Source organism: Nocardia sp. NPDC047648, from assembly GCF_040642815.1.
In the GTDB taxonomy this organism is placed as follows: Bacteria; Actinomycetota; Actinomycetes; order Mycobacteriales; family Mycobacteriaceae; genus Nocardia; species Nocardia gamkensis.
Genome location: NZ_JBEYSX010000003.1, coordinates 1 through 447,391, shown reverse-complemented (window position 1 = coordinate 447,391; position 447,391 = coordinate 1). Strand labels below are relative to the sequence as shown.

Here is a 447,391-nt window from a genome sequence, read left to right as displayed (position 1 = left end):
ACATCGGCCGCCGAAGCCAAGTCGTAGACGAAACCGCATTCGGCACAGGTGTTCACGCGGGGTCACGTTAGCAACGAGTGCGCTTGCGCCGCACGGCGAATGCGCACTCGTCGAGCCGAACGCCTCGCGTTCGCGCTGACGGGTGCGGTGGGGTTGTCGATCGGTGCGGCCCGTCAGTCCCCGACCGTCGGGGAATGCGGCTCGTCCGCCCCGCTCGCACCGGCCCGATCGGCGTGCTTCGGCCGGGGCAGCGCCGCGATGCCCACCGCGATGATCGCGAGCAACGCGGGCAGCTGCACCAGCACGGAACCGCCCATATAACCGTCCGGCGAGCGCCACGGGCCCGTGGACAGCGCGGCGGCGGAGAGCATGGTGCCCGCGCCCGCCACTACGACGAGCGCACGCGGGGTGACATACCGCGTGAAACGGGTTGCGGCCAAGGCGATCACCGTGGCGGCGGCCCCTACCGGGCCCGCGATCACGGTGGCCGCACCGGTGAGCCCTAGCGCGCCCATCCAGCGTCGGCCCCAGGTACCGCTAGCATCGGCGCTCGCATCCGGCTGCTCGGCGGGCACCTCCGATTCCGCTCTGCCCGCCTCGGCCCGGGTGGTACCCGGCCGCGCGCGGCGGGGGAAGGCCAGAACCGCGAGCGGCAGGAGCAGCAGCAGGCCGCCGAAGATGCCGAGGCGGTACCACCGGTCGTCCGGGAAAGCGATCGTCACCGGGCCGGTGGCGTCGGCTGGCAGCAGCCAGGCCTGCTGCCAGCCGTCCACCACCACCGGTTTCAGCACATGGCCGTCCGCGCTGGTCGCACGCCATCCGACGTTGGTGCTCAGCGGCAGCACGAGCAGTCGCGTGCCCGCCTCCGGCGCGGGTGCCGCCGCGGTTTCCGTCCCGCTTCGGTGCAAGCGCAGCCGATCCACGAAGAACAGGTCGGTCGGCCCGACCGCCACGTCGGCCCGGCCCTGCGGCAGGGCGAACTCGCTCGGTATCCCGGCCTCCGGCTCGCCCGCGCCGTCGGTGCACACCCGGGCGGGAACGGGTGCGCCGGAGCGCAATTCGCCGACGGTGGCGGTGACCGACGTGCGCAGCGTCCGACCGCCCGCATCGATCGTCGGCCCCAGCGCGCACGGCACGGTGATCTCGCGGTCCAGTGCGGCGGCCGGGGGGTAGTCCGGTCCCAGCACCGTCACCTCCGCCAGTCCTGGCGGCTGGGTCTGGACGAACCCGAGCGCGGTCCGGTCCAGCACCGGCCGCCAGGTTCGCATGCTGAGTTCGATGCGGTCGGTCACGGTGGGATGCAGGGAGATTCGGATGGGTGTGCCCGAGTCGTCGTCCTCGAGTTCACGCACCTGCGGGCCGTCCCCGAGATTCACCGTCACCGAGGTGGGTGTCGCGGGCAGGCCGCCGAGCGAGGGGGTCAGCTCGAGGCCGGTCACCAGCGTGGGCTCGGGCAGCTCGAGGGTGAGCGTCGGCCTGCCGCCGGTCGGCTCGCGCACCGAGGCCTCGGGCGCGGTCCAGCTCGTGCGCGGATCGCCGTCGGTCGCGGCGAACGCGGCCCCGCGCAAGTCGCCGACGTCGGCCTTGCCCCGGGCCACCGGCCTGGCGTGGTCGGTGAGCAGCGCCTCCAGGGCCGGGCCCTGCCTGGTGCGGACGGTCAGTTCCGGGGCGACCGACATCGGTTCCGGGACGGTCAGGGTGCGCTGGAACGCGCCGGGTTCCTCCGGGGCCAGAGCGAGACCTTTGCTGCAACGCACCCGGTCGGGTGCGTCGAAACACGCGCTGCGGCCGGGAAATTCCTGACCGAGATCCCAGCCGCGCAGTCGCGCGCCCGCTGGAGCGGACGGAACCACGGTCCGATGCCTGATATCGACGCGGACCGGCGCGTTACGCACCGAATAGTCGTCCAACGCGAGTTCGCTGATGCCGAATTGCCCACCACCCGATCCGCCTTCGGTGCGAATGGCGGTGATCGTCAGCCAGTCCGTGCGGCCGGCGGGAAGCGAAACCGAGACCGGCGCACCGGGTTCGGGCACCCGGACGGAGACGGTGCCGTTCGCGGTGCGCACCTCGATCCATTTGACCGGGTCGCCGATGGCGGCCGAACTGGTGGTCAGTTTCAGCTGCCCGGTCTGGATCGGATGGTCGAGATCGAGTCGCAGCCACTGTCCGAGCGCGCGTTCGATGCCGTTGCTGATCCACGCGGTGGCCGGATCGCCGTCGACGACGGCCGCGGTGGAACTTCCCGGCGCGGCGCCGCCGAGCTGCGTGGCGTCCGCGGCCGAACTGGACGCGGTGATCGTGGCGCCGGACCATTCGCCGCGCACCAGTTCCGCGCCGGGCACCGGATAGTCGGGCACCAGATTGTGCGTGCGGCGCGCGTCGTCGGGGGCGCGCAACGCCGAGTTGTGGTTGTCCACCCGGCCGAAATCGGCTTCGCGATCCATCGGCGTATCGGTGACCGTCACGGGGCCGATCGGCAACCCGGCCCCGATCGCGTCGGCGGCGAGCAAGCCGGGCGTCCGGGCGGCGGCAGGGTCGCGGCGCATCCGCTCGAACACTTCGGGTCCGCCCTGGACCACCGGAACATCGCCCAGCGGGACGGTATACGCGCCGGGGAACGCCTCCGGCGCACCGGTACCGCCGCGCACCTCGGCGGGTGTGCCCCGCGCAGGCGCGTCGACCCGGTAGATCTCGACCGCCGGATACGGCGGGCGCAGGTCGCCGTCGGCCACCAAGCCGTCGGCGAGCACCACCGATTCGATCGGGTTGCCGAACTCGGCCACCTTGCGCAGACCGGGCGACTCGTCGAGCGCCTGGTGGGCCAGCATCGGCCGGGTCGATCGGGAGGTCTCCGGGTCGAGATCGTTGCGCAGGACGACGACGCCGATGCCCTGAGCACTCAGCGTCGCGGCCAGGCCCGCCGAGGGCCTGCCGTCGGCGATGAGCCGCTGCACCGAATCCATCGCGCGGATGGTGCCGGGCGGGTTCAGCGGCACCGCGTCGCGGATCGCCCACGGCGTTCGGGCCAGCGCTTGCAGCGGTTCGTCGCGCGTGAGTCCCCAGATCTGGCTGCCGAAGGGGGCACCGGGCACCACCAGGGCGCGGGTGTCGGAGGCATTGTTCGCGAGCCAGTCCGCGGTCTGCTGCCAATACGCGGGGACCCGGTCGTAGGCGCCGCGCGGCGCGAGCTTGCCGGTCCAGGCCAGTGAGCTGGACAGGGCGAGCGCGGTGAGGATCAGCGCCGCCACCGCGACCGCGCGGTCCCGCTCCGGATGCGCGAACGCGCCGCGCCAAACCCGGAAAGGAACGGAGGCGGGCAGCGGAACCCGGGCGAGCAACTGCGCCAACCCGAGCACGAGTGGGATGCGGATCAGCGGCTCCAGCTTGTGCACGTTGCGCAGCGGAGCGCCCCCGGAGTCGAGGAAGACGCGTACCGACTCGGCGAACGGGCCGCTCAGCTCACCGACGAATCCGGCGCAGATGCCGACCAGCCCGACACACAGGATCAGGACGAGCCTGCCTCGGTACGGCATGGATCGCAGGGCCAGGCCGGCCATGCCCGCCGCCGCGACCAGCCCGGTCGCGAGCACCGCCGCCGGCTGGGTCACCAATACCGCGCCCGCTATACGTTCCGGCGAGACGAACGGGGTCCAGCTGTCGGTGCCGCGCAGCACCTCGCCCAGCGAGGCCCACTGCGTCGTCACCCCCGACGACTCGATGTAGTCCAGGAACGGCGGACTCACCTTGCCCAGCAGCAGCAGCGGAACCGCCCACCAGAACGTGGCCAGCACCAGCAGCGGAATCCACGCCGCGGTGAAACGCCACCAACGGCGATCCGGCCGATGGGAGCCGCGTCGCGCCGGGGCGAGCGCAGGCGAGGCAGCCGCCCACCACAGCAGCGCGGGCAGGAAGGCGGCTACCGTCGCGACCGCGTTGACCGAGCCCATCAGGGCGAGCGCCAGAGCACTGCCCGCGGGCGACTCCGCGCCACCCCGCCGCCGGGCGCGCCCGGCGACGCCGAGCGCGGCGGGTGCGAGCAGCACCCACGGCGCCAGCATCATCGGCAGTGTCTCCGAGGAGATCGACCCGACGGTGGTCAGGACCCGAGGCGACAGCGCGAACGCGAGCGCGGCGACGACCCGCGACCCGCGCGTTCCGATGCCGAGCGCCTCGCACAGGCGCACGATCCCCCAGAAACCGGCGAGCAGCAGCAGCGCCCACCAGACCCGCTGCGTCACCCAGGCGGGCACGCCCAGCAGATGACCGAGCGAGAAGAACGCGCCGTGTGGGAAGAAGTATCCGTAGGCCTGGTTCTGCACCTGGCCCATCGGCGCCTGACTACTCCACAGATGTGCGGCGCGCGCGAGAAAGCCGAGCGGATTCTGCGCCAGGTCGTATTTCGTATCGGCGACCGTGAGTCCGGGCGCCTGGACGAAGGTCAGCAGGAACGCCGCGAGGACGGTCGCGGCGAACCAACGTCTGCCCAGCGGCGCGGTGCTGTGCTGCCCCGGCGCCGCGGAAGATCCGAACGAATTCGCGGTTGAAGCGGAGGTCAGCGGGTCAGCGGCTGCCGTACTCAACGTTGTTCAGCAGCGAGGAGTCCTTGTCGCCGCTGCGGTCGATTTCCGGGCGCGAGTTCTGCTGCACCGCGAGGGTGATGAGGAAGACACTGAGCACGCCCAGCACGGCGCCCGCGACAGCACTCGCAACACCCGGGACAGCAAACTTCATCGCGGCACTCCAATACGTCGATGCAGGCACGTTCCCGGCCAACCTAGCAGGACGTCCGGTATTTGTATGCGTTCAGGCCGGGGAATCTCCGGTGAGCACGCTTCGGCCGGCCCTGTGGACCACGCGCCGGATCACTCGGAGGCGGGTGCGTCAGTGGGTGGGAAGAGCGCAGTGCAGCGTGCCGAGCAGGGTGCGCAGTTTGGCGGTGGTCTCGTCGAGTTCCGTCTGCGGATCGGAGGCCGCGACGATGCCGCCGCCCGCGTACGCCCGCACCGTACGACCGTCGGCCGAGAGTTCCGCGCAGCGGATGGCGACCACCCAGGCGCCGTCGCCGTCCGCCGCGCACCAGCCGACGGCGCCTCCGTAGAAACCGCGGTCGTCCTCGATGTGTGTGATGGCGTCCAGCGCCAGATCGGTGGGAGTGCCGCAGACCGCCGGCGTGGGGTGCAGCAGCAACGCCAGGTCCAGCGCGGTGATCGTGGTGTCGCGCAGGCGCCCGGTGATCGGCGTCGCCAAATGCCACACCTCGGGGGTGCTGACCAGCTCCGGGCTCTGCGGAATCGACAGTTCGGCGCAGACCGGTCCGAGCCGCTCCCGGATCCAGTCGATCACGAACGCGTGCTCGTCGCGATTCTTGGTGCTGGCCAGTAGTTCTCGGGCCTGCGCGGCATCGGCGCCTTGATCGAGCAGCCGTGGCGCGGTGCCGGCCAGCGGGCGCAAGGTCACCAGGTCGCCTTGCCGGGCGATCAGCACTTCGGGCGTCGCGCCCACCAGCGTCGCGCCGGGGCGTCCGGCCGGAGTGAGATCGACCGCGAAGACGTTCGCGTGCGGGTGCCTGGTCAGCAGGTGCCCCGCGACGACCTCCGGGTCGAGCGCGGACTGTGCCTCGGCCAGCACCGAACGCGCCGCGACCACCTTGCGCAACGGTTGCCCGGGATCGTTGAGCTGCTCGACCAATTTGGTCACCCGCGCCACATGCTCCGCCCGGCTCGGTATCTCGGTCACCACGCGTACCGCGGGCAGGTCGGGCAGTGCGGCGGGCCGCCATGGACCCGCGGTGTGCACGGCGCGCTCCGGCACGCTCAGCGCCGCGGGCTCGCGCGGATCGAAGGGCAGCGCGCCGACCACGAGCCGCGCCCGGCCGTCCCGCAGCGCGGCCCGCGCGCGTCGCGCGTCGTCGAAGAAGACCCGGCTCCCATGACCCCGAACAACCCCGTCGGCCCGAGCAAGCAGGAACCCATCCATGACCCCAACCTAGCCCCGTCGCCGCGCCCCATCGCGGTGGAGCGATCCAGATCTCACGCCGGGCGCGGGTCAGGAATTCTTGCCGGGCGGGACGAGCAGGACCGGGCGGTGACAATGCCTGAGGACGGCGTCGGCGACGCTGCTGTGCAGCAGCGCGCGGATCCCGGTGGCGCCCCGCGTGCCCGCGACGATGATGTCGACGTCCAGTTCGTCTGCGCAATCGACGATGGCGTTCCAGATGGTGGTGGTGCATTCCGCGGTGCGCGCCTCGGCGTTCAGGCCCGCCAGTTCGGCCAGCCGCACGCCCTCGGCATTGGTGGCGCGCGCGTCGACGTAGGCGATGTCCTCGATCTCGTCGTCCGGCACCCATTCCGGTTGCATGACACCCGACAGCCCGGACAGGCGAGCGGCTTGACGCACCATGGGCTCCCAGGCGGTCAGCACGACGGCGCGGTTCGCGCTGAGAAATCGCCCGGCGTATTCGACGGCCCGCTTGGCGTTCTCGGAGCCGTCGTAGGCGATGAGCATCAGATCGCAGGGCACGATGACCTCCTGAGGGAGACACAGGCGACACCTCGAGATTACCCCGCGCAAGCCCGGGTGAACCGGCTTGTCAAGTGGTGTGACCTGCGTAAACGCCTCGCGCCGCGATCCGCTGCGTCTGAGCAGTCTCCCGGGCGACTCGCCCGCATGCGACGGCGGGCCCTGCGAATGGCGGCCGCCGAAATCACGATGCGGACAAGGCGGTGACCCATCGGTCCGGTACGGCCGAGTGCGAGACAACGATTCGGTACCGGTGCGTGAGTTACCCGTCCGGTAGCGACGTAGCGACTGCGGTCGCGCACGTCACCACGAGTACGGTTGACCTCTATGCGGAAGACGCCTCTGCTCGTCCTCACCGTTCTCGCCGCCGTCGCGACTGCCTGCTCGAACGGCGGCTCCAACGAGTCGGCGTCATCGAGCACCACCACGCCCGAAGCGACCACCGCGGCGATTCCCGTCACCAGCGCGGCGCCGCCGGACTGCAACGCGGGGTATCTCGCTCAGTTCACCACCCGCGCGAAACTCGCGCAGTTGCTGACGGTCGGCGTCACCGGCGCCGACGACGCCACGAACGTGGTGCGCGACGAGCAGATCGGCGGCATCTTCGTGGGCGGATGGACCGACCAGGCGCTGCTGTCCTCCGGCCAGATCGCACAGGTGAAGCAGGCCGCCAAGGTGCCGCTGATGGTGACCATCGACGAGGAAGGCGGCCGGGTCTCGCGGGTGCGCGACCTGATCGGCGCGGCTCCGTCGGCGCGGGAAACGGCGCAGACCATGACCCCCGAGCAGTTCTACGACGCGACGGTGACCAGAGGCCGTGCGCTGAAGGATCTCGGCGTGACGGTGGACTTCGCCCCCGACGTCGACGTCAGTTCCCAGCCGGACGACTCGGTCATCGGCGACCGCTCCTTCTCCGACGATCCGAACGTGGTCACCCGCTATGCGGACGCCTACATCCGCGCGATGCGCGAGGTCGGCGTCGGCACCGTGATGAAGCACTTCCCCGGTCACGGCTCCGGATCCGGCGACTCGCACACCGGCGCGGTGCGCACCCCGCCGCTGGACCAGATGCAGCAGGTGGACCTGATGCCATTCCGCAACCTGATCGGCTCGGGCGCGGCCGTGATGGTCGGCCACCTGGACGTGCCCGGTCTGACCACACCGGATGTCCCGGCCAGTATCAGCCCGGAGGCGATGCGGTTGCTGCGCGACGGCAGCGGCTACGGCGCCGCGCCGTTCCAGGGCCCGATCTTCACCGACGACCTCGGCGGCATGGCGGCGATCACCAGCCGGATGTCGATCGAAGACGCCGTGGAAGCCGCGCTGGTCGCCGGTGCGGACAGCGCCTTGTGGATCACCACCGACGCGGTGCCGCAGGTGCTCGACCGGCTGGAGCAGGCGGTGTCGAGCGGACGGCTGCCGATGGCGCGGGTGGACGCGTCGGTGTTGCGTGTGGCCGCGTTCAAGGGTGCGTTGCCGCGCTGCTGAGGCGCGCCGCACGGCCGAGTCGGGCGACCGGTGAGCAAATCGGACCGCCGGAACTTACCTTGGAGTAATATATGAGATTCACCTGTGGTAGGAGTGTGGATGGCGGGCGGTACGAAGCGGCTTCCGCGGGCGGTACGCGAGCAGCAGATGCTCGACGCCGCCGTGGAGGTCTTCTCGCGTAAAGGCTTCCACGACACGTCGATGGACGCGATCGCCGCCGAGGCGAAGATCTCCAAACCGATGCTGTATCTGTACTACGGTTCCAAGGACGAACTGTTCCGCGCCTGCATCCAGCGGGAAGGGTTGCGCTTCATCGAATCCGTCGCGCCCGCGGGCAACCCGCTGCTCACCCCGCACGAGCAGGTGCGCACCGCGCTGGAGGGCTTCCTCGGCTTCGTCGACCGCAACCGGCGTTCCTGGCAGGTGCTCTACCGGCAGGCCATCGGCCAGCAAGCATTCGCCTCGGAGATCGAGAACGCGCGCGAACGCGTCATCGAGCTGACCGCCAAACTGCTGGAATCCAGCGCCAAGCACGCCGAGCCCGGGACGAACTTCGACGTTGTCGCGGTTGCCGTGATCGGCGCGGGCGAGGCCATCGCCGACCGGTTGGCCAGCGGCCGGATCGAGGTCGCCGAGGCCGTCGACCTCCTCGACGATCTGGCCTGGCGCGGTCTGGCCGGTCGGAAGAAAACCGAGTAGCCCTCCTTTTGCCCGTTTCGGTTGCTTCGGCGCCGCCCTCCTGCCACAGTGCGTGAGTTCGCAAAACAGCGGGCCGGCTCACGCGATCGAGCCGGGGAGGATCGGGGCGGAAGTGTTCGGGTTGCTCAGGCCGTGTGCGCACGGCGCTCAGAAGTATGGAATCGATGCGGCGGAGTGGCAGGCGCATCTGTGCGGTCTGTGTCTCGGGCTGCGGGACGGGCACGGTCAATTCGCTCGCGCCACCACCAACAAAGACGCGCTGGTGCTGAGCATGCTCACCGAGGCGCAGTCCGGTTCCGCGGCACGCACCACCGCGGCGCCGTGTCCGCTGCGCGGGATGCGCCGGGCGTCGGTGGTCACCGCCGACTCACCCGGCGTCCAGCTCGCCACCACAGCGTCACTGCTGCTGGCATCGGCCAAGATTCGCGATCACGTGGACGACGGTGACGTCTCCGCGATCGCCCGCAGGCCGCTGGCGAAAGCCGCGACGCGATGGAACCGGGAGGCGCGCGCGGGCGCGGCGCGGATCGGCCTGGACGTCGAGCCGCTCATCGCGGCGCTCGACGCGCAGGTGCGCTTGGAGCAGGAAGCGAAAGAGCTGGTCGCCGTGGGTGGTTCGGGCGCGGGATCGGTGCCGGAATTACTTGCCGCTTCGCCGCACTGGCGCTCGGCGATGGCGCCGTCGGCCGATCCGCTGGATCGCTTGACCGCGCCGACCCAGCTGTGCGCGTCCGCGTTCTTCGCGCATACCGCCGTGCTGGCCGATCGTTCGGACAATATCGACGCGTTGCGGGAGGCGGGCTGGCAGTTCGGGCGGATCGCGCACCTGGCCGACGCCGTCGCCGACTACGACGACGACGCCACTCATGACCGCTTCAACCCCCTCGCGGCTACCGGCACCACCGTGCCCGAGGCTTACGAACTGCTCCGGCAATCGAATTCGAGCCTGCGCGCCGCCGTGGCGGCGGCCGAGCTCAGCCGGGTACCCACCGTCCGCTGGATGCTGCTCGACCCGCTGACCGCGGTGCTGCGCCGGCTCGGCGGCGGGCTCGGCGCACTCGCCGCCCACACGTGCGCGGTGTCGCCCGACGCCGAGTTCCGCGCGCACGCTCGCGGAAGAAGCGGCCACCGTCCGCCGACTCGTCGCCCGGGTATCGGCGAATCCCTCACGCTCGTGCTGGGCGGCTACTGCACCGGCTACGCGTGCTGCGCCGACCACACGCAACCGTGCACCGGTGAACGCAAGGACGCGTGGATCAAGAACTGCGATTGCGGCGATTGCGGCGAGTGTGACTGCGGCTGCTGCGATTGCGGGGATTGCAACTGCTGCGACTGCGGATGCGACTGCTGATCGGTGCCCGACGGACGCGCGGCGGCAGGCAGGCCGATGTCACCGGAAAGCGCGAAGCCGCATTCCGATTCACGCGAAGCGGAATGCGGCTCCGGCTTGTTCAGCGCAGGGTCGCCGTCAGATGCGGGTACCCCTTCTTCGGATGGCGCAGCGCCAGGTCCCAACCGCCTTCGGCCTGATCGGCATACAGGTTGACGGTGGAGGGCAGCAGAATCGGCTTACCGAACTTGACCGAGTACGTGGTCTGCTCCGGAATGCGGCCCTCGACCGCGCCGAGCACGGTCGCCGCCGACCACATGCCATGAGCGATCGACCGGGGGAAGCCGAACGCCTTGGCGCCCAACGCCGAGGTGTGGATCGGGTTGTGGTCTCCGGACGCGGCCGCGTACCGGGTGATCGTCTTCTGATCCACCCGCAGCGTGCGCAGCGGAGGCGGCGGAACCTCGTCCGGCTTCGGCTCCTGCTTCGGACCGCCCGACAACGAGGTGCGCTGCTGGTGCAGGAAAGTGGTGACCTGGTGCCACACCAGCTCGCGACCCACCTTCACATCGCTGATCGCGTCCACGAGCAGGCCCTTCGGGTGCTCACGCAGGTTCTCGATGTGTGTGCGGATGTCCAGCGGCTCGCTCACCGAGATGTCCCGGGTCCGCTCGATGACGTTCTGCGCGTGCACCGCGCCCACCGCGACGAACGGAAAGTCCCGCGCCACCACCAGCTGCATGGCCAGCGGGAAGGTGAGGATGAACGGATAGGTCAGCGGCAGCGCGTCGCCGAACCGCAAACCGGTCGCGCGGCAGTAGGCGGCCAGGTGATCGGGGTCCACCCGCAACCCGTCGAGCTGAACCGCCCGGTCCGGCAGCGCCGGCTTGCGCGCCGACAACAGCGGCACCGCGCCGATCGCCGCCTTGACGAACAGGCGGCTGTTCTTCGGCGGTTCGGTGAGGGTGATCACCTGGGTCTTCTCCTTGCCTGCCGGAGCCTGGGTCATCATGCTCCGATCAGGCTCTGCCCGCACACCCGGACGACGTTGCCGGTCACCGCGTTCGACGCCGGGCTCGCGAAGTAGGCGATGGTCTCGGCGACGTCGACGGTCTGGCCGCCCTGCAGCAGCGAGCTCATCAGTCGTCCCGCTTCCCGGGTGGCCAACGGGATGGCGGCGGTCATCGCGGTCTCGATGAAACCGGGCGCGACGGCGTTGATGGTGATGTTCTTCTCCGCCAGCTTCGGCGCCTCGGCGTTCACCATGCCGATGACACCCGCCTTGGAGGCGCCGTAGTTGGTCTGGCCGCGGTTGCCCGCGATACCCGCGATCGAGGACACGTCGATCACGCGACCGCCCTCCTTCAGCGCGCCCCTGGCCACCAGGCCCTCGGTGATCCGGTGCGGCGCGGCGAGATTCACGTTGATGACCGAGTTCCAGCGGCCCTCGTCCATGTTGGCCAGCAGCTTGTCCCTGGTGATGCCCGCGTTGTGCACGATGATGTCGATGCCGCCGAACCGCTCGGTGGCGAATTCGGCCAGCTTCTCCGCCGCGTCGGGCGCGGTCACGTCGAGCGCGAGCGCGGTGCCGCCCACCTTGTTCGCGGTCTGCGACAGCGCCTCGCCCGCGGCCGGGATGTCGGCCACGATCACCTGGGCCCCATCGCGGGCGAACACCTCGGCGATGGTCGCGCCGATGCCGCGCGCCGCACCGGTCACCACGGCGACCTTGCCGGCCAGCGGGCGGTCCCAATCGGCGGGTGCGCTCGCGTCGTCCTTGCCGACCCGGATGACCTGGCCGTCGACGAACGCCGACTTCGCCGAGAGCAGGAAGCGCAGGGTCGATTCCAGGCCGGTCGCCGCGGCGGACGCCTCGGGGTGCAGGTAGACCAGCTGAGCGGTCGAGCCGCGCAGCAATTCCTTGGCCACCGAGCGGGTGAAGCCCTCCAGCGCGCGCTGCGCGATCTGCTCGTCCACGCCGCCCGCCAGTTCGGGCGTGGTGCCGATGACCACGATGCGCCCGGACGCGGTGAGGCTGCGCAGGGCGGGCTGGAAGAACTCGAACAGCTGGGAGAGGTCCTCGATGGAGCCGATGCCGGTGGCGTCGAACACCAGGGCGCCGTACTTGGTGCCCTGGCTCAGCGCGTCGGCGAAGTCGTAGTCCGACAGCAGGGCGCGCACCGGCTCGGCGACCCGGCCCTTACCGCCGATCAGCACCGGGCCCGACAGCGGCGGCTCACCCTTGACGTAGCGGCGCAGTGCCTCCGGCTTCGGAAGGCCGAGCTTGCTGGCCAGGAACGCGCCAGGTGCGGAGTGTACGAACGATCCATAGAGGTTGGGAGCACCCTTGCTCTTGCTGGCTGCCACTATTCCTACCTTTTCTGAGTTCTGTCTCTCGGGTCTGGGGTCGCCCCGGCATGGTTTGCTGGCGCACTTTTGCGGGGGTACGTATCGACATTAAACTTACTCCAGAGTAAGTTTAATGTAAACAACCGCGACGGGGCGCCGAGCAGTGCGGAATGTCCGCGCTCGACCGGGCCGCCGGGACATCCATCCACGAGACCTTGGAGACTCGAGTGACTAGCAAAGCCCGTTCGGCGAAGAGCACCGCCAAGACCGGTAAGACCACCCGTCCGGTCGCGATCGTGGGTGGCAACCGGATTCCGTTCGCTCGCTCCGACAAGGCGTACGCCCGCGCCTCCAACCAGGACATGTTCACCGCCGCGCTGGACGGGCTGGTGAGCCGTTTCGGCCTGCAGGGCGAGCGGCTCGGCATGGTCGTCGGCGGCGCAGTGCTGAAGCGGGTCGGCGAGCACGGCCTGATCCGGGAGAGCGTGCTCGGCAGCAAGCTGAGCCCATACACCCCGGCGCACGACCTGCAACTGGCCTGCGGCACCGGACTGCAGGCGATCGTCACCGTCGGTGACGCGATCGCCGCGGGCCGGATCGAAGCCGGTGTCGGCGGTGGCACCGACACCACCTCCGACGCTCCGATCGGGGTGAGCGAGGGCATGCGCGAGTGGATGCTCGACGCCAACCGCGCCAAGACCGGCAAAGACCGCCTCAAGCTGGTCGGCCAGCTGCGCCCGAGCATGCTCGGCATCGAGATCCCGCGCAACGCCGAGCCGCGCACCGGCTTGTCCATGGGTGAGCACGCCGCCATCACCGCCAAGGAGTTCGGTGTCCCGCGCGAGGCGCAGGACGAACTGGCCTACCTGTCGCACAAGAACATGGCGGCCGCCTACGACCGCGGTTTCTTCGACGACCTGATCACGCCGTTCCTCGGCCTCACCCGGGACGACAACCTGCGCCCGAACTCCTCGATCGAGAAGCTGGCGACGCTGAAGCCGGTCTTCGGCGTCAAGGCGGGCGACGCGACCATGACCGCGGGCAACTCCACCCCGCTGACCGACGGCGCTTCCGCGGTGCTGCTGTCCAGCGAGGAGTGGGCCGCCGAGCACAAGCTGCCCGTGCTGGCCCACCTGGTCGACAGCGAGGTCGCCGCGGTCGACTACATCCACGGCCCCGACGGCCTGCTGATGGCGCCGACCTACGCGGTGCCGCGCCTGCTCGCCCGCAACGGCCTGACCCTGCAGGACTTCGACTACTACGAGATCCACGAGGCGTTCGCCTCGGTGGTGCTGGCCACCCTGGCCGCGTGGGAGTCCGACGCCTACTGCAAGGAGCGCCTCGGCCTCGACGGCGCGCTCGGGTCGATCGATCGCAGCAAGCTCAACGTCAACGGGTCGTCGCTGGCCGCGGGCCACCCCTTCGCCGCGACCGGTGGCCGTATCGTCGCCTCCACCGCGAAAATGCTGGCCGAGAAGGGCTCCGGCCGCGCGCTGATCTCCATCTGCGCCGCAGGCGGCCAAGGCGTGGTCGCCATCCTGGAGCGCTGACCGCGGGCGTAGTCGCACACCACGAAGGTGGTCCGATCGGATTTCCGGCCGGACCACCTTCGCGTTTCGCCTACTCGCCGGGCAGTTCGAGATGCCCGCCGAAGGCTTTGCGCATCGCCGAGAGCACCTTGTCCGCGTACAGCGCTTCGCCCCGCGAGGAGAATCGCGCGAACAAGGCGGACGACAGCACGGGCACGGGTACGCCGGTGTCGATGGCGGCATCGATCGTCCAGCGGCCCTCGCCGGAATCGGATACCCGGCCGCTGTAGGAATCCAGGTTCGGGTCCGCGTGCAGTGCGGCGGCGGTGAGATCGAGCAACCAGGACGCGACCACCGACCCGCGCCGCCACACCTCGGTGATCTCCGGTACGTCGAGGTCGTACTGGTAGTACTCGGGGTGCTCCAGCGGCGTCTCCTCCGCGGAGAACTCGCCCGTGTGCTCGGCCCCGTAGTTGGCTCGCCGCAGCACGTTCAATCCTTCGGCGTAGGCCGCCATCGCCCCGTATTCGATGCCGTTGTGCACCATCTTCACGAAGTGACCCGCACCCACCGGCCCGCAGTGCAGGTAACCGAGTTCGGCGGTGGACGGTTCGCCGGTGCGTCCCGGGGTCCGCTCCGCCGCACCGACGCCCGGCGCGATGGATTTCAGCAGCGGGTCCAGGTGCTTCACCGGCTCGGACTCGCCGCCGATCATCAGGCAGAAGCCGCGGGTGCGGCCGAACACCCCGCCCGAGGTGCCGATGTCCACGTAGTGGATGCCCTTGGGCCGCAGCTTCGCGGCGCGCTCGAGGTCCTCGTGGTAGCGGCTGTTGCCGCCGTCGATGACGATGTCGCCCGGCTCGAGCAGTTCGGCGACCTGCTCGATCACCGCCCCGGTCGCGCCGGCCGGGATCATCACCCAGACCACGCGCGGGGTCTCCAGCATGCCGACGAACTCGGTGAGATCGGTGCTGCCCCGGAAGCCGTCACCGAGCTCGGCGCGCAGTTCGTCGATGTGGGCGGAGCGCCGTTCGTATCCGACCGCGGTGTGCCCGTCCTCGAGGACGCGGCGCACGATGTTCGCGCCCATCCGGCCGAGGCCGATCATTCCCAGCTGCATGCCATCCATCTCCCTTGCGTATGCGAAGTGTTGCGGCGGGATCGTCCGGTTCGATTCTCCCGCGTGGGATCGATCACGGTCGGGCTCGCGGGTGTAACGCCGCCCGCGACGGTCCGATAAACAGGTCGGCTCCGCGCAGTTGCCAGACCCCCGACCCGGCAACTGCGCGGTGCCTCTTTGTGTGGTGTACCCGGTTCTTTGCGCGGGATGTGCGCTATGTCCGTGCTGTGCCGATCGCGGTCGGCGGGACCACTATCGTGATGGGGACTCGCATCGGTGCGGGTCCACAATTCAATCGAACGGGGAGGACGGTTCGTGACGAGCCAGCCGAGCACCGGAGGACGCGGCCCACATCCTGGTGGCGAAGTCGGATGGCGCCAGCTCCTCGGGGCGGAGCGACCTCCGGAATCGGACCGGTCGGTCGCATGGAGCGGCGACGCGCAGCCCACGCAGCCCCTGCAAACTACCCCGCGCCGGCCCGCGCCCCCGGCACCCCGGCGTGCGTCCGCGCGTCGTCCGATCTCCACCCCGCCGCCGAAGCGCTTGGACAGCGCGCTCGTGCGCCGGGTGGGTATCGCGGTCGGAGCCGTATTGGCGGTCGCGGGCCTCGGCTACGTGGTCGACCTGATGCTTTCCTCGGGTGAGGTACCGCGCGGCACCGTCGTCGCGGGTGTCGACGTGGGCGGCATGGATACCTCCGCCGCCGACGCCCGCCTGCGCGCCGAACTCGACCCGAGGGCGGCCAGGGAGCTGCCGCTGCGCATCGGCGACGTGCAGACCCGCATCGTGCCGAGCGCCGCCGGACTGGCCGTGGACTGGGACGCCACCTGGTCGCGGATCGGCTCGCAGCCGCTCAACCCGTTCACCCGGCTCGCCTCCGTCTTCACCACGCGCGAGGTGTCGATCGTCAGCGCGGTCGACGAACCGGCGCTGGATCGTCAGCTCACCGAGTTGCGGGTGCACGACCGGGCCTCGGTCGACGGCACCATCACCTTCGACAAGGCCGAACCCGTTGCGGTGCCTCCCGTTCCGGGTCGGGTCCTCGACATCGCCGCCGCGCGTGCGGAATTGGCCGACCGGTGGATCACCGGGACTACGGTGGACCTGCCCGTTGTCCCCGCGCCGTTGCAGGTGCGTCCGGAAGCGGTGGACAAAGCCCTGCGCGAGATCGCTCAGCCCGCCGTGCGGACGCCGATCGCGTTCGCGGGCAAAGGCGGTGCGGGGCGGCTCGATCCCCAGCAGATCGCGTCCGTCCTGGCCTTCGGGCCGGACGGGCAGGGCGGTCTCGCCGTCTCGGTGAATCAGGACGCCGCGATCGGTCTGCTCGCACCGCAGCTGGCCACCACCGAAGTCGAGCCGAAGGACGCGACGTTCGCGGTGTCGGGCGGCAAGCCGTCGGTCGTACCCGCCGTGGTCGGGGACAAGATCAACTGGCCGAAGACCTTCGAACAGTTCACCGCGCTGCTGACCGCGCCGGGGGAGCGGACCGCGCAGGTGGTCTACGAGCGGATCGAACCGAAACTGACCACCGAGGCCGCACAGGGCCTCGGCGTGATCGAGACCGTCGGATCGTTCACCACCAGCGGGTTCAGCGGTCCCTCCGGCGTCAACATCCGCACCGTGGCCAGGAAGGTCGACGGCGCGATCGTGAAGCCGGGAGACACGTTCTCGCTCAACGATTTCACCGGCCCGCGCGGTACCGCCGAGGGATATGTCGAATCCGGCATCATCGACCACGGCCGTCCCAGCACCGCGGTCGGCGGCGGCATCAGCCAGTTCGCCACCACGCTCTACAACGCGGCGTATTTCGCCGGTCTCGAGGACGCGGGCCACACCGAGCACAGCTACTACATCTCCCGTTACCCCGCCGCCCGCGAAGCCACCGTCTTCGACGGCGCGATCGACCTGAAATTCCGCAACAACACCCAAACCGGCATCTACATCGAGACCTTCGCGACCGACTCCGACATCACCGTCCGCCTGTGGGGGACCAAGACGGTCGACGTCGAATCCATCACGGGTGAGAAGACCAAACCGACCGAACCCACCACCGTCACCTTGCCCAAGGGCAAGGACTGCATCGCTTCCGAAGGCGCCCCCGGCTTCACCATCTCCGACACCCGCGTCATCACCGACCGTAAAACGGGCCGCGAAGTCTCCCGCAAGACCCGCACGGTGAAGTACGACCCGATCCCTGTGGTGAAGTGCGAGTGAGCGAACAGCCGCTGACCCACGATGAGCGCGTCCGCCCCCTCACACGTTGACCAGGACGGATTCCCGCTTCCTCACAACGGCGTTCGCATCAGCAGAACGTTGTATTGGGTGTGCTGGGTGACCAGGAAGTAGAGATCGCGGCCGGTCTGGTAGGGGAAGATCATGGGTGCGTAGGCGGTGGGAAGGGAACGGGCGTCGATGAGGACGCGGGGTTCGCTCCACGGCCCTTCGGGAGCGGGCGCGGTGCGCAGGACGACGTTGTTGGCCGGATCGGTGGTCGACATGACGTACTGCCCCAGGTATTCGTTCCACATCACCGACAGTTCGGCGACGCCACCGACGATCGGGGCCGCGGTCTTGGCGTCGGTGGGCTTCCACTCCTTGCCGTCCCAGTATTCGTAGGCATCGATATTCGCGATATCGGATTCCTTCGCGCGGGAGACGAATCCGGGATTGTCGCGTCCCGCGGGCGTGCCGTAGCGGTAGACGTAGCCGCCCGCTTTCAGGAAGGCGTTCTGCTGGAAGTTCTCGTGGCCGTCGACGTTGGCGCGGCGCGTGTGGGTGAGCTGCGTCCAGGTGCTGCCGCCGTCACCGGAGGAGGCCAGGGTGGAGAAGTTGGTGTGCCACTTCCCGTGATCACCCCATTCGCGCACCGACATCATGCTCATGTACTGCACTCCGCCCACCGAGATGCCCGCCGTGGGGATGAGGCTGATCTCGATGCCGGGAATCTTCGGGCTGGGCAACGGGTTCGGGACCACATCGTCGAAGACGATGCCCGCGGCCGGGTCGTGTGTGGAGCTGCGGAACAGCACGTTGCTGGTCCAGGCCCAGATGCTGCCCGCGAGGAGGTTGGGTATGCCGATGCCTGCGCTGTCGCCGAAGGCGGTGATCATCCGGCCGTTGCCGTCGTCCCACATGATGCCGAGGTCGGTGCCGAGCACGTTGACGCTCTGCGTGCGATTCGGGCTGTCCATGCCGGTGACCTGGTACACCGCTTCGGTCGGTCCGGGCAGCTCGGGCAGGCCGTGAATGCCGTTGAGCGCCGGGATGGGGATGACGTTGTTCGGGTCGGCTCCGGCGGGCGCGGCCACGGCCAGCGCGAGGGTCGCGGCGAGCGCGCCGGTTCGGGCGAGGGCGGACAGCGATCGGGTCATGCTGGGTCATTCTGCCCGTCGTCCGCCACGCTGTCGCCTACATCGACGCGTGTGCTCCGCGCGTTCGGCCGATTGTCACCAGCCGGTAGAGCCACCAGGGCCGTTCCGGGAGTTCGGGGCTGTAGACCCGCATGCTCATCGAGCGGATCCGGCGCGTGGCGAGGTCACGCACCTGCAAGCTGCGGCGGGGGATGTCCGCGGCGCGCACTTCGGTGGTCCACATGCGGTCCCAGTCGGGGGAGCGGCGGCAGCGTTCGGCGATCTGCTCCACGCGCTCGCGCGGGGCGAGCGGGGAAAGGATGCGGAAGGCGTCGACGAGCAGGTGCGCCTCCACGGCCCACTCCACCATCACCCGCCGAGCCGCCGCGTCGAGGAACATCCACTCCAGTACGTTTCCCCGGGCGACCGCCCCCGGGAAGGCGCGTTCGTAGGCGGAGTTGGCCTCCACCAGATCCTGCGTCGGCATTCGCTGGTAACAGGCCGGGTCGGGGAGGCTGTGCAGGTCGGCACGGTCGTCCGGAGTCGGCGCGTCGGGACCGGGGCCGTAGGCGGCCGTGAAAAAGCTCGGCAAGGTCAGCACGACGATGTGCTTGCGGTACCAGATCGGCACCTCGAGCGCGTCGAACAACTGCTGGAGCAAAGCGTGATCCGGTGCCACCGAACCTGTTTCGACCTGCTCCAGTACCGCTTCGGTAAGGCCGGCGCGCTGGGCGAGATGGGCGGGCGGGAGCCCCGCGGCGAGGCGTCGTTCGCGCAGATAAGCGCCGATGCCAGTTGCGTTGCGCGTCACCTCGGGCACCTCTGCCGACAATTCTCGTGTCGAACCGTGTGAAGAGGGAGGTTCCTGCTGCCCCCCGGGAGCACGCAATCTACCGGAGAGGATCGGCGTCGAGCGGTGATCGAACGTCACGAAACGACAAATCTAGACGACAACGGCCCGGAGATGATCTCCGGGCCGTTGTGCCGTATCGCAGAGCGTCAGAACGCGGCTTCGTCCAGCTCCATGATGTCGTTGTCCAGGTTGGACAGCACCGCGCGGGTGGCGGTCAGCTCCGGCAGGACGTTGCGGGCGAAGAACTGCGCGACCGCGATCTTGCCGTTGTAGAACGCCTCGTCGGCGCCGGTCGCGCCGTTGTCGAGGGCCGCGATGGCGACCTCGGCCTGACGCAGCAGCTGCCAGCCGATCAGCAGGTCGCCGACGGAGAGCAGGAAGCGCACCGAACCGAGGCCGACCTTGTACAGCTCGCTCGGCTGCTCCTGGGCGCCCATCAGGTGACCGGTGAGCGTGGCGGCCATGGCCTGCACGTCCTCCAGCGCGGTGGCCAGCAGCTTGCGCTCGCCCTTCAGGCGGCCGTTACCGGCCTCGGCGTCGATGAACTTCTGCACCTGACCGGCCACGTGGGCCAGTGCGACGCCGCGGTCGCGGGCGATCTTGCGGAAGAAGAAGTCCTGCGCCTGGATGGCGGTGGTGCCTTCGTAGAGCGAGTCGATCTTCGCGTCGCGGATGTACTGCTCGATCGGGTAGTCCTGCAGGAAGCCGGAACCACCGAGGGTCTGCAGCGACTCGGTCAGGTACTGGTAGGCCCGCTCCGAGCCGACGCCCTTGACGATCGGCAGCAGCAGGTCGTTGACCCGAGCGGCCAGATCGGCGTCGGCGCCGGAAACCAGCTGGGCCACATCGGCGTTCTGGTGGGCGGCGGTGTAGAGGTACACCGCGCGCAGGCCCTCGGCGTACGCCTTCTGGGTGGCCAGCGAACGACGGACGTCCGGGTGGTGGGTGATGGAAACGCGGGGCGCGGCCTTGTCGGTCATCTTGGTCAGGTCGGCGCCCTGGACCCGCTCCTTGGCGTAGTCCCGCGCGTTCAGGTAACCGGTCGACAGGGTCGCGATGGCCTTGGTGCCCACCATCATCCGAGCGTGCTCGATGACATCGAACATCTGCGCGATGCCGTTGTGCACCTCGCCGACCAGCCAGCCCTTGGCCGGGATGCCGTGGCCACCGAAGGTGACCTCACAGGTGGCCGAGACCTTCAGGCCCATCTTGTGCTCGACATTGGTGACGAAGACGCCGTTGCGCTCGCCCAGCTCGCCGGTCTCGTGGTCGAAGTGGAACTTCGGCACGAAGAACAGCGACAGGCCCTTGGTGCCCGGTCCGGCGCCCTCGGGGCGGGCCAGCACCAGGTGCATGATGTTCGGGAACAGGTCATCGGAGTCGGCGGAAGTGATGAACCGCTTGACGCCCTCGATGTGCCAGGTGCCGTCTTCCTGCTTGATCGCCTTGGTCCGGCCCGCGCCGACGTCGGAACCGGCGTCGGGCTCGGTCAGCACCATGGTGGCGCCCCAGCCCTGCTCGGCGGCGATCTTCGCCCAGCCCTTCTGCTCTTCGGTGGCGTTGTTGTAGAAAATGTTCGCGAAGCCGGGGCCCGCGGCGTACATGAAGGCGGCGGGCTGCGCGCCCAGGATCAGCTCGGCGACGGCCCAGTAGGCCGCGCGCGGGATCGGCAGGCCGCCCAGCTCCTCGGCGATGCCCAGCCGGTCCCAGCCGCCGTCCTGCAGGGTGCGGTAGCTCTTCTTGAAGGACTCGGGCAGCGCGACGGTGTGGGTCGCGGGATCGAAGACCGGCGGGTTGCGGTCGGCGTCGGCGAACGATTCACCGAGCGGACCCTCGGCCAGGCGACGCACCTCGTTGAGCATCTCCTTCACGGTGTCCGTGTCGAGATCGCCGTAGGCGCCGCTGTCCAGGATCGACCCGAGGCCGAGGACCTCGAAGAGGTTGAACTCCAGGTCCCGGACGTTGCTCTTGTAGTGACCCATTGTCAGTACTCACTCTCCGTTGAGTTGGTGCGGTCGGTATGGTTGCCGTTCCCGCCCGTTGTTCGCTCCACCGGGGTAGTCGTGCCGGTTTTCCGCATGCTACTCGCGGGTAACTTATGTGCCATATTACCGGCCGGTAATGAATGCGCAAAGAGCTGAGCAGGCAATGTGACGAGTTTTACAGTGTCTTATGGCCGCGACTTCGTCGCGGCGTGTTCGCGGCCCCCTTGTGGCTCGCGTTTGCGCGACCGCCGCTTGCTCCTTCGTCGCTTACGCGACGGCCGCGCAAACGCGAGCCGGGCCGCGAACGGCGCATGCTCGGTCTCGCTTCGCTCGAAACCGGGAGTTGGGGTGCGCTGGGCGCGAGCGGATCAGAGGTCGGGACTCGGTGCGCGTGACATGGTGGGTCGAGTCGAGGGGGTGTACCGCCTCGTTATCGCGGGCGGTGGACATCTCATCGGCCATGCGAGGTGGGCGAGGACGACCAGACCCGGCACGTGTCCTCCCCCGCACCGAAACCGCACAGTGCATTCGCGACAGCTCGCAGCGCCAGCACCATCGGTGACGGAGGCACCATCAGCGCAGAATTACGAACCACCGGCCGGATCGGCAGCGCCCGCACGTGGAAGGCCCAGTTCAGCGGCGCCAGCGCTCGGCGAGGCATAAGCCCGGAGACCGGGTGCACCAAGTCCGGCCGGCCCACGTCCACGCTCCAAGTAACCCCATTCCGGCTTCGACACACCCATGTGACCCGTTCGCGGCAAGGCCACAGCCGAGCGCGGCCCGCCCCCAACGGACCACAGATCCGGCGGCCGGATCCAGATTCTGGTGGCACACGGGAGGGCTCTCGGGTTCCGGCCGGAGGGCATGGCAGTGTGCGGGACTGTCCGGCGGTCGGGGCGGGCGCGGGGAGTGACGCCGCAGCCTCCCTGGTGTCGAGGAACCGGCGGGGCAGAATGAGCACGATGCTGATCGAGACGAGTGCCGGGCCGGCCGAGGTCGAGCTCGAACAGCCGCGCAGGCCCGCGTTCCTACTGCTGCTCACGCATGGCGCGGGGGGTGGGGTGGAGGCGAAGGATCTGCTCGCGGTGCGGGATGCCGCGCTGCGGCTGGGGGGTGGGGTCGCGCGGGTGGTGCAGCCGTATCGGGTCGCCGGGCGGCGGGCGCCGGGGTCGGCGGTCAAGCAGGACGAGGCTTGGCTCGAGGTCGTCGCTCGGTTGCGTGGTCGCAAACGCATTCCGCTGATCCAAGGCGGGCGGAGCAACGGGGCGCGGGTCGCCTGTAGGACGGCGATCGCGGCGCGGGCCCGCGGCGTGCTCGCGTTGTCGTTCCCGCTGCATCCGCCGGGCAAGCCGGAGAACTCGCGCCGGGACGAACTGCTCGCGCCGGGTGACATCGAAGTGGTGGTCGTCAACGGCGCCAACGATCCGTTCGGGATACCCGATCCCGCCGACGCCGCCGAAGTCCGCGTCATCCCGGGCCAGCCGCACGCCTTCCGTGCCGGCTTCGACCTGATCGCCGAGACGGTGACCCCCTGGCTGGAGCGCTGGTCCTGAACCCCTAGTCGGCCGGCCGGGTGGCGATGACCAGGGCGTCGATGGCGTCGCCGGTCTCGGTCGGCCGGTAGACGCGGTCGGCGATGCGCACCCGAATTCGCCCTGCCGCCGCCATGGGGCCGAGGTCGGCGACGATGTCGTCGGGCGTGAAGAGGATGGAAGGGTCTTGCGGACCACCGCAGCCGTCGGTGATGTTGGTGGTGTCGTGGCCGAGCACGAGCAGGGTGCCTTCCGGAGCGAGCAGGCCGGCCGCCTTGCGGACCAGTGCGCCGCGCTGCTCGGCGGGCAAGTGCAGGAAAACCATCAAGACGAGCTCGAACGGCCCGGTGATCTCCGCCTCGTCCAGGTCGGTGACGTCGGCGCACTGCCAGCTGATGCGGTGGCGCACCGAACGGGACAGGCGCGAGGCCACGGTGCGGCCTTTGTCGATGCCCACCTGGGAGTAGTCGACGGCATGCACCTGCCAGCCGTGCGTGGCGAGCCAGAGGGCGTTGCGCCCCTCACCACACGCCAGATCGAGGGCGCGGGGGAGCTCCGGCGCTTCCCCCTCGGGTGTGTCGGCCTGGAGCGGCGCACGGCGTTCCAACCCGTAGACGTGTTCCACCACGGTGTTGTTCGGCGGTGCGCCCCAGACCAATTCCGTTTGCGCGTAGCGCTCATCCCAGTCGGCCGCATCCATATTCCGAGTCTATTGATCGCGCGGCCCGCGCCCCCGAGGGTTGCTCGAGTCAGTCCGATACCTGCGAGAGCCAATGCACCGGCGTGGTCTCGCGCACGTGGATCAGCACGTCGAAGGCGGCGGCGAGCGAGGAGAGCCGGATGTTCGCGGTGGCGTCGGCGGCCGGGTCGTAGACGCCGCTGATGGTGCGCAGCTTCGCCGGGCCGGTCAGCCAGTCACGCACCGGTTCCGGCGCCGCGGCGCCCAGGTCCAGGTAGTAGGCGGGCAGCTCTACCTCGCCCAGTGCGGCATCCACCAGGTCCGGTGAAGGGTCGGGCGCCACGGCCATGCCGAGGTCGCCGTGATGGAAACCGATGCCGACGGACACGTATCCGTCGCCCAGGTGATCACGCAAATGACTTCCGGCGCCGCGGAATTCGGCCGTGTCGTAAACGATCGGAAGGCTGGTCGTGTGCGCGAGCCCGTCCCAGTAGACGATCTTGGTGCCGGTGGAGCGCTGCCGGCGCAGCACCGTCTCGGCCGAGGGCCGTTCGTCCCTGGCGAACCCTTGACTCGCGACGCTGGATCGGTGGAAGTCGAGGATCAGACGGGCATGGGCGAATGCGGTGGCGCGCTCGTTCGTTTCCGGCAACTCCGCCAGCAGCGCGAGGGCGTCTTCGGCGTGTTCGGCGAACGGGCGCCCCGGGTGGATGCCTTGGTGGCGCTGCACGTGCTCGTCGACCTGATGGGCGGTGCGGATCGGCGCGAGGTGCGCCTCGATCGCGGCGAACCGGTCAGGAGCCGCCCGGCGCACGTAGTCGAGCACCGCGTCGTAGTCGCTCGGCTCGGCGCGGGGCGGTTCTACGCCGAAGATCCGCACCGGGTCTTCCGGATGCGCCAGGTTCCACGCGCGGATCCAGCGCAGCGAGGCCACCGATTCCTCGGTTCGCCACGGGCGCCAGGCGCCGGCGAGCACCGTTTCCGGATCGCCCTCGCCCGCGGTGACGAACCGGTCCCAGCGCGCACCGGAACGCGCGCTGTCCTGAATCGCCAACGCGCGGAAGCCATGCCTTTCGACCAGTCCGCGGAACAACCGCTCACGCACACCGAAGGTCTGCCGGGAGAACCGCGTGGACTCGCCCAGTCCCACCACCGTGGCGGCGCCGAGCCGAGCGATCAGAGCGTCGAGATCCGAACCGGAGGAGCCGGGGTCGGAGCTGTCGATCGCGACGGCGTTGTCGCGCAGCCAAGCGCGGACGTCGACGGTGGTGCTGAGCATGATGCCTCCCGGAAATGCGAACGATCCAACGCGAAGCAGCCTCATACATGAACCATTGTTGAGGTCAAGCCCCGCGCCGGATCGCCGGTCCGCGAGCTACAGCGTCGTGCGCATCAGCACGACGTTGTACTGGCTGTGCACCGTCGTCAGGAAGTACAGATCGCGCCCGGTCTGGTACGGGAAGATCGCGGGTGCGTACGCGGTGGGCAATTCGCGCGTATCGATCAGCACTTCGGGATCGCTCCACGGGCCGGCCGGGGCGGGCGCGCGCCGCATCACCACGGAGTTGAATTGATCGGTGGTGAGCGAGATGTACTGCCCGAGATAGGCGTTGTACATCACCGAGAGTTCGCCGACACCCCACATGATCGGCGCGGCGGCGTCCACGTCGTTCTTTCGCCAGGCCCCGCCGTCCCAATATTCGTATTCGGCGAGGTTCCCGATGTCCTGCGCGTGTACGCGAGCGATGTGAGCGGTGTGATTGCGCCCGGATCGGGTGCCGTATTCGTAGATGTATCCGCCGTCGGCGAGAAAGGCGTTCATCTGGAAGTTGGCGTTTCCGCCCTCGTTGTTGCGCCGCGTTTCCGGCAGTTCGGCCCAGTTCTCGCCGTTGTCCCCGGAGGTGGCGAGGCCGGAGAAATTGGTGCTCCACTGACCGACGTCGTCCCAGGTCCGCACCGACATCAGGCTCATGTATTGCACGCCGTTGACCGAGATGCCCGCGGTGGGAATCCGGCTGATCTCCAGGAACGGGATCTTCGGGCTCGGGATCAGATCGCGGGCCTGGCCGAAGATATCGCGTACCGCGCTGTCGAAGAAGATGCCGTCGGCCGGATTCGTGGTGTGGCTGCGCAGCAGGATATTGCTGCGCCAGGCCCACATGCTGCCCGCGAGCAGATTCGGGAAGCCGACGCCTGCGGTGTCGCCGAACGCGGTGAGCATCTCACCGTGCCCGTTGTCCCACATGATGCCGAGATCGGTGCCGAGGACGTTGTAGGTCTGGGTGTTGTTCGGGCTGGCCATGCCGGTCACCTGGAATACCGCTTTGGTGCGGCCGAGCAGGTTCGGCAATCCCGTCGTGCCGTTGAGTACCGGAATCGGATTGATGGCGTTCGGGTTGGCGATGGCGGGGGTGGTCGCCGTGAAGAGCAGGGCCGAGACACCCGCCAGCGCCGAGAGTAGGAAGGATGCGGTCTTGATCACTGTCTGTGAGCCCTCCGGTTTCTTCCCGAGAGCGGTGCGAACCATGGACGTCCCGCGATACACAGACCCTTCGCAGCGTGCCGCGCACCACTAGTCGACTGGCTGGCAAATCGTGCAAATGGTAGCAGCAGAACCAGTCGGGCGGACGCTTCTGGCGAATTTACAGCTATCTACCGAGTGCTTTGCGGAGGATCAGTGGAAGTTGGGCCGCGCGCTCGATGGCAAAGGTTCGCCGTGGGGATGCTTGCCAGGACTTGTCGAACAGCCGCTTGGCGGAGGCGACCGCGTGCGGTGACCGCGTCGCGATCCGGTCGGCCAGTTTCTCGGCCTCCGCGACCGGGTCCGCGGTCAGTTCGGTGACCAAGCCGATCTCGGCGGCGTAGGCGGCGTCCACGGTGTCCGCGGTCATCGTGAGCAGGAGGGCTTTGTCGATGCCGATCAGTCTGGACAGCGTTGCCGCCCCGGTCATGTCCGGGACCAGGCCGTGTTTTGTCTCCATGACGGAGAACTCGGCGTCGGGGGTGGCGAAGCGGACGTCCGCGGCGAGCGCGAGCTGGAGTCCGCCGCCGAAGCAGCGCCCGTGTACCGCGGCGATCACCGGTACGGGCAGGCGGCGCCAAGCCCAGCACGCCTCTTGGAAGGCGTTGGTGCCGCGCCAGGGCAGTGGAACGAAGTTCCGAATGATTGCCAGAGGATCGCTAGTTGCCGCCGCGATGTCCAGGCCGCTGCTGAAGCTTGGGCCGTTTCCGGACAGGATGACCGCCCGCACGTCGCTACGATGGGCCACCAGCTTCGCACTGGCAACCAGATCGTGAAGCATGTCTATGGTCAGGCCGTTGTGCTTGTCCGGCCGATCGAGCGTGACGTACGCGCGGTGGTCGCCGAACCGCACTGCGATGTTGCTGCCCATCCCCCGATCTTACTCACCGGTCAGTTGGTGTCGCCCGCGCTGTTGCCCGCGCGCTCGGGCTCTGTTCTAATCGGACTCGAATTACCGTCAATGTTGACGGTTATGAGCGGAGGACGCATGCTGCCAGCCGGAATGGACCCGAGGACGCCGGTGCTCGTCGGCGCCGGGCAGGTGGTACACCGACCGGGTGAGCCGGGCCTGCCCGGCCCGGTCGAACTCGCCGCGCAGGCCCTGCGCCGCGCGGGCGCCGACAGCGGAGTGGGTGACCGCCTGCTCCGGTCGGCCGACTTGATCGCCGCCGTCGCCCCGGTCAGCCGCCCCTACGGCGATCTGGGCGCGCTGGTCGCCGCCGATCTCGGCGCCACTCCGAGGCGGACCGTGCAGTCGGTGCGTTTCGGCGGCGACGCACCGCAGCGGCTGCTCAACGCGGTCGCGCAGGCCATCGCGGACGGCCGCTCGGATGTCGCGCTGCTCACCGGATCCGAAGCGGTGTACTCCGGGAACACCGCCACCCGCGCCGGCACGGCGGTGGACTGGCCGGAGCAGCCGGAGGACGTGGGTCCCGACGAGGTCATCGGCTCCGATCGGGGGCCGAACTCGGACATGGAAACCGCCGCGGGCCTGTGGGGGCCGGTGTACTTCTACGCGCTCATGGAGACGGCGCTACGCCACCGCCTCGGGTCGAGTGAAGCCGCGCACCGCGAGCGGATCGGCGCACTGTGGTCGCGGCTGTCGGAGATCGCGGCGCGCAATCCGTACGCGTGGCAGCCCGCCGCGCATGCGGCCGCCGACCTGGTGACACCCGCGCCCGACAACCGCATGGTCTCGACGCCGTACCCCAAGCTGATGATCGCGAACCTCACCGTCGATCTGGGCGCCGGGCTCATCCTGTGCAGCGCGGCGGCGGCCGACGCCGCCGGTGTGCCCCGGGACCGGTGGGTGTTCCCGCACGCGGGCGCCACCGCGACCGACGAGTGGTTCGTCTCCGAGCGCGCGGATATGTCCCGCTCACCCGCCATCGCCGCGGCCGGGAAAGCGGCGCTGGGTGCGGCCGGGATCGGGATCGACGATGTCGCGCACATCGACCTCTACTCCTGTTTCCCGGTCGCGGTGCAGATCGCCGCCGAGGAACTCGGCCTGCCGATCGACGATCCGTCCCGGCCGCTGTCGGTCACCGGCGGTCTCACCTTCGCGGGCGGGCCGGGCAACAACTACACGACGCATTCGATCGCGACGCTGTCCGGCATGCTGCGGGCGGACCCGGGCGCCTACGGCTTGGCGACGGCACTCGGCTGGTACAGCACCAAGCACGGCATCGGCGTGTATTCGGCCAGGCCGCCCGAGCGGCTGTTCCGTGCGATCGAGGCTCAGGTGCCCGCGGCGCGGCGCGAACCGGCGCCCGGGTACACCGGTCCCGCCTCGGTCGAGGCATACACCGTCGCCTATCGCAAGGGCCCGGCGCCGGACCGTGCCGACGAGCCGGAAGCCGTTGTGGTGAGCGCACTGACACCCGAGGGGACCCGCATACTGGTCCGGGCGTCGGATGCCGACACCCTCGCGGCGTTCACCGCGGGCGATCCGCTCGGCGCGGACGCCGAGATCGCCGCGGACACCTTCACCCTGCTCACCGAGAGGAGCGCCCGATGACGGATCCCGTCCTTATCGAGCGGCGCGACGCGATCACCGTGCTGACGGTCAACCGTCCCGAAGCGCGCAACGCGATCAACCTGGCCGCCGCGCAGGCCATCGAGGCCGCCGTCGACGAGTTCGAAGCCGACGACGCCGCGCGCGTGCTCGTGCTCACCGGTGCGGGCGGAACCTTCAGCGCCGGAATGGATCTCGTCGCCGCGTCGAAAGGCGAGATGCCGATGACGCAACGCCGCGGCCCGCTCGGCATCACGGCGAAGCCCCCGGCCAAGCCGATGATCGCCGCGGTCGAAGGCTTCGCGCTGGCGGGTGGTTTCGAGCTGGCGCTCGCGGGCGATCTCATCGTCGCCGCGCGCGACGCGCAGTTCGGCATCCCCGAGGTCAAGCGCGGTCTGGTGGCCGCAGGTGGTGGCGTGCTTCGCCTGACCCAGCGGCTGCCGCGCAGCACCGCCGCCGAACTCGCGCTCACCGGCGGCCGCATCGGCGCCGAGCGGCTCCACCAGCTCGGTTTGGTCAATCGGGTCACCGAGCCGGGGGCGGCGCTGCCGGTCGCGCTCGAGCTCGCGGCCGAGATCGCCGCCGCCGCTCCGCTCGCGGTGGCCGCGAGCAAGCGCATCATCGACGAGTCGCCGGATTGGACAGTCGCCGAGGCGTTCGCGAAGCAGGGCGAGATCGCCCTGCCCGCACTGTTTTCCAAGGACGCCGCCGAGGGGGCGCTGGCGTTCGCGCAGAAGCGCGAGCCGCAGTGGCAGGGCCGCTGACGGGCGCGGGACACGTCCGGCAGCCGCAGGCGCAGCGCAGGGAGCGCATGCGCACGCGGCTGCTGGACGCGGCGGTGGAGAGCCTGGTCGAGGTCGGTTACGCGGGCACAACCACGCTCGAGGTGCAGAAACGGGCGGATGTGCCGCGGGGGACGTTGCAGCACTACTTCCCCACCCGGGCCGACCTGCTCGCCGGTGCCGTTGAGCACGTGGCGCGGCGTCGATTCGACCAGCTGACAAGCGAATTCGAGGCCATTCCGGAGGGCGCGGACCGGCTGGAGACGGCCGTCGAGCTGACCATGCGGATGCTCAGCGGCCCGTCGTTCTGGGCGGCGCTGGAGATGTGGGTCGGCGCGCGGACCGATCCGGAACTGCGAGCGGCGTTCCTGCCGCTGGAGGTCCGCCTGTTCGAACTGATGCACACCAGCATCCGCGACAGCTTCCGGCGCGAATTCCCGGACGATCCCCGGGTTCCGACGATCACCGAGTTCACCATCGAGATCATGACCGGCCAGGCCCTGCGCGTGCTGCTCACCGGCGACCTGTCCCGCAACCGGCTGCTCCGGCACCGATGGGGGAACGCCGTGCGCGTCCTGCTCGGCACGGCGGCCGCGGACTCGTTGCTCGATCCGCCCGCGGACTGAACCGGGGCCGGACGCCTACCGCACGCGGGTGATCGTCTCGAGCAGGACCTGTGCGCAGCCGGCCGGGTCGTCGAAGAACGGCGTGTGCCCACTGCCGTGCAGCGTGACGTGCTCGGCGTTCGGCAGCACGCTGCGCGCCTTGCGGCTCTGCGTCGCGTAGGTGAGCAGGATGTCGCGGCTGCCCCAGGCGATCGTCACCGGAATGTCGGCGAGCGCGCCGGTTTCGGGCAGCCGGACGTCGGTGAACGAGGCGAGCGCTTCGTCGAATCCGGCCGAGTCCGCCGCGCCGAGCGCGGTCTCCAGCGCCACCTTCGCATCCAGCGCCCATGGCTTGCCGAAGACCAGCGAGAGGAAAACCGTGCGGCCAGCGGCGGTGCTCAGCACGGACGGCAGCGCGGGACGCAGCCGGCGGGCGAGTGCCCGTGACTTGCCCAGCGACTGCTGGCACCACACCCGGCCCGCGGTGTCCCAGAACCCGATCGGCGAATAGGCGGTCACCGACCGAGCCAGCCCCCGGGCGCCCAGTTCCAGCGTGATCAGCCCGCCCATCGAATTGCCTGCGAGATGCGGGCGATCGATCCCCTGCGCGGCGAGGAACTCGGCGAGCGCCTCGGTCAGGTTGGGCACCGTGGTGTGCGCGAGCGGGTGCGTCGATCCACCGAAGCCGGGCAGGTCGACCGCGATGACCTCGTACGACGCGGCCAGTGTGGCGATGATCGGCTCCCACACCTGCCACCGGCTCCCGACGCCGTGTACCAGCACGAGTGGTTCGCCCGCGCCGACGCGATGATGGTGCAAGGTCGTCATGCGCCAACACTAACAGCAGTCACGTGTCCTCAGATGGGATGTCGCGCGGAGCATCGGGGCTGGTCCGCGGCCCGCGGTGCCGGTACGATAATTGGTATGGCAACGCGTAAGGTCACCCTTTCGCTGGACGAAGCCGCCTGGTCATTCGCGGAACAGGCGGCGGCTCGGGCGGGAATGTCGCCGTCGGCTTGGATTTCGAAGGCCGCGCGACGGGAGGCCGTGCGCACCGGTGTGGGTCCGGTATCGGATGTGACCGCCGAGGCCGCCGCGGACGCGGCCGAGCTGGCGGCCGCGGAGGAGGAGATGCGTGCGTCGGGGTGAACTGTGGATCTACAACCCGCATGGTTCGCCGCGCCGCCGAACGGTCGTGCTCATCAGCAGTGACGGCATCAACGAATCGCCGCGTCCCTGGCTGATCGCCGCCGAGGTGATCGAGGACGATCCGAAGGACATCCTCGCGGTTCCGGTCAAGGAACACGGCTGGGTGCATGCCGGGAACATCGGGCGGATCTTCCGCGGTTGGCTGGCCGAGCGGGTGGACGCGGTGGACAGCGACACCCTGGAGCGACTCGACACCGCGTTGCGCGCGGCGATGGACCTCTGAGATCTCGCACGTAGCCCGTTGGACGGCAACGTATCCCGTATTCGCCGTGGCAGACGACTACCGCTGGACGCCGCACGGCATTATGGTGGCCACGCCACCGACAGTGGTCAGTCGAGGAAGAGGAGTCAGGTGCGGATCTGCATGATCGCCGCGGCGCTGATCGCGCTGCCGGTGCTCGCGGCATGCGGCAGCGACAAGGACACGGCGGCACCCACGGTGACGCAGGCCGATCTGTCCAAGTCGTTGCAGGACAAGGGCCTCAAGAACAAGCAGCTGGCCGATTGCGCCGCGAAGGTGTTCGTCGATCAGGGGATTTCGCAGGACGGACTGCGAATCATGATCAGCGACGAGTACGACACCAAGGCTCCCGACCAGGAAACGCTGGGGATGAGCAAGGAAGACGCGGACAAGGCGCGCTCCGCCAGCGGTCGCATCGCGAGCGAGTGCATGTCGGCGGCCCAACCGCGCTGATCATCGACGGTCGGCGACAGTTGTCACGGTTGGGTGGATGCTTCGCGTAGCGATGCGGTAGGGCAGACCGTACGCTGTCGCTACGTCGACGAGGGTGTCGACCAGAAGCCGAGGATCCGACCGTGTCACAGCCGCCTTTTCCGACCTCGCCGAATTCGCTCGGATCGCCGGTCATCACCCCGTCCGGTCGCTGGTTCGCGCTGGGTGGCGCGCTGATCGCCCTCGGCGTCATCGGCGGGATCGCCCTCGGTGCTTTCGGTTTCCTGCAGACCTCGGGACGCATCGATGACTTCCGGCGGGTCGGGGTGCCCGGCTCCGGTGTGGTGAACCTGGCGGAGCCCGGCGGGTACACCGTGTACTTCGAGTACCCGGGGGCGTCGTCCGAGGGCGCCTCCGGCGCAGTGAATCTGCGGGTGCTCGACCCGCACGGCAAGCATGTGGAGCTGCGGAAGTACGACGCGAGCATCACCTATTCCTTCGGCAGCCATGAGGGGCGGGCCGGATTCTCCTTCGACGCCGCCGAGCCGGGCGGCTATCGGGTGACCACGGCCGGTAGTTCCGAAGTGACGGTTGCCATCGGCCAAGGCCTCGGATCTTCTTTCGTCGGCACGCTGCTCGGTGCGCTCGCCCTCGGTTTCGGTGGGGTGGTGCTCGGCGTGCTCGTGATCGTGGTGGTGGCGGTCAAGCGAAGTGCGAGTAAGCGCAATGCCGCCGTGGGAGGGCTCGGGTACTGAACCCTCGGGTCGCCGCACCGCCTTTCGTGGCCTACAGCGCGACCGTCAGTTCGATGCGCGCGGCCGACCCCGCCTCCAGTCCCTCCGCCACGCGCACCGCTTTCTTCATGGGCAGGACATAGGTCGCCCGTGACTTGTCCGGGAACAGCGAAGTAGACCAGCGGGTGCCGCCGACGACCACGTGCACTCGCACCGCGCCGAACCCGCCGAAACGATGCGCGTAGCGCTCCTCGATCTCATCGGCCACGTCCTCGGGCAACGAGACGAAATGCCAGGCGGCATCGCCCGGTAATTCCCATACTTCCGCCGTGAACGAGTACCGCGAACCAGCCACGCCGCGACTGTAACGGCGGGCACCGACAGGGTTTCGCATCGACCGCGCAGACGGCCGTACTTCCCGGACTTGCATGTACGTATATGTCTACTTATAGTTAGGCCAGCGCGTGTACGTATACATCTACTTATATCCATGGGCGGCTCGCACCGCCCCTCGACGAAGGAGGCGGATGCCATGGGCATCTCCGATCTCACCTCGAAGTTGGTCGGCGACATCGGCGACAAGCGGCGGTGGCGGCAGTACAAGACGCGGGCGGGGCAGCTTCCCGCGGGTTATCGCACAGCGGTCGATGGTTTCGAGCGGTACCTGATGTACACCGGCTCGGGAGGCGGCGTTTCGATGTTCGAGGACCTCGCCGAGCTGTTCGAGCGGAGCGCGGCCGACGGATCCCCGATACGCGAGGTCGTCGGGGCGGACCCCGTGGCGTTCATCGAGACGTTCGCGCGGAACTACCAGGAAGATTCGTGGATCAACCGGGAACGGGCACGGTTGAACAGCGCCATCGAGCGCGCCGCCGGAGAAGGAAAGTAGGGGCGTTCGATGACGACACAGCAAGCTCCGGCGATCCATGTGCGGGGTCTGGAGAAGTCCTACAACAAACTGGAGGTGCTGCGCGGCGTCGATTTCGAAGTCGAGCGCGGCAGCATCTTCGCCCTGCTCGGCTCGAACGGAGCAGGCAAGACCACTGTCGTGAAAATCCTGTCCACGCTGCTCAAAGCCGACGCGGGCACCGCAAGGGTCAACGGCTTCGACGTCGCCACGCAACCGGGGGACGTGCGGGAGTCCATCAGCCTCACAGGGCAGTTCGCCGCCGTCGACGAAATCCTCAGCGGACGGGAGAATCTGGTGCTCATCGCCAAGTTGCGGCACCTGAAGAACGCGGAAACGGTGGCCGACGAACTGCTCGAGCGTTTCTCGCTGACCGACGCGGCCACACGGAAGGTGTCCACGTACTCCGGTGGCATGCGCCGCCGCCTCGACATCGCGATGAGTCTCATCGGGAATCCGCCGATCATCTTCCTCGACGAGCCGACCACCGGGCTCGACCCTCAGGCGCGCGTCGAGGTGTGGCGGGCGGTGCAGGAACTCGCCGAGCACGGCACGACAGTGCTGCTCACGACGCAATATCTGGACGAGGCCGAACAACTCGCCGATCGGATCGCGATCCTGCACAAGGGCCGGATCATCGTCAACGGCACCCTCGCCGAACTCGAGCAGCTGCTCCCGCCCGCCGAGGTGGAATACGTCGAGAAGAAGCCGAGCCTGGAAGACGTCTTCTTCGCCCTGGTCGGCGACGAAGGCGACGAGGGCGCTCCAGACAGTGACCGCAGCGCGGTACGGACGAAGTAAGGAACAACGATGACCACGCATTTCTTCGCCGACACCACGCTGCTGCTCGGACGATCGCTGCGCCACATCACGCGCAGCGTGGACACCATCATCACGACCACGATCATGCCGATCGCATTCATGCTGCTGTTCGTCTACGTCTTCGGCGGCGCGATCGACTCGGGGTCGGACTCCTACGTGCAGTACCTGCTGCCCGGAATCCTGCTCATCACCATCGCTTCGGGTATCTCGTACACCGCGTTCCGGCTCTTCCTGGATATGAAGAGCGGCATCTTCGAGCGATTCCAATCCATGCCCATCGCCCGGTCATCGGTCCTGTGGGCGCACGTGCTGACCTCGCTGGTCGCCAACATGATCTCGCTTGTGGTGGTCATGCTCGTCGCCCTGCTCATGGGCTTCCGCTCAGGGGCCGGAATATCGGCCTGGCTCGCGGTCGCTGGCATCCTGATCCTGTTCACCCTCGCGCTGACCTGGATCGCGGTCATCCCCGGTCTGTCCGCGAAGACCCCGGACGGTGCGAGCGCCTTCTCCTACCCCCTGATCTTCCTGCCCTTCATCAGCTCGGCCTTCGTACCCACCGACACCATGCCCGGCCCGCTGCGAGCCTTCGCCGAACACCAGCCGGTGACCTCCATCATCGACGCCATTCGCAACCTGTTCACGCAGCAGCCCGTCGGCACCGACATCTGGATCGCCCTCGCCTGGTGCGTCGGCATCCTCATCGTCGCCTACCTCTTCGCCATGAACGCCTACCGCCGCAAGATCTCCTGAGCGGCACCGTCCGAGCCCGTCGTGAGCCGGCTCGACCCCCTGGATCGGCTGCCGGGCCGGTCCGACGAGCCGGGGTCGTCCGGCTCCGGCTGCCGCTGCGGCCTGGAGGAGGGTCAGCGCGATGAGCACGCTCAATGCCGGTGCCCAGCCGCTTGTTCGGGTGTGCAGGATGCCGAGGAGGGCCGGGCCCGCAGCGGCCATGGCGAACCCGACGGTCTGGGCCATCGCGGCCAGCGCGGCCGCGTGGACCGCGTCGCCGGCGCGTTCGCTCTGGAAGGCCATGGCCATGGCCAGGCAGGCGCCGGCGCCTGCGCCGAGCAGCAGGATCGCCAGGGGTGCCAGGGTGGCGTCGACCGCGAGGAGCAGGAAGCCGGCGGCGTCGAGCACCGAGGCGGCAACGGCGAGGCGGCGTTTCGCCGCCGTGGTGCGGGTGAGCCAGGGCAGCGCGTTGATGACGGCCAGGCCGAGAATCTGGAACGCGAACAGGGACCACCCCGCGGCTTCAGCGGTCACTCCGTCGTCCTGGAGAACAGTGGGCAGCCAGGCGAGTGTCGTGTAGAACCCCAGCGCCTGTAGACCCATGAAAGCGCTGACCTGCCAGGCCAAGGGTGAACGCCACGGCATCGATATCCGGCGGACGGGTGCAGGCACCGGGACGGGTCTTTCGCGAACCTGCCATACCAGCAGTGCCACCGCGACCGGCAGCGCCGCCGACGCGAGTGCGGGTCGCCATCCGCCGGGCAGAAGACCGGCCAGCGGAACGGCGATCCCGGACGACAGGGCAGCCGCCGCGCACATCGCCGCCACCCAGGCGCCGGTGACCGCCGTGACCCGCGCGGAGGGGACGCTGTCGCGCACGATCGCGGGCAGCAGCACGTTCGCGAAACCGATCGCCACCGCTATCATCACGGTCCCGGCGAAAAGCCACGTCTGGCCGGGTGCCGAGCGAACCAGCAGCCCCACCGACATCGCGACCAGCGCCCATCGCACGAGCCGGTCGGGCCCGTGATGGACGGTGCGCAGCACCGCCACGGGGACGACCGCGAAGATCAGCAGGGGCAGGGCGGTGAGGACTCCGGCGTGCGCGCTGGACAGCCCGGTGTCGACGGCGATCACCGGTATAAGTGGCCCCACGCAGGTCAAAGGGGCACGCAGGGTCGTGCCGACGACGACGATTCCCTGGACGGCCGATCTCATCTATCGCTGCGAGGTCGCGAAGGTCATGCGGCGAAGTAGCTTGTCACGCAGGACCAATGCGTGGAAGGTGACCGCGCAGATGTGAGCGATCAGCGCGAACAACAGCAGATAGGCGAGCACGCTGTGCAGCGTCCGCAACGTCGCGTACAGCCGCGGGTCGGTCGGTGCGATGGCCGGGACCCGCACTCCCGCGAGGACCTCGATGGGTATGCCGGACGCGGAGACCAGCGCCCACCCGAAGAGCGGTTGAGCCAGGAACAGCGCGTACATCAGGATCTCGGATCCGGTCGCGACGAGCCGCTCCGGTCTGCCCATGGTTTCGATGTGCGGTGGCGGACGGTGCCGGAGACGGTAGCCGAGACGAACGATCGCCAGTAGCAGGATGATCAGTCCAATGGTCTTGTGCCAGGTCAGTAACCGGCTGTAGGGCCCGAGGTAGCCGACCATCGCCGCCCCGAGGCCGATCATCGCCACGATCGAGCCCGCCATCGCCCAGTGCAGGATTCGCGCGGTGACGCCGAACCGGGAGACGTCGACGGTGCGTTCGGTGAGTGCCATCGGATCAAGCCTCCTTCACCACGACGGCTCCGGTGGGTTTCGTTTCGCCCGCGCGGCGGCGGAAGGACTCGGCGTAGGCCGCCGAGCGCGCCTGTAGGAGCGGATCGTCGGACGGCGCGATACCGTCGGGCAGCACGAGCGGATCGAAATTCACGTTCTGCACGTTGTCCGCGGCTTCGGTGTGCACTTGATCCAGCACAACGGTGCCCACGTGTACTTCGCGCCGGTCGGCCGGCCATGCCTTGGTGGCGTCGTCGGTGGGGTCGACTCCGCGCCGGCCCACCGTCACCAGGAATCTCCAGCGCAGCGGCGCCACCCGGATGGCGGCGACCAGACCGTCGAAGAGTGCGTTCTCGCCGGTTGCGGTCGGCGCAGGCCCCGGTGGGTGTTCCGGTACGAGTCGCCACCGCACCGGAACGGAGTCGCCGTGAGCGTCGGCGAACTCGAAGGCGTTCAGACCGAAGAATGCGGTGTCCGCGAAAGTAGCTGGTGGAGCGCCTTTTTCGATGACGCTGAGCGCGGCCGCGGTCTGCGGGTGTGACGCGACATAACGGCTCATCACCGCGGGGGCGGGCTTGCCGGTAGCCGGATCCGGTGCGAAAGCGAGCGTGCGGTCGTAGAAGTCCCGCGGGGTTGCGTCGAGGAAGACGGGGACGTTGATCATCGCCATCCGCCACTGCTCTCCGCTCGGGAGGAACAGCCGCAGCCCCAGCCCGCGGGGTGCGGTCGGCGCGTCGGGCATGTGCGGGTTGCCGCCTGCGAGGGAGAACCGGCCGTCGAGCCGGTAGCGCCCCGTCCGGAACACCGACGCCTTCGACAGCTCGACTCCGTTGCCGTTGCTCTCGAAGTACCCCCCGACGGCGAGCCCTTTAGCGTGGTTGCGCCGGCACCCGGGGAAGGAGCCGCCCGCGGTGTCCTGCAGGCGATCGACCAGCCTGCGCGCCGTCAGCCGCCACGGCCCGATGGCGTTCTCGGTGAACAAGAACCCTCCGATTCCCGCGGCGCCGAGCGCGGCGACAGCGGCGCTGCCGAGCAGCGTGCGGCGATTCAATCGCACGGAATGCCTGCTTGCCTCGGTCATGATTCCCTTTCTCCGGGTGCGATGCGCTCGCTCGTGGAGCGGGCGCTCGAGCGCGGCTGGACGGCCCGGCCGGTCACGGCGGGCCCATGGACTGGAGCCGTTCGACGAGAACCGGATCGACGTCGGGGTTGTCGGCCAGCAGCATGTCGATCGGCGGCGCGGACGCGGAGGCGATACGGATGTCGATCACGTAGGGCTCGCCCTTGTCGAGGGCTTTGAACCCGCGCTTCAACGCATCGGTGAGTTTCGCGGTCTTGGTCACCACTTCGCCTTCGATCTCGAAGGTCTCGGCGATCTGTGCGAAGTCCTGGGTAGGCCGGCCCAATCGCAGGTACCAGGCGTCGCTGGTCGGCTGCCAGCCATAGATCTGTCCGATGGCGGAAAGACCGGTCATGAGGGTCTTGTACTCGTGATTGTTCATCACCAGATACAGCACGGGCAGCGCCAACTTGCTCGTCGTCCACCACGAATTGGTGTGGAACAGTGCGGAACCGTCGCCCACAATGGTCACGACGTAGCGGCTCTTGCCCACGGCCAGCGCGATGCCGATCGATGCCGGCAGAGAGAAGCCGAGCGATCCGCCGGAGGTACAGAAGTAGGCGTCGGGCGCGTCGTAGGCGATCGCCTTCTGAATCGCCGCCGAGATCGCGAAGTCCTCGTTGATCACGGTCAGCGGCTTGTCGAGCGACTTCTGCACCTCGGCGAGCTTCATCGGCACGAGGTAATCCGGAATCGCGGGCTCGTGGCCCGGGACGGTGGCTCCCGCGGCGGCGAACGCCTTGTCGCGCCGGGCATCGAGGTCGAGCAGGCGCCGATTGCGATGCGCGGCCGCGGCTTCGTCGTAGTCGGGATGGCCGACGACGGCATCGATGATCAGCGGCAGACTGCGCTTGATGTCACCCAGCACACCGACCGCGGCATAGGAATTCTTGCCGATCTCCCATGGATCGTTGTGCAGGGTCACCTGGGTGAGCGTGGGCGGGATGATCGGGCCCTTCTCCCATCGGAACACCAGGATCTGCGCTTGGGAGTTCACCCCGACCTGGAAGATGGTGTCGAATTCGGCGAGCTGCATGTGCACCCCGTCCTGGGTGGGCACGAGTTCGCCTTGCCAATGCGGCAGATCGTTCGGATAGTTCATCCGGCTGGCCTGGTTCTCCGAGTACACCGCCGCGCCCAGCGCATTCGACAGGTGCTCGACCTCCGGCCAGGCGTCTGCCTCGCCGACGCCGTCACCGACGAGCACCACCGGGTTCTTCGCGCGCGCGAGCTGTCGCGCGGCCTCCGTGACACCGGCCGGGTCCGCGGCCACCGCGTGCGCGATGCGGGTGACCCGCCCTGGTTCCTGCACGGCAGGCGCTTCGAGCAGGAAGTTCCACGGCAGTGAGACGAATACCGGCCGGAATGGCGGGACCAGGAGTTCTTTGAACGCGCGCTGAAGCACCAGCGGCATTTCGTCGACACTGCGGATCTCATGGGCCCACTTCGTGTATTGCTCGGCGGTGTGGACCAGATCGGAAGCCAGGATCGGTTCCTGGATCAGCAGTTCGCTGTGCTGCTGACCGCAGAACACGATGAGCGGGATGTTGGAGCGGTAGGCGTTGAACAGGTTGCCGATGATGTTGGCCGTGCCGGGGGTGATGTGGACGATCGCCGCGCCGGGGCGTCCCGACATCCGGGCATAACCCATGGCCGCGCCGAGCGCGATGTTCTCGTGCAGGCATGGCACGTACTCGACCCCGTTCTCGGGGATGGTGGTCCCGTCGAGCAACGGAATCTCGTGTGTGCCCGGCACTCCGAAGGCGTATTCGGTGCCCACCGCACGCAGATAGTCGAAGATGATGTCGCGGCCCAGCCTGCGGGGCGGTGTAGATGTCATGGCCCTTTCGTTTCTCGATAGGTGCAGCCGGTCGGCACGCGGCTCAGCGGCCGGTCCAGATCGGTGGTCGTTTCTCGACAAAGGCGCGCGGCCCTTCGCGGGCGTCGGCGGAGCCTGCGCGCAGGGTCTCCCAGTGGTATCGGGCGGTGAACGCCTCGGGCAGTGGCATGGTCACGGCCGCTGCCGCGGCCTCCTTGATGGCGCGCACCGACAGCGGTGCGCAGGCGAGGATGTCGGCGACCCAGGCATCGGTGCGCGCGTCGAGGTCGTCGGCGGCAACGACTTCGTTGACGAGGCCGAGCTCGGCGGCACGGGCCGCGGACATGCGGCGGCCGGTGAGCAGATGGCCGAGTGCGATCCGATAGGGCGCCTGGCGGGGCAGCCGGAAGACCCCGCCCGCGCCCGGGATCAGGCCGAGTCTGGCCTCGGTGAGCCCGAACTCGGCGTTGTCGGCCGCGACGACGATGTCACAGGCCAGCGCGAGCTCGAAACCGCCGCCGAGCGCGTATCCGGCGACCTTGGCGATCAGCGGCTTCGCGAAGCCGAACCGATCCGTGATCCGCGGGTGCCCGGGTTTGCCCGCGCTGCCGAACGTGGAGTAGCCGTCGCCGCCGGCGATGCGCCGGGACAGTTCCTTCAGGTCCTGGCCGACCGAGAACGCGCGACCGCCGCGGCCGCTGAGCACGGCTACCCAGATCTCGTCGTCGCGTTCGATGTCGTCCCACACCCGCCCGAGTTCGGTGTGCATGCGCGAATCCATCGCGTTGAGCACTTCCGGGCGGTCGAGCTCGACCGTGGCGACGCGGCCCTGCTTGCGGTAGACCACGGAGGTCAGGTTCGGCAGCGAAGTCACCGGCGCGCTCCCGCGCTGAACCGGCCCACCTTCGCCAGCACGTCCGCGCCATAGAGCCGCAACGCCTGATGCAGGGCGAATTCGGCCAGGTAGGCGCGGAACGCGTCCTGCGGTTCCTCGGCGGTCACGATCATGTGTTTATTGGCGATCACCGCGTCGGCGGCGAGTCGCGCGGCGGCGCGGTCGATTTCGGCGTCCATCGCATCCGGTTCGACGACGGTGTCGAAGACGTAGCGCGCGTCGGGCTCGGTGGCGTGAATCCGTCTGCCCCACAAAATCACATCGCGTGAGAGCCGGTGGGTCGAACCGCGCCCGAGCCGGAGATTGCCCGCGCCCGGCACGATTCCCTCCTGTGCCGCCGGGAGGCTGAAGTAGCTGTCGGCGGCGGCGATCACGCGGTCGAAGACGAGCAGCAGTTGTGCCCCGCCGCCGATCGCGAAGGTGTCCACCGCGGCGATCCACGGTTTCGTGTGCAGCCGCGGAGGCCACTCGCCGGATTCGTCGGTGGAGAGGCCGCGCAGGATTTTGGCGAGGTATCCGGTCTCGCGGCCGAGCAGGAAGTCGACGTAGGAGATCTTGCCCTGGTGCAGTTCGGTGAGGTTGATGCCCGCGCTGAACACTCGCTTGCCGCGATAGCGGGGGTGGGTCATCTCGCCGCCGCGCACGACGCCGACCTCGGATCTCTGGTCGAGCAGGACCAGGTCGACGGCGGTCTCCATGTCGGCGACGTGCTGGTTGTCCTCGGCATTGAGGCAGTGGGTATTGGTGATGGTGATGGTCGCGGTGTGCCCGGCGCGGGTCAGCGTCACCGCGGGCAGTGTGATGCGGCCGGTGCGCTCGAAGTCGGGCAGCAGCGCCTGCGCGCGGCCGGTCGGCCTGCGCATCGCGTCGAGCAGGTGGTTACCGGCGATCGGGTCGGAGAACACCGCGTGGAAGAAGATCCCCTGGTCGATCTCCCAGCCCTCCTTGTGCGCCTGTACCGCCGCGGCGTCGGCGGCGAGCCGGCCGGGGTCGGGGAGCAGGCCGGGGAACCGGGTGGTGACCGCGGCCGCGAGTTCGGCCGAGCGCAGCGGAACACGCAGGTTGTCGGTGGCGGCGAGATACACCGCGGACAGATGCCTGCGCAGGAACGCCCGCCGCAGGGTTCGCAGCGTCGTGAGGGATTCGGCGGCTCGCGCGGCCTGGGTATCGTCGCGCTCCGCGACGGGCCCCGAATCATCCAGGGCTCGGCCGCATTCGGTGGCGGCGGCTCGGAGCGCGGCCCGGTCGTATTCGAGGTCTCCGATGAACTGCGGCACTGTGGTCACAGCGTGCTCCCGAGTCGCCGCAGCGTGCGGTCGGAGGCCGCCAGATGCGCACCGAGCGCGTCTTCGAATCGAGTGACCGCCGCGTCCAGGACCAGACGCCTGCGAATCGCGATCTCCGTGCCCACGGCCGACTCGAACAGCGCCAGACCTGTTTGGACGGCGTCGTTCTGGGCTTCGGCGTTGCCACCGATCACCGCGTCGATCAGGCCGTGCTCCAGCGCTTGGGCGGCCGAGAGACTGCGTCCCTGTATGGCGAGGGTCCTGGCGAGCCCGGCGCCGTGCTGAGCGACCAGTCGATGCAGGGCCATGGCGGGCCAGCTGCCTTCCTCGGAGGTGGCGATTCCGAGCACCGACCCGGAACGCAATATCCGGTAGTCGGCGACGAGCAGCAGTTCGGCCGCGGAGCCGTAGGCGTCTCCGTCGACGGCGGCGACGATCGGCGCCGGAGCCTGTTCCAGCCGTCGCAAGGCGGCTTCCCACTTGCCGACGGCGCCGATGTCCACGGCGCCTGGCCACGAGAAACCCTGCCCGGCTTCCGGGCCGGTGATGTACAGGACGACTCCGTGCGGCCGATCGCGCGGGGCGTCTTCGGCGCGCAGAGCGACCGAGGTCACCGCGTCGGTCAGTTCGGGCGAGAGTGGTTGGTCGGCCGGGATCACCGCGGCTAAGACGTTGATGCCAGACCCGTTGGATGTAGTCATCGTTCCCCCTGGATGTAGTTCGATCGACGTGGATCAGAAACGGAGCAGAGCTGTTTCGATCTGCGAACCCGGGCCCATCGTCATGAGAACCCCGTAGTCGCCGGACCGGATCCGGCCTTCGGCGAGCAGCCGCTGATAGGAGAAGAGGAACGAGCCGCTGGACAGGTTGCCGAAATCGCGCATCACCCCGGTGGTGTGGCGCAGATCGTAGGAGGTCAGGCCCAGATTGATCTTGACCGCATCGATGACCTTCTTGCCGCCCGAGTGCACGGTCCAGTGCGCGATGTCCTTGCGCCGCAGACCGGTACCGCGCAGCAACCTATCGATCACGATCTCCGCGTGCGCGCCGACCTCGTAGGGCACTTCCTTGTCGAGGTAGAAGCTGAACTTCCCGGCGTCTTCGTCCCAGTCGTAGCGCATCGCGCCGACCGCGTGCCGGATCATGTAGCTGCTGGTGGTCAGCAGGGTGGGCGCCGGGCTCGGCCTACCGCGCTCACCCGAACCGATGCCGTCGCCCGCCCGCACCGCCAGCGCGGCCGCCCCGTCGCCGAAGAGGCTGTTCACCACGGCCGTGCGCATCGTCCCGTCGAACACGTAGGCCGCCGAGCAGGCCTCGGAACAGACGAGCAGGGCGAGTTCGCCCGGATGCGCGGAGGCCCAGTTGGCCACAGCGCCGAGCCCGTTGAGCCCGGCGTTGCAGCCCATGCCGACGACATCCAGCCGGGCCGTATCCGGATCGAGGCCCAGCTCGTTGATCAACAACGCACTGAATCCCGGGGTCAGGAAGCCGGTGGTGGTGACAGCCACCAGATATCGCACGTCACGCAGGTCGAGACCGATTTCGCGAAGGCACTCGCGCATCGCCTCGGCGCCGGTGCGCACACCCTGACGGCGGTGTTTCTCCAGCAGTTCGGCCTGGGTCTCGACGCGGAATTCGCCGTCGTCGCCGCGCGGGGGCAGGGTCAGGTGTCGTTGCTCGATCCCGCCGTTGAGGAAGACACCGCGGATCTTCGGGTCGGTGATCTTCAGCAGATCGATGAGTTCGCGCTGGCTGTAGCGATCAGGTGGGTTGGCGGTGGCCACTCCGAGCAGCTTCGGTGGAGTGGTTGCCCGCCGGGGGAGGGTGCGTAATTTCGGCTCGAGTGCTTCGACCCGTGCGGTGCTCATGGTCGTCATGCTCAGTTCCTGTGCTGATCAGTGGGGTGCGCAATTGTGCGGGCGCGATAGACCGATAAATGTGACGCGTTTCCGCCGGTTGTTCACCCGGCTCGCCGGAGCCGGCCGACGGTATCAGTCGGACCTTTTATCACCCGTGAATGCGCAGCGCGCATTCATCGAGCAGGGCACGTCGAATAAATTGGTATGCCACCCCCGTTCCCCCCCGAGAATCGATCCGTACGGCACAGTCGCAGCGCGGCTATGTGGTGATTCGGCTTCGGGTTCGAGACCGGAAGCGCCAGTTCGATCGATTCCGAACAGTACCCCTGCTCGATCAGGGGTGGCAACCCCTAAACGCTAGGGGGACGCTCACATCTCAGCTTGAGATCCGTGAAAAATGCTGGCGCACAACATAATACGATGCGATGTCGGGCTCGCGGAGATAGTCCGTACACGTACTGTTGGCGACGTGCCAGCGACCGGAAACGGAGCTGATCAAGCGACCGAAACAACGCGGGCCGCCGGTGTGATCGTGGTCTAATCAGCGAATGGAGTCACTCACCTCGGCGCTGGTGCCACATGTCTTCTCGGAGACGCCGGGACACTTGATCAGGCTGCTCTACCAGCGCCACAATTCCATCTGGCACGCCACGGTGGGAGACTCGATCACGCCGACCCAGTTCGCGATTCTCAATGTCGTCTACAGCGACGGGCCCTCGACCCAGCACGAGATATCCCTCCGCGTCCGTACCGACACCTCGACAATGGCGCAGGCCGCCGCCGCCCTGGAACGCAAGAATCTGATCAAGCGATCGGTGAACCCCACCGACAAGCGGGAACGGCGGATCGCCCTCACCCGCACCGGACGCCGTGAATACGCGCAGCTGCTCCCGAAAGCCGATGAGGTGCAGCGCATCCTCTTCGAAGCCCTGGAACCGGACGACCATCCCGGCGCCCTCGCCCTGCTGCGGAATCTCGCGGGCATCCAGTCGGCCTCGGCGAGCCGGGCCGATCAGCTCGAGCCACCCGCTCGGTAGCTCGACCGACGGACACGAGTCCGCATTTCGATCGCGCTGCGCGCAACCCGTGAGCACCCGGCCGTGGTGCGCCATCGTGAGCTGATGACGACCACCGAGGCGAAATCCACTACCGACTCCGAACTGGATGCGATCTTCGGCCCGATATTCGACCGGATTGCTCAGGGCGCGGTAGCGCGAGAAATCGATCGCACCCTGCCCTACGACGAAGTCGGCGAGCTGCGTGCGGCGAAATTCGGCGCGCTGCGCGTTCCGGTCGAGTCCGGCGGATACGGCGTCACCGTCCGGCAGCTGTTCCGGTTGCTCATCGAACTCGCCGCCGCCGAATCGAACCTGCCGCAGGCGCTGCGGGTGCACTTCTCGTTCGTCGAGGACCAACTGCTGGCCGACCAGGGGCCCGAGCGGGAACGTTGGTTGCGTGCGGTGGCCGAGGGCACGCTGGTGGGCAACGCGATCACCGAACCGGGCGTCGGCGCGGTGGACCGCTACCGCACCACACTCACCGAAGACGGCGGACGGTGGCTGCTCAACGGTGTGAAGTACTACAGCACGGGTTCGTTGTACGCGGACTACATCCTGGCCGCCGCCGACCGCGACGGTGAGCGCGTCGGCGTCCTGGTGGACGCGCACGCCGAGGGAGTGCGTCAGCACGACGACTGGGACGGCTTCGGTCAGCGGCTGACGGCCAGCGGCACCACCGAATTCACCGACGTGGTGGTGACCGAGGATCGAATTCTCGGTCCCGGCTACGGCGCGCCCGGCCCGACCTACGCGACCTCTTATCTGCAACTGGTCCAGCTCTCGGTGCTCGCGGGCATCGCCAAGCGCGCCGAGCGCGACATCCGGGAGTGGGTCGCGGGGCGCACCCGCGGCTACACGCACTCCACCGCCGACCTGCCCAGGCACGACCCGCTGGTGCAGCAGGTGATCGGGCGCCTCTCGGCGGCCGCGTTCGCCGCCGAAGCCAGTGTGCTCGCCGTCGCCGACGTACTCGACGAGGTGCTTGCGGGCGGCGCGAAGGACGAGAGCGCCCTGGTGGCGGCGGAACTCGCCGCGGCACGGGCTCAGCTGGCCGTCATCGACCTGGTGCTGCCCGCCACGTCGCTGCTGTTCGAAGTGGGCGGTGCTTCGGTGGTAGCCGAACGGCTGCGGTTGGATCGGCACTGGCGCAACGCCCGCACCGTCTCGGTGCACAATCCCGCGATCCAGAAGGCACGGGCGATCGGCGATCATCTGCTCAACGGCGCCGACCTGCCGTTCGCGTGGAGCGCGGGGGAGCGCACCGGGGGAGCGGCGCAGTGACCCGCCGCATCCGGTTCAACGCTTTCGACATGAACTGCGTCGCCCATCAGTCGCCCGGGCTGTGGCGGCATCCCGACGACCAGTCGCACCGCTACAAAGAGCTGGGCTACTGGACGGAGCTGGCGAAGCTGCTGGAACGCGGCCGTTTCGACGGCATCTTCATCGCCGACGTGCTGGGCACCTACGACGTATACGGCGGCAACGACATCGCCGCGCTGCGCCAAGGCGCGCAGATCCCGGTGGCCGACCCGCTGCTGCTGGTCTCCGCCATGGCCGCGGTGACCGAGCATCTCGGGTTCGGCATCACCACCGGCACCGGCTTCGAGCACCCGTACCCGTTCGCGCGGCGGTTGTCGACGCTCGACCATCTCACCGACGGCAGGCTCGGCTGGAATGTGGTGACCGGCTACCTGCCCTCGGCGGCGCGCAACTTCGGCGCCGCCGACCAGCTCGACCACGACGAGCGCTACAACCAGGCCGACGAGTACCTCGAGGTGCTGTACAAGCTGTGGGAAGGCTCGTGGGAGGACGACGCGGTGGTCCGCGACGCGACCGCGGGCGTCTACGTCGACCCGGCCAAGGTGCACCACATCGGTCATCGCGGCACGCACTACACCGTGCCGGGCATCCATCTCGCGGAGCCGTCGCCGCAACGGACGCCGGTGATCTACCAGGCGGGAGCCTCGCCGCGCGGCGTGCGTTTCGCGGCGGAGAACGCGGAAGCCATCTTCGTCGCCGGTCCCTCGAAACGGGTGCTGGCGCAGACGGTCGCCCGGATCAGGGACGCGCTGGAAGCGGCGGGCCGTGCCCGGGACGCGGCGCGCGTCTACGCCCTCGCGACGATCATCACCGACGCGACCGACGAGGCGGCGCGGCGCAAGCACGAGGAGTACTTGTCCTACGCCAGTGTCGAGGGCGGTCTGGTGTTCATGTCCGGCTGGATGGGCATCGACCTGTCCCGCTACGACCTCGACGACCCGATCGGCCAGGTGGAGAGCAACGCGATCCAGTCGGCGGTGGCGGCGTTCCAGGAATTCGACGACGACGGCCGGGAGTGGACCGTCCGCGATATCGGCAAGTGGGCCGGGATCGGCGGCATGGGCCCGGTGTTCGTCGGCTCCGGGGAGACGGTCGCCGATCTGCTCCAGGAGTGGGCCGCCGAGACCGATCTGGACGGGTTCAACCTGGCCTACGCGATCACCCCGGGCTCGTTCGAAGACATTGTGCGGCATGTTGTTCCGGCGTTGACCGCGCGAGGCGCCTACACCGAGGATTACGTGCCGGGCACCCTGCGCAATGCGCTGTTCGGCGCGGGTGACCGGTTGCCCGCGGAACACCGCGGCGCGAGCTACCGGTTGGGTGGTGCAGGCTCGAGCGCTTTGCCGGACGAGGTTTCGCGAGCGGGGGCAACGGCCGAGACGCACTCGTAAGGTAGTCGGACGGCGCCGGAACCCCCCGGTCCGGCGCTGCCCTGCGACGCGATCAGAGAGCGGCGAGAAATATCCTGGCTACCGCCTCCAGCCCCGCCCGATCGATGTCATCGAAACGGGCCGGCCGCGGGCTGTCGAGATCGAATACTCCGATCAGATCCCCGTTCCGGACGAGCGGCACGACGATTTCCGAACGCGTGTCGGCATCACACGCGATATGGCCGTCGAACGCGTGCACATCCGGCACGAGTTGGGTGGTCCTGGATTCGGCCGCGGTGCCGCACACGCCTTTTCCGAGCGCGATGCGCACACACGCCGGCTTGCCCTGAAACGGGCCGACCACCAATTCCCGCCCGTCGTAGAAATAGAAACCCACCCAATTCACATCGGGTAGCGCGTGGAATACCAGCGCGGAGAGATTGGCGGCGTTCGCGATGCGGTCGGTCTCGCCCGCGACCAGCGCCTCGGCCTGCGCGGCGAGCTGTCGGTACTGCTCGGGGCGGTCTCCGGTCAAATCGGCGGCGACGAACGACATGGCCCAAATGGTACGCGCTCGGAATTCGCTGTCTGCCCATTCATTCTCGGTGATCGCAACACTCTGCCCGCGCCCGGCGGGCATCGCATCATCCCTGCATGACATCGCAGCAATCCGTTTCCCGTTCCACTCGTTCGGCCGCGGTTATCGGCGCCGGACAGACCGGCGTCACTGCGGCGCTGGGACTTCTCGACGCCGGTTTCGGCGTCACCATCTACAGCGAGCGCGATCAGCGCTCCTTGCGTGACGACGTGCCCGCCACCGGCACCGCGCTCGAATTCGGTGAGACCCAGCAGGCCGAGGCCGCGCTGGGATTGGACAGCTACACCGCGCGGGCGCCCCGGCACACCGGCCTGAGTGTGCGCATCGCCGGACCGGGCCCCGATCGTCCCGAATTGATCCAGTTCGACGGTCATTTCGACGGATACGTCGGCGTGGCGGTGGATACCAGGCTCAAGGCCGACGAGCGGCTCACCGCGTTCCTGGAACGCGGCGGCCGGTTCGTGGTCGAGCAGGTGACGCCGGAGACGCTCGACGGCATCGCCGCCGCCAACGACCTCACGCTGGTCGCGACCGGACGTGGCGGACTGTCGGACCTGTTCCCCGTCGACGCGCGGCGCACCCCCTACGACGCGCCGCAGCGCTCGCTGCTCACCGTCACCGTGACCGGAATCGGGCACGACGAGAACGTTTTCGCCCATCGCAGCGTCGCGGGCGGCGCGCACAGCGGCTTCTCCATCCTCGCCGACCAGGGTGAAGGGTGGTGGGGCCCCTATCTGCACAAGGACGCGGGGCCGAGCTGGGCGTTCCTCGGCTGGGCGCGTCCCGGCAGCGACTGGGAGAAGCGTTTCGCCGCGGCGGACTCCGCCGAGTCGGCGCACCGCATCGTGCAAGACCTCTACCGCGACTACATCGACTGGGATCTGCCGGAGGTGCTGGCCACCACGACCATCCCCGAGGACCCGCACTCGTGGCTGAAAGGCGCTGTGCGCCCGGTGGTGCGGTCCGGTGTGGGGCGCACCGCGAGCGGGCACGTGGTCGCCGCGCTCGGTGACACCGCCATCGCCTACGACCCGATCGCCGGACAGGGCGCGCAGAGCGGCCTGATCCAGGCTCAGCGGCTGGTCGCGGCGGCCGCCGTGCACGACGGACCGTTCGACGAGGCGTGGATCGAGCGGCAGTACGCGGCGTTCCTGGCCGCCCGTGGTGACGCGGCCGGCAAGGTGACCAGGCTGTTCCTCAGCGATCCCGAGCTGGGCGAGATCGGCAACGCGTTCTTCGCCGCGGCGGCCGTGGCACCGGCGTTCGCATCGGCGCTGGTCGGCCTGCTGCATCGTCCGCAGCCGTTCCTGCCGGTCGACTCGCCGGAAGCGGCCGCCGAGTTCATCACGCGGGTCACCGGCGAGGACGCCGCCGCGCTGCTGGGCCGGTTCGCGCCCGCGGGCACGTTCAGCAGGTCGAGCTACTCGGCCGCGCTCGCCGACGCCTGATCCGAATCGCACAGATTCAAAACCTCGTCCCGACCGGGGGCCGGTGCTGGAGTGAGAGGAGCGCCGGACGCATGCGTGGCGTCCGGCCTCCGATCCGACGGCTTCCCCCCAAAACCATGGAGCAGCTATGACCACGGAGCAGATCGCCGAGCAGATCCGGTTCGCCTACTGGGTGCCCAACGTCAGCGGGGGATTGGTCACCAGTGATATCGAACAGCGCACCGGCTGGGATTTCGAGTACAACAAGAAGCTCGCGCGGACCGCGGAGAACAACGGCTTCGACTACGCGCTGTCCCAGGTGCGCTACACCGCCTCCTACGGCGCCGAATACCAGCACGAATCGACCTCGTTCAGTCTCGCGCTGCTCGGCGCCACCGAACGGCTGAAGGTCATCGCGGCCGTGCATCCCGGGCTGTGGCATCCGGCGGTGCTCGCCAAGTTCGGCGCCACCGCCGATCACCTGTCCAACGGCCGGTTCGCCATCAACGTCGTCTCCGGCTGGTTCGCCGGAGAATTCACCGCGCTCGGCGAGCCGTGGCTCGAGCACGACGAGCGCTACCGGCGCAGCGCGGAATTCCTCGAGGTGATCCGCAAGATCTGGACCGAGGACAACGTGAACTACGGCGGCGACTTCTATCGCATCCGGGACTTCACCCTGAAGCCCAAGCCGTTGAACACCCCTGAGCGCCCCAATCCCGAACTGTTCCAGGGCGGCAACTCGACCGCCGCCCGGCGCAACGGCGGACGCTACGCCGACTGGTATTTCTCCAACGGCAAGGACTTCGACGGCGTCACCGAACAGCTCGACGACCTGCGCGCCGTCGCACGCGCCCACGATCGCGAGGTGAAATTCGGGCTCAACGGCTTCATCATCGCCCGCGATACCGAAACGGAGGCCCGCGATACCCTGCGCGAGATCGTCGCGAAGGCGAACAAGCCCGCGGTGGAGGGTTTCCGGGACGCGGTGCAGCAGGCCGGCGCGTCCACCAAGGATCGCAAGGGCATGTGGGCCGACTCGACGTTCGAAGACCTGGTGCAGTACAACGACGGTTTTCGGACCCAGCTGATCGGTACGCCGGAGCAGGTGGCCGAGCGGATCGTCGCCTACAAGCAGCTCGGCGTCGACCTGGTCCTCGGCGGCTTCCTGCACTTCCAGGAGGAGATCGAGTACTTCGGCGCGAAGGTGCTTCCGCTGGTGCGCGAGCTGGAAGCCGCGCAGCGGCCTGTCGCGGCGGTGAACTGATGACCGCGGTCGCCGCCGATCGCATCCTGTCGGCGGCACAGGCGTTCGTCGTCGCGCAGCGGTTGGCGGCCGACTTCGCGCCGGGGGCCGCGGAACGCGACCGGGATCGCCTGCTGCCGTACGCGGAGGTCGATCGGCTGGCGGCCAGTGGCTTGCTCGCGATCACCGTGCCCGCGGCCTACGGTGGCGCGGATCTGCCGCCGAGCGCGGTCGCGGAAGTGACGCGAATCCTCGCCACCGCCGACCCGAATATCGCGCAGATCCCGCACAGCCACTTCGTGTACGTGAACCTGCTTCGGCTCGCGGGCACGTCGCACCAGCAGGAGCGATACTTCGGCCGGGTGCTCGACGGAGGGCGCATCGCCAACGCGCAGTCCGAGCGCGGCGGCGCGACCGTCGCCGATATCGCGACCACGTTGCGGCCCGCCGGTGACCGATTCCGCGTGGACGGCGTGAAGTACTACTGCACCGGATCGCTGTTCGCCGACCTGTTCGCGGTGCTGACCCGGCTGGACGATCCCGAGGGACGCGCGGACCTCGAGCCCGGGGAGTACATCGCCTACCTGCCCGCGAACACCCCCGGTGTGCGCGTGGTGGACGACTGGAACGGGCTCGGGCAGCGCACCACCGGCAGCGGAACGGTGTCCTTCGAGGAGGTGCTCGTCGACCGCGACCAGGTGATCCCCCGCTCCGGCGCGGTACGCGCACCCACCGGCTACGGAGCGTTCGCGCAGCTGCTGCACGCCGCCATCGACACCGGCATCGCGCGGGGTGCGCTCAGCGCCGCCACGGAGTTCGTGCGTACGAGAAGCCGCCCGTGGTTCGAGGCAGGGGTGGCGAACGCGGTAGACGACCCGTTGTTGATCCAGCGCTTCGGTGAGCTGTCGGTCGCGGTCACCGCCGCCGAGGCGACGCTCTCTTCGGCCGGATGGGCCGTGGACGCGGCCACCAGGACCGATCCGGGCGTCGACGGCGTCGCCCGGGCGTCCCTGGCCGTGGCGACCGCCAAAGTGCTCGCCGACCGCGCGGCCAACGACGTGTCCGCCGCGCTGTTCGAAGTCGCGGGAACGCGCAGCGCCGCAGCGGATCTGAACTTGCACCACTTCTGGCGCAACGCGCGCACGCACACCCTGCACGATCCGGTGCGCTGGAAGTACCAGCACATCGGCAGGGCCCTGCTGCACGACGCCGCGCCGCCGCTGCACGGTGTGATCTGAAAGGAGACGGAATGACAGTCACTGTCGTCGTCGGAAATCCGAAACCCGCCTCACGCACGCTCACCGCGGCCACCCTGGTCGCGAAGGGGCTGCGGCCGGAGGTGGAACCCACCGTGATCGACTTGGTCGAGTTCGGTCCCGGCCTGCTCGGCTGGGGTGACCCGGCCGTGGCGGAGGCGGTGCGCACCGTGGCCGGCTCGGAACTCGTGGTCTTCGCCAGTCCCACCTTCAAGGCGACCTATACCGGGCTGCTGAAGTTGTTCCTCGAACAGTTCGAGGGCGCAACCGGCCTGGAAGGCGTGCTAGCGGTGCCGGTGATGCTCGGCGCGGGACCGGCCCACGCCCTCGCACCCGACCTGTTGCTCAAGCCCGTGCTCGTCGAAATCGGGGCCACCGCGGCACTGCCCGGGCTCTACCTGTCCGATCGCACATTCGCCGAGGACGGCGTCATCGACCGGTACAGTGGTCGGTGGCGTTCGGTCGCCCAGGCACTGGCCCACAGCTCGAAGGCTGCGAATCATGCATGACCTGTTCGAATTTCCCGCCGACGGAGCCGGCCTGCGTCGCGCGTTCGCGAATTTCCCCAGCGGTGTCGTCGCGGTGTGCGCCGAGATCGACGGAACCCCACACGGTCTGGCGGTGAGCACGTTCGTTCCCGTCTCGCTGGACCCGCCCCTTGTCTCGTTCTGCGTGCAGAACTCCTCGGCCACCTGGCCCAAACTCGCCGCCGCGAGTCACCTCGGCCTCAGCCTGCTCGGCACCGACCAGCAGGCCGCCGCCCGCTCGCTCGGCACCCGCGACGGCGACCGCTTCCGCGATATCCGGCTGCACCGCGGTTCGGGCGACGCCGTGTTCATCGACGGCGCGTCCGCCTGGATCGAGGGCGTCCAGGAGGCGCACGTCCCCGCGGGCGACCACGCCGTCGTCATCTTGCGCATCCATCGCATAGCCACCCGCACCGACGTGGACCCACTCGTCTTCCACGGCAGCAAGTTCCGCCGGTTGCACGCCGAACCGGCGAACGGGGCGGCCTGAGGGGTTCGGTCGCCCGAACGCGGCGCGGCCCGTCTGCCGCCTCGCGTCGAGACGGCCGAGTGCGTTCCGCACGGCCCGGGATTCGGCTCACCTAACAGCGCTGTGGGAGACTCGGGCGTCTCCTACGGAAAGGTTCGGCCATGACGCTCGGGATGGTTCTCGGTGATTTCCCGCGCACTTCGGCGCGGGCGTAGACAGACGACCTGTTGACTCCTGTGCGATAGCCGCACAGGTCTTTTGCGACTCCGCGTCGAAGTGCTTCTCGTGCCCTTTGCACGTTCGTACACGAGGAGTACGCGGTGTCCACCGTTTCCTGGACCGAGGACAACACCTGCCCGAGCGCCCGCTGGCATGCCGAAAATGGCGCGTTGCCACCCCATTCCATCGTGGTGGTGAACGACTCGACGACCGCTGAGGTGGCTTGCCGCTCGGCGCGAGCGGGAACCGGCTTGCTGTGGCGCGGGGATTATCACAATGCGCGGCAACTGCTGCGGGCGATGGGGCGGCGGGTCGAGCGGAAGATTCCGCTGGGCGACGATCCGGCCGAAGCGTTCCCGCGGTACCGCGCGTCGCGTCGGCGGCGCGCGCAAGTGCTCGGCAAGTTGCTCGTGTTGCTGGAAGACGACTATTCGCTGGCGTTGCGTCGCGCTCCCGATGTGCGGCGCGCGTGCATCGAGGCGTACGGCCCGCCGCACGGGCGGACGGTGGTCGCGCTCACCGAGTTGCTCGGTGTGCTCGGTGCGGCGCAATGGCGGGAGAGGGGCGTGTACGTGCCCGCCCTCGGAGAGCGCATCCATCCGCACTACGGTGTGTTCTCCCCGGTCCGCGGCGAGTACGTCGATCTCGTCGCCTCCGCGCCACTGCCCGCACGGGCGGAGACGGCTTTCGATCTCGGCACGGGCACCGGCGTGCTCGCCGCGGTCCTGGGCCGTCGTGGATTCCGGCGGATCATCGCCACGGACAACAACCCCCGTGCGCTGACCTGTGCCCGCGCCAACCTCGATCGGCTGGTCCTGTCCTCCGTCGCCGTGCAAGGACCGGCTCTCTTCCCGAACGGCAAGGCCGACCTCGTGGTGTGCAACCCACCCTGGCTGCCCGGCACCCCTACCTCGGCGCTGGAAAGCGGCGTCTACGACGAGAACTCATCCATGCTGCACGCCTTCCTCTCCGGTCTCCCCGCCCACTTGCGCCCAGGCGGCGAAGGCTGGCTGATCCTTTCCGACCTCCCCGAACTCCTCGGCCTGCGCCCCTACGGCGACCTGCTGGCCCGCATCACCGCCGCCGGGCTCCACATCACCGCCCAACTGACCACCCACCCCACCCACAGCCGAGTCCACAACCCCAGCTCCCCCCTCCAGCACGCCCGCGCCCGCGAAACCACCTCCCTCTACCGCCTGACACCTCGCTGAGCGGCCCATGACGGAGAGGTCACTCGCGAATTTTTCTCCGTCATGCGCCACTCGATGGGGAGCCGGGTGGGGGCATGTGCCGGATCTATCGGCCAGGGTCAGCGCAGGGCGAGCGGTGTCTCGGAGGCGACGCGGGTCAGCTTTTCCGGGTTGCGGACGAAGTAGAGGCCGGTGATGTGGTCGCCCTCGACGTGGAAGGCCATGATGCCGTCGAGCACGCCGTCCAGGCTCAGCGCCAGGGCGAGGTGTCCGTTGATCAGGATGGTTTCGCAACTCAGTTCGCCCTGGACCTTGCCGGTGCCGCCGGTGATGTAGCGGGCGACCTTCTCGGCGCCGATGACGGGCTGTAGCGCGGCCCGCTTGATGCCGCCGCCGTCGCTCATGAGAACGACATGCGGGGCGAGCACGTCGAGCAGGCCTTGGGGATCGCCGGATTCGAGCGCACGCTGGAACGCTTGCACCGACGCACGGGCCTGGCTCGGCGATACCACCGAACGCGGGCGGCGGGCCTCGACGTGGCGTCGGGCGCGGTGCGCGATCTGGCGGACGGTCGGCGGGGTTTTGCCGACCGCCGCCGCGATCTCCTCATAGTCGATGTCGAAGACCTCGCGCAACACGAAGACGGCACGCTCGGTGGGCGAGAGCGTCTCGAGGACGAGCATCATCGCCATCGACATGTTCTCGGCGAGCTCGACGTGCTCGGCGACGTCGGGTGTGGTGAGCATCGGCTCGGGCAGCCAGGGGCCGACGTACGACTCTCTGCGGCGCTTCATCGTGCGTAGCCTGTTGAGCGACTGCCGGGTAGTGATCCGGACCAGGTAGGCACGTTCATCGCTCACTTGCTCCAGGTCGGCCTTCACCCATCGCAGCCAGGTTTCCTGCAGGACGTCCTCGGCATCGGCAGCCGAGCCGAGCATCTCGTAGGCGACGGTGAACAACAGGTCGCGGTGGGCGACGAAAGTGTCGGTCGCATGGTCGCTCATCTTCTCGACCCTTCTCGCTGGTTGGCTGTGCCCGATCCGGGTGGTCAGCTCGTAAAAGGTTCGACGGCGAACCGGCCCCACGCGATGAACACCGCCATCGCGAGATACACCGAGTTCAGCACGACGAACTTGTACTCCCCGAGCCGGCCGTGGGTGATCATCGCGCCGACCATGAGCCCGACCCAGCAGACGGCCGTGACCGGCACCATCACCGGGGCGATGTCGAGCACGGCGGGCAGGATCAGACCGGCCGCCGCCAGGATCTGCAGGACCCCCAGCCCCTTGACGAAGCCGTCGCCCGCGGCCGCGGTCCATTCCCCGCCGGGCGACGCGGCGAGCTTCTCCCGAGGGACGAACGCCTTGGTGATGCCGCCGAAGAGGGCGAGCGCGGCCAACAGTGCCGTAGCGATCCACAGTGCGATGTTCATCGGAAACTCCTCCGTCTCTGGTGTGTCGGCATCCAGACACCGCGCGAGCGAACACTGTGACATGTCGGTGAGATAGATCACACAACACGTGACCCGCCTGCCCCCGAGCCGGGCTCACCGCTTCGTGCAGCCCGAGCTGCGGAGGTGCTGTTCCCCCACCGCCCGGCGCCTCGTGGGCGGCACAAGGCAAAGGGCCCTTCGCCGAGGTGTCCCGGCATCCGCAGTGGCCCACCAGAATTGCGGCCGGCGGCATCAGTGGCCTGCCGACGGCAGGCCTGCCGCCTAGCGTGACGGGTGATCCTATGTGCGGCACAGGAGTTGTCAGCGCTCGTACAGCGCTCCGATCGACCGCTGGAACCAAAGAAACCCGCCCTGAACAGGGCGGGTTTCGTGTGGAGCCGATGACGGGAATCGAACCCGCGCTGTCTGCTTGGGAAGCAGAAGTTCTACCATTGAACTACATCGGCAGAGGCAGATGTGCCAATCGAGACTGTAGCAGAAGCCTCGTGTGGGGTGGAAAAAGGCCGGCCAACCTATTTCGCTCGACGGCCGGAAGTGGACTCGGCCTTCTCTGGATTTCCGCCGGGATAGCCGTCCGGCGACGGGGTCGGGCCTGGCTCGCCGGATATCAAGTACCGGTGGACAGTCAAGCAAAGGATGAGCCACAGGGCGCCGAAGCACCAGCCGCCGAGCACGTCGGTGGTCCAGTGGACGCCGAGATAGATGCGGGACAGGCCGACCGCTGCGACGAACAAGGCGGCGGCGATCGCCGTGCACGCGCGGAGGGCGGGTCCGTGTATGCCGGGTAGCGCGACCACCAGAACGATGCCGACCACGACGAACGAGCCCAGGCTGTGCCCGGACGGATAGGCCTGGTTGGACACATTGATCAGGTGTTCCTCGACGGGCGGTCGGTCGCGGTCGGTCAGCCGTTTGCCACCGCGCACCAGCAACCCACCGCCGAGCCCGGTGGTCGCGACGAGCGCCGCCGATGTCCACCGCCGCCGCCAGGACAGCATCAGGCAGGTCGCGGTGGCCAGGGCCGTCATGGCGAGCGTGCCGCCCAGCACGCTGACGACCACCGCGACCGGGGTGAGCGCGTCGCTGCGGTGCGCGATCGCCCAGTCGGCGATGCCGCGATCGACCTTGCCGGGGCCGCCGCCCCCGACCACACCCGCCGTGAGAGCCGCGGCGCACACCACGAGAAGCGCGGTGAGTACCCCGATTGCGGTACGAATGCGAGGGGAGGTCACCACTCCACGTTGCCATGCCGGACGCTGGTAGGTAACCCGGCCGCCTCCGCCACGAATGGCGCCGGTCACGCCTGCCAAAACCGGGGGAAGGCGGAAGCCCCGGCGTCGCCGTCGGCGACGGTTGTGCGAGCGGATGGCAGGGAATCGAGCTGGTCGTCGAGAGAATCCCGGCGAAGGCGAGTGCCCTCGGTTCCCTCTCGGTGCGCGAGCACATGGTCTCCGTCAACCGGGGCGACACGGTCGGCTGCGCGGACAAGCGCCGCCATCAGCCCCTCCGCGCAAGGCGGGTTGGCGGAACAAGCCGCGCGGTGCTGCGCGGACTACCTCAGAACTTGCTGTAGCCGCCGTCGATCAGGAGAGTGTCGCCGGTCTGGTACGTGCTGGCGGGGCCGGCGAGGTAGACGGCGACGGATTCGAAATCGCTCGGCAGGCCCCAGCGGCGAACCGGGATCCTCGGGTGGACGCGTTCGCGGAAACGGTCCCAGGCGAAGGCCCCCTCGGTCATCGGCGTCTCGACCCAGCCGGGCAGCACCGAGTTCGCGCGGATGCCGTGCTTGGCCAGCTCCACCGCGATCGAGTTGACCATGGCGATCAGCCCCGCCTTGCTGGCCGCGTAGGACTGCCCGCGCGGAACACCCTGCTGGGCGGCGAGGCTCGCGGTGGCGACCAGGCTGCCGCCCGCACCCTGGGCGAGCATGACTTTCGCCGCTTCGCGCAGCGTCACGAACGCGGCGTCGAGGTTGAGGGAGGTGACCCGGCGGAATTCCGCGAGATCGGTCTCCACGAACGGGATGAAACCCTGACTGACACCGGCGTTCACGAAACAGGAGTCGATGCGGCCGAGTTCGGCGGCCGCGCGCCCGAAGGTGTCGATCACCTGCTGCTCCTCGCTCACGTCGCAGCTCAGCGCCAGCGCGCGGCCGCCGAAGGCGCTCAATTCGGCGGCGGCGGCCTCGTTGCGCTCGGCGTTGCGGCCGACCACGCAGACGTCGGCTCCGGCCCGGGCGAGCCCACGGGCGAAGCCGAGACCGATGCCGGAGTTGCCTCCGGTGACGACGGCGACGTGGCCGGTCAGGTCGAACAGTGAGCCCTCGGTCATGGTTCATCCCTTCGATCGCGGGCGGCGCCGCCCGAATGAATGCGAGGGTATCGCTCTCTCTATATCACTGTGCGGCTGAGGAGCCCCGGCGAGCAGGCGCTACGCTCGTCGCGTGCTGCTTTCCGATCGTGACATCCGTGCGGAGATCGCCGCTGGGCGTCTCGGGGTCGAGCCGCTGCTGGAGAACCTGATCCAGCCGTCGAGCATCGACGTGCGCCTGGACCGGATGTTCCGGGTGTTCAACAACACCCGCTATACCCACATCGATCCCGCGAAGCGGCAGGACGAACTCACCAGTCTGGTCGAGCCGGCCGACGGTGAACCGTTCGTGTTGCACCCCGGCGAGTTCGTGCTCGGCTCCACTCTCGAGGTGTGCACGCTGCCGGACGATCTGGCCGGACGGTTGGAGGGCAAGTCCAGCCTGGGCCGATTGGGCCTGCTGACCCACTCGACCGCGGGCTTCATCGATCCCGGGTTCAGCGGGCACATCACGCTGGAGCTGTCCAACGTGGCCAATCTGCCGATCACGCTGTGGCCCGGTATGAAGATCGGCCAGTTGTGCCTGCTCAGGCTGACCAGCCCGGCGGAGCATCCGTACGGCAGCGCCGTGGCGGGTTCGAAGTATCAGGGCCAGCGCGGGCCGACTCCGTCGCGGTCCTATCTCAACTTCCCGATTCCGGCCGCCGCGCTCGACGCCGCCGAAACACGCTGACCGCCGGGTCCGCTTCGTCGACTGTGCGGGAGAAGCGGACCCGGCGGACGGCGGCGGGGATCTGACCGCGGAGGTGATCAGTCCCCGCCGCCCGCTCCCACCGCGAGCGCCGTAGTGAGGATGACGGACAGCGGTGGAAGCGCGTCACCGCGGCTCGGCGGGCTGACCCAGAAGCACCCTTCCCGGGTCCAGCGACCGAGACCGGTCGGCAACATCACGGCGCTGCCCACGGCGGGCAGGCCGATATCCAGCCGATTGAGCACCTCGAGCACCTGCGGTCCCGGTCGACTGTCGGGCTCGGCGAGGAAACTCCATCGGATCTGCCTGGCCAACATGGGACCCCTCGTTCCCTGCTGTTCCAGTGCGACGCGGACCTTTTCGGCACGCGCGGTCGGCAGGTGGACTACGCAGACGCGTCCGGTGACCGGCAGCATGGCGAAACCGCCACGCTCGGTGACCGGCAACCCGAACTCGTGCCGATAGAACGCCACCCAATCGTCCACGGTCCTGAGTTTCTCGACATTCACGGCGAACTCCTTGCCTTCCGACTCAATGTTCCCGGCCCGCAGCGTGATCGGGTATCGCCCGTCAGCCCGCTTACCGCTGCCCTTCCGCTGCCTTTGATGCCGATCGCAATTCAGCTGTGGCCGCGCTCACAAAGCGCTCGTACTCTGGAAGGGGTTCGTTCGGAAGGGATGGCACCGTGGTCAGGCATTGGTCAGGCAAAGAGGCCCGCGCCCTTCGCGATGCCAAGCGGATGAGCATCAGGGAATTCGCCGCCCATCTGGGTGTGCACGAACGCTTGGTGTCGAAGTGGGAAGCCGGCGGCGTCCGGGTTCATCCACGACCGATCAACCAAGCCGCTCTGGATACCTCACTGGCCAGGTCCGACGATGTGGTGCGAGCCCGGTTCGCGGCTTTGATCGATCAGCCCTCGAGCGATCGAGCCGTCCCGCCGGGATTCGATGCGCGCGCCGACGCCTCGGCGCGCGTTGATTATTCGAGTGACGCGGACCTTTTGGCTCTCATAGACGCAGGTGCGATGAGAGGTGTTGCGTTAGCGGCGATTTCGGAGAGGGATCTGATCATGGCGGCTGCCCACGAGGCCAGCGAGCACGCCGGCAAGGCCGAGAGCACCAATGTCGGTGCGAGCACATTGGAACAGCTCGACGCGGATGTGGTGCGCATCGCGAACGACTACGTGCGTATTCCGCCGGTGCCGATGATGGTGGACATGGTGCGGGTGCGCCGCCGGGTGTACCGATTGCTGGAAGGCCATCAGCGGCCCGCCGATACCGGTCATCTGTATCTCTTGGCGGGCACGCTCTCGGGTCTGCTCGCCAACGCGAGTACCGACCTGGGCTATTACGACGCGGCCGGGGAGCAGGTCCGTGCCGCGTGGGCCTATGCGGAACTGTGCGGGCACAACGGGCTTCGCGCCTGGACCCGCGGCATGCACGCGCTGATCGAGTATTGGTCGCAGCGCCCCCGCCGGGCGGTTCAGCTCGCCCAGAGCGGGCAGGAGTTCGCCGAGTCGGCGACCGCGCAGGTGCGCCTGCTCAACATCGAGGCGCGCATCTGGTCGGCGCTGGGCAGCGCCGCGGACACCGATCGCTGCGTCCGGGCGGCCGACGACGCCCGCGAGATCGCCGCGACCGACACCTTGCACGACGAAGTCGGCGGGGTCTTCGGGTTCAACGACGCCAAGGCCAATTACTACGCAGGCGCCACCTATATCCACCTCGGTCAGGCGGAGCGCGCGCTCGGCGCCACGCAGCGGGCCATCGAGCTGTACTCGAACGGGCCGTCCGAACAGCGCTCCTACGGCGCGGAAGCCTTGGCCAGGGTCGACTGCGCGGCCGCCCACCTGATCAACGGCAGCCTGGACGGCGCGGCCGAGGCGCTGCAACCGGTGCTGGGGCTCGACGAGGACAAACGCATCGCGCAGCTCGAGGAGCGGCTGACCGATATGCGCAGGGGGATCGCGGCCCCGGCCTTCCGCGACTCGGTCGAGGCGCGCCGGTTGGACGAGCGGATCGAGGAATTCTGCGGCTCCACCGCGGCGAAGGGCATCCCGCCGGGCGGCCCGGCCCAGTGAGTGACGTGTCACACTTCGCTGTGCCCGCGACGCCGTCGCGGGCGCGGAGCCCGGGGACCAGCCCGGAGTGACGGTTTATCCGGTTGCGACGGATGGCACCATGGGACGGGTGAGTCCTCATCATCCGCACCGCCCCCCGCGTGTTCTGGAGCAGTCCACGAAGCTCCAAAACGTCGTCTACGAGATCCGTGGACCGGTACACGCGCACGCGGCACGGCTGGAGGCCGAGGGCCACCGCATCCTCAAGCTCAATATCGGCAACCCCGCCCCGTTCGGATTCGAGGCGCCGGACGTGATCATGCGCGACATCATCGCGGCGCTCCCGTATGCCCAGGGTTACTCCGAGTCCAAGGGCATCCTGTCGGCGCGGCGCGCGATCGTGACCCGCTACGAACTCGTGCCCGGCTTCCCCGAACTCGACGTGGACGGCGTCTACCTCGGCAACGGCGTCTCCGAGCTGATCACGATCACCATGCAGGCCCTGCTGGACAACGGCGACGAGGTGCTGATCCCGGCCCCGGACTATCCGCTGTGGACCGCGATGACCAGCCTGGCCGGCGGCACTCCGGTGCACTACCTGTGCGACGAGGCCAACGGCTGGCAGCCCGATATCGCGGACATCGAATCGAAGATCACCGACCGCACCAAGGCGCTGCTGGTGATCAACCCGAACAACCCCACCGGCGCGGTGTACTCCGCCGAAGTGCTCCAGCAGCTCGCCGACCTCGCGCGCAAGCATCAGCTGTTGCTGCTCGCCGACGAGATCTACGACAAGATCCTCTACGACGACGCCAAGCACATCTCGCTGGCCACCATGGCGCCCGACCTGCTGTGCCTGACCTTCAACGGGCTGTCCAAGGCCTACCGGGTCGCGGGCTACCGCTCGGGCTGGCTGGCGATCACCGGCCCGAAGGAGCACGCGGCCGGTTTCCTGGAGGGCATCGACCTGCTCGCCTCTTCGCGGTTGTGCCCGAATGTGCCCGCGCAGCACGCGATTCAGGTCGCGCTCGGCGGTCATCAGAGCATCGAGGATCTGATCCTGCCCGGCGGCAGGCTGCTCGAACAGCGCGACGTCGCGTGGGAGCGGTTGAACATGATCCCCGGAGTGTCGTGTGTGAAGCCGAAGGGCGCGCTCTACGCGTTCCCGAGGCTGGATCCGAACGTCTACGAGATCTACGACGACTCCAAACTGATCCTGGATCTGCTACTGCAGGAAAAGATCCTGATGGTGCAGGGCACCGGCTTCAACTGGCCCGATCACGACCATCTGCGGATCGTCACGCTGCCATGGGCCCGGGATCTCGCGGTCGCGATCGAACGCTTCGGCAACTTCCTCGCCAGCTATCGCCAGTAGTGAGAAGTTGGCGGCGAACCATATAATCGCCCGGCTTCCGGCCGGTAAACAAACTCGATGTACGGATACATGTCGGGTTTGGCGACTAACTAGCGCAAAAGAAGTACTTTTGTGTACAGTGGTTCTCGGCACTCTTAGTGCCTGGTCGGATTGCCTACCCCCCCTGGGCACATCCGGCCTCGGGTTAGGCCGCCTACCCCCCTGGGCCGCCTGCCCTGCGGGCGGCGGAGACATCCCCCTGCTCTCCGCCGCCCCCTCTAAAATCCCCCTTTCTTTTCGATCGGATCGCTCTGACCGTGTATCCACTGTGTTCGGCGACGCCGCGACGGTCTTGAAAATGAAATCCTTTAGGCTCGCTCCGGGCAGAACCACATCTGACAGGTAGGAGCGCGGTGAGCGACCACCATCACCATCACCACGATCATTCGGGGCCGATCGCGATCGGCGCGACCGCGGCACGCGTGGTCGTCGGGTTACTCACCGTGATCGGGGTCGTTGTCGTCATCGCCGCGATCGTGCTGTGGCCGAGCAAGCAGCACATCGACATCCCGCTGCCGATGCAGAACGCGGGCGGCGGGGCGGTGCAGACCGAGGCGGGCACCGTGGTGCTGCAAGATGTCGGTCCGTGTGGCAGCCCGTCGCTGGGCAAGGTGTTCGTGGAGAAGCCCGAACCACCGCGCAGCACCGCCTACACCTGCCAGCGCAGCCTGATCTCGATCGAGTCCGGGCCGCACAAGGGCAACCGCACGTTGCTGGAGATCGCCCCGGGCCCAGGGCAACCCGACCTGCACGCGGGTGACGAACTGCGATTGGTCCGCCAGACCGATCCGAGCGGCACGCCGCTGTACTCGTTCGAGGACTACTCACGCGGGATGCCGCTCACGCTGATCGTCGTGGTTTTCGTGGTGGTGATCATCGCGGTGGCGCGCTGGCGCGGCGTCCGTGCGCTCTTGGGTTTGGTGTTCGCCTTCGCGGTGCTGGTGCTGTTCCTGCTGCCCGCCTTGCTGGATGGCAAACCCGCGATCCCGGTCGCGTTGGTCGCGGGCTCCCTGATCCTCTACGCCGTGCTGTATCTCGCCCACGGGGTGAACCTGCGCACCAGTTCGGCGCTGCTCGGCACGCTGACCTCGATGCTGCTCGCCGCCGCGCTGTCCTGGCTCACCATCGAGATCACCCATCTGACCGGGCTTTCCGAGGAACAGAACACGAACGTCGCGACCTACATCGAGCACGTCAGCATCACCGGCCTGCTGCTGGCCGGCTTCATCATCGGTTCGCTCGGTGTGCTCAACGACGTCACGATCACCCAGGCGTCGGCCGCGTTCGAGCTGGCCGCCCTCGACGAATCGGCCTCCCGGCGCGAGGTTTTCGCCGCCGCCATGCGCGTGGGGCGCGACCACATCGCCAGCACCGTCTACACGCTGGTGCTGGCCTACGCCGGTGGGGCGCTGCCGCTGCTGCTGCTGTTCAGCGTGGCGGGACGGTCGATCCGCGACGTGCTGACCGGTGACGCGGTGGCCATCGAGATCGCGCGTTCGGCGGTCGGCGGTATCGCGCTGGCGCTGTCGGTGCCGTTGACCACCGGCATCGCGGTGCTGCTGGCCCGGCCGTTCAAGGCCAAAGAGCCCACACCGCCCCCGCGTCCGCGCCGAGCCCGGCACGCCAGGGACTGAACTTCACCGCCCCCGCGTCCTCGCGGAGTCCGGCACGTCAGGGTCTGATTTGACCGTGCTCCCAGTTGCGATCGCTCGCTCAGCGGGGCGGTGGGGGAGGGAAGGGGAAGACCTCCGGCGGGATCGTGGGGACCACGATCGGCGGAAGGCCGGGCACCACGATGGTGTTCGGGCCGGGCGTCGGCGGCGCCTCGCTGGTGGTCTGCCGCCGGTTCGGCGGCGGCGCGGCGACCGACTCGTGGGCTGGCGACTCCGTTGTACCGGGCGCGACGGCGATCTGTGGATCCAAGCTGGTTGTGCGCGGTGCGGTGGTCGGCGACAACGACGGCGAGCCCTCGCTGGTGTGCGAATCCCGTTCCAGCACCTGCGGTCCGTACCCTAGGCCGAGCCCGATCGCGGCGACCACCGCCAGCGCGCTGACCGTCAGCACGGCCCCGCTGATCTCGCGTCTGCCACGCTGGGCGGGAGCGGCCAACCAGGCGGGCGACAGCTCGTCGTCCAGGGCGGAGCTCGCGGCGGGAGTCTCCTTGCGCACCGGCCTGGCCAGCAGCGCGGCGCCGCGGGCCATCACGGTCTCCGGGCTGTCCGGCACGATGACGGGCACGCCCATCCAGCGTTCGAGCACCTTGGCCACCAACGGGATCCGGGCGCAACCGCCGATGGCCAGCACACCGTGCACGGGGCGGTCCGAGCGCACGATCACGTCGCGTGCCATCCGCGCCGAGGACTCGATCGCCAGCATGATCAACGATTCGAAGTTCTCCTGCGCGAGCAGGACCAGCCCCTGCTCGCTCGGCAGCGCCACCGCGGTGTTGCTGGTCAGCTGCTCCTTCGCCTCCCGGCACAGCGCGTCCAGGGCGGCCAGGCCCGCGGCGTTCGGCGGATGCGCGATCCGCCCGGAGGCGATCTGCTGCTCACGAATCAGCGAGTCGAGATAGTCACCGCTGATGTCGCTGGTGCGCTCGCTGTGGCGCACCTCGCGGGAGTGGGTGTCGACCACGCTCACCGTCAGGCCCGAGCTGCCCAGGTCGTAGACGACCAGCGAGGAGATGCCCCGGATATCGCCGGTGGCCTGCGCGAACTCGAGTGCCGCCGCGATCTCCGGCACGAGTTCGTAATTGGTCAGCTGCTGACGTGCCATGGCCGCGCGAATGGCGCGGGCGTGCTGCTCACTGCGGTAGGCGATCGCGGTGGCGCCGATCCCGGGCGTGGCCTCCAGGGTGACGCCGATGGCTTCGGCAGCCAGCTCTTCCACGCTCTGGTCGACAACGGGAATGGTCTGCAGATCGAAGGAATGCGGGGAGACATGCCCGTGGGGGTTGTCGGCGTGTGGTCGCGCCATACGGACAGCGCCGGCCCCCACCGAAACTCCCAGTACCGAACTCATCAGCTGCCCATCTCGTTTCACACTGCACGACATGCGAGCCTGCGCCGTCCGTCGGCGGAGGCCCGCTGGACGGACCCTACCGCCGGCGATCAGCTGTGCTTAGGGCGGACTGGTCGTCTGTCTGGCAGTAGCCCGCCTCGCCCCGCAACTCTACGGTGTGCCGAGTCCCGCGTACACCCATCCGGCTGCTCTCCAGGTGGCACGATTGAGACAGTTCCGGCCGTCGATGATCGAGCGGGCGCGCACCACGCCCTCCAGATCCCGCGGGCGCAGGGCGGTGAATTCGTCCCACTCGGTGAGCACGAGCACCACGTCGGCGCGGTCGCAGGCCTCGGCGACCGAGGTCGCGTAGTTCAGGGTGGGGAACACGCGCCGCGAATTCTCCAGCGCCTTGGGGTCGTAGACGGTCACCACCGCACCGTGCAGCTGGATCATGCCGGCCACATTCAGCGCGGGGGAGTCGCGGACGTCGTCGGATTCCGGTTTGAACGCCGCGCCGAGCACCGCGACGTTGGCCCCGAGCAGCGAGCCGCCGCAGGCGCGGGCGGCCATGTCGACGACCTTGGTGCGGCGGCGCATATTGATGTTGTCCACCTCGCGCAGGAAGGCGACGGCGTGATCGGCGCCGAGCTCACCGGAGCGGGCCATGAACGCGCGGATGTCCTTCGGCAGACACCCGCCGCCGAAGCCGAGGCCCGCGTTGAGGAATCGGCGACCGATGCGCGCGTCGTAGCCGAGCGCGTCGGCCAGCATCGTCACGTCGGCGCCGGTCGCTTCGCACACCTCCGACACCGCGTTGATGAACGAAATCTTCGTCGCCAGGAAGGCGTTCGCGGAGACCTTCACCAATTCCGCTGTGGCCAGGTCGGTCAGCAAGAACGGCACCTCGGCGGTGATCAGGTCGGCGTATATCTCGCGTACCAGGTCCTCCACCCATCCGGCGGCGGCGCGTTCCCGGTCGACGCCGAGAACCAGCCGGTCCGGCCGCAAGGTGTCCTTGACCGCGAAGCCTTCGCGGAGGAACTCCGGATTCCACGCCACCTCGACGTCGGCGGAACTCGATGCGCGGGCGCGTGATCCGAGCGCGGCCGCCGTGCCGACCGGGACCGTGGACTTGCCGATGATCACCGAGGGGCGTTCCAGCAGCGGGGCGAGCGTGTCCACCACCGCGTGCACGTACTTCAGGTCGGCGGCGTACTCACCCTTCTTCTGCGGGGTGCCCACGCCGAGGAAGTGCACCTCCGCGTGCGCCGCCGCCTCGGCGTAGGAGGTGGTGAACCGCAGGCGGCCCGCATCGAGGTTGCGGCGCAGCACACCCTCCAGGCCCGGTTCGTAGAACGGCACCACTCCGTCGGACAGCTTCGCGACCTTGCCCGGGTCCACGTCCACTCCGATGACGTCGTGCCCGAGTTCGGCCATGCACGCCGCGTGCGTGGCCCCGAGATACCCGGTTCCGAAGACTGTGCATCGCATGATCGATTGGTAAGCCCCACCGGTGGCCACGCCACGTCAGCGAGGCAAGGGTCGGGGCAACAGCAGATGTACATGCGGCGACGGCGCCGGACCGGGTGCCCTGACCTGGCGCAACGGTACTCGTGGCCCCGCTAGCATCGGCGTGGTGCGACGTCATCGATGGGCCTGGACCGTGCTCGGCGCCGGTCTGGCGGTGGTCGTCGCGACGGTCGCGCTGTGGCCGGTGTACGTGCGCCCGCGCACCGACCCGCCCGCTCCGGCGGATGCCGTTCTCGTCTTGGGCGGGGCGCACGACGGCCGTGAACAATTGGGCCTGCGCCTGGCGCGCGAGGGGTACGCGCCGCGCGTGGTGTTCTCCGATCCCTACGAGAACAGCGCCGTGCTGAACCGGATCTGCCACGGCGGCTACAGCTTCGAGGTCCTGTGCTTCGACCCGTCGCCGCGCACCACTCGCGGCGAGGGCCGTGAACTGGCCCGCCTCGCCCGCACCAACAACTGGCACCGAGTCATCGTCGTCACCTTCACTCCGCACATCTCCCGCGCCCGCTACATCCTGCGCCGGTGCTGGGACGGAGAACTCCTCTTCACCGACCCCGAACCCGACCTCTCCGTCCCACGCTGGGCTTACGACTACGCCTACCAATCCGTGGGCTTCGCGAAGGCATTCTTCGAGGACTGCTGACCGGTTCGTCCTGCTAGCCACCTGGATTTATAGCAAGGTGGTAACAAATGTGACCATCGTCTCGATGTGATGCCCGTGCGCATCGACCCCGGTGCGTGAAAACGGATGAGAGCAAGGGACTGCCGATGACATATCCGCCACCGCCGAACGCGTACGGTCCGCCTGACGGGCAGCAGCCACAGAAGAAGCGGACGCCGCTGTGGGTATGGGTGGCGGCTGTCCTAGGCGGGCTGCTGGCACTGGGTGCGATCGGCAGCGCTGTCGGAGATAACGGCAAGGACCACTCGACGTCGCAACGAACCTCCGTGACTCCGGCCGGTCGAAGCGCTGTGGTCGCCTCGTCCACATCCGCTCCGGCGGTGCCTGCCGCTCCCGCGGCATCGATCCCTCCTCCTGCGCAGGCTTCGCAACCGGCGGCTTCCCGCGCCCCCATGCCGAACGTCGTGTGCATGAACTTGCAGGATGCGCAGGACACGATCCAGGCGGCCGGTGTCTTCTTCTCCCGATCCAAGGACGCGACCGGGCGGGGGCGCATGCAGGTGCTGGACCGGAATTGGATCGTGGTGGCGCAGGCGCCCGCGCCGGGATCGTTGATCGGCGAAGGTGAGGCGGTGCTGTCGGTGGTCAAGATCGGTGAACCGAGTTCCTGCGGCTGACGCTCCAGGTGTGCCCATGGGTAGCCGGGCCCGTATTGCGGGCCCGGCTGTCGGCGGCGCTCGCCGCACCTCCCCCGGGAATCTGCGGGCGTGTGACGTCAGTTTGACTCGCTGAGAGAAGCGGCCGTACATTCTGTCTCGTGGTGGCGGGATATTCGCCACGGAAGCAACGGTGCGCACCCTCTGGGAGGGCAGATGAATTACGACTGGTCAGCGGGGGATCTGGCGTTTCGGGACGAGGTGCGGGAATTCCTCGCCGCGAAGCTGACGCCGGAATTGCGGCGGGCCGGGCGCTTGGCGACGAGCGTGTATCCCGACCACGAGGCGAGCATGGAATGGCAGCACATCCTCCATGAGCGCGGCTGGGCGGCGCCAGCCTGGCCGGTGGAACACGGCGGATGCGACTGGAGCCTGACCCAGCACTACATCTTCCAGCGGGAATCGGCGCTGGCAGGCGCGCCCGCGCTGTCGCCGATGGGCATCAGGATGGTGGCGCCCGCGATCATCGCGTTCGGCACCGAGGAGCAGAAGGCGTTCTATCTGCCGCGCATCCTCACCGGCGAGGTCTTCTTCTGCCAGGGCTACTCCGAGCCCGAGGCCGGATCCGACCTGGCCGCGCTGTCCATGGCCGCCGTCGACGACGGCGAGGATTTCGTGTGCACCGGCAGCAAGATCTGGACCACCCACGCCACCGAGGCGAATTGGATCTTCTGCCTGGTGCGCACCTCGCGCACGGGTAAGAAGCAGCAGGGCATCACGTTCCTGCTGATCGACATGACCGCGCCGGGCATCGAGATCCGGCCGTTGGTGATGACCTCGGGTGAGCAGGTGCAGAACCAGGTCTTCTTCGACAACGTGCGGGTGCCCAAGACCAATGTGCTCGGCCGGATCGATGACGGGTGGACCGTCGCGAAGTATCTGCTGGTGCACGAGCGCGGCGGAGCGGCGGCGCCCTGGCTCCAGGTCATGGCCCAGGACATCGCCGTCAATGCCGCCCAGCAGCCCGGCCCGGACGGCAACCCGCTGATCGACGACCGCGCGTTCGCGGCGAAGCTGGCGGACCTGCGAATCCGTACGGAGGTGCTCGAAGTCCTGGAGTACCGCACCCTCTCGGCGATGGCGCAGGGCAAGAATCCGGGGCCGGCGTCCTCCATACTCAAGATCCTCGGCACCGAACTCAGCCAGAAGCTCACCGAGCTGGCGCTGGAAGCCGCGGGACCGCGCGGTCGCGTCTACCAGCCGCACGCCACCAAGCCGGGCGGGCCGATCGCCCAGTTCACGTCGCCTGCCGACGGTTACCACAGCGGCGCGGACTGGCAGGCCGTCGCGCCGCTGAAGTACTTCAACGACCGAGCGGGCTCGATCTACGCGGGCAGCAACGAGATTCAGCGAAACATCCTCGCCAAAGCAGCATTGGGGCTCTGATGGACTTCACGCTTACCGACGAGCAGGAAATGCTCCGCTCCGCGATCGCCGGATACCTCGGCGCCCGCTACGACCTGGAGAAGAGCCGCGCCGCGGCGAAATCGGAGTCGGCCTGGCAGCCCGCCGTCTGGCGCGGATTCGCCGACGAGCTGGGCATTCTCGGCGCGACGCTGCCCGAGCGGGTGGACGGCACCGGCGGCGGCCCCGTCGAACTCATGGTGATCGCCGAGGAACTAGGCCGGGCACTGGTGGTCGAGCCGTTCGTGGACACCGTCGTGATCGGCGCCGGACTGCTCGAGCGGTCCGGCGGGGAGCAGGCCGACGCCGTGCTGCGCCGGATCGTGTCCGGCGACGCGCTCATCGCGTTCGCCGCGCTGGAACCGACGTCGGGGCACGCGCGGCACGACGTGTCGACCACCGCCCGCCGCGACGGCGACGCCTGGGTGCTCGACGGTGCGAAGACCGTGGTGACCGGTGCCCCGCTGGCCACCGATCTGCTGATCACCGCGCGCACCGCCGGTGAACGGCGCGACAAGGCAGGCATCTCGCTGTTCCGGCTCGAATTCGACGCGTCCGATCCGCCCGCCGGAGTCGAGGTGCATTCCTACCGCACCATCGACGACCGGACCGCGTCCGATCTCGTGTTCACCGGCCTGCGCCTGCCCGCCGACGCGTTGCTGGGCACGGAGTCGGACGGTTGGACCGTCATCGAGCCGACCATCGCGGAGGCCACCGCGGCGATCTGCGCCGAGGCGGTCGGCTGCATACGCAAGGTGCTCGCCGACACCATCGACTACGCCAAACAGCGCGAGCAGTTCGGTCAGCCGATCGGCAGTTTCCAGGCGTTGCAGCACCGCATGGTCGATATGTACATCGAACTCGAACAAGCCGTCGCGGCAGTACATCTGGCCGTTCACTCACTGCGGGCGCCCGCCGACGACCGCGCACGCGCCGTCTCTGCGGCGAAGGTCACTGTCGCCAGGGCGGCGCGTTTCATCGGACAGAACGCGGTGCAACTGCACGGTGCGATGGGCATGACCGAAGAGCTGGCCATCGGCCACTACTTCAAGCGGCTCACCGTGGTCGAGCACGAATTCGGCTCCACCGACGAACATCTCGCCCGGTACGCCGCGCTCACTCGGCCGTAGTTCGTCGCCGGGCCGGGCCGCCAGTTCGCTCGGCCCGGCGCCGGCCTCGGCGCGTACTCAGCTGCCTTCCCGCTGCGGCCGCACCGGCCGGTGGGGTCAGCTCGTCTCGAGTCGCCGATGCGGCTGACCGGTGATGTTCGCGATCGTCTGATAATCGCTGTAGACATGCAGGACAGTTGCCCCGTGCACCTCGGCGGTGGCCGAAAGGATCAGATCGGGGATCGGCAGGCGATGGGCGCCGCGGGCAGCGAGAAGACCCTGGACCTCCAAGGCCCGGTCCATCGCTTCTTCTGTGACCGGAAGCCAGACCAACGCCTTCTGACCGGCGATCTTGGCGATATAGTCGGCATGAGATCGGGCCGAGTAGCCGATCTCGAGAGCGGTGAGATGACAACCCGCCACAAGTGCGCCAGGCGCGCTGGTCACTTCGGCGAAGTCGGTGGCCGCGACCGCGTCGCGTAGGACCCACTCCAAAGCCGATTTATCCGCCAACATGAACAGCGTTCTCAGTGCCAAGCTCCTTTCATCGCCTCGGCTGAGAGATCCGTCTCGCTGCCGCGAAGCTGCTGGAGCATCTTCCAGACCGCACGTCGGTTGGCGACTTCACGCAATGCGGCATTGACAGTGGCGACCTTGGTTTTCGTCCCCAGTTCTTCAGCAGCGAGCGAAAGAGCCTCGTCATCGATGTCGATCAGTGTGCGTGACATCGTCACCTCCTGATATCAAGATCCCACTAAACGTGATATCCGACATCGGCCCATCGGGATACCGACCGGATGCCGCGGCGCAACCGGTCGCCGGCGACACGACTCGGCCGGGTCCATTTCTGGACCCGGCCGAGTCGTTGTCGAGTTGTTCTCAGGCTCAGTTCTTCCGGCCCGGCGCCTTCGCACCGGCCTTGAAACCGAGTCCGCCGGGCTTGGCGGCGGGCGGCGCGGCTTCGGACGCACCGTTGCCGTTCACGCCGTTGGATTGCTCCGGCTCGGCAGCCGGTTCGGCCTGCGCCGCAGGAGTCTCCGCGGCGGGAGCCTGCTCCGTCGAAGCCGGTTCGGCGGGAGCCGCGTCCGCCGGGGCCGACGCCGCGGGAGCCGCGGCAGGCTTACCGGGGGCCTTGGCGCCGGGCCGCTTGAAGCCGGACTTCATGGCCAGACCTTTGGCGGGCACCGTGGGCTTGGTCTCGGTGGGCCCGGTTTCGGCCGACTCGGCTCGAGCCGGTTCGGCGGCGGTTTCGGGCGCCGCCTCGGCCGCCGGGGCAGCGGACGCCTTGGCGCCCGGCGCCTTGGCCGCACCCTTCATCGCGAGACCACCACCGGGCGCCTTGGCGGCGCCCTTCATACCCAGCCCCTTGACCGGCTTGGCCGCGGGAGACTCGGTCTCGGCTGCCTCGTCCGCGGGCGCGGATTCGGCGGCGGGGGCCGAGGCAGCCTTGGCGCCGGGCGCCTTGGCTGCGCCCTTCATCCCCAGACCACCGGGCGCTTTCGCCGGACCCTTCATGGCGAGACCCTTGGCCGGAGCGGCGGGCGCCGAGGTGGCCTCGGTCTCCGCCGGTTCCGCGGCCGGAGCCTTCGCGCCGGGCGCCTTCGCCGCGCCCTTCATTCCGAGGCCGCCGCCGGGGGCCTTGGCCGGGCCCTTCATGGCCAGACCACCGCCGCCGGGTGCTTTCGCGGGGCCCTTCATCGCCAGACCGCCGCCGGTAGGCGCGGCCTCGGCCGGTGCGGGCGCTTCGGCGGCCGGGGCGGGTTCGGGCTCCGGCTCGGGTTCCGCTTCGGGCGCCTTGGGTTCCTGGATGACCGTCAGGTTCTCGGTCAGCACCGCGGGCTCGACGCGCTCGATGGCGTCCAGCATCAGTTGCGCGACGTCCACCACCTCGACACCTTCGCCCTCGCCTTTCTCCTGGCGCGCGGTGACGCCGTCGGTGAGCATCACGCGGCAGAACGGGCAGCCGGTCGCGATCTTCCCAGGAGCGGAGCCCGCGGAGCGACCAGAAGGCGCGGCGAGGGTGCTCAATCCCTCCTCCACCCGGTCGATGTTGACGCGCTTGCCGAGTTGCTCTTCCATCCACATCCGCGCGCCACCGGCGCCACAGCACATGGACCGCTCGCCGTGGCGGGGCATCTCGACCAGGTTCGAACCGGCCGCGGCCATCAGCTCACGCGGCGCGTTGTAGATCTTGTTGTGCCTGCCGAGGTAGCAGGGGTCGTGGTAGGTGACGTTCTGCGACACCGACGCCACCGGGATCAGCTGCTTCTGCCGCACCAGGCGGTTGAGCAGCTGGGTGTGGTGCACGACCTCGTAGCTGCCGCCGACCTGCGGGTACTCGTTGTTCAGCGCGTTGAAGCAGTGCGCACAGGTGACGACGATCTTCTTCTTGCGATCCTCGACGCCCTCGAACACCGAGTTCAGCAGCTCGATGTTCTGCTGGGCCAGCTGCTGGAACAGAAACTCGTTGCCCGCGCGGCGAGCGGAGTCACCGGTGCAGGTCTCCTCCGCGCCGAGCACCATGAACTTCACGCCCGCGGTGGCCAGCAACTCGGCGACCGCCTTGGTGGTCTTCTTGGCGCGGTCCTCGTAGGCGCCCGCGCAGCCGACCCAGAACAGGTAGTCGTAGCCGTCGAAGCTGTCGGCATCCTGACCGAAGACCGGGATCTGGAAATCGAGTTCGTTGATCCAGTTGAGCCGATCCTTGGCGTTCTGGCCCCAGGGGTTGCCCTTGTTCTCCAGGTTCTTGAACAGGCCGGCGAGCTCGGACGGGAACTCCGACTCGATCAGCACCTGGTAGCGGCGCATGTCGATGATGTGGTCGACGTGCTCGATGTCCACCGGGCACTGTTCGACGCACGCGCCGCAGGTGGTGCAGCTCCACAGCACCTCGGGATCGATGATGCCGTTCACGTCCGCGCCGCCGACCAGCGGCCGCTCGGCCTCGGCCTTGGCGGCCTCGGAGATCTTGGCCAGCTTGGCCTCGTCCGGGTTGCCCTCGGCGTCGACCAGGCCGACCTCGTCGCCGCCCATGTCCTTGCGGCCGCCGGCCAGCAGGTAGGGGGCCTTCGCGTAACCGTGGTCGCGCAGCGACATGATCAGCAGCTTCGGCGACAGCGGCTTGCCGGTGTTCCACGCGGGGCACTGCGACTGGCAGCGACCGCACTCGGTGCAGGTGGTGAAGTCCAGCCAGCCCTTCCAGGAGAAGTCCTCGATCCGGCCCGCCCCGAAGGTATCGGTATCCGGATCCGCGGTCTCCATGTCGACCGGCTTGCCCTTCGACATCATCGGCTTGGCCGGGCCGAGCGCGACGCCGCCGTCCTCTTCCCGCTTGAAGTAGATGTTCGGGAAGGCCGAGAAGCGGTGCCAGGCCACGCCCCAGGTGACGTTGCGGCCGACGAAGTACAGGAACGCCATGCCGGACATCAGCTTCACGAAGGCGAACAGCGCGACCATCGTGGTGTTCGCGGGCAGCAGTTTCGCCACCTGCATGGTGAAGAAGTCGGTGGCCGGATCCGAGTGGCCGTAGGCGGCGATCTTGCCCGCCTTCACGAAGATCATGCCGAGGCCCTCGAGCAGCACGATCGCCTCGATGACGTAGGCAGGGCCGAACTTGGAACCGCTGAACCGGGAAAGCCGCTCGGGCAGCCGGGGGTGGTTGAGCTGGCGCAGGGTGATCAGCGTCAGGATGCCGACCACGGTGCCGATGCCGAGGATCTCGTCCCACAGGTGGTAGATCGCCAGATCGCCGATGATCGGCCAGTGGAACGCCGGGTCGAAGGTCTGCCCGTATGCCTCGAACCACAGCATGGCGCCGCCGATGAAGCCGATCATCACCAGCCAGTGCGCCCAGCCGACGGTGCGGAATTTGTTCATGCGCGTGTGCGCGAGGAACTCCACGATCATCTGCTTGAAGCGCGGGAAGAAGGGCCGCCAGCGATCCGGAGCGGGCTGTCCGATCATGATGGCGCGCGCGATATTGCGGACGCCGCCGATGAACGACGCCCAACACAGGAGGCTGAGCGCCGCCCCAATCGTGCCCAGCGTCACTGTCAGGGCATTCATGTCGCGACCTTTCTTTAGAGGCACCCCGAGTTGCGGTTGGGTTTCCGTACCGCCTCGGTTCGCTCGTATCCTAACTGGCAGTAAGTTACCCGCCAGTAACAACCATGTCCATCGTACGATCGGCTTTTCGGCTATAGCCCCATATGCTGGGGCTTGACCCATTATTTACCTGTGATCAATGTCACAGTAATTCGTACCGATCCGCCTGCCGACCGGTTGTTCACCACCGTAAACGCCGAACCATCCCGTCCAGTCGGTAAGGATTGGCTTAGTCCCCATGGCTGATAAGGGATCTCGCTTAAAACGCGGCCTTCTATTAGGCTCACGACGTTCTGATCACTGCGACCGTCTTCGCACCGCTCGGGGAGGATCCGGAGCCGACCACCCGGATGTGCTGGATAGAGCTCTCGCGTGTTGAAGACCAGTGGTGACGTACGACCTGATGATGGATTGGAAACTGAATGAAATTCCGCAGAACCACCGCGGCGGCCGCGATGGTCATCGGTGCGATGACCATCGGGTTGGGGACCGCCCATGCCGATGCCGACCCGGCCGCCGCCGACCCCATCCGGTACTCGGTCAAGCTGGTGGAGAAGACCGTCGTGACGACGCTCAAGGGGGGAACCTTCGAGCTGGCGAAATCCTCCGAGGACGTCAAGGAAGACGACGTTTACCGGGTCAAGGACTCGCAGGGCAACGCGGTCCTCACGCTGCCGATCGCCTTCAAGGTCGCCGACACCGTCGTTCCGGTGAAGCCGGTGGTGAAGGACGACAACACCGTCTTGGAGCTGACGCCTGACCAGAGCGTCGCCGTGCCCAAGGACAAGCCGGCCAACGCCGTCAACGTCGTCGCGCAGCCGATCGCCTCGCCGATCGAGAACCAGCGCGCGCAGAACGAGTTCGCCAGCCAGTTCGGCATCGCGACCGCGGTCGGCGGCTTCCTCGGCACCGCGATCGGTGTCATCGGCGGTGCGGTGATCGGCTGCATCCTCGGCCTGCCGTTCCTCGGCGTCGGCTGCATCCCGGCCGCGATCGCGGGCGCGGGCATCGGCGGCATCCTCGGCACCGTGGCGGTCGGTGGCCCCATGCTGGCTGTCGCGGGGATCGACCTGATCAACACGCTGCAGGCGCCGGAGGGCACCACGAAGTGGGCGGACCAGCCGAAGTAAGCCTTCGGCCCCACCCCGATCGTCAGATCACGGCGGCCCGCTCTCCTCGGAGGGCGGGCCGCCGCTCGTTTCAGTCGGTGAGATCGAGCAGGCCGCGAACGACGACCTCGCCCAGTTCCTCGCCCATCCTGCCGAACGAGCGCTCGACCATTTCGAACGTCCCGTCCTCGCCGACCACCAGCACCGTGCTCGCTCTGGTGCCGTGCACGGTGTGCGCGACGAACCTCGCCGACAGCGCCCGCTCCAGCTCGTGCGGGACCCCGGTCCGCGGCAACCGCTCGTCGGGGGCTTCGGTCCGGTCGGCCAGCACCTCGAAGTAGCGGTCCACCGCGCCGGGATCGGTTCGCACGATCTCGCGCAGTCCGGTCAGGCCAGCCCGGACTTTGGGCCAGATGGGCTGTGGGGCGCTCAGATCCTCTTCCCCCGGGCTCGGACCCCCGGACGTGACGAACGTGCCGTTGGAGAGCCCGTGGAAGCCCGGAGCGAGTTCGCTCGGTTCCGCGGCGCTGCGATTGGAATGCCACCACAGCGTGCGCAGGTCGGACACGACCAAGTTGTAGCCGTTGTAGTCGTCGGGAGCGGCGGCGACGTCGAGGACGTATTTCTCCGGCCCGGGGAACTCCCCGGCCGTACCGCGGTCGGCGGCGCCGCGCAGGAAATCCATCAGCAGCGCGCCGCGGGAACGGGCGTCGAGGCGTTGATCGCCAGGATCGCGCACGTTCGTGACGGTCGCGAAGCGGTTGTCGGCGTGCGGCTGGGTGCTCAAGCCGAGCCAGGTGCCGGGAGGTTCGCCCTCGGCGCGGCCCGGGGCCCCGGTGTCGCGTCCGGCGAGCAGGCCGGGCGCCTCCGGCCACCAGCGCATGGACTCGGTCGGCCGAGTGTAGAACTCGTCCCGGTTGGCGGCCACGATCAACCGGTAGTCCGGATGCGCGCGCCAGCCGATCAACACCAAACACATGCGACCAGAATGCCGGACCGCCCCCGCGGTCCATGCGGCGTTTCCCGCCCGGGAGGCCGCGCAAGGGCAGTGGAAGGACCCTGAGACGGCGAAAAGGCCGACAGCTCAACAGCTGCCGGCCTTTTTCGCGGACCTGCGGTCAGTTGGTGCGTACGCGCAGCCCCGGGTTGTCCGAGAGCACCACGTGCACCGGCTGTGCGAACAGCTGCGGCACGTTGCCGGTCAGAGCGCCGATCAGATTCGGGATCTCGCAGATCGGGTAGTCCGCGACCGACGACGCGCTGGAGATGCCGAGCGCCAGGCGGCCGGTGACGATCGGGCCGCCGCTGTCGCCGGGCAGCGCGCAGATGTTGGCCGAGAAGCTCTGGGTGAGCTCCCGGTCGCCGACCTGCACGGTCTGGTCGACGGCGTTGACCACGCCGCAGCTGAAGCCGGTGCGCGCACCGGACTTGCACACCGGAGCGCCGACGACCGGAGTCGCCACGCCGTCGACGGCGATCGGAGCCGCGCCGGGCGCACGGACGCCGTTGTTGGCGAACCGGTCCTTGGCCTGGTCGTTGACCCGGATGATCGAGTAGTCCTGCTCGCCGAGCACCGACTTCTGGAAGACGCCGAGCTGCGCGCCGAGGCGGTCGCCGTTCATCTCGTACACGCCCGCGGCGTTGCCGCTGCCCGCGGACGGGATGTCGGGGTTGCAGTGGCCCGCGGTGATGTTCACCGTGTTGCCGTTGCGGTCGGTGCCGTTGAAGCCGAGCGAGCAGCGCAGCGAGCTGCGTCCGGCGACCGAGGCGAAGCCGTCGCCGCCCGCGAGGGCGCCGCGCGCCTCTCCGGCGATCTCACCGGCTTGCAGGGTGCCCTGCTCGCCCGCCACGGGCGGGGCCATCACGATGACGCGCGCCGGGTCGATGAAGTTCGGCATCGGCAGGCCCGCCTGGTCGACGCGCACCGCGATCGTGTTGTTCACGGTGTCCACCACCGCGCCGCGCACCAGCGACCGCACCGCCTCGGGCTGGCCCTCCAGCCAGCGCTCGAACGCGCTCTTCTCGCCACGCAGGGCCGCTTCGCTCTTGGCGACGTTGCGGACCTCGAAACCGGCCGACTCGGCCGCCTTCTTCGCATCGTCGGCGCCGGGACCCTGGGCCAGTGCCACGACCGCCTTGCCCGCGTCGTCCAGCCAGGAGCCGGCGAACACGGCCGGGTACTGCCGCTGGGCGGTGGTGGCGAACGCGGCCACCTGCTGCGCCAGCTCCGCGCGGTGCAGGTACTCGTCGGGCGAGATCTTCAGATCGCGAGTCACCGCGGCGATCAGTTCGGCGGGAAGGCCGGGAGCCTGGTCCGGCTGAGCCGTCGCTACCGCCGCAGTGGGTCCGAACAGCAGTATCGCCGCCGAGGCGGCGATCACTGTCTTTCGGATTACGGTCTGTCGCGCAGTCGAGCGTGGAGGTCCTATACGTGGCAGGAGCATGAGCAGACTATATGGGGTTTGGCGCGGTATGCCTACTCATCTCGAGGTTCTCGATTCCCTCATAGCCCGTCGACCGGGGATATGTGCATTGCCACATAATTCGGGCGCGCGCTCAGCCCGCGTTCGGCCGGGTGCGCACCGCGATCCCGCTGCCGATACCGCCGCCGGAGGAGGCGTCGACATCGGCCAGGATCGCCCGGATCGGGATGCCGAGCGAAGCGGTGCCGCCGTACTGAGCCAGAGCGACATTGGCCTCGTTGCAGTTCGGCGCGTCGGCGGCGTTGGAACCGCTGGTGATGCCCAGCGCCAGCGTGCCGGACACGATCGCGCCGCCGCTGTCGCCGCCGAGGGTGCAGGCCGAGCTGGCGAACCCGCGCACGGTCTTGCTCTCGCCCTCGGCGGTGAAGAGCTGGGTCTCCACCCGATCGGCCACAACGAAACCGCAGGTGAAGGTCGACGACTGACCGGACTTGCAGACCGGGGCGCCGGTGATCGGGTCGGCGGTGCCGGTGATCGCCAGCGTGGTGCCGTTGGCGCCGCGCACCGAGGGCTGGTCCATGCCCGCACGCACCGCGCGCTCGTTCAGCTTGATCACCGAGTAGTCCAGCGCGGACTGCCCGCCCAGCGAAGCGCGCACGAAGGTGCCCAGTTCGGGGCTGGCCGGGATGTCCCGGACGTTCGGCAGGTAGACGCCCGCCTCCTGGTTGCCCTTGCCCAGATTCGGATCACAGTGGCCCGCACTGATGTTCAGCGCGTTGCCGGACGCATCGATGCTGTTGAACCCGAACGAGCACACGTCGACGGCGCGCAGCGACGAGTCGGCGAGCGAACCGGGCGCGCTGATGTAGGTGTCACCGCCCATCGGCCTGCGCTCGACCGGGCCTCCGCCGTTCGGCGACAGGATGACCTTGATGTTCGCCAGCAGGGTGGGCAGGTTGAGCATGTGGCCCGCGGGGGTGTTGGCGACGCTGAGCACCAGCTGGCTGTTCAAGAAGTCGATCGCCACGGAGTTGATCGCCTGCGAGATCTCCCGCGGTAGGCCGGTGATCCACTGATTGAGCTGTACCAGCGAGCCCTCCAGGCTGTCCGCCGAGACGGGGGCGAGCCGGGTCTGATAGCCGTCGGCCGCGACGATCTTGGCGGCGTCCAGCGAGGTGACCGCCATGACGGGCTTGCCGTCGGCGCCGATCCAGGCGCCCGCGAAGGAATCCGGCCGCTCCGAACGGAAATCGCGCGCGTAGTCACGCAGCTGCTGGGCGCGCGCGGCGCGGTCCAGATACTCCGTCGGCGTCATCTGCAGATCCCGGGCGATGGCCTGCACCAATTCCGGGGGGAGGTTGTCCGCGGCGAGCTGCGCGGGGGCTTCGGGAACCGCCGAGGCGGTGGTCGTGCCGAACAAGGGAGCCAAAAGAACGGTCGATGCGATGGCGACAGCTTTGACCGCGGCGCGACGCGCCACCAACTTGCGCATGAAGTCCCTTCGTCGGCACGCACGTGCCAGCTAAATCCGTGGCCACGGCAGAATCCATTGGCGCACAGTCTTCGTCCAGCCACCGACCGGTGCGGAAATTCATCCGACAACACGGTCAGCGCAACACTCTAAGCCACAAACCCGACTGGGACGCTACTAATCACCGACTACTCGGTATTCCCATACCGGGGATGGTGGGGATCTGCGGCAGCTGCTGCCCGAACGGGTTGGTCGTGGTCGTAGTGGTCCGCGTCGTAGTGGTCCGCGTGGTTGTGGTGGGCGTCGTGCTCGGCGGCTCGGTGGTGGGCGGCGGCGTCGTGGTCGTCGGCTCCGGTGTCGTGGTCTCGGTGATCACCGGCGGCTCGGGCTCGGTGGTGGATGTCGTGGTGGTGACGACCGGCGGTGGAAGCGGGGCCGGACTCACCGACGTCGGCTCGGACTTGGCGTCCGGCAGCGGCGGCACCGGTGTCTCGTCCCCGTCGCGGAACAGCATGGCCATCACGATGCCGCCGAGCACGAGACCGATCGCGGCGGCGCACGCGATCAGCAGCGGCGTACGGCTCGGATCCTTCGCGGGAACCGTTGGCCGCGACTGCTTCTCGTTCTCGGCCGGTTCCGGTTCGGCGGTCGCGACCGGCTCGGAGATCGGGATGGCGGCCGAGTACGCCTGCGGCTGCGCGTCGGCGGCGGGCACCGCGGGGATGACGATGGTGTCCACCGTCGAGTTCTCCGCGGTGGACGGGTCCGGCGGGGTGGCGCCCGCGGGGGTGGCGAGCACGGCCGCCAGCGCGCCTCTGGCCGCGTCGTAGGCGAACGACCTACCGCCTGCCCCGGTCTCGGCGCTGGGCAGCTCACCCTCGCTGACCAGCAGCACCGAGCGCAGACCCAGGTAGTCCAGTGCGTCGCGCAGGGAGCGCACATATTCGGCGGGCCAGTCCGGCGGATAGGTCGCGTAGAACTCGGCCGGACCGCTGAGATGCTCGGCGGCCAGGTTGATCAGGCAGAACATCGCGGTGGCGAAGAGATCTTCGGCGCGATAGGCCTCGCCGTCGTCGACCCGGATACCCGCGGGGTCGCCCATGGCGGACACGAAACCGGTGATCGAATGGGATCCGGTGGGCGGGGGACCGCCCAACGCGGCGTCACCGTCCTCGGACATGTGCAGGATCGACTCGCGGACGATGTACCGCGGCTCCTCGTCACCGTCGGTGACGATGACAGCCGTGCACTCGTCCCCGGCGACGCGCAGGCCCACCCCAGTGGCCATCTCACCTACCTTGCTTCGGCGTTCCCGCTGATGAACCGCGCCCGGTCACACCAGAAGCGAACCGTGTCCCATGGCGCGGAGCATCGACAATAGCTCCGAACGGGAACGGGCACCGACCCGGCGTCGGATGCGCGCTACATGGTGCTCGACCGTCTTCGCCGAAATGTACAGGCGCGCACCGATCTCGCGATAGGTGAGCCCGAGCAGAACCAGTTCCGCCACTTCGCGTTCCCGTTCGCTGAGGATCGTGGCCTGCGGCGGCGCGGGCGGCGGCGCGGCCTCGCCGTCGGCGGCGGCAGGGGCCTGCGGCCGAGGCTGCGGCTCCTGCGGGCGGGCGTCGGCGCGGACCGTGCGGGCCAGTTTCAGCAGCGCGGTGGCCGTCGCGGAGTCGGGCGCCGCGAGCGCCGCCTCGCTGGCCAGCCGGGCGCCGTCCCAGGTCATGCCGATCTCGGTGAGTGCGGCGACCGCCGCGTGGACCGGTGCGGTGGCGACCTGGCCGCGCAGCACGAGCACCCAGGTGCGGCCCGCGTCGGCGAGCACGGCGGCGTGCCGGTCACCCGCCTCGGCCGCGGCCTTCAGCGCTCGCGCGTGCGGCAACAGCGCCCCGGGGCTCTCGTGCGCGATCGCGGCCTGCACGCCGTACCAGTGGAAGGCGTTGGACCACGCGGGCGGATCATTCAAGCGGTGCAGCAGCGCGAGCGCCGCGTCCACCAGGGGCGTGATGCGGCGTTCGTCGCGCATCCGGATGGCGGCCAGCCACAGTTCGCCGATCGGCAGCAGCGCGAGCAGGTCGGCCTGCACGTCGTCGAACAGCGGATACGCCTCCTGCCACGCGCGCGCCAGCGCGGTGTGATCGCCGCTGCGCCGGGCGAGGCCGACCGCCACGCCGTGCGCCAGCAGCCGGTCGCGCAGATCGAGCCGGTCGTGGTCGAGCGCGGCCACGGTGGCCGCGGCGGCGCGCTCGTCGCCGCCGAGCATCGCAGTCCAGGCCGCGAGCACGTCGAGCTGATGGCAGCGCAGCCCACTCGCGGTGGCCCGCCGCAAGGCGTCCTGGGCGCGGCGGGGCTCGCCGGTGCCCAGCGAGAGCAGCGTGGCGATGGAGGCCGCCGTGCACGGCAGGAAACGGTCCACGCCCGCGTCCGCGTGCGCGGCTTGCACCAGCGCCGATACCGCCGCCGCGGTGTTGTTGCCCGGTTCGATGGTGTCCGCGAGCGCGGTCGCGATCAGCCGCGCGTGCGCGCCCGCCTCGGTGGGCGGCCACTCCGTCGACGAGGAGGACATCTCCCTGGCGCCCGACACGTCGCCCGCCAGGCACAACACCGTGGCGCCGACCGCCCAGTCCGGGCCGACCCGGTGCCCGCCGAGCCAGGTGTACAGCTGCGCCGCGCGACCGACCAGGCCGCGTCGGGTGAGCACCGCCGCGCAGATCCGCACCGCCGTCGCCAGTTCCGTGCCGGTGCTGCCCGAACGCGCCAGCATCGGCTCGGCCAGCCGCATGGCCGTGTCGCCGTCACCGGTCCGTGCCGCGGCCTCGGCCCAGCGCAGCGCGATCAGATCGAGTTCGGCTCCGGCGGCCGCGGCGGCGGCGTAGTAGCGAACCGCGTCGCGGCCCGCCTGCTCCGCTGCGCCGACGAGGAAGTCGGCCAGACGAGGGTCCCGGACGCCGGACTCGGCCAGTTGCAGCGCGGTGCGGTCGCGCAGCAGGCCCGCTTCCAGCCGGGCGCCGAGCAACCGGCGCTCGACGGCGACGAACCTGCGGTCGCCGAGCAGCGTGCGCAGGGGCGCGACGGCGGGTTCCAGCAGCAGGTCGGCATCGGTCACCAGGGCGCTGGCCCTGGCGCGGTCGATGAGATCCTGCGCGACGGACTGTTCCACGCCGAGCACCTCGGTGAGCTCGCTGGAATCCAGACCCGTGCCCGTGGTGGCCACCACCAGCGTCTCCAGCAGGTCGGGCTCGAGGTTGTCCAGCAACCCGCGCGCCCACGCGGCGACGGCCGTGTCGACGGCGGAGATGCCCGCGTCCAGGCGCGCCGAGCAGGCGGCGGTGAGCGCGGCCACCACACCGCCGCGGATACCTGCGGTCTGCAGGTGGATGTGCTGAGCGACCTGCCGCGGCACCATCATGCCCAGTTCCCTGGCGAACGGCGCCATGTCCGCGACGCCGAGCGGGCGGAGGTCCACGACGCGACCGCGCCGGGCGACCGCGTCGGCGAGCATCCGCAGACGCGGATCGTGCGGGCGGGGCTGGGCGGCGATCACCATCGTTCGATGCCCGGATTCCACTGCGGCGCAAAGATATTCGAGATCGAGGTGACCGAGCTTGTGGGCGTTGTCGATGATCAGGGCCGGGCGGGCGGTATCGGTCGTCACGCCTGCCGCGCCGCCCGCGACCGTGGCCGGCGCGCGGGTCAGCGAATGCGCGCCGTTGCCCGCGCGCGCGTGCTGGAGAGCCGCGATGTCGTCCTGTAGCGGGACGCCCTTGGCGCGCAGGCGAGCCCGGATCTCCGCGAGCAGTGTCGACTTGCCGGTCTGGGACCGGCCGCGGATCAGGTAGACCACCGGCTGGTCGTCGGCGGAGTCCAGATCGCGGAAGATGTCGCGGGCGCACGGGAGGGTGTCGAAGGCGGTATCAGCCACCGGAGCCTCCCAGGATCTCGCCGGGGGCGCGAAGCACCGTGCCGAGGGTGTCGCCCAGTACGCCGGTCGGCAGGCTCGGCGCGGTGGGCTGGGTGGGCCGTGGCTGCTGCTGGGTGGGCGGCGACGGGTTGGTGGGCGCCGGTGCGGGCGCGGGAGCGGGCGCGGGAGAAGGCTGCTGGGATTGCGGCTGCGGCGCGGGTTGCGGCGCCGGGGCGTCCGCGGCGGGAGCAGGGGCGGGTTGATCGGGACTCTGCTCGCTGTTCACCACCGCCACGGTGGTGCCCTGGGCGGGGGACGTGGGCGAACCTGCCTGCGAGGTCCCGGCGCCGGCCCGTCCGGGCGAACTCGCGGAGTCCGTGGCGGCGACGCCGGACGGTGCGGACGGGTCGCTCGTCCGCGCTCCCGGCGTCGCGGCGACCTGCGCGGCGCCGGTGGAGGACTGCTCGGTCGAGGCGGGAGTGCTCGGACCGGACTGGATGCCCGTGCCGATGGCCAGGGTGCCGGTGGCCAGCAGGCCGATGGCGGCCGCGGTGCCCGCCACGACCGCGAGGCGCTGCCTGCTGGTCAGCGCGCGGCGGCGGGCGGGACGTTCCTCGGGCAGCGCCGCGAGTCCCGCCGAGGGGAGCGCTCTGGGCTGCGGCACGGTCTCGTCCTCGGCCACCGGGTCCACCAACGGGAGCTGGTCGGTCTCGGCGGCGAGCAGATCGGCGGCCAGCAGCGCGGCGCCGCGGGCGGTGGTGTGCTCCGGATCGGGAGCCGCCACGACGGGCAATCCGAATTCGGTGGAGACGAGTTCGGCGACCAGGGGGATCGCGCCGCCCCCACCGGTGAGCAGGACGCGGCCGACATCGCCGATGTCGAGACCGGCCCGGTGCACCGCGTCGCGGATCAGGTCCATCGCACTCGACAGCGGTCCACGCAGCAGGTCTTCCAGTTCACCGCGCACCAGCCGCACGGTGCCGTGCGGATCCGCGGGGTCCAGCCGAACCGGAACAACCGTCGCGGTGTTTATGGAAAGCTCTTCTTTCGCTTTTCTGCAGCGCTCACGCAAAGCCGATAATTCGCGTTCCACGACCGGATCGAACGGATCGAAATCCGCGGCGAGCACCGCATTTGCCAGGACATAGCGCATGGTCAGCAGATCGAATTCGGCGCCGGCGACATCGGTGTTGCGCAGCGGCGTGCCCAGCAGGCTGGCGTGCTCGCCGGTGCGTACCACCGAGACGGTCGAGCCGGTCGCGCCGAGATCGAACACGATCACCGCGCCGTCGTCGGCCCAACCGTGCGCGGCGTCGAGCCAGCGGATCGCGGCGGTCGGCTCCGGCACCAGCGTCACCTCGCCGAGCCCGGCTCGCTCCAAAGCGTCGCGCTGGATGTCGACGGTGTGCCGCGACCACCACGCCGGGTGGCAGGCGACCGTCGCCTGGGCGCCGCTTCGTCCCGTCTCGGCGGCGATCTCGTCGACCAGGCATCCGATCGCGGTCGCCACCAGGTCGGGCGCGGAATAAGAGGAGCCGTCCTCGGCGAGGATGCCGACCGGGTCGCCGACCCTGGCGAGAAAACCTTCCAGCAGGATGTCGCTGGAATGGCGGCCGGTGGAGCGCGCACCCGCGCCCAGCGTGGGCGCCATGTCCTCCGACAGCCGCAACACGCTCGGATGCGAGCGTAGATAACCGCCGCCGGACGGGCCGAGGCCGTCGTCGCCCTCTTCCGTTGCCGCCACGGCGACCGAATTCGACGCCCCGACAGTGATGCCGAGCGCCAGGCGCTGTGTCATTCGAGAACCCCGTTCGAAAAACTGTCTGGTCCGGTGTCGCTGTGTGTCCGAGCTGGTGCGCTGGGCGTTGTAGTTGCCGACGCAACCGTTCTGTCGGTTGCTGGCCATCAGCCGTTACCTCGTTAGGGGATCGTTTAGGGAAATTCCCCTAATTCCGCTCCCGCCCCTATCGGGTGCCCCCGGCCGGTCGTAGGGGTTCGCCCCGTTTCGGCGTAACGGGATGCGCTCCTAGCGTGATTTGCATTCCAACGACTGCGGATCAGCGAGGTCCGCCGGGACTCAGGAGAAGATTCTCATGACACCCAATGCGATTCTGGAGTTCATCCTCGATCTGCTGCGGAACCACGAGGCCGCGGTCGCCTACTGCGCCAACCCGACCCAGGCGCTGGCCGCCGCGGGCCTGAGCGCGGTGACGCCGGAGGACATCGCCCTCTGCGCTCCGATGGTCGCGGAGTCGGCGCTGGTGACCGGCGGTTCCCAGTTGCAGTCCATCGTGGCGGTAGGCGCGCAGACCGGTGCCGCCGCCGCGGTCGGCGCGGCGAGCACCGTGGGTGTGGCGGCAGTGGCGGATGCCGGAGTCGACCTGGGTGCTGATCTCGGAGTGGACCTGGGCGCGGGCGGCGGCGTCGACCTGGGTATCGGTACGGGCGTCGACGTCGGTGCGGGCCTGAACACCGCGATCGAGACCGGACTGGAACTCGGCGCGGGTCTGGGCGCGGGACTGGCCGCGGGGCTCGACACCGTGGTGAACGCGGGCGCCGACTTGTCCGCCGCCGTGGGCGGCCTGCTCGGTGCGGGCGCGCAGGTGATCAGTGGCATCGGCGGGGGCATCGACCTGGACACCGACGCCGAAGGCGCGGGAAACATCGGCGCAGGACTCGGCACCGGCCTCTCCACCGGTATCGACGCGGCAGTCGGCGCTGGTGCCGGACTCGGCGCGGGCCTGGAAGGCGCGGTGGACGCGGCGGCGGGCCTGGGCGGCGGGCTGGAGGGCGCGGTGAACGGGGCAGCGGACCTCGGTGCTGGTCTCGGCGCCGGCCTCCAGGGTGCGGTGGACGCGGCGACCGGCCTGACCACGGGTGTGGATGCCGTGCTCGGTGCCGGTGCGCAGGCGGGCGCGGGTCTTGGCGGCGTCGTGGACGCGACGACCGGTTTGGCGACCGGGCTCGGCGCGGGCCTCGAAGGTGCGGTGGGCGCGGCGACCGGCCTGACCGCGGGCCTCGGCGGCGGCGTGCAGACGGGCGCCGACCTCGGCGCCGGTGTGGGGGCGGGCCTCGAAGGCGCTGTCGGCGCGACGACCGGACTCGGTGCCGGTCTGGAAACCGCCATCGGGGGCGCGGCGGACATCACCACGGGTCTCGGCGCAGGCCTGGAAGGCGCGGTAGGAGGCGCGGCGGACATCAGCACCGGCTTGAACGCGGGCCTCGAGGGTGGTCTCGGCGCGGCGACCGATGTGAGCGCGGGTCTGGAGGGCGGTTTGGGCGCGGCGACCGACGTGAGCGCGGGTCTGGAGGGCGCCGTCGATGCGACCACCGGCCTCGGCGCTGGTCTCAACGGTGCCGTCGATGCGACGACCGGGCTCGGCGCAGGTTTGGAGGGCGCGGTCGGCGGCGCGGCGGATGTCACCACGGGCCTGGGAGGTGCCGCGAGTGCGGTGACCGGCCTGACCGCCGGTTTCGAAAGTGCGGTCGGTGGTGCGGCGGATCTGGCAACCGGCGTCGGCGCGGGTCTCGAAGGCACCGTCGGTGGTTCGACGACCGGTCTGGACGCGGCGCTCGGCGCCGGTGGACAGGCGGGTGCTGGTCTCGGCGGCGCGGTGGACGCGACAACCGGACTCGGCGCGGATTTGGGCGGTGCCGTCGGAGGCGCGGCGAATCAGGCGACCGGTGTGGGCGCGGGTCTCGAGGGCGCTGTCGACGCGGCTGGTGGTTTGACGACGGGTGTGGATGCGGCCCTGGGCGCCGGTGGGCAGGCCGGTGCCGGGCTGGGGGCTGGTCTCAACGGTGCCGTCGATGCGACGACCGGGCTCGGCGCAGGTTTGGAGGGCGCGGTCGGTGGTGCGGTGGACATCACCACCGGTCTGGGCGCTGGCCTCGAAGGTGGCGCGTCGACTGATCTGAGCGCCGGACTCGAAAGTGCGGTTGGTGGTGCCGCGACGGGAGTGGGTGCGGGTCTCGAAGGTGGTCTGGACGCGACGACCGACGTGACCACTGGGCTCGGCGCGGGTCTGGAGGGCGCTGTCGATGCGACGACCGGGCTGGGCGCGGGTCTCGACGGCGCAATCGGTGGTGCGGCGGATGCCGCCACGGGTCTGGGCGGCGCGGCGGGTGCGGCGACTGATCTGACGGTCGGTCTCGGTGCCGGTGTGGGTGGTGGCCTGCAAGGCGCTGCCGATGCGGCGCTGAATGCGGGCGGCTCGGCTGGTGCGGGTCTCGAGGGCGCTGTAGACGCCGCGAGTGGTCTGACCGCAGGCCTCGGTGCCGCCGGGCAGGCCGGGGCCGGTGCGGGTCTCGAGGGTGCGGTGGACGCCGCCACGGGCTCGGGCGCTGGTTTTCAGAGTGCTGTGGGTGCCGCGGGCGACCTGGCGACGGGTCTCGGCGCCAGTGGGCAGGCCGGTGCCGGGATTTCCACCGGACTGCACGGTGCGGCCGACGCGGGTGCGCAGATCGGTTCCGGTCTGGAGACCGGTCTGGGCGGCGCGCTCGGCGCCGCGGGCCAGGCGACGGCCGGGCTCACCGGTGGAATCGACACCGCGGCACAAGGCTCCGGTAATGCGGCCGCCGGACTCGGAAGCAATTTCTCCTCTGCCGTCGGCGGAGCCGGAAACCTGGGAACGCAAGCGACGGCGGGTCTCGAGACCGGCCTCGCGACGGGTCTGGGCGCGGCCGTGAGCACCGGAGCGGAACTCGGTGGCGGGCTGGAGAGCTCGCTGAACACCGGCGGGCAGGGCGGCGCGGGCCTGGAAAGCGGGCTCGGCGGGGCGTTCGATGCCGGGGTCCACGGTGCGACCGGACTGGAGACGGGCCTGTCTACCGGCCTCGGCGGTGGGCTGTCCACCGGCGTGGACAGTGCGGTGCACGCTGGTACCGGCCTGGGAACCGGACTCACCGGCGCCCTCGACGCCGGAGCACAGGCGGGTGCCGGACTGGGTTCGGGCCTGTCGGCCGGACTCGATGCGGCTGCCGGGCTCGGCTCCGGCCTCTCGGCCGGAATCGACAACGCGGCGGGTCACGCGGGTGCGGGCTTGGAGAGTGGCTTGTCGACGGGTGTCGGTGCGGCGGGTCATGCGGGTGCGGGCTTGGAGAGCGGTCTGTCGACCGGTGTCGGCGCGACGGGTCACGCGGGTGCGGGCTTGGAAAGCGGCCTGTCCACTGGTCTCGGTGCTGCGGGCAACGTGGGCGGGGGCCTGTCGAGCGGTCTGGAGGGCGCGTCGAGTGCCGGTGCGCACCTGGGTTCGAACCTCGACAGCGGCATCGGTTCGCACGCCACCTCCGGCCTCTCGACCGGAATCGACAGCGCGGTCAGTGCGGGTGCGGGCTTGGAGAGCGGCTTGTCGACCGGTGTCGGCGCGGCAGGTCATGCGGGTGCGGGCTTGGAGAGTGGCTTGTCGACCGGTGTCGGCGCGGCGGGTCACGCGGGTACGGGCTTGGAGAGTGGCCTGTCCACTGGTCTCGGTGCGGCGGGCAACGTGGGCGGGGGCCTGTCGAGCGGTCTGGAAGGCGCGTCGAGTGCGGGTGCGCACGTCGGTTCGAGCCTGGACAGCGGTATCGGCTCGCACGCGTCCTCGGGCCTCGATGCCACGGCTGGTCTCGGCGGAAGCGCGCAGTCGGCCGTCGGCGGCGCGGCAGACGCGGGCGCCGGAATGGCGGGATCGGCGAGCGGCGCGGCGCACGGCGCGGTGGACACCGGTGCGGGTCTCGGCGGCAGTGTCGGCTCGACCGCGCACACCTGGTCCTCGCTGGATGTGTCGAGCGCCTTCGGGTCGGGCCTGGACAGCAGCGGCGACACCGACGCGGGCCTGTTCGGAGACAGCCACGCGGGCACGGAGTTCAGTGGTTCGGCGGGCGCCGACCTGGGTGGCGATACATTCCTGCACTGACAGTTGCCCGGTAATACGGAAAGAGGTCCATACCGCGATGGGGACGCCCGCACCGAACGCCACTCCACCGGCGGTACCGCTGCTCTCGGTACTCGGTGAAACCATCGCGGCGGCCCGTGCCGCGGGCCGCAACGATCTGGTCGGCCGCCTGGAAGTGGCGGCCGACCGGGTTCGTGACCCACGCAGGCGCATCGTCGTCGCCGGACAGCTGGACCAGGGCAAGAGCCGTTTCGTCAACGCGCTCCTGAACCTGGACATCTGCCCGGTGGGCGACGACGCCACCACCACGGTGCCGATGCTGCTCGCGCACGGCGCCGAGCCGCGCGCGGAACTGGTGCTCGCGGCGCACGGCGATTCCAGCGGCGCGGAGACCAGGGTGGCGGTGCCGATCGCGGAGATCGGCGCGATCGATCAGCGCTCACCGCTGGCGCAGGGACGGCGGATCGTGCGCCTCGAGGTCCAGATTCCCAACGCGCTGCTGGCCGACGGGATCGTGCTGATCGACACTCCGGGCGTCGGCGGACACGGCAACGCCCACGCGGCGGGCGTGCTCGGAATGGTGCCCGCCGCGGACGCGGTGCTGGTGCTGTCGGACGCGTCGACCGAACTCACCGAGCCCGAACTGGCATTCCTGCGGCAGGTGCGGGAGCTGTGCCCGACGGTCGCGCTGTTGCTCACCAAGACCGACCTGTACCCGCATTGGCGGCAGGTGCACGAAGCCGATCTGCACCATCTCGCACGGGCCCGCCTCGACGTGCCGATGATCCCGGTGTCGTCGCTGCTGCGCGGCCACGCGATGCGATTGCAGGACCAGCAGCTCGGCGTCGAATCCGGCTTCGGCGTGCTCTACACGTTTCTGCGCGACCAGGTCGTTGCGCGCGACCAGTTGGCTACCCGGGCCGCCGTGGCCCGCGATATCCGTTCCGCGGCGGAGCATCTCGCGCTGGCGCTGGGCAGCGAGCTGGTCGCGATCCGCGATCCGGCGCAGGGTGCGGCGGCGGTGCGCGAGCTGCAGTCCGCCCGCGCCTCGGCCGAGGAACTGCACCGCAGGACCGCCGCATGGCAGCAGACGCTCGCGGATGGCATCACCGACCTGGCCGGGGACGTCGACCACGATCTGCGCGACCGTCTGCGCAATCTCGCCCGCACCACCGAGGAATGGATCGACGAGCACGACCCGGGCAGGCACTGGGACCGCATCGCCGAACACCTCACCGGCACCGTCGACACGGCCCTCGGCGACAACCTGCTGTGGACCCATTCCCGGGCTGTTCAACTCGCCGAGCGCGTCGCCGAACATTTCTCCGAACTCGGCGCCGTCGACCTGCCGGACGTGCGCCCCGGCGCCGGAGCCGACTCCGGCCGCGCCCTCTCCGGCACGCTCGCCGATCTGGAACCCGACATCGGTTTCGGCAGCAAGCTGCTCGTCGGCATGCGCGGCTCCTACGGCGGTGTGCTCATGGTCGGGCTGGCCAGCACCTTCGCCGGACTCGCCATGCTCAACCCGATCTCCATCGGCGCGGGATTGATCGTGGGCGGCAAGGCTTTCCGGGACGACAAGCAGGCCAGGCTGGCCAAGCGGCGCAACGAGGCGAAGGCGGCGGTGCGCCGTTTCGTGGACGACGTGGCGTTTCAGGCGGGCAAGGAGTCGAAGGACCGGCTGCACCGCATCCATCGCGCGTTGCGCGACCACTACGCGGGCGTCGCCGAACGCAGTCTGCGCTCGATCGACGAGTCGCTGCGGGCCGCGCAGGAGGCGGCGTCCATGGTCGCCACCAGCCGCGCCGAACGCGGTGCGCAACTGGAACAGCAACTGCGCGTGGTCGCGGAACTGCGCCGATACGCCGATGCCATGCAGACCGCACTACCGATGGGACCCGCCGGTACGGTAGCCCCGTGAGACGTGATGGTGGCCCGGTGCCGGGAATCGTCGCCGAGGCCCATCGGCTGGTCGGCGCGGCGCAGGCGGCGCTGGCGGGCGAGCCGCGCCCGCGTGCCCTGCTGGCCGATTGTGCCCGCCGATTGGACCAGCCGTTGCGCGTCGCGCTGGCCGGTTCGATCAAGGCGGGCAAATCCACATTGCTGAATTCCCTTGTCGGACAAGATATTGCGCCCACCGACGCGACCGAATGCACCAGGGTGGTCACCTGGTATCGGTACGGATCCACGCCCAGCGTGACGGCCTACGCCCCCGATGGCGCCCGCGCGCACGTCGTGGTCCGGCGCGGCAGCGGAACGCACGGGCTGACCTTCGATCTGGACCGGCTCAACTGGAACGCACCGGCCGCGCGCGAGGTCGACCATCTCGAGGTCGAGTGGCCCGCCGCGGCGCTCACGCAGACCACGATCATCGACACCCCCGGCACGTCCTCGCTGTCGCGCGAGGTGTCGCGGCGCACCGCGCGTCTGCTGACTCCGGGCGCGGACGACGAGCGGGCCGAGCAGGGCATCGCCATTCCGGGCGCCGACGCCGTCGTGTACCTGCTGCGCAGGCTGGACGCGACGGACGTGCAGTTCCTCGAGCGCGTGGGCGCGGGAACCGCCGCGGCCAACGGCGGGCCGGGGGCGCCCGGTCCGCTCGGCATCGTCGGCGTGGTGTCGCGCGCCGACGAGATCGGGGCGGGCCGGATCGATGCGCTGCACTCGGCGCGGGATGTGGCAACGCGTTTCGCCGGGGAGCTGGAACGGACGGGGCTGTGCCAGGCCGTGATCCCGGTCGCCGGGCTGCTCGCGTTCGCCGCGGCGACGCTGCGTCAGCAGGAGTTCGCGGCGTTCGAGACGCTGGCGCGGGTGCCGGTCGACGAACTGAGCGCCGCGTTGCTCTCCGCCGATCGATTCGCGCGCGCCGACATGCCGCTCCCGGTGCCGCCGGAGCTGCGTGCGCAGCTCGCCGAGCGGTTCGGGTTGTTCGGCATTCGCATGGCGGTCACGTTGATCCGGCTCGGCGTGCGGGATTCGGCCACGCTGGCCGAGGAATTGACCAGCCGCAGCGGAGTGGACGAACTGCGCTCGGTGCTCGACGTGCAGTTCGGTCAGCGCGCCGACCAGCTCAAAGCGCATTCCGCGCTCACCGCGCTGGCCCGGGTGCTGACCGCCTACCGTGGCACCCCGGCCGATCGCCTGCTGCCCAGGGTGCGCACCTTGCTCGCGGACGTGCACGGTTTCGCCGAGCTGCGTCTGCTCGGCCGCCTGCGCACCGACGAATTGGCGTTGCCCGCCGACGATCTCGCCGAACTGCATCGCCTCATCGGCGGCTCGGGAATCGCACCCCACCTGCGTCTGGGCCTTCCGTCCGACGCGCCGTTCCCCGCCCAGCGCGCACAAGCGGTGGCCGCGGTCCGGAAATGGCGCGCCCGGGCGCGCCACCCCCTGGCCGACCAGTTCACCGCCACGGCCTGCCTGACCGCCGCCCGCAGTGCGGAGGGCACCTTGAGCGTGCTGCCGGAATGAGTCGCTGACCGCCGCCTCCGAAGCGCCGTGACCTGCGGGGACGGGCGCATTCCGCCGCCAGCGGGCGGTGTAGTCGCCGTGCGGCCGGGTATGCGCCTTGGTAGCGAGAGGAGGTAACGATGAGCCAAGAGGACGTCGTACACGAATTGCTCGTCCGCGCGGGCACGGGATATGCCGAGGAAGCGGGTATCACGCTCGATGACAAACCGGCCGCGCTCTTTCAGTTGCTCATGCTTTCCCAACTGCTCAGCACCCGCATTTCCGCCGATATCGCCATCGGGGCCACGCGAGAGCTGATCAGCAGCGGCTACCGGACGCCGCACCGGGTGGCCGACGCGGAGTGGCAGGAACTGGTCGACGCGCTGGGGCGGGCGAACTATCGCCGCTACGACGAGAGCACCGCCACCAGGCTGCACCACAACGCCACGCGCTTGCTCGACCGCTACCAAGGTGACCTGCGGGAACTGGCGAAGAAGGCGGACAACGACCCCGAGCGAGCCGCGGATCTGCTCCAAGAGTTCGACGGCATCGGTCCGACCGGGGCACATATCTTCCTGCGCGAGATCCAGGACATCTGGACCTGGGTCCGGCCGCATTTCGACGAGCGGGCCTTGCGCGGCGCCAAGCGCGTGCAGTTGCCGGAGGATCCCGACCGGCTGGCGCGGCTGGCGCCGGATCACCACACGGCGGAACTCGCCGCCGCCTTGGTGCGGGTGACGCTGGACGAGAAGATCGCCGACGAAGTTCTCGCCGCCGCGCCCTGAGCGCGCGTCCTCAGATCAGGGCGGCGCCGGAAGCGCGCGGATCGATCAGGATCTTCGCGTGCCGTTCAGGGTTACCGAGGGCGGTGAAGGCATCGGCCACGCCGTCGAGCCCGACGGTGCCGGTGATCAGCGGGCCGGGGTCGACCTCGCCCTCGGCGAGCATGTGCAAGGTGTCGCGGAACTCGCCGGGGTCGTAGCCGAGCACGAAGCGCAGCTCGATCTCCTTGTTGATGGCCATCGCGGGATGGAAGCGGTCGGTTTCCATGCACACCCCGACCACCACCACGCGGGACAGCGGCGGTGCGGCCGCCAGGATCTGGTCGATGATGCCGGGCACGCCGACGCACTCGAAGATCACCGGCCCGGTCGGGCCCTTGTTCAACGTGTGGGCGAGCCGGAAGACGTACCACCACGGCAGGTTGGGGACCCGCCGCAAGCGGTCCATGGCGTCGAAGCCGAGAGCGAGTATGTCGGTGACGCCGTTGATCCGGCCCTTCTTCGGGGCGGCCGTCCAGGGCGATTCCGCCGCCGGGTCCACCACCACATCGGCGCCGCAGGCGGTGGCGAGTTCGCGCCGGCGTGGCGAGAAGTCGCTGGCGACCACGGTGCGCACCCCCGCGGCCTTCAGCATGCTGATCACCGCGAGGCCGATCGGCCCGCAGCCGATGACGAAGGCCGTCTGCCCCTTCCCGACGCGGCCTCTGCGCACCGCGTGCCAGGCCACCGCCATGGGTTCGGTCAGCGCGGCGTGTTCCGCGGACAAGCCGTTGGGCACCGGCATGGTCATCGATTCCTGGACCACGACCTGCTCGGCGTAGCCGCCCGGCGCCGCGGTCGACAGCCCTACCAGGTGCGGCTGCTCGCCGTGCCGGACGATCGGAAGCGCCACCACCGGTGTCCCCGTTCGCCATCTCCTGCGGCAGTCCGGGCCGTAATCGACGACGGTCCCGCTGAATTCGTGCCCGAGCACCACGCTCTGATCCGAACGCATGAAGTGCTCGTAACCCGTGGCCACGGCCAAGTCGGACAGTTCGTCGGCGTGGGTGCGCGCATGCAGGTCCGAGCCGCAGATGCCGCAGCGCGACACGTCGATCAGCAGTTGACCGGCGCCCGGCCGGGGCGTGGGCAGCTCCGCGACCTCGAACTCGGCGGCGGTGACGACGGCGGCCCTCATGGCGGCTCCTCGGATCGACGGCGCACGGCGGCCGACCCGGCCGCCCGCCGTCACACTACTGCGAGTGCGCCCGCTGTGACTGTGCTCGGTGATGGAGCCTCGCGTCGAAGACAGCGAACCCCTCGATGAACCCTGCTGTGACTCGGATCACCCACTCCAGTGGTCGTCCGGGAATTAATCGCGCGAGCCACCCGTTGAGCTTTTCGACAAGATTGAGTGTGTACGGCTCAAGTTTCGGTTGACTCCGGAACTCCGGCGAGGCAGGATTGAGCCGACCACGCTCAGTGTTGCTGGGGCCGTGCTCCGTGAGGTGCTAGGGGCGAGGTCTCGCGGCGTCCTTCACCGGACGTCGCAGGGCGGTTTTCCGCCCGGCACCGACACACCTGGCACCGACACACATTGGTACGTCAACTAGGAGGAACCACAATGGCTCGTGCGGTCGGAATCGACCTCGGGACCACGAACTCGGTCGTCGCCGTTCTCGAAGGCGGCGAACCGGTCGTCGTCGCCAACTCGGAAGGATCGCGCACCACCCCGTCGATCGTCGCGTTCGCGAAGAACGGCGAGGTGCTGGTCGGCCAGCCGGCCAAGAACCAGGCCGTCACCAACGTCGACCGCACCATTCGCTCCGTCAAGCGGCACATCGGCACCGACTGGACCGTCGAGATCGATGGCAAGAAGTACACGCCGCAGGAGATCAGCGCGCGCACGCTGATGAAGCTGAAGCGCGACGCGGAGTCCTACCTCGGTGAGGAGATCACCGACGCGGTCATCACCGTGCCCGCCTACTTCGAGGACGCCCAGCGGCAGGCCACGAAGGAAGCAGGCCAGATCGCGGGCCTGAACGTCCTGCGCATCGTCAACGAGCCCACCGCGGCGGCGCTGGCCTACGGCCTGGACAAGGGCGACAAGGAGCAGACCATCCTGGTCTTCGACCTCGGTGGCGGCACCTTCGACGTCTCGCTGCTGGAAATCGGCGAGGGCGTCGTCGAGGTCCGCGCCACCTCCGGCGACAACCACCTCGGTGGTGACGACTGGGATGAGCGGGTCGTGCAGTGGCTGGTCGACAAGTTCAAGGCCAGCTCGGGCATCGACCTGACCAAGGACAAGATGGCCATGCAGCGGCTGCGTGAGGCCGCAGAGAAGGCCAAGATCGAGCTGAGCTCCTCGCAGAGCACCTCGATCAACCTGCCCTATATCACCGTCGACGCGGACAAGAACCCGCTGTTCCTCGACGAGCAGCTGACCCGCGCCGAGTTCCAGAAGATCACCTCGGACCTGCTCGACCGCACCCGCGCGCCGTTCCAGTCCGTGATCAAGGACGCGGGCATCAAGGTGTCCGACATCGACCACGTGGTGCTCGTCGGCGGCTCCACCCGTATGCCCGCCGTCTCCGATCTGGTCAAGGAACTGACCGGCGGCAAGGAGCCCAACAAGGGCGTGAACCCGGACGAGGTCGTCGCCGTCGGCGCCGCCCTGCAGGCCGGTGTGCTCAAGGGTGAGGTCAAGGACGTCCTGCTGCTCGATGTGACCCCGCTGTCGCTGGGCATCGAGACCAAGGGCGGCGTGATGACGAAGCTCATCGAGCGCAACACCACCATCCCCACCAAGCGCTCGGAGACCTTCACCACCGCCGACGACAACCAGCCGTCGGTGCAGATCCAGGTGTTCCAGGGTGAGCGCGAGATCGCCTCGCACAACAAGCTGCTCGGTTCCTTCGAGCTGACCGGCATCCCGCCCGCCCCGCGCGGCGTGCCGCAGATCGAGGTCACCTTCGACATCGACGCCAACGGCATCGTGCACGTCACCGCGAAGGACAAGGGCACCGGCAAGGAGAACACGATCAAGATCCAGGACGGCTCCGGCTTGTCCAAGGAGGAGATCGACCGGATGGTCAAGGACGCCGAGGCGCACGCCGCCGAGGACAAGGCCCGCCGCGAGGAGGCCGAGACCCGCAACCAGGCCGAGTCGCTGGTGCATCAGACCGAGAAGTTCATCAAGGAGAACGAGGACAAGGTCCCCGCGGACGTCAAGTCCAAGGTCGAGGCGGCCATCGCCGAGGCGAACGAGGCGCTGAAGGGCACCGACATCGCCACGGTCAAGGCGGCCGTCGAGAAGCTGGCGACCGAGTCGCAGGCCCTCGGCCAGGCCATCTACGAGGCCTCCGCCGCGGACGCCGCGGCGCAGGGCAACGGCGCGTCGAGCAGCGCGCAGGACGATGACCAGGTCGTGGATGCCGAGGTCGTGGACGAGCCGGTCGACACGGAGAAGAAGTGACCGAGGGCAACTCTGAGAAGGAGCCGATCACCTTCGTCGACAACCGGAAGATCGATCCGGAGACCGGTGAGATCAGGCAGCCGGCCGCGGACAACGGCGCCGCGGCCGCGCAGGCCCCGGAGACGGGCAACGGTGCGGAGAACGGCAACGGCGGCGATGCGCTGGCCGACGCCATCAGCGGTGAGCTCGCCGAGCGCACCGCCGACCTGCAGCGGCTGACCGCGGAGTACGCCAACTACCGGCGCCGGGTCGAGCGCGACCGCAAGGCCACGATCGATTCCGCCAAGGCGTCGGTGGTGACCGAACTGCTCGGCGTGCTCGACGATCTCGATCGCGCGCGGGCGCACGGCGACCTCGATTCCGGTCCGCTGAAGTCGGTGGCCGACAAGCTGTCGACCGCGCTGCACAAGCAGGGTCTCGAGGAGTTCGGTTCGGAGGGTGAGCCCTTCGACCCGACCCTGCACGAGGCCGTGCAGCACGAGGGCTCCGGCCACGATCCGGTGATCGGCATTGTGATGCGCAAAGGCTATCGCTTCGGCGATAGGGTGCTTCGGCACGCGCTCGTCGGGGTAACCGACGGCGTGGCCGATCCGACGGAAAACACCGAACAGCCGACCGAAGAGGCATCGGATGATGATGCCGGCGCGAACGATCAATGATGCGAGAGGAGGAGATGCTCGGTGAGCCAACGGGAGTGGATCGAAAAGGACTTCTACAAGGAGCTGGGTGTTTCCTCCAGCGCCTCGCAGGACGAGATCAAGAAGGCCTATCGCAAGCTCGCGCGTGACTTGCATCCGGACGCCAACCCCGGTGACAACAAAGCCGAGGAGCGGTTCAAGGCCGTCAGCGAGGCGCACGCGGTGCTGTCGGATCCGGCCAAGCGCAAGGAGTACGACGACACTCGCAAGCTCTTCGCGGGTGGCGGCTACAGTCGCGGCGGATTCGGATCCGCTGCGGGGGGCGGCTTCTCGCAGGAGTTCAACATCGGGGACATCTTCGGCGGCGGCGGCGCCGGCGACGGTGGCCTCGGTGACCTGCTCGGCGGTCTGTTCAACCGAGGCGGCGGCGGCACGCGGACGTCATCGAGCCGCCCTCGGCGCGGCTCCGACGTGGAGACCGAGACGACGCTCGGTTTCCGGGAGGCGGCCCAGGGTGTCACGGTTCCACTGCGGATGACCAGCCCGTCGCCGTGCACCACGTGTCACGGCAGCGGCGCGAAACCGGGCACGAGCCCGCGGGTCTGCCCGATCTGCAACGGAACCGGCATCGTCAGCCGCAACCAGGGCGCGTTCGGCTTCAGCGAGCCCTGCGACGAATGCCGAGGCAGCGGATCGATCATCGATGATCCGTGCGTCGACTGCCACGGCAGCGGCATCCAGAACCGCACGCGCACGATCACGGTGCGGATTCCTCCTGGAGTCGGTGACGGGCAACGGATCCGGCTGGCCGGTCAAGGCGAGGCGGGACTGCGCGGGGCGCCCTCGGGCGACCTCTATGTCACCGTCCACGTCAGCCAGGACAAGGTCTTCGGCCGCAACGGCGACGACCTGACCCTGGTGCTTCCGGTCAGTTACAGTGAATTGGTGCTCGGCACCACGGTTTCGGTGCCCACCCTGGACGGCCGGGTCGGCGTCAAGGTGCCTCCGGGTACCGCCGACGGCCGCACCCTGCGGGTACGCGGACGTGGTGTGCCCAAGCGCGGCGGCGGCGCGGGTGACCTGCTGGTGACGGTGAAGGTCGCGGTCCCGCAGAAGCTGGACCGCGAGGCCGTCGAGGCGCTCGAGCGCTACCAGGAGGCGGAACGGGCCGGTGGCTTCGATCCACGTGCGGGATGGGCAGGTGCGTGATGTCCTCGGAACCGAAGAACGCGTCCGGCGGGTCGCGGGCCGAGTTCTTCATGATCTCGGTGGCGGCCCAGCTGGCCGGCATGCACGCGCAGACACTGCGCACGTATGACCGTCTGGGACTGGTCACGCCGCAACGTACTTCGGGCGGCGGTCGGCGCTATTCGGCCCGGGACGTGGAACTGCTGCGCGAGGTGCAGCGGTTGTCCCAGGACGAGGGCGTCAACCTCGCGGGCATCAAACGCATCATCGAGCTGACCAATCAGGTGGAGGAGCTGCGGCAGCAGGTCGCGGAACTGTCGGCCGAGCTGGAGCGAACGCGGGCCGGATACCGTCCCGACCTCGCCCCGCAACGCAGTACCGCGCTGGTGGTCTGGCAGCCACGGCACCGTCGCGAGGACGGTCAGCGCAGACGATAACCGGCACGACGACGGCCCCGGCCTCGATCGCACATCGCGATCCGAGTCCGGGGCCGTCGTCGTTTCACCACCGCTGCCGCGATAATTTGCTGAGGGTAAGCCAGAACATGTTCGACGGAAGTCGTGCGGCGGAGTTCATTTCGTTGTCGAATCAACTGGGCATTTCTACCATAGATATGTTTACGGAACCGGTGCTGTTTGCCCGGTTCGGTACTCGTTCGAGGGTCTCCATGTTGCCCCGATGTCGCTAGAACAGACCAATCGGGACGAAATCGACCAAGTGCCACTTACCTTTTCGGTGTGCGTATGACCGATTTCGCGTCAGATCTACGGTCTTGCAGTCGGTTTCTCTGGCGTGTCTCGCTGAATATCCTCGTTTCGACGAAATTACACGCGTGATGTTCCTTCGAAAGATTCCGTTGCTGGCAAACCTCGCCTACACTCCTTTCCGTCGGCTGCTGTCGAGTGGCCCCGCAGCACCTCACTCGCCGGCAAGGTTCGTGAACGAGTGCGAAATGGGGTTGTGACATCAATGGATTCACGCGCTGTCGCTTTGATCAGAACAACTTTCAAGGCGGTTGCTGCGGAGGATGGGGGGCCGGAGAAACTGGCGAGATCGTTCTACGCGATCTTGTTCACCGACTACCCGCACGTCCGCGATTTCTTTCCCGCCGCGATGGACTCCCAGCGCGATCGCCTGGTCAAGGCGATCTCCTACGCGCTGGACCGGTTGGAAGAACCCGACAAGCTACTGCCCTTCCTGGCCCAACTCGGTAGGGATCACCGCAAATACGGCGTGCAGCCCGCGCACTACGCCGCCGTGTCCACCGCGCTGAAGACCGCCGTCAAGGTGTTCGCAGGGACCGAGATGTGGACCGACGAAGTCGACCGGGCCTGGGACGAGGGCCTGAAGATCATCGCCGACACCATGATCGGCGCGGCGGAGAAGGAGACCACACCGTCGGCGTGGACCGGCACGGTGATCGAGCGCCGCGAGGTACTGCGCAATCTCGTCGTCGTCCGGCTGCAACTGGACCAGCCGATGCGCTACGCCGCGGGTCAGTACCTGAGCGTGCAGATCCCCTCGCGACCGCGCATGTGGCGCTATCTCTCGCCCGCCGTGCCCGCGAACACCAACGGTGAGATCGAGTTCCACGTCCGCAGTGTGCTGGGCGGCTGGGTCAGCTCGGCCATCGTCGGCCAGACCGTCGTCGGCGACCAGTGGCTGCTGGGCTCACCGCTCGGCGGCCTCGGCGTTCCGCGCAACACCAAACGCAAGATGCTGATGGTCGGCTGCGGCACCGGAATCGCGCCGCTGCGCGCCCAGCTGATGTCGATGGCGATGCGGCGGACCAATCCGAAGGTGCACCTGTTCGTCGGCGGGCACCACCCGTGCGACCTCTACGACCTGGAGACGTTGAGCAAGCTGGCGATGGCCAACCGCTGGCTCACCGTCACGCCGGTGAGCGAACACGACGAAAACCCCTGGTGGTACGCGGAACCCGACGAACCGCGCACCACATGGCCCGGCCTGGAACCCCGCGTGACCGGCCAGATCGGCAAGGTCGTCGCCAGCTTCGGCGCCTGGTCCGACCGCGATGTTCAGATCGTCGGTTCACCGTCGATGGTGCAGACCACCAAGTTCCGCCTCATGGCAGCGGGAACCCTGGCGAAAAACATCCGCCACGACCCGCTGTACTGAATTGATTTCCAGCGCGAACGGCGCATGCTCGGTCTCGCTTCGCTCGAAACCGGGAGTTGAGCTGATGTGGTCGCGTGGGGTGGTGCCGGTGGCTCTCGGGGTGAATGCTGTGTCGGGTTCTACCTCTGCGGCGCTGGAGGCTCGACCCTTGCGCGGCTCGAGAAAGACATGGTTGGCCCGATGTCGTTGAGAGACCTTCTCTCGCCGCGCACGGTGTGCTGTTTCGAATGGTCGGCGTTAAAGGTCAGAGGCCCTCGAATTGGATGCGCTCCGGGGGTGTTCCGGTTTCCAGGAGGCGGTCGACTGTGGTCTGGACCATGGCGGGGGAGCCGCAGACCAGCACTTGGTGCTCGCGGAAGGCGCCGTGGGAGCCGAGGACTTCGGCGAGTGTGCCGTAGAGCAGGTCGTCGGGTGAGAAGCCGATGTCGACCCGGGACTGCTCGTACCACTCGTCGACCCAGTGCGGGTCCTCCAGGCTTTCCACCACGGGGATGACGGTGAGCCAGGGCAATTCGGCGGCCAGCAGGAAGAGCATGTCCGAGGCGTACAGGTCGCGGGGGGATCGCCCGCCGACGAAGAGGTAGGTCGGTGGCGGGGAAGGCTTGCGCGCCAGTTCCAGGATCTGGGCGCGCATCGGCGCCAATCCCGTGCCGCCGGCGATCATGACCACCTCGTCGCCGCCCGGGTCGACCCAGAACCCGCCTGCCGGAGCGCCGATTCGCCACTCGTCGCCCGGCTGCGTGTCGGCGACGATGGCGGCGCTGCACCAGCCGCCCGGCACCGTGCGCACGTGGAACTCGAGCTTGCCGTCCAGGGATGGCGGCAGCGCGGGGGAGAACCTGCGGCGTACACCGGGGTGCTGCGGAACCCGCACCTCGACCGATTGCCCGGCGGCGAACGGCACGAACTCGCCGATCAGGCGGATCACCGCGAGATCGTGCCGGAGCCGATGATGGCCGACTACGGTCGAGGTCCACTCCGGCGCTTCATGACCGTTACCGAGCATGCTCGGATCCCCCAACGGGGCCTCCTTCGTTACACAGGGTCGCAGCTGATGTTCTGCTCCGGCGTGCCGACCGCGATGAGCGCGCGCTGGGTATCCGCGATCATCCGGGCCGATCCGGCGATCTGGATCTGGCGGTCCGCCCACGCGCCGAAGCTCGCGACGACGGCGCCTAGATTACCGACCAGGCGTCGGTGCATGCCGTACGGTGCGTCCTGCGGCGGATGCGGGTACCACCACGGATTGGTCTTCTGCTCGCACACCGGCACGATGGTCAGCCAGGGGTTGCTCTGCGAGAGCTGCCACATGTTCTCCACGTCGTACAGATCGCAGGGATAGCGGCCCCCGATGAAGAAGTGCACGCGCGGATTGATGCCGCGCTGTCCCATCTCGATCAGCTGGGCGCGCAGCGGCGCGATGCCGGTGCCAGCGCCGATCATGAGCACGTCGCGGCCGCTGTCCCGGTCCACGTGCAGTCCGCCGAGCGGGCCCGCGATCCGCCAGCGGTCGCCGACTCTGGTCTCGTTGACGATCGCGGGGCTCACCCAGCCGCCGCGGATCTTGCGCACGTGGAACTCGATCTCGCCGTACGGGTTGGACGGGATGGCCGGGGAGAAATAGCGCCACATCTTCGGCCGCTGCGGGATCGTGACCGGCACGTACTGTCCGGCCTGGTAGGGCACCGGCCCGTCCGATTGCAGCCGCACGATGGCCAGGTCCTCCAGCACGCGGCGATGGCCCACCACGGTCGCCTCCCACACCGGCTGCGACTTGTCGGAGTTGGCGCCGATGGCCATGGACGCGGAGATCAGGATGGTGATGTCGCGCCAGCCCTCCTCCAGGCTCCGGTTCCAGGCCGCGCCGTTGTAGGCACGGAATGCCGCGAGCAGCGCACGGCCCGCCACGTCGTAGTGCGCGGCCTCGACGCCGTACTTGCGATGGTCGCGGGCGAGTTGCTCCAGGAATTTCTGCGCCCGGTCCCAGTCCTCCAGGTGATCGAGGACGTACTGGATGGCCGTGGCGATGCGCTTGGCCTGCATCTCCATGGCGGGCGGGAACAATTCGCGCAGCCGGGGATTCTCGGCGAACAAATGTCCGTAGAACGCACTGACCAACCGCTCGGGTCCATTCGGCGACTCGATCACCGAACGAAAATTGGCGCGGACCAGCGCAGCCGAACGCGCATCCACGACGTGGAGCTTCCTTTCCCTCAGTTCTGCCCGGGGACATACCCGTTACCGGCGGTCTCCCGCCGACAAGTATCCCCGAAAATGCCGTGGTCGTGTGGGTATAGGCATACCTTCGCCTTCGCTCCGGCCGGGCACGGGCTGGAGACGAACTACCTCCGGCGGGGACCGTCGGTGCCGCAAGACCCGGCCAAACGGTAATCGGTGGGCAAACGGCGGACGTTGCTGACCCTTCGGTAACCGGAGCCACGGACGGACGGCGCCGCGGCTTCGCGGCCCGTCCCCGCCGGGCAGACGCCGGTCACGACCCGGCGCCGGCCCGAACCGCGGGCACGACCTGCTCGGTATAACGACGGATCTGCTCGACCGGTTCCCCCTCGGTCGGCCAGAAGACGAAACCGTCGATCCGCTGTTCACGGTGCAGAAGCAGGAGATCGTCGACCCACCGCGCGGCCGGACCCTCCAGGAAGCCGCGGTCGGTTCCGTCCGCGGTGATGGTCCCGGACACGTTCAACACCCGCCGCACCGCCAGCGGGTCCCGGTCCGCCGCCGCGGCGGCGTCATCGATCCGCCTGCCCGCGTCGGCGAGGAACTCCGGCGGCGCCCACGCGGCCGACGGCACCCAGCCGTCGGCGGCGCGTCCGGTGAGCTCGAGCATGCGTGGGCCCCGCGCGCCGAGCCAGATGCCGGGATCGTGCCGCGGACGGGGACCGGGATGCGCGCCCGCGAGGGAGTAGAAGGATCCGGGCACCCGGACCGATCGCGCGTCGCTCCACAGGGCGCGGATGACCGCGATCGCCTCGCCGAGGGCGCGCACCGCTTCGCCACCGGTTCTGCGCGGTCCGCCCATCCCGGCCACAGCGTCCCAGAACGCGCCCGCGCCGAGGCCGAGCTGGATCCGGCCGTCGCTGATGATGTCGAGGGAGGCCACCGATTTCGCGAGCAGCGCGGGGTGGCGCAGTGGCAGGTTCGCCACGTCCGGGAAGAAGGTGATCCGCTCGGTCCGCGCGACCAGAGCGGTGATCAGGGTCCAGGTGTCCAGGAAACGGCGCTGGTAGGGGTGGTCCTGGATGCCGATCAGGTCGAGTCCGGATACGTCGGCGTACACACTCAGCTCGGCGAGCCTGCGGAAGTCCTCGGCCTCCGGGATCAGGAAAAGGCCGAATTGGGGCACTCGGGTGTTCAGCGCACACCTCCGGGGTCTCGCGCGAGGCCGGCCCGGCGGGCCGGGACGGCTCAGATGGCCAGCACGGTCTTGCCGCGTGCGCCGGGCGCTCCGATGACAGCGGGTGCCTCCGCGAGCGGGACGGTGGCGTCGATCGGCACGACCACGTCACCCGCGGCGACGCGCTGGATCAGCCTGGCCAGCTCCGGCGCTTTGCCCTGGGATTCGATGTTGCCGCCCCTGATCGACCGCGCGCGCAACGCCTCCTCGTCGGCGGCGAAGGTGGTGGAGTAGACGGTGCCGCCGTCGCGGACCAGCGTGGTCAGTTCTGCGAGCGCCTCGGGCGGGCTCACCAGGTCGAACAGCACGTCGATGCCGTCCGGATGCGCGGCGGCGACCTGGTCGCGCACCGGGGCCGCGGTGTAGTCCACCGTCTCGGCCGCGCCCAGCCGGGTCATCTGATCGGCGGAACCGCCGCGCGCCGTCGCGATGACGTGCGCGCCCGCGATATTGGCCAGTTGCACCAGGAAGGAGCCGACGCCGCCGGTCGCGCCCACGATCAGCACGGTCTGGCCGGGCTTGATGTGCGTGGCGTCCACGAGATCCTGCGCGGTGACTCCGGCGGTCGGCAGCGCGGCGGCCGCGACGGTCGGCACGCCGGGCGGGATCGGCACCAGCGTGCCGCCCTCCGGTAGCACCGCGTACTCGGCGAAACTGCCGTGGCCCACCGGCGGTGTGAGGAACTTGCCGACCACCCGGTCCCCGACGGCGAAGCGGCTGACGCCCGCCCCGATCGTGGCGACGGTGCCCGCTCCGTCCACCCCGAGGATCATCGGGAAGTCGTGGGGCAGTCTGCCGTCCAGGATTCCGGAGGCCACTTTTCGGTCGAAGGGGTTCACCCCGGCCGCCTGGAGTTGGACCCGCACGGCTCCGGGGCCGGGTTCGGGCATCGGCATCTCGGCCAGTTCCGGCGTCGCTCCGAACTTCCGTACCACGATCGCGCGCATCCATTCGCTCCTTGATTCGGGGTGAAGAGTGATGCAACAAGTGACGGCCGAGGTCATCGTAGGCATCCGAACCCCGCCGACGTGCGCAATCACCGCATCGGCGGTGTCGGCGAGGCGTCGCTTTCGCCGGTGTCGGGGCGTAGCGTTCGATCCGATACCCGGTGCCGGGCGGGCGCGCCGAAAAATTCGAACTTGAGCGGAACAGACTCAACCTTTCCGACGTTGGACGGTAAGGAACGGCGGCGAGCCGGTAGACGAGCGGGCGAGACGAAGCGAGGGCTTCGGTCGCACCGGAATGGTGCTCGGCGTCGTGGGAATCGACTAGTAGGAAGGTGACTCGTGGACTCGTTCAATCCCACCACCAAGACCCAGGCGGCGCTCACCGCCGCCCTGCAGGCGGCCTCCGCCGCGGGCAACCCGGAGATCCGTCCGGCGCACTTGCTGGTGGCGTTGCTGGACCAGACCGACGGCATCGCCGCGCCCTTGCTGAAGGCCGTCGGAACGGATCCGGCGACCGTTCGACGCGAGGCACAGGACCTGGTGGACCGGCTGCCGCGGGCGACCGGCGCCACCACCACGCCGCCGCTGGGCCGCGAGGCGCTCGCCGCGATCACCGCGGCGCAGCGCCTGGCCACCGAACTCGGTGACGAGTACGTCTCCACCGAGCACGTGATGGTCGGTCTCGCCGCGGGCGACTCCGATGTGACCATGCTGCTCACCAAGTACGGCGCCACCGCCGACGCGCTGCGTTCGGCGTTCACCGCGGTCCGCGGCAGCGCCCGGGTGACCAGCCCTGATCCGGAAGGCAGCTACCAGGCGCTGGAGAAGTACTCCACCGATCTCACCGAAGCCGCCCGCTCCGGCAAACTCGACCCGGTGATCGGCCGGGACACCGAGATCCGCCGGGTGGTGCAGGTCTTGAGCAGGCGCACCAAGAACAACCCGGTGCTGATCGGCGAGCCGGGCGTCGGCAAGACGGCGATCGTCGAGGGCCTGGCCCAGCGCATCGTGGCGGGCGATGTCCCGGAGTCGCTGCGCGGCAAGTCCGTGGTGGCGCTCGACCTCGGCGCGATGGTCGCGGGCGCGAAGTATCGCGGCGAATTCGAGGAGCGGCTCAAGGCCGTGCTGGAGGACATCAAGAACAGCGCGGGCCAGATCATCACGTTCATCGATGAACTGCACACCATCGTCGGCGCGGGCGCGACCGGCGAATCGGCGATGGACGCGGGCAACATGATCAAGCCGATGCTGGCTCGCGGCGAGTTGCGCCTGGTCGGCGCGACAACGCTGGACGAATACCGCAAGCACATCGAGAAGGACGCGGCCCTGGAGCGTCGCTTCCAGCAGGTGCTGGTCGGGGAGCCGTCGGTGGAGGACACCATCGGCATCCTGCGCGGCATCAAGGACCGCTACGAAGTGCACCACGGTGTGCGCATCACCGACTCCGCGCTGGTCGCCGCCGCCACGCTGTCGGACCGCTACATCACCTCCCGGTTCCTGCCGGACAAGGCGATCGACCTGGTCGACGAGTCGGCCTCGCGGTTGCGCATGGAGATCGACTCCCGTCCGGTGGAGATCGATGAGGTGGAGCGCGCGGTGCGCAGGCTGGAGATCGAAGAGGTCGCCCTCGCCAAGGAGACCGACGAGGCATCCAAGCAGCGGCTGGAGAAACTGCGCTCCGAACTCGCCGACGACCGGGAGAAGCTCAACCAGCTGACCACTCGCTGGCAGAACGAGAAGAACGCGATCGACCAGGTGCGCACGCTCAAAGAACAGCTGGAAGCGCTGCGCGGCGAGTCGGAGCGCGCCGAGCGCGACGGCGACCTGGGCAAGGCGGCCGAACTGCGCTACGGCCGGATCCCGGCGCTGGAGAAGCAGCTCGCCGAGGCCGAAAAGGTCTCCGCCACAGCCGGAGACGGCGAGGTGATGCTCAAGGAGGAGGTCGGCCCGGACGACATCGCCGAGGTGGTGTCGTCGTGGACCGGTATTCCGGTGGGCCGGATGCTGGAAGGTGAGACGCAGAAGCTGCTGCGCATGGAGGACGAGCTGGGCCGCCGCGTGGTCGGTCAGACCGAGGCGGTGCAGGCGGTGTCCGACGCGGTGCGCCGGGCCCGCGCGGGTGTCGCCGATCCGAACCGACCCACCGGCTCGTTCATGTTCATCGGCCCGACCGGCGTCGGTAAGACCGAGCTGGCGAAGTCGTTGGCGGACTTCCTGTTCGACGACGAGCGCGCCATGGTCCGCATCGACATGAGCGAATACAGCGAGAAGCACTCGGTGGCCCGGCTGGTCGGCGCGCCGCCCGGCTACGTCGGTTACGACCAGGGCGGTCAGCTCACCGAGGCGGTGCGGCGCAGGCCCTACACGGTGGTGCTGTTCGACGAGATCGAGAAGGCGCACCCGGATGTGTTCGACATCCTGCTCCAGGTGCTCGACGAGGGCAGGCTCACCGACGGCCAGGGCCGCACGGTGGACTTCCGCAACACCATCCTCATCCTGACCTCGAACCTGGGTTCGGGCGGTGATCGCGAGTTCGTCATGAACGCGGTGCGTTCGGCCTTCAAGCCGGAGTTCCTCAACCGCCTCGACGACGTGGTGATGTTCCACGCCCTCGACGAGGAGCAGCTCGAGCGCATCGTCGACATCCAGCTCGACCAGCTGCAGAAACGGCTGGCGCAGCGCAGGCTGAAGCTGGACGTCAGCGATTCGGCCCGGTTCTGGCTCGCCGTGCGCGGCTACGACCCCGCCTACGGCGCGCGTCCGCTGCGCAGGCTGATCCAGCAGGCCATCGGCGACTCGCTGGCCAAGGAACTGCTCGCGGGCGAGGTCGCCGACGGCGACAGCGTCAAGGTGAGCGTCAGCCCCGACGGGGACGGCCTGATCGTCGGACGGTGAGCGAGCGGCCTCGCTCCGGGCAGCGCTCGGGGCGAGGCCCGTTCGACGCCTACTGCGCAACTCGATTCGCGCACAGCATGTTTCATCGACCGGGCAGGGTGACGACACCGGCCGGAGGAGATCGACGGCGCCTCGCGTGTAAGGGATCGGGCTCCGGCGTGGGTCTTCCGGAGGGCACACCGGTTCAGCGGGTGCGGACGCGAGTGCGCGAACAAAGCCTACGCTGGAACGCATGACCAACCCGAACGATCCCTGGGGACAGCGGCCGGAGGATGCGCCGACCGAACACCTGGGTCCGCCGGGCAAGTCCGGATACGGGGACCCCGCGCACACCACGGAGTACCTCGAGGCGTACGGCACCGCCGCCCCGTCGGAATATCCCCCGACGGAGCATTACGGAGCGTGGGGGCCGCCGGGCACCAACGCGACGCGCGAGTTCCCCGCCTACGACGCCCAGTGGGCCGCCTATCCGGACAGCGGCGGCGACCGGTGGCCGGGCACGGCGGGGCCGCCCGGTGGCGCGATGCCGCCCGGTGGTGGACCGCCGCCGAGGCCGCCGCAGCCGCCGCGGCGCAACACCGGCCTGTGGATCGCCCTCGGCCTCGGCGTGGTGTTGCTGATCGGAGCCATCGGTGTGGTCGCGGGCGTGCTGCTGGGCAGCAGCGATTCCGGTTCGGCCGACACGGCGGCGGCCACGACGGCGCGCGTCACGACCAAGCCGGCGCCGGGAACCAGGAACGCGCAGCCGACCCCTCCGAGCGGGCTGCCCAGCGTGCCCGGCCTCGGCGATGTCGACGGCCTCGGCGCGACGGTGGGCACCATCACCGCCAACGACGGGGGCACCCTGACGGTCAGTTCGGTGATGGGAAACACCATCACGGTGCGCACGGACGCGAGCACTCAGGTGATCGCGTTGGCGGGCACCGCGGTATCCGATCTTGCCCCCGGTGAACTCGTCATGATCCAGGGCGACAAGGGCCCGGACGGATCGATCCAGGCCAAGATCATCATCGGTACCTCGCTGCCCGGCGGCGGACGATGAACCGCCCCGGCCGCATCCGGTGCGCGGCGCCGCGCGTTCACCCGCGGATCGGCGCCCGCTCCGCTTTCGCTCGGCCCGGCGCGGGGGTAATGACGGACCATGTCCGGCCGGGACTATTAGGCTAGGCGTCGATGACGGCAATGTGGTTCGGGTTGGCGGCGATCGCGCTCGTGGGCGCGATCGTGCTGCTGTATTTCGATCGGCTCCAGCGGCAGCGGACCGGTCACGCGCGACAGGTCTGGGCGAAGTCGCAGGGCTATACCTACGTTTCCGTGGAACCCGCGCTGCCGTCCACGTGGCGCCGCGGCGCGCTGGCCAAATTGGGCTATCTCTCCGCGGTCGACGTGGTCTCCGGCATCCGTAAGGGCGAGAAGTTCGTGCTGTTCGATCTGGAGGATGCCGCGACGCTGGTCGCGGTGCGCCGCCAGATCGGCTCGGACATCGACGTGGACATGCGGTTGAAGACGGCCGCACCGCCCAAGGACCACGATCTGGAGCTGCTCGGCGCGATCGGCGACCGCGTGGTCTTCGCCACCAATCCCGAAATCGCCAGGCACGCTGTCGATCAGCGCATGGTCGCCTTCATCGAGAATCTGCCGGACACCGTGCAGATGCTCTGGAGCGAGGGCAACTGGACGCTGGGCATGCTGCTGGTGGGCACCACTCCGAAGGACTGGGAAGGCGCGATCGACGCGGTGCTGCGCCTGTCCGGCCTGCTGCATGTACTGCCGCCGGTCAGCGAGCCGCGCTTCGACGGCGGCGGACACGATCCGGGCCGTCCGCGCCCCCGTGAACGCCGGCGCGAGGACGACGACGACCGGCCGCGCGCCGAGGCCGATGACGACGAGCTGTCCGACGACGACTCCTACGCCGACGAGCCCGCGGACGAGCCGGGGCAGGAACCGGCGCGCCGCCCCTCGCTCGCCGTGGTGCCGAATACCCGCGCCCGCGGGCGCGAGGACGAGAAGGCGCGGCCGCGCGAGGAGCGCGACGCCGAGGGCCGGGCCGATCCCGAGTCGCGGCAGCGGCCCGCCGACCCGCCCGGCGGACCGTTCCATCCCGGATTCCGGCCCTACCAGGGACCTGTGCCGAAGTGACCGGCCACGCGCCCACATGACCGAGCATCCACACCCCAGGCTGCCCGGCGCCACCCGCCCGGTGGCCTTGATCACCGGACCGACCTCGGGTATCGGCCGCGGCTACGCGACCCGCCTGGCCTCGCTCGGTTACGACCTGGTGCTGGCCGCCCGGGACGAGCGGCGTCTCACGGCCCTCGCGACCGAGGTGGAGCACCGCTTCGGCACCCGCTCGCAGATCCTCGTCGCCGATCTGGCCAGGGCCGAGGACCGCGAACAGGTCGCGGCGCGACTGACCGAGGGCGTCGAATTCCTGGTCAACAACGCCGGTTTCGCGCACTCCGGCGAGTTCTGGACGCTGCCGCCCGAGCAGTTGCAGGCGCAACTCGACGTCAACGTCACCGCCGTGGTGCAGCTCACCAGGGCCACGCTGCCGTCGATGATCGCGGCGGCGAACGGTTGCGTCGTCAACGTGGCCAGCGTGGCGGGCCTGATCCCCGGACGAGGGTCGACGTATTCGGCGTCGAAGGCCTACGTCGTATCCTTCACGGAAGGGTTGGCAGGGGGATTGGCCGGGACCGGAGTCCGGGTCCAAGCCCTGTGCCCGGGATTCGTCCGCACGGAATTCCATCGGCGAGCAGGCATCGAGATGTCCTCGCTGCCCAACGCGTTGTGGCTGAGCGTCGAGCAGGTAGTCGCCGGCTCACTGCGTGATCTGGAGAAGGGCCGGGTGCTCAGTGTGCCCGGAATGCAGTACAAAGCGCTCACCACCCTCGCCGGAGCGATCCCGCGAACCCTGGGTGCCCGGCTCAATCGCGGGCTGTTCAACGCACGCGGAAGGACTTGAGATGATCGACGTGATTACCAACGACAGGGATAGGTTGGCCGCGCTGGTACGCGAACTCGCCGTGGTGCACGGCCGGGTGACCTTGTCCTCCGGCAAGGAGGCCGACTACTACGTCGACCTGCGCCGCGCGACCCTGCACCACGGCGCGGGCCCGCTGATCGGCAAGCTGCTACGCGAGCTCGTCGCGGACTGGGATTTCGACGCCGTCGGCGGCCTCACCATGGGCGCGGACCCGGTGGCGCTGGCCGTGATGCACGCTCCCGGTCGCCCGATCGACGCGTTCGTGGTGCGCAAGGCGGCGAAGTCGCACGGTATGCAGCGGCAGATCGAAGGCCCGGACATCGTGGGCAAGCGGGTGCTGGTCGTCGAGGACACCACCACGACCGGAAATTCGCCGCTGACCGCGGTGCGGGCGCTGCGCGCGGCGGGCGCTACCGTGGTCGGAGTCGCCACCGTGGTCGACCGGGAAACCGGCGCTGACCAGGTTATCGCCGCGGAAGGACTGGAGTACCGGTCGATCCTCGGCCTCAAGGATCTCGCCCTGGGATAGCCTGGACGATGGTCTAAGTCTTCGAAGGTGAAGGGTCGTGTGAGTCCCCAGTGGTGAGCATTGCAGTCAACAAGAGTCGCGAAAACGTTGCGATGCTCGGAATCGGCGCTTACCGACCCAAGCGCCTGGTCAGCAACGCCGAGGTCTGCGAGGTCCTGGACTCCACCGACGAGTGGATCTACGAGCGCACCGGTGTCCGCAACCGGCGCTGGATCAGCGGCGAGGAGACGCTCCGGTCGATCGCCGCGGCGGCGGGCGAGCGCGCGATCGTCAACAGCGGCGTCGATCGGTCGAAGATCGGCGCCGTGATCCTGGCCACCTCCAGCTGGCTGACCCTGACTCCGCACGGCGCGCCGCAGGTGGCCTGCGACATCGGGATGAACGGTGTCGCCGCCTTCGACCTGACCTCCGGCTGCGGCGGCTTCGGCTACGGCCTCGGTGTGGCCGCCGACATGATCCGGTCCGGCTCCGCCGAGTACGTGCTGCTCATCGGCGCCGAGACGATGACCGTCGGGCTCGATCCCACCGACCGCGGCACCGCGATGATCTTCGGGGACGGCGCGGGCGCGGTCGTGGTCGGCCCGAGCGACGAGAACGGCATCTCGCCCACCGTCTGGGGCAGCGACGGCGAGAACGCCGCCGCGATCATGCAGGACATCGATTTCCTGGAGTACATGCACCGCGCCCAGGCCATGCAGGGTATGGACCCGGCCGTCGATCCGGTCGGCCGGATGTCGCTGCGGATGGAGGGACCGCGGGTCTTCCGCTGGGCGGCGGTCACCCTGCCGCGTGCGCTGTCCACCGCGCTCGAGATCTCCGGCGTGGCCAAGGAGGACATCGAGGTCTTCGTCCCGCATCAGGCCAACGCCCGGATCAACGAGCTGATGAAGAAGAACCTCGGACTGGCCGACGAGATCCCGATGGCCAACGACATCGAGAACACCGGCAATACCTCGGCAGCGTCCATTCCGCTCGCGATCGAGGAGATGCTGGTCACCGGCAAGGCGAAGGGCGGCCAGACGGCGTTGCTGCTCGGTTTCGGCGCCGGTCTGAGCTACGCGGGCCAGGTCGTCACGTTGCCGCCCGCCCCGGCCGAACCGAGCTTCTAGTCGTGCGCCCGTTCCGAGCCGGGTATCTCGTCGCCGCGGCGGTCACCGTCTACGGCGCCGTCACCGGGCGCGAGAAGGCGCAGTGGATCGCGAAGCCGCTGTTGATGCCGCTGCTCGCGGCCGATGTGGTGACCGAGGGCAGCGAACTGCCGTCCACCGAGCGCACCATGCTGATCGGGTCGCTGGGTGCGGCAACCATCGGCGACATTCTGCTCATCGATCCGGATGACGACCGCAGGCTGATCGCGGGCGCGTCGTCGTTCGCGGTGATGCAGGCCGGATACGCCACCCTGTGGTGGCGGATGGGCGGCAGGCCCGCCGCCGGGGTGGCCGTGCCGCGGGTGGCCGCGTGGCTGGGCGTCGCCGGATTGCTGCGGAAGAAGGCGCCATCGGTGGCCGCACCACTGACGGCCTACGGCGTCACCCTGGGCGCCGCGGCCGTGCTGGCATCCGACCCTGCGCTCGCGCCCACCGCGAAAAACGTTGCGGGCGTTAATGTTCCCGGCACCGACCCGCGCAGTCGCCTCGGCCTCGGGGCACTGCTGTTCACCGTCTCCGATGGGCTCATCGTGCTGCGGCGATTGTTCGCACGCGGTCAGCGAGCCCGCCGGGTGACCGAAGGCGTGATTCTGGCGACCTACACGGCCGCGCAGTATCTGCTCGCCGATCCGAAAGCACACGTCGAACCGGTGATCACAGCAGCAGAATGATGCGATCGCGGTTCGCCGGGTCGACGCGGATGGACAGGATCTCGCCGACCGCGAGCCGCGGTTTGTCCGCCGGGGTGGCGTCGAAAACGACAGTGCCCCGGTAACTTTCCGAGCCCGGCACGGTCAGTTCGAGATCCAGCTCGGTGAGTTCGGTGTGATGATCGGTGCGTTCCAAGGGATGCACGCCCTCCACGGTCGCCCAGCCCTCCAAACCGTGCCGCCACAACTGGCGATCCGCCTTGGACGGCCGCGCGGCCAGCATCATCCCGATCCCCACACACGAGCCGAACAGCCCGACCAGCGCCACGATCTGATAGGGCACGGTCCCCGGCGGCGTCCGATGCACCACCCAGCCCAGCCACAGCGCCAGCAGGATCAGATACCCGGCGGTCACTCCGAGCACCGTGCGCAATATCCGCTCGTGATCCATACCAGCCTCCACCCCGAGTGCCAGACCTCCAGGATAGGCCGGGCACATCCGGCGATGGAGGGCTATCAGGGCGCGCGACTGCTGGTCAGCGCGGCAAGATCGATCGTGATCGGGGTCCCGGCGACGTCGACCGTCACCGTGCCGGACTGTTCGGCGACGAGTTCGTAGTCACGGCCGATGAGGTGGTAAGCGGCGAGGCTTGTGGGCTTGTCGAGGTCGATCAGCCAGTAGTGCTCGATACCGGCGTCGGCGTACTCGAAGAATTTCGTCACCCGGTCGGTGCGTCGTGAACCGGGCGAAAGGATTTCGACGGCGAGCAACACGTCGGCCGCTTGATAGCGGGGCAGGTTGGCCTCGATACCGGCTTCGGGCACCACGAGAATGTCCGGGACTCGGATGGTGGGCAGCGTACCCGCGTCGATCACCACTTCGGTGTCGGTCAGCACGCCGTAGATGCCGGGCAGTTGGGGTTCCAACTGCGGGCCCAGCCGCAAGATAGCGCGCTGATGTTGCGACACCGGTTTCGGTGACACGACCAGAACCCCCTCGACAAGCTCATAATTTCGGCTGCTGTCCTCCGGCAGCGCGATCCAGTCCTCCAGGGTCAGCAGATGATCAGGCCAGTTCACGTCGACGGTCATCGCTTCCTCCCCTCCCCACACGGATACCGCGTTGCGGCCAGTCTGGCACAGCCGGCCGACAATCCACAGCGTCGTCAGCCCTTGAGTCGCAATACCGCCAGCACACGGCGGTGACGGGTCTCGGAGGGCGGTAGGTCGAGCTTGATGAAGATGTTGCCGATGTGCTTCTCCACCGCGCGTTCGGTGACGGTCAGTGCGGCGGCGATGGCGTTGTTGGACAGGCCTTGGGCCATCAGCTCGAGCACCTCGCGTTCGCGCCGGGTGAGGCGGGCCAGCGAATCCTGCTGACGCGAGGCGCCCATCAGTTGGCTCACCACCTCCGGGTCGAGCGCGGTGCCGCCGGTGGCCACGCGGTACAGCGCGTCCACGAAGTCCCGTACGTCGGCGACCCGGTCCTTGAGCAGGTAGCCGACGCCGCTCGCGCCGCCGGCCAGCAACTCGGTGGCGTAGCGGGTCTCGACCCACTGGGAGAACACCAGGACGCCGGTCGTCGGGTATTTGCGGCGCAATTCGATGGCGGCCAGCAGCCCCTCGTCGGTGTAACTCGGGGGCATCCGCACGTCCACCACGGCGACATCGGGACCGTGCGCGCCGACCACGTCGGCGAGGGTGGTCGCGTCGCCGACCATGGCGACCACCTCGTGGCCGCGTTCGGTGAGCAGTCCGGCCAGCCCGTCGCGCAGGATGACGCTGTCCTCCGCGATCACGACGCGTAGTCCGTCGCTCATCGCGACCCCGCCAGCGGCAGCACGATCGTCACCACGGTCGGTCCACCTGCCGGGCTCCGCACGCTCAGCGTCCCGTCCACGGTGCGGGCCCGCGCCGCGAGGCCGGACAACCCGCTACCCGCACCGAGCGCGCCGTCCACCGGCGTCGACACGCCGCCGATTCCGTTGTCGCGCACCGTCACCACGATGGTCTGCCCCTCGCCCGGCAGTACCGAGACCCACGCGCCGGTGGCCTGAGCGTGCCGCACCACGTTCGTCAGCAGTTCGGCGACCGAGAAATACGCGATCGCCTCGATGGCCGGAGTCGGTCGTCCTGGCAGACGCACCCGCAGCTCCACCGGCACCGAGCAGCGCGCCGTCAGCGTCTCCAAAGCCGGTTCCAGGCCCAATTCCAAAGCGGGCGGGTGGATCCCGCGCACCAGTTCGCGCAGTTCGGTCAACGCTTCCTTGGAGCCGGCGCGCGCGTCCGCGATGAGATCGCTGGGATCCCCGCCCTCGGCGAGCCGTTCCTCGGCCCTGCCCAGTGCCATCGCGATGGTGACCAGTCTGGCCTGGGTGCCGTCGTGCAGGTCGCGTTCGAGTCTGCGCAGCGTCGCCGCGGAGTCCTCGACCGCGGTCAACCTGCTCTCCCGCAGTTCGGTCACCCTGCGGTCCCGCGCCGTCGCGCTGAGCAGGGCGATGGTCAGCAGCCCGTGCACCCGGCAGACGCCGCGCAGCAACCAGGGCAGCGCCAGGCAGCCGAGCAGGCCGATCAGCGCGAAGCCGAGCACTTTCGGCCAGCTGTCGAGGTAGAAGTCGCCGAACTGCACCATCGACTGATGTTCGACGCCGTACTCGTCGACATTGGTCGGGTGGATCAGCGCCCACGGGATCGGCGACAGCGCGATGAACATGGTCATCGCCACGGTGACGAGCACCAGATATCCCACCGCGACGCCGAGCACCGCTTGGGCGAGCAGGAACAGCGCCGCGCGCCAACTCGCCCGATCGGTGAAGGCGCTTCTGAGGAATCCGAGCAGTCCGGACGCGGGCGCGAACGGCGGAGGCGGCGCGACGGCGACGCCGAGCAGGTCCTCGGCCAGCGCCCGGTAGATCCGGCCCCACGCCCGTCCACCCAGCAGCACTATCGCGAGCACGGGCACGCCGATGACGGTGATCGCGAGATACAGTCCGCCCCCGAAGCCGAGGAACAGATAGGCGACGGCCAGGCAGCCGATCACGAAAACGGTGAGAACGTAGACGAGTTCCTTCCAGAACCGGGCACGCACCGGCGCGAGCAGCACCGTGCGCAGCACATGCTCTTCCGGTTCCAGCGCTGGCGGGGCGAGCACGAGGGTCGGTTCGGCGTGTGTCTCGGTCATGGAATCCATGGTTGTCGCGGTGCTTTCGAGGTTCGATGGAGCTGCCCGCCGAAGATGTGGTGTAGCCCGCCACACCTACTACGATCCTGCTGATGAGCTATCCGCCGCAGCAGCCGTACGGCTATCCAGCCTATGGGGCCTACGGCCCCCCGGACCACCCGAGAGCCACCACGATCCTGATCCTGGGCATTCTGAGCCTCGTGCTGTGCCAGTTCATCGGACCCGTCGCCTGGGTGATGGGCAAGCGGGCGCTCAACGAGATCGACGCCTCCGGCGGCACCATCGGTGGACGGGGGAACGTCAACGCGGGCTACATCTGCGGCATCATCGCCACCGCACTGATGTGCCTGACCTTGCTGTTCCTGCTGTTGCTGCTGGTGCTCGGCCTGGTCGGCGCGTTCGCGGGCAGCTCGTCCGGTTACTGAGCCGGTACCAGGCCACCCGGCGCGGGCGCGGTGACCGGAATTAGCATCGTCGGGGTGAGTCACCCGGTGCCGGATGCGGCGGAGCAGGACCTACCAGGGCCGACGGAGTGGGGCGAGCACCCCAACGGCGTCGGCCCGTGGGCGAGCGAGCACGCCGAGCCGCCGCCGGACGATCCGCGCCTGGACCCTGAACTGCTGGCCGCGGGCGACCGCCGCAACGTGGTCGACGCGTACCGGTACTGGAGGCGGGAGGCCATCGTCGCCGACATCGACCGGCGCAGGCACCCGTTCCACGTCGCGATCGAGAACTTCGGGCACGACGCGAACATCGGCACGGTCGTCCGCACGGCGAACGCCTTCGCCGCCGCGGCCGTGCACATCGTCGGCAGGCGGCGCTGGAATCGGCGCGGCGCCATGGTGACCGACCGCTACCAGCACATCCGGCACCACACCGACATCGGCGAGCTGCTCGCGTTCAGCGAGCGCGCCGGGTTGACAGTGGTCGCCGTCGACAACGTGCCGGGTTCGGTCCCGCTGGAGACGGTCACACTGCCGCGCGCGTGCCTGCTGCTGTTCGGCCAGGAGGGGCCCGGTGTCACCGACCACGCCAAGCAGGCCGCCGTGATGACGGTGTCGATCGCGCAGTTCGGTTCCACCCGCAGCATCAACGCCGGCGTAGCCGCGGGGATTGCCATGCACGCGTGGGTGCGGCAACACGCCGATCTGACGGCCGCCTGGTGAGTGCCTTCCGCGTGTTCGGCCGTGTGAGCAGGAGATCTTCCGGTCCCGGAGCACACCGGCACGATTGCACATCGCTTTCGTAACAAATCGGGCGCATAAATCCGTTCGGGCCTGGCACCATTGATCCATGACCTCGCGGAGCGACGACATCGAGGTGCCGCGCGTGGAGCACGCCGAAAAGGGCTCCGCGGTACCGCGTCCGCCGGCTGTCCGGGCACGGACGGGCCGGGAGGCCGTCGCGCCCGCGACGCTGTGGTCCGAACGGGCCGACATGGCCGAATCGGCGATCATCTCGCGGCACCTGCGCGCGCTGTGGGCGCTGCCGGGCACCGAACTCGGCGTGGTCGGCTGGCCCGCCACCAAGCGCGAGCGGGTCTTCGGCGGGTGGCACTACTGGTGGCAGGCGCATCTGATCGAATGCGCGATCGACGCCGCGAACCGGGCGCCGACTCCGCTGCGCCGCAGGCGGATCGCCGCTCTTGCGCGCTCGCATCGCATCCGCAACATCACCGGCTGGACCAACCGGTACTACGACGACATGGCGTGGCTGGCCATCGCACTGGAACGCGCCGAGCGCACCCAGGGCACCGACGTGCGCAGCGCGCTGGCCGCGCTGGAGAAGCAACTGCACGACGGCTGGCAGCCGCAGATCGGCGGCGGCCTGCCCTGGCGCACCGGTTCCGACTATTTCAACGCGCCCGCGAACGGCCCCGCCGCGATCGCGCTGTTACGGCTCGGGCGCATCCAGCGCGCTCAGGAGATGGCCGACTGGTTGGACGCGACGCTGCGCGATCCGGAGACCGGTTTGATCCTCGACGGAATCCATCTGCCCTCCGGTGAGATCGAGCGCCCCGTGTTCACCTACTGCCAGGGCGTGGCGCTCGGCTTGGAGACCGAACTTGCCGTCCAAACCGGCGATCCGAAGCACACCGAACGCGTGCACCGGCTGCTCGCGGCCGTCGAGGAACACATGACCACCGACGGTGTCGTCAACGGCGGCGGCGGGGGCGACGGCGGACTGTTCAACGGCATCCTGGCCCGATACCTGGCGCTGGTCGCGGTGATGTTGCCCGGGGAGGATTCCGAACAGGTCGCCGACCGCCGCGCGGCCGCCGCGATCGTCACCGCGTCCGCCGAGGCGGCGTGGGCGAACCGGCTGCAAGTGGAGGGCGAGCCACTGTTCGGGCACGACTGGAGCAAGCCCGCGCAACTGCCCGGCGGCAGCGCGGGAGCCGGTCACTTCACCGCGGGCGGCTCGGTGACCTCGTCGAAGGTGCCGGGACGCGACATGTCGGTGCAGTTGTCCGGCTGGCTGCTCATGGAGGCGGCCTACCAGGTCAGCGCCGCGGGGCTGTGAGCGCGGATCAGCTCTCGGATTCCAGGACCGCGCTCGGGGCCGTCTCCAGCGCGAAGTCCTCTGCGGGCTGGGACATCTCCTGCCGGTAGTGCCGCACGCCGAGCACCGTCCCGATGATCAAGCCCACCACGAGCGTGCCGATCACGATCGGCATCAGCCACGGCACCCGCCCGAGGAAGTTGCCCGCGTAGTAGCCGATGAGCAACAGCACCGGCGCCCAGACGATCGCCCCGACGGTGCTGGCCACGGTGAATTTGCGGTGGTCCATTCGCGCCGCGCCCGCGACCGAGGGGCACAGGGTGCGCACCCAGGGGATCCACCGGGCGATCAGCACCGCGACGAATCCGTGCCGGTGCAGCAGTTCGGCGACGCGCTGCAGATTGCGGACGTTGATGTATCTGCCGTTCTTGCGGGCGACCAGATGCCGTCCGGTCCGATGCCCGATGACGTAGCCGACCTGGTTGCCCGCGATGGCCGCCACCATCGCGCCCAGCGACAGCGCCCATACGTGCGCCTCGCCCGAAGCGTGCGATGCCATCACGATGCCCGCGGTGATGAGCATCGAGTCACCGGGCAGGAACAGCCCGAGGATCACCGCGCACTCGAGGAAGACGAAGGTCAACACCACTGCCCAGACGAGCGCGGGGCCCGCGGAGAGTAGCGGATCGAAACTGCCCACGGCTAGGGGCGACGAGTCCGTCGTCACCGGCTTCAGCGGGTGCGCTCGCTGGTCGAAGCGGTCAGCTCGCTCTCGACCGCCTCGGACACGGGTGTACCGCGGCGAATCTTCTTCACCACGGCGGTGATGCCGGGCAGGATCGAGACGAAGACGATGAGCAGGAAGATCGCCTCGACGTGGTCACGGATGAACGCGACGTTGCCCAGGAAGTAGCCGAGCACCGTGACGCCGCCGCCCCACAGCACCGCGCCGACGATGTCGAACGCGACGTACTTGCGATAGTCCATTTTGGAGACTCCGGCCAGGACCGGCATGAAGGTGCGCACGATCGGCACGAACCGGGCCAGGACGATCGTCTTCGGGCCATGCTTCTCGAAGAATTCGTGGGTCTCCGTGACGTAATGCTTCTTGAAGAACCGGGTGTCCTCTTTCTGGAACAGCGCCGGTCCTATCGCCCGTCCGATCCAGTAGGCACACTGGTCGCCCGCGAACGCGACCAGGACGACGGCGGGTACCAGAACCCAGATCGACACCGGCGGATTCGGCTGCGCGGACAGCAGGCCGCCGGTGAACAGCAGCGAATCGCCGGGCAGGATCGGGAACAGCAAGCCGGTCTCGATGAAGACGATGACCAGGATGGCCGGCAGCACCGCGTTCTTCAGCCACGTCTCCGTGAGCAGGTGCATCGGGTCGAGCAACTCGGTAAGCGCGAGGTTGCTCGTCACCGATTCTGTCGCTGCCTGCAGAATCACGTGGCCTCCTGTCCCGATACGGCTGGCCTGCATCGCTTGCCACCGCGTCGGAAGCTGCCAGCGCAAATTACCGGCCCCACAGTACCGGCTCCGCCTGAGAATGCTCGCGCAGTGCGCGAAATTACCGGTGGGTCACCTGTCCACTCCCTCCCTGCATACCAGGCGAAACACAGCTGCCTTAGGGTAAGGGCTGACAAAATAGGTCTTTGCCGCACAACACGGAGGTCTTACTGTGCCCATCGCGACTCCGGAGGTCTACGCCGAGATGCTCGGTCGGGCCAAAGCCAATTCCTTCGCCTTCCCGGCCATCAACTGCACGTCGTCGGAGACGGTCAACGCGGCCATCAAGGGTTTCGCGGACGCGGGCAGCGACGGCATCATCCAGTTCTCCACCGGCGGCGCGGAATTCGGCTCCGGCCAGGGTGTGAAGGACATGGTCACCGGCGCGGTGGCGCTGGCCGAGTTCGCGCACGTGGTCGCGGCCAGGTACGACGTGACCATCGCGCTGCACACCGACCACTGCCCCAAGGACAAGCTGGACACCTTCGTCCGGCCGCTGCTGGCGATCTCTCAGGAGCGGGTCAACGCGGGTAAGAACCCGCTGTTCCAGTCGCACATGTGGGACGGCTCCGCGATTCCGATCGACGAGAACCTCGAGATCGCCAAGGAACTGCTGAAGGCCACGCACGCCGCGAACATCATTCTCGAGGTCGAGATCGGTGTCGTCGGCGGTGAAGAGGACGGCGTCGAGGCGGAGATCAACGAGAAGCTCTACACCTCGCCGGAGGACTTCGAGAAGACCATCGACGCCCTCGGCTCGGGCGAGAACGGCAAATACCTGCTCGCGGCAACCTTCGGCAACGTGCACGGCGTGTACAAGCCGGGCAACGTCGTGCTCAAGCCAGAGGTGCTCGCCGAGGGGCAGCGCGTCGCGGCGGCGAAGCTCGGCCTCGGCGCCGACGCGCAGCCGTTCGACTTCGTCTTCCACGGCGGTTCCGGCTCGCTGAAGTCGGAGATCGAGGACTCGCTGCGCTTCGGCGTGGTGAAGATGAACGTCGACACCGATACCCAGTACGCGTTCACGCGGCCGGTGGCCGGGCACATGTTCGCCAACTACGACGGCGTGCTGAAGATCGACGGCGAAGTGGGCAACAAGAAGGCCTACGACCCGCGCAGCTACCTGAAGAAGGCCGAGGCGTCGATGGCGGCCCGCGTCGTCGAGGCGTGCAACGACCTGCACTCCGCCGGACGCTCGATCAGCGCCTGACCCTGATTCACCCGTCAGGGGCTTGGTGCACATGAGTCTGGATGTGCGCGTGCTCGGGCCCGTGCGACTGCTCGTCGGTGGTGAACCGGTGGCCGTCGGCGGGCCCAAACCGCGAGCTCTGCTCGCCGCGCTCACGGTGAATCGGCGGCGCGCGGTGTCCTCGGCCGCGCTCGCCGATCTGGTGTGGAACGAGGAACCACCCGACTCCTATGCCGCGAGCCTGCAGGTCTTCGTCTCGAACATCCGTAAGGCGCTGCGGAACTCCGGGGTCGACCCGGCGACGGTGCTGCGCACCGAGTCGTCGGGTTATCGGCTGGAGATCGACGAGACCGCTTGCGATCTCGGACGTTTCGAGGCAGCGCGGGAGGCAGGCTCGCGCGCCGCGGAACTGGGCGATCATGCCGGGGCGGCGCAGTTGTTCGGCTCCGCCCTGCGCGAGTGGAGCGGCCGGGCGCTGGCCGATCTGGCCGGTTTGCAGTTCGCCGACGGCTTCGCCACCGCCATGGACGAGGAGCGGCTGCTGGCCGCGTCGGCCCGGATCGACGCCGAGATCGCCTGCGGGCGCGCGTCCTCGGTGATCGGCGAGCTGGTCGCGATGACCAACGAGCACCCGCTGCGCGAACCGCTGTGGGGTCAGCTGATCACCGCGCTGTATCTGTCCGGACGTCAGGCGGACGCGCTGGAGGCGTGCCGGAAGGTGCGCGGCGTGCTCGCCGAAGAGCTCGGCATCGACCCGGGACCGGCGCTGGTCGATCTGGAGCAGCGCGTGCTGCGGCAGGAGCCGCTCAGCACGGTCGAACTCCGGCAGGTCGAGCGCCTTGCCGCGGCCATGACCGAGACGGTCACCGAGATGCCGGGCGCGGTGCGCAGCGGCCGGCTGCGGATGCCGGACGGCCGGATGGTGGCGATCGCCCAGGGCGGTCTGCGCATCGGCCGGATGACCGACAACGACTTGGTGCTGGAGGACCCGCGGGCCAGCCGCTACCACGCGCACATCATGCCGAGCCGCTCCGGTCTGCTCATCAAGGACCTGCATTCGGCCAACGGCGTCTTCGTCAACGAGGATCCGATCGACAGCGGAGTGCTGCTCGCCGACGGCGACCAGATCCGAATCGGCGGGACGATCATCACCTTCCAAGCGCTGGGCTAGTCGCAGGCGATTCCGTTGCCGTCCCGGTCCAGATGCGCGTTGAAACCGGGCTGCCCGCGCAAGAGCGGTCCGGCGCCCTCGGCGCGCACCTGGTCGCAATCGGTGTAGATCTTCGGCGACCGCCCATCGGATTCCTCGGGGCGCTCGCTGTCGCCCTTCGGCCCGGACCGGTTGTGCGGTATCGGATGGTCATCGTGCGGTCCGGCGATCGCGACGGCCGGAGGCGGGACGGCGGACGCCGCCGACGGCACGAGCACACTCGCTCCGGCCGCCAGCAGCGCCGCCCCGATCGCGGGCGCGATGCGGAGAACTGACTCGGTCACGCCTTCCGTCCTGCTCCCGCGGCGGCCGGTGCGCCGGTGCGATTCACTCGCAGGCGATTCCGTCGTTGTCCCGGTCCAGGTGCGGGGCGTAACCCGGCTGTCCGCGTAACAGCGGAGCCTTACCCGCGTTGCGAACCTCGGTGCAGTTCTTGTAGGACGGGCCACCCGGGGGCGCTTGCGGGGGTGGGTTCGAGTGAGGCGGGTTGTTCGGTTGAGGCGGGTTGTTCGGCGGTGGCGGGGCGGCTTGCGGCGGCGCCGCGGGCGGTGCGCAGAGCTGGGCGGATCCTGAGCTGCAGAGCAGGTCGGTGAGTGGATCGGCCGCCGCGACGGGCGAGCCGATGGCGAGCGCGGCGGTGGTGAGCAGACAGGCGGAGCCGATGCCGAGCAGGGTGCGCAAGAGCGTGTTCTTCATGTGATCCGTTCTCGATCAGCGCCGAGCGCGGCGGAACACGCTCGGCGGCAACGGGTTCGAACAATGACCCGGAGCGGTGCTCCGGACGGCCGCTCTCCCCGACAGGAGCCGTCGCGGAGTGGACGCTAGCAAAGTTCTGGCGATCCGCCTTGCAAATGAAGCAATTTCATCCTTTTAAATGGGCGTGTCGGTCGGCCGGTTTTCGAAAGTCGAACGGGGTAGGGTCGTTCCGCTGGTTCGTCTTCGCAAGGTTCGTGTCCGCAATGGATTTCGAGAGGTTTGCTATGGCGATGCGAATGCTGGCCGCCGTCGGTGCGATCGTGGTCGGTGCGGGGTTGCTCGTCTACGCCGATGGGTCCGCCGCCGCGGCGCCGGAAGCGGCAGGAGGCCCGGCGGGGGTAGGGCCGTGCCCGACCGATCCGGTGGCGACCCACGAGCCGCTGGTGCCGAAAACGGTGGAGGTGCCGATTCCCTATCCGGTGGTCACCGTGCTTCCGCCGCAGGCGCCGGACCCCGCGCCGAAACGAACGCGGATAGAGCTTCCGCCCGATCCGTGCGCCAATCCTTGCCCCGACCTCACCGATCTGCCCGGCGCGCCGCCGAGTCTCGCCGGACAGCTGGGAATTCCGGAGATCCTGCTGAATCCCAAGCCGTTCCACTTCGCGATTCCCGGGCCCGGTCCCGACCCCGGTCAGGTGCCGCCGCGGCCCGCGCCGGTGCGGCCGCCGGTCGAACCCGCGGCGCAGTCACCCGCCCGGCCCGCCCCGCGCCTCGGCCCCGCCCGCGAGGTGGCGAAGCTGACCGGCGCGAACTCGGTGAACCGCACCGACAAGCGGTGGCAGGTGGACGGTACCGACCTCGGCATCATGTGGGAGAGCGCACCGGGCGAGATCGCGACCGCGTTCGGCGACACCGTCGGACGCGGCTTCCATCCGCCGGGTGGCATGGGGCTGGATTGGCGTAGCAACGTGCTCGCCTTCAGCACCGACCGCGATCTCGCCGACGGGGTGACCTTCGACCGGATGGTCACCGACGACCGCTGCCACGCGGCCGAGGTGCTCTCCAGCCGCAAACTCGACAACGTCGAGGTCACCACCATTCCCACCTCGGGTTTCGCGCTCGGCGGGCGACAGTACCTGAGCTACATGTCGATTCGGACCTGGAACAGCCTGCCCGGCACGTTCTTCACCAACTACGGCGGCATCGCCTACTCCGACGATCACGGTGAGACCTGGACGAAGGATCCGCACGCCCGCTGGGACAACATCTTCGGCCTGGCGAATTTCCAGGTGAGCGCGATGGTTCCGCACGGCGGTTACGTCTACATGTTCGGCACGCCCAACACCCGCCTCGGCGCGGTCGGCCTGGCCCGGGTACCGGAGGACCAACTGCTCAACACCACCGCCTACCAGTATTGGCAGGACGGCGTCTGGACGCCCGTCGGCGGCTTCGCCTCGGCCACGCCGATCGTGGACGGCACCGTCGGCGAGCTGTCCGTCCGCTACGACGCCGCCCGCGACGTCTGGCAGATGAGCTATCTGGACACGACCAAGGCCGCCATCGTCGTCCGGGAGGCGGACACGCCGCAGGGTGTGTGGTCGGAGAGCACGCCGACGGTCTCGGCGCTGACCTATCCGGAGCTGTACGGCGGGTTCATCCACCCCTGGTCCTCCGGATCGGACCTCTACTTCACCATCTCGACCTGGAGTGACTACAACGTCTACCTGATGCACTCGGTCGTGAACGAGTGATCCGGGCTAGCGCAGCCGCACCTCGGCCACCGCGCGACCGAACAGCTTGCGCCCTTCGCAGGAGCCGCCGAGCAGGATGGTCGCGGTGCGCGCGGCCGGGTCGAGCGACTTGATCCGGCCGGTGAAATCGACCGCGCTCGCCGCGTCGGCGGCGACCGGAACGAAGCCGGAGAACCGCACGCTGAACTTCTGGATGGCGGTCGGATCGCCCAGCCACGCGGTGAGATAGCCACCGGCCAAGCCCATGGTCAGCATGCCGTGCGCGACCACGGTGGGCAGCCCGGCCAGCTGCGCGGCGTGGTCGCTGAAGTGGATCGGGTTGGCGTCGCCGGACACGCCCGCGTAGTTCGCCAGGTCGCCGCGGGTGAGCCGGAAGGCGCCTTCGGGAAGCTGATCGCCCGGGGCGAGTTCGTCGAACGAGGGCAGCGTGTGCACGGTCGTGCGCTCGTGTTCGGCAGGCTCGACCAGCGGGCCGACGCCCAGCGGCACCAGCATGTCGTCGGGGGCGAGATCGGCTCCGGAGTCGACCGGGCGCCCGTGCATCATGATGTTCTCGACCACGTCGTCCAGGGCGGCGTCGACCTCGGCGCCGCGGCGGGCGACGATCGTGGTCGAGCCGACGATGGCGACCTCGCCGTGCTGATTGCTCAGCGAGAAGCGCACCACGATGAAGTCGTTGTCCCCGAACCGGCGGATCGACTCGATGACGATCTCGCTGCGTACCCGGTCACCGGCCAGGATCGGCCGGTAGATCTCGAAGACCTGGTCGGTCTGCAGGAACTGGGAGAGGTCGTATTGGGTGAGCACGGAGTCGAGCAGCGCCCTGGTCGCGGACATCCCGATCACCGACGCGAAGGTCGGCGGCGCGATGATCCCGGGATACCCGAGCGCGCGTGCGTCGGCTTCGCGCTGATGCGCCGCGTGGTGGTTCTGGACCCCGCGGGCGAACTCCCGGACCTTCTCGCGGCCGACCTCGTAATGGTCCCGCACCCGGAATCGCTGTCCGGTCGGCGTCACCGGAACGACATCGACATCCGGCCGCGCCATCGTCTGTTCCCTGCTCATGATCCGGGCCATGCTACTGCTGAACCGGACCATTGACCAGGTGTGTGTGACGCGCGCGACCGGCATCGATGCGTGTCGGCTATCACGCCGCCGAGCGGTTACTGAGTGCTGCCGGGCGGGTCGCAGACCTTCCATCCGTCGTCGGTGCGCTGCAGGTCGAAGGTGCGCGCGGACCGCTTCGCCGGGTCGGCTTCGGTGTACACCGTCGCCTGCGCGATGGCGGTGGCGTCGGTGATGCGGATGGCGTCGATGCTGTCCACCACCGGAATGTTCTTCCGCTCCATCGATAGCTTGTGCACACCGGCGAACTGGTCGCTCGGGATGCTCTGATAGAAGTCGTGCAGTGGACCGCACGTCGTGGAGCGAAGCGCCTCCAGGTCGCCGGTCTTCAGCGCCTCGGTGTAGCCGGTGATCGCGCTGCGCACCTGGGCCTCGGGGGAGTCGTCGCCGGACATCGTGACCAGCGACACGATCACCGCCACGAGCGCGACCACCAGCACGACCGCCCCGCCCGCGATGAGCAGCAAGCGGTTGTTCCGGGCGGGCTCGGTGGCGGACGCCCCGGCGCCCTGCGCGGCCGGGGGGATCCGCTGCGGCGGTGCGACGGGCCGGGTGTGCGGCGCGCGCGGGCCCGTCATCGACTGCGCGGGCACGGTCTGCTGAACGTCCGCGGGTGACGGGGCGGTCGCCACCTGTCGCGGCCTGCCCTGTGGGCGCTGCGGCGACGGCCGCGTCTCCTCCACTCCCGGGCCGTGCTGCGGCGGCGCGGACGGGCCGTGCGGGCCGGGCTGCTTCGGACCGGAAGCCGGGCGCGGCGTGCTCGGCGGCTTCGTGATCGGGACCGGCCCCGCCGGTGACGCGACCACACGATCGGTCCCCGGCCTGCCGCTGTCGGCGGGGCGCTGGATGGGAAGCGCGACGGTTTTCGCGTCGTCCACGCCGATCAGCGGCATCGCCATCGTGACGTCATCCGAACCGGGCGGGTTCTTCTGATCATCACCCGATGCGGACTCGTCGGCCGTCGGCGCGGCGGGAGTCGCCGGGCCGGCCGGAGGCTGCGGCCTGCGCATCACAACGGTCGCGCCTTCAGCGCCCTGCGGGATCGAGGCGGTCTTCGCCTCGGGGCCGGTGGAGTCACTCGCCGCGGTTTCGGGCGACGCCCCTCGCGCGGGTTTCGCCGCGGCGGCCTGCCTGGATTCGGGGCCTTGCTTCGATTGCGCCGCAGCGTCTTTGGAAGCCGACTCGCCGGCAGGGGCCGCGCCCGGCGCGGAACCGCGCGTCGGACCGGACGGCGTCTGGTCGCGTTTGATCACTACGGTGCGCGCTTCGGCCGACTGGTTCGGTGCGGAACCGGACTTCGACGCGCCATCGGACTCCGATTGCCTCGGTGCGGTCGTCCGATCGATCGCGGCCGTCTCCGCGTCGGCGCCTTGCGCCGGGGCAGACGTGCCCGTGCCGGAGCGCGCTGGTTCGCCCCCGTCCTTCATCGGGGCGTTCGCCCGGCCCGGACCCGCCGGTCCGGAAGCTGCTGTGCCCGTGGTGCCGGGTGCGCTCGGAGTGGCCGATCCGGTGGCGGGCGGGGCGTTGTGGCCGCTGGACTGGGCGGTAGTCGGTTGCGCGGGGCGCTGGCCCGCCGGGGTGTTCGCCCGGCCGGGACCTGCTGGGCCGGAGGGTGTCGTGCCCGTGGTGCCGGGTGCGCTCGGAGTGGCCGATCCGGCGGCGGGCGGGGCGTTGCGGCCGCTGGACTGGGCGGTAGTCGGTTGCGCGGGGCGCTGGCCCGCTGGGGTGTTCGCCCGGCCGGGTCCCGATGGGCCGGAGGGTGCCGTGCCGGGGGTGTTGGAAGCGGGCGGTGTGTTCTGGTTGCCCTGGACGGGCGGTTGCGTGGGGCGCCGGCCCGCACCGGGACCTGCCGGTCCGGAAGGTGCGGTGCTCTTGGTTCCGGGCTGGGGGTTCTGGCCGCTGGACTGTGCGACAGATGGTTGCGCTGAGCGTTGGCCCGCCGGGGATGTCGCGGAAGTCGGTGCGTTCGGTTTACCGGTGCCGCCCGGTGCCGCGCCGGGTGTGCTGCCCGCGGGCCTCGGCGCTGAACTCGGGGACGGAGTGTTCGCGTCGGCGGCGGGACCGGAGGCAGGGCCGCCCTCGGCGCTCGTGCCGCCGGGCGCGGGTGCGTTCGATCCGGCTGCCGAGGAGTTCGAGGGAGCAGGTCGGGAGGCAGAACCAGTTCGGTTGTCCGGTGTCGGGGGCTTCGCGCCGCCGGACGGACCGGGCTGCTGCGTGGAGCCCGCGCCCCGCGCGGGGCCGCCCGCCGCTGCGGAGGTGCTCGAAGTCGTGGCGGAGGACGGTGCGTCGGCACCAGCCGCGGGACCATTCGCCGGTTTCCCACCCGGCGTGTTCGATGCGGGGGCGGGTGAGTTCGTACTGCCCGCTGGGCCGTTCGCCGGTTTCGCGCCCGCCGTGTTCGACGTCGCGTCCGTGTTCCTCGACGAGGCCGGACCGCTGCCCGGGTCGGCAGGTGCTTGTCCGGGGTCTCCGGCTCGCGGCGCGGTGGGGGCCGGACCGCGGTTGCCCGCGTCCGCGCCGGACGCGGATCGGTCCGTACCCGACGGCGAGGCATTCGGCCGCTGTCCCTTGGCGATGCGCTCGGTGGGCGCAGCCGATGCGTCCGGGTTACGTTCCGCGGCGGCACCGGGGCGTGCGTCGGCTCCGGCGGAGTCGGCCGGTTCGGCGCTGTCCCGCGCCGGATTCTTCTCGTCGTTCGGGTCGGACACGCACACCCCTCGTCAAAGCGGAACTGTTTGAACTCGACGGCCAGCCTAATGGTCGCGGCCCGACGAGGTCCGGCATCAGCCCACGTCGAGCCGAACGAACGCCGAGCCGGCCGAGGTTCGTCCTCGGACCTGCGCCTGGCGGGCGAAGCCGCCTGTCGAGCAAACCGTCGTGGCGTGCACAATGAACCGCATGACCTCGTTCGGTGACCTGCTCGGACCGCAACCGGTACTGCTACCCGAAATCCCCGACGCCGAGGACGCGCTGCTCGACAACGCCGATCCGGTGCGGGTCGCGGCCGAGCATCCGGCCGCCTCGATCGCCTGGGCGTACCTCGCCGAGGCGGCGCTGACCCGTGGCGAAGCCCAGGACGAGGCGATCAATCACGACATCGTCGCCGCGTACGCGTTCGCCCGCACCGGCTATCACCGTGGCCTGGACCTGCTGCGCCGCAACGGCTGGAAGGGCTTCGGTCCCGTGCCGTGGAGCCACGAGCCCAATCGGGGCTTCCTGCGCAGCGTCGGCGCGCTGGCCAGGGCCGCCAAGCTGATCGGCGAGACCGACGAGTACGCCCGCTGCCTCGATCTGCTGGAAGACTGCGACCCTCGGGCGGCCGCGGAGCTCGGCCTCGACTGAGTCGTAGTGATCGGAGTACCGCGTAGCGATTCGAGCAGGGGTGGTGGCCGGGCGAGGGGTGCGTTCGACCCGATGTCCCGGGTCGGCGTGGCCCGCGCGAACAGCATGGCGAGGCTGCGCACCTCCTGGTCGCGGCTGCGCCGATCGGTGCTGCCGATCATCCAGTGTTCGGTCGGCGCCGCGCTGGCCTGGTTCCTCGCCCATCATGTGATCGGTCACGCGCTGCCGTTCTTCGCGCCGACCGCCGCCGTGGTGTCGATGGGCATCTCCTTCGGCGCGCGGCTGCGTCGCTCGGTGGAACTGGTGGTCGGCGTCGCGGTCGGCATCGGCATCGGCGATCTGTTCATCTCTCGCGTCGGCACCGGCGTGTGGCAGATCGCGCTGGTGGTCGCGGTCGCCATGGCCGCGGCGGTGTTCCTGGACGGCGGTTCGGTCATCACCGTGCAGGCGGCCGGTTCCGCCGTGCTCGTCGCGACGTTGCTCCCGCCCTCGGCGGGCGGCGGCCTCTCCCGCATGATCGACGCCTTGGTGGGTGGCCTGGTCGGTGTGGTGGTGGTCGCCGCGATCCCGCTGCACCCGGTGCGCAGAGCGCGGACGCTCGCCGCGGACATCCTCGCCGTGATGGGCAGATCGATCAGCAGCTGCGCCGACGGACTGCTCGAGCAGGATCCGGAGAAGCTGCACCACGCGCTGTCGGCGATGCGCGCCACGCAGCCGCAGATCGACTCCTTGCGCGCCACCTTGGAAGGCGGCAGGGAGATCAGCCGGATCTCGCCGCTGTACTGGAACTCCCGTGACCGTCTCGAACGCATCAGGGCAACGGCGGACCCACTGGACAACGCCATCCGCAACACCCGAGTCCTGTTGCGGCGCTCGCTGACCCTGGTGCGCGACGACGAAATCCTCGATCCCGGCTTGATCGACGAGGTGGAGCGCCTCGGCCAAGCCGTCGACGTGGTGCGCCGGATGATGCTGGCCGACCCCGGCGAGCAGCCCGACCGCGCCGAGGCGACCCGGGTACTGCGCTCGGTCGCGAAGGGCGCGCGCCCGGAACTGGTAGCGGGTGCGGGGCTTTCGGCGCACGTCGTCTTCGCGCAGGTGCGTTCCACGCTGGTAGACCTGATGCAGGTGTGCGGCGTGCAACGTATCTCGGCGATTGCCCTGCTGCCGCCGACGGTCAAGAATCCCTACGTGCGGCCCGAGGTGTGAGCCCGTACTACTCAGCGGTATTCGGACGTCACTGCCTGGCACCGTGCTCCGCGTCCAGCGCGGCGCGGCGAAAGTTCGATCTTCGAGTAGTCCGCTACTCGCGTTTCGCGCGTTGTCCCGCCGTAGCTTTGCGATGTGACCGCGAGTCGAGGGGTATCGCGGTCGACCACTTCGCACGTGGACGAAAGGACCTCTCGGCCAAGGGGTGTGATGGCCGAGAGGCGGGGCGGATCGGAAGCGGGCGAAGAAGCGGGGCCGTCCGGCCGACTTGACCGGGCGGCCCTGCGCCGCATCGGCGTCGCCGAGCGCGCGCGCCGGCGATCAGGTCCAGAATCGCGTCAGGTAGCCGCCGTAGCGCGACCAATTCGATGGGACGCCGGACAGTTCGAACAGCGCGTACACCGCGTCGAAGAACACCTGGTTGATGGCCGGAGTGAACAGCAGCGCGAACAGGATCAGCATGCCGAACGGCTTGAACTGATCGAGCGAGCGTCTGGTCTGGTAGCTCAGCGACGGCTCGACGAGGCCGTAGCCGTCCAGTCCGGGTAGCGGGATCAGGTTCAGTAGCGCCGCCGTGATCTGGAGGAACGCAAGGAAACTCACGCCGAACCAGAATGCGGGATGGCTGCTCGAGCTGCCCCAGATCCGCACGGCCACCAGGAGCAGCACCGCGCACAGCGCGTTCACGGCGGGCCCGGCGCCGCTGATGAGCCGCTGTGTGCGCGACGCGACATTGTGCGTATGCACGTACACCGCGCCGCCCGGCAAGCCGATCCCGCCGAGCGCGATGAACACGATCGGCAGCACGATCGACAGCAGGGGATGGCTGTACTTCAGCGGATTGAGCGTCAGATAGCCGCGCAACTCGACCTCGCGGTCGCCCGCGCGCCAAGCGGTGTAGGCGTGCGCGAACTCGTGCAGGCACAGCGATACCACCCAGCCGGACACCACGAAGACGAAGACACCGGCCTTGGCTCGGGTCGAGTCGAGTGCGGCGTCCCAGGCCAGCGCGCCGCCCACCGCGGTGATGGCGATCACGAGCAGGAACACCGGGCTCGGCCGGACCGCGCGCGACCTGCGGCCGATCGGGAACGGGGCGCTCATCGCACCAGCAGCCAGGATTCGTGGTGGCGGTAGAAAGTCGAGCGCGGCACCGGGCGATCGGCGCGGACGCCGTCCCTGGTCACGATCGCGCCGGGCGTGCCGAGCTGTGCGGCTCGCCCCTCCAACCAGCGCCGCTTGCGGAAGCGTTTGCGCACGGTGGCCCGCACACCGGGTGGTTCGAGGCACGGCGAGACGAGCATGGCGGTCACCTGTCCGGAGAACAACAGCGTGTCGTCGACATAGGCTTCGCCCTCCAGTTTCTCGCCGCCGATGCCCGCGATCACCGCTCGGCCCACGAGCACCTTGCCGGTGTCGTCGCGAACCAGCGGAGTCTCGACCGCGCGGCCGTCGATGGCGCGTTTGGCGGCGGCGTTGCCGGTGCCGGTCTGGTAGGCACGGGAACCGTAGGTCTTCTCGACCGGCACATATCCGATCTCCACGTGCAAGCGCTCGGTGCGCATCAGATGGGTGAGCACCGCGGCCAGCGCGGGGTCCTCACCGAGCACGATCAGGCGCGGCAGGCTGTCGGCGGCCAGCACGGGAAGCAGCTCATCGATCACCGCGGGATCGGGAACGGCGGCCGTCTGGGTGGTCGGCAGTGCCGCGAGGGCGATGGGTACGGGGGCGCCGTCGCAGCGGAGAACATGGGTACTCAAGCTGCCGTACACCCTCCTCGGTTCGAGCCGACACCGTCGGGCCCCTCGCATCGCGGCCGAACCAAGCTGCGGCTCGCCCGTGCACTCCGCGCTTCCGCTCGGCGTGCCGTGCAACCATAGCCCTGCCCGGCCGTGACCACACGGGTGTCGAGCCTACGACGAGATCCGCTTCGATGCCGCCGCGGACGGGTCGGCTAGACTGTCCTTCCGGCCACCGCCTCAGTACGGCAGGTAGCTGCAACACGCCAGTGTTGCCTGTCGAACCGTAGGAGACACGACCATGCCGGCAATCGTCCTGATCGGCGCCCAGTGGGGCGACGAGGGGAAGGGCAAAGCAACCGATCTGCTCGGTGGTCGAGTGGACTGGGTGGTCCGGTACCAAGGTGGCAACAACGCCGGTCACACCGTGGTGTTGCCCAACGGTGACAACTTCGCCCTGCACCTCATTCCCTCCGGCATCCTGACCCCTGGCGTGACAAATGTCATCGGCAACGGCGTCGTCGTGGACCCGGGCGTGCTGCTGGACGAGCTGGCCGGGCTGGAAGAGCGCGGCGTGGACACCTCCGGCCTGCTGCTCTCGGCCGACGCGCACCTGATCATGCCGTATCACGTGGCCATCGATAAGGTCACCGAGCGTTTCCTCGGCAACAAGAAGATCGGCACCACCGGCCGCGGTATCGGCCCGTGCTACCAGGACAAGGTCGCCCGCGTCGGCGTGCGTGTCGCCGACGTGCTGGACGAGAAGATCCTCACCCAGAAGGTCGAGGCGGCGCTGGAGTTCAAGAACCAGGTGCTGGTCAAGATCTACAACCGCCGCGCGCTGGACCCGCAGCAGGTGGTCGACGAGGTGCTCACGCAGGCCGAGAGCTTCTCCCACCGGATCGCCGACACGCGCCTGAAGCTGAACCTGGCGCTCGAGCGCGGTGAGACGGTGCTGCTGGAAGGCTCGCAGGGCACCCTGCTGGACGTCGACCACGGCACCTACCCGTACGTCACGTCGTCGAATCCGACCTCGGGCGGCGCGGCGGTCGGTGCGGGCATCGGACCCAACAAGATCAACACGGTGCTCGGCATCCTGAAGTGCTACACCACCCGGGTCGGTTCCGGCCCGTTCCCGACCGAGCTGTTCGACGAGTTCGGCGCCTACCTGGCCAAGACCGGCGGCGAGGTCGGCGTCACCACCGGACGCGCCCGCCGCTGCGGTTGGTTCGACGCCGTGATCGCGCGCTACGCCACCCGGGTCAACGGGATCACCGACTACTTCCTCACCAAACTGGACGTTCTATCCAGTCTGGAGACGGTGCCGATCTGCGTCGCCTACGAGGTCGACGGCGAGCGGGTCGAGCAGATGCCGACCACGCAGACCGAATTCCATCACGCGAAGCCCATTTTCGAGGAAATGCCCGGTTGGTGGGAGGATATCTCCGACGCGCGCACCTTCGAGGAGTTGCCCGCCAACGCCCAGGCGTACGTGTTGCGTTTGGAGGAGCTGTCCGGCGCCAGGATTTCCTGCATCGGCGTGGGTCCCGGGCGTGATCAAACCATCGTCCGGCACGACGTGCTCGGCTAGAACCTGTTCGAATTCCGCGTGGTCCAGCGGAAATTCGGCGAGGTCACCAGAAATTCACCCCAGCTATCGTGGTCGCTCGGCTTCGATCATGATCGGTGAAGAACTACAGTTAGAGCATGGCTCGGAACTGGCCGATGATCGAGCGCGAAAGCGAATTCGAGGCGATCCGCGCGGCGCTGACCGGTCCGGAGCACGTCGGTGTGGTGCTGACCGGCGATGCGGGGGTGGGCAAGACCACCCTGGCCAGGCACGCCACGTCCGCGATCGGCGGCAATGTTCGCTGGGTGGCGGGCACCGAATCGGCGCGCAGCATTCCCCTGGGGGTCTTCGCGCACATGGTCGGCGTCTATACGGCGCACGATCCGGTCACCTTCATGTCGGCGGCGCGCGAGGCGTTGCTCGCCGACGGGGACACCGTGATCGGCGTGGACGACGCGCATCTGCTCGATCAACTCTCGGCCACCCTGTTGCTCCAGCTGGCCATCGATAAAGCCGCGCACATCGTGGTGACCGTGCGCAGCGGCGTTCCGGTGCCGGACGCGGTCACCTCGCTGTGGAAAGACGGTCACCTGACGCGCATCGACCTGCGTCCGTTCACCCAGCGCCAGAGCGTCGAGCTGGTGGAGTCGATGCTCGGCGGGCAGCTCGAGGGGTTCACCGCCAATCTGATGTGGGAGTCCTCCGCCGGAAACGCGCTGTTCCTGCGGCATCTGGTCGAGGGTGCGCTGGAGGCGGGCACGCTGCGCCAGGTCAACGGGGTGTGGCAGTTGCGCGGCCGAGCCGCGGTGACCTCGGAGCTGGCCGCGCTGCTGGAGGATCGGGTCGAGCAACTGCCCGAGCCGGTGCTGCGGGTGCTGGAACTGCTGACCTTCTGTGAGCCGATCGATCTCGACGTCCTCGCCGAATTGGCGGGCGAGGACGCGGTGGAAGCCGCCGAAACGCGCGGGGTGATCCGGGTCGTGGAGAATTCCCGGGATCTGATCGTCCGCTACAACCATCCGCTGTTCGGCGAGGTGATCCGGCGCAGGCTGGGCATCGCCTCGGCGCGACGGCTGCGCGGCAGGTTGTATTCGTCGCTGAAGGAGCGCCGGATCAATTCCGCCGCCGACCGTATCCGGCTGGCCGAATTGGCGCTGGACAGTGACAAATCCGCGGATCTGGAATTGTTCGAGGCGGCCGCGGCCGACGCGATCGGATTGGCGAATCTGCCGCTCGGCGAGCGCTTCGCCCGCGCTGCGGTGGAGCGGCGCGGCGGCGTGGAGGCCGCCGACCTGCTGGCGCGCGCCCTGCTCTGGCAGGGACATCGGATCGAGGCCGAGCGCACCCTGGCCAGCTTCGACCCCGACCAGCTCGACGAGGTGCAGCTGGCACGCTGGGGCAGCACCCGGGTGGCGAACCTGTTGTGGGCCATGGGCGATGCCGATCGCGCCGACGAGGTGCTGAAGCTGGTGCGCGGGAAGGTGCGGCATCCGAAGATCGCGGCCATCTTCACCGGGCTGGCCTCCGCGAGCCTGGTCAACGAGAACCGGGTGGACGACGCGATCGCCGAGGCGGAAACGGTGATTTCCGCCGACGGCGCGCCGCCGTGGGCGGTGTGGTGGGCGGCGTTCGGCGGCGGCTTGGCGCTGGCGTTGATGGGCAGGGGAGAAGAGGCCAGGCAGTACGCGGCCCGCGGGCACGAGGTGGAAGAGCACATCGACGGGCTCAACCGCTTCATGTCCACGCACGCCGAGGTGCTCGCCCTGACCTTCACCGGCGATCTGGACGCCGCGCGACGCCGCGCCGGGTCGTTCGTCGGCTACTCCTCGCCGGGGCAGTATCTGGCCTGGGGTATGTCGAAGATCCTGCAGGGCACCGTCGATGTGGCGCAGGGGCGGTTCCTGGACGGCATCGACAATCTGGAACAGGCGCTGGCCGCACTGGCCGCGGAGGGCGCGGCCGCGTGGATGTTCCCCGCGCGAATCCGTCTGGCGGAGGCGTATTCGGCCCTCGGGCGCGCCGCCGAGGCCGCCGAGTCGATCGCGCACGCGACCGCCCGGGGCGGCAGGCACAGCGCGGTGTACGAACCGCAGCTGGAAGTGGCCCGCGCTTGGCTGGCCGCCGCCGAAGGAACCGTGACCCCGGCCATCCGGATCGCGGTGGGCGCCGCCGACGCGGCCGCACACTCGCATCAGCACGCGATCGAGGCCATGGCACTGCACGCCGCCGCCCGCTTCGGCGACCATTCGGTGTCCGGACGACTGGCGGAGCTGGCCGTCCGGGTGGAAGGGCGGCTGGTGCAGGCGCAGGCGCGGCACGCGGTGGCGCTCGCCGCCCACGACGGACCCGGGCTGGACGCGGCGGCAGCCGAATTCGAGCGTCTCGGCGTGCTGCTGTCGGCCGCCGACGCCGCGGCGCAGGCCGCGTCGGCCCATGAGCGTTCCGGGGATCGGCGCAGGTTGCTGGAGTCCGCCGCCATGGCCAACCGCCTGGCCGCCGCCTGCGGCGGAGCGAGTACCCCGGCGCTGCGGCAGGCGGCGCAGCCCTTGCCCTTGACCGCGCGGGAACGCGAGATCGCGAACCTGGTCGCCGCGGGTCTGTCCAATCGGCAGATCGCCGACCGTCTCACGGTGTCGGTGCGCACCGTGGAGGGCCACCTCTACCGGGCCTGCATCAAGATGGACGTCACCGATCGCGAGTCCCTCGGGGCGCTGATGCGCGGCGAGTCAGGAAGCGGAGGATGATCTGGCGACCGGCCGCGGTGAGCTGCGCGCTGGCAGCCGGAATCGTCCTGGCCGCCGGGTGCTCGGACGGGCGACCGCAACCGGTCACCAGTTCGGCGCGCTCCTCGGCGACGGTGGCGCCGAAGACCGAGACGCCTCAGGAGCGCAACGCCCGGATCCGGCAGAAGCTGATCGAACTCGGTTGCTCGACGAACGCCTGTATCCAAACCTATTTCGGCTGCGAGGACGGCTACATCACCGGCGACGCCTGCGAATTCTTTCACGCGCACCCGGTGCTGTAGTTCGCAGCGCCCGCGGCGCGAACGTCGGATGCCCGGTCCCGCTTCGCTCGAATATCGAGCCGGCGTGATCGGGTTCGCCGGTGGGACGCCCGATTCCATCGAGCCTCGGCTTCGGCCGTAGCCCAATCAGGCATGCCGACGCGGATTACCGCGCGGACAGAGCGGCATGCCGAGCATGTCGGCCGAAAGGGCCGTGCAGGAAGGAGACGGGCGAGACCGGCTCAAAACAGTGTGGGTTCGCCGAATCCCGGTGTGCGCTCGATGCTCAGCAGGCGCTGCTTGGTATCGATGCCGCCGGGGGCGGAGAAGCCGTGCAGGGCGTGGTCGGCGGCGAGCACGCGGTGGCACGGGATGATCAGCGGGATCGGATTGCGGCCCAATGCCTGTCCGACCGCCTGGGCGCCGCCGGGCGCGCCGACGCGATCGGCGACCTGGCCGTAGCTGAGTGTGCGGCCCGGGTCGATGGCGCGCGTGACGGCGTAGACGGCGCGGTGGAACTGCGGAATCCCACTGATGTCCACGGCGATCCAACGCAGGTCGTCGAGTTCGCCCGAGAGGTGGGCGCGGATACCCGCGATGGCCTCGGCGATCGCGCCGGTGGGCGGCTCCTCGTGGAGCTTCTCACCCGCGTGAGCGCGGGTGATGCGCGCCCGGGTGGCCGCCGGGCTCGCCTCCGGGAGCTGGAATCGGATCACACCGGCAGCGCTCCACGCGATCGCGCAGCAGCCGATCGCGGTGTCGAACAGCGCCGCCGCGGCCCGGCCCGTCGGCGCGGGACGGCCCGGGATCAGGGGCTCCGTTGCCGAACCGATGGCCTCGGCCGCCGGACGATCGGCGGCGAGACTCGTGGCGTCACTCATGAGCCAAGTGTGCACCGCGGGACCGACAAATACGCAAGTAACAGTCCAGTTGTTCAGAACTGGCCTTTGCCGTGCTGCTGCCGAGCCGGGTGCGGGCGATGAAAAGACCGCGGCGGGCCCGCGGGCGGCCACCGCACTGGCCTGGTGCGGGCGCCGTGGCTTTTCGTAGCGCTGTTCGCGAGCATTACGCGCCGCTGGACAAGCCCGGATCCGGCACATCCAGTCGACCGTGGATCGCGGCGAGATCGGAGTATCGACGCTGGTAATCGTAGTGTGAAGGGATGTGGTCGGACATCGGCGTGCCCGGGTGGAAGCGCTCGAGACGGAAGGCCCGCTCGTCGCGTTTCGGCGCGAAGCGGTGGATCAGGTAGCCGGACAAAGCGACCAAGAACAGGGTGGTGAGGGCGGTCATGTCCGCCAGCGTGCGCGCTACTGGCCTTGCCAAGGAATATCCAATCGGCCGATACTGGACCGCATGGCTACGAGAGTGATCGGCGCGGGCAGCCTGGCCCGCGATCTGGGCCGTTGGCGGCACGCGCACGACGGTGATCCGGATCCGGCCGGGCGGCGCTCCACCCGTCCGGCCTACCTGGCCCTCGCCGAAGGCATCCGGCTGCTGATCCACGACGGTCGCGCACCGCTGGGTGTCGCCTTGCCCAGCGAACGCGATCTCGCCGCCACCCTCGGGGTCAGCCGCACCACGATCACCTCCACGTACGCGCTGCTGCGCGAACACGGCTACCTGATCAGCCGCCAGGGCTCGCGCAGCACGGTGGCCCTGCCCCGGGACGTGCAGCACGACGGCGTCAAACCGGCCAGGAGCATCCTGGCGATGATGGCCTCGCCCGAACTGCCGACCATCGACATGACCTATGCCGCGATGGCCGCCCCGCTGGAGATGCAGGACGCGTATTCCGTTGCCCTGGAAGGAATTCCGGCCTATCTCGGCACGCACGGCATGGACCCGGTCGGCGTGCTGGCGCTGCGGGAGGCGATCGCCCGCCGCTACACCGCGCGCGGTTTGCCGACCGAACCCGACCAGATCCTGGTCACCCTCGGCGCCCAGCACGGCCTGCGCTTGCTGCTGAACGTGCTGACCGCGCCCGCCGCCCGTGTGCTCATCGATCACCCGACCTATCCGAACGCCATCGAGGCGATCCGCGATGTCGGCGCCCGGCCGGTGCCGGTGCCGCTGCGGCCGGAGGATCCGGCGGGCGGCTGGGATCTCGACGGAATTCGCAGTGCCGCCCGGCAGACCGCGGCGAGCCTGGCCTACCTGGTGCCGGACTACAACAACCCGACGGGCTTGCTGCTGGACGCCGACGGCCGCGCCGAACTGGCCGCCATTGCCAGGGATACCAGGATGGCCGTCGTGATCGACGAATCCATGGCCGATCTCGGCCTCGGCGCGGACATCGCACCGCCGCCGGTCGCCGCCTTCGCCAAAGGCTCCGAGATCATCACCATCGGCTCGGCCTCGAAATCGTTCTGGGGCGGTCTGCGGGTCGGCTGGATACGGACCAATCAGACGCTGATCACCAAGCTCCTCGGCATTCGCTCCACCGTCGACCTCGGTACCCCCGTGATGGACCAGCTGGCCACCGTGCACCTGCTCGAGCACGCGGACGTGATCCTCGACCGCCGCCGCGACCAGTTGCGTTCGCAGCGTGCCGCCCTGCTCGACACGCTCGCCGAGGAACTGCCGGACTGGCGCGTCACCGTCGGCGCGGGCGGCATGTCGGTGTGGGCGCAGCTGCCGACCTCGGTCTCCACCGCGCTCGCCGCCACGGCGCCCAACCACGGCGTATTGCTCGCGGCCGGGCCTCGATTCGGCGTACAGGGCGCGTTCGAGCGGTTCCTGCGGCTGCCGTTCACCCACCGGGAGCCCGAATTACGGTTGGCGGTCAAGGCCATCGCGTCCGCCTATGCCGCGCTGACGCCTCGCGCCGCGGACCCACTGACGCCGTTGACCTGCTACTGAGGGGATTTCGCTGTGCTGGCCCTTGGAGGGGCGCCGCCGGCGGCACTCCCCTCCGAGCGCCGCCGGGCACGAGTGGCCGGTCACCCCTCGGGACTGGCCCTGGTCGTGCTCGGGCGGCGTGCGGAAGCTCGCACGGTGCCTCGGCCTCCAACTCGAGCGGTGGTCAAGGAGCGGACCGGACAATGCCCGGGGAAGTCCGCTGTCCTCGAAAGCCACCTGCTCGCGGACAGTATGGCAGGCCCGGTGCCGAACTGTCGAACCGGTTGGTATGTTGAAATTTTCAATTACCCGCAGCAGGACGGAGTGCCGGGCGGCGCGCACGGCACCCCGTCGGGTGCTCAGTCTGCCCAGACCGACTCGATCGGCGTCGCGGTGGTGGGCGGCGGGGTCGGAATCCCGTTGGGAGTGCGGGAGAATCGCGGCGCGGGGGCGTGCTGGGTGATGGCGTCCAGCTCCAGCAACGAGCCGCGGGCCGCGATGTGCTCGTTGCGCGTGGCCTCCTCGAAGGTGAGCACGGGCGAGACGCACGCGTCTGTGCCGGTGAAGATCTCGGACCACTCGTCCCTGGTCTTGGTCCGGAAACGTTCGGTGAACAGCTTTTTCAGCGTGTCCTGCCCGGCGGGGTCGAGCTGGAAGGGCAGGCCGTCCGCGTCGATCTCCAGGCCGGCGAGCAACTGGGCGTAGAACTGCGGTTCGATCGCGCCGACCGCCATGTATTTGCCGTCGGAGGTCTCGTAGGTGTCGTAGAACGACATTCCGGTGTCGAGCAGGTTGACGCCACGCTCGTCGGACCAGGCGCCCGCGCCGCGCATGCCCCAGATCATGTGCGAAAGGGCAAGGGCGCCATCGACCATGGCCGCGTCGATCACCTGGCCCTTACCGGACTGCTGCCGCTCGACCAGCGCGGCGAGGATGCCGAACACCAGGAACATCGAGCCGCCGCCGAAATCGCCCACCATGTTCAGCGGCGGGACCGGGCGTTCGCCCTTGCGGCCGATGGCGTGCAGCACGCCGGTGATGGAGATGTAGTTGATGTCGTGTCCCGCGCGGTCGGCCAGCGGGCCCTCCTGGCCCCAGCCGGTCATCCGTCCGTAGACCAGGCGCGGGTTGCGGGCCAGCGCGTCGTCCGGACCCAGGCCCATCCGCTCGGTGACGCCGGGGCGGAAGCCCTCGATCAGCACATCCGCTTTCTCGACGAGACCGAGCACCTTCTCGATGTCGGCGGGATCCTTGAGGTTGGCCTCGACGATGGTCCGGCCGCGCAGCTGCGGACGGTCGAATCCGCCCGGCAGCTGACCGGCGCGCTGCACCCGCACCACGTCGGCGCCCAGATCGGCGAGCAGCAGTGCGGCGTGCGGACCGGGGCCGATGCCGGCCAGCTCGATGACCTTGATGCCCGCGAGCGGGCCCTGCTTGGCGGTGGATGGAGTGCTCACGCCCTACCTCGGTTCGTCGTTGATCCAGCACACCGGTGACCGGTGCGTCCTCCCGGACGCGACCGGGAGGGGTGTATTGACAGTATGACAATAACGCCGCGCCGCTACGGCTCGCCCGCGGCTGTGCGCCGCTCTAGGCTGCACGTGTGGAAGCGCTGTCTGATCAGGGGTGGTACAACCTTCTCGCCGGTCTCGCGATTCTGGTCGGCCTCGTCGGGGTCGTCGTGCCGATCCTGCCGGGCGTCATCCTGATCTTCGCGGCCATCGCCGTCTGGGCCTTCCTCACCGGTGGCGCGACGGCGTGGACGATTCTCGCGATCAGCGCGTTGTTGCTGGTGCTTTCCGGCGTCGTCAAATACACCTGGCCCGGACGCAAGATGAAGGACGCGGGCGTGGCGGGCCGGGCGGTCTTCCTCGGCGCGGTCCTCGGCATCGTCGGCTTCTTCGTGATCCCGGTGATCGGCCTGTTCGTGGGTTTCGTTCTCGGCGTGTATCTTTCGGAACTCCAGCGGCTGCGGGTCAACCGCGAGGCGTGGCAGGCGACGGTGCACGCGTTGAGGGGCGTCGGCCTGTCCATCCTGATCGAACTCTTCGGCGCCTTGCTGGCCACCGGGGTCTGGCTCGTCGGCGTCTTCGCCGTCTGAGCGCTACCGATCGATGGCGGGGAACGGAATCGTGTCGCCCGCCCGGTTTTCCGGGAGTTCGTCGCGGCGCAGCCGGAGGGTCGGCGGTTCCGGGCGGTACAGCGGCAGCGTGGGGGCCGGATCGTCACGGACCACGCGTTCGCGGGCCGGCAGCCGGTAGAACGCGCGCGCGTTGTCCTCCAGCACCGCGTACATGTCGGTGCCCACCACATCGCAGAGCAGATCCACGTCCGAGTCGCGGAACGGGCGTCCGGCCCTGGTGCCGGGCAGGTCGGTGCCGAACATGAGGGCTTCGGGATTCACCGCGTGGACGCGGCGCAGCGTGTCGGCCACGTTCATCGCGACCCGGCCGAAACCGGTCGCCTTGACCTTGGCTCCGCGGTCGACGAGATCCAGCAGGAAGGGCAGCCCCTCCGCGGACATGCCCAGATGGTCGACCGACAGCGCGGGCAGCTTGGAGATGACCGGTTGCAGCGACGCCAGCATCGTGCCGTCGATGTAGACCTCGACGTGCCAGCCGGCCAGTTCGTGTGCGCGCAACGCCTGCAACGTCATTCCGGTGATGTCGGCCGCCGCTCGCTTGAGGTTGAACCGAAGCGCGCGCACGCCGATGCGGTCCAGTTCGAGGATTTCCTCGTCGGTGGCGTCCAAGTCGAGCCGGGTGACGCCGACCCATCCCTCGCCGAGTTCGGCGAGGGCGGCCTTCAGATAGGTCTGGTCCGTGCCCTGGAACGACCCGCTGACCACCGCGCCGCCCGCGACGTCGAAGCGCGACATGCGCTTGCGGTAATCGGCGATGGTGAACGGGTCGGGCAGGTAGCCCTCGTTCTCGGCCAGCGGAAATCGCGGGTCGAAGATGTGCAGGTGGGCATCGAACACTTGTACAGAATGCCTCAGGGTCGAATTTTCCGCTGCCACAGCTGGGGTGTCGTCGTGGCAGCGGAGTCGGTCGCAGCCGGGGTGATCAGACCTTGTGCGGTTCGCTGGCGCGCAGCATGTCCTCGCGCTCGACGACCTTGACGCGCTCGCGGCCCTCCGGCTCGCCGAGGGAGCGTTCGTGCGCGTCGAGGCGGTACCAGCCGGCCCAGGTGGTGAACGGGATGCCCTTGCTCTCCAAGAACTCGGTGACGGCCTCGGGTTCGGGGCGCTGCGCCGGGGTGAAGCCGGAAGCATCGTCCAGCAGGCAGGCGATGGTCTCGTTGGCGTCGCCCTTGGTGTGGCCGATCAGGCCTACCGGGCCGCGCTTGATCCAGCCGGTGACGTAGGTCGCGGGCATGTAGCGCGCGGCGCCGTCGGCGTTCTCGTCGGCGATCACGCGACCCGCTTCGTTGGGCACGGTGCCCGCCTGGTCGTCGAAGGGCAGCTGGGTCAGGTTCTGCGACAGGTAGCCGACGGCGCGATAGATCGCCTGCACGTCCCAGTCCTTGAACACGCCGGTGCCCTTGACATTGCCGGTGCCGTCGAGCTGGGTGCGCTCGGTGCGCAGGCCGACGACCTTGCCGTTCTCGCCGAGCACCTCGGAGGGGGATTCGAAGAAGTGCAGGAACAGCTTGTGCGGCCGGTCACCGGCGTCGCGGATGGCCCACTGCTCGAGCGTGTTGGCGACCATGTCGACCTGCTTGGAATGCCTGCGCGCGGCTTCGGAGCCTTCGTCGTAGTCGATGTCCTCGGGGTCGACGATGACCTCGATGGTGGGGGAGTGGTCGAGTTCGCGCAGCTCCAGCGGGGTGAACTTGGCCTGGGCGGGCCCGCGGCGGCCGAAGACGTGCACCTCGACGGCCTTGTTGGCCTTGAGGCCCTTGTAGACGTTCGGCGGGATCTCGGTGGGCAGCAGCTCGTCGCCGGTCTTGGCCAGCACGCGGGCCACGTCGAGAGCGACGTTGCCGACGCCGAGGACGGCGACCTTCTCCGCGTCCAGCGGCCAGGTGCGGGGGACGTCGGGGTGGCCGTCGTACCAGGAGACGAAGTCGGCGGCGCCGAAGGATCCGTCGAGATCGATACCGGGGATGGGCAGGGCGCGGTCGGCGTTGGCGCCGGTGGAGAAGATCACCGCGTCGTAGAAGGCCCGCAGGTCGTCCAGCGTGATGTCGGTGCCGTAGTCGATATTGCCCAGCAGGCGAACCTGCGGCTTGTCCAGCACCTTGTGCAGGGCGGTGATGATGCCCTTGATCCGCGGGTGGTCCGGCGCGACGCCGTAGCGGATCAACCCGAACGGCGCGGGCATGCGCTCGAACAGGTCGATGCTCACCTCGGCATCGGACTTCATCAATGCGTCGGCGGCGTAGATCCCGGCCGGTCCGGCGCCCACGATCGCGATGCGGAGCGGGCGGGTCCTCGCGGTGTGCGCGTCAGGCCCGGCGGAGGAAGCCTGCGTCACCACGGAGGGCTCGCGAACACCGCCATCCTCTACTGCACTCTGTTCGGTCATCTCTTTACGCGCACCTTACGGTCGAAACAATTAATGACGTCTTGCTTAGCTTAGGCTAAGTTGACGCACCGGCTCGGTCGCGCCCTCGGGGCGCACGCCTGCGTTGCCGGCTCGTGGCTGCACGGTGCTCCGTTCGCCGCGGCGTGGAGCTGCCGATTCGCTATGACAGCAGGCCGCCGTCCCGCGATTCTATCGGGATGGCCGATGCCACCCCGCGTCGGTGCGTGAACTCGGCGGATGCCGTCGAAAGCCACAATCGTCGCTTACCCGCTCGCGCGCGGCCTATCGCGGACGCCGGGACTCGCCCGGCGCCCGCCCGTTCCGCAGCCGGGGGCCGAGCGCTCGATACCCGCGCCGACCAGGGATCATCGAGCCATGACCGAACAGCAGCCGACCCCGGGCGAGGACGAGATCATCCGGGTGGATCAGACCGACAAGCGCTCGGCGGCCCCGTTCATCGCGGCCGCGGTGGTCGCGGCGATCGTGCTGATCGCGATCGTGCTCGGCGGCGTGCTGTCGCCCGCTGAGAAAAATGTCACAGAAGCCGACCGCATCGCGGCGGCCGTCCGCAACTTCGTCGACGGCTCCAACCGCAGCGACGCCGTGCCGCCGCCAGGCACCGCGTGCCAGGGTTTCGACGCGACCCGCTCGCCGCTGGCGGGGCAGGACGGCGCCGGAAAGCCGGTCGAGATCACGAAAATCGACAGTCCGATCATGGACGGCGACCGGGGGAAGGCGACCGTGACCACGAAGGTGGACGGGCAGGAGCGGACCTCGACCTGGAATCTCACCCGATCCGGCGGTAAGTGGCTGGTCTGCACCTGAGCGTTCGCGCAGTGTGCGCCACCGTTTGACAGGGTGACCCGGGCCGGTGCAATCTCAGTCGAAGGTCATGAGAACCAGTGTCAAGCCCCGGCATTACTGGTCGGCAACCCTCCTCCGCGGTGGGGTGCTCCGGGTGACGACCTGGCGGCGCCCTGGTCCCGGGCGCGGCAAGTGCGGATTCGCAGGAGGTGCACATGAGTTATGCCGGTGACATCACCCCTCAGCAGGCTTGGGAGCTGCTGCGGGACGATCCGGAGGCCGTCCTCGTGGACGTGCGGACGGAAGCGGAATGGAAGTTCGTCGGCGTCCCCGACACCAGTTCGATCGAACGGCCGACCGTGCTGATCGAGTGGGTCGATTCCACGGGCGCGCGCAACGAGACGTTCGTCGAGCAGTTGAAGCAGGCGCTCGACGGCCACGATCCCGAGGCTCCCGTCGTCTTCCTCTGTCGCTCCGGTCAGCGTTCGATCGGTGCGGCGATCGCCGCCACTTCGGCGGGCTACCGCACTTCCTACAACGTGCTCGAGGGCTTCGAAGGCCCGCTCGACGAATTCGGGCATCGCGGCGGCGCGGGCTGGCGTGCCCTCGGATTGCCCTGGCGGCAGTCGTGATCACCGGCGGCGCGTTCGACAAGCCGCTGCCCGACGGCGTCGGTCCCGCGACGCTGGGCGTGCGCGGCGGGCTGCGGCGCTCCGGTTTCGAGGAAACCGCCGAAGCGCTCTATCTGACCTCCGGCTTCGTCTACGAGAGCGCCGAGGCCGCCGAGGCCGCGTTCACCGGCGAGGCCGAGCACTTCGTGTACTCCCGCTACGGCAACCCCACGGTGGCCATGTTCGAGGAGCGGATGCGCCTGATCGACGGCGCCGAGGCGTGCTTCGCCACCGCGAGCGGCATGTCCGCGGTGTTCACCGCGCTGGGCGCGCTGCTGAAGGCGGGTGACCGGCTCGTCGCCGCGCGCAGCCTGTTCGGCTCGTGCTTCGTGGTGTGCAACGAGATCCTGCCGCGCTGGGGCGTGGAGACCGTCTTCGTCGACGGCGAGGATCTCGACCAGTGGGAGCAGGCGCTGTCGGTGCCCACCCAGGCGGTGTTCTTCGAGACGCCCGCCAATCCGATGCAGACCTTGGTCGACGTGCGCCGGGTGACCGAGCTGGCACACGCGGCGGGCGCGAAAGTGGTGCTGGACAACGTGTTCGCCACTCCGCTGCTGCAACGTGGCTTCGAACTCGGCGCCGACGTGGTGGTCTATTCGGGCACCAAGCACATCGATGGGCAGGGCCGCGTGCTCGGCGGCGCGATCCTCGGCGCCCGGGACTACATCGACGGCCCGGTGAAAACGCTGATGCGCCATACCGGCCCGGCGCTGAGCCCGTTCAACGCGTGGACCCTGCTCAAGGGCTTGGAGACGATGCCGCTGCGGGTACGCCGCTCGGCGGAGTCCGCCCTGCGCATCGCCCGTTTCCTGGAGGGCAACCCGGCCGTCAGCTGGGTGCGGTACCCGTTCCTGGAATCTCATCCGCAGTACGCGCTGGCCACCGGTCAGATGAGCGCGGGCGGCACCGTGATCACCTTCGAGCTGAGCGCCCCCGAGAACGAGGCGAAGAAGCGCGCTTTCGAAGTTCTCAACCGGTTGCGCATCGTCGACATCTCCAACAACCTCGGTGACGCGAAGAGCTTGATCACGCACCCGGCTACCACGACCCACCGTGCCATGGGGCCCGAAGGCCGTGCCACCATCGGCCTGACCGACGGCGTCGTGCGTATCTCGGTGGGCCTGGAAGACGTCGAAGACCTCCTCGACGACCTCGACCGCGCCCTGTCCTGATCCCTCTCGGCGGTCGCCCGCGGATCGGTCAGGGCGCCTACGTCAGGCTCGCCGTTCGATCTCGGACAGATGGGCGATGTTGGCCTGGTCGTCGTGGCCTGCGCTCGGTTCGGTGGTGAACCAGGCGTCGAGGATTTCCCGGAGTTCGGCGCTGGAGGTCGAACGCAGGCTCAGGGCGAGGACGTTGGCGTCGTTCCAGGTGCGGGCGCCCGCCGCGGTCGAAGCGTCGGCGCAGAGCGCGGCGCGCACGCCGGGGACCTTGTTGGCCGCGATCGAGGCGCCGGTGCCGGTCCAGCAGCAGACGATCGCCTGGTCTGCCTCGCCGGAGGCGACGTCACGGGCCGCCGCCTCGCTGGCCCATGCCCAGTCGTCGCGTTCCGTATCGCACAGCGCGCCGTGCGGCACGATCTCGTGGCCGCGCTTGCCCAGCTCGTCGATCAATTCCCGGGCCACGCCGACCCGCTCGTCCGCCGCCACCGAGATTCGCATGCTCCCAGCGTAGTTGCCGGTTTCATCGAGGGAGACACCCTCGATATTGACAGTATGCTGTCATATATGACAGCATACTGTCATGCCTACGAAGACAGTGCACATGGCCGTTTACGACACCCTCGCCGATTGGGAGGTAGGCGCGGCCACCGCGCACATCAACAAGCCGAGCTGGCACCGGGAGCCGGGAACATGGCAGGTGAAGACGGTCGGCCCGAGCGCGGAGCCGATCACCACCATGGGCGGCATGCGCATCGTGCCGGACGTCGTGCTCGCCGATCTCACGCCCGCCGACAGCGCGATGCTGATCCTGCCGGGGGCGGAGACCTGGGAAGGGCCGGAGCTGGACCCGTTCACGCACAAGGCGCGCGAATTCCTCGACGCGGGCGTGCCGGTCGCCGCGATCTGCGGCGCGACGTTCGGCCTGGCCAAGGCCGGCCTGCTCGACAACCGCGAGCACACCAGCAATGTCGCGGAATACCTGCGCTACAGCGGCTATGCGGGCGCGGACCACTATGTCGAGGCCCCGGCCGTCACCGATGGTGATGTGATCACCGCCAGTGCGAGCGCGCCGTTCGAATTCGCGCGCGAGGTGTTCGGCAGGCTCGGCGTGTACGAGCCGCACGTGCTGGACGGCTGGTACCGGTTGTTCGCACACGCCGATCCCGGCGGCTGGGCGGTGCTCGCGGAGTACGACGCGCAGCACGTGTAAGCGAGAATTGCCGGTGATCCGGCCGGATCGCCGACATCGGGAGGTGCCGCATGACCCCGGAACAGGAGTTGTTCGCCACGGCGGCGATCACGTCGTTCCGCCTGAACGGTCAATTCCTCGCGGTGGCCGAGGAACTGGCCCGACCGGCGGGTCTGACCGCCGCGTGGTGGCAGGTGCTCGGTGCGGTGACGCGCGCGCCGCTGCCTGTCGCGGGCATCGCCCGCGAGATGGGCATCACCCGGCAGAGCGTCCAGCGCATCGCGGATCTGCTGGTGGACAAGGGACTCGCCGAATACCGGCCCAATCCCGCGCATCGCCGCGCGAAACTCGTCGCCATCACCGAGGCGGGGCTGGCCGCGGTACGCCGCATCAACCCGCGGCACAAGGTGATGGCCGAACGGCTCGTGGACGAGCTCGGCCACGAGCGGCTCGCGCGCACGGTCGAGGCGCTCACCGCGTTGTCCGCCGCCGTGGACGCGATCACCACGGACGGCGACCGGGACGCACCGCTCAATCCGTGAACGGGGACCCGGTCTTCCCGATCAGGTCGGCGACGGAGTCCACCACCATCGTGGGGCGGTAGGGGAAGGCCTCGAAGGACGCGCGGGTGGAGATGCCGGAGGTGACCAGGATGGTGCGCATGCCCGCCTCCAGGCCGGAGATGACGTCGGTGTCCATCCGGTCGCCGATCATCACCGTCGACTGGGAATGGGCGCCGATGCGACGCAGCGCGGAGCGCATCATCAGCGGGTTCGGCTTGCCGACGTAGTACGGGTCGCGGCCGGTGGCGCGGGTGATCAGCGCGGCCACCGAGCCGGTCGCGGGCAGCGAGCCGTCCCGGGACGGACCGGTCGGGTCCGGATTGGTCGCGATGAAGCGGGCGCCTCGCTCGACCAGCCGGATCGCGGTGGTGATCGCCTCGAAGGAGTACGTGCGGGTCTCGCCGAGCACGACGTAATCGGGATCGCTGTCGGTGAGCACGTAGCCGATCTCGTGCAAGGCGGTGGTGAGCCCGGATTCGCCCACCACGTACGCGGTGCCGTTGGGCCGCTGCTCGTCCAGGAAGGTGGCGGTGGCCAGCGCGGAGGTCCAGATCGCTTCTTCCGGGATGTCCAGCCCGGTGTGCCGCAGCCGCGCCTGTAGATCGCGCGGCGTGCGGATCGAGTTGTTGGTCAGCACCAGGAACGGGGTGTCGTTGGCGCGCAGTTCGGCGAGGAACTTGTCGGCGCCCGGGATGAGATGGTCCTCGTGCACCAGCACGCCGTCCATATCGGTCAAGTAGGACAGGATCGGCTCGTCTGCGGTCACGCGGGCCATTATCCGCTATCGCCCCGCGACCGGAACGGCCACGACCGGGAGGCTGTGAAGATCATCCGGGCCAGGCCGTCGGTGCGGAGGCGGCAGCGTTGACTACTGTCGAGAACGGATCGCGATGGCGGCGAAACGAAACGCGAGGAGCGTGGCAGATGAGCGGACTCAAGCTCGGATACAAGGCATCGGCGGAGCAGTTCGGCCCCCGTGAACTCGTCGAGATCGCGGTGCTGGCCGAGCAACACGGCTTGGACAGCGCCACGGTGAGCGACCATTTCCAGCCCTGGCGGCACAAAGGCGGGCACGCGCCCTTCTCGCTGGCCTGGTTGGCCGCGGTCGGCGAGCGCACCCAGCGCATCCAGCTCGGCACCTCGGTGCTCACCCCGACCTTCCGCTACAACCCGGCGGTGATCGCGCAGTCCTTCGCCACCTTGGGCTGCCTGTACCCGGATCGCGTCATGCTGGGGGTCGGCACCGGTGAGGCACTCAACGAGATCGCCACCGGATACACCGGCGAATGGCCCGAGTTCAAGGAGCGTTTCGCGCGGCTGCGCGAGGCGGTCGACCTGATGCGCGCACTGTGGACCGGCGACCGCGTCGATTACGACGGCGAGTACTACAAGACCGTCGGCGCCTCCATCTACGACGTACCCAAGGGCGGCATCCCGATCTACATCGCCGCGGGCGGCCCGTTGGTCGCGCGGTACGCCGGACGCGCGGGCGACGGCTTCATCTGCACGTCGGGCAAGGGCATGGACCTCTACACCGAGAAGTTGATGCCCGCCGTCGCCGAGGGCGCCGCGAAGGCCGGGCGCAGCGTGGAGGTCATCGACCGGATGATCGAGATCAAGCTGTCCTACGACACCGATCCCGAACTGGCCAGGGAGAACACCCGGTTCTGGGCCCCGCTCTCGCTCACCGCGGAGCAGAAGCACAGCATCACCGACCCGATCGAGATGGAGGCCGCCGCCGACGCGCTGCCCATCGAGCAGATCGCCAAGCGCTGGATCGTCGCGAGCGACCCCGACGAGGCGGTCGCCCAGATCAAGCCCTACCTCGACGCCGGCCTCAACCACCTGGTCTTCCACGCCCCCGGCCACGACCAGCGCCGCTTCCTCGACCTCTTCCAGCGCGACCTCGCCCCCCGCCTGCGCGCCCTGGCCTGACGTTCACGAGTGGCACACCACGGCGAGGCCCTTCGGCCGATGCCGCGGTGGTGTGCCACTCGCGGCGTCATGCCCGGCGGAGGGCGAAGATGCGGAGGTCGCGGGTGGTGCGGGAGCGGTAGGCGGCGTAGGCGCCGGTGATGTCGACGAAGCGTTGGAAGATGGGGGTTTTGTCGGGGTCTTCGACAGGGGTGGCGGTTACGGGGATGCGCTCGCCGGCTATCGCTACCGTGGCGGTGGGGTTCGCCAGGAGGTTGGTGGTCCAGGCCGGGTGGTGTGCCTGGCCGAAGTTGCTGCCGATCACGTAGAGCGTGTCGCCGTCGTGCACGTAGAGCAACGGCTGGGTGCGCGGCTGCCCGGATTTGCGTCCGATGGTGGTGAGCAGGATGACCGGCGCGCCGATCGGGCCGAGCACGGTGTACTTGGCGCCGGTGCGCTCCAGGACCGCCCGGTCCAGCGGGGTGAGGGCGCGGACCAGCCGGGAGCCCGGCTTGGTGGCCGCGAATCTGCTTGCCGCGCGGGCGAACAGATTGGTGCGCGAACCCCACTGCCGATCCGGAAATTGCTCAGCCATGCCCGGACTATAGCGGGACGGAAAGCGGCCATGGCGGCCCCTGACACCGCTAGGCGCTGACACCGAGGCGCCGCTGATACCGCGAGGCATGCGAGGCGCCACCGAAACGCGAATCCCTTGCTATCGCCGGGCCGGGCAGAACTGGCTGCCGTCGCGGCTGGAGTGTTCCGGGACGGCCCTGCGGCGGCCGCGCTCGCTTGCCCGGCGAGTGATCACCGTCGCGCGGCGCGGCCCGGTTGCCCTCGGTTCACTAAGCTCTGCGGCATGGCCGACAACGCTCTATCCGCCGTGTACATCGCCTCTCCCGAGGGCGACACCGGCAAGTCGACGGTGGCCCTCGGGGTGCTGCAGATGCTGTGTGCGACGACCGCGCGGGTCGGCGTGTTCCGGCCGATCACGCGCTCGACCACCGAGCCCGACTACATCCTCGAACTGCTGCTCGAGCACAGCACGGCGGACATCGATTACGCGCAGGCGATCGGCACCACCTACGAGCAGGTGCACGCCGACCCGGACGCGGCGATCAGCGAGATCGTGCTGCGCTTCCACGAGGTCGCCAAGATGTGCGACGCGGTGGTCGTGGTGGGCAGCGACTACACCGACGTGGCGAGCCCGAGCGAGTTGCGCTTCAACGCCAGGATCGCGGTCAATCTGGGCGCACCGGTGCTGCTGGTGGTGCGCGGCGCCGGACGCACCCCGGACGAGGTGAAGCAGCTGACCGACCTGTGCGCGGCCGAGCTGGCCCACGAGCACGCGCAGCTGGTCGCCGTCATCGCCAATCGCTGCGACCCGCAGCGGCTCGACGAGGTGGGCGCGGCGCTGCGCGGCTTCGGCGTCCCCTCCTGGACGCTGCCCGAGGTCCCGCTGTTGATCGCGCCGACCATGGCCGAGCTGTGCACCGCCATCGGCGGCGAGATGTACAGCGGCGATCCGGAATTGCTGCACCGTGAGGCGCTGAAGATCATGGTCGGCGGCATGACGGCGGAACACATCCTGGAACGGCTGGTCGAGGGCGTGGTGGTGATCGCGCCGGGCGATCGGTCGGACGTGCTGCTCAGCGTCGTGAACGCGCACGAGGCGGAGGGCTTTCCGTCGCTGTCGGGCATCATCATGAACGGTGGCCTGCTGCCGCATCCCGCGGTGGCGCGGCTGATGACCGGGCTCAAGCCCAAACTGCCGATCCTCACCACCGATCTCGGCACCTACGACACGGCAGGGGCCGCCTACCGCACCCGCGGCCGGATGTCCGCGGGCAACCCACGCAAAGTGGACACCGCGCTGGCGCTGATGGAAGAACGCGTGGACGCCGTGGAACTGTTGCGGCGCGTCGATGTTCCGCCCAGTCCGGTGGTCACGCCGCAGATGTTCGAATACCAGCTCATCGAGCGCGCACGAGCCGATCGCAAGCGCATCGTGCTGCCCGAGGGCGACGACGACCGTATCCTGCGCGCCGCGGGCCGGGTGTTGCAGCGCAAGATCGCCGACCTGGTCATCCTGGGCGACGAGACGACGGTGCGCGCGCGTGCCGCCGAACTCGGGGTGGACATCTCCGCCGCGCAGGTGCTCGACCCGCGTACCTCCGGTTACCTGGACGAGTTCGCCGCCGAGTACGCCGAACTGCGCAGACACAAGGGCATGACGGTGGAGCGGGCCCGCGAAACCGTCGCCGACATCTCGTATTTCGGCACCATGATGGTGTACAAGGGGATCGCCGACGGCATGGTCTCCGGCGCGGCGCACACCACGGCGCACACCATCCGGCCCTCGCTGGAGATCATCAAGACGGTGGAAGGGGTCGCCACCGTCTCCAGCGTGTTCCTCATGTGCCTGGCCGACCGGGTGCTCGCCTACGGTGACTGCGCGGTCGTGCCGGACCCCACGGCACAACAGCTGGCCGATATCGCGATCTCCTCGGCGGCGACCGCCGAACGCTTCGGCATCGAACCCCGGGTCGCGATGCTGTCGTATTCGACGGGCGAATCGGGCAGCGGGGCCGACGTGGACAAGGTGCGCGTGGCGACCAAGCTGGCGCGTGAACGCGCGCCGGAGCTGCCGGTGGAGGGCCCGATCCAATACGACGCGGCGATCGAACCGACCGTCGCCGACGCCAAGCTGCCCGATTCCGAAGTGGCAGGCCGCGCGACGGTGTTCGTGTTTCCCGACCTCAATACCGGCAACAACACCTACAAGGCGGTACAGCGCAGCGCGGGAGCGATCGCGATCGGACCGGTGCTGCAAGGTCTGCGCAAGCCGGTCAACGACCTGTCGCGTGGCGCACTGGTGGCCGACATCGTCAACACCGTGGCGATCACCGCCATTCAGGCGCAGGAGAGTTGATGCGGGCACGCGGGATGCGGGAGGTTCGATGAGCGAGACGGCCGAGAACATGGTGCTGGTGATCAACTCCGGCTCCTCGTCCATCAAATATCAACTGCTGGATCCCGATTCGGGTGTGGTCGCGGCCTCCGGCATGGTCGAGCGGATCGGTGAGGACGAGGGCGGGCTCGAGCATCGCGTCGACGGCGAGACCACCGAGCGCCGCGAGCCGATCGCCGACCACGCCGCCGGGTTGCGGCTGGTCTTCGACACCTTCGCCGCGACCGGCCATGATCTGGTGCGCGAGGGCGTGCGGGCGGTCGGGCACCGGGTGGTGCACGGCGGCGAGGTGTTCTACCGGCCCACCCTGATCGACGACGACGTGGTGGCCTCGATCTCCGAACTCGCCGCGCTGGCGCCGCTGCACAATCCGGCCAACGTCGCAGGCATCGACAGCGCGCGGGCGCTGTTGCCGGGAGTGCCGCAGGTCGCCGTGTTCGACACGGCGTTCTTCCACGGCTTGCCCGCCGCCGCCAAGACCTACGCCATCGACGCCAAGGTGGCCGCCGCGCACGGCATCCGGAAGTACGGCTTCCACGGCACCTCGCACGAGTACGTGTCCGGCCGCGCGGCCGAGCTGCTCGACCGCGACCCCGCCGAGCTGGATCAGATCGTCTTCCATCTCGGCAACGGCGCGTCGGCGTCGGCCATCCGGGGCGGTCGGCCGGTCGACACCAGCATGGGCCTCACCCCGCTGGAAGGGCTGGTGATGGGCACCAGGTCCGGCGATCTCGATCCCGGCATCGTCGCGCATCTGGCGCGCTCGGCACACCTGGACATCGACCAGATCGACGCCCTGCTCAACCGGGATTCCGGCATCAAGGGCCTGTCCGGCGTGAACGATTTCCGCGAACTGCGGCGCCTCATCGCCAGCGGGGACGAGGACGCGCGGCTGGCCTACGACGTGTACATCCATCGGTTGCGGCGTTACCTCGGGGCGTATCTGATCGAACTCGGCGGGGTCGACGCGATCACCTTCACCGCCGGAGTCGGGGAGAACAGTCCGCAGGTGCGCGCCGACGCCCTGGCCGGGCTCAGCCGGTTCGGCATCGAAGTCGATCCGGTGGCCAACACCGCGGAAAGCCGTGCCGCGCGATTCATCTCCCCGTCCGGCACGCCGGTCGCGGTGCTCGTGGTGCCGACCAACGAGGAGCTCGCCATCGCCCGCGCCGCACGGCGACTGGTCGAGCGGCGCGGCTAGATCCAGGTCTTCGCGCGAATGGCGTTCGCCAGGTCGACGAGCGCGTAGCGATGCGTGCGATCGGGCGCTCCGCGAGCCAGCGAGCGCAGCCCCGCCTCGGTGCCGGTTCGCAGTTCGCGTTCGGTGAACGGCGCGCCGAACAGCGTGGCATCGGGACGTTTCGGCGTGTTGCCCGCTTGCAGCCAGGCCAAGGCCGCGCCGAGCACCAGCACCCGCATCTGCACCGCCCGGCTCTCGCCCGTGGGCAGGCTCAGCACCCGGGACGCCGAGATGTGCAGGGTGGCCTCGTCGAGATCGGCCACCGGCGCGGCCGTGAGCAGAAACAGCACGGCGGTCATCCGCGCGGTGGTGAAATGCCGCGACGCGGCGGGCACGGCGTCCAGCGCCCGCACGGCCTCGTCCACCCTGCCGTCCGCGGCCAGCTGCCTGGACAGCCCGAAGGCAGCGCTCACCACGGTGCGGTCGGTGCGCCACACCGTCTCGTATGCCTTCTCGGCGTACGCGCGCCATTGCTCGGGATCCGGCGAATCCCAGTGCTGAAGAATGAGTTCGGCCGTGGCGGCGAGGGCGAGCTGAGGAGCCAGCTCGCCGGGGAGCACACGGAGGACCTCGTCGAAATTCGAGAAGGCGCGCTCGTACTCCCGATCGAGCAACTCGGCCATACCGCGATACCAGCTCACCCGCCACTCCCGCTCGGGCAACCGCGCGAGCAGATCCAGGACGGTGGCCGACTCGCGCAGATCGAGCCGCACGCGCGCCTCGGCGAGGGAAAGCTCCAGATCGAGCGTCTCCGGGGCGTTGCCGGGATCGGCCTCGGCTCGTTCGCGGACGGTGCGCAGCGCCTCCAGCGCGTGGTCCGGCTCGGGATGCACCGCCGCCGAGAGCAGGGATGCGGACGGATCGGCCGGATCGAGCAGCGGGATCGGCAACCCGGCCACCACGTCGCGGGCGTCGAGCATGCTGCTGCGCGGACGGCCGTCGGTGTAGGCGTCGGTCTGGCTGATCAGCTCCTCGGTGCCGAAACTGGTGCGCGGCGGCGCGAAGACGGTGGACAACTGCGGGTGCTCGGTGTCGGTCTCCAACGCGAGGATCTCCCGCAGCACGCCGGACAGCTGCGCGGACATCGCACGGGCGGAGGGGAAGCGCCGCCGCGGGTCCGGGTCGGTGGCACACAGCAGCAGTCGATGGAAGAACTCGTAGCGCGCCAGCACCGGCTCGTCGGCGGGATCGGGGAGCCCGTCGAGGTAGCGTCCGTGCTCCGAAGGCATGCGCAGGGTCAGCACGGCCAGCGTGCGCCCCACGGTGTAGATGTCGGAGGCGACGGTCGGGCCGGTTCGCGCGACCTCCGGTGCCTGGAAACCCCTGGTGCCATAGAGGTTTCCGTATGCCTCGATGGTGGCGACGGCCCCGAGGTCGATCAGCTTGACCTGGTCCTCGGTGACCATGACGTTGTCGGGCTTGAGATCGTTGTAGGTCAGGCCGGTCGAGTGCAGGTACTCCAGCGCGGGCAGGATCTCCAGCAGATAGGCGATCGCCTCGGCGACCGGCATGCGCTTCGGGCGTTCGTAGGAGTCGAGGATGTCGCGCAGCGACCGGCCGCCCACGTACTCCATGACGATGTAGCCGACCGGTGTGCCGTCGGCGCCGGTGTGCTCGACGAAGTTGTAGATCTTGACGATGCTCGGGTGCGCCACCTCGGCCAGGAACTGGCGTTCGGCCATGGCCACCGCCTGCGCTTCGGCGTCACCGCTGTGCAGCAGGCCCTTCAGCACGACCCAGCGATCGCTGACATTGCGGTCGATCGCCAGGTAGATCCAGCCGAGTCCGCCGTGGGCGATGCAGCCCTGCACCTCGTACTGTCCCGCCACCATGTCGCCCGCGTGCAGCGTGGGACGGAAGTCGAAGGGCGCCTCGCAGGTCGCGCACGTGCCCGCCGTGGTCGCGGGCCGGGTCGCCGTCGCCCGGCCGACCGGTTTGCCGCAGCGCCAGCAGAATCGCCTGCCCTCGGAGACCACCGCGTCGGTGAGGACGGCGTCGCGGGGATCGGCGGGCGTCACCGTCGGGATCGGCACCAGTCCCGCGCCGAGCCGCCGCACCGCCGGACGGGTGCGCGCGCTGCGCACGCTGCGTCCGGAGGTGCGCAGCGGCGACGACGTGGGTTCGGATGCGGCGCGGCGCGTTTCGTCGGGTCCCGCCGCCGCGGTCAACGGCTGGTCGTCCGCCATTTCCGTGCCGGGGATTTCGTCCGGCGCGAACGCCGGGGGCTTCTCCGGTCCGGAGTCGCGCATCCACGCGACAGTGCCCGACGGCGTGTCCGGATGGTCGAGCTGGACCCGGGTCGAGTCAGAGTCTTGGTCGGCCGCTGTCTGTTCTGTCGTGACCGATGGCGTGTCCGGACGGTTGACCTGCATGCGGGTTGCGTCGGAGTCTTGTTCGGCGGCTGTCTGTGCCGAGGTGTCCGGACGGTTGACCTGCATGCGGGTTGCGTCCGAGTCTTGCTCCGCCGATTTCGCGGATGATGCTTCTTGCCCGGCGCCCACGGCCCGTGTCGGTGCGGCGGGCTGGTCTTCACCGGTGCTGCCCGGGACCTCGCCGGAGGCGGCTCGTGCGGTGTCTCGCGCGACCGATGGGTCCTGCGCCGCACCTGACGGGTCCGCGTCCTCGGCCCGGTGCCAGGCGACCGTGCCCGGCGAGGCAGCCGTACGGTCGACCGGCGTGTGGACCGTGTGCTGAAGCTCCGCGGCCCCAGACGATTCCGGATCGATCGAGCCCACCCACCTGCCGGTTGCCGACGGGTGAGCATCCAGGTGTCGTGTGCCCGCGTGGTCTCCGCGCGGCGGTTTCGCCGCCGCGCCCGGATGACGCCCGGCCGCTCCGGTGCACCCGTCCTCGAACACCTCGGCCGGGCCGGGCCGCCCCGGGGCGGTTTCGTCCGGGTCGGGCTCGGGGGCGGGCCGTGTGCTCATCGGCCGGTCAGTCCTGATAGGTAGGGGCGGGCGGGGCGGGAACGGGACCGAGGACGGTGAGATATTTCTGGTACAGCCCGACCCACGTGCCGTCGTTACGGATGCGTTCCAGCGTGCCGTTGACGAATCGCACGAGATCGTCGTTGCCTTTGGTGATGCCGATGCCGTATGGCTCTTCGCTGATGCTGCCGCCGACCAGCTCGGTGTACGGGTCCTGCGCGGCCAGGCCAGCGAGGACGGCGTCGTCGGTGCTCACCGCGTCCACCTGGCGCTGTTGCAGGACGACCAGGCAATCGGCCCAGCTCGGTACGGTGAGGATGGTCGCGGCGGGCTGGTCGCGGCGCATATGCTCCAGCGACGTGGTGCCGGACACGATGCACACCCGTCGGCCCGCCAGATCGGCCAGACTCCGGATCCCGGAGTTCTTCACCGCGAGCACCCGTTGGTTGGCGTGTAGGTAGACGGTGGAGAACGCGACCTTCTCACGCCGCTCACAGTTGATCGTCATGGTTTTGGCGACCAGGTCCACGGTGCGGTTCTGCAACGCGGTCTCGCGCTCGGCGGAGCCGAGACTGCGGAATTCGATCAGATCCGGGCTGCCGAGCAGGTCGCGGGCCACCTCCCTGGCGATGTCGGCGTCGAAACCGACGATGGCGCCGGAGATCGGGTCCCGGTAGCTGAACAGATTGCTGCCGGTGTCCAGGCCGACGAGCAGCCTGCCGCGCGCCCGGATCGCATCGATCGTCGGCCCGCGCGCGCCCGCCCCCGCGCCGCTCGGGCGCAGACTGGCGGTCGGGTCTCCGCATCGCGGTGTGCCCGGCGGCGGCGGGACCGGCGAATCGGTCAGCACCGGAACGGCTCTGGCGGGAAACGGGGAATCGGTGTACTTCGGCGTCTTGGTCGACACCGGCGCGCTGGAATCGCTCGCACAGCCGCCCGTCAGCGCGACCACGAGGACGGCGGCCACCAGAATGCCGCGGGCGGATCTCATCGGTACTCCCGAAGCCGGGGCCATATGCCCAGTCCGACATAGCCTGCCGCCAGGACGCCGAGCACCATCGCTCCCGCGCCCAGGAAGTCCAGGACGCGTGCGGCCTGGGAGATCTCGTCGCGCAGCGTGTTCCTGGTCGCGGCGATACCTTGCTCGAGCGAACGGTCCAGCGCCTCCACCTGCACGGTGGCGTCGGCGGAGCCGGGACCGGTCGCCACCACGGCCGCGCTGTTGAAATCGCCCTTGGCCAGCGCGTCGTTCATCCGCTGATGCGCCACCCGCCAGCGTGCCAGCGCCGGAACGGCGTTGCGCACCTCGCCCGCCGCGGGCGCGGAGCCGGGGTAGTTGCCGATCAGATCGGCCAGCCGTTCGATGTCCGCGTCGTAGGTGCGGTCGTAGTCGCCGCTCGCGTCCCGGCGCACCAGCTTCAACGTCTCCGCGGCGCGCGCCTGCTGCGCCAGGATCCGGCTCTCGGTCAGACGCGAGGAAGGTACCGCGCCGTCGTCGCGGGCGCTGATCATCGACGCCGCCGACACCGAACCCGCGATCACCGTCCACGCCAGCAGGATCAGCATGGCCACCGACGCGAGCAGCAGGCCGGGATTGAGCACCCGCCGCCAGCGACGCGCCAGATCCCGCTGCACCCAGATCAGCACGCCGAGGGTGAGGATCAGCAGCCCGATGGCGGTCCACGGCGGGCGCACGTGGTTGCGCTGCGCGTCGGTCACCGCCGCCGAGCGATGGTTGTGCAGCTCCTCGGCCATCGGTAGCAGCGTCGTCTGCATCTGATTGGACGCCTCGCTCAAATACGCGGCGCCGACCGGATATCCGCTGCGATTGTTCGTCCGTGCGGTTTCCACCAGACCTGAGTACACCGGCAGGCCGGTGACTATGCCGGTCCGTAGCCGGGCATCCGGATCGATCGCTGCGCCCGGCCCCGCCCGGTCGGATTGGGTCACCAACTCCGCGGCCGCTTCGCCCAGTGCCTGCGTGTAGCGATCCCGCACCGCCTGCGGCTCCAGCCCGCCCGCGATGAAGGCGGTGCTCGCCGCGGCGTCGGCGATCGACAGCGAGGTGTAGAGCCGATGCGCGGAATCGGCGTCCGGTTCGGTGTCGTAGAGCAGCACGTCCAGGCTCTGCTGCCGGTCACCGACCGTCGCGGCGGTCATCGAACCCGCGGCCAGGCACAATCCGATCAGCAGCAGCCCAAGCGCGATCAGCCGTCCGGGTGAGGAATTGGCGAACGAGCGCAGGTTGGCCAGGTCGAGACGTTCGCGCACCACCGCGACGCTCAGCCCGCCCGGATCGTCCCGACCGGCGGCCTCGGGCACGGACGATGGCCGGAGTTCGGCCGTCGTCGGCTCGGAGCTAGCCATGTCCACCTCCCCAGTTTGGGCCGCGTACGCGGATTTCTCGACGGTTGGACCGAAGATCCGATCGACCCGTGCGTGTTGGTGCGGAGTTTATTGTGGTCGTACGGGAGCCGTTGCGTGTGAAACACCCTCGGTTGGGAGGAAACGATGGTGGGCGCTGCCGCGGCTGGACGAGGATGGGTACGAGATGCGTGGTGACGGTGACGGTTGGTCGCTGGGCCCGGACGGGCTGCGGCACTGGGGTCGCTTCGGCGCCGCCGGACTCCTCCTGCGCGCTCCGCTGGCCGAGGGCGGTTCGGCGGTGCTGCTGCAACACCGCGCTCCGTGGAGTCATCAAGGCGGCACCTGGGCATTGCCCGGCGGGGCGCGCGACAGCCACGAGACGCCCGTGCACGCGGCGGTCCGCGAGGCTTGGGAGGAGACGGGCATCGACCCCGCCGACGTCCGGGTGCGCGGCGAGCGGGTGACGGCGTCGGCCCTGAGCGGCTGGACCTACACGACGGTCGTCGCCGACGCGGTGATGACGCTGCCGACCACCGGTAATCGCGAAAGCACCGAGTTGGCCTGGGTCCCTGAGGAGGAGGTCGACGCCCGCCCGCTGCATCCGGGCTTCGCGGCGTCCTGGCCCACCCTGCGCGCCGCGCCCGCGCGGGTGCTGCTCGCCGAGATCGCGGGCGACCGAGCCGTCGCCGCCGCGCTGCCGCGCACGCTCGACCTCGCCGACCTCGGTTTCGTCTGGCTGCATTCGGATCCGGCCGGGCCTGGCGATTACGCCAGGATCGTCGACGAGCCGGGCGCGCAGGTCACGGAGCCGGCCTCGGCCGGAAGCACGGCGGTGGAGACCGCGCTTTCGTTCACCCGCGGACAGGTGCTTTCCTGACCGCGCCGCTCACGCGTTCGCCAGCAGCGCCGTTTTCAGCTCGCGCGCGGCGGCTTCCGGATCGCGCGCCTCGGTGATCGCGCGCACCACCACGACCCGCTTCGCCCCGGCTTCCAGCACTTGCGCGAGGTTCTCTGCGTTGATCCCGCCGATCGCGAACCAGGGACGGGTGGGATGGGCTTCCGCGGTGGAGCGGATCAGTTCCGGCCCCGCCGCCTGCCTGCCCGGTTTGGTCGGGGTGGCCCAGATCGGTCCGGTGCAGAAGTAATCGATGTGCTCGTCGATCGCAGCGAGCCCGGCCTGCGCGCGATTGTGCGTGGATCGTCCGATCACCACCTCGGGCCCGAGAATCCGGCGCGCGTACCAGGGCGGGAGGTCGCCCTGCCCGAGGTGCAGCACGTCGGCGCTGGAGGCGAGGGCGATGTCGGCGCGATCGTTCACCGCGACCAGGCCGCCGTGCCTGCGCGCGGCGGATTTCAGTTCGGCCAGCGCGCCGAGTTCGGCCCTGGCCTCGAGCGGACCGAACTTCGCTTCGCCCGGTGATCCCTTGTCTCTGAGCTGGATGATGTCGACTCCGCCTGCGAAAGCGGCCTCGGCGAACTTCGCCAGATCGCCCTTCTCCCGGCGTGCGTCGGTGCAGAGATACAGCCGCGCGTTCGCCAGACGCTCCCGCGGCGAGGCGGGTCGATTCGGGTGGGAGGGTTGCACGCCTTCGACCGTAGCCGCGCTACCGTGGGGATGCGAAACAGGAGGCAGGTGGATCGGGATGCGGACTCTGGCCGTCGTCGGTGGCGGCGCCATCGGGCTCGCCGTGGCCTGGCGGGCCGCCGAGGCCGGTTGGTCGGTCACGCTGCTCGATCCGGCGGTCGCGACCGGGGCCTCCTGGGTGGCCGGAGGAATGCTGGCACCGCTGTCGGAAGGCTGGCCCGGCGAGGACCGGGTGCTCGAATTCGGCGCGGCGTCGCTGGCCCGCTGGCCCGGCTTCGCCGCCCGGCTCGAAGCCGCGACCGGCGTGTCGGTCTTCGTGGCGGACGAGACCATGACCGTCGCGCTGGACGCGGCCGACGCGGCCGACCTGCGCACCGTGGCCGACTGGGTCGGCAGCCGCGGGCACGAGCTGCGGATGCTGGACCGCGCAGGAGTTCGCGAGCGGGAACCCGGCCTGGCCCGAACGGTGCGCGCCGCGCTGCTCGCGCCCGCCGAACCCGCGATCGACAACCGCAAGCTGCTCGCCGCACTGCGGCAGGCGGCCGAGACGGCGGGCGTCGTGGTGCGCGCCAAGTCCGTAGACTCGCTGACGGAACTTCCACACGACCAAGTCGTGCTCGCCGCGGGAGCCGCGTCGGCGGTGTTGTGGCCGGAATTGCCGGTCCGCCCGGTCAAGGGCGAGATCCTGCGCCTGCGGCACCGGCCGGGCGTCGCCCCCGCGCCGCGCCGGGTGATCCGGGCCAGGGTGCACGGGCGAGCGGTATACCTGGTACCGCGCGCCGAGGGCATCGTCGTCGGCGCCACGCAGTACGAAGCGGGTTTCGACACCGCCGTCACCGTAGCGGGCGTTCGCGATCTGATCGCCGACGCGGAGGCGGTGTTCCCCGGCATCGGCGAATACGAACTCGCCGAGGCCGGCGCCGGTTCCCGGCCGGGCAGCCCGGACAACCTGCCGCTGATCGGCCGGCTCACCGACCGGATCGTGGTGGCCACCGGGCACGGCCGCAACGGCATGCTGACCGTGCCGCTCACCGTGGACGCGGTGACCGGCCTGCTCGGCGGGGCGGTGCTGCCCGAAGCGGAAGTTGCCGACCCGCAACGCTTTTCGACGACTGTAGGAGGAAACAGATGACGCTGTCATCCGTCCCCATCGGTGTCACGGTGAACGGCGACGAGCACGAGTTCGCCGAGCCGCTGACCGTACGCGAGCTGCTGGAGCGCCTCGACCTGCCGTGCCGGGGCGTCGCGCTGGCGGTGGACGGCGCGGTGTTCCCCAAGTCGCGCTGGGACGAACCGGTCGGGCGCGGCTGGCAGATCGAGGTGCTGACGGCGGTCCAAGGTGGCTGAGGCTGCGGCGGAATCCGGGAGGGCCGACGCGCCGCTGCGGATCGCGGGCCGCGAGTTCGGTTCCCGCCTGATCATGGGCACCGGCGGCGCGGAGAACCTCGCCGTCCTGGAGGAGGCGCTGATCGCCTCCGGCACCGAGTTGACCACCGTGGCCATGCGGCGCATCGACGCCGCGGGCGGCACCGGCGTGCTCGATTTGCTGAAACGACTGGACATCGCGCCGCTGCCGAACACGGCGGGCTGTCGCACCGCGGCCGAAGCGGTGCTCACCGCGCAGCTGGCGCGCGAGGCGCTGGACACCGACTGGGTGAAGCTCGAGGTGGTCGCCGACGAGCGCACCCTGCTGCCCGACCCGATCGAATTGCTCACCGCCGCCGAGCAACTCGTCGACGACGGGTTCGTGGTGCTGCCCTACACCAACGACGACCCGGTGCTGGCCCGCCGCCTGCAGGACGCAGGCTGCGCGGCCGTGATGCCGCTCGGCGCGCCCATCGGCACCGGCCTCGGCATAGGCAACCCGCACAACATCGAGATGATCGTCGCGGACGCCGAGGTCCCGGTCATCCTGGACGCGGGCATCGGCACCGCGAGCGACGCCGCCCTCGCCATGGAACTCGGGTGCTCGGCTGTACTGCTCGCCACGGCCGTGACCAGGGCGAAGCACCCCGAACTGATGGCCGCGGCGATGGCGGACGCCGTCCGCGCCGGGTATGCGGCCCGGCTGGCGGGGCGCATCCCGAAGCGGTTCTGGGCACAGGCGTCGTCCCCCGCGCTGTGAGCGGCTTACTCGCGTCCTGACCCTCCCGGCCAGTTCCCGGAGGCCGTGAACGAGTTCCCGACCCCGGCGGGCCACTACTGGGTGGCGAGGCCGGGCCCGGGGCATCACTCGGTAGGCCCGGCCGGTCCGCGGCGGCGGGTGGCGCCGGTCCCGGGACGCGTCGTTGTCGCGCGCCTCAGCGGTTGACGAAGGTGAGATTCGTCGAGTCGTAGCGGGTGCCCGCGACCTGCTCGGGCGGGGCGGCGGCCTCGATAGCGGCGAGGTCCTCGGGGGACAGCTCGATGGCCAGGGCCGCGAGGTTCTCCTCCAGATAGCGCTGCCGCCGGGTGCCGGGGATCGGCACGACGTCCTCGCCGCGGTGCTGCACCCAGGCCAGTGCGAGCTGGCCCGCCGTGACCCCCTTCGCCGCGGCCAGCTCGGTCAGCTTCGCGACGATCGCGAGGTTCCGTTCGAGGTTGCCCTCGGCGAAACGCGGCTGGCTGCGCCGCACATCGGTCTGCGCCAAACCCTCGACCGAGTTGTAGCGGCCGGTCAGGAAACCGCGCCCGAGCGGGGAGAACGGGACGAGGCCGATGCCGAGTTCCCGGCAGACCGGCGCGACCTCGGCTTCCGGATCGCGGGTCCACAGCGACCACTCGCTCTGCAACGCGGCGATCGGATGCACGGCGTGCGCGCGCCGGATGGTCTGCGCGCCGGCCTCCGACAGCCCCAGGTGGCGCACCTTCCCCGCCTGTACCAGTTCGGCCATCGCTGCGACCGTCTCCTCGATCGGCACCTTCGGGTCCACCCGGTGCAGGTAGTAGAGGTCGATGTGGTCGACCCCGAGCCTGCGCAGCGACGCCTCGCACGCCTGGCGCACGTAGGCGGCGTCGCCGCGGATGTGCGTGGGCTCGCCCAAGCGGTTGGCGAAGCCGAATTTCGTGGCCAGCACCACCTCGTCACGACGCTCCGCGATGGCCCGCCCGATCAGCTCCTCGTTGTGCCCGGCGCCGTAGAAATCGGCGGTGTCCAACAGGGTCACACCGAGGTCGAGGGCGTGGTGCAGCGTCGCGATCGACTGCGCGTCGTCCGCGTCGCCGTAGCCGTGACTCATGCCCATGCATCCCAGGCCCTGCGCGGAGACCGTGAGTTCGCCGAGCTGCCGGGTGGGGACGTCGATCATGCTGCTACCTCCTGCGTTCGAATCCGTCGTCACGACGCTAGGTGCTGGAGCGCGCTCCATGTCAACAGCGGTGTGTGCCACTCGCGCGGTGTCAATCGCGGGTCGAGGCCGCACGTCGTTCGTAGCGTGAGCGGGCCAGGTCGTAGGCCGTTCGGAGGAGTTCGCGGGTTGGTTCGTCGGTTCGCTGGGCGGGGTTCACCACCGCGAGCCAACCGGCGGAGCCGTAGACGGGGTGGGGGATCACCGTGTCCGTCACGCTCGGATCGTGCGGGGAGGGTTCGCGGGGGGTGTGGCCGGTCCACCGGATGAAAGCTTCTTTTCCGGCTGCGATGTTGACTCGGAAGGTATTCGGGCGGTCCAGGCGGGACTGCTCGTCATCGGGGTAATTCTTCGTGACGATCGTCGCGAAAGGCTGGGTCGCCTTCGGCACGACGCCGTCGGGTGAGTAGTAGAAGAACGTGTCGCCCCAGCTGATCTCCGGTGAGCCGTCGCCGGGGCCGGGGCGAAGAATCAGCACGCCCTCGAGGGCGGAGACGAAGTCGATGATCTCGTCGATGGTCATGTGCTCCAGCGTTTCATTAAGGTGCTTGTGGAGACTTCGGCCGGAAGATCGAGGACCAAAAGCGTGGAAACTCTCAACTCGCGGATGCGCACGGTCGATGTGGCGCGGCGCGCGGGGTACTCGGTGCAGCAGATCCGCAATCTCGAGCGGGACGGTGTGCTGCCGCCTGCGCTGCGCACGGCAGCGGGCTATCGCGAGTACGAGGAGGTACACGTGCGATCCGCGCTGGCATACCGCGCGCTGGCGGCGGGCGTCGGTCCTGTCGAAGCCAAGCGAATCCTCCGCGCCGTGCACGACCGCCCCATCCACGAGGCGCTCGCGCTACTCGACGCGGCGCACGCGCGCCTGCACCGTGAGCGAACGGACCTCGCGTTGGCGAAGCGTGCGGCCTCGGCGATCTCGGCCGAGCCGATCGATGATGTTCGTGCGTCCGATTCGATGAGCGTCGCCGAACTCGCCGCCGCGCTGGGCGTACGCCCCTCGACACTGCGGCATTGGGACACCGAGGGACTCGTGGTCCCAGACCGTGCCGCCCCACAACGGACGCGGCGGTACTCACCTGCTCAGGTACGCGATGCCCGGATCGTCCACCAGCTCCGCTGCGCCGGATACCGCGTCGACACCCTTCGGGCCTTGATGCCCGACCTGCCGCGCGGCCACCGATCCGCAGACGTCGAAGCCGCCCTCGCGGCCAGGGACGCGAGCATCACCGCTCGCTCCCACGCCCTCCTCGACGCCTCCGCCGCGCTCACCGCCGTCATCGCGCACGCGGCGGATCCGGCCTACTGACTCGCTTTATCGCCTGTGCCGCGCTCATGGAGCCAGCGCTCAGCGGACAACTTGCGCGGACACGGCGGGGTACATGTGGAATGGAGCTTCAGCAAGCCTTGCGCGTGCTTCTCATCGACGGGCCAGTTGCTGTCCTCGCAATAGTCCTGGATCCAGCTGTGCCGCGGCGTCATCGCTGCTCCTCGCGGTCGATTCGGTCCATGACCTCACGGAACGGCACGCGCTCGTCCGGATCGTCACCAAACTCGAGTAGCCACGGCAGCACCCAGAACAGCAGGACCAGCAGGCCGCCGACAGCGGCGATGACGATGAGGACGGCTGCAAGTTCTTCTGTCATTCGATAGACCCCCTGGCGCGTTGTGGTGTGGTTGGTGACACCCGGCGCCGAGGAGTTCGGGGCTCGACCCGGCAGCGGGTGCTGATCTCAGTCTCAGGCGATTCACCTGGTTGTGACCCCGTTGCCGCGTTGACATCTGTTTTCCGTCGCTACCGTGGGGAAATGGACCAGGGGGCATTACTCCGTACGGCACGCGAAGCGGCACGGGTATCGCTGCGCTCGATGGCGCGGATGACGAATTACAGTCCCGCGTATCTGAGCCTCATCGAGTCCGGGAAACGGCCTGCTTCACATGAGGTTGTCTGTGCCTACGAACGGGCGCTGGGCGCCGATCTGGAACGGCTGTCGGCAGTTTCGGACTCGCCGGCGAAAGTCGATTCGAGCAGCCTCGATGAGGTGGCAGTCATGCTCTCGGCAACACGACGCATCGAGGACGCTGCCGGTCCGGCTTCGGTTCTCACTGTCGTGCAAGGCATGTCGACGATAACGGAGCGGTTCGCTGACCAGGCTCGATCACGGCACGCGGCCCGGGCTGCGGCGCTGGCAAGCGAAGTCACCCAGTACCGCGGTTGGCTCGAGCACGCGACCGGCGCCGGGAAAGCCTCCCTGCGCAGCCTGGATCGGTCCATAGCGTTCGCGAAACATGCCTGCGGTCGCGACCAGCTCGCGCACGGGCTCAGCTTCAGTGCCTACGTGCGTCTCGAGCGTGGGCGGCTCGATGAAGCGGCGCAGATGGTCGACGCCGTGCTGTCCGTGCCTCGTTTGCACCCACTGATTCGGGTGTACGAGCGCTATCAACACGCTCGTGTGCTCGCAGTGGCAGACGATCGGCACGGCGCCGAGCGTGCCCTTCTGCTCGCCGACTCGGAGGCCGACGCAGCCGCCGACGAACCGCCACCCGACGCAGGATATTGGTATACCCCTGGTTTCTTCGGTCTGCAACGCGCTCGTGTCCTGCGCACTCTGGGAGAAACCGAACGCAGCCGCGAAGTTGTGGCGCAGTCCCTCGAGTCGATGCCGGAGGATCACAGCACCGCAGAGTGGGCGGCAAAGTGGCGACGAGCGGCAGCCGGAGACGGCGACGTACCGCACTGACGGGGGGAGACCGGGCCCGGTTCGTCGAAGTGCAAGACCCCTTGCCGCTGGGCCCACCCCCCACCCGTACGGGCTTGCACCCACCCGCACACCTCTCCCTCATCCTCGAGGATGATCCAACTCGGCACTATTTACCGACGCGCGCCGCCACGATTTGCGGAATGCTGGGCGCATGATCGAACTGAGAGGCCTGACCAAGCACTACGGGCAGACCGTTGCGGTGCAGGATCTGTCCTTCACCGTTCGACCCGGCCAAGTGACGGGATTCCTGGGGCCCAACGGTGCGGGCAAGTCGACCACGATGCGGATGATCCTCGGGTTGGACAAGCCCACCGCGGGCACCGCGCTGATCAAGGGCAAGCCGTACCACGAACTGGACCATCCGCTGCGCACCGTCGGCGCGCTGCTGGATGCCAAGTGGGTGCACCCGAACCGGTCGGCGCGCGCCCATCTGGAGTGGATGGCCGCGTCCAACGACATCGCCAAGTCCCGGGTGGAGGAGGTGCTGCGGCTGGTCGGCCTTTCGGAGGTGGCGGGCAAGACGGCGGGCGGTTTCTCGCTGGGTATGTCGCAGCGCCTCGGCCTGGCCGGCGCGCTGCTGGGCGACCCGGAGGTGCTGCTGTTCGACGAGCCGGTGAACGGCCTCGATCCGGAGGGCATCCTGTGGATCCGCCGGTTCATGCAGCGGCTGGCCGCCGAGGGCCGCACGGTACTGGTCTCCAGCCATCTGCTGTCGGAGATGGCGCAGACCGCCGAGCACCTGGTGGTCATCGGGCGCGGCAAGCTCATCTCGGACTCGACCACCCAGGAGTTCATCGAACGCGCCTCCGAGCAGTCGGTGCGGGTGCGCAGCCCGCAGCTCGACCAGCTGCGCAGCGTGCTCACCTCGAACGGGATGACCGTCCGCGAGGACGGCGCGGGAGCCGACGGCCCCGCGCTCATGGTGGCGGGCGTGGCCAGTGACGCGGTCGGCAAGCTGGCCGGCGAGCACAACATCACGCTGTTCGAGCTGGCCCCGCAGCGCGCGTCGCTGGAAGAGGCGTTCATGCGGATGACCGGTGGCGCCGTGCAGTACCACGGCGAAGGCTTCGATCAGGTGATGGGAGGTGCGCTCTGATGGGCGTGCTGGCAGCGGAACGAATCAAGCTCACCTCCACCAGGTCGCCCTGGTGGTGCTCGGCGATCGTCGTCGCCCTCGCGCTCGGGATGGCCGCGCTGCTCGCCTCGGTGGCGCGCGCGTCCTACGGCAAAGAGGGCGCGATCGACCTGACCGTCTCCACCGCGGTGGCCGGGATCAGCGGCTTCGGCGTGATGGTCCTGATGATCATGGCGACCTTGACGGTGACCAGCGAATATCGCTTCGGCCTCATCCGGACGACGTTCCAGGCGACGCCGCATCGGGCCAAGGTCGTCGCGACCAAGGCCGGGTTGGTCGGCGGGTACGGCGCGGTGTTGACCCTCGTCCTGGTGTTCCTCGCCTACCTGGTGGCCAAGGCGCTGAGCGGACCGGACGCGGGCGTGGCCCTCACACTGTCCAGCGCGGAGGACTGGCGCGAGGTCTACGGCATCCCGATCTACGCGTTCCTGTGCGTCCTGCTCGCGATCGGCATCGGCGTGCTGGTGCGGCAGTCCGCCGCCGCGATCTCGCTGATCGTGCTGTGGCCGCTGCTCATCGAGGGGCTGCTCGGAGCGTTCGGCAGCTTCGGCCGCAACGTGACCCCGTTCCTGCCGTTCGCGAACGCGAATCACTTCTTCAGCGCCTCCGCGTCCACGGCCACGGCCAACTGGCACTGGGGGCCGTGGGGCAGCCTGCTGTACTTCACCGTCTTCGTCGCGATCGTCTTCGGCGCGGCCTTGGTCGTGGTGAACCAGCGCGACGCGTGACGCACGCGGGCGAGGCCGCTCGACCACCCGAGTCGCCATCCCTCGCCACTCGGGTCGGCGGGGCGCCGACCTTGTCGGGAGGTCCGGCGCCCCGTCCACCGCCCGCCACTGCCCGGCGGACGGTGCGTCGATCGGCCCGGTGCGAACGCTCGCGCCGGGCCGATCGTGCGTGTGAACATCGCGGAAACTATGCCGCATGCCGCTTCCGAGACCCCTTCTCGGCCGAGTAGCCTCGGTTCAGCAACCAGCTCGTTATCCAACGCGGAGCCCGCCGACGTGCTCGCTGTGTTCGTCGCGGAGGTGAGAGATGGCGATGATCGGTAATCTGCCGACGTCAGATCGGCTGAGATACTCTCGGGGCGTGAATGAAACACCTTCCGGCGGCCCCGAGTCGGGGCCGGGGCCGGAGGCCGATGGAGGCGTGCCGCCCGAGGTGGTCATTCCGTTGGAGCCGTCCGATGGGATCGATCCTTCCCGCCGTTCCGGTAAATTCCGTCGCGGGCAGCTATCCGCCCTGGTGAACGCCGCGAATCAGCGGGCTGATCTGATCGGCGCGCTGCGCAGGGCGCGCCAGCAGCTGCCGGGGGACCCTGCTTTCGGCGATCCGCTGTCGGTTTCCGGGCCCGGTGGCGCGCGGGCGGTGGCGCGCGCGGCGGACAAGCTGGTCGGCGACGCCCCGAGCGCGGCGCGCGAAATCGGTTTCGGGGCCTTGCAGGTCTGGCAGGCCGCGCTGGAGCGAATGGGACGCGGCCGAGGTAGCCAGGAAATAACTGTCATGTTCACCGACCTGGTGGCCTTCTCGCGCTGGTCGCTGTCGGCCGGTGACGAGGCCACCCTCGAACTGTTGCGCAAGGTGGCCAAGGCTATCGAGCCGCCGATCGCCGAACGCGGCGGTCAGGTGGTCAAGCGCATGGGCGACGGCGTGATGGCGGTGTTCCCCTCGGCGGACCGGGCGATACGCGCCGCGGTGACCGCCAAGCGCAACCTGGCCGACGTGCAGGTGCGTGGCTACACCCCGAACATGCGGATCGGTTTGCACACCGGTTCCCCGCGCGAGATCGGGGGTGACTGGCTCGGGGTGGACGTCACCATCGCGGCCCGGGTGATGGAGGCGGGTGGCAACGGCAACACCATGCTGTCGGAGGCCACGCTGCTGGGGTTGCGGCCGGAGACGCTGGCGGAGCTGGGTTTGACGGTCAAGCAGTATCGCCGCGGCCTGTTCGCGGCTCCGCTCAGCGGCGTCCCCGACGACCTGCGGATCTTCCGGCTGTCCAAGGGCTAACCGAGCCACCAGGCCAGCGCGCCGCCCGCCGCGAGAACGGCGCAGACGGCCAGCGCGATCGACAGCGGCCGGGCCGTCTTCCAGGTGGTGTAGGCGCCGCCGAGCAGGAACCCGGCCAGGGCGAACAGAACGATCACGGTGACGTCGCTGGACACCGTGCCCATCTTGCTCCGGCTCGCTCGACCACCGCCGTGCGGGTGGGGATCGTTCAGGGTGCAATTAACAAGCACGCATGCTTGCTTTTTTCTGGACCGGATGTGATGCTGGTCGCGGAACGCGGACTTCACGGGTGCGGCATGCGGCCCATCCTGACGGTTCGCCGTACAGGAGGCATTCCCGCTGATGAGTATGCTGGCCGCCGACCCGGACGTGCTCCGGATCGGCAACTGTTCCGGCTTCTACGGTGATCGGCTCGGCGCCATGCGCGAGATGCTGGACGGTGGCCCGATCGACGTGCTCACCGGCGACTATCTCGCCGAGCTGACCATGCTGATCCTCGGCCGGGACCGCATGAAGGACCCGGACCTCGGCTACGCCAAGACCTTCGTCAAGCAGATCGAGGACTGCCTCGGGCTCGCGCTGGAACGCAACGTGCGCATCGTGACCAACGCGGGCGGCCTGAACCCGGCCGGCTTGGCGGCGAAACTGCGCAAGGTGGCCGCCGACCTCGGGCTGGACGCGAAGATCGCGCACGTGGAGGGCGACGACCTCCTTGCCCGCGCCGGTGACCTCGGTTTCGGCGCGCCGCTGACCGCCAACGCCTACCTCGGCGCATGGGGCATCGTCGAATGCCTGAACGCGGGCGCGGACATCGTGGTCACCGGACGGGTCACCGACGCGTCGGTGATCGTCGGCCCGGCCGCCGCGCACTTCGGCTGGGGGCGAACCGATTACGACCGGCTGGCCGGCGCGGTGGTGGCCGGGCACGTGATCGAGTGCGGCACCCAGGCCACCGGCGGCAACTACGCCTTCTTCACCGAACTCGCCGATCTGGGCAGGCCGGGCTTCCCGATCGCGGAGATCCGCGCCGACGGCAGCAGCGTCATCACCAAGCACGCGGGCACCGGCGGGGCGGTCACGGTCGACACCGTCGAGGCCCAGTTGATGTACGAGATCCAGGGGCCCCGCTACGCCGGACCCGACGTGACCTCCCGCCTGGACACCATCCGGCTCGATCAGGACGGCCCGGATCGGGTGCGGATCAGCGGCGTCACCGGCGAGGCCCCGCCGCCCCGGCTCAAGGTTTCGCTGAACACGCTCGGCGGCTTCCGCAACGAGATGGAGTTCGTGCTCACCGGCCTGGACATCGAGGCGAAAGCCGAACTGGCGCAACGACAGCTGGAATCCTGGCTGCCGACCAGGCCCGCCGAGCTGACCTGGACGCTGGCCCGCCTGGACCGGCCGGACGCGCAAACCGAGGAGCAGGCCAGCGCGCTGCTGCGCTGCGTGGTGCGCGACCCGGACCCGAACAAGGTCGGACGCGCCTTCTCCAACGTCGCGGTGGAGCTGGCGCTGGCCAGCTATCCCGGATGCAGCTTCACGACCCTGCCCGGCAACGGATCGCCCTACGGCGTGTTCACGCCCGGGTTCGTCGACGCCGCGGAGGTCCCGCACACGGCGGTGCTGCCCGACGGCACCCGCGTCGGCGTGCCGCCGTCCGCCGAAACAGCCGAACTCGCCGCGGTCGCGGAGCCGCCCGCCCCGGAAGCGCTGCCCGCGGGGGAATCCCGCCGCGCGCCGCTGGGGACGATCGCGCTGGCCCGCAGCGGCGACAAAGGCGGTGACGCGAATATCGGCGTGTGGGTCCGCACCGACGAACAATGGCGCTGGCTGGTGCACACCCTCACCGTGGCGCGCGTCAAAGAACTTCTGCCGGAGACGGCTTCGCTGACGGTCACCCGGCATGTGCTGCCCAATCTGCGGGCGCTGAACTTCATCATCGAAGGCCTGCTCGGTCAGGGCGTGGCCTATCAGGCCCGGTTCGACCCGCAGGCCAAGGGACTCGGCGAATGGCTGCGGTCTCGTCACCTCGACATTCCAGTGGAGCTCTTCGCATGACCGGGTCAGGCCCGGAGGCGGCAGCTCGCGTCACCACGCAGGGCCCCCGGCCATGCGAGAAAGGGCACCGCATGACGAAACTCTGGGAAACGCCGGAACGGCGCGAGTTGCGGGCCACGGTCCGTGGCTTCGTGGAACGCGAGATCCTGCCCTACCTGGACGGCTGGGAGCGCGCCGGGGAGATCCCGCGCGAGCTGCACAAGAAGGCGGGCGCGCTCGGCCTGCTCGGCGTGCAGTTCCCGGAATCCGCGGGTGGTTCCGGCGGCGACGGCGTGGACGCGATGATCGTCTGCGAGGAGATGCATCAGGCCGGTGCGTCCGGCGGACTGTTCGCCTCCCTGTTCACCTGCGGCATCTCCGTTCCGCACATCATCGCCTCCGGCAACGCCGAGCAGATCGAGCGCTGGGTGCGGCCGACGCTGGCGGGCGAGAAGATCGGTTCGCTCGCGATCACCGAACCCGGCGGCGGATCGGATGTCGGGCACCTCACCACCACCGCGCGCCGCGACGGCGATCACTACATCGTCAACGGCGCCAAGACCTACATCACCTCCGGGGTCCGCGCCGACTTCGTGGTCACCGCGGTGCGCACCGGCGGGCCGGGCTCGGGCGGCATCTCGTTGCTCATCGTCGACAAGAACACGCCGGGCTTCACGGTCAGCCGCAAGCTGGACAAGATGGGCTGGCTGGCCTCCGACACCGCCGAGTTGTCCTATGTCGACGTCCGGGTACCGGTGGAGAATCTGGTGGGCCCGGAGAACTCCGGCTTCTTCCAGATCGCGGGCGCGTTCGTCAGCGAGCGCGTCGGCCTCGCGGTGCAGGCGTACTCCAGCGCGCAGCGATGCCTGGATCTGACCCTGGAGTGGGTGCGCAACCGGGAGACCTTCGGGCGTCCGCTGATCAGCAGGCAGGCGGTGCAGAACACGGTCACCGAGATGGCGCGGCGCATCGACGTCGCCCGCGTCTACACCCGTGATGTGGTGCAGCGCAGCGCCGAAGGCGAGACCGATCTGATCGCCGAGGTGTGCTTCGCGAAGAACACCGCCGTCGAGGCGGGCGAGTGGGTGGCCAACCAGGCCGTCCAGCTGTTCGGCGGTCTCGGCTACATGCGCGAATCGGAGATCGAACGCCAGTACCGGGATATGCGCATCCTCGGCATCGGCGGCGGCACGACCGAAATCCTCACCGGACTGGCGGCGAAGCGATTGGGGTACCAGAAATGACAATCCTGCGCAGCGCCCTGGACACCGCGGCGCCCGAGTACGAAGCCGCCGCCGACGCGATGACGGCCAAGCTCGCGGAGGTGGAGGCCGAGTTCGCCAAGGCCATCGCGGGCGGCGGACCGGACAAGCTGGCCCGGCACCGCAAGCGCGGCAAGCTCACCGCGCGTGAGCGCATCGAACTGCTCGTCGACGAGGACTCGCCGTTCCTGGAACTGTGCCCGCTGGCCGGCTGGGGCAGTGAATTCCACGTCGGCGCCAGCACCATCGCCGGAATCGGCATCGTCGAGGGCGTCGAGTGCATGATCGTCGCGCCCGACCCGACCGTGCGCGGCGGCACCTCCAACCCGTGGACGCTGCGCAAGACGTTGCGCATCAACGACATCGTGCGGGAGAACCGGCTGCCGGTGATCTCGCTGGTGGAATCCGGCGGCGCCGACCTGCCCACGCAGAAGGAGGTGTTCGTCCCCGGCGGCCGGATGTTCCGCGACCTCACCCAGGCGTCGGCGGCGGGCATCCCGACCATCGCGCTGGTGTTCGGCAACTCCACCGCGGGCGGCGCCTACATTCCCGGCATGTCCGACCACGTCGTGATGATCAAGGAGCGCTCCAAGGTGTTCCTCGGCGGTCCGCCGCTGGTCAAGATGGCCACCGGTGAGGAGTCCGACGACGAATCCCTCGGCGGCGCCGACATGCACGCGCGGGTCTCCGGCCTCGCGGATTACTACGCGCTGGACGAGCAGGACGCGATCCGCATCGGCCGCTCCATCGTCAAGCGGCTGAACTGGCGCAAGCAGGGCCCGGCTCCGCGCGCCGAGGTGATCGAGCCGCTGCACGACCCGGAGGATCTGCTCGGCATCGTGCCGTCGGACCTGAAGATCCCGTTCGACCCGCGCGAGGTGATCGCCCGCATCGTGGACGGTTCGGACTTCGACGAGTTCAAGCCGCTCTACGGCAGCAGCCTGGTCACCGGATGGGCCGAACTGCACGGCTATCCGGTGGGCATCCTCGCCAACGCGCGCGGCGTGCTGTTCTCCGAGGAATCGCAGAAGGCCACCCAGTTCATCCAGCTGGCCAACAAGACGAACACGCCACTGCTGTTCCTGCACAACACCACCGGTTACATGGTGGGCAAGGAGTACGAGCAGAAGGGCATCATCAAGCACGGCGCGATGATGATCAACGCGGTCTCCAATTCGAAGGTGCCGCACATCTCGGTGCTGATGGGTTCGTCCTACGGCGCCGGCCACTACGGCATGTGCGGCCGTGCCTACGACCCGCGTTTCGTCTTCGCCTGGCCCAGCGCGAAATCCGCCGTGATGGGCGGCGCGCAGCTGGCGGGCGTCATCTCGATCGTCGGCCGGGCCGCCGCCGAGGCCAAGGGCCTGCCGTTCGACGAGGAGGCCGACGCCGGGATGCGCGCCATGGTGGAGGCGCAGATCGAGGCCGAATCGCTGGCGATGTTCATGTCCGGGCGGCTCTACGACGACGGCGTCATCGACCCGCGCGACACCCGCACCGTGTTGGGAATGTCCCTGTCGGCCATTCACAACGCCCCGATCAAAGGCGCCGACGGCTTCGGCGTCTTCCGAATGTGAGGCCGGATATGACTGCATCGCACGGCGATTCGAATACCGGTGGGCAGATCACGAACGTTCTCGTCGCCAACCGTGGCGAGATCGCCCGCCGGGTCTTCGCCACCTGCCGCCGGATGGGTCTGGGCAGCGTCGCGGTGTACTCCGACGCGGATGCCGCCGCGCCGCACGTCACCGAGGCGGACGCCGCGGTGCGGCTGCCCGGCAATACGCCCGCCGAAACCTATCTGCGTGGTGAACTGATCATCGAGGCCGCGCTGGCCGCGGGCGCCGACGCCATCCACCCCGGCTACGGGTTCCTGTCCGAGAACGCCGATTTCGCCAAGGCCGTGCTCGACGCCGGGCTGGTCTGGATCGGCCCGCCGGTCGAGGCGATCGAGCAGATGGGCTCGAAGGTCGCCTCGAAGAAGATGATGGACGCCGCCGGAGTGCCGGTGCTGGCCGAGCTGGACCCGGCCGAGGTCACCGAGTCCCACCTCCCGGTGCTGATCAAGGCCTCCGCGGGCGGCGGCGGGCGCGGGATGCGGGTGGTGCGCGAGCTGGCCGATCTGACCCCGCAGATCGAGGCCGCACGGCGCGAGGCGGAATCCGCCTTCGGCGATCCGACGGTCTTCTGCGAGCGCTACCTGGAGACCGGCAGGCACATCGAGGTCCAGGTGATGGCCGACACGCACGGCGCCATCTGGGCGGTGGGCGAGCGCGAGTGCTCCATCCAGCGCCGCCACCAGAAGGTGATAGAGGAGGCGCCGTCGCCGCTGGTGGAACGCACCGAAGGCATGCGGGAGCGGCTGTTCGAGGCGGCGCGCCTCGCGGCGGGCGCGATCGGCTACACCGGCGCGGGCACCGTGGAGTTCCTCGCCGACGAGCAGGGCGAGTTCTTCTTCCTGGAGATGAACACCCGCTTGCAAGTGGAGCATCCGGTCACCGAGTGCACCACCGGATTGGACCTGGTCCGGCTGCAACTGGACGTCGCCGCGGGCGGCGCGCTGCCCGCCGAACCGCCCGCGATGCGCGGACACTCCATCGAGGTGCGGCTCTACGCCGAGGACCCGGCGCAGGACTGGCAGCCGCAGAGCGGAACCGTGCACCGGATCGAGATACCCTCGGTGCGCACCGAATTCGATCTGCTGGACCGGCCGGGCGTGCGCCTGGACACGGGCGTCGTAGACGGTTCGGTGGTCGGCGTGCACTACGACCCGATGCTGGCCAAGGTCATCTCCTACGCCGAGACGCGCGGCGAGGCGGCCCGCTTGCTGGCCGCGGCCCTGCACCGCGCCAAGATCCACGGCCTGGTCACCAACCGCGACCTGCTGGTGCGCGTGCTGCGTCATCCGGCGTTCCTGGCCGGTGACACCGACACCGCGTTCTTCGCCACGCACGGGCTCGACGTCCTCGCCGCGCCGCTGGTGTCGGCGTCCGACGAGGCGTTGTCCGTCGTGGCGGCGGCACTCGCCGAGGCCGCCGCCAACCGTGGCCGCGCGCGGGTGGGCGGCGGGCTGCCCAGCGGGTGGCGGAATCTGCCGTCGCAATCGCAGCGCAAGTCGTACGAGAGCCGCGCGACCGGGACGCACGAGGTGGGTTACCGCTTCGGCCGGACCGGCGTCACCGTGGACGGTCACGACGGCCTGGAACTCGTCGAGTCGGCTCCCGATCGTGTCGTGCTGTCGGTTCCGGGCGAACGCGGACCGGTGCGCAGGCGATTCGAGGTCGCCCGCTACGGCGACCAGGTCTACGTCGACTCGCCCCTCGGCCCGGTGGCGCTGCGCCGGGTGCCGCGCTTCAGCGACCCCGCCGACCAGGTGGCCACCGGCTCGCTGCTGGCGCCCATGCCCGGCAGCGTGATCCGGCTCGGAGCCGAGGTCGGCAGCCGGGTCGAACAAGGTCAGCCGATTCTGTGGCTGGAGGCGATGAAGATGGAGCACACCATCGCCGCGCCCGCCGCGGGCGTGCTCAGCGCCGTGAACGTCACCGTCGGCCAGCAGGTCGACGTCGGCGCCGTGCTCGCGGTCGTCGAAACTGTAGAAATCCAGGAGAACTGATGAGCTTCATCGAAACCGACGAGCAGAAGGCGCTGCGGGCCGCCGTCGCCGCGTTGGCCGCGAAATACAACTACCGCGACTACGTGCTGCCCAAGGCGCGCAAGAACGAGCCGCTGGACGAATTGTGGCAGGAGGCGGGCAAACTCGGCTTCCTCGGAGTGAACCTGCCCGAGGAGTACGGTGGCGGCGGCGCGGGCATGTACGAGCTGTCGCTGGTGATGGAGGAGCTGTCCGCGCAGGGCGCGGGCCTGCTGCTCATGGTGGTCTCCCCGGCCATCTGCGGCACCATCATCACCAAGTACGGCACCGACGAGCAGAAGCAGGAGTGGCTGCCCAAGCTCGCCGACGGCTCCGGCAAGATGGTCTTCGGCATCACCGAGCCGGACGCCGGCTCCAACTCCCACCAGATCACCACCACCGCGCGCCGCGACGGCGACGACTGGATCCTCAACGGCCGCAAGATCTTCATCTCCGGAGTCGACCAGGCCGAGGCCGTGCTGATCGTGTCCCGCACCGAAGACCACAAGACCGGCAAGCTCAAGCCCGCCCTGTTCATCGTGCCGACCGACGCCGAAGGCTTCACGAAGACGGCGCAGGAGATGGACATCATCGAGCCCGACCACCAGTACAGCCTGTTCCTCGACGACGTCCGGCTGCCCTCCACCGCGCTGGTCGGCAAGGAGGACGCGGCGTTGATGCAGTTGTTCGCGGGCCTCAACCCGGAGCGCATCATGGGCGCGGCCATGGCGATCGGCCTGGCCCGCTACGCCATCGATCGCGCCGTGGAATACGCCAAGGAGCGCACGGTGTGGAAGACGCCGATCGGTGCGCATCAGGGCATCTCGCATCCGCTCGCCCAGGTGAAGGTCGAACTGGAGCTGGCGAAGCTGATGATGCAGAAGGCCGCCACCCTGTACGACACGGGCGACGAGATGGGCGCCGCCGAGGCCGCCAACATGGCGAAATACGCGGCGGCGGAGGCCAGCATCAAGGCGCTCGACCAGGCCATCCAGACCCACGGCGGCTCCGGCCTGACCAGGGACGTCGGGCTGGCCGCGATGCTCGCCGCCGCGCGCATCGGCCGCATCGCGCCGGTCAGCAGGGAAATGGTCCTCAACTTCGTCGCCCAGTACTCGCTGGGCCTGCCGAAGTCGTACTGAGAGGACGCCGCATGACCGAGACGGCTCCGTTCGTCCGCTACGAGGTGAGCGACGGCGTCGCGACGCTCACCTTCGATTCGCCGCACAACCGCAACGCGCTGTCGTCCAAGCTGGTCGCAGAGCTGCTGCGCGGGCTCGACGACGCGGCCGCCGACGACGCGGTGCGCGTTGTCGTACTCGCGCACACCGGCAACACCTTCTGCGCGGGCGCGGATCTGAGCGAGGCCAGTGACGCCGATCCGGCCGTGGCCGCCGACGAACGCACCCGGGTCATGATCGGCGTGCTGCGCAGGCTGGTGGAGATTCCGAAGCCGGTGATCGCGCGGATCGACGGCAACGTGCGGGCAGGCGGCATGGGCATCGTGGCGGGCTGCGACCTCGTCGTGGCCGGACCGGCCAGCAGTTTCGCGCTCACCGAGGTGCGCATCGGGCTGGCGCCGTTCATGATCTCGCTGACCCTGTTGCCCAGGCTCAGCCCGCGTGCGGCCGGCCGGTACTACCTGACCGGCGAGAAGTTCGACGCCGCAGAGGCCGAGCAGATCGGCCTGGTCACCGTCACCGCCGAGGACCCGGCGGCCGAAGTGGCGCGGCTGTGCGCGGAGGTGCGCAAGGGCTCCCCGCAGGGGCTGGCGGAGGCAAAGCGACTGGTCAACGCGGACATCCTCGCCGAGTTCGACACCTCCGCCGAAGAACTCGCGCGGCGCTCGGCGAGCTTCTTCGGCACCCCCGAGGTACACGAGGGCATGCTGGCCTTTTTGCAGCGCCGCCCGCCGAGCTGGGCAGAATGACGACCATGGCGACACCCCACGAACCCAAGCAGGACCGCAGCCGCGCCACCCGGCAGCGCCTGCTCGAGGCGACCATCGACTGCCTGGCCGAAATGGGCTGGGCGGCCGCGACGGTCGCCGTGGTCGCCGAACGGGCCGGGGTGTCGCGTGGCGCGGCGCAGCATCACTTTCCCACCAGGGAGGATCTGATCACCGCCGCGCTGGAGTTCATGTTCGACACGCGCAGCGGGCAGGCGGTGCAGGAGGCCGCGACGCTGACGGAGCTGGGTGACGGGCCGGCCCGCACCGAGGCGGTGGTGGCGGGGCTGGTCGAGTCCTACACCAGCCCGTTGTTCAAGGCGGCCCTGCAAGTCTGGACGCACGCCGCCGCCGACCCGGTGTTGCGCGAGCGGATCGTCCCGCTGGAGGCCCGCTTCGGGCGCGCCTCACACCGCCGCGCGGTCGAAGCCCTGGGTGTGGACGACTCGGACCCGGTCACCCACCATTTGGTGCAGGCGACCCTGGACATGGCCCGCGGTCTCGGTCTCGCCGACGTTCTCACCGACGATTCGGCCCGCCGTAAGCGCATAGTCGAACAGTGGGCGGCCACGCTTCACGCCGCCTTGCACGCCTCCCGCTGAATCGGAGCCTGTGACCGGGCCGGACGCGATGGCTCGAGTGCCGGTCTCGGTGTGCGCGAGAGCAGGACGAGGGCGGTGGCCAGGAGGGCAACTGCAACCTGTATCACTACTTACGTAGTATTCGAAGGGTGTCCACCAAACGCGACCTCGTCTTGGACGCGGCGATCGACCTGCTGGGATCCCGCGGCACCCGCGCGCTGACCCACCGCGCGGTCGACGAGGCCGCGGGCATGCCCGCCGGATCGGCGTCCAATTACTTCCGCACCCGGGAAGCGCTGCTGATCGGTATCACCGAGCGCCTCGAGGCGCGCGACTACGCGGATTGGGAGGTGCTCACCCGGCAGCCCGCGCCCGGCACGATCGACGAACTCGTCGAGGGCATGGCGGCTTTCGTCGTGTACGCGGTGCGCGCCGACCGGGTGCGCACCCTGGCCCGCTATGCCCTGTTCCTGGAGGCGCAGTGCATTCCGGCGCTACGCGAGACCATCCGCCGAGGACATCTGCGGCTGACCGAATGGACCGCGTCGCTGCTGGCGGGTATCGGCGTGGAGCGGGCGGTGGCGCGGATCCTGGTCGACCAACTCGACGGGATCATCCTGCATCAGCTGGTGAACCCGGCAGCGGACTTCGATCCACGCCCCGCGCTGGACCGGCTGGTGCGCGCGCTGGCCGCGGGGAGCGATTGACCTGCGGCGCTCGCCGAGCGGCCTGCGCATCGCGGCGCGCCGCACGCCGTGCTCAGCACAGACCTTGCTGCTCGAGCCTTCCCGAATCGATGGCGTAGGAGGAAGCTCCGATGGCGGCGCCGATCAGGCCGACAATGATCGCGCCGGGAATCGCGCCGACGAAGAAGACGGGCAGGCCGACGAGCGCGCCGATGGCGGCGCCGATCGCCGCGCCGATTCCCGTGCGCAGTTCGATGGTGTCGCCGGGCGGCAGGCATGCCTTGATGTAGGTCACCTGCGGGGGTTCGCCGGTCGCCGCGACGATCGATTCGGCTCGATCGGCGGGGGCCGCCGACGCGGTGGCGGCGAATCCGACGGTGAGCGCGGTTGCGACCAGTGCGCTGACCACCGTCACGGCCAGCTTCATGAAAGCGTTCAACTGTTTCCCTGAAAGTTCGCGGTGGACACGTCCGCTGATGGTCCGGCTACCGGCCCGGAGCCGTCACGCGTGCGATCATCATCGCTGGAGTTTTGCGGGATGCCAAGAGCGGGCGCTCGAATCATCGTCGCCGGTCGCATGTTCGACGTTCCACCGCTGTGCGCCCGCGCGCGTTCGCGGGATCGCAACCAGGGAAGATGACTGCCGCACAACGCGATCCGCACCGGCGCCGAGGTATGGCGCCGGTGCGGATGCGGTGTTCAGCGGGTGCAGGGGTCGCGCTGAACACCGGGAGGCGATGCGGCCCCGGGGAATGCAGGGCGACAGGACCGCATCGCGCGGTTTCAGTGGGCGGCGGTCAGGTCGTACAAAGTGACCCCGTCCACCTGGGTGGCGGTGAAGTTCTCCTGGACCCACTGCGTGATCTGGGCGCTGGGGGAGGAGTCGGAGGAACCCGGCCCGCCCCGTCCGCCGCCGACGAAGTAATGGATCTTCCCTTCGGCGACATATTGCTTGAACTGCTCCAGCGTCGGCGAGGGGTCGCTGCCGTTGAAGCCGCCGATGGGCATCACGGGCAGTTCGGTGGCCAGCTGCAAGCCCGCGGCGCTGTTCGAGCCGATGGCCGCGGCCACCCAGGTGTAGTCGCCGCCGTTCTGCTCGAGCAGGGACACGACCTGGGCGCTGGGTTCGCTCGCCCCGAGCAGACCGCCGATTCCGCCGCCGGGGCCGGGACCGCCGTCACCGGGCGCGCCCTGCGTCGTGGCGGTGCCTTGCGGGGCCTGCCCATCGGGCAGCGTTCCTGGCGGGAACATCGCGCCGTCGCCGGGTGGGTTGCCCTGCGGTGCGGTACCGGGCGGCGTGCCCGCGCCGTCCGGGAGCTGCCCGTCGCCCGGCATCCGGCCGCCGGGTGCGTTGCCCGCTCGCGGAATGCCGCCGTCCGGTGTCGTGCCCTGCGGGCTCGTTCCCGGCGAACGCCCATCCGGCGGCGTACCGCCCGGAACCTGTCCGGCTCCATCGCGGCCGGTGGTCCCGGTTCCGTCCGGCATGCGGCGATTCATCCCCGGCATGCCCTCACCCCACGGTGGCCGACCACGCATCGCGACGTTCGGTCCGGCCGAAGGAATCGAACCCGCGTGCGGCGTCGCGATCGTGTCGACGGCGTAGGCGACCGGTCCGGCGAGGAAGGTGAACGCCACGGCCAGCGCCGACGCCACGGCGAGCTTGCGCGGCGCGGGCAAGAGCACGGCGAGCGTCGCGATCACACCGACGACCAGCACCGTCCAGCGCAGCCACGACTGCCATTCCGGACTGCGCGACAACAGCATCCAAGCGGTCGCCGTGGTGAGACCCACCGCGAGCGCCGACGCCAGCCGCACCCACAGCCGGTGCCGTCCCCGCCACGACAGCACCGCACCCGCGCCGACGAGCGCGGCGATGGCCGGAGCCAGGGCCACGGTGTAGTACTGGTGGAAGATGCCGGCCATGAAGCTGAAGACCAGCCCGGTCCCCAGCAGCCATCCGCCCCAGAGGACGAGCGAGGCGCGCTGCGGATCGGTGCGAGCGGCTCTGCCGCGCAGCAGGATTCCCGCGACGAGCGCGACCAGCGCGGCGGGGATCAGCCACGCGATCTGACCGCCTTGCGCCGGTTCGAACATCCGCGTGATGCCGGTGCTTCCCCACATGCCGTTGCCGCCCGGCGGAAGGTCGCCGCCCGGTCCGACGCTGCCGCGCTCGTTGCCGTTGAGCCTGCCGAGCCCGTTGTAGCCGAGGGTGAGTTCCAGGATCGAGTTGTCGTGCGAGCCGCCGATCCACGGACGTGACGAGGCGGGCCACAGTTCCACCGCCAGCAACCACCAGCCCGCGGCCACCACCATCGCGGCTGCGGCGGCGAAGAGTTGCAGGATGCGCTTGCCGAGTTTCGGCGGGCCCGCGATCGAGTAGGTCAGCGCGAGCGCCGGAACCACCAGCAGCACCTGCAATTGCTTGGTGAGGAAACCGAAGCCGATCAGCGCGCCGGTCAGGACCAGCCAGCGCCAGCGGCCGTCCTCCACCGCCCGCGTCATCGCCCAGGCGGCCGCGACCATCAGGAACACCAGCAGCGCCTCGGGATTGTTGAACCGGAACATCAGCGCCGCGACGGGCGTCACCGCCAGCGCCAGCCCGGCGAGCAGTCCGGCCGCGGGCCCGAACGGCCTGCGCACGGTCGCCCACAGCACTGCCACACCGGCCACCCCGAGCAGCACCTCCGGCACCAGGATGCTCCAGCTGCTCAGCCCGAAGGCCCGCACCGACAGCTCCATCAGCCACAGCGAGGCGGGCGGTTTGTCCACGGTGATCGAGTTCGCCGCGTCGGAGGACCCGAAGAAGAACGCCTTCCACGAGACCGAACCCGCCTGTACCGCAGCCGAGTAGAACGAATTCGCCCAACCGTTGGCGCTCAGGTTGCACAGATACGCCACCGCCGTGCCGATCAGCAGCGCAGCCAGCGCCGGATACTCCCAGTTCCGGCGCGGCCTCGGCCGCGGTTCGGTCGCGGCGGGTTGCGCGGTGAGCGTGGCCGTCATCAACGGTCTCCCTCGGCGGCGCTTCCGGCGGCGGCGAGAGCCGGTGCGCTCGGTGCGGCGTCGCCTCCGCTGTCGCGGAACACCCAGCGCAGCCCGACGAACCGCAACAGCGTCGCCACCAGATTGGCCATCACCAGGACGAACAGCTCCAGGTGCACCGAGGCGTCCGGCGCCCACCGATGCAGCGCGAACAACGATCCGCTGGTGAGCGCCAATCCGATGCCGAAGATCACCAGCCCTTGGAACTGATGCGACACGGCTCCGTTCGAGCCGCGCACGCCGAAGGTGAAGGCCCGGTTGGCGGCGGTATTGCCCACCGCCGTGATCAGCAGCGCGGCGAAGTTCGCCACCTGCGCGCCCGCGAGCGGCTGCAACAGCACGTAGAGCAGCAGATAGGCCAGCGTGCTCAGCACGCCGACGATCGCGAACCGCACGAGTTGCCCGACCATGCCCAGCGGCACCCCCGGCACCAGCGGTTCCCGGCCCACCGACCGGCGCAGTTCCTCGAGCGGCAGCGTGCCGGTGGCCAGCGCCCGCCCGAGCCGCCAGATGCCGAGCAGGTCCTTGCGCGCGGTGTCGATGATGTCGACGCGGCTGTCCGGATCATCGATCCAGTCCACCGGAACCTCGTGGATGCGCAGCCCCGCCCGCTCGGCGAGCACCAGCAATTCGGTGTCGAAGAACCACTCGCCGTCGTGCACCAGCGGCAGCAGGCGGCGCGCCACGTCGGTGCGCATGGCCTTGAAGCCGCACTGGGCGTCGGAGAAGTGCGCGCGCAGCGAGGCTTTCAGCAGGAGGTTGTAGCAGCGCGAGATGATCTCGCGCTTGGGCCCGCGCACCACCCTGGACGCGGCGTCGAGCCGGGTGCCGATGGCCAGGTCGGAATGCCCGGTGATCAGCGGTGCGACCAGGGGCAGCAGCGCGTTCAAGTCGGTGGACAGGTCGACGTCCATATAGGCGACCACCTGCGCGTCGGAGCGTTCCCACACCGCTCGCAGCGCCCGCCCTCGTCCCTTGGCGGACAGGTGCACCACCCGTACGTCGTCCAGTTCTTCGGCGAGCAGCTGGGCGACCTGGAGCGTGTCGTCGGTGCTCGCGTTGTCGGCGACCGTGATGCGCGCCGGGAAGGGGAACCCGTCGCGCAGGTAGGCGTGCAGTCTGCGGACGCACACGCCGAGGTCGGCCTCTTCGTTGTAGACGGGTATCACCACGTCCAGCACGGGCGCACCCGTGGTCTCGGTCCGTTCCGCCGCCGCGACGGTCAAGGTCTCGGTCATGCGAACAACATTCGACGGCTACGCTGCCACGCTGCTGGGCCTCAGCTGTGAGGTTCCTGGGGGTGGCGCCCGAGCCGGATCACGCCGCGGGCAGGCAACGTAGCGTACGGTCGATCACAGCGGGACCATTCAGGTTCTCCGAGCAAAGGACCACGTTTGTCCGACAAATCTCCGCGCAGTTCGATGTCCAAGAAATCCGGGAAGTCCCTGAAGGAAAAGCGAGCGGAGAAGAAGGCCAAGACCGCGGGTGACAGCGGCGCTGGTTCCAGCAAACACTGACCGGTGGGGCGGGACCCGGCCGACGGCCGGGTCTCCGTCCCCGGTCGACAGGTAGCATCCGGATTCGTGATGCTCAGCGGCCGGACGGAAGACGACCCGCCGCGCAAACGTGTGGACGCGCGCACCGAGCGTTGGCGCGAGCATCGCAGGAAGGTGCGCGAAGAATTCGTCGACGCGGCTTTCCGCGCGCTCGACAAATTCGGCCCCGCGGTCAGCATGGGCGATATCGCCAAGGAGGCGGGCGCGGCCAAACCGAAGCTGTATCGCCATTTCGAAGACAAGACCGACCTCTACAACGCGATCGTCGACCGGGTGCGCGACATGCTCTGGGAACAGATCATGACCAGTTTCGACCTGACCGGCGACTCCGCCGCTGACCTGGTGCGCCGCGCCGCGTCCGAATACGCGCAGGTGGTGTCGCGGCAGCCGAATGTCTTCCGGTTCATGCTGCACAGCCATTTCACGCAACGCTCCGACGACGCCGACCGCGCGCTGCAATCGGCCCGGCAGTCCGCCCACCGCGCCGCCGAGCTGTTCGCCGGTGCCGTGGACGAGGAGTCGGTGCAGGTCGCGAGCGCGGAACTGGTGATCTATTCGATCTTCGGTGCGGTGGCCTCGGCCACCGATTGGTGGCTGGGGGTGAACCGGGTGGAGCCGCCCGCCATGCCGGTCGAGCAGTTCGCCGCCTATCTGAGCGAGATCATCTTCGCGCTCGTGGCGGCCAGCGCTCGGCTGCACGGCATCGCGATCGCAGCCGATCTTCCGCTGCACCGCGCCTTTTCCGCTCTGTGACCGCCAGCGCCCCCCGGGCCGGGCGCCGAGGTCTTCGCCGCATCCACGTCGAACGTCGTTGTTCCGATCGCCTCGCCGTTGAAGCCATCCGTGTCGGCGACGTCCTCAGTATCGCAGCGCCCACCGACAAGAAATGGCGTGCGCCGAGCGGTTGCCCGGCTCAGTTCCCATGCAATCGCCACAGCGGGGACACCGGCCCGTGGCCAGCGCCCAGATCGTAGGACGCGGCCAGGCAGCGGTAGGTCCACTCTTTGGCGAACTCGATCGCTTCGGGCACCGAATAGCCGTGGGCCAGGGCGCAGGCGGTCGCGGCGGCCAGCGTGTCGCCGCCGCCGTGGTCGTTGCCGGTCGCGATGCGCGGGGCGGTGAACTCGAGGAACCGCTCACCGTCGAACAGCAGGTCGGTGCTGCACTCGGAGGAACGCAGGTGCCCACCCTTCACGACCGCCCACCGCGGCCCCAGCTTGTGCAGCGCCTCGGCCGCGCGCCGCGCCGAATCCTCGTCGTCGACGTCGATACCCGTGAGCAGGCGGACCTCGTCCAGGTTCGGTGTCACCACGGTGGCGAGCGGGATCAGGGTGCTGCGCAGCGCGTCGAGCGCTTCGGCGTGCAGCAGCGGATCGCCGTGCATCGAGGCCGCGACCGGGTCGACGACCAGCGGAATGTCGCCGTCGCGACCTATGCCGACCTCCTGGCACACCCCAGCCACCGCCTCGATGATCGCGGTGGAGGCGAGCATGCCGGTCTTCGCGGCGCCGACGCCGATGTCCGTGGTCACCGAGCGCACCTGATCGGCCACGACCTGCGGCGGAATCTCGTGAAAGCCGCTGACGCCCACCGTGTTCTGCACGGTCACCGCCGCGACGGCCACCAGTGCGTGCACACCGCACAGCGCCATGGTGCGGGTATCGGCTTGGATTCCGGCGCCTCCGCCGGAATCGGTACCGGCGATGGTGAGCGCCCGGACGGGGGTCTGCCCCTCGGCGGGCAATGGCAGCAGTTTCACGACACAAACCCTACGGCGACCCGGTCCGGTGGCCACCGGCAACCGGACCCGCTCGCTGAGAGCAAATGAAAATCGTTATCATTAATGTCATGGACTCCGACCTGCTTCCCGTCACCGTGCTGTCCGGCTTCCTCGGCGCGGGCAAGACGACGCTGCTCAACCACATCCTGGCCAACCGGGAGGGCCGCCGGGTGGCGGTCATCGTCAACGACATGAGCGAGGTCAACATCGACGCCGCGCTGGTCACCGGTCAAGGCCACCTGGACCGCACCGAGGAGAAGCTGGTCGAACTGACCAACGGCTGCATCTGCTGCACCCTGCGCGAGGACCTGATCGAAGCTGTGGCCCGGCTCGCTCGAGAAGGCCGCTTCGATCAATTGGTGATCGAATCGACCGGCATCTCCGAGCCGATGCCGGTGGCCGCGACGTTCGACTGGGAATTCGAGGACGGCTTCCGCCTCGGTGACGTCGCCCGGCTGGACACCATGGTGACCGTGGTCGACGCTTCGACCTTCCTCGCGGAGGTGGCGCGCGGGCAGGCGCTGGCCGAGCGGAACCTGCAAGCGGGCGACGGCGACGCGCGCACCATCGCCGACCTGCTGGTGGATCAGGTCGAGTTCGCCGACGTCCTGCTGGTCAACAAGACCGACCTGGTCGGCGCCGCCGCGGCGGGGGCGGTGGAGGCGACGGTGCGCCGCATGAACCCGCGCGCCCACGTGCTGCGCACCAGCAACGGCGTGGTCGATCTGGCCGAGGTCCTGGACACCGGCCGCTACGACCCGGTGGTCGCCGCGGAGGTCGAGGGCTGGGCGGAGGAACTCGCCGGCGGGCACACCCCGGAGACCGAGGAGTACGGCATTCGCAGCCTCACCTACATCGCCGATCGGCCGTTCCATCCGCTGCGCCTCTCGGACGCGCTGGAACAGTTGCGAGGTCTGCTGCGCAGCAAAGGATTCTGCTGGATCGCGAGCCGGTCGACGCTGGCCGCGGTGTGGTCGCAAGCGGGGCCGAACCTGGTCTTCGAACCCGCCGCCTGGTGGTCGTCGCTGGAAGTGCCGCCGGGGCAGGAGATCGTCTTCATCGGGATAAAGCTGGATTGCGACAAGGTGCGCTCGCTACTGGATGGCACCCTGCTCACCGACGCGGAGTTCGCCGAGGGGCCGGGCGCGTGGGCGGAGTATCCCGATCCCTTCCCGGCGTGGGGGGAACTGCACGAGCACGCCTGAAGATCGCGGCCCATGCTCCCGGCTCCGGGGCATGGGCCGCTGCCGCGCCACCGCATGGCGCGCTCAGTTCGAGATGCCGGGCGTCTGGCGGAGGTAAGTCGTGTCGGTCAGTTGCTCGATCATGAAGTCGGCGATGTCGGCACGGGCGATCTTCAGGCTCAGACCGCCCTCGCCCGCCGGGAATCCGCGCCGGTAGCTGCCGGTGGCCGGTCCGTCGGTGAACGCGCTCGGCCGCACTATCGTCCAGTCCAGGTCGCTGGCCAGGACGTATTCCTCCTGCCGGACGTGATCGGCATAGGCCGGGCGCAGCAGCAACCCGAACATCACGTACTTCCACAGGAAGTTCAGGTTGCCCCGGCTGTCGCCGACGCCCAGGGTCGTCTGGCAGATCAGCCGCTTGACGCCCGTGCGATTCATCGCGTCGATGATCGCCGCGGTGCCGCCCGCCCGGACCACGCCCTTGCGCCCGTTGCCGAGCGAGATCAGCACCGCGTCCTGCCCCTGCACCGCTCGCTGCACCGAGTCCGTGTCCAGCACATCGCCTTCCACCACGCGCAGCCGATCGTGCCGCTGCGTGACGCTCGCGGCGCTGCGGGTGAAGGCCGTCACCTCGTGGCCCTCCCGCAGCGCCTGCTCGACGACGAGACGGCCGACGGTTCCGGTGGCTCCGAAGACTGCGATTTTCATGGTTTTCTCTCCTGTTTCGAAAGCTGCTGTGCCGTTGATGAATCCAGTACATCAGCGGGAAACGAGACGAACCATGGCCACAAGTCTCGATGCCATAAGAGAAAGTCTCAGCGCAGCTCGGCGAAGAACTCCGTGATCTCCTCCGCCATCAACGCGGGCGCCACGTGGTGCAGGTAGTGGGTGAACACGTCGTGCGTGCGCCAGGACACGATGTTGTGGTCGCGCTCGGCGAAGCGGCGGATGCCGTGGAAGTCCCCGGTGGAGCCGCACAGCGCGAGCGGAACCGTGGTCGGCGCCGCGGGGTGCTCGGCCTTGTCCTTCTCGAAGTAGTGCCGGATCGCCGAACCCGCGGTGCCGGTGAGCCAGTGGATCGCTATGTTGGTCAGCACGAAGTCGTCGTCGAGGTCCGGACCGAGCAACTGGCCGTTCCAGCCGACCAGCCCGGCGGGCGAGTCCGTGATCGCGTGCGCCAGCGTCTGCGGTTGCTGCGATTGCAGCACGTTGAAGCCCATCTTGTTCTTCATGAACCAGTCCAGGGTGGCCAGCGACCGCTGCTCGCCCTCGTCGAGATCGGCCAGCTCCGCCGGATCGCCGGACGGGAACGAGTACACCTGCGTCACGTGCACGCCGACCACCTGGTCCGGCGCCACCCGCCCGAGTTCCGGCGAGATCTGCGAACCGCCGTCGTTGCCCACCGCGCCGTAGCGGGTGTAGCCGAGCCGCCGCATCAGCTCCGCCCAAGCGCGTGCGATCCGGCTGTCGTTCCAGCCCGCCTCGGTGGTGGGGCCGGAGAAGCCGTAACCGGGCACGGAAGGGATCACCAGGTCGAACCCGGCGGCGGTGAGCGGCTCGATGACGCCGACGAATTCGACGAAGGTACCGGGCCAGCCGTGCGTGAGGATCAGCGGAAACGCGTCTTCCCGGGTGGACTTCACGTGCAGGAAGTGGATGTTCTGGCCGTCGATCTCGGTGGTGAACTGCGGGTAGGCGTTCAACGAGTTCTCCACCCCGCGCCAGTCGAACCCGTCGCGCCAGTAGCCGACCAGGTGGCGCACCCGCTCGACGCTCACCCCGTAGGTATCGCCCGAGCCGGGAATCTGCTCGGCCCAGCGGGTCCGGGCGAGGCGATCGCGCAGGTCGTCCAGGTCGGCCTGGTCGACGTCGATCCGGAAGGGGGTGATCGCGGTCATGTCCTGCTCCTTGTTGAAACGGAATGCTCTGTTCTGATTGAACTGTAACAGAACGGACCATTCCGTTCAAATGCTATCCTGGAGTCATGCCGAAGACATCCGACGCCCCAGCTCAGAAGGGTTTACCCGGCCGCAAGGCGCAGGCCGCCCGCAACGACGGCTTGATCCTGGAGGCCGCCCGGGCCGTGTTCCTCGCCGACGCCACGGCCCCGATCTCCGCCGTCGCGGAACGCGCGGGCGTCGGGATCAGTGCGCTGTATCGCCGCTATCCGAGCAAGGAGGTGCTGCTGCGCACGCTCTGCCACGAGGGTCTGCGCCGGTACAACGCGGAAGCCGATGCGGCGCTGGAAGATCCGGACGGCTGGCACGGCCTGGTCGGCTTTCTCGAGCGAGTGGTGGACGCCGACGTGCACTCACTGGCCGTGCATCTCGCGGGCACTTTCACCCCCGACGAATCGATGCTGCCCGATGTGCAGCACTCCGCGAAGGTCGCGGAGGAACTCGTGCGCCGTGCCCACGCCACCGGCGAACTACGTTCGGACGTCACCCCGCAGGATCTCGGCCTGATCCTGGAGTCCTGCGCGGCCGTCGCGGTGCCCGATCCGCAGCGCACGGTCCAACTGCGCCGCCGCGTGCTCGCGATGCTCCTGACCGGGCTGAGCGCGGGCGGCGAACTTCCCGGCCCCCCGCCCGCGCCGGACGAGTTCAGTTGGCGCTGGGCTCGGCGATGATTTCTCCCGCGCCAACCGGTCCGCACTGGTAGGAATACCGCTGCCCGCCCCGAAAGGATGCGCCGTGAACTGGACACTCGAGGTCGTCATCGTGCCCGTGTCGGATATCGACCGAGCCAAGAACTTCTACGCGGAGCAACTCGGCTTCGCCGTCGACCACGACACCAGGATCGACGACAACGTCCGCATCGTGCAACTGACCCCACCCGGCTCGGGTTGTTCGATCGTGATCGGCAAGGGCGCGGTGCCCGACATGACACCCGGCTCCCAGCAGGGCCTGCAACTCGTGGTCAACGACCTGCGCAAGGCCCACGAGGAGCTCACCGCCCGAGGCGTCGAGGTCACCGAAATCCAAGTCCTCGGCGAGAACCCCACCCCCATGCCCGACCCACTCGACAACGTCGGATTCTTCTTCTTCACCGACCCCGACGGGAACGGTTGGGGCGTCCAGCAGATCTCGACCCGTCCGTGAGGGTTGTCGCGACGAACGCCGAGTGGGTCTGCCTCGGCTATCGGTTGCCGAGGAAGAGGGTTTGCGTGCTGCGGCCCAAGGGACCCTTTTCGTCGTAGAGCGCCGATTCGGCCATACCTATGCCATGGGGTTGGGGGTAGGTGACGGCGTCGAGGCAGACCCATTCACCTGCGGGCTGGCGGTGCAGGGTGACCGTCAGGTCGGTGTTGATGAACAGGTACTTCGACCAGTCCATGACCGCGCTGACACCGTTTCCGGAATCCGCCGCCGCGAGGGTGCGTTCCAGCGGGCTCGGGTCGGTGCCCGCGACGATCGGATATTTGATCCTGATCCAGCACACCGCCGGGCCGGGCTCGGTGAAGGAGCCGCTGACGAAGCGGTATTCGATGGCGGTGTGAAAGCCCACCGGCTGGGTGGAGGGGAACGGTGCGGGCACGTCCGCGTGTTCGGGACCGGGACGTGTGCCGGTGGGCAGGAATCGTTCCGGCAGCGGCAATTCCGGCTCGGACAGCTTGAACCGCCAGGCATTCGCGCGCATCACCGGCCCGCGCTCGGTGGACAGCGTCGCCTCGATGAGTTCGACGCTGCGGCCGGGGCGGACGACCCGCGCCGCCGCGGTCAGCGGTGCCAGCGGCACCGGGCCGAGGATTTCGACCGCGACCCGGCCGACCTGGAACCCCGGGCGCGGCTCGCACCGCTCGATCACGTGCCCGAGCAGCGCCGAGGGCGGACCCGCGTGCTGGGCATCCGGCGACCAGGGGCCACGGGTGAGCTCGGTGGACAGAAAGCGATCCGGCCGGTCGGGGTCGGGAAGGTAGAAGGCGTCGCTCACAGCGCCCCGCCTGCGCTCGATTCCGTCGTGCACGCCCGCGCGCACGGTCCTCGGGTCCTTCGCCGGTGCTCGCTCACGTCGCTGTCCGTCCTTCGGGCCGATCGGTCGGTTGTACAACGACGGTAGCCCGCTCCGGAACGGAACTCGAGGTCAGACCCGGCCGAACGCCAGCGCGACGTTGTGCCCCCCGAAGCCGAACGAATTGTTCAGCGCGAAATCGATGCGCTGGGTGCGCGGCGCGCCGGCGACGACGTCCAGGTCGATCGCCGGGTCGAGATTGTCGAGGTTCAAGGTGGGCGGGACGACCTGATCCCGCAGGGTGAGCATGGCGACCAGCGACTCCAACGCGCCGACCGCCCCGATGGAATGCCCGAGCGCGGATTTCGGCGCGTAGACCGAGGCATCGGGCACCACGGACGCGATCGCGTTGGCCTCCGACGCGTCGCCGATGGAGGTCGACGTGGCGTGCGCGTTCACATGCTGGATATCCGAAGCCCGCAGTCCTGCGGTCTCGATGGCCTTGCGCATCGCGCGAGCTGCGCCGATGCCCTCCGGCTCGGACGCGACGATGTGATAGGCGTCGGAGGTGATGCCGGCGCCGAGCACCCGCCCGTGCACGGCGGCCCCGCGTGCGCGAGCGTGCCGCTCGGACTCGAGCACCAGCAGCGCGCCCGCCTCACCGAAGACGAATCCGTCGCGGTCCCGGTCGAACGGGCGTGACGCGCGTTCCGGGTCGTCGTTGCGGGTGCTCATGGCGCGCATCATGGCGAAACTCGCGATGGGCACGGCGTCGATATGCCCTTCGACGCCGCCCGCCACCACCACGTCCGCCTCGCCGGTGGTGATCAGCCGCCACGCGTGCGCGATCGCCTCCGAACCCGAGGAGCAGGCCGACACCGGAGCGAAAACGCCGGCCCTCGCTCCGATCTCGAGCCCGACCGTGGCGGCGGGACCGTTCGGCATCACCATCGGCACCGACATCGGCGACACCTTGCGATAGCCGCCCGCGCGCATCGCGTCGACCGCCGAGATCAGCGCGTCGCCGCCCCCGAGCCCGGTGCCGATGGCCACCGCCAATCGGTCACCGTCCACCTCGGGCGCGCCGGCGGAACGCCAGACCCGGCGGCCGAGCACCAGCGCCATCTGCTCGACGTAGGAATGCCTGCGCTGTTCGACCCGGGTGAGCTCGGCGCCGGGCTGTGACTTCAGCTTGCCGCCGATGCGGACCGGCAGGTCGTACTCGGCCACGAAATCGTCTGCGAGCGCGCCGATTCCGCTGTGCCCGGCCAGTAATTCGGACCAGGTCGTGTCCATGTCGTCGGCCAGCGACGTGGTCGCCGCGTACCCGGTGACCACCACCGAATCCCGAGTTTCTGAAGCGATTGTTACAGTCACGATGTCATGAATACCTGTACCAATCGCTACAGTCAACCCATGGCCCGCCCCCTAGACCACGCCAAACGCGCCGAACTGCTCGCCGCCGTGGTGCGCTACATCGCCGACCACGGCCTCGCGGACCTGTCGCTGCGCCCACTGGCCGCCGAACTCGGCACCAGCTCGCGCATGCTGATCTACTACTTCACGACCAAAGAAGAGCTGCTGGTCCAAGCGCTGGCGACGCAGCGCCCCGACGTCGCGGCCGTCTTCGCCGATATCCGGGATGCGTCCGAACTCCGCGACCGTCTCTGGGACTTCTGGACCGCCAACACCTCCGGTGAGGGCCGCACGAGCGTGCGGGTGATGCTGCAAGTCCTCGGCGCGGCATGCGCTCCGCGGAGTCCGTACGCCGACTACGCCGTCTCGGCGATCGCCGCGTTCGTGGCGGCGCTGGCCGACGGGCTGCGCAACCTTCCGTCCATTGACGACCCCGAAGTCGTTGCGACCCTGCTTGTGTCGGGCCTGCGAGGGATTTTGCAGGACCGGATGATCACCGGCGAGGTGGAGCGCACCGATCGCGCGGCCCGCCGCCTGATCGAGCAGACGGTGCTCTGATCTCGGCGCATCCGGGCGGTCATGGCGCGACGGCGACCATTCGTCCGACTCGTACGAGCGACCAGAGCGAGGTGGTCACCTCTGGCCGATGCCGCCGGAGATGCTCACGCAGCGGGTCGTCGCCGAAATCACTCGACAGCCGACTCCGGATGCGCATGCGCGAAGACGCGTTCCAGCATCGCGTGCAGTTGATCGCGCTCGGCCGTGTCCAATGGGGCGAGGATTTCGTCGCCGACCCGACCGGCCTCTCGATCGAGGGAACGCAATGCCGCGCGGCCCGTGCGGGTGATGCGCACGGTGATTCGGCGACGGTCGCGGTCGTCGCGCGTGCGTTCCACATGACCGGCGGCTTGCAGTTCGTCCACGATCTTGGCGACGTCGCTGGGGTGGATGGCCAGGCGCTCGGCCAGATCCCGTTGAGCGTGCGGGCCGAAATCGGCCAGCGCCGCGAGGATCGCCACGTGCCACAGGCGCAGGCCGCGGGCGGCGAGCCGGTCGGCGAATCGGCCGCGCGCGGTCTTGCCCACTCGGGACAGGAGGTAGATGTCGAGCCCGAGCAGGCTCGGCGGCAGTGCGCGTCCGGAGTCCATCGATCTATTGTAGGTCCGAACCTACAATAGGTCTGCACCAACTAGTTGGAGACGCCGTGGACGCACTTCATCCAAGACTTCTGGTCACCCGATTCGCCGAAAGCTTCGAGTTCTACGCGGCCGTGCTGCCCGAGCTGATCGGGGCGACCCTGATCAAGGGAACCGCTGCGGGTCCCTATGCGAACTGGGACGTCGGCGACGAAGGTGCGCTTGTGCTCTTCGATCGCTCCGCGATGGCGGAGGTCGTCGCGACGTCGGCGCTGCCGGAGCGAGCCGCGCCGTCGCAGGACGCGGTCATGTTCGTCTGCCGGGTCCGCGATGTCGACGCGGGTGCGAAACTGTGCGCCGAGCACGGCGCGACGGTCGTCGCGGGTCCGGCCGATCGGCCGCAGTGGGGTCCCGGGCTGCGCACCGCCCACCTGCGTGACCCGGAGGGCACGCTGATCGAACTCCAGTCCTACTGATCGCCGAGCGGTTCTGATCGGAAAAGTCATGTGTGGAAGGCCGCTTTCGATCCGCGCCTCTTCCCGGTTCAACCCGCCCGATGGAGGGGGTGGACGTATCCGTGGTCAGCGACGCGGAGCCGTGAAGAACGGCGCCGCGTCGCTCGACTGACCTGACCGCTGTCAGCCTGGCAACCGTGAAGCCGGGCAACTGCGTTCGATCTCCCAGTGCTCCTGGGGCATCGGAGTCTCGTTTCGGCAGCTACTCGGCGTACGGCTGATCCTCGCCCTGGGCGCTGTAGCCGATGCTCCAGATGTAGCCGTCCGGGTCCGCGAAGGTGCCGCCGTACCCACCCCACTGCGCGGCAGCGGCCGGCTTGAGGACCGTGGCACCGGCCTTCTCGGCTTCGGCGAGAATCTCATCGACCCGCGCCTCACTGCGTACCACGTATGTCAGGGCCAGCCCGCTGAAACCGCTCCCTTCCGGGCTCGTACCCATCTCCGCGGCAAGACCGTCGCGACCGTAGAAGCCGATGAGCGGCCCGTCCTCGGCCGAGAAGAACACCGACACGCCGTAGTCTCGATCGACCTTCCAACCGAGCCCGTCCACGTAGAAACGCTTGGACCGATCCATGTCCTGGACGCCGAGCAGGATCGAGCTGATATTCGCTTTCATTCCGTTTCTCCTTAGGTCATAAAGGCCGGGGACGCACACCACAGTCACGCTATTAGTGGCTCGCTGAGCAGCGCTTCTCGAATCCTGACCGGTTCGGCCGCCGGGCCGGACTGCTCCTCGCGGGTACGGATTTCGTACCTGGTCGACGTACAAGCGGTACGGAGTGTCATCACACGACGCGACACCACCCACGACTCCCCGTACTGGCCCGGATCTGAGTCCAAGAAGATCGATCAGATCGCGCCGCACTACGAGGTCCTGGCGAACGAATTCGGCGCGGCCATGGTGAGCGAATCCTCGGATCTCGGCCCCGCGATCGCTCGCGACAACCTCGGCCGACACACTGAGGTCTCGTCGCAAGGGCTGATACGTCCGGTCGAGTGGAAGTCCCGAGTGCCCCGGTCTACGAACTCCAGCTATCGCGCTAACACGCCGTAGAGCGTGTAATTGGTAGGCAGAATTCGGATCATATGATCCTATGCATATCCATTGAGGTGACGTGAGCGGAGGGACGATGGGTACCGAACCGCAGCAACAATCAGGGGGCGGAACGCAAACTGATCCACCTCAGGAACCGGACGCATCGCCGATGCCGCCTTCTGGCCACGGGCAAGTCGCAGAGGCCGATTCGGGGCGAGCGTCGGAGGTTGCGTCCCGCAGTGGACGCTATGCATTGATTACAGCGCTGGTCACTGCCATGGTCTCGAGCTTTGTATCTGCGGGTGCCGCTGTCTATGTGAGTATCAATGAGTCGAACCGAAGTAGTCAGCTGGCCGCATCAGAGGCGGCGAGGGAGAGCCGTCAAAAGCTGTACCGAGAGTTCCTCAGCACTCTGAACCGCTATGAGGGTGCATTGTCCGAGGCCAGCCCCCTGTTGATCGAACCGACCACTCCACCCAATCTCCAAATCGCGAAGCTGGGAGAGGTCGGCAAGGCCCAGATTCTGTTCGTGGACGCTTTGAACACCGTATGGATGACGGGAAGTGACAGCATGTTCCTGATCGCAGACCGGTTTGTAAACCGTGCCGACCTTTTTTCCAATGATCACATGGGACCATTCCTCAGTCGATACATTTCAAAAAACACGTACCCTAGTTGGGGGGATGACGAATGGCGAAAAGCCGCATCTTCTCTAGGGAAAGCGGGTCTTGACTTCGTCGTAGACCTCGAAAACATTACCAACGACTTTTTGAAACAGGCGCGAAAGGACCTTGCTTGAGCGCCGCAGCTGCGAGTGTAACGACTACAACTCACTGGATGCGGGCGAAGTCGTCGGCCATCGACGGCCAGTAGGTCCTGGCGTTCACAGCCGCTCCGCTGCCGATGACGACCACGATACCGTCGCCGAATGCCTTCTCGGCCCACCATATTGGAAGAACACCGCCGCCCGCCGGATCGCGGCGGGCGGCGGGCGGTCGTTACGAGACGACGGGCAGGTAGACGGCGTTGCCTTTGCCCGCGAACTCGGCGGACTTCTCCGCCATGCCCGCTTCCAGCGCCTCGACCTCGTTCAGGCCGTGGCGTTCGGCGTATTCGCGCACGTCCGCCGAGATCCGCATCGAGCAGAACTTGGGGCCGCACATCGAGCAGAAGTGCGCGGTCTTGGCGGGTTCGGCGGGCAGTGTTTCGTCGTGGTACTCGCGGGCGGTGTCCGGGTCGAGGGACAGGGCGAACTGGTCACGCCAGCGGAATTCGAAACGGGCCTTGGACAGTTCGTCGTCCCGCTGCTGGGCGTGCGGGTGTCCCTTGGCCAGGTCGGCGGCGTGCGCCGCGATCTTGTAGGTGATCACGCCGACTTTCACGTCGTCGCGGTTGGGCAGGCCCAGGTGTTCCTTCGGGGTGACGTAGCAGAGCATGGCGGTGCCCGCCTGCGCGATGATGGCCGCGCCGATGGCCGAGGTGATGTGGTCATAGGCCGGTGCGATGTCGGTGGCGAGCGGGCCGAGCGTGTAGAACGGCGCCTCCTCGCACCACTCCTCCTCGAGCCGGACGTTCTCCACGATCTTGTGCATCGGCACGTGACCGGGACCCTCGATCATCACCTGCACGCCATGGGATTTCGCGATCTTGGTCAGTTCGCCCAGGGTGCGCAGCTCGGCGAATTGCGCCTCGTCGTTGGCGTCGGCGATGGAGCCCGGCCGCAGGCCGTCGCCGAGGGAGAAGGTGACGTCGTAGCGCGCCAAGATCTCGCAGAGTTCCTCGAAGTGCGTGTACAGGAACGATTCCTGGTGATGCGCCAGGCACCAGGCCGCCATGATCGACCCGCCGCGCGAGACGATGCCGGTCACCCGCTTTGCGGTCAGCGGGATGTAGCGCAGCAGCACGCCCGCGTGCACGGTCATGTAGTCCACGCCCTGCTCGCACTGCTCGATCACGGTGTCGCGGTAGATCTCCCAGGTGAGCGCCGTCGGGTCGCCGTTCACCTTCTCCAGCGCCTGGTAGATCGGCACGGTGCCGACCGGGACGGGCGAGTTGCGAAGGATCCACTCGCGCGTCTCGTGGATGTTCTTGCCGGTGGACAGGTCCATGATGGTGTCCGCGCCCCAGCGGGTCGCCCACACCATCTTCTCCACCTCTTCGGCGATCGAGGAGGAGACGGCCGAGTTCCCGATGTTCGCGTTGATCTTGACCAGGAATTTCTTGCCGATGATGGTCGGCTCGAGTTCCGGATGCTTATGGTTGGCCGGGATCACCGCGCGGCCCGCGGCGACCTCTTCGCGCACCAGCTCCGCCGCGACGCCTTCGCGCGCGGCGATGAAGCGCATCTCGGGCGTGACGATGCCCTCGCGGGCCCAGGCCAGCTGGGTGCGCGGGCCCGCCCCCTCGGATCTGGTCCAGGTGTCACGCAGCTTCGGTAGACCGCCTTCGAGATCGATCGTCGCCGTCTCGTCGGTGTACGGCCCCGACGTGTCGTAGACGTCGAAGTGCTCGCCATTGGTCAAATTGATCCGGCGCACCGGTATGCGCAGGTCTTCGACTTCGAGATAGTGCTTGACGCTGCCCTCGATGGGGCCGGTGGTGACGCTGTCGACTGGTGCGGTTGCGCCGTCGGACGCAGCGGCGGGTGCCATTTTTTTCCTCCCTACGCCGGCATTACCCGGTCAGGTTCATACGGTCGACGGCCCTGACGCCTCTCGGCTAGCCGTCCTCTCAGCCCGCTGGTGCGAGCCCCCGTTGGTTGTGAAATTTTCCCGCCCGACCATACCCGGCCCGCCCGGCCGCCTGCCCGGCGATTCGCCGCGATCGAGCGAACTCCCAGGCAGTGGCATCGGCGGCGACGTTCCGAGGCGCGGTCGAAAGTCGCGTGCCGGGATGAGCGGGTGCACGAGGCGGCAGTCTCGGTCAGCGCGGTGCGGGCCGCGCCCGGACGCTTATGCGGGTATTAGAGGCCTTCGCCACTGGCCGCGTACGAGGCCGAGGGGTGCCGCAGGTCGGGGGCGGACCACTTCCGGAAAGCGGGGTAGGCGGGCAATGGTGTGCGGGCCATCGCGCAGCCGGCAAGGAGATGCATGACGCGTAAATTATGTTGCGGCGGAACCGATCACGACGCTGGCGCGTCCAATGTATCGACTGCCTTTATTCGCAGGTCGGGGGTGTCTCGTGCTCGGGGGTGACACGGATCCGGTGCCGGAGTTGGCAAGTCGAATCATGTTTAGACGAAAGAGGGGGATATCCCATGAAGGTTTGCAATGATCCGTCAGCTGCGCCGACGAGCCGAGTCGGTCGAACGCTTCTCTTCGCAGCGACACTGACGATCGCTATGATCGCGAGCGTGCTGGCCTCCGGCACCGCACAAGCTTCGTATCAGCCATGCACCAACTACAGAGTCACCACTCAGTGGGGCAGAGTCGAAGTCGACACCAGGCCGAAGGACGGGGACCCCATCGGCAACATCGCATGGGCCATGTTCATCAACAAGATCGCCGACGTCCCCGGCAGGTACGACTACCAGATATTGGTCAACGGCAGGGCCATCGAGACGGATGACAGGTTCAAGGACGACAACTTTCACATGTCGATCCCCCGATATCTAGATGGGCATTACCGGTACGAATCAGGGGATGAAATCCATGTCATCGCTTCTCACGCCGCCGGCAAGAACCTGTATGTGACCCCCCATCAACCGTTGCACCGTCCCCTACACGGCAGGATAGATATATGGGTCAGGAGATTTCGAGGCGAGGTGCCGACCTGCTGGCGGCCGACATCGAGTCGGCTCTCGGCTTCGAGGTGCACATCGATGAAGCGATTCCCGAGCGTCTTCGCCGACTACCCGATCCACCGGGATGGCGGATCGAATTCACCATCCCGACCTTGAGCGTCGTGATTGGCACCACCCCCGTGGAGAGCAGTCCCAACGGTGTGGCGTGCAGATTGGCCCGGGAAGTTCACGACGATGTCCTGTCCCGCAGTGGAAAGATCTGGCCCGCCGACCCCGGGGGTGGGGACCAACCGTTGCTCCCCACTCTCGGGGGATGGCGCGGGCCGGGCGGCTTGATACCGTTCGGGCAGGTCAAGGCGGCGAAGGATCCTGATCCGAGCCTCGACGGTGTGGTCCGATGGTGGCTGCCCGACACCTACGACGGACTCATCGCCAGCCACTCCGGCGACGTATGGTTCTCCCTCTGGCAATACCAGGGCGACGAACAACTCATCACACCGGGCATGCCGGTGACATGGGTCATCGGCGAAGGCAGCCACGGAAAATACCGCAAGGCAAGCGAAGTCCGGCCAGCTCAGCCGTAGCCCAGACGGCTCAGCATTCGACCCCGGAATCTCGAAGCCGGTCAAGCAGGTGTGATGCACCGGCGTGTTCGGTCGGCGTGCCGCCGATGGCGAGGGCACCCGACCAGTGGGAACGCGAATCTACGGCCTGGATATGGCGGGCTCACGCGATCGTCGCAGTACTCCGAGTCGGAGGTTGCGGCGATCGTGTTGTTCGCGACATCTGCTGCGGCGTGGAGGACGTGATCAGCGCTCGTGCCAGGCGAACGGAAACGCGAGCGCGCGGCAACCGTGGTCACGACAACCGCCGCCGACTTGCACGCCTCGGCGGCCACGCCTGCTCGCAGGCGGCATGCCCGGGATTTCCGGTCGAGATCACGAGTCTTCCGGTGTGGCCGAATGGCCGGGTGCGCCGCGGGTGCGGCGGGCTTCTTTCATCTCGGCTTCGTAGAGGTGGCGGCGACCGTCGAGCAATTCGTCTCGGGCGGCGCGTTCGAGATCGCGGAACAGGGCGTAGTAGCCGTCGTCGTATTCCTCGATGATCTGGAACGTCCAGCGTCCGGCCAGCACGTTGCGACCGATCAACTCGGTGGATATCCGGTCGGCGATGCGGGCGTGGCCCGCGTCGCGGAACAGCCCCACGGCCTCGTCGAGCGCCAGGTCGGCGCCGCCGGTCAGCTGGTGGAAGGCGTACAGGTGACCGCGGGCGCGTTCGATGACCTCCAGAGCCTCCGAGAGTTTGCCGGTGGCGGCGACGGTGGTGTCGTCGACGCCGTCGGGCCTGCGGTGCGCTTCGTCCGGGCGATCGGTCATGACCTCGCTCCTTGTCTGGCGGATGCAACCGTAGCCGCGGCGTACCCGGAAGGGGGCGAGCTCAAGCGCTGGAAGATTGCTGCTGCGCTCCGGCGGAGCGGGGACTTCGCCGCCGTCGGCGCGCTTCACCCGGATCGGTGGAGAGCCTCGGCCGAACCGATGCCGAGCGGCCGACGACAGACCCCGGTACTACCGCTCGGCAGCGGGGGCTCGGCGCGGAGGCGCCGGACGGATGCGGCCGGTGACCTCGCCCAATCCGATGCGGGACATGCGGGGACCGGGAGCCGATGCCGTGATCGTCACTTCGTCGCCGTCTTCGAGAAAGGTGCGTTGTCCGTCGTTCACCGGAATCGGTTGACTCCCACCCCAGGACAACTCGATGAACGACCCGCGCTGGTCCGGTTCGGGGCCGGAGATGGTGCCCGACGCGTAGAGATCACCGGGACGGGTAGAAGCTCCGTTCACGGTGAGATGAGCGAGCATCTGCGCCGGTGACCAATACATCCGGGCATAGGGCGGGTGCGCGACCGGTTGCCCGTTCCACGCCACGGTGAGATCGATGTCCAGGCCCCACGCCTCGTTACCCCGCAGGTAGGGCAGTGGCGCGGGCGACTGCTCGGGCAGCGGTATGCGCGCGGACTCCAGGGCGGCCAGCGGGGTGATCCACGGTGAGAGCGAGGTCGCGAACGACTTACCGAGGAAAGGCCCGAGCGGCTGATACTCCCAGGCCTGGATATCGCGTGCGGACCAATCGTTGACCAGCGCGACGCCGAAGACCCGGTCGGCGAACTCGTCGATGCCGACCGGCACGCCGAGTCGCGAGCCGACACCGATCACGAAGCCGAGTTCGGCCTCGATGTCCAGCCGCCGGGAGGGGCCGAACTCCGGCGCGCCGGATTCGGATCGGCGCTGCCCACACGGCCGCGCCACCTCGGTGCCGGACACCACCACGGTCCCCGCCCGTCCGTGATAACCCACCGGCAGGTGGCGCCAGTTCGGCAGCAGCGGGTCACCGTCCGGCCGGAACAGGCGGCCGAGATTCGTCGCGTGATCGATGCTGGCGTAGAAGTCCACGTAGTCGCCGATCCGCACCGGCAGCCGCAGTTCCACCTCGGACAGCGGATGGACGGCGGCGCTGTCCAGCTCGCCTTCGACCGCCTCGCGAATCCGGTCGCGGACCGCGCGCCAGCGTCCGGGCCCCTGCGCCAGGAAGGCGTTCAGGCTCGGTTCGGCGAACACCGGATCATCCAGGAGCGCGAGCACATCGATGACGTGTTCGCCGAGCCGCACACCCACCCGGTGGCTTCTTCCGCGCGGCGCGAACACCCCGTACGGCAGGTTGTCCGGACCGAACAAAGACTCCGGGGATACCTCCACCCTGGTCCTCACGCGGGGCCCCGCCCGGACCAGGTCCACGCGTAGGTCGGGTCCTCGCAGGCCAGGGCGCCTTCACCGAGTTCCAGCGGGCGGAAGGTGTCCACCATGACGGCCAGCTCGTCGAAGTACTCGATGCCGATGCTGTTCTCGTAGGCGCCGGGTTGCGGACCGTGGGCGTAACCGCCGGGGTGCACCGACACCGAGCCCTGCGTGATCCCGGAACCCTTGCGCGCCTCGTAGTTGCCGCCGCAATAGAACATGACCTCGTCGGAATCGACGTTGGAGTGGTAGTACGGCACGGGGATCGACAGCGGGTGGTAGTCCACCTTGCGCGGCACGAAATTGCAGATGACGAAGTTGCCGCCCTCGAATGCCTGATGGACGGGCGGCGGCTGATGGATGCGCCCGGTGATCGGCTCGAAGTCGGCGATACTGAATGTGAACGGATACAGGCAGCCGTCCCAGCCGACCACATCGAACGGGTGGGTGGCGTAGACCATCCGGGTGCCGACGACCTGCCCGCCGGCCCGGTGCTTGACCAGCACTTCCACCTCGGTGCCGGTCGCGGCGATCGTCTCGGCCGGTCCGTGCAGGTCGCGCTCGCAGTACGGGGCGTGCTCGAGCAGCTGACCGAACTTCGACAGATAGCGCTTCGGCGGAGTGATGTGGCTTGCAGCCTCGATCACGTACGCCCGCAGCGGTTCCGGGCCGGTGGGCCGCCAGCGATGCGTGGTGGCTCGCGGAATGAGCACTTGATCGCCCTGCCGCGCGGGCAGCGCGCCGAACACGGTCTCGACCACCGCCGCGCCGGACTCCACGTACACCAGTTCGTCGCCGATCGCGTTGCGGTACAACGGCGATCCGCCCTTGGCGACGACGTAGGAGATGCGCACGTCGGCGTTGCCGAGCAGCAACCGCCGCCCGGTGACCGGATCGGTCTCCGACGGCGTGTCGCCGGGGAACAGGTTGTGCAGCCGCAGATGACGATGGCGCAGAGGATGATTCGGCGTGGTCCGCTGATCGGGCAACTCCCAGACCGTCGAATCGACCAGCGCGGGCGGCAGGCCGCGGTGATAGAGCAGCGAGGAGTCGCCGGAGAAGCCCTCCTCGCCCATCAGCTCCTCGTAGTAGAGCCGGCCCTGCTCATCCCGATGCTGGGTGTGCCGCTTCGGCGGTACCGCACCCACTTGCCGATAGAACGCCATGCCCGTTCCTCCGCCAGCCGGTGGTCGGATAGTTGATCACCATCGTAGTGCGGCCGCGTCGTCTATCAGGCGTTTCGCAGGGCGCGGTAGACCGCGGCCCCGACGAACGCGCCGAGATCCGCCGGTGTCCAGCCCTCCTGGTCGGCGAGCAGCGCGCGCACCGCACCCTCGCCCGCGGAGACCCACTGCTCCACCAGCACGGGCAGCTTGCGCTCGGCGTCGGCGGTGCCCCAGGCGCGCAGCGTCGGTCGCAGAAGCTTGGCGCAGCGCTCGATGACCAGCTTGCGGCCGCGACCGAACGAGTTCGCCACGGCGGGGTCGGGGTTGCCGTAGACCAGCCGCCAGGCGTCGGGGCGGCCGGCGGCCTTCGTCAGCAGCGCGCGGAACCCCTCGACGAACACGGTCTCGTCCGCGTCCACGTCGCGCGGCGTCACCACCTCCAGCACACCGCTGACCAGGTAGCCCTCCTCGCGTTGGATCAGCGCCTCGATCAGCTCGACCCGATCGGCGAAGCAGGCGTAGACCACCGGCCGGGTGACGTTCATCCGCTCCGCGATCGCGGCCATGGTGACCGCGGCGATGCCGTTGTCCACGGCGATGGCGAGCGCGGTGTCGAGTACCTGCGGGCGGCGGCGCTCCGGGCCGAGGTGCTGCGCCCGCTGCCGTTGCCCCATGGCCGAGTCGCTGTTCACCCCGCCCAGGCGGGTGCCGGTTGCCCGGTTCCCGCTGCGGCGGGGGAAGGGCGGCTGCGCCGGGCGGGTCACGAGGGCTCGGGTCCGTCGGCGAATTCGGCGATCACCGGTGCGTGGTCGCTGGCGCCCTTGCCCTTTCGTGCCTCGCGATCGACCATCCCGTCCGTCGCGGTGGCGGCGAGCGCGGGGGAGGCGAGGATGAAATCGATGCGCATCCCCTCTTTACGCGGGAAGCGCAGCTGGGTGTAATCCCAGTAGGTGTAGACGCCCGGCCCGGGCGCGAACGGACGCATGACGTCCGCGTACCCGGCGTCCACGACGGCCTGGAAGGCATCGCGTTCCGGTTTCGACGTGTGCGTCTTGTCGGCGAAGTACTCCACGGACCAGACATCGTCGTCGGTCGGCGCGATGTTCCAGTCGCCCACCAGCGCGATCTTGGCCTGCGGGTCCTCGGCCAGCCAGCGTGCGCCGTTGTCCCGCAGCGCGGCAAGCCATTCCAGCTTGTAGGCGTAGTGCGGGTCGGCCAAGGTGCGGCCGTTGGGTACGTACAGGCTCCACACCCGCACGCCACCGCAGGTGGCCCCGATCGCGCGGGACTCGACGACCGGCGTGCTGATCAGCGACTCGCCCGCGTCCTTGTCGAAACCAGGTTGCTCGGGGAAGGCGAATTCCACGTCGGCGAGGCCGACCCGGGAGGCGATCGCCACTCCGTTCCACTGGTTGATGCCCAGGTGGGCCACTTCGTAGCCCAGTTCGTCGAAGCGCTCGAACGGGAACTGGTCGTCCCGGCACTTGGTCTCCTGAAGGGCGAGCACGTCGATGTCCTGGCGGTCGAGCCAGTCCGCGACACGGTCGAGCCGGGAGCGGATCGAGTTGACATTCCAGGTGGCGAGACGCACGGCGGCCTTCCTTCGCGCGGGTGACAGGTCTGTTCTACCGCAGGCCGCCGGGCCCGGCGAGTGGCTCCGGCGCGGCGTAGCGGTAGGCGTGGTGTTCGACGAAGCCCAGTTCGCGATACATCGCGCGGGCCGCCTCGTTGGTGGCCTCCACCTGGAGGTAGGCGTGGGTCGCGCCGCGGTCGTGACCCCAGCGCACCAGCTCGGCGCAGACCAGCGAGCCGAGCCCGTGCCTGCGGTGCGCGGCGGCGACGGCCACGCAGGTGAGGCCGACCCAGCGGCGCCCGTCCGGGGCGGTGGTGAGCGCGCCGCGGCCGATCGCGATGGGGCGCGGCAGGCCGAGCGAAGCGAAGCCGAGTTCGCCGTCGAGAACCGCGGTCAGCACGTCGGGATCCGGTGCGGGAATCGCCTGCGCGGCGGGAACTTCGCCGCCGTAACGGTGCGTCTCCAGCCAGTCGGCGTCGGGGGCGGCGGCGATCCGCACCATCGAAGGACCTTGGGGCAGCACGAAATTATCGATGTCGATGGCGAGCATGAGCGTTTCTCGCCAGCTGTGCCAGCCGGGCGGCACGGGGGCCAGCCGATCGGGCAGCGCGAGCTGCAAGGGCAGGCCGTGCGCGGTGTACCACTCGCCGATCCGGTGCAGCGTCTCCGCGGACACGGTGGCGGGCGCCTCGGAACTGCCCAGCGGCACAGCGGAGTTCGCGCGCCCGGTGTACCCACGGCCCGCACGCGCCAGCCAGCCGTCGATCCACGCGTGTTCCACGCCCGGCCAGGCGTAGGCGGCCGCGGCCTCCAGCGCGCGGATCTCCTTGGTGCGAATCGGCCTGGGGCCGAGCGCTTTCAGTGCCACCACGCGCTCCGGCGCCACCGAGACGACCGTGCCGTCGGCGCCGCGCACGGTCGGCGGATCCAGCGCGACGAGTTCGCCGATCACGTCGGTCAACGGTTGGGGATAGCCCGCGGGCAACCGATAGCGCAGCACCACGCGGCGGCCGAGCGGAATATCGGGCAGGCCGGCGGCGGGGTCAGTCGTCATGCCCGAACGGGTCCGGATCGGTGCCGGGCAGCCAGCTCAAACCCGGTGTGCCCCAGCCGTTGCGTTTGATCGCCTTCTTGGCGGCCCGTGCGTTGCGGCCGATCAGCACGTCCACGTAGAGGAACCCGTCCAGGTGCCCGACTTCGTGCTGGAGCATGCGGGCGAAGAAACCCTTGCCCTCCACCTCGACCGGCTCGCCGTGCTCGTCGGTGCCGGTCACCTTCGCCCAGTCGGCGCGGCCGGTGGGGAACTGCTCGCCGGGTACCGACAGACAGCCCTCCTCGTCGTCGTCCGGGTCGGGCATGGACTCCGGGATCTGCGAGGTCTCCAGCACCGGGTTGACCACCACGCCGCGGCGCCGGGTCGCGGCGCCGTCCGCGCCCAGGTCGGGGCAGTCGTAGACGAACAGGCGCAGCGGAACGCCGACCTGGTTGGCCGCGAGACCGACGCCGTGCGCCGCGTCGAGCGTCTCGTACATGTCCGCGATGAGCGGAGCCAATTCCTCCGGCGATCGGGTGACCCGTTCGGTCGGGTTGTGCAGGACCGGGTCGCCGACGATCACGATCGGGAGGATTGCCATGGGCCAATTATTGCCGTGGGTGCCACGTCACAGCGCTCCGGGTACCGCGGCTACCGGCAGGTAGGGAACACGCCGCGTCGTGGCCCGGGCGATTCCCGGGCTGCGTGGTTGAATGTTCCGCGACGTACAAGCACCATTTTCGTCTGGTGGTCACTCGGCGAGGGAGCGAGATGGACGGCGCAGCGGCACGGAATCTTTCCGAGAGCCAGGACGGCCCTTCCGCGAGCGAAGATGTCACGACAGGGCAGGCTCCGGCCGACCAGGCGGACGGCTCCGGGTTGAGCCGTCGCGAACTCGACATCCTGGCTTTCGAGCGGCAGTGGTGGAAGTACGCGGGGGCCAAGGAGGAGGCGATCCGCGAGCTGTTCGCCATGTCGCCGACCCGCTACTACCAAGTGCTCAACGCGGTGGTGGACCGGCCGGAGTCGCTGGCCGCCGACCCGATGCTGGTGAAGCGGCTGCGCAGGCTGCGCGCGAGCAGGCAGAAGGCGCGCGCGGCGCGGCGGCTGGGATTCCAGGTCTGACCCGGCGATGCGGACCCGGACCCGCCTCGTGCGACTAGGCTCGCGAGGGTGAGCTACCCGAATCCCACCTCCGGTGGGCCACCGTTGCGCGCCCTTGCGATGGTGCTGATCGCGTTGGCCATCGTCTTCGCCGGTCTGGGCGCGATGTCGTTGTCGAGTTCCGACGCCGACAGCGACGCCTCGGGGACCAGCGAATCGCCCACCTCCAGCGCGACGGCCGCGCCCCAGATCCCGGCGAGCACGACCACGCCCAAGGCGGCGACCTCGGTCGCGTCGTCGTCCACCGCGGTGGCGACGGTCACGCCGACCACGACCGCCGCGCCGACCACCTCCACGGCGGCCCGTTCGGTCCCGGTGCGCGTGCTGAACAACAGCATGGTGCCCGGACTCGCCGCCAAGACGGCGGGCCAGCTCTCGGCGAGCGGGTGGACGATCGCGGAAACGGGCAACTATCCCGGCGCGAGTATCTCGAAAACCACTGTGTACTACGGCACTTCGCCCGGCGACAAGGAGGCGGCGCAGGCCGTCGCGGACGAGCTCGGCGCGTCGGTGGCGCCGAAGTCGGACGGAATCGGGGACACCGGACCGGGTGTAACGGTGATCGTCACGGGTAACTGACCCGTGTGGCCGCTGTTCGCACGCTCGGACCGGCGAACGTGAGGTGAGGGCGCGCCGCCCTGTCGGGGACACGGCACGGCGGCGTGGCATCATCTTGTCCGGTAACGAACGTGTCCACCCAGCTTTACTCGTAAACTCGGTACTCGTAAAGGAGTTCCCCGATGGCCCCGTCCACAACTCGCCGCCCGTCCTGGCGGACTGTGACCCCGGTGCTCGCGGTCGCGGTGTTCGGCCTCGCCGCCTGCTCGAACAGCCAGGAGTCGAGTGACGTCCAGGGAACCACCCCGCCGGTGTGGACCGGGTCCGCCGCCCCGGCCGGGCAGTCGAGCACCGAACACGGCACGCCGAGCACGGAGCAGGGGGTGAACGTGCAGTTGAAAGACCCCTCCGGTGCCTCGGTCGGCACCGCGAACTTCGCCAAGGACGGCAACCACCTGCAGGTCACCGTCGAGGCCCACGGGCTGCGCCCCGGCTTCCACGGCCTGCATGTGCACCAGGCGGGCAAGTGCGAGCCGAACTCCGTCGCACCGACCGGCGGCCCGGCGGGCGACTTCCTGTCCGCGGGTGGTCATCTGCAGGTCGGCAGCGCCAACGCGCATCCGGCCAGCGGTGATCTGACCTCGCTGGAGGTCCGTGGCGACGGCGTCGCCAAGCTGGTCACCACCACCGACGCGGTGACGCTGGACGACGTGAAGGGCAAGGCCCTGATCATCCACGCCGACGCCGACAACTTCGGCAACATCCCGAATCGTTACAGCCGCGCCGATGGCGTCGCGGGCCCCGACGAGTCGACCCTAGCGACAGGTGACGCGGGCGGCCGTGTCGCCTGTGGCGTGATCCAGTAGCGCGGTGGTATATGGCCGGGGCAGGAATCGAGCACGTTCCCTTCGAAGGTTCGCCCCGGCCCACGATCGGGGTCGAATGGGAGATCGCCTTGGTGGACAAGGTGACCCGCGACCTGTCGAATACCGCCGCCGAGGTGTTCGATTCACTCGGTGAGCTGCGGGCCCACGACGGCACACCCCAGGTGACCAAGGAGTTGCTGCGTAACACCGTCGAGCTCGTCACCGGTGTGCACGACACCGTGGGGGCGGCGGTGGAGGACCTGACCGGCACCATGAACACGGTGCGGCGCGCGGCCGACCCGCTCGGCGTCGACCTGTTCTGCGCGGGCACCCATCCGTTCGCCCAGTGGTCGGCCCAGCAGCTCACCCGGTCGGAGCACTACGACGAGCTGATCGAGCGCACGCAGTGGTGGGGTCGCCAGATGATGATCTGGGGCGTGCACGTGCACGTCGGAGTGTCCCACCGCGACAAGGTGTTTCCGATCCTCAACTCGTTGCTGCTGTCGTATCCGCATCTGCTCGCGCTGTCGGCGGGCTCACCGATGTGGTCCGGATCGGACACCGGTTACGCCAGCAACCGGACGCTGATGTTCCAGCAGTTGCCGACCGCGGGCCTGCCGTTCCAGTTCGAGAACTGGACCCAGTTCGAGCATTTCGTGCACGACGAGGTCAAGACCGGTGTGTTCACCCAGCTGGGCGGCATGCACTGGGACATCCGCCCGGCACCCAAGTGGGGCACCATCGAGGTGCGGGTCTGCGACGGCATCTCCACGCGCGCCGAACTCGCCGCGCTGGCCGCGCTCATCCATTGCCTGATCGTCGACCTGGACCAGCGAGTCGAGAACGGCGAAACCCTGCCCACCCTGCCGCCGTGGCATGTGCAGGAGAACAAGTGGCGGGCCGCCCGGTACGGACTGGACGCGATCATCATCACCGATGCCGACAGCAACGAGCGCCTGGTCACCGACGACCTGGACGATCTGCTGAACCGGCTGGAGCCGACGGCGGCGCGACTGGGCTGCGCGGACGAGCTCGCGATGGTGGCCGAGATCCCTAAGCGGGGCGCGTCCTATCAACGGCAGCGCCGCGTCGCCGCGGCGTCGCAGGGCGACCTGATCGCGGTGGTGGACGCGCTGGTCGAGGAGCTGAAACAGTAACGTCCGGGGGCGGATAGGTCGGCTGTCGTTCAGCTGGCCAGGGGGATGGCGTTCATCCCCCGTTTACTATGGTCGGATGCTAGTCGAAGACCCGGGTGCCAAAGCAGGAAGCGCGGTATCGCGCCGTCCCGTACCGCGAACCCGGGTCCGGGTCACGGCGGCGGTGGCCGCGGTGCCTGTCCTGCTGATCGTGTTGCAGGTCGTCGCGGTCTGGCAGGGGTTCGACGGCCCGCTGGAGAGCGTGGCGCGGGACTATATCGGCACCCCCAAGTCCATGTCGGTGCCCTGGGCGGGGCTGGTCCTTGCGCTGGTGGGTATCTCGGCCCGCCGCAGGCTGGTCGCGGTGGGCGCCGCGGTCGCCGTCGACGTGGTGTGGGCGGGCGCCCGCTTGCTGGCCGGAGAGCCGTTCGTGATCGGGAACGGGCCGGTGATCGTGCTGACCGGCTTGGCACTGGTGGCCTGGCTGCGCTGGTCGGGTGCCGAACGGCGGAACGCGCTGCACGCGGCCGCGCTCGGCGCGCTGCTCATCCTGGCCACCAAGGTCGGCGACGTCTGGCTGCACGTCACCGTGATCGGCAGGCCGACGGTGCTCGACGAGTACGTGATCCTGGCCGACCACGCGCTGGGCGATCCGTCGTGGGTGCTCGGCCGGGCGGTCGACGCGCTCGGGCCGGTGGTCTACGCGGTGCTGCACTGGGTCTACATCGAGCTGCCCGTGGCGGCCATCGTCGTGGCGGTGTGGCAGCTGCGCGGGGTGGTGTCGTCGGGGCGGTGGCCGTCGCACTATCTGGTGCGAACCTTCCTGGTGCTCGGATTGATCGGCCCCCTGGTGTACGTGCTGTTCCCGGTGGTCGGGCCGATGTTCGCGTTCGGACCGGACGGAAACGGGCTGCAATTGGGCAACTACTGGCCGGGTGTGGTGCCGCCGATCGACCGGAACCCGCTGCCGCTGCCGTTCGACGCGGCGATCCCGCGCAACTGCATGCCCTCGATGCACACGGCCTGGGCGCTGTCGGTGTTCCTGCACACCCGCCGCGACAGCGACGGCGAGCCGGCCCCGGCCTGGCTGCGCTGGGGCGGCGCGTTCTGGCTGCTGGCCACCCTCACCGCCACCCTCGGTTTCGGCTACCACTACGGCGTCGACCTGGTCGCGGGCGCGGTGCTGTGCCTCACCGTCGAATCGGCGCTGCGTGAGCCGGAGCGCGGCTGGGGATGGTTCCGGGTCCGGCTGGTCGGCTCCGGTGTGGTCGTCCTGGCCACGCTACTGCTGGCCTACCGCTACCTCGCGGTGCCGATGGCCGAGTACCCGGTGCTCGCGGGCACGGTGGTGCTCGGACTGCTGGCCGGACTGGCGGCGGCGTTCCACGCGACGTGGTTCGTGACGGTGCGGCAACCACTGCGGGCCGAACGAGAGGTCGAACCCGCCACGCCCTGAGGGTCCGGCCGAGCCACCGACGCGGGGTCGAGCCCGCCCTGCGCTGAGCGGGGCTAATCGACGTCGTCGTCGCGCAAGGCGTTGACGCGCAAGAGTCCGTCGCGGTAGCGCTGCTCGCGGTAGGCGGTGCGGCCGATGAGGTGCGCGATCACCGGGGCCGTGAGCAGGGTGAACAGCCCGACCAGCACCAGCGTCCAGACGTTGCCGTGCCCGCGCAGCTGGATCGCGGCGCCCGCCAGCACCAGGATCAGCCCGATGACCTGCGGTTTGGTGGCGGCGTGCATCCGGGTGAGCGTGTCGGGGAAGCGCACGATCCCGATCGCCGCGGTCAGCGCAAGCGTCGAGCCGAACAGGATCAGGGCGCCCGCGAGCGCGTGCCAGAGGTTCATTTGTCGTCCCGCACCCGGAATCGGGACACCGCGGCCGAGCCGAGGAATCCGACCAGCGCCAGCGCGACGATCGCGGGCACCACGGTGGTGTCGGCGCTGTAGGCCGCCCACACGGCCAGGCCGGAGGCGGCGATGGCCATCAGCGAGTCGACGCCGACGACGCGGTCCAGCGTGCTCGGGCCCATGACGACCCGGTAGGTGGTGAGCAGCCCGGCCGCGGTCAGGATAACGGCGGCGATCACGGCGACGACGGTCACGATGGCACCTCCGGGAGCGCGGCGGTCCGGGAGCGCGGCCAGCCGGTCGGACGTTCGAACGCATCGATCAGCAGGCGTTCCAGCCGCCGGGTGATCCGGTAGAACTTGTCCACGGCGGCGTCGCCGCCGACGTCGAGGACGTGGACGTAGACGACCCAGCGCCTGCGATCGATCTCCAGCACCATCGTGCCGGGGATCAGGTTGAGCACATCGGTCCACAGCACCAGCACCAGATCCGATCTCGTGCGGGCGTATACCCGCAGCACCCCGGACACCGGCATCGGAGCAGGGCGGATCGCGAACCAGGCGACCTGGAGGCTCGACTCCAGCGCGTAGTACGCGCTCGCCACGATCAACGCGACCAGCGGCAGCGGGTTCAACCGGCCGGACACCGGCACGCGCGGCAGCGGCAGCGCCAGCATGATCAGCGCGGCGACCACCAGCCCGCCCAGCAGGTTCGCGACGCTGAGATCGCCCCACAGGGCGAGCCAGACCATGGTGAGCCACGCGAGTACGCCGATTCGGACGACCGTCTCGCGCCGCCGGCCGCGTCCGCTCTGCTCGACGCTCATCGCGGGCCCCCCGCGTCGCCACGCGGATCACCCAGTACCGCACCGATATACACGCCGGGGTCGCGCAGGTCGGCCGCGGCCCGGTCGGCGATCGTGAGAATCGGGCCTGCCAGCACGGTCAGGCACAACCCGACCGTCACGAGCGCCGCGGTGGACAACACCATCAGCGGCGGCATCCGGCCGGGGTCGGTGCGCTCGTCGTAGTGCACATCGGTCGCGTCCTCGATGAGCGTCGGGGGCTTCGCCGCGGTGAGATGGCCCTCCGGCGCGTCCGCGCGGGGCCGCCAGAACGCTTTGCTCCACACCCTGGCCACGGTATAGAGCGTGAGCAGGCTGGTGAGCACGGCGCCCCCGACCAGCACCCAGGCCAGCGCGCTGCCGCGCTCGGCGCCCGCCTGCAAGAGCGCCACCTTGCCGATGAATCCGGAGAACGGCGGTATTCCGCCGAGATTCAGCGCTGGAATCAGGAACAGCACCGCGAGCAGCGGGCTGGCCGCGGCGAGCCCGCCCAGTCTGCGCAGCGAGGTCGATCCGGCTTGCCGCTCGATCAGCCCGGCCACCAGGAACAGCGCCGTCTGAACCAGGATGTGGTGCGCCACGTAGAACACCGCGCCCGCCAGCCCGGACGCGGTGGCCAGACCGACCCCGAACACCATGTATCCGATGTGGCTGACCAGTGTGAACGACAGCAGACGGCGGATGTCGCTCTGCGCGATGGCGCCGAGGATGCCGACGAGCATGGTGAGCAGGCCGCACACCAGCAGCACCGAGTCGAAGCCGCCGTCGGGGAACAGCAGCGAGTGGGTCCGGATGATCGCGTACACACCCACTTTGGTGAGCAGGCCTGCGAACACGGCGGTGACCGGAGCCGGGGCGGTCGGGTAGGAGTCGGGCAGCCAGTTCGACAGCGGGAAAACGGCCGCCTTGATGCCGAACGCCACCAGCAGCACCGCGAAGATCGCCGTGCGGGTGCCGTCCGGCACGGCGCCGAACCGGACGGCGAGCTGGGCGAGATTCAGCGTTCCGGTGGCCGCGTAGGTCAGCCCGATGCCGGTGAGGAAGATCAGCGACGAGACCATCGACACCATCACGTAAGCCACGCCCGCCCGGATGCGCTCGGTGGTCGCGCCCACCGTCAGCAGCACGAACGAGGCCGCGAGCAGGATCTCGAAGCCCACGAAGAGGTTGAACAGGTCACCGGCCAGGAAGGCGGCCGAGACACCGGCGGTCAGCACCAGATACGTGGGCCGGTAGATGGAGGTGGGCTGCCGTTCGTCGCCGTCGCGGATGTTCTGGCCCGCGCCGTAGAGGGCGACCGAGAGCAGCACGATGGACGAGACGAGCAGCATCGCCGCGGAGAGCCGGTCCACCACCAGCGTGATGCCGATCGGGGCCGCCCAGTTGCCGACCTGCAAGGCGGTGGTGCCGTCCCGGTCGGCCAGATACAGCAGCAACCCGCAGATCACCACGACGGCGGTGAGCGCGCCGACGATGACCACGCTCTGGATGCGGGGCCTGCGGCCGAACACGAGGGTGGCGGCGGCGCCGAGCAGCGGAACGAGTACCGGCAGCGGCGCGAGGATCGGCAGCAGGCCGGGCGAGAGGTTCACGTCTCCGGATCCTCTCCGGCACGCCGCCGGGCGACATCCTCGTCTTCCTGGTCGTTGGCGACGTCGTCGCTGGTGGTGAGCATGTAGGCGCGGTAGGCGAGGGCGAGCACGAACGCCGCGATGCCCATGGTGATCACGATGGCGGTGAGCACCATCGCCTGGGCGAGCGGGTCGGCCATCTCCTCGGTCTCGGCCGCGCCGAGGATGGGCGGCTTACCGTTGGCGCCGCCCGCGGTGAGGATCAGCAGGTTCACCGCGTTGCCGAACAGGATCAGCCCGAGCAGCATCTTCGACACCGCGCGTTCCAGGAGCAGATACACCCCGCACGCGACCAGGATGCCGATCACGATCAGCAGGGTCAGATTCGCCGTCATGCGCCGGAACCGCCCTTCGTGGCCGGGGTGTCGGCGTCGGCCAGCTCGCTGTCCAGCCGCGCGCCGAGGCTGCGCAGCACGTCCAGCACCAGGCCGACCACGATGAGATAGACACCGAGATCGAACAGCAGCGCGGTGACCACTTTGACGTGGCCGACGACCGGCAGCGAGACCTCGATGATCGCCGAGGACAGCGGCGGCGCGCCGAGCAGCAGCGACGACACCGCGGTGCCCGCGGCCAAGGTGAGGCCCGCGCCGAGAACATGGCCCGCGTCGACGGGGAGCGCCTCGCCCAGTTCGTAGCGGCCGCCCGCGAGATACCGCAGGGTCAGCGCGAGCCCCGCGGTGAGTCCGCCCGCGAACCCGCCGCCCGGCGCGTTGTGGCCGGAGAAGAAGAAGTAGACCGACAACACCATGATGGTCGGGAACACCAGCCGCGTGGTGATTTGCAGGACCATCGACCGATCGGCCCGGTCGACCAAGCGGCCCGCAGGCAGCCAGCTCACCAGTTCCGGGTCGTAATCCGGGGAGTCCGCCGCGCGCGGGGCGCTGCCGAAACGCCTGCTGCGGAACACCAGGGAGGCGACGCCCGTGGCGGCGACGACGAGTACCGAGATCTCGCCGAGGGTGTCCCACGCCCGCAGGTCTACGAGCAGGACGTTCAGGGCGTTCTTTCCACCCCCGAATGTGTAGGCGGCCTCGGGGATCCGGGGCCAGACGGGTTCGGCGGTGCGCGCCGCGACGGCGAAACCGGTCAGGACGGCGACCACCGTTCCGGTTCCCGCGGCCAGAATCGCCCTGCGGATCTTGAACGCGGTCCTGCGGCGGGCCTCGATCCGCGCGGGGAAGGCGCGCAGGACGAGGACGAAGATCACCAGTGTCAGCGTCTCCACCAGGAATTGGGTCAGCGCGAGGTCGGGCGCGCCGTGCAGCGCGAAGATCACGCCGCTGCCGTATCCGGTCACGCCCACCACCAGCACGCTCGCCAATCGGTTGCGCAGCACCGTCGCGGCGAGCGCGGCCACCGCCATGATCACGCCGACGGCCGCTTGCAGCGGCGAATCCCACAGGCGCAGTGTGACGCCGGTGCGGGTGCCGAGGGCGAGCAGGACGGTCGGCAGGATGATCAGGGTGACCAGGATCGCCGCCTGGCTCAGCGGCAGCGACCCGCGTTGCACGGTGCCGGTCATTCGCAGGGAGAGGGTGTCCATCGCGCGCAGCGTGGCGTCGTAGGCGCGGTCGGCGTTGCCGAGGCGCGGGTGCGCCGATTCGGTGAAGCGGGCGCGCAGCCGGTACAGCCCGACACCGACCGCGATGATCAGCAGCGTCCACGCCAGCACGGAGGTGAAGCCGTGCCACAGCGCCAGATGGGAAAACGGGGGTCCGGCAAACGTTTCGGCGTAGGGGCGCAACCGTGCGTCCAGCCAGGACGGCGCGAGACCGGCCGCGAGGCTCGCGGCGGCGAGGGTCACCGGTGCCGCCAGGAAAAGCGCGCCCGGCGGCTGCCAGCGGAGGCGATCCTCGGATTCCCGCCCGGCGACGGGCACTTCGCTCGGATGGTGGGGCAGGGGAGCGGGGTCCGGCTCGACACCCTTGTCCGCGAAGGCGCCCCAGACGAACCTGATGCTGTAGCCGACGGTCAGCATCGAGCCGAGCACCACCCCGGCGAACACCGCGCCGCGGGCGGGCGCGGCGAGGATGTCCGCGTCCAGCACGGCGCTCAGGGCGCTCTCCTTACCGACGAAGCCGAGCAGCGGCGGAATGCCCGCCATGCTGAGCGCGGCGAGGATCGCGGTGGCGCACAGCACCGGCGCCCGGCGGCCGAGACCGGACAACCGGCGTAGATCGCGGGTTCCCGCACCGTGATCGATGATCCCGACCACCAGGAACAGGCTCGCCTTGAACAGCGCGTGCGCGACGATCATCGTCACTCCGGCCAGCGCCGCGGCGGGCGTGCCGAGGCCGACCAGCACGATCAGGAAGCCCAGCTGGCTCACCGTGCCGAAGGCCAGCACCAACTTCAGATCCACGACCTGTAGTGCGCGCAGCCCGGCCAACAGCATCGACGCCAGGCCGAGGGTGAGCACCAGCGGGTGCCACACCGGGTTCTGCGCGAACGCCGGTGCGAGCCGGGCGATCAAGTACACACCGGCCTTCACCATGGCCGCGGCGTGCAGGTACGCGCTCACCGGCGTCGGCGCGGCCATCGCGCCGGGCAGCCAGAAATGCAAGGGCACCACGGCGGATTTGGTGAGCGCGCCCACCAGCAGCAGCGCCACCGCCACGTCGACGGCCGTCCCGCTCGGGGCGCCGGACAGCAGGTCCGACAGTAGATAGCTGCCGTTCGCGGTGCCGAGCACGACTATGCCGGCGAGCATCGCCAATCCGCCGGCCCCGGTCACCAGCAGCGCCTGGATCGCGGCTCGTCTGCTGGCCGCCTGCTCGGCGTTGTGGCCGATCAGCAGGAACGACAGGACCGTTGTTGCTTCCCAGAACACGTAGAGCAGCACCATGTTGTCGCTGGTGACCAGCCCGAACATGGCCCCGGCGAACGCGACGAGCTCGGCGGCGAACACCCCCAGCCGCGGCTCGTCGTTCTCGAAGTACCTGGCGCAGTACACCAGCACCAGCGCTCCGATGCCCAGCACGAGCAGGCACAGGATGGCAGCGAGCGTATCGAAACGCAGATCGATGTTCAGGCCGATGCTCGGCGCCCAGGTCAGCCGGACGCGCTGCGGCTCGGACCAATTCGCGATCACCCAGGCCGAACTGCCGAGCGGGACCGCGGCCAGCGGGTAGAAAGCATTGCGCCCCAGTGCCCGCACCCCCAGCGGAGCCACCAGGGCGGCTGCGGCGTGCACGAGCAGGATTGCGAGCAAACTTCACTCCGTCGAGTCGGGGCGGCGGGGTGTTCGGGACAAGCCTACGGAAAGCCTGCGTCTTTCGCGGCCGGGGTGAGTATGGCGTCCGCCATCCCCGCGAATCGGGGCTATATATCCGCTAACGATTCGCTTTCCGGTTGCCCTTTCGGTTGCGGCTTACAGCGCGGCCGCAATTTCCGCAGCATGATCAGCCCGATCGCGCTGCCGATGACGATGGCCAGCGCGGTGCGCCCCGGCGTCGCGTCGTGTACCGCCACGTCCTCGCGCCAGTCCTTGACCCGGTCCGGCATCACCGACACCGCCGAGGGAAGGTAGAGCGCGGTGAGCGCGAGCACACCGCCGGGCGGGTAATGCGGCCGCACCGTCCCGCAGCAGTAACCCGCGGTCAACGCGATGATCCCGCTGATCACGGCGAAGGCGACGGTACCCGAGGACGTCGAGGTGACCTGGGCGAAGACCGTGATGCCGATGAGGAACAGGATGGCGAGCGCGGTCGAGGGCATCCGGGAGCCGATGAACAGTCCCGCGGCGGTCAACGCGATGAGCACCGCCGAGGTCCAGCCGGGCCGGACGGCGTAGCCGACGGCGTCGACCGCCGCGGTGAGGCTCACGGCCAGGTACACGCCGGTGCCGTCGCGGCCGGGCAGCAGCATGGCCGCCGCGGTCGCGCTCACGATTGTCGCGGCGACGACGATCCCGATCTCGATCGCGTGACTCTCGGCGGGCAGTTTGCTGTACTGGCGGCCCAGCCATTCCGTGCCGGCCAGTACCACCAGCGCGAGCACCATGGCGGCGAGGATCGGCGTCACCGGCAGGGCGATCGCCATCTGCGGCGTCTTCGGCTCCTCGGTGCGCTTCCAGTTGTGCAAGGTGCTGATCACCAGCAGGGCAAGGGCGGCGCCGATCATCCAGCGCGTCGGCGTCTCCAGCACCGCGTACGGATCCGGGTTGATGTCGAGCAGGTTCGCCAGATCGCCGAAGCCGAAGAATCCGACGCCGCCCACCGCGAACGCGGCGCCCGGCAACGGTCTACGGAGCACAACGGCGCCCAGCCCGCCGAGCAGCACGGCGGCGCAGATCGAGTCGATGTAGTTCTGCGTGGTCAGCATCTCGGCCGTCGCCACGTGGCGTCCGGCGAAGTGATTGATCAGCTGGGCCAGCGCGGCGGCCGTCGCCGTGGCCCACCCGGTCAGCGGCCGCTTGGTCGTGGTGACCAGCACGGCGACCGCCACGGCGACGATCACTCCCAGCGCCGCGCTACGCGGCACGCTGTTGAGCAGACCGGCGATCCGGTACGACGTGGCCTGGCCTCGGGTGCTGACGGTGACCGGCAGGAACAGCGTGACACCCGCGACCGCGGCTCCCGTGAAGGCCGCGGTCGCGTCGACAATGTCGCCGACCCTGCGCACGGTTGTCGAACTTACCCGTGGTGCGCGCGCGATCTAGGGATTGCCAGATATTCGCTCGAAAATGTCTCTCGTCGGAAAAATGCGGCTTACGACGATTTACCAGAGATTGTCTGAGGGGCGATGAGTGCTCACCGCCTACCCGCGGCTGTCGGCGTACCGGCGCAACGTATCGATCTGCGACGGGTCCAGCGATGGCCGTACCACCGTCTGGGCGGCCAGCACGTCGGCGGCGGTGACATCGGCGGCGTGCACGTCCCGGCGCATCGCCGTGAGCGCGGATTCGCGCAGCAGCGCGGCGCAGTCGGCGGCGGAGTAACCCTCCAGCTCCTCCGCGAGGGCGTCGAGATCGACGTCGGCGGCCAGCGGCACCGCACGACCCGCGGTGCGCAGGATCTCCCGCCGGGCGGCGGCGTCCGGCGGCGGTACGAAGACCAGCCGTTCGAGCCTGCCGGGGCGAAGCAGCGCCGGATCGATCAACTCCGGCCGGTTGGTCGCGCCCAGCACCACCACATCGCGCAGCGGTTCCACGCCGTCTAGTTCGGTGAGCAGCGCCGCGACCACCCGGTCGCCCACACCCGCGTCGGCACTTTGCCCCCGGCGTGGGGCCAGCGCGTCCACCTCGTCCAGGAAGATCAGCGATGGCGCGGAATCCCGTGCGCGCTGGAACAGTTCCCGCACCGCGCGCTCCGACGAGCCGACCCACCGGTCCAGCAGCTCGGCGCCCTTGACCGCGTGCACGCTGAGCTGACCGGTACCGGCCAGCGCGCGCACCAGGAAGGTCTTGCCGCAGCCGGGCGGGCCGTAGAGCAGCACCCCGCGCGGTGGCTCGATGCCGAGGCGGGCGAAGGAGTCGGGGTGCCGCAGCGGCCACAGCACCGCCTCGGTGAGCGCCTGCTTGGTTTCCGCCATGTCACCGACGTCGTCGAGGTGCAGACTGCCGATGGCGAGTTCCTCCATGCCCGAGCGCGACAGCGGCCGGATGACCTCCAGCGCGCCGACCAGGTCGGGCTGGGTGAGCTGGGGATTGCCGTGCTCCCTGGCCCGCGACGCCGCGCGCAGCGCCGCCTCCCGGCACAGCGCCGCCAGATCGGACACCACGAATCCGGGTGTACGCGCCGCGATCTCCTCGAGTCTCAGATCCGCGGTCGGCACCCGGCGCAGCAGGTGCTCCAGCAGCGCCTTGCGCACGGCGGCGGTGGGCAGCGGCAGCGCGAGTTCGCGGTCGCACAGGTCCGGCGCCCGCAACCGCGGGTCGACGCCTGCGGGATGCGCGGTGGTGGCGATGAACGCGACGCAGGGTTCGGCGATCGCGGCGCGCAACTGGTCCAGGATGAGCGTGGCGACCGGCTCGGCGTCGGCGGGCAGCAGCGCGTCGATGTCGGTGATCAGCAGGACGCCGCCCTTGCCGCAGCCGATGTCGGCCACCGCCTCGGCGACTTCGCGCAGCCGCGCACCGCTCTCGGCCGCGCCGATGGTGGGGCCGTCCAGTTCCACTATGCGCCGCGGCGCCGCGACCGCGCGGGCCAGCGTGGCCTTGCCGACGCCTGCCGGGCCGGTGATCAGCACGCCGAGATGCGGACGCGCGCCGAGGGTGCGCAACAGTTCGGGCTCGTCCAAGGCGAGGCTGAGCCACTCCTGGAGCTTCGCGGCCTGGGTGCGCGCGCCCGCCAGGTCTTCGACCGAGATGCTGGGTGTGACATCGCCTGCCACCGCGACGCCGTCGGGGCCCGTGACCGCACCGGGGGCGACGGCTCCGCCGACACCGCGGGATCCCTCGTCCACCGTGAGCGGTGCTCCGGCCGACGCCGGGATGTCCCACGCGGCGACCGCGCCCGCACCCCAGGTCACGGCGGTATTCGGCTGAACGCTCACGGGGCCGCGCGGATCGGTGGCGGTGACGGTGAGCAGCTCCGTGGTCCAGGCGATGCCGAAGGTGCGCGACAGCGCCTGGGTGGCCGCCGCGGAGCTGATGTCGGGGCCGAGGTCGCGCGGCAACAGGGAGACCGCGTCGCCGACCGTGACGACCTTCCCGAGCAGCGCCTGCCGCAGCGTGGCGGCCGGAATCGTGCGGGTGGCGTGCACCGAGCCGCTCACCGTGATCTGTTTCGCGCCGTAGACGGTGGCGGGGGAGACCACCACGGTCGCGTCCTCGCGCAGCCCGGCGTTGGACAGCGTCACGTCGTCGAGCAGGGCGACTCCGGCGGGCGTTCCCTGCCGGGCGACGCCGACCACGGCGGCCGTGCGGCGGGAGCCGACCAGCATGATTCCGTCCCACTCGCGCAATCCGAGCGCGGTCAGCGCCTCCGGATGCAGCCGGACCACCCCGCGGCGGGCATCGGCGGCCGAGGGATTCAGGCGGGCGGTGAGTGCCAGTTCTGCCACTGTGCCATTCTGCCGCGCGGCCCGCGATCGGTCACGGTTCGTCGTCGCCGAATACGCGGACGGTTACTTCTTCACGATTCCGGCCGCGACCGCGACCGAGGTGTCGGCGACGCTCGGCGCCAGGCAGACCAGCTTGGCGGTGCCGAGCGCGACGTTCGGGCTGCCGTCGAACGGGCCGCCGGGGTTCTCCGCCAGGATCTGCTCGATCAGCGCTTTCTCCTGGTCGGTGTCGAGCTTGCGGAACTCACCGCAGGTGGTGCTCGACGCGGGACCGAGGGAGGAGTCGCGCTGCTTGGTCGTGACCGGGGCGTCGGTGTCCGGCGGGGAACTCGGCGTCGCGGTGCCGGGAGCGGTCGTGGTGTGCGCGACCGAGGTGGACGTGCTCGTGCTCGCGGCGCCCTTGCGCAATCCGTTCGCGTCGGCGGACTCGTCCCCTCCGCCGCAGCCTGCCAGCAGGAAACCCACCGTCCCGGCGATCAGGACGATGGCGGAAGTTCGTTTCATACCGTGCTTTCCCGGGTGGATCGTGGTGCCGGAGGCCCCGGCGTTCGCAGCAGCGTACCGGTTGCGGCGGGGTCAGTGGATGTGTGCCTGCCAATCCGCCGGAACCCGTTCGCGCGGGCCCGGCACGCCCTGATCCGCGGGATGACTGCGCGGTGGCGCCAATTCCGGTCCGCCGCTGTACATCTCTTCGGTCTCGAAGTTGTAGAACCACTCCTCGCCCGGTTCGAAACTCTGGATGAACGGATGGCCGGTGCTCTCGGCGTGCGCTGAGGCGTGCTGCGCGGGCGAGGTATCGCAGCACCCGACGTGCCCGCACTGCGCGCAGCGGCGCAGATGCACCCACCAGCCGGAGGTCTGCTCGCACTCCAGGCAACCAGGGCCGCTGGGTGGTACCGCGGGGTCGATGCCTGCGAATTGCTCGGTCATGACTGCCCTTCCGTATCGGTTGCGGTGACAGGCTCTTGTTCGGGGCGGTGCAGCGGCAGCCAGACGGTGAACCTGGTGTCGCCCGGCTCGGAGTCGACCCGGATGTCGCCGTTGTGCTTGTTGACCACGATGCGGAACGAGATGTCCAGCCCGAGCCCGGTGCCCTCACCCATCGGCTTGGTGGTGAAGAACGGTTCGAAGATCCGGTTGCGGGCCTCCGGCGCGATGCCGGGCCCGGTGTCGCCGATCTCCACGACCGCGCAGTCGTTCTCGTGCCGGGTGCGGATGGTCAGCGTACCGGCGCCGTTCATCGCGTACACCGCGTTGTCGATCAGGTTGGTCCACACCTGGTTGAGCTCGGCCGCGTAGCACGGCACCTGCGGCAGGGTCCGGTCGTATTCCTTGACCACGCGCACGCCGTCGCCGATCTTGCGGCTGAGCATCACCAGCGTGCTGTCGAGCAGGTCGTGGATGTCGACCACCTGGAACGGCGCACGGTCCATCTGCGAGTACTGCTTCGCCGCGCCGACCAGCGAGGAGATCCGCGTCGTCGAGTCGGCGATCTCGTTCATCAGCAGCTCGGTCTCGATGGTGTAGTTCAGCCAGCGGATCGCGCCTTGGAACACCTGCTCCGGAGCGCCATCCAGGGTGGCGGCCACCCGCTCGAGCCAGTCGGTGTCGAATCCGGCCTGCACGAAGTTCGGCGCGAGGTTCCAGCCGTCGGTGATTCCGTGCTCTTCGAGCCATTCGCCGAGCATGTCCTCGCGATCGGCGGCCTCCATCGGCGTCAGCTCCGGCGCCTTCGCGACTTGGGCCGCCGCCTCCTCCTGCAAGCGCACCAGGGCGCCCAGGGACGCCGGGTCGAACTTGCCGTCCGCCATCATCGCCAGCTTGTGCCGCATGCCCGCGACCCGCTCACGCAGGCCCGAGGTGGCGCGCACCGCGGCGGCGGCCGGGTTGTTCAGCTCGTGGGTGAGGCCCGCCGACAGCGAACCGAGCGCCAGCAGCCGTTCCCGCTCACCGATGCGCGCGTTGGTGTTGCGGTTGCCGAAGAACACGCCCTCCAGCAGGTGCACGGCCATCGGGAACCACTCGTGCATCATCCGGGAGAAGACCTCGGCGTCCAGCACGTAGAACCGCGACGGCCGCGTCACCTGCATCGTCCCGTTGTAGGTCTGATCGACCTTGTCGCCGATGTAGGACATCCAGGCGCCCGCGTACGAACCGCGGTGCTCGGTGCGGACCAGCTCGATCTCCGCGCCGCCGGACTGCTTGGTGAGCACCACCTCGCCGTCCATCAGCACGTAGAAGCAGGTGGCGGGCTCGCCCTCGCGGAAGACGAGACCCGGTTCGATGGTCTCGATCCGTCCATCGGCGCACAGCCATGCCAGCTGCTCGTCGGTCAGCTTCTCGAACAGGAACAAACCGCGCAGCTCGGCGGGGTCGCACACCGACCGGCTGCTGCGGTCCGCGGTCTGGTTCGAAGTCATCTGCGGCCTCCTGGTTACGCGAGATAGCGGTGCACGAGCATGACGGCCATGGCGCCCTCGCCGACGGCGGAGGCGACGCGCTTGGCCGATTCGGCGTGCACGTCGCCCGCCACGAACACGCCGGGCACGCTCGTCTCGAGATGATGCGGTGCCCGGGACAGCTCCCAGCCGGCGGGGCGCGCGCCGTCCACCATCAGGTCCGGCCCGGCGAGCACGTACCCGGCGCTGTCGCGGATGATCACTCCGTCGAGCCAATCGGTCTGCGGCGCGGCGCCGATGAACAGGAACAGCCGCTCCGCGTCGGCCTTCTCCTCCGCGCCGGTCTTGTTGTCGCGCAGCACGATCTGTTGCAGGTGATCGTCCCCGTCGGCGGCGATCACCTCGGTGCTGGTGTGCACCTCGATGTTCGCGATCTGCGCGATCTGCTGGATGAGGTAGTGCGACATGGACTGTTCCAGCGAATCCGCCCGGACCACCAGGTGCACGGTGCGCGCGTTGCGGGACAGGAACACCGCCGCCTGGCCCGCGGAGTTCGCGCCGCCCACGATGTAGACCTCGTGATCGGCGCACTCGGACGCCTCGGTCATCGCCGAACCGTAGTAGACGCCGCGCCCGGTGAAGTCGTCGACGCCCGTGGCCGGGTGGCGGCGGTAGTCGACACCGGTCGCGATGATCACGGTGTGCGCGCACAGGCTGCCGCCGTCGGCGAACCGCACGGTGCGCGCGGACCCGTTGACCTCCAGCCCGACCACCTCGCGCGTCGTGATCACCTCGGCGCCGAACTTCGCGGCCTGCCGCCGGGCCCGGTCGGCCAGCTGCGCGCCGGACAGGCCGTCGGGGAAACCGAGGTAGTTCTCGATGCGCGAACTCTGCCCCGCCTGCCCGCCGGTGGCGGTCCGCTCCACGAGCACGGTGCGCAGACCCTCGGACGCGCCGTAGACCGCCGCGCCGAGACCGGCGGGACCGCCGCCGACCACGATCAGGTCGTAGAACTCGCCCGCCGGATCGACGGTCAGGCCGACGTTCTGGGCCAGTTCGCTGTCGGAGGGCTGCACGAGCGCCTCGCCCGCCGAAGTGATCACCACCGGACAGCGCTCGGGGTCGGCCCCCGCCGCTTCCAGCAGTCGCGCACCCTCGGGCTCGTCGGCCAGGTACCACCGGTAGGGCAGTTGGTTGCGGGCGAGGAACTCACGCACCTGCGACGATCGCGGCGACCAGCGATTGCCGATCACCTTGGTCTCGGTGACCGGCCGGTGCTCGCTGCTGCGCCAGGCGTCCAGCAGGCCGTCCAGCACCGGGTAGAGCTTCTCCTCCGGCGGGTCCCACGGCTTGAGCAGGTAATGGTCCAGGTCGACGACGTTGATCGCGTTGATCGCGGCGTTGGTGTCGGCATAGGCGGTCAGCAGCACGCGGCGCGCGTACGGGTGCAGGTCCATCGCCTGCTCCAAGAATTCGATGCCGTCCATGCCGGGCATCCGGTAGTCGGCGATCAGCACCGCGACGGGCTGGCCGCGCAGCTTCATCTCGCGCAGCGCGTCGAGCGCCTGGGCCCCCGATTCCGCGCGCAGAATCCGGTAATCGGCGCCGTAACGGCGGCGCAGGTCGCGGACGACCGCCCGGGAAACCCCCGGGTCGTCATCGACGCTCAGGATGGCCGGTTTCGTAGTAGCGGGTGAAGTCACCTGACGAGTATGGAGCCTCTCGGCCCGGTCTGTCGTGGGCGTTCGCGCAGGGCTCAGAGCCGATGACGCAAGACGAGATCGAGCTCACTCGGCGTGAGCAGACGCTCCAGGCGTTCTTCCCCGGCGGCCGCGCGACCACCGCGGGGCAATGCCGACGCGGCGCGCGCTGTCCGCCCGTCCTCGGGCTCGACAGCGGGAAGCAGCGGAACCTGGTCCGCCGGTTGCCGATGCAGCAGGGAGCGCAGTTTCACGGCCGATCACCTCACGTTGGTACGCCGAAATGTTGGAGGCAGTGTCTGTGCTTCGTGTATCTGTGATCATGCGCCGTTCATTACAGCGGCCGGGGCGCGAGTAGCGGAAATGTGACGCAACTGGCTGTCCGTTTAAAATGTGCGCGACCAGTCCCACCGCGGTCGGACGGATGGCCGTCGGTCCGTCGCTCGTATCCCCGGAGGCAGCGTTGCCGAAGAACCTCGAAGCCAGCATCGACATCTCCGCGCCCCCGGAGCGGGTGTGGGCGGTGGTCTCCGATCTGAAGCGGATGCCGGAGTTCAGCCCGCAGTGCGTGCGCATGATGACGCTCGGCTCGCCCAAGGCGGGCGCCTGGACGCTCAACTTCAACCGTGACGGCAAGAAGTACTGGCCGACCACCTCGCGGATCGTGCGATTCGAGCCGAACCGGGCGTTCGCCTTCCGGGTCAACGAGAACCGGACGGTGTGGAGCTACACCCTGGAACCGACCGAGTCCGGCACGCGGCTGATCGAGCGGCGGGACGTACCCAACGGCACCACCTGGTTCTCCCGCAAGGCGATCGAGGCCGCGCTCGGCGGCGAGGCCCCGTTCGAGGAAGTGCTGGTCCGCGGCATGAACGAGACGCTGGGCAAGATCAAGACAGCGGTCGAAGCCGGCGCCTGAGCACGAGTCGCGCCAGGCGACCCGAATGCGCGTCACGCGGCGCCGGCTGCGGTGGTGTCACCGCCGCCGGCGCCGCGCGCGGCTTACTTCCAATTGGGCAGGTTCACGACCTGAGCCGCGTAGGACAGGCCGGCGCCGAACGCGATGAGCAGCGCGGTGTCACCCGGCTTGGACTCGCCCTTGCGCAGCAGCGCCTCCATGGCCAGCGGGATCGAAGCGGCCGAGGTGTTGCCCGCCTCCTCGATGTCGTTGGCCAGCGCGCAGTGCTCCGGCAGCTTCAGCACCCGGGCCATGATCTCGATGATCCGGCCGTTGGCCTGGTGCGGGATCATCGCGTCCAGGTCCTCGGGGGACAGGCCGGCGCGGTCGATAGCGTCACGGCAGACCTTCTCCAGCGAGTGGGCGGCCCACCGGAACACCGCGGTGCCCTCCATGGCCAGATAGGGCCGCACCGCGTCCAGGCCCTTCTCGTCGATCTCGTGGAAATACTCCATCCAGTCCTTGTCCTGCCGGATGGCGTGGTGCTGGGTGCCGTCCGAGCCCCAGACGGTGGGGCCGATGCCCGGCTCGTCGGAGGGACCGACGATCACCGCGCCGGCGCCGTCGGCGAAGAGGAAGGCGGTGGAGCGATCGGTCGGATTGACCGTGTTCGTCAGTTTCTCCACGCCGATCACCAGCACATGGGCGGCGGTGCCCGCCCGGACCAGGTCCGACGCCAGCGCGATCGAATGGCAGAAGCCCGCGCAGCCTGCCGAGACGTCGAAGGCGGCGGCGCCGTTCATGCCGAGTTCGGTGGCGATGCGCGGGGCGGCGGCCGGCGTCAGCAACAGATGGGTCGACGTAGCAACGATCACGCAATCGACTTGGTCCACCGCGATGCCCGAGGACTCCAGCGCGCCGCGCGCGGCCGCGACGCTCATGCTCTGAATGGTCTCCGATTCGTCGGCGAACCGCCGGGTCTTGATGCCCGACCTGGTCCGGATCCACTCGTCACTCGAGTTGATCGGACCCGCCACCTCGTCGTTGGTGACCACTCGAGCAGGGCGGTAAACGCCGAGCCCGAGGATCGCCGTGTGCTCTGCCCCGGTGGTCTGGGCGATTCGAGCAGCCATCTGCGTCTCCTATGTACCTGCGGCGGCGCCGCCGGGGATTCCCCGAAGCATCGAAATCGGTCCCTCATCAGCCACTGCCCATCAGCGGGATAGACATGAGGCTTCCTCATATTAGCTTGAAAGTCGCTCATCTGCCGCGCGTATTCCGACAATCGGTGGGTATCTCGTCCTCGCACGCCACCGCTGTACGAGGCGTGGCCCAACTAGGATGCGAGGACACCATGCTCGGTCTCGGGATTATCGGATGGATCATCATCGGCGGTCTTGCCGGATGGATCGCCAGCAAGATCATGAAGACGGACGCCCAGCAGGGCATCCTGCTCAATATCGTCGTCGGGGTGATCGGCGGTCTGCTCGGTGGGTTCCTGCTGAAGGTGCTTGGAGTCGACGTCGAGGGCGGCGGCCTCTGGTTCAGCTTCTTCACCTGCCTCGGTGGCGCGGTCATCCTGCTGTTCCTGGTGCGACTGGTCACGGGGTCCCGGGTCAGGTCGTGACCGCGCGTGCCACAGGCTCCTTCCCGTAAGGTGTGAACGCTTGCGCCCGGCCTATCGTTGGGTGAGCGCAACCCGTTTGCATCGAGCACGAAAGAGGAGCCTGTGGCCCGCCGTCCCACCCCGCCCGGCACGCCTGAGACGACCGGAGTCGGCCATGTCGTCGACCTGGTCCGCAACGCGATCCCCCCGTTGCATCCCGCCGGGCTCCCGTTCGTCGCCGCACCCCTCGCGGTCGCCGTCGTCGGCGGCAAGCGCAAATGGGTGCGGCGCACGGGTCTGTTCGCCGCGGCGGCCTGCGCGACCTTCTTCCGTCACCCGCATCGCGTGCCGCCGAACCGGCCGGGCGTCGTGGTCGCCCCCGCCGACGGCGAGATCGCGCTGGTCGACACCGCCGCTCCCCCGGCCGAGCTGGGTCTCGGTGACGCGCCGCTGCCGCGGGTGAGCATCTTCTTGTCCGTGCTGGACGTCCACGTGCAGCGCACGCCGGTCTCCGGCGTCGTGCGCACGGTGCTGCACCAGCCCGGCCAATTCCGTTCCGCGGACCTGCCCGAGGCGAGTTCGGTCAACGAGCGCAACAGCATGGTGCTGGAGACGCCGGAGGGCAGTCAGGTCGTGGTGGTGCAGATCGCCGGACTGCTCGCGCGCCGGATCGTCTGCGACGCCCAGGTCGGCGACGTGCTGACCATCGCGGACACCTACGGCCTGATCCGCTTCGGCTCGCGGGTCGACACCTACTTCCCGGCGGGCACCGAACTACTCGTGCAGCCCGGCCAGCGCACTATCGGCGGCGAGACCGTGCTCGCCGTGCTCGGCTCTCCCGCCGGCGCGTGATGGAAGCGGCGGTACCCACCCAGCGGCGCAGGCGGCGGAGCATCCGGCTGCTGCCCAGCATCGTCACCATCCTGGCGCTGTGCTCCGGGCTGTCGGCGGTGAAGTTCGGCCTGGACGGCAAACTCGGTATCGCGCTGGCCATGATCGGCGCGGCGGCCGTACTGGACACCCTCGACGGCAGACTGGCCAGGATGCTCGACGCCACCACGAAGATGGGCGCCGAGCTGGACTCGCTGTCGGACGCGATCTCCTTCGGTGTCGCTCCCGCGCTCGTCCTGTATGTGACGTTGCTCAGCAGCAACAGCGTGGGATGGATCGTCGCGCTGCTGTTCGCGGTCAGCATCGTGCTGCGGCTGGCGCGGTTCAACACCCTGATGGACGAGGACAACCGGCCGGACTGGGCGCGGGAGTACTTCGTCGGTGTGCCCGCCCCGGCGGGCGCGCTCATCGCGATGGTTCCGGTGGCGCTGTTCGTGCAGTTCGGTGACGGCTGGTGGGTCGGCTTCTACGAGGTCGCCGCGTGGACGGTGTTCGCCGCCGCGCTGGCGGTCAGCACCATCCCGACGCTGGCCATGAAATCGGTGTCGGTGGCGCCGCAGGCCGCGGCCGGGCTGCTGGTGCTGGTCGCGCTCGCCGCGGCGGCGCTGGTCACCTATCCGATCGTGCTGTTGCTGGTGCTGGTCGTGCTGTACCTGGGACATATCCCGTTCGCCTGGCATTCCCAGCGCTGGGTGGCCGCGCGTCCGGAGACGTGGACGCACAAACCCGCCGAGCGGCGTGCGCAGCGGCGGGCGAACCGGCGGCTGCCCGCGATCCGGCGTCCGGCCATCCCGCGTCCGGCGATCCGCGGCTCGGCGCGGCTGCGCCTGCGCCGCCCCGGGGCGAAGCAACGTGAGAACGGTCATCCGCTGCGGGACGCCGATTAGCCGGACGGACAATCGATCTCGTGAGCACACGGGTAACTCGCCGGGTACGCCCGAAGACCGAGCGGCGCCGAACGCGGGACCTGCACGCGGATCTCGCGGCACCGACAGGTACGGCCTGAACACTCGGAGAGGCGGGACAGCGATGGAGTCCGACGGGTTGCGGGAATTCGAACTGCATCGGCCGCGCCTGTTCGCGCTCGCCTACCGGATGCTCGGCTCGGCGAGTGAGGCCGAGGACGCGGTGCAGGAGACCTACCTGCGCTGGGACGGCGTCGACCGAACCGGTATCCGGTCCCCCGAGGCGTGGTTGACCACCGCGCTGGTGAATCTCTGCCGCACCTGGCTCGTTTCGGCGCGGGCGCGGCGGGAGAGCTACGTCGGGCCGTGGTTGCCCGAGCCGGTGCCGACCGCGCGCGGCGAACTCGGTCCGCTGGAGACCGTCGAGGAGCGCGAACAGGTCTCGCTCGCGCTGCTGACGGCACTGGAGCGGCTGACCCCGGTCGAGCGCGCCGTCTTCGTGTTGCGCGAGGCATTCGGATACGCGCATCGCGAGATCGCCGACATGCTCGACGTCACCGAGTCGAACTCGCAGCAGATCTTCCGCCGGGCGGCCCAGCGGGTGCGAGAAGGCCGGGCCCGCTTCGGCATTCCGCCGGAGCATGCCCGCGAGCTGATCGAACGATTCCTGAAGGCGGCGCGCGAAGGTGACATCGCGTCGCTGGAGCGGATGCTCGCCGCCGACGTGATCGCGACGGCCGACGGCGGCGGCAAGATCACCGCGGCGCGGCGGCCGATACACGGCGCGAATCAGGTGGCGCGGTACCTGGCGGGTCTGTTGCGCTGGGAGGTGCCGGGGACGCGGTTGCTCGTGGAAGAGGTCAACGGCGCGCCTGCGGTCGTCGCGCGGGTAAACGGTGCGCCGCTGGTCGTGCTGGGGATCGATGCGGCCGACGGCTTGGTCACGGCGCTGCGGTTGATCGTGAACCCGGACAAGCTGGCTTATTTCGCCGGCTCGGGTGGGTCGGTGGACACGCTGCCGGACCGGCCGCGCCGTCCGCTGTGACGCGCTTCACGGCGCGGGACTGTCAGCAATCGGGGGGCTGTCCGGTCTGAAGGGTGTTGGCCGATCGAAAGGAGCCACATCATGACCGGACAGCATCGGATCGTCGTCCTCGGCGCCGGGTACGCGGGCCTGGCGGCCGCACGCAGGCTCGCTCGCACGGCGGGGGACGCCCGGATCACCGTGGTGGACGCTCACGCGTCGTTCGTCGAGCGAGTGCGACTGCACCAGCGGGCGGCCGGACAGCGGATCGCCGCGTTGAACCTGCGGGAATCACTGGAACGCACGGGTATCGACTTCGTGCGCGCCCTGGCGACGGAGATCGACACGGTCGCGAAGCGCGTGGTGCTCGACGCGGGGCCCGCGATCGAGTACGACGCCTTGATCTACGCCCTCGGCAGCATCGCCGATGTCCAGAGCGTCCCGGGCGTCGCCGAGCACGCGTATTCCATTGCGACGCAGGAAGACGTGCGAGACCTGTCCGCCCTCGACGGGCCGGTGGCGATCGTCGGTGCCGGAGCGACCGGCATCGAACTGGCGGCGGAACTCGCCGAATCCCGGCCGGGAACCCGGGTGCTGCTGCTCGGCTCGGAGGAGCCCGGCGCCTGGCTTTCGGCGCGCGCGCAGGCGCACATCAGGCGGACGTTGGAGCGGCTCGGCGTCGAGATCGTGTCCGGCGCCAAGGTGATCGAAGTGACGTCCGAGGGCCCGCGCTCGGCCGACGGTTCGATGGTCGAGGCTGCGGCGACGGTGTGGACCACGGGTTTCCGGGTGCCCGACCTGGCCGCCCGCTCCGGTCTGGCGGTCGATTCCCACGGCCGGGTGCGCACCGACCCCACCCTGCGTTCGGTGTCGCACCCGGACATCTTCGCCGCGGGTGACGCCGCCGTCATCGCGGGGCCCGGCGGGCGAGATCTGCGCATGGCATGCGCCACGGCGCTGCCCACCGGCAAACACGCGGCCGATGCCGTCGTCGCGCGGATGCGTGGTCGGGAGCCGAAGGAACTCCGGTTCCGCTATGTGCTCCATTGCCTCAGCCTGGGCCGCGGAGACGGAGTCGTGCAGGCCGTGCACGCCGACGACGCACCGGCTCGGACGGTGCTGACCGGGCGGACGGCGGCGTGGGTCAAGGAGCGCATCGTGCGCTTCGCGGCCGGGGCGGCGCGCCCCTGATTCCTATCGTCAACTAACGGTTGACGATGGATCATCGTCAACTTATGGTTGACGTATGACCGCACACTTCCGCCTCGACGACTTGATCGACGGCATCAAGAAAGCCCGTCCCGACAACGTGCTCGAGCAACTGTCCGATGCCGTCGTCGTGGCGAATCACCTCGACGAAGTGGCCGACCACCTGATCGGTCACTTCGTGGACCAGGCCCGGCGCTCCGGCGCCTCGTGGACCGACATCGGCGCCAGCATGGGCGTCACCAAGCAGGCCGCGCAGAAGCGGTTCGTGCCCAAGGTGCCCGACCCGGCCGCGGCGGCGGCCATGGACCCGAACACGGGCTTCGCGCGCTTCACCCAGCGGGCACGGGCGGTCGTGATGGCGGCGCAGGAGGCGGCGCGCGCGGCGGGCAACCGGGAGATCTCGGTGGGGCACGTGGTGCTGGGGCTGCTCACCGAACCACAGGGCCTCGCGGTGCACGAACTCGTCCACCAAGGCGTCGCCATCGACGTGATCTCCGCCGCCGCCTCCGCGTCCCTGCCGCCGGGTGAGGGGGACGTCCCCGCGCTCGTGCCGTTCGGCGCGGAGGCCAAGAAGGTCCTCGAACTCACCTTCCGGGAGGCACTCCGGCTGGGCCACAACTACATCGGCACCGAGCACATCCTGCTCGCCCTGCTCGAGCAGGAGAACGGCACCGGTCTGCTCAGCGATCTCGGCGTCGACAAGGCGAAGGCCGAAACGCATCTGGGCGAACTGCTCGCGTCCATCACCTCCGAGAAATCCTGATCCGCGTGGGCGGTGGGAAGTTCCGTGCGCGGATCGCACTCGCCCTCGCGGTGTCCTCGCTGGTGATCGGGGTGGCCCGGCGATCGGCCCGGCACGGCATCCGCAACGCCGTCAACGGAGTGCGTGGCGCGCGTGCCGCGCGGGCGCGTCATCGCCGGGCGCTGCGTACCCGGAGAGCCGTTATCCGCGGGCCGCGCCGGGCCGCTCCGGTCGGCCACCACACGACCCGAGCGGCCTGATCACCCGCGCCCGGCCAGGCCGCCACCCCACCGTGGCCAGCGGGCCTGCGGTTTCGGCTCGGCGACCAGCGGCGCACGGTAGATGTCGGTGACGTAGAGGGGTAGTCGCGGTTCCAGCTCGGCGAGCAGGGGCAGTGCGCGTCCGCCTTGTGCCGCACGGTATTCCGGCATGGTCAGCCCGACGATCTGGAGGAACCGCACGCGCCCGTTCGGGCTGTCGACGGCGCCCAGTTCGGGGTCGGTCGTGAAGCAGACGGCGTGACAGGTGCAGTCGGGGTGGTCGGCCGCGATCGGCCCGTTCGTTTTGATGGTGTGCCCCGGTTCGAACCACTTGCCGGACTGGAAGACGTAATGGGCCAGATTCTGCATGAAATTCGCCGGCCACGCGGGCGGCTCGGTGTCCTCGGGCCCGCGCGCCAGCCGGAAGGTGAATTCGAAGCCCCAGCCGGACTCCGCCGGGTCGTCCCACTCCTTCTCTTGCAGCTCGGTCATCCCGTAGCTGATGTAATGCCAGTGCGGCACCGGGTCGGCGCGGGAGTACGCGCTGATCCCGTCGAGCGGGTCGGACCCGCCGAGGGACCACGGGTGGTCGGATGCCCAGTGGAAGGGCTCGATATCGCCGTACAGCGGCCGCAACGCGTCATCGATCGCATCCCAACCGGGTCGTTCACTCACGCAGCCACCATAGGCAGGGCGCATCCGGCCGTAGTCGGGGTGTCGAGCGCTGCGGCGCCTCAGGCATCCGGCACGTTGCGGGCGAGCTCCTCGAGCCAGGCCGCCGCGGACGCGTCGCTGGGCGCGCGCCAGTCGCCGCGCGGCGAGAGCGAACCGCCGGAGCCGACCTTCGGCGCGTTCGGCAGCGTCGAGCGCTTGAACTGGCTGGTCTGCACGAAGCGCAGCAGGAACTCACCCAGCCAGTGCTTGATCGCCGCGAGGTCGTAGGCGTTGCGCTGATCGGCGGGGATCAGGTCGGGCCAGCGGCCGGTGGCGGCATCGGACCAGGCGTGCCTGGCCAGATAGGCCACACGGCTGGGGCGGTAGCCGAAACGCAACAGGTAGTAGAGGTGGAAATCCTGCAATTCGTACGGGCCGACGGTGGCCTCCGAACTCTGACCCGGGGCGGAGGAGTCGGCGTTCGGGATCAGCTCGGGGGAGATCTCGGTGCGCAGGATCGACGAGAGCACCTCGCCCGCTTCCGCGCCGAGCTGCTCGGTGTCCACCGCCCAGGCGATCAGGTATTTGATCAGCGTCTTGGGCACCGACGCGTTGACGCTGTAGTGCGCCATATGGTCCCCGACGCCGAATGTGCACCAGCCCAGCGCCAGTTCGCTGAGGTCGCCGGTGCCCACCACCAGCGCGCCGTGCATATTGGCCAGCCGGAACAGGTGCGAGGTGCGCTCACCGGCCTGCACGTTCTCGTAGGTGATGTCGTACTGCGGCGCGCCGTCGGCGGCCGGGTGGCCGAGGTCGCGCAGCATCTGCGTGGCGGAGGGGCGGATGTCGATCTCGCGCGCCGTGACGCCGAGGGCGGCCATCAGCCGGTGCGCGTCGGTCTTGGTCCTGGTGCTGGTCGCGAAGCCGGGCATGGTGTAGGCCAGCACGTTCGCCCGCGGCAGGCCGAGCCGGTCCATCGTCTTGGCCGCGACGATCAGCGCCTGAGTGGAGTCCAAGCCGCCGGACACCCCGATCACCACGCGTTGCGTGCCGGTCGCCCGCAACCGCGTGCTCAGGCCTTCGACCTGGATGTGGTGCACCTCGGCGCAGCGCTCGTTGCGCAGCGCCGGGTCGGCGGGAACGTAGGGGAAGCGCTCGATCTCACGCTCCAGCGCGACCGGGTCCTCGGGGATCGGCAGCCGCACGTCGATGCGTCGCAGCGCGGCCAGCCGGTCGCGGTGGTCGTGCACGTTGTCGGCGAAGCTGGTGGTGCGCAGACGATCCGCGGCGAGGCGGCGCAGGTCCAGGTCGGCGGTGACCAGCTGAGGATGATCGCAGAACCGCTCGCCTTCCGCGAGCAGGTCGCCGTTCTCGCAGATCAGCGCCTGCCCGTCCCAGGCGAGATCGGTTGTCGATTCCCCGGTCCCCGCGGCGGAGTACAGATAGGCCGCGAGATAGCGCGCCGAATGCGAGGTGCACAGCGATCGCCGGTAGTCCGCCTTGCCGATCACGATATTGCTCGCGGACAGGTTGATCAGCACGGTCGCCCCGGCCAGCGCGGCGAAGCCGCTGGGCGGCAACGGAACCCATCCGTCCTCGCAGATCTCCAGGTGGAAGACGAAGTCGTCCAGATTGCTCGCCCGGAACAACAGATCGGAGCCGAACGGCGCCCGGTGCCCGGCGACGGTGACGTGATCCTCCAGCACCTCCCGCGCCGCCGCGAACTGGCGTTTCTCGTAGAACTCCCGATAGCTCGGCAGGTAGCTCTTGGGTGCGACGCCGAGCACGATGCCACGGCAGATCGCGATCGCGCAGTTGAACAACCGGTGGTGCGCGCGCACCGGGGCGCCCACCACGAGCACCGTGTCGATATCCGTGCTCGCCGCGACGAGCCGGGCCAGCGCCGCCTCGACCGCGGCGTCCAGTGCGTCCTGGTGGAACAGGTCGTCGGCGGTGTACGAGGAGAGTCCCAGCTCGGGGAACACCGTCAGCACGGCACCGGCCGCCGCGGCCCGCGCGGCCAGCTCCACGGTCTGCTCGACGTTGTAGGCCGGGTCGGCCACCCGGACCCGGGGAACCGCGACCGCCACCCGCGCGAAGCCGTGCCGGTACAGCGAATCGAACGGCAGGTCGGTCACCCGCGTCCCCTTCCGGGATGAGGTCGATCATGATCCCCTCGGAATCTACGCCGCCGCGGGCGAGCGGGCGCGGCGGCGAGTCCGCGGATCACCCGGCAGCGGCCTCGTGACCTGCGCTTCTGCCGACAGGGGCGGGAGGCGCGAATCGTCCGGCCGGAGATGTGAACCGCCGGCGGCTAAGCTATAGCAATGGCGGATGAAACGGATTCCGACCTAATAGCGGGGGAACGGCGCGCAGATCTGCTGCGCGCGCTTTCGTATGTGTCCACCGAGTCCCAACCGGACGGCAGCTATGTACTGAACGGCGACCTTCCGCCGGACGTCGCCCCGCCGTTCATTCGCGCCATCATGCGGGTGGAGGCGGAGTTGCTGCTGCATGATGCCGAGCTGGTCACCGTCGAGGGCGGAGAGCCCCGCACGCCGGAGGAACGGCGCACCGACGCGTTCGTCGCGCTGGTCTTCCGCGTGGACGACCGGCGCTAGCCCGGCGCGGACCTTGCACTCGACACCCTAGAGTGCTAAAAATGCTTTTGGCACTCCCCATCGGTGAGTGCCAGGTCGGGACGGTGAGACCGGGTTCCGTAGACACCCTCGGTCGTCCGTCGCGGGCACCGAACCTGGCCAGCGTAACTGGGGCGACCCGACCAGCGGTCGTCCTGTGTGTCAGCCATCCACATGGAGGATCTCAACAACGCCATGGCCAAGACAATTGCGTATGACGAAGAGGCCCGCCGCGGCCTCGAGCGGGGCCTCAACAGCCTCGCCGACGCGGTCAAGGTGACGCTGGGCCCCAAGGGTCGCAACGTTGTCCTGGAGAAGAAGTGGGGCGCTCCCACGATCACCAACGATGGTGTGTCCATCGCCAAGGAGATCGAGCTGGAGGACCCGTACGAGAAGATCGGCGCCGAGCTGGTCAAGGAAGTCGCCAAGAAGACCGACGACGTCGCGGGCGACGGCACCACCACCGCGACCGTGCTCGCCCAGGCGCTGGTGCGCGAGGGTCTGCGCAACGTCGCGGCCGGCGCGAACCCGCTGGGCCTGAAGCGCGGCATCGAGAAGGCCGTCGAGGCCGTCACCGCCAAGCTGCTCGACACCGCCAAGGAGGTCGAGACCAAGGAGCAGATCGCCGCCACCGCCGGTATCTCGGCAGGCGACGCGTCCATCGGTGAGCTGATCGCCGAGGCCATGGACAAGGTCGGCAAGGAAGGCGTCATCACCGTCGAGGAGAGCAACACCTTCGGGCTCCAGCTGGAGCTCACCGAGGGTATGCGCTTCGACAAGGGCTACATCTCCGGCTACTTCGTCACCGACCCGGAGCGTCAGGAAGCGGTCCTCGAGGACCCGTACATCCTGCTGGTCGGCTCGAAGATCTCGACCGTCAAGGACCTGCTGCCGCTGCTGGAGAAGGTCATCCAGGCGGGCAAGCCGCTGCTGATCATCGCCGAGGACGTCGAGGGCGAGGCTCTGTCGACCCTGGTCGTGAACAAGATCCGCGGCACCTTCAAGTCCGTCGCCGTCAAGGCGCCCGGCTTCGGTGACCGCCGCAAGGCGCAGCTGGCCGACATCGCCATCCTGACCGGTGGCGAGGTCATCAGCGAAGAGGTCGGTCTCTCGCTGGAGAGCGCGGGCGTCGAGCTGCTCGGCCAGGCGCGCAAGGTCGTCGTCACCAAGGACGAGACCACCATCGTCGAGGGCGCGGGCGACCCGGAGGCCATCAAGGGCCGGGTTCAGCAGATCCGCACCGAGATCGAGAACTCCGACTCGGACTACGACCGTGAGAAGCTGCAGGAGCGCCTGGCCAAGCTGGCCGGCGGTGTTGCGGTGATCAAGGCGGGCGCGGCCACCGAGGTGGAGCTCAAGGAGCGCAAGCACCGCATCGAGGACGCCGTTCGCAACGCGAAGGCGGCTGTCGAGGAGGGCATCGTCGCCGGTGGTGGCGTGGCCCTGCTGCAGTCGGCTCCGGCGCTGGAGGAGCTGAAGCTCTCCGGTGACGAGGCCACGGGCGCGAACATCGTGCGGGTCGCGCTGTCGGCTCCGCTGAAGCAGATCGCGTTCAACGCGGGCCTCGAGCCCGGTGTGGTCGCCGAGAAGGTGTCGAACCTGCCCGCGGGTCACGGCCTGAACGCCGACTCGGGCGAGTACGAGGACCTGCTGGCCGCCGGCGTTGCCGACCCGGTCAAGGTCACCCGTTCGGCGCTGCAGAACGCGGCTTCGATCGCGGCCCTGTTCCTGACCACGGAGGCCGTTGTCGCCGACAAGCCGGAGAAGGCCGCCGCTCCCGCCGGCGACCCGACCGGTGGCATGGGCGGCATGGACTTCTGAGTCCGGCCACCCGGCAACACAGTTCGAACCAGAAGCCGGTCCACCGCGAGGTGGGCCGGCTTCCGGCGTTTTCGGTCGGATTCGCGCGTCAGAATCCGTCGAGGGTGACGACGGCGAACGGCGTCCTCGGGCTGCCGGGTCCCATCGGGCCGCCCTTGTCGAATTGGGAGGAGACGATCAGGGTTCTGTCACCGGCGCGGGCCAGCGTCGTCGGGATGGACAGGGCCTCGTCGGTGCGCTGCTGTGCCAGCGTCACGGTGGCGCCGTCGTCGGAGACGGTCCAGCGGCTGATCGTGTTGGTCGTGTTGTGGACGGCCCACAGGGTGCCCTCGCGCAGTTCCAGTCCGTCGCCCTGCCGGAGATCGCCGCCGCGCAAGGCGACCTTGCTGATCGGATTCGCTTCCGGCGTCAACGCGATGCGGTACAGGTCGCCGCGCGGCATGTCGACCGTGAGCAGGTAACGGCCCGCCGGATCGGTGACGATGCCGTTGAGGCTGAAGCCGCCCGGCTCGATCGGCGGCAGTACGGGGCGCAGGTCGAACTGCGGCGTCAGTTCCCCGCGCCCGCCCTGTGCTCTGGCGGCGGCCAGTTGATCGGGAGTGACGCGATAGACCACCGCCCGCGTGCTGTCGGTCAGATACGCCGTGCCGTCCGGGGTGATGGCGAGATCGTTCACGAAGCGGGGATCGCTTCCTGGCACGGTGAAGTCGGCGAGCAGCGCGCGGGTCGCGACGTCGTACACCGCGACGCCCGTGGTCGAGTCGGTCACCCACAGCCGCCCGGCCGAGTCGACTTTCAAGCCGTTGGCGGTCTTGTGGTTGTTGGCGCCTTCGGGCAGGAAGACCTCGGCGCGATGGGCATCCGGTGTCGCGCGGTAGACGGCGCCGGTGGTGTAGGACCCGACGTAACTGTCTCCGGTGCGTGCGTCGACCGCGATTCCCTCCGGGTAGACGTGGTCGCCCGGCAGTTCGTAGGCGGTGTGGACGGGACTGCTCGGCGTATCGCCGGTGCCGCAGGCCATGAGCGTGACGCAGGCGCTTCCTGCGGCCAGGCTCGACAGCAGGCGGGACAGAGCATGGGACATCGGTCTACCTCTTAGGGTTCGCTCTAACGAATTTGTTCACACTTGAGAATGAGCACAAATCTAAGTTAGAACTCTAATGATCGTCAAGGCTAGAACGATAAGTTGTGCGGATACCATGCGTTTATGACGTCCTTGCCCGCCGCCGAACGGATCGGTTCGTATCTCAAACGTGCCGAGCAGTCCCTCAACACGGCGAAGAACGCCGCGTTGAAGCCGGCGGGCGTCACCGTGCCGCAGTACGCCGCACTGCTGTTCCTCGCGGAGAACCCCGGCATCTCGGCCGCCGCCCTGGCCCGGCTCTGCGGCGTCACCCCGCCCTCGATGAACACCGTGCTGAGCAACCTCCAAGACCGCGGGCTGATCGAGCGCACGCAGCACCCGTGGCACAAGAACGTCCTGGAGACCACGCTGACCGAGAAGGGCGCGGCGGTGATGCGCGACGCGGACACCCGCGCGGTCCGCGTCGAACGAGCCCTGGCCGAGGAATTCACCGACGCCGAACGAGCTACTCTGCAGGACTTGCTGATTCGATGCGCCGATCGGCTCGACTCGATCCGGCCCGATCCGGCCGCTTAGCCATCCGCGGGCAGAAACCGGACGCACCCGCGTCCGGATCGGCCGCTCACGGCCACGGAGTCGCCGAACGACGATGTTCGGCGCCCTCCGCTCGGTGGTGCGATGGGGCGACGGGCCGCTGTGGTGGATCCGTGGGAGTGGAGCGGATCGACTCACCGGCGGCGCGATCCGTGGTCGCATCGCTGCTGGACAGGCCTAGGCGGGAACCGGAGTTCGGGCGGCAGGCCGAGCCTTCCGGAGCGCGAGTGCGAGCGCCAGGCACGCGATGAGCGCGGATGTCCACGGCAGCCACTGGCTACCGGAGGAATCCAGCACGGTCGCACCGACGACGGACCCGATGCCCGCGCCGAGGTAGATGGCCGATCCGTTCAGGCCGAGGGCAACGGTGGGGGCGTCGTGGGCGATGCCGAACAGGCGATGCTGCTGCGGTACCAGGATCGCCGCACCGAACAACCCGGTGACGGCGAGCACGACGAACACCGCCCACGCGGCATGGACGGCCACGCCGAGCATGGCCAGACCCGCCAGTGCGCCGAGCAGCCCCACCGTCAGCGTGCGCTGCGGGCCGTACCGGTCGACCGCGCGCCCGGCCTGCGCGTTGCCGATCACCTGGCCGATGCCCATGGCCAGCAGCAACCACGCGAGCATGCTCTGCGGCACCGAGGTCGCGACCACCACCGGCAGGTAGACGATGGTGGTGTAGACGGCGGTGATCTGCGTGGTCGTCACGATCAGCACGCGCAGCACCGCCGGACGGGTCAGCACGCCGATCCGGTCGCGCAGGCCGGTGCTGGGCAGCGTCACCCGGGGCAGGAGGAGGACCAGCGCCGCCGCGACGGTTCCGCCGACCGCGATTCCCCACAGCACACCGCGCCAGCCGATCCAGCGCTCGGCGAAGATGCCGATCGGCACGCCCGCGACGCTGGACAGCGTGATGCCCGCGGTGACGATCGACAGCGCACGTCCCCTGTGCGCGTCGTCGGCGACGACACCCGCGACGGCGAACGCGTTGGCCTGGAAGGCCGCCGCTCCGATGGCCGCCACCACACGCGCCGCCGCCATGACGCCGAAGCTCTCCGCGGCGGCCTGTCCGATCATGCCGAGTACGAAAAGCGCGGCGCCACCGCCGAGTAGCCGTCGGCGATCCCAGGAGCCGGTCGCGGCGGCGATCAGGGGCGAGGCGATGGCGTAGGTCCAGGCGAACATCGTGGTCAGCTGGCCCGCGGTGGACACGGAGACGTGCAGGTCGGCGGCGATCAGCGGGAGCAGCCCGCTGAGCACGAAGCCGTCGGTGCCGAGCACGAAAGTGCCCACGGCGAGCGGTAGGAGCGATCGATACAAATTGTTCGATGGTTGTCGAAGCATCATAGGATGAGAGTGGGATATGATTCGATGGTTGTCAAATGATCGGAGAATGGAGATGCGCCCGCTGCCGCAGCCGAGTACCGCCGACATCGACCTGGTCCGGGTGCTCAGCGCCCTCGCCGACCCGGTCCGGCTCGAACTGGTGCGCGCGCTCGCCGGTGAGCGCGAACCGCTGAGCTGCAATGTCCGGGAGTTCGATGTGGAGATCACGGCGGCGACCGCCTCGCACCACTGGAAGGTGCTGCGGGACGCGGGCATTACGACGACCTTCGTCTCCGGCCGCAACCGGCTGGTCGAATTACGGCGCGACGATCTGGAGCAGCGCTTCCCCGGCCTGCTGGACGCGGTCATCACCGGCGCCCAGCGCTGAACCGGCCCCCGGGCGCGTGCCCCACCCAGCGCGAACGCCGCGAGAAACCGTGCTGCCGTGGGCATTCCGGCGACCTCCGCGGGTGGTCGTCCGTCATCGCGATCGTCGCGCTGCCGACGAACGACTGCACTGCGCGGGGTCCGGGAACATCGCCCCGGCCATCGTGTCCGCGCCTTCGGCGGCGGGCACGGCGAACAGCCCCCGGTCGAGATCGAGTGACCGTGCGACGGTCCGTCGGCGCGAGCGGCGGATGCGGGCAACCGTGCGCGGGCGGCACCCAGGATCAGCGGCGACGGCCCTCCTCGAGTGCGTAGCGGCGCCTTCGCATGGGATCACCCTGAGTCCGCGTGCCCGGAGGGCGGGCCGGTCGTACGCTGAACCCATGCCTGACCGCGGTCGGATCCGAGGCGTGCTCTACGACATCGACGGCGTCCTGGTGACCTCCTGGCAGGAGATCGAGGGCTCCGCCGCCGCGGTGCGCCGGATCGGGGAGAGCGGGCTGCGCCGCGCGTTCCTGACCAACACCACCTCGCGCACTTGCGCCGAGATCGCGCAGCGCCTGTGCGACACCGGCATCGAGGTCGAACAGGGCGAGATCGTCACCGCCGCAAGACTCACCGCCGAGTTCGTGCGCGGACGCTACCCCGATGCCGCCGTCTGGGTGCTCAACCACGGCGACATCACGGCGGATCTGACCGGTCTGACGCTCGACGAGGATCATCCCGACGTGGTCGTGATCGGCGGAGCGGGACCGGAATTCGATCACGCCGCGCTGAGCCGGGTGGTGGAACTGATGCTGGACGGTGTGCCCGTCGTCGCCATGCACAGCGGATTGACCTGGGCGACAGCGGAAGGGCTCCGCGTCGACGCGGGCGCCTACCTGCCCGGCCTGGAGGCGGCGGGCAATGCGCGCATCGAGGTGGTCGGCAAGCCCGCCGCGGCCGGTTTCCGGACCGCCGCCGCGCTGATGCGGCTGGACCCTTCGGAGGTCCTGATGATCGGTGACGATCTGTATTCGGATGTGCTCGCGGCGCAGGACGCCGGGTTGACCGGGGTTCTGGTACGCACCGGTAAATTCCGTCCCGGCGTACTGGCGTCGGCCGACCGCGAGCCCGATCACGTCATCGATTCCGTGGCCGCGCTGCCGGAATTGCTGGCCGAGGCGGCGGAGTCGGGCGAACTTGCCGTAACCGACGAATCGGAATGAAACAAAAAATTCTACAGTTTCCCTCTAAAATTGCCCGCGAACGCGGCGCTGCTAGGTATCGTCTGTTCCGGCAAATGGCCAGTGACAAGGAATGTCTCACGGACAGATCGGAGTTGCCGGATGCTCGATTCGCTGATGAGCGTGCTTGTGCGCAAACTACTATGGTCGCCGGGCTTCGGCTCGGCGACCGATCAATGAGGTAGCAACTGCTCAGCCAACTTTCGGCTAACGCGATGTAGGCCGCGGGTTGTAACGAAGGGCCCGATCCATGACGATGAGTTCGGGCCCTTCTGTATTGTCTGCCCCAATGTCACAGGATGCGAATACGGGTCGAATGTATGCCGGGCAACCCGTGGAGGACCGGCAGCGTCAGCGGCGTGCGCGTTTTCTGGAGTCAGGCCTGACGGTCTTCGCGCGGGACGGCTACGCCAACAGTTCGGTCGGCGCCATCTGTAAGGACGCCGGACTCTCCTCGCGACAGTTCTACGAGGAGTTCACCGGTCGCGAGTCCCTGCTCCTAGAGCTGTACGAGCAGATCGACCGGGAGTCGCGCGATGCCGTGAAGAAGGCGTTGGACGCGAAGTCCGGCGCCAAGTCGCTGGACGTCATCGATGCCGCGGTTCGCGCGTACGTCGAATCCATCGGATCCGATCCGCGCAAGGCGCGCGTCGCCTTGGTCGAGGTGGTCGGCGCGGGCCCGAAGGTGGAGAAGTTCCGTCTCGCGGTGCGGCGGGAGTGGGGTTCGCTGCTGGCCGGCGCCGCCGAAGACGCCGCGCTGCACGGCGAGATACCCGCGGGCGACTACGAGATGCGGATGCTCGCCATCATCGGCGCGGTCAACTACGTGGTGGACTCGTGGAGCGGTGCGGAGCCGCGTCCACCGCTCGACGACGTGATCCGGGTGCTGAGCAGAGTGATCATCGGCGCGGTCCGCGCATAGCGCCCCGGCCTGCGGGACCGGCGGCGACGAGTGCGGTAGCGTGCGGGAATGCAGACAGTTCCGATCCAGATGCCGGACGGCACCACGGTTCCGGTGCGGTTGATCCCCGCCGGGGGCGTGCACCGGCACCCGGTCACACCGGACGCGCCGCGTCCGGTGCTGGTGATCGTGCCCGGACTCGGTGTTCCGGGGGGTTACTACGAACTGTTCGCCTCGAGCCTGGCGGCACGCGGGTTCGACGTGGCCATCGGTGAGCTGCGCGGCAACGGCGACAGCAGGCCGAAGCCCAGTTCCGCCAGTACTTTCGGCTACCACGAGCTGGTCTCGGTCGACTTCCCGGCGATCTTCGAGGTGGTCCGCGAACAATTCCCGGACAGCACGCCGTACCTGCTCGGCCACAGCATGGGCGGCCAGCTCGGCGTCATGTACGCCGCGCGCGTCCGCGGCAGGCTCGGCGGACTCGTCCTGGTCGCGTCCGGCACGCCGTATTACCGTGGTTATCGCGGACTTTCGGGCCCTGGCATGCTGGTGGGCACCGCGGCGATCTCGCTGACGGCCAACTTGGCGGGCTTCTGGCCCGGCGACCGGGTGTCGATGGGCTTCGGCCGCCAGTCCAAAGTGCTGATCTCCGACTGGGCCCGGCTCGCGCGCACCGGCCGGTTCGTCCCGGTCGGCGCGGACATCGACTACGAGGAGCGCATCGCGCGGCTGCGGCTTCCGGTGCTGTCCATCACTATGACCGGCGACGACCTCACCCCGCCCAGCTCCGCCGAGCATCTGCTGGAGAAGCTGCCCAACGCGGAGGTGACGCGCTGGCGACAGCCGGAACCGCTGGGGCACAACGGCTGGATCCGGCAGTGCGACAGCACTGTCGACCAGATCGAGAAGTGGTTGCGCGACCGTTGAACCGAGCACGGACCGCGCCCGGCCCTGCCATTCGTCAGGCGCGGCGCTCGATCAGCATCTGGGTGAAGAACTCGTAGATCAGCGCCGCCTGGAAAGCCGACTGCTTGTTGTCGGCGGCGCCGCCGTGGCCACCCTCGATGTTCTCGTGGTACCAGAACTCGTGGCCCTGCTCCTCCAGCAGCGCGGCCATCTTGCGGGCGTGGCCGGGATGCACCCGGTCGTCCCTGGTCGAGGTGGTGAGCAGGATCGGCGGGTAGGCACGGTCGGCGCGCACGTTCTGGTAAGGAGAGTACTTGCCGATGTACTCCCATTCCTCCGGCTTGTCGGGGTCGCCGTACTCGGCCATCCACGAGGCGCCCGCCAGCAGCAGGTGGTAGCGCTTCATATCCAGCAGCGGCACCTGGCAGACGATCGCGCCGAACAATTCGGGGTAGCGGGTCAGCATCACGCCCATGAGCAGTCCGCCGTTGCTGCCGCCGACCGCGCCGAGCTGATCCGCGGTGGTGATACCGCGTCCGACGAGGTCTTTCGCGATCGCGGAGAAGTCCTCGTACACCTTGTGCCGGTTGGCTTTCTGCACCGAGGTGTGCCATTGCGGCCCGTACTCGCCGCCGCCGCGGATGTTCGTCATCACCCAGGTGCCGCCGCGCTCCAGCCAGCCCATCCCCGACGCGCCGCTGTAACCCGGAGTGCGCGACACTTCGAAACCGCCGTAGCCGGACATCACCGTCGGCCCAGGCCGGTCCTTGCGGTCGCGATGACGGATCACGAAGTACGGCACCGGCGTGCCATCATCGGACGTGGCGAAGAACTGCTCGGTCTCCACGCCGTCGGCGTCGAAGAACCCGGGCTCCTGCTTGAGCCGCTCGGTGCGCCCGCCGACCGCACTGGCCAGCAGCGTAGCCGGAGTGGTGAACCCGCTGGTGCTGAGCATGAACTCGTCGCCGCCCTCCAGCGGATCGAGATTCAGCACGCTGGTGGTGGCCATCGGCGGAGTGTCGGTCAGTGGCCTGCGACGCCAGCCGTCCGTCGCCGGGGTGAGCACGTGCAGCTTGGTCTGCACGTCCTCGAGCGTGACCAGCAGCAGGTGATTCTCGGTCCAGCCGTAGCCGTGCAGCGCGGTGTGCGCGTCCGGGGTGAAGAGGACCTCGAAATCCCGTGCGCCGGCCAGGAACTTCTCGAAGTCGGCGGCCAGCAGCGCACCCGCGGGATAACTCGCGCCGCCCACCTCCCACGGCGACTTCAACCGCACCAGCAGCCAGTCCTTGTACCAGGATTCGCTGGCGTCGCTGGGGATCTCGAGATGCCGCAGCGTGCCGTCGTCGGCCAGCAGATACACCTCTTCGTTGAAGAAGTCGGTGGCGCGGCCGACGTAGTGCCGTTCGTAACCCGGTGTGCGGTCGTAGCCCGCCGAGACCGCGACATCCCCGGTCTCTCCCTCGAAAACGGTGGTCGCCTCGTCCAGAGCGGTGCCGCGCCGCCAGCGTTTCGCGATCCGCGGATACCCCGAATCGGTCAGTGAGCCGGGGCCGAAGTCGGTGCCCACGTACACCGAGTCGATATCGATCCAGCGGATCTCCGACTTCGCCTCGGGCAGGAAGAACCCGCCGTCGGCGGGGTCGAGGAACACCCGCCGCGCGAGGTCGAATTCGCGGACCACTTTCGCGTCCGCGCCGCCGCGCGACAGGCTGATCAGCGCGCGGGACTGTTCCGGGCGCAGTACCGCGGCTCCGCCCCACACCCAGTTCTCGTCCTCGGCGGCGGCCAGTGCGTCGAGATCGATCAGCACGTCCCAGTCCGGCGAGTCCTCGGCGTACTCGGCGAACGTGGTGCGCCGCCAGAGGCCGCGCGGGTGTTCGGCGTCTCGCCAGAAGTTGTAGAGCCAGGGGCCGCGGCGAGACGGGTAGGCGATCTTCGTATCGGTGTCGAGCATGTCGAGGATGCGCCGCTCCAGCTCCCGGAAGCGATCGGAGTCGGCGAACCGGGAGTGCACGACGGCATTGTGCGCGCGGGCCCAGTCCAGGGGCCGCTCACCGGTCACTTCTTCCAGCCAGAGGTACGGGTCGGTCGCATTCTCCACACCGCTCATCCCCACATTGTGGACGAGCCGCCCGGGCGCGGGGTTACCAGGAGTGCGCTACGTCGACCACGATGCGCGATCCGCCACCCGGTCCGTCGAGGGTGTAGGTCTGGAACGGCAGCCGGGCGCGGGTGCCGAGACCGACCGTGGTCTGGCCTTCGAAAGAGCCGGCCCAGGCCACCTGACGGAAAGTCCGGTAGTCCCGCACCTCGGTGAGCTCGGCCCGGTTCGCGGGGTTGTAGGTGGGGGTGAACGAGTCGTCGTAGGCGGGGGCGTTGACGGTGATGCTCAGGTACGCATCGCCGCGCAGCGGGACGGGTGCGCCGGAGCCGTCCATGGTCACCCGCTCGACGTAGCCGACGTGGTACCCCGTCACGGGCCCGGCGACGTCGAACACCAAGCGGTCGAAGCAGTCGTGCCGCCCGGCGCGGACCCCGGTCAGCGGCGTGAGCGCGCGGGCCTGGCTCGTCTTGGGCATCGAACCCCAACCGGACGCGCACGCCGGGGCGGCGGAGGCAGGGGCGGGCGCGATCCAGAGACCGGCGACTGTCAGGAAGGAGAAGAAAAAGGGAAGCAAGCGACGCATGGTCGCACCGCCTTCGTGGCACGGGAGGATTGATGTATTACGTGCATCGGTCGAGGTGAGCGCGCTGTTACCGCCGCTTGTGGCGAAAAGTGTTGGCGAACGGGACAACTCGTCCACGGCAGCCGAGTAGCGGCGGCTCGCCGTTCGCTGGGGGCCGATGCCCGCTCGGAGGGACAAGTAGGATCGCTGCCGACGAGGTCGATCCGAACAGGAGGTTCGAGGTTGCCACCGTTTCTCTGGGAGCAGCACTGCTGCCTGCCGCTCTCGCCCGCCGCGCGCATCGGCGACCTCGCGCGCTACCCGGCCGGCTCGTACTTGTCGGTGAACGTGGGCTACTCCCGGCAGTCGACCGCGGACTCTCTGGCGTTGCTGAACCGATTCCGCCGCGAGGCGTCGGCGGACGACCGGTTTCGCCTGGTGCGCGGCATCGAGGACATCGGTGCGCCCGGGGCCGTCGCGCTCGCGTTCGATCTGGAGGACTCCGGCCCGCTGGGCGGCGATCTGGACAACGTCGCGCGGTTCTACGACCTCGGCGTGCGGTCGTTGCTGCCCACCTACAACCACGCCAACGCCGCGGGCTGCGGATGCCTGGACACCGAGGACACCGGACTCACCGGGTACGGCCGCGACCTCGTCCGTGCGCTCAACGAAGTCGGCATGTTCGCCGACGGCTCGCATTGTTCCCGGCGCACCGGGCTGGAACTGGCCGAGTCGAGTGTCGTCCCGATGATCTACAGCCACTCGAACTTCGCCGCCCTGTGGGATCATCCGCGCAACATCACCGATGAGCAGGCGCGGGCCTGCGCCGCGACCGGCGGCGTAATCGGAATCAACGGGGTCGGAATCTTTTTGGGCCGCAACGCCGCCGACGAACGCGCCGAGCGGATCGCGGCGATGGCGCGGCACATCGAATACGGCGCCGAACTGGTCGGCATCGAGCACATCGGCATCGGCTCGGACTACTCCTTCGACGCCGAGGACTTCAACGCCGAACTGGCGAACAATCCGGACGCTTTCTCCGAGGCATACACCACATGGGGCGCGCTGCAATGGGTGCCGCCCGAGGATCTGACCGGGGCCGCCGACGTACCCGGCCTCGACGAGGCGCTGGCCGGTCGTGGTTTCACCGCGGTGGACCGGGCAGCGGTCTTCGGCGAGAACTTCCGCCGCGTCGCCCGCCAGGTCTGGCGGACCTGACCCCAGCCGCTCGCCACCGCGTGGACCCCGCGAGGGGCGCACCACGGAGAGGTCTACCGCGGCCGGGTGCCACTCGCGGATGCTCTCGATACGGCTGCTCAGGCGGCATGCTAGCGCGGCGACACCACCGCGTTCTTCCCGATCACGGAAAGTTTGCGGGTAGGTGTGGCCCACGCCTCACCATGGTGGGGGATGGGTGGGTGAACATACCGCTGCGGAGTTAGGCTCGGTTCGTGACTTCCCACTACGATGTCGTCGTTCTCGGTGCTGGTCCCGGCGGATACGTCGCCGCGATCCGCGCCGCTCAACTCGGCCTGCGAACAGCGATCGTCGAGCAGAAATACTGGGGCGGTGTGTGCCTGAACGTCGGCTGCATCCCGTCCAAAGCGCTCCTGCGAAACGCCGAACTCGCCCACATCTTCACCAAGGAGGCGAAGACCTTCGGCATCTCCGGCGAGGTGAACTTCGACTTCGGGGTCGCCTTCGACCGCAGCCGCAAGGTCGCCGACGGCCGGGTCAAGGGCGTCCACTTCCTGATGAAGAAGAACAAGATCGACGAGTTCGACGGCAAGGGCACCTTCACCGGCCCGAACTCGCTCTCGGTCGAGCTCTCCAAGGGCGGCACCGAGGCGATCACGTTCGACAACGCGATCATCGCGGCAGGCACCGTCACCAAGCTGCTGCCCGGCACCCAGCTCAGCGCGAACGTGGTCACCTACGAGGAGCAGATCCTCACCCGTGACCTGCCCGGCTCGATCCTCATCGTCGGTGCGGGCGCGATCGGCATGGAGTTCGGCTACGTCCTGAAGAACTACGGCGTCGACGTGCGCATCGTCGAGTTCCTCGACCGCGCGCTGCCGAACGAGGACGCGGACGTCTCCAAGGAGATCACCAAGCAGTACAAGAAGCTCGGCATCACCATCACCACCGGTGCGGCCGTGCAGTCCATCGAGGACGACGGCGCCAAGGTCACCGTCGCGATCAAGGACAACAAGTCCGGCTCGGTCGAGACCGTCACCGTCGACAAGGTGCTGCAGGCCGTCGGCTTCGCACCGCGCGTCGACGGCTACGGATTGGAGACCACCGGCGTGGTGGTCACCGACCGCGGCGCGATCGGGATCGACGACTACATGCGCACCAACGTGCCGCACATCTACGCGATCGGCGACGTCACCGGCAAGCTGCAACTCGCGCACGTCGCGGAGGCCCAAGGCGTGGTCGCGGCCGAGACCATCGCGGGGGCGGAGACCGTCACCCTCGGCGACTACCGGATGATGCCGCGCGCCACCTTCTGCCAGCCGCAGGTCGCCAGCTTCGGTCTGACCGAGCAGCAGGCCCGGGACGAGGGCTACGACGTGAAGGTCGCGACCTTCCCCTTCACCGCCAACGGCAAGGCGCACGGCCTCGGCGACCCGACCGGTTTCGTCAAGCTCGTCGCCGACGCAAAGTACGGCGAGCTGATCGGCGGGCACCTCATCGGCCCGGACGTCTCCGAGCTGCTGCCGGAGCTCACCCTCGCGCAGAAGTGGGACCTGACGGTCAACGAGCTGACCCGGAACGTGCACACCCACCCGACGCTCAGCGAGGCCCTCCAGGAAGCCTTCCACGGCCTGGCCGGCCACATGATCAACTTCTGATCCGGTCGCGGAGAGAGGGCGTGCGGTCGTAGATCGCACGCCCTTTTCATTTGTCGGCCAATGGTTTCCGCCTCGGTAGGGCCGCCGGAGGTCGGCGCGGGCGCGGGCGGTCTGCTATACAGCGTGCATGCTTCGCAGGTGGTTGATCGGAAGTGTGCCGGTGCTCGTCGTGGTGGTGCTGCTGGGGACGGGCACCTTCTACCTGATGAACGCGCGCACCTTCCAGTTGGCCGGTCACGTGGTCAGCAGGGTGGACACCGACGCGAGGGTCGTCGCGCTGACGTTGGACGACGGGCCGTCCGATCGCGCTCCCGAAGTGCTGAAAGTCCTTGCCGACGCGCGAGTTCCAGCCACGTTCTACTTGAACGGGCGTGATCTCGCCGCGCATCCGGAGCACGGCAGGGCGATCGCAGCCGCGGGCCACGAGATCGGCAACCACACCTATTCGCACCGGCGGATGGTGTTCGTCACACCCGGCACGGTCCGGGACGAGGTGGAGGGCACGGACGCCGAGATCGCGAAGACCGGTTACGCGGGCCCGATCACCTTCCGGCCGCCCTACGGCAAGAAATTGTGGATGCTGCCGCACTATCTCGCCGAGCACGACCGGGTCACCGTGACGTGGGACGTCGAGCCCGATTCGGGCCGGGCGGACGTCACCGCCGACGACATCGTCGCCGAGACGCTCGGCGAGGTCCGTCCCGGTTCGATCATCCTCTTGCACGTCATGTACGGGAACGCTGAGGCGTCGCTCGCCGCCATCCCCCGCATCGTCACCGAATTGCGCGCCGCGGGCTATCAATTCGTCACCGTGTCGGACCTGATGTCCCGCTGATCCGGCCGTGCGCCGCGCCGGTCCAACGGTGGATCGGAGCGCCCGCCACTCGGCCGTAGTCGCCGCGGACCTCGGCCGATCTGCTAACCGGCGGCCGGGAGCATGCCGTAGGCGTGGGTGGGGGTGAACAGGACCAAGGCGCGGCGGTCGGTGACCATCGCGGCGCGGTACTCGTCCCAGTCGGGGTGCTCGCCGTTGGCGGTGCGGTAGTAGTCGACGAGCGCGTCGACGGTGGGGTCGCCGGGCGCGGCGGCGACCGGAGTGAGTTCCACCGTGCCTTCGAGCACGGCGTAGGCGAAGAAATCCTCGCGGGTCACATGCAGTGCCGCCCATGGATCGCGCACGAGGTTGTGATACTTCGCGCGGTCGGCGGTGATGGAGATGCGGATCCGGCCGTCGGCGCCGATGACGTGCAGCACGTTGGACAGCTGTGGGCGCCCGTTGCGGCGGATCGTGGTGAGCACGGACCTGCGATGTTCGCGTGCGAAATCGACGGCGGCGGCGAGTTCCATGTCCGTGTAACCCGTGGCGCGGGGAGTCTCTTCCCGGTCAATCGCGGTGGTAGGCCGCCTGTGCCTCGCGTACGCGGGGCATGTTGGTCTCCAGCACCTGGATCAGCGACTCCAGGTGCGCGGCCACCTCCGCGCCCAATTCGGTGAGGGTGTATTCGACGCGCGGCGGAATCGTCTCCTGCACCTCGCGGTGCACCATGCCGTCGCGCTCGAGCGCTTGCAGAGTCTGCGACAACATGCGTTCGCTCACGCCGTCGACGCGACGCCGCAGGGCGCTGAACCGGTACGGGCCTTCGCGCAGCGCGACCAGCGCCAGGGTGCCCCAGCGACTGGCCACCGTTTGCAGGACCGGCCGTGAGGTGCAGTTGCGCGCGAAGACGTCGGCTTCCAGCGTCGGGTCGTCGGCCTCCGCCGAGCCGGTGTGCTGGGTCGTCATGACCGTCATCGTACCCAACTTGACCGCAGTGGGTACGGAATGCATAGTACTTACGAATAGTTAGTGCATGTTGATCAGTACACAACCTGGAGGTAGTCATGACCATCGCCGTAACCGGAGCGAGCGGACAGCTGGGCCGACTCGTGGTGGAGGAGTTGTCGCGCGCGGGATCGACGCCCGTCGCGATCGTGCGTGATCCGGGGAAGGTCGCCGATCTGGCTGAACGCGGCGTGGACATCCGCGAGGCCGCCTACGACGACCCGGCCGCGCTGGAGCGCGCCCTCGACGGCGTCGACCGGGTGCTGCTCATCTCGGGCAGCGAGTTCGGCGCGCGAGTAGCGCAGCACACCAATGTCATTCGCGCGGCCGAACGCGCCGGCGTGGAACTGCTCGCCTACACGAGCATTCCGGGCGCTACCGACAACCCGCTGATCCTCGCGCAAGAACACAAGGGCACCGAGGCGGTGCTCGCCGAATCGGCCGTGCCGCACGTGCTGCTGCGCAACGGCTGGTACTGGGAGAACTACGTGGGCGGTCTCGCGCACGCGGTGGAGTCGGGCGTACTGCACGGCGCCGCGGGCGAGGGGCGCGTGGCGGGCGCGGCGCGCGCCGACTACGCCGAAGCGGCCGCCCGGGTGCTCACCACCGATGGTCACGCGGGCCGGGTATACGAACTCGGCGGTGGCGAAAGCCTCACCTATGCCGAACTGGCGCAGGCGATTTCGGAGGCCGCCGGTAAGCCGGTGCGCTACGAGAACCTGCCGGAGGCGGACTACGCCGCCGCGCTGATCCAGGCCGGGTTGCCGGAGGCCTACGCCGAGGCGCTCGCCGACGCAGACGCCGGTATCGCCCGCGGCATCCTCGACGTGCGCTCCGGGGATCTGGAGAAATTGCTCGGCCGACCGGCTACCCGGGCTGTCGAAGTCTTCCGTGCGGCGCTGGGCTGACGCTGATCGGGAAAGCAACCGTCGCGGGTGGTATCGCGCGTCGAAGGGCCGGATGCGGCGGCCTGTTTCCATGCCGCCACACCCGGCCCGGCTGCCGGTTCGAGCGAAGCTCGCGTGCTACACCCACTGCACCAGCTGGATGATGATCCCGTTCGGATCGCTCATTTGGAAGTACCGCTCGCCCCACTCCTCGGTTTCGATGGGCGTCACGATCGGCACCCCCTCGTCCTGCAAGCGGGCGTATTCGGCGTCGATGTCGTCGACCACGAAGGCGACGAGCAGCCCTTCGCCCGCACTGCCCGCCTTGCTCTTCGGTTTGAAACTCGCCAGCCCGGTGCGCAAGTAGATGACGTTCAGCCCGGCGTCGTCGCGGGCGAGGGAGACGAACCCCTCGGCCGACATCTTCTCCTCGAAGCCGAGGTGGTCGATGAGGAATTTCGCCGAGGCGGCCGGGTCGGGGACGTTGAGCGAGACGGCGGAAGCGGTGATGTTCATGAACTCTCCTCGGCGTCGGAAATCTGTACTAAGTACACTGTACTTTGTAGAGCATTTTGGGGCGATGCGCATTATGACCTGAGTCACACCGATACCATCGGTGGTTCGAGGTGGTCGAGGAGGCAGCGGTGGGACAGCCGAAGGAACGCAGCGGCGCGGGCGACCCGGTTCGCACGCTGGAGCTGCTATGGCGGATTCCGCCGGAGTCGGGCGCGGGACGGGGCCCGAAGCAGCGCAGCAGCGTCGAGGCGGTGATCGCCGCCGCGCTCGAGATCGCCGACGCGGAGGGGATCGGAGCGCTCACGATGCGCGCGGTCGCCAACCGGCTCGGCCTGACCCCCATGGCCACCTACACGTATGTGCCGGGCAAAGCCGAGCTGATCGACTTGATGCTGGACACGGTGTACGCGCGGATGGAACGGGCGGACCTCACCGGTCTGCCCTGGCGCGAGCGGGTTGTCCGGATCGCGGCCGAGAACCGCGCCATGCTGGCCCGCCATCCCTGGGTGGCGTATCTGCCGACCACCCGGCCGCCACTCGGGCCTGGCCTCGCCGCCAAGTACGACCACGAGCTGGGGGCCTTCGCGGACCTCGGACTCGACGACGTCGAGATGGACGCCGCGCTCACGTTCGTGCTCGGGTTCGTCACCTCCGTCGCCCGTATCGCCATCGACAGCGCGCGGGCGGCGTCGGACAGCGCGCTGTCCGACGGGCAGTGGTGGGAACGGGCCGCGCCCGTGCTGGCGCAGGTGTTCGACGCGGAACGCTACCCGCTCGCCGCCCGTGTCGGCACGACCGCGGGCCAGGCGCACGACGCCGCCTACAGCGCCGACCATGCCTACGAGTTCGGGCTGACGCTGGTGCTCGACGGCCTGGCGCGCCGCATCGAGGGGCCGTCCGCTGGGGTCTAGACGCCGTCGCGCTGGATGCGCAGGGCGGTGATCGTCGCGGCCAGCCCGTCGTATTGATTGATCAGCAGCACGATTTCGATGAGGCTGCGCTCGTCGTAGTGCTTCGCCAGCTCGGCCCAGGTGTCGTCGTCGAGGTCGCGCGTCTCGACCAGCTGGTCCACCGCGGCCAGCAGCGCGCGGTGCTTGTCCGACCAACCTGCCGCTTCGGGGCCCTTGCGCAGCCGCTCGAGGATTTCGGTGGTCACCCCCGCGCGGCGACCGAGCCGGATGTGATGGTCCATTTCGTAGTCGCAGCCGCGCAGCTGCGCGACCCGGATGATCACCAGCTCCGACTCGTGGCGTGGTAGCCGCCCGCCCGGCATGAGTTTGCCCGAGTAGTGCAGCCAGCCGCGGAACAGTCCGCGGGTTCGGCCGAGGGTGCTGAACAAGTGGGCGTCGCCGGTGCCCGCGGCACGGGAAAGCACCTGCCAGACAACCCAGTTGAGCGGGCCGAGTTCCCGCAGCCGTCCGGGCGAGATGCGTGGTTGCAGCGCTGAAACCATCGTGGTTGCCACCTCCGCGTGGTCTGTGCGGCCGGCGTCGGTGCCTGCCGAGAAAGAGCCTACTCGGCAGTATCCCGCGCGGCGCCCGCCATTCTTTTGCTTTCGGAGTGGTTTTCGGCCGGGTACCCCGTCATCATCAGTACCGGTGCGGGTCACCGCGGCCGCAGTGAGTTGGCGCGGCGTCAGGTGTGGACAACAGGTCGGCAGGGGAACAGATGCTGGTGAGGATCAGGCCCGGAGCGGAGCTTTCCGGCGCCGAGCGGGAATTCGTCGCGTGCCTGCGGTCGTATCCGACCACCGGTTTCGCCGTGATCGATCTCGAGGCGGACAATCGGCGCGTCGACGCGGTGGTGTGCACCCCGCGGGGCCTGACCGTCCTGGAGGTGCACGGATTCCAGCGCAGGCAGAGCGGCATTCTGAGCACACCGGCCGAAGGGCCGTGGAAGATCAGCGACGCGCCGGTGGAATTGGACGACCCGGAATCCGGGAGCCCCGCCGAGCGCGTGGAACACGGCATCTACGCGGTCAAGCACATGCTCCAGCGGGCGTTGCAGGACCCGGGGCACATCAGCGGCGCGGTGGTGCTCGTCCCGTTCCGCGGTGCCGTGGTGCGTCCGGCGCGCACCAACCTGCGCCCGGGGCTGGACGTGGTGGTCGGCAATGTCACCGACGCGACCGAGTTGCGCATCTACCTGGAGGGATTCTCCGCGGGACCGCGCGACTGGACCGCGGACCGGGTGATCGGCGCGTGCGGCGCGCTCGGGCTGGCGGAGATCGCCCCGACCCGCGCGGAACTCCTGGAGGCGGGCTTCGAGGAGAACGCGCCGGAGCCGGTCACGACCATTCCGCGCACACCGAAGCCGCGGGTCGAGCCGACGCCCGGCGCCCCGACGAAGAGCCAGGCCTACGCGGGCTGGTCGGTCGTCGTGATCGCCGTGGTCGGGGTCCTGTTCGTGCTCGGCGTGATCGCCACCGCGCTGGCGCACGACTCGGCGCAACCGATTCCGGCCACCGGTACGACGACTACCACCCCGTCGCCGCCGTCGCACCGGCCCACCGACTGCTTCCCCTTCCAGCAGAACTGCTGATCGCTCAATCCCGCACGGCGCGGCCGAGTTTGGTCAGGCGCAGCGCGTGCTGGGCGCGGGCCAGCACGTGCGTCCGGGAGGTGTCGATATGGGCGGTGAGGGTCTGCGCCGCCGCGTCCACCGCACCCGACACCAGGAGTTCGGCGATCTCGATGTGCTCGGCGGTCATGGTGGCGATCCGCTCCGGAGTCGGCATGTCCAGCGTGCGCACCGGGCGCACCCGGATGTGCACGGCGGTGAGCGCCTCGGCGAGTGCGGCGTTGCCCGCGGCGGCGAGCAAGGTGGTGTGGAACCGTTCGTCGGCGGCCACCAGCGCCGGTCCCGGTTCGGGCGGATCGTCGCGCAGCGCGCGCCAGGCGTCGAGTTCCGCGCGCACGAGAGCCAGATCGTGCGCGGGCGCCTCACCGGGCGCCCGCACGCGGTGCATCCCCCTGGCTTCCAGCACCAGCCGCAGCTCGTAGAGGTGATCGAGTTCGTCGAGCCGGGGCCGGTACGGGTAGAGGCCGTCGGCGAGCCGCTCCACCAGGCCGTCGGCCTGCAACCGGGCCAGCGCCTCGCGCACCGGGGTGCGCGACACCCCGTAGGCCTCGGCGAGGCGTTCCTCGCCGAGCCGTTCGGTCGGCACGATCGCTCCGGTGGCCAGATCCCGCCGCAACGAGTCGTACACCTGCTCGCGCAATGGAATCCGACCCCTGTCGCGGGTCATGGCGGCGCTCAGATCGCCATCGCCGAGCGGACTTCGCTCTCGGCGCCCGCGCCACCCGCGCCCGTGGAGGTCACCCGGCCGGACCGCAGCACGTAGTAGCGCTGCGCCGCCTGCAACGCGAAGCCGATGTGCTGTTCGACCAGCAGCACGCTCAGTCCGCCCCGGCGGGTGAGATCGATGATGGTGCGCTCGATCTCGGCCACCACCGACGGCTGGATGCCCTCGGTCGGCTCGTCCAGGATGAGCAGCTTCGGCTCGGTGATCAGCGCCCGCGCGATGGCCAGTTGCTGGCGCTGGCCGCCGGACAGCAGGCCCGCCTTCCGCGCGAGCAGTTCGCGCAGCGCGGGGAACAGATCGAGCGATTCGTCGATCAGCGCCTTGCCGCGTTTACGGCCGTCGGCGACCACCTGCAGATTCTCCGCGGTGGTCAGTTGCGGGAAACTCTGCTGTCCCTGCGGCACGTACGCGATCCCGCGACGCACCCGCCGCGACGGCGACAGTTTGGTGATGGCCTCCCCGTCGAATTCGATCCGGCCCGACTTCGTACCGATCAGGCCGACGGCCGTGCGCAGCAGCGTGGTCTTCCCCGCGCCGTTGTGCCCCATGACGGCGACCACGCTGTCGTCCGGGACGGTCACCGAGACGCCGTGGATGACTTCGGTGCGGCCGTAGCCGGAGTGGATATCGGTGAGTTCAAGCATCGCTGTCCCCTTTCCGGGGTGACTCCGGGTTCGGCGCGGTCGAGGCGTCCTCCAGTTCGGTGCCGATGGCCGCGGCGGTGCCGAGGTAGACCTCCTGGACCTTCGGGTCCGCCTGCACCTGTTCGACGGTCCCCTCGCTGAGCACCTTGCCGCCCGCGAGAACGGTGACCGAGGTGGCGAAGGCGCGCATGAAATCCATGTCGTGCTCGACCACCACGACCACCCGGTCGCCGCCGATGCGGCGCAACAGGTTTCCGGTCTCCTCGCGTTCCTCGGCGCTCATGCCGGCCACCGGCTCGTCCAGCAGCAGTACCGACGCGTTCTGTACCAGGAGCATGCCGATCTCGAGCCATTGCTTCTGCCCGTGCGCGAGTACTCCGGCGGGCTTGTCGCGCAGGCCGGTCAGACCGGTCGTCTCCAGCGCCTCCTCGATCACGGGGAGCACCGATTTGCGGCGGCGCAACATGGTGAGCGCCGAACGGCCCGCACCCGCGGCGATGTCGAGATTTTGCAGCACGCTGAGCTGCTCGAACACGCTCGCGGTCTGGAACGTCCTTCCGACGCCGAGCCGGGCGATCCGGTGCACCTTCTTGCCGAGCAGTTCCACGCCGGTCTTCTGCGCCGACCCGGTCGCCGGGACCAGACCGGTGATCGCGTCGATGAGCGTCGTCTTGCCCGCGCCGTTGGGACCGATGAGGAAGCGCAGATCGCCCTGCAACACCGTCAGATCGACATCGGTGACGGCCTTGAAGCCGTCGAAACTCACCGACAGGCCACGGATCTCCAGGTACTCGCTGGACATTCCCGCGTTGCCGCCGAGCTTCGGTTCGTGCGTCGTCTCGGTCATCGCGATTCCACCTTCTCCGTCGCGGGTTCCGGCAGCGCCTCGACCACCGCGGCCGCAGGCGGGTCCGCGGGCCGCTGGAACCGGTTGCCCAGCACACCTTTCAGCAAGGGCCACAATCCGGCGAGGCCCGCGGGCACGAAACCGACCACCACGATGAACAGCACGCCTTGCAGATATGTCCACCCCGAGGGGAACTCCTCCGACAGCGCCGTCTGCGCCCATGCCACGCCGATCGCGCCGAGCACCGGCCCGAGCAGGGTGGTCCGGCCGCCGATCGCGACGCCGATGAGAAACGCGATGGACGGAACGACGCCGATGTCGGCGGGGGAGATGATGCCGACGATCGGGGTGAACAGCGCACCGGCGATGCCGGCGAAGAACGCCGCGACCACGTAGGCGACGATCTTCACGTTCGCCGGGTCGTATCCCAGGAAGCGCACCCGCTCCTCTTGGTCGCGTACCGCAACGAGCAACTCGCCGTACCTGCTGTGCATCAGCTGCCGCACCAGCGCGACCACCACCAGCAGCGTGCCCGCCGCGATGAAGAACAGCATCTGCCGGTTGACCGGGTCGGACAGCTTGAACCCGAAGAACGCCCGGAAATCCGACAGACCGGTGAATCCGCCGATGGCCTGCTGGCCGGTCAGCAGGATGGCCAGCGCGGCGGCGAGCGCCTGACTGAGGATCGCGAAGTACGCGCCCTTCACGCGGCGCTTGAACACGCCGTAACCGAGCGCCGCCGCGATCAGCGCCGGCAGCACGAGGATGCCGAGCAGCGCCACCGGACCCGACGCGAACGGCGTCCAGAACGACGGCAATTCGCGAATGCCCGCGATCTCCATGAACTCCGGCACGTCGTTGCCGAGCCGGGCGGCGTCGGCCATCTGCAGATGCATGGCCATGATGTAGGCGCCGATGCCGAAGAACACGCCCTGCCCGAGGGTGAGCATTCCACCGCGCCCCCAGGCCAGCCCGATGCCAACCGCGACGATCGCGAAGCACAAGAACTTCGCCAGCAGGTTGAGCCGGAAATCACTGAGCACCGCGGGCGCGACCGCGAACAACCCGACGGCGGCGACGGCGAACCCGGCCAACGCGGTGAGCGAGGAATGCGCGCGCCACCGTTGTACGAGTGTGGTCATGCCAAACTCCTTGTCCGGACGGTGAACAGGCCCTGCGGACGGACCTGCAGGAAGATCACGATGACGACGAAGACGACGACTTTCGCGATGGACGCGGTGGTCGAGTACTCGATGTAGGAATTGAGCAGGCCGAGCGCGAACGCCGCGATCACCGTGCCCTTGATCTGGCCCAGCCCGCCGATGACCACCACGAGGAACGCATCGATCAAGTAGCTCTGGCCGATGGTCGGGCTGGTCGAGCCGATCAGGGTGAGCGCGACACCGGCCACGCCCGCCAGGCCGGAGCCGATGAAGAACGTGCTGATATCGGTGAAACGGCTGGAAACGCCCGAGGTTTCGGCCAAGCCGCGGTTCTGCACCACCGCGCGGATCCGGCGGCCGAGCGGAGTCGCCTTGAGCACCGCGGCCAGCGCGGTCACCGCGACCACCGCCAGGACGAGGATGAAGATGCGCGTCTTCGGCACCACCGCGCCCAGGATCGTGACGCCGCCGCTGAGCCACTCCGGCGCGATGACGTTCTTCGCGGGCGCGCCGAAGATGTCGCGGGCCAGCTGTTGCAGCACCAGCCCGACGCCGAAGGTGACCAGCAACGTGTCCAGCGGCCGGTCGTACATCCAGCGGATCAGGCCCATCTCCAGCGCGGCGCCGAGCAGGCCGCCGACCAGGAAACCGATCAGCAGCGAGACGACGAGCGAGGTACCCGCCGACGAGATGACCTTCTGCACAACGTAGGTCGTGTAGCAACCGGCCATGATGAACTCGCCGTGCGCCATGTTGATCACGCCCATCTGCCCGAAGGTCAGCGAGAGGCCGAGCGCGGCGAGCAACAGAATCGATCCCAGACTCAGCCCGGTGAAGAGCTGTCCGATCACAACGTCCATGCGAGCTCCTGTGTTTGATCTGCCGCGACTTCGTCGCGGCGTGTCCGCGGCCCCTTGATGGCTCAAAACCGGGAGTTGAGGCGCTCGGGGCGCGTTGGTGTCCGATGCTGTCCGCGGCCCCCCTCATTACGCGCTCCGCGTGCTCGCCGCGGCGACTGGGTCGCCGGGCGGGCACCGGTAGCTGGGCCGCGGACAGCCGCGGACTACTTCAGGCCCTTGGCCCAGTCGTAGGACTTCAGGTAGGGATCCGGCGTCACGGCCTTGCCGGAGTCCCACACGGTGTAGATGAGTCCGTCGGGACGGATCTCGCCGATGCGGGCGGTCTTGGTGATGTGGTGGTTGGAGCCGTCGATGGTGACCAGGCCCTCGGGGGCCTCGAAGCTGACGCCGTCGGCGGCGGCCTGGACGTCCTCCACCTTGAACGACCGCGCCTTCTCGACGGTGTTCTTCCACAGGTAGACCGACGCGTAGGCGGCTTCCATCGGGTCCGAGGTCGGCTTGTCGGCGCCGAAGGCGGCCTTGTAGTCGGCGACGAACTTCTTGTTCACCGGGGTGTCCACGGTCTGGTAGTAGTTCCACGCGGTGAGCTGGCCCGCGATGTGCTGCGCGCCGATGCCCGCCACCTCCTCCTCGGCGATGGACACCGAGATCACCGGCATCTCAGCGGCTTTGAGGCCCGCGTTGCTGTACTCGCGGAAGAACGCGACGTTGGAGTCGCCGTTGAGGGTGTTGAACACCGCGCCCGCCTTGGCGGAGCGGACCTTGTTCACGATGGTGGAGAAGTCGGTGGAGCCGAGCGGGGTGTAGTCCTCGCCCTTGATCTCGATGCCGTTGGCGGCGGCGTACGCCTTGATCTCACGATTGGCGGTCTGCGGGAAGACGTAGTCGCTGCCGACCAGGTACAGGGACGTGATGCCCTTCTGCTTGAGGTAGTCCAGCGCCGGAACGATCTGCTGATTGGTGGTCGCGCCGGTGTAGAAGATGTTCTTGCTGTCCTCCAGGCCCTCGTACTGGACCGGATAGTAGAGCAGCGAGTTCAGGCTCTCGAATTTCGGCTTCATGGCCTTGCGGCTCGACGAGGTCCAGCCGCCGAACACCGCGGCGACGCAGTCGGAGCTGATCAGTTTCTCCGCCTTCTCCGCGAAGGTCTTCGGGTCCGAGGCGCCGTCCTCGAGCACCAGATCGATCTTCTTGCCGAGCACGCCGCCCGCGGCGTTGATCTGGTCGACGGCCAGCTTGGTCGAGTTGGCGACGGTGACCTCGGAGATGGCCATCGTGCCGGACAGCGAGTGCAGCGAACCGATCTTGATCGTGTCCTTCGAGGTGTCGACGCAGGAGGCGGCGCCGGAGCCGGTGGTCGAGGCGTCGTCCTTGGCGCCGCAGGCGGTCAGCAACAGGCCGGCGAGCGCGACCGCGGTGGGCACCGCCACCGCTCGGACCAAACGCCTGGAGCGATGGGTGGCACGGGAATCTGGCATGGGGCGAACCCTCTCCTCATCAGGTATTGCGGCGGCGTCGGCAGGGCGCCGCATCGAATACCGCCGTCTTCGCCCCGCTCACGGCTGTAGACGGGGCTGTATACAACGGCTGTATTCGTGATGCGAACGGTAGACAGAACTTGTTGCGCCGGAATATCTCTCGATGACAAGTCCGTTTCGTCTGTTTCGCTCGTGTGAACCTTTCCCGTAAACGGACGGTGAACGGTTGTGAGATCCGGGCAAACCCGCTGGCCGGGGCGGATGTGGCTACGGTTGCGTAGCGTCGCCGCGATGCGGCACGCTTCGATTCGTACAACATCTGAACCGTCCCAAGCTGCGGCGGCGGGCCGCGGACTCGAGTCGAGGAGGACCAGATGGGCCACTACAAGGCGAACTTGCGGGACATCGAGTTCAACCTGTTCGAAGTGCTCGAGCTGGACAAACTCCTCGATACCGGCGCCTACGGCGACCTCGATTCCGACACCGCCCGGGAGATCCTCGCGGAGGTTCGGCGACTGGCCGAGGGGCCGGTGGCGGACTCCTTCGCGGCGGCCGATCGCGATCCGGTGGCCTATGACGCGCCAACCTTCTCGGTCTCTGTTCCGGAGCCGCTCCGTAGGACCGTCGCCGCCGTGCGCGACGCGGGCTGGAGCAGGCTGGGCATGCCGGAGGGCATGGGCGGCACCCCGGCGCCCGCGGCGCTGGTCTGGGCCGTCGCCGAGATGATCACCTGCGCCAATCCCTCGGCGTCGTTCTTCAACATGGGGCCGGTCATGGCGTCCGTGCTGTACAACGTCGGCACCGAGCGGCAGCGGCACTGGGCCACGCTCGGCCTCGAGAAGGGCTGGCAGGGCACCATGGTGCTGACCGAGCCCGACGCCGGATCCGACGTCGGCGCGGGACGCACCAAGGCGATCCCGCAAGAAGACGGCACCTGGCACATCGAGGGCGTCAAGCGGTTCATCTCCGGCGCGGAGGTCGGCGACACCGCCGAGAACGTCTTCCACCTGGTGCTGGCCCGGCCGGAAGGCGCCGGACCGGGCACCAAGGGCCTGTCGCTGTTCTACGTGCCGAAGTTCCTCTTCGACCCCGAGACCTTGGCACTCGGCGAGCGCAACGGCGTGTACGTCACCGGAGTCGAGCACAAGATGGGCCTGAAATCCTCGCCCACCTGCGAGCTGACCTTCGGCGGCCACGGCGTAGCGGCCAAGGGCTGGCTGGTCGGCGACGTGCACAACGGCATCGCGCAGATGTTCCAGGTGATCGAGAACGCGCGCATGATGGTCGGCGTCAAATCCTCCGGCACCTTGTCGACCGGTTATCTCAACGCGCTCGACTACGCCAGAGAGCGTGTCCAGGGCGCGGATCTGACCCAGATGACCGACAAGGCCGCGCCCCGCGTGGCCATCACCCGGCATCCGGACGTGCGTCGTTCACTGGCGATGCAGAAGGCATACGCCGAGGGCCTGCGCGCGGTGTACCTGTACACCGCCGCCCACCAGAACGCCGATGTGGCCCAGCTCGTCTCCGGCGCCGACCCCGATCTGGCGCACCGGGTGGACGATCTGCTGCTGCCGATCGTCAAGGGCGTCGGTTCCGAGCGCGCCTACCAGTTCCTCACCGAGTCGTTGCAGACCTTGGGCGGTTCCGGTTATCTCCAGGACTACCCGATCGAGCAATACATCCGCGACGCGAAGATCGACTCGCTCTACGAAGGCACCACCGCCATCCAGGCGCAGGACTTCTTCTTCCGCAAGATCATTCGCGACAAAGGTGCGGCGCTCGGGCACGTCAGCGCGCGGATCGCGGCATTCCTCGACGCGAAGACCGGACGATTCGACACCGAGCGCGACCTGCTGCGCACGGCCGCGGAGGACGTGCAGGCGATGGCCGCCTCGCTCACCGGCTTCCTGATGGCCGCCCAGCAGAAGCCCACCGAGCTGTACAAGGTCGGCCTCGGTTCGGTGCGCTTCCTGCTCGCCGTCGGCGACCTGCTCATCGGCTGGCGCCTGCTGGTTCAGGCGGAGATCGCGGCCACCGCACTGGCCACCGACGCGCCGGAGAAGGATCGCGCTTTCTACGCCGGAAAGGTCGCCGTCGCGAGCTTCTTCGCGAAGAACGTGCTGCCGAACCTGGCCGCGGTGCGCGGGATAATCGCCGCACTCGACGACGACATCATGAACCTGGACGAAGCCGCGTTCTGATCGTCTCAGCTCTCGGGCTGGGCGAGCAGTTTGAGCACGACCGGGCGGGACAGTGTGCCCGATACCTGTCTGGCGAGCTGGTTTGCGCTCGTGCCTGCGGCGTGGGCGGCCTTCAGGGCGGTGGCCAGTTCGGTGCGGGCGGCTTCGGCGGCGGCTTGGGCGTCGCGGAGTCGCTGGGCTGCGCGGTCCACGCCGGGCTGCTCGTCGCTGGTGGTCAATTCATTGACCAGCTCGACCTCCGGGAGGCGGGCTTCCCGCTCACCCGGGGCCGCGTCCCGGCGCATCGCCGCCCTGGCGAATTCCATCAGGAACGCGCGGGTGGCGTCCTTGTCCTCCGCGGCGGCCTCGCCGAGCAGCAGTCTGGTGGTCTGCGGGACGGCGTGTGACCAGTTGGCCAGGCCGCACAGAGCCAGCAGCAGGCGGCCCGCGTTCGCGGAGTCGACGTCGAACTGTTCCTGGGCGCGATCGAATTTCTGCACGTAGTGCGCGGCGCGCCAGCCGTCGATGTCGTGCGCGTCGGCGCCGCGGTGCAGCGCCTCCCACAGCAGCAACCGCAACAGCTGGGGATTGTCCCGGTGATAGTCGAACAGCTTGCCGACGTAGGCCCCGGGTTCGGTGTCGGCCAACGGCTTGACCACATCGATGAACTCGCGCAGCGTGTCGATCAGGATGACGTCGAACAGCTTGTCCTTGCTGCCGAACAGTCCGTAGATGCGCTCTTTGTTGACGCCCGCCGCCTCGGCGATCCGGTCGACCCGCGCGCCGGCCAGCCCGTACTGCGCGAATTCCTCGCGGGCGGCGCGCAACAGGGCCTGCCTGGTCGCGTCACTGCGTTTGATCGTGGCCGTCATGACCGACACTTTACCATCTCATTAAACCAACTATTTGGTTGACAACTGGCCTGTCGCAGGCCTACCTTCGAGCCATGGCAATGTCCACCTTCCAGTCCGCGGCTCCGGCCCGGACGCGCGGCCGAGACACCTCGGCGCGAGCCCACACCGGGCGCACCCTGCCTTTCTTCGTCCTCGCCGCACTGCTGGCCACCGGCCAGATGTACGTTCCCATCCCGCTTTTCACCGCCATGCGAGCCGACTGGGGTGTCGGCTCGGCGGCGATGACCTGGATCATCAGCGCGTTCGCCTTCGGCTACGCGGGCGGTTTCGTCCTGTTCGGGCCGCTGTCGGATCGCTACGGTCACCGCCGGGTGCTGGTCACCGGCATGCTGGCGGCCGCGGTGGTCACCATGTTGACCGGCTTGGCGTTCAGCGCCCCGCTGGCCGTCGGCCTGCGGGTGGCGCAGGGCTTGGTGGTCGGCTCGATTCCGCCCGCGATCATGGCTTATGTGGCGACCCGCATCACCCCCGCGCACCGTGCCGTGGCCACCATGTCCGTGGCAACGTCGTTCCTCGCGGCGACGGTGGTCGCGCAGATCGTGTCGCAATGGATGGTCGGCGCGTTCCCGTGGCGCACGGTGTTCGTCGCCTCCGCGATCGGGTTCGCCGTCCTCGCGCTGGCGTTGCGGTCGGCGTTGCTGGCCGACGCGCCCACCGGCCGGGACAAGCCGCTGCGGCACAGCTACGCCGCGATTCCCGCGGTGCTGCGCATCCGGGCGCTGGTGCCGATGCTGATCGCGGGCGCGATGAGCATGGCGGTGATGGTCGGGGTGTACACCGGCCTGGAACTGACCGGGGTGGTCCGCGGCTCGGGCGAACTACTCGCGCTGCGGGCGGGCGCGCTGCCGGTGATGATCGCGCTGCCCGTGCTCGCGGTGCCGCTTGCCCGGCTGTCCAAGCACGGTCAGATCGTGCTCGGGGTGCTCATCGCCGCGACGGCGATGGTGGTCGCGACCTTCGAGGGAACCCATCCGCTCGTGCTGGCCGTCCTGCTGGCCGTGCTGGTCGGCGGACTCGGCATCATCGCCCCGGCCGTGCTGCAGAGCGCGGGCGAACTGGGCGGCGAATCCCGTGCCGCCGCGATGTCGGTCGCGATGTTCAGCTTCTACGTGGGCGCGACCATCGGCCCGCTGGTCGCCGCCGCGGCGGCGCCGCACGGCTTCGCCACCCTCGCCTGGACGCTGGCGCTGTTGCTCGTCGCCGCACTGGGTATGACGGTGGCCGGGCTGCGGATGCAGCGAAAGGCGCAGGCCGCCTGACCGAACACCACGTCCGGCCGGTATCGGTACTCCGATCCCGGCCGGACGCGCGTTCATCCCGGGCCGCCGGTTCGCCTTGCCGGAATCACCCGGCCGGCTACTTCAGCACATACGGCGAAACCGAGCTGCGGTGCTCACTGATGTCGAGCACCTTGCCCAACGGCGGGAACGCGCGCTGCGGGCAATTGGCCCGTTCGCAGACTCGGCAGCCCGCACCGATCGGCGTCGGCTGCACCTCGTCGAGGTCGATGCCGTCGGCGTAGATCACCCGGGCCGCGTGCCGCAGTTCGCAGCCGAGGCCGATGGCGAAGGTCTTGCTCGGCTGGCCGAAACGGGTGGCGCGGCGTTCGACCGTGCGAGCCACCCAGAGATATTTGCGGCCGTCGGGCATCTGGGCGATCTGCGTCATGATCTTGCCGGGATAGGCGAAGGTCTCGTAGACGTTCCACAGCGGGCAGGTCCCGCCGCTGGCGGAGAAGTGGAAACCGGTGGCCGACTGGCGCTTGGACATATTGCCCGCGCGGTCGACCCGCACGAACGAGAACGGCACGCCGCGCAGCGACGGTCGTTGCAGCGTGGACAGCCGATGGCAGATGGTCTCGTAGCTCTGCGTGAAGAACGCCGACAGTCGCTCGATGTCGTAGCGGAAGTCCTCGGCCACCTCGTGGAAATGCGTATACGGCAGCACCGTCGCCGCGGCGAAGTAATTCGCCAGCCCGAGCATGGCCAGCTTGCGGGCGTCCTCGGACGCGAAATTGCCCTCCTCGACCAGCTTCTCCAGCAACTCTCCGCATTCGAAGTAGGCCAGCTCGGCGGCCAGTTTGAAGGTGCGCTGCCCGCCGGAGAGATGCGGCGCGATCTCCAGGTTGCCGGTCTGCGGGTCGTAGCGGTGCAGCACGCCCTCGCCGAGATCGATGCGCTCGGTGATCCGCACGTCGTGCGCGCGCAGGATCCTGGCGATCTCGCTGTTCACGTCGCCGCCGTGGAAACGGATGCGCGCGGTGAGTTCCTCGGCGGCGGTGTCCAGCTCGTGGATGTAGTTCTGGCGCTGGTAGAAGTAGTCGCGCACTTCCTCGTGCGGCTTGCTGATCGCGCCGCTGCCCGCGCTGTCGGCGAACCGGTCCTCGGTGGCCGCCGCCAGCTGGGCGGAGGTGTTGCGGTAGCGGTTGTGCATGTTGACCAGCGCGCGGGCCATGCTCGGATGCGCCGAGACCATGTCCGCGATCTCCTGGGCGTCGGCCTCGATGCCCAGCTCCTGGTCCATCACGACCTCTTGGAGCTCCGCGATGAGCCGGGTGTCGTCCTGCGCGGAGAAGAAGGTCGCGTCGACGCCGAACACGTCGCTGATCTTCAGCAGCACCGGGACGGTGAGGGGGCGCACATCGTGCTCGATCTGGTTGAGGTAACTCGCCGAGATCTCCAGCTGCTGGGCCAGCGCGATCTGGCTCAGCCCGCGTTCGGTCCGCAGCTGACGCAGCCGAGCGCCGACGTAAGTCTTGGCCATGCGTCCAGCTTATGGCCGGGTTCGCATCCGTGCCAATTACGGATTAACACTGCTCGCAGACAGGTGTCGTACCCGGCGGCTACCGTCGGCAGGGTGTTGTTCTCGGATGTCGTCCTGGCCTCGGAGACCGTGCGCGCGACCAGGTCACGCAAGACGAAGATCGCCACGCTGGCCGGGCTGCTGACCTCGGCCGCCGCCGACGAGCTCGCGCCCGTCGTCGCCTGGGCGTCCGGCGAGCTACCGCAGGGGCGGATCGGCACGGGGTGGCGCACGCTCACCACGCTCGACAGCCCGCCCGCGCCGGTCGCGACGTTGACCGTCGCGGCGGTACACGCCGCGCTGAGCGAGCTGGCCGGTACCTCCGGTGCCGGGTCCGCCGCCCGGCGCAAGGAGCTGCTCGGGGCGCTGTGGTCCGCGGCGACGGCGGATGAGCAGAGTTTCCTGGTGCGCCTGCTCACCGGGGAACTGCGCCAAGGAGCGCTCACCGCCGTGGTGGCCGAAGCGGTGGCCGTCGCCGCGGGCGTACCGCCCGATCTGGTGCGCCGGGCGTACATGCTGTCGGGCCGATTGCCGGTCACCGCCGTTGCGGCGCTGACCGGCGGAGCTGCCGCACTCGCGCAGTTCCGACTCGAGGTCGGCCGCCCGATCCAGCCCATGCTCGCCTCGCCCGGTGCGACGCTGGACGAGGCGCTGATCGAGTTCGAGGGCGAGGTGAGCGTCGAGCACAAGCTGGACGGCGCCCGCATCCAGGTGCACCGGGACGGCGACCGGGTCCGCATCTTCACCAGGACGCTGCGCGATATCACCGCGGGCGTGCCCGAACTGGTCGAGCTGGTCGCCGGCCTGGACTGCACGAGCGTCGTCCTGGACGGGGAGACGCTGGCGCTCACCGACGCGGGACGGCCACGTCCGTTCCAGGAGACCATGAGCCGCTTCGCCGAGGTGAGTTCCACCCGGGAGTTGCTGCTGCACCCGTACTTCTTCGACTGTCTGCACCTGGACGGCCGGGATTTGCTCGACGCTCCGCTGTCGGAGCGGCGCGCCGCGCTCACGAAGGTGGCGGGCACGCACACCATTCCCGCGTTGCTGCGGCCGGATGCCGAAGCGGCCGCCGAATATTTCGACGGCGCGCTGGCGGCGGGCCACGAGGGCGTCATGATCAAGTCGCTGACCGCGCCGTACGCGGCGGGCAGGCGAGGCAGGGCCTGGCAGAAGATCAAGCCGACGCACACCCTCGACCTGGTCGTGCTCGGCGCGGAATGGGGCTACGGCCGTCGCACGGGCTACCTGTCGAACCTGCATCTCGGCGCGCGCGACCCGGACAGCGGCGAGCCGGTCATGGTGGGCAAGACCTTCAAGGGGCTCACCGACGCGCTGTTGCAATGGCAGACCACCGAATTCCCCCGCCACGAGCGCTCGCGCGATCAGCACACCGTGTATCTGTGGCCGCGACTGGTTGTGGAGATCGCTTTGGACGGCGTGCAGGTCAGTCCGCGCTATCCCGGCGGGGTCGCGTTGCGTTTCGCTCGGGTGGTGCGCTACCGCCCCGACAAGGAACCCGCCGACGCGGACACCATCGACGCCGTCCGCGCGCTACTGCCGTGACCGTCGCCGCGATGTGAAGCGCGCTTGCTCCCGCGCCGGGTGCGTGTCGAGCGTGCGTGGCGAATCGAGCCACTGTAAGTATGGGCAGCGCAAGGTTCCGGATGGCCGCCACACTGCAATGGTCCGGCCGGTTCGTACCTCCGGACAAGGAATCGGCGGGCGGGTGCGACGATGCGAATTGTGCTGTGCGGACGCTATGTCCGGCTGGTGGCGGCGTTGCTTGGCGCCTTGGCGGTGAGTGCGGTCGGCACGCCCGTGCAGGCGAATCCGATCGAGCAGTTCCTCACGCCTTCGCGGGAATACTCCGGGATCCTGCCCACGCCGCTGGGCGACCCGTTCTACACCCCGCCGCCGGAATTCGAGAACGCACCGCCGGGAACGGTTCTGGCGTCCCGTCCGGGCGGCACCGGCCTGACCGCGTTCCCGTTGCACTCGACCGAACTGCTGATCCGGTCCACCGATTCCAAGGATCGCCCGGTCCCCGTGGTCGCGACGTTGCTCGTGCCGCGGACGCCGTGGACCGGGCCGGGGCCGCGGCCGGTGCTGTCGCTCAATCACGCGATCGACTCGCTCGGGCATCGGTGCGCACCGTCCTACGAGCTCAAGAACCCGTTGTGGGCCGAGATGTGGGCCGCCCAGATTCCGTTGTCCAAGGGATACGCCGTGCTCGTGCCCGACCATCAGGGCCCGCGGCAGGCGTACGGGGCGGGACTGATGGCCGGGCACGCGGTGCTCGACTCGATCCGGGCCGCGGTGCGAACGCCGGAACTCGGATTGCGACCGGACGCTCCGACGCTGGTCACCGGATACTCCGGCGGCGCCATCGCCAGCGGATGGGCCGCCCAGCTGGCCCCGGCGTACGCGCCCGAGCTGAATCTGGTCGGTGCGGCGTTCGGCGGTGTTCCCGCCGACTTCGGCATGCTGCTGTCCACCATGAACGGCCGCAACGCCGCGTCCGGAGTCTTCTTGGCGGCGACGCTCGGATTGGCGCGGGAGTATCCGGAGCTGCTGGGCCTGATGAACGACGACGGCTGGCGACTGGCCCAGCTCGGCAAGGACATGTGCATGACCGGGGAGGAGTTCGGCGGTGCCGTGGCGCCGATTCCGGTGCAGGCGCTCACCCATGCCGCCGCGCCCACCGAGCTGCCGATGGTCAGGGAGATCCTGGCCGCCAATCGGCTGGGCGCGAGCGCGCCGACGGTGCCGGTGTTCCTCTATCACGCGACGCACGACCCGTGGGTGCCGTTGGCCGGGGCGGAGAAGCTGTACTCGGACTGGTGCGGAGCCGGGACACCGGTGGACTTCCAGGTCTATCTCGGCGAACACTTCCTGGTCGGCCTCAGCGGCATCCCCGGCGCGAACTCGTGGATCGATGATCGGTTCGCAGGCCGTCCGGTCGCCGCGCGGTGCACTCGATCCGGCTGAGCAGGGCGAACCAGACTAGTCCATCTCGGTGGGCGGAACTTTCGGTGACCGACCTGGCTCTGCCATCCGGGGGTGCAGCACACTGGAGGCGTGACCGTCGAATTACTGGTTCTCCTGATCGTCATCGTCACGGCGCTCGCATTCGATTTCACGAACGGCTTCCACGACACCGCCAACGCGATGGCGACCTCGATCGCCACCGGTGCGCTGCGTCCGCGGGTGGCGGTCGCGCTCTCCGCGGTGCTGAACCTGGTCGGCGCGTTCCTGTCGGTGGCCGTCGCCGCCACCGTGGCGAAGGGCATCGTGCGCCTCGATGCCGTCGGCGGCCAGGACCTGATCGTCATCGTGTTCGCCGGTTTGGTCGGCGGGATCCTGTGGAACCTGCTCACCTGGCTTTTCGGCCTGCCGTCGAGTTCGTCGCACGCGCTGTTCGGCGGTCTGATCGGGGCGACGCTGGCCGCGCTGGGCTGGAGCGGGGTGATCTGGGCGTCCGGATCGGACGGCGTGATCACCAAGATCATTCTTCCCGCCGTGCTCGCGCCCATCGTCGCCGCGCTGGTCTCGGCGATCGGCACCTGGCTGGTGTACCGGATCACCCGCGGCGCCGACGAAGGGAAGGTCACCGAGGGCTTCCGGTGGGGGCAGATCGGCTCCGCCTCGCTGGTCTCGCTGGCGCACGGCACGAACGACGCGCAGAAGACGATGGGCGTGATCTTTCTGGCGCTCGTCGCGCACGGGACCCTCACCAAGGACGACGACCTGCCGCTCTGGGTGATGGCCGCGTGCGCCGTGGCCATCGCGGCGGGCACCTACCTCGGCGGCTGGCGGATCATCCGGACGCTGGGCAAGGGCCTGGTCGAGATCGACTCGCCGCAGGGCCTCGCGGCGGAATCCGCCTCGGCCGCGATCATCCTGAGCTCGGCCCATTTCGGGTTGCCGCTGTCCACCACGCAGACGGCCACCGGCGCGATCCTCGGCACCGGTCTCGGCAAGGGCGCCGAGGTGCGCTGGGCCGTGATGGGGCGGATGGTGGTCGCATGGTTGCTCACGCTGCCGCTGGCCGCTGTCGCGGGAGCGATCTGCTGGGTCATCGCCCACGTCATCGGGGGGCTGGCCGGTGTGCTCGTGGTCTTCGGCATCCTGATCGGCCTGTCGACGCTGATGTACCTGCGGTCGCGGCGTGATCCGGTGCACACCGGCAACGTCAACGAGTGGCCGGGCGACGGGAACGAGCCGCCCACCGCCGCGCCGCCCGCCCCGGCGGCGGACAAGAACCGTTCGGCCCAGGTGTAGGAGGACCAGGCGTGCACACTCTCGTCACGAATCTGAACGCGCTGTGGAAAGTCGTCGCGGCAGGCCTGGTGCTCGGCGCGGGCCTGCCGATGATCTTCGCGATCGGGGTGCGATTCTGGTCGACGACCGTGACGACCGACGCGGGAACGGGCGCGGTGCGGCGCAATTATCCCGCCCTCGCGGTCGCGGTGGCGTGCTTCGCGCTGGTTGTCGTGGCGATCGTCAGCGGCATCCTGTATACGGCGAAAGCGTTCATCGCCGCCAGATTCGGCATCCATTTGTTCGGGCAGGCGTGAGGAGTGCCAGCGTGACCGATCCAGTGAAACCAGCTCCGCTCCGGCCGAAGCTGCTCGGCAAAGTCGTGGGCTGGCTGCGCGCGGGGTATCCGCAGGGCGTCCCCCAAGCGGATTACGTGGCCCTGTTCGCCGTGCTGCACCGGCACCTCACCGACTACGAGGTGGTCGCGATCGCCGAGGAGCTGGTCGCTTCGACTACGGAGAGCACGATCACCCACGCCGAGATCGAGCAGGCCATCGCCCGGTTCGCCATGGAGCAACCGGCCGAAGGCGACGTCGCTCGCGTCGCCTCCCATCTGGCCGCGGGCGGCTGGCCGCTGGCCGATCCGCCCGCCGATTCCGACTGACCGAGCCGCCGCCGATGCCACCCTTCCTGCACGCGATCATCGGCTGGCTGCGGGTCGGATACCCCGACGGCGTGCCGGAGTCCGACTACATCCCGCTGCTCGCGCTGCTGCGCCGTCGCCTGTCCGACGAAGAGGTGGCCCGGATCGCCGCCGAGCTGACCGGCTTCGGCGGGGCGGACATCGACCAGACCGATATCCAGGTGATGATCACCAAGATCACCAACGACATGCCCTCCGAAGCCGACGTGGCCCGGGTGCGCGCCCGGGTCGAGGCCAATGCCTGGCCGGATCCGGACGTCGAGTGAGTCACGGTTGATCGCGCGGGCCGCTGAGGTAGGGCAGGCGGCGCACGCCCGCCGCGACCTCGTAGGCGAGATCCTCGTAGCCGAGCGCGAGTTCGGCGAGACGCTCCCAGGCATCGTGCACGGCCCATTCCGGGGCGCCGGAGAGGATCTCGTAGGCGCAGGCGGAGAACTGGGCGAGCCGGTCGACCACCATGCCCACGGTTTCGGTGTGCATGTGCGCGCCGCCATGTGGCAGCGGCGCCTCGGTGGCGACCCAGCGGTCGATCGCGAGGACGAGGCGGGCGCGGTGCCCGTCGATGTCGTTCGTCCCGCCCAGGCCGCCGCGCAGGCGGCGTTGATGCAATCCCGCGAGTAGGTGGGCTGATTCCAGGATCGGGTGTGCGCGACGGGGCGCGGTGCGGCAGGCCTGCAGGATGAGCTCTTTGGTCGGCAGTGGTTCCACTGCGATAACCCCCTGGATCGAATGGTCGCGGCGGGCGTCACGCGAGACGCGAAGGATCATCGACGATGCCGCCCGCCCGGACGCGGCAATCGGTACCGCTTGCGCGATGGCCCGGTGTCCCACGGCGATTCGAGGACGACGAGACCGACGGCCTCCAGCGGCGTGAGCCCGATGCGGCGCACCAGCTCCTCCGTCAGCGCAACCATCTCCGCCGCTTGGATAGCCGCAGTCGCCTGCTCGGTGGACACCATCCGGCCACGCAGATAGGACACCACCCACGCGTCGTCACTGACCCGCCGCGCCTGATGCGGCGTCTGATCACTCACGATCCACATCCGGTCGACGACATGCACCGACATCAGAACCCCCTTCATCCCCGCCGAGCGGGCTGTTCCACCAGCCCCGCTGTGATGCGCAACACAAGCAGCGTAGGTGCGGGACTGCTGACAGGTCAACTTGACCAGTCAATTTGACAAACTTGCCGTGCTGTGGATGCGGGTACGGTCATCTGCACGAACAGCCGGAAGGACTCATCGGACGATGGCACCACTTTCGCCCACGGTCGCGCGCTGGGAGCTCATGCTCCGAATCAAACGCCGCCGCACCGAGTTCGACGTGTCCGCGTCCGTCATCGCCAAGGAACTGGGCTTCACGCTGTCGTACTGGTCGAAGGTGGAGAAAGAACGCGTCCTGGCCGAGGACAAACTGCGGAATCTGATGAGCCTGCTCGAATTCGACCCGGCCGAACGCGAGGAGATGTTGCGGCTGCGCGACATCGCGAAGCAGCGCGGGTGGTGGTCGGAGTACGCGGGGTTGCTGTCGGACGAGGTGATACGCCTCTATGGATTGGAGCACGGGGCGCGCAGCGTCCGTAGTTACGCGAGCATCTTGATTCCCGGTCTGCTGCAGACCGAGGACTACGCGCGGGCGGTGATCGCCAACGACCGGGCGCGGGTGCGGCAAGTGGAAATCGAGCGCTGGGTCGAAGTTCGCATGCGACGTCAGCAGCGGCTCACCGGATCGGAGCCGCTTCGGGTCACCGCGATCGTCAACGAGGCCGCGCTGACCCAGCGCACCGGGGGTGTCGCGGTCCTGAAAAATCAGCTTTCACACCTGCTGTCGATTACCGAGACGCACGCCGACACAGTCGACATTCGGGTCGTGCCCTTCGACGCGCCAGGTGGTGTACTGCTGACCGGTGCGTCGTTCCATCTGCTCGGGTTCGACAGCGCACTCCTTCCCGACGTGGCGTGGACCGAGACGCTGGTCCATCTCGGAGTGATCGAGGAGAGCGAACCGGTGCGTCACCTCGCGACCATGTTCGCCACCACTCTCGCCGAGCACGCGCTTCCACGGAACGAGTCGATCACGTTGATCGAGCGCAGACTCGCCGCGCTGTAGCGTGATCGGCATGCGGAGCGCGGCCGGCTGGTTCAAGTCATCACATTCGAACGACAGCACCGCCTGCGTAGAGGTGTGTTTCGACGGTGGTCGGGTCCTGGTTCGAGACAGCAAGTTTCACGGGTCGCCGGACGCATCGCCCATCCTGGCGTTCACGCCGACCCAGTGGGCGGCGTTCACCAGGGCGCTCCGCACCGAACTCGCCTGACGCATCTCCCAGCCGACTCTCAGCTTCACGACACCGAGCACTCAGCTCCACCGGCAAGAGTGTCCCCGTCGATGCGAAGCGATCCATCGACAGCTCCACCGGTGGGCAACTGCCCTGCCCGCCACCCGAACCGGCCGACGGCGCGCAAACCCTCGCACGCGCCGCCGGCCGTTTCCTTGGAACTGTCTACTTCGGTGTGTCGAAGTCAATCTCCGGGGGTGCTGGAGCCGGCGAGGAGGTGGAGGAAGTGTTCGACTTCCGATTGGACGGCTGCGCGGGCTGGGGTGAGGTACTTGCGTGGGTCGGAGAGGTCGGGGGCGTTCGTGAGGTGATCGCGGATGGCGGACGTCATTCGGATGTTGAGGCGGGTGGCGATGTTGATCTTCGTCATGCCGTGTTCCACGGCGGCGCGCATGCCGTGATCGGGGACGCCGGAGGAGCCGTGCAGCACCAAGGGGACGGGAACCTTCGCGGCCAGGTGGGCGATCAGGTCGTTGTCGAGTTCGGCCGTGCGAGCGTGCATGGCATGTGCGGAGCCGACGGCGACCGCGAGTGCGTCGACGCCGGTGGCGCGCACGAACTCCACCGCCTCGTCGGGATCGGTGCGCGCGCCCGGCGCGTGGGCGCCGTCCTTGCCGCCGATCGCACCGAGTTCGGCTTCGATGTGCACGCCGCGCTCGTGGCACCACGCGGTGATCGCGGTGGTGGCGGCGACGTTGTCGGCGTAGTCGAGAGCGGAGCCGTCGTACATGACCGAGCGGATGCCGAGATCGACCGCGGTATGGATCAATTCGGCGGTGGTGGCATGGTCGAGATGGACCGCGATCGCGGCGTCGCTGTCGGCGGCGATGCGCAGGCAGGCGAGGGCGAGCGGGGCGATGCCACGGTGATAGAGCGCGGTGTTCTCCGACAGCTGCAGGACCACCGGTCGTTTCGCCGATTCCGCGGCGGCCGCGATCGCCTCGGCGTGCTCGAGGGTGATCACGTTGAACGCGCCGAGTCCGCCGGGACGGGCCGCGGCGATCAGCTCGGGGATCGAGGTCAGCGGCATGGCGCGGGCTTTCGCGAGACCACTGACTGCGGCGGTACCTGCGCGGTTGGACCGCTCGTAACCGGCGTGCCGCAGGCTGTGGTTATGGGAGTGCCGACGCCGTGCCGAGTTCGCCCCGCGAACCGTGCCCACGATTGCGGGGCCAGGGTGCCGCTGCTCGGCCGTGCAGCCCGCTCGTCTACGCGCCTTTCCGACGGCCTCCAGGAATGCATGATCGAGCGCCGCTCGGGCACCCAGCGGCTCCTCTCGGGACAATGGATCGGACGACCCGGCACACCGGGCGCCGCCGTGGTCGCCGTGTGACGAGGAATATGCCGTGGCGGTTCGCAGGGCCGGTGGCCGGCCGGATCGGTGGGCTGGGCGGTCACGAGGCAGCCTCCTGCGGTGCTGGTAGGTCCAGTTCTCGAATCCGGACGGTCGGAGTGAGGCGGGTGCGCAGCCCGCGATCGATCTCGCCGGCCACCGGGACGACCACGGCGGCCGCCGAGGTCGCGACCGCGTCGGAGAGCAGGGCGGGCCAGTCGGTGCGCGATGCGGACGAGAGGGCGGCGATCACGGCCGCCACCGCGGCGTCGCCCGCGCCGGTGGGATTTCCGGCGAGCGGTTCTGCGAGCACCGCCGACCACGCGCCGTCGGCGGTCACGGCGGTGATCCCCTCGGGGCCGCGGGTCGCGATCACGGCGCGCACGCCGTGCGCGATCAGCGGCTGCACGGCGGCGACGATGTCGTCGGCGGTCGTCGGCTCCGCACCGGTGAGACGCTGGAGTTCGCTCTCGTTCGGGGTGAGGACGATGCCGGGCACCTGCGCGGCCAAGCGCAGCGCCTCGCCGTCGACGTCGCAGATGGTGGGCACGTCGGCGGCGATGGCGGTGCGGGCGATCTCGGCGGGCAGCGAGGGGTCGATACCGCCCGGCAGCGAACCGGAGATGACCAACCCGGCGATATCCGGTAGCAGGCCCGCCACCCGGACCGCCAACTGCTCCGCGGCGTGCGGATTGGAGACCCGGGCGCCCGGCTCCCACAGCGCGGTGGCGGTGCCGTCCTCGGATTCGCTGATCACCACCGTGCGGCGCACCCAGGGCAGCGCGTGCACGAAGTCGACCGGCAACTCCAGTTCGGCGGCCGCCGCGAAGGCGTGATCGGAGAACCCGGTGGCCCTGGCGTACTTGCCGAGCTGATTCAGCACGCGGGTCACGTTGATGCCCTTGCCGCCGATGCGTTGTTCCACCGACCGGACCCGGTGGGCCTGCCCGCGTTCGAAACGTTCGACGCGATAGGTCATGTCGTACGCGGGATTCATTGTCACGGTGAGGATCACCTCAACCACTGTCCACGTCTGAGCACCCCGCGCAAGTGGAGATTGTCACTGACTGTCAATATGTCGGCGAATTGGCCGGGCCGCAGGTCACCGACGTCGGCGAGCCCGAGCGCGGCGGCCGGAACCGAGGTGGCCGCGAGTACCGCGTCCCGCAGCGGGACACCCGATTCGCGCACGGCGCGCGCGAGGCATTCCAGCAGGGTGCTCACGCCGCCCGCGATGGATCCGCCTGCGACGCGCGCCACCCCTTCGCGCACCGTCACCGGCTGCGGGCCGAGCTGGTATTCGCCGTCACCGAGGCCCGCGGCCTGCATGGCATCGGTGACCAGCGCGACGCGTCCCGGCGCGGTCGCGAAAACCAGCGCGGCGAAGCCCGGGTCCACGTGCACGCCGTCGCCGATCAATTCCACGATCGCGTCCCCGGCCGCCGCAGCCACCAGTGCCGCGGCGACCGGGCCCGGGTGACGGTGGTGCAGCGGCGGCATGCCGTTCGCCAGATGGGTCACCACGCTCGCCGATCCATTCGGCCGCAGAGCGTTCCGGAAGGACGCGTAGTCGGTGTCGCTGTGGCCGAGTGCGATCACCACGCCGCTGTCGGCCAGGCGCCGTGCGACGGCCGCGTAACCGGGGCGCTCCGGCGCGAGGGTCATCGCGCGCAGGTGCCCGCCGCCCGCCGTCAGCAGCCGGTCGGTCAGTGCTGGATCGGGGTCGCACAGGAATCGCGGGTCCTGGGCGCCGCAGCGCGCCTCGGACAGGAACGGCCCCTCGACGTGGACACCGCCGAGCACGCCTTCCTCGGCGAGTTCGCGCAAGGCGGCGGTCTGCGCCACCATCTCCTCGGCGGGACCGGTGACCACGCTCGCCACCACCGTGGTCGAGCCGCGCGCATGGTGCGATTGCGCCGCCGTCCGCGCCTGCGCGCCGTCCACGGTGTCGAACCGATACCCGAATCCACCGTGGTTGTGAATATCCACAAGCCCCGGCAGCACGGTGCCGGAAAATGGCGGCTCAGGTAAATCGCGATGCGCCGCGCGCCACTGCGCGAACGACCGCACCGCCTCGATCCGGTCCCCGGAGATCATCACCACGCCGTCGTCCAGCGCGACGCTCGCCGAGACGATGCGGCCCCGGATCATCAGCTCTGTCATGTCAGTCCTCCTCGGCCCGCGATTCGGATGGCGTCCGCCGGGAGGGAGCAGTCGGCGGAGTTCGCGCGCGATGGCGGTTTCCGCCGTACGCGACGGTCGGCGAGTCGCGCCGCGGATGCGGCCGTCTCGCGGCGGCGGGTCGGCGGACGAACGATCGCGCCGCCCGGATTTCGATGTGAGGAGTTCTCGCTATCTCGGAGATCGCGCTCGGCATCGGCCCGGCCGCCTCCGCGATGCGATCGACCGGGAAGGAGGTTGGGGGATTCGCCGGTGGCGGGCTTTCGGTGCGGCGTCATGTCAATGCTCCGCGTCGGGCGAAGAGGGCGGCGCCCGCGAGGCCCGCGCGAGCGCCGAACTCACCGAGCACCACGCGAGGTGCGGGGACCAAGCGGAGCCGGTCGGACAGTGCCCGGTGCAGGGGCTCGGTGAGCGCCGCGCCGGCTCCGGCGACCCCGCCGCCGAGGACGATCAGTTCGGGGCAAGCCGCGTGCACGATGCCGACCAGTCCGTCGGCGAGCGCGTCGACCGCGTCCTCGACCACGGCGGCCGCGTCGGGATCGGTGGACATCAGCGCGAAGACTTGCGCCGCGCCACCGATCTCGCGCCCGGTGCGCCGGGTGTAGGCCCGCGCGATGGCCGCGCCCGAGGCGACGGTCTCGACGCAGCCGGTGTTGCCGCACGGGCAGGGCAATCCGCCCACGCGCCGCACCGGCACGTGCCCGTACTCGCCGACCTGCCCGTAGCCGCTGCGCACCAGCCGCCCGCCGACCGACAGCGTCCCGGAGATGCCGGTGCCGAGAATGACGACGCACACGTTCTCGTAACCCTGCCCGGCGCCGTACCGCCATTCCGCCCAACCGGCCACGGCCACATCGTGTTCGATGAGTGTCGGCACGCCCCAGCGCTCGGCGAAGCGGTCGCCCACGTGCACGTCCCGCCAGCCGACATTGCTGCTGAACACCGCGACCGATCGGGCCGTGTCCACGATGCCGGGCAGCACGACAGCCGCCCGGCGCACCCGGCGGCGGTCGGCTTCCGGCAGTTCGGACAGCAACCGCTCGCCCAACTCGCCCATCGCGTCGAAGGCAGCCGGACCGTGCGGCGTGGCGACCGTGCCCACGGCCAGCGCCGTGCCCTCGGCATCGGTGACCTCGCCTTTGATGGTTGTGCCGCCGACGTCCAATCCGAGGACGAGCGCGTCGTCGGGCAGGTCTGCCGCTGCGCCCAGCACAGCGGTGGGCTGCGCGGCCGCGTCTCGACATGGGGCCTGCTGTGGCCCGGCGGCCTGGTCGAACCGCATCGCACGGGCGTCCTCGACGGTGTCCTCCAGCTCGGCGCGCCCGCACCGGTCGTCGGTGCGCGCGCGGTCCGTCCCCGCGTCGCGCGGTCCGGAGATGGACTCGCCCGCCGACGTCCGCGGCTGATCGGTACCCATTCTCGGCACAGTAGTTCGTGCCGCCTCCCGGGCCGGCGCACACGCGGCCCGCGACGACGTCGTGCCATGGTGCGGGGACTCGGGTCCCGTTCCCGGGCCGGTGCTTCGAAGCGATTTCTGCGCGGATGCGGGCGCGGCGTGGGGTGCGCCGACGATGAGGTGTGTGGCGGTGCGCGCGGTCGCGAGCGGCTGGAGCATGGCGACGGGCGCGCCGACGATGAGGTGCGCGGCGGGGCACGCGGTCGCGAGCGGCTGGAGCATGGCGACGCCGGACAGCACGGTCCGCGACGAGGGGTGGCGGGCCGGGTTTCGCGAGGATGTGTCCGACACCCGCGCGACGAAGGGGACCCGGCCGACGTTCACCGCTCGCCCTCGCTCATGACTTCAGGACCACCGAGCGATTCAGGCCGCGTGGGTGGTCGGGGTCGAGTCCGAGGTCGGCCGAGCGCAGCAGGCAGAGCCGGTGTACTCGGACCAGGTCCGCCATCGGGTCGATGCCGCGGTGTTCCAGATGGGCGCCGGTGGCGGTGACGTCGGCGGCGAAGCCGGGCTCCAGCGCTCCGAAGGCCCAGACCGCGCGGCCGGGCGCGGAGATGGCGATCGGGCCGTGGCGGTACTCGGTCGCCGGATACGACTCCGTCCAGGACTGGCAGGATTCGCGCAGCTTGAGCGCCGCCTCGTCGGCGATGGCCGCCGCGAAGCCCATGCCGACGAAGCTGATCTGCTCGGCGCCGCGCACCCGGGCCAGCGATTCGGCGGGATCCTCGGCGAGCACCGCCCGAGCTTGGGCGATCACCGGCGCCAGATCCTCGCCCAGGTGGCTGCGCAGGACGGCGAGGGCGGTCGTCGCGAAACGCGTCTGTACCACCGACCGCTCATCGACCTGGTCGATCAGGATCGGGTCGCCCAGTTCGAGGACGGGTGTGCCGGGGCTGGAGCAGATCACCGCGCGGGGGACGTGCGCCGGGATCTCCCGCATGGCGCGCACCACCTCGGTGGTCGTGCCGGAACGGCAGATCACCAGGTAGCGGTCGTAGTCGCGAGCGCGGACCGCGCTGGCGGGCCAGGCGTCGGTGACGCCGGCGCCCGCCCCCTCGCGTAGTTCCGCGATCGCACGTGACATGAAATACGAAGTGCCGCAACCGATCACCGCGACGCGCTCGCCCGGTCTCGGCAGCGCGGCGTGATGATCGGCGGCGATGGTCGCGGCGTGCGTCCAGTCGTCGGGCTGGGTGGCCACCTCGGTGGCCAGATGCGGCTGCGGCGTGCGGGCAGGCGTAGGCACCAGAACAGCCTCATCCTTGTGATTGTTTATGTCAAATTTACGATCGAATCGGTCACATATGATCACGATCCGGGCTAGATTGTCGTGCACGGACCGTGCGTCCTCCCATCATCGGCGGCTGGGCTGGCGCCGGGTGGGTAAATCTGAAAGGTTCTGCTCGTGAAAAGACCATTTCGTCGCGTGCTTGCCGGAGTCGCGATGGTCACCGGCGTCGCGCTGACCCTCTCGTCCTGCGGGTTCGGTTCCAAAGACGCCGCGGACTCCGCCACCACGATCAATTTCCTCGCCCCCTCCTACAGCGACGGCGCCACGGGCACCAAGGCGCTGTGGGACGGCATCATCGCCGAATTCCAGAAGCAGAACCCGGGCGTCACCGTCAACTTGCAGATGGAGTCGTGGAACTCGATCAACGACGTGGTGCGCACCAAGCTCCAGTCGCCGTCGACCACTCCGGACCTGCTCAACATCGACGCCTACGCCAGCTTCGCGGGCGACGGCCTGCTCTACCCGGCCGCCGACATCGTCTCCGCGCCGGTGCTGGCCGATATCCAACCGGCTTTCGCCCAGAACGCGGCACTCAACGGCACGCAGTACGCGCTGCCGCTGTTCGCCTCCACCCGCACCCTGTTCTACAACGCCGAATTGTTCGAGAAGGCGGCCATCGCCCGGCCGCCGAAGACCTGGGCCGAGCTGACCGACGCGGCGAAGAAGATCCAGGCGCTCGGCGGTGGCGTCTCCGGGTACGGGCTTCCGCTGGGCAGCGAGGAGGCGCAGGGCGAGACGTCCATCTGGACCTTCGGCGCGGGCGGCGCCTGGGCCGACGGCGACCGGATCACCGTGGACACCCCCGAGAACCTGGAGGGCGTGCGGGCCATGCGTGACCTCATCGATGCCGGTGCGACCCAGCCGAATCCGGGCGCGACCGACCGCAAGGACGTGATCAACGCCTTCATCCAGGGCAAGATCGGCATGATCGAGGCGCTGCCGCCCACGATCGGCCAGATCCTCGCGAAGAACCCCGGCCTGCGCTACGCGACCGCCCCCTCGCCCACCAAGACCGGCACGCCGGTGACGCTCGGGGTGGCCGATCACCTGATGGCGTTCAAGAAGGACGGCGCCAAGGCCGAGTCGCTCGAGAAGTTCCTCGACTTCTTCTACTCGGCCGCGGTGTACGCGGACTTCGTCAAGCACGAGGGTTTCATCCCGATCACCCACAGCGCCGCGACCGCGCTCGCCGAAGACCCGGTGACCAAGGCGTTCGCCGCCACGCTTCCGGTGGCGCGGTTCTATCCGAGCAACAATCCGAAATGGGCCGCGGCGCAAGGCGCCATCCGTCAGCAGATGGGCACCATCGGGCAGGGCGCCGACCCGGCTCAGGTCCTGCGCCGGATCCAGGAAGCCGCGAACTGACGTGCGGCGCAGAGGAATAGCGGCGGCATTGCCGTGGATCGGGCCTTCGCTGGTGCTGATCGCGGCCGTCGTCGCCTTCCCCGCCTGCTACATGGTGTGGACCAGCACCAGGGATCTCAGCGCCTACGGCCAGGACCGCGGCAACGCCGGACTGGCCAACTACCGGACCCTGTTCGGGATCTCCGAACTCGGCTCGGTGCTGGCTCACACGGTGGTCTGGGTGGTCGGCGTCGTGCTGATCACCCTGGTGCTGTCCGCGGCGCTGGCCCAGTTCCTGAACAAGGATTTCCCCGGACGCACCGCGGTGCGGATGGCGATCCTGGTGCCGTGGGCGGCGTCGGTCGTGATGACGACGACGATCTTCTACTACATGCTCGACCCGGACGTCGGCATCGCGAACCGGTTCCTGGTCGACATCGGGCTGCTCGACCGCGGTTACGGTTTCACCAAGCAGCCGACGCAGGCGTTCCTGGTGGCGATGGGCGTGGCGGTGTTCGTCTCCGTGCCGTTCACGACCTACACGATTCTGGCCGGGCTCCAGTCGATTCCGGCGGAGATCGACGAGGCGGGGCGGGTCGACGGCGCGGGCGCGTGGCAGCGCTACCGCTACCTCACCCTGCCGCAGCTGCGTCCGGCGATCGCGGTGGCGACCATCATCAACATCATCAACGTGTTCAACTCGCTGCCGATCCTGCAAGTGATCACCGGCAGCATCGCCGGGTTCTCGGCGGACACCACCACGACGCTCACCTTCAAGCTGATCCGGCAGAACCAGCAGATCGATACCGCCGCGGCGATGAGCGTGCTGAACTTCGCGCTGATCATCGCCGTCATCGCGATCTACGTTCGGCTGGTCCGCCCGACCAGGGAGATCGACCGATGACGGCGCGGGCCGAGGCCATCGAGCAGGCAGGCCCGGCGCGCACCCGCGCAGGACGACGCCGCTGGGAGCTCACCGCGGTCGGGGCGATACTCGCCGTGGTGTTCCTGCTGCCATTCGTCGTGATGGTGCTCGGTTCGCTGAAGAGCAGAGCGGAGATCCTGCGCATCCCGCCGACGTATCTGCCGCAGTCCTGGCATCCGGACAACTACGCGACGATGTGGGACACCCCCGAGACGCCGTTGCCGTTCAACCTGGTCAGCACGATCGTCATCGCGGTGTGCGCCACCGCGCTGGTGCTGGCCGTGGCGATACCGGCGGGGTACTACACGGCGCGGCACCGCTTTCCGGGCCGCGCGGTGTTTCTCGGCGTGGTGCTGGTGACCCAGATGTTGCAGCCGACGGTGCTGGTCACCGGGTTGATCCGGGAGTTCTTCGCGCTCGGCATCAACGACACCTGGCTGGCGATGATCCTGGTGAACGCGGCGTTCAACCTGTCGTTCGCGGTGTGGATCCTGCACAGTTTCTTCGCCGCGATCCCGGTGGAGATCGAGGAGGCCGCGATGCTCGACGGACTCGGCCGCGCGCAGACGCTGCTGCGGGTGAGCCTGCCGCTGGTCTGGCCCGGCGTCGTCACGGCGACGATCTTCGTGGTGGTGGCGTGCTGGAACGAATTCGCCGCCAGCCTGGTCGTGCTGACCACGCCGGAGAACCAGCCGCTGTCGGTGGCGCTGACCAAGTTCGTCGGCCAGTACGACACCGCCTGGCAGTACGTGTTCGCGATCTCCACCGTCGGCATCATTCCGGTGGTGCTGCTGTTCGCGCTCATCGAGAAGCGTCTGGTGGCGGGACTGACCGCGGGCGGCGTGAAATAGCGTGCGAGCGCAGGACCACCCGGACGACGGAATCGCCACGGCACCAGCGCTCGACGCGCTGGGGGCAGGTAGCCGCGCGGTAGCATCTAACGGTGACACGGCGGGATCACGGACCCAGGGACAGTCGCAGCTACGGCGGGCTGTCCAAGGAACAGCGGGTTGCCCAACGGCAGACCCGCCTGATCGACGCCGCCCTCGAACTATTCGGCACCCAGGGTTACGCGGCCACCTCGATCGAACGGATCTGCGCACTGGCGAACGTCTCCACGCGCAGTTTCTACGAGGACATGGGCAGCAGGGAGGCTCTGCTCATCGCCTTGGCGAATCGCATCACCTCCCGTGCGCTGGAATACGCGCTCGCGGCCCTCGCGGCGACCGAGCACGAGCCCTTGCCCGTACGCGTGGTGGCGAGTTTCCGGGCGTACCTGGGCGTCACGTGTGCCGATGCCCGGTGCGCGCGAGTGTGTTATGTCGAAGTGGTCGGCGTGAGCGCCGCGGTGGAGGAGTGGCGCAGGCAGCAGCGTCGCTTGCTGTCGGCGTTGCTGATCAGCGAGGCCGAGCGCGCCGTCGGCCGGGGCGAGACCGGCCCGCGGCGTTTCGATCTCTTCGCGCTGGCCGTGATCGGCGCGGTCACCTCGCTCGCCCAGGAATTGGTGCAGAGTACGGAGCCGGAGGCGACGGTGAACCTGGACGAGATCTGCGCGGAGATCGCCTACTTCGTGAATTCCGGTCTCTCTGGCACGCGGGTCGATCCGCCGACGGAAGACGGGGCCGGACCGATTCCCCTCGCGCGGCCGGAGCGGCGCACAGTCGAGGCCGATGTGTCCTGAGCCGGCCCGCCTCGGTCGTGGGGGGATCGCTCCGAGCGGCGCGCGCGTGTGGTCATATTGTTCGCGTGCTCGCCGAAACAGCAGGTTTCCCGCGCGACGGGGGCGGTATGAGATGACCGGGCCGACGGATCGTCCGCAACGGTGGAATCGGTTGCTGGAGCTGCTCGCCGAATCCGGGCGGCTCTCGGTGGAGGAGGCCGCCGATCGGCTCGGCGTATCCGCCGCTACGGTGCGCCGGGACTTCACCGCGCTCGCCGAACAACAGCTGGCCACCAGGACGCACGGCGGCGTGGTGGCGACCACGGTGGCCTACGACCTGCCCGCGCGGTACCGGCAGAGTGCGGGCGAGGCCAAGCAGCGCATCGCCGAACACGCGGCGTCCCTGGTGGATCCGCACGCGGTGGTGGGGATGAACGGCGGCACCACCACCACGGCGGTGGCCAGGGCGCTGGCCGGGCGCACGGATCTCGGGTCGGCCGGGGACGAGCGGCTGACCCTCGTGACCAACGCGCTGAACATCGCGGGGGAGATGGTGCTGCGCCCGCACATGCGCACGATTGTCCTCGGCGGGGTGGCCCGGCGGGAGTCCTACGAATTGCACGGGCCGCTGGCCGAACGGGCGCTGGCCGAATTGCGGCTCGACGAACTCGTGCTCGGCGTGAACGCGATCTCCGTCGCGGGCGGCGCCCAGTGCAGGCATATCGACGAGGCCGGGGTGACCACCGAGATGGTGCGGCGTTCCGGCCGGGTGATGGTGGTGGCCACCGGCGAAAAGCTCGAGCGCACCGCGCTGGCCCGCATCTGCGGCATCGAGCAGGTGCAGGTGCTGGTCACCGACACCGACGCGAATCCGGCGGCGGTGGAGACGATCCGCGCGGCGGGCGTGCGGGTCGACGTGGTGTAGGCGGATCTAGTTCGCGGTGGCCGGTGCCCGCGGCCGCGAAACCTCGACGGCGGGGCGGATGCCGCGCCGCCAGACCAGGAACCCCCAGGCCACGAAGCCCGCGTAGACCAGATACAGGGCGGCCGACGGGTAGTAGCCCGCCCGCACCAGCAGCGGAATGCCGACCAGGTCCACCGCGATCCAGATCAACCAGAATTCGGCCAGCCCCCGGGCCATGCCGTAGGTGGCGAGCACCGAGCCGGTGAAGATCCACGCCTCGGCCCACGGACCGTACGAATCCAGCCACGCGAAGAGCTGCGCGAACACCGCCGTGCCTGCGAGCATCGCCGCCACCAGGGCGACCCGCTCGCGCCCGCCCGCCCAGCGCGGGTCGACGCCGCGGTGCTCCAGTCCGGTCTCGCGCGCCGCGTGCCGGTGCCAGCTCCACCAGCCGTAGACGCTGACCGCGACGAACATCAGCTGACGTCCGGCCTGCCCGGCCATATTCAGTTGCTGCGGGGTGTGGAAAACCCCGCCAACGAACACGGTGAACAGCAGTGCGTTCCCGGCGATGCCGACCGGCCAGGCCCACACCCGCCGCCGCATGCCGCCGATCGCGGAGGCCAAGCCGAAGCCGTTGCCGATCACTTCGCGCCAGAGGATCTCCGAGCCCGCGATGTGCAGCTTGGCGTCGAGCAGCGTGGGGATCGGGTTCACCTGTCGTGTAACCCGCGGCGGGGCGTATCTCATCCGATCGGCTCGGCCCGATTCGAAATCCACCCCACGCGGTCGGTGCGGACCGTAACGATTGCGCAATCCGGCGACGCGATTCGCAATGTCCGTGCAATGAGGTGCTCTTATCGTGGCCGTCATGAGCACGGAGAGCGGTACCGCCGGGGGGACCGGAATTCATCTCAGCGGATTGACCAAGACCTTCCGGGTCGGGCGGAAAACCGTGCAGGCGTTGGCGAGTGTCGATCTGCACACCGAGCAGGGCACATTCCTGTCGCTGCTCGGCCCGTCCGGCTGCGGCAAGTCGACGGTGCTACGCATCCTCGCCGGCCTGGAGGCGCCGACCGCGGGCACGGCGTTGATCGATGGCATGACGCCCGCGCAACTGCGCGGCAGGCACGGGCTCGGCATCGCGTTCCAGGATTCGGCGCTGCTGCCGTGGCGGTCGGTGGCCTCGAATATCGCGCTGCCGTTGCAGGTCGCGGGGATCAAGCCGGAGCAGGGGCAGATCGATGACCTGATCCGCCTGGTCGGACTGGACGGCTTCGAGAAGGCCAAACCCGCGCAGCTCTCGGGCGGTATGCGCCAACGCGTCTCGATCGCGCGGGCGCTGGTGGTGAAGCCGACCGTGCTGCTGCTGGACGAACCGTTCGGGGCGCTCGACGACATGACCAGGCAGCGGCTCAATCTGGAGTTGCTGCGGATCTGGACCGAGAAGCCCGCGACGACCCTGATGGTCACCCACGGCATCGCGGAAGCGGTGTTCCTGTCCGATGTGGTGGCCGTGCTGAGCCCGCGGCCGGGGCGGGTGCTCGAGCTGGTCGAGATCGATCTGCCGCGCCCCCGGCTGCCGGAGATGATGCGAACACCGGAGTTCCACAAGCTGCACGACTATCTGTCGGAGCTGCTGTTCGGGAAGTCGGGAAAGGGAGGAGTCGCGTGAACGCACCGCAACCGCTCGCGCGCCGCATCCGTCGAACGGGCGGTGCGGCATGAAGCGCTTCGCAGGCGTGCTCGGCGTACTCGGACTGGTCGCGGTGTGGTGGGCTCTCGCCGCGTTCGAGGTCGCGGGCGGCACCATACCCAGCCCCTGGCAGGTGCTGCACACCATGTACACCGACGGATGGGACCTCTACGGCCCCAATTTCCGGATCACCGCGCTCGGCGCGCTGCAGGGATTCGTCTGGGGCAACGGCCTGGCCATCGCGCTGGCCGTCCTGATCGTGCTGGTCCCGCCGATCGAGTCGCTGGCCACCCAGCTGGCGATCCTGAGCTACTGCACGCCGCTGCTCGCGCTGGGCCCGATCATCCTGGTGGTCTTCGGCGGACGCACCCCGACGGTGTTCCTCGCCGCGATGTACTGCTTCTTCACCACGATGGTCGGCACCGTCGCCGGGTTGCGCTCGGCCGACCGGACCAGCCTGGACCTGGTGCGCGCCTACGGGGGCGGGCGCTGGCAGCAGCTGTACCGGGTGCAGGCGATCTCGGCGCTGCCGAGCACGTTCGCGGCGTTGAAGATCGCCGCGCCGTCGGCCGTGCTCGGCGCGATCATCGGCGAGTACCTCGGCGGCGTGGACAGCGGAATCGGGGTGGCGCTGACCGCGGCGCAGACCTCCTACAACGTGCCACGCACCTGGGGGATGGCGCTGGCCGCCGCGGCGCTGGCCGGACTCGGCTACGCGCTGGTGGCGCTGGCCGCCCGGCTGGCCGCGCCCTGGACCGGGCGGGAGGCGCGATGAACCTGCTGCGACGGATCGGGATCTTCCTGTTCCCGCTGGGCACCTCGCTGCTGCTGATGCTGGCGATCTGGTACGTCTTCCTCAGGGCGTTCCCGCAGGTCGGTCCGCGGGTCGGCAAGACACCCGGCGATATCTGGACCTACTTGGTGACCGCGCCCAACGCCGCCACCGCGCGGCAGGCGATCCTGGACGACTTGCAGATCACGTTGCGCGACGCGGCCATCGGGTTCGGTGCGGGGATGCTCGCCGCGCTGGTGGTCGCGGCGCTGTTCGTGTCGTTCGCCGCGGTGGAGCAGACCTTTCTCCCGGTGGCGATGCTGCTGCGCTCCGTGCCGCTGGTGGCGCTCACGCCGATCATCGTGCTGGTGTTCGGCCGTGGCCTCGCCGGGGTCGCGGTGCTCGCCGCGATCGTGGTGTTCTTCCCCGCCTTGGTCATGATCACGGCGGGGTTGCGCGCCGCACCGCGACAGGCGCTGGAGCTGGTGGCCGCGTACGGCGGTTCCCGCTGGACCGGGTTGCGCATGGTGGCCGTGCCCGCGGCGCTGCCTTCGGTGTTCGCCGCGGCGCGGATCTCGGTGCCGGGCGCACTGATCGGCGCGTTGCTGGGGGAGTGGCTCGGCAGCGGCACCGGTCTGGGCGCAGGCCTGATCCGGGCGATCCCGACGTTCCAGTACAGCAAGTTGTGGGCCTCGATCGTCATCGTCACGCTGGTCTCGGTGGTGCTCTACGCGATCGTCGGCGTCATCGAGAACCTCGTGCTCGCGAGGTTCGGACCGGAAGCGGGACGACTCTGACCGAACGACCCCGCCCGGCGAAGTACAGGCGAATTCTCGCTCGGAACGCCAAAGTAAAGAAAATGAAACGCGCTGCACCTAGATTCGGCCCATGACACCCGCGCAACGCTCCACGTTCGGGCACCTGAACCGACGCTCGTTTCTCCGATACTCCGCGTTCGCCGGCGCCGCGCTCGGCGGTGCGGGGGCGCTGGCCGCCTGCGGCGGGAATTCCGGCGGCTCGTCGAACGGCACCACCGAGGACGGCTCGAAATACGGCAGCGTCGCGGTGCAGCTGTCCTGGCTGAAGAACATCGAATTCGCGGGCGAATACTTCGCCGACTCGAAAGGCTATTTCAAGGAAGCCGGTTTCGGCTCGGTCGACCTCGTCGCGGGCGGCGCGGCCAGCACGTCGGTGGAGGCCGGATTGGACACCGGGAAGGTGTGGCTGGGACTGTCCGCGCCGCAGACCACCGCACCGGCGATCCTGGAGGGGCTGCCCGCCAAGATCGTCGCCACCACCTATCAGAAGAATCCGTTCGCGATCGTGTCCGCCGCCGCGAAACCGCTCGAGTCGCCTCAGGACATGAAGGGCCGCAAGATCGGTGTGCAGGACACCAACCAGCTGATCTTCAACGCGCTGCTCACCGCCAACGGGCTGAAGCCCGGCGATGTCACCGTCGTACCCGCGCAATACGATCCGACCCCGCTGGCCAACGGTGAGGTCGACGGGTGGGTCAGCTACGTGACCAATGAGCCGATCACGCTGGCGGCGAAGGGCTTCCAGAACACGCACTTCTTGTTCGCGGACTTCGATCTACCGCTGGTCGCGGAGACGCTCACGGTCGCGCAGTCCACCATCGACAAGGAGCGCGACAAGCTGAAGGCTTTCCTGGCCGCCGAGATCAAGGGCTGGAAGGACGCGGTGGCCGACCCGGCCGAATCGGCCCGGCTCGCAGTCGAGGTGTACGGCAAGGATCAGAAGCTCGATCCCGCCGAGCAGACGAAGGAGGCGAGCGCTCAGAACGAGCTGGTGGTCTCGGCGGACACGGCCGCCAATGGTCTGCTCTCCATGACCGACGCGCTGATCGAGCAGAATATCGCCGCGCTGCGCGCCGCGAAGATAGATATCAAGGCCGCCCAACTGTTCGACCTGTCCGTACTGCGCGAAGTGTATGCCGAGAACCCCGGCTTGAAATGATCAGATGCCCACAGCGGTCCTCGACGGGATAGGGAACTCGCCGCTGTACGGGTCGGCCGCTCGCACCGGTTGGGCGGCGCGGGCGGCCAGCAGTTCGGCGGCGATCGCCACGGCCATCTCGGGGGCGGTGCGCGCGCCGATGTCCAATCCGGCGGGCGAGTGCAGCCGTGCGAGCGTCTCCGCGCCGAAACCGCCCGCTTGCAGATCCTCGATCCGCCGGATGTGCACCTGGCGGGAGCCCATCGCGCCGAGATACCCGAGCTCGGGTAGTCGTAGCGCTACGGTGAGCAGCGGGATGTCGAACGTGGGATCGTGCGATAGCACGACTATGGCTGTGCTGCTGTCGATCTCGCCGGCCGCGGACAACGTGTTGAGATAGCGGTGCGGCCAGTCGACCACCACTTCGGCGCCGGGGAACGATTCCGGCGTAGCGAAATTGGATCGCGAGTCGCAGATCGTCACCCGGTAACCGAGCAACCCGGCCTGCACGGTGAGCGCGGCGGCGAAGGAATTGGCGCCGAAGATGAGCAGGCGCGGCGGCGGGGCGAACGAGGAGACGAAGACGTCCGAATCCGGTAGCGCGACCAGTTCGGTGGCGTGTTTCTTGTCGGTGATCAGGTGCTGGCCGATAAGGTCGGAATCGGAGTTCCAGACCACCGTGAAGACGGTGACCCTGCGGTGCGCCGCGATCTCGGCGGCGACATCCGGGAACTCCGGGAAGTGTCTTCGCGAGAACGGCTCGGTGAAGACGTCCATCATCGCCTCGCCGTTCCCGCCCGCCTCCAGGCCGCCGGCCACGCCGAAGCGGTGCATCGCGCGACGGCCGGTGCGCGCCGCCTGGAGTACCGCCTCGTACGCGATCTCCTCCAGCCCGCCCGCGGCCACCGACCCGTAGACGCCTCCGTCGGGACCGACCAGCATCGCCGAGCCCACCGGTAACGGGGCGGCGCCCACGGTGCGCACGATGGTGCCGAGTCCGCCGGTCCGGCCCGAGTGCCACACCCGCAACAGGTCGTCGACGATGTCCCGCATCAGCTAGCTCCGATCACCGTGCGGTCGTGGCCGGGAAGTCACGATCGACGCCCGTCGCCAAATCGTCGCACGTGACGCACACCATATCTTTTCTGCCGGTCAAATAGGTGCGGGCGCCGGAATCTCCTGCTGCCGACCCACAAACCGCATTCCAGTGCTTGTGGGCTATAACAACGGGGTGCCCCGGTGTGTCGTGGAACACAGCGCGAGCCAGCCCGCTGGGAGACGCCAGCGCGGCGGCGAGCACCCGGGCGACCACGTCGGCGCCGACATCGGGGGTGTCCACCGGCATGATCGCGGCGTAGCGCGCGGGCGTGCCCGCCGCGGCGATCAGGCCCGCCCGCAGCGATGCGCTCATACCGGTGGCCCAGTCCGCGGCCCACACGTGCCGCGCGCCCGGCGGCAGATCGACGATTCGCGGTGTCGGGCCGGTCGCGCCGAGCACCACGATCACCGGGTCGCAGCCACCGTCGCGCAGCGCGGTGACGGTCGCTCGCAGCCAGGCGCCGTCCTCGGCGAGCACCTTGGGTTTTCCGTAGCGGGTGCCCGCGCCCGCGGCGAGCACGACGCCGGCGCAGGGCGCGACGGCGGGACGATCAGGGTCGGCCATGGCTGAAACGGTAATACCGCGCGGTCTGCGCCGCACGAGGTGAAGGCGGTGCCGGGACGCGCTTCCGCGAGCGACACGCCGAAGGTGATCCATCCCTTTCCGGTGGCGGCTCACCGGGTCGTATCCGATGCTGGTCCGATGACGGATCGGCGACCCGGGATCGCGACGTTCGACGCGCTGTCCGGCGACGCGGCCTACCGGGCGGTGCTCGGCTGCTGCTCGTCGCCGGGCTTCGCGCGGTCGCTGGTCGCGGGCCGTCCGTACCGCAGCGTCGAGGCGCTGCTCGACGCGGCGGACGAGGTGCTGGCCGGGCTGCCGGAGTCCGAACTCGACCTGGCCTTGGCGGGGCATCCGAGGATCGGGGAGCGGCCGCGTTCCGCGGCTTCGGCGCGGGAGCAGGCCGGGGTGGCGGGAGCCGCCGACGCGGTGCGCGCGGCGCTCGCCGAGGGCAACCGCGCTTACGAGGAACGGTTCGGGCACATCTATCTGGTGTGCGCGAGCGGAAGGTCGGGCGAGGAGTTGCTCGCGCTGCTCACCGCCCGGCTGTGCAATGATCCCGAGACCGAAAGGCGAGTCGTGCGAACAGAATTGGGCAAGATCAATCGGATCCGGCTGCGCGCGCTGCTGGCGGAGCGGTCGTGAGTGGGCGTAGCGAGCGAAGGGTCGGAACGGCCACGTTCGTGGTCATGGCACAGCCGAGCGCCCGCGGGACGCGGTCATGAGCACGCTGAGCACACACGTGCTGGACGCGGTGCGCGGCGCACCCGCCGCGGGCGTCACCGTGACGTTGCATCAGGAGGACCGGCAGCTCGATTCGGGCGAAACGGATGTCGACGGACGGATCGGGGCACTGGGCGAAGCGCTCGAACCCGGAACCTATCGGCTGGTGTTCGATACCGGCGCCTACTTCGCGCGGCGGGAGGTCGAAACCTTCTATCCCGAGGTGAGCATCGCGTTCGCCGTGACCGAGGAGCGGCACTATCACGTCCCATTGTTGTTGTCGCCCTTCGCGTTTTCCACCTATCGAGGGAGCTGAGCCGAGCATGGAACTGACCGGGCCGATCGTGCTGACCGACCACCGATACGGCAAGGCGGAGAACCGGATCGTCCGGATCCACCGGCAGACCGCACGTCATGAGATCCGCGATGTGAACGTGTCCACGGTGCTGCGCGGCGACTTCGCCGACGCGTACATCGCGGGCGACCAGGCGAAGGTGCTGCCCACCGACTCACAGAAGCAGACCGCCTACGCCTTCGCGAAGCAGCCGGGACTGCGGGCCATCGAGGACTACGCGCTCGCGCTGGCCGATCATTTCGTCGCCGAGATCGAACCGGTGCGCAGCGCGCGCGTCGAGGTCGACGAATACGCCTGGCAGCGCGTCTCGGTCGGCGGCGTGGAGCACGACCACACCTGGGTGCGGCAAGGCCCCGAAGTGCGCACCGCGGCGGTCACCGTGGCCGGAAGCGGCGACGAGCGGCGGGCCTGGGTGGTGGGCGGGGTGAAGGACCTGACCATCCTGAAGTCGACCGGGTCGGAGTTCGCGGACTTCCTGACCGACGAGTTCACCGTGCTCGCGCCGACGCACGATCGGATGCTGGCCACCGCACTGGTCGCCGAGTGGCGGTTCGCCGACAGTGCGGGCGTCGACTGGGACGAGGTCTACACCGGCGTGCGGGCGCGGTTGGTGGAGACTTTCGCGACACTGCACTCGAAGGCCATGCAACAGACGCTGTTCGAGATGGGCAAGGCCGCGCTGACCGCGTACCCGGTGCTGGCCGAGATCCGGCTCGCGGCGCCGAACAAGCATCACTTCGACTACGACCTGGGCCGCTTCGGCATCGAGAACCGCGGCGAGGTGTACCACGCCGACGACCGGCCCTACGGGCTGATCCACGCCAACGTGGCGCGCGCCGACGCGCCGGAAGCGGGGCCCGCGTGGACCAGGTGACCGTCATCGCGGACTGCGCCGTCGCGACGGTCGACGCGCTCGGCACCGAGCACGCCCGCGGCCACGTCGTCGTGCGCGGCAACCGGATCGACGCGGTCGGCGCGGGGGACGCGCCGGAAATCCCGGATGCTCGGCGCATCGACGGGCGCGGCTGCCTGCTGACCCCCGGGCTGGTGAACACTCACCACCACCTCTATCAATGGATCACCCGCGGCCTGGCCACCGACCACACGCTGTTCGAATGGCTGACCACGCTCTACCCCGTCTGGGCTGGTATCGACGAGGACGCGGTGCGTGTGGCGGCCACGGGTGCGCTCGCGGCCCTCGCGCGCACCGGATGCACCACCACCACCGATCACCACTACGTGTTCCCGCGCGACGGCGGTGACCCGCTCGCGGCCGAGATCGCCGCGGCGGCGCGGGTGGGCCTGCGGTTCCATCCCTGTCGCGGCTCGATGGACCTAGGGGTGAGCGCGGGCGGGTTGCCGCCCGACCACTTGGTGGAGAGCCTGGACGACATCCTCACCGCGAGCGCGGCGGCCATCGCCCGCTGGCACGACCCGTCATTCGATGCCATGCTGCGGATCGCGCTGGCGCCGTGCTCGCCGTTCTCGGTCACGGCGGACCTGCTGCGCGAATCGGCGGCGCTGGCCCGCGCCACCGGCGTCCGGCTGCACACCCACCTCGCCGAGACCCTCGACGAACAGGATTACTGCGCCGAGACTTTCGGCTGCACGCCCGCGCAGTACATGGAGCGGCTCGGCTGGTTCGGTTCGGATGTCTGGTACGCGCACGGCGTCCACCTCGACGACGACGCGATCGGCGCCATGGCGGCGACCGGCACCGGCGTGGCGCATTGCCCCACGTCGAACGCGCGGCTCGGCGCGGGCGTCGCCCGCACCGCCGACCTGGTGCGCGCGGGCGTCCCGGTGGGTCTCGGCGTCGACGGGGCGGCGAGCAACGAGGCCGGTTCGATGATCGAGGAGCCGCGCCACGCGTTGCTGTGGGCGCGCAACCGGGGCGGCCCGCGTGCGATGACCGTGCGCACCGCACTGGAACTGGCCACCATGGGCGGCGCGCGAGTGCTGGGCCGGGCCGCCGAGATCGGCTCGATCGAGGTGGGCAAGCTGGCGGACCTGGCGCTGTGGCGCCTGGACATGGCCGCGCACGCCGGAATCGAGGATCCGGTGACCACGCTGGTGCTCGGCTCGGCCCCGCCGCTGGTCGCGCTGCTGGTGAACGGACGCCAAGTGGTGCGCGACGGCGAGGTGCGCACGGTGGACACGGAGGTGGTCGCGGGCGAGGTGGCACGGGCGCAGGCGGCGTTGGTCGCGAAAGCGGGGTGATCGCTGCGCGGATGTGGGCGAGGTGTCGTGCCTGGTCAGGCGGGACGAGCAATACTGAACCAGGGTCGGCTCCGGCGGCCGTCGAGGCGGGTGGAGCTGTGGTGTCGTGGACGGCGCGCCCGCTCGGCAGGGGTGGTTCCCGGCCGCGGGTGGCCGTCGTGCGGCGAGGTAACGGCCGCGCAATCTGGCGGGCGTCGCAGGCAATATGGCGGCAACCGACTGGCTCTACGGTGACGGAGAGGCAGGAACGAGGTGAGACGTGGACCTGGACACGATCCGCGAGGTGGTGATCGCCCGCGAGCGGGAAGACCTGGCCGTGCTCGGCGCTTCGACCGCGGTGCTCGCCGGAGGGACGTTCCTGTTCTCCGAGCCGCAGGATCAGCTGGTGCGCCTGGTCGATATCACCGGCCTGGGCTGGCCCGCGTTCGAGATCGGGGACGACGGACTGGAGATCGCCGCGACCTGCACCCTGGCCGAGTTCGCCGGGGCCGCGCCGGGACGTGAGCTGGGGATGCCGGTGTTGCACGACCCGTGGCCGGGAACCGCGCTGTTCGCCCGCTCCTGCCGGGCGCTGCTGGCCTCGCACAAGATCTGGCGCACCGCCACCGTCGGGGGAAACGTCTGCCTCGCGTTGCCCGCGGGCGCGGTGCTCGGCGCGCTGGTCGCACTGGACGGGACGGCGGTGGTGTGGACGACGGACGGCACCGATCGGTGTATCCCGTTGCGCGAGTTCGTCCTCGGTCCGGGACGCACGGTGCTGCGGTCCGGTGAGGTGCTGCGCTCGATCCGCCTGCCGCGGTCGAGTCTGCTGGCCCGCACCGGCTTCCGGAAGATCGCGCTCGCTCCGCTCGGCCGGTCCGGCGCCGTGGTGATGGGGCGGCGGGAGCGGGACGGCCGCAGCGCGGTCACCATCACCGCCGCCACCACCAGGCCCGTCGTCCTGGATTTCGCCGCACCGCCCACCGACGGTGCGATACGCGACGCGCTGGGCACGATCGATCCAGCGCTGTGGTTCGACGATCCGCACGGTTCGCCGGAGTGGCGCGGGCACGTCGCGGGGGTGCTCGCCCGCGAGGTCGCCGCGGAATTGCGGGAAGACTGATGCGGTTCGAGGTGGACGGCAGGACCGTCGACATCACGGCGCGGCCGGGCCAGTGCCTGCGGACGGTGCTGCGCGAGAGCGGCGCCCGCGCGGTGAAGAAGGGGTGTGACACCGGCGATTGCGGGGCCTGCTCGGTGCTCGTCGACGGAATGACGGTGCACTCCTGCGTCTTTCCCGCCTATCGCGCCGCCGGACGGTCCGTCACCACCGCCGCCGGGCTCGGAACGCCGGAGCACCCGCACCCCGTGCAGCGCCGGTTCGTCGACAACGCCGCGTTCCAATGTGGTTTCTGCACCGCGGGCATGGTGGTCACGGCCGCGGGGCTCGGGTGCGGGGACGACGAGCGGAACGCCGTGCCGGGCGACGAACTCGCCGAATTGCTGAAGGGAAATCTCTGCCGCTGCACGGGCTACCGCGCCATCCGCGCCGCGCTGGGCGAGCCGCTCGATCCCGGCGACTCTACTTCCTTCGCCTCCGATCGAACCGCGACGACCACCGCGGGCGCTGGAGCCGGAGTCGGCGCGCCGGCCGGGCCGCGCATCGTCTCCGGGAGTGAGCCGTTCACGCTGGATCTGCCGCAACTCGGCTCCCCGGCGGAGGACCGGCCGCGGACGAGCGATGCCGCCACCGCGCCGCCGACCGCCCCGCTGCACATCGCCGTGTCGACCAGCCCGTATTCCCACGCGCGCATCCGCTCGATCGACACCGCCGCCGCCGAGGCACTGCCGGGTGTGCACGCGGTATTGACGTATGCCGACGCACCGGATGTGCCGTTCTCGACCGCGCGGCACGAACTGCGTACCGACGATCCCGACGACACCTACGTGCTCGACCGGACCGTCCGGTTCGTGGGGCAGCGGGTGGCCGCGGTGGTGGCCGACAGCGTCGCGATCGCCCGGGAGGCCTGCCGTCTGCTGGAGGTCGACTACGAGGTCCTGCCCGCGGTGTTCGATCCGCGCGACGCGCTGCGCGCCGAGGCGCCGAAACTGCACGGGGACAAACCGGCTTCGGCCCGGATCGCCGATCCCGGCCGCAACCTCGTCGCCGAACTGCACGGCGAGGTGGGCGACGTCGCGGCGGGACTGGCCGCCGCGGCCCACGTCGTGCGCGGCGTCTGGCATTCCCCGCGTGGGCAGCACGTGCACCTGGAGACGCACGGCGGGGTCGGCTGGCTGGATGACGCCGGGCGGCTCGTCATCCGGTGCAGCACTCAGGTCCCGTTCCTGGTCCGGGACGAACTGTGCCGCTTGTTCGGGCTTTCGCCCGCGCGGGTGCGGGTGTTCGCGGCCAGGGTCGGCGGCGGATTCGGCGCGAAACAGGAAATGCTGGCCGAGGACCTGATCGCGCTGGCCGTGCTGCGGACCGGCAGGCCGGTGCAGTACGAGTTCACCCGCGCCGACGAGTTCACCTCGGCGACCTGCCGCCACCCGATGCGAGTCGAGGTGACGGCCGGTGCCGACGCCGGCGGCGTGCTCACCGCCTTGGCCGTCGACGTGCTCGCCGACACCGGCGCCTACGGCAATCACAGCGGCGGGGTGATGTATCACGGCGTCGGCGAGTCGGTGGAGCTGTACCGCTGCGCCAACAAACGGGTCGACGCGCGAGCGGTGTACACCAACAATGTCCCTTCCGGCGCGTTCCGCGGTTACGGTCTCGGCCAGGTGATCTTCGCGGTGGAGTCGGCGTTGGACGAGCTCGCGCACGCGCTCGGCATGGACCCGTTCGAACTGCGCCGCCGCAACGTGGTGGTGCCCGGCGACCCGTTCGTCGGCGCCGCGGTGAACGAGAGCGACCTCATGTTCGGCAGCTACGGTCTGGACCAGTGCCTCGACCTCGCCGAACGGGCGCTGCTGCGCGGCAACGACGTGCACGCGCCCGGCCCCCAGTGGCGGGTGGGCACCGGCATGGCCGCCGCGATGATCGCGACCGTCCCGCCCCGAGGCCACCGGTCGACGGCGACGGCCTCGCTGCTGCCCGACGGCCGCTACGAGATCCGGGTCGGCACGGCGGAATTCGGCAACGGCACCACGACGGTGCACGCGCAGCTCGCGGCCACCGCGCTGGACACCGAGGTCACCCGCATCGTGATCCGGCAGGCCGACACCGATCTGGTGGAGTACGACACCGGCGCGTTCGGCTCCACCGGCATCGTGGTCGCGGGCAAGGCCGTGCACGAGGCGGCGTGCGCGTTGCGCGGGCTAATGCTGGCCAGGGCGGTCGAACTGACGGGGGTTCCGGAGCGGGACTGCGTACTCGGCACCGGCGGCGTGCGCTGCGCGGACCGGCTGCTCACCGCGGCCGAACTGCTGACCGGCGGCGATCTCACCGCGCGCGCCGAGCACGGGGGCAGCCCACGGTCGGTGAGTTTCAACGTGCACGCCTTCCGCGTCGCCGTGCACCCCGGCACCGGAGCGGTACGGATCCTCCAGTCGATCCAGGCCGCCGACGCGGGCACCGTGCTCAATCCGGTGCAGTGCCGTGGGCAGGTCGAGGGCGGCGCGGCGCAGGCCGTCGGCACGGCGCTGTACGAGGACATGCGCAGTGCGGACGGAGTGGTGGGCGCCCAGACCCTGCGGCACTACCACGTGCCGCAATTCGCCGACGTGCCGCGCACGGAGGTCTACTTCGCCCGGACTTCCGACGCGCTCGGCCCGCTGGGCGCCAAGTCGATGAGTGAGTCGCCGTACAACCCGGTCGCCCCCGCGCTGTCCAACGCGATCCGCGATGCGGTCGGTGTGCGGCTGTACCGGCTGCCGATGACCGCGGACCGGGTATGGGCCGCGCTGCGGGAGAGGGGATCACGATGACGAAGGTGCCGGAGAACGTACGCGGGCGGATCGAGTCGATGCTCGACGCGGTCGATGCCGACCTGCGTCGCAGGTATCCCGGATCGAACGGCCGCTCGCAACCGATCCACACCGTGTACGTCCCGGCCGACCGGGTCGCCGAGGAGACGCCCGGGGAGTGGGGCGCGGCCGCGGTCGGGCTGCTCGACCGGCACCACGATCTGCTGGCCACGCTCGACGCGACCGGCTCGCTGCCCGACGTACGCAAACGACTGGAAGCGGACCCGGTCCAGGATCTGCGCATCGACTTCGAGGACGGCTACGGCCTGCGCGCCGACGCCGAGGAGGACCGCGCGGCCACGGCGGCGGGTGCGGTGCTCGCGGCCTGGGCGCGGCGCTCCGGAGGCCCGGCGAACAGCGGCATCCGGATGAAGGGCTTGGGCGGCGGCGAGCGTCGTCGTGCGCTGCGCACGCTGGATCTCGTGCTGGAGGGCGTGGGGGGTGTGCCCGCGGGCTTCGTCTTCACGGTGCCGAAAATTCGCGCGGTGCAGCAGGTTTCGGCATTGGTGCAGCTCTGTGTCGGGCTGGAGCGCGCGTACGGCATCGCCGAGGGCAGCCTGCGTTTCGAACTACAGATCGAGAGCCCGCAGGCGATCCTGGCGGCAGATGGCACCGCCCCCGTGGCCGCCATGCTCACCCTCTCCGAAGGTCGTTGCACCGCATTGCACTTCGGTACCTACGACTACACCGCGGCACTCGGCGTCGCCGCGCCGGACCAAGCGCTCGACCACCCGGCCGCCGATTACGCCAAGGCGGTCATGCAGGTCGCGGCCGCGCAGACCGGGGCGTGGGTGTGCGACGGTTCCACCCAGGTCGTGCCCGACGCCGACCCGGAGGCCGCGCTGCGCAACCATCACCGCCTGGTCGCCCGGTCGTTGCGGCGGGGGTACTACCAAGGCTGGGACATGCATCCGGGCCACCTGGTCACACGCTGGCTGGCCACCTACGACTTCTTCCGCCAGGCGATCGATGTCGCGGTGCCGCGCCTGCGCGACTATCTGGCCCGGCGCGGCGGCGACGTCGTCGACGAGCCCGCCACCGCGGAAGCGCTGGCCGCCACCGTGCTGCGCGGCATCGAGTGCGGCGCTCGCCCGGACGCGGGGGCCGCGGAGCTCACCGAGACGGTCCTGCGCGCGCTGGCGGCCCGCGCGCCGATCCCGACGGAGGCGACGTGATCGGCCATCCGAACGGTGCGGTCCCGAAAGACACAGGAGATGCGATGCGGGGCGACGACGAAGAGATCACGCTGTTGCCGGATCTGGCGGTCCGGCCGCTCGGCGGCTCGGTGATCTGGGCGAACGACGAGTTCTTCGCCGAGAAGGAAAATCTGATCAGCCCCGGTCCCGCGCAGTACCGGCCGTCCAGCTTCGGCCACAAAGGCCAGATCTACGACGGCTGGGAGACCCGCAGGCACCGCGGTCGGCCCGGCGACGACTCCGCGATCGTGCGGCTCGGCGTGCCGGGCGTGATCCGCGGGATCGTGGTGGACACGGCGTGGTTCAAGGGCAACTACCCACCCGCCGTCTCGGTGTCGGCGCTGGAGATCGAGGACTACCCGCCCGCGGAGACCATCGCCGCGCGGGATGATTGGGTGCTGCTGGTCGATCGCTCTCCGGTGGCGGGCGACAGCCGCAACCTGTTCGCGGTCGACAACGAGAAACGCTGGACGCACGTGCGACTCACCATGCATCCCGACGGCGGCGTGGCCAGGCTGCGGGTGCACGGCGAGGGGCGGCCCGATCCGCGCCTGCTCGGACTCGGCCCGCTGGATCTGGCCGCGCTGGAGAACGGCGCGCTGGTGCTGGACTGCTCCAACCGCTTCTACAGCTCGCCCAACCAGTTGCTGTACCCCGGCCGGGCCCGGTCCATGGGCGAGGGCTGGGAGACCGCCCGCCGCCGGGACGACGGCAACGACTGGGTGCGCATCCGCCTGGCCGGACCGGGACTGATCCGGCTCGCCGAACTCGACACCTCCTACTTCCTGGGCAACAGCCCGGGCGCTGCCCGGCTCACCGGCCGCACCAACGACGGCACCGAGTTGGAGTTGTTGCCACGCACCGCATTGCAACCCGACACCAGGCACCGGTTCCCGATCGCGCCGATGGCCGCGTCCGTGGAAGAGGTGCGCCTGGACATCTACCCGGACGGCGGGCTGGCACGGCTGCGCCTGTACGGCGAGCTCGGCGCATGAGCGTGCGGAAGTCGATACCGCGCGTCACGCCCGCGGGTGCCGAGCGTCGTCCGGGCGCGGTCGCGAGGCTGGGCCGAGGCCCGGCGGCGGAGCGTCGCAAGGGCGCGGTCGTTAGCGGCCCGGCGCGAAGGCGCGAGCCGAGCGTCGACGAGGCGCAGTCGTGAGCGAGCAGGACCGAGGGCGGCGGAGCGTGACAGGCGCGGGCGAGAGGGATTTCGTAGGTTACGGCCCGAATCCGCCGGACCCGCGATGGCCGGGCGCGGCGCGGATCGCGGTCCAATTCGTGCTCAACTACGAAGAGGGCGGGGAGAACAACGTCCTCGATGGTGACGAACACTCCGAGACGTTCCTATCGGAGATGACGCCCGCCGAAGCGTTCCCGAACCGTCATATGAGCATGGAGTCGCTCTACGAATACGGCTCCCGCGCCGGGCTGTGGCGGGTGTTGCGCGTCTTCGAACGGCGCGGGCTGCCACTGACGATCTTCGCGGTCGCCCGCGCCGCGCAACGCAATCCGGAAGCGGTGGCGGCCTTCCGGGAACTGGGCCACGAGATCGCCTGCCATGGTCTGCGCTGGAAGTCCTATCAGCTCACCGATCGCGACACCGAACGGGCGCAGATGGCCGAGGCGGTGCGCGTCCTGACCGACCTGACCGGCGCGGCGCCGCTGGGCTGGTACACCGGCCGCGATTCGCCGCACACCAGGCAATTGGTCGTCGAGCACGGCGGTTTCCGCTACGACGCGGACTCCTACGCCGACGACCTGCCCTATTGGGTGCGCGTACACGGCCGCGACCACTTGGTGGTGCCCTACACGCTGGACACCAACGACATGCGCTTCGCCTCACCCGCGGGTTTCCCCACCGGCGAGCAGTTCTTCGCCCACGTACGCGACGCCTTCGACGTCCTGTACCGCGAAGGCGCCGAGGGTAGCCCGAAAATGCTCTCCATCGGCCTGCACTGCCGCCTCATCGGCCGCCCCGCCCGCACCGCCGCCCTCGAACGCCTACTCGACCACATCCAGTCCAACGACCAGGTCTGGATCACCCGCCGCATCGACATCGCCGACCACTGGCACGCGACCCACCCCCCACCCGCCTCCCCCTGACGCGATCGTTCACCGCGACGAAGCGGCACATGGCTGTGGCGAAACGCGAGGGGCTCTCGCTGATGTGCCAGTCAGGCGAGAGGGCGAGGTTCGCGGGGGCGTAGGTGGCGGGTGAGGGTCGCGAGTGCGTCGAGCACCTCGCGCACGGCGGCCGGGTCGTCGTCGGCCAGCGCTGCTGCCACCGCGTCGTCCACGGGTGTCGCTCGCACTTCGGCGACTCGTGGTGAAGCCTCCGGGGCCGCGCGGACCAGGGTGCGTCGGCGGTCGCGTGGGTCGACAGCGGAGATGATCGAGCCGGCCTCTTTGAGGCGGGCCACCGCGGTGGACACCGCGCTCTGGGGAAGACCGGTGCGGTTGGCGATCTCGCCGACGGTGCTGTCGGGGTGTTCGAGGATGTCGCTCGACACGACGAGCACGGGGCGGTGGCCACCGCCGAGTCCCGCTGTCGGCAAGGCGTCCTCGCCGATCTTCATCAGCGTCCGGCCCAAGAGGAACAGTTCTACTCCGTCCACAGGGGAACAATACATCAATAAAGATGCATCACTATTGATGCATCAAACCTGATGGATTACGCTGGGTGGCATGAGCACGATTTCCACCGGCACCCTCGAGGTCTCCGGAGCCGACCTGTACTACGAAGTTCGCGGCAGCGGTCCGATGTTGCTGATCGGGCAGAGCGGGGAGGGGGACGCGCGGCGCAGCGAGGATCTGGTCACGCACCTCGAACGGCGCTTCACCGTCGTCACCTACGACCGGCGCGGACTGTCGCGCAGTGTGCTGCGTGATCCCCTCGGGCCCGCCTCGGTGGCGACGCACGCCGACGACGTGTTCCGCTTGCTCTCGGCGTTGACCGACGAGCCGGTGCGCATGCTCGGTTGCAGCATGGGAGCGGCCGTCGGCCTGCACCTCGCGGTTCGGCATCCGGATCGGCTGCACACCCTCATCGCGCACGAGCCCGTCACGCCGTGGCTGCTCGCCGCCGCCGACCGCGCCGATCAGCTCGCTGAACTCGAAGACTGCCAGCGAGTCTTCGCCGAGCACGGCTGGCAAGCGGCGCTCGCGCCGATGGTGCGGACGCTGGGGATAGATCCGCGGAACCAGGATCGGGAACCCGGCGTCACCGCGCCTCCGCTCGGACCGGAGCGCGCCGCGAACTTCGAGTACTTCCTGGAGCACGACTTCACTGCGATCCGCGCCGACCATCTCGATGTCGCGCCGTTGCGGCAGTCGCCGGTGCGCATCGTTCCGGCCTGCGGGCGCACTACACCCCGGCAGGTCTTCGACTACAAGGCCGCACAGGAACTCGCGGCCCTGTGCGGCGAGCCGGCGGTGGAATTTCCCGGCGGGCACAACGGGAACCTCACCCATCCGGCCGCGTACGCCGCCAAAGTGTGTGAGGTCCTGGGAGTGCCGGAGTAGGCGGTTCGGCGCGCCCCTCCGCGCGTTCGGCCCGCTCGCCGAGGGGTGGCGTGGCCCACACGAAAGGCACCCGCCAGGACTTGTGAAGGTGCTCACAGTGTGGAATGCCGACCCCCGGCGCGGGAGGGCCGCCCGTCGATCGCTAACAGTACAAGCGTTACGCTAAAACCGCACGTCAGCGCTACCGGCCAGTAGATTGCACCTTTGCAATTCAGTGGCAAATTTTGCAGAGTTAGCAAAGGTGCCGGAAAACCTAGCTGAGATTCACACTAACAACAGGTAGACGCCCATTTCTTCGTGTGCCATCGTGTGGAAGTACACCCCAAAGGCCTAGCAAGCCTGCAAATTGCCGCTCCAGCAGTACGAGCTGCCTCGTAGCTCGGGACCGGGCGGCATGGACCGAACGAAGAAGTGGAGTCACAGATGTCGACCACCGGCACCCCGAGGACCGCCGCGGAAATCCAGCAGGATTGGGACACCAACCCCCGCTGGAAGGGCGTCACCCGTAACTACACCGCGGAGCAGGTGTCGAAGCTCCAGGGCACCGTCGTCGAGGAGGCCACCCTCGCCCGCCGCGGTTCGGAGATCCTCTGGGATCTCGTCAACAACGAGGACTACATCAACTCCCTCGGCGCTCTCACCGGCAACCAGGCGGTCCAGCAGGTCCGCGCCGGCCTGAAGGCCATCTACCTGTCGGGTTGGCAGGTCGCCGGTGACGCGAACCTGTCCGGCCACACCTACCCCGACCAGTCGCTGTACCCGGCCAACTCGGTTCCGTCCGTGGTCCGCCGCATCAACAACGCGCTGCTGCGCGCCGACGAGATCGCCAAGGTCGAGGGCGACACCTCCGTCTCCAACTGGCTGGCGCCGATCGTCGCCGACGCCGAGGCCGGCTTCGGTGGCGCGCTGAACGCCTACGAGCTGCAGAAGGCCATGATCGCCGCCGGCGCCGCCGGTGTGCACTGGGAAGACCAGCTGGCCTCCGAGAAGAAGTGCGGCCACCTGGGCGGCAAGGTGCTGATCCCGACCCAGCAGCACATCCGCACCCTGACCTCCGCGCGTCTGGCCGCCGACGTCGCCGACGTGCCGTCGGTGATCATCGCCCGCACCGACGCCGAGGCCGCCACCCTGATCACCTCGGACGTGGACGAGCGCGACCGTGAGTTCCTGGACGGCACCCGCACCCCCGAGGGCTTCTTCGGTGTGAAGAACGGCATCGAGCCCTGCATCGCGCGTGCGAAGGCCTACGCCCCCTACGCCGACCTCATCTGGATGGAGACCGGCGTGCCGGACCTCGAGGTCGCGCGCAAGTTCGCCGAGGCCGTCCGTAGCGAGTTCCCGGACCAGCTGCTGGCCTACAACTGCTCGCCGTCCTTCAACTGGAAGGCCCACCTGGACGACGCGACCATCGCGAAGTTCCAGCGTGAGCTCGGCGCGATGGGCTTCAAGTTCCAGTTCATCACCCTGGCCGGCTTCCACTCGCTCAACTACGGCATGTTCGACCTGGCCTACGGCTACGCCCGCGAGGGCATGACCGCCTTCGTCGACCTGCAGGAGCGCGAGTTCAAGGCCGCCGCCGAGCGTGGCTTCACCGCGATCAAGCACCAGCGTGAGGTCGGCGCGGGCTACTTCGACACCATCGCCACCACCGTGGACCCGAACACCTCCACCGCGGCGCTCAAGGGCTCCACCGAAGAGGGTCAGTTCCACTGAGCCGTGTTGAATTGCAGCGCCTGCGGCGCTGCGTGTTCGCGGCCCCTGTGAGTCTCGTGTCCGAGCGCCCGCTGCTCGCGCCTGCGGCGCATGCGCACCGGACACTCGGACATGAGACGGGCCGCGAACGGCGCTCGATGGCCTCGCGCGTGGGGTGGTTGCGTAAGCAGCCGAACTCACGAACGGATGCCTACCACTGGTGCTCGCTAGGGAAGTGAGGTTCCCGACGTGAAAACCGCCGATCCTCTACTCCGGTAGGGGTGTACTGCCCTCCCCGCTGAACAGCCCCGGCGGGGAGGGCATCCCTATACCTTGGACCATCGAAGGACGCGCTCACACCGGAGCGACACCTTCGCAGACCAGCCACCCCAGAGCCAGACAACCCAGCAGGAGCGGGACGTGAGCAGCGAAAAGATCCAACGCGTCGGCATTATCGGCGCCGGCCAGATGGGCGCAGGAATCGCGGAGGTGTGTGCCAGGGCGCACGTCGACGTGCTGGTGTACGAGCAGACGCGGGAACTGGCCGCCGCGGGCCGCGCACGCATCCTGCGTTCCCTCGATCGCGGCGTGAGCAGCGGCAAGATCACCGAGCGCGAGCGCGAACAGGCCGCTTGGCGTCTGCGGTTCACCTCCGACCTCGGCGACTTCGCCGATCGCCAGCTGGTGGTCGAGGCGGTGCTCGAGGACGAGAAGGTCAAGACGAGCATCTTCGCCGAACTCGACAAGGTCGTCACCGATCCCTCGGCCGTGCTGGCCTCCAACACTTCGTCCATCCCGATCATGAAGATCGCGGTCGCCACGGCGAACCCCGAGCGCGTGGTCGGCATGCACTTCTTCAACCCGGTCCCGGTGCTGCCGCTCGTCGAGCTGGTCACCACGCTCAAGACCAGCGAGTCGGTCTCCAAGCGGGCCGAGGCCTTCGCGGGTGAGGTGCTCGGTAAGCAGGTCGTGCGCTCGGCCGACCGCTCCGGCTTCGTGGTCAACGCGCTGCTGGTGCCGTACCTGCTGTCGGCGATCCGCATGGTCGAGTCCGGCTTCGCCACCAAGGAGGACGTCGACAAGGCGATGGTGCTCGGCTGCGCCCACCCGATGGGCCCGCTGGCGCTGACCGACCTGGTCGGCCTGGACACGGTCAAGTCCATCGCCGACTCCATGTACGGCGAGTTCAAGGAGCCGCTGTACTCGGCCCCGCCGCTGCTCATGCGCATGGTCGAGGCGGGACTGCTCGGCAAGAAGACCGGCGCGGGCTTCTACCAATACCGGGCCTGATCAGCAGCGCCTGCGGCGCTGCGTGTTCGCGGCCCCTGGAAGTCTCGCGTCCGAGCGTCCGCTGCTCGCGCCTTCGGCGCATGCGCAACGGACACTCGGACGCGAGACGGGCCGCGAACGGTGCTCGTAAGACTCGCACCCGGCGGGTCAGGCGGGCGAGTTCCGAACGATTGACCGACGCCACGGTGCGCGACTGGTGAGAAACGACACCGGCACACTCGATGCGGAGTCGACCAGAAGTTGGTGTTGCCGAGCCGGTGACGGCAATCGGCATAAGCTGCACAACAGCGGGGCTATGTCGACGGCTCGGCTGGGTATCCAGTGCGCAGCGCTGGATAGGTCCGTCGATCTCGGCGGGCCGCGCAGGTGATCGAAAGGGGTTGTCCCGCTCATGGTGAACGTGACCGACGGCTACGGGTCGAGCATTCTCGGCTATCCCAGGATCGGGCCGCACCGCGAGCTCAAGCGGGCGCTGGAGGCCTACTGGCACGGTTCGCTCGACCGCGAAGAACTGCTGGCGGTGGGTCGCGAGATCCAGGAGACCCAGTTCAACGAACTGGCCGCCACCGGACTGACCCAGGTGCCGGGCAACACCTTCTCCTTCTACGACCACGTGCTGGACAACGCGCTGCTGTTCGGTGCGGTGCCCCGGCGGTTCGAGCCCTACCGCGACGGACTGCACCCGCTGGACTTCTACTTCCTGATGGCGCGCGGCCGCCCGGATCTGCCGCCGCTCGAGCTGGTCCGGTTCTTCGGCACGAACTACCACTACCGCCAGCCGGAAGTGGACGCGGGCACCGAGTTCTCGCTGCACCCGGAGGCGCTGCTCGACGAATTCGACCGCGCGAAGGCGGTCGGCATCGAACTGCGGCCGGTGGTCATCGGCCCGGTGTCGCTGCTGCTGCTGTCCAAGGCGGGGCACATCCCCGGTGAGTCCGGCGGATTCGACACCCTCAGCCTGCTGGACAAGCTGCTACCGGTCTACGAGGAACTGTTCGAGATCCTCGCCAAGCGTGGCGCCACCTGCGTGCAGCTGGACGAGCCCGCGTTCACCAGCGAGCGCACGCCCGCCGAGCTGGCCGCGTTCGAGGCCGCCTATCACCGCTTGGGCAAGGCCCCGCTGCGCCCGCGCATCCTGGTCACCGGACAGTACGGCGATTTCGGCGAGGCGCTGACCATCCTGGCGGGCACCAATATCGAGGCGATCGGTCTCGACCTGGCCAGCTACCGGATGCGTCCGGAGGATCTCGCCGAGGTGCCCGGCATCCGTCGCAAGCGCTTGTACGCGGGTGTGATCAGCGGCCGCAACGTGTGGCGCGCGGACCGCTACGTCACGCTGGAATACCTCAACGAACTGGCCCAGGTGTGCCCGGACCTGGTCGTCTCGACCGGGACCACGCTGTTGCACGTGCCCTACGACCTGCTGATCGAATACGACATCGAGGGGCACGTCGCCGACCGGCTCGCGTTCGCGAAACAGAAGGTGGGCGAGGTGGTCTCGCTCGCGAAGGCGCTCACCGAAGGCCCGTCGGACAAGTGGCGCAAGCGCCCCACCGAGGTGCACTTCAAGCAGAAGCACGCGGTGCGGCAGCGGGTCTACGCGGTCACCCCGGACATGCGCTCGCGGGAGCCCTACGAGGTGCGCCGCGAAGCCCAGCAGCGCAAGCTGAACCTGCCGCCGGTGCCCGCGACCACGCTCGGTTCCTTCCCGCAGACCGACCGCATCCGCCAGGCGCGCTACGAACTCGGTGAGGGCCGGTTGTCCTACGAGGAGTACCGCAAGCGGATCGAGGCCGAGATCGAGGCGACGATCCGGTTGCAGGAGGACATCGGCCTCGATGTGCTGGTGCACGGCGAGCACGAGCGCAACGACATGATCCAGTACTTCGCCGAGCTGCTCGACGGCTTCGCGACCACCCGCTTCGGCTGGGTGCAGGTGTACGGATCCCGTTGTGTGCGGCCGCCGATCATCTACGGCGATGTGTCGCGGCCTGCGCCGATGTCGGTGGAGTGGATCAGCTACGCGCAGTCGCTGACCGACAAGCCGGTCAAGGGCATGGTCACCGGGCCGGTCACCATGATCGCCCGATCCTTCGTCCGGCAGGACCAGCCGCTGCACGAGACCGCCGACCAGGTGGCGCTGGCCATTCGCGACGAGGTGGTGGACCTGGAGAAGGCGGGCATCGCGATCATCCAGGTCGACGAACCGGCGATCCGGGAGATGCTGCCGCTGCGCCCGGAGGGCCGCGCCGAATACCTGCGCTGGGCGATCGGCGCGTTCCGGTTGGCCACCTCAGGGGTGCAGGCCGAGACGCAGATCCACACGCATATCGGATATTCCGGCCGCGCCGAGGTGGTGGAGGCGATCGAGGAACTCGACGCCGACGTCACCGCCATCGTGGCGACCCGCTCGATCGAGTGGGTGCTGCGGGCGCTGAAGGAGGACTGCGCCTCCGGGCACGGGCTCAGTCACGGCGTCGGCCCCGGCGTGTACGAGAGCCGGTCCGCGCGCATCCCGGACATCGATGAGCTGGACGAACTGCTCACCGCGGCAGCCGAAGCGGTGACGCCGCAGCGGCTGTGGGCCAATCCGGACGGCGGTCTGAAGACCCGGCACTACTGGCAGCTCGAGCCGTCGTTGCGCAATATGGTCGCCGCGGCGCGGCGTATTCGCAGGCGGGTGGAGTCCACCGACTGAGCCGGAACCGCGCGCCGAGGGCAATGCACGACGTGGCGCAGCGGCAAACCACGGTGACGGCCAGCGCGCGCGGCGAAGTGGACCCCGGCATCGATGTGGATTTCGTGCTGGACCCGGTCGCGGCGTCGATCTACTACCGCGCGTTGTTCGGACGCTGACGGACGAACTCGCCGGATAGTCGGTCGCGGCGGTGCTCAGCGCGACAGCCCGCTGACGGCGGGCAGCGCGCTCAACGTAGCGAGCAGGTCGGTGGCGGCGTCTGCCACCGCGTCGGCCTCGGCGACGGCCAGCGCGGCCGCCGTGGCGGCCCGCACGTGCGGCAGCAGCGCCAAGCAGTCCGCGGCCGCGGCGCGGTCGGCCGGAGTGAGTTCGGCGTCGTCCTCGGCGGCGGATTGCCATGCCGCGGTGGCGATCACCTCGTGCAGCCAGTTGAGCAGTTCCACCCGCAACGGTTGCGGCTCGCGCAGCCAGGCGCGGGCGTAGGTCACCTCGGTGCGCTCGTGCAGCAGGGCGCCGAGCACGACTTCGGCGGCGGGCGCGGTGACGGAGTAGATCGACCCTTGATGCAGTACGGCGGAGAACAGGAAGATGACCCCGCGCACCTGGTCGTCGACATCCGTGCCGATCAGATCGGCGAGCATGGCGGGAGCGTCGCCCGCGGACCCGTGGGCGTGCGCCAGCGCCGCCCAGTCCGTCTCGCGCAGCACGGTCGCGGCGCGCTCGTGGTAGGTCGGAGCGAGCGCGGCCGCCGCCCGGGTGCGGGCTTCGGCGTCCGCCGAATCCAGCGCACGCTGGAACGCCGCCAGCGCCACGTCCGGTTCGCCGAGCCGCTCGCTGAACACCCCGACCTCGAAGCTGGCCCGCGCTGCGACCGCGGGATCGTCCGATTCGGCCATGGACCGGCTGATCTCCCTGGCCCCCGCCCAATCGCCAGCCTCGCCGAGATGCTGCACCAGATCGCCCGCGACGATCAGCGCCTGATCGCCGGGCCAGCCGTCGATCACGGAGCGGTAGGCGGCCTTCACGCCCGCGAGGTCGTCCTCGGTGCGCAGGAGGTAGGCCAGGTTGGACAGCGCCAGCCGGGCGATATCGCCGGGTCCGGCGTCGATGGCGTGCTGGTAGGCCGTGCGCGCCGCGTCCGAGTCGCCGCGCTTGGCCCGCGAGTAGCCGAGATTGATCCAGGCCCGCGGTGCGGCGTCGGCATGGCCGGACGCGGCGGCGCGCTCGTACATCGCTTCGGCCGCCGCGGTGTCGCCGCGTTCGGCCAGCAGCAGGCCGAGATTGTAGGCCGCGCGCGGCGCCGCGTCTTCGTGGCCGGAGTCGACCGCGACGTGGTAGGCGCCTTCCGCGGCCGGCTTGTCACCCGACGCGCTGAGCAGCCCGCCCAGCTCCGCGGCGGCCAGCGGCGCCCAGTTCGGATGACCGGAGGCGATCGCGATCTGGAACGCCTCGCGCGCGGCCGCCAGGTCGTTGCGCCTGCGGTGCATCTTGCCGAGGTCGAAGGCGAGGTCCGGCGGCCGCTTCAGCATTGTCCCCATCCAGCCTCGGCACCGAGTGGTGCGAATCGTTTCCGAGAAGTTCTACATCGGCGCGCGATCCCTGGCTACCCATGGCGTGGGATACGCCGGTCACCGGCGTGGACTCATTCCTCGGGCGGGTTGTGACGGCCCGCCAGACGGAGGGTCAGCTGCCTTGCGAACTTTCGGCGCCGCTTGGGCGGACTCGTGCGCTCGATGTCGGCCTCCACGTCCGTGGGGACGTCGTAGCGGCGGATGTAGGCGCCGGCGAACGCCTGCACCGTCGCGGTGACCGGGATGGCCAGCAGTGCGCCGGTCGCGCCGCGCAGCGCTGCGCCCGCCAGCACCGCCCCGAACGCGACGGCCGGGTGCATGTCCAAGGTGGAGGCGGTGACGCGCGGTTGCAGCACGTAGTTCTCGAATTGCTGGTAGAGCACGATGAACCCGAGAATCCACAGCGCGGTGCTCGGGCCGTGCACGAGGCCGACGATCACCGGCAGCGCGCCGGCGAGATAGGTGCCGACCGTGGGGATGAACTGGGAGACCACGCCGACCCACAGCGCGAGGGCGAACGCGGACGGCACGTCGAGAACCCGCAGCATCACGTAGTGCGCCAGCGTCGAGACGAGGGCGAGCAGCACGCGCGAGTAGAGGTAACCGCCGGTCTTCGCCACCGCGATGTCCCACGCGCGCAATATGTGTCGCTGGCGCCGCGGCGGCAGCAGCGAACAGACCGCCGTGCGGATCCTGGGCCCGTCGGCGGCGAAGTAGTAGGTGAACAGCAGAATGCCGAGGCCCTGGAAGAGCGCGCCGAGCGCGGCGGTGCCGATGCCCCACACGTTGCCCGCCAACCCGGTGAGGTAGCCCTCCAGGGTCGAGCTCCAGTCGGTGGCGTACTTCTGGATGTCGGTGCTGGACAGATCCTGATGGAAGGTGTGGTTGATCCACTCCACGCCCCGGTCGGCGTATTCGGGGGCGTTCTTCACCAAGGTGGTGACCTGCTCGACCAGCAGGGCGCCCAGCGTCCACAGGAAGCCGAAGACGAGGGCCGCCAGGACGAGGAACACCAATCCGGTCGCGGGACCACGCCGCATGCCGCGCCGGGCCAGCCAGTTCACCGCGGGCTCGATCGCGAAGGCGAGGAACAGCGAGACCAGCAGAACCGTCAGCAGGCCCTGTAGGCGCTCGAGCACCCAGAAGGCCGCCAGCAACCCGGTGATCGTCGCCGCGGCGAGCAGGAACGCGCGCGGTAGCCACGGCGGCATGCCGCGGGCCCCGTCGGCGGGTGGCGTCTCGTCCTCGTCCTGCACAGACACACCGCCAAGGTACCCACGCCGCGACCGGTTCGCGGCCGGACTTCGCGGGGCCGCGCCGGTACGGCGAGCAGGCTCACATGGTCGAGACGTCGATGACGAAGCGGTAGCGCACGTCGCTGGCCACGACCCGGTCGTAGGCGCCGTCGATCTCGTCGGCGGCGATCAGCTCGATCTCGGCGCCGATGCCGTGCTCGGCGCAGAAGTTCAGCATCTCCTGGGTCTGCGCGATGCCGCCGATCATCGAGCCCGCCAGCGAGCGGCGGTACCCGGCCAGGTTGAACGGCTTGACGCTCATCGGGTTGTCGGGGAGACCGAGAATCACCAGGGTGCCGTCCAGGTTCAGCAGCCGCAGGTAGTCATCGATCGGCAGGTCCGCCGACACGGTGTTGAGAATCAGGTCGAAGCGGCCGCGCAGCTCGCGGAAGGTCTGCTTGTCGCTGGTCGCGTAGTAGGCGCTCGCGCCGAAGAGCTTGCCGTCGTCCTGTTTGCTCAGCGAATGGCTCAGTACGGTCACCTCGGCGCCCATGGCGGCCGCCAGCTTCACCCCGACGTGGCCGAGCCCGCCCATGCCGATGACCGCGACCTTCTTGCCCGGTCCGGCGTTCCAGTGCCGCAGCGGCGAGTACAGCGTGACGCCCGCGCACAGCAGCGGCGCGGCCACATCCAGGCCGATCCCCTCGGGGATGGCGACCACGAAGTTCTCGGTCACCACGATCTGTGTGGCGTAACCGCCGAGGGTGTGCCCGCCGGGCTGCACCGCCGGGTCGACCGGGCTGTTGTAGGTCATGGTCGCGCCCGCGGTGCAGTACTGCTCCTCGTCGGCCAGGCAGGGCGCGCAGACCCCGCAGGAATCGACCATGCAGCCGACGCCGACGCGGTCGCCGACCTGATGCCTGGTCACCGCGGCCCCGACCGCGGCGACCACACCCGCGATCTCGTGGCCCGGCACGCAGGGGTAGCGGGTTCTGCCCCACTCGTCCCGGGCGGTGTGGATGTCGGAGTGGCAGATGCCCGCGAATTTTATGTCGATCAGCACGTCGTGCGGGCCCAGGTCCCTGCGTTGGATCGTGACCTTCTCGAACGAGCCATCAGGGGTGGACAGGGCGTAGGCGGCGGCTGTGCTCATGAGGACATGCCTACCGTCGCATGGGTGCGATTGCCAACTGTGACACGGAAAAGACCCGCTCACGGCACATTTTCCGGCGCGGTCGCCGGATCGATGATCTTCGGCGGCGTTCTCCGGCGACAATGGATCCGGTGAGCGGTTCGGCCGAGGCGGGAGTGCCATGGACGGAGAACGGCAACAGTGGACCGGAGCGCGGCGCGCGCCGCGTGGTGGCCGGGTGTTCGTGCTCGTCGTCACCCTCGTGCTCGCGGTCGCCGCGTTCCTCGGATATCGCGGCGAACCGGCCGGTAGCGACCGGCCCGGCCCCGCCGGGACCGCGGCCCCGGTCGCGTTCGCTCCGCCCGAGCCGCTGGACCTCGGGCTCGTCACCGCGGCGGTGCGACCGGCGCTGGTCAACATCAATGCCTCGACCGAGCGGTCCGGGCCCGGCGCGGCCGGCTCCGGCATCGTCCTCACCGCCGACGGCGAGGTGCTCACCAGTCATCACGTGGTCAAGGGCGCCGACACCGTGACCGTCACCGACGTGGGCAACGGCAAGGTCTACGACGCGGAGGTGCTCGGCTACGACGCCGAGGCCGACATCGCGCTGCTCGACCTGGCCGCGGCCACCGAACTGCCCACCGCGACCATCGGCACGTCGGCCGGACTGCGCGTGCGCGAGGAGGTCCTGGCGATCGGCAACGCGGGCGGGACCGGCGGCACGCCGACCGCGGTGCACGGCCCGCTCACCGACCTGGACACCGCGATCGTGGCGGTCAACGCCGCCGATCTGTCGCGCAAAGCGCTCAACGGGATGCTGGAGGTCGCGGCGGCGGTGACGCCGGGACAGTCCGGGGGAGCGCTGGTCGATCGGAAGGCCTCCGTGGTCGGCGTCATCGCGGCGGCGTCGGGCGAGGGAGCGCGGGCGGCCGACCACCCGGCGAACGGCTACGCGGTGCCGATCGACGCCGCGATGCGGGTGGTCGATCAGATTCGCTCCGGCACCCCGACCGACACCGTGCACATCGGACCCACGGCCACTCTCGGCGTGCTGGTCTCCAACGCACTGCCGGTAGGTACCGGAGCCCGGGTGGACACGGCGCTGTACGGATTGCCCGCCCATGCCGCCGGTCTGGCCGCCGGTGACGTGATCACCTCGATCGACGACCGCGCCGTCACCAACGCGCAGTCCCTGCGCAGTGCGCTGAACACACACAAGCCCAACGACACCATCCGCTTGGGCATCACCGGCGCGAGTGGCCGGCGCACGGTACCGGTGGCGCTGGTCGCAGGCCCGCCGAACTGATCGGGGTCAGACCAGCGACAGCCAATAATCCTGGAAGCGCAAGAACACCAGCAGCAGCACGACCGCGAAGAACAGCGCGACGAGCGTCCAGCGCCATTCGGCGAGCACGCCGAGCGGACCACGGGAACGCCCCCACAGCTGATCGGTGCTCACCGCGAGCAGCGGCGTGATGATCGCCCAGACCACCATGCAGTACGGGCACAGCGCGTTGATCCGGTACAGACTCTCGAAGATCAGCCAGCAGACGAACGCGAGCCCGAGCAGGTTGCCCAGCCACAGCCCACCCCAGACCCAGCGCGGGAAGCCGACGCCGGCCACCGACAGCGCGGCCAGCGTGACGACGACCGTGAACCCGACGATGCCCATCAAGGGGTTGGGGAACCCGAAGACCGCGGCCTGGTCGGTCACCATCACCGACCCGCAGGACAGGATCGGGTTGATGCTGCACGACGGCGTGTAACCGGGATCGGTGAACAGCTTGAACCGTTCCACGGTCAGCGCCACCGCGGCCAGCCAGCCGGCCAGCCCGCCGATCAACAGGACCCAGGCCGCCCGGGGCCCCGCGGTGATCATCGGCCCGCGGCGGCGCTGATCACGGGTGCGAGAGCGCCGTTACCGAAGATCTCCTGGCTGGACTCGACCTTCTTACCGTCGACGAACACCGATGGCGTCGACTGGATGCCGCTGTCCAGCACTTCCTTGGTGCGGGCCTGGATGTACTTGTCGTACTTGTGGTCGGTGATGCACTGGGCGACGGCGTCGTCGGTGTAGCCCGCGCTCTTGGCGATCTGGACCAGCTGGTCGTCGGACAGACCCGCGCCGCCCTCCGGCGGCTGCTGCGCGAACATCGCCTTCAGCCAAGCCTGGTACTTCGACGGGTCGGCTTCGGCGACGCAGTAGGAGGCGCTGCCCGCGCGCGAGGAGTACCGCGTGGTGGAGGCCTTGTCCAGGAAGGCGATGATGTTGTATTCGACGGCCGCGGTGCCGTTGGCCACCGCGTCCTCGAGCACCTGTCCGTTGGCCGCCTCGAAGGCCTTGCAGGCGGGGCACTGGAGGTCGGCGACGACGCGCACGGTGACCTTCGCGTCCGGCTTGCCGATCCGGATGGCGCCGTTGTCGGTGATCGAGGCGGGCACGGGGCCCGCGTTCGTGGTGCCGGTCGCCGCGATGGACGGGGTGGGGCCGGGATCGTCGTTGCGGGCCTTCTTCACCGCGATGCCGATGCCGATCGCCGCGATCAGCGCGACGAGCACGGCGGCGACGGCCACCTGGATCAAGATCTTGCGGTTGCGGTCGGCGCGTTCCGCCGCCAGCAGCGGGTTCGACTTCCCACCCTGGTTTTTGCTCACCGTGCGCTCACCACGCCTTTCGCTCGCCGGACGGTTCCTGCCGCCACGATCGTAGATCCGCAGGCCACCTACCCGCGTGATCGCCCCACAGTGGTCATCATGGTCGGCTTTCCTGAGAGATTCCGAAACGCTCGTCCGCCACCGGTGATACCGGCCGAATCACGCCGGTGGCGTGGTCAGCGCGGTTCGATGCCGGTGAGGATCAGATCGACGGCGTGACGGGCCAGGCCGGGCGGCAGCTCACCGCCGAGCTGCGTGACGTGCAGATGGACCAGGCCGCCCAGTGTCAGCATGGTCAGCCGGGGGTCCACCGTCGCCGCCACGTCCCCGCGGGCGATACCGCGCCGGACGATCTCTTCCGACGACGACAGCCGCCGCAGCCAGAATTCGCGCCGGATGGCCTCTACCTCGGGATCGGACTCGGCAATCACGGTGCCGCGGATCAGGGCCCGGCCCGACGGAGTCTCCGCGAAGCGAATGAGATCGGTCATGAACCGCTCCAGATCGCCGCGCAAGGAACCGGTGTCCGGGAGTGGGATCTGTTCGCCCACCCGGGACAGCAGCGCGTCCAGGAGCAAGCGGGGCAGCGATTTCCATCGACGGTAGATCGAGGTCTCGTGCACGCCCGCGTCCGTGGCGACATCGGCGATCCGCACGTCGCCGATGCCGGCCGACTCGATGCGGGCCAGCGTCGCGTCGAGCACGGCCTTCTGTAACCGCGCACCGCGGATCTGTGCGGGGGAGTCGCCCATGCGGCGATTATCGCAAGTCCTCTTGCGTTCCTCCGATGTGCAGCCTTAGCGTGGTGCTATCGCAAGTCAACTTGCGATAGCAGGAGGAAGTGGCATGGAGCAGGTGGTGGCGTCCGGACGCTGGCGTGGGGAGGCCCGCGGTGCGGTCGCGGTGTTCCGCGGGATTCGCTACGCGCGGGCCGAGCGGTTCGGCGCGCCGGAGCCGGTCGAGGCCCACGAGGGGGTGTACGACGCGACGCGCCGGTACGCCATCGCACCGCAGTTGCCGGGACGGCTCGAGGGCGTGATGGGGCGGGCGGAGGCGCTGGAGCAATCGGAGGACTGCCTCGCCCTAACCGTCACCACCCCGGTAGGCGCGGAGCTGGGCAGCTGTCCGGTGCTGGTGTGGCTGCACGGCGGCGCCTATCTCGCGGGCAGCGGGCAATGGAACCTGTACGACGCGGACCGGCTGGCGCGGCAGACCGGCATCGTGGTGGTGTCGGTGAGCTACCGGCTCGGCGTGCTGGGCTACCTCCGCGCACCGGGCGTCTCGGCGGGAAATCTCGGTGTGCGCGACCAGATCGCGGCGCTGCGGTGGGTGCGGGAGCACATCGCCGAGTTCGGCGGTGATCCGGAACGCGTCACCGTATCGGGGCAGTCGGCGGGCGCGCAGTCGGTCGTCGCGCTGCTGGGGATCGCGGAAGCGCGGCGGCTGTTCGCCCAGGCGATCGTGCAGAGCGCACCGTTCGGTGTCGGCTTCCAAAGCCATCGGCGGGCCGAGCGGGTCGGTGCGATGTTCCTCGCCGAACTCGACGCCGATCCGCGCACCGCTCCGTTACCCGACCTGCTCGCCGCGCAGGGGCGTACGGTCCGCCGGGTGGCCGGGCCCGCCGCGCTGAACCCCGCCCCGCCCTTCTTGCCCGTGGCCGATGCGGGCCCACTGCCCGACCAGCACGCTTGGCGGCGAGCGGTACGAGACGCGGCCACCGATCTGCCGGTGGTGCTCGGGTGCACGGCCGAGGAGTCGCGAGCGTTCTACGGCGGCCCGCATCCGGTTTTCGGCAGGTTACGGCGACTGCCGGTGACGGGCGCGCGGCTCGACGCGGCGGTACAGCATCTCATCGGGCGAAAGGCGTTCGAGCACGGGTTGTTTCGTTTCGCCGACGAATTGGCCGATGCCGGGGCGCGGGTGTACTGCTACCGCGTGCAACAGCTTCATCCCGCGAATCCGTACGGCGCCTGCCACTGCATCGATCTGCCGCTGCTGTTCGCCGACGGCGACACCTGGCACGACGCTCCGATGCTCGCGCCCCTGACCGCCGCGGAGATAGACGCGCTCGGCCACCGAACTCGGGAGTATTGGGGCGAATTCGTGCGCACCGGACGGATCGCCGATACCGGCTGGACGCCCCACCGTCCCGGCTCGCGTATCGTCCGTCAGCTGCCCTGAGCAGGCACGCGCGCAAGCGGCGAACCCGCGGCGTCGGCCTGCCTCGTCGCCGGTGAGCAGCCGGCCACCGCGCGACCGGGCCGTCTTTCGGCACGATGCCGCCGGACGCCGTCGCGCGATTGATCCGCCTCCGCCGAGGACAACCGGTAGGAAGATGGGATGACTGTTCTAGGTGCCGTGTTCCGTCCGCAAAACCCGCCCGAACTGTTGCGCGAGGCGGCCCGCGTGGCCGAGGCGACCGGTCTGGAAGAGCTGTGGTTGTGGGAGGACTGCTTCTTGGAGAGCGGAATCGCCAGCGCGGCGGCCGTGCTCGCCTGGACCGAACGGGTGCGAGTCGGTATCGGGCTGCTACCCGTGCCACTGCGCAACGTCGCGCTCACCGCGATGGAAGCGGCGACGCTGCACCGGCTGTTCCCCGACCGGCTGGTGCTCGGTGTCGGGCACGGCGTGCAGAGCTGGATGGCGCAGGTCGGCGCGCGCGTCGAATCGCCGGTGACCTTGCTGAGCGAACATCTGGCCGCGTTGCGCGCGCTACTGGCCGGTGAGCAGGTCACGGTCTCGGGTCGCTACGTGCGTCTCGACGCCGTCGCGCTGGACTGGCCGCCCGCGACGCCGCCGAAGGTCTACGCGGGTGCGCGCGGGCCGCGCTCGATCCGGCTGTCCGGGGAGCACGCCGACGGTACGCTGCTCGATTCGATCGCCGACGCCGACGGCGTCCGCGCCGCACGCACGCTGATCGAGGAGGGGCGCGCCGCGTCCGGGCGAACCGACCGCCACCACGTGGTGGCGAACCTGCTGGCGGTCACCGGCTCGGATGCCGAAGCTCGCTTGGCCGCCGAACGCACCCCCGAGCATGCGCCGGGGGCGGGAGTGGCGGGTGACGCGCACGCGATCGCCGCGGCCGTGACCACGCTGGCCGAAGCAGGCGCGGACACCGTCGTACTCCAGACCACCGCCGACGATCCGGATCCGGCCGCTTACCTCCGGTTCGTCGCCGAGGAAGTCCGGCCCCTGGTCTCCTGGGCACCACGTGCGCGAGTGACCTAGGCCCGCGCCAGGCGCCGCTTCTGCTGCTCGACGTCGAACGTCGGCAAGGGCCAGTCCAGTTCGAGCCGCTCCAGGGCCGCGATCAGCAGTTCGGTGACCGCGAGCCGGGAGAACCACTTGCGGTCGGCGGGCACCACGTGCCAGGGGGCGTACTCGGTGGACGTGCGGTCCAGCATCGCCTGGTAGGCCTCCTGATAGGCGGGCCAGTAGGCGCGCTCGTCGATATCGGCCGGATTGAACTTCCAGAACTTGTCCGGGCGTTCCAGCCGCTCGGCCAGCCGCCTCTTCTGTTCGTCCAGCGAGACGAACATGGCCACCTTCACCAGCGTGATGCCCTCGTCCACCAGTTCCCGCTCGAACGCGTTGATCTCGTCGTAGCGCGGCTCCCACACCGTCGGCGGCACCAGGTTGTGCACCCGCACCACGAGCACGTCCTCGTAGTGCGAGCGATCGAACACGCCGAGCTGGCCCGCGCGCGGCAGCGCCTCGCGGATGCGCCACAGATAGTGATGGCGCTGCTCCTCTTGCGTCGGCACGCCGAACGCGGCGTGATCGACGCCCTGTGGGTCGACCGAACCGATGACGTGCCGGACGATGCCACCCTTGCCCGCGGTATCCATGCCCTGCAAGACCAGCAGCACGCTGCGCCGGTCGCCGGAGCGGCCGTTGGCGTACAGCTTCTCCTGGAGATCCGACAGCACCTGGCTGCGTTCGGCGAGCAGTGCGACACCCGCCTTCTTGCCGCCGGTGAACCCCGGCGTCCCGGAGGTGTCCAGCTCGGCTACTAGCAAGCCGTCGGCTTTCATGGCCTCGGCCGGACACACCGTCCACTGTTCAGGCATAGCCCCACCCTAACCACGCGGTAGTTCGCCCCGGTCACACTTGCGCGAGCCGCAGCAGCTGGGTGGCGAACTCCTCGTCCGACACGGGAGCGAGGGTGAGATCGTGCGCGGTGGTGAGCAGGTAGCGACCGTCGCCGGTGAAGTCCAGCCAGGTGCGATGACGGGTGGGCGGGGACATCGGGTTCTCCGGCTCCACCGTGACGGTGATGAAACCGCGCCCGTCCACCGGCTTGCGCAGTGTCTGACGGAATTTCGCCGCGCCGCGATGGCCGTTGGTGACGAACGGCTCGGTGCGGTCGGGGCTGAGCACGGCGTCCTGCGGCTCGCGCATCGGGGCGAGCTTGCCCGGCCGCGCCGAACCGATGATCTGCACCAGCCGTTCGCCTATGGCGCGCGCATGGCACATCTGTACGGTCACCCGGTCCGGGGTGGCGACCAGGATGCCCGCGTGATTGTGCACCACCGCGGCGAACGCGAGAATCCGTTCGGTCTCGCTCTCGCTTCCATTGCGCGCGAGGGCGGAGCGTTCGCCGGAGACGGTGATGGTGGTCGCGTCGTTGCGCGCGCAGAGCACCAGCGCGGCGGCCAGGTCGGGCTCGGCCTGCCGGGCGAAGCGCTGCGGCAAACGCAAGGCGTGGTACTCCGATTCGGTCCGCGCCGTGGCCGAGGGGACCATGTTGACCGGGTACGGCCTACGGTCCAAGCTCGTTTCGTTCGTCCAGACATGCGTGAATTCGTCCGGGGTCAGCACCCATTTCACCGTGCGCCGCCTCCGCGGACGGAATTCGGATCGCCGGATGCGTTGTCGGCCGCCGAACCTTCGTGCGGCCGGGGGAATCGGGGGACACGGTCGCCGGTGGCCGGCATCGTCGGGGTATAGACGTAGGTCATGGTGTCCCGGACATCCGCCTCGATGTCTGCCGCCGCACTGTCGTGTTCCATCCTACGTTTTCCACCGTAAACCGCTTCGGCGGCCGGGTCCGCCAGCGGCCGATACCGCTGCGGCGGCGCGATCGCGCTCCGGACCGTTTGCGCGGCATCGCTATTCAACTCCATCAGCCGAGCGACCGCCCGGCACACGTCCTGCGCATCCCCGCCGGCGCGGACGAATTGCCTGGTCGCGCCCACTGCGGCGTCGGCTGCGCGGCCGGACCAGCGCGCGAATTCCCGGTTGGTGGCATCGGAGAAGGCCTGGAACGCGTCGGCCACCGCGGCCGCGTTGGCCTGCCATGCCTCGGCGATCCGGCCGAGCGCCGCCGGGTCGAGCGCTTCGTGCACCAGATCCCAGATCTGCTGATGGGTGTAGGCGCCGAACAGTTCCCGATCCGGCGCGTAGGCGGGATCGGTCGCCCCGTCGGCGAATCCGGCCAGCTCCTGCCGGATGTCGTCGGCGGCGGCGCGTGCCGCGGAGTCTGCCATCCGTCGTCCCCCTCAGTCGGTTCCGGCGCGCGGGTGCGTGCTCAACTGGGCTCCAGGTATTCGGCGATCAGCCGCAGAGCGGCCTGATTCGCCGCCTCGGCGTCGGCCAGCCGGTTGGCCGCGGCGAGATACGCGGCCTTGAACAGCAGCGCAGTCTCCTGGAACGCCGCCAGGGTGTCCAGGTACTGCCGTCCTTTCGCGGCGAAACCGCGGGACAGGCCGTGCCCGGTGGGCAGATCGGGAAAGCCGGTCACCTCGGTGACGAGGTGCTCCCCGGCCATCGCCCGGCGTAGATCGTCGACCAGCTTGTCGCACGCGGCGGCCAGATTCTCCGCGACCGCCGTATCCAGCTCGAACTTCTCGCCCCCGCCCGCGCCCATGGCCGCCGCGTACAGCTCTCGCGCCGTCCCCTGTCCGGTATCGGGTACCGCCACGTGGAAGCCCCCTTCCGCTCGGTCCTGTTCGTACCGCGCTGTACTGGACCCGCACTTTACCGCTCGGTTCAGCGCGGCGGACCGGCTCGGTATGTGCTTGTGCCGAGCACCCGGTACAGGGATCCGCCGTTGTTACACTGACCAGCGGTCCGAGGGGCGGTGTCCGCAGGGGAAGGCGACCGGTGGCCGAAAACGACGATGTAGTCCCGAAATACCTGCAGATCTCGGGTCATATCCGTGCGCTGATCGAACGCGGTGAGCTGGCGCCCGGCGCCGAGGTGCCCTCGGAGCGGGAACTCGCCGCACGCTGGAAGGTGGCCCGGCCCACCGCCGCCAAGGCGCTGAATACGTTGCGCCAGCAGGGGATCGTCCGGTCCCGCCGCGGATCGGGCACCTATGTGGCCGAACAGCCTGTGCTGCTGCGGGAGAGTGCGCCCCGGTACGGACCGTCTTCGCCCGAGAGCCGGTCGGTGACCGTGCTGCGCGCCGGAGTGGTGGAAGGGCCGCGGGAGGTCACCGACCCGCTCGGGCTGCCCGTTCCCAGTTCGGTGATCGTGCGAAAGACGTTGCACGACGACATATCCGGATATGCGCGACTGGTCACCTGCTGGTATCCGGGAGGATTCGCCGAAACCGCGGCCCTGTTGCTCGAATCCGAGCCCGTGCCCGGTGGAGTCGCACGGTATCTGGAAGACGCGACCGGACGCGCTCTCAGCGCCGTGCGCGAGAGTGTCGGCGCCCGGCTGGCCACCGACGACGAACGCCGGCACCTCACGCTTCGGCACCCGGCGGCGGTGCTGATCGTGCGCCGTCTCGGTCTGGACGCTCGGGGCGTCCCGCTCGAGTACCGCGAGACCGTCCACCCGCCCGGCCGGTGGATCATGCCGCACGAGTATTTCACCAGCTCAACGGCCGATTCCCGCCGTTGACACCCCGCTGCCACAACTGGCATAGTCCACTTGTCGGAAGTGTCGAAGGGTGGGAGGGGCGATGTCCGATCGGTTGACCGTCGGCGGCTGGGTGATCGTGGGGGAGCAATGCTCGGTCCGCCTGGCCCCGGTACCGCGCGACGACTACCTCGCGTTCGTCTTCGAAAGCAGCGGAACCGAATTCGAATTGGCCCTGGCTCCCGCGATCCTGCACCGCATGGTCGACCTCGGCTCCGGACCGTCGGTGCCGTGACATGCTGCGGTAGTGGCGAGTTCGTCGCGTACTTCGGCCTTGTGAACAACGATTGCGCACGAGCCAGGCGAATGCCAGCTAGCCTCACTCCACAAGATCGTGCATTCTCGGCAGAGGACCATCCGCCATGAACAACCCCCTACCCACGCCCGCGTCCGTTCGTGCGGATTCGACCGGGGATCTGCTCAGGGGCAGAACCGCTGTCGTCACGGGAGCCAGTCGAGGCATCGGCCGGGCGATCGCGATCAGGTTCGCGGCGGAGGGCGCGAACGTCGCGATGATCGCCCGTACCCAAGAGCCACATCCGAAGCTGCCCGGCACGATACACACCGCCGCCGCCGACGTGGCTGCGGCGGGCGGCGACGTACTGCCGCTCGTGGCCGATGTGCGCGATGACAAGGCGCTGGAGGAGGCGGTCGATCACATCGTCGATCGCTTCGGCGGCATCGACATCCTGGTCAACAACGCCGGATCGGTCGATCTCACCGGCGCCGAGCAGATCGGCATGCAGCGCTACGACCACATGCAGTCCGTCAACGTGCGCGCCCCGTTCCTGCTGTCCAAGCTGGCGCTGCCGCACCTGCGCCTCTCGGCGCGAGCCGGGCGCAACCCGCACATCCTCACCCTTTCCCCACCTCTCAACATGAGCCCCGCGCACGTCGGCAACGGCGTCGCCTACACCGTCTCGAAATACGGTGTCAGCATCGCCACTATCGGCTTGGCGCACGAATTCCGGGCCCATGGCATCGCCGTGAACTCGCTGTGGCCCCGGACCAAAATCGACACCGCCGCGGTACGCAACCTGCTCGGCGGCGAGGACGCCGTCGCCGCCTCCCGCACTCCCTTGATCTGCGCCGACGCCGCTCTGCTGATCGTGACCAGTCCCGCGTCGACCTACACCGGTCAGCTTCTCTTGGACGAGGAGGTCCTCGCGTCGCATGGGAGCACCGACCTGGACCGGTATCGGGTCGTAGCGGGCGGCGGTGCGCTCGCCGCCGACCTGTTCGTCGACGGGTAGGCACGGCTGAAAAGGCCGAATGCGAACCCTGTCTCCGGCGCCTAGGCGGGCTTCGTCGCGCTGATGTACTGGAGCAGGCGATGGACCCGCTGGTCGATCTCCACCAAGCCCTCTTCGGCGAAGAGGGTCGGGAAAGTCCGCGTGCCGAATACCCGCAGGCCGCTCAAACCGCCGACCACGCGGCTCACCTCGCCGATGGGGTTGGCGGCCCGATGGCTGGTGGTGATCGCGATGCGGCCACCGGGGGCGAGGACGCGAATCATCTCGCGGGCGGCGACGAGTGGGTCGGGAATGAGGTAGAGCGCGCCGAAACAGCAGACGGCGTCGAAGGTGCCGTCCGCGAACGGGAGTGTGCGCGCGTCGGCGCGCAGATATCCGACGCGCGGTCCGGCGTTGTCGGCGACGGCGCGCGCCAGCATCGGCTCGGAGTAGTCCAAGCCGATCGCGTAGCCGTCGCCGGACAGCGCCTCGCTCAGATATCGGGTGAAATTGCCCGGCCCGCAGGCGATGTCGAGCACCTTCTGCGCGCCGCCGAGCCGCAGGGTGGCCACCGCGTCACGCCGGTCCGCCGCGGTCGTCCGCCCGCTGGCGAGATAGAACAGCGTCGGCCGCCAGGCCCGCTCGTACACCGCCGCGAGCGCGGGGGCATTCATCGTTTTTCGTGCGAGGTTCACCGGTGTGCGTCTCTCAGGCGCGGTCCACGGTGATGGTCATGCCCGCCGCGCGCAGCCGCTCGGTGAGCGCGTCGCCCATCGCGGCGGCGGGTGTGAGGATGCCCGCGAGCTCGGGTTGCTTGTCGGTGTCGAACGCCAGGCACAGGCCGCTCTGGCCGAGCAGCACCGCGGTGGCCTGGTAGCCGGGATCGCCGGTGCCGGAGAAGGTGGCCACGTACTTCGCGCCCGAGGTGGTGTGCGCGAACGTCTTCATGGTGAACCAGCCGCTCTTGCGCGCTTTCTCGTCCGGTCCGGTGCCCGGCTTGGGCAGCACGCGGTCCAGCAGCTTGCGGCCCGCGGCGGCCCGCGACAGCAGCGCGCCCGCGGTCAGGCCCGCCACGATGCCGCCCGCCATGCCCGCCGCGACCAGCGGCGCCATCCGCGACCTTCCCGCGCTCATCACTTCGCGGTAGCGGAAGTTCTTGCCGTACACCCAGCCGAGCAGCCCGTTGGTGCGCCGCACGACCTTGGTGTTGTGCGCGGCCATGACGAACGTGCTCACCCACCCCTCCAGGCTCGGGTCGACGGCACTCGCCCGGGACAGCGCCTGGTCGGACTGGCGGCCGACGTCGGGATCCATCGACTTGTCCGGGCTCAGCGAGTACGGGTGCGAGAGCACCTTGCCCTTGGCCGGATCGGCGGCGACCGCCTCCATCATGGCCCGGCCGGAATCGATGGTGCCGCCGCTGACGCCGCCTTTGAGCGAAGCCACCAGCGTGGTGTCGACGAGTTCGCCGGCGTTGTCCTCGACCGTACGGCGGTAGAGCTGGTAGACGCTCAGATCGGACGGAATCGAGTCGTATCCGCACGAATTGACGATTTTCGCGCCGGTGGCGACGGCCTGTTCGTGATAGGCGTCGATGGCTTCGCGGATGAACAGCGGCTCACCGGTGAGGTCGGCGTAATGGGTGCCTGCCTTGGCGCACGCCGCCACCAGCGGCAACCCGTAGCGCAGGTACGGGCCGACCGTCGTGACCACGACCTTGGTGCGCGTCGCCAGCTCGTCCAGTGCGGCCTGGTCTTTCGAATCGGCTACCACCAGGCCCCAGCTCGCGGCCTTCGGGCCGAGGTCGTCGCGCACGGCGGTCAGCTTGTCCAGCGACCGTCCAGCCAGCGCGATCCGCGCGGATTCCGGGGCGGCCCCGGTGAGGTATTCCGCGGTCAGCTTGCCGACGAAACCGGTGGCACCGAAGAGGATCAGGTCGTATTCCCGAGTGTCTGCCATGGGTCTTCCGTTCTGCGGTCGTGTCGCCGTTCGGCGGCTACTTCGTGGTCTTCTTGCGCGGCCGTTGCGGCGCTGCCTGCGGGCGGCCGTCGAGCCAGGCGTGATGGGCGCGGCCGAGTTCGGTGGCCGGTGGTTCGTCGTAGAGCCATTCCCGGGCGATGCGATGCCAGTTCGCGGTGCAGCCGAGCTGGCCGAGCATGCCGAAGGTCAGGAAGTCGGCGCGGCGGGAGAAGAGATGTTCCGGCGGCAGGTTCTGCTGCTTCATCCCGGTGAACTCGCTGGCCCTCGGGTCCACCGCGAGCAGGAAGGCGCCGCTGGCCAGTTCAGGGGTGATGGTCAGTTCCTCGTCGACCAGACACCATTCCGAGGCGGCGAGCACGTATTCCAGGCACTCCTCGGCGCCGATCTCCTCCGGTGAATCGATGACGCCGCGCCGGATCATCAACTCGCGCAGATCTTCCGCGCGGTCTTCGGCGGCGGCGCGCAGGCAGACCAGCTCGAACTGCACGTGCTCGGGATCCATCCGGTTGAACAGCCCGAAATCCAGGAACCCGACCCGGCCGTCGGTGGCCAGCAGCACATTGCCCGGATGCGGGTCGCCGCAGAACTCGTTGAAGGTGAACAGCGACCCCATGTAGAACCGGTAGATGATCTCGCCGATCCGGTCGCGCTCCGCCTGGGGCAGCTGCCGGATCTCGTCGAAACCCTTGCCCTGGACGTACTCGGTGACCAGAACCCGCGTGGTGGAGAACTCCGGCAGCGAGCGCGGCACGATGACGAACGGGTGCTCGGCGTAGAGTTCGGCGATCTGCAACTGGGTGGCCGCCTCGGCCCGGTAGTCGAGTTCGGCCTCCATGTTCAGCCGCAGCTCGTCCAGTACCGCGGGCGTCACCCACGGCATCGCGGACTGTAGTACGCGCCGGAACATGGCGAGATTCTTCAGGTCCGCGCGCACCGCGGCGTCGATGCCCGGGTACTGCACCTTCACCGCGACCTGGCGGCCGTCGTGTAGTCGCGCCCGGTACACCTGGCCGATCGAGGCGGCGGCGACGGGCTCGGCGTCGAACTCGGCGAAGACGGCGTCCAGCGGCTTGCCGAAATCGTCCTCGATCACTTGGCGCATGGCCGCGAAGGACACCGTCGGGGCCGCGTTGCGCAGCACCGCCAGGCGTTTCTGGAACCGCTCGCGGTGGTCCTCGGGGACCAGGTCCAGATCGAGCACCGACATCATCTGGCCGAGCTTCATCGCGACGCCCTTCATGGTGCCGAGCACCATGACCACCTGCTCGGTGGTGCGGATCATCGATTCCTCGGCCATCTTCGCCCGGACGGCCTCGGATCTGCCCCGCATGGTCAACCGAGTGCGCTGGGTGCGAAGCACCGAACTGGCTGCCACCGCACCCAGCTTGGTGCCACGAGCAAGCCGAGAGGTCGGTACTTGCTTCGCCATCGAGGTACCTCCGTTGGTGCCGCGGTCGGAGCGACGGACGCGCAGGCGGCAGCGTGCGGGCCGTCATGTCCCGCGCGGACCGCCGTCGAGTACGGCGCCGGCGGTGACGCAGCGCACTCGGCGCACCGCTCGGGTTCAGACTAGCCAAGGTTCCGGCAAAGTCGACAGTGCCGGTGAACTTCAGCAAGCGGTCCAGCTAGCACCTGGGCCGACGGCCCGAGTCAGTCCTGCGCGGGCGCCTCGGGGGTGGGCAGCACGTGCTGCTGCGCGTTGAACGTCGCGGGCGAGCCGCCCGCGCGGGCCATGCCCTCGATGGCGCTCCAGGCCAGCATGGTGAGGTAGTCGATCACGTCCTCGCGCGACAGCGACTTGTTGGTGGTCCACCAGTGCGTCGCCAGCTGAATGCCGCCGACCAGCACGTACGACGCCAGTGCGGCGCCCTCGGTCGCCACGCCCCGCTCCCCGGCGCGCTCGGTGATGACTGCGCACACCACCTCGGCGAACAGCTTCTCGAACTCGGCGAGCGAGGACTGGTCGGCCGAGCCGTTGCCCATGATGAACCGGTAGACCTCCGGGTCCTCGTCCACCGTCCCCACGTATTCGGCGAGCGCCGAGCGCACCAGTTGATACTCGTCGGCGTCCAGGCTGATCGCGCCGTACACCCGCGGCATCAGCGTGGTCTCGATGAACCGCTGCATCGTCGCGTGGACCAGGTCGTTCTTGTCGGAGAAGTAGCGGTAGAGCACGGTCTTGGAGACGCCGATCTCCGCGGCGATCTCGTCCATTCCCGCGTTGCTGCCGCGGGCGCGTACCGCGGCGAGGGTTCCGTCGACGAGTTCCTCGCGGCGGTCGATCTTGTGTTGCCGCCACCGGCGCTTGCGGCCGTCCATCCGGCCGCCGCGCACCGCCGACGGTCGCTCGCCGATATCGACAAGGTCTTCGGTGGACAGCGTGGGCTCCCTCGTTCGTATGGGCTCGGTAGCTCCAGCTTAGGTCCCCGCTACCCGTGATATGCGCTTTTGAGCCCGGATGCGGTAGGAACCACAGCTTCGGGCGCGTCCGGCGTGTCCGCATCGCGCTCGCCCGCTCGCCCACTTCGCCGCGCACAGCAGAATGGGAGGCATGGAGAAAGCTCCCGGCAACACCGCGGTGGCGGATGCCCCCGCCGGGCCTGCCGCCGCGCCCTTCGGCCTAGCCGCCGTACTCGACGAGGCGGCCAAGCGTCGTGACCTCTGGCGGATGAAGGCGTTCGCCACCGGCCTGCTCGCCCTGGCCACCGCGATCTATCTGTTCTGCCGCTGGACCGAATCGCGAGGGGCGGGTGGCGACTGGGTCGGCTACCTGCGGGCCGCGTCGGAGGCGGGCATGGTCGGCGCGCTGGCGGACTGGTTCGCGGTGACCGCCCTGTTCCGTCATCCACTCGGCCTGCCGATTCCGCACACGGCGATCATCCGGCGCAAAAAAGACCAGCTCGGCGCCAGTCTCGGTAGCTTCGTCGGCACGAACTTCCTGGCGCCGGAGGTGGTGTCGGCGAAGGTGAACTCGGCACAGGTCTCCTGGCGGGTCGGGCGCTGGATGGCCGATCCGGGTCATGCCGCTCGCGTGGCGCAGGAGAGTTCGACGATCCTGCGGGCCGTCGTCGGCGTGCTGCGCGACGAGGACGTGGAGCAGGTCATCGACAACACCATCGTCAAGCGGATCGCCGAGCCGCTGTGGGGTCCGCCGATCGGGCGGGTGCTAGCGGAACTGCTCGCCGACAACCGGCAGCAGGCGCTGCTGGATCTGCTCGCCGAGCGCGCGCACCAATGGGCGCTCGGCTCGCAGGAGACGATCGATCGGATCGTGCTGCGGGACGCGCCGCAATGGGCGCCGAAATTCGTCAACATCCTGCTTTCCGAACGGATCTACCGGGAATTGGTCGAGTTCACCTGGAAGATCCGCTCCAATCCGGAGCACGAAGTCCGCCTGGCCGCGAATCGGTTTCTGGAGGAATTCGCCGAGGACCTGCAGAACGACGACGCCATGATCAAGAAGGCGGAGCGCATCAAGGCGCAGATCATGGGCAGGGAGGAGATCACCGGACTCGCCTCGGCCACCTGGCGCGCGGCGAAGCGGCTGATCCTGGAGTCCGCCGACGATCCGCGCAGCACGCTGCGGCGCAAGGTCGCCGAGAACGTGCAGCAGCTCGGCGAGCGACTGCGCGACGACGCGGACATGCGCGCCAACGTGGACGGCTGGATCGACCGCGGCGCGCGCTACTTGGTGGAAAACTATGCCGGTGAGATCAGCACCCTGGTCACCGACACGGTTGCCAGGTGGGATGCCGAAGAGGCGAGCAAGAAGATCGAATTGCAGGTCGGCCGGGATCTGCAATTCATCCGCATCAACGGAACCGTCGTCGGTTCGCTTGCCGGACTGGCGATCTACACGATTTCCCATTTGATGTTCGGCGGTTGAGCCGCGGCACGCGGAGCGTTTGCCCGAACACTGCTAGCAGACTGCTTGCAATAGCTAGCACCCTGTCCTAGAATCGAACTCGTACAACCGCCAGAAGGTGAGTGATGGCAGACCAGCCCGAGGTTTCCGCCGAGTACACCGACAGATCGGACGAGCACTCGTCCGGCGTCGGCGAACGAGGGGGACGCGTCGTCAACGCGGCGCACGACATCGGAGGCTTCATCAGGGCGCAGCGGGAAGCCGCGCAAGTCTCGCTGCGTCAGCTCGCCCAGCTGGCGGGGGTGAGCAATCCGTACCTCAGCCAGATCGAGCGCGGACTGCGCAATCCGTCCGCCGAGGTGCTCACGCAGATCGCGAAAGCGCTGCGGGTCTCCTCGGAGGTCTTGTACGTACGGGCCGGCTATCTCGAGCAGCGGCCGCACAGTCCGGTCCGGGATGCCCTGCTCGCCGACACGTCTATCAGTGAGCGGCAGAAGCAGGTGCTGCTGGACATCTATGAATCGTTTCGCCGGGAAAACGGAGGAAACGAGGCAGGGGGGGACGTATGGGACAGCGACGTTCCGCGCACGACAACCGACACTCCGCCACGCCAGGAGAACGAAACATCATGACCGAGAAGAACGCCACCGTCACGAAGCCCTTGCTCGCCACCGTCGGTGCGGGTGACGCCCTCTACGCCGCGGTCAACGACGTGGTCGCGCAGGTGCGCGAACGCGCGGCCACCACCGACGTGCAGGCCCGGGTCGAGGAGGCGCGCGAGCGCTTCGCCACCGTCCCCGCCGATGTCCAGGCGCAGTTCGAGTCGCTGCGCGAGCGGCTGTCCGGGCTGCCGTCGGAGCTGCCGGAGGACCTCGCCGAGCTGCGCGAGAAGTTCACCGCCGAGGAGCTGCGCACGCTGGCCGAGAAGTACTACCGGCAGGCGCTCGACCTCTACGCCGACCTCGCCGTCCGCGGTGAGGAGGCCATCGAGCGGCTGCGCGCCAACCACTTGGTCGAGGAGCGGATCGGCAAGGTCGAGACCATCTACGGCGACGCGGTGAGCCGCGCCGAGGACGTGTTCGGGCGCGTCAACGGGCTGCTCGGCCGCCCGGCCAAGGTCGAGGACGCCGAGGCCGCGCCGGTGGCCGAGCCCGCGCCGGTCGTCGAGGCCGAGGTCGTCGAGGTGACCACCGAGGCCACCCCGGCTCCGGTGACGAACGGTGCGCCGAAGAAGGCTCCGGCCAAGAAGGCGGCGACCCCCGCCGCCGCGGCCAAGAAGGCTCCGGCGAAGAAGGCCGCTCCCAAGAAGGCCTGACCGCCCGCAGCCGAAGCTGTCCGACGCCCCCGCGCACCCCTGGTGCGCGGGGGCGTTGCTTCTATGATGGGTGGGGTGAATATGGTGCACGGATTGACCGGGATGATCCTGCTGGTGTTGTGGCTGGCGGCGCTCGGTGCGACGATTTTCGCGCTGATCCACGCCGTTCGTCAGCGTCCGGACGCGTTCACCGCGGTGGACAAGCTGACCAAGCCCATCTGGCTGGCGATTCTCGGGGCGGCCGTGCTCGTGCTCCTCCTCTCGCCCGCGGGTCTGGGCCTGCTTTCCTTCGCGGCGATCATCGCCACCGGCGTCTACTTGGCCGACGTCCGGCCCAAGGTCGACGAAGTGCAGCGGGGTCCGCGCTGGTGAGGGTGGAGATCGCCGAACGGTAAGGGTGCTTGCACTAGCAAGCGGTACGAATCGGGGTTACTGTATCTAGCAGTAACACAAAGGAGTGTCCGATGCGTGCCATGCTGCCGACCGCGTTGACGAGCTTCCCGGGGCTGCTCCGGAGCTTGCGCGACGCGCACAGCGCCGACTTGCGTTCCCGTACCTACCGGATCGCGGCGTTCAACCCGCCGACCGTGCCTCACGAGGTGATCCCGGTCCGCGCCGGGGACGGCGCCCGGCTGCGCGTACACGCCTACGGTTCGTCGGACAAGCCGGTCATCGTGCTCGTGCACGGGTGGACCTGCTGTCTCGAATACTGGAATCCGCAGATCAACGCGTTCGCGGGCGAGTACCGAGTGATCGCCTACGACCAGCGCGGCCACGGCGAGAGTGAATACGGGTCGAGCGAGTTGAGCATGGACCTGCTGGCCGACGACCTGGCCGCGGTGCTCGACGCGGCGCTCATGCCCGGACAGCGTGCCGTGCTGGTGGGGCACAGTCTCGGCGGCATGACGCTGCAGGCCTGGGCGGGACGCTACCCCGAGCGGGTCGCGCGCCAGGCGCAGGCGGTGCTGCTGACCAATACCGCGGCCGATCGGCTGATCCTGGAGACCACGGTGGTGCCGCTGCTGAACCGGCCGTGGCGGATGCTGCAATTGAAGGTGCCGCTGCCGTTCCTGTTCGGCAGGTTCGGGCTCGGCGCCCCGATGGTCTTCCCGCCCATCGCGCCGGTGCGCTGGCTGTTCGCGCGCCAGATCCTCAGCACCGCGGCCAAGGGCGAGCTGCTGGACTTCAGCATGGCCATCGTGCGGTCCTGCCCGGCCCTGGTGCGTTCCAGGTTCGGTTTCCTGCTCGCCACGATGGATGTGGGAGAGTCGGCGCGCAATCTCGTGGTCCCCACGACGGTGCTCTCCGGACAATTCGACGACATGACGCCGCCGGTCCACTCCGAGCGGATCGTCGAGCAGCTGCGGCAAACCGGCAGCCTCGTGCGTTACCAGATGCTGCCGACCGGCCATCTCGGCAATGTCGAGGCCTACGAGCGGTTCAACGAGGAACTCGGGCGCCTGCTCGCCGAGGTGGGCGAGCGCGCCCGCGCCGACCTCGCGGGCTGACGCGCCGGGGCTGCGTTCGCCCCGTCAGGAGAAGACGACCGTCCGGCGGCCGTGCACCAGCACGCGTCCCTCCAGATGCCAGCGCAGCCCGCGCGCCAAGACCACCCGCTCGATGTCGCGGCCTTGGCGGACCATGTCGCGCACTTCGTCCGCGTGATCGATGCGGATGACGTCCTGCTCGATGATCGGGCCCGCGTCCAGTTCCGCGGTCACGTAGTGACAGGTGGCGCCGATCAGCTTCACGCCGCGGGCGAACGCCTGGTGGTACGGGCGAGCGCCGACGAACGACGGCAAGAAGCTGTGATGGATGTTGATGGCCTTGCCCGCCCAGTGCTCGCACAACTCGGCGGGCAGCACCTGCATGAACCGCGCCAGCACCACCGCGTGCGGGTTGTGCGCGTCCACCAGGGCGCGGACCTCCTCGAACGCCGGACCGCGCTCGGCCGGGTCCTTCGGAAACGGCACGTGATGGAACTTCACCCCGTGCGCCTCGGTCATCGCCGCGAGATCCGGGTGATTGCCGATCACCGCCTCGATGGTGGCGGGCAGTTCACCGCTGGCGGCGCGCCCGAGCAGATCGTGCAGGCAGTGGCCGTCCTTGCTGACCAGCAGCACCGCGCGGCGGCGGGCGCGGGAGTCCAGCAATTGCCATTCGGTCTGCGGACCCAGGTCGGCCGCCACCCCGGCGAACCGGTCGCGCAGTTCCTCGATCCCGAACGGCACCGTCGCCGCCTTGATCGCCTGGCGAGTGAAGAACCAGCCCGTCTCCACGTCGGAGTGGTACCCCGCCTCCACGATCGAGCCGCCGAACTCGGCGATGAACGACGTGATCCCGGCGATGATGCCCGGACGATCCGGGCAGCCGAGCGTCAGCACGTAGCGGCGGTCGTCCAGGACGGGTGGAGCGGAACTCATGCGTTCATCCTCGCAGGTGCGCCAGGCAGGATTCGCCGCGCCTTCGCCTGATCTTCGGAAGGCGGCGAGGGCCCCGAGCAGGTCGATCTGCTCTACGATTGAAGGCAATGAAGGCAATGGCGCTATTGCTGGCATACGGAATGGGTGAGTGGAGATGGCCAGACTGACCGTCCGGGATCTACCCGACGAGGTACGCGAGGCGCTGCGTGTCCGCGCGGCGCAGCACGGCCGCAGCACCGAGGCCGAGGTCCGCGCGATTCTCATCGAAGCCGTTACCCCTGCGGCGCAGGTCGAACTGGGTACATTGCTGGCGGAGATCGGTCGCGAGATCGAACTCACCGATGACGAGTTCGATGCGCTGACGACGCGCGACCGCCGCCCGGTCATTCCCTGGGAGTTCGAGTGATCGTTCTGGACACCAACGTCCTTTCCGAACCACTGCGCAAGGCGCCGGACCCCCGCGTAGTCGCCTGGATCGATGCTCAGCCTTTACGCACCTTGTACCTGTCGGCGGTTACCGTGGCCGAACTGCGGTTCGGCGTTGCCGCGATGCCAGAGGGTAGGCGACGAGAAGTCCTGCGCGACAGGCTCGAGACTCGGGTGTTGCCTCTGTTCGCGGGGCGAGTTCTCGCTTTCGACCTGGCCGCATCCGCCGCGTACGCCGAACTCATGGCCGCCGCCCGCGCCGGCGGAGCCGCGATCGGCACCGCCGACGGCTATATCGCCGCGACGGCGGGCGCCGCGAACATGACCGTGGCTACTCGCGATACCGCGCCTTTCCAGGCTGCCGGAGTACCTGTCATCAACCCGTGGGTTTAGTGTCCGTTATCTGCTCGGCTCAGGGCGTCCACCCGGCCGACACCGTGCATTCCTGGCGCTGGGTCGTCTCGGCTCGGTGCCCCGGTGTCGTGCTCAGAGGTGGTAAAACGGCTCCGCGTAGTGGAATTCGCCTGCGATCCGGGAGTCGTAGGCCGACAGGGAGCGGACCTGGAAGTGGCTGACCCAGGCCGGGTCGTCCGGGGTGATGCCGAGCCGGGCGGCGGGGACGAAACCGAAGCGCGGGTAGAACTCCAGGCTGCCGAGCAGGCCGATCAGGGGTTCGTCGAGGGCGTCGGCGGCGCCGAGCGCCGCGTGCATGAGGGCCGAACCGACCCCGGAGCCTTGATGATCGGCGAGCACACCGATCGGGCCGAGCGCCAGCACGGGGAACGGGCCGACGGCGGCTCTGGTCAGGCACAGGTGACCGACCACGCTGTCGTGCTCGATCGCGACCAGGGAGAGCGTCGGGATCCAGCCCTCGTCGCTGCGCAACCGCGTGATCAGCTTCACCTCGGGCGGATCGGCGCTGTCACCGGGCACGGCGGCGCCATCGGTATCGCCGGCATCGGCATAGCGCGGTGCGAATGCGCTGCGGTGCACCGCCGCGATCGCAGCGGCGTCGTCGGCGCGTTCGCGACGGATCAGCACGGTCGTCTCCTCCCGAACGAAAGTAGGGCCCATCCGCACACGTTAGTCAGTCGACCGTGGCGAAACGTTCTCCGATGCGCCATCAGCTACGAGTGTGCGGGAAGTGGCGCCAGGCGCGCAACGGAATTCGCCTCCGGTGTGCCAGACTCTCACCCCATGGCAAGTTCCGCGTCGCTGACCAGGGCCGAAGTGGCCGCCATGATCGATCACACGCTGCTCGCCCCGGAGGCGACGCCCGCCGAGGTCGACGTGTTGATCGAGGACGCGCGGGCATTGGGCGTGCTCGCGATCTGCGTGTCGCCGTCCATGTTGCCGGTGCGCGCGCCCGGACTGGTGGTCGCGACGGTCGCCGGATTCCCCTCGGGGAAGCATCATTCGCTGGTGAAGGGCGCCGAGGCGCGGCTCGCGGTGGAGCAGGGCGCGGCCGAGGTCGACATGGTCATCGATGTCGGCGCGGCCCGCGCGGGCGATTACACGGCGGTGCTCGCCGACATCGTCACGGTGCGCGAAGCGGTGGGCGATCGGACCCTGTTGAAAGTGATCATCGAATCCGCCGCCTTGCCGGACGAGGCGATCGTGCAGGTGTGCCGGGTCGCCGAGCGCGCGGGAGCCGATTTCGTCAAGACCTCCACGGGGTTTCATCCCGCCGGCGGCGCGAGCGTCCACGCCGTGCGGTTGATGGCCGATACGGTCGGCGGGCGGCTCGGCGTCAAGGCCAGCGGCGGGATCCGGACCGCCGAGGCGGCCGCGGAGCTGATCGCGGCGGGCGCGACCCGGCTCGGGCTGTCGGGATCCCGCGCGGTGCTCGACGGCTTCGCGCCCTGATCGGCTGCCGAAAAGCGTTCGCGGATATCCGGTCTTCCCTCGTCTGCCTCCGCAACGCCCGATGACGTTGTGGCGGGGCGCGTTCAGCAGCGCATGTCGGAGCTGTCGCCCGCGGGCTCGAGCTGGGTGCGTCCACCCGACAGGTGGACCGCGACGCCGGAGTCGGTGACCTGTAGTTCGGTCGCCGACATGCCGAGCGGGTAGCTCTGCAGGCTCTGGGTGAACAGGTCGACGATGCTCTGCACCAGGTCGGCGGGCAGGCCCATGCCGAGCAGTTCCGCCGACATCGTCTCCACCTGCACCGCCCCGTTCACGATCTGGGGCTTCAGCTGGAGCTGGGCGAGGCCGCCGAGCACCGACAGGGTGAGCAGGCCGGTACTCGCCGAGGAACTCACGTCACTGACCATGCTGCCGAGGGTCTCCTTGATCCCCTCGTTGCTCCACGTGACATCGGCCGAGGAACTGCCGATCTCGCCGCCACCGTGGTCGGCGAGGTCGACGTCCCGGAAGACGGCGTGCACCACCATCCCGACGGCGGGACCGAACTTGGTGTCGTCGCTGTTCACCCGCACCGAGGGCACCTTGCCGTCGATCCAGGTGATCAGCATCGGCTTGGGGCCGAAGCCGACGTCGATCTTCGATCCCATCTCCTTCTCGAACTGCGAACTGATGCACTTCGACACCGTGTGCCTGGCGTAGGCCTCGCCGCCGACCAGGATCGTGGCGAGCAGAACAGCTACCACGGTCAGGGCGATCAGCAGGGCTCGCCGGTTGATCGTCTTGGTGGAGGTTGTGTTCGTACTCATGGCGAAAATTCTTCCCGACCTTTCTGTGCCGTCTCTGAGGAGGCAGTGAGGGGTTCGAATGTGACATGCAGCACAAAAACCGAGCGTAGCCTGATGCCCATGGCTGGCGATGTGGCAAGCCGCGCGATCGGATCCGCGGAACAAGGATGGCGTGTTCTGCGCCGCTGGGCCGGTCGGCACGCCGGTTTCTTCACGACTCGGCAGGTACTGCGCACGGGGTGTGGGGCGCGAGTGCGGGCAGCTCTCGGCGACGGTTCGGTGACCAGGGCAGGAACCGGCATGCTGCGGCTGGCCGGGTGGCCGGAAGGTCCGCTCGACGAATACGCGATGTGGGCTGCCTGGTTCGACGGCGCCGCGGTGGTCTCCCATCAGAGTGCGGCGGAGCTGCACGGGCTCGGCAGCCTCGCCCCGCGGTTCCTGCACCTGTCCGTGCGCGCGGGACGTCCACCGGTGACGCCGCGGCTGGCGGTCGTGCGCCGGTCGCTGGTCGGCGCCGACGTGGAATCGGCGGGCCCGTTCCTGGTGACGACGCCGGTGCGCACGGTGCTGGACCTGGCCGAGGGCGATATCGGGCAGGCGGCGTTGAACGAGGTGGTCGCCGACGCGGTCGCCATCGACCGCTGCGCGGGCCGGGAGATCACCGACGCGGGAGCGCGCCTCTCGCCCCGGGCGGCGAGACGGGTGTACCAGGCGCTAGCCGTAGCGTGACGAAACTCCGGCTAGCTCGGATCGAGCGGCGCGACGGCCGACCACGGCACCGACAGCACATTGTCGCGCAGACGACGGCGGTACGGGCGGATCGGGAAGCCTTCCGCGCGCAAGGCCTGGGCAGCCGCACGCCAGCGGACACGAGGACCGAACGGCGCCATCGGCGCGGCGTGGGCCCACGCACGATCGGCTGCCGCGAGCAGCGCGTGGATGGGTTCCCCGGGGACATTGCGGTGGATCAGCGCCTTGGGCAGGCGTTCGGCGAGGTCGGAGGGCCGCTCGACGGTGAACGGATCCCAGGCCAGCGTGAGCGAGCGCGGCCCGTCCCGGTCCAGCAGGATCCACGCGCAGCGCCTGCCCAATTCGTCGCAGGTGCCGTCGACCAGCAGTCCGTCCGGCGCCAGCCCCGCCAGGACGGTCGACCACGCGTCCGGGACCGCCGATTCCGGATACTGCCGCAGCACATTGAAAGCGCGAACGAGGACCGGTCGCAGCCCCGCCAATTCGAAGCCGCCGCGTGCGAAGGTGACGCCGTCGCGGCCGGGCACCACGCGCTGCGGGTCGATCTCGAGCCCCACCACGCGCACGTCGGCGCGGATCGTGCGCAGGCGCGCCGCCAGCTCGAACGTGGTCCACGGGCTCGCGCCGTACCCGAGGTCGACCACCAGCGGATCGGGTGCGCGGGCCAGCCGGTCGGCGACGAGGTCGTCGTTGATCAGCCGGCGGTCGCTGCGGCGGAGGCGGTTGACGGCGGTGGTGCCACGGGTGATGTTGCCGACCGGTCTGGTCAGCGAGTGGGGTGCTGTTCTTCCAGCCACTTGACCGTGAACTCGGCCTCGCCGCGGAACAGGTCGACCAGGTTCACCAGCATCAGCTGCTCCAGGCGCGGCCCGACCATCGGGATGAATACCTTCGCCTCCGAGGAGAAGCGCATGGTGCAACCGGTGTCGGTGGGGAAAAGTCGGATGGTGCCGCCGAGGCTGCCTGGGCCCGCCGGAATGGCCGCCGAGTACTTGCCGGTGACCTCGTCCGGGGCGAACGGGCTGTAGGTCTCCTTGCGGGTGATCACCATGTCCTTGCGGATGACCGTCTGGGCGATCTCCGGCAGCATCTCGCGGGGCAGGATGTGGTGCAGTTCGACGTCGATCCCGCCGTCGCCCGCCTCCAGCCGGACCACCTCGTTGCCGGGCGAGTACTTCCTCATCTCCTGCATCCGCGCGTCCCAGTAATCGCGGTTCGACAGCGCCGCGTACAGCTCTTTTGTGGTGTGCAGCGGATAGCGGGCGGAGTAGTCCAATCGGCGTGCCATGGGCTCACACGTTACTGGGTGCGGCGCCGCCGACCTCGGCGGGCGGGTGGAGTGCGGACCTGCCACGAACGCGGGGACCGCACGGTGTGACGTCGGACAAACTCCGCGTTTCCCGCGTGGATCAGTGCTCCGCGAGCCAGCGGCCGGTGAATTCCGCCTCGTTCTTCAGCAGCTCGGTGAGGTGCTCCGCGATCGCCTTCTCGATCTTGCTGCCGAACAGCGGGATCTTCACCTCGATGCTGCCCTCGACCGTGGCGACGGCGCCGGAGCCGTCGGGGGCCAGCGTTACGGTGCCGCGCACCTCGGCGGGCGCGCCCTCGACGCGGGCTTCGAAGTCGGCCCGATCGCCGGTCCAGTCTTCGACGCGCGGGATGATCAGATCGCCGGGGCGCACCGCGGTGACCGCGGCGGGCAGCTGTTCGGCGGCGATGGCCTGCACCATCTCGACGCGCACCTGATCACCGCTGACGGTGACCGAATCCAGCCGGGCATTGGGGCCGCCGACCGCCGCGATGCGATCCTTCCAGTACTGATCGTTCGCGAACGCCGCGCGCACCGCGGCGGGCGGATGAGAGTAGCGGGCCGTGTACGCCAGCGGTGTAGCCATGGGTGCACACGCTACCGTGCAGCGCCGGAGCCACACGAGTGGTGTTGTCCGATCCGCTCGCGGCCGAACGACGCCCCCGCGGCCATCGGCGCGCTTGCTATCGGGTGGCGCTCGTGCCGTCCGAGTGGTGCCATCCGATCCGCCGCGAGAGGAATACACCAGCGTGTAGCCGTCAGCACGCACGCTACCGTTTAGCACCGTGCGAACTTCACGAGTTGTGCCGTCGGACCTCCTCGCCGGTACCGGTGCGCGGCTGCGCGCCGACGTGCGGCTGGCGGAGCTGACCACACTGCGGGTCGGCGGCCCCGCCCTGGTCGCCGAATGCGCGACGACCGAGGCCCTGGTCGCGACGGTGCGCGCGCTGGACGCGGCGGGCGTCCCGGTCCTGCTGCTCGCGGGTGGCTCCAATCTGCTCATCAGCGACGACGGCTTCGACGGCGTGGTGGTCCGGATCGCCACCACCGGCGTCGAGATCGGCGACGGCGGTGTGATCGCCGAGGCGGGCGCGAACTGGGACGCCGTGGTGCGCGCGACGGTCGACGCCGGTCTCGGGGGACTGGAGTGCCTGTCGGGCATTCCCGGTTCGGCGGGCGCGACGCCCGTGCAGAACGTGGGCGCCTACGGCGCGGAAGTGGCGGGCCTGCTGCGCCGGGTGCGCCTGCTGGACCGCGCGAGCGGGGAGATTCGCTGGGTGGAGCCCGGCGAACTCGGCTTCGGTTATCGCACCAGCGTGCTCAAGCACCGTGACGACGCCGTCGTGCTCGCGGTCGAGTTCGCGCTGCGCCCGGACGGTTCCAGCGTGCCGCTGCGTTACGGCGAACTGGCCTCGGTGCTTGGTGCGGGGGACGGGGAGACCCGGCCCGCGGCGCAGGTCCGGGACGCGGTGCTGCGGTTGCGCGCGGGCAAAGGCATGGTGCTCGATCCCACCGACCACGACACCTGGAGTGCGGGTTCGTTTTTCACCAACCCGGTCGTCGCGCCGGAGCGGGTGGCGCAGGTGCGCGCCGCGATCGCCGCGCACCTGGGCGATGTCGCGGTGCCGACCTACCCGGCGCCGGACGGGGTCAAGTTCTCGGCGGGCTGGCTGATCGAGCGCGCGGGTTTCGCCAAGGGCTTCCCCGGCGCCGGAGCTCCCGCTCGGCTGTCGACGAAACACACACTGGCGCTGACCAATCGCGGCGCCGCCGGTGCCGCCGATCTGGTGGCGCTGGCCCGGACGGTCCGCGACGGCGTCGCCGAGCGCTTCGGGATCCGGCTGGAGCCGGAGCCGGTCACCGTGGGCGTCACGCTCTGACGCTGAGGCCGACACCACACGCCGCGGAAACGAGACCGGCCGCGCGCCGCGCGTAGATTCGACGAAGTGAACCACCGTCCGATGATCCGCCGATCGGTTGCCGTGGCGTCGGCCGTCCTGCTGGTGGTCGTCGCCCTGGTGGCCGGTTGCACGATAGACCGTGACTCCGGCCCGTCGAGTCGCGACTCCGGCCCGATCGCCAAAGTGAAGTTGACCCCCGCCGACGACGACGCCGACGTCAACCCGACCGCCCCGGTCTCGGTGACGATCAGCGACGGCACCATCGATCAGGTCGCGCTGACCAATGCCGCGGGCAAGCAGGTCCGCGGTGAGCTCGCTCCGGATCGGCGCGGCTACACCATCACCGAGCCGCTCGGCTACGACGCCACCTACACCTGGTCGGGCACCGCCGTCGGCACCGATGGCAAGCCGATCCCGATCGATGGCTCGTTCCGCACCCTCGCGCCCAAGAACACCGTCCCCGCGACCCTGAACATCGGTGACAACCAGGAGGTCGGCATCGCGGCGCCGATCATCTTGCAGTTCAAGTCCTCGGTCGTGAACAAGGCCGCGGTGGAGAAGGCGCTCACGATCACCACCGACCCGCCCACCGAGGGCGCGTGGGCCTGGTTCCCGGACGACGGCGGCTCACGCCTGCACTGGCGTCCGAAGAACTACTGGACCCCGGGGACGAGCGTGCACGTCTCGGCCCGGCTCTACGGACTGGACCTGGGCGCGGGCAACTACGGCGATTCCGATCTGACCACGGATTTCCGCGTCGGCCGCAGCCAGATCGTGAAGGCGAGCGCTCCCAGTCACCGCATCCAGGTGGTGCGTGACGGGCGGACCGTGTTCGATCTCGCGGCCAGTTACGGCGAGGGCAACGAACCGCGCAACGTGACCCGCTCCGGCGTTCACGTGGTCACCGAGAAATACGAAGACTTCATGATGTCGAACCCGCCGTACTACACCAACGTTCGCGAACGCTGGGCGGTACGCATCTCCAACAACGGCGAATTCATCCACGCCAACCCGGAATCGCTGTCGGCGCAAGGCTCGGCGAATGTCACCAACGGGTGCATCAACCTGTCGCCCGCCGACGCGCAGGCCTATTTCCCCACGGCTTTGTACGGCGATCCGGTGGAGGTGACCGGAACCTCGATCCCGCTCTCGGCCGCCGACGGCGACCTCTACGACTGGACCATCGACTGGAGCACCTGGAAGACCATGTCGGCGTTGCAAGGCGCGCCGTCGCCCGTGGTCTCCGCCACGCCCCTGCCCCCGCAGCCCGCGGGAGCGCGCTGACCGGCTCTAGCGCGCCTTCACGTTCTGCTCTTCGAACTCGCTGTCGTCCGAGTGTTCCGCTTCGATTCTGCGGTCGGCGGATTGTTGCGCGCGAACCGCTTCGTGCCGCTCGGCGAGCAGGTCGCGGATCTCGGTCAGCAGCTCGATCTGGGTCGGTTCGGCGGCTTTGGGGGTGCCGAAGCGGTTCTTGATCGTCTTCATGGGCAGGATCAGCACGAAGTACAGCACCGCGGCGACCATGACGAAATCGATGGCGGCTGTGATGATCGGGCCGATGGCGATGAAGGTGGCGGGCTTGGAGGGGATCAGCTGAACGCCGAGCCCGAGCGCGTTGGTGCTGCCGAACACCGCGAGCAGCGGATTGACCACGCCCTTCGTCACCGAGGTCACCACGGAGGTGAACGCGGTGCCCATCACGACGGCGACCGCGAGGTCGATGACGTTCCCGCGCATCAGGAACTCTTTGAAGCCCTTGAGCATGAGCCGAACCACTCCCATCCGATGTCCTTGAACTGACGGCTCCTGGGATGCTAACGGCTCGAAACGCACAGCGAAGACCGAGCAATCCGCAGCCCCGGCTCAGGTCGCCGAAAGAGTAATGCGATTCGGCTATGAAATATTCAGGTGCGGCGGGCGAACCGCCCCGCGTCGGCCTGGTCACGCGGCTTGATGATGATCTGATCCAGGTTGACGTGCGCGGGCCGTGACGCGACGAACCCGATGACCTCCGCGATGTCCTGGGCGACCAGCGGGTCGATGCCCTCGTATACCTTTGCCGCCCGCTCGGCGTCGCCATCGAAGCGCACCAGCGAGAACTCGGTTTCCACCGCGCCGGGAGCGATCTCCGTCAGGCGTACCGGCTGCCCGAGCAGCTCACCGCGCAGGGTGCGGTGCAGCACGGCCTGCGCGTGTTTGGCGGAGGTGTAACCGGAACCGTTGTCGTAGGCGGTGAACGCGGCCACCGAGGTGACGGTGACGATCAATCCGTCGCCGGAGGCGATCAGTTTCGGCAGCAGGGTTTTGGTGACACGCAGCGTGCCGAGCACGTTGGTCTCCCACATCCAGCGCCAGTCGTCCAGGTCGGCCTCGGCCACCGGCGCCAGGCCCTTGGCGCCACCAGCGTTGTTGACCAGCACGTCGACGCGTTCGACCGCCTCGCCGAACGCGCGCACGGACTCGTCGGAGGTGACGTCGAGTTCCACTGCGGTGCCGCCGATCTCCTCGGCGAGGCGGCGCAGCCGATCGACCCGGCGCGCACCGACGTAGACGTGATAGCCCTGCTTCGCCAGCTCCCGGGCGGTGGCCTCGCCGATGCCCGAGCTGGCTCCGGTGACGACGGCGCTGCGAGTGCTCATGCCGTTAGATCCTAGGTGCGCGAGGTTTGCCCGATCGTCCGCGGTCACCGGAACGACGGTTAGCCTCGGTGGCATGGCTATTCGGGACGTGGTGAGCGCGGACGGAACGAACATCGTCTATCGGGTGAGTGGTCCGGCGCACGGTCGCCCCTTGCTGCTGATGCACGGCTGGTCGGCGAATCTGCGCTGCTGGGGTGCGGCCGCCGACGATCTCGCCGCGCGCTTCCGGGTGATCGCCGTCGACCTGCGCGGCCACGGCTACTCCGACGCGCCCGCCACGGGCTACGACGATCCGAAGAACTGGGCGGCCGACCTCGCGGCGGTACTGGCCGCCGAGGACATCGCGTCCGGCGCGGTGCTGCTCGGCTGGTCCTACGGGGGGATCGTGCTATCGGACTACTTGACCGCCTACGGCACGGACGCCGTCGCGGGCGTCGTCTACACCGGCTCGATGGCGAACATCGGCCCCGGTGTGCCGGGCGCGGCGACCGGCCGCATGATGGGCGAAGCCATACCGGGCGTCTTCGAGGAGAGCGCGGGGCGGGCCGTGCGTGCCTTCGGGGTGTTCGGCAACGCCAACACCGGACCGGGCGCGGACAAGGGGCCCGACGCGCAGCGCCTGTTCGGTGCCAGCCTCGCCACCCCGCCCGCGGTGCGCAAAGCGCTGTTCTACCGGACGGTCGACAACACCGAGACACTGCGCACGCTGGTCGTTCCCGTGCTCGTCCTGCACGGCACGGCCGACCAAGTCGTCCCGATCGAGAACGGCCGCTACATCGCCGAGGCCGTCCCGGACGCGCGCGCCTCGTTCTGGGAAGGGGCCCAGCACGGGCTGTTCATCGAGGACCGTTCCCGCTTCGTCGCCGAGGTGAGCGCCTTCGTCGACAGTCTGTGATCGGATTCACGTCCGCCCTGTGATAGCTCTCACTTGCCGCGGATAGCGTGTCTGGGCCGGGGAACGCAACGTGCACTATGGATAGTGTGAGTCAGCGCCCGGACCTACGGCCGAACCGTATCGCCGTGTTATCGGTGCACACCTCACCACTCGCGCAGCCGGGCACCGGCGACGCGGGCGGCATGAACGTCTATGTCCTGCAGACGGCCGTCGAGCTGGCCCGGCGCGGCACCGAGGTGGAGATCTTCACCCGGGCCACGTCGTCGAACGTCCCGCCCGTCCAGGAGGCCGCGCCCGGCGTGCTGGTGCGCAACGTGGTGGCAGGCCCGTTCGAGGGGCTGGACAAGCACGATCTGCCCACCCAGCTGTGCCCCTTCACTGCCGAGGTGCTGCGGCAAGAGGCCCGGCATCTGCCCGGTTACTACGACCTGGTGCATTCGCACTACTGGCTGTCCGGCCAGGTCGGCTGGCTGGCCAGGGACCGGTGGCGGGTGCCGCTGGTGCACACCGCGCACACCCTGGCGGCGGTGAAGAATTCCGCGCTGGCCGAAGGCGACTGTCCCGAACCGGTGACCCGCGAGATCGGCGAGAAACAGGTGATCGCCGAATCCGATCGGCTGGTCGCCAACACCGCCGAGGAGGCCCGCCAGCTGGTCGAGCTCTACGGCGCCGACCCGGAGCGCATCGACGTCGTACCGCCCGGCGCCGACCTGGGCCGCTACCACCCCGGCGACAAGGCGGCCGCCCGCGCTGAACTGGGGCTGGCCGCCGACGAGCGGATCGTCGCGTTCGTCGGCCGGATCCAACCGTTGAAGGCGCCCGATGTGCTGGTGCGCGCCGCGGCCGAGGTGTTGCGCGCCGACCCGGATCGCAAGCTGCGCGTGCTGATCGTGGGCGGCCCGTCCGGCAGCGGGTTGGAGCGGCCGCACGCGCTGATCGATCTGGCCGCCGAGCTGGGCATCGCCGCACGGGTCAGCTTCCTGCCCCCGCAGCCACCGCAGCGGCTGGTGCAGGTCTACCGCGCCGCCGACCTGGTCGCGGTGCCGAGCTACAACGAGTCCTTCGGGCTGGTCGCCATCGAGGCGCAGGCCAGCGGCACACCGGTGCTGGCCGCCGACGTCGGTGGTCTCGGCACGGCCGTGCGACACGATGTCTCCGGTCTGCTGGTCCCTGGGCACCGCACCGCGGACTGGGCGAACGCGCTGGGTCTGCTGCTGGACGACCCCGACCGCCTGCACCGGATGAGCGAACAGGCCGTCGCGCACGCGGCCAACTTCTCCTGGGCGCACACCGCCGACGGGCTGCTGGCCAGCTACGCCGCGGCCCTGGCCGGTTTCCGGGAGGAGCGGACGGCGCTGGGCGGCCGCGGCTTGGCGCACAGCGTGGTGCGGGAGGATGCGTACGATTCGGACTCCGCCGACCGCACCGGCCCGGCCGGGGAGCGGACGGCGGCCCTGCTCGGTGAGACCAGCCAGGCCAGATCACGGGCGCTGTGGCGGCGCCGGATGGGAGTACGCCGGTGAACGAGGTGCAGGCGACCGCGCAACTCATCGACGAGACGCTGCGCGACAGGGAGATCGAGTACACCCGGCCGGGCGAGGAGACCTTCGTCGTCGTCCTGCCCGGTGAGCGCAAACTCAAGACCACGGTGATGCTCACGGTGGGCAAGCACGGTGTCCGGGTCGAAGCGTTCGTCTGCCGAAAGCCGGACGAGAACTTCGAAGGTGTCTACAGGTTCCTGCTGCGCCGCAACCGCAGGCTCTACGCCGTCGCCTACACCCTCGACCGGGTCGGCGACATCTATCTGGTCGGCCGCCTGTCCGCGCACGCCGTCACCCCTGACGAACTGGACCGGGTGTTCGGGCAGATTCTCGAGGCCGTCGACGCCGACTTCAACGTGCTGCTGGAACTCGGTTTCGCCGAATCGATCCGGCGGGAATGGAAGTGGCGCGTCTCGCGCGGTGAATCGTTGCAGAACCTGCGCGCTTTCGAGCATCTGGTCGACTCCGCCGACAAGCCCTGACCGGTCGCCGGATCCGGCCCGCCGTGGCACCGACCGGGTGACAATCGCAGTCGGCTCGGCTCGGCTCGGCGAAGGGACACGACGTTGGCGATTCTCGCTCTGGACATCGGCGCGACCAAGTTCGCGGCCGGAGTGGTTGGCCCCGGTCCCGAGGTGCGCGAGGTACGCCGGGTGGACGTGCCGGACGCGGGTGTATGGGAGGCCTGTCGGGAACTGCTGCTCGCGGTGTCGGGGGCCGAACCGGTCAGCGCCGTGGGGATCGGCGCGGCTGGTCCGGTGGACGTGCGGGCCGGCGTCACCGGTCCGTTGAACATTCCGGAGTGGAAAGCGGGCTTCCCGGTGGTCGCCGCCGTGCGAGAGCTGTTCCCGGCCGCCACGATTCGCTTCGCCATCGACGGCGCCTGTCTCGCGCTGGCCGAACACCGCCTCGGCGCGCTGCGCGGAGTGCCCGACGCGCTGGCCATGACGGTGTCGTCGGGGATCGGCGGTGGGATCGTCGCCGACGGAAAGGTGCTGCTCGGGCGCACCGGTAACGCGGGCCACGTGGGGCATATCGTCGTGCCCGGCTGGGACACACCCTGCGGATGCGGCGGCCGCGGCTGCGTCGAGGCGATCGCGAGCGGCATGTCGTCGGTGCGCTGGGCGCGCGACCAGGGCTGGTCCGGCGGCACGGGTGCGCGACTGGCCGCGGACGCGCGCGCGGGTGACCAGATCGCGGTCGCCGCCCTGCACCGGGCGGGCACCGCGCTCGGCACGGCGATCGCCTCGGCCGCCGCCCTGCTCGACGTCGACCGGGTGGTGATCGGCGGCGGGTTCGCGCAATCCGGTGCGCCGCTGTGGGATCCGTTGCGCGCCGCGGTGGCCGCGCACGCCGGGCTGAATTTCCTGCGCGGCCTGCGGGTGGAACTCTCCGCGATCACCGAGGGCGCGACGCTGGTGGGCGCGGGCGTGCTCGCCACCGATGAACCGGTCTGACATCGCGCTTTGCCGCGTAGGCGGTGGCGCAGGGGCGGGAACCGATGCGACCCGGCCGGGCGCGCATGGGAGGATGGCCGCATGACGTACACCCTCGTGCTGCTGCGCCACGGCGAAAGCGAATGGAACGCCCTGAACCTGTTCACCGGCTGGGTGGACGTGCATCTGACCGACAAGGGCATCGCCGAGGGCAAGCGCGCCGGGGAGCTGCTGGCCGAGCACGGCATCCTGCCGGACGTCGTCTACACCTCCCTGCTGCGCCGGGCGATCTCCACCGCGAACATCGCGCTGGACGCCGCCGACCGGCACTGGATCCCGGTGATCCGGGACTGGCGGCTCAACGAGCGCCACTACGGTGAGCTGCAAGGCAAGAACAAGGCGCAGGTCCGGGAGAAGTACGGCGACGAGCAGTTCATGCTGTGGCGCCGCAGCTACGACACCCCGCCGCCGCCGATCGACCCGGCCAACGAGTACAGCCAGGAAGGCGATCCGCGCTACGCGGGCATCGATGTCCCGAAGACCGAATGCCTGCTCGACGTGGTCAACCGGATGGTTCCGTACTGGGAGTCGACCATCTCCAAGGACCTGCTGTCCGGCAAGACCGTGCTGGTCGCCGCGCACGGCAACTCGCTGCGCGCCCTGGTCAAGCACCTCGACCAGATCTCCGACGAGGACATCGCGGGCCTGAACATCCCCACCGGGATCCCGCTGCGGTACGAGCTGGACGAGGACCTCCGCCCGGTGCGCCCGCACGAGTACCTCGACCCCGAGGCGGCCGCCGCTGGCGCCGCCGCCGTCGCCGGTCAGGGCGGCAAATAGTCGGCACATCGCGAACTACGTAACGCGCTGTCACCCGTTCGGGTGGCAGCGCGTTGTCGTTTCGGACGCGGGTTCAGGGTGTTGCGGGCGACACGCCGGTAGAGGGGCCATCGAACGGTGCTACAGCATCAGCCGATTAAGTTACCCACTGTTTTTACCGGCAAGTAGGTCGGTACACTCTGGTCGTTCGACCAGCCGAGAGGTGGATCACGTCCGATGAAGCACGCGTTGCGGGCCACGGTGGCGGCAGTTGCCGTCACGATGCTCGTCCCCTTCCTCGCAGGCGGCGCGGATGCCGTCGCGCCGCCCACCGGCCCGGACGGCGGCGCCGCCGGAGCGGACTGGGCGGCCACGCAAGACGGCCCCCAGCAGTACCCGGGCATCAACATCCAATGGGACGTCCCCATCACGATGAGTGACGGGACCGTCCTGAAGGGCAACGTCTACCGCCCCGCGGACGCCTCCGGCCGACCCATCGATACGCCCACGCCGACGATCGTCAACCTCACGCCCTACACCAAGCTGGTGTCGAACCTGGCCGATCACGCGCAGTCGATTCCCGGCCTGTCCGACGCGCTGATCGAGTTCTTCCGCCAGATCGACATGAGCGGCACCCCGCTGTCCGGCGTCACCGATCTGACCAAGGCGTTCGGCGGCGGCGAACTGCGCAACTTCACCGTCGACCGGCAGCTGATCAAGAGCGGCTACTCGCAGGTGGTCGTCGACGTGCGCGGCACCGGTTTCTCCCAGGGCGTCTGGGACATGCTGCGCGACCGCGAGCAGCAGGACACGGTCGAGGTGATCGACTGGGCGTCCCGGCAGCCGTGGTCCAACGGCCGGATCGGCATGAACGGCATCTCCTACTCCGGGATCAATCAGGTGCAGGCTGCCGAGCAGCGCCCACCCGCCTTGCAGGCGATCTTCCCGGTGGTGCCGGGCAGCGACCTGGTCAACGACGTGCTCGCGCCCGGTGGCGGCTTCGGTTTCAACTTCATCCCGCTGTGGCTGACCGCGATCAACGGCCTCAAGCTGATTCCCGATCTGGCTTCGGTGCTCAACGGGCAGCTGGACACCACGTGGCTGGCCGATCGCGCCCGAGATCCGTTGACATTCATGGACGTCCTGCTGAACGTCTACACCACCGCGCGCCTGGAGGATCTCGACCCGCGCGCCAAGGAACTGCTGACCGACGGTTCCCGGCCGCGTCAGGACTGGCTCGGTGACCCGAGCGGGATCCGGACGCCGACCTTCGTCACCGGCGGTTGGCACGACCTGTTCGCCTACTCGGAATCCAAGATCTACAACGAGATTCCGCTGCCGCCGGGCCAGAAGCAATTGCTGATGGGCAACACCTACCACCTCAATTCGGGCAACGAGTACGGCAGGCCTGGTCTGCCGCCGCGGCTGGACGTGTTGCAGCGCGCGTGGTTCGACAAGTGGCTCAAGGACGTCGACAACGGCATCGACCGGTACGGCCCGATCACTTTGCGCCAGCAGGGTGGCGGCTGGATCACCACCGACTCGTTCGCCGCCCCGGCTCCCGCGGCGGAGGCGCAACAGGCGGTGCACCGCAGGATGTATCTGTCCGCCGCGCCCAGCGGCACCGCCAACAGTGTCCACGACGGTTCGCTCAGCCCCGAGGACAGCGGCGAACCCGCTCGCCTGACCGTCGCGCCCGGCCTGACCAGCCTGTGCTCCAACGATGCCGCGCAGGGCACCGCCGGCGTGCTCTCGGTGATCGACGGTTGCGCCAAGGACTCCAGGGTCGAGGAGCTGAACGGCTTGACCTTCACCAGTGCTCCGGTCGCCGAGCCGACCTCGATCTCCGGGCGGATCGCGGTGCGGCTCAACACCGTGCAGGACGCGGCCGACGGCTATTGGGTGGTCACCGTGAACGACGTCGCGCCGGACGGGCAGTCCAGCGTGCTGTCGTCGGGGCAGCTCATGGCTTCGCTGCGGGCGATCGACGACGCGAACAGCAGCAAGTCGGCCAACGGCGACTACACCGATCCGCGGCCGTTCACTTCGCTGGAGCAGCGGCAGCCGACGGTCCCCGGCGAGGCGACCACGCTGGACATCGCGCTGCCCGCCACCGAGGCGCTCTTGCAGCCGGGCCACCGCCTGCGCGTCGACGTGTACGCGGGCAACTTCCCCAAGGGCCTGCCCATCCTGCCGATGCTGATCGACACCGGTCTGCGGCCACAGCATCTGGAGCTGGATCCCGCCCGTCCGAGCTTCGTCAACATCCCGGTCAGAGGAAATCCGGGCTGGTAGATCCGGGCGTGTGCCCTTCGCGCATCATGATCGACGCCGCGGGGTATGGGCGAGGGCACACGCTCCGATCGAAGGTCCGGCGAACCGGATCGAAAAAATCTCGGCGCGTCTGTCGATCTCCGAAGGCCCTCGTTCGACCTATGGGTGAGAGGGTCCGGAGAGGGACCCGGACAGCCAGGGAGACAACCATGAAGTACATGCTGATCATGCGCGCCACCGACGAGGCCTACGCGGGGATGGTGAACACCGACTTCGACCAGCTGCTCGACACCATGGGCAAGTTCAACGACGAGCTGATCCGGGCGGGCGTGCTGCTCGCGGCGGAGGGGTTGGAGGACGCCGCCGAGGGCGTGGTCGTCGACTACTCCTCCGAGACACCCGTCGTCACCGACGGCCCGTACGGCGAGACCAAGGAGCTGTTCGGCGGGTTCTACATCCTCAACGTGGCCTCGAGGGAGGAGGCGATCGAATGGGCCAAGCGGATGCCGATGACCGGTCCCGGCTTCAAGACCGAGATCCGCCGGGTTCCGACGATCGACGAGTTCCCGCAGGACAACGTGTGGATTCAGAAGGAGCGGGCGTGGCGCGAGGCCACCGGCCAGCTCTGAGCGGACCGAGCGGCGATGGGCGACCACACCGGCCGTGAGGCCGTCGGCGCGGTCTGGCGGATCGAGTCGGCCCGGATCGTCGGCGCGCTCGCGCGGTATACCGGAGACTTCGCGCTGGCCGAGGATTTGGCGCAGGAGGCGCTGGCCGAGGCGCTCGTGACCTGGCCGCGCGACGGCGTGCCGCGCAATCCCGCCGGGTGGTTGCTCACCGTCGGCCGCCGCCGCGCGATCGACGCGTTCCGGCGGCGCTCCGCCCTCGACGAGCGGTACACCGCCCTCGCCCGGGATCTGGGCGAGGGCGGCGCCGTCTCGGGAGCAGCGCCGGCCGATCCGGCCCGGGACGCCGAGAATGTGCTGTGGGATCCGGACCGGATCGATGACGACCTGCTCGCGCTGATGTTCATCTCCTGCCATCCCGTGCTGTCGCGGGAGGCGCGGGTCGCGCTCACCCTGCGTGTGGTCGGCGGTCTGACCAGCGACGAGATCGCCAAGGCTTTCCTCGTTCCGGCCGCCACCGTGCAGGCCAGGATCACCCGGGCGAAGAAGACCCTCGCGGCGGCCAGGGTGCCTTTCGAGGTGCCACCGGCCGAGCAGCGCACCGAGCGCCTCGGCTCGGTGCTCAGCGTGGTCTACCTGATCTTCACCGAGGGATCATCGGCCAGTTCCGGCGCGGACCTGATCCGGCTCGACCTCGCCGGCGGAGCACTGCGCCTGGCCCGGGTACTCACCCGGTTGGTGCCGGAGGCGCCCGAGACGCACGGCCTGCTGGCGCTGCTCGAGCTGACCACGGCGCGATTCCCCGCCCGCACCGGCCCGGACGGCGAGCCGGTGCTCCTCGAGCACCAGGACCGCCGCCGCTGGGACCGCGCCGCCATCCGCCGGGGCCGAGCCGCCTTGGCCCGCGCCGAGCAGGTCGGCCGAGGACTGGGCGCGTACGGGTTGCAGGCGGCGATCGCCGAATGCCATGCCGTGGCCCCATCGGTCGAGGCGACGAACTGGGAGCGGATCGTGCTCATCTACGAGGCGCTCGGCAGGCTCGCGCCCTCGCCGGTGGTCGACCTCAACCGGGCGGTGGCCGTCTCGATGGCGCGCGGGCCCGCCGCGGCGCTGCCGATCGTGGACGAACTCGCCGCCGCCGCGGCGCTGTCGCAGTGGCACTTGCTGCCGAGCGTTCGTGGGGAACTGCTCGTCCGGCTGGGACGCACGAAGGAGGCGCGCACCGAACTGGAGCGCGCCATCGATCTGTGCGGCAACCAGCGCGAGCGGGCGGTGTTGGAGCGCAAGCTCGCCGACCTCGGCTCGGTCGATCCGGCCTGATTCCCGGCCGGTCAGTCGGTGACGGCGAACGCGGCGTCCACCGGCGGGAACATCGCGCGGACGTCGTGTCCGGCGAACCAGAGGCCGACGGTGAACACCGATACAGCTTCCAGATAGCGGGCCCGGTGCAGCCCGCCCGCCGGGATCGGTTGCAGCCCGAGGTCTTCGGCCAGCGCCGCGACCGCTCGCACCGCCGCCTCGTCGTCGCCGCACAGCGGCATCGCCAGGCGGCTGCCGTCGAAGATCCGCTCCTTCGCCTCCCATACCTCAGCGGCACAGAGGTTGAACGCCTTCACCACGTGCGCGCCGGGCGCCTGCGCCGCGATCCCCTCCGCGACAGCGTCTTCGGTGAGCACGAACGCGGTGGTTCCCTCGGGTGCCGCGGCATCCGGTGCGAAGGCGTTCGTACAGTCGACGATCGTGCGGCCGGCCAGCAGGGTCCCGACGGCGTGCAGCACCTCCGGCAACGCCTGGACCGGCAACGCGAGCACGACGACATCGCCGAATCCGGCCGCCTCCCTGATCGTTCCGGCCCGCGCGCCGATCGTGGCGGCCAGTTCTCCTGCGGCGGTGGCGGAACGGGCGCCGACGAGCACCTCGTGACCGGCCGTGCTCCAGCCGCCGCCGAGCGCCCGCGCCATCGCGCCCGCGCCGATGATTCCGATTCGCATTGCAACTCCTGACTCGACAGTGTTCGCTCACCACGCTAGGAATCCCGATGGGCACTCCGGGGTGCGCGACGGCGCTGGCAAGCTGGAACGGTGAGCACGGCACCGATCGAACCGGTCACCGCCGAGCGGGTGGAGTTCGCGCCGTACGGCGACTTCGAATCCGATTGCCCCGCGCGGATGGGTGTGGACATCTTCGGCAACTCCTGGTTGCCGGTGATCGTGTACATGCTGCGCGAGGGGCCCATGCGGCCCGGCGAGCTGCGCGCGGCCATCGGCGGGATCAGCCAGAAGATGCTGACGCAGACGCTGCGCCGGATGGAGCGGATGACGCTGGTAAGCCGTCACCGCTATGCCGAGGCGCCGCCGCGAGTCGAATACGAGCTGACCGCCGCGGGCACGGACCTGCTGATCCCGATCTACGCCCTCGGTGACTGGGTGGACAAGCACGGTCGCGCCGTGAACGAGGCGCTCGCCGGGGCCGAGGACGAAGCAGACTGACCGCCCGGTGAATACGTTGCCAGTACCCCATGCCGAACAGTGCGTAAACATGCGGCTAACGGGGCCGGAAGGGCCTGTGACCTGCGCGAAACTTCACGTACCCGGCGGTGGCCTACTGGTCGGCGACCGTACGATTCAAGTGTGAGTGTTCCCCAGGCCGTGCTGCTGGCCATCTTGGCGGCTGTCGTCGGCCTGGCAGTCGGCGGGCTATTGATCCCGTATGTGAATGCCAGGCAGGCCGCGCGCAGGCAGGCCGACTCCGGTCTCACCATGTCCCAGGTCCTCGACCTGATCGTGCTCGCCTCCGAGAGCGGTATCGCGGTAGTCGACGAATACCGCGACGTCGTGCTGGTCAACCCGCGCGCGGAGGAGCTCGGGCTGGTCCGCAATCGCCTGCTCGATGAGCGCGCCTGGGCCGCGGTGGAGAAGGTGCTTGCCACCGGCGAATCCGCCGAGTTCGACCTCACCGCGAAGAATCCGGTCCCCGGCCGGGGCCGCATCGCGGTACGCGGCGTCGCCAGGCAACTGTCGCGCGAGGAGACCACCTTCACCGTGCTGTTCGCCGACGACGATTCCGAACAGGCCCGCATGGAGGCCACTCGCCGCGACTTCGTCGCAAACGTCAGCCACGAGCTCAAGACCCCGGTCGGCGCGATGAGCCTGCTCGCCGAGGCTCTCCTGGAATCCGCCGAGGACCCCGACGCCGTGCGACACTTCGGTCAGCGCGTGCTCGGCGAATCGCGCCGCCTCGGCAAGATGGTGACCGAGCTGATCGCTCTCTCCCGCCTGCAGGGCGCGGAGAAACTGCCCGAACTCGAGGTGGTGGACGTGGACACCGTGGTCACGCAGGCGGTCGATCGTTCCCGCACCGCCGCCGAAGCCGCCGGGATCACGGTCAGCACCGACCGCCCGAGCGGGCTCGAGGTGCTCGGTGACGAAACCCTGCTGGTCACCGCCCTGTCCAACCTGGTGGAGAACGCGATCGCCTACTCACCGGCCGGTTCGCACGTGTCGGTGAGCCGCTCGCTGCGCGGCGATCACGTGGCGATGGCGGTCACCGACCGCGGCATCGGCATCGCCAAGGAGGACCAGGAGCGGGTGTTCGAGCGATTCTTCCGGTCCGACAAGGCGCGTTCGCGTCAGACGGGCGGCACCGGACTGGGCCTGGCTATCGTCAAACACGTGGCCGCCAACCACAACGGAGAAATCACCCTGTGGAGCAAGTTGGGCACCGGATCGACGTTCACCTTGCGCATACCCGCCCACCACGAAGCAGGCGCCGACGACGACCACGACGGCGCCGTGGTGAGCACGATAGAAATAAGCCCGCGTCCTACCGGACCGGGCCGACCGAATGGTGTGGAGGCACGCAGATGACGAGTGTTCTGATCGTCGAGGATGAGGAGTCGCTGGCCGATCCGCTCGCGTTCCTGCTGCGCAAGGAGGGTTTCGAGGTCACCGTGGTCGGTGACGGGCCGTCCGCGCTCGCCGAGTTCGACCGGTCCGGGGCGGACATCGTCCTGCTCGACCTCATGCTGCCCGGGATGAGCGGCACCGACGTGTGCAAGCAGTTGCGCACCCGCAGCGGCGTCCCGGTGATCATGGTCACCGCGCGCGACAGCGAGATCGACAAGGTGGTCGGCCTGGAGCTGGGCGCCGACGACTACGTCACCAAGCCGTATTCCGCACGCGAACTCATCGCGCGCATCCGCGCCGTGCTGCGCCGCGGCGCGGGCGACGAACTGGACGGCACCAACGAGAGCGGCGTGCTGGAAGCCGGTCCGGTCCGGATGGACGTGGACCGGCACACCGTGATGGTGAACGGCAAGCCGGTCACGTTGCCGCTCAAGGAGTTCGATCTGCTCGAATACCTGCTGCGCAATTCCGGGCGGGTGCTCACCCGCGGTCAGTTGATCGACCGCGTGTGGGGCGCCGACTACGTCGGCGACACCAAGACTTTGGATGTGCACGTCAAGCGACTGCGCTCGAAGATCGAGGCGGACCCGGCCAAGCCGGAACACCTGGTCACCGTGCGCGGCCTCGGCTACAAACTGGAGGCATGACCGCCCGCGCGGCGCGGAACACGAACGGCCGAGAGCACTGCGGTGCTCTCGGCCGTCGCGTCGGCGGATGTCAGGGGAAGTAGATCCAGGTGGTGCCGAGCGGGGTCTCGGTCTTCTGCAGGGTGATCCAGCCCAGATCGTCTTCCTGCATGCAGTCGTAGAGGTCGGCGGTGTTGGTGCCGCGGCAGGCGATGGTGTGCGAGGTGCCGTACGGGCTGGCGATCAGGAGTTTGCCCGCGGCCTTGGCGTTGACCGCCGCCGGATCGGTAGCCGCCACGAACTCCGTGGTGAAGTCGTAGAACTTGTGCGGGTCGCCGTTCGGCTCCGCGTGGGCTACTCCGGTCAGCGAGAGGGCGGCGCCCAGGGCGATGGTCGCCGCGGTGAGAACTTTCTTGGACATAACGGCACATCAAACCCCATCGGAGTGAAGCGCGCATGGCGACGGGGTGAACCACGCGCGGTAGCGCGCGGCGAACGGCCGCCCTATCGGGCGCTCGGTCGGCAAACGATCAGGCGAGCGGATCCGTGGAATCGGGCATCCGCTCGGCATGCACCGTCGCCGGATGGATGGCGATCAGGCCGAGGCCCTCGCGGCGCTTGCAATGCCTGGCCAGCTCCGCGTAGGCGGGCGCGCCGATCAGTTCGGTCAGCTCGGGGCCGTAGGACTGCCAGACCGGCTTGCTGCCGACGTGCGCGTCGGGGGAGCCGGAGCAGTACCAGTCCAGATCGGCGCCGCCGGGCCCCCAGCCGCGGCGGTCGTACTCGGTGATCACGGTGCGCAGGATCTGCACGCCGTCGGGCCGGTCCACCCAGTCCTGGGTGCGGCGGATCGGCAGCTGCCAGCACACGTCCGGCTTCACCTCCAGCGGCTCGATGCCGCGCCGCAGCGCCATGGTGTGCAGGGCGCAGCCGACGCCCCCCGCGAAGCCGGGGCGATTCAGGAAGATGCAGGCGCCCTCGAACCGGCGTGTGCGCAGCGCGGGCTCGTCGTCCAACTCGTCGAGTTCCAGGTAACCGCCCCTGGTGATCTTGCCCTGCGCGTTGGTCGCCTCGCCGCGCAGCTGCCAGTCCTGGGGTGTGAGCATCTTCACAGCGCGACTCAGCCGTTTCCGGTCGTCCTCGTCGGAGAGGAACGCGCCGTGCGAGCAGCAGCCGTCATCCGGCCGGTCGGACAGGATGCCCTGACAGGCGGGGGTGCCGAACACGCACGTCCACCTCGACAGCAGCCAGGTCAGATCGGCGACGATCAGATGCTCGTCGTTTGCCGGATCGACGAACTCGATCCACTCCCGGGGAAAGTCGGGATCGACTTCGGGGGCTGGGTCGATCTTCCCCGCTGGTCGGGGCCGGGTCTGGCTGCTCTGGGATGCGCCTACCGTCACGAAATAGGACGCTAACAGTTCAGTCGCCTGGGTTGTAGTGCCGCGTCACCCAGTACCGTGTTCATGTGCGGCTTGGGGTACTCGATGTCGGAAGCAATACCGTTCACCTGCTCGTGGTGGACGCGCATCGTGGCGGTCACCCCCTGCCGATGAGCTCGACGAAGGCCACCTTGCGACTGGCGGAGAACATCGACGCCGCGGGTTGCATCACCGAGGCGGGCGCGCAGCGGCTGATCGACACGGTCGCCGAATTCGCCAGCATCGCCGAGACGTCCAAGTGCGTCGAACTGATGCCGTTCGCCACCTCGGCGCTGCGCGAGGCGGCAAACTCCGAAGAGGTGCTCGGCCGCGTGCGCGCCGCGACGGGCGTCGACCTGCGGGTGCTGACCGGCGTCGACGAGGCGCGGCTGACCTTTCTCGCGGTGCGCCGGTGGTACGGCTGGAGCGCCGGGCGCATTCTCAATCTGGACATCGGCGGCGGCTCGCTGGAAATGACCAACGGCGGCGACGAGGAACCCGACGTCGCGGTGTCCCTGCAGCTCGGCGCGGGCCGGTTGACCAGGGAATGGCTGCGCGAGGACCCGCCGGGCAAGCGGCGGGTGGCCGTGCTGCGCGACTGGCTCGACGCCGAGTTGGTGGTGCCTGCGAAGAAGCTGCTCGAGCCGGGCAAGCCCGATCTGGCCGTTGGCACTTCGAAGACATTCCGGTCCCTGGCCCGACTGACCGGAGCGGCGCCCTCGGCGGCGGGCCCGCGGGCGCGTCGTACACTCACGAGCTCGGGCCTGCGCCAACTGATTGCGTTCATCTCGCGAATGACGGCGGCGGACCGTGCAGAATTGGAAGGCGTAAGTTCCGATCGGTCACAGCAATTGGTGGCCGGCGCATTGGTCGCGGAGGCGAGTATGCGGGCACTTTCGCTTGATTCCTTGGAGATTTGTCCGTGGGCGCTGCGTGAAGGGCTCATCCTGCGCAAACTGGATACCGATATGAATGGTGGACCCGAAGCAACGTACTCAGCGGGCACGGCGACCGGAGACGGTCGGCCTGCGTCCGGCGGCGGCACACCCGCGCCGGGCTCGATCGGGACGGTGTCGTCATGAGTGAGGACTCCAAACAGCTGTCGGTCGCGGAACTGCTGGCACGAAACGGCCAGCAGAGCGGTGGCTCGTCCGGCGGTGGCAGGCGCCGCCGCAGTGGCCGGGGCATCTCCGTCGCCGAACTGACCGGCGACCTGCCGGTCATCCGGGAAGGCGGTGGTCACTCCGCGCACGCGGCGCCCGATGCCGGAGCGGAGGAGCCCGCCTACGCGCCGCCCTCGTTCGATCCGCCCCCGCCTGAGCCCGCGTCCTACGCGCCCGAGCCGCAGCCCGACCCGTCGTCGTATTCGCCCATGTCGGGCCCGATTTCGATGTACGACCCGCTGGCCGGCTACGCGCAGCCCGACCCGCCGCGAGCCGATCCGCCCCCCGGGCGATCCAGCCGGGTCATGCCCGGCCGGGACATGCCCTCCGCGCGGCACGGCACGTCCTACGATCCGCTGTCACCGGATACCCCGGTGTCGGACCTGTTTTCGGCGGCCCCCGGTCCGTACGTGCCCGACCTGCCGGGTGGCGTGCCCGAGACGCCTCCGCGCTCGGGGCGCAGGCGCAGGCGGGAGGAACCGGAGGAGGAGGCCACCGAGGTCCGGTCCTGGCACGAGGTCCGGCCCGAGCCGTTCGGCCGGGACCCGCTGCCCGGTCGCGGAGCAGGCGAACCGGGCCGCAACGGTCACGCGGAGTTCGACGAGCTCGGCTTCGGCCGCACGCCTCTTCCCGAGCGCAACGGCGCCAGGGGCGGTCGCGCCGCGCGGCGCAGGGCGGCGGAGGCCGCGGAAGCGGCCGAGGATCTCGGCCCGTCCACCGCGGCCTGGTCACCCGCCACCGGTGGTTTCGCCCCGGAGTCGGAACCGCTGCCCCTCCCGCCGCCCCCTGATCCGCGTCCGAAGCAGGGCAGGCCCGCGGCGCCCGAGCCGCAGCCGGATGCGCATCGAAGACCAGCTCGCCGGGAGGGCGTCGGCGAGAACGGTCTACCGGCCTGGTCCGCCCGCCGGCACAAGCCGCAGGGCGATCCCCCGCCGGAATCCGGTGGCATTCCGACGGCCGCGTGGTCGCTGGCCAACCAGGACCAGCAGTTGCTCTCCGGCCAGACGGTCGCCGGCGACCTGCTGCGCGATGGCGTCGACCGGGCCGAGCGCGGCGCTGCGCGGCGCGGCGGTCGCGCCGGTCGCGGTGGGCGCGCCGCCGAGGTGGCGGAGATGGACGGCGTCACCGACGTCTACGAGCCGATCGAGCTGGACGAGGACGACGATGACGACCTCGCCCATGAACCTCGCGCCGTCACCAGGGCGACCGCGCCGCGCCGCTCCAGGGCGGCCAAGAAGGCGGAGGACGACGAGAACCGGCGCCAGTGGATGATCCTCGGCGGTCAGAGCATCGGCGCCGCTGTCGCGGGCATGCTGCTGTTCAAAGGCTTCGAGCGCATGTGGGAGATGCTCCCGTGGGTGGCGCTGGCGCTGGCGATGATCGTGATTCTCGGTCTGGTGGCCCTCGTGCGGATTCTGCGCAGGACCGACGACATCCTCAGCACCGTGATCGCCGTGGTCGTGGGTATCTTCGTCACGCTGGGGCCGTTGGCATTTCTTCTCAGCACGAACTGAGCAGGGAGCAGTCGTGGCGAATATAGGACAGGCGAACGAGACCGGGGTGGGGTCGCGCACCGGCGCGGGCCCTCCGGAAGACGGCGGGGATCTGTCCCGGCCGAAGCCGATCCAGGTGGGCCTCTCGACCGCCTCGGTGTACCCGCAGAATACGGAGGCCGCGTTCCGGTACGCCGCCGAACTCGGTTACGACGGCGTCGAGCTGATGGTCTGGGCCGAGCCCGCGAGTCAGAGCATCGCCACCGTGCAGGCCTACTCGCGCCGATACGGTGTGCCGGTGCTCGCGCTGCACGCGCCATGCCTGTTGATCTCGCAGCGGGTGTGGGGTTCGGATCCCGTGGCGAAACTCGAGCGCAGTGTGCGTACCGCCGAGTCGCTCGGCGCGAGCACGGTGGTCGTGCACCCGCCGTTCCGCTGGCAGCGCCGCTATGCCGCCGGGTTCGCCGCGCAGGTGGCCGAGCTGGAAGACAACAGCCCGGTGATAGTCGCGGTGGAGAACATGTTCCCGATGCGGGCGGACACGCTGTTCGGCAGGCGCGAGGGCGCGGTGAAACGGCTGGAGCGGCGCGGCGGCCCGGGTCCGGCGCTCACCGCCTTCAGCCCCTCCTACGACCCGACCGACACCGGCTTCCGCCACTACACGCTGGATCTGTCGCACACCGCCACCGCCGGTGCCGACCCCTTGGCCCTGGCCGCCCGCATGGGCCCCGGTCTGGCCCATCTGCATCTGGCCGACGGCCGGGGCGCCGCGCACGACGAACATCTCGTTCCCGGCGAGGGCTCCCAGCCGTGCGTGGAGGTGTGCGCGACCCTGGTCCGCACCGGTTTCACCGGTCAGGTCGTCGCCGAGATCAATTCGCAGAACGCGCGCACCACCAAGGAGCGGGCCGACATGCTGCATCGCACGCTGGCCTTCGCGCGCAAGCATCTGGTCGTGGCCGCCGCGCCCACGCCCGCCGGCGCGAGCCGGAGATCGCCCGAACCACCGATGTGACGCTCGTCGCTACTCCGGTATGCGGCGATGCAATCCTGTCCGAGGTGCGTTGTACGCTGTACGAACCCCTCGGCGGCAGTCCGGCTACGCGGCCGCGAATGCCGCCATCGGGTGGGGTCGACGGAGGACAGGAGTGAGGATGACGACGGAGCTGACGGCCGATTTCGGCCCGGCGGCCACGACCGACGCACCGTTCAGCCGGGTGTGCGCGCTGGAAGAGGCGCCGCCCACCACCCCGGGAACCGGCCGCTATCTGGGCATCATCGACGACATCTGGACCATCGGCCCGAAGGTGCACGGCGGGACGATGGTCGCCGCGAGCGCGGCAGCGGCGACGAATTGGCTGCGTGCGTCCGATCCGGCGCTGGTCGGCATGGCGCCGATCGCCGCCAGTTCCGATTTCCTCGGCGCCCCCAACCCCGGTGAGGTCGAATACGAGGTGCGGGTGCGCAAGATCGGTCGACAGATCTGCCTGGCCGACACCGACCTCGTCCAAGACGGTCGCGTCCTGGTGCGCACGGCGCTGACGTTCAGCCGCCTCGACGACGCCGACCCGATCTACGCGCCGGAGCATTCCGACATGCCCGAGCAGCCGCCCGCCGACGCCGTCGGCTATGAGCCCGGATCGACGATGGGCGAAATCGTGCACGTCGGCCGTGGCGCCGAGATTTATCTCGACCGCGAGTGGGCCCGCTTCCTCGGGGGCGCGAAGGGCGAGCCCCGGCTGCGGATGTGGATGCGCCCGAGGCCGGGCGACGAGCAGGACCCCGACGTCGCGATGTACTTCGCCATGATGAGCGCCGATATGAGTCCGCCGGTGCCGATGAACCTCGGTCACTTCGGCTGGGCCCCCACCGTGCAGATGACCACCTATCTGCGTCGCAGGCCCGCGCCGGGCTGGCTGCGGATCATCGCGACCACGCACGAGGTGGGCGGCCGCATGTTCGACGAGGACCAGCTGGTGCTCGACTCGACCGGCGCGGTCGTCGCGCAGAGTCGTCAGCTGGCGCTCGTTCCCCAGCGCTGAGCCCCGGCACGCGCCGTCTAGCCTTGAGCCCCATGACGAGAATTGCGGTGATCGGTGGCGGGCGCATCGGGGAGGCGTTGGTGGCCGGGTTGCTGGAGTCCGGGCGGCTGACCAAGGACCTGGTCGTCGTGGAGACCCACCGGGAGCGGGCCCATCAGCTCGCCGACCGCTTCGGGATCCGGGTCACCGACGACTTGGCCGATGCCGCCATCGGCGCGGATCTGCTGGTGATCGCGGTGAAACCGGGCGATGTGGACGCCGTGCTCGCGCCGCTGGGCAAGGCGGAGATCGGCAGCGACCGCGATCAGGTCCTGGTCTCGCTGGCCGCCGGTGTGCCGACCGCGCGGCTGGAGGGCAAGATGCCCGCCGGATTCCCGGTGGTACGGGTGATGGCGAATACGCCGATGCTGGTGGGACAGGGGATGAGCGTCATCGCGCCGGGTCGCTACGCGCGCGAGCAGCATCTGGAGCTGGTCGCCGAGATCCTCGGCGCGGTCGGCAAGGTGGTCACGGTGGCGGAGAGCCAGATGGACGCGGTCACCGCCGTGTCCGGATCGGGGCCCGCCTATTTCTTCCTGGTCGTCGAGGCCATGGTCGACGCGGGCGTCGGGCTGGGGCTCACCAGGGACGTGGCCACTCAGCTCGTCGTGCAGACCATGGTCGGCTCGGCCGCCCTGCTGGACGGCTCCGGCCAGACCGCCGCCGAACTGCGCGCCGCGGTCACCTCGCCTGCGGGCACCACCGCCGCGGCGATCCGTGAGCTGGAGCGCGTAGGACTACGCTCGGCATTCCTGGAAGCGCTCTTCGCGGCCAAGCAACGGTCGGTCGAACAAGGCGCGTCCGCGGAGTGACCGGTCTGTATGAAATCGGAAAACCCGATTTCTCACTCCCGTCGCAGTAACACCACTGGTCCCGCTAAGCTTCAAGGAGCACGTGCGTGTCTGTTCCGCCGGTGGGGAAGCCGGTGGCGCGGACGTGCCGGAGGTCAATGGTGCAATGATGTCTGCGAACAAGATGTCTGCGAATTCCGGAGCGTCCGGCGGCTCCGGTCCCGCGGGCGGTCGGGGGAATTCCCGTACACAGCGTGAGGCCGCGACGCAGGGGCAATCCGTGCTCGGCGGCGGCACCCAGTTTCTCACCGTCGCCGAAGTGGCGAGTCTGATGCGGGTGTCCAAGATGACGGTCTACCGGTTGGTGCACTCGGGCGAGTTGCCCGCCGTGCGCGTCGGCCGATCGTTCCGAGTGCACGCCAAGGCGGTACACGACTATCTGGAAACGTCCTATTTCGACGCCGGATGAGGCGGTTTCGAGACAGGCGGGGCGTGCCGGTACGATAGATCCTCGGTTCGTGTTCGCCCGCCGGTGGCATCGCTGTTCGTTGCCTCGTGGTATCCGGCGGCGCGAACACGGGGCGTGAGCTTGCCCAGCGACCCCGGCCCGTCGGCCGGGGCCGGGGCGGACGGACGTCCGGCAATCGCGCACGGGCAGCGTGCGCGCCGAGTAGAGAGAACGCGAGGACAACCCTATGGGTTCTGTGATCAAGAAGCGCCGCAAGCGCATGTCGAAGAAGAAGCACCGCAAGCTGCTTCGCCGCACGCGTGTCCAGCGGCGCAAACTCGGCAAGTAGGCATCGCTGCGTGTTAGCTGCGAGGGGCCCGTCACCAATAGGTGACGGGCCCTTTTGTTTGAAATTTGAAATTTTGGAATCGCCATTTGTATCACGTGACTGAAGTCATCGTTAGATCCTGGTTAATACTCTCGGTGCGCGGGTAGGTAGCCGCTACGCTGGGCACTGGGAATAATCACAAGGGCGGGCTGGCAAGGGAAAGGGTGCCGGTGGGTTCTGAGGGTCGGGAAGGACACGCGCCGAAGGTTGTGCTGGTCACTGGGGCCAGCCACTTCTTCGGCGGCACGGTCGTCGCACGCCTCGCCCAGGATCCCGGGATCGAGCGCATTCTCGCCGTCGACACGATGACCCCCGGCCGAGAGTTGCAGCGGCGCATGGGCCGCGCCGAATTCGTGCGAGCGGACATTCGAAACCCGTTGATCCGTAAGGTGATCGATGGTGGTGAGGTGGACACCGTGGTGCACACCGCCCTGCTGACCCGCCCGCCCGCGGGCGGCGGTCGCGCGGTGATGAAGGATCACAACGTCCTCGGCGCGATGCAGCTGTTCGCGGTGTGCCAGAAGGTGGCTTCGGTGCGCCGGGTGGTGCTGCGCTCGTCGTCGGCGGTGTACGGGTGCAGTGCGAAGGATCCCGCGAAATTCAGCGAGGAAATGAGCGCCCGCACGCCACCGCGCGGCGGATTCGCGCGCGACATGATCGATATAGAGGGTTATGTTCGCGGCCTCGCCCGGCGACGTCCCGATATCGCCACGTCGATTTTGCGATTCGCACCGATCGTGGGCCCGCGGCTGGCCGCCCGCGGCGCGCAATATCTGCGTTCGCCGGTGACCCCGACCGTATTCGGCCGGGACGCCAGGATGCAGCTGCTGCACGAGGAGGACGCGGTGGCCGCGCTGACCCACGCGGCACGGCGTACGGTCAGCGGCACGTATAACATTGCGGGTGACGGCGCGCTGTCGCTGTCGCAGGCGGTCCGGCGGGCGGGCCGGATCGAGTTGCCCGTTCCCTTCACGATGTTCCGCACCGCGGGTCGCTTCCTCATGGGACCGGTGATGCGGGAGTTCTCCGCCGAACAGCTCGACTATTTCCACTTCGGCTGTGGCCTGGACACCACGCGCATGCGCACCGAACTCGAGTTCGTGCCGCGCTGGACGACGGTGCAGGCGTTCGACGACTTCATCGGGGGCGCAGCGTTGCGGCCCGTAGTCGATCCAGCGTGGATCGACGCCGCAGAACACAAACTGCTCGGCCTGCTCGGGGCCGGTACGGGAGCACACCAATGAATGACGTAGCGAAAGTCATCCAACTCCACGATCTTCAGATCGAGACGCGCCAGCGTCCGGCGCCACGCCGCCTGGCCGCTCCGAGTCCGGTGACCTCGCTGGTCGAGCGGCGCGCGGCGGTGACGCCCGCCGCGCCGCAGTCGCTGTCCGGGATGCTGCGTGGCGCGCTCGGCAAGCAGATCTCCAAAACCGCCGACTTCGCGCGCCGCAGGCTCACCGGCGACTACCAGCTCGACGAATTCGGTTTCGACGAGCACCTGCTCGAGTCGGTCATCCTGCCCGCCCTGCGCCCGCTGTCGGACCTGTGGTTCCGGGTGGAGGTCAGCGGGATGGAAAACCTGCCGGAGGCGGGCGGCGCGCTGATCGTGGCCAACCACGCGGGCACCGTGCCGCTGGACGGCCTGATGCTGCAGCTGGCCGTGCACGACCGGCACCCCAAGCAGCGCGCGCTGCGCTTGCTGGCGGCCGACCTGATCTTCGAGACACCGGTGCTCGGTGTGCTTGCGCGCCGCGCCGGCCACACCCTGGCCTGCCGGGAGGATGCCGAACGGCTGCTGCGCTCCGGCGAGCTGACCGGCGTGTTCCCGGAAGGGTTCAAGGGCGTCGGCAAGCAGTACACCGATCGCTACAAGCTGCAACGCTTCGGCCGGGGCGGCTTCGTCGCCGCGGCGGTGCGCACCGGCGTGCCGATCATCCCGTGCTCGATCGTCGGCTCCGAGGAGATCTACCCGAAGCTGGCCGATCTCAAGCCGCTGGCCAGGTTGCTCGGCCTCCCGTACTTCCCGGTGACGCCGCTGTTCCCGCACCTGGGCCCGCTCGGCGCGGTACCGCTGCCGTCCAAGTGGTACATCGAATTCGGCACTCCCATCCCGACCACGCCCTACGAGCCGGAGGCCGCCGACGACCCGATGACCATGTTCGAGGTCACCGACCAGGTACGCGAGACCATCCAGCAGACGCTCTACAAGCTGCTCACCAAGCGCCGCAACGTCTTCACCGGGTAGGTGTTGCTAGTGGTCGTCGCGGCGGCGGGTTACGGCCGCGGCGACGGCGCCGCCTGCCGCGCCGAGGGCCAGGGCGGTGGGCACGCCGATCTTCGCGGCCTTGCGGCCGGTGCGGAAGTCGCGGATCTCCCAGCCCCGGTTCTTGGCGACTTCGCGTAGGTCCGAGTCCGGGTTGATCGCCACGGCGGTGCCGACCAGCGAGAGCATCGGCACGTCGTTGTGGCTGTCGGAATACGCGGTGCAGCGCTTGAGGTTCAGGCCCTCGCGGATCGCCAGGGTGCGCACCGCGTGCGCTTTGCCCAAGCCGTGCAGGATGTCGCCGACCAGTCGCCCGGTGAACGTCCCGTCCACGCTCTCTGCCACGGTGCCCAGCGCTCCGGTGAGGCCGAGCCGCTTGGCGATCACCTGCGCCAGTTCCACCGGGGTCGCGGTCACCAGCCACACCTGCTGGCCCGCGTCCAGATGCATCTGCGCGAGCGCGCGAGTGCCGGGCCAGATCTTGTCGGCGATGATCTCGTCGTAGATCTCCTCGCCCAGCGCGGCCAGTTCGGCGGTCGAGCGCCCGGCGATGAACGCCAGCGCCTTCTCCTTGCCGCTGGCCATATCGGTGCTGCTCTCCTTGCCGGTGACCCGGAATTTCACCTGTTTCCAGGCGACGTCCACCAGATCGGAGGTCTTGAAATACTTGCGCGCCGCCAGACCGCGGGCGAAATGCACGATGGACGCGCCCTGCACCATGGTGTTGTCGACGTCGAAGAACGCCGCCGCGGTCAGGTCGCGCGGTGCCTCCAGGCCTGCCACCGCCTCGCCCGCGGCGAGTTCCGCGTCGTGCAGAGTCAGCGCCGCGTCGGCGCTCGCCTCACCGGCCAGATTGGCCCGCAATTCCTCTTCACTCGGGCCGAAGGGGCTGCGCGAGATGCGGGCGAGCTGGTCTTGCAGACCCTGGCCCATCTGGCTCAGATTCCACCGCGCCGGAAACTCACCGAATCGTCCCGCGATGAATCCGGCCCTCGCCACCTTCGATCGTTCCGGCACCAGTACCTCCGCCCGTCGCGCGAACCATGTCAACAGTAGCCGGATCATGCGACAGTCACGGCAGAAGGCGGCGCGCGACACATTCGCGTGGCGCACACCGAGCCCTCGCGGTGTTCGGCCCCGGATTAAATTTCGGTCATGACCAATCACACACATTCGGTGACATTGCTGACTCGCGCGGGGTGCGGGCTGTGTGCGACGGCACTGCGACAGCTGAGCGTGATCTGCGCGGAATTCGGTATCGAACCGGGGACCGTCGACGTCGACGAAGCCGCCGCTACCGACCCTGGCCTGCGCGCGGAGTACGGCGACCGGCTTCCCGTCGTTCTGCTCGACGGCCGCGAACACAGCTATTTCGATGTCGACGAGACCCGATTGCGGGCCGACCTGAAGCGCTGAGTACCCCGTTTTCCGTCCGATTCGGCCGCTGTGCTGGTCGCGGCGGAAAATGAGGCCAATTTCACCGACTTTGTGCAGGGCTTCACAAGCAGTTACGGTGGTGGCACGCGACCCGCATGCCGAGGCTGCGGAGCCGCCCCGAAATCCGAAACTTCGACACCATGGCACCGGACCGTCCCCGGGTCAGCGGGGTCGAGCGACGAACCGGAGCCCGAGGCCCGGGACGAGGAGCCGACGACGTGACAGAGCAGCATGAGGCGCCGGGTGGCGTCTCCGGCAGGGCTCTGCAGAAGGACATCCCGCAGGCCACCGTCGCGCGACTGGCTACCTACCTCCGGGTCCTCGCCATGTTGGCCGACGACGGTGTTGCCATCGTATCTAGTGAGGAACTGGCTGTCGCGGCGGGTGTCAATTCGGCCAAATTGCGCAAGGATCTGTCCTTCCTCGGCCCCAACGGAGTTCGCGGCGTCGGCTACGACGTGGCCAAGCTCCGCGCCCGGATCGAGGGCGTTCTCGGCCTGTCCCAGGGCCACCGTGTCGTGCTGGTCGGCGCGGGGAACCTGGGCCGCGCCCTGGTCGGCTACGGCGGATTCCGGCGGCGCGGTTTCACGGTGGTCGGCATTTTCGACAGCGACCCCGGCGTGATCGGCATCCCGGTCGCGGGCCTGGTGGTGCGTGACGTCACCGAGCTGGCTGCCGCGGTCGCCGACCTGAAGCCGACCATCGCGGTCATCACCGTGCCCGACGACGCCGCCCAGGACGTGTGCGACCGGCTCGTCACGTCCGGACTGCAGTCGATTCTGAGCTTCGCCCCCTGCGAGCTGGTCGCACCGGCGACGGTCGAGGTCCGTCGCGTCGACCTGGCCGTCGAGATGCAGATGCTCTCGTTCGAACGGGTGCGCAACGCCGAGCAGCCTCCGCTGCCGGAGGTCGCGCACGCCGGGTCGGGGCGCATCGCGCACCGTATGCCCGCGCCGCACCCGGCGCCCGCGCACCCGGCGCTCCAGCACTCGGCAACCCCGCATACGGCAACCTCGCATACGGCAACGGAGCCAAGCAGCAAGGGATCGGTGGTCACACCATGAGTGAGCGCAGCGAGCGAATCATGCAGCACAGCACGGCGGTGTGTCCCGCCCGTGCCGGGATGGTGGCGGCATGAGCGTTCTCCTCGTCGGCATCTCGCATCGCAGCGCGCCGGTCCCGGTCCTGGAAAAAGTGGCCGTCACCGATGCCGACCGGCCGAAACTGATCGACCGCCTGATCTCCTCCAGCCACGTGTCCGAGGCGATGATCGTCTCCACCTGCAACCGGGTTGAGGTCTACGCGGTGGTCGACGCCTTCCACGGCGGCCTCGCCGAGATCGGTGACCTGCTGACCAAGCACTCCGGCCTGCCGATGCCGGATCTGACCAAGCACGCCTACGTCCGTTACTCCGAGGCCGCCGCCGAGCATCTGTTCGCCGTGGCCAGTGGATTGGACTCGATGGTGGTCGGCGAGCAGCAGGTGCTCAGCCAGATCCGCGGCGCCTACGCCTCCGCCGACGCGCAGCAGGCGGTCGGACGGACTTTGCACGAACTGGCCCAGCACGCGCTGCGGGTCGGCAAGCGGGTGCACGCCGAAACGGGCATCGATCGCGCGGGCGCGTCGGTGGTTTCGGTGGCACTCGATCGCGCGCAGCAGGTACTCGGCCCGCTGGCCGGCCGGACCGCCGCGGTGGTCGGAGCGGGCGCCATGGGCGGTCTCGCGGTCGCGCATCTCTCGCGCGCCGGGATCGGCCGGATCATCGTGGTGAACCGCACCCTCGCCCGGGCGCGCAGACTCGCCGAGACCGCGCGAACGCACGGCGTCGAGGCCGAGGCCATGGAGCTGTCGCGGCTCACCGAGGCGATGGCCGCGTCCGACGTGGTGGTCACCTGCACCGGTGCGGTCGGCACGGTCGTGACGCTCGCCGACACCCATCGCGCGCTCACCGAGCGCGAGCGCGGCGAGGAATTCGCCACCGTGGAGCGGCCGTTGGTGTTCTGCGATCTCGGCTTGCCGCGCGATGTCGAGCATGCCGTGGCCGGACTGCCCGGGGTCACGCTCATCGATATCGAGACATTGCAACGCGATCCGGCGGCGGGCGCCGCCGCCGACGACACCGCGGCAGCGCGGTCGATCGTGGCCGACGAATTGGCCAAATACCTTGCCGGTCAGCGGATGGCCGAGGTCACCCCGACGGTGGCGGCGCTGCGCCAGCGCGCCGCGGAGGTGGTCGAGGCCGAACTGCTCCGGCTGGATTCGCGGTTGCCCGGCCTGGCCGACCCGGAACGCGACGAGGTCGCGCGCACGGTGCGCCGGGTGGTCGACAAGCTGCTGCACGCGCCGACGGTGCGGGTCAAGCAGCTCGCGTCCACGCCGGGCGGCGACAGCTACGCCGAAGCGCTGCGCGAATTGTTCGAACTCAAACCAGGTGCGGCCCAAGCGGTCGCCGCGCCGATGGAGATCACCACGCTCGCCGGAGAACATGCGGAGATCACAGCGGCCGACGCGGAGATCGCGCTGGCCGACGACTTCACCGCAGGCCATCGCGGCGAGGAACAGGGGCAGACGGCATGACCATGGTGCACCGAGAAGACAACGCGACCGCGGAGGGCACCCGTACCCCGTGGCGGATCGGCACCCGGGGGAGCCTGCTCGCGCTCACCCAGGCGGGCACGGTGCGTGACGCGCTGATCGCGGCCGGGCAGCCGGCCGAGCTGGTCGTCATCAAGACCGCGGGCGACCTGTCGTCGGACCCGGTGCAGCAGATCGGCGTCGGCGTGTTCACCTCCGCGCTCCGCGACGAGCTGGCGGCGGGCGCGATCGACATCGCCGTGCACTCCTACAAGGATCTGCCCACCGCGCAGGACCCGCGCTTCACCATCGCCGCCATCCCGCCCAGGGAGGACCCGCGCGACGCACTGGTCGCACGCGACGGGCTGGTGCTCGGCGAGCTGCCCGCAGGTGCCAAGGTCGGCACCTCCGCGCCGCGCAGAGCCGCGCAGCTGCGGGCGCTCGGACTCGGCCTCGACGTCGTCCCGCTGCGCGGCAACCTGGACACCCGGCTGCGCAAGGTCAGCGAGGGCGAGCTGGACGCCGTGGTGGTGGCCAGAGCCGGACTGGCCCGCATCGACCGGCTGGACGCGGTCACGGAGGCCTTGGAGCCGGTGCAGATGCTGTCGGCGCCCGCTCAGGGTGCGCTCGCGGTGGAATGCCGCAGCGACCACGCCGCGCTGGTGGAGATCCTCTCCGGACTGGACGACGCGGCCACCCGCGCGTCGGTCGTCGCGGAGCGATCACTGCTGGCCGAACTGGAGGCGGGCTGCACCGCGCCGATCGGCGCGCTCGCCGAAGTGGTCGAATCGCTCGACGACGACGGACGGATCGTGGACGAGCTGTCGCTGCGCGCCTGCGCGGCGGCCGTCGACGGATCCGACGTGCTGCGGGCCTCGGTGGTCGGCGCCCCGGCCGACGCGGAGGAACTCGGCCGCGCGCTTGCCCGCGAGTTGCTCGACATGGGCGCGCGCGAGTTGCTCGCCGCCGAACCGGACGACGGTTCCCCCACCCGGGCGGTGAGTTCGCCCGCCACAGACTTGCCCAACCCCAGCCCAATGGAGAACAGCCGATGAGCGGAAGCACAGGCACCGTGCCCTCGGGTATGCCGGAGCCGAGCGCAAGCGAGGTGCAGGCATGAGCCGAGCCACGAAGAAGCACCCCGGTCGCATCCTTTTCGTCGGATCGGGTCCTGGTGACCCGGCGCTGCTCACCGTCCGGGCCCGTGAGGTGATCGGACGGGCGACGCTGGCGTTCACCGACCCGGACGTCGACAAGGGCGTGCTCGCCCTGATCGGCACCTCGGTCGAGCCGGGGCCGGACGGGGAACGTCCCGTCGACGTGCGGCCCGCGCTCGGCGAGCCCGCCGAGGTGGCCAAGACACTGATCGCCGAAGCGCGCGCCGGGCACGACGTGGTGCGTGTGGTCGCGGGCGACCCACTGACCACCGACTCGGTGATCGCCGAAGTCAACGCCGTCACCAGGTCGCACATGGTCTTCGAGGTGCTGCCCGGCCTGCCCAACGGCTCCGCGGTGCCCAGCTACGCGGGCATCGCACTGGGTTCCGGGCACACCGAGGCGGACGTGCGCGGCGAGGTCGACTGGGCCGCGCTCGCGGCCGCCCCCGGCCCGCTCGTGCTGCACGCGACCTCCGGGCATCTCGCCGAGACCGCGAGCGCCCTGGTCGAGCACGGCATGGCGCCGCAGACCCCGGTCGCGGTGACGGTGCGGGGCACCACCCGTCAGCAGCGCACCATCGAAGCCACCCTGGCCACGCTGAACAGCGCGGCCTCGGAACTGGTCGGCCCGCTGGTGGTGACCATCGGCAAGGTGGTCGCGCACCGGTCGAAGATGTCCTGGTGGGAGTCGCGCGCGCTGTACGGCTGGACCGTGCTGGTGCCGCGCACCAAGGATCAGGCCGCGGAGATGAGCGAACGGCTCGTCACGCACGGCGCCATCCCGATGGAGGTGCCGACCATCGCGGTCGAGCCACCGCGCAGCCCCGCTCAGATGGAGCGCGCGGTCAAGGGTCTGGTCGACGGGCGCTACCAGTGGGTGGTGTTCACCTCCACCAACGCGGTGCGCGCGGTCTGGGAGAAGTTCGCCGAGTTCGGCCTGGACGCGCGGGCGTTCTCCGGCGTGAAGATCGCCTGCGTCGGCGAGGCCACCGCGGAGAAGGTGCGGTCGTTCGGCATCAACCCGGAGTTGGTGCCCAGCGGTGAGCAGTCCTCCGAGGGGCTGCTGGCCGACTTCCCGCCCTACGACGACGTGTTCGACCCGGTGAACCGGGTGCTGCTGCCGCGCGCCGACATCGCCACCGAGACGCTGGCCGAGGGCCTGCGCGATCGCGGCTGGGAAATCGATGACGTGACGGCCTACCGCACGGTGCGCGCCTCGCCGCCGCCCGCGGAGACCCGCGAGATGATCAAGACCGGCGGCTTCGACGCGGTCCTGTTCACCTCGTCCTCCACGGTGCGCAACCTGGTGGGCATCGCGGGCAAGCCACACGCGCGCACCATCGTGGCGTGCATCGGCCCCAAGACCGCCGAGACCGCCGTCGAATTCGGCCTTCGCGTGGACGTGCAGCCCGAGGTGGCGCAGGTCGGTCCCCTGGTCGAAGCGCTGGCCGAACACGCCGCCCGGCTGCGCGCCGAAGGCCTCCTGCCGCCTCCGCGGAAGAAGAGCCGCCGCAGTAGGTAGCTGTGTTGGTTTTTCCAGCGCCTGCGGCGCTGGGTGTTCGCGGCCCCTTCATGGCTCGCGTCCGAGCGACCACCGCTTGCTCCTTCGTCGCCTACGCGGCGGTCACTCGGAGACGAGCCGGGCTGTGTTGGTTTTTCCAGCGCCTGCGGCGCTGGGTGTTCGCGGCCCCTTGGTGGCTCGCGTCCGAGCGACCACCGCTTGCTCCTTCGTCGCCTACGCGGCGGCCACTCGGACGCGAGCCGGGCCGCGAACGGCGCATGCTCGGTCTCGCTTCGCTCGAAAGACGTGGTTGGGGTGTGCTGGGCACGTAAGCCCGATCACTACGACCAGAGCTTGCCGTTGTGACCGCGTAGGCGGATTCCGGCTGGCGACCGCGTTTACATGCTGGGCCGCAAGGCGGCTGCTCGTGCCCGGCGAACAGGCGCCCGGCTGGGCATCGTTGCGCATCATGATGTGGGTCGGCCTGCGCGCCCGACCCCCGTCGTCGGACTTCCCGACGACGATCTCGGCGATGTGGTCGATATCGTTCGGGGCGTTACGACTCGCATCGTGATGTGGGCTCGTGCCGTTCGCGGCCTGTGAGCCCGAAGGATTTCGGGCAGCTCTTTCGTTCGTACGCGGTCGCGAAACGCTGCGATACCGCTTCGCGACCGCGAGCCGGAACGAGTGATCGGTGCTCAGTACCGCTTGCGCATCAAGGTGCGGACCATGGAGCAGGTCGCGTCGGACGGAGGTCGGATGCCGATCACCTCGGCGGTGTGCCTGATTCGCTTGTTCGTGGCATAACTCGGGGCGTAGACGCCGGAGTCGAGCAGCGCGATCGCCAGGCGCATCGCCTTCAGCCGCCGGTTGTGCAGGACATACCACGCCCGCGGACGGCCCGCGGGCAGCCTGCGCTTCTCCAGCGGGGCATAGGGGCGGTCGATGAGAACGGTTTGTGGTGTGCGCATTGGCATCCCTCCCGTGGCGATCGGGGGCGGAAGCCCCCTCGAACGTACCTTCGATTCTACCGGGGGGCACCGACAAAGTCCGCAGGCCACAAGGGCTTTCACCTGGCCCGCGGCTCACAGATCGTGCAACAGCCGCAGCGACTGCGGATGGCCAAGCGCGGCCGCGCGTTCCAGCCACCGCCGAGCTTCCCGCTGCGCCGGTGTGCGGCCGGTCGCGATGGCGGCGGCGGTTCGCAGCACCTCGGGGTCGGCGAAATCGCCCGCCAGGTAAGGCGTGTTGGACGCGCGCAGCAATAGCGCGAGATGGAACATCGAGTCGGGGTCATCCGCTTCGGCGCCCTTGCGCAGCCACCGCTCACCCTCGGCTCGGTCGCCACGGTCCAGGTGCAGCGCGCCCAGTACCGCCATCGCATCGGTTCTTCCGCGGCGCGCGGCCTCGGTGAGCAGATCGATCGCACGGTCGAATTCGCCGCGACGCGCCAGGTGCAGGCCCAGACTGCGCATGGCCGTCGGGTTTCCGGCACGAACCGCTCGTTCGTACCACTGCTCGGCCTCTTCGGCGCGGCCGCGCCGATTCGCGAGTACGCCCATGTTGCAGAGGGCTTCGGGCAAGCCGCGCTCGGCGGCGGGCCGCAGCCAGCGCTCGGCCTCGTCCAGATTTCCGCGTTCGGTGTGCAGTAGGCCCAGCTGCATCCCCGCCGCCTCGTTGCCGCGCGCGGCGGCGGTCTCCAGCCAGCTGATCCCCTCGCCGATCCGGCCGTCGGCCCCCAGCAGGGCGCCGAGCATTCCCATGGCGGGCGCGCTGCCACCGGCAGCGGCCCGGCGCAGCCAGTGTTCGGCGCCCGCCGCGTCGCCCGCGTCCCACAGCGCTTCGGCGCGTCGTTGCATGGCGAGCAGTTCGACCTCGCTCGGTCGCTCGGTCATCTCAGCACCCCGCCTCGCGAGACTCCGCGGAATCCACGCTGTCCATCATCGCGCCTGTTGGAGCGGGGCGCGGTACCCGTTGGCCCGCGCGTATGCGGCCAGCTGCGCGTCGTAGTTGCGGAGGCTGTCCAGCAGCCAGGTGTGTCCGGTGTCCTTGACGACCACGATCGGCCCGCGGCTGCCCGGCGCAAGTGTGGGAACCGAGCCGTCGAGATACCAGGATGTGGTCGACCACGGGAAGATGAAGGCCCAGCCGATGTCGGCGACCCGCTGCGGCGGACCGAGCTGCAACGGATCGGCCGGGGTGGCATGGCGTGCGCTGTGCTCGGCCAGCAAGTGCCGTGCGCTGTTGCGGGCCACCCGCACGTCGAGCGGCCCCGACGTGGTGCAGGGGAACCGCAGGCTGATTTCCGCCCCGGGGCGCAGCAGTCGGCCCGCCTCTTCCAGCATCCGGCACGGTCTGCTCCGCAGGCGCAGGAAGACGCTGCGGGTGGTGTCGGAGAACCGCAGCTGGACCGTGGCGTCCTCGGTGCCGCCGACCAGGTGCGTGCCCCGGCTGCGCACCCACTCGTGCTCGTCGGGACGGATGCCGAGGCTGGGAAAGGCTACGTGCGCGCAGGGCATCACCCCGGACGTGGCCGATTGCCGGGCGAGGAACTCCACGCTGAAGTTCTGCCCCGTGGCGTCGGTGGCGCGCCAGGTTCGCAGAGCGGCCGCTGGCGGGGGCAGACCGTCGGTCAGTACCGGCCACCAGTCCGACAGCAGTACCGCCACCCACGACTCGAAGTCGGCGGCTCTGGCCAGCGAGATGTCGATGTGCGGATCGGTCATGCTGTCCCCCAGCGGGTCTCGCCCCTAGTCGGAGTATGCGCCTCCGGGCGCGGTGCGAGGTGTGATTTCACACACCGTTATCAGTCGGATGACATGCCCGATCGCCGTGTAACGGGCCGGGGGGCCGTAAGCGGGCGACGGGCGCTCGCGACAGCCGATCGCGCCGGGCGTATCGTGCGATTCATGACCGGAATGGACCGCCCACGGCGGTTGCGCCGCACCCCGGCTTTGCGTCGTCTCGTGGCCGAAACGACACTCGAACCACGACAATTGGTACTACCGATGTTCGTGGCCGACGGCTTGGCGGAACCGCGCCCGATCGGCTCCATGCCGGGCGTGGCGCAGCACTCGCTGGACTCGCTGCGCAAGACGGCCGTCGAGGCCGTCACGGCCGGTGTGGGCGGCATCATGCTCTTCGGCGTGCCGCGCCCGGAGGACAAGGACGCCGTCGGCAGCGCCGCGAGCGACCCGCGCGGCATTCTCAACCGCGGCCTGCGCGCGCTCGCCGACGAGGTGGGCGACTCGACCGTGGTCATGGCGGACACCTGCCTGGACGAGTTCACCGACCACGGCCACTGCGGCGTGCTCGCCGCCGACGGCGCGGTCGACAACGACGCGACGCTGGACCGCTACGTCGAGATGGCGCTGGCCCAGGCCGAGGCGGGCGCCGACCTGCTGGGCACCAGCGGCATGATGGACGGCCAGGTCGGCGCGATCCGGCGCGGCCTGGACGCGGCCGGACGCATCGACACCGGCATCCTGGCCTACTCCGCGAAATACGCCTCGGCGTTCTACGGCCCGTTCCGGGAGGCCGTCGGCTCCTCGCTGGAAGGCGACCGGCGCACCTACCAGCAGGACCCGGCCAATCGCCGCGAGGCGATCCGTGAACTGGAATTGGACCTGGCCGAGGGTGCGGACATCGTCATGGTGAAGCCGGCCATGTCGTATCTGGACATCCTGCGCGATGTCGCCGATCGCACGACGGTCCCGGTCGCCGCGTATCAGATATCCGGTGAGTACGCGATGATCACCGCTGCCGCCGAGCGCGGCTGGATCGACCGCCGTGGCGCCGTCCTCGAGTCACTGATGAGTATCCGCCGCGCGGGCGCGGATATCGTGCTCACCTACTGGGCGACCGAGGCCGCGAACTGGCTGTCGTGACGAACATGGCGGGACCGTTCGCCGCGGGCCCGGCCCGGCCCCCGATGCCGGAGGACGTCGGTACCGCGCGGCAGCTGTGGTGGGGTGTGATCGGATTCGGCGTCGTCCAGTTGATCGCCTCGATCGTCGCCGCGCTGGATCAGCGGCGCACGTTCGCCGAAGAGGTCTTCGAGCAGGCCAGGGTGCAGGATCCACAGGTCACCATGGCCAGTGCGGAATTGATGGTGTCGCTGGTCTACGTCGTCGTGGTGCTGATCGGGCTGGGCGTCGCGGCGCTGGCGTCGGTGATCGTGCACCAGTTCGGGCGCGGCAAGCCATGGGCGCGCACCGTGCTGACGGTGCTCGGTGCCTGGGTGGTGGTGATCGGCGTCGGCGCGTTGCTGGCGATCGACGCGGTGGCCGGGACGGCTTCACTCGTCGCGGGCGGCGCCTCCATCGTGCAGGCGGTGCTGGCGATGGGCGCCATCTACCTGTCCCACCGGCCCGAATCCACCGCGTACTTCCAGCCCGGCGGGCGCTGATGCAACACGTTTCCAATTTGTCCGAGACAGTCCGGCATGTATGGTGAGGGTTGTCACAGTGGACGTGGGAACCGGTAGTCGTTTGTCATGCGTTGTCGTGTATTACGTGCGGGAACTCGGCAGATGGCTCCGGAGGATCGGAGGCATCGATGCGAGTGGTGATCCAGCAGCCGCACAGCATTCGGCGGGATCTGGCCGTTTTGAGTCTGTTGATCCTGTTCGCCGTGTTGACCGTCGCCGTGCTGTTGCTGCCCGGCCTGAGTCGCTGATCTCACTTCTCGCCGTGTCGGCGCACGCTGCCGCGGGAGGCCCGGCGTGACCGCTGCCGCCGTCTTGTTCGCCGAACCGGGCGCCCGCTGGCGCGCGGTGGCCTACGGCCCGATCCTGTGCCTGGCCGTTCTCGTCCTCGAATTCGCCACGGGCGGTGCCGTGCACTGGTTCGCCCTGGTGTTCTGCGCCGCGCTGATCGCGGGTTTCGTCGCCCTGCAGGTGGTCGCGGGCAAGCGGCACGTCAGTGTCGAGCTCACCGAGGAGACGCTGCGTTCGGGCACCGAGTCGTTACCGCTGGACTCGATCGCGGAGGTGCTCCCCGAGCGCGACGAGGATTCCTGGGACGACGAGGACTGGGAGTCGGCCAGGGCGCTCGGCGAGCTGAGCGGGGTGCCCCGCCGCCGCACCGGCATCGGTCTGCGGCTGGCCGACGGCGGCCTGGTGCAGGCATGGGCCAGAGACCACAAGGCGCTGCGAACGGCGTTGACCGAAGCCGTCCAGCGCAGTTCGGACGGAGTGGACCGATGAGGCGCTGGATCGTCGCGGTGCTGGTGGAACTGGATCTGTTCGTGCTCGCCGTGATCGCGGCGGCGCTGAGCGCACGCGCGGGCGTGCGCACCACCGACTTCGCGGCGGCCGGCGACGCCCCGGGTTTCACCGCCACCCGCTACGCGGGCCCTTGGTGGCTGCTGGCCACGTTGCTCGTCGCGGTGGCCGGTGTGCTCGCCATCGACGCCGTGGCCCGGCTGTGGCGCGGTCGCCGTGGCACCGCGAGCGGCGGCTGATCGGCGCGAGTCCGCTTGCGGCCGTTTGACCTCGCGGAACGCGGGAACGCCACGGTCATGAAACCAACTGTCCAGCGAACACTTTTCGGTGCGGTGGCGGCCGGTGTGATCGGCGCGGCCGCGGCCGTACCCGCCACCGCGTCCGCCGAAGCCGTTCCCGGAACGCCTGTTCCGGTGACACCGGTCTTCGCCGCTACTCCGCCCGCACCGTTGCTGCATCTGCTACCCACGCCTTTGGCGTGCCTGGTGACCACCGGGTTCGCCAAGTTCTGCCTGGGCCTCACGTAGCCACGGACTGCCTGCGAACCGCTGCGGACGGCGCGCGAGCGAGTTACCGTGCAACCGCGCTCCGTCCGCTGCCCGACGCCTGCCGACTGTGCGCTTTGGCTGGAATGGCTCTGGGGCCGTTAGTATTTCGGCCGTAGTTGGAACGCGCGTCAATGAAGGAAAGTGTTTGATGAACCGGTTCGCCGTGAAGATTTGTGCCGCGTTTGCCGTGGCCGCCGCCCTCGGAATCGGGGCCGCGCCCGCGGGCGCGAACCCGGGATTGCCCCTGGAGGACGCGAACCCGGTCGACGCGCCGATTCTCGTGCCGGATTCGGGTTCGGCGGGTCCCTACAACGGGTTCATGTGCTTCCTGCACACCATGTCGGCGCAGGTCCCCTGCATGTACGCCTGACGGCGGCGTCGCGGCGCCCGCTCAGTTCCAGTGCTGGTAGATGTCCAGCACCCGGCCGTTGCGGGCGCCGGGAGCGTTGAGATAGACGGTGACCGTCCCGTCCGGATGGCCTGCGGCCTCCAGGACCACTTGGCGCAGGGTGGCGTGCACCGCGCCGCGATCGTCGCGGTAGATCGCCGAGTCGTCCTTCAGCCCGGCGCCGATCCGGTTGGGCGGAACGACCATGGTGATCAGCGCCGGGATCGGTCCGCCCGCCAGCATGGTGGTCGCTGTGTGGTCCAGCGGGACGGCCAGCCGCGCCTGGTCGAGTTGATCGAACGGCTGCGCGGCGGCGGACCCGGCCCCGAGAGTCACGGCGGCTCCCGCGACGACGGCGAGCACACCCACGCTGACGATGGCAATCCGCATGCAGACCCTCCCGAACGATGGACGAATGTGAGCTGAGACTACGCACCGGCAACCGTCCAGCGATCGAATTTCGCGCGAACCTCACCTCGGCGTGTTGCCAGGCGGCTGCGGCCTGCATCACTGCACTACACCCTGTCGTCGAACCGATTTTCCGGTGCTGCGAGACTGGAACGCGTGAGTTCTTCTCCGCGCGTGACCAGTGCGACCGTGCCGGTTTCCGCTCAGCTCTTCGACCGGGCGAGTTCGGTGATTCCGGGGGGCGTCAACTCTCCGGTGCGGGCATTTCGATCCGTCGGCGGCACACCGCGATTCATCGCCTCGGCCGCCGGCTGCACGCTCGTCGACGCCGACGGCAACGAGTACGTAGACCTGGTCTGTTCCTGGGGGCCGATGATCCTCGGCCACGCGCACCCCGCGGTCGTCGAGGCGGTGCGCCGCGCGGCGAGCGGCGGCCTGTCCTTCGGCGCGCCGACCGAAGCCGAGATCGAACTGGCCGAGGCGATCGTGCGCCGGGTCGCTCCGGTGGAGCGGGTCCGGCTGGTGAACTCCGGCACCGAGGCAACCATGAGCGCGGTCCGGCTGGCCCGCGGCTACACCGGCCGTACCAAGATCATCAAGTTCGCCGGTTGTTATCACGGTCACGTCGACGCGCTGCTCGCCGACGCGGGCTCGGGCGTCGCCACGCTCGGTCTGCCCACCTCCCCGGGGGTGACGGGCGCGCAGGCGGCCGACACCATCGTGCTGCCCTACAACGATCTCGACGCCGTCGCCGCCGCCTTCGCCGCGAACCCCGGCGAGATCGCCTGCGTGATCACCGAGGCGGCGGCGGGCAACATGGGCGCCGTCGCGCCGCTGCCCGGCTTCAACGCGGGCCTGCGCGCCCTCACCACCGAGCACGGTGCGCTGCTCGTCATGGACGAGGTGATGACCGGCTTCCGGGTCAGCAGTGCGGGCTGGTTCGGCCGGGAAGGCGTCGCGGGCGATCTCTACACCTTCGGCAAGGTGATGAGCGGCGGACTGCCCGCGGCCGCGTTCGGCGGACGCGCCGAGATCATGAACCACCTCGCGCCGCTCGGCCCGGTCTACCAGGCCGGCACGCTGTCGGGTAACCCGGTCGCGGTGGCCGCGGGCCTCGCCACGCTGCGGGCGGCCGACGACGCGGTCTACGCCGCACTCGACCGCAACGCACAGCGGCTCGGCGAGCTGTTCGGCTCGGCGCTGAGCGCCGCGGGGGTCGGGCACCAGGTGCAATTCGCAGGCAATATGGTGAGCGTGTTCTTCGCCGAACGCCCGGTCACCGATTACGCCGCCGCCAAGGCGAGCGAGACCTGGCGCTACCCCGCGTTCTTCCACGCCCTGCTCGACGGTGGCGTGTACGCGCCGCCGAGCGCGTTCGAAGCGTGGTTCGTCTCCGCGGCGCTCGACGAGGACGCGTTCGACCGTATCGCTGCCGCCCTGCCCGCCGCCGCGCACGCGGCGGCGGCCGCCACCCCCGAAGGATCCCGCGCGTGACCTCCGACCTCGATCAGCCCGATGCCGACCGGCGCGAGCCGGCCAAGCCGTCCGCCGAGCCGGACGTGACCGCGACCAACGGCGCGGTCGCCGTCGCATCGGTCATCGACCCGGCCGCGGAGGCGACCGTGATCGACGCGGGTGAGCAGTTCGCCGCCGCGACCCGGTCCGCGACCACCGAACCCGTGGCATCCAGCCTGGTCGACGCGGGCGCTCACTTCGCCGCCGCCGCGGGGACGACGTCGCAGGCCGGGGGAGAAGAGGCCCCCGAGGCCGCGCCGGCGGAGGGCGAGGCACCCGAGCCGGTCGAGCGCGCCGAGGGCCGGATCAGCGCCGCCGAGCGGGTGCACGACGGCGGCGCCGCCATCGAGACGATCGTCCACGTGCTGCGCCACGGCGAGGTGCACAATCCGAACGGCATTCTCTACGGCCGCCTGCCCGGCTTCAGCCTGTCGGTGACGGGGCGCGCGCAGGCCGCCGCCGTCGCTCGGACCCTGGCCGATCACGACATCGCGCTGGTCATCGCCTCGCCGTTGCAGCGGGCGCAGGAGACCGCCGAGCCGATCGCCGCCCAACACGACGTCATCGTCCGCACCGATGAGAACCTCATCGAGGCGGGCAACACGTTCGAGGGCCTGCGCGTGTCGGTCGGCGACGGCGCCCTGCGCAAGCCGCGGCACTGGTGGAAGCTGCGCGATCCCTTCACTCCGTCCTGGGGCGAGCCCTACTTGCAGATCGCGCACCGCATGCTGGCGGCGGTGAACAAAGCCCGGGTCGAAGCGGTCGGCCGGGAGGCGGTGCTGGTCTCGCACCAGCTACCGGTGTGGACGCTGCGGCGGTTCCTACAGGGGCAGCGGCTCTGGCACGACCCGCGCCAGCGGCAGTGCTCGCTCGCGTCGCTGACCTCGCTGGTCTACCACGGCGACACGCTCGTCGACATCGTCTACTCCGAGCCCGCGGGCGGCTCGGACCCGTCGGTACACGGCGCATGACCCGCTCCACCGCGTTCCCCCTCCCGCCCTCGGTGCGCACCGGGCGGGCGCTGCCGGTTCTGCTCGCGTGCGTGGCGCTGATCGCCGCGCTCGCGGGTTGTTCGACCGGTTCGGACGCGGTGGCCTCGGGCGGCACCTTCGAGTTCGTCTCGCCCGGCGGCAAGACCGACATCCGCTACGACCCGCCTGCCGCGCGCGGCACCATCGGCAAACTGGCCGGTCCGGACCTGATGACGTCGGGCAAGACCACCTCGGTCGAGGACTACGCGGGCAAGGTCGTGGTGCTCAACCTGTGGGGCCAGTGGTGCGGTCCGTGCCGCGCCGAGGCGCCCGCCCTGGAGCAGGTCTACGAGGCGACCAAGGACAAAGGCGTCGCATTCCTCGGGATCAACGTCCGCGATCCGCAACAGGACAAGGCCCAGGATTTCGTGGTCGACAACAAGGTCGGCTACCCGTCCGTCTACGACCCGTCGATGCGCACGCTCTTGGCGCTCGGCGGGAACTTCCCTACCAGTGTCATCCCCACCACGCTCGTCCTCGACCGGCAACACCGGGTCGCCGCGGTCTTCCTGCGGTCCCTGCTGGCCGAGGATCTACAGCCGGTAATCGAAAGTATCGCCGCGGAGGAATCACAGTGAATCGCGACCGCCGTACCCGCCACCTGCGTGCCTGCCGGCCACGGCAGGGCGCCCGACGCATCGGCGGAGGATGGGCCGTCGACGACCGGTGGGCGGGTATCGCCACCGTGCCGCGCAGCGTCGCCGCCGACTCCCTCTTGGACTTCGCCGTATTCGAGGCGGCCGAGGAACCCACCGCCACCGAGCACAAGGTGTCGTTGCGCCGCGGCGCCGGACGATCACCGGAGGACACGCCGGAGGAATCGGTGTGACGCTTGCGCGCACCGCGCCGCATAACGGGGAGAACCTGTGATGGTGCTCGCCGGAGTCGGTGATTCGTTCCAGCAGACGGCGGCCTCCGGGCCGCTGCTGCTGGCGCTCGGCGCGTGCCTGCTCGCGGGTCTGGTGTCCTTCGCCTCGCCGTGTGTGGTGCCGCTCGTGCCCGGCTACCTCTCCTACCTGGCCGGACTGGTCGGCGCCGAGGCGCCGCCCGCCACCGTCGCGCAGGCCACCGGGGGCCGCACCGGAGCAGCGGTGACCACCGCCGAGTCGCTTCGCAGGGGGCGGATGCGGGTCGCGGGTGCGGCCGGCTTGTTCGTGGCCGGTTTCACCGTGGTCTTCGTGCTCGCCACGGCGACCGTCTTCGGCGTCATCCAGACCCTCAACGTGAACCGTGAACTGCTGCAACGCATCGGCGGCGTGGTGACGGTCCTGATGGGCTTGGTCTTCATCGGCCTGGTGCCCGCGTTGCAGCGCGACACCCGGATGGAGCCGCGCAGGCTCACCAGCATCATGGGCGCGCCGCTGCTGGGCGGAGTGTTCGCGCTGGGCTGGACGCCGTGCCTGGGCCCCACGCTCTCCGGTGTCATGGCGGTGGCCGCGGGCACCGACGGGACGACGGCGGTGCGCGGGGTCGCGCTGATCGTCGCCTACTGTCTGGGACTCGGTCTGCCGTTCGTCGTGCTTGCCTTCGGTTCGGCGAGCGCGTTGCGCGGGGTGGGGTGGCTGCGCCGCAATTCCCGCACCATCCAGATCATCGGGGGTCTGTTGCTCGTCGCGGTCGGCGCCGCGCTGGTCACCGGGGCGTGGGACCAGTTCGTCGCCTGGGTGCGCGACGCGTTCGTCTCCGAGGTGACCTTGCCGATATGACCGTGACCGACCAGCCGACGATCGAAAGCACCGAGCGGCCGCCGCGCCAATCCCTGCCCGGACGGGCCTGGGCATTGCTGCGCAACACCTGGCGCGGGCTCACCAGCATGCGCACCGCCCTGGTACTGCTGTTTCTGCTCGCCTTGGCCGCGATTCCCGGCGCGTTGCTGCCGCAGCGCAATCTCAACGAGCAGAAGGTCGAACAGTACATCGCCGACCGGCCGACGCTCGGCCCGTGGATGGACCGCTTCGAGCTGTTCGACGTGTTCTCCAGCTTCTGGTTCACCGCCGTCTACGTGCTGCTGTTCATCTCCCTGGTCGGTTGCATCCTGCCGCGCACGCTCGACCACTACCGCGCGCTGCGCACACAGCCGGTGCGGGCACCGCGCAACCTGACCAGGCTGCCGCACCACTACTCGGGCCTGGCCGAGCGGTCGCCCCGGGAGCTCGTCGACCACGCCCGCGCCCAGCTGCGCGGCTGGCGCACCGAGGTCCGCCCCGGCCCTCGCGAGGGTGAACTGGCGCTCTCGGCGGAGAAGGGCTACACCCGCGAACTCGGCAACCTCGTCTTCCATCTGGCGCTGGTCGGGCTGCTGATCGCCATCGCGGCGGGCAAGCTGTTCGGCTACGAGGGCAGCGTCATCGTGCTGGCGAACAACGGCCCCGGCTTCTGCACCACCTCGCCCGCGGTGTTCGACTCGTTCAAGGCGGGCAACGTCAACGACGGCACCGGGATGACCCCGATCTGCGTCCGGGTGAAGGATTTCCGAGCCGACTACCTGACCAACGGGCAAGCGGAGATGTTCACCGCGAACCTCGCCTACCAGGCGGGCGACGACCTGCGGACGAACACCTGGCGCGATACGCAGGTGCAGGTCAACCATCCCTTGCGCGTCGCAGGCGACCGGCTCTACCTGCAAGGTCACGGCTACGCGCCGACCTTCACGGTCACCTTCCCCAACGGCCAGACCCGCACCGAGTCCATTCAGTGGCGTCCCGACGACGCCTCCACGTTCCTGTCCAGCGGCGTGCTGCGGATCGACCCGCCCGGTGGCATGTACGCCACCGACGAGGAGCGCCGCAAGAACCAGATCGCGATCGAGGGGTTGTTCGCGCCCACGGCGATGTTCCACGGGTCGCTGCTGACCTCGGCGTTCCCCGCGATGAACGATCCCGCCGTCGCGGTCGACATCTATCGCGGCGACACCGGCCTGGACACCGGGAAGCCGCAGTCGCTGTTCGCGCTGGACCCCGAGCAGGTCAAACAGGGCCGGCTGGCCAAGGAGGCCAGGGTCAATCTGCGCCCCGGCGAGTCGACCACGCTGCCGAACGGCACCAAGGTCACCTTCGACGGCGCGCAGGAGTTCGTCAATCTGCAGGTCTCGCACGACCCCGCGCAGAAGTGGGTGCTGGTGAGCGCGCTGTTCATGATGGCGGGCCTGCTGGTCTCGCTGCTGATCAAGCGCAGGCGGATCTGGGTCCGGGTCTACCCGGCCGAGGACACGGCCGGTACCGTTGACAAACGACGCACTGTAGTAGAGATGGGCGGGCTGGCCAGGACCGACCAGGCGGGCTGGGGCGGCGAGTTCGACCGGTTGCGCGCCCGCCTGCTCGACGAGCACGCCGAGACCACGGGAGAGTGACCATGCCGATCGACGAAACCATCGCCAGGTACAGCGATCTCGCGTTCAAGACGGCGATCGTGGTGTACGCGCTGGTGCTGGTACTGCTGATCTGGCAGTACGCGACGGCGCGCAGCCGCCAGGTCAGCGAGCGTGAACTGGTGACCGTGGGCGGCGGATCGACACCGCAGGGCCCCGGCCGGGTCGTCGAGCCCGCGCGGCCGCCGCTGTCGGAGCGGCTCGGCAATATGGCGTTCTCGGTGCTGATGGTCGCCATCGCGTTGCACGTCGGCGCGATCGTGTTGCGCGGCTTCGCGACCAACCGCTTCCCGCTGGGCAACATGTACGAGTTCGTCACCATGGCGACGGCCGCCGCGGTGCTGGTCGGGGTGGTGCTGCTGCGCGAACAGCGCTACCGCGCGATGTGGGCGTTCCTGCTCGTCCCGGTATTGATCCTGCTGTTCCTCGCGGGCACGGTGCTCTACGCCGACGCCGCGCCCGTGGTGCCCGCGTTGAAGTCGTTCTGGCTGCCGGTGCACGTCACCATCGTGAGCGTGGGCAGCGGCGTGTTCCTGTTCGCGGGCGTGGCGAGCATGCTGTTCCTCTACCGCCTGCGCCAGCCGGAGGGCCAGGAGTCCGACAACGTCCTCGGCGTCATCGCCCGCCGCCTGCCCGACGCCCGCACCCTGGACCGCCTGGCCTACAAGGCCACCATCATCGGTTTCCCGCTGTTCGGCGCAGGCGTCATCCTGGGCGCCATTTGGGCCGAGGCCGCCTGGGGCCGCTTCTGGGGCTGGGACCCGAAGGAAACCTGCTCCTTCATCGCCTGGGTCCTCTACGCCGCCTACCTGCACGCCCGAGCCACCTCCGGCTGGCGCGACACCAAGGCCGCCTGGATCAACATCGCCGCCTTCGTCGCGATGTTGTTCAATCTATTCATCATCAACATGGTGATCAGCGGGTTGCACTCCTACGCCGGGCTGAACTGAGGCTTGACCCGCGCCTTCCTGCGCTCGGCGGCGGGCTTGTCCCGGTCGCCGGACAAGTCGGTGACAGCGGGCAGCTCCGTGGTACTTGCCGGGGAAACAGCCAGCCGTCGGGACAGCCCGCCCGTTACCATTGCGGCATGTCCGTTCCGGATGTCGAACACTCGGACCTCCCTGAGTACATGACATGGGAGGAGTTGGAGCGACTCCCCGAGGAGATCGCGGAGCGGATCGAGTTGTGGGACGGTCGCGTGGTCTGGTTGCGTCGCGGTCCTGCCGAGCATCAGACGTTCTCCAACCGACTCTGGGCCACACTCGAGCGCTGTGCTCGGAAGGACATGTCCGACAATCCTGAACAGTGTTGGCGCGTCACCACCGAGACGAACGTATTTCTGGGTCACACCGGCAAGTCCAACTTCCTGACACCGGACTTCCTGGTCCACCGCTGTCTCGGATCCGCCTATCAGGATGTGCGCGGCAGTGACGTCGTCCTGGTCGGGGAGGTCCTGTCACCCGGCAACACGCAGACCGACATCGAAGCGAAAAAGGGGCGGTACGCCGGCTCGGGCATCCCGTGGTACTGGGAGGTGACGCTGGCCCGTGAGGTCAGCGCGATCGCTACCGTCCGCGCTTACGGTCTCGACATCGGCCATGCGCAGCTTCCGGACGGGGTTCACCCGCTTCGTACCGCCAACTACATCCTCGCGGCCGAGTGGACCCACCGGGATCCGGACGGCGTCGAGTTCGACTTTCCGTTCCCGATCAGCATTCCGTGGGCCGAACTCGAATACTGAGAAGATCGGCTCGCACATTGATGCGGCTCGCCAGTGTGCGCAGCCGCATGCCGGCACCTCGATCGGTCACAGGCCTGCTGCGCCGGTGAGCCGGGAGTGAGGCCGGTGGGGGCCGGGGTTGTGGTCGGGTTGCTTTCCTGGGTTCAGATTTGTCTGTCCGCCGGGGGTCGTATTCGCCTGCGGGCCGCACGCCGTATAGGGCCAGGAACAGCTCGCTAGGTTGTGGTCCTGACCGGCTTGGGCGACACCGGCCGTCACCAGACCCATACCGAGCAGGGCGGGTGCGGCGGCGATCGCCAGAGCGCGGGCGAGCCGATGGGTGCGGCGGGTCGAGCGCTGGTTTCGGATCATGTGGTGTGCTCCTCGCTGTTCGTGTGGCGGGGCGGTCCCGCTGTCGTGATGACGCTGTCCAGCCTCATGGACACGGGAATGCGCCGAAAGGACACCAAGGGTGCACGGCCACCCACCCCCTGCGGTAAGCCGATTCCCCCGAGGTGGGCTTCCGTTCCGTCATCCGGCGGATGGGGTCGCCGACGATCCTCGATACTTGAAAACGCAGCTTCATCAGGCTCGATGCCTCAGGCGTTTCGCGCATACCTGCCGCCGAAGGATTTGCGTTGGTGGTCGTGACCGCGCTCGGCGATCATCGTCTGGTGCGGAGGAACTCGGAGCCGGCCGGTAAACGTCGAGTACCGGATTTGGACGCAGCAGCAGGCGAGTTGAGGCTCAGACCTTGGCAGATGTCTTCTGCCGACGTCGATCTCGTGCGGGAAGCGGCGGATGACGAGCTGATTCCGCTGATCACCACGGTGCCGTCGGTCTACACCGCCGAGGTTCTCGCCGTACGCGCAGGTTGCGAGGGCATTGCCGGGACCGCGGTGGTGAACTGGGGAAGGCACTCGGGATCACTGAACGTCGTAACCGTACCGGGGTGTGTTCCAAGAATGGGCATTTCCCGGAATGCCATGAGTTTTATTGAGGTCTTTGCGCGGGAACAATCTGGAGGAAAACATTTTCAGAGTTTGTGGCCGAATTTTGCGTGGACCGCCTTCGGTTCACTATGCGCGGAAAGCTTCGGTCGGCAATGCGCTGAAATATCCCACAGTGGAAGCGATAACGCCGTGCTACGAGACACGAGACTTCGCATGTCTGTTAACTGACCGCGCGCGCCTACGTGGCAGCGGGGCGGGTGGGTCTAGAGCCGCGCGACGCAGACGACGAAATGCCTTTGCTGGTAAACGATTCCGCTGTCGGCCGAGCCGCAGGCGTTGACGTCGACGGTGTTCTGCTTGATGTCGATGACCCGGACCGCGCCAGGGGCGGGGGCCGCGCAATCCAGTCGCTTGGGATTGCCGGGGGTCAGTTCCATGCAGCCGCCGACGATCCAGTCGATGTCCAGGCAGAGCGCGGCCTGTGCCGCCCCGTGCAGGGTTTCGTTGTAGGTGTGGTCGGCGTCGGTGGGGCACGCGGCGTTCGCGGGTGCCTTCTCGATGACCTTGTAGACGGAGTTAGGGCTGCCACAAGCGGTTTTGTCGATCCCGCCCGCGCCGCCGAGCTGCACGCAGTCGCCGATGCCCACCTGCAGGCTGGTGGCGCTCTTGTTCGACGCGCCACGCATTGCCGAGGTGGTCGGCAGGGGCTCGGTAGTGGTGGGCGGTTCCTCGGTCGTCGGAGGAGGTGTCGATGTGGTTGGCGCGGTGGCGGTCTGGGCGGCTGCGGCCGGCTCCTCGGCGGGGCCGGACATCGAGAGCGCGGCGACGACCACGAGGGTGGCCGCCAGTCCGGTCCCGACCATGAAGGCGGCCAGGGTGATACCGGCGCGGACACGTTGGCGCGACACGTACGTCCTCCAGAGCTGTGAACCCTTCGACCCACCTAGCGACTCGAAGTTGTGAATCTTGCGGATTGAAGACCACGCCATGCTTACACTACGCGGCACGTCCGCGTCGAGTTTTGCTTCCCAGGCATAGCGATACGCCCTGGGAATTCACCTGCGTGCGCGCATCCGAAGCCATAGTGATCACAATTGCATAACGAACAGCTCGATCGTGTGTGCCGACCGCCAGATCTGGAAACAAGTCACGGGCGCTGTACAGTCACACGCCATCCGGCCTCCGGAGCCGGTGTCTCGGTGAGAAGGAATTCCAGAATGAAGTTCGGCACTATTGCCGCCATTACGCTCGGTGCGGTTGCCGCAGTGGGCATCACGGCCGGGGCCGCGAACGCGCAACCCGTAGAACCGGATCGAGAGATCACGACAGCAGGTGTCGAACAGGGGGTGGACTACCGCACCACGGTCTCGCGCGAGACCGGGGCCATCAGCACCGCCGTCGAGCACGGCACCTTCGCCGTGGTCGATGACGGCACCAAGATCGAGCTGACCTCCGATACCGGAGCCGTGGTCGCCGAAGTGCCGCTGACCTTCCAGGTTTCCGGCAGCAAGCTCTCGGTGGCGCACGAAATCTCCGACGGCGGACGGCGTCTCGCGCTCACCCCGAAGGCGGACGCCAAGGAGATCGGCGAGATGCAGCCGATCAGCTCGATGAACCGGCTCATCGCCGAACTGAACCAGAACGTCGTCGGCGTGGTCGGCGGCGCGCTGCTCGGCGGACTGCTCGGGGCCCTGATCGGCCTCGGCTTCTTCAGCATCATCACCGGCCCGATCGGCTTGGTCGTCGGCGCGATCGCGGGCGGAGCCATCCAGGGCGGGCAGCCGTTCATGGACGCGCTGATGGCGGTCGTCAACGGCGAACCCTGATCGATACCCGCGGATCGGGTGTGGCAGGCGCACCGCAGCGCGCCTGCCACACCCGGACCGAGGTGTCGATCGCCGTGGTGTCCGACGAGGGGGAGGGAGTTCCCCCGGCGGAACGGCCACGGTTGATACGCGGAACAAAGAGAACGCGCGAACGCCGGATATCGCTGGACGCGTGCTATCGCGCGGGTACTGCGAACGATCAGCGCTCGGCGGAACCGGACTCGCCGTCGCGGTGCTGGCGAGATAGTCGCCAGAGGAACTCCGGGTCGTCGTCTGGTCCGATGACGCGCTTGCGCTGTGGTGAACGGGTCTGCGGGGCAGTGGGTCCAGTCCGCTCGGGGCCGAACGCCTTCCAGCACAACACCGCTATTGCCACCACCGCGATGAGTGCCAACAGGTACGTCACGTCGCTCACCTCCTGATTACGAGGGTAGCCGCGGACGTGACTCCCGCACACCGCAGACGCAGAAAATGGTCTGCGGGCGAGCGCGGACCCGAGCACGACGGGCCCGCGTTCGCTGCGATCAGCGTGCGGTCGCCTCGGTGGTCAGCGACTTGAGCAGCTGGAGTACTTCCGATTCGCGAAACCGGCGATGTCCGCCCGGTGTGCGCAGCGACCCGAGGCGCCCGGCGTGGGCCCAGCGCGTCACGGTCTTGGGGTCGACGTGGAACAGGGCAGCAACCTGGCCCGGAGTCAGCAGGGTGTCCTGGCCGCCGACGGTGATCGCAGTCATAGCAAACCTCTCCGTTCTCGACAGTTCCCTCATCAGATGGCGCCATCGTCGCACTGAAACCCCTAGGTACTCGAACCACCTACAGTTGGTAAAGGGGAGGTAATAGACAAATCGGATGTGCGCCCCACCCCCGGCATGTGGGCGTGCACCGGGGGCGGGCAACAGCTTCGCATAGGCTGAGGGATGTGCGTGACGCAACTCCACCAAAAGGTGCTTCCGGACAGCAAACGGCTGGCGCAGGTCGTCGGCTGGCCCGCAATCTGGCCCTCTACACCGTCGCCAGGTTGGGTCTCGTGGTAGTGCTGACCGCGGTGATCGTGCTGGCCGCGCGACTGGTGTCGGTGGACATTCCGTTGGTGGTCGCGGCCCTGTTCGCGCTCATCATCGCGATGCCGCTGTCGCTGGCCCTGTTCAAGCGGCTGCGGGCCAAGGTCAACGAGGACATCGCCGTGGTCGACGAGCGCAGGCGCCGCGACAAGGCCGAGCTACGGGCGCGGTTGCGCGGCGACGAGCCGCCCACCCCGCCGGAGTCGGGGACGTCTTCGTGAAGTCCTGCGATCACACCGCACCGCGCGACTGGGTCGACAACGCGGTGCGGTTGATCGACGCCGACTCCCAGCGCAGCGCGGATACCCACTTGCTGCGCTACCCGCTACCCGCCGGGTGGAACGTCCAGCTCTACCTCAAGGACGAGTCCACGCACATCACCGGCAGCCTCAAGCACCGCCTGGCCCGCTCGCTGTTCCTGTACGCCATCTGCAACGGCTGGGTGACCGAGGGGACGACCGTGGTGGAGGCATCCTCCGGTTCGACCGCGGTCAGCGAGGCCTACTTCGCGAAGCTGCTCGGCTTGGACTTCGTGGCGGTGATGCCCGCGAGCACCTCCCCGCAGAAGATCGCGCTGATCGAGGCGCAGGGCGGTCGCTGCCATTTCGTGCGGCGCCCGCCGGACATGTACACCGAGGCGGCGCGACTGGCGGCCGAATGCGGCGGTCACTACATGGACCAGTTCACTCACGCCGAGCGCGCCACCGACTGGCGTGGCAACAACAACATCGCCGAGTCGATCTTCCAGCAGATGGCGTTGGAGGCCAATCCGGTGCCGGAATGGATCGTGGTCGGCGCGGGCACGGGCGGCACCAGCGCCACGATCGGCCGCTACATCCGGTATCGCAGGCATGCGACGAAGCTGGTCGTGGTCGATCCGGAGAACTCCGCTTTCTACGGCGGTTACGAGACGCGGGACGCCGGCTATCAGACCGGAATGTCCTCGCGGATCGAAGGCATCGGCCGCCCACGGGTGGAGCCCTCGTTCGTCGGCCAAGTGGTGGACCGCATGTTCGAGGTGCCCGACGCGGCGTCCATCGCGGCGGCCAGGTTCGCGAGCACGCGGCTGGGCCGCCGGGTCGGCGGATCGACCGGGACGAACCTGTGGGGCGTGTTCGCCCTGATCGCCGAGATGCTCGCCGAAGGGCGCGGCGGCAGCGTCGTCACCCTGCTGTGTGACGGCGGGGACCGTTATGCCGGAACGTATTTCGACGATGCGTGGGTCGCGTCCCACGGGCTGGATCTCGCCGAGCCCACCGCGGTCCTGGAGAAGTTCGTGGCGACCGGAATCTGGGACGCCTGATCGGTTGCCTCGCCTGAGCGCGAAGCTTTCTTGTTCGCCGAACGTGGAATCGGGCTCTGCCGCGCCATCGCGTGTCAATTTTTGTTGACATCGCGCGCAAGCGTCAATAAAAATTGACGACATGACAGAAGCAACCACCCTGGCGGCCGCCGCGGGCAGCCCCGATCCCAAGGTCGGGCTGCGCGCGGTGCTCGCGCTACGCAGGCTGCTCGAACGTCTCGAAGCCATCCAGGTGGCCAACGCCCGCGCCCAGGGCTGGTCCTGGCAGGCGATCGCGGAAGCGCTCGAGGTGAGCAAGCAGGCGGTACATCAGAAGTACAACCGGAAAGGCAGGAGCCGCTGATGTTCGAACGGTTCAGCAGGTCGGCGCGCACGGCGATCGTCGTCGCCCAGGAGGACGCGCGCGAACTCCGCGCGTCGAATATCGAGGTCGAACACGTGCTGCTCGGATTGCTCGGCCAAGCCGAGCCGGAATTGGCGGCGTTGCTGGCGGAGGCGGGACTCACACGCGACGGCGTGCGCCGCGCGCTGGCCGAGCAGGGCAATGGGGTTCCCCTCGGACCCGAGGACGCCGAGGCACTGCGGTCCATCGGCATCGATCTGGACGCCGTCCGGGAGTCACTGGAAGCGCATTTCGGCGAGGACGCGCTCGACCGCGCCGCGCCGGATCCGCGACGTGGGTCGTTCCCGTGGGGTCGCGGCGGGTACTACGGGCACATTCCGTTCACCAGGGAAGCGAAGAAGGTGCTCGAGCTATCCCTGCGGGAGGCGCTCGGCCGCAAGGACAAGAGCATCGAATCGGGGCACATGCTGCTCGGCATCCTGCGCGCCCCCAACGAGACGACGATGCGCCTGTTCGGCGGGCCCACCGTGATCAAGGAGTTGCGCCCCAAGGTGCACGCCCTGCTCGACCGTGCGGCCTGAGCCCGCGGACATGCGCAGGCGGAGTTCATGTCTTCCAGCGGCGCGTGTCCGCACCCTGGGCCTAGCATTGGGCCATGCAGCTCGTGATTCGGTTGATCATCAACGCGGTGGCCATCTGGCTGGCCGCCTTCTGGGTCGACAAGATCGACATCCTCGCTCCCGAAGGCGGCAACGGCGCCAAGATCGCGGTCGTCCTCGCGGTGGCCGCGGTGTTCACGGTGGTGAACGCGCTGGTCAAGCCGATCGTGAAGTTGCTGTCACTACCGCTGGTGATCGTGACGCTCGGCCTGTTCCTGCTCGTGATCAACGCGTTCATGCTGTGGCTGACCGCCGAGATCACCGAAGCGTTCAGCCATTACGGCCTGCGCGTCGAAGGTTTCTGGGCCGCGGTGATCGGCGGCATCATCGTCTCGATCGTGAACTGGGTGCTCGGCATCCTGGTGCCGGACGAGGACTAGTTCGCCACGCCGCTCGTGCGGAACTCGTCACCGGGCCGCGTCGGTCGGCCGGCGCGCTAGCCCAGCCCGACCGCGAGCGCGGTGACCGCCGACCAGACCAGCAGTGCCAGTCCGGAATCGCGCAGCGCGGGAATCAGTTCCAGGCCGCCCTTGCCGCCGCGCACCGGCGCGTTGGCGCGCACCGCGAGCGGGATCGCGATCAACCCGGCCAGTGCCCACGGTGTGCGGGCGACCAGTGCCAACGTCACGAGGAACGGCACGGCGAGCAACGCGAGGTGCAGTGTGCGGGTGCGCGGGTCGCCGAGTTTCACCGCGAGCGTGACCTTCCCGGATTCGGTGTCGGTGGGAATGTCGCGCAGGTTGTTCGCGACGAGCACGGCGCTGGAGAACGCGCCCACCGCGACCGCGAGCAGCGCGCCCACCCAGTCGATCCGGGCCGCCTGCACGAACTGGGTGCCGAGCACCGCGACCAGGCCGAAGAAGACGAACACCGCCACTTCGCCGAATCCGCTGTAGCCGTACGGGTTGCTGCCGCCGGTGTAGTACCAGGCCCCCGCCAGGCAGGCCGCGCCGATGAGCAGCAGCCACCACGCGCTGGTGAACACCAGCACCAGACCGAAGACCGCGCCGATGACCAGGCTGACGATCGCGGCGGTCTTCACCGCGCCGGGCGAGGCCAGCTTCTGCCCGACCAGGCGCAACGGGCCGACCCGCACGTCGTCGGTGCCGCGGACGCCGTCGGAGTAGTCGTTGGCGTAGTTCACGCCGATGATCAGGGCCAGCGAAACGAGCAGCGCGAGAATCGCTTTCCACCACACCGCGCCGTCGATGGACGCGGCGGCTCCGGTTCCGGCGAGCACCGGGGCGATCGCGTTCGGCAGGGTGCGGGGTCGCGCGCCCTCGATCCATTGCGCTGCAGTAGCCATGTCCGCAGCATAATGGGCGCATTCGGACACCGTCCGCCCTCAGCTCGGGCGCGGCGATCAGGCCGTTTCGGTCGTCGCCGCCTGCTGCAACCGCGCGAGCCCCTTTTCGAAGTCCCGGCCGACGAATTTGTCCATCGGGATGAACTTGCCGATGACGCCCATCAGGCCGGTCTGCCTGCCGGTCATCCGCCAAGTCACTTCGGTGCCGGTCTCGACGGGATCCAGAATGAAGGTCACCATGTTGGTCGCCTTCATCGGCTTCAGGAAATCCAGGCGAACGCCGATCTCGCGGTCGGCGCTGCCGATGATCTCCATGCTGCCCGCGCCGGCTTTGCGGTTGCCGCTCCAGGCGTAGCGCGCGCCGACACCGGAGTCCGCGCCGGAATAACTGCGCTGCAGCTGCGGGTCGAGGTCCTCCCACGGTGACCACTCGACCCACTTGTGGAAATCGTTGATCAGCCTGTGCACACGCGCGGGCTCGGCCGTGACCACGGCCGATCGGACCACCTCGAACTCAGCCATGGGGGCCAGACTATGCCACCGACCGCTCACAGTCCCGGCAAAGAAATCGTGTCGGCCCCGTCGGGTCCGCTCGCCTACGATGACCGCGGGATGTTTCCGGAGCGCAGCGGCCCGCACGGCCACAGTCGAGCAGTGACGACGCCCGCAGGCGAATCGGTCGTGGTGGCCCTGCTGGGCGAGGTCGCGCTGCGCCGTGACGGTCTGCTGACGCCGCTGCCCGGCGCGCGATCCCGGCTGCTGCTCACCGCCCTCGCGCTGCGACCCGGCCGCAGCCGCGGCGCGCACGCCCTGATCGAGGATGTCTGGGGCGAACAGCCGCCGCGGTCGCCGATGAACGCGCTGCACACCCAGGTCTCCCGGCTGCGGTCGGCGCTGCCGGAGGGCGCGCTGGAAATCGGCCCGGCGGGCTACCGGTTGACGCTCGCCGCCGGACAGGTCGATTTGTCCTCGGTGGGCGAGCGCGTTACGCGGGCGCGCGAGCTGCACGCCGCGGGTGACCTTTCCGGATGCCTGGCGCAGGTCGCGAGCGCGCGGGCGCTGTGGCGCGGGGAGCCCGGCGCCGACCTGCCACCGGGTGACCTCGCCGACGAGTTACGACACGCCGCCGGGCGGCGAAGCGCCGAACTCGATGAGCTCGAACTCGCCGCACGCGAGGGCGGCGGTGACCTCGACGGCGCTTTGGACCTGGCTCGGTTGCGCGCCGCCGCGGACCCGTTGGACGAGCCCGCGCAGCTGACCCTGATGCGTCTGCTCGCCGCCTCGGGACGGAGCAACGAGGCGCTGGAATCGTTCGCGGCCTTCCGCTCCCGATTGGCCGACCAACTCGGCGCCGATCCCGGACCGGCGCTTTCCGCGGCGCACACGGCGATCCTGCGCGGTGAGCCGATCGGGCCCACCGCGCCGCCGCGTGCCCCGACGCCGGTCGCGCGCGCGGGACACCGAACCGGGTTCCCGGCCACGCCCTCGGCCGAAGCGGCCCCAGAACCGCAGCCTGCCGCGATGGGGCTGCGCGCCGCCCCCAACGCGCTGCTCGGCCGGACGGACGATCTCGCCGCGCTCACCGATCTGCTGGACGACTCCAGGGTGGTGACCGTGCTCGGCCCGGGCGGCGCGGGCAAGACCAGGGTCGCGAACGAGCTCGGTGCGCGGGTGGCGCGCACCCGCCCGGTAGCGCTGGTGGAACTGGCCTCGGTGCGTGCCGAGGGAGGCGACGCCAGGGTCGAGATCGAGGCGGCGATCGCCGCGGTGCTCGGGCTCAGCGAGGTCACCTTCGACGCGGCGGCGCTGCGCTCCGGGCAGACGGTCGATCTGCGCAGGCGGTTGCGCGACGCGGTGTCGGCGCGCTCGATGTTGCTGATCCTGGACAACTGCGAGCATCTGGTCGACGCGGTCGCGGTGGTGGTCGCCGACCTGATCGGTGTCGCGCCACGGCTGACCGTGCTCACCACGAGCCGATCGCCGCTGACGCTCACCGCTGAGACGGTGTATCCGTTGCCGCCCCTGACCATCGATCCGGCGGGCTCGCCCGCCACCGAACTGTTCGCCGCCCGCGCCAGGGCCGTGCGCCCGGCGGTCCGGCTGGACCCCGATATCGTCGCCCAGCTCTGCCACACGCTCGACGGGCTGCCGCTGGCCATCGAACTGGCCGCCGCCCGCGTTCGGGCGATGAGCGTCGAGGAGATCAACGAGCGATTGGCCGATCGGTTCGCGCTGCTGCGCCACGGCGATCGCAGTTCGCCCGAACGGCATCGCACGCTGCACGCGGTGATCGACTGGAGCTGGAACCTGCTCGATACCGAACAGCAAGCGACACTGCGCCGGTTGTGCCGATTTCCGGCCGGTTTCACGCTCTCGGCCGCGGAGGCGGTCGCGGGGGGAGCCGACGTGACCGATGTCGCCGCGGCCGTCGACGGTCTGGTCAACCAATCGCTGCTCACCGTGCTGGACGACGAGCTGCTCGGCACCCGCTATCGCATGCTGGAGACGGTGCGGGAATTCGGTGAGGAGCAGCTGGCCGCCACGGCGGGCGAGCCGGACGCGGTCGACACCCGGATGATGCGGTGGGCCAAGGACTACGCCGACGACGCTGCGAGCCGGTATATGACCGGCGATCAGATTCACCTCGCCCTCTCCGTGGCGGCGGAGCTGGACAACTTGCTCGCCGCGCTGCGTTGTGGCATCGAACGACGGGACGCCGCGACGGCCTACACGGTGTTCCCGGTCGTCGCCACGCTGTGGGTGATCCGCGGATCGCATATGGAAGTGATCGCCTGGGCCCAGCGGGTCATCGAATTGGAGCCTGCCGATTTCGGCCGGGGAGGTCCGCGTCCGGACCTCGTGCTCGTCACCTATCAGATGACGTTCCTGCATCTCGCTTACACCAACGGCAGCGCAAGGGAGATCGCCGTGCTGCGCCTGCGCGTGCGCCGATTGCTTCGTCGCTCCGCCGAACTCAGCGAGAACAACCGATTCATCGCCAGGGTGGTGCTCACCAGAGCCGACACGCGCGGACTCAGCAGGCTGCTCGCGCAGGCGGCGCGCTCGGCCGATCCGGAAACCAGGGGCACGGCGCTGCTGCTGCGGGCCAACATGCGCGAGAACCAAGGTGACGTGCGCGGCTCCACCATCGACGCGATCAACGCGCTGGACGTCCTCGGGCGCGAGAACGTCTGGAGCGTGGCCATGGTGAGCAGGCACCTCGGACAGGTCTGTGGACAGATCGCCCAGTACGCCGAATCGGTGACCTATTACCGCCGCTCGCTCGACTTGCTACAGCGGCTCGGCGCCTACGAGGACACGGTGGAGATCCGCAGCCTGCTGGTGGCTTCGCTGGTAGGTGCCGGCGATCTGGAGCAGGCCCGGCGGGAACTCGACCTCGCGCTGGGCACGCCGGACCTGGACACCTCGTCTCTCGGACAGAATCGGCTGCTGTCCACGGTGATGCAGAGTTCCGCGGAAGTGGCGTTCGCGATGGGTGACACCGCAGGTGGTTTCGCGCGCTACGAGCGGGCACTGGAGCTGTTCGGCTGGCCGGATCAGGCGCTCGGTCCCGGGCCCGGCGCCCTGATGCTCGCCGCGGCGGCGCTCGCCGCGCAGGTACTCCACGGCGGAGTCGGCTCGAGCGCGGTCCTGGCCGCACAGCTGGCCGAACTCACCGTGCCGATGATGACCCAGTACCGGGACCTGCCGCAGATCGGCGGCGTCGCCTGCGCGGTCGGGTCGTATCTCATCGCCGTCGACCGCGAGGTCGGCACGGGTCTCGACTTGTTGATGCTGGCGCCGAACGTCTTCTGCCGTCAGGATTTCCCCTCCATGCGCTGGCAACGGCACCTGGACGCGGCGATCGCGAAGCTCGGTGCCGAGCAGGTCGCGCAAGCCCGCCGCCGCCTCGGCCACCTGCGCCGCAGTGAATCCGCCGACCGCATCATGCGAATGCTCCACAGTCTGAATTCCGCGCACTGACGGTCTTCTCTTACATCATTCGTTCTTCGCCGACGCTCCGGCATGCGCGAGGGATTCCGGTTTCGTGCGAACTACGCCGAAAGCAGGCCGGGTAACAGTCGTCACCCGGCCTGCTCGTGCGTGGAGAGGGCTCACGCCCGCCGCATGTACGCCTTGACCGTGAGCGGTGCGAAGATCGCGATGACGACCAGCGCGCCGATCAGCGACCAGGCCAGGTCGCCGCCGAAACCGGCGCCGTTCATCAATCCGCGGCACGCGTTCACCATGTAGTACACGGGGTTCACGTGATTGAGCCCCTGCATCCAGCCCGGCATCGTGCTCACCATGGCGAAGGCGCCGGACATGAAGGTCAGCGGGAACATGATCATCATCGAGATGCCCTGCACGCCCGCGGCGCTCTTGCCGGTGACTCCGACCAGCGCCCAGATCCAGCTGATCGCGAACGAGCAGACCACGATGACCAGACCCGCCGCGACCACGCCGAGCACACCGCCCTCCGGGCGATAGCCGATGGCGACGCCGACGACGATGGTGAGCACGGTCGCGATGACGTAGCGCACCATATCGGCCAGCAGCGCGCCCGCCAGCGCCGAGATGCGGGCGATGGGCAGGGACTTGAACCGGTCGAAGACGCCCTTGTCCATGTCCTCACGCAACTGGGTGCCGGTGACCACCGAGGTGAGCACCACGGTCTGCACCAGGATGCCGGGGATCAGGACCGGCAGATAGTCGTGCACGCTGCCGCCGATGGCGCCGCCGAAGATGTAGGCGAACAAGGCGGTGAACAGGATCGGCTGGATCGTCACGTCGAACAGCTGCTCGGGCTTGTGCTTGATCTTCAGCAGACCGCGGTAGGCCATGGTGAACGAATTCGATATCGCCTGGCCCAGCGGAACGTGGTTGCTGACTTCGGGAATCTTCGTCGGCGCGGCATGGCGCGCCTCGGTCTTGGTGATGGTGGTCATGCTTGGTTCCTTATCGGCGTGCGCGGGCGCTTCGTGGTCACGCAGGCTGCCGCCTGCGGGCCGGACGTTCACGCCGCGCTCTTCTCGGACTCGTCGGTGGTGGCGTCGGCGGGGTGACCGGTGATGGTGAGGAAGACCTCGTCCAGGCTCGGCTTGGTCACGGTGATCTCGTCGACGCCGATCTCCCGCTCGCGCAGCCGGATCAGCAGATCGGCGGTGACGCCCGCGTCGGTCAACGGCGCGGTAAGCCGCCCGGCCTCCGGGGTGATCTGCGCTTCGACGCCGAGGAAGTCGCCGATGATGTGGCGCGCCTCATCGAGCCTGCCGCGATCGACCAGGGTCAGGTGCAGGCTGGAGCCGCCCACGGAGGCCTTCAGTTCGTCGGCCGTGCCGTCGGCGATCACCTTTCCGTGGTCGATCACCGCGATCCGGTCGGCCAACTGGTCGGCCTCGTCCAGATACTGGGTGGTGAGCAGCACCGTCGCGCCTTCGCGGACGAGGCGGCGGATGGTCTCCCACATCTGGGCGCGGGTGCGCGGGTCGAGGCCGGTGGTCGGTTCGTCGAGGAACAGCAGCGGCGGCGTCGCGATCAGGCTGGCCGCCAGATCGAGCCTGCGCCGCATACCGCCGGAGAAGTTCCGCAGCGGCTTGTTCGCCGCCTCGGTGAGATCGAACTCCTCCAGCAGGTCGGCCGCTTTGCGCCGGGCATCGATGCTGCTGAGCCCGAGCAGGCGGGAGAAGACGATCAAGTTCTCGGTGGCGGTCAGGTCCTCGTCGACGGAGGCGTACTGGCCCGTGACGCCGATGAGCGAGCGGACCGCCGTCGGCTCCGCCACCACGTCGTGGCCGAAGATGCGGCCGCGGCCGCCGTCCGGTCGCAGCAGGGTCGCGAGCATGCGGATGGTCGTGGTCTTGCCTGCGCCGTTCGGACCGAGCACGCCGTACACCGAGCCCTGCGGCACCGCCAGGCTCACCCCATCGACGGCACGCTGTTCCCCGAACACCTTGACCAGGCCGTCCGCCTCGACGGCGAGCGCTGAAGTTGGTGCGAAAGAAGTCATGTGGACAACTGTGGACACCGAGACTTGCACGGCTCTTGCACGGCGCTGTCGCATGACGTGCCGGACGAAGCGGGGCAGCGCGCTGCCCCGCTGCCGTCAGTGGGTCGAGTCCGCCAAGAGGTATTCGCGCACTTTGGCGCGGTCGGGCTTCCCGGGGCCGCGCAAAGGGAACTCGTCGAGAACGGCGAGTTCGCGGGGAGCGGCGATGGAGTCCAGTTCGTCGGCGACGTATTCGCGCAGCTCGGCCAAGTCGGGGGTGGCGCCGGGGGCGGGGATCACGGCGACGGCGACGCGCTGGCCGAGGCGTTCGTCCGGCAGGCCGACGACGACCACCTCGCTGATCGTGGGGTGGTTGATCAGCACGGCCTCGACCACCTGCGGGATCACCAGCAGGCCGCCGGTGGTGATCGCCTCGTCGAGCCGTCCGGTGATGCTCAGCAGGCCGTTGTCGAAGGTGCCCGCGTCCTCGGTGCGGAACCAGCCCGGTTCGGCAAAGGCGGGATGGTCGGGCTGATTGCGGTAGCCCGTGGCGATCATGGCGCCGCCCAGCACCACCCGGCCGTCTTCGATCCGGACCTTCGTGCCCTCCAGCGGCACGCCGTCGTATACGCAGCCGCCGCAGGTCTCGCTCATGCCATAGGTGCGCACCACGGTGATGCCCGCGGCTCGCGCGCGCTCGTAGACCGGCAGCGGAGTGGCCGCGCCGCCCACCAGCACGCCGTCGAGCTCGGCCAGCGCGGTGGTGGCCACCGGCGACTCGAGCGCCTTGATCAGCTGGGTCGGGACCAGGGATGTGTAGCGCCGTTCACCGCGCATACCCGTGATCGCGCCGGCCAGCGCCTCGGGCAGGAATCCGCCGGACACGTCCAGCACGGTGGGTTCGGTCCCCGCCAGGATGCTGCGCAGCAGCACCTGGATACCGGCGATGTGATGGGTGGGCAGGGCCAGCAACCAGTTGCCGGGACCGCCGAGCCGGTCGTGTGTGGCGGTGCCGCTCGCGCGCAGGGCCGCCGAACTCAGCATCGCGCCCTTCGGCACGCCCGTGGTGCCGGAGGTGGTCACCACCAGAGCGACTTCCTCGTCGATCGGCTCGCCGGGGGAGAGGGCGTCGCTCAAGCGTCTCGACTCGCGTCGATCGCTGTTGGGAACGGGCAGCCACGCGGCCCCGCTACCTTCCAGCGCCGCCCGCAGATGGGGCATGACATCGCCGAGACCGGACCCGGTGGGCATCGGCAAGGTGCGCAGTGTCTTACTCATGCCATGCCTCGCCGCTCGCCAGGCCCGGTCGTGCCCAGAGCCGCTGTCCCCATGGCTCGCTCGCTGCACTCCCTCACGGTAGGGATCGTGTCATGCCCGCGTAACCGCGTGCGGAACGGGTCGGTATGCCGGAGTGGCGCACCCGCGGCGCGGTCACCCGGTCGGATCGGGGCTCAAGTACGACAGACATCGAGACTGCGATTCACTCGGTCGGACGGGACACGGACACAGCCGGCCCGGACGTCGGCGGTCGGGTGGCCGTCCGAGCGTTATCGTCCTCGCCGGTTCTCGCGTTGGCAACTCGGTGGCGCCCGCCGAACTACCGATCCGAACCGTTGCTACGACGGCGACCAGCGGGAATCCCGCCTGATCGGATGCGACGGCGGGACCTCCACCAGAACGATCGGCACGCCGTCGGGATCGTGCACCCACATCTCGTGCAAGCCCCACGGCTCCTCGACCGGTGCGCGGTCGATCGCGATGCCCTTCAGCGCCAGTTCCACGGCGGCGGCGGACACGTCGCGCACCTGGAGCCAGATGCCGCCGTCGAACGACGACGATTCCCCCGACCCGCCGTGCGCGGCCACCTCGATCAGCGACTGGCCCGCGAAGAAGACGGTGCCGCCCGGATATTCCCGCGCGATGGCCAGCTCCAGGCCGTCCCGGTAGAACGCGAGCGTGGCTTGGTAATCGGCGGGCCGCAGGATGATCCGGCTGCTGAGGATGTCCATGTCAGAAGTACCAGGGGTAGGGAGTCCAGTCCGGCTCGCGTTTCTGCAGGAACGCGTCGCGGCCCTCGACGGCTTCGTCGGTCATGTAGGCCATCCTGGTCGCCTCGCCCGCGAAGAGTTGCTGGCCGACCAGGCCGTCATCCAGCAAATTGAACGCGTACTTCAGCATGCGCTGCGCCTGCGGGGATTTGCCGTTGATGTCGGCGGTCCACTCCAGTGCGACGTCCTCCAGTTCGGCGTGGTCGACGACCTTGTTCACCGCGCCCATCTGGTGCATTTCCTCGGCGGTGTAGGGGCGGCCGAGGAAGAAGATCTCGCGGGCGAACTTCTGGCCGACCATCTTGGCCAGGTAGGCGCTGCCGTAGCCGCCGTCGAAGCTGCCCACGTCGGCGTCGGTCTGCTTGAAGCGGGCGTGCTCGCGGCTGGCCAGGGTGAGATCGCAGACCACGTGCAGGCTGTGACCACCGCCCGCGGCCCACCCGTTCACCAGGGCGATCACCACCTTCGGCATGAAACGGATCAACCGCTGCACCTCCAGGATGTGCAGGCGGCCCGCGCGGGCCTGGTCGACCGTGTCCGCGGTGTCACCGCTGGCGTACTGGTATCCGCTGCGGCCGCGGATGCGCTGGTCACCGCCGGAGCAGAACGCCCAGCCGCCGTCCTTGGGGCTGGGGCCGTTGCCGGTGAGCAGCACCGCGCCGACGTCCGAAGTCATCCGCGCGTGGTCGAGTGCCCGGAAGAGTTCGTCGACGGTATGCGGGCGGAACGCATTGCGCACCTCCGGCCGGTCGAACGCCACGCGCACGGTGCCCTGCTCGATGTGCCGGTGATAGGTGATGTCGGTCAGGTTCTCGAATCCCGGAACGGGACGCCACAGCTTCGGATTGAACGTCACCCGGGCAATGCTAGGTCGCGCCGCGCCCGAAAGTCGTGAGCGGGCAGAGGGATCTCGATTTGACGGTGTAAAAATACGCGTTACCGTGCAAGTTATGAGCGATCAAGTGAAACCGGTTATAGACCGGAGCGCGGTGGACGGGTCCCGGTACGAGAAGCACGGCGGATTCCCGAAGGTCACCCCCGCGCGGGTCGGACCGAATTTCGGCGGATTCGTGGAAGCCATGCGGACGCTGCAGGATCTCGCCGTGTCCGTGGACGCGCCCGACGACGTGTTCGCGGCCGCGCAGGCCAAAGCCCGCGAGCTGATCGATCTGCTGAAGCCCTATCGCGCGCCGGAGTTGCAGGGACCGGCCGGCCGCGCCGTCGAACTGCCGGGACGGGGAAGCCTTCTGCTGCTGCCGTGGCAGGTGGTCGAGGCGGGGCCGGAGGGCATCGAGATGACGGGTGTGTTCCGCCGTTTCCATCTCGGCGGCAACGGCGCCGCGCACGGCGGTGTGCTGCCGCTGCTGTTCGACGATCTGCTCGGCATGATCGTGCACTACGCCGGACGGCCGATCAGCCGCACCGCGTACCTTCATGTGAACTACCGCAAGATCACTCCGCTGGAAACACAACTGACGGTTCGCGGACGGGTCGACCGGATCGAAGGGCGCAAAACTTTCATCGCCGCCGAATTGCTCGATGAGCAGGGCGATCTGCTCGCCGACTGCGAAGGTCTGATGGTGGAGTTGCTGCCGTGGCAGCCGTAGCCGGGTGAATGCTGGCGCGGGTGCGTATAGTTGCCCTCGCTCGTTCATCGATACCGATCCGGAGGAACCTGAAAGTGGTTGCAGCACTGTCTGAATCCCTGCTCGACGACGCGAAGCGCCCGGCTTTCCTTGCCGACGCCGTCGAGGTTCTCGATGCCGAGGTCTCGGACAAGGGTGGTGCGTCCGGCCTGGCTGTGAAGGGTGGCTACGCGGCGGTCAAGAAGATCAGCCCGTCCATCGTGCCCGATGCGCTGGAGTCGTTGGCGCCCAAGTTCGTCGCGCAGCTGGAGCCGTTCTGGCAGGAGTACACGGCGTCGGGCTCCGGCAAGTTCGCCGATCTGCTCGTCGCCAAGTCGGACGAGGTCGCCGAGGCGTTGCTCGCCGTCACCGACGCTCGGGCCGAATCCTCCACTCGCCCGGCCCTGCAGAAGGTCTACTCCTCGATGCGTTCCTCGGCGAAGAAGAACGTCATCGAGGCGCTGCCGCGCGTGGGCGACCTGATCCAGAAGCACGCTCAGTAATTTCTGCCGCGACTTCGTCGCGGCGTGTTCGCGGCCCCTTGATGGCTCGCGTCCGAGCAACCACCGCTTGCGAGTTCGTCGCGTACGCGGCGGCCACTCGGACGCGAGCCGGGCCGCGAACGGCGCATGCTCGGTGTCGCTTCGCTCGAAACCGGGGGCTGAGCGGTGTGGTCGAGTGAGTAGGCAGCGCCGCGATTCGAGCCCTGCCTTGCAGCGGTCGTGTCCGAGTGATGACTGCTGGCCCTGTCGGTTGCGGACCTGGTCGGGGATTGGTCGTGGGCTGGGCGGTGTGCGCCTGCGGGGCCGCAGTGTTGCGGGTCCCTCCTTGGAACGCGACCGTGCGCCTATCGATAGCGACCTCCCTGCGCACGATCGAATGTCAGCGGGGCCGCGACAGAACATGCTCGGTCTCCATTCGCTCGAGACGCGGAGCCGGGCCGGTGTGGTCGAATAGGTAGACAGGGCACGATCTGAGCCCTGCCTTGGAGGGGTCGTGTCCGTGATTACTGCTGGCCCTGTCGTCACGAGGTAGTACTCGGTGCTCGGGCTCGAACTGGGCGGTGTTTGTTGAGCGCCTACCGAGCCGAGTGTTGCGGGTCCCTCCGTGGAATGCGACTGAGCGCCTACCGATAGCGACCTCCCTGCGGCATGCTCGGACGTCAGCGGAGCCGCGCGGGCTCGTCGGCCTCCTCGGGCGCGAACCCGCGCTGCGTCCTCCGGAGCCAGTGTCCGAGGACACAGTGTGATTGCGAGCCTCCCGGCAGCGACTTCTAGTTGACTGTCTGCCAGTCTGGAGACGTGAACCCGTCAACAGCACAAGCGCAGGTCGTCGTCGACGAACTAGTGCGCGGGGGCGTGCGGGATGTCGTCCTGTGCCCCGGCTCCCGGAACGCTCCGCTGGCCTTCGCCCTCCAGGCTGCCGACGCGGCGGGGCGGCTGCGGCTGCACATGCGGATCGACGAGCGAACGGCGGGCTTTCTCGCCGTCGGGCTCGCGATCGCGAGCGGGCACCCCGTCCCGGTCGTGATGACGTCGGGTACCGCGGTGGCCAACCTCGGGCCCGCCGTGCTGGAGGCGAACTACGCCCGCGTCCCGCTGGTGGTGCTCAGCGCCAATCGGCCCTACGAACTGCTCGGCTCCGGAGCCAACCAGACCGTCGAACAGCTCGGCCTGTTCGGCAGCCAGGTCCGCGCCACCATCTCGCTCGGTCTGGCGGAGGAGGAGGCCGGGGACGCCGACCACCCGCCCTACGGCCAACAGAACAGCCAGTGGCGTTCGGCGGTGTGCCGGGTGCTCGCCGCGGCGCGCGGCACTCGTTCCGGCAACGCGGGCCCGGTGCACTTCGATGTCCCGCTGCGTGAGCCGCTGGTCCCCGATCTGGCGCCGGGTGAGTCGGCTCCCACGGGTCGCGCCGACGAGTGCGCCTGGACCGAGACCCAGTACGCCACCCTGGACGTGCCGCTCGATCTCGACCTCACACCGGACACGGTGGTGATCTCCGGACACGGCGCCGGGTTGCGCCCGGAGCTGGCGGACCTGCCGACCGTCGCCGAGCCCACCGCCCCCATGCACGGGCCCGCCTTGCATCCGCTGGTGCTGTCGCTGCTGCGGCCGAAGCAGGCGATCATCACCGGCCGCCCGACCCTGCACCGGCAGGTCTCGAAGGTGCTCGCCGATCCGGACGTCCGGGTCTACGCGCTCACCACCGGTCCGCGCTGGCCCGACGTGTCCGGCAACGTGGTCGGTACCGGCACGCGCGCGGTCATCAGCGGCGCCCCGAGCACGGGATGGCTGGAGCACTGTCGTGAACTGAACGCGAAAGCCGACCAGGTGGTGCGCGCCGAACTCGCGCGGCATCCGAAACCCACCGGGTTGCACGTCGCCGCGGTCGTGATGGACGCGCTGCGGGAGGGCGACCAACTGCTGCTCGGCGCCTCGAACCCGGTGCGGGACGCCGCACTGGTGTCGCATCCGCGGCCGGGGATCAAGGTGCTGTCGAATCGCGGCGTCGCCGGGATCGACGGCACGGTCTCCACCGCGGTGGGCGCCGCCCTGCACCACGAGGGGCGCACCATCGCGCTGATCGGCGACCTGACCTTCCTGCACGACGCGTCCGGTCTGCTGATCGGCCCCGGCGAACCGCGACCGGCCGACTTGACCATCGTGGTGGCCAACGACGACGGCGGCGGCATCTTCGAGCTGCTCGAGCAGGGCGACCCGCAGTACGCGGGCGTGTTCGAACGGGTCTTCGGCACCCCGCACGGCATGGATCTCGCCGCCTTGTGCGCCGCCTATCGCATCCCGCACCGGCAGGTGGACCCGCAACAGCTGGCCGTCGAGCTGACCGGGCACGCCCATGGCATGCGGGTGCTCGAGGTGGCCACCGAGCGGTCCAGCCTGCGGGAACTGCACGCGACGGTGCGGGCGAAGATCCAGCCCTGAGCCGTACGGTCAGAAGCCGAATTCGTCCTCGGGGTCGTCGTCCATCGGAACCACGATGGACTGCTCGAGCACGTCCGCCGGATTCGCCTCCAAGACGTCGCGCTCGGGAATCGCCCGTCCGACGGCGTCGTCCTGCTCCGGCAGGTCGTCGGCGACCACCGGCTCCTCCGGATACGCCGGGACGGACTGCTCGGCGAGATCCGCCTCCGGGACCGCGTCGGCAAGGGGATCTGACATCGTGCGCTCCTCTCCGCGTAGGCGTCTCGATGGGCATACCCGTCGCGGGATGCCGCAATCGAGGCGGACGATCGACTCCGACTGCATCGAGGATGCCCCTGGTCCGGACGGACGGCAAGCATTTTCGCCTCAGCGTTGTCGCTCTTCGTCGACCCGCGCCGCCGTGGCATCGGCGGGGTGCTCGACCAGCGCGAGCGTGCGCCCGGCCATGAACCGCGCGGTCCGCACCGCCGTCCCCGATCGCGTCACTTCGCTGACTTCGACCACGCCGCGCGCGATCCTGACCTCGACCCGCCGCCCCGCCCGGGTAGCCGCGATCTCGTAACTGCGAGACCCGTCGCCGACGTCGACGACGATCTCCACCCGATCACCCTTCATCTACCAATTATCCGCTTTTCCAGCGCATTTCGCCGCTACGAGTGCGTAACGGCGGTACCTCGCGCGCCGGGTCGAGACGGCCCGGCGCCGCGCGTTACCGAGCGGGGTGGCGACGTCCGACTCCGAGCCTGCGTGCCGCGCGGCTCATGAGGCGAGACATTCCGGCCGGGAAGGAATCCGGTTCGGGAACCGTCACCGGGCGGACCCGGCCGTTGTGGATCGCGGTTATCCGCCAGCCCTCGGAGGTGCGTACCAGCACCAGCGTCTGGCGCGATCGCCTGCGCTCCGGCAGCCGCGATCGCCACGGCATCAGTACCGACGCCGTGCCGTGCAGGATCGCCACGTCCGGGGTGACGAAGCGGACCGACTCCAGGTCGCCGACCAGTGCGGAGCCTGCCAGCACGCCTCGGAAGAGCTTGTCGTGATTGCGCTGGTGCTCGGCTCGGCCGATCGCGCGGGTGCCGTCATAGGACACGTAGTCGGAGTCGGCGGTGAAATGGCCGGCGTAGGCCTCGGCATCGTTGTCGGTCCAGGCCTGCATGAGGTCGCGGAACAGCGTGCGGATCTCGGCGTCGTCGATGTCGGTGTCGTGCATGGCAGCGTCCTTGTGCGTGCTAGTATTTCGATGAACGAAAGATACGATAGCGGAAAGTTTCGAATGTCGAAATATACTCTTATCGGTGCCATCGGTGCGCAGTTGCGACTGCTCCAGCAGAGCTTCGACGTCTTCGACGAGGCGGTCGCCGCGCACCTGGGCATGAACCGCACCGATCTTCGCTGCCTCGATGTGGTGCTCGGCCGTGGCCCGCTGCCCGCGGGGGAATTGAGTGCGGCGGTGCGACTCAGTCCCGCGGCCACCACCGCGGTGATCGATCGACTGGAGCGGGCGGGATTCGTCACACGCGGTCAGGATCCGGCCAATCGGCGCCGTGTGCTGGTCGCCGCCACTGTCGCCGCGCACGACGTGGCGGAGCGGATCTTCGAGCCGGTCGGCAGGGCGGGTGCGCGGGCTCTCGGTCGTTACGACCCCGACCAGCTCTCGCTGATTCTCGACTTCCTGCACACGGCCCTGGATGTGCATCGCGCACAGACCGACCGGATCGCGTCGCAGAGCTGACCGGAGCGCTACTTCCCGCGGTGTTCGACTTCGCGTTGCTCCGGACCGATGAGTTCGGCCCGGCGAGGACGTCTGCATGGATGAACCTGTCCCCGGCTCAGGAGATTCGATGAATCCGGAATTCGATTTCGAACCCGCCGCTGTCGCTCTGTCGTCCGTGGTCGGCCGCATCACCGACGACCAGCTCGCCGCGCCGACGCCGTGCGCCGACACCACGGTGCGTGATCTGCTCGCGCACGTGCTCGATCTGACCGAGGCGTTTCGTCAAGCGGCCACCAAGGAGGCCGTCGGTGGCTCGGTCGCGCCGGCTCCGCCGGTGGATCGCGCCTTGCCCGAGGATTGGCGCGAGCGCGTTCCGGCCCAGCTCGATGCCCTGGTGGCAGCGTGGCGGGAGCCCGTGGCCTGGGACGGCGTAACCGAGGCGGGCGGAGTGAGCGAACCGGCGCCGGTGATGGCCAGGATCGCCCTGGACGAGGTGGTGGTGCACGGCTGGGATCTCGCGAAGGCCACGGGGCAGCCCTTCGCCTGCGACGACGGGCACTTGGCGATCCTGCTGGACATGCTGCGCGAGACCCCGGCCGAAGGGGTGCCCGGTCTGTTCGGACCGGTGGTGCCGGTCGCGCCCGATGCGCCTGCCTTGACGCGAATGCTCGGTTACACCGGTCGCCGCGCCGACTGGACCGCGGACGCCAGGGGAGCGGTGCTCGGCTAGCCGCGCGGCGGATCGGGGGTTACGAAAGTGCCCGCGATCACGGCATCGACCGCGGCGTGCGCGGCGGTATCCGCGGCGGCGTCGTCGATCGGGTCGCCGCTGGCGAGCAGCCGGTAGTAGAGCGGGGCCGACACCGCCGACAGCACCGCGCGTGCGTCGGTGCGCTCCGGCGCTTCGCCGCGCGCGACGGCGGCCGCTACGCACGCCGACCACTCGGTGAGCCGTACGTCGTAGAAGCGGCGCAGAGCGGTCGCGGCGGACTCGTCGCAGGTGGCGGCGGCGATCACGGCGCGGAAGAGCTCGCCTTGGCGTGGATCGGAGAGCGTCTTCGCGACCAGGCGGGCGTTGGCGGTGAGATCTCCGAGCAGCGAGCCGGTGTCGGCGTGCGGCAGCGACTGCTCGGCCATGTCGGTCAGCAGGTCGGCGATCAGGCCGGTGGGCGTGCGCCAGCGGCGGTAGACGGTGGTCTTGCCGACCTCGGCGCGCGCCGCGACCTCGGCGAGGTCGAGGTGGGCGAACCCGTGTTCGGCCAGCAGATCGCCCGCCGCCCGCAGGACGGCGGCGCGGACCCGCGCGGTCCGCCCACCGGGTCGAACCGATCCGGGTGTGGCCTCTTCCGGCTCCATAACGGCACTCCAGTTTCATTTATCGGCGAACGGGTGTACCGTCCGAAGTGTTAATGGAACTATAGACCCTTTAGGAGGGCTGTCCAGTGAACGTTCGGATGGTCGACACACAGATGGAGTACCGGCGGCTCGGCGCATCGGGTCTCCATGTCCCGGCCTTGAGCTTCGGCGCGGGCACTTTCGGCGGCCGGGGTGAACTGTTCGGCGCCTGGGGCGACACCGATGCCGAACAGGCGCGGCGGCTGGTCGACATCAGCTTGGACGCGGGCGTGAACATGTTCGACACCGCCGACGTCTACTCCGACGGCGCCTCCGAGGAGGTGCTGGGCGCCGCCGTCCAGGGCAGGCGTGATCGGGTGCTGCTGTCCACCAAGGCGACGCTGCCGACCGGCCCCGGCCCGGCGGACGCCGGTTCCGGCCGGGCCAGGCTGATCGGTGCGGTGGAGGCGTCGCTGCGCAGGCTGGGCACGGACTACATCGATCTGTTCCAGCTGCACGCCTTCGACGCGGGCACGCCGGTGGAGGAAGTCGTCGCGGCCCTGGACGATCTGGTGCGCGCGGGCAAGATCCGCTACGTCGGCGCGTCGAACTTCGCGGGCTGGCAGCTGATGAAATCCCTTGCCGCGGCGGAACGCAACGGGCTGACCAGGTACGTCGCGCACCAGGTCTACTACTCGCTGGTCGGGCGGGACTACGAGTGGGAACTCATGCCGCTCGGCCGCGACCAAGGTGTCGGCGCGGTGGTCTGGAGTCCCCTCGGCTGGGGCAGGCTCACCGGCAAGATCCGTCGCGGTCAACCGCTTCCGGAAGGCAGCCGGCTGCACCGGACCGCCGAGGCCGGTCCGCCGGTGGACGAGGAGAAGCTCTACGACGTGGTCGACGTCCTCGACGAGCTGGCCGCCGAAACCGGCAAGACGGTGCCGCAGATCGCCCTCAACTGGCTGCTGCGCCGCCCCACCGTCGCCACCGTCATCGTCGGCGCCCGCAACGAGGAGCAGCTCCGCCAGAACCTCGGCGCGATCGGCTGGGAACTCGACGCCGACCAGATCGCGCGCCTGGACAAAGCAAGCGCCACCACCCCGCCCTACCCCTACTATCCGTACTACCGCCTCCCCGACTTCACCCGCCTGAACCCACCCGCGGTGTGAGCGCCGAGGCCGTCAATCCGCTCGGGTCGGCGTCGCGGTGAAGCCGAACTTACCGATGATGATCACGGCCGGACCGCCCACGCGGTCCAGGTCGTACATCGCCGATCGCGATCACTGATTGGGATGGCTGTTGTTGGGCCGTCAGTAGACGTCGCGGACGTAGCGCTTTTCGGCGACGAGCTGCTTCTTGAAGGCCAGTGCGCCGTCCTCGTCGAGTTTGCCGTGGATGCGCGCGATGCGCAGGAGGGCCTCGTCGACGTCTTTGGCCATGCGGCTCGCGTCGCCGCAGACGTAGAAGTGGGCGCCATCGCGCAGCCAGGACCACAGCTCGGCGCCGTGTTCGATCATGCGGTGCTGCACGTAGATCCGCTCCCGCTGGTCCCGGGAGAAGGCCAGGTCGAGGCGGGTCAGGAAGCCGGAACGGAACATGTCCTCCAGTTCGGCGCGGTAGTAGAAGTTCTGCGCCGCATGCTGATCGCCGAAGAACAGCCAGTTGCGCCCGGTGCAGCCGAGGGCCCTGCGCTCGTGCAGGAACCCACGGAAGGGCGCGATGCCGGTGCCAGGGCCCACCATGATCATCGGTGCGGCCGGGTCGGCCGGAGGACGGAAGTGCGGTGCGCGTTGCAGGAAGATCGGCACCGCCGCGCCGGTGTAATCGGCGGCCGCCCGATCGGCGAGGAAGGTCGAGCACACTCCGCCGCGCCGCGCCGCCGAACCGGTGGCGGCCGGATCGCCGTAGCGCACGATGCCGACGGTCAGCTCCACCTCGTCCGGGCTGACCAGCGGACTCGACGAGATCGAATACTGACGCGGCTGTAGCTTCTTCAGCGTGCCGAGCCATTCCACCAGATCGGCTCGAATCGGGAAGTCGCGCAGCACGTCCACGGCCTGCCGGTCCCACAGGTAACTCGCCAGTTCGTTGCGGTTGTCGCGGCGCAGCAGTTTGGCGAGTTTGCCGCTGTGGTTGTGCTCGGCGAGGAAGCCGAGCAGATCCTGACCGACCTTGGTGATGTCGTAGTGCGTGCGCAGCGCCTCCGCCAGCGAGAGTTCGCGCTCGTCGACCTCGACCACGCGGCGACCGTCCAGCCCGGTGGCGTCCAGCCATTCGGTGACCAGCGCGGCGCTGTTCACCGGCCAGACGCCCAAGGAGTCGCCCACCTCGTATGTGGCGTCCAGGCCGCGCAGATCGAACCCGAAGCGGCGCACCTCTTTCGTCGATCCTCCGGTCGACAGCAACTCGTTGCGCAACAGCGGGGCACGCAGCGGCGCGGTGCGGGTGAACGGCGCGGAAGCGGTGCGGGTGCGCCCGAGCGCCGGTGCGGCACTCGGCATTTCCAGCGTCGCGACTCCGCCGCCCCGGGGTGTGGCGCGGCCCGTGCCGCCTGCGCCGCGCACCGGCGGATCGGCGGGGGACCCGGATTCCTCGGCGCCGAACGCTGCGAGCACGTCGTCGAGCCAGCGCTGTGCCGCGTCTTCGTAGTCGGGTTCGCTGTCGACGCGCGTAAGCAATCGGGTCGCGCCGAGTTCGGCGAATTTCTCGTCGAGTTTGCGACCGTAACCGCAGAAGTCGTCATAGGAGGAGTCGCCGAGGGCGAACACCGCGTAGCGCACACCGGTCAGCCGCACGCCGGTGTCGGCCAGGCGATCCCAGAAATCGGCTCCGTTGTCCGGCGGCCCTCCGTCGCCGAACGTGCTGCTGACCACCAGCACGTCGCCCTGAAGCGTGCTGAGGTCGCAGGAGTCCAGGTCCAGTAGTCGCGGCGTGAAGCCGTGCCCGGCGAGGTGTGCCGAGACGGTGGCCGCGAATTCCTCCGCGGTGCCGGTCTGCGAGGCCCACAGCACGGTGATCGCGCGGGCGGGCGCACCCTGGTCCACCGCGGGCGCCGGGCCCGCAGCACCGCGGGAATACATACCCGCCAGCAACCCGTCGACCCACAGCCTGCTGTGCGCCGACATCGGCGCCGAGTCCGGGAGCACCGGTTGACCGGTCACCGGAAGCGCTTGCAGCGCGGCCAGGTATCCGCTGAGGTAGATCCGCTCGGTTTCGCTGAGCGTGGGGGCGGTGCCGCTGTCGAGACCGAGCACGGCCGCCAGCGGATGCGCCGACTCCGCGGCGGGCAGCGCGGCGGGCGTCTCGGGCCGCGGCACGACGGCCACCCTGCGCAGCGCCACCGCGCACGCCTTGAACTCCGGTTGCAGCGAGGCCGGATCGACCGCGTCGTTGGTGACGGCGTTGATGGTCAGGTATTCGCCCTGCTCGTCGTTCCAGTGGAACGGCGCGAAGCAATCGCCCGGCCGCACACGCTCACTGACCTGGACCGGAAGCACCGCTCGACCCCGGCGCGAGGCGATCTCGAGCTGGTCGCCCTCGCGCAGACCGAGGCGTTCGGCGTCGGCCGGGTGCACCTCGACGAACGGCGCGCCGGTCAGCTTGGTCAGCTTGTCGATCCTGCCGGTCTTGGTCATGGTGTGCCACTGGTGCTGCAGGCGTCCGGTGTTGAGCAGGAACGGGTAGTCGTCGTCCGGCATCTCCGCGGGCGGCAGGTGCGGGCGCGGCCAGAACACCGCGCGGCGGCTCGGTGTGGCGAAGGCCAGCCGGGGCCGGTGGCCGTGCGCGTCGACGAACAACGTCTGGCTGACACCATCGTTGCGGTACCGGATCGGATTGCGCCTGCGCTCCGGCTCGGCGCACGGCCACTGCATCGGCCCGTCACGCAGCGCCTCGTAGCTGACGCCGCGCAGGTCGTAGCCGGTCGCGGGGTTCGCGAAGCGCTTGATCTCCTCGAAGACCTCGGCACCGGAGGTGAAGCCGAAACCGGGGAACCCCATGGCGGTGGCGATGTCGGCGATGATCCGCCAGTCCGGCCGCGCGTCGCCGGTGGGCGGGACCGACTGCCGCATCAGGGTGAGGTTGCGCTCGGAATTCACCATCACCCCCTCGGCTTCCGCCCACAGCGTGGCGGGAAGCAGCAGGTCGGCGTAGGCGTTGGTCGCGGTCTCGGTGTAGGCGTCCTGAGCGATCACCAGTTCGGCGGCTTCCAGGCCCGCGATCACGGTCTTGCGGTTCGACACGGTGGCGACGGGATTGGTGCAGATGATCCAGGCGGCTTTGATCGTGCCTTCGGACAGGTCGCGGAACATCTCCACCGTGCCGGGCCCGGCTTCGGTGCGCAGCGTGCCGGGCTCGAGGTCCCACACGGTCTCCACGAACGCGCGGTCCTCGGCGGAGAGCACGCTGCGCTGGCCGGGCAGGCCGGGGCCCATGTATCCCATCTCCCGGCCGCCCATGGCGTTCGGCTGCCCGGTGAGCGAGAACGGCCCGCTGCCGGGACGGCAGATGGCGCCCGTGGCCAGGTGCAGGTTGCACAGCGCGTTGGTGTTCCAGGTGCCGTGCGTGGACTGGTTGAGTCCCATCGTCCACAGCGACATCCATTCGCCTGCTTCGCCGATCCACTGGGCGGCGGTGCGGATGTCGGCCTCGGCCAGCCCGGTGATCTCCGCCACCCGCTGCGGCGGATAGTCGGCCAGGAACTCCGGCATCGCCTCCCAGCCCTCGGTGTGCTCGGCGATGAACTCCTCGTCGATGTGGCCGCCCTCGACCAGCAGGTGCAGCAGCCCGTTCAACAGGGCGAGATCCGTGCCGGGGGCGATCTGCAGGAAGAGATCGGCGCGCGCGGCGGTCTCGGTGCGGCGCGGGTCGACCACGATGAGCCGCGCGCCCGCCTTGAGCCGGTCGGCCATCCGCAGGAACAGGATGGGATGGCAGTCGGCCATGTTCGCGCCGATCACGAAGAACAGGTCGGCGTGTTCGAAGTCGTCGTAGGAGCCGGGCGGTCCGTCCGCGCCGAGCGACTGCTTGTACCCGGTCCCGGCGCTGGCCATGCACAGCCGCGAGTTCGCCTCGATGTGCACCGTGCGCAGGTAACCCTTGGCGAGCTTGGTGGCGAGGTACTGCGCCTCCAGCGACATCTGCCCGGAAACGTAGAGCGCGATCGCGTCGGGGCCGTGCTCGTCCAGGATCGCCCGCAATCGGATGGCCGCCTCGTGCACCGCCTCGTCCACGGGGAAGGGCACCGGGACCTGGCCGCGCTCCGAGCGCCGGTAGGCGGTCTCCATCCGTCCGGTGGCCCGCATCAGCTCCGCGTGCGTCGCGCCTTTGGTGCACAGCCTGCCCGCGTTGGACGGGTGCAGCTTGTCGCCGCTGACCTTGGCGATCACCGGTTTCCCCGCGTCGTCCGCGGCGGTCGTCACGGTGATCCCGCAGCCCACGCCGCAGTACGAGCACGCCGTTCGGGCGGTGCCGTCGCTGTGGCCGGTCACTGGGTCGGACATGCCTTCGATCATGCGGACCGCCGATTGCGCGGGATTTACCCCGCGTTATCGCCAGGTGACATTCCACCTCACAGTGCCCGAATCCGGCGGTGAGGTGTGACCGGGGTCTCCGGTTCAGCCGAGTTTGTAGGCCCGGTGCAGTGCGACGACGCCCCCGGTGAGATTGCGCCACTTCACCGACGACCACCCGTTCGCCGCGATCCGCATCGCCAACCTGCGCTGATTGGGCCACTCCGTGATGGATTCGGCGAGGTAGACGTAGGCGTCGGGGTTGCTGCTCACCACGCGCGCCACCTTCGGCAGCGCCTTCATCAGATACTCCAGGTACACCGTGCGGAATACCGGGAGCACCGGCGCGGAGAATTCGCACACCACCAGCCTGCCGCCGGGCTTGGTGACCCGCAGCATCTCGCGCAGGGCGAGGTCGGTGTCGGCCACGTTGCGCAGCCCGAACGAGATGGTCACCGCGTCGAAGGAGTCGTCGGCGAACGGCAGCGCCATCGCGTCGGCCGCCACCATCGGCACGTCGCGGAACCGGCCCGCGCTGAGCATGCCCTTGGAGAAGTCGGCTGCGAGGCACCAGGCGCCGGACTTCTGCAGCTCCAGCGTCGAAACCCCCGTGCCCGCGGCGAGATCGAGCAGCCGCTCACCCGGCCGCGGCGCCAGCGCCTTGCGGGTCGCCCAGCGCCAGTAGCGATCCTGCCCCGCGGAGATCACGGTGTTGGTCAGGTCGTATCGCCGGGCAACGCCGTCGAACATCGCCGCGACTTCGTGCGGCTGCTTGTCCAGGGAGGCCCGGTTCGATTGCGTTTTCGCCACGCGAAGACCCTAACTCGCGGTCTGTTACGAACCGAGCGTGGCGCGGGGATACTTCCGTCACGCTCGAGCGCGGTTCAGGCCGTATGGGGCAGGCAGATCCGGGTGCCCGACACCTCGGCGTAGTGGCCCAGCAGCTGGGAACAGACGGCGGGCCAGGTCCGCGACAGCACCGACTTCCTGGCCGCCCCGGCGAACCGGGTCCGCAGCCGCGGATCGTGCAACGCCCCGACGGCACTGGGCAGCAACTCGCCGAAACGATCCACCGGAAGCAGATAGCCGTTCCGGCAGTGGGCGATCAGGTCGCGTGGACCGCCCGCGTCGGGGCCGATCACCGGGACGCCCGACGCCAGCGCCTCCTGCACGCCCTGGCAGAACGTCTCGTGCTCGCCCGCGTGCACCATGACGTCGAGACTGGCGTACGCCCGCGCCAGCTCGTCGCCGCCGAGTTCGCCGGTGAACACCGCGGTCGGCATCAGCCGGGCGAGCCGCCTGCGTTCCGGCCCGTCGCCGACGATCACCAGCTGGACATCCGGGTCGGTCCCGAGCACCGCGAGCCGCTCGACGTGCTTCTCCGGCGCGAGCCGCCCCACGAAGCCCACCAGCAGGCGGTCGTGGCCGGCGAGCCAGGCGTCGCGCAGCTCGGCGGAGCGGGCGTCGGGCGTGAAACGCGCGATGTCCACGCCGCGCCCCCACCGGTGCACGCGCGGGACGCCGTGCCGGGCCAAGTCCTCCGCCGCCGCCCGGGACGGCGCGAGCGTGCGGGTGGCACCCTCGTGGATGCGCCGGGTCCAGGCCCAGGCGGCGCGGCTCGTCAGCCCGAGCCCGTAACTCTTGGCGAAGCCCGCGACGTCGGTCTGATACACCGCGACGGTCGGCAGGTCCAGCCGCAGCGCCGCCCCCAGTCCGCCCGCGCCGAGCAGGAACGGGGAGGCCAGGTGGACCACGTCGGCGTCGAAGTCGTCGATGGCCGAGACGATGCCCGGCTGCGGCAGCCCGACCGGTAGCGAGCTGATCCTCGGCACCATGACCGCGGGGACTCGGTGGACCCGGAAACGGTGATACTCCCGCGGCGCGGCAGGCTGCCCGCGCGGTGTGTCGGGCGCGATGATCAGGGCGTCGTGTCCGTGCCGGTCCAAGTGCTCCAGCACCCGCAGCACGGAGTTGACGACGCCGTTCATATTCGGCAGAAACGACTCCGCGACGATCGCTACACGCACATTCCCAGCCTGACCGGTGCACCGCGCCGCCCCGCCACACCGAAGTGAAGGGCGCGGAAAGATCCGGCGAACTGTCGGGGCGCGCGGATCAACCCACCGGCGTCGGGCCGCGCCTGTTCACGCGGGACAGCAACCACACTGCGGGCAGCGCGAGCAGCCACACCACCACGATGACCGACAACGCGGGCGGAACGGCGACGCGCACGTCCCGGCCTTCCACACGCACCAGATCGGGATCGCTGCGGCTGTATTCCACGCGAATCCGCTCACCCGCGGTCAGGTTCGTCGGATACAGGACGCCGACCTTCGGATTGTGCGTCTCACCGTCCGGTGTGACGTACATGACCGCCGAGCGCAGCCGCCCCGCCGAGAGCACCTCGGCCGTGGTGCTGCCCTTGTCGGAGCTGATCAGATAGTCGTTGCGCCACGCGGCCAGCACCAGCAGCCCGACGAGCACGCTCACCGCCGTCGCGGCGATCAGCACCCCGATCCTGGCCCGCCGCAGGCGGATCGGCCGCCCGTTGGACTGGCTGGTTTCCGACACCGCCACAGGCTACCGACCGGCTCGGCTACGGTGGCGGCCATGTCCCGAAAATTCAGCTTCACCGTGCCGTACGCAGTCCCGGTCGAAGATCTCCACCGGGCACTCACCACCGATGACGTCTGGCGGGCCCGCTTCGCCGACGCGCCCACCGCCACGCTGGAGGTGTCGCATCCCGGCGGCGCGGGCACCATTCGCATCCATATGACCGAAAAGGCCGCCGAAGACAAGGTACCCGCGCTGGTCCGCAAGGTACTCAAGAGCGAACTCACGTTCTCCCGCACCGACAACTGGCAGCCGCTGGTCGGCGAGGTCGCCAAAGGCACCTTCGAGGCCACCACCGGCGGCATCAACACCGCGATGTCCGGCTCCTACGAGATCCGCTCCACCGCGGAAGGATCCGAGATCGAGGTCGCGGGCACCGTGCAGGTGAAGGTGCCCGTGGTCGGCGGCGCGATCGAGCCGCTCGCCGAGCAGTTGCACCATCGGGTGCTCAACAGCGAGCGCAAATTCATCGAGGAGTGGCTGTCGGCGAAGCCGACCGCCTGACCACGGGTGTTGCCCCGGCGGGCGCTGGGGCAACATCGCCGCGTCCTAGGCGAAGTCCTGCGGCGAGTACTCCTTGCGCTCCACCAGGACCAGCCAGTTCCCGGAATTGTCCCGGACCACCGCCTCGGTCCCGTAGGGCCGCTCGGCGGGCGGCTGGACGAACTCCACCCCTTTGGCGGTCAGCTCTTCGAAGGTCTTCTGGCAGTTCTCGGTTCGCAGGCCGAGCGAGCCGTGCGTGCCGTTGGCCAGCGCGCGCCGGACGGCCTCGGCGTAGTGCTCGTCCAGCGGCGGGCCCGGGATCATCAGCGTGATCTCCAGCTCCGGGTGCGCGGGGTGGGCGATGGTCACCCAGCGGAAACCGTTGTCGCCCATGGTGACGTCGGCGGTCTCCACGAACCCCAGCTTGTCGATGTACCACTCCTTGGCCGCGTCCTGGTCCGTGACGTACACCGTGACCAGGGAAACGTTCGTAATCGTCGTCATGCGGGCCAGGCTATGGCCCGCGCCGTGCCACCGGCTTCTCCGAAATTGCGCCGTTTGCTCAGCCGGGCGGCTTGCGGTCGGACAGCCCGTGCATGAAGACGAAACAGCCGGGGATGCGCGGAGCGCCGTCGGCGAACTTCGCCTGGTACTCCGACGGCGTCACACCGACCAGCTGCCGGAACTTGCTGCTGAACGAGCCGAGGCTGCTGTAGCCGACCAGCATGCACACCTCGGTGACGGTGAGATTGGTGGCGCGCAGCAGATCCTGGGCGCGTTCGATGCGCCGCTCGGCCAGGTACGCGGCGGGGGTCAGGCCGTAGACCGCGGCGAACGCGCGCAGGAAGTGGTATTTCGACACCCCCGCGGCCGCCGCCAGCCCATCCAGATTCAGCGGGTCGGCGTAGTGACGGTCCGCCACGTCCTTGGCTCGGCGCAGATGCGGCAGCAGATACAGCGCGGGCAGTCCGCGCGCTCGCTGTTCGCCCATCGCGCCACCCGTTCCTAGGCGAACGGCGGACGCTCGTCGAAACGCAGCGACGCCCGGCCCGCCATCCGCCAAGCCCGCGCGGTCAGGTCGACGTCCTCGTCGGTCACCAGGTTGCCCATCACCCGGACCGCGGTGCGCTGCAGATACTTCGAGCGCATCACGGGGGGACCGCCCAGCGGCACCATGCGCGGGTGCGTGGCCAGGCCCGCGATCCGCCGGGCCACCGAGAACGTGCGTCCGTAGCGGGCCCGCAACACCTGCGGCCAGATCGCGGTGAGGTCGGGCTCGTCCAGCAGCTCCGACAGCAGGTGACCGCCCTCCAGGCCGTAATCGATCCCTTCGCCGTTGAGCGGGTTCACACAACCCGCGGCGTCGCCGATCAGCACCCAGTTGCGCCCCGCGACGTTCGAGACCGCCCCGCCCATCGGCAGCAGGGCCGAGGCCACCGCGCGCAGCGAGCCCTCGAACTCCCATTCCTCCGTGCGCTGCGCGGTGTAGTGCGCCAGCAAGGGCTTCAACGCGATGTGCGAGGGCCGGCGTTCCGTGGCCAGCGACCCGACCCCGATGTTCACCTCGCCGTTGCCCAGCGGGAACACCCAGCCGTAGCCGGGAACCAGCTCCCCGGAGGCGTCGCGCAACTCCAGATGCGAGGTGATCCACTGATCGTCGCTGCGTCCCGACTTGATGTAGGCCCGCGCGGCGGTGCCGTACGCGTACTGCCGATGCCAGACGCGGCCGAGCAGCCGCCCGATCGGTGAACGCACCCCGTCGGCGACCACCAGCGTCCGGCAGGCGATCGTGCGCGTGCCCTCGGCTGTTCGCACCGTCACGCCCGTGACCCGGTCACCCTCGCGGGTGACGTCGACCACTTTCGTCCCGTCCACCATGCGCGCGCCGGACTTCACCGCCGTCTCGCGCAGTTTGTCGTCGAGTTCGGTTCGAGGAACCGCGCTTCCGTAGGTCGGGAAGGATCCGCCCGGCCAGCTCAGCAGCGCCTCGCGGCCGAAGCCGGTCATCCGGAGGCCGTGGTTGACGACGTGCGCGCGTATCCACTCGCCGAGGCCGAGCTGCTCCAGTTCGGCGGTCGCGCGCGGGGTGAGCCCATCGCCGCAGGTCTTGTCCCTGGGAAAGACGGCGGAATCGATGAGCACCACGTCCCGTCCCGCCCGTGCCGCCCAGGCCGCCGACGCCGACCCGGCCGGGCCCGCGCCGACGACCAGCACCTCGGCTCGGCTGGGCAACGCGTCCTCGTCGCGCGCGGGACTCGCTTCCGGTGCACCCATGCGGTCCATACTCGCAGGGCCGTCTCATCCATGTCGACGGCGGCCGCGTGCGCGTCGTGGATGATCACCGGCGACGCGGCGCGTGAATGGCCGATACACCACAGAGTGACGGTGTTCATGGGCCATCCGCCGGGGACACGCTAGGTTCTCTACCGTGGGGTCGGACGCATCGCTGGGAGAAGAAATGAGCACATCGGCCATGAGCGAGCGCAGCGAGCGAATCATGGACACGGCGCACGGCGGGCACAGCGGAGCCGCGGGCGACGTGAGCACGGTCGTGGCCGGGGTCGACCTCGGTGACGCCGGGCTCGCCGACACGGTGCGCGACGGCCTGGCCGAGGTGGAGAAACTCCTGGTCGAGGAGCTGTCCGACGGTGCGGAATTCCTCCAGGAAGCCGCGCTGCACCTGGCCAAGGCCGGCGGCAAGCGCTTCCGTCCGCTCTTCACCATCCTCACCGGACAGCTCGGCCCGCGCCCCACCGATCCCGCCCTGATCACGGCGGGCACCGTCGTCGAACTCGTGCACCTGGCCACGCTGTACCACGACGACGTGATGGACGAGGCCACCATGCGCCGCGGCGCCCCGAGCGTCAACTCGCGGTGGGGGAACAACATCGCCATTCTCGCGGGCGACTATCTGTTCGCGCACGCGTCCCGGCTCACCTCCACTCTCGGCCCCGACGCGGTGCGCATCATCGCCGAGACCTTCGCCGAACTCGTCACCGGTCAGATGCGCGAGACCATGGGCGCCCGCGAATCCCAGGACCCGGTCGAGCACTACCTGCGCGTGGTATGGGAGAAGACCGGTTCGCTCATCGCCGCGGCCGGGCGTTTCGGCGGCACCTTCTCGGGTGCGGACGCGGAGCACGTCGAACGGCTGGCCCGCCTCGGCGACGCGGTCGGCACCGCCTTCCAGATATCCGACGACATCATCGACATCTCCTCCGCGTCCGAGCAATCGGGCAAGACCCCCGGCACCGACCTGCGTGAGGGTGTGCACACCCTGCCGGTGCTGTACGCGCTGCGCGAGGAGGGCGCCGACGGCGACCGCCTGCGCAAGCTGCTGGCCCGTCCGCTGGAAACCGATGACGAGGTGGAGGAGGCACTCGCCTTGCTCGCCGACTCCCGCGGCATGGCGCTGGCCAAGGAGAAACTCCAGGGCTATGCCGACCTCGCCTACGCCGAGCTGTCCGCCCTGCCCGACGGCCCGGCCAACGACGCGCTCGAGCGGCTGGTCCGCTACACCATCGAACGCGTGGGGTGAGGGTGCGTTGTCGGCGCCGCGCGGGCCGCACCGGAACTTTGCTCGCGGCTTCTATCGTTGAGCTGCTGTAAGGCGACTCGGTGAACGGGGGAGCGGCAAGGGAGACGTATGCACGGGCACGGGTTTGCGAACGGGCTGAAGACCTTCGGGCTGATGGTGGGCCTTTCCGCCATGATCGTGTTCATCGGTGCGCTGTTCCGCAACCCGACGATCCTCGTCGTCGCGATCGTGCTCGCGGTGGGCATGAACGCCTACGCGTACTTCAACAGCGACAAGATCGCGTTGAAGGCCATGCACGCGCAGCCGGTCAGCGAGCTGGAAGCCCCGGTCATGTACCGGATCGTGCGTGAGCTGGCCACCATCGCGCGGCAGCCGATGCCGCGGCTGTACATCAGCCCGACGAACGCGCCCAACGCCTTCGCCACCGGACGCAATCCCCGCCGCGCCGCGGTCTGTTGCACCAGCGGCATCCTGCAGATTCTCGACGAACGGGAACTGCGGGCCGTGCTCGGACACGAACTCTCCCACGTCTACAACCGCGACATCCTCATTTCCTCGATCGCGGGCGCGCTCGCGGCCGTCATCTCGGGCCTGGCGAACCTGGCGGTGTACATGTCGATGTTCGGCGGCAACCGCAACGGCGAGGGCCCGAACGTGCTCGCCGTGCTGCTGGTGTCGCTGCTCGGTCCGATCGCCGCGTCGCTGATCAAGCTGGCCGTCTCGCGCTCGCGCGAATTCCAGGCCGACCAGTCCGGCGCCGAACTGACCGGCGACCCGCTGGCGCTGGCGTCGGCGCTGCGGAAGATCGAACGCGGCGTGCACACCGCCCCCCTCCCGCCCGAGCCCAGGCTGGCGGCGCAGTCGCATCTGATGATCGCCAACCCGTTCCGTCCCGGCGAGAAGGTCGCGCGCTGGTTCTCCACCCATCCGCCGATGAACGAACGCATCGCCCGGCTGGAGGAGATGGCAGGCGGCCCGCGCCGGTACTGAGTCCCGGCAGCGTCAGTCGTCCGAGGCCAGCTGGTCTTCGTACGCGCGAAACGTATCGACGAACAACTTCCGCTGCTGCGCGGTGAGCGGCTCGAGGACCGTACGCCAGGCTCGGGCACTGCGCCCCAGCCATTTGCGCACGGACTTCTCGTGCGCCGGTGCTATGGCGACGATGGTGCGTCTGCGATCGTCCGGATCCGCGCGGCGCTCGAGCACACCCTGCTTGCTGAGTTCGCCGACCATCAAGCTCACCGTCGTGGGCGCCACCTCGAGGCGGGCGGCCAGATCCGTCACCGTGGTCGGTCCGTCGAACACCAGATTGGCCAGCAGCGACAGGTGCCGCGGCGCCAGCGAGAACGATTCCAGCTCCTTGGGAACCCCCAGCTTCTTGGCCCGTCCGACGACACGCGGCATCAGCAGCAGCAGCATGCGGATGCCGTCGTCCACGCCGAGCCCGTTCCGCTCCTCGGTTGACATGCCGACCGCCTCCGTCCCGGCCGCGCTCCGGCCCGGTCAGCGGTAGTTGACGAACTGCAGCGCGATCCCGAAATCCTCGCCCTTCAGCAGCGCGATCACCGCTTGCAGATCGTCGCGCTTCTTGCTGCTCACCCGCAGCTCGTCGCCCTGGATCTGCGCCTTCACGCCCTTCGGGCCCTCGTCCCGGATCTTCTTGGAGATCTTCTTCGCGTGCTCGGAGTCGATGCCCTGCACCAGCGAGCCGGTGATCTTGTACACCTTGCCGGAGGAGACCGGCTCGCCCGCGTCGAACGCCTTCAGCGAGATGTCGCGGCGGATCAGCTTCTCCTTGAACACCTCCAGCGCGGCCTTGACGCGCTCCTCCGCCTCCGCGGTGAGCACGATCTTGTCCTCGCCGGACCATTCGATCGACGCGCCGGTGCCGCGGAAGTCGTAGCGGGTGCCGAGTTCCTTCTCCGCCTGATGCAGGGCGTTGTCGACCTCCTGCCGGTCGACCTTGCTCACAACATCGAAAGACGAATCAGCCACGCTGCGCTCCTGTTCTGACGGTCCGACGGGTGAGCTGAGCGGGACGCTTCCAGCCATCGTCAGTTCTACCCGGAGCCCCGAGGGTAGTCGCGTCGCAGGGCCGATAGCCAGCCGGTTTGCATTCGGGGTGCGGGTTCGATGTATTCTGCTCAGCGCGTGAAACAAAGCGCGAACGGCAGGTTGCCCGAGCGGCCAATGGGAGCAGACTGTAAATCTGTCGGTGAAAGCCTACGTAGGTTCGAATCCTACACCTGCCACTCCGCTCACCAGGCGAGCCCTGTACGCAGAAAGCGCGTACAGGGCTCGCTTCGTAATGTCTTGTGGGGGTGCAACCCCCACGCCCCGCCCGGCGGGTCTTTGCCCCCGGACCCCCCTTCTGTGGTTGCGTTGGTCACAGGTGTTTCGTTGGTCGTTCACACGGGCGCGTCGATGACCGACATCCATATCGAGCCGGATTGCATGTGGGTGCCGCCGGGTTCTGTTTCACCCCGGTTCGTCGGTCGGTTCGGTCGTCACCGCGTCGGTCGGCCGCTCCGATCCCGGCCTCGAACCGGCAGTTGTTCGGTCGAAGACTCACGGCATGTTCGCTCGGGGCCGCCACATTTTCCGGGTTGGCGTGCGGCGCGCAGTTCGTGTTCGCGCGCAGTGCGCAGTTCGTCACCACTTTCAGCGCGGTTCTTGCGATCGCTCGATGGCCTCGTTGCGTCGTAGTGGCCCGGTTTGTGTGAGAACGGGCCGCATCTCGCGAGCAGGCGTTACTCCCGAGAGCCGTGAGGGTGCGCTGAATCGCTGCGGTTGTGCCTGGAAAACAACCCTCTGACCACGCGGTTTGGTACGAAGACCGGTGAGTGTGTAACCTCGTTCAAGACTTCACCGCGCTGAGGTCGAGTATTTGGGGCTCGGTGCGGAAGTAGTCATGCCCCCTTAGCTCAGTCGGCAGAGCGTTTCCATGGTAAGGAAAAGGTCAACGGTTCGATTCCGTTAGGGGGCTCGCCGGATTGCCGGTGGTGACCGACTCGGCATCGCTCCCGTAGTGCGGGCTCGGCACCATGGCAATGCGACGCCGTGGCGGTGTAGCTCAGTCGGTAGAGCAAACGACTCATAATCGTTGTGTCGCCGGTTCAAGTCCGGCCATCGCTACCACAACCCGATACAAGACCATCAGGTACCGGAAAGAAGGCATATCGTGGCCGCGAAGTCCACCGATGTCCGGCCAAAGATCACCTTGGCCTGCGAGCAGTGCAAGCACCGCAACTACATCACCAAGAAGAACCGGCGCAACGACCCGGACCGGCTGGAGCTGAAGAAGTTCTGCCCGAACTGCGGCACGCACCGGGCGCACCGCGAATCCCGCTAGTCCTCCACGCGTGAACTACCGCGTGGTGTAGCACCGGGAGTCGCATCCCGGTATCTCGGGCCGTGGCACCGCGAGGGCCGGACAACTGTCCGGCCCTGACGCATTTTCACGGTGTGGGTGCGGTGGTGAGCGCTCCGCAGACTCCGGGTGACGGGGTCAGATAGGTACAGTCCTCCCGTGACAATCAACACCGGTACAGACGAAGCGGTCCAGACGGGCGAGGAGCTCGACCCCGCGGCGAACGCCGCGGCGATGGTCGGTCACCACTACCGCGTCGACGACTACTACGAGGTCGGCCGCGAAAAGGTGCGTGAGTACGCCCGCGCCGTGCAGGACTACCACCCGGTGCACTGGGACGAGGACGCGGCGCAGGAGTACGGGTACGACAACCTGCTCGCGCCGGTCACCTTCATCTCCCTGGTCGGGATTCTCGCGCAGCGCAAATTGTTCGAAGAGGTCGTCACCGGCTACGACCTCAGCCAGATCATGCAGACCGACCAGATCCTGGAGTTCCATCGCCCGATCAAGGTCGGCGACCAGCTCACCTGCGATGTCCACCTGCACTCGTTCCGGCAGGCCTTCGGCGGCGACATCATCGTCACCAAGAACATCGTCACCGCGCAGAACGATGAACTGGTGCTCACCACCTACACCACCCTCGTGGGGCGCAGCGGCGGCGACATCGACCCGAACCTCAACGCCGCCGTCCGCAACGTGCTCATGCACGGCATCGGCGAGGACGCGCCGGGGCATCACCCGCGCAGCGCGCTCGCGGTGACCGAGGCGCCCTCTGCGGTCGTGCCGCCCGCGGAAGGGGTGCGCACGAAGCACGCCATCCGCTTCGAGGACGTCTCCGCCGGCGACGAACTGCCCGCGCGCATCGTCCGGCTCACCCGTGGCGATCTGGTGAACTACGCGGGCGTCTCCGGCGACGCCAACCCGATCCACTGGAGCGACGAGGTCGTGAAGCTCGTCGGCCTGGACAACGTCGTGGCGCACGGCATGCTCACCATGGGCCTGGGCGGCGGATTCGTCACCTCGTGGCTCGGCGACCCCGGCGCGATCAAGGAGTACAACGTCCGCTTCACCAGCCCGGTCTACGTGGGCTCCGACGAGGCCGCCGAGATCGAGTACACCGGTAAGGTGAAATCGGTCGATCCGGAGACGAGGACCGCGGTCGTGGCCATCGTGGCCAAGGCGGCGGGCAAGAAGATCTTCGGCCGCGCCACCGCGACCGTGCAACTGGCCTGACCAGGGACAGCGACCCGGATTGGCTAATGCCGCGCACGGTAACGTACACTCAGGTTTCTGGGGTCGCCAGCCGCTGCGCGCTGCTCTGAGGGGCTGGTTCCAGGCGGTCCGCGAGGATCGTCCAAGGGGCCGGCAACTGCCGGAGTGGCGCGCGTGTTGTGTGACACCAGGGAACAACTGAATATCGAACAGTGGTTGGACAGCCAACACCGTCCGACCGAAGGGGCGTAGCTCAACTGGCAGAGCAGCGGTCTCCAAAACCGCAGGTTGCAGGTTCAAGTCCTGTCGCCCCTGCCCTGGATGCCAGCGACGAGAGAGGACCGACGTGAGCGAGCGTAGCGAGCGAGCCATTGGCACAGCGCGCATCGCGCACGGCGGCACCGAGCGCAGCGAGGAGAAGGCGTGAGCGACGAGCGGGACACTCGCCGCGGCGCACATGCCGCCGACGACGGCGACGACACCGCCGCAGCGACACGACCGAGCGGAAAGCGTTCCGCCCGGCGGACCCGCACTGCGTCCTCGCAGGTCGATACGGGCACTGTCGCCACGCTCGACCGTCCGTCGCGGAAGGCAGCCAAGACGACCGATCGGGCCGAACGCAAGACGACGGGTAATCCGTTCAAGCGTTTGCTCAAGTTCCTGCGTGAGGTCATCGCGGAACTGCGCAAGGTGATCTGGCCCAACCGGAAGCAGATGGTCACCTATACGAGCGTTGTTCTGGTGTTCGTGATTTTCATGGTCGCGTACATCAGCGGGTTGGATCTGGCGTTCATCAAGGGTGTCAACTGGCTGTTCGGCTAGCTGAACGACGCCGACGCCGGTAGCCGATCCCGGGGCGGACACGGGTGGAAGCGATTTCGCCGCGCGCCCGGCCCCGGCACGCAGAGGATGTACGTGACGACACAGGAAGCGAGTGCCCCAGTGAGCACCCCGGAGAACGACACACACGACAAGTTCCCGGCCGACGACGCGGTGGCCGAGCCCACCGACTCCGTCGAGGAGTTCGCGACCGACGAGCCCGCGGTCGAGGAATCGGAGCCCGCTGAGCCCGCTGAGTCCGTCGCCGCCGCCCCGATCGATGCCGAGCCCGCCGATCCGGTCGCCGAGATGAAGGCAGCGCTGCGGCGCGCCCCCGGCGAGTGGTACGTGATCCACTCCTACGCCGGCTACGAGAACAAGGTGAAGGCCAACCTCGAGACCCGCGTGCAGAACCTGGACCTGGAGGACTACATCTTCCAGGTCGAGGTGCCCACCGAAGAGGTCACCGAGATCAAGAACGGGCAGCGCAAGCACGTCAACCGCAAGGTGCTGCCCGGTTACATCCTGGTCCGCATGGAGCTCAACGACGAGTCGTGGGGCGCGGTGCGCAACACCCCCGGCGTCACCGGCTTCGTCGGCGCCACCTCCCGGCCGTCGCCGCTGTCCATCGACGACGTGGTGAAGTTCCTCGTGCCCGCCGCCCAGCAGCAGAAGAAGCCCGCTGCCGCGGCTGCATCGGCGGCCGCCGAGTCCGCGGGTGGCGAGGTCGCGCCGAAGCCGGTCATCGAGGTCGACTTCGAGGTCGGCGAGTCGGTGACCGTCATGGACGGCCCCTTCGCGACGTTGCCCGCCAGCATCTCCGAGGTCAACGCCGAACAGCAGAAGCTCAAGGTGCTCGTGTCGATCTTCGGCCGCGAGACCCCGGTCGAGCTGGCGTTCACCCAGGTCGCGAAGATCTAGATCCGTTCCGTCGACGACGGGATGAATCGGCCCGCGCGGCGGGTTGATTCACAGACTTGCAAAGAGCAAGGACACCAAACACCTAGGAAAGAAAGATGCCCCCCAAGAAGAAGAAGCTCGCCGGGATCATCAAGCTTCAGATCCAGGCCGGCCAGGCGAACCCGGCCCCTCCGGTCGGCCCCGCGCTCGGTCAGCACGGCGTCAACATCATGGAGTTCTGCAAGGCGTACAACGCCGCGACCGAGTCGCAGCGTGGCAACGTCATCCCGGTCGAGATCTCGGTGTACGAGGACCGGTCGTTCGACTTCAAACTGAAGACCCCGCCCGCCGCCAAGCTGCTGCTCAAGGCCGCAGGCGTGCAGAAGGGCTCGGCGGAGCCGCACCGCAACAAGGTCGCCAAGGTGACCATGGACCAGGTGCGCGAGATCGCCAAGACCAAGCAGGAAGATCTGAACGCCAACGACATCGAGCAGGCGGCCAAGATCATCGCGGGTACCGCGCGTTCGATGGGTATCACCGTCGAAGGCTGAGCGGAATCGCTCCTCGGTGGGAGGGCCGGCCAGGCCCGATAACCACGTCTGAACTACCAACACAGCGGCGCGAGGACGGACTCGCCAGGCGGAAGCCCGCGTGACCACGCGGAGTCCCGGGAGCGCCGCGGATCGAACAGGACAGAGAATCATGGCAAAACGAAGCAAGGCGTACCTCGCCGCGGCCGAGAAGGTCGATCGCACCCAGCTCTACTCCCCGCTGGCCGCCGCGCGCCTGGCGAAGGAGACCGCCAGCACCAAGACCGACGCGACCGTCGAGGTCGCCGTGCGTCTCGGTGTGGATCCCCGCAAGGCCGACCAGATGGTCCGCGGCACGGTCAACCTGCCGCACGGCACCGGTAAGACCGCCCGCGTCATCGTCTTCGCCGCGGGCGAGAAGGCCGCCGAGGCCGAGGCCGCGGGCGCGGACGCCGTCGGCGCCGAGGACCTGATCGAGCGGATCCAGGGCGGCTGGCTGGACTTCGACGCCGCGATCGCCACCCCGGACCAGATGGCCAAGGTCGGCCGGATCGCGCGTGTTCTCGGCCCGCGCGGCCTGATGCCGAACCCGAAGACGGGCACGGTCACCACCGACGTGACCAAGGCCGTCAACGACATCAAGGGCGGCAAGATCAACTTCCGCGTCGACAAGCAGGCCAACCTGCACTTCGTCATCGGCAAGGCGTCCTTCGACGACGCCAAGCTGGTGGAGAACTACGGCGCCGCGCTGGACGAGATCCTGCGTGCCAAGCCGTCGACCGCCAAGGGCCGCTACGTCAAGAAGGTGACGGTCTCGACGAACACCGGACCGGGCATCCCGGTGGACCCGAACCGCACCCGCAACCTCCTCGAAGAGGACGCGTAAACAGCGGCTGAGCCGACCGTGACGGCGGGAACGCGTAATGCGTTCCCGCCGTCGCGCGTTTGCGGACTAATCCGCCCGGCGGCGTGGTTGGGGTTCGATGTGACCGTCGTTCTTCTGATTTCCGGCAGCACTCGCGCCGCCTCCACCAATTCCGCCGCACTCCGGACCGCCTCGGCCGTCGCCCCGGATGGCGTCGAAACCGTCTCGTACGACGGTCTCGCGGCCTTGCCCGCGTTCAACCCGGACGACGACGGCACCGCTCATCCATCGGTCGTCGCGCTGCGCGAACACCTTTCGCGCGCCGACGCCGTGCTGTTCTGCACCCCCGAATACGCGGGCACGTTGCCGGGCAGTCTGAAGAACCTCCTGGACTGGACCGTCGGGACCGGTGATCTCTATCGCAAGCCGGTCGCCTGGATCACCGTGGCGGCTCCCGGGCGTGGTGACGGCGCGACCGCGACGCTGCGCAGCGTGCTCGGCTATGTCGGGGCCGAGATCGATCCGGATGTCTGCCTGCGATTGCCCGTGCTGCGCGAGGACGTCGGCCCGGACGGGCTGATCGCCGACGCCGAATTCCGGTCCGGCGCCGTGGCCGCGTTGGGCGGGCTCGCCCGGTTCGCGGAGAACGCGACGCCGTGAGAAAAGTCACCGGCATTCGCGGAGCGGCCGCCAGCGAACGGGCGTGACGGAAAGGCTCGCCGCCGCACAACGATTCGACGGCCAGCAGGTTTCGGTCAGGCGTCCTGCCTGGGCCCGTTTTGGCAGATGGGAACCCGTCCAGGTACATTGGACATCAGTTATCGACGAGTTCGATCGCTACCCAATCCGTTCTACCGAAGACCGTTGGTCGCCGAGCCCGCATGGGTTCGGTCGAAGGTCCGGCGACATTGCCGGCGGCCCACGCAGGGAGAGCCGAGGCTGGGAATTGATCCGGGTACGTCCCGGCTCGGTTTTCTGTTGCGCCCCGGAACGCTCTGCGTTCGGGGCGTTTGTTTTGTCGCCGGCCCCTGATCGGTAGTTCGAGTACACGAACCGACCAATCAGAGAGGAGGCGAAGTATGGCAAAACCCGAGAAGGTCACCGCGGTCGAGGAGATCGCGGAGCAGTTCAAGAGCTCGACGGCCACCGTCGTCACGGAATACCGTGGCCTGTCGGTCGGCAAGCTCACCGAGCTGCGGCGCGCGCTCGGCGCCGACGCCACGTACTCCGTCGCCAAGAACACCCTGGTCAAGCGTGCCGCCGCCGAGGCGGGCGTGGAAGGCCTCGACGAACTGTTCGTCGGGCCGACCGCGATCACCTTCATCACCGGTGAGCCGGTCAACGCGGCCAAGGCCCTGAAGACCTTCGCGAAGGACAACAAGGCGCTCATCATCAAGGGCGGCTACATGGACGGCGCGCCGCTGTCCGTGTCCGAGGTCGAGCGGATCGCCGACCTGGAGACCCGTGAGGTGCTGCTGGCCAAGCTGGCCGGCGCGCTCAAGGGCAACCTCGCAAAGGCCGCCGGTCTGTTCAACGCTCCCGCCTCGCAGGTGGCCCGCTTGGCCGCCGCGCTGCAGGAGAAGAAGCAGGCCGAAGAAGGCGGATCTGCCGCCGAGTAATGCCGTGTGGCACGACTCCCCGCTCAGACATTCACTACCGAAAGGAAAACAACAATGGCCAACGTTGACGAACTGCTCGAGACCTTCGGCAACATGACCCTGCTCGAGCTCTCGGACTTCGTGAAGAAGTTCGAGGAGAAGTTCGAGGTCACCGCGGCTGCTCCGGTCGCCGTCGCCGCCGTCGGCGGTGCCGCCGCTCCGGCCGAGGCCGTCGAGGAGCAGGACGAGTTCGACGTCGTGCTCGAGGGTGCGGGCGACAAGAAGATCCAGGTCATCAAGGTGGTCCGCGAGATCGTCTCCGGCCTGGGCCTGAAGGAAGCCAAGGACCTCGTCGAGAGCGCCCCGAAGCCGATCCTGGAGAAGGTCGCCAAGGACGCCGCCGAGGCCGCCAAGGCGAAGCTGGAAGAGGCCGGCGCCAAGGTCTCGGTCAAGTAATTCACGACCGAACACGCCGAACGGGCGATCCCCTGCGGGGGATCGCCCGTTCGCGTTTTCCGGCAATCTCGCCGCTATCGTCGATACCGAAACTATTGCGGAGTTACTACGCAGTCAGGTTGGGGTGTGCCCGATCTGTCCCATGAGTTACAGTGACCGAACCCACTGTGACGTGACGCACCGCGATATCCGAGCGCGCGGTTCGCCGGTGGGCAGCTCGCTGAGAATTGTGGAGGTTGGCGTGGGCGTCGAGGTCAGGACCGAGAGTGTAACCAAGTCTTTCGGTTCCCAGCGAATTTGGCAGGACGTGTCTCTGACGTTGCCCTCGGGCGAGGTCAGCGCGCTGCTGGGCCCATCGGGCACCGGTAAGTCGGTGTTCCTGAAGTCGCTGATCGGACTTCTGCGCCCCGAGCGCGGCTCGATCTACATCGACGGCACCGATATCACCACCTGCTCCAACAAGGAGCTCTACGAGATCCGCAAGCTCTTCGGCGTGCTGTTCCAGGACGGCGCGCTGTTCGGCTCGATGAATCTGTTCGACAACGTGGCATTCCCGCTGCGCGAGCACACCAAGAAGAGCGAATCCGAGATCAAGAAGATCGTCATGGAGAAGCTGGAGCTCACCGGTCTGCTCGGGGCCGAGGGCAAGCTGCCCGGCGAGATCTCCGGCGGTATGCGCAAGCGCGCCGGGCTGGCCCGCGCCCTGGTGCTGGATCCGCAGATCATCCTCGTCGACGAGCCGGACTCGGGTCTGGACCCGGTCCGCACCTCTTACCTGAGCCAGCTGCTGATCGACATCAACGCTCAGATCGACGCCACCATCCTGATCGTCACGCACAACATCAACCTGGCGCGCACGGTGCCGGACAACATCGGCATGCTGTTCCGCCGCCAGTTGGTCATGTTCGGCCCGCGCGAGGTGCTGCTCACCTCGGACGAGCCGGTGGTCAAGCAGTTCCTCAACGGCCGCATGATCGGCCCGATCGGTATGTCGGAGGAGAAGGACGAGGCGCAGATGGCGCGCGAGCAGGCGCTCGTGGACGCCGGGCACCACCACGGCGGCGCCGAGGAGGTCGAGGGCATCATCCCGCAGATGCGCGCGACTCCCGGTATGCCGGTGCGCCAGGGCGTGCTTCGCCGCAAGGAACGTGTGCGTGAAATCATGCACACGCTGCCGCATGCGGCCCAGGTCGCGATCCGTGAATCACTTGCGGAGAACGACGATACGCAGGTGATGTCGTACAACAGTGGCGACCTGGCTAATTATCAGGGCGGCTCGTACGACACCACCGTGCGACACAACACAACTAACGGGTAACATCTGCGATCGTGAATTCCACCCTGGCGCGATTGCGAACTCCCCTGGAGTCGGGGTTTGCCCAGGCCGGCAATATCTTTGCGCTGCTCATCGACGTTTTGCGGAAGACATTCCGTCGCCCCTTCGAATGGCGGGAGTTCATCGAGCAGTCGTGGTTCATCGCGAGTGTCTCGATCCTGCCCAGCGCGCTGGTCGCGATTCCGTTCGGCGCGGTCGTGGCACTGCAGACCGGCTCGCTGATCAAGCAGCTCGGCGCGGAATCGTTCACCGGCGCGACCAGTGTGCTGGCAACCGTCCAGCAGGCGGCTCCCGTCGTGACGGCCCTGATCATCGCGGGCGCGGCCGGGTCGGCGGTGGCCGCCGATCTCGGCTCGCGCACCATCCGCGAGGAGATCGACGCGATGGAAGTGCTCGGCATCGATCCGGTGCGAAAGCTGGTGGTGCCGCGTGTGCTCGGCATGATGCTGGTCGCGCTGCTGCTCAACGGCCTGGTCTCGGTGGTCGGCATCGCCGGCGGGTACTTCTTCAACGTGCTGCTGCAGGGCGGCACGCCCGGCGCCTACCTGGCGTCGTTCTCCGCGCTCGCCCAGTTGCCGGACCTGTGGATCGGCGAGATCAAGGCGGCGGTGTTCGGTCTGCTCGCCGGCGTCATCGCCGCGTACAAGGGGCTGCATCCCAAGGGGGGCCCGAAAGGAGTCGGTGACGCGGTGAACCAATCCGTGGTGATCACGTTCATGGTGCTGTTCTTCGTGAATCTCATCCTGACCCTGGTGTACCTACAGGTCGTTCCGGCCAAGGGCGCCTGACCGATGGCCACGTCGTACCGAACCCCGGTCGCCAAGTCCATGCGCCGGGTGGGTGAAATCGCTCGGATGCCGCTCAACGTGATCGATCGCGCGGGCGAGCAGATGTCGTTCTACACGCGGGCCATCGCGTGGATCCCGCGGACCGCGGTGCACTACCGCAAGGAAGTCATGCGGCTGCTCGCCGAGGTCACCTTCGGCACCGGAGCGCTCGCGGTGATCGGCGGCACCATCGGCGTCATCGTGTTCATGTCCGGTTCCGTGGGCGTCGTCGTCGGCCTACAGGGTTTCAAGGCCCTCGACGCGCTCGGCAGCTCGGTGCTCACCGGCTTCCTCACCGCCTACATCAACACCCGCGAGATCGCGCCACTGGTCGCCGCGCTCGCCCTGTCCGCCACGGTCGGTTGTGGTTTCACCGCGCAGTTGGGCGCCATGCGGATCTCCGAGGAGATCGATGCGCTCGAGGTGATGGCGGTGCCGGGCGTGCCGTTCCTGGTGACCAGCCGAGTGATCGCCGGATTCCTCGCGGTGATCCCGCTCTACATCGTCGGGTTGCTCGGCACGTTCCTGGCGTCGCGGGCGATCAGCATCTGGTTCAACGGGCAATCCAGCGGGTCCTACGACCACTACTTCAGTTTGTTCCTGCCACCCGAGGACGTGCTCTATTCGTTCCTCAAGGTGCTGGTCTTCGCCTTCGTGATCATCATGGTGCACTGCTACTACGGGTTCCACGCCACCGGCGGGCCTGCCGGCGTCGGCGTCGCGGTCGGCCGCGCGGTCCGCGCCGCCATCGTCCTGGTGAATGTGCTCGACTTCTTCCTCAGCCTGGCGATCTGGGGCACCACCACCACGGTGCGGGTGGCCGGATGAGCCGCACCCAGGCCTGGCGCTCGACCGCGAAGCTACGCATCCGAGTGCTGGGGATCGCCTTCTTCGTCGTGGTCGCGTTGTTCCTCTGGACCACCGTCGCGATCTACAACAAGCAGTTCGTGCGCACCGTGCACGTCGACCTGATCACCGACAGCGTGGGCAACGCGCTGACCCGCAACGCGGACGTGAAGGTGCGCGGCATCACCGTCGGCGAGGTGCGCTCGAGCAGTTCCGAGGGCGGCGAGGTGACCTTGGACCTGGCCATCAATCCGGACAAGGCGCAGCAGATCCCGGCCAACGCGACCGCGCGCCTGCTGCCCAAGACGCTGTTCGGCGAGCGCTATGTGGATCTGGTGATCCCGGAGAACCCGAGCCCCAAGCATCTGACCGACGGGCTGACGCTGCACCAGGACGTCAGCGGCAACGCCATCGAGCTGAGCAAACTGCTCGACGACCTGCTCCCGCTGCTGCAGTCCATCCCGCCGCAGGATCTGGCGGCCACCCTCGGCGCGCTGTCGCAGGCGCTGGCCGGTCAGGGCTCCGCGCTCGGCGAGACCGTGGACAAGCTGGACGACGCCTTCCGCCAGGTCAACGCGGTGCTGCCGGACCTGCAGGCGGACCTGCGCAGCTTCGCGCAGGTGGCGGCCACCTATTCCGACGCTGCCCCGCAGCTGATCCAGGCACTGGACAACCTGCGCACGACCAACGCCACCATCGTGCAGCGGCGCACCGACATCGACGTCCTCTACGCGACGCTGACGCCGACCGCGGCCACCACCACCGATTTCCTGATCGCCAACCGCGACAACATCATCGACGTGGCCGCCGATTCCCGGCCCGCGCTGGAGCAGTTGGCCTACTACTCGCCGAACTACGCCTGCTCGCTGGCGAACTTCGCGCAGCTCAAGCCGCGCATCGACCGGATCTTCGGCAAGGGCACCGACCTGCCCGGCTCGCGGGTGACCATCGAACTCACCAACACGCGCGGCAAGTACCTGCCCAACCAGGACGAACCGCGCTGGCTGGATCCCAGGGGGCCGTGGTGCATCCCCGAGATGCCGCTGGGCGTCGACCCCGGCCAGTACACCGGCGGCCCGAACAACGACGGCTCCTACGCCGTCCCCAGTCGCAACCCCGGTGACCAGCAGATCGGAAATCTGGAACCGCCGCAGTTCGGGGTCCACCCGGCGAGCAAGATGCCGACGATCGCCGGTTCGCCCATGGAGCAGCAGTCGCTCGGCGCGATCTACGGCGCGGCCAATGGCGTCGCTCCTGATCAGGTGCCCGGCTGGGTGACCAGGGCCGGTGCGCCCGCGTTCCGCGGAAGCGAGGTGAGCGTGCGATGAAGCAGCATCTGCGCGGCCTGGGCGGCCCGCTGACCAAGCTGGTCATCTTCGTCGTGGTGACCCTGTTCGTGACGGTCATGCTCGCGCTGTCCATCGCCAACTACAGCGGCGGCGGCACCGCGTTCAAGGCCAGGTTCACCGATGTCACCGCGCTCAACCCCGGCGACGAGGTCCGCATCGCGGGCGTTCGGGTCGGCAAGGTCACCGACGTCTCGATCGTGGACAAGCGCCTGGCCGAGGTGAAGTTCGAACTCAGCGACCGGGATTGGCTGCCGTCCTCGACCACCGCCACGATCAAGTACCGCAACCTGGTCGGCCAGCGCTACATCGCGCTGGAGCAGGGGACCGGCGAGCAGGGCCGCAAGCTGAACGAGGGCGGCACCATCCCGCTCGAGCACACCAGGCCCGCGCTGAACCTGACCACGCTGTTCAACGGCTTCCGCCCGCTGTTCCGCACGCTGACCGCCGACGACGTCAACAAGCTGTCGTTCGAGATCATCCAGGTCTTCCAGGGCGAGCAGGGCACCATCCACGATCTGGTGGCGACCACCGCGAACCTGACCAACAAGATCGCCGACAAGGACGCGGTGATCGGTGAGCTGACCCGCAATCTGACCGCCGTACTGGACACCGTGAACCAGCGCGACGATCAGTTCGACCAGTTGATCGTGAACACCGAGGCGCTGATCAGCGGCCTGAACGCCGAGCGTGACACGATCGGGCGCTCGGTGACCTCACTCGCCGACCTGACCTCGGCGACGTCCGACCTGCTCGTCCCGGTGCGCCCGACGCTGCAAGGGTCGATCGCGGGCCTGAGCCAATTGACCGGCACGCTCGACGAGCGCCAGGACGAGGTGAACGAAGCGCTGTACAACCTGCCGCTGAAGATGGAGAAGCTCGGCCGCGCCGCCAGCTACGGCTCCTGGTTCCAGTTCTATCTGTGCGGCATCGACATCGTCGTCGGACCGGGCGCCGTCGACGCGCCGCAGCTCAACCTGCCCGCGGGCATGCCGACGATCAATCAGCCGCTGTACACCAACGCCGCGCCGCGCTGCCACGGGAAGGCTCGCTGATGGACGACCGCATTCTGCTCGGCAAGCGCAGCCCGGCGTTCCTGGGCGCGCTCGGCATCGCCGTCGTACTGTTGGTGACGGTGTCGGCCTTCTTCCTGGATCGGTTGCCGATCATCGGGGCGGGGACGAAGTACACCGCGGAATTCAGCGAGGCGGCGGGCCTGAAGAAGGGCAACGAAGTCCGGGTGGCCGGCGTCAAGGTGGGCTCGGTGTCCGATGTCCGGCTCGACGGGGACCGTGTGCTCGTGGACTTCCGCACCAAGGACACCTGGATCGGCAACGAGACCACCGCGTCCATCCAGATCAAGACGCTGCTCGGGCAGAAGTATCTCGCGCTCGACCCGAGGGGCTCCAAGCCTGCCACGCCGAGTTCGCGGATCCCGCTCTCGCGCACCGTCTCCCCGTACGACGTGGTGGACGCGTTCACCGACGCCGCGCGCACCATCGACCAGATCGACACCACGCAGCTGGCCAAGAGCATGCAAGTGCTGTCGGAGGCGTTCGAGACGACGCCGCCGGAGATCCGCGGGTCCATCGACGGTGTCGCCCGGCTGTCGGAGACGCTGGCCAAACGCGATCAGGAGCTGAAGAAGCTGTTCGCCGCGACCAGGCAGACCACCCAGATCCTCGCCGACCGCAACGCCGAGTTCGAGCGGCTGCTGGCCAACGGCGGCCAGCTGCTGGCCGAGCTGAACATCAGGCAGCAGTCGATCAAGCAGTTGCTGGTCGGCGCGCAGACGGTGTCGACCGAACTGAGCGCCCTCGTGCACGACAACGAGGAGCAGATCGGCCCGGCCCTGAAGAATCTGCGCGCCGCGATCGATCTGCTCAACTCCAACCAGCAGAACGTCTCCAAGACGCTGGAACTCGCGGCGCCGTTCTACAGCCTCTACGCCAACGTGCTCGGCACCGGACGCTGGTTCGACGCGGTGATCGTCAACGTGCTGCCGCCCGCCCTGCCCGACATCCCCGGCTACCGTCAGCCGATCCGCACTCTGGGAGGTAACTGACGTGGCGGACAACTGGCGTAGCGATCCGGTCGGTGCGGTCCGCGGTTCCAGTCGCGGCGCCAAGGTGGGCATCGCGCTGGTCCTCGTCCTCGCCGTGCTGGTCGCGGTGGTGCTGTGGTGGCTGTTCAACCGGCTGACCACCACCAAGATCACCGCTTACTTCGATCGCTCGGTCGGCATCTACGAGGGCTCGGACGTCCGGATCCTCGGCGTGCCGGTCGGTTCGGTGGATTCGGTGGAGCCGCAGGGCGATCAGGTCAAGATCGTGATGAGCGTGGACCGCAAGTACGACGTGCCCGCGGGCGCGCGGGCCGCGCAGATCACGCCCTCCATCGTGTCGGACCGCTACATCCAGCTCACCCCCGCCTACACCGGTGGCCCGAAGATGGCGCGTGACGCGACCATTCCGCGCGAGCGCACGGCCACGCCCGTCGAAGTGGACCAGCTGTACAAGAGCATCACCGAACTCTCCGAGGCGCTCGGCCCCAACGGCGCCAACGCCGACGGAGCGGTGAACGACCTGGTGCGCACCGGCGCGGCGAACCTGGCGGGCAACGGCGAGGCGCTGGCCAACAGTCTCACCCAGTTGTCCCGGGCGGCCCGCTACCTGTCGGACGCGCGTGGCGACATCTTCGACACGGTCAAGAACCTGCAGTCCTTCATCACCATGCTGGCGCAGAACGACCAGCAGGTGCGGCAATTCAACACGCAGCTGGCCGACCTGTCGACGTTCCTCGCCGACGAGCGGCAGGATCTCGGCGCGGCACTGAATCTGCTGTCGATCGCGCTGGGCGACGTCGCACGCTTCATCGACGACAACCGGGGCTTGATCGCGAGCAATGCCGAAGGGCTGATCCAGCTCACCAAGACGCTGTCCGATCAGCGCGACGACGTGGCGGCCCTGCTGCCGGTCCTGCCGCTGGCGTTGAGCAACCTGATCAACGTGCACAATGCCGAATCGGGCACCCTCGACATGCGGGCGAACTTCCCCGAAACCCAGGACCCGTTCGGCGCGGTGTGCAAGATGCTGGACCTGTCCAAACTGATGCCCGGCGATCCCAAGTTCGAGGCGCTCGGCAAGCAGATGCGTCCGATCCTCGACCACTGCAAGGAGATCACCGACCAGATCACCGCCGGGGTGCAGACCCCGACGTTGAACCTGCCGTTCGGCATCCTCAGCGGCGAGAACCAGCAGCGTGACCCGGTGCCGGGCACCGTGCCCGGCACGCCGTCGGACCGGCTTCCGCCGTCGCAGGGAGGGGAGCGATGAGCACTCGAATCCGTTCCGTCGCACGCGGTCTCGGCGCGGTGCTGGCGCTCGGCCTGTCCGCGACGCTGGTCACCTCGTGTGCCTCCGACGGCATCTACAGCGTGCCGCTGCCCGGCGGCGCCGACGTGGGCGAGCACCCGATGCACATCGACATCCAGTTCGACGACGTCCTCGATCTGGTCCCGCAGTCGGCGGTCAAGGTGGAGGGCGTGCCGGTGGGCCGGGTCGAGAAGATCAGCATCGGCAAGGATCAGTGGACCGCCACCGTGCGCACCTTGGTCAACTCGTCGGTGAGCCTGCCCGCGAACGCGCACGCCGAGGTCCGGCAGTCGAACCTGCTCGGCGAGAAGTTCATCGAGCTGTCCCGGCCCTCGGCCGATCCGGAACCCGGCAGGCTGGCCGACGGGTCGGTGATCCCGGTCGACCGCACCCGGCACGCCACCGAGGTCGAACAGGTACTCGGCGCGCTGTCGCTGCTGCTCAACGGCGGCGGCGTCGCGCAGTTGCAGCCGATCGTCACCGAACTGAACAAGACCCTGGGCGGCCGGGAAGACCGGGTGCGCTCGCTGATCGAGCAGGCGAACACGCTGATCGGCGGCCTGAACGAGCAGGTGGACGACATCACTCGCGCGCTCGACGGTCTCGACGTGCTCAGCAGCCGGGTGAGCAGGCAGACCGATCAGATCGCCAAGATCCTCGACCAGCTGCCCCAGGGCATCAGGATCCTGGAGGAGCAGCGCCCGCAACTGGTCGCCCTGCTGGCCCAGCTCGACCGGCTCGGTCAGGCGGGCTTCGATGTGCTCAACACCTCGAAGGACGACCTGATCCGCGACCTCACCTCGCTGCGGCCGACATTGCAGGAGCTGGGGCGTGCCGCGCCGGATCTGGTCACGGCGGTGCCGCTGATCCCGACCTATCCGTTCCCCGACTCGGCGCTGGAGAGCACCTTCGGCGGCAGCGTGAACACGTGGTTGTCGGTGGATCAGCAGATCGGCGTCACGCTCAGCAATCTCGGTGTCGGCAAGCCCGATCCGGTGTACATCCCGCCGGTCGGTCCGCCCGTGCCGGTGAACCCGACCAATCCGTATTACAACGGCAACGGCCCGCGTCCGGGCTGGCCCACTGTGTCGATCCTGCCGCTGCCGCCGCTGATGGCGCAGCCGCCCGCACCCGGCGTGCCCGGTCCGGTCGGGGCGATCCTCGAGCAACTCGGCGTAGGGAGTGGTCCGCGATGACCCGTCTGGTGCGGTGGCAGCTCATCGCGTTCGTGGTGATCGCGGTGCTCGGCGTCGTGTATGTCGGCGGCCGATACATCCGGCTCGACCACATGTTCGGGCTCAACGAGTACACGGTGAAGCTGCGGGCGGCTCAGACCGGCGGGATCTACAAGGGCGCCGAGGTGACCTATCGCGGCGTCCCGGTGGGCCGGGTCGGTGAGCTGGAACTCACCGGCGAGGGCGTCGTGATGAATCTCGTCATCGACACGAGTTCGCCGAAGATCCCGGCGTCGGCGAAAGCCGTAGTGGCCAACCGGTCCGCGATCGGTGAGCAGTACGTCGACCTGCAGCCCGACTCGGACGCGGGGCCGTACCTGCGCGACAACTCCGTGATCACCTCGGCGACCCTGCCGGTGCCGGTCGAGGAGCTGGTGTCCAGCGTGGACACCTTCGCGCACTCGGTGGACCTGAACGCGCTCAACACGACGGTCCGCGAACTGGGCAAAGCGTTCGACGGCAAGGGCGACGACCTGCAAGTGCTGATCGACTCGCTGAACAAATTCACCGAGACCTTCCACGCGACGCTGCCGCAGACCGTTCAGCTGGTCCGCGACGGCCGCATCGCCCTCGGCACACAGGCCGAGCAGTCCTCGCAGATCCGCGAGTTCAGCGACGGCCTGGACAAGCTCACCGCCCAGCTGCGCTCCAGCGACCCCGACGTGCGCAGGCTCATCGGCACCGGAACGGACGCGGGTGAGCAACTCGGCGCATTGATCGACGAGAGCGGTGGCTCGCTCACCCAGGACCTGGCCAACCTGCGGCTGCTGCTGCAGGCGATCTCGCCGAAGTTCTACGCGATCAAGCCGTTGCTGCAGATGCTCCCGCAGCTGTCGATCGGCGGCTCTTCCACCGCGCCCGGCGACGGGACCAGCCACTTCGGCCTGGTGCTCGAGGTGAACAACCCACCCACCTGTACCGTGGGCTACGAGGGCACGTATCGGATTCTCGAACAGATGAAGGCGCAGAACCCGGACTTCGACGACACGCGCGACGAGTTCCCCTTCAACAAAGACGCCAAATGTCTTGTGCCGTTCGGCAATCCGACCGCCGTCCGGGGTGGCGCGCGAGCCGAATACGCCGATCCGGCCATCGTCCAGCCCTGGGATTCCAACCCCAAAACCGATCCGGAAAAGCTGAACCTGACTCCGGCCGCCGTGCAGCTGTCGACCCTGCTGGGGGTCACGCCGAAGCGGTGACCAGGAGCAATGACGTTAGGGTGTCTCGCGTGAGTGACTGCAGCGAGCGAACCACGGCCACCCGGCCCTGGGGCGCGACCGAGCCGACCGACGGCGAGGCGATGTCGTGACCGCCGATCCGACCAAGCGGTCCGATTCGGCGTCGCAAGACACGCCGGACACCGCGACGACAGCGGCGGACACGTCCGCCCCCTCCGCGAAGCCGGAGGCGAGTTCCTCCGCGAAGCCGGACGCGAGCGATCGGAAGCCTGCCGAGCAGACCGGCGGCGCGTCCGAGCACGTGGTCGGCGCGTCCGTGCTCGGCCGGGTGGCCTTGGTCTGCTCCGCCGTGCTGCTTGTGATCGCGTTGGCCGGCGCCGCGTGGTTCGGCGCGGGCTGGGTGCGGGCCGCACTCACCGACGGCCCGCGCGCGGACGCCCGCGACACCGCGCTGGACGCCGCCCGCCAAGCCGCGATCAACATGACCTCGATGAACCTGGACGACGTGCCCGGCTCGCTGGCGCTGGCCAGGTCCTCGATGACCGGCGCGCTGCTCGACTCGGCCACGAAGAACAAGGACCAGGCGGAGAAGCTGGCCCAGCAGAGCGGGGTCGCGATGAACTCGAAGGTGCTCGGCGCCGCGCTCACCTCGCTCAACAGCGAGGAGGACAAGGCATCGGCGCTGGTCGTGCTGCAGGTCACCGAGAACGGCAAGGACAAGCCCGCCGCCGACTACCGCTACACCTGGACCGTCGACGTGGCCAAGGACGGCGACGTCTGGAAGGCCGAGCAGATCTCCTCGCTCAGCCAGCCGGTGTTGCTGAGCGGCGGCCCCGCCGCGCAGACGTCCGCACCGGCGGGCGAGCAGCCGCCCGCCGCGCCGAAGCCGGGATCGTAGGAGGACACCCATGACGTCTCGCCGACCGGTCAACCGGGTCACCTCCAAGCGCAGGCCCACCACCGAAACGGCGCGCGCCGCGTCCGCGCGGCCCGCAGCGGCCCGCAAACCGCGCGTGGCGGGAGTTTCCCGCACCACTGCGGGACAGGACACCCCCCGCGCCGAACAGCGGTCTGTGGCCGCGCCCGGTTCGTCGTGGTGGCGCACGATCGCGTCGCGTGGGAAAGGCCGTCAGCGGCGGCCTGCCGGGCGTGCGCGCTGGGGCGTCAGCGCGGCCATGCTGATCGCCGCGGTTCTGCTGGGCGGTTTCGCATGGCTCGCCGCGCAACAGCCCGGGGTGAACACGTCGAATCAGGCGTATGTGGACAACGGGGCCACCCAGGAGGTGCGGGCCGCCGCCGATAACGCGCTGCGGACCGTCTACGCCTACGACGTGAAGAACATCGACGGGTACCGGGACACCGCGAAGCAGGTGCTCACCGGAAAGATGCTCGCCGATCTGGACAAGTACGCCGACACCACCATCTCGGCCGTCAAACAGGCGCAGACCAGTGCCGACGCGAAAGCCGACCCGATTGCTGTGACATTGCTCACGGATGATCGCGCGGAGCTGATCGTCAACTTGGTGGTGAGTGCCACCAAGGATGGCGTGGCGCAGCAGAGCGTCGCCGGACCCGTGGTCCTGCACATGCAGAAGGTGGATGGACGCTGGCTGGCCAGCGACATCGTCGACCAGTAACGGCTACCGCGGCGGCCGGGATGACGCAGCGCGGCAGGCGATCTCGACGGCGCCCGGACCGGGCCTGCCACTTGACGAGTTTCGCCCGAACCGTCACGCTATTCACAACAGCGGCAGCTGTCACAGTGGCTTCCAGCGCACCGCGGCTCACGACGCAGCCAGCGAATTCGGCCCGGCGCGCCAGCCATGCGGACGATCACACGGGTGGTACTTTGACACCCCCGTGTACTTGGGTGTAGGTTTGGACGTTGCGCTGGCTGCCTCCTGTCCATACCTCGAATCGCACTCGTGAGTTCACCCTTCCGGTGTTACTTCCGTTGGTGCCTGTTTCGAGTTTCGTTCGGGTAGTAACCAGCGGAATTCGTAGCAGACAAGCGACGGTCGCGGACCACCACGCGACGCGCGTGAGGTGCTGGAAGGACGCATCTTGGCAGTCTCCACCCAGACCAAGGCAGTTGCCGGAATCCCCGGAGCCCCGTTGCGGGTGTCTTTCGCGAAGATCCGTGAACCCTTGGAGGTGCCCGGACTTCTCGATCTACAAACGGAATCGTTCGCCTGGTTGATCGGTTCGCCGGATTGGCGCGAACGCGCGGCCGCTCGCGGCGACGTCGGCCTAGTCGGTGGCCTCGAGGAGGTGCTCGAGGAACTCTCGCCGATCGAGGACTTCTCCGGCTCCATGTCGCTGTCGTTCTCCGACCCGCGCTTCGAAGAGGTCAAGGCCTCGATCGATGAGTGCAAAGACAAGGACATGACGTATGCGGCTCCGCTGTTCGTGACGGCGGAGTTCATCAACAACAACACCGGTGAGATCAAGAGCCAGACGGTCTTCATGGGTGATTTCCCGATGATGACCGACAAGGGCACGTTCATCATCAACGGCACCGAGCGTGTCGTGGTGTCGCAGCTGGTGCGTTCGCCGGGTGTCTACTTCGACCACAGTGTCGACAAGGGCACGGAGAAGGACCTGCACAGTGTGCGGGTGATCCCGTCGCGCGGTGCGTGGCTGGAGTTCGACGTGGACAAGCGCGACACCGTGGGTGTGCGCATCGACCGCAAGCGCCGCCAGCCGGTCACCGTGCTGCTGAAGGCGCTGGGCTGGACCACCGAGGAGATCGTCGAGCGCTTCGGCTTCTCCGAGATCATGATGTCGACCCTGGAGAAGGACAACACCGCCGGTCAGGACGAGGCGCTGCTGGACATCTACCGCAAGCTGCGTCCGGGTGAGCCGCCGACCAAGGAGTCCGCGCAGACCCTGCTGGAGAACCTGTTCTTCAAGGAGAAGCGCTACGACCTGGCGCGCGTCGGTCGCTACAAGATCAACAAGAAGCTCGGCATCCACGTGGGCGAGCAGGTCGTCGGTTCGGTGCTGACGAAGGAAGACATCGTCAACACCATCGAGTACCTGGTCCGCCTGCACTCGGGCGACAAGACCATGACCGCCCCCGGTGGCGCCGAGGTTCCGGTGGAAGTGGACGACATCGACCACTTCGGCAACCGTCGCCTGCGCACCGTCGGCGAGCTGATCCAGAACCAGATCCGGGTCGGTCTCTCCCGCATGGAGCGTGTGGTCCGTGAGCGGATGACCACTCAGGACGTCGAGGCGATCACGCCGCAGACCCTGATCAACATCCGTCCGGTCGTCGCCGCGATCAAGGAGTTCTTCGGAACCTCCCAGCTGTCGCAGTTCATGGACCAGAACAACCCGCTGTCGGGCCTGACCCACAAGCGCCGCCTCTCGGCGCTGGGCCCCGGTGGTCTGTCCCGTGAGCGCGCCGGCCTGGAAGTCCGTGACGTCCACCCGTCGCACTACGGCCGCATGTGCCCGATCGAGACCCCGGAAGGCCCGAACATCGGCCTGATCGGCTCGTTGTCGGTGTACGCGCGGGTGAATCCGTTCGGCTTCATCGAGACGCCGTACCGCAAGGTCGTGGACGGCCGGGTGACCGACGAGGTTCGTTACCTGACCGCGGACGAGGAGGACCGGCACGTTCGCGCGCAGGCCAACTCGCCGGTCGACGCCGAAGGCCGCTTCCTCGAGGACCGCGTGCTGTGCCGGCGTGGCAACGAGGAGAACGAGCTCGTCGCCGCCACCGAGGTCGACTACATGGACGTGTCGCCGCGTCAGATGGTGTCGGTCGCGACGGCGATGATCCCGTTCCTCGAGCACGACGACGCCAACCGTGCCCTGATGGGTGCGAACATGCAGCGTCAGGCGGTTCCGCTGATCCGTTCCGAGGCCCCGATCGTGGGTACCGGCATGGAGCTGCGCGCGGCCGTGGACGCGGGTGACGTGGTGGTGAACGAGAAGCCCGGTGTGGTCGAGGAGGTTTCGGCCGATTATGTGACGGTGATGGCTGATGATGGGACGCGTAAGTCCTA

Annotated in this window: 439 protein-coding genes, 5 tRNA genes, 2 pseudogenes and 2 riboswitches; of the genes and pseudogenes, 256 read left to right on the top strand and 190 right to left on the bottom strand. The window is 69.1% G+C overall.

Annotation, left to right across the window (positions count from 1 at the left end; all coding sequences use genetic code 11):
• Positions 1-173: 173 nt before the first annotated feature.
• The 4 genes from ABZ803_RS10720 to ABZ803_RS10705 all read right to left on the bottom strand — a co-directional run bounded on the left by ABZ803_RS10720 (position 174) and on the right by ABZ803_RS10705 (position 6,522).
• Entirely contained in the window at positions 174-4,490 is a 4,317-nt protein-coding gene (locus tag ABZ803_RS10720; protein WP_357035436.1) for an alpha-(1->3)-arabinofuranosyltransferase, read from the bottom strand.
• A 73-nt stretch (positions 4,491-4,563) separates the two neighbouring features.
• Positions 4,564-4,734, bottom strand: coding sequence for a DUF2613 domain-containing protein (locus tag ABZ803_RS10715; protein WP_083864100.1), 171 nt, complete (start codon positions 4,732-4,734; stop codon positions 4,564-4,566).
• A 150-nt stretch (positions 4,735-4,884) separates the two neighbouring features.
• Positions 4,885-5,979 (bottom strand): isochorismate synthase, encoded by a 1,095-nt coding sequence (locus ABZ803_RS10710; protein ID WP_357035151.1) that lies wholly within the window; start codon positions 5,977-5,979, stop codon positions 4,885-4,887.
• Between the two features lie 69 nt (positions 5,980-6,048).
• Positions 6,049-6,522, bottom strand: coding sequence for a universal stress protein (locus ABZ803_RS10705; protein WP_357035148.1), 474 nt, complete (start codon positions 6,520-6,522; stop codon positions 6,049-6,051).
• A gap of 327 nt (positions 6,523-6,849) precedes the next feature.
• Between ABZ803_RS10705 and ABZ803_RS10700 the strand changes: the two genes are divergently transcribed.
• From ABZ803_RS10700 to ABZ803_RS10690, 3 genes are all read left to right on the top strand, one after another.
• Positions 6,850-8,010, top strand: coding sequence for a glycoside hydrolase family 3 N-terminal domain-containing protein (locus tag ABZ803_RS10700; protein WP_357035145.1), 1,161 nt, complete (start codon positions 6,850-6,852; stop codon positions 8,008-8,010).
• Between the two features lie 99 nt (positions 8,011-8,109).
• Positions 8,110-8,709 (top strand): TetR/AcrR family transcriptional regulator, encoded by a 600-nt coding sequence (locus ABZ803_RS10695; RefSeq protein WP_040870930.1) that lies wholly within the window; start codon positions 8,110-8,112, stop codon positions 8,707-8,709.
• 112 nt (positions 8,710-8,821) lie between these two features.
• Positions 8,822-10,060, top strand: a complete 1,239-nt coding sequence (locus ABZ803_RS10690) for a DUF5685 family protein (protein ID WP_357035142.1) — start codon at positions 8,822-8,824, stop codon at positions 10,058-10,060.
• A gap of 100 nt (positions 10,061-10,160) precedes the next feature.
• On the opposite strand, the gene ABZ803_RS10685 is transcribed toward ABZ803_RS10690, so the two are convergent.
• Together ABZ803_RS10685 and ABZ803_RS10680 are read right to left on the bottom strand one after the other, a co-directional pair.
• Entirely contained in the window at positions 10,161-11,051 is an 891-nt protein-coding gene (locus ABZ803_RS10685; RefSeq protein WP_357035139.1) for a MaoC/PaaZ C-terminal domain-containing protein, read from the bottom strand.
• On the bottom strand, positions 11,048-12,406 hold the full coding sequence (locus tag ABZ803_RS10680) for a 3-oxoacyl-ACP reductase (RefSeq protein ID WP_357035136.1): 1,359 nt from the start codon (positions 12,404-12,406) through the stop codon (positions 11,048-11,050). The genes ABZ803_RS10685 and ABZ803_RS10680 overlap by 4 nt, the downstream gene beginning before the upstream one ends.
• A 209-nt stretch (positions 12,407-12,615) precedes the next feature.
• Between ABZ803_RS10680 and ABZ803_RS10675 the strand changes: the two genes are divergently transcribed.
• The gene (locus tag ABZ803_RS10675) at positions 12,616-13,938 is read left to right on the top strand and encodes an acetyl-CoA C-acetyltransferase (RefSeq protein WP_040870928.1); all 1,323 of its coding nucleotides are present in this window, start codon (positions 12,616-12,618) and stop codon (positions 13,936-13,938) included.
• Positions 13,939-14,008: 70 nt separating this feature from the next.
• Here ABZ803_RS10675 and gnd read toward each other — a convergent pair whose 3' ends face one another.
• Positions 14,009-15,037 (bottom strand): phosphogluconate dehydrogenase (NAD(+)-dependent, decarboxylating), encoded by a 1,029-nt coding sequence (gene gnd, locus ABZ803_RS10670; RefSeq protein ID WP_357035133.1) that lies wholly within the window; start codon positions 15,035-15,037, stop codon positions 14,009-14,011.
• A 543-nt stretch (positions 15,038-15,580) separates the two neighbouring features.
• Here gnd and ABZ803_RS10665 point away from each other — a divergent pair.
• Complete coding sequence (locus ABZ803_RS10665; RefSeq protein WP_357035130.1) at positions 15,581-17,251, top strand: VanW family protein; 1,671 nt, start codon at positions 15,581-15,583, stop codon at positions 17,249-17,251.
• Between the two features lie 71 nt (positions 17,252-17,322).
• Here the strand turns inward: ABZ803_RS10665 and ABZ803_RS10660 are convergent, their stop codons facing one another.
• From ABZ803_RS10660 to ABZ803_RS10650, 3 genes are all read right to left on the bottom strand, one after another.
• Complete coding sequence (locus ABZ803_RS10660) at positions 17,323-18,408, bottom strand: DUF4185 domain-containing protein (RefSeq protein WP_357035127.1); 1,086 nt, start codon at positions 18,406-18,408, stop codon at positions 17,323-17,325.
• A gap of 37 nt (positions 18,409-18,445) precedes the next feature.
• The gene (locus ABZ803_RS10655; protein WP_357035124.1) at positions 18,446-19,198 is read right to left on the bottom strand and encodes a helix-turn-helix domain-containing protein; all 753 of its coding nucleotides are present in this window, start codon (positions 19,196-19,198) and stop codon (positions 18,446-18,448) included.
• Positions 19,199-19,386: 188 nt separating this feature from the next.
• Positions 19,387-21,222, bottom strand: coding sequence for an acyl-CoA dehydrogenase (locus ABZ803_RS10650; protein ID WP_357035121.1), 1,836 nt, complete (start codon positions 21,220-21,222; stop codon positions 19,387-19,389).
• Positions 21,223-22,187: 965 nt separating this feature from the next.
• Here ABZ803_RS10650 and ABZ803_RS10645 point away from each other — a divergent pair.
• Positions 22,188-22,778: an alpha/beta family hydrolase gene (locus ABZ803_RS10645; RefSeq protein WP_062973127.1), complete on the top strand. Its 591-nt coding sequence runs from the start codon at positions 22,188-22,190 to the stop codon at positions 22,776-22,778.
• 4 nt (positions 22,779-22,782) lie between these two features.
• Here ABZ803_RS10645 and ABZ803_RS10640 read toward each other — a convergent pair whose 3' ends face one another.
• The 4 genes from ABZ803_RS10640 to ABZ803_RS10625 form a co-directional block, all read right to left on the bottom strand.
• The gene (locus tag ABZ803_RS10640; protein ID WP_357035118.1) at positions 22,783-23,457 is read right to left on the bottom strand and encodes a class I SAM-dependent methyltransferase; all 675 of its coding nucleotides are present in this window, start codon (positions 23,455-23,457) and stop codon (positions 22,783-22,785) included.
• A gap of 49 nt (positions 23,458-23,506) precedes the next feature.
• Positions 23,507-24,715 (bottom strand): erythromycin esterase family protein, encoded by a 1,209-nt coding sequence (locus tag ABZ803_RS10635; RefSeq protein ID WP_357035115.1) that lies wholly within the window; start codon positions 24,713-24,715, stop codon positions 23,507-23,509.
• Positions 24,716-24,811: 96 nt separating this feature from the next.
• Positions 24,812-25,918, bottom strand: a complete 1,107-nt coding sequence (locus ABZ803_RS10630) for a DUF4185 domain-containing protein (protein ID WP_357035112.1) — start codon at positions 25,916-25,918, stop codon at positions 24,812-24,814.
• Between the two features lie 166 nt (positions 25,919-26,084).
• A complete protein-coding gene (locus tag ABZ803_RS10625) occupies positions 26,085-26,828 on the bottom strand; it encodes a crotonase/enoyl-CoA hydratase family protein (protein WP_357035109.1) in 744 nt (247 codons plus the stop codon).
• 117 nt (positions 26,829-26,945) lie between these two features.
• Here ABZ803_RS10625 and ABZ803_RS10620 point away from each other — a divergent pair, with 117 nt between their 5' ends.
• Genes ABZ803_RS10620 through ABZ803_RS10610 form a run of 3 tightly spaced genes read left to right on the top strand, consistent with a single transcriptional unit; the run spans position 26,946 to position 29,880 of the window.
• Complete coding sequence (locus ABZ803_RS10620) at positions 26,946-28,475, top strand: acetyl-CoA acetyltransferase (RefSeq protein WP_357035107.1); 1,530 nt, start codon at positions 26,946-26,948, stop codon at positions 28,473-28,475.
• A complete protein-coding gene (locus tag ABZ803_RS10615) occupies positions 28,472-29,236 on the top strand; it encodes a crotonase/enoyl-CoA hydratase family protein (RefSeq protein WP_357035104.1) in 765 nt (254 codons plus the stop codon). Before ABZ803_RS10620 ends, ABZ803_RS10615 begins: the two co-directional genes overlap by 4 nt.
• Entirely contained in the window at positions 29,221-29,880 is a 660-nt protein-coding gene (locus tag ABZ803_RS10610; RefSeq protein WP_357035101.1) for a TetR/AcrR family transcriptional regulator, read from the top strand. Before ABZ803_RS10615 ends, ABZ803_RS10610 begins: the two co-directional genes overlap by 16 nt.
• Before the next feature lie 15 nt (positions 29,881-29,895).
• Here the strand turns inward: ABZ803_RS10610 and ABZ803_RS10605 are convergent, their stop codons facing one another.
• Positions 29,896-30,687: an alpha/beta hydrolase gene (locus ABZ803_RS10605; protein WP_357035099.1), complete on the bottom strand. Its 792-nt coding sequence runs from the start codon at positions 30,685-30,687 to the stop codon at positions 29,896-29,898.
• 96 nt (positions 30,688-30,783) lie between these two features.
• Between ABZ803_RS10605 and ABZ803_RS10600 the strand changes: the two genes are divergently transcribed.
• The 4 genes from ABZ803_RS10600 to ABZ803_RS10585 all read left to right on the top strand — a co-directional run bounded on the left by ABZ803_RS10600 (position 30,784) and on the right by ABZ803_RS10585 (position 32,496).
• Positions 30,784-31,008: a hypothetical protein gene (locus ABZ803_RS10600; RefSeq protein WP_040870818.1), complete on the top strand. Its 225-nt coding sequence runs from the start codon at positions 30,784-30,786 to the stop codon at positions 31,006-31,008.
• The gene (locus ABZ803_RS10595) at positions 30,995-31,291 is read left to right on the top strand and encodes a hypothetical protein (protein WP_357035096.1); all 297 of its coding nucleotides are present in this window, start codon (positions 30,995-30,997) and stop codon (positions 31,289-31,291) included. The genes ABZ803_RS10600 and ABZ803_RS10595 overlap by 14 nt, the downstream gene beginning before the upstream one ends.
• Positions 31,292-31,432: 141 nt before the next feature.
• Positions 31,433-31,762 (top strand): hypothetical protein, encoded by a 330-nt coding sequence (locus ABZ803_RS10590; protein WP_210750312.1) that lies wholly within the window; start codon positions 31,433-31,435, stop codon positions 31,760-31,762.
• A gap of 122 nt (positions 31,763-31,884) precedes the next feature.
• On the top strand, positions 31,885-32,496 hold the full coding sequence (locus ABZ803_RS10585; RefSeq protein WP_357035092.1) for a hypothetical protein: 612 nt from the start codon (positions 31,885-31,887) through the stop codon (positions 32,494-32,496).
• 31 nt (positions 32,497-32,527) lie between these two features.
• Here the strand turns inward: ABZ803_RS10585 and ABZ803_RS10580 are convergent, their stop codons facing one another.
• Positions 32,528-32,830: a DUF1905 domain-containing protein gene (locus ABZ803_RS10580; RefSeq protein ID WP_357035089.1), complete on the bottom strand. Its 303-nt coding sequence runs from the start codon at positions 32,828-32,830 to the stop codon at positions 32,528-32,530.
• 177 nt (positions 32,831-33,007) lie between these two features.
• Between ABZ803_RS10580 and ABZ803_RS10575 the strand changes: the two genes are divergently transcribed.
• Genes ABZ803_RS10575 through ABZ803_RS10565 form a run of 3 tightly spaced genes read left to right on the top strand, consistent with a single transcriptional unit; the run spans position 33,008 to position 34,954 of the window.
• Entirely contained in the window at positions 33,008-33,364 is a 357-nt protein-coding gene (locus ABZ803_RS10575) for a DUF1048 domain-containing protein (RefSeq protein ID WP_040870810.1), read from the top strand.
• Positions 33,365-33,373: 9 nt separating this feature from the next.
• Positions 33,374-34,183, top strand: coding sequence for an ATP-binding cassette domain-containing protein (locus tag ABZ803_RS10570; RefSeq protein WP_357035085.1), 810 nt, complete (start codon positions 33,374-33,376; stop codon positions 34,181-34,183).
• Between the two features lie 9 nt (positions 34,184-34,192).
• The gene (locus tag ABZ803_RS10565) at positions 34,193-34,954 is read left to right on the top strand and encodes an ABC transporter permease (protein ID WP_357035082.1); all 762 of its coding nucleotides are present in this window, start codon (positions 34,193-34,195) and stop codon (positions 34,952-34,954) included.
• A 246-nt stretch (positions 34,955-35,200) separates the two neighbouring features.
• Here ABZ803_RS10565 and ABZ803_RS10560 read toward each other — a convergent pair.
• From ABZ803_RS10560 to dpgA, 8 genes and pseudogenes are all read right to left on the bottom strand, one after another.
• Positions 35,201-36,151 (bottom strand): annotated as a pseudogene (locus tag ABZ803_RS10560) (MFS transporter); the annotation flags it as partial.
• Entirely contained in the window at positions 36,152-36,709 is a 558-nt protein-coding gene (locus ABZ803_RS10555) for a cytochrome b (protein ID WP_357035080.1), read from the bottom strand. It lies immediately after the preceding pseudogene.
• Positions 36,710-36,713: 4 nt separating this feature from the next.
• A complete protein-coding gene (locus ABZ803_RS10550; RefSeq protein ID WP_357035077.1) occupies positions 36,714-37,790 on the bottom strand; it encodes a catalase family peroxidase in 1,077 nt (358 codons plus the stop codon).
• 73 nt (positions 37,791-37,863) lie between these two features.
• Positions 37,864-39,669: a thiamine pyrophosphate-binding protein gene (locus tag ABZ803_RS10545; RefSeq protein ID WP_357035074.1), complete on the bottom strand. Its 1,806-nt coding sequence runs from the start codon at positions 39,667-39,669 to the stop codon at positions 37,864-37,866.
• Positions 39,670-39,712: 43 nt separating this feature from the next.
• Positions 39,713-40,522: an enoyl-CoA-hydratase DpgD gene (dpgD, locus tag ABZ803_RS10540; protein WP_357035071.1), complete on the bottom strand. Its 810-nt coding sequence runs from the start codon at positions 40,520-40,522 to the stop codon at positions 39,713-39,715.
• The gene (gene dpgC, locus ABZ803_RS10535; protein WP_357035068.1) at positions 40,519-41,829 is read right to left on the bottom strand and encodes a (3,5-dihydroxyphenyl)acetyl-CoA 1,2-dioxygenase DpgC; all 1,311 of its coding nucleotides are present in this window, start codon (positions 41,827-41,829) and stop codon (positions 40,519-40,521) included. Before dpgC ends, dpgD begins: the two co-directional genes overlap by 4 nt.
• The gene (gene dpgB, locus ABZ803_RS10530; protein WP_357035065.1) at positions 41,826-42,530 is read right to left on the bottom strand and encodes an enoyl-CoA-hydratase DpgB; all 705 of its coding nucleotides are present in this window, start codon (positions 42,528-42,530) and stop codon (positions 41,826-41,828) included. Before dpgB ends, dpgC begins: the two co-directional genes overlap by 4 nt.
• Positions 42,531-42,563: 33 nt before the next feature.
• Positions 42,564-43,706 (bottom strand): 3,5-dihydroxyphenylacetyl-CoA synthase DpgA, encoded by a 1,143-nt coding sequence (dpgA, locus tag ABZ803_RS10525; protein WP_357035062.1) that lies wholly within the window; start codon positions 43,704-43,706, stop codon positions 42,564-42,566.
• 530 nt (positions 43,707-44,236) lie between these two features.
• On the opposite strand from dpgA, the gene ABZ803_RS10520 reads away from it, so the two are divergent.
• From ABZ803_RS10520 to ABZ803_RS10510, 3 genes are all read left to right on the top strand, one after another.
• The gene (locus ABZ803_RS10520) at positions 44,237-44,725 is read left to right on the top strand and encodes a MarR family winged helix-turn-helix transcriptional regulator (protein WP_357035060.1); all 489 of its coding nucleotides are present in this window, start codon (positions 44,237-44,239) and stop codon (positions 44,723-44,725) included.
• Positions 44,726-44,809: 84 nt separating this feature from the next.
• Entirely contained in the window at positions 44,810-46,027 is a 1,218-nt protein-coding gene (locus ABZ803_RS10515) for an acyl-CoA dehydrogenase family protein (RefSeq protein ID WP_357035057.1), read from the top strand.
• Complete coding sequence (locus tag ABZ803_RS10510; protein WP_357035054.1) at positions 46,024-47,457, top strand: LLM class flavin-dependent oxidoreductase; 1,434 nt, start codon at positions 46,024-46,026, stop codon at positions 47,455-47,457. Before ABZ803_RS10515 ends, ABZ803_RS10510 begins: the two co-directional genes overlap by 4 nt.
• A 52-nt stretch (positions 47,458-47,509) precedes the next feature.
• Here the strand turns inward: ABZ803_RS10510 and ABZ803_RS10505 are convergent, their stop codons facing one another.
• Positions 47,510-47,992, bottom strand: coding sequence for a GAF domain-containing protein (locus tag ABZ803_RS10505; protein WP_357035433.1), 483 nt, complete (start codon positions 47,990-47,992; stop codon positions 47,510-47,512).
• A 98-nt stretch (positions 47,993-48,090) separates the two neighbouring features.
• Here ABZ803_RS10505 and ABZ803_RS10500 point away from each other — a divergent pair, with 98 nt between their 5' ends.
• From ABZ803_RS10500 to ABZ803_RS10475, 6 genes are all read left to right on the top strand, one after another.
• Positions 48,091-49,482, top strand: coding sequence for a styrene monooxygenase/indole monooxygenase family protein (locus ABZ803_RS10500; protein ID WP_357035051.1), 1,392 nt, complete (start codon positions 48,091-48,093; stop codon positions 49,480-49,482).
• A gap of 127 nt (positions 49,483-49,609) precedes the next feature.
• Complete coding sequence (gene sfnG, locus ABZ803_RS10495) at positions 49,610-50,725, top strand: dimethylsulfone monooxygenase SfnG (RefSeq protein ID WP_357035049.1); 1,116 nt, start codon at positions 49,610-49,612, stop codon at positions 50,723-50,725.
• Entirely contained in the window at positions 50,725-51,942 is a 1,218-nt protein-coding gene (locus ABZ803_RS10490) for an SfnB family sulfur acquisition oxidoreductase (protein ID WP_357035046.1), read from the top strand. Before sfnG ends, ABZ803_RS10490 begins: the two co-directional genes overlap by 1 nt.
• An 11-nt stretch (positions 51,943-51,953) precedes the next feature.
• Complete coding sequence (locus tag ABZ803_RS10485) at positions 51,954-52,469, top strand: NAD(P)H-dependent oxidoreductase (protein ID WP_357035043.1); 516 nt, start codon at positions 51,954-51,956, stop codon at positions 52,467-52,469.
• Positions 52,462-52,977: a flavin reductase family protein gene (locus tag ABZ803_RS10480; protein ID WP_357035040.1), complete on the top strand. Its 516-nt coding sequence runs from the start codon at positions 52,462-52,464 to the stop codon at positions 52,975-52,977. The genes ABZ803_RS10485 and ABZ803_RS10480 overlap by 8 nt, the downstream gene beginning before the upstream one ends.
• Positions 52,978-53,276: 299 nt before the next feature.
• Positions 53,277-54,386: a class I SAM-dependent methyltransferase gene (locus tag ABZ803_RS10475; RefSeq protein ID WP_357035037.1), complete on the top strand. Its 1,110-nt coding sequence runs from the start codon at positions 53,277-53,279 to the stop codon at positions 54,384-54,386.
• A gap of 98 nt (positions 54,387-54,484) precedes the next feature.
• On the opposite strand, the gene ABZ803_RS10470 is transcribed toward ABZ803_RS10475, so the two are convergent.
• The 5 genes from ABZ803_RS10470 to ABZ803_RS10450 all read right to left on the bottom strand — a co-directional run bounded on the left by ABZ803_RS10470 (position 54,485) and on the right by ABZ803_RS10450 (position 58,149).
• Entirely contained in the window at positions 54,485-55,369 is an 885-nt protein-coding gene (locus ABZ803_RS10470; protein ID WP_357035034.1) for an RNA polymerase sigma-70 factor, read from the bottom strand.
• A 44-nt stretch (positions 55,370-55,413) separates the two neighbouring features.
• Positions 55,414-55,797, bottom strand: coding sequence for a DoxX family protein (locus ABZ803_RS10465; protein WP_357035031.1), 384 nt, complete (start codon positions 55,795-55,797; stop codon positions 55,414-55,416).
• 393 nt (positions 55,798-56,190) lie between these two features.
• A tRNA-Gly gene (locus ABZ803_RS10460) sits at positions 56,191-56,264 on the bottom strand.
• Positions 56,265-56,330: 66 nt separating this feature from the next.
• Positions 56,331-57,050, bottom strand: a complete 720-nt coding sequence (locus ABZ803_RS10455) for a phosphatase PAP2 family protein (RefSeq protein ID WP_357035029.1) — start codon at positions 57,048-57,050, stop codon at positions 56,331-56,333.
• 325 nt (positions 57,051-57,375) lie between these two features.
• Positions 57,376-58,149 carry an SDR family oxidoreductase gene (locus ABZ803_RS10450; RefSeq protein WP_357035026.1) on the bottom strand — a complete coding sequence of 258 codons (774 nt, stop codon included), beginning with the start codon at positions 58,147-58,149 and terminating at the stop codon, positions 57,376-57,378.
• A 112-nt stretch (positions 58,150-58,261) separates the two neighbouring features.
• Here ABZ803_RS10450 and dcd point away from each other — a divergent pair, with 112 nt between their 5' ends.
• Positions 58,262-58,861 (top strand): dCTP deaminase, encoded by a 600-nt coding sequence (gene dcd / locus ABZ803_RS10445; RefSeq protein WP_357035023.1) that lies wholly within the window; start codon positions 58,262-58,264, stop codon positions 58,859-58,861.
• A gap of 77 nt (positions 58,862-58,938) precedes the next feature.
• On the opposite strand, the gene ABZ803_RS10440 is transcribed toward dcd, so the two are convergent.
• Positions 58,939-59,388 (bottom strand): hypothetical protein, encoded by a 450-nt coding sequence (locus tag ABZ803_RS10440; RefSeq protein ID WP_357035020.1) that lies wholly within the window; start codon positions 59,386-59,388, stop codon positions 58,939-58,941.
• A gap of 560 nt (positions 59,389-59,948) precedes the next feature.
• Between ABZ803_RS10440 and ABZ803_RS10435 the strand changes: the two genes are divergently transcribed.
• The 3 genes from ABZ803_RS10435 to ABZ803_RS10425 all read left to right on the top strand — a co-directional run bounded on the left by ABZ803_RS10435 (position 59,949) and on the right by ABZ803_RS10425 (position 63,986).
• Positions 59,949-60,959, top strand: coding sequence for an XRE family transcriptional regulator (locus ABZ803_RS10435; protein WP_245549136.1), 1,011 nt, complete (start codon positions 59,949-59,951; stop codon positions 60,957-60,959).
• A gap of 100 nt (positions 60,960-61,059) precedes the next feature.
• Positions 61,060-62,313 carry a pyridoxal phosphate-dependent aminotransferase gene (locus ABZ803_RS10430; protein ID WP_357035017.1) on the top strand — a complete coding sequence of 418 codons (1,254 nt, stop codon included), beginning with the start codon at positions 61,060-61,062 and terminating at the stop codon, positions 62,311-62,313.
• Positions 62,314-62,705: 392 nt separating this feature from the next.
• On the top strand, positions 62,706-63,986 hold the full coding sequence (locus tag ABZ803_RS10425; protein ID WP_357035014.1) for a YibE/F family protein: 1,281 nt from the start codon (positions 62,706-62,708) through the stop codon (positions 63,984-63,986).
• A gap of 79 nt (positions 63,987-64,065) precedes the next feature.
• On the opposite strand, the gene ABZ803_RS10420 is transcribed toward ABZ803_RS10425, so the two are convergent.
• Both ABZ803_RS10420 and ABZ803_RS10415 read right to left on the bottom strand, forming a co-directional pair.
• Positions 64,066-65,328 carry an Hsp70 family protein gene (locus tag ABZ803_RS10420; protein WP_357035012.1) on the bottom strand — a complete coding sequence of 421 codons (1,263 nt, stop codon included), beginning with the start codon at positions 65,326-65,328 and terminating at the stop codon, positions 64,066-64,068.
• A gap of 195 nt (positions 65,329-65,523) precedes the next feature.
• Positions 65,524-66,846 carry a UDP-glucose/GDP-mannose dehydrogenase family protein gene (locus ABZ803_RS10415; RefSeq protein ID WP_357035009.1) on the bottom strand — a complete coding sequence of 441 codons (1,323 nt, stop codon included), beginning with the start codon at positions 66,844-66,846 and terminating at the stop codon, positions 65,524-65,526.
• Positions 66,847-66,991: 145 nt separating this feature from the next.
• Here ABZ803_RS10415 and ABZ803_RS10410 point away from each other — a divergent pair, with 145 nt between their 5' ends.
• The 4 genes from ABZ803_RS10410 (at position 66,992) to ABZ803_RS10395 (ending at position 70,757) form a co-directional block, all read left to right on the top strand.
• The gene (locus ABZ803_RS10410) at positions 66,992-67,528 is read left to right on the top strand and encodes a YdcF family protein (protein WP_357035006.1); all 537 of its coding nucleotides are present in this window, start codon (positions 66,992-66,994) and stop codon (positions 67,526-67,528) included.
• 449 nt (positions 67,529-67,977) lie between these two features.
• Positions 67,978-68,184: a calcium-binding protein gene (locus ABZ803_RS10405; RefSeq protein WP_357035003.1), complete on the top strand. Its 207-nt coding sequence runs from the start codon at positions 67,978-67,980 to the stop codon at positions 68,182-68,184.
• Between the two features lie 195 nt (positions 68,185-68,379).
• On the top strand, positions 68,380-69,609 hold the full coding sequence (locus tag ABZ803_RS10400) for an acyl-CoA dehydrogenase family protein (protein WP_357035001.1): 1,230 nt from the start codon (positions 68,380-68,382) through the stop codon (positions 69,607-69,609).
• A complete protein-coding gene (locus ABZ803_RS10395) occupies positions 69,609-70,757 on the top strand; it encodes an acyl-CoA dehydrogenase family protein (protein WP_357034998.1) in 1,149 nt (382 codons plus the stop codon). The genes ABZ803_RS10400 and ABZ803_RS10395 overlap by 1 nt, the downstream gene beginning before the upstream one ends.
• A 96-nt stretch (positions 70,758-70,853) precedes the next feature.
• Here the strand turns inward: ABZ803_RS10395 and ABZ803_RS10390 are convergent, their stop codons facing one another.
• The 3 genes from ABZ803_RS10390 to ABZ803_RS10380 form a co-directional block, all read right to left on the bottom strand.
• Positions 70,854-71,273 (bottom strand): PIN domain-containing protein, encoded by a 420-nt coding sequence (locus ABZ803_RS10390; protein WP_357034995.1) that lies wholly within the window; start codon positions 71,271-71,273, stop codon positions 70,854-70,856.
• Positions 71,264-71,464, bottom strand: coding sequence for a type II toxin-antitoxin system VapB family antitoxin (locus ABZ803_RS10385; RefSeq protein WP_051175636.1), 201 nt, complete (start codon positions 71,462-71,464; stop codon positions 71,264-71,266). Before ABZ803_RS10385 ends, ABZ803_RS10390 begins: the two co-directional genes overlap by 10 nt.
• A gap of 157 nt (positions 71,465-71,621) precedes the next feature.
• Positions 71,622-74,801, bottom strand: a complete 3,180-nt coding sequence (locus tag ABZ803_RS10380) for a (Fe-S)-binding protein (protein ID WP_357034992.1) — start codon at positions 74,799-74,801, stop codon at positions 71,622-71,624.
• A 461-nt stretch (positions 74,802-75,262) separates the two neighbouring features.
• Between ABZ803_RS10380 and ABZ803_RS10375 the strand changes: the two genes are divergently transcribed.
• Positions 75,263-75,970, top strand: coding sequence for a hypothetical protein (locus ABZ803_RS10375; protein WP_357034989.1), 708 nt, complete (start codon positions 75,263-75,265; stop codon positions 75,968-75,970).
• Between the two features lie 70 nt (positions 75,971-76,040).
• Here the strand turns inward: ABZ803_RS10375 and ABZ803_RS10370 are convergent, their stop codons facing one another.
• From ABZ803_RS10370 to ABZ803_RS10345, 6 genes are all read right to left on the bottom strand, one after another.
• A complete protein-coding gene (locus ABZ803_RS10370) occupies positions 76,041-76,928 on the bottom strand; it encodes an NRDE family protein (RefSeq protein WP_357034986.1) in 888 nt (295 codons plus the stop codon).
• Between the two features lie 139 nt (positions 76,929-77,067).
• Positions 77,068-78,330 (bottom strand): S1 family peptidase, encoded by a 1,263-nt coding sequence (locus ABZ803_RS10365; RefSeq protein WP_357034983.1) that lies wholly within the window; start codon positions 78,328-78,330, stop codon positions 77,068-77,070.
• A gap of 175 nt (positions 78,331-78,505) precedes the next feature.
• The gene (locus ABZ803_RS10360) at positions 78,506-79,864 is read right to left on the bottom strand and encodes a S1 family peptidase (RefSeq protein WP_040870775.1); all 1,359 of its coding nucleotides are present in this window, start codon (positions 79,862-79,864) and stop codon (positions 78,506-78,508) included.
• A gap of 160 nt (positions 79,865-80,024) precedes the next feature.
• Positions 80,025-81,131 (bottom strand): hypothetical protein, encoded by a 1,107-nt coding sequence (locus ABZ803_RS10355; protein WP_357034980.1) that lies wholly within the window; start codon positions 81,129-81,131, stop codon positions 80,025-80,027.
• Between the two features lie 45 nt (positions 81,132-81,176).
• Positions 81,177-83,768, bottom strand: coding sequence for a LuxR C-terminal-related transcriptional regulator (locus tag ABZ803_RS10350; RefSeq protein WP_357034977.1), 2,592 nt, complete (start codon positions 83,766-83,768; stop codon positions 81,177-81,179).
• The gene (locus tag ABZ803_RS10345; RefSeq protein WP_357034974.1) at positions 83,761-85,545 is read right to left on the bottom strand and encodes an Hsp70 family protein; all 1,785 of its coding nucleotides are present in this window, start codon (positions 85,543-85,545) and stop codon (positions 83,761-83,763) included. Before ABZ803_RS10345 ends, ABZ803_RS10350 begins: the two co-directional genes overlap by 8 nt.
• Before the next feature lie 295 nt (positions 85,546-85,840).
• Here ABZ803_RS10345 and ABZ803_RS10340 point away from each other — a divergent pair, with 295 nt between their 5' ends.
• The 4 genes from ABZ803_RS10340 (at position 85,841) to ABZ803_RS10325 (ending at position 93,858) form a co-directional block, all read left to right on the top strand.
• Positions 85,841-89,644: an IniB N-terminal domain-containing protein gene (locus ABZ803_RS10340; RefSeq protein ID WP_357034971.1), complete on the top strand. Its 3,804-nt coding sequence runs from the start codon at positions 85,841-85,843 to the stop codon at positions 89,642-89,644.
• 37 nt (positions 89,645-89,681) lie between these two features.
• Positions 89,682-91,544, top strand: a complete 1,863-nt coding sequence (locus ABZ803_RS10335; RefSeq protein ID WP_357034968.1) for a dynamin family protein — start codon at positions 89,682-89,684, stop codon at positions 91,542-91,544.
• Complete coding sequence (locus tag ABZ803_RS10330) at positions 91,541-93,094, top strand: dynamin family protein (RefSeq protein WP_357034965.1); 1,554 nt, start codon at positions 91,541-91,543, stop codon at positions 93,092-93,094. Before ABZ803_RS10335 ends, ABZ803_RS10330 begins: the two co-directional genes overlap by 4 nt.
• A gap of 119 nt (positions 93,095-93,213) precedes the next feature.
• A complete protein-coding gene (locus ABZ803_RS10325) occupies positions 93,214-93,858 on the top strand; it encodes a hypothetical protein (RefSeq protein WP_062977595.1) in 645 nt (214 codons plus the stop codon).
• A gap of 10 nt (positions 93,859-93,868) precedes the next feature.
• Here ABZ803_RS10325 and ABZ803_RS10320 read toward each other — a convergent pair whose 3' ends face one another.
• Positions 93,869-95,032, bottom strand: coding sequence for a zinc-binding dehydrogenase (locus ABZ803_RS10320; protein ID WP_357034962.1), 1,164 nt, complete (start codon positions 95,030-95,032; stop codon positions 93,869-93,871).
• A 426-nt stretch (positions 95,033-95,458) separates the two neighbouring features.
• Between ABZ803_RS10320 and dnaK the strand changes: the two genes are divergently transcribed.
• From dnaK to ABZ803_RS10295, 5 genes are all read left to right on the top strand, one after another.
• Positions 95,459-97,309, top strand: a complete 1,851-nt coding sequence (gene dnaK / locus ABZ803_RS10315) for a molecular chaperone DnaK (RefSeq protein ID WP_357034959.1) — start codon at positions 95,459-95,461, stop codon at positions 97,307-97,309.
• The gene (gene grpE, locus ABZ803_RS10310; protein ID WP_357034956.1) at positions 97,306-97,968 is read left to right on the top strand and encodes a nucleotide exchange factor GrpE; all 663 of its coding nucleotides are present in this window, start codon (positions 97,306-97,308) and stop codon (positions 97,966-97,968) included. The genes dnaK and grpE overlap by 4 nt, the downstream gene beginning before the upstream one ends.
• A gap of 21 nt (positions 97,969-97,989) precedes the next feature.
• The gene (dnaJ, locus tag ABZ803_RS10305; protein WP_357034953.1) at positions 97,990-99,156 is read left to right on the top strand and encodes a molecular chaperone DnaJ; all 1,167 of its coding nucleotides are present in this window, start codon (positions 97,990-97,992) and stop codon (positions 99,154-99,156) included.
• The gene (locus ABZ803_RS10300; protein WP_040870761.1) at positions 99,156-99,572 is read left to right on the top strand and encodes a helix-turn-helix transcriptional regulator; all 417 of its coding nucleotides are present in this window, start codon (positions 99,156-99,158) and stop codon (positions 99,570-99,572) included. Before dnaJ ends, ABZ803_RS10300 begins: the two co-directional genes overlap by 1 nt.
• Before the next feature lie 532 nt (positions 99,573-100,104).
• Complete coding sequence (locus tag ABZ803_RS10295; RefSeq protein WP_357034949.1) at positions 100,105-101,274, top strand: globin domain-containing protein; 1,170 nt, start codon at positions 100,105-100,107, stop codon at positions 101,272-101,274.
• 244 nt (positions 101,275-101,518) lie between these two features.
• Here the strand turns inward: ABZ803_RS10295 and ABZ803_RS10290 are convergent, their stop codons facing one another.
• The 4 genes from ABZ803_RS10290 to ABZ803_RS10275 form a co-directional block, all read right to left on the bottom strand.
• Positions 101,519-102,280 carry an FAD-binding oxidoreductase gene (locus ABZ803_RS10290; protein WP_357035430.1) on the bottom strand — a complete coding sequence of 254 codons (762 nt, stop codon included), beginning with the start codon at positions 102,278-102,280 and terminating at the stop codon, positions 101,519-101,521.
• Positions 102,281-102,309: 29 nt separating this feature from the next.
• Complete coding sequence (locus ABZ803_RS10285; protein WP_357034946.1) at positions 102,310-103,467, bottom strand: FAD-binding oxidoreductase; 1,158 nt, start codon at positions 103,465-103,467, stop codon at positions 102,310-102,312.
• A 298-nt stretch (positions 103,468-103,765) separates the two neighbouring features.
• On the bottom strand, positions 103,766-104,638 hold the full coding sequence (locus ABZ803_RS10280) for an LLM class flavin-dependent oxidoreductase (protein WP_357034943.1): 873 nt from the start codon (positions 104,636-104,638) through the stop codon (positions 103,766-103,768).
• A 62-nt stretch (positions 104,639-104,700) separates the two neighbouring features.
• On the bottom strand, positions 104,701-105,636 hold the full coding sequence (locus ABZ803_RS10275; RefSeq protein WP_357034940.1) for an NADP-dependent oxidoreductase: 936 nt from the start codon (positions 105,634-105,636) through the stop codon (positions 104,701-104,703).
• Between the two features lie 339 nt (positions 105,637-105,975).
• On the opposite strand from ABZ803_RS10275, the gene clpB reads away from it, so the two are divergent.
• The 7 genes from clpB to ABZ803_RS10240 all read left to right on the top strand — a co-directional run bounded on the left by clpB (position 105,976) and on the right by ABZ803_RS10240 (position 113,865).
• The gene (gene clpB, locus ABZ803_RS10270) at positions 105,976-108,531 is read left to right on the top strand and encodes an ATP-dependent chaperone ClpB (RefSeq protein WP_357034937.1); all 2,556 of its coding nucleotides are present in this window, start codon (positions 105,976-105,978) and stop codon (positions 108,529-108,531) included.
• Positions 108,532-108,763: 232 nt separating this feature from the next.
• Positions 108,764-109,573: a DUF5666 domain-containing protein gene (locus tag ABZ803_RS10265; RefSeq protein WP_357034934.1), complete on the top strand. Its 810-nt coding sequence runs from the start codon at positions 108,764-108,766 to the stop codon at positions 109,571-109,573.
• A 131-nt stretch (positions 109,574-109,704) separates the two neighbouring features.
• Positions 109,705-110,670, top strand: coding sequence for a hypothetical protein (locus ABZ803_RS10260; RefSeq protein ID WP_357034931.1), 966 nt, complete (start codon positions 109,705-109,707; stop codon positions 110,668-110,670).
• Positions 110,671-110,686: 16 nt separating this feature from the next.
• Positions 110,687-111,496: an SDR family oxidoreductase gene (locus ABZ803_RS10255; protein ID WP_357034928.1), complete on the top strand. Its 810-nt coding sequence runs from the start codon at positions 110,687-110,689 to the stop codon at positions 111,494-111,496.
• A gap of 1 nt (position 111,497) precedes the next feature.
• The gene (gene pyrE / locus ABZ803_RS10250; protein WP_040870748.1) at positions 111,498-112,046 is read left to right on the top strand and encodes an orotate phosphoribosyltransferase; all 549 of its coding nucleotides are present in this window, start codon (positions 111,498-111,500) and stop codon (positions 112,044-112,046) included.
• Positions 112,047-112,096: 50 nt separating this feature from the next.
• Entirely contained in the window at positions 112,097-113,155 is a 1,059-nt protein-coding gene (locus tag ABZ803_RS10245) for a beta-ketoacyl-ACP synthase 3 (RefSeq protein ID WP_357034925.1), read from the top strand.
• Positions 113,156-113,157: 2 nt separating this feature from the next.
• Positions 113,158-113,865 carry a lysoplasmalogenase gene (locus ABZ803_RS10240; RefSeq protein WP_357034922.1) on the top strand — a complete coding sequence of 236 codons (708 nt, stop codon included), beginning with the start codon at positions 113,158-113,160 and terminating at the stop codon, positions 113,863-113,865.
• Here the strand turns inward: ABZ803_RS10240 and ABZ803_RS10235 are convergent.
• From ABZ803_RS10235 to ABZ803_RS10220, 4 genes are all read right to left on the bottom strand, one after another.
• Positions 113,849-114,295 (bottom strand): hypothetical protein, encoded by a 447-nt coding sequence (locus ABZ803_RS10235; RefSeq protein WP_040870742.1) that lies wholly within the window; start codon positions 114,293-114,295, stop codon positions 113,849-113,851. The genes ABZ803_RS10240 and ABZ803_RS10235 overlap by 17 nt on opposite strands.
• 65 nt (positions 114,296-114,360) lie before the next feature.
• The gene (locus ABZ803_RS10230) at positions 114,361-114,936 is read right to left on the bottom strand and encodes a Uma2 family endonuclease (RefSeq protein WP_357034919.1); all 576 of its coding nucleotides are present in this window, start codon (positions 114,934-114,936) and stop codon (positions 114,361-114,363) included.
• A 74-nt stretch (positions 114,937-115,010) separates the two neighbouring features.
• Positions 115,011-115,664 (bottom strand): response regulator transcription factor, encoded by a 654-nt coding sequence (locus tag ABZ803_RS10225; protein WP_357034916.1) that lies wholly within the window; start codon positions 115,662-115,664, stop codon positions 115,011-115,013.
• Positions 115,661-117,025: a sensor domain-containing protein gene (locus ABZ803_RS10220; RefSeq protein ID WP_357034913.1), complete on the bottom strand. Its 1,365-nt coding sequence runs from the start codon at positions 117,023-117,025 to the stop codon at positions 115,661-115,663. The genes ABZ803_RS10225 and ABZ803_RS10220 overlap by 4 nt, the downstream gene beginning before the upstream one ends.
• A gap of 92 nt (positions 117,026-117,117) precedes the next feature.
• Here ABZ803_RS10220 and ABZ803_RS10215 point away from each other — a divergent pair, with 92 nt between their 5' ends.
• The 3 genes from ABZ803_RS10215 to ABZ803_RS10205 all read left to right on the top strand — a co-directional run bounded on the left by ABZ803_RS10215 (position 117,118) and on the right by ABZ803_RS10205 (position 119,548).
• Positions 117,118-117,450, top strand: a complete 333-nt coding sequence (locus tag ABZ803_RS10215; protein WP_040870739.1) for a DUF4190 domain-containing protein — start codon at positions 117,118-117,120, stop codon at positions 117,448-117,450.
• 54 nt (positions 117,451-117,504) lie between these two features.
• Positions 117,505-118,191 carry a TrmH family RNA methyltransferase gene (locus tag ABZ803_RS10210; RefSeq protein WP_357034910.1) on the top strand — a complete coding sequence of 229 codons (687 nt, stop codon included), beginning with the start codon at positions 117,505-117,507 and terminating at the stop codon, positions 118,189-118,191.
• Between the two features lie 271 nt (positions 118,192-118,462).
• A complete protein-coding gene (locus tag ABZ803_RS10205) occupies positions 118,463-119,548 on the top strand; it encodes a glycoside hydrolase family 76 protein (protein WP_357035427.1) in 1,086 nt (361 codons plus the stop codon).
• Positions 119,549-119,555: 7 nt separating this feature from the next.
• Here ABZ803_RS10205 and ABZ803_RS10200 read toward each other — a convergent pair whose 3' ends face one another.
• Complete coding sequence (locus ABZ803_RS10200; RefSeq protein WP_357034907.1) at positions 119,556-120,254, bottom strand: DedA family protein; 699 nt, start codon at positions 120,252-120,254, stop codon at positions 119,556-119,558.
• Positions 120,255-120,259: 5 nt separating this feature from the next.
• Entirely contained in the window at positions 120,260-120,913 is a 654-nt protein-coding gene (locus ABZ803_RS10195) for a VTT domain-containing protein (RefSeq protein ID WP_051175645.1), read from the bottom strand.
• Positions 120,914-121,211: 298 nt separating this feature from the next.
• Here ABZ803_RS10195 and fbaA point away from each other — a divergent pair, with 298 nt between their 5' ends.
• Positions 121,212-122,246, top strand: coding sequence for a class II fructose-bisphosphate aldolase (gene fbaA, locus ABZ803_RS10190; protein ID WP_357034904.1), 1,035 nt, complete (start codon positions 121,212-121,214; stop codon positions 122,244-122,246).
• A gap of 31 nt (positions 122,247-122,277) precedes the next feature.
• Positions 122,278-123,396, top strand: coding sequence for a BTAD domain-containing putative transcriptional regulator (locus tag ABZ803_RS10185; protein ID WP_357034901.1), 1,119 nt, complete (start codon positions 122,278-122,280; stop codon positions 123,394-123,396).
• Here ABZ803_RS10185 and ABZ803_RS10180 read toward each other — a convergent pair.
• Both ABZ803_RS10180 and ABZ803_RS10175 read right to left on the bottom strand, forming a co-directional pair.
• Entirely contained in the window at positions 123,393-123,719 is a 327-nt protein-coding gene (locus tag ABZ803_RS10180; protein WP_357034898.1) for an excalibur calcium-binding domain-containing protein, read from the bottom strand. The two genes, ABZ803_RS10185 and ABZ803_RS10180, sit on opposite strands and share 4 nt — an antisense overlap.
• Positions 123,720-123,762: 43 nt before the next feature.
• Positions 123,763-124,131, bottom strand: coding sequence for an excalibur calcium-binding domain-containing protein (locus ABZ803_RS10175; RefSeq protein ID WP_357034895.1), 369 nt, complete (start codon positions 124,129-124,131; stop codon positions 123,763-123,765).
• A gap of 284 nt (positions 124,132-124,415) precedes the next feature.
• On the opposite strand from ABZ803_RS10175, the gene ABZ803_RS10170 reads away from it, so the two are divergent.
• Entirely contained in the window at positions 124,416-125,882 is a 1,467-nt protein-coding gene (locus tag ABZ803_RS10170) for a DUF4185 domain-containing protein (protein WP_357034892.1), read from the top strand.
• Positions 125,883-125,888: 6 nt separating this feature from the next.
• Here ABZ803_RS10170 and ABZ803_RS10165 read toward each other — a convergent pair whose 3' ends face one another.
• Positions 125,889-126,947: a fused (3R)-hydroxyacyl-ACP dehydratase subunits HadA/HadB gene (locus ABZ803_RS10165; RefSeq protein WP_357034889.1), complete on the bottom strand. Its 1,059-nt coding sequence runs from the start codon at positions 126,945-126,947 to the stop codon at positions 125,889-125,891.
• 98 nt (positions 126,948-127,045) lie between these two features.
• Positions 127,046-128,434 carry a hypothetical protein gene (locus tag ABZ803_RS10160; protein WP_357034886.1) on the bottom strand — a complete coding sequence of 463 codons (1,389 nt, stop codon included), beginning with the start codon at positions 128,432-128,434 and terminating at the stop codon, positions 127,046-127,048.
• 43 nt (positions 128,435-128,477) lie between these two features.
• On the opposite strand from ABZ803_RS10160, the gene ABZ803_RS10155 reads away from it, so the two are divergent.
• The 3 genes from ABZ803_RS10155 (at position 128,478) to ABZ803_RS10145 (ending at position 131,558) form a co-directional block, all read left to right on the top strand.
• On the top strand, positions 128,478-129,746 hold the full coding sequence (locus ABZ803_RS10155) for a hypothetical protein (RefSeq protein ID WP_357034883.1): 1,269 nt from the start codon (positions 128,478-128,480) through the stop codon (positions 129,744-129,746).
• A gap of 159 nt (positions 129,747-129,905) precedes the next feature.
• On the top strand, positions 129,906-130,349 hold the full coding sequence (locus tag ABZ803_RS10150; RefSeq protein WP_040870895.1) for a DUF3151 domain-containing protein: 444 nt from the start codon (positions 129,906-129,908) through the stop codon (positions 130,347-130,349).
• 72 nt (positions 130,350-130,421) lie between these two features.
• Positions 130,422-131,558, top strand: a complete 1,137-nt coding sequence (locus ABZ803_RS10145; protein WP_357034879.1) for an FUSC family protein — start codon at positions 130,422-130,424, stop codon at positions 131,556-131,558.
• 321 nt (positions 131,559-131,879) lie between these two features.
• Here the strand turns inward: ABZ803_RS10145 and ABZ803_RS10140 are convergent, their stop codons facing one another.
• A complete protein-coding gene (locus tag ABZ803_RS10140; protein ID WP_357034876.1) occupies positions 131,880-132,662 on the bottom strand; it encodes a site-2 protease family protein in 783 nt (260 codons plus the stop codon).
• Positions 132,659-133,318, bottom strand: a complete 660-nt coding sequence (locus tag ABZ803_RS10135) for a hypothetical protein (RefSeq protein WP_357034872.1) — start codon at positions 133,316-133,318, stop codon at positions 132,659-132,661. Before ABZ803_RS10135 ends, ABZ803_RS10140 begins: the two co-directional genes overlap by 4 nt.
• 280 nt (positions 133,319-133,598) lie before the next feature.
• On the opposite strand from ABZ803_RS10135, the gene ABZ803_RS10130 reads away from it, so the two are divergent.
• The 3 genes from ABZ803_RS10130 to ABZ803_RS10120 all read left to right on the top strand — a co-directional run bounded on the left by ABZ803_RS10130 (position 133,599) and on the right by ABZ803_RS10120 (position 137,892).
• The gene (locus ABZ803_RS10130) at positions 133,599-134,888 is read left to right on the top strand and encodes an adenylosuccinate synthase (RefSeq protein ID WP_357034869.1); all 1,290 of its coding nucleotides are present in this window, start codon (positions 133,599-133,601) and stop codon (positions 134,886-134,888) included.
• Between the two features lie 116 nt (positions 134,889-135,004).
• On the top strand, positions 135,005-137,611 hold the full coding sequence (locus ABZ803_RS10125; RefSeq protein WP_357034867.1) for a LuxR C-terminal-related transcriptional regulator: 2,607 nt from the start codon (positions 135,005-135,007) through the stop codon (positions 137,609-137,611).
• Positions 137,608-137,892, top strand: coding sequence for a hypothetical protein (locus ABZ803_RS10120; RefSeq protein WP_357034865.1), 285 nt, complete (start codon positions 137,608-137,610; stop codon positions 137,890-137,892). The genes ABZ803_RS10125 and ABZ803_RS10120 overlap by 4 nt, the downstream gene beginning before the upstream one ends.
• Positions 137,893-138,113: 221 nt before the next feature.
• Here the strand turns inward: ABZ803_RS10120 and ABZ803_RS10115 are convergent, their stop codons facing one another.
• Entirely contained in the window at positions 138,114-138,752 is a 639-nt protein-coding gene (locus tag ABZ803_RS10115; RefSeq protein ID WP_357034863.1) for a methylated-DNA--[protein]-cysteine S-methyltransferase, read from the bottom strand.
• A 184-nt stretch (positions 138,753-138,936) separates the two neighbouring features.
• Positions 138,937-139,164 (bottom strand): hypothetical protein, encoded by a 228-nt coding sequence (locus ABZ803_RS10110; protein WP_357034861.1) that lies wholly within the window; start codon positions 139,162-139,164, stop codon positions 138,937-138,939.
• Between the two features lie 63 nt (positions 139,165-139,227).
• Between ABZ803_RS10110 and ABZ803_RS10105 the strand changes: the two genes are divergently transcribed.
• Positions 139,228-140,733 carry a PLP-dependent aminotransferase family protein gene (locus ABZ803_RS10105; RefSeq protein WP_357034859.1) on the top strand — a complete coding sequence of 502 codons (1,506 nt, stop codon included), beginning with the start codon at positions 139,228-139,230 and terminating at the stop codon, positions 140,731-140,733.
• A gap of 338 nt (positions 140,734-141,071) precedes the next feature.
• On the opposite strand, the gene ABZ803_RS10100 is transcribed toward ABZ803_RS10105, so the two are convergent.
• Entirely contained in the window at positions 141,072-142,169 is a 1,098-nt protein-coding gene (locus tag ABZ803_RS10100) for a CaiB/BaiF CoA-transferase family protein (protein WP_357034857.1), read from the bottom strand.
• Positions 142,170-142,315: 146 nt separating this feature from the next.
• Here ABZ803_RS10100 and ABZ803_RS10095 point away from each other — a divergent pair, with 146 nt between their 5' ends.
• Positions 142,316-142,813, top strand: a complete 498-nt coding sequence (locus ABZ803_RS10095) for a DUF456 domain-containing protein (protein WP_357034855.1) — start codon at positions 142,316-142,318, stop codon at positions 142,811-142,813.
• A 3-nt stretch (positions 142,814-142,816) separates the two neighbouring features.
• Here ABZ803_RS10095 and ABZ803_RS10090 read toward each other — a convergent pair whose 3' ends face one another.
• Positions 142,817-143,692: an amidohydrolase family protein gene (locus tag ABZ803_RS10090; protein ID WP_062967839.1), complete on the bottom strand. Its 876-nt coding sequence runs from the start codon at positions 143,690-143,692 to the stop codon at positions 142,817-142,819.
• 85 nt (positions 143,693-143,777) lie between these two features.
• A complete protein-coding gene (locus ABZ803_RS10085) occupies positions 143,778-145,241 on the bottom strand; it encodes an FAD-dependent oxidoreductase (protein ID WP_357034852.1) in 1,464 nt (487 codons plus the stop codon).
• Between the two features lie 375 nt (positions 145,242-145,616).
• Between ABZ803_RS10085 and ABZ803_RS10080 the strand changes: the two genes are divergently transcribed.
• The 3 genes from ABZ803_RS10080 to ABZ803_RS10070 all read left to right on the top strand — a co-directional run bounded on the left by ABZ803_RS10080 (position 145,617) and on the right by ABZ803_RS10070 (position 147,888).
• Entirely contained in the window at positions 145,617-146,066 is a 450-nt protein-coding gene (locus ABZ803_RS10080; RefSeq protein ID WP_062967841.1) for a hypothetical protein, read from the top strand.
• 63 nt (positions 146,067-146,129) lie between these two features.
• A riboswitch (SAM riboswitch) is annotated at positions 146,130-146,246 on the top strand.
• Positions 146,247-146,260: 14 nt separating this feature from the next.
• On the top strand, positions 146,261-146,677 hold the full coding sequence (locus tag ABZ803_RS10075) for a rhodanese-like domain-containing protein (protein WP_062968324.1): 417 nt from the start codon (positions 146,261-146,263) through the stop codon (positions 146,675-146,677).
• Positions 146,674-147,888: an O-succinylhomoserine sulfhydrylase gene (locus tag ABZ803_RS10070; protein ID WP_357034850.1), complete on the top strand. Its 1,215-nt coding sequence runs from the start codon at positions 146,674-146,676 to the stop codon at positions 147,886-147,888. The genes ABZ803_RS10075 and ABZ803_RS10070 overlap by 4 nt, the downstream gene beginning before the upstream one ends.
• A gap of 42 nt (positions 147,889-147,930) precedes the next feature.
• On the opposite strand, the gene ABZ803_RS10065 is transcribed toward ABZ803_RS10070, so the two are convergent.
• On the bottom strand, positions 147,931-148,377 hold the full coding sequence (locus ABZ803_RS10065; RefSeq protein WP_357034848.1) for an RpiB/LacA/LacB family sugar-phosphate isomerase: 447 nt from the start codon (positions 148,375-148,377) through the stop codon (positions 147,931-147,933).
• Between the two features lie 82 nt (positions 148,378-148,459).
• On the opposite strand from ABZ803_RS10065, the gene ABZ803_RS10060 reads away from it, so the two are divergent.
• Positions 148,460-149,089 carry a type 1 glutamine amidotransferase family protein gene (locus ABZ803_RS10060; RefSeq protein WP_357034846.1) on the top strand — a complete coding sequence of 210 codons (630 nt, stop codon included), beginning with the start codon at positions 148,460-148,462 and terminating at the stop codon, positions 149,087-149,089.
• A 50-nt stretch (positions 149,090-149,139) separates the two neighbouring features.
• On the top strand, positions 149,140-149,610 hold the full coding sequence (locus tag ABZ803_RS10055; RefSeq protein WP_357034844.1) for a MarR family transcriptional regulator: 471 nt from the start codon (positions 149,140-149,142) through the stop codon (positions 149,608-149,610).
• On the opposite strand, the gene ABZ803_RS10050 is transcribed toward ABZ803_RS10055, so the two are convergent.
• Positions 149,600-150,406, bottom strand: coding sequence for an HAD-IIA family hydrolase (locus ABZ803_RS10050; protein ID WP_357034842.1), 807 nt, complete (start codon positions 150,404-150,406; stop codon positions 149,600-149,602). The two genes, ABZ803_RS10055 and ABZ803_RS10050, sit on opposite strands and share 11 nt — an antisense overlap.
• A 149-nt stretch (positions 150,407-150,555) precedes the next feature.
• Between ABZ803_RS10050 and fgd the strand changes: the two genes are divergently transcribed.
• Entirely contained in the window at positions 150,556-151,566 is a 1,011-nt protein-coding gene (gene fgd, locus ABZ803_RS10045) for a glucose-6-phosphate dehydrogenase (coenzyme-F420) (protein ID WP_040870708.1), read from the top strand.
• Positions 151,567-151,633: 67 nt separating this feature from the next.
• Here fgd and ABZ803_RS10040 read toward each other — a convergent pair whose 3' ends face one another.
• On the bottom strand, positions 151,634-152,140 hold the full coding sequence (locus ABZ803_RS10040; protein WP_357034839.1) for a nitroreductase/quinone reductase family protein: 507 nt from the start codon (positions 152,138-152,140) through the stop codon (positions 151,634-151,636).
• 264 nt (positions 152,141-152,404) lie between these two features.
• Here ABZ803_RS10040 and pta point away from each other — a divergent pair, with 264 nt between their 5' ends.
• Both pta and ABZ803_RS10030 read left to right on the top strand, forming a co-directional pair.
• The gene (gene pta / locus ABZ803_RS10035; RefSeq protein ID WP_357034837.1) at positions 152,405-154,477 is read left to right on the top strand and encodes a phosphate acetyltransferase; all 2,073 of its coding nucleotides are present in this window, start codon (positions 152,405-152,407) and stop codon (positions 154,475-154,477) included.
• A gap of 28 nt (positions 154,478-154,505) precedes the next feature.
• On the top strand, positions 154,506-155,717 hold the full coding sequence (locus ABZ803_RS10030; RefSeq protein WP_357034835.1) for an acetate kinase: 1,212 nt from the start codon (positions 154,506-154,508) through the stop codon (positions 155,715-155,717).
• Here ABZ803_RS10030 and ABZ803_RS10025 read toward each other — a convergent pair.
• The 3 genes from ABZ803_RS10025 to ABZ803_RS10015 form a co-directional block, all read right to left on the bottom strand.
• Positions 155,714-158,005 carry a tetratricopeptide repeat protein gene (locus tag ABZ803_RS10025; RefSeq protein WP_357034833.1) on the bottom strand — a complete coding sequence of 764 codons (2,292 nt, stop codon included), beginning with the start codon at positions 158,003-158,005 and terminating at the stop codon, positions 155,714-155,716. The genes ABZ803_RS10030 and ABZ803_RS10025 overlap by 4 nt on opposite strands.
• 685 nt (positions 158,006-158,690) lie before the next feature.
• Positions 158,691-159,674, bottom strand: a complete 984-nt coding sequence (locus tag ABZ803_RS10020; protein WP_357034831.1) for a glutamate ABC transporter substrate-binding protein — start codon at positions 159,672-159,674, stop codon at positions 158,691-158,693.
• Complete coding sequence (locus ABZ803_RS10015) at positions 159,671-161,050, bottom strand: hypothetical protein (RefSeq protein WP_357034829.1); 1,380 nt, start codon at positions 161,048-161,050, stop codon at positions 159,671-159,673. Before ABZ803_RS10015 ends, ABZ803_RS10020 begins: the two co-directional genes overlap by 4 nt.
• Before the next feature lie 184 nt (positions 161,051-161,234).
• Between ABZ803_RS10015 and ABZ803_RS10010 the strand changes: the two genes are divergently transcribed.
• Positions 161,235-161,927, top strand: a complete 693-nt coding sequence (locus tag ABZ803_RS10010; protein ID WP_357034827.1) for an NUDIX hydrolase — start codon at positions 161,235-161,237, stop codon at positions 161,925-161,927.
• Positions 161,928-161,936: 9 nt separating this feature from the next.
• On the opposite strand, the gene thiE is transcribed toward ABZ803_RS10010, so the two are convergent.
• Entirely contained in the window at positions 161,937-162,635 is a 699-nt protein-coding gene (thiE, locus tag ABZ803_RS10005) for a thiamine phosphate synthase (RefSeq protein ID WP_357034825.1), read from the bottom strand.
• 58 nt (positions 162,636-162,693) lie between these two features.
• Between thiE and thiO the strand changes: the two genes are divergently transcribed.
• From thiO to ABZ803_RS09990, 3 genes are read left to right on the top strand one after another with little or no spacing between them, the layout of a single operon-like run.
• Positions 162,694-163,767: a glycine oxidase ThiO gene (thiO, locus tag ABZ803_RS10000; RefSeq protein ID WP_357034823.1), complete on the top strand. Its 1,074-nt coding sequence runs from the start codon at positions 162,694-162,696 to the stop codon at positions 163,765-163,767.
• Positions 163,764-163,982, top strand: coding sequence for a sulfur carrier protein ThiS (gene thiS, locus ABZ803_RS09995; protein ID WP_040870696.1), 219 nt, complete (start codon positions 163,764-163,766; stop codon positions 163,980-163,982). The genes thiO and thiS overlap by 4 nt, the downstream gene beginning before the upstream one ends.
• The gene (locus tag ABZ803_RS09990) at positions 163,975-164,760 is read left to right on the top strand and encodes a thiazole synthase (RefSeq protein ID WP_357034821.1); all 786 of its coding nucleotides are present in this window, start codon (positions 163,975-163,977) and stop codon (positions 164,758-164,760) included. Before thiS ends, ABZ803_RS09990 begins: the two co-directional genes overlap by 8 nt.
• A 175-nt stretch (positions 164,761-164,935) precedes the next feature.
• Here the strand turns inward: ABZ803_RS09990 and ABZ803_RS09985 are convergent, their stop codons facing one another.
• Complete coding sequence (locus tag ABZ803_RS09985; RefSeq protein ID WP_357034819.1) at positions 164,936-165,922, bottom strand: aldo/keto reductase; 987 nt, start codon at positions 165,920-165,922, stop codon at positions 164,936-164,938.
• 91 nt (positions 165,923-166,013) lie between these two features.
• On the bottom strand, positions 166,014-166,484 hold the full coding sequence (locus ABZ803_RS09980; RefSeq protein ID WP_357034817.1) for a DUF6194 family protein: 471 nt from the start codon (positions 166,482-166,484) through the stop codon (positions 166,014-166,016).
• A 63-nt stretch (positions 166,485-166,547) separates the two neighbouring features.
• On the opposite strand from ABZ803_RS09980, the gene ABZ803_RS09975 reads away from it, so the two are divergent.
• Positions 166,548-167,273 carry a MerR family transcriptional regulator gene (locus ABZ803_RS09975; protein WP_357034815.1) on the top strand — a complete coding sequence of 242 codons (726 nt, stop codon included), beginning with the start codon at positions 166,548-166,550 and terminating at the stop codon, positions 167,271-167,273.
• Between the two features lie 169 nt (positions 167,274-167,442).
• Here ABZ803_RS09975 and ABZ803_RS09970 read toward each other — a convergent pair whose 3' ends face one another.
• The gene (locus tag ABZ803_RS09970) at positions 167,443-167,610 is read right to left on the bottom strand and encodes a hypothetical protein (protein WP_357034813.1); all 168 of its coding nucleotides are present in this window, start codon (positions 167,608-167,610) and stop codon (positions 167,443-167,445) included.
• Between the two features lie 162 nt (positions 167,611-167,772).
• Here ABZ803_RS09970 and ABZ803_RS09965 point away from each other — a divergent pair, with 162 nt between their 5' ends.
• The 4 genes from ABZ803_RS09965 (at position 167,773) to ABZ803_RS09950 (ending at position 171,871) form a co-directional block, all read left to right on the top strand.
• Complete coding sequence (locus ABZ803_RS09965) at positions 167,773-168,705, top strand: helix-turn-helix transcriptional regulator (RefSeq protein ID WP_357034811.1); 933 nt, start codon at positions 167,773-167,775, stop codon at positions 168,703-168,705.
• 172 nt (positions 168,706-168,877) lie between these two features.
• A complete protein-coding gene (locus ABZ803_RS09960; protein WP_357034809.1) occupies positions 168,878-169,822 on the top strand; it encodes an ATP-binding cassette domain-containing protein in 945 nt (314 codons plus the stop codon).
• Positions 169,822-170,589: an ABC transporter permease gene (locus tag ABZ803_RS09955; RefSeq protein WP_357034807.1), complete on the top strand. Its 768-nt coding sequence runs from the start codon at positions 169,822-169,824 to the stop codon at positions 170,587-170,589. The genes ABZ803_RS09960 and ABZ803_RS09955 overlap by 1 nt, the downstream gene beginning before the upstream one ends.
• Positions 170,590-171,052: 463 nt before the next feature.
• The gene (locus ABZ803_RS09950; protein ID WP_357035424.1) at positions 171,053-171,871 is read left to right on the top strand and encodes an adenylate/guanylate cyclase domain-containing protein; all 819 of its coding nucleotides are present in this window, start codon (positions 171,053-171,055) and stop codon (positions 171,869-171,871) included.
• On the opposite strand, the gene ABZ803_RS09945 is transcribed toward ABZ803_RS09950, so the two are convergent.
• Complete coding sequence (locus ABZ803_RS09945; RefSeq protein WP_168434118.1) at positions 171,868-172,026, bottom strand: hypothetical protein; 159 nt, start codon at positions 172,024-172,026, stop codon at positions 171,868-171,870. The genes ABZ803_RS09950 and ABZ803_RS09945 overlap by 4 nt on opposite strands.
• Before the next feature lie 187 nt (positions 172,027-172,213).
• Between ABZ803_RS09945 and ABZ803_RS09940 the strand changes: the two genes are divergently transcribed.
• The 8 genes from ABZ803_RS09940 (at position 172,214) to ABZ803_RS09905 (ending at position 182,037) form a co-directional block, all read left to right on the top strand.
• A complete protein-coding gene (locus ABZ803_RS09940) occupies positions 172,214-173,929 on the top strand; it encodes an acyclic terpene utilization AtuA family protein (RefSeq protein WP_357034805.1) in 1,716 nt (571 codons plus the stop codon).
• A gap of 71 nt (positions 173,930-174,000) precedes the next feature.
• Positions 174,001-175,152, top strand: coding sequence for an acyl-CoA dehydrogenase family protein (locus ABZ803_RS09935; RefSeq protein ID WP_357034803.1), 1,152 nt, complete (start codon positions 174,001-174,003; stop codon positions 175,150-175,152).
• On the top strand, positions 175,149-176,747 hold the full coding sequence (locus ABZ803_RS09930) for a carboxyl transferase domain-containing protein (protein ID WP_040870684.1): 1,599 nt from the start codon (positions 175,149-175,151) through the stop codon (positions 176,745-176,747). The genes ABZ803_RS09935 and ABZ803_RS09930 overlap by 4 nt, the downstream gene beginning before the upstream one ends.
• An 8-nt stretch (positions 176,748-176,755) precedes the next feature.
• Complete coding sequence (locus tag ABZ803_RS09925; RefSeq protein ID WP_357034800.1) at positions 176,756-178,783, top strand: biotin carboxylase N-terminal domain-containing protein; 2,028 nt, start codon at positions 176,756-176,758, stop codon at positions 178,781-178,783.
• Positions 178,783-179,943: an acyl-CoA dehydrogenase family protein gene (locus ABZ803_RS09920; RefSeq protein ID WP_040870683.1), complete on the top strand. Its 1,161-nt coding sequence runs from the start codon at positions 178,783-178,785 to the stop codon at positions 179,941-179,943. Before ABZ803_RS09925 ends, ABZ803_RS09920 begins: the two co-directional genes overlap by 1 nt.
• 11 nt (positions 179,944-179,954) lie before the next feature.
• Positions 179,955-180,731: an enoyl-CoA hydratase family protein gene (locus tag ABZ803_RS09915; RefSeq protein ID WP_357034798.1), complete on the top strand. Its 777-nt coding sequence runs from the start codon at positions 179,955-179,957 to the stop codon at positions 180,729-180,731.
• Positions 180,732-180,736: 5 nt separating this feature from the next.
• Positions 180,737-181,351, top strand: a complete 615-nt coding sequence (locus ABZ803_RS09910) for a TetR/AcrR family transcriptional regulator (protein WP_357034796.1) — start codon at positions 180,737-180,739, stop codon at positions 181,349-181,351.
• Positions 181,352-181,479: 128 nt separating this feature from the next.
• Positions 181,480-182,037: a TetR family transcriptional regulator gene (locus ABZ803_RS09905; RefSeq protein ID WP_357034794.1), complete on the top strand. Its 558-nt coding sequence runs from the start codon at positions 181,480-181,482 to the stop codon at positions 182,035-182,037.
• A 52-nt stretch (positions 182,038-182,089) separates the two neighbouring features.
• On the opposite strand, the gene ABZ803_RS09900 is transcribed toward ABZ803_RS09905, so the two are convergent.
• The 3 genes from ABZ803_RS09900 to ABZ803_RS09890 form a co-directional block, all read right to left on the bottom strand.
• Entirely contained in the window at positions 182,090-182,455 is a 366-nt protein-coding gene (locus tag ABZ803_RS09900; RefSeq protein ID WP_357034792.1) for a hypothetical protein, read from the bottom strand.
• 344 nt (positions 182,456-182,799) lie between these two features.
• Positions 182,800-185,019 carry a glycosyltransferase family 39 protein gene (locus ABZ803_RS09895; RefSeq protein ID WP_357034790.1) on the bottom strand — a complete coding sequence of 740 codons (2,220 nt, stop codon included), beginning with the start codon at positions 185,017-185,019 and terminating at the stop codon, positions 182,800-182,802.
• Positions 185,019-186,296, bottom strand: a complete 1,278-nt coding sequence (locus ABZ803_RS09890; RefSeq protein WP_357034788.1) for a bifunctional glycosyltransferase family 2/GtrA family protein — start codon at positions 186,294-186,296, stop codon at positions 185,019-185,021. Before ABZ803_RS09890 ends, ABZ803_RS09895 begins: the two co-directional genes overlap by 1 nt.
• A 156-nt stretch (positions 186,297-186,452) precedes the next feature.
• On the opposite strand from ABZ803_RS09890, the gene ABZ803_RS09885 reads away from it, so the two are divergent.
• Both ABZ803_RS09885 and ABZ803_RS09880 read left to right on the top strand, forming a co-directional pair.
• Entirely contained in the window at positions 186,453-186,575 is a 123-nt protein-coding gene (locus tag ABZ803_RS09885) for a hypothetical protein (protein ID WP_281032571.1), read from the top strand.
• Positions 186,576-186,578: 3 nt separating this feature from the next.
• Complete coding sequence (locus tag ABZ803_RS09880; RefSeq protein ID WP_357034786.1) at positions 186,579-187,367, top strand: TetR/AcrR family transcriptional regulator; 789 nt, start codon at positions 186,579-186,581, stop codon at positions 187,365-187,367.
• A 160-nt stretch (positions 187,368-187,527) separates the two neighbouring features.
• On the opposite strand, the gene thiD is transcribed toward ABZ803_RS09880, so the two are convergent.
• Entirely contained in the window at positions 187,528-188,373 is an 846-nt protein-coding gene (gene thiD / locus ABZ803_RS09875; RefSeq protein WP_357034784.1) for a bifunctional hydroxymethylpyrimidine kinase/phosphomethylpyrimidine kinase, read from the bottom strand.
• An 89-nt stretch (positions 188,374-188,462) separates the two neighbouring features.
• Here thiD and ABZ803_RS09870 point away from each other — a divergent pair, with 89 nt between their 5' ends.
• Positions 188,463-189,599 carry a GTP-binding protein gene (locus ABZ803_RS09870; protein ID WP_357034782.1) on the top strand — a complete coding sequence of 379 codons (1,137 nt, stop codon included), beginning with the start codon at positions 188,463-188,465 and terminating at the stop codon, positions 189,597-189,599.
• Positions 189,600-189,662: 63 nt separating this feature from the next.
• Here the strand turns inward: ABZ803_RS09870 and ABZ803_RS09865 are convergent, their stop codons facing one another.
• Both ABZ803_RS09865 and ABZ803_RS09860 read right to left on the bottom strand, forming a co-directional pair.
• Positions 189,663-190,286: an SDR family oxidoreductase gene (locus ABZ803_RS09865; RefSeq protein ID WP_357034780.1), complete on the bottom strand. Its 624-nt coding sequence runs from the start codon at positions 190,284-190,286 to the stop codon at positions 189,663-189,665.
• A gap of 107 nt (positions 190,287-190,393) precedes the next feature.
• On the bottom strand, positions 190,394-191,476 hold the full coding sequence (locus ABZ803_RS09860) for an epoxide hydrolase family protein (RefSeq protein ID WP_357034778.1): 1,083 nt from the start codon (positions 191,474-191,476) through the stop codon (positions 190,394-190,396).
• 86 nt (positions 191,477-191,562) lie between these two features.
• Between ABZ803_RS09860 and ABZ803_RS09855 the strand changes: the two genes are divergently transcribed.
• Positions 191,563-192,207, top strand: a complete 645-nt coding sequence (locus tag ABZ803_RS09855) for a TetR/AcrR family transcriptional regulator (RefSeq protein ID WP_357034776.1) — start codon at positions 191,563-191,565, stop codon at positions 192,205-192,207.
• A gap of 64 nt (positions 192,208-192,271) precedes the next feature.
• Entirely contained in the window at positions 192,272-192,679 is a 408-nt protein-coding gene (locus ABZ803_RS09850; protein ID WP_357034774.1) for a glyoxalase superfamily protein, read from the top strand.
• 37 nt (positions 192,680-192,716) lie between these two features.
• Here ABZ803_RS09850 and ABZ803_RS09845 read toward each other — a convergent pair whose 3' ends face one another.
• Together ABZ803_RS09845 and ABZ803_RS09840 are read right to left on the bottom strand one after the other, a co-directional pair.
• Entirely contained in the window at positions 192,717-193,556 is an 840-nt protein-coding gene (locus ABZ803_RS09845) for a thioesterase family protein (RefSeq protein ID WP_357034772.1), read from the bottom strand.
• Positions 193,557-193,661: 105 nt separating this feature from the next.
• Complete coding sequence (locus ABZ803_RS09840) at positions 193,662-194,906, bottom strand: KasA/KasB family beta-ketoacyl-ACP synthase (protein ID WP_357034770.1); 1,245 nt, start codon at positions 194,904-194,906, stop codon at positions 193,662-193,664.
• Positions 194,907-194,945: 39 nt separating this feature from the next.
• Between ABZ803_RS09840 and ABZ803_RS09835 the strand changes: the two genes are divergently transcribed.
• Positions 194,946-195,503 (top strand): TetR/AcrR family transcriptional regulator, encoded by a 558-nt coding sequence (locus tag ABZ803_RS09835; protein WP_357034768.1) that lies wholly within the window; start codon positions 194,946-194,948, stop codon positions 195,501-195,503.
• Positions 195,504-195,631: 128 nt separating this feature from the next.
• Here the strand turns inward: ABZ803_RS09835 and ABZ803_RS09830 are convergent, their stop codons facing one another.
• Positions 195,632-196,093 (bottom strand): MarR family winged helix-turn-helix transcriptional regulator, encoded by a 462-nt coding sequence (locus tag ABZ803_RS09830; RefSeq protein WP_357034766.1) that lies wholly within the window; start codon positions 196,091-196,093, stop codon positions 195,632-195,634.
• Between the two features lie 56 nt (positions 196,094-196,149).
• Between ABZ803_RS09830 and ABZ803_RS09825 the strand changes: the two genes are divergently transcribed.
• Entirely contained in the window at positions 196,150-196,557 is a 408-nt protein-coding gene (locus tag ABZ803_RS09825) for a VOC family protein (RefSeq protein WP_357034764.1), read from the top strand.
• A 241-nt stretch (positions 196,558-196,798) separates the two neighbouring features.
• On the opposite strand, the gene ABZ803_RS09820 is transcribed toward ABZ803_RS09825, so the two are convergent.
• Positions 196,799-197,212 carry a VOC family protein gene (locus tag ABZ803_RS09820; protein ID WP_357034762.1) on the bottom strand — a complete coding sequence of 138 codons (414 nt, stop codon included), beginning with the start codon at positions 197,210-197,212 and terminating at the stop codon, positions 196,799-196,801.
• A gap of 514 nt (positions 197,213-197,726) precedes the next feature.
• Here ABZ803_RS09820 and ABZ803_RS09815 point away from each other — a divergent pair.
• Positions 197,727-198,431: a hypothetical protein gene (locus ABZ803_RS09815; RefSeq protein ID WP_357034760.1), complete on the top strand. Its 705-nt coding sequence runs from the start codon at positions 197,727-197,729 to the stop codon at positions 198,429-198,431.
• 199 nt (positions 198,432-198,630) lie between these two features.
• Here the strand turns inward: ABZ803_RS09815 and thiC are convergent, their stop codons facing one another.
• Positions 198,631-200,283, bottom strand: coding sequence for a phosphomethylpyrimidine synthase ThiC (gene thiC / locus ABZ803_RS09810; protein WP_040870651.1), 1,653 nt, complete (start codon positions 200,281-200,283; stop codon positions 198,631-198,633).
• Positions 200,275-200,397, bottom strand: a riboswitch (TPP riboswitch). (Overlaps the previous gene by 9 nt.)
• A 587-nt stretch (positions 200,398-200,984) precedes the next feature.
• Between thiC and ABZ803_RS09805 the strand changes: the two genes are divergently transcribed.
• Positions 200,985-201,530 (top strand): hypothetical protein, encoded by a 546-nt coding sequence (locus ABZ803_RS09805; protein ID WP_357034758.1) that lies wholly within the window; start codon positions 200,985-200,987, stop codon positions 201,528-201,530.
• Complete coding sequence (locus ABZ803_RS09800; RefSeq protein ID WP_357034756.1) at positions 201,527-201,958, top strand: hypothetical protein; 432 nt, start codon at positions 201,527-201,529, stop codon at positions 201,956-201,958. Before ABZ803_RS09805 ends, ABZ803_RS09800 begins: the two co-directional genes overlap by 4 nt.
• Positions 201,959-202,312: 354 nt before the next feature.
• Here the strand turns inward: ABZ803_RS09800 and ABZ803_RS09795 are convergent, their stop codons facing one another.
• The 7 genes from ABZ803_RS09795 to ABZ803_RS09765 all read right to left on the bottom strand — a co-directional run bounded on the left by ABZ803_RS09795 (position 202,313) and on the right by ABZ803_RS09765 (position 208,539).
• Positions 202,313-202,750, bottom strand: a complete 438-nt coding sequence (locus ABZ803_RS09795) for a hypothetical protein (protein WP_357034754.1) — start codon at positions 202,748-202,750, stop codon at positions 202,313-202,315.
• A gap of 189 nt (positions 202,751-202,939) precedes the next feature.
• Positions 202,940-204,127, bottom strand: a complete 1,188-nt coding sequence (gene fahA / locus ABZ803_RS09790) for a fumarylacetoacetase (protein WP_357034752.1) — start codon at positions 204,125-204,127, stop codon at positions 202,940-202,942.
• A gap of 8 nt (positions 204,128-204,135) precedes the next feature.
• Positions 204,136-205,332 (bottom strand): cupin domain-containing protein, encoded by a 1,197-nt coding sequence (locus ABZ803_RS09785; protein WP_357034750.1) that lies wholly within the window; start codon positions 205,330-205,332, stop codon positions 204,136-204,138.
• Positions 205,333-205,397: 65 nt separating this feature from the next.
• Positions 205,398-206,006 (bottom strand): TetR/AcrR family transcriptional regulator, encoded by a 609-nt coding sequence (locus ABZ803_RS09780; RefSeq protein WP_357035421.1) that lies wholly within the window; start codon positions 206,004-206,006, stop codon positions 205,398-205,400.
• Between the two features lie 86 nt (positions 206,007-206,092).
• Positions 206,093-206,923 carry an exodeoxyribonuclease III gene (locus ABZ803_RS09775; protein ID WP_357034748.1) on the bottom strand — a complete coding sequence of 277 codons (831 nt, stop codon included), beginning with the start codon at positions 206,921-206,923 and terminating at the stop codon, positions 206,093-206,095.
• A gap of 34 nt (positions 206,924-206,957) precedes the next feature.
• Entirely contained in the window at positions 206,958-207,959 is a 1,002-nt protein-coding gene (locus ABZ803_RS09770) for a GNAT family N-acetyltransferase (protein ID WP_357034746.1), read from the bottom strand.
• Positions 207,949-208,539 carry a peptide deformylase gene (locus tag ABZ803_RS09765; RefSeq protein ID WP_040870645.1) on the bottom strand — a complete coding sequence of 197 codons (591 nt, stop codon included), beginning with the start codon at positions 208,537-208,539 and terminating at the stop codon, positions 207,949-207,951. Before ABZ803_RS09765 ends, ABZ803_RS09770 begins: the two co-directional genes overlap by 11 nt.
• Positions 208,540-208,709: 170 nt before the next feature.
• Here ABZ803_RS09765 and ABZ803_RS09760 point away from each other — a divergent pair, with 170 nt between their 5' ends.
• From ABZ803_RS09760 to ABZ803_RS09740, 5 genes are all read left to right on the top strand, one after another.
• Entirely contained in the window at positions 208,710-209,063 is a 354-nt protein-coding gene (locus tag ABZ803_RS09760; RefSeq protein ID WP_040870643.1) for a DUF3263 domain-containing protein, read from the top strand.
• Between the two features lie 48 nt (positions 209,064-209,111).
• Positions 209,112-209,681 (top strand): LytR C-terminal domain-containing protein, encoded by a 570-nt coding sequence (locus ABZ803_RS09755; RefSeq protein ID WP_040870641.1) that lies wholly within the window; start codon positions 209,112-209,114, stop codon positions 209,679-209,681.
• Positions 209,682-209,842: 161 nt separating this feature from the next.
• Positions 209,843-210,526, top strand: a complete 684-nt coding sequence (locus ABZ803_RS09750) for a superoxide dismutase family protein (protein ID WP_062967951.1) — start codon at positions 209,843-209,845, stop codon at positions 210,524-210,526.
• Between the two features lie 11 nt (positions 210,527-210,537).
• A complete protein-coding gene (locus ABZ803_RS09745; protein ID WP_357034743.1) occupies positions 210,538-211,683 on the top strand; it encodes a glutamate--cysteine ligase in 1,146 nt (381 codons plus the stop codon).
• A gap of 76 nt (positions 211,684-211,759) precedes the next feature.
• Positions 211,760-213,118, top strand: coding sequence for a DUF5933 domain-containing protein (locus ABZ803_RS09740; RefSeq protein WP_357034741.1), 1,359 nt, complete (start codon positions 211,760-211,762; stop codon positions 213,116-213,118).
• A 53-nt stretch (positions 213,119-213,171) separates the two neighbouring features.
• Here ABZ803_RS09740 and mnhG read toward each other — a convergent pair whose 3' ends face one another.
• The 13 genes from mnhG to ABZ803_RS09675 all read right to left on the bottom strand — a co-directional run bounded on the left by mnhG (position 213,172) and on the right by ABZ803_RS09675 (position 227,346).
• Positions 213,172-213,507 (bottom strand): monovalent cation/H(+) antiporter subunit G, encoded by a 336-nt coding sequence (gene mnhG, locus ABZ803_RS09735; RefSeq protein WP_357034739.1) that lies wholly within the window; start codon positions 213,505-213,507, stop codon positions 213,172-213,174.
• Entirely contained in the window at positions 213,504-213,764 is a 261-nt protein-coding gene (locus tag ABZ803_RS09730; RefSeq protein WP_040870872.1) for a monovalent cation/H+ antiporter complex subunit F, read from the bottom strand. The genes mnhG and ABZ803_RS09730 overlap by 4 nt, the downstream gene beginning before the upstream one ends.
• Positions 213,761-214,336, bottom strand: a complete 576-nt coding sequence (locus ABZ803_RS09725; RefSeq protein WP_357034737.1) for a Na+/H+ antiporter subunit E — start codon at positions 214,334-214,336, stop codon at positions 213,761-213,763. Before ABZ803_RS09725 ends, ABZ803_RS09730 begins: the two co-directional genes overlap by 4 nt.
• Complete coding sequence (locus ABZ803_RS09720) at positions 214,333-215,946, bottom strand: Na+/H+ antiporter subunit D (RefSeq protein WP_357034735.1); 1,614 nt, start codon at positions 215,944-215,946, stop codon at positions 214,333-214,335. The genes ABZ803_RS09725 and ABZ803_RS09720 overlap by 4 nt, the downstream gene beginning before the upstream one ends.
• On the bottom strand, positions 215,943-216,320 hold the full coding sequence (locus ABZ803_RS09715; RefSeq protein ID WP_357034734.1) for a Na(+)/H(+) antiporter subunit C: 378 nt from the start codon (positions 216,318-216,320) through the stop codon (positions 215,943-215,945). The genes ABZ803_RS09720 and ABZ803_RS09715 overlap by 4 nt, the downstream gene beginning before the upstream one ends.
• Complete coding sequence (locus ABZ803_RS09710) at positions 216,317-219,199, bottom strand: Na+/H+ antiporter subunit A (RefSeq protein ID WP_357034732.1); 2,883 nt, start codon at positions 219,197-219,199, stop codon at positions 216,317-216,319. Before ABZ803_RS09710 ends, ABZ803_RS09715 begins: the two co-directional genes overlap by 4 nt.
• A 110-nt stretch (positions 219,200-219,309) precedes the next feature.
• Positions 219,310-220,611, bottom strand: coding sequence for a hypothetical protein (locus ABZ803_RS09705; protein ID WP_357034730.1), 1,302 nt, complete (start codon positions 220,609-220,611; stop codon positions 219,310-219,312).
• Positions 220,612-220,746: 135 nt separating this feature from the next.
• Positions 220,747-222,993: an AAA family ATPase gene (locus ABZ803_RS09700; RefSeq protein ID WP_357034728.1), complete on the bottom strand. Its 2,247-nt coding sequence runs from the start codon at positions 222,991-222,993 to the stop codon at positions 220,747-220,749.
• Positions 222,994-223,056: 63 nt separating this feature from the next.
• A complete protein-coding gene (locus tag ABZ803_RS09695; RefSeq protein WP_357034726.1) occupies positions 223,057-223,497 on the bottom strand; it encodes a hypothetical protein in 441 nt (146 codons plus the stop codon).
• A 72-nt stretch (positions 223,498-223,569) separates the two neighbouring features.
• Positions 223,570-223,923 carry a UBP-type zinc finger domain-containing protein gene (locus ABZ803_RS09690; protein ID WP_040870628.1) on the bottom strand — a complete coding sequence of 118 codons (354 nt, stop codon included), beginning with the start codon at positions 223,921-223,923 and terminating at the stop codon, positions 223,570-223,572.
• Complete coding sequence (locus ABZ803_RS09685) at positions 223,920-225,413, bottom strand: ATP-binding protein (RefSeq protein ID WP_357034724.1); 1,494 nt, start codon at positions 225,411-225,413, stop codon at positions 223,920-223,922. The genes ABZ803_RS09690 and ABZ803_RS09685 overlap by 4 nt, the downstream gene beginning before the upstream one ends.
• Positions 225,414-225,427: 14 nt before the next feature.
• On the bottom strand, positions 225,428-227,095 hold the full coding sequence (locus ABZ803_RS09680; RefSeq protein WP_357034722.1) for an FAD-dependent oxidoreductase: 1,668 nt from the start codon (positions 227,093-227,095) through the stop codon (positions 225,428-225,430).
• 53 nt (positions 227,096-227,148) lie between these two features.
• Complete coding sequence (locus tag ABZ803_RS09675) at positions 227,149-227,346, bottom strand: hypothetical protein (protein ID WP_357034720.1); 198 nt, start codon at positions 227,344-227,346, stop codon at positions 227,149-227,151.
• A gap of 209 nt (positions 227,347-227,555) precedes the next feature.
• Here ABZ803_RS09675 and ABZ803_RS09670 point away from each other — a divergent pair, with 209 nt between their 5' ends.
• Positions 227,556-228,011 carry an SRPBCC family protein gene (locus tag ABZ803_RS09670; RefSeq protein WP_040870871.1) on the top strand — a complete coding sequence of 152 codons (456 nt, stop codon included), beginning with the start codon at positions 227,556-227,558 and terminating at the stop codon, positions 228,009-228,011.
• Between the two features lie 83 nt (positions 228,012-228,094).
• Here ABZ803_RS09670 and ABZ803_RS09665 read toward each other — a convergent pair whose 3' ends face one another.
• Positions 228,095-229,123 (bottom strand): beta-ketoacyl-ACP synthase III, encoded by a 1,029-nt coding sequence (locus ABZ803_RS09665; RefSeq protein WP_040870624.1) that lies wholly within the window; start codon positions 229,121-229,123, stop codon positions 228,095-228,097.
• Positions 229,124-229,344: 221 nt separating this feature from the next.
• Between ABZ803_RS09665 and ABZ803_RS09660 the strand changes: the two genes are divergently transcribed.
• From ABZ803_RS09660 to ABZ803_RS09630, 7 genes are all read left to right on the top strand, one after another.
• A complete protein-coding gene (locus ABZ803_RS09660) occupies positions 229,345-229,617 on the top strand; it encodes a GlsB/YeaQ/YmgE family stress response membrane protein (protein ID WP_357035418.1) in 273 nt (90 codons plus the stop codon).
• Between the two features lie 102 nt (positions 229,618-229,719).
• Complete coding sequence (locus ABZ803_RS09655) at positions 229,720-230,448, top strand: phosphatidylserine decarboxylase (RefSeq protein WP_357034718.1); 729 nt, start codon at positions 229,720-229,722, stop codon at positions 230,446-230,448.
• The gene (locus tag ABZ803_RS09650) at positions 230,448-231,374 is read left to right on the top strand and encodes a phosphatidylcholine/phosphatidylserine synthase (protein ID WP_357035415.1); all 927 of its coding nucleotides are present in this window, start codon (positions 230,448-230,450) and stop codon (positions 231,372-231,374) included. Before ABZ803_RS09655 ends, ABZ803_RS09650 begins: the two co-directional genes overlap by 1 nt.
• A 142-nt stretch (positions 231,375-231,516) precedes the next feature.
• Positions 231,517-232,437 carry an RNA polymerase sigma-70 factor gene (locus ABZ803_RS09645; RefSeq protein WP_357034716.1) on the top strand — a complete coding sequence of 307 codons (921 nt, stop codon included), beginning with the start codon at positions 231,517-231,519 and terminating at the stop codon, positions 232,435-232,437.
• A gap of 81 nt (positions 232,438-232,518) precedes the next feature.
• Positions 232,519-233,607 (top strand): FAD-dependent oxidoreductase, encoded by a 1,089-nt coding sequence (locus ABZ803_RS09640; RefSeq protein WP_357034714.1) that lies wholly within the window; start codon positions 232,519-232,521, stop codon positions 233,605-233,607.
• A 55-nt stretch (positions 233,608-233,662) separates the two neighbouring features.
• On the top strand, positions 233,663-234,388 hold the full coding sequence (locus tag ABZ803_RS09635; RefSeq protein ID WP_357034712.1) for a Clp protease N-terminal domain-containing protein: 726 nt from the start codon (positions 233,663-233,665) through the stop codon (positions 234,386-234,388).
• Between the two features lie 5 nt (positions 234,389-234,393).
• Positions 234,394-234,627, top strand: coding sequence for a hypothetical protein (locus tag ABZ803_RS09630; RefSeq protein WP_357034710.1), 234 nt, complete (start codon positions 234,394-234,396; stop codon positions 234,625-234,627).
• On the opposite strand, the gene ABZ803_RS09625 is transcribed toward ABZ803_RS09630, so the two are convergent.
• Positions 234,628-235,302, bottom strand: a complete 675-nt coding sequence (locus tag ABZ803_RS09625) for a suppressor of fused domain protein (RefSeq protein WP_357034708.1) — start codon at positions 235,300-235,302, stop codon at positions 234,628-234,630.
• A gap of 59 nt (positions 235,303-235,361) precedes the next feature.
• A complete protein-coding gene (locus ABZ803_RS09620) occupies positions 235,362-237,419 on the bottom strand; it encodes an NAD(+) synthase (RefSeq protein ID WP_357034706.1) in 2,058 nt (685 codons plus the stop codon).
• Positions 237,420-237,608: 189 nt separating this feature from the next.
• Between ABZ803_RS09620 and ABZ803_RS09615 the strand changes: the two genes are divergently transcribed.
• Positions 237,609-237,902 (top strand): hypothetical protein, encoded by a 294-nt coding sequence (locus ABZ803_RS09615; RefSeq protein WP_040870612.1) that lies wholly within the window; start codon positions 237,609-237,611, stop codon positions 237,900-237,902.
• 213 nt (positions 237,903-238,115) lie between these two features.
• The gene (groL, locus tag ABZ803_RS09610; RefSeq protein WP_357034704.1) at positions 238,116-239,741 is read left to right on the top strand and encodes a chaperonin GroEL; all 1,626 of its coding nucleotides are present in this window, start codon (positions 238,116-238,118) and stop codon (positions 239,739-239,741) included.
• An 88-nt stretch (positions 239,742-239,829) separates the two neighbouring features.
• On the opposite strand, the gene ABZ803_RS09605 is transcribed toward groL, so the two are convergent.
• Positions 239,830-240,825: a superoxide dismutase gene (locus ABZ803_RS09605; protein WP_357034702.1), complete on the bottom strand. Its 996-nt coding sequence runs from the start codon at positions 240,823-240,825 to the stop codon at positions 239,830-239,832.
• 123 nt (positions 240,826-240,948) lie between these two features.
• Between ABZ803_RS09605 and ABZ803_RS09600 the strand changes: the two genes are divergently transcribed.
• A complete protein-coding gene (locus ABZ803_RS09600; protein WP_357034700.1) occupies positions 240,949-241,401 on the top strand; it encodes a MarR family transcriptional regulator in 453 nt (150 codons plus the stop codon).
• Between the two features lie 195 nt (positions 241,402-241,596).
• On the opposite strand, the gene ABZ803_RS09595 is transcribed toward ABZ803_RS09600, so the two are convergent.
• Entirely contained in the window at positions 241,597-242,742 is a 1,146-nt protein-coding gene (locus ABZ803_RS09595; protein ID WP_357034698.1) for an MFS transporter, read from the bottom strand.
• Between the two features lie 73 nt (positions 242,743-242,815).
• Here ABZ803_RS09595 and ABZ803_RS09590 point away from each other — a divergent pair, with 73 nt between their 5' ends.
• The 4 genes from ABZ803_RS09590 (at position 242,816) to ABZ803_RS09575 (ending at position 246,189) form a co-directional block, all read left to right on the top strand.
• Positions 242,816-243,136, top strand: a complete 321-nt coding sequence (locus ABZ803_RS09590; protein WP_201298008.1) for a helix-turn-helix transcriptional regulator — start codon at positions 242,816-242,818, stop codon at positions 243,134-243,136.
• 382 nt (positions 243,137-243,518) lie between these two features.
• Positions 243,519-244,343, top strand: a complete 825-nt coding sequence (locus tag ABZ803_RS09585) for an HAD-IIA family hydrolase (RefSeq protein WP_357034696.1) — start codon at positions 243,519-243,521, stop codon at positions 244,341-244,343.
• Positions 244,344-244,650: 307 nt separating this feature from the next.
• The gene (locus tag ABZ803_RS09580) at positions 244,651-245,283 is read left to right on the top strand and encodes a TetR/AcrR family transcriptional regulator (RefSeq protein WP_245659782.1); all 633 of its coding nucleotides are present in this window, start codon (positions 244,651-244,653) and stop codon (positions 245,281-245,283) included.
• Positions 245,284-245,331: 48 nt separating this feature from the next.
• Entirely contained in the window at positions 245,332-246,189 is an 858-nt protein-coding gene (locus tag ABZ803_RS09575) for an alpha/beta fold hydrolase (RefSeq protein ID WP_357034693.1), read from the top strand.
• A 34-nt stretch (positions 246,190-246,223) separates the two neighbouring features.
• Here ABZ803_RS09575 and ABZ803_RS09570 read toward each other — a convergent pair whose 3' ends face one another.
• Complete coding sequence (locus ABZ803_RS09570; protein ID WP_357034691.1) at positions 246,224-248,278, bottom strand: prolyl oligopeptidase family serine peptidase; 2,055 nt, start codon at positions 248,276-248,278, stop codon at positions 246,224-246,226.
• Positions 248,279-248,312: 34 nt separating this feature from the next.
• On the bottom strand, positions 248,313-248,747 hold the full coding sequence (locus ABZ803_RS09565) for a hypothetical protein (RefSeq protein ID WP_357034689.1): 435 nt from the start codon (positions 248,745-248,747) through the stop codon (positions 248,313-248,315).
• Between the two features lie 330 nt (positions 248,748-249,077).
• On the opposite strand from ABZ803_RS09565, the gene ABZ803_RS09560 reads away from it, so the two are divergent.
• From ABZ803_RS09560 to ABZ803_RS09550, 3 genes are all read left to right on the top strand, one after another.
• Positions 249,078-250,052 carry a membrane dipeptidase gene (locus ABZ803_RS09560; RefSeq protein WP_357034687.1) on the top strand — a complete coding sequence of 325 codons (975 nt, stop codon included), beginning with the start codon at positions 249,078-249,080 and terminating at the stop codon, positions 250,050-250,052.
• 233 nt (positions 250,053-250,285) lie between these two features.
• Positions 250,286-251,689, top strand: coding sequence for a dihydrolipoyl dehydrogenase (gene lpdA / locus ABZ803_RS09555; RefSeq protein ID WP_357034685.1), 1,404 nt, complete (start codon positions 250,286-250,288; stop codon positions 251,687-251,689).
• Between the two features lie 127 nt (positions 251,690-251,816).
• Complete coding sequence (locus tag ABZ803_RS09550; protein ID WP_357034684.1) at positions 251,817-252,524, top strand: polysaccharide deacetylase family protein; 708 nt, start codon at positions 251,817-251,819, stop codon at positions 252,522-252,524.
• A gap of 83 nt (positions 252,525-252,607) precedes the next feature.
• On the opposite strand, the gene ABZ803_RS09545 is transcribed toward ABZ803_RS09550, so the two are convergent.
• Positions 252,608-253,036: a PPOX class F420-dependent oxidoreductase gene (locus ABZ803_RS09545; protein ID WP_062968021.1), complete on the bottom strand. Its 429-nt coding sequence runs from the start codon at positions 253,034-253,036 to the stop codon at positions 252,608-252,610.
• A gap of 37 nt (positions 253,037-253,073) precedes the next feature.
• Positions 253,074-253,472, bottom strand: coding sequence for a helix-turn-helix domain-containing protein (locus ABZ803_RS09540; RefSeq protein ID WP_040870863.1), 399 nt, complete (start codon positions 253,470-253,472; stop codon positions 253,074-253,076).
• Positions 253,473-253,570: 98 nt separating this feature from the next.
• On the opposite strand from ABZ803_RS09540, the gene ABZ803_RS09535 reads away from it, so the two are divergent.
• A complete protein-coding gene (locus tag ABZ803_RS09535; protein ID WP_357034681.1) occupies positions 253,571-254,419 on the top strand; it encodes an SDR family oxidoreductase in 849 nt (282 codons plus the stop codon).
• Between the two features lie 117 nt (positions 254,420-254,536).
• Here the strand turns inward: ABZ803_RS09535 and ABZ803_RS09530 are convergent, their stop codons facing one another.
• On the bottom strand, positions 254,537-254,914 hold the full coding sequence (locus ABZ803_RS09530; RefSeq protein ID WP_357034679.1) for a VOC family protein: 378 nt from the start codon (positions 254,912-254,914) through the stop codon (positions 254,537-254,539).
• Positions 254,915-255,042: 128 nt separating this feature from the next.
• Here ABZ803_RS09530 and ABZ803_RS09525 point away from each other — a divergent pair, with 128 nt between their 5' ends.
• Positions 255,043-255,825, top strand: coding sequence for a TetR/AcrR family transcriptional regulator C-terminal domain-containing protein (locus ABZ803_RS09525; protein ID WP_357034677.1), 783 nt, complete (start codon positions 255,043-255,045; stop codon positions 255,823-255,825).
• Here ABZ803_RS09525 and ABZ803_RS09520 read toward each other — a convergent pair.
• Positions 255,822-256,355 (bottom strand): carboxymuconolactone decarboxylase family protein, encoded by a 534-nt coding sequence (locus tag ABZ803_RS09520; protein ID WP_357035412.1) that lies wholly within the window; start codon positions 256,353-256,355, stop codon positions 255,822-255,824. The genes ABZ803_RS09525 and ABZ803_RS09520 overlap by 4 nt on opposite strands.
• Positions 256,356-256,582: 227 nt before the next feature.
• On the opposite strand from ABZ803_RS09520, the gene ABZ803_RS09515 reads away from it, so the two are divergent.
• Positions 256,583-257,455: an NERD domain-containing protein gene (locus tag ABZ803_RS09515; RefSeq protein ID WP_357034675.1), complete on the top strand. Its 873-nt coding sequence runs from the start codon at positions 256,583-256,585 to the stop codon at positions 257,453-257,455.
• A 4-nt stretch (positions 257,456-257,459) separates the two neighbouring features.
• Here the strand turns inward: ABZ803_RS09515 and ABZ803_RS09510 are convergent, their stop codons facing one another.
• From ABZ803_RS09510 to urtA, 6 genes are all read right to left on the bottom strand, one after another.
• Entirely contained in the window at positions 257,460-258,161 is a 702-nt protein-coding gene (locus ABZ803_RS09510) for a GntR family transcriptional regulator (protein WP_357034674.1), read from the bottom strand.
• An 8-nt stretch (positions 258,162-258,169) separates the two neighbouring features.
• The gene (gene urtE, locus ABZ803_RS09505; RefSeq protein WP_040870583.1) at positions 258,170-258,862 is read right to left on the bottom strand and encodes an urea ABC transporter ATP-binding subunit UrtE; all 693 of its coding nucleotides are present in this window, start codon (positions 258,860-258,862) and stop codon (positions 258,170-258,172) included.
• Entirely contained in the window at positions 258,855-259,709 is an 855-nt protein-coding gene (gene urtD / locus ABZ803_RS09500; protein ID WP_357034672.1) for an urea ABC transporter ATP-binding protein UrtD, read from the bottom strand. Before urtD ends, urtE begins: the two co-directional genes overlap by 8 nt.
• Positions 259,706-260,851 carry an urea ABC transporter permease subunit UrtC gene (urtC, locus tag ABZ803_RS09495; protein WP_357034670.1) on the bottom strand — a complete coding sequence of 382 codons (1,146 nt, stop codon included), beginning with the start codon at positions 260,849-260,851 and terminating at the stop codon, positions 259,706-259,708. The genes urtD and urtC overlap by 4 nt, the downstream gene beginning before the upstream one ends.
• On the bottom strand, positions 260,848-261,732 hold the full coding sequence (gene urtB / locus ABZ803_RS09490) for an urea ABC transporter permease subunit UrtB (RefSeq protein WP_357034668.1): 885 nt from the start codon (positions 261,730-261,732) through the stop codon (positions 260,848-260,850). Before urtB ends, urtC begins: the two co-directional genes overlap by 4 nt.
• 203 nt (positions 261,733-261,935) lie before the next feature.
• Positions 261,936-263,210 (bottom strand): urea ABC transporter substrate-binding protein, encoded by a 1,275-nt coding sequence (gene urtA, locus ABZ803_RS09485; RefSeq protein WP_357034666.1) that lies wholly within the window; start codon positions 263,208-263,210, stop codon positions 261,936-261,938.
• Positions 263,211-263,584: 374 nt separating this feature from the next.
• Here urtA and ABZ803_RS09480 point away from each other — a divergent pair, with 374 nt between their 5' ends.
• The gene (locus ABZ803_RS09480; RefSeq protein WP_357034664.1) at positions 263,585-265,414 is read left to right on the top strand and encodes an acyl-CoA dehydrogenase; all 1,830 of its coding nucleotides are present in this window, start codon (positions 263,585-263,587) and stop codon (positions 265,412-265,414) included.
• A 5-nt stretch (positions 265,415-265,419) separates the two neighbouring features.
• Here the strand turns inward: ABZ803_RS09480 and ABZ803_RS09475 are convergent, their stop codons facing one another.
• Complete coding sequence (locus tag ABZ803_RS09475; RefSeq protein ID WP_357034662.1) at positions 265,420-266,265, bottom strand: TetR family transcriptional regulator; 846 nt, start codon at positions 266,263-266,265, stop codon at positions 265,420-265,422.
• Positions 266,266-266,339: 74 nt separating this feature from the next.
• Here ABZ803_RS09475 and ABZ803_RS09470 point away from each other — a divergent pair, with 74 nt between their 5' ends.
• Positions 266,340-267,566, top strand: coding sequence for an MFS transporter (locus ABZ803_RS09470; protein WP_357034660.1), 1,227 nt, complete (start codon positions 266,340-266,342; stop codon positions 267,564-267,566).
• Between the two features lie 97 nt (positions 267,567-267,663).
• On the opposite strand, the gene ramB is transcribed toward ABZ803_RS09470, so the two are convergent.
• A complete protein-coding gene (ramB, locus tag ABZ803_RS09465) occupies positions 267,664-269,070 on the bottom strand; it encodes an acetate metabolism transcriptional regulator RamB (RefSeq protein ID WP_040870572.1) in 1,407 nt (468 codons plus the stop codon).
• Between the two features lie 93 nt (positions 269,071-269,163).
• Between ramB and ABZ803_RS09460 the strand changes: the two genes are divergently transcribed.
• The 6 genes from ABZ803_RS09460 to ABZ803_RS09435 all read left to right on the top strand — a co-directional run bounded on the left by ABZ803_RS09460 (position 269,164) and on the right by ABZ803_RS09435 (position 274,341).
• On the top strand, positions 269,164-270,675 hold the full coding sequence (locus ABZ803_RS09460) for an ATP-dependent DNA ligase (RefSeq protein ID WP_357034658.1): 1,512 nt from the start codon (positions 269,164-269,166) through the stop codon (positions 270,673-270,675).
• A 171-nt stretch (positions 270,676-270,846) separates the two neighbouring features.
• Positions 270,847-272,100, top strand: coding sequence for a lipase family protein (locus ABZ803_RS09455; RefSeq protein ID WP_357034656.1), 1,254 nt, complete (start codon positions 270,847-270,849; stop codon positions 272,098-272,100).
• A gap of 90 nt (positions 272,101-272,190) precedes the next feature.
• Entirely contained in the window at positions 272,191-273,393 is a 1,203-nt protein-coding gene (locus ABZ803_RS09450; protein ID WP_357034655.1) for an inorganic phosphate transporter, read from the top strand.
• Positions 273,394-273,404: 11 nt separating this feature from the next.
• Entirely contained in the window at positions 273,405-273,689 is a 285-nt protein-coding gene (locus tag ABZ803_RS09445) for a hypothetical protein (protein ID WP_357034654.1), read from the top strand.
• 11 nt (positions 273,690-273,700) lie between these two features.
• Positions 273,701-274,036 (top strand): DUF3349 domain-containing protein, encoded by a 336-nt coding sequence (locus ABZ803_RS09440; RefSeq protein WP_357034652.1) that lies wholly within the window; start codon positions 273,701-273,703, stop codon positions 274,034-274,036.
• Positions 274,037-274,050: 14 nt separating this feature from the next.
• Positions 274,051-274,341, top strand: coding sequence for a DUF3349 domain-containing protein (locus ABZ803_RS09435; protein WP_357034650.1), 291 nt, complete (start codon positions 274,051-274,053; stop codon positions 274,339-274,341).
• Between the two features lies 1 nt (position 274,342).
• Here the strand turns inward: ABZ803_RS09435 and ABZ803_RS09430 are convergent, their stop codons facing one another.
• Together ABZ803_RS09430 and ABZ803_RS09425 are read right to left on the bottom strand one after the other, a co-directional pair.
• Positions 274,343-274,783, bottom strand: a complete 441-nt coding sequence (locus ABZ803_RS09430; protein ID WP_357034648.1) for a DUF4254 domain-containing protein — start codon at positions 274,781-274,783, stop codon at positions 274,343-274,345.
• Between the two features lie 56 nt (positions 274,784-274,839).
• Positions 274,840-275,142 (bottom strand): hypothetical protein, encoded by a 303-nt coding sequence (locus tag ABZ803_RS09425; RefSeq protein ID WP_357034646.1) that lies wholly within the window; start codon positions 275,140-275,142, stop codon positions 274,840-274,842.
• A gap of 181 nt (positions 275,143-275,323) precedes the next feature.
• On the opposite strand from ABZ803_RS09425, the gene ABZ803_RS09420 reads away from it, so the two are divergent.
• On the top strand, positions 275,324-276,184 hold the full coding sequence (locus ABZ803_RS09420) for a helix-turn-helix transcriptional regulator (RefSeq protein ID WP_357034644.1): 861 nt from the start codon (positions 275,324-275,326) through the stop codon (positions 276,182-276,184).
• A gap of 10 nt (positions 276,185-276,194) precedes the next feature.
• Positions 276,195-276,392: a DUF397 domain-containing protein gene (locus ABZ803_RS09415; RefSeq protein ID WP_357034642.1), complete on the top strand. Its 198-nt coding sequence runs from the start codon at positions 276,195-276,197 to the stop codon at positions 276,390-276,392.
• 205 nt (positions 276,393-276,597) lie between these two features.
• Here the strand turns inward: ABZ803_RS09415 and ABZ803_RS09410 are convergent, their stop codons facing one another.
• From ABZ803_RS09410 to ABZ803_RS09390, 5 genes are all read right to left on the bottom strand, one after another.
• A complete protein-coding gene (locus tag ABZ803_RS09410; protein WP_357034640.1) occupies positions 276,598-277,443 on the bottom strand; it encodes a class II fructose-bisphosphate aldolase in 846 nt (281 codons plus the stop codon).
• A 364-nt stretch (positions 277,444-277,807) separates the two neighbouring features.
• Entirely contained in the window at positions 277,808-278,749 is a 942-nt protein-coding gene (locus tag ABZ803_RS09405) for a hexose kinase (RefSeq protein WP_357034639.1), read from the bottom strand.
• Positions 278,750-278,757: 8 nt separating this feature from the next.
• A complete protein-coding gene (locus ABZ803_RS09400; protein WP_357034637.1) occupies positions 278,758-279,909 on the bottom strand; it encodes an amidohydrolase family protein in 1,152 nt (383 codons plus the stop codon).
• Positions 279,910-280,201: 292 nt separating this feature from the next.
• Positions 280,202-281,344, bottom strand: a complete 1,143-nt coding sequence (locus ABZ803_RS09395; RefSeq protein ID WP_357034635.1) for an ROK family protein — start codon at positions 281,342-281,344, stop codon at positions 280,202-280,204.
• 376 nt (positions 281,345-281,720) lie between these two features.
• On the bottom strand, positions 281,721-282,629 hold the full coding sequence (locus tag ABZ803_RS09390) for a sugar isomerase (protein WP_357034633.1): 909 nt from the start codon (positions 282,627-282,629) through the stop codon (positions 281,721-281,723).
• Between the two features lie 159 nt (positions 282,630-282,788).
• Between ABZ803_RS09390 and ABZ803_RS09385 the strand changes: the two genes are divergently transcribed.
• From ABZ803_RS09385 to ABZ803_RS09365, 5 genes are all read left to right on the top strand, one after another.
• Positions 282,789-284,039 (top strand): extracellular solute-binding protein, encoded by a 1,251-nt coding sequence (locus tag ABZ803_RS09385; RefSeq protein ID WP_357034631.1) that lies wholly within the window; start codon positions 282,789-282,791, stop codon positions 284,037-284,039.
• Positions 284,040-284,067: 28 nt separating this feature from the next.
• Positions 284,068-284,922 (top strand): sugar ABC transporter permease, encoded by an 855-nt coding sequence (locus ABZ803_RS09380; protein WP_357034629.1) that lies wholly within the window; start codon positions 284,068-284,070, stop codon positions 284,920-284,922.
• Positions 284,919-285,794 carry a carbohydrate ABC transporter permease gene (locus ABZ803_RS09375; RefSeq protein WP_357034627.1) on the top strand — a complete coding sequence of 292 codons (876 nt, stop codon included), beginning with the start codon at positions 284,919-284,921 and terminating at the stop codon, positions 285,792-285,794. The genes ABZ803_RS09380 and ABZ803_RS09375 overlap by 4 nt, the downstream gene beginning before the upstream one ends.
• Before the next feature lie 92 nt (positions 285,795-285,886).
• The gene (locus tag ABZ803_RS09370) at positions 285,887-286,624 is read left to right on the top strand and encodes a TetR/AcrR family transcriptional regulator (RefSeq protein WP_357034625.1); all 738 of its coding nucleotides are present in this window, start codon (positions 285,887-285,889) and stop codon (positions 286,622-286,624) included.
• Positions 286,625-286,736: 112 nt separating this feature from the next.
• Positions 286,737-287,528, top strand: a complete 792-nt coding sequence (locus ABZ803_RS09365; RefSeq protein WP_040870550.1) for a DeoR/GlpR family DNA-binding transcription regulator — start codon at positions 286,737-286,739, stop codon at positions 287,526-287,528.
• Positions 287,529-287,534: 6 nt separating this feature from the next.
• On the opposite strand, the gene ABZ803_RS09360 is transcribed toward ABZ803_RS09365, so the two are convergent.
• A complete protein-coding gene (locus ABZ803_RS09360; RefSeq protein ID WP_357034623.1) occupies positions 287,535-288,224 on the bottom strand; it encodes a nicotinamide mononucleotide transporter family protein in 690 nt (229 codons plus the stop codon).
• A gap of 154 nt (positions 288,225-288,378) precedes the next feature.
• Here ABZ803_RS09360 and ABZ803_RS09355 point away from each other — a divergent pair, with 154 nt between their 5' ends.
• From ABZ803_RS09355 to ABZ803_RS09340, 4 genes are all read left to right on the top strand, one after another.
• Positions 288,379-289,182, top strand: a complete 804-nt coding sequence (locus ABZ803_RS09355; RefSeq protein ID WP_040870849.1) for an ABC transporter ATP-binding protein — start codon at positions 288,379-288,381, stop codon at positions 289,180-289,182.
• 49 nt (positions 289,183-289,231) lie between these two features.
• A complete protein-coding gene (locus ABZ803_RS09350) occupies positions 289,232-289,978 on the top strand; it encodes an ABC transporter permease subunit (RefSeq protein WP_040870547.1) in 747 nt (248 codons plus the stop codon).
• Positions 289,975-290,772 (top strand): ABC transporter permease subunit, encoded by a 798-nt coding sequence (locus ABZ803_RS09345; protein WP_062968361.1) that lies wholly within the window; start codon positions 289,975-289,977, stop codon positions 290,770-290,772. Before ABZ803_RS09350 ends, ABZ803_RS09345 begins: the two co-directional genes overlap by 4 nt.
• Before the next feature lie 91 nt (positions 290,773-290,863).
• Positions 290,864-291,952, top strand: a complete 1,089-nt coding sequence (locus tag ABZ803_RS09340) for an ABC transporter substrate-binding protein (protein ID WP_357034620.1) — start codon at positions 290,864-290,866, stop codon at positions 291,950-291,952.
• On the opposite strand, the gene ABZ803_RS09335 is transcribed toward ABZ803_RS09340, so the two are convergent.
• Complete coding sequence (locus tag ABZ803_RS09335) at positions 291,953-292,984, bottom strand: XdhC family protein (protein ID WP_357034618.1); 1,032 nt, start codon at positions 292,982-292,984, stop codon at positions 291,953-291,955.
• Positions 292,985-292,997: 13 nt separating this feature from the next.
• Positions 292,998-293,594, bottom strand: coding sequence for a nucleotidyltransferase family protein (locus ABZ803_RS09330; protein WP_357034616.1), 597 nt, complete (start codon positions 293,592-293,594; stop codon positions 292,998-293,000).
• 138 nt (positions 293,595-293,732) lie between these two features.
• On the opposite strand from ABZ803_RS09330, the gene uraD reads away from it, so the two are divergent.
• From uraD to puuE, 9 genes are all read left to right on the top strand, one after another.
• Positions 293,733-294,236, top strand: coding sequence for a 2-oxo-4-hydroxy-4-carboxy-5-ureidoimidazoline decarboxylase (uraD, locus tag ABZ803_RS09325; RefSeq protein WP_357034614.1), 504 nt, complete (start codon positions 293,733-293,735; stop codon positions 294,234-294,236).
• A gap of 76 nt (positions 294,237-294,312) precedes the next feature.
• Positions 294,313-294,630 (top strand): hydroxyisourate hydrolase, encoded by a 318-nt coding sequence (gene uraH, locus ABZ803_RS09320; protein WP_357034612.1) that lies wholly within the window; start codon positions 294,313-294,315, stop codon positions 294,628-294,630.
• Positions 294,631-294,637: 7 nt separating this feature from the next.
• Positions 294,638-295,543: a factor-independent urate hydroxylase gene (pucL, locus tag ABZ803_RS09315; protein WP_357034610.1), complete on the top strand. Its 906-nt coding sequence runs from the start codon at positions 294,638-294,640 to the stop codon at positions 295,541-295,543.
• Positions 295,531-296,889, top strand: coding sequence for an 8-oxoguanine deaminase (locus tag ABZ803_RS09310; protein ID WP_357034608.1), 1,359 nt, complete (start codon positions 295,531-295,533; stop codon positions 296,887-296,889). Before pucL ends, ABZ803_RS09310 begins: the two co-directional genes overlap by 13 nt.
• 259 nt (positions 296,890-297,148) lie before the next feature.
• Entirely contained in the window at positions 297,149-297,991 is an 843-nt protein-coding gene (locus tag ABZ803_RS09305; RefSeq protein WP_357034606.1) for an FAD binding domain-containing protein, read from the top strand.
• Positions 297,991-300,798, top strand: a complete 2,808-nt coding sequence (locus ABZ803_RS09300) for a molybdopterin cofactor-binding domain-containing protein (RefSeq protein WP_357034604.1) — start codon at positions 297,991-297,993, stop codon at positions 300,796-300,798. The genes ABZ803_RS09305 and ABZ803_RS09300 overlap by 1 nt, the downstream gene beginning before the upstream one ends.
• Entirely contained in the window at positions 300,789-302,012 is a 1,224-nt protein-coding gene (locus ABZ803_RS09295) for an aldolase/citrate lyase family protein (protein WP_357035409.1), read from the top strand. Before ABZ803_RS09300 ends, ABZ803_RS09295 begins: the two co-directional genes overlap by 10 nt.
• A 44-nt stretch (positions 302,013-302,056) precedes the next feature.
• Entirely contained in the window at positions 302,057-303,028 is a 972-nt protein-coding gene (gene alc / locus ABZ803_RS09290; protein ID WP_357034602.1) for an allantoicase, read from the top strand.
• Positions 303,029-303,218: 190 nt separating this feature from the next.
• Positions 303,219-304,136: an allantoinase PuuE gene (puuE, locus tag ABZ803_RS09285; protein WP_357035406.1), complete on the top strand. Its 918-nt coding sequence runs from the start codon at positions 303,219-303,221 to the stop codon at positions 304,134-304,136.
• Positions 304,137-304,207: 71 nt separating this feature from the next.
• Here the strand turns inward: puuE and ABZ803_RS09280 are convergent, their stop codons facing one another.
• Positions 304,208-304,648 (bottom strand): helix-turn-helix domain-containing protein, encoded by a 441-nt coding sequence (locus ABZ803_RS09280; RefSeq protein WP_357034600.1) that lies wholly within the window; start codon positions 304,646-304,648, stop codon positions 304,208-304,210.
• A gap of 70 nt (positions 304,649-304,718) precedes the next feature.
• On the opposite strand from ABZ803_RS09280, the gene ABZ803_RS09275 reads away from it, so the two are divergent.
• The 5 genes from ABZ803_RS09275 to ABZ803_RS09255 all read left to right on the top strand — a co-directional run bounded on the left by ABZ803_RS09275 (position 304,719) and on the right by ABZ803_RS09255 (position 311,393).
• Positions 304,719-305,555, top strand: coding sequence for an alpha/beta hydrolase (locus ABZ803_RS09275; RefSeq protein ID WP_357034598.1), 837 nt, complete (start codon positions 304,719-304,721; stop codon positions 305,553-305,555).
• Between the two features lie 423 nt (positions 305,556-305,978).
• Entirely contained in the window at positions 305,979-307,268 is a 1,290-nt protein-coding gene (gene aceA, locus ABZ803_RS09270; protein WP_357034596.1) for an isocitrate lyase, read from the top strand.
• Between the two features lie 399 nt (positions 307,269-307,667).
• Complete coding sequence (locus ABZ803_RS09265; RefSeq protein WP_357034594.1) at positions 307,668-308,537, top strand: 3-hydroxybutyryl-CoA dehydrogenase; 870 nt, start codon at positions 307,668-307,670, stop codon at positions 308,535-308,537.
• 391 nt (positions 308,538-308,928) lie between these two features.
• Positions 308,929-311,235 carry a 5-methyltetrahydropteroyltriglutamate--homocysteine S-methyltransferase gene (gene metE, locus ABZ803_RS09260; protein WP_357034592.1) on the top strand — a complete coding sequence of 769 codons (2,307 nt, stop codon included), beginning with the start codon at positions 308,929-308,931 and terminating at the stop codon, positions 311,233-311,235.
• Positions 311,236-311,267: 32 nt separating this feature from the next.
• Positions 311,268-311,393 (top strand): TetR/AcrR family transcriptional regulator C-terminal ligand-binding domain-containing protein, encoded by a 126-nt coding sequence (locus ABZ803_RS09255; protein ID WP_357034590.1) that lies wholly within the window; start codon positions 311,268-311,270, stop codon positions 311,391-311,393.
• A gap of 36 nt (positions 311,394-311,429) precedes the next feature.
• Here ABZ803_RS09255 and ABZ803_RS09250 read toward each other — a convergent pair whose 3' ends face one another.
• The 3 genes from ABZ803_RS09250 to ABZ803_RS09240 form a co-directional block, all read right to left on the bottom strand.
• Positions 311,430-312,764 (bottom strand): tetratricopeptide repeat protein, encoded by a 1,335-nt coding sequence (locus ABZ803_RS09250; RefSeq protein WP_357034589.1) that lies wholly within the window; start codon positions 312,762-312,764, stop codon positions 311,430-311,432.
• Positions 312,765-312,877: 113 nt separating this feature from the next.
• Complete coding sequence (locus ABZ803_RS09245; RefSeq protein WP_357034587.1) at positions 312,878-314,068, bottom strand: AI-2E family transporter; 1,191 nt, start codon at positions 314,066-314,068, stop codon at positions 312,878-312,880.
• Positions 314,069-314,141: 73 nt separating this feature from the next.
• Positions 314,142-315,194 (bottom strand): NAD(P)-dependent alcohol dehydrogenase, encoded by a 1,053-nt coding sequence (locus tag ABZ803_RS09240; RefSeq protein ID WP_357034585.1) that lies wholly within the window; start codon positions 315,192-315,194, stop codon positions 314,142-314,144.
• 160 nt (positions 315,195-315,354) lie between these two features.
• On the opposite strand from ABZ803_RS09240, the gene ABZ803_RS09235 reads away from it, so the two are divergent.
• Complete coding sequence (locus tag ABZ803_RS09235) at positions 315,355-316,479, top strand: trypsin-like peptidase domain-containing protein (protein WP_357034583.1); 1,125 nt, start codon at positions 315,355-315,357, stop codon at positions 316,477-316,479.
• 6 nt (positions 316,480-316,485) lie between these two features.
• On the opposite strand, the gene ABZ803_RS09230 is transcribed toward ABZ803_RS09235, so the two are convergent.
• The 3 genes from ABZ803_RS09230 to ABZ803_RS09220 all read right to left on the bottom strand — a co-directional run bounded on the left by ABZ803_RS09230 (position 316,486) and on the right by ABZ803_RS09220 (position 318,580).
• Positions 316,486-317,052, bottom strand: coding sequence for a vitamin K epoxide reductase family protein (locus ABZ803_RS09230; protein ID WP_062968119.1), 567 nt, complete (start codon positions 317,050-317,052; stop codon positions 316,486-316,488).
• Entirely contained in the window at positions 317,049-317,828 is a 780-nt protein-coding gene (locus tag ABZ803_RS09225; RefSeq protein ID WP_357034581.1) for a thioredoxin domain-containing protein, read from the bottom strand. The genes ABZ803_RS09230 and ABZ803_RS09225 overlap by 4 nt, the downstream gene beginning before the upstream one ends.
• 176 nt (positions 317,829-318,004) lie before the next feature.
• Entirely contained in the window at positions 318,005-318,580 is a 576-nt protein-coding gene (locus ABZ803_RS09220) for a TetR-like C-terminal domain-containing protein (RefSeq protein ID WP_357034579.1), read from the bottom strand.
• A gap of 94 nt (positions 318,581-318,674) precedes the next feature.
• On the opposite strand from ABZ803_RS09220, the gene ABZ803_RS09215 reads away from it, so the two are divergent.
• Positions 318,675-320,009, top strand: a complete 1,335-nt coding sequence (locus ABZ803_RS09215; protein WP_357034577.1) for a carboxylesterase family protein — start codon at positions 318,675-318,677, stop codon at positions 320,007-320,009.
• A gap of 159 nt (positions 320,010-320,168) precedes the next feature.
• Positions 320,169-321,056, top strand: coding sequence for an LLM class flavin-dependent oxidoreductase (locus ABZ803_RS09210; RefSeq protein ID WP_357034576.1), 888 nt, complete (start codon positions 320,169-320,171; stop codon positions 321,054-321,056).
• On the opposite strand, the gene ABZ803_RS09205 is transcribed toward ABZ803_RS09210, so the two are convergent.
• From ABZ803_RS09205 to ABZ803_RS09190, 4 genes are read right to left on the bottom strand one after another with little or no spacing between them, the layout of a single operon-like run.
• A complete protein-coding gene (locus ABZ803_RS09205; RefSeq protein WP_357034574.1) occupies positions 321,053-321,898 on the bottom strand; it encodes a polyphosphate kinase 2 family protein in 846 nt (281 codons plus the stop codon). The two genes, ABZ803_RS09210 and ABZ803_RS09205, sit on opposite strands and share 4 nt — an antisense overlap.
• 34 nt (positions 321,899-321,932) lie before the next feature.
• Positions 321,933-322,658: an ESX secretion-associated protein EspG gene (locus tag ABZ803_RS09200; protein ID WP_357034572.1), complete on the bottom strand. Its 726-nt coding sequence runs from the start codon at positions 322,656-322,658 to the stop codon at positions 321,933-321,935.
• Positions 322,655-323,317 carry a hypothetical protein gene (locus tag ABZ803_RS09195; protein ID WP_357034570.1) on the bottom strand — a complete coding sequence of 221 codons (663 nt, stop codon included), beginning with the start codon at positions 323,315-323,317 and terminating at the stop codon, positions 322,655-322,657. The genes ABZ803_RS09200 and ABZ803_RS09195 overlap by 4 nt, the downstream gene beginning before the upstream one ends.
• Positions 323,318-323,358: 41 nt before the next feature.
• Positions 323,359-323,751, bottom strand: a complete 393-nt coding sequence (locus tag ABZ803_RS09190; RefSeq protein WP_040870502.1) for a hypothetical protein — start codon at positions 323,749-323,751, stop codon at positions 323,359-323,361.
• Positions 323,752-323,933: 182 nt separating this feature from the next.
• Between ABZ803_RS09190 and ABZ803_RS09185 the strand changes: the two genes are divergently transcribed.
• The 3 genes from ABZ803_RS09185 (at position 323,934) to ABZ803_RS09175 (ending at position 325,951) form a co-directional block, all read left to right on the top strand.
• A complete protein-coding gene (locus ABZ803_RS09185; protein WP_357034567.1) occupies positions 323,934-324,680 on the top strand; it encodes a GntR family transcriptional regulator in 747 nt (248 codons plus the stop codon).
• A gap of 61 nt (positions 324,681-324,741) precedes the next feature.
• Positions 324,742-324,933, top strand: coding sequence for a hypothetical protein (locus tag ABZ803_RS09180; RefSeq protein WP_357034565.1), 192 nt, complete (start codon positions 324,742-324,744; stop codon positions 324,931-324,933).
• A gap of 127 nt (positions 324,934-325,060) precedes the next feature.
• Positions 325,061-325,951 (top strand): SDR family oxidoreductase, encoded by an 891-nt coding sequence (locus tag ABZ803_RS09175; protein ID WP_357034563.1) that lies wholly within the window; start codon positions 325,061-325,063, stop codon positions 325,949-325,951.
• 41 nt (positions 325,952-325,992) lie between these two features.
• Here the strand turns inward: ABZ803_RS09175 and ABZ803_RS09170 are convergent, their stop codons facing one another.
• The 4 genes from ABZ803_RS09170 to ABZ803_RS09155 form a co-directional block, all read right to left on the bottom strand.
• Positions 325,993-326,604 (bottom strand): class I SAM-dependent methyltransferase, encoded by a 612-nt coding sequence (locus tag ABZ803_RS09170; protein ID WP_357034561.1) that lies wholly within the window; start codon positions 326,602-326,604, stop codon positions 325,993-325,995.
• A 34-nt stretch (positions 326,605-326,638) separates the two neighbouring features.
• Positions 326,639-327,889, bottom strand: coding sequence for a saccharopine dehydrogenase NADP-binding domain-containing protein (locus tag ABZ803_RS09165; protein ID WP_357034559.1), 1,251 nt, complete (start codon positions 327,887-327,889; stop codon positions 326,639-326,641).
• Positions 327,890-327,926: 37 nt separating this feature from the next.
• Entirely contained in the window at positions 327,927-329,339 is a 1,413-nt protein-coding gene (locus ABZ803_RS09160; protein WP_357034557.1) for an AarF/ABC1/UbiB kinase family protein, read from the bottom strand.
• 221 nt (positions 329,340-329,560) lie between these two features.
• Entirely contained in the window at positions 329,561-330,229 is a 669-nt protein-coding gene (locus ABZ803_RS09155) for a TetR/AcrR family transcriptional regulator (RefSeq protein WP_084466910.1), read from the bottom strand.
• 232 nt (positions 330,230-330,461) lie between these two features.
• Here ABZ803_RS09155 and ABZ803_RS09150 point away from each other — a divergent pair, with 232 nt between their 5' ends.
• The 5 genes from ABZ803_RS09150 (at position 330,462) to ABZ803_RS09130 (ending at position 334,598) form a co-directional block, all read left to right on the top strand.
• Positions 330,462-331,796, top strand: coding sequence for a DUF445 family protein (locus ABZ803_RS09150; protein WP_357034554.1), 1,335 nt, complete (start codon positions 330,462-330,464; stop codon positions 331,794-331,796).
• Between the two features lie 104 nt (positions 331,797-331,900).
• The gene (locus ABZ803_RS09145; RefSeq protein WP_357034552.1) at positions 331,901-332,407 is read left to right on the top strand and encodes a helix-turn-helix transcriptional regulator; all 507 of its coding nucleotides are present in this window, start codon (positions 331,901-331,903) and stop codon (positions 332,405-332,407) included.
• On the top strand, positions 332,404-333,090 hold the full coding sequence (locus ABZ803_RS09140) for a heparin-binding hemagglutinin (protein WP_357034550.1): 687 nt from the start codon (positions 332,404-332,406) through the stop codon (positions 333,088-333,090). The genes ABZ803_RS09145 and ABZ803_RS09140 overlap by 4 nt, the downstream gene beginning before the upstream one ends.
• Before the next feature lie 66 nt (positions 333,091-333,156).
• Complete coding sequence (locus tag ABZ803_RS09135; protein ID WP_039802199.1) at positions 333,157-333,462, top strand: DUF2516 family protein; 306 nt, start codon at positions 333,157-333,159, stop codon at positions 333,460-333,462.
• A 92-nt stretch (positions 333,463-333,554) separates the two neighbouring features.
• Complete coding sequence (locus ABZ803_RS09130; protein ID WP_357034548.1) at positions 333,555-334,598, top strand: alpha/beta hydrolase; 1,044 nt, start codon at positions 333,555-333,557, stop codon at positions 334,596-334,598.
• Between the two features lie 24 nt (positions 334,599-334,622).
• Here ABZ803_RS09130 and purU read toward each other — a convergent pair whose 3' ends face one another.
• Positions 334,623-335,513: a formyltetrahydrofolate deformylase gene (gene purU / locus ABZ803_RS09125; protein ID WP_040870422.1), complete on the bottom strand. Its 891-nt coding sequence runs from the start codon at positions 335,511-335,513 to the stop codon at positions 334,623-334,625.
• Positions 335,514-335,667: 154 nt separating this feature from the next.
• On the opposite strand from purU, the gene ABZ803_RS09120 reads away from it, so the two are divergent.
• Together ABZ803_RS09120 and ABZ803_RS09115 are read left to right on the top strand one after the other, a co-directional pair.
• Entirely contained in the window at positions 335,668-335,919 is a 252-nt protein-coding gene (locus ABZ803_RS09120) for an Arc family DNA-binding protein (protein WP_357034546.1), read from the top strand.
• Positions 335,916-336,332, top strand: a complete 417-nt coding sequence (locus ABZ803_RS09115; RefSeq protein ID WP_357034544.1) for a type II toxin-antitoxin system VapC family toxin — start codon at positions 335,916-335,918, stop codon at positions 336,330-336,332. Before ABZ803_RS09120 ends, ABZ803_RS09115 begins: the two co-directional genes overlap by 4 nt.
• Before the next feature lie 93 nt (positions 336,333-336,425).
• On the opposite strand, the gene ABZ803_RS09110 is transcribed toward ABZ803_RS09115, so the two are convergent.
• Positions 336,426-336,980, bottom strand: a complete 555-nt coding sequence (locus tag ABZ803_RS09110) for an N-acetyltransferase (protein WP_357035403.1) — start codon at positions 336,978-336,980, stop codon at positions 336,426-336,428.
• Positions 336,981-337,136: 156 nt separating this feature from the next.
• On the opposite strand from ABZ803_RS09110, the gene deoC reads away from it, so the two are divergent.
• Complete coding sequence (deoC, locus tag ABZ803_RS09105; RefSeq protein ID WP_357034542.1) at positions 337,137-337,805, top strand: deoxyribose-phosphate aldolase; 669 nt, start codon at positions 337,137-337,139, stop codon at positions 337,803-337,805.
• An 83-nt stretch (positions 337,806-337,888) separates the two neighbouring features.
• On the opposite strand, the gene ABZ803_RS09100 is transcribed toward deoC, so the two are convergent.
• A complete protein-coding gene (locus ABZ803_RS09100) occupies positions 337,889-338,611 on the bottom strand; it encodes a DUF2993 domain-containing protein (protein ID WP_357034540.1) in 723 nt (240 codons plus the stop codon).
• A gap of 99 nt (positions 338,612-338,710) precedes the next feature.
• Between ABZ803_RS09100 and ABZ803_RS09095 the strand changes: the two genes are divergently transcribed.
• On the top strand, positions 338,711-339,319 hold the full coding sequence (locus tag ABZ803_RS09095) for a hypothetical protein (protein ID WP_357034538.1): 609 nt from the start codon (positions 338,711-338,713) through the stop codon (positions 339,317-339,319).
• 11 nt (positions 339,320-339,330) lie between these two features.
• Here the strand turns inward: ABZ803_RS09095 and ABZ803_RS09090 are convergent, their stop codons facing one another.
• From ABZ803_RS09090 to ABZ803_RS09080, 3 genes are all read right to left on the bottom strand, one after another.
• Positions 339,331-340,137 (bottom strand): class I SAM-dependent methyltransferase, encoded by an 807-nt coding sequence (locus ABZ803_RS09090; protein ID WP_357034536.1) that lies wholly within the window; start codon positions 340,135-340,137, stop codon positions 339,331-339,333.
• Positions 340,107-340,628 carry a DUF2505 domain-containing protein gene (locus ABZ803_RS09085; protein ID WP_062968166.1) on the bottom strand — a complete coding sequence of 174 codons (522 nt, stop codon included), beginning with the start codon at positions 340,626-340,628 and terminating at the stop codon, positions 340,107-340,109. Before ABZ803_RS09085 ends, ABZ803_RS09090 begins: the two co-directional genes overlap by 31 nt.
• Positions 340,629-340,749: 121 nt before the next feature.
• Positions 340,750-341,235: a DUF2505 domain-containing protein gene (locus ABZ803_RS09080; RefSeq protein WP_357034534.1), complete on the bottom strand. Its 486-nt coding sequence runs from the start codon at positions 341,233-341,235 to the stop codon at positions 340,750-340,752.
• A 217-nt stretch (positions 341,236-341,452) separates the two neighbouring features.
• On the opposite strand from ABZ803_RS09080, the gene ABZ803_RS09075 reads away from it, so the two are divergent.
• Together ABZ803_RS09075 and ABZ803_RS09070 are read left to right on the top strand one after the other, a co-directional pair.
• Positions 341,453-342,529 (top strand): UDP-N-acetylmuramate dehydrogenase, encoded by a 1,077-nt coding sequence (locus tag ABZ803_RS09075; protein ID WP_357035401.1) that lies wholly within the window; start codon positions 341,453-341,455, stop codon positions 342,527-342,529.
• 81 nt (positions 342,530-342,610) lie between these two features.
• Positions 342,611-343,834 carry an Ig-like domain-containing protein gene (locus tag ABZ803_RS09070; RefSeq protein WP_357035398.1) on the top strand — a complete coding sequence of 408 codons (1,224 nt, stop codon included), beginning with the start codon at positions 342,611-342,613 and terminating at the stop codon, positions 343,832-343,834.
• Between the two features lie 6 nt (positions 343,835-343,840).
• Here ABZ803_RS09070 and mscL read toward each other — a convergent pair whose 3' ends face one another.
• Both mscL and ABZ803_RS09060 read right to left on the bottom strand, forming a co-directional pair.
• Positions 343,841-344,332, bottom strand: a complete 492-nt coding sequence (mscL, locus tag ABZ803_RS09065; protein ID WP_357034532.1) for a large conductance mechanosensitive channel protein MscL — start codon at positions 344,330-344,332, stop codon at positions 343,841-343,843.
• A 122-nt stretch (positions 344,333-344,454) separates the two neighbouring features.
• Positions 344,455-345,189 carry an SDR family NAD(P)-dependent oxidoreductase gene (locus ABZ803_RS09060; RefSeq protein ID WP_063051660.1) on the bottom strand — a complete coding sequence of 245 codons (735 nt, stop codon included), beginning with the start codon at positions 345,187-345,189 and terminating at the stop codon, positions 344,455-344,457.
• 73 nt (positions 345,190-345,262) lie between these two features.
• Here ABZ803_RS09060 and ABZ803_RS09055 point away from each other — a divergent pair, with 73 nt between their 5' ends.
• The 8 genes from ABZ803_RS09055 (at position 345,263) to ABZ803_RS09020 (ending at position 354,100) form a co-directional block, all read left to right on the top strand.
• Positions 345,263-346,084 (top strand): alpha/beta hydrolase, encoded by an 822-nt coding sequence (locus ABZ803_RS09055; protein ID WP_357034530.1) that lies wholly within the window; start codon positions 345,263-345,265, stop codon positions 346,082-346,084.
• 77 nt (positions 346,085-346,161) lie between these two features.
• Positions 346,162-347,607 carry a D-inositol-3-phosphate glycosyltransferase gene (gene mshA, locus ABZ803_RS09050; protein WP_357034528.1) on the top strand — a complete coding sequence of 482 codons (1,446 nt, stop codon included), beginning with the start codon at positions 346,162-346,164 and terminating at the stop codon, positions 347,605-347,607.
• A 5-nt stretch (positions 347,608-347,612) separates the two neighbouring features.
• A complete protein-coding gene (locus tag ABZ803_RS09045) occupies positions 347,613-348,107 on the top strand; it encodes a YbjN domain-containing protein (protein ID WP_357035395.1) in 495 nt (164 codons plus the stop codon).
• Between the two features lie 84 nt (positions 348,108-348,191).
• Positions 348,192-349,082, top strand: coding sequence for an ROK family protein (locus tag ABZ803_RS09040; RefSeq protein WP_357034526.1), 891 nt, complete (start codon positions 348,192-348,194; stop codon positions 349,080-349,082).
• A gap of 81 nt (positions 349,083-349,163) precedes the next feature.
• Positions 349,164-349,901, top strand: a complete 738-nt coding sequence (locus ABZ803_RS09035) for a phosphoglyceromutase (protein ID WP_040870406.1) — start codon at positions 349,164-349,166, stop codon at positions 349,899-349,901.
• A 216-nt stretch (positions 349,902-350,117) separates the two neighbouring features.
• Complete coding sequence (locus ABZ803_RS09030) at positions 350,118-352,175, top strand: CocE/NonD family hydrolase (RefSeq protein ID WP_357034524.1); 2,058 nt, start codon at positions 350,118-350,120, stop codon at positions 352,173-352,175.
• Positions 352,176-352,363: 188 nt separating this feature from the next.
• Positions 352,364-352,783 (top strand): YciI family protein, encoded by a 420-nt coding sequence (locus ABZ803_RS09025; RefSeq protein WP_357034522.1) that lies wholly within the window; start codon positions 352,364-352,366, stop codon positions 352,781-352,783.
• A 15-nt stretch (positions 352,784-352,798) separates the two neighbouring features.
• A complete protein-coding gene (locus tag ABZ803_RS09020; protein WP_357034521.1) occupies positions 352,799-354,100 on the top strand; it encodes a DUF6596 domain-containing protein in 1,302 nt (433 codons plus the stop codon).
• Between the two features lie 11 nt (positions 354,101-354,111).
• Here the strand turns inward: ABZ803_RS09020 and ABZ803_RS09015 are convergent, their stop codons facing one another.
• Positions 354,112-354,771 (bottom strand): NAD(P)-binding domain-containing protein, encoded by a 660-nt coding sequence (locus tag ABZ803_RS09015; RefSeq protein ID WP_357034519.1) that lies wholly within the window; start codon positions 354,769-354,771, stop codon positions 354,112-354,114.
• 90 nt (positions 354,772-354,861) lie between these two features.
• Here ABZ803_RS09015 and ABZ803_RS09010 point away from each other — a divergent pair, with 90 nt between their 5' ends.
• The 3 genes from ABZ803_RS09010 (at position 354,862) to ABZ803_RS09000 (ending at position 357,332) form a co-directional block, all read left to right on the top strand.
• Positions 354,862-355,269 (top strand): helix-turn-helix domain-containing protein, encoded by a 408-nt coding sequence (locus ABZ803_RS09010; protein ID WP_357034517.1) that lies wholly within the window; start codon positions 354,862-354,864, stop codon positions 355,267-355,269.
• Between the two features lie 192 nt (positions 355,270-355,461).
• Complete coding sequence (locus tag ABZ803_RS09005; RefSeq protein ID WP_357035392.1) at positions 355,462-356,646, top strand: ATP-binding protein; 1,185 nt, start codon at positions 355,462-355,464, stop codon at positions 356,644-356,646.
• Complete coding sequence (locus ABZ803_RS09000; RefSeq protein WP_043733312.1) at positions 356,643-357,332, top strand: response regulator transcription factor; 690 nt, start codon at positions 356,643-356,645, stop codon at positions 357,330-357,332. The genes ABZ803_RS09005 and ABZ803_RS09000 overlap by 4 nt, the downstream gene beginning before the upstream one ends.
• Before the next feature lie 70 nt (positions 357,333-357,402).
• On the opposite strand, the gene ABZ803_RS08995 is transcribed toward ABZ803_RS09000, so the two are convergent.
• Positions 357,403-357,732 carry a hypothetical protein gene (locus ABZ803_RS08995; protein ID WP_040870397.1) on the bottom strand — a complete coding sequence of 110 codons (330 nt, stop codon included), beginning with the start codon at positions 357,730-357,732 and terminating at the stop codon, positions 357,403-357,405.
• A gap of 109 nt (positions 357,733-357,841) precedes the next feature.
• Positions 357,842-358,714 carry a hypothetical protein gene (locus ABZ803_RS08990; RefSeq protein WP_357034515.1) on the bottom strand — a complete coding sequence of 291 codons (873 nt, stop codon included), beginning with the start codon at positions 358,712-358,714 and terminating at the stop codon, positions 357,842-357,844.
• Positions 358,715-358,779: 65 nt separating this feature from the next.
• Between ABZ803_RS08990 and ABZ803_RS08985 the strand changes: the two genes are divergently transcribed.
• The 9 genes from ABZ803_RS08985 to ABZ803_RS08945 all read left to right on the top strand — a co-directional run bounded on the left by ABZ803_RS08985 (position 358,780) and on the right by ABZ803_RS08945 (position 367,344).
• Complete coding sequence (locus ABZ803_RS08985; RefSeq protein WP_051175599.1) at positions 358,780-359,814, top strand: Ppx/GppA phosphatase family protein; 1,035 nt, start codon at positions 358,780-358,782, stop codon at positions 359,812-359,814.
• Positions 359,811-361,409 carry a hypothetical protein gene (locus tag ABZ803_RS08980; RefSeq protein WP_357034513.1) on the top strand — a complete coding sequence of 533 codons (1,599 nt, stop codon included), beginning with the start codon at positions 359,811-359,813 and terminating at the stop codon, positions 361,407-361,409. The genes ABZ803_RS08985 and ABZ803_RS08980 overlap by 4 nt, the downstream gene beginning before the upstream one ends.
• Positions 361,410-361,524: 115 nt before the next feature.
• The gene (locus tag ABZ803_RS08975) at positions 361,525-362,403 is read left to right on the top strand and encodes a sugar phosphate isomerase/epimerase (protein ID WP_357035389.1); all 879 of its coding nucleotides are present in this window, start codon (positions 361,525-361,527) and stop codon (positions 362,401-362,403) included.
• A 139-nt stretch (positions 362,404-362,542) separates the two neighbouring features.
• A complete protein-coding gene (locus ABZ803_RS08970; protein WP_357034511.1) occupies positions 362,543-363,430 on the top strand; it encodes a thioesterase family protein in 888 nt (295 codons plus the stop codon).
• Between the two features lie 32 nt (positions 363,431-363,462).
• Complete coding sequence (gene proC, locus ABZ803_RS08965) at positions 363,463-364,281, top strand: pyrroline-5-carboxylate reductase (protein ID WP_357034510.1); 819 nt, start codon at positions 363,463-363,465, stop codon at positions 364,279-364,281.
• A 148-nt stretch (positions 364,282-364,429) separates the two neighbouring features.
• On the top strand, positions 364,430-364,729 hold the full coding sequence (locus ABZ803_RS08960; RefSeq protein WP_355156282.1) for a helix-turn-helix domain-containing protein: 300 nt from the start codon (positions 364,430-364,432) through the stop codon (positions 364,727-364,729).
• A gap of 226 nt (positions 364,730-364,955) precedes the next feature.
• Positions 364,956-365,057 (top strand): AURKAIP1/COX24 domain-containing protein, encoded by a 102-nt coding sequence (locus tag ABZ803_RS08955; RefSeq protein ID WP_003402602.1) that lies wholly within the window; start codon positions 364,956-364,958, stop codon positions 365,055-365,057.
• A gap of 209 nt (positions 365,058-365,266) precedes the next feature.
• On the top strand, positions 365,267-366,340 hold the full coding sequence (locus ABZ803_RS08950; protein WP_357034507.1) for an NAD-dependent epimerase/dehydratase family protein: 1,074 nt from the start codon (positions 365,267-365,269) through the stop codon (positions 366,338-366,340).
• Positions 366,337-367,344 carry a lysophospholipid acyltransferase family protein gene (locus ABZ803_RS08945; RefSeq protein ID WP_357034505.1) on the top strand — a complete coding sequence of 336 codons (1,008 nt, stop codon included), beginning with the start codon at positions 366,337-366,339 and terminating at the stop codon, positions 367,342-367,344. Before ABZ803_RS08950 ends, ABZ803_RS08945 begins: the two co-directional genes overlap by 4 nt.
• Positions 367,345-367,350: 6 nt before the next feature.
• Here ABZ803_RS08945 and ABZ803_RS08940 read toward each other — a convergent pair whose 3' ends face one another.
• Complete coding sequence (locus tag ABZ803_RS08940) at positions 367,351-368,295, bottom strand: HAD-IB family hydrolase (RefSeq protein WP_062968389.1); 945 nt, start codon at positions 368,293-368,295, stop codon at positions 367,351-367,353.
• A gap of 222 nt (positions 368,296-368,517) precedes the next feature.
• On the opposite strand from ABZ803_RS08940, the gene ABZ803_RS08935 reads away from it, so the two are divergent.
• The 5 genes from ABZ803_RS08935 (at position 368,518) to ABZ803_RS08915 (ending at position 374,052) form a co-directional block, all read left to right on the top strand.
• Positions 368,518-368,778, top strand: coding sequence for a glutaredoxin family protein (locus ABZ803_RS08935; protein WP_062968198.1), 261 nt, complete (start codon positions 368,518-368,520; stop codon positions 368,776-368,778).
• Between the two features lie 239 nt (positions 368,779-369,017).
• Positions 369,018-369,863 carry a redox-sensing transcriptional repressor Rex gene (locus ABZ803_RS08930; protein ID WP_357034503.1) on the top strand — a complete coding sequence of 282 codons (846 nt, stop codon included), beginning with the start codon at positions 369,018-369,020 and terminating at the stop codon, positions 369,861-369,863.
• A 70-nt stretch (positions 369,864-369,933) separates the two neighbouring features.
• On the top strand, positions 369,934-371,376 hold the full coding sequence (locus tag ABZ803_RS08925) for a glutamyl-tRNA reductase (protein ID WP_357034502.1): 1,443 nt from the start codon (positions 369,934-369,936) through the stop codon (positions 371,374-371,376).
• On the top strand, positions 371,373-372,428 hold the full coding sequence (hemC, locus tag ABZ803_RS08920; RefSeq protein ID WP_357034500.1) for a hydroxymethylbilane synthase: 1,056 nt from the start codon (positions 371,373-371,375) through the stop codon (positions 372,426-372,428). Before ABZ803_RS08925 ends, hemC begins: the two co-directional genes overlap by 4 nt.
• A 61-nt stretch (positions 372,429-372,489) precedes the next feature.
• Positions 372,490-374,052: a bifunctional uroporphyrinogen-III C-methyltransferase/uroporphyrinogen-III synthase gene (locus ABZ803_RS08915; RefSeq protein WP_357034498.1), complete on the top strand. Its 1,563-nt coding sequence runs from the start codon at positions 372,490-372,492 to the stop codon at positions 374,050-374,052.
• Positions 374,053-374,729: 677 nt separating this feature from the next.
• Here the strand turns inward: ABZ803_RS08915 and ABZ803_RS08910 are convergent.
• The 3 genes from ABZ803_RS08910 to ABZ803_RS08900 all read right to left on the bottom strand — a co-directional run bounded on the left by ABZ803_RS08910 (position 374,730) and on the right by ABZ803_RS08900 (position 376,757).
• The gene (locus tag ABZ803_RS08910; protein WP_040870381.1) at positions 374,730-375,002 is read right to left on the bottom strand and encodes a hypothetical protein; all 273 of its coding nucleotides are present in this window, start codon (positions 375,000-375,002) and stop codon (positions 374,730-374,732) included.
• Between the two features lie 114 nt (positions 375,003-375,116).
• Positions 375,117-375,926: a tetratricopeptide repeat protein gene (locus ABZ803_RS08905; RefSeq protein WP_357034496.1), complete on the bottom strand. Its 810-nt coding sequence runs from the start codon at positions 375,924-375,926 to the stop codon at positions 375,117-375,119.
• Between the two features lie 45 nt (positions 375,927-375,971).
• Entirely contained in the window at positions 375,972-376,757 is a 786-nt protein-coding gene (locus ABZ803_RS08900; RefSeq protein ID WP_357034494.1) for a hypothetical protein, read from the bottom strand.
• A 183-nt stretch (positions 376,758-376,940) separates the two neighbouring features.
• Here ABZ803_RS08900 and hemB point away from each other — a divergent pair, with 183 nt between their 5' ends.
• The 6 genes from hemB (at position 376,941) to ABZ803_RS08870 (ending at position 380,173) form a co-directional block, all read left to right on the top strand.
• Positions 376,941-377,918, top strand: a complete 978-nt coding sequence (hemB, locus tag ABZ803_RS08895) for a porphobilinogen synthase (RefSeq protein ID WP_357034492.1) — start codon at positions 376,941-376,943, stop codon at positions 377,916-377,918.
• 5 nt (positions 377,919-377,923) lie between these two features.
• Positions 377,924-378,439 carry a hypothetical protein gene (locus ABZ803_RS08890; protein WP_357034490.1) on the top strand — a complete coding sequence of 172 codons (516 nt, stop codon included), beginning with the start codon at positions 377,924-377,926 and terminating at the stop codon, positions 378,437-378,439.
• 315 nt (positions 378,440-378,754) lie between these two features.
• Complete coding sequence (locus tag ABZ803_RS08885) at positions 378,755-379,237, top strand: hypothetical protein (protein WP_062968217.1); 483 nt, start codon at positions 378,755-378,757, stop codon at positions 379,235-379,237.
• Positions 379,234-379,494, top strand: a complete 261-nt coding sequence (locus tag ABZ803_RS08880; RefSeq protein WP_357034488.1) for a hypothetical protein — start codon at positions 379,234-379,236, stop codon at positions 379,492-379,494. Before ABZ803_RS08885 ends, ABZ803_RS08880 begins: the two co-directional genes overlap by 4 nt.
• 57 nt (positions 379,495-379,551) lie before the next feature.
• Entirely contained in the window at positions 379,552-379,782 is a 231-nt protein-coding gene (locus ABZ803_RS08875; RefSeq protein ID WP_357034486.1) for a hypothetical protein, read from the top strand.
• A gap of 169 nt (positions 379,783-379,951) precedes the next feature.
• Positions 379,952-380,173 (top strand): hypothetical protein, encoded by a 222-nt coding sequence (locus ABZ803_RS08870; protein ID WP_357034484.1) that lies wholly within the window; start codon positions 379,952-379,954, stop codon positions 380,171-380,173.
• A 21-nt stretch (positions 380,174-380,194) separates the two neighbouring features.
• Here the strand turns inward: ABZ803_RS08870 and ABZ803_RS08865 are convergent, their stop codons facing one another.
• On the bottom strand, positions 380,195-380,581 hold the full coding sequence (locus tag ABZ803_RS08865) for a hypothetical protein (protein WP_357034482.1): 387 nt from the start codon (positions 380,579-380,581) through the stop codon (positions 380,195-380,197).
• A gap of 174 nt (positions 380,582-380,755) precedes the next feature.
• Between ABZ803_RS08865 and hemL the strand changes: the two genes are divergently transcribed.
• The 8 genes from hemL to ABZ803_RS08825 all read left to right on the top strand — a co-directional run bounded on the left by hemL (position 380,756) and on the right by ABZ803_RS08825 (position 388,253).
• The gene (gene hemL / locus ABZ803_RS08860; RefSeq protein ID WP_357034480.1) at positions 380,756-382,093 is read left to right on the top strand and encodes a glutamate-1-semialdehyde 2,1-aminomutase; all 1,338 of its coding nucleotides are present in this window, start codon (positions 380,756-380,758) and stop codon (positions 382,091-382,093) included.
• Between the two features lie 344 nt (positions 382,094-382,437).
• On the top strand, positions 382,438-383,085 hold the full coding sequence (locus tag ABZ803_RS08855; RefSeq protein ID WP_357035386.1) for a histidine phosphatase family protein: 648 nt from the start codon (positions 382,438-382,440) through the stop codon (positions 383,083-383,085).
• The gene (locus tag ABZ803_RS08850) at positions 383,082-383,723 is read left to right on the top strand and encodes a TlpA disulfide reductase family protein (protein ID WP_357034478.1); all 642 of its coding nucleotides are present in this window, start codon (positions 383,082-383,084) and stop codon (positions 383,721-383,723) included. The genes ABZ803_RS08855 and ABZ803_RS08850 overlap by 4 nt, the downstream gene beginning before the upstream one ends.
• Positions 383,720-383,974: a hypothetical protein gene (locus ABZ803_RS08845; protein WP_040870368.1), complete on the top strand. Its 255-nt coding sequence runs from the start codon at positions 383,720-383,722 to the stop codon at positions 383,972-383,974. The genes ABZ803_RS08850 and ABZ803_RS08845 overlap by 4 nt, the downstream gene beginning before the upstream one ends.
• Before the next feature lie 40 nt (positions 383,975-384,014).
• Positions 384,015-384,851 carry a cytochrome c biogenesis CcdA family protein gene (locus tag ABZ803_RS08840; protein ID WP_357034477.1) on the top strand — a complete coding sequence of 279 codons (837 nt, stop codon included), beginning with the start codon at positions 384,015-384,017 and terminating at the stop codon, positions 384,849-384,851.
• Entirely contained in the window at positions 384,848-386,494 is a 1,647-nt protein-coding gene (locus ABZ803_RS08835) for a cytochrome c biogenesis protein ResB (protein WP_357034475.1), read from the top strand. The genes ABZ803_RS08840 and ABZ803_RS08835 overlap by 4 nt, the downstream gene beginning before the upstream one ends.
• Positions 386,495-386,496: 2 nt before the next feature.
• A complete protein-coding gene (gene ccsB, locus ABZ803_RS08830) occupies positions 386,497-387,462 on the top strand; it encodes a c-type cytochrome biogenesis protein CcsB (RefSeq protein ID WP_357034473.1) in 966 nt (321 codons plus the stop codon).
• 137 nt (positions 387,463-387,599) lie between these two features.
• Positions 387,600-388,253: a Uma2 family endonuclease gene (locus ABZ803_RS08825; protein ID WP_357034471.1), complete on the top strand. Its 654-nt coding sequence runs from the start codon at positions 387,600-387,602 to the stop codon at positions 388,251-388,253.
• Between the two features lie 66 nt (positions 388,254-388,319).
• Here the strand turns inward: ABZ803_RS08825 and ABZ803_RS08820 are convergent, their stop codons facing one another.
• A complete protein-coding gene (locus tag ABZ803_RS08820; RefSeq protein ID WP_357034469.1) occupies positions 388,320-388,604 on the bottom strand; it encodes a hypothetical protein in 285 nt (94 codons plus the stop codon).
• A 266-nt stretch (positions 388,605-388,870) separates the two neighbouring features.
• Here ABZ803_RS08820 and ABZ803_RS08815 point away from each other — a divergent pair, with 266 nt between their 5' ends.
• Positions 388,871-389,413: a hypothetical protein gene (locus tag ABZ803_RS08815; protein ID WP_357034467.1), complete on the top strand. Its 543-nt coding sequence runs from the start codon at positions 388,871-388,873 to the stop codon at positions 389,411-389,413.
• 35 nt (positions 389,414-389,448) lie between these two features.
• On the opposite strand, the gene ABZ803_RS08810 is transcribed toward ABZ803_RS08815, so the two are convergent.
• Positions 389,449-390,093, bottom strand: coding sequence for a hypothetical protein (locus ABZ803_RS08810; RefSeq protein WP_357034466.1), 645 nt, complete (start codon positions 390,091-390,093; stop codon positions 389,449-389,451).
• A gap of 309 nt (positions 390,094-390,402) precedes the next feature.
• Here ABZ803_RS08810 and ABZ803_RS08805 point away from each other — a divergent pair, with 309 nt between their 5' ends.
• Positions 390,403-391,011 carry a hypothetical protein gene (locus ABZ803_RS08805; protein WP_357034464.1) on the top strand — a complete coding sequence of 203 codons (609 nt, stop codon included), beginning with the start codon at positions 390,403-390,405 and terminating at the stop codon, positions 391,009-391,011.
• Positions 391,012-391,210: 199 nt separating this feature from the next.
• Here ABZ803_RS08805 and ABZ803_RS08800 read toward each other — a convergent pair whose 3' ends face one another.
• On the bottom strand, positions 391,211-391,417 hold the full coding sequence (locus ABZ803_RS08800; RefSeq protein WP_043733248.1) for a hypothetical protein: 207 nt from the start codon (positions 391,415-391,417) through the stop codon (positions 391,211-391,213).
• Between the two features lie 118 nt (positions 391,418-391,535).
• Positions 391,536-391,745 carry a BldC family transcriptional regulator gene (locus ABZ803_RS08795; RefSeq protein WP_040783886.1) on the bottom strand — a complete coding sequence of 70 codons (210 nt, stop codon included), beginning with the start codon at positions 391,743-391,745 and terminating at the stop codon, positions 391,536-391,538.
• 185 nt (positions 391,746-391,930) lie between these two features.
• On the opposite strand from ABZ803_RS08795, the gene ABZ803_RS08790 reads away from it, so the two are divergent.
• The 5 genes from ABZ803_RS08790 (at position 391,931) to ABZ803_RS08770 (ending at position 394,757) form a co-directional block, all read left to right on the top strand.
• Complete coding sequence (locus ABZ803_RS08790) at positions 391,931-392,293, top strand: DUF4229 domain-containing protein (protein WP_062968238.1); 363 nt, start codon at positions 391,931-391,933, stop codon at positions 392,291-392,293.
• Complete coding sequence (locus ABZ803_RS08785; protein WP_357034462.1) at positions 392,290-393,375, top strand: PLP-dependent cysteine synthase family protein; 1,086 nt, start codon at positions 392,290-392,292, stop codon at positions 393,373-393,375. The genes ABZ803_RS08790 and ABZ803_RS08785 overlap by 4 nt, the downstream gene beginning before the upstream one ends.
• Before the next feature lie 121 nt (positions 393,376-393,496).
• A complete protein-coding gene (locus tag ABZ803_RS08780; protein ID WP_040870358.1) occupies positions 393,497-393,718 on the top strand; it encodes a helix-turn-helix domain-containing protein in 222 nt (73 codons plus the stop codon).
• A complete protein-coding gene (locus ABZ803_RS08775) occupies positions 393,718-394,299 on the top strand; it encodes a Clp protease N-terminal domain-containing protein (RefSeq protein WP_357034459.1) in 582 nt (193 codons plus the stop codon). The genes ABZ803_RS08780 and ABZ803_RS08775 overlap by 1 nt, the downstream gene beginning before the upstream one ends.
• Positions 394,300-394,373: 74 nt before the next feature.
• The gene (locus ABZ803_RS08770) at positions 394,374-394,757 is read left to right on the top strand and encodes a phage holin family protein (protein WP_357034457.1); all 384 of its coding nucleotides are present in this window, start codon (positions 394,374-394,376) and stop codon (positions 394,755-394,757) included.
• 56 nt (positions 394,758-394,813) lie between these two features.
• Here ABZ803_RS08770 and ABZ803_RS08765 read toward each other — a convergent pair whose 3' ends face one another.
• A complete protein-coding gene (locus ABZ803_RS08765) occupies positions 394,814-395,683 on the bottom strand; it encodes a 1,4-dihydroxy-2-naphthoate polyprenyltransferase (RefSeq protein ID WP_357034455.1) in 870 nt (289 codons plus the stop codon).
• A 57-nt stretch (positions 395,684-395,740) separates the two neighbouring features.
• Positions 395,741-396,205: an SRPBCC family protein gene (locus ABZ803_RS08760; RefSeq protein ID WP_040870352.1), complete on the bottom strand. Its 465-nt coding sequence runs from the start codon at positions 396,203-396,205 to the stop codon at positions 395,741-395,743.
• Between the two features lie 132 nt (positions 396,206-396,337).
• Here ABZ803_RS08760 and ABZ803_RS08755 point away from each other — a divergent pair, with 132 nt between their 5' ends.
• Positions 396,338-399,667, top strand: a complete 3,330-nt coding sequence (locus ABZ803_RS08755) for a BTAD domain-containing putative transcriptional regulator (RefSeq protein WP_357034453.1) — start codon at positions 396,338-396,340, stop codon at positions 399,665-399,667.
• Between the two features lie 131 nt (positions 399,668-399,798).
• Here the strand turns inward: ABZ803_RS08755 and ABZ803_RS08750 are convergent, their stop codons facing one another.
• The 5 genes from ABZ803_RS08750 to ABZ803_RS08730 form a co-directional block, all read right to left on the bottom strand.
• Positions 399,799-400,632 (bottom strand): ABC transporter permease, encoded by an 834-nt coding sequence (locus tag ABZ803_RS08750; RefSeq protein ID WP_357034451.1) that lies wholly within the window; start codon positions 400,630-400,632, stop codon positions 399,799-399,801.
• Between the two features lie 68 nt (positions 400,633-400,700).
• Complete coding sequence (locus tag ABZ803_RS08745) at positions 400,701-401,693, bottom strand: ATP-binding cassette domain-containing protein (protein ID WP_357034449.1); 993 nt, start codon at positions 401,691-401,693, stop codon at positions 400,701-400,703.
• 96 nt (positions 401,694-401,789) lie between these two features.
• Complete coding sequence (menE, locus tag ABZ803_RS08740) at positions 401,790-402,950, bottom strand: o-succinylbenzoate--CoA ligase (RefSeq protein ID WP_357034447.1); 1,161 nt, start codon at positions 402,948-402,950, stop codon at positions 401,790-401,792.
• Positions 402,951-403,288: 338 nt separating this feature from the next.
• Positions 403,289-403,681 (bottom strand): VOC family protein, encoded by a 393-nt coding sequence (locus tag ABZ803_RS08735; RefSeq protein ID WP_357034445.1) that lies wholly within the window; start codon positions 403,679-403,681, stop codon positions 403,289-403,291.
• A gap of 1 nt (position 403,682) precedes the next feature.
• On the bottom strand, positions 403,683-404,576 hold the full coding sequence (locus ABZ803_RS08730) for a 1,4-dihydroxy-2-naphthoyl-CoA synthase (RefSeq protein WP_063051615.1): 894 nt from the start codon (positions 404,574-404,576) through the stop codon (positions 403,683-403,685).
• A gap of 94 nt (positions 404,577-404,670) precedes the next feature.
• On the opposite strand from ABZ803_RS08730, the gene ABZ803_RS08725 reads away from it, so the two are divergent.
• The 3 genes from ABZ803_RS08725 to menD all read left to right on the top strand — a co-directional run bounded on the left by ABZ803_RS08725 (position 404,671) and on the right by menD (position 408,290).
• On the top strand, positions 404,671-405,327 hold the full coding sequence (locus tag ABZ803_RS08725) for a PaaI family thioesterase (RefSeq protein ID WP_357034442.1): 657 nt from the start codon (positions 404,671-404,673) through the stop codon (positions 405,325-405,327).
• Between the two features lie 74 nt (positions 405,328-405,401).
• Entirely contained in the window at positions 405,402-405,848 is a 447-nt protein-coding gene (locus ABZ803_RS08720) for a hypothetical protein (RefSeq protein ID WP_063051613.1), read from the top strand.
• A 798-nt stretch (positions 405,849-406,646) separates the two neighbouring features.
• A complete protein-coding gene (menD, locus tag ABZ803_RS08715; protein ID WP_357034439.1) occupies positions 406,647-408,290 on the top strand; it encodes a 2-succinyl-5-enolpyruvyl-6-hydroxy-3-cyclohexene-1-carboxylic-acid synthase in 1,644 nt (547 codons plus the stop codon).
• A 9-nt stretch (positions 408,291-408,299) separates the two neighbouring features.
• On the opposite strand, the gene ABZ803_RS08710 is transcribed toward menD, so the two are convergent.
• The 3 genes from ABZ803_RS08710 to ABZ803_RS08700 form a co-directional block, all read right to left on the bottom strand.
• Positions 408,300-408,527 carry a hypothetical protein gene (locus tag ABZ803_RS08710; RefSeq protein ID WP_062968262.1) on the bottom strand — a complete coding sequence of 76 codons (228 nt, stop codon included), beginning with the start codon at positions 408,525-408,527 and terminating at the stop codon, positions 408,300-408,302.
• Positions 408,528-408,656: 129 nt separating this feature from the next.
• On the bottom strand, positions 408,657-408,905 hold the full coding sequence (locus ABZ803_RS08705) for a hypothetical protein (protein ID WP_062968263.1): 249 nt from the start codon (positions 408,903-408,905) through the stop codon (positions 408,657-408,659).
• 94 nt (positions 408,906-408,999) lie between these two features.
• Positions 409,000-409,500, bottom strand: coding sequence for an SgcJ/EcaC family oxidoreductase (locus tag ABZ803_RS08700; protein ID WP_357034437.1), 501 nt, complete (start codon positions 409,498-409,500; stop codon positions 409,000-409,002).
• Between the two features lie 63 nt (positions 409,501-409,563).
• Between ABZ803_RS08700 and ABZ803_RS08695 the strand changes: the two genes are divergently transcribed.
• Both ABZ803_RS08695 and ABZ803_RS08690 read left to right on the top strand, forming a co-directional pair.
• A complete protein-coding gene (locus ABZ803_RS08695; protein WP_357034435.1) occupies positions 409,564-410,022 on the top strand; it encodes a MarR family transcriptional regulator in 459 nt (152 codons plus the stop codon).
• 76 nt (positions 410,023-410,098) lie between these two features.
• Positions 410,099-410,734, top strand: coding sequence for a TIGR03086 family metal-binding protein (locus tag ABZ803_RS08690; protein WP_357034433.1), 636 nt, complete (start codon positions 410,099-410,101; stop codon positions 410,732-410,734).
• Here the strand turns inward: ABZ803_RS08690 and ABZ803_RS08685 are convergent.
• Complete coding sequence (locus ABZ803_RS08685; RefSeq protein WP_357034431.1) at positions 410,731-411,360, bottom strand: TetR/AcrR family transcriptional regulator; 630 nt, start codon at positions 411,358-411,360, stop codon at positions 410,731-410,733. The genes ABZ803_RS08690 and ABZ803_RS08685 overlap by 4 nt on opposite strands.
• Before the next feature lie 113 nt (positions 411,361-411,473).
• Here ABZ803_RS08685 and ABZ803_RS08680 point away from each other — a divergent pair, with 113 nt between their 5' ends.
• Positions 411,474-412,508: an aldo/keto reductase gene (locus ABZ803_RS08680; protein WP_357035383.1), complete on the top strand. Its 1,035-nt coding sequence runs from the start codon at positions 411,474-411,476 to the stop codon at positions 412,506-412,508.
• A gap of 141 nt (positions 412,509-412,649) precedes the next feature.
• Here the strand turns inward: ABZ803_RS08680 and ABZ803_RS08675 are convergent, their stop codons facing one another.
• The 4 genes from ABZ803_RS08675 to ABZ803_RS08660 form a co-directional block, all read right to left on the bottom strand.
• Positions 412,650-416,840: a bifunctional nitrate reductase/sulfite reductase flavoprotein subunit alpha gene (locus tag ABZ803_RS08675; protein ID WP_357034429.1), complete on the bottom strand. Its 4,191-nt coding sequence runs from the start codon at positions 416,838-416,840 to the stop codon at positions 412,650-412,652.
• 114 nt (positions 416,841-416,954) lie between these two features.
• A complete protein-coding gene (locus tag ABZ803_RS08670; RefSeq protein WP_062968273.1) occupies positions 416,955-417,659 on the bottom strand; it encodes a demethylmenaquinone methyltransferase in 705 nt (234 codons plus the stop codon).
• 74 nt (positions 417,660-417,733) lie between these two features.
• Positions 417,734-418,876 (bottom strand): glycosyltransferase family 1 protein, encoded by a 1,143-nt coding sequence (locus ABZ803_RS08665; protein WP_357034427.1) that lies wholly within the window; start codon positions 418,874-418,876, stop codon positions 417,734-417,736.
• A gap of 88 nt (positions 418,877-418,964) precedes the next feature.
• A complete protein-coding gene (locus ABZ803_RS08660; RefSeq protein ID WP_357034425.1) occupies positions 418,965-419,420 on the bottom strand; it encodes a DUF3592 domain-containing protein in 456 nt (151 codons plus the stop codon).
• Positions 419,421-419,459: 39 nt separating this feature from the next.
• Here ABZ803_RS08660 and ABZ803_RS08655 point away from each other — a divergent pair, with 39 nt between their 5' ends.
• Complete coding sequence (locus tag ABZ803_RS08655) at positions 419,460-419,966, top strand: DUF2505 domain-containing protein (RefSeq protein ID WP_357034423.1); 507 nt, start codon at positions 419,460-419,462, stop codon at positions 419,964-419,966.
• Positions 419,967-420,011: 45 nt separating this feature from the next.
• Here ABZ803_RS08655 and ABZ803_RS08650 read toward each other — a convergent pair whose 3' ends face one another.
• The 3 genes from ABZ803_RS08650 to ABZ803_RS08640 are packed head-to-tail and all read right to left on the bottom strand — an operon-like array spanning position 420,012 to position 422,219.
• The gene (locus tag ABZ803_RS08650) at positions 420,012-420,449 is read right to left on the bottom strand and encodes a VOC family protein (RefSeq protein WP_040870330.1); all 438 of its coding nucleotides are present in this window, start codon (positions 420,447-420,449) and stop codon (positions 420,012-420,014) included.
• Positions 420,450-420,507: 58 nt separating this feature from the next.
• The gene (locus ABZ803_RS08645) at positions 420,508-420,936 is read right to left on the bottom strand and encodes a helix-turn-helix transcriptional regulator (RefSeq protein ID WP_040870329.1); all 429 of its coding nucleotides are present in this window, start codon (positions 420,934-420,936) and stop codon (positions 420,508-420,510) included.
• Between the two features lie 14 nt (positions 420,937-420,950).
• Entirely contained in the window at positions 420,951-422,219 is a 1,269-nt protein-coding gene (locus ABZ803_RS08640) for a geranylgeranyl reductase family protein (RefSeq protein ID WP_357034421.1), read from the bottom strand.
• A gap of 223 nt (positions 422,220-422,442) precedes the next feature.
• Here ABZ803_RS08640 and ABZ803_RS08635 point away from each other — a divergent pair, with 223 nt between their 5' ends.
• Positions 422,443-423,483, top strand: a complete 1,041-nt coding sequence (locus tag ABZ803_RS08635) for a polyprenyl synthetase family protein (RefSeq protein ID WP_357035380.1) — start codon at positions 422,443-422,445, stop codon at positions 423,481-423,483.
• Between the two features lie 108 nt (positions 423,484-423,591).
• A complete protein-coding gene (htpX, locus tag ABZ803_RS08630) occupies positions 423,592-424,473 on the top strand; it encodes a zinc metalloprotease HtpX (RefSeq protein WP_357034419.1) in 882 nt (293 codons plus the stop codon).
• A gap of 12 nt (positions 424,474-424,485) precedes the next feature.
• Here the strand turns inward: htpX and ABZ803_RS08625 are convergent, their stop codons facing one another.
• Together ABZ803_RS08625 and ABZ803_RS08620 are read right to left on the bottom strand one after the other, a co-directional pair.
• Positions 424,486-424,950 (bottom strand): MarR family transcriptional regulator, encoded by a 465-nt coding sequence (locus ABZ803_RS08625; protein ID WP_357034417.1) that lies wholly within the window; start codon positions 424,948-424,950, stop codon positions 424,486-424,488.
• Between the two features lie 36 nt (positions 424,951-424,986).
• Positions 424,987-425,478, bottom strand: coding sequence for a YajQ family cyclic di-GMP-binding protein (locus ABZ803_RS08620; RefSeq protein ID WP_062968288.1), 492 nt, complete (start codon positions 425,476-425,478; stop codon positions 424,987-424,989).
• A 174-nt stretch (positions 425,479-425,652) separates the two neighbouring features.
• Here ABZ803_RS08620 and ABZ803_RS08615 point away from each other — a divergent pair.
• The 25 genes and pseudogenes from ABZ803_RS08615 to ABZ803_RS08495 all read left to right on the top strand — a co-directional run.
• Positions 425,653-425,735: transfer RNA gene (locus tag ABZ803_RS08615), tRNA-Tyr, on the top strand.
• A 661-nt stretch (positions 425,736-426,396) separates the two neighbouring features.
• A tRNA-Thr gene (locus tag ABZ803_RS08610) sits at positions 426,397-426,469 on the top strand.
• Between the two features lie 76 nt (positions 426,470-426,545).
• Positions 426,546-426,621 (top strand) — tRNA-Met (locus ABZ803_RS08605).
• 43 nt (positions 426,622-426,664) lie between these two features.
• The gene (rpmG, locus tag ABZ803_RS08600; RefSeq protein WP_011211653.1) at positions 426,665-426,835 is read left to right on the top strand and encodes a 50S ribosomal protein L33; all 171 of its coding nucleotides are present in this window, start codon (positions 426,665-426,667) and stop codon (positions 426,833-426,835) included.
• Between the two features lie 183 nt (positions 426,836-427,018).
• Entirely contained in the window at positions 427,019-428,086 is a 1,068-nt protein-coding gene (locus tag ABZ803_RS08595; protein ID WP_357035377.1) for a fused (3R)-hydroxyacyl-ACP dehydratase subunits HadA/HadB, read from the top strand.
• Positions 428,087-428,307: 221 nt separating this feature from the next.
• Positions 428,308-428,380, top strand: a tRNA-Trp gene (locus tag ABZ803_RS08590).
• Between the two features lie 108 nt (positions 428,381-428,488).
• Positions 428,489-428,887, top strand: a complete 399-nt coding sequence (gene secE / locus ABZ803_RS08585) for a preprotein translocase subunit SecE (protein ID WP_357034414.1) — start codon at positions 428,489-428,491, stop codon at positions 428,885-428,887.
• A gap of 120 nt (positions 428,888-429,007) precedes the next feature.
• Positions 429,008-429,805 carry a transcription termination/antitermination protein NusG gene (nusG, locus tag ABZ803_RS08580; RefSeq protein ID WP_357035375.1) on the top strand — a complete coding sequence of 266 codons (798 nt, stop codon included), beginning with the start codon at positions 429,008-429,010 and terminating at the stop codon, positions 429,803-429,805.
• Between the two features lie 95 nt (positions 429,806-429,900).
• Complete coding sequence (rplK, locus tag ABZ803_RS08575) at positions 429,901-430,335, top strand: 50S ribosomal protein L11 (RefSeq protein ID WP_063051596.1); 435 nt, start codon at positions 429,901-429,903, stop codon at positions 430,333-430,335.
• A 151-nt stretch (positions 430,336-430,486) separates the two neighbouring features.
• Positions 430,487-431,200, top strand: coding sequence for a 50S ribosomal protein L1 (rplA, locus tag ABZ803_RS08570; RefSeq protein WP_357034412.1), 714 nt, complete (start codon positions 430,487-430,489; stop codon positions 431,198-431,200).
• A gap of 99 nt (positions 431,201-431,299) precedes the next feature.
• A complete protein-coding gene (locus ABZ803_RS08565) occupies positions 431,300-431,839 on the top strand; it encodes an NADPH-dependent FMN reductase (RefSeq protein WP_357034410.1) in 540 nt (179 codons plus the stop codon).
• Between the two features lie 419 nt (positions 431,840-432,258).
• Entirely contained in the window at positions 432,259-432,798 is a 540-nt protein-coding gene (gene rplJ / locus ABZ803_RS08560) for a 50S ribosomal protein L10 (protein WP_040870314.1), read from the top strand.
• Positions 432,799-432,852: 54 nt separating this feature from the next.
• Positions 432,853-433,233: a 50S ribosomal protein L7/L12 gene (gene rplL, locus ABZ803_RS08555; protein ID WP_039802004.1), complete on the top strand. Its 381-nt coding sequence runs from the start codon at positions 432,853-432,855 to the stop codon at positions 433,231-433,233.
• 241 nt (positions 433,234-433,474) lie between these two features.
• Positions 433,475-434,551, top strand: a complete 1,077-nt coding sequence (locus tag ABZ803_RS08550) for an ATP-binding cassette domain-containing protein (RefSeq protein ID WP_357035372.1) — start codon at positions 433,475-433,477, stop codon at positions 434,549-434,551.
• 11 nt (positions 434,552-434,562) lie between these two features.
• Entirely contained in the window at positions 434,563-435,357 is a 795-nt protein-coding gene (locus ABZ803_RS08545; protein ID WP_051175592.1) for an ABC transporter permease, read from the top strand.
• A 3-nt stretch (positions 435,358-435,360) separates the two neighbouring features.
• On the top strand, positions 435,361-436,224 hold the full coding sequence (locus tag ABZ803_RS08540; protein WP_040870310.1) for an ABC transporter permease: 864 nt from the start codon (positions 435,361-435,363) through the stop codon (positions 436,222-436,224).
• A complete protein-coding gene (locus tag ABZ803_RS08535; RefSeq protein WP_357034407.1) occupies positions 436,221-437,570 on the top strand; it encodes an MCE family protein in 1,350 nt (449 codons plus the stop codon). The genes ABZ803_RS08540 and ABZ803_RS08535 overlap by 4 nt, the downstream gene beginning before the upstream one ends.
• Positions 437,567-438,643, top strand: a complete 1,077-nt coding sequence (locus ABZ803_RS08530) for an MCE family protein (protein ID WP_357034405.1) — start codon at positions 437,567-437,569, stop codon at positions 438,641-438,643. The genes ABZ803_RS08535 and ABZ803_RS08530 overlap by 4 nt, the downstream gene beginning before the upstream one ends.
• Entirely contained in the window at positions 438,643-439,653 is a 1,011-nt protein-coding gene (locus tag ABZ803_RS08525; protein WP_357034403.1) for an MCE family protein, read from the top strand. The genes ABZ803_RS08530 and ABZ803_RS08525 overlap by 1 nt, the downstream gene beginning before the upstream one ends.
• 1 nt (position 439,654) lies before the next feature.
• A complete protein-coding gene (locus tag ABZ803_RS08520) occupies positions 439,655-440,923 on the top strand; it encodes an MCE family protein (RefSeq protein WP_357034401.1) in 1,269 nt (422 codons plus the stop codon).
• Positions 440,920-442,158: an MCE family protein gene (locus ABZ803_RS08515; protein ID WP_357034399.1), complete on the top strand. Its 1,239-nt coding sequence runs from the start codon at positions 440,920-440,922 to the stop codon at positions 442,156-442,158. Before ABZ803_RS08520 ends, ABZ803_RS08515 begins: the two co-directional genes overlap by 4 nt.
• Complete coding sequence (locus ABZ803_RS08510; RefSeq protein ID WP_357034397.1) at positions 442,155-443,396, top strand: MlaD family protein; 1,242 nt, start codon at positions 442,155-442,157, stop codon at positions 443,394-443,396. Before ABZ803_RS08515 ends, ABZ803_RS08510 begins: the two co-directional genes overlap by 4 nt.
• A 106-nt stretch (positions 443,397-443,502) precedes the next feature.
• Entirely contained in the window at positions 443,503-444,273 is a 771-nt protein-coding gene (locus tag ABZ803_RS08505) for a hypothetical protein (protein ID WP_357034395.1), read from the top strand.
• Between the two features lie 10 nt (positions 444,274-444,283).
• A complete protein-coding gene (locus ABZ803_RS08500) occupies positions 444,284-445,012 on the top strand; it encodes a hypothetical protein (protein WP_357034393.1) in 729 nt (242 codons plus the stop codon).
• 409 nt (positions 445,013-445,421) lie between these two features.
• A pseudogene (locus ABZ803_RS08495) lies at positions 445,422-447,391 on the top strand (DNA-directed RNA polymerase subunit beta); the annotation flags it as partial.

What these genes read in the sequence shown, in the direction of transcription:
- ABZ803_RS10715 (WP_083864100.1), bottom strand. Translation starts at nt 4,734, where the DNA reads ATGAAGTTTGCTGTCCCGGGTGTTGCGAGTGCTGTCGCGGGCGCCGTG.
- ABZ803_RS10710 (WP_357035151.1), bottom strand. Translation starts at nt 5,979, where the DNA reads ATGGATGGGTTCCTGCTTGCTCGGGCCGACGGGGTTGTTCGGGGTCAT.
- ABZ803_RS10700 (WP_357035145.1), top strand. Translation starts at nt 6,850, where the DNA reads ATGCGGAAGACGCCTCTGCTCGTCCTCACCGTTCTCGCCGCCGTCGCG.
- ABZ803_RS10695 (WP_040870930.1), top strand. Translation starts at nt 8,110, where the DNA reads ATGGCGGGCGGTACGAAGCGGCTTCCGCGGGCGGTACGCGAGCAGCAG.
- ABZ803_RS10685 (WP_357035139.1), bottom strand. Translation starts at nt 11,051, where the DNA reads ATGATGACCCAGGCTCCGGCAGGCAAGGAGAAGACCCAGGTGATCACC.
- gnd (WP_357035133.1), bottom strand. Translation starts at nt 15,037, where the DNA reads ATGCAGCTGGGAATGATCGGCCTCGGCCGGATGGGCGCGAACATCGTG.
- ABZ803_RS10660 (WP_357035127.1), bottom strand. Translation starts at nt 18,408, where the DNA reads ATGACCCGATCGCTGTCCGCCCTCGCCCGAACCGGCGCGCTCGCCGCG.
- ABZ803_RS10650 (WP_357035121.1), bottom strand. Translation starts at nt 21,222, where the DNA reads ATGGGTCACTACAAGAGCAACGTCCGGGACCTGGAGTTCAACCTCTTC.
- ABZ803_RS10645 (WP_062973127.1), top strand. Translation starts at nt 22,188, where the DNA reads ATGCTGATCGAGACGAGTGCCGGGCCGGCCGAGGTCGAGCTCGAACAG.
- ABZ803_RS10640 (WP_357035118.1), bottom strand. Translation starts at nt 23,457, where the DNA reads ATGGATGCGGCCGACTGGGATGAGCGCTACGCGCAAACGGAATTGGTC.
- ABZ803_RS10635 (WP_357035115.1), bottom strand. Translation starts at nt 24,715, where the DNA reads ATGCTCAGCACCACCGTCGACGTCCGCGCTTGGCTGCGCGACAACGCC.
- ABZ803_RS10625 (WP_357035109.1), bottom strand. Translation starts at nt 26,828, where the DNA reads ATGGGCAGCAACATCGCAGTGCGGTTCGGCGACCACCGCGCGTACGTC.
- ABZ803_RS10620 (WP_357035107.1), top strand. Translation starts at nt 26,946, where the DNA reads ATGCTGCCAGCCGGAATGGACCCGAGGACGCCGGTGCTCGTCGGCGCC.
- ABZ803_RS10615 (WP_357035104.1), top strand. Translation starts at nt 28,472, where the DNA reads ATGACGGATCCCGTCCTTATCGAGCGGCGCGACGCGATCACCGTGCTG.
- ABZ803_RS10605 (WP_357035099.1), bottom strand. Translation starts at nt 30,687, where the DNA reads ATGACGACCTTGCACCATCATCGCGTCGGCGCGGGCGAACCACTCGTG.
- ABZ803_RS10600 (WP_040870818.1), top strand. Translation starts at nt 30,784, where the DNA reads ATGGCAACGCGTAAGGTCACCCTTTCGCTGGACGAAGCCGCCTGGTCA.
- ABZ803_RS10590 (WP_210750312.1), top strand. Translation starts at nt 31,433, where the DNA reads ATGATCGCCGCGGCGCTGATCGCGCTGCCGGTGCTCGCGGCATGCGGC.
- ABZ803_RS10575 (WP_040870810.1), top strand. Translation starts at nt 33,008, where the DNA reads ATGGGCATCTCCGATCTCACCTCGAAGTTGGTCGGCGACATCGGCGAC.
- ABZ803_RS10570 (WP_357035085.1), top strand. Translation starts at nt 33,374, where the DNA reads ATGACGACACAGCAAGCTCCGGCGATCCATGTGCGGGGTCTGGAGAAG.
- ABZ803_RS10565 (WP_357035082.1), top strand. Translation starts at nt 34,193, where the DNA reads ATGACCACGCATTTCTTCGCCGACACCACGCTGCTGCTCGGACGATCG.
- ABZ803_RS10555 (WP_357035080.1), bottom strand. Translation starts at nt 36,709, where the DNA reads ATGGCACTCACCGAACGCACCGTCGACGTCTCCCGGTTCGGCGTCACC.
- ABZ803_RS10550 (WP_357035077.1), bottom strand. Translation starts at nt 37,790, where the DNA reads ATGACCGAGGCAAGCAGGCATTCCGTGCGATTGAATCGCCGCACGCTG.
- ABZ803_RS10545 (WP_357035074.1), bottom strand. Translation starts at nt 39,669, where the DNA reads ATGACATCTACACCGCCCCGCAGGCTGGGCCGCGACATCATCTTCGAC.
- dpgB (WP_357035065.1), bottom strand. Translation starts at nt 42,530, where the DNA reads ATGACTACATCCAACGGGTCTGGCATCAACGTCTTAGCCGCGGTGATC.
- dpgA (WP_357035062.1), bottom strand. Translation starts at nt 43,706, where the DNA reads ATGACGACCATGAGCACCGCACGGGTCGAAGCACTCGAGCCGAAATTA.
- ABZ803_RS10520 (WP_357035060.1), top strand. Translation starts at nt 44,237, where the DNA reads ATGGAGTCACTCACCTCGGCGCTGGTGCCACATGTCTTCTCGGAGACG.
- ABZ803_RS10515 (WP_357035057.1), top strand. Translation starts at nt 44,810, where the DNA reads ATGACGACCACCGAGGCGAAATCCACTACCGACTCCGAACTGGATGCG.
- ABZ803_RS10505 (WP_357035433.1), bottom strand. Translation starts at nt 47,992, where the DNA reads ATGTCGTTCGTCGCCGCCGATTTGACCGGAGACCGCCCCGAGCAGTAC.
- ABZ803_RS10500 (WP_357035051.1), top strand. Translation starts at nt 48,091, where the DNA reads ATGACATCGCAGCAATCCGTTTCCCGTTCCACTCGTTCGGCCGCGGTT.
- sfnG (WP_357035049.1), top strand. Translation starts at nt 49,610, where the DNA reads ATGACCACGGAGCAGATCGCCGAGCAGATCCGGTTCGCCTACTGGGTG.
- ABZ803_RS10490 (WP_357035046.1), top strand. Translation starts at nt 50,725, where the DNA reads ATGACCGCGGTCGCCGCCGATCGCATCCTGTCGGCGGCACAGGCGTTC.
- ABZ803_RS10485 (WP_357035043.1), top strand. Translation starts at nt 51,954, where the DNA reads ATGACAGTCACTGTCGTCGTCGGAAATCCGAAACCCGCCTCACGCACG.
- ABZ803_RS10480 (WP_357035040.1), top strand. Translation starts at nt 52,462, where the DNA reads ATGCATGACCTGTTCGAATTTCCCGCCGACGGAGCCGGCCTGCGTCGC.
- ABZ803_RS10470 (WP_357035034.1), bottom strand. Translation starts at nt 55,369, where the DNA reads ATGAGCGACCATGCGACCGACACTTTCGTCGCCCACCGCGACCTGTTG.
- ABZ803_RS10465 (WP_357035031.1), bottom strand. Translation starts at nt 55,797, where the DNA reads ATGAACATCGCACTGTGGATCGCTACGGCACTGTTGGCCGCGCTCGCC.
- ABZ803_RS10450 (WP_357035026.1), bottom strand. Translation starts at nt 58,149, where the DNA reads ATGACCGAGGGCTCACTGTTCGACCTGACCGGCCACGTCGCCGTCGTC.
- ABZ803_RS10435 (WP_245549136.1), top strand. Translation starts at nt 59,949, where the DNA reads ATGGCGGCTGCCCACGAGGCCAGCGAGCACGCCGGCAAGGCCGAGAGC.
- ABZ803_RS10430 (WP_357035017.1), top strand. Translation starts at nt 61,060, where the DNA reads ATGGGACGGGTGAGTCCTCATCATCCGCACCGCCCCCCGCGTGTTCTG.
- ABZ803_RS10420 (WP_357035012.1), bottom strand. Translation starts at nt 65,328, where the DNA reads ATGGCGCGACCACACGCCGACAACCCCCACGGGCATGTCTCCCCGCAT.
- ABZ803_RS10415 (WP_357035009.1), bottom strand. Translation starts at nt 66,846, where the DNA reads ATGCGATGCACAGTCTTCGGAACCGGGTATCTCGGGGCCACGCACGCG.
- ABZ803_RS10405 (WP_357035003.1), top strand. Translation starts at nt 67,978, where the DNA reads ATGAACTTGCAGGATGCGCAGGACACGATCCAGGCGGCCGGTGTCTTC.
- ABZ803_RS10400 (WP_357035001.1), top strand. Translation starts at nt 68,380, where the DNA reads ATGAATTACGACTGGTCAGCGGGGGATCTGGCGTTTCGGGACGAGGTG.
- ABZ803_RS10395 (WP_357034998.1), top strand. Translation starts at nt 69,609, where the DNA reads ATGGACTTCACGCTTACCGACGAGCAGGAAATGCTCCGCTCCGCGATC.
- ABZ803_RS10385 (WP_051175636.1), bottom strand. Translation starts at nt 71,464, where the DNA reads ATGTCACGCACACTGATCGACATCGATGACGAGGCTCTTTCGCTCGCT.
- ABZ803_RS10380 (WP_357034992.1), bottom strand. Translation starts at nt 74,801, where the DNA reads ATGAATGCCCTGACAGTGACGCTGGGCACGATTGGGGCGGCGCTCAGC.
- ABZ803_RS10375 (WP_357034989.1), top strand. Translation starts at nt 75,263, where the DNA reads ATGAAATTCCGCAGAACCACCGCGGCGGCCGCGATGGTCATCGGTGCG.
- ABZ803_RS10370 (WP_357034986.1), bottom strand. Translation starts at nt 76,928, where the DNA reads ATGTGTTTGGTGTTGATCGGCTGGCGCGCGCATCCGGACTACCGGTTG.
- ABZ803_RS10360 (WP_040870775.1), bottom strand. Translation starts at nt 79,864, where the DNA reads ATGCGCAAGTTGGTGGCGCGTCGCGCCGCGGTCAAAGCTGTCGCCATC.
- ABZ803_RS10355 (WP_357034980.1), bottom strand. Translation starts at nt 81,131, where the DNA reads ATGGCCACTGGGGTGGGCCTGCGCGTCGCCGGGGACGAGTGCACGGCT.
- ABZ803_RS10345 (WP_357034974.1), bottom strand. Translation starts at nt 85,545, where the DNA reads ATGACACAGCGCCTGGCGCTCGGCATCACTGTCGGGGCGTCGAATTCG.
- ABZ803_RS10340 (WP_357034971.1), top strand. Translation starts at nt 85,841, where the DNA reads ATGACACCCAATGCGATTCTGGAGTTCATCCTCGATCTGCTGCGGAAC.
- ABZ803_RS10335 (WP_357034968.1), top strand. Translation starts at nt 89,682, where the DNA reads ATGGGGACGCCCGCACCGAACGCCACTCCACCGGCGGTACCGCTGCTC.
- ABZ803_RS10325 (WP_062977595.1), top strand. Translation starts at nt 93,214, where the DNA reads ATGAGCCAAGAGGACGTCGTACACGAATTGCTCGTCCGCGCGGGCACG.
- ABZ803_RS10320 (WP_357034962.1), bottom strand. Translation starts at nt 95,032, where the DNA reads ATGAGGGCCGCCGTCGTCACCGCCGCCGAGTTCGAGGTCGCGGAGCTG.
- dnaK (WP_357034959.1), top strand. Translation starts at nt 95,459, where the DNA reads ATGGCTCGTGCGGTCGGAATCGACCTCGGGACCACGAACTCGGTCGTC.
- ABZ803_RS10300 (WP_040870761.1), top strand. Translation starts at nt 99,156, where the DNA reads ATGTCCTCGGAACCGAAGAACGCGTCCGGCGGGTCGCGGGCCGAGTTC.
- ABZ803_RS10295 (WP_357034949.1), top strand. Translation starts at nt 100,105, where the DNA reads ATGGATTCACGCGCTGTCGCTTTGATCAGAACAACTTTCAAGGCGGTT.
- ABZ803_RS10290 (WP_357035430.1), bottom strand. Translation starts at nt 102,280, where the DNA reads ATGCTCGGTAACGGTCATGAAGCGCCGGAGTGGACCTCGACCGTAGTC.
- ABZ803_RS10275 (WP_357034940.1), bottom strand. Translation starts at nt 105,636, where the DNA reads ATGCGCGCGATCGTGGTACGGAAGTTCGGAGCGACGCCGGAACTGGCC.
- ABZ803_RS10265 (WP_357034934.1), top strand. Translation starts at nt 108,764, where the DNA reads ATGACCAACCCGAACGATCCCTGGGGACAGCGGCCGGAGGATGCGCCG.
- ABZ803_RS10260 (WP_357034931.1), top strand. Translation starts at nt 109,705, where the DNA reads ATGACGGCAATGTGGTTCGGGTTGGCGGCGATCGCGCTCGTGGGCGCG.
- ABZ803_RS10255 (WP_357034928.1), top strand. Translation starts at nt 110,687, where the DNA reads ATGACCGAGCATCCACACCCCAGGCTGCCCGGCGCCACCCGCCCGGTG.
- pyrE (WP_040870748.1), top strand. Translation starts at nt 111,498, where the DNA reads ATGATCGACGTGATTACCAACGACAGGGATAGGTTGGCCGCGCTGGTA.
- ABZ803_RS10235 (WP_040870742.1), bottom strand. Translation starts at nt 114,295, where the DNA reads ATGGATCACGAGCGGATATTGCGCACGGTGCTCGGAGTGACCGCCGGG.
- ABZ803_RS10230 (WP_357034919.1), bottom strand. Translation starts at nt 114,936, where the DNA reads ATGACCGTCGACGTGAACTGGCCTGATCATCTGCTGACCCTGGAGGAC.
- ABZ803_RS10225 (WP_357034916.1), bottom strand. Translation starts at nt 115,664, where the DNA reads ATGAGCGACGGACTACGCGTCGTGATCGCGGAGGACAGCGTCATCCTG.
- ABZ803_RS10220 (WP_357034913.1), bottom strand. Translation starts at nt 117,025, where the DNA reads ATGACCGAGACACACGCCGAACCGACCCTCGTGCTCGCCCCGCCAGCG.
- ABZ803_RS10215 (WP_040870739.1), top strand. Translation starts at nt 117,118, where the DNA reads ATGAGCTATCCGCCGCAGCAGCCGTACGGCTATCCAGCCTATGGGGCC.
- ABZ803_RS10205 (WP_357035427.1), top strand. Translation starts at nt 118,463, where the DNA reads ATGGCCGAATCGGCGATCATCTCGCGGCACCTGCGCGCGCTGTGGGCG.
- ABZ803_RS10195 (WP_051175645.1), bottom strand. Translation starts at nt 120,913, where the DNA reads ATGCACCTGCTCACGGAGACGTGGCTGAAGAACGCGGTGCTGCCGGCC.
- ABZ803_RS10185 (WP_357034901.1), top strand. Translation starts at nt 122,278, where the DNA reads ATGAGTCTGGATGTGCGCGTGCTCGGGCCCGTGCGACTGCTCGTCGGT.
- ABZ803_RS10175 (WP_357034895.1), bottom strand. Translation starts at nt 124,131, where the DNA reads ATGAAGAACACGCTCTTGCGCACCCTGCTCGGCATCGGCTCCGCCTGT.
- ABZ803_RS10170 (WP_357034892.1), top strand. Translation starts at nt 124,416, where the DNA reads ATGGCGATGCGAATGCTGGCCGCCGTCGGTGCGATCGTGGTCGGTGCG.
- ABZ803_RS10165 (WP_357034889.1), bottom strand. Translation starts at nt 126,947, where the DNA reads ATGAGCAGGGAACAGACGATGGCGCGGCCGGATGTCGATGTCGTTCCG.
- ABZ803_RS10160 (WP_357034886.1), bottom strand. Translation starts at nt 128,434, where the DNA reads ATGAAGGACGGGGGCGAACCAGCGCGCTCCGGCACGGGCACGTCTGCC.
- ABZ803_RS10150 (WP_040870895.1), top strand. Translation starts at nt 129,906, where the DNA reads ATGACCTCGTTCGGTGACCTGCTCGGACCGCAACCGGTACTGCTACCC.
- ABZ803_RS10145 (WP_357034879.1), top strand. Translation starts at nt 130,422, where the DNA reads ATGTCCCGGGTCGGCGTGGCCCGCGCGAACAGCATGGCGAGGCTGCGC.
- ABZ803_RS10140 (WP_357034876.1), bottom strand. Translation starts at nt 132,662, where the DNA reads ATGAGCGCCCCGTTCCCGATCGGCCGCAGGTCGCGCGCGGTCCGGCCG.
- ABZ803_RS10130 (WP_357034869.1), top strand. Translation starts at nt 133,599, where the DNA reads ATGCCGGCAATCGTCCTGATCGGCGCCCAGTGGGGCGACGAGGGGAAG.
- ABZ803_RS10125 (WP_357034867.1), top strand. Translation starts at nt 135,005, where the DNA reads ATGGCTCGGAACTGGCCGATGATCGAGCGCGAAAGCGAATTCGAGGCG.
- ABZ803_RS10120 (WP_357034865.1), top strand. Translation starts at nt 137,608, where the DNA reads ATGATCTGGCGACCGGCCGCGGTGAGCTGCGCGCTGGCAGCCGGAATC.
- ABZ803_RS10115 (WP_357034863.1), bottom strand. Translation starts at nt 138,752, where the DNA reads ATGAGTGACGCCACGAGTCTCGCCGCCGATCGTCCGGCGGCCGAGGCC.
- ABZ803_RS10110 (WP_357034861.1), bottom strand. Translation starts at nt 139,164, where the DNA reads ATGACCGCCCTCACCACCCTGTTCTTGGTCGCTTTGTCCGGCTACCTG.
- ABZ803_RS10105 (WP_357034859.1), top strand. Translation starts at nt 139,228, where the DNA reads ATGGCTACGAGAGTGATCGGCGCGGGCAGCCTGGCCCGCGATCTGGGC.
- ABZ803_RS10085 (WP_357034852.1), bottom strand. Translation starts at nt 145,241, where the DNA reads ATGACCGAACAGAGTGCAGTAGAGGATGGCGGTGTTCGCGAGCCCTCC.
- ABZ803_RS10080 (WP_062967841.1), top strand. Translation starts at nt 145,617, where the DNA reads ATGACCGAACAGCAGCCGACCCCGGGCGAGGACGAGATCATCCGGGTG.
- ABZ803_RS10075 (WP_062968324.1), top strand. Translation starts at nt 146,261, where the DNA reads ATGAGTTATGCCGGTGACATCACCCCTCAGCAGGCTTGGGAGCTGCTG.
- ABZ803_RS10065 (WP_357034848.1), bottom strand. Translation starts at nt 148,377, where the DNA reads ATGCGAATCTCGGTGGCGGCGGACGAGCGGGTCGGCGTGGCCCGGGAA.
- ABZ803_RS10060 (WP_357034846.1), top strand. Translation starts at nt 148,460, where the DNA reads ATGCCTACGAAGACAGTGCACATGGCCGTTTACGACACCCTCGCCGAT.
- ABZ803_RS10055 (WP_357034844.1), top strand. Translation starts at nt 149,140, where the DNA reads ATGACCCCGGAACAGGAGTTGTTCGCCACGGCGGCGATCACGTCGTTC.
- ABZ803_RS10050 (WP_357034842.1), bottom strand. Translation starts at nt 150,406, where the DNA reads ATGGCCCGCGTGACCGCAGACGAGCCGATCCTGTCCTACTTGACCGAT.
- fgd (WP_040870708.1), top strand. Translation starts at nt 150,556, where the DNA reads ATGAGCGGACTCAAGCTCGGATACAAGGCATCGGCGGAGCAGTTCGGC.
- ABZ803_RS10040 (WP_357034839.1), bottom strand. Translation starts at nt 152,140, where the DNA reads ATGGCTGAGCAATTTCCGGATCGGCAGTGGGGTTCGCGCACCAATCTG.
- pta (WP_357034837.1), top strand. Translation starts at nt 152,405, where the DNA reads ATGGCCGACAACGCTCTATCCGCCGTGTACATCGCCTCTCCCGAGGGC.
- ABZ803_RS10030 (WP_357034835.1), top strand. Translation starts at nt 154,506, where the DNA reads ATGAGCGAGACGGCCGAGAACATGGTGCTGGTGATCAACTCCGGCTCC.
- ABZ803_RS10025 (WP_357034833.1), bottom strand. Translation starts at nt 158,005, where the DNA reads ATGCGCGACTCCGGACCGGAGAAGCCCCCGGCGTTCGCGCCGGACGAA.
- ABZ803_RS10020 (WP_357034831.1), bottom strand. Translation starts at nt 159,674, where the DNA reads ATGAGATCCGCCCGCGGCATTCTGGTGGCCGCCGTCCTCGTGGTCGCG.
- ABZ803_RS10015 (WP_357034829.1), bottom strand. Translation starts at nt 161,050, where the DNA reads ATGGCTAGCTCCGAGCCGACGACGGCCGAACTCCGGCCATCGTCCGTG.
- ABZ803_RS10010 (WP_357034827.1), top strand. Translation starts at nt 161,235, where the DNA reads ATGCGTGGTGACGGTGACGGTTGGTCGCTGGGCCCGGACGGGCTGCGG.
- thiO (WP_357034823.1), top strand. Translation starts at nt 162,694, where the DNA reads ATGCGGACTCTGGCCGTCGTCGGTGGCGGCGCCATCGGGCTCGCCGTG.
- thiS (WP_040870696.1), top strand. Translation starts at nt 163,764, where the DNA reads ATGACGCTGTCATCCGTCCCCATCGGTGTCACGGTGAACGGCGACGAG.
- ABZ803_RS09985 (WP_357034819.1), bottom strand. Translation starts at nt 165,922, where the DNA reads ATGATCGACGTCCCCACCCGGCAGCTCGGCGAACTCACGGTCTCCGCG.
- ABZ803_RS09980 (WP_357034817.1), bottom strand. Translation starts at nt 166,484, where the DNA reads ATGACCATCGACGAGATCATCGACTTCGTCTCCGCCCTCGAGGGCGTG.
- ABZ803_RS09970 (WP_357034813.1), bottom strand. Translation starts at nt 167,610, where the DNA reads ATGACAGAAGAACTTGCAGCCGTCCTCATCGTCATCGCCGCTGTCGGC.
- ABZ803_RS09965 (WP_357034811.1), top strand. Translation starts at nt 167,773, where the DNA reads ATGGACCAGGGGGCATTACTCCGTACGGCACGCGAAGCGGCACGGGTA.
- ABZ803_RS09960 (WP_357034809.1), top strand. Translation starts at nt 168,878, where the DNA reads ATGATCGAACTGAGAGGCCTGACCAAGCACTACGGGCAGACCGTTGCG.
- ABZ803_RS09955 (WP_357034807.1), top strand. Translation starts at nt 169,822, where the DNA reads ATGGGCGTGCTGGCAGCGGAACGAATCAAGCTCACCTCCACCAGGTCG.
- ABZ803_RS09940 (WP_357034805.1), top strand. Translation starts at nt 172,214, where the DNA reads ATGAGTATGCTGGCCGCCGACCCGGACGTGCTCCGGATCGGCAACTGT.
- ABZ803_RS09935 (WP_357034803.1), top strand. Translation starts at nt 174,001, where the DNA reads ATGACGAAACTCTGGGAAACGCCGGAACGGCGCGAGTTGCGGGCCACG.
- ABZ803_RS09930 (WP_040870684.1), top strand. Translation starts at nt 175,149, where the DNA reads ATGACAATCCTGCGCAGCGCCCTGGACACCGCGGCGCCCGAGTACGAA.
- ABZ803_RS09925 (WP_357034800.1), top strand. Translation starts at nt 176,756, where the DNA reads ATGACTGCATCGCACGGCGATTCGAATACCGGTGGGCAGATCACGAAC.
- ABZ803_RS09920 (WP_040870683.1), top strand. Translation starts at nt 178,783, where the DNA reads ATGAGCTTCATCGAAACCGACGAGCAGAAGGCGCTGCGGGCCGCCGTC.
- ABZ803_RS09915 (WP_357034798.1), top strand. Translation starts at nt 179,955, where the DNA reads ATGACCGAGACGGCTCCGTTCGTCCGCTACGAGGTGAGCGACGGCGTC.
- ABZ803_RS09910 (WP_357034796.1), top strand. Translation starts at nt 180,737, where the DNA reads ATGGCGACACCCCACGAACCCAAGCAGGACCGCAGCCGCGCCACCCGG.
- ABZ803_RS09895 (WP_357034790.1), bottom strand. Translation starts at nt 185,019, where the DNA reads ATGACGGCCACGCTCACCGCGCAACCCGCCGCGACCGAACCGCGGCCG.
- ABZ803_RS09890 (WP_357034788.1), bottom strand. Translation starts at nt 186,296, where the DNA reads ATGACCGAGACCTTGACCGTCGCGGCGGCGGAACGGACCGAGACCACG.
- ABZ803_RS09870 (WP_357034782.1), top strand. Translation starts at nt 188,463, where the DNA reads ATGGACTCCGACCTGCTTCCCGTCACCGTGCTGTCCGGCTTCCTCGGC.
- ABZ803_RS09865 (WP_357034780.1), bottom strand. Translation starts at nt 190,286, where the DNA reads ATGAAAATCGCAGTCTTCGGAGCCACCGGAACCGTCGGCCGTCTCGTC.
- ABZ803_RS09860 (WP_357034778.1), bottom strand. Translation starts at nt 191,476, where the DNA reads ATGACCGCGATCACCCCCTTCCGGATCGACGTCGACCAGGCCGACCTG.
- ABZ803_RS09855 (WP_357034776.1), top strand. Translation starts at nt 191,563, where the DNA reads ATGCCGAAGACATCCGACGCCCCAGCTCAGAAGGGTTTACCCGGCCGC.
- ABZ803_RS09835 (WP_357034768.1), top strand. Translation starts at nt 194,946, where the DNA reads ATGGCCCGCCCCCTAGACCACGCCAAACGCGCCGAACTGCTCGCCGCC.
- ABZ803_RS09830 (WP_357034766.1), bottom strand. Translation starts at nt 196,093, where the DNA reads ATGGACTCCGGACGCGCACTGCCGCCGAGCCTGCTCGGGCTCGACATC.
- ABZ803_RS09820 (WP_357034762.1), bottom strand. Translation starts at nt 197,212, where the DNA reads ATGAAAGCGAATATCAGCTCGATCCTGCTCGGCGTCCAGGACATGGAT.
- ABZ803_RS09815 (WP_357034760.1), top strand. Translation starts at nt 197,727, where the DNA reads ATGGGTACCGAACCGCAGCAACAATCAGGGGGCGGAACGCAAACTGAT.
- thiC (WP_040870651.1), bottom strand. Translation starts at nt 200,283, where the DNA reads ATGGCACCCGCCGCTGCGTCCGACGGCGCAACCGCACCAGTCGACAGC.
- ABZ803_RS09795 (WP_357034754.1), bottom strand. Translation starts at nt 202,750, where the DNA reads ATGACCGATCGCCCGGACGAAGCGCACCGCAGGCCCGACGGCGTCGAC.
- ABZ803_RS09785 (WP_357034750.1), bottom strand. Translation starts at nt 205,332, where the DNA reads ATGGCGTTCTATCGGCAAGTGGGTGCGGTACCGCCGAAGCGGCACACC.
- ABZ803_RS09780 (WP_357035421.1), bottom strand. Translation starts at nt 206,006, where the DNA reads ATGGGGCAACGGCAGCGGGCGCAGCACCTCGGCCCGGAGCGCCGCCGC.
- ABZ803_RS09770 (WP_357034746.1), bottom strand. Translation starts at nt 207,959, where the DNA reads ATGACGACTGACCCCGCCGCCGGCCTGCCCGATATTCCGCTCGGCCGC.
- ABZ803_RS09765 (WP_040870645.1), bottom strand. Translation starts at nt 208,539, where the DNA reads ATGGCAATCCTCCCGATCGTGATCGTCGGCGACCCGGTCCTGCACAAC.
- ABZ803_RS09760 (WP_040870643.1), top strand. Translation starts at nt 208,710, where the DNA reads ATGGACGGCGCAGCGGCACGGAATCTTTCCGAGAGCCAGGACGGCCCT.
- ABZ803_RS09750 (WP_062967951.1), top strand. Translation starts at nt 209,843, where the DNA reads ATGGCCCCGTCCACAACTCGCCGCCCGTCCTGGCGGACTGTGACCCCG.
- ABZ803_RS09745 (WP_357034743.1), top strand. Translation starts at nt 210,538, where the DNA reads ATGGCCGGGGCAGGAATCGAGCACGTTCCCTTCGAAGGTTCGCCCCGG.
- ABZ803_RS09740 (WP_357034741.1), top strand. Translation starts at nt 211,760, where the DNA reads ATGCTAGTCGAAGACCCGGGTGCCAAAGCAGGAAGCGCGGTATCGCGC.
- mnhG (WP_357034739.1), bottom strand. Translation starts at nt 213,507, where the DNA reads ATGAACCTCTGGCACGCGCTCGCGGGCGCCCTGATCCTGTTCGGCTCG.
- ABZ803_RS09725 (WP_357034737.1), bottom strand. Translation starts at nt 214,336, where the DNA reads ATGAGCGTCGAGCAGAGCGGACGCGGCCGGCGGCGCGAGACGGTCGTC.
- ABZ803_RS09715 (WP_357034734.1), bottom strand. Translation starts at nt 216,320, where the DNA reads ATGACGGCGAATCTGACCCTGCTGATCGTGATCGGCATCCTGGTCGCG.
- ABZ803_RS09695 (WP_357034726.1), bottom strand. Translation starts at nt 223,497, where the DNA reads ATGAAACGAACTTCCGCCATCGTCCTGATCGCCGGGACGGTGGGTTTC.
- ABZ803_RS09690 (WP_040870628.1), bottom strand. Translation starts at nt 223,923, where the DNA reads ATGACCGAGCAATTCGCAGGCATCGACCCCGCGGTACCACCCAGCGGC.
- ABZ803_RS09685 (WP_357034724.1), bottom strand. Translation starts at nt 225,413, where the DNA reads ATGACTTCGAACCAGACCGCGGACCGCAGCAGCCGGTCGGTGTGCGAC.
- ABZ803_RS09665 (WP_040870624.1), bottom strand. Translation starts at nt 229,123, where the DNA reads ATGGCTGCTCGAATCGCCCAGACCACCGGGGCAGAGCACACGGCGATC.
- ABZ803_RS09660 (WP_357035418.1), top strand. Translation starts at nt 229,345, where the DNA reads ATGCTCGGTCTCGGGATTATCGGATGGATCATCATCGGCGGTCTTGCC.
- ABZ803_RS09650 (WP_357035415.1), top strand. Translation starts at nt 230,448, where the DNA reads ATGGAAGCGGCGGTACCCACCCAGCGGCGCAGGCGGCGGAGCATCCGG.
- ABZ803_RS09645 (WP_357034716.1), top strand. Translation starts at nt 231,517, where the DNA reads ATGGAGTCCGACGGGTTGCGGGAATTCGAACTGCATCGGCCGCGCCTG.
- ABZ803_RS09640 (WP_357034714.1), top strand. Translation starts at nt 232,519, where the DNA reads ATGACCGGACAGCATCGGATCGTCGTCCTCGGCGCCGGGTACGCGGGC.
- ABZ803_RS09635 (WP_357034712.1), top strand. Translation starts at nt 233,663, where the DNA reads ATGACCGCACACTTCCGCCTCGACGACTTGATCGACGGCATCAAGAAA.
- ABZ803_RS09615 (WP_040870612.1), top strand. Translation starts at nt 237,609, where the DNA reads ATGGCGGATGAAACGGATTCCGACCTAATAGCGGGGGAACGGCGCGCA.
- groL (WP_357034704.1), top strand. Translation starts at nt 238,116, where the DNA reads ATGGCCAAGACAATTGCGTATGACGAAGAGGCCCGCCGCGGCCTCGAG.
- ABZ803_RS09605 (WP_357034702.1), bottom strand. Translation starts at nt 240,825, where the DNA reads ATGTCCCATGCTCTGTCCCGCCTGCTGTCGAGCCTGGCCGCAGGAAGC.
- ABZ803_RS09600 (WP_357034700.1), top strand. Translation starts at nt 240,949, where the DNA reads ATGACGTCCTTGCCCGCCGCCGAACGGATCGGTTCGTATCTCAAACGT.
- ABZ803_RS09590 (WP_201298008.1), top strand. Translation starts at nt 242,816, where the DNA reads ATGGAGATGCGCCCGCTGCCGCAGCCGAGTACCGCCGACATCGACCTG.
- ABZ803_RS09585 (WP_357034696.1), top strand. Translation starts at nt 243,519, where the DNA reads ATGCCTGACCGCGGTCGGATCCGAGGCGTGCTCTACGACATCGACGGC.
- ABZ803_RS09580 (WP_245659782.1), top strand. Translation starts at nt 244,651, where the DNA reads ATGTCACAGGATGCGAATACGGGTCGAATGTATGCCGGGCAACCCGTG.
- ABZ803_RS09575 (WP_357034693.1), top strand. Translation starts at nt 245,332, where the DNA reads ATGCAGACAGTTCCGATCCAGATGCCGGACGGCACCACGGTTCCGGTG.
- ABZ803_RS09570 (WP_357034691.1), bottom strand. Translation starts at nt 248,278, where the DNA reads ATGAGCGGTGTGGAGAATGCGACCGACCCGTACCTCTGGCTGGAAGAA.
- ABZ803_RS09565 (WP_357034689.1), bottom strand. Translation starts at nt 248,747, where the DNA reads ATGCCCAAGACGAGCCAGGCCCGCGCGCTCACGCCGCTGACCGGGGTC.
- ABZ803_RS09550 (WP_357034684.1), top strand. Translation starts at nt 251,817, where the DNA reads ATGCTTCGCAGGTGGTTGATCGGAAGTGTGCCGGTGCTCGTCGTGGTG.
- ABZ803_RS09545 (WP_062968021.1), bottom strand. Translation starts at nt 253,036, where the DNA reads ATGGAACTCGCCGCCGCCGTCGATTTCGCACGCGAACATCGCAGGTCC.
- ABZ803_RS09540 (WP_040870863.1), bottom strand. Translation starts at nt 253,472, where the DNA reads ATGACGACCCAGCACACCGGCTCGGCGGAGGCCGACGACCCGACGCTG.
- ABZ803_RS09535 (WP_357034681.1), top strand. Translation starts at nt 253,571, where the DNA reads ATGACCATCGCCGTAACCGGAGCGAGCGGACAGCTGGGCCGACTCGTG.
- ABZ803_RS09530 (WP_357034679.1), bottom strand. Translation starts at nt 254,914, where the DNA reads ATGAACATCACCGCTTCCGCCGTCTCGCTCAACGTCCCCGACCCGGCC.
- ABZ803_RS09515 (WP_357034675.1), top strand. Translation starts at nt 256,583, where the DNA reads ATGCTGGTGAGGATCAGGCCCGGAGCGGAGCTTTCCGGCGCCGAGCGG.
- ABZ803_RS09510 (WP_357034674.1), bottom strand. Translation starts at nt 258,161, where the DNA reads ATGACCCGCGACAGGGGTCGGATTCCATTGCGCGAGCAGGTGTACGAC.
- urtE (WP_040870583.1), bottom strand. Translation starts at nt 258,862, where the DNA reads ATGCTTGAACTCACCGATATCCACTCCGGCTACGGCCGCACCGAAGTC.
- urtD (WP_357034672.1), bottom strand. Translation starts at nt 259,709, where the DNA reads ATGACCGAGACGACGCACGAACCGAAGCTCGGCGGCAACGCGGGAATG.
- urtC (WP_357034670.1), bottom strand. Translation starts at nt 260,851, where the DNA reads ATGACCACACTCGTACAACGGTGGCGCGCGCATTCCTCGCTCACCGCG.
- urtB (WP_357034668.1), bottom strand. Translation starts at nt 261,732, where the DNA reads ATGGACGTTGTGATCGGACAGCTCTTCACCGGGCTGAGTCTGGGATCG.
- urtA (WP_357034666.1), bottom strand. Translation starts at nt 263,210, where the DNA reads ATGCCAGATTCCCGTGCCACCCATCGCTCCAGGCGTTTGGTCCGAGCG.
- ABZ803_RS09480 (WP_357034664.1), top strand. Translation starts at nt 263,585, where the DNA reads ATGGGCCACTACAAGGCGAACTTGCGGGACATCGAGTTCAACCTGTTC.
- ABZ803_RS09475 (WP_357034662.1), bottom strand. Translation starts at nt 266,265, where the DNA reads ATGACGGCCACGATCAAACGCAGTGACGCGACCAGGCAGGCCCTGTTG.
- ABZ803_RS09470 (WP_357034660.1), top strand. Translation starts at nt 266,340, where the DNA reads ATGGCAATGTCCACCTTCCAGTCCGCGGCTCCGGCCCGGACGCGCGGC.
- ramB (WP_040870572.1), bottom strand. Translation starts at nt 269,070, where the DNA reads ATGGCCAAGACTTACGTCGGCGCTCGGCTGCGTCAGCTGCGGACCGAA.
- ABZ803_RS09455 (WP_357034656.1), top strand. Translation starts at nt 270,847, where the DNA reads ATGCGAATTGTGCTGTGCGGACGCTATGTCCGGCTGGTGGCGGCGTTG.
- ABZ803_RS09435 (WP_357034650.1), top strand. Translation starts at nt 274,051, where the DNA reads ATGCCACCCTTCCTGCACGCGATCATCGGCTGGCTGCGGGTCGGATAC.
- ABZ803_RS09425 (WP_357034646.1), bottom strand. Translation starts at nt 275,142, where the DNA reads ATGTCGGTGCATGTCGTCGACCGGATGTGGATCGTGAGTGATCAGACG.
- ABZ803_RS09420 (WP_357034644.1), top strand. Translation starts at nt 275,324, where the DNA reads ATGGCACCACTTTCGCCCACGGTCGCGCGCTGGGAGCTCATGCTCCGA.
- ABZ803_RS09415 (WP_357034642.1), top strand. Translation starts at nt 276,195, where the DNA reads ATGCGGAGCGCGGCCGGCTGGTTCAAGTCATCACATTCGAACGACAGC.
- ABZ803_RS09410 (WP_357034640.1), bottom strand. Translation starts at nt 277,443, where the DNA reads ATGCCGCTGACCTCGATCCCCGAGCTGATCGCCGCGGCCCGTCCCGGC.
- ABZ803_RS09400 (WP_357034637.1), bottom strand. Translation starts at nt 279,909, where the DNA reads ATGACAGAGCTGATGATCCGGGGCCGCATCGTCTCGGCGAGCGTCGCG.
- ABZ803_RS09395 (WP_357034635.1), bottom strand. Translation starts at nt 281,344, where the DNA reads ATGGGTACCGATCAGCCGCGGACGTCGGCGGGCGAGTCCATCTCCGGA.
- ABZ803_RS09375 (WP_357034627.1), top strand. Translation starts at nt 284,919, where the DNA reads ATGACGGCGCGGGCCGAGGCCATCGAGCAGGCAGGCCCGGCGCGCACC.
- ABZ803_RS09365 (WP_040870550.1), top strand. Translation starts at nt 286,737, where the DNA reads ATGACCGGGCCGACGGATCGTCCGCAACGGTGGAATCGGTTGCTGGAG.
- ABZ803_RS09355 (WP_040870849.1), top strand. Translation starts at nt 288,379, where the DNA reads ATGAGCACGGAGAGCGGTACCGCCGGGGGGACCGGAATTCATCTCAGC.
- ABZ803_RS09350 (WP_040870547.1), top strand. Translation starts at nt 289,232, where the DNA reads ATGAAGCGCTTCGCAGGCGTGCTCGGCGTACTCGGACTGGTCGCGGTG.
- ABZ803_RS09345 (WP_062968361.1), top strand. Translation starts at nt 289,975, where the DNA reads ATGAACCTGCTGCGACGGATCGGGATCTTCCTGTTCCCGCTGGGCACC.
- ABZ803_RS09340 (WP_357034620.1), top strand. Translation starts at nt 290,864, where the DNA reads ATGACACCCGCGCAACGCTCCACGTTCGGGCACCTGAACCGACGCTCG.
- ABZ803_RS09335 (WP_357034618.1), bottom strand. Translation starts at nt 292,984, where the DNA reads ATGCGGGACATCGTCGACGACCTGTTGCGGGTGTGGCACTCGGGCCGG.
- ABZ803_RS09330 (WP_357034616.1), bottom strand. Translation starts at nt 293,594, where the DNA reads ATGGCCGACCCTGATCGTCCCGCCGTCGCGCCCTGCGCCGGCGTCGTG.
- uraD (WP_357034614.1), top strand. Translation starts at nt 293,733, where the DNA reads ATGACGGATCGGCGACCCGGGATCGCGACGTTCGACGCGCTGTCCGGC.
- uraH (WP_357034612.1), top strand. Translation starts at nt 294,313, where the DNA reads ATGAGCACGCTGAGCACACACGTGCTGGACGCGGTGCGCGGCGCACCC.
- pucL (WP_357034610.1), top strand. Translation starts at nt 294,638, where the DNA reads ATGGAACTGACCGGGCCGATCGTGCTGACCGACCACCGATACGGCAAG.
- ABZ803_RS09300 (WP_357034604.1), top strand. Translation starts at nt 297,991, where the DNA reads ATGCGGTTCGAGGTGGACGGCAGGACCGTCGACATCACGGCGCGGCCG.
- alc (WP_357034602.1), top strand. Translation starts at nt 302,057, where the DNA reads ATGCGGGGCGACGACGAAGAGATCACGCTGTTGCCGGATCTGGCGGTC.
- ABZ803_RS09275 (WP_357034598.1), top strand. Translation starts at nt 304,719, where the DNA reads ATGAGCACGATTTCCACCGGCACCCTCGAGGTCTCCGGAGCCGACCTG.
- aceA (WP_357034596.1), top strand. Translation starts at nt 305,979, where the DNA reads ATGTCGACCACCGGCACCCCGAGGACCGCCGCGGAAATCCAGCAGGAT.
- metE (WP_357034592.1), top strand. Translation starts at nt 308,929, where the DNA reads ATGGTGAACGTGACCGACGGCTACGGGTCGAGCATTCTCGGCTATCCC.
- ABZ803_RS09250 (WP_357034589.1), bottom strand. Translation starts at nt 312,764, where the DNA reads ATGCTGAAGCGGCCGCCGGACCTCGCCTTCGACCTCGGCAAGATGCAC.
- ABZ803_RS09240 (WP_357034585.1), bottom strand. Translation starts at nt 315,194, where the DNA reads ATGAGCACAGCCGCCGCCTACGCCCTGTCCACCCCTGATGGCTCGTTC.
- ABZ803_RS09235 (WP_357034583.1), top strand. Translation starts at nt 315,355, where the DNA reads ATGGACGGAGAACGGCAACAGTGGACCGGAGCGCGGCGCGCGCCGCGT.
- ABZ803_RS09230 (WP_062968119.1), bottom strand. Translation starts at nt 317,052, where the DNA reads ATGATCACCGCGGGGCCCCGGGCGGCCTGGGTCCTGTTGATCGGCGGG.
- ABZ803_RS09220 (WP_357034579.1), bottom strand. Translation starts at nt 318,580, where the DNA reads ATGGGCGACTCCCCCGCACAGATCCGCGGTGCGCGGTTACAGAAGGCC.
- ABZ803_RS09215 (WP_357034577.1), top strand. Translation starts at nt 318,675, where the DNA reads ATGGAGCAGGTGGTGGCGTCCGGACGCTGGCGTGGGGAGGCCCGCGGT.
- ABZ803_RS09210 (WP_357034576.1), top strand. Translation starts at nt 320,169, where the DNA reads ATGACTGTTCTAGGTGCCGTGTTCCGTCCGCAAAACCCGCCCGAACTG.
- ABZ803_RS09205 (WP_357034574.1), bottom strand. Translation starts at nt 321,898, where the DNA reads ATGCCTGAACAGTGGACGGTGTGTCCGGCCGAGGCCATGAAAGCCGAC.
- ABZ803_RS09195 (WP_357034570.1), bottom strand. Translation starts at nt 323,317, where the DNA reads ATGGCAGACTCCGCGGCACGCGCCGCCGCCGACGACATCCGGCAGGAG.
- ABZ803_RS09180 (WP_357034565.1), top strand. Translation starts at nt 324,742, where the DNA reads ATGTCCGATCGGTTGACCGTCGGCGGCTGGGTGATCGTGGGGGAGCAA.
- ABZ803_RS09175 (WP_357034563.1), top strand. Translation starts at nt 325,061, where the DNA reads ATGAACAACCCCCTACCCACGCCCGCGTCCGTTCGTGCGGATTCGACC.
- ABZ803_RS09170 (WP_357034561.1), bottom strand. Translation starts at nt 326,604, where the DNA reads ATGAATGCCCCCGCGCTCGCGGCGGTGTACGAGCGGGCCTGGCGGCCG.
- ABZ803_RS09165 (WP_357034559.1), bottom strand. Translation starts at nt 327,889, where the DNA reads ATGGCAGACACTCGGGAATACGACCTGATCCTCTTCGGTGCCACCGGT.
- ABZ803_RS09160 (WP_357034557.1), bottom strand. Translation starts at nt 329,339, where the DNA reads ATGGCGAAGCAAGTACCGACCTCTCGGCTTGCTCGTGGCACCAAGCTG.
- ABZ803_RS09155 (WP_084466910.1), bottom strand. Translation starts at nt 330,229, where the DNA reads ATGGACGGCCGCAAGCGCCGGTGGCGGCAACACAAGATCGACCGCCGC.
- ABZ803_RS09150 (WP_357034554.1), top strand. Translation starts at nt 330,462, where the DNA reads ATGGAGAAAGCTCCCGGCAACACCGCGGTGGCGGATGCCCCCGCCGGG.
- ABZ803_RS09145 (WP_357034552.1), top strand. Translation starts at nt 331,901, where the DNA reads ATGGCAGACCAGCCCGAGGTTTCCGCCGAGTACACCGACAGATCGGAC.
- ABZ803_RS09140 (WP_357034550.1), top strand. Translation starts at nt 332,404, where the DNA reads ATGACCGAGAAGAACGCCACCGTCACGAAGCCCTTGCTCGCCACCGTC.
- ABZ803_RS09135 (WP_039802199.1), top strand. Translation starts at nt 333,157, where the DNA reads ATGGGTGGGGTGAATATGGTGCACGGATTGACCGGGATGATCCTGCTG.
- ABZ803_RS09130 (WP_357034548.1), top strand. Translation starts at nt 333,555, where the DNA reads ATGCGTGCCATGCTGCCGACCGCGTTGACGAGCTTCCCGGGGCTGCTC.
- purU (WP_040870422.1), bottom strand. Translation starts at nt 335,513, where the DNA reads ATGAGTTCCGCTCCACCCGTCCTGGACGACCGCCGCTACGTGCTGACG.
- ABZ803_RS09120 (WP_357034546.1), top strand. Translation starts at nt 335,668, where the DNA reads ATGGCCAGACTGACCGTCCGGGATCTACCCGACGAGGTACGCGAGGCG.
- deoC (WP_357034542.1), top strand. Translation starts at nt 337,137, where the DNA reads ATGGCAAGTTCCGCGTCGCTGACCAGGGCCGAAGTGGCCGCCATGATC.
- ABZ803_RS09100 (WP_357034540.1), bottom strand. Translation starts at nt 338,611, where the DNA reads ATGAGTACGAACACAACCTCCACCAAGACGATCAACCGGCGAGCCCTG.
- ABZ803_RS09095 (WP_357034538.1), top strand. Translation starts at nt 338,711, where the DNA reads ATGGCTGGCGATGTGGCAAGCCGCGCGATCGGATCCGCGGAACAAGGA.
- ABZ803_RS09085 (WP_062968166.1), bottom strand. Translation starts at nt 340,628, where the DNA reads ATGGCACGCCGATTGGACTACTCCGCCCGCTATCCGCTGCACACCACA.
- ABZ803_RS09080 (WP_357034534.1), bottom strand. Translation starts at nt 341,235, where the DNA reads ATGGCTACACCGCTGGCGTACACGGCCCGCTACTCTCATCCGCCCGCC.
- ABZ803_RS09070 (WP_357035398.1), top strand. Translation starts at nt 342,611, where the DNA reads ATGATCCGCCGATCGGTTGCCGTGGCGTCGGCCGTCCTGCTGGTGGTC.
- mscL (WP_357034532.1), bottom strand. Translation starts at nt 344,332, where the DNA reads ATGGGAGTGGTTCGGCTCATGCTCAAGGGCTTCAAAGAGTTCCTGATG.
- ABZ803_RS09060 (WP_063051660.1), bottom strand. Translation starts at nt 345,189, where the DNA reads ATGAGCACTCGCAGCGCCGTCGTCACCGGAGCCAGCTCGGGCATCGGC.
- ABZ803_RS09055 (WP_357034530.1), top strand. Translation starts at nt 345,263, where the DNA reads ATGGCTATTCGGGACGTGGTGAGCGCGGACGGAACGAACATCGTCTAT.
- mshA (WP_357034528.1), top strand. Translation starts at nt 346,162, where the DNA reads ATGGATAGTGTGAGTCAGCGCCCGGACCTACGGCCGAACCGTATCGCC.
- ABZ803_RS09035 (WP_040870406.1), top strand. Translation starts at nt 349,164, where the DNA reads ATGACGTACACCCTCGTGCTGCTGCGCCACGGCGAAAGCGAATGGAAC.
- ABZ803_RS09030 (WP_357034524.1), top strand. Translation starts at nt 350,118, where the DNA reads ATGAAGCACGCGTTGCGGGCCACGGTGGCGGCAGTTGCCGTCACGATG.
- ABZ803_RS09025 (WP_357034522.1), top strand. Translation starts at nt 352,364, where the DNA reads ATGAAGTACATGCTGATCATGCGCGCCACCGACGAGGCCTACGCGGGG.
- ABZ803_RS09020 (WP_357034521.1), top strand. Translation starts at nt 352,799, where the DNA reads ATGGGCGACCACACCGGCCGTGAGGCCGTCGGCGCGGTCTGGCGGATC.
- ABZ803_RS09015 (WP_357034519.1), bottom strand. Translation starts at nt 354,771, where the DNA reads ATGCGAATCGGAATCATCGGCGCGGGCGCGATGGCGCGGGCGCTCGGC.
- ABZ803_RS09000 (WP_043733312.1), top strand. Translation starts at nt 356,643, where the DNA reads ATGACGAGTGTTCTGATCGTCGAGGATGAGGAGTCGCTGGCCGATCCG.
- ABZ803_RS08995 (WP_040870397.1), bottom strand. Translation starts at nt 357,732, where the DNA reads ATGTCCAAGAAAGTTCTCACCGCGGCGACCATCGCCCTGGGCGCCGCC.
- ABZ803_RS08980 (WP_357034513.1), top strand. Translation starts at nt 359,811, where the DNA reads ATGAGTGAGGACTCCAAACAGCTGTCGGTCGCGGAACTGCTGGCACGA.
- ABZ803_RS08970 (WP_357034511.1), top strand. Translation starts at nt 362,543, where the DNA reads ATGACGACGGAGCTGACGGCCGATTTCGGCCCGGCGGCCACGACCGAC.
- proC (WP_357034510.1), top strand. Translation starts at nt 363,463, where the DNA reads ATGACGAGAATTGCGGTGATCGGTGGCGGGCGCATCGGGGAGGCGTTG.
- ABZ803_RS08960 (WP_355156282.1), top strand. Translation starts at nt 364,430, where the DNA reads ATGTCTGCGAACAAGATGTCTGCGAATTCCGGAGCGTCCGGCGGCTCC.
- ABZ803_RS08955 (WP_003402602.1), top strand. Translation starts at nt 364,956, where the DNA reads ATGGGTTCTGTGATCAAGAAGCGCCGCAAGCGCATGTCGAAGAAGAAG.
- ABZ803_RS08945 (WP_357034505.1), top strand. Translation starts at nt 366,337, where the DNA reads ATGAATGACGTAGCGAAAGTCATCCAACTCCACGATCTTCAGATCGAG.
- ABZ803_RS08940 (WP_062968389.1), bottom strand. Translation starts at nt 368,295, where the DNA reads ATGGGCCAGGGTCTGCAAGACCAGCTCGCCCGCATCTCGCGCAGCCCC.
- ABZ803_RS08935 (WP_062968198.1), top strand. Translation starts at nt 368,518, where the DNA reads ATGACCAATCACACACATTCGGTGACATTGCTGACTCGCGCGGGGTGC.
- ABZ803_RS08925 (WP_357034502.1), top strand. Translation starts at nt 369,934, where the DNA reads ATGAGCGTTCTCCTCGTCGGCATCTCGCATCGCAGCGCGCCGGTCCCG.
- hemC (WP_357034500.1), top strand. Translation starts at nt 371,373, where the DNA reads ATGACCATGGTGCACCGAGAAGACAACGCGACCGCGGAGGGCACCCGT.
- ABZ803_RS08915 (WP_357034498.1), top strand. Translation starts at nt 372,490, where the DNA reads ATGAGCCGAGCCACGAAGAAGCACCCCGGTCGCATCCTTTTCGTCGGA.
- ABZ803_RS08910 (WP_040870381.1), bottom strand. Translation starts at nt 375,002, where the DNA reads ATGCGCACACCACAAACCGTTCTCATCGACCGCCCCTATGCCCCGCTG.
- ABZ803_RS08905 (WP_357034496.1), bottom strand. Translation starts at nt 375,926, where the DNA reads ATGACCGAGCGACCGAGCGAGGTCGAACTGCTCGCCATGCAACGACGC.
- ABZ803_RS08900 (WP_357034494.1), bottom strand. Translation starts at nt 376,757, where the DNA reads ATGACCGATCCGCACATCGACATCTCGCTGGCCAGAGCCGCCGACTTC.
- hemB (WP_357034492.1), top strand. Translation starts at nt 376,941, where the DNA reads ATGACCGGAATGGACCGCCCACGGCGGTTGCGCCGCACCCCGGCTTTG.
- ABZ803_RS08890 (WP_357034490.1), top strand. Translation starts at nt 377,924, where the DNA reads ATGGCGGGACCGTTCGCCGCGGGCCCGGCCCGGCCCCCGATGCCGGAG.
- ABZ803_RS08880 (WP_357034488.1), top strand. Translation starts at nt 379,234, where the DNA reads ATGAGGCGCTGGATCGTCGCGGTGCTGGTGGAACTGGATCTGTTCGTG.
- ABZ803_RS08875 (WP_357034486.1), top strand. Translation starts at nt 379,552, where the DNA reads ATGAAACCAACTGTCCAGCGAACACTTTTCGGTGCGGTGGCGGCCGGT.
- ABZ803_RS08870 (WP_357034484.1), top strand. Translation starts at nt 379,952, where the DNA reads ATGAACCGGTTCGCCGTGAAGATTTGTGCCGCGTTTGCCGTGGCCGCC.
- ABZ803_RS08865 (WP_357034482.1), bottom strand. Translation starts at nt 380,581, where the DNA reads ATGCGGATTGCCATCGTCAGCGTGGGTGTGCTCGCCGTCGTCGCGGGA.
- ABZ803_RS08850 (WP_357034478.1), top strand. Translation starts at nt 383,082, where the DNA reads ATGACCCGCTCCACCGCGTTCCCCCTCCCGCCCTCGGTGCGCACCGGG.
- ABZ803_RS08840 (WP_357034477.1), top strand. Translation starts at nt 384,015, where the DNA reads ATGGTGCTCGCCGGAGTCGGTGATTCGTTCCAGCAGACGGCGGCCTCC.
- ABZ803_RS08835 (WP_357034475.1), top strand. Translation starts at nt 384,848, where the DNA reads ATGACCGTGACCGACCAGCCGACGATCGAAAGCACCGAGCGGCCGCCG.
- ccsB (WP_357034473.1), top strand. Translation starts at nt 386,497, where the DNA reads ATGCCGATCGACGAAACCATCGCCAGGTACAGCGATCTCGCGTTCAAG.
- ABZ803_RS08825 (WP_357034471.1), top strand. Translation starts at nt 387,600, where the DNA reads ATGTCCGTTCCGGATGTCGAACACTCGGACCTCCCTGAGTACATGACA.
- ABZ803_RS08820 (WP_357034469.1), bottom strand. Translation starts at nt 388,604, where the DNA reads ATGATCCGAAACCAGCGCTCGACCCGCCGCACCCATCGGCTCGCCCGC.
- ABZ803_RS08805 (WP_357034464.1), top strand. Translation starts at nt 390,403, where the DNA reads ATGAAGTTCGGCACTATTGCCGCCATTACGCTCGGTGCGGTTGCCGCA.
- ABZ803_RS08795 (WP_040783886.1), bottom strand. Translation starts at nt 391,745, where the DNA reads ATGACTGCGATCACCGTCGGCGGCCAGGACACCCTGCTGACTCCGGGC.
- ABZ803_RS08780 (WP_040870358.1), top strand. Translation starts at nt 393,497, where the DNA reads ATGACAGAAGCAACCACCCTGGCGGCCGCCGCGGGCAGCCCCGATCCC.
- ABZ803_RS08775 (WP_357034459.1), top strand. Translation starts at nt 393,718, where the DNA reads ATGTTCGAACGGTTCAGCAGGTCGGCGCGCACGGCGATCGTCGTCGCC.
- ABZ803_RS08770 (WP_357034457.1), top strand. Translation starts at nt 394,374, where the DNA reads ATGCAGCTCGTGATTCGGTTGATCATCAACGCGGTGGCCATCTGGCTG.
- ABZ803_RS08765 (WP_357034455.1), bottom strand. Translation starts at nt 395,683, where the DNA reads ATGGCTACTGCAGCGCAATGGATCGAGGGCGCGCGACCCCGCACCCTG.
- ABZ803_RS08760 (WP_040870352.1), bottom strand. Translation starts at nt 396,205, where the DNA reads ATGGCTGAGTTCGAGGTGGTCCGATCGGCCGTGGTCACGGCCGAGCCC.
- ABZ803_RS08750 (WP_357034451.1), bottom strand. Translation starts at nt 400,632, where the DNA reads ATGACCACCATCACCAAGACCGAGGCGCGCCATGCCGCGCCGACGAAG.
- ABZ803_RS08745 (WP_357034449.1), bottom strand. Translation starts at nt 401,693, where the DNA reads ATGACTTCTTTCGCACCAACTTCAGCGCTCGCCGTCGAGGCGGACGGC.
- menE (WP_357034447.1), bottom strand. Translation starts at nt 402,950, where the DNA reads ATGAGTAAGACACTGCGCACCTTGCCGATGCCCACCGGGTCCGGTCTC.
- ABZ803_RS08735 (WP_357034445.1), bottom strand. Translation starts at nt 403,681, where the DNA reads ATGGACATCCTCAGCAGCCGGATCATCCTGCGGCCCGCCGATTACCAA.
- ABZ803_RS08725 (WP_357034442.1), top strand. Translation starts at nt 404,671, where the DNA reads ATGAGCGATCAAGTGAAACCGGTTATAGACCGGAGCGCGGTGGACGGG.
- ABZ803_RS08710 (WP_062968262.1), bottom strand. Translation starts at nt 408,527, where the DNA reads ATGTCAGATCCCCTTGCCGACGCGGTCCCGGAGGCGGATCTCGCCGAG.
- ABZ803_RS08705 (WP_062968263.1), bottom strand. Translation starts at nt 408,905, where the DNA reads ATGAAGGGTGATCGGGTGGAGATCGTCGTCGACGTCGGCGACGGGTCT.
- ABZ803_RS08700 (WP_357034437.1), bottom strand. Translation starts at nt 409,500, where the DNA reads ATGCACGACACCGACATCGACGACGCCGAGATCCGCACGCTGTTCCGC.
- ABZ803_RS08695 (WP_357034435.1), top strand. Translation starts at nt 409,564, where the DNA reads ATGTCGAAATATACTCTTATCGGTGCCATCGGTGCGCAGTTGCGACTG.
- ABZ803_RS08690 (WP_357034433.1), top strand. Translation starts at nt 410,099, where the DNA reads ATGGATGAACCTGTCCCCGGCTCAGGAGATTCGATGAATCCGGAATTC.
- ABZ803_RS08685 (WP_357034431.1), bottom strand. Translation starts at nt 411,360, where the DNA reads ATGGAGCCGGAAGAGGCCACACCCGGATCGGTTCGACCCGGTGGGCGG.
- ABZ803_RS08680 (WP_357035383.1), top strand. Translation starts at nt 411,474, where the DNA reads ATGGAGTACCGGCGGCTCGGCGCATCGGGTCTCCATGTCCCGGCCTTG.
- ABZ803_RS08675 (WP_357034429.1), bottom strand. Translation starts at nt 416,840, where the DNA reads ATGTCCGACCCAGTGACCGGCCACAGCGACGGCACCGCCCGAACGGCG.
- ABZ803_RS08655 (WP_357034423.1), top strand. Translation starts at nt 419,460, where the DNA reads ATGTCCCGAAAATTCAGCTTCACCGTGCCGTACGCAGTCCCGGTCGAA.
- ABZ803_RS08650 (WP_040870330.1), bottom strand. Translation starts at nt 420,449, where the DNA reads ATGACGACGATTACGAACGTTTCCCTGGTCACGGTGTACGTCACGGAC.
- ABZ803_RS08645 (WP_040870329.1), bottom strand. Translation starts at nt 420,936, where the DNA reads ATGGGCGAACAGCGAGCGCGCGGACTGCCCGCGCTGTATCTGCTGCCG.
- ABZ803_RS08640 (WP_357034421.1), bottom strand. Translation starts at nt 422,219, where the DNA reads ATGGGTGCACCGGAAGCGAGTCCCGCGCGCGACGAGGACGCGTTGCCC.
- ABZ803_RS08635 (WP_357035380.1), top strand. Translation starts at nt 422,443, where the DNA reads ATGGACACGGCGCACGGCGGGCACAGCGGAGCCGCGGGCGACGTGAGC.
- htpX (WP_357034419.1), top strand. Translation starts at nt 423,592, where the DNA reads ATGCACGGGCACGGGTTTGCGAACGGGCTGAAGACCTTCGGGCTGATG.
- ABZ803_RS08625 (WP_357034417.1), bottom strand. Translation starts at nt 424,950, where the DNA reads ATGTCAACCGAGGAGCGGAACGGGCTCGGCGTGGACGACGGCATCCGC.
- rplK (WP_063051596.1), top strand. Translation starts at nt 429,901, where the DNA reads ATGCCCCCCAAGAAGAAGAAGCTCGCCGGGATCATCAAGCTTCAGATC.
- rplA (WP_357034412.1), top strand. Translation starts at nt 430,487, where the DNA reads ATGGCAAAACGAAGCAAGGCGTACCTCGCCGCGGCCGAGAAGGTCGAT.
- rplJ (WP_040870314.1), top strand. Translation starts at nt 432,259, where the DNA reads ATGGCAAAACCCGAGAAGGTCACCGCGGTCGAGGAGATCGCGGAGCAG.
- rplL (WP_039802004.1), top strand. Translation starts at nt 432,853, where the DNA reads ATGGCCAACGTTGACGAACTGCTCGAGACCTTCGGCAACATGACCCTG.
- ABZ803_RS08540 (WP_040870310.1), top strand. Translation starts at nt 435,361, where the DNA reads ATGGCCACGTCGTACCGAACCCCGGTCGCCAAGTCCATGCGCCGGGTG.
- ABZ803_RS08535 (WP_357034407.1), top strand. Translation starts at nt 436,221, where the DNA reads ATGAGCCGCACCCAGGCCTGGCGCTCGACCGCGAAGCTACGCATCCGA.
- ABZ803_RS08530 (WP_357034405.1), top strand. Translation starts at nt 437,567, where the DNA reads ATGAAGCAGCATCTGCGCGGCCTGGGCGGCCCGCTGACCAAGCTGGTC.
- ABZ803_RS08525 (WP_357034403.1), top strand. Translation starts at nt 438,643, where the DNA reads ATGGACGACCGCATTCTGCTCGGCAAGCGCAGCCCGGCGTTCCTGGGC.
- ABZ803_RS08515 (WP_357034399.1), top strand. Translation starts at nt 440,920, where the DNA reads ATGAGCACTCGAATCCGTTCCGTCGCACGCGGTCTCGGCGCGGTGCTG.
- ABZ803_RS08510 (WP_357034397.1), top strand. Translation starts at nt 442,155, where the DNA reads ATGACCCGTCTGGTGCGGTGGCAGCTCATCGCGTTCGTGGTGATCGCG.
- ABZ803_RS08500 (WP_357034393.1), top strand. Translation starts at nt 444,284, where the DNA reads ATGACGTCTCGCCGACCGGTCAACCGGGTCACCTCCAAGCGCAGGCCC.